Raw genomic sequence first — 453,831 nt, 5'->3', positions numbered from 1 at the left:
GCAGGCAGAACAGGCCCAGCTGGGCCAGCGCATGCGCGGCCCCATGGCGCCCACCGGCGGGAACGCCCAGCGGGTCGCCGGCCATGGGGTTCAGGTTGTCCGGTGAAGCTGGCACGTCGGGAAGTATCGCTGCAATCTGCGGGAAGAACGGGAAGGACCAACGGAGGCCGTCCCAGCCTGCTGTTTTACTGCCTTTGGGCCCGCTTGGGCAGACTGGACAAGCCGGAATCGTGGTGGCTAGTCATGTTCCTGCAAACGCCGTTCACGTTCGCGCTCCTCTGCAGTGACCACGCAGGGCACCTTCACCGCTGCTGCCGGCACCAGCCACCAGCGCCGCCGGTTGGCCACGCCGGCCAGTTCAGAACGGTTGCGGTCGACGCACGACAGCATCGCGTATTCGTGCACCAGCAACCAGCGGCGTCCGGGCGCCAGCCGCTGCCAGCGCGTGGCCGCAATCAGCTGCTCGTCCCAGTCCGTCTCGAAACCGAAGGTCGCTGCGGGGCGGTCGGCCAACAGCAGATGCTGCTCCTTCCAGGCCACCAGCCCCAATTCGGCATCCGGTCCCAGACGGTCACCAACCGTGCGCATCAGGCCGCGGGCGGAACTGGAATCGTTCAGCAGCGGATAGCCGACCAGGCTGTACAGCACCCAGACCATCGCCAGGGTCGACACCAGCGCCAGATGCCGGCGACGGCCGCAGGCCAGCAGGCTCACTCCGCCCCACACGCCCATCGCCAGGATCGTCCAGGCCAGTGCGTCGACGGCGCCGGGCGCCAGCCCGCGGCTGTGGGTCAGGCGCAGCTCGAAGGCCGGCTCGCCCAGCACCGCCATCGCACCGGCCAGGGCCAGGCCCAGTGACAGCAGGCCGGTGAACACCCCCACCACGGCCTGCACATCGCGCCGCCTCAGCAATCCAGGCAACAGCGGCGCCAGCACCAGGCAGAACATCGGCAGTGCCGGCAGGATGTACACATCGCGCTTGCCGGCGGGAATCGAGAAGAACAGCACCACCATCAGCCACCAGGCCAGCGGCAGCAGATAGCGCGGGTCGCGGCGGCGCAGCCGGCGGCGCCAGGCCGGAATCGCCCAGGGCAGGGCCAGGAACGCCGGGATCCACATCAGCGGCATCGTCGCCAGGAAGTACCAGGCGGGCTGGTGATGGTCCCAGGAATGGGCGTAGCGCCGCGCCGTCTGCTGGAACAGGATGTCGTCCATGTAGGCCAGGTACTCGTCCGAGCCGGTGGCAAAGCCGGCCAGCAGCATCGGCGCCAGCCACAACGACACCGCCAGCAGGAAGGCCAGCGGCGCCAGCCAGAAACGCGCGTCGCGCGCATGCAGTCCCACCCGTGGCCACTGCAACGCCGCGGCGATGGCCGCAGGCACGAGCATCAGCAGCGCCAGCATCCCCACGCCCTTGGTGATCACGCCGATGCCAGCAAAGAACCAGCCCAGCCACCACCAGCGCCAGCTTGGTCCCAGCAAAAGGTGGCGCAGCAGGCCGTAGTTGGCCAGGGTGATGAACAGCAGCAGCAGTGGGTCGATCTGCGCCTTCTTCGCCTGGAAGGTGAACTGCAGCGCGAACAGCAGCGCCCAGCCGGCGTACAGCCCCACCCGCCGCGTCCACAGGCGTCGCCCCAGGTCGACCACGCACCACAGCGTGCCCAGGGCCGCCAGCAGCGACGGCAGCAGGAAGGCCACGCGCCACTGCCCGACCAGGCTGTACAGCGTCGCCTGCCACCACATCAGCATCGGCGGCTTGTCCGAGTACAGCTCGGTGCCGCGATGCGGGAACAGCCACTGCCCGCTGTCGAACATCTGCTTGGCCACCAGCGCGAAGCGCGGTTCGTCCGACGGCCACGGATCACGAAGGCCCAGCCCGGCCCCCAGCACCAGCAGGGCCATCGCCACGAACAACCACGTCTCGCGCGACGCGCGGGATTTCAGCATGGGACTCGGAACGTCAGCGGGGTCAGGCTGTTTTTAGCAGACGCGCGTAAAAGAAACCGTCAGCATCGTTGTCACCCGGCAGGCGCTGGCGCGCAATCCCCTCGCAATCGAGGCCGAATGTGTCATCCAGAGGCTGTGCCGCTGCGTCCGGATGCCACTTCAGGAAGGCTCGCACCTGATCGACGTTCTCGGCGCGCAGGATCGAACAGGTGGCGTACAGCAGCACGCCTCCCGGGCGCAGCATCGACCAGCAGGCCTCCAGCAGGCGGGCCTGCACGCCGACCAGCGCATCGATGTCCTCGGCGCGGCGGTGGAACATCACGTCCGGCTGGCGGCGGATCACGCCGGTGGCCGAGCACGGGGCATCCAGCAGGATGGCGTCGAACGGCGTGCCATCCCACCAGGCCCCGGGATCGCTGGCATCGGCCACCCGGGTCTGCGCGCCCTCACCCACACCGGTGCGGGTATAGGTATCGCGGGCGCGCGCGAGTCGACGCGCATCGATATCGAGCGCCAGCAGGCGCAGACTGGGGTCACGTTCCAGCAGGTGCGCCGACTTGCCACCGGGTGCCGCACAGGCGTCCAGCACGCGGGCGCCGGTCGCGGGCGCCAGCGCGTCGGCTGCGCATTGCGCCGACAGGTCCTGTACCGACAGTGCACCGTCGGCAAAACCCGGCAGCTGGTTCACCGCAACGGGGGCCGCCAGGCGCAGTGCATCGGCGCAGAGCGCGCTGGGTTCGGCAGCAATGCCCGCCTCGGCCAGTGCCGCCAGTGCCTTGTCACGGCCGCCGTGCTGGCGGTTGGCACGCAGCCACAACGGTGCCGGTTGCAGGCTGGCGCTGAAGATCGCGTCGGCCTGTACCGGCCAATCGCGTTCCACCGCATCGGCCAGCCATTCCGGGAAGGCATCGCGCGCCGGCTGCTCCGGGAAACCTTCGCGCTGCGCGCGGCGCAGGATCGCATTGACCAGGCCGGCCTGGCGCTCACGGCCCAGCGCACGCGCGGCATCGACCGTGGCCGACAGCGCCGCATGCGCCGGCAGTTCCAGAACGTCCAGCTGGGCGAAGCCCACCATCAACAGGGTGCGCAGATCGGCGTCGCGCGCCGACAGCGGCTTCTGCATCCACGACTGCAAGGCAGCGTCATAGGTACTGCGGCGACGCAGCACCGCAAAGCACAGCGCTTCCAGCAAGGCACGATCGCGGCTGTCGGCCAGCTTCGGCAGCGCCCAGGCCAGTTCGGCCTTCAATGAACGGCCACGGGTGAACACCTGTGCCAGCACACGTGCGGCCAGCATGCGGGTGGCCGCGCCCGGCGCCGCCTTGGCCACGGAGAAATCGTTCTGCTTCGACACCGCTTATGCTCCCACGCGCAGATCACGGCGGGCGTTGAGGTAGTCGGCGGCGGTGATCGCCTTGCCGCCTTCGCGCTGCAGCGTACGCAAGCGCAGTGCGCCCTGGCCACAGGCGATGTCGATGCCATCGCGGCTGGCCGCCAGCACCGTGCCCGGCGCTTGGCCGTGGGCCTCCTCCAGCGCCACCGCGCCATGGATGCGCACGCGTTCGCCAGCCAGCGTCGCTTCGGCGATCGGCCACGGATTGAAGGCACGCACGGTACGCGCCAGCACATCGGCGCCCTGCGCCCAGTCCAGACGGGCTTCGGCCTTGTCCAGCTTGTGCGCATAGGTCACGCCCTGCTCCGGCTGCGGCCGCGCGATCGGCTTGATGCCGGCCCGCAGCAGGCCCAGGCCGTCGGACAGGACCTGTGCACCCAGCTCGGCCAGCTTGTCATGCAGCTGGCCACCGGTATCGGTGGCAGCGATCGGCAGTTCCTGGTGCAGCAGCACCGGGCCGGTATCCAGGCCTGCTTCCATCTGCATCAGGCACACACCGGTCTTTGCGTCACCGGCCTGGATCGCGCGCTGGATCGGCGCCGCCCCGCGCCAGCGTGGCAACAGCGAGGCATGCACGTTCCAGCAGCCGTGGGTCGGGATCGCCAGTACCGCCTTGGGCAGGATCAGGCCGTAGGCCACCACCACCATCAGGTCCGGCTGCAGGTCGCGCAGCTGCTGCTGTGCAGCCTCGTCCTTCAGTGATTCGGGCTGGTAGACCGGAATGCCACGGGCCACCGCCTCGAGCTTGACCGGCGACGGTGCCAGGCCACGGCCACGGCCGGCCGGCCGGTCAGGCTGGGTATAGACGGCCACGACCTCGTGGTGGCGCGCCGCGGCGCGCAGCGACGACACCGCGAATTCCGGCGTACCGGCAAAGACAATCCTCATGGCTACCCCACTTGCAGGATGGATTCGTGCAGGAAAGAAAACGGCGCCGTCGGCCGGCGCCGTGCAGCCCGCGCGCGTCGCGCAGGCACGGGCCACCCAAAGGGCGGCCCGGATGGGCGATCACGCCACGTGCTTGCGCTGCTTGGCCAGCTTCTTGCGGACCATCTCGCGCTTGAGCGGCGACAGGTAGTCGATGAACAGCTTGCCGTCCAGGTGGTCCATCTCGTGCTGGATGCAGGTGGCCAGTACTTCACCGGCCTCCAGCTGCTGTTCCTGGCCGTTGCGGTCCAGGTACTTCACGGTGATGGTGTCGGCGCGGGTGACGTCGGCGAAGATGCCCGGGACCGACAGGCAGCCCTCCTGGTACACCCGGCCCCCGTCCCTGGCGACGATTTCCGGGTTGATGAACACATGCGGTTCATTCTTTTCTTCGCTGACATCGATGACCATGAAGCGCTTGTGCACGTCCACCTGGGTGGCCGCCAGGCCGATGCCCGGGGCGTCGTACATGGTCTGGAACATGTTGTCGATCAGTTCCTGGAAGGCCGGCGTGGTGACTTCGGCGGCGTCGATCAACGCAGCCTTGGTACGCAGGCGCGGATCGGGGAACTCGAGAATGGGGAGAAGGGCCATGGCTGTTTCCGGATAGGGGGCCGGCACGCCGGCATACGTCGCAGATTCTAGCTCCAACGCTTGCCTTGCGCCCCGGTTTCTGGACTATAGTGCGTGGACCTGTTGGGGAATCAGGGCTTCACACCTATGTTGCTTCGTTTTCGTACGGTCGTCGCCGCGGCGATGCTGACCGTGGCTGCCTATGCTACCGCCGTGGAAGTGAATGGCGGGCACCCGGACACCTATGTGGTCCGAAAAGGGGATACGTTGTGGGATATCGCCGCACGTTTCCTGCAGAAGCCTTGGCTGTGGCCGGAGATCTGGCAAGCCAATCCGCAGATCGCCAACCCGCACCTGATCTATCCAGGTGACGTGCTGAGCCTTGCCTACCTGGACCGGGTGACCGTGTCCCAGGCCGGCCCGCGCCAGGAGGCCCCGATCGACGCCATTCCGCTGGCCCAGGTCGAGCCGTTCCTGAAGCAGCTGAGCGTTGTCGACAGCATCAAGCAGCTGCCCTACGTGGTCGGCCTGGAGGACAGCCGCCTGCGCGTGTCCGGCGGTGACACCGTCTACGTGCGCCTGGCCGATGCCCAGGTGGGCCAGCGCTGGGCCGTGGTACGCCCGACCGTACGGTACGCCCAGCCCAAGCCGACTGAAGACCTGACCGCCAATGGCGACGTGACCCCGGGCAGCGGCAACCTGTGGAAGGCCTACAACGCGCCCAACGCCCGCCGTGGCGTGCTCGGCTACGAGCTGGCCCAGGTCGCTACCGGCACCATCACCCAGATTGCCGGCGGCAAGGTCGAGGCCTCCACGCTGGTGCTGGACAAGAACGACGGCGGCCGCGAAGTGCGCGCCGGTGACCGCCTGGTGCCGGTCGAAGCCAAGCCGTACGACCTGCAGTTCATCCCTCATGTACCCGCTGCCGGTGTCGAGGGTGTGGACGTGCGCGTGCTGGCCGTCACCGACATGTTCAATGCCGGTGGCCCGCGCGACGTGATCGCGATCTCGGCCGGCCGTGCCCAGGGCGTGGACAACGGCACCGTGTTCTCGCTGTGGCGCCCGGGCCGCCATGTGGCGCACCGCATGAAGTACCCGAACTCCTCGCGCATGGACGACTCGCTCAGCACCGGCGCGGGCCGGGTCTCGCTGCCGGATGAGTATGCCGCACACGCGATGGTGTTCCGTACCTTCGACAACGTCAGCTACGCGCTGGTGATGCAGGGCGTGAAGCCGGTGCAGGTCGGTTACAACGCGCTGCACCCGGACGCGAAGTAACCGTTGCCGGGCGTGCCGGCCGCTGCCCGGCAGGCGTCTGCGGGAAAACCTGACGATCACGTGCGAAGGCGCCCTAGGGCGCCTTTGTTGTGTGCGGCCGATAGTGGGGGATGACCACGCATGCATATGAGGCGCTGCTGCGCCTGTTGATGGCGGGAGGCGCACTGGCGCCACGACGGGCCCTGCTGCAGGCCGCGGGCGGTGCGCAAGCCGCCATCGCGCAAGGCCCGGCGAACTGGCGCGCGCACGGCTGCACGCCGGAGCAATGCGCCGCGCTGGAACGTCCCGACGCCCGGGCGCGTGCAGCCGCCCTGCGCTGGCTGGAACAAGACAACCATCACCTGCTGCCCTGCACCGATCCGGCCTTTCCACCCTCGTTGCTGGAGGTGCCCAACCCGCCGCTGGCGCTGTTCGTCGCCGGCGACCCCAGCCTGGCCTGGCGCCCGTCGGTGGCGCTGGTCGGCAGCCGTTCCCCCACCCCGGGCGGGCGCGCACTGGCCGCGCGTTTTGCCGGCTGTTTCGTCGAAGCGGGCCTGGCGGTGACCAGCGGCCTGGCCGCAGGCATCGATGCGGCTGCGCACCAGGCCACGCTCGAGGCCGGTGGCTGCACCGTGGCGGTGATCGGCACGGGCCCTGACCGCGCCTATCCGGACAGCCACGCCCAGCTGCAGGCGCGCATCGCCGCCGAGGGCGTGGTGCTCAGCGAGTACCTGCCAGGTACGGCGGCCCGCCCAGGTCACTTCCCCGCGCGCAACCGGCTGGTGGCCGGGCTGGCGCTGGCCACCGTGGTGGTCGAGGCCGCGCAGCGTTCGGGCGCGCTGATCACCGCGCGCCTGGCCGCCGAGGCAGGCCGCGAGGTCTGTGCCCTGCCCGGGTCGGTGCTCAACCCGCGCGCGGCTGGTTGCCACCGCCTGATCCGCGAGGGCGCGGCGCTGGTCGAGCGCCCCGAGGAGGTTCTGGAACTGCTCGCCCCTGCCCTTCGCCTGCAGCTGCCGGGCTTGCAATCGCGGCTGTCCACCCCCACTGAACAGGCACTGCCGGCCCTCCTGCCGGCGCGCTGGGCCGACGACCCTGACTACCAGTGCTTGTGGCGAGCCCTGGACCACAACCCAAGCGGTATGGATTCACTGATCACGCGCTGTGGATTGACGGCGCCCCAGGTGTCCTCCATGCTGCTGGCCATGGAACTGGCGGGAATCGTGGTGTGCGTACACGGCCGCTACTGTCGAACTCCCTAGTTTCTTCACCTCCACAGCGTCGCGCGACGCAGGCCGAGGGGCAATGAAAGAGAGCATCCTGGATGTACTGCTGTACCTGTTTGAACACTATTTCAGCGAAGATGCGGACCTGATCCGTGACCGCGATTCGCTGCAGAACGGCCTGATCCAGGCCGGTTTCAGCCCCACCGAGATCAACAAGGCGTTCGACTGGCTCGATGCCCTGGCCGCGCAGCGGCCGAGCGTGGCCCAGGCGCGGGTCGATGGCCCCGTGCGCATCTACCATGGCCCCGAGCTGGACAAGCTGGATGTGGAATGCCGCGGCTTCCTGCTGTACCTGGAACAGCACGGCATCCTCGACGCCGACCAGCGCGAGCTGGTGCTGGACCGGGCGATGGCCCTGGACCAGGACGAACTGGACCTGGACGACCTGAAATGGGTCGTGCTGATGGTGCTGTTCAACCAGCCCGGCTCCGAAGCGGCCTATGCCTGGATGGAGACGCAGATGTTCATGGACGAGCCAGAACCCCTTCACTGACCGTACACTTGGGGGCATAGCGCATTCAGGAGCGTCCCCGTGAGCGAGTGGTTCCATGCAGAAGGCAACCGGCAGCAAGGCCCGCTGCCGGCGGAACAGTTGGTCGAGTTGTTCCGAAACAACCAGATCTCCCTGGACACCCTGGTCTGGCGCGACGGCCTGCCGCAATGGCAGCCGTTGCGCACCGTTGTCGACGAGCTGGGCCTGATCGTGCCGGCGCTGGACGTTGCTGCGCCGGCCCAGCAACCCGAGCCGGAACCGGAACCGGTGGCCCCGCCTCCGCCGCAACCGCCTGTACTGCCGCCGTCCACGCCCTATGCCACCCAGGCGGCGGCTGGGGTCCTGCCGCCGCCGAAGAAGAAGCTCTCCGGTTGCGCCCTTACCGCGATCATCGGCGGCGGCCTGCTGCTGGTACTGGTACCGGTCATGGCCATCCTCGCGGCGATCGCCCTGCCCGCATACAACGACTACACCGTGCGTGCCAGGATCGCGACTGCGGTCAATGCCCTGCAGCCGCTGAAGCAGCAGGTGCAGCACTTCGCCGACGATGAAGGCCGCTGCCCCGGCGCCAACGATGCCGGTTTCCCGGCCCCGGGTGACTTCACCCAGGCCGGCCTGTCGGCGGTGAACATCGGCCGCTTCAACAACGGCCACTGTGGCATCGAAGCAACGCTGGCCGTGCCCGGCAAGAGCCTCGATGGCGACCTGCTGTGGCTGGAATATGATCGCGACAGCGGCCGCTGGGAATGCAGCGGTGAAAGCGACGACAAGTACCTGCCGACGTCATGCCGCGGCTGAGCCACGCGCACGGCAGCACATCCAAGGACGATCCAACAGGGAACATGCAATGACTGAGTGGTACTACGCCGTAGGACAGCAACGCCAGGGCCCGCTGTCGGTCCAGGAGATCCGCCAGCGCTTCCAGCGCGGCGAACTGAACCTGGACACCCTGGTCTGGCGCGAAGGCATGGCCCAGTGGGCTGCACTGCGCCAGGTGGTCGATGAACTGGGCCTGCAGACGCTGGCCGACGCCAGCACCGCCACTGCCAGTGGCGGCTTCGACCTGCGCAGCGACTACGCCGCCATCGACAACGGCACTGCGCCGCTGCCTGGCACGGGCGCGCTCAGCAGCTCACCCTACAACGCGCCGGCCGCCGCCGCTGCCGGTGGCGCGCGGCCGGTGATCGGCGGCGAGGTGGTCTACGCCGGCTTCTGGAAGCGCGTCGCGGCCTACATGATCGACTACTTCGTGCTGGCCGTGCCGGGCGGCATCATCGGCGCCATCATCGGCGTGGTGCTTGGCGCCAGCATGGGCGCGGTGGGCAGTGGCGAGACCTCCATCGAAATCGTCGCGCAGCTGGCCAGCGCGCTGATCAACATGGCCATCGGCGTGGCCTACTACACCTGGTTCCATTCCTCGCAGGGCGGCGCCACGCTGGGCAAGATGGCGGTCGGCATCAAGGTCGTGCGCAGCAATGGTGACCGCCTGACCCGTGGCCGCGCCTTCGGTCGCTACTGGGCCATGCTGCTGAGCAGCTTCACCCTGGGCATCGGCTTCCTGATGGCCGCCTTCACCGAGCGCAAGCAGGGCCTGCACGACATGATCTGCGACACCCTGGTGGTCGACCGCTGGGCCTACACCGACCAGCCGCAGCTGCAGCGCCATGAGCTGGGTACGGTCACCATCGTGATCCTGGTACTGACCGGCCTGCTGACGGTGGCGGGCCTGGTGCTGCTGGTGGCTGCGGTCGGCTTCATCGCCAAGATGGCCTCATGAACGGCCATCCTCACGTCTGGCTGCTTGACAGGGGCTGGCCGGGCGTGATTCCTCTAATAAGGTGAAACCTGAACGCCCGGCACACTACCGGGCGTTCAGCGTATTGATTTGTCCGTGGCCGCTTCACTAATGCGGCCGTTTGCTCCACCCTAGCGGCCCCTTCCCTGCGGCTCGCCCCACAGACACTGCTGCCATGCCCAAGCACCTGCTCATCGTCGAATCGCCGGCCAAGGCCAAGACGATCAACAAATACCTCGGCAAGGACTACACCGTCCTGGCCTCGTATGGGCATGTGCGTGACCTGATTCCGAAGGAAGGCGCGGTCGACCCGGACAACGGGTTCGCCATGCACTACGACGTGATCGACAAGAACGAAAAGCATGTCGATGCGATCGCCAAGGCCGCCAAGGGCGCCGACGACATCCTGCTGGCAACCGACCCGGATCGCGAGGGTGAAGCGATCAGCTGGCATATCGCCGAGATCCTGAAGGAACGCGGGCTGGTCAAGGACAAGCCGATGCAGCGCGTGGTGTTCACCGAGATCACCCCGCGCGCCATCAAGGAAGCGATCAGCCAGCCGCGTGCGATCGCCAGCGACCTCGTCGACGCCCAGCAGGCCCGTCGCGCACTTGACTACCTGGTCGGCTTCAACCTGTCGCCGGTGCTGTGGCGCAAGGTGCAGCGCGGCCTGTCTGCCGGCCGCGTGCAGAGCCCGGCGCTGCGCATGATCGTCGAGCGCGAGGAAGAGATCGAAGCCTTCATCGCCCGCGAGTACTGGTCGATCGCTGCCGAGTGCGCGCACCCGTCCCAGCACTTCAATGCCAAGCTGGTCAAGCTGGACGGGCAGAAGTTCGAGCAGTTCACCGTCACCGATGGCGACACCGCTGAAGCGGCGCGCATGCGCATCCAGCAGGCCGCGCAGGGCTCGCTGCACGTTACCGACGTCGCCAGCAAGGAGCGCAAGCGCCGCCCGGCGCCGCCGTTCACCACCTCCACCCTGCAGCAGGAAGCCTCGCGCAAGCTCGGCTTCACCACCCGCAAGACCATGCAGGTGGCGCAGAAGCTGTATGAAGGCGTGGCCATCGGCGACGAAGGCACCGTCGGCCTGATTTCGTACATGCGTACCGACTCGGTGAACCTGTCGCAGGACGCGCTGGCGGAAATCCGCGACGTGATCGCCCGCGACTACGGCATCGCCTCGCTGCCGGACCAGCCCAACACCTACCAGACCAAGTCGAAGAACGCCCAGGAAGCGCACGAAGCCGTACGCCCGACCTCGGCCCTGCGCACCCCGTCGCAGGTCGCCCGGTTCCTTACCGACGACGAGCGGCGCCTGTACGAGCTGATCTGGAAGCGTGCGGTGGCCTGCCAGATGATCCCGGCCACGCTCAACACGGTCAGCGTCGACCTGTCGGCCGGCAGCGAACACGTGTTCCGCGCCAGCGGCACCACCGTGGTCGTGCCCGGCTTCCTGGCCGTGTACGAGGAAGGCAAGGACAACAAGAGCGCCGAGGACGAGGATGAGGGCCGCAAGCTGCCCGCGATGAAGCCGGGCGACCGCATCCCGCTGGAACGCATCCTGGCCGAACAGCATTTCACCCAGCCACCGCCGCGCTACACCGAAGCGGCGCTGGTGAAGGCGCTGGAAGAGTACGGCATCGGCCGTCCCTCGACCTACGCCTCGATCATCCAGACCCTGCTGTTCCGCAAGTATGTGGAAATGGAAGGCCGCAGCTTCCGCCCGTCCGACGTGGGCCGCGCGGTGTCCAAGTTCCTGTCCAGCCACTTCACCCAGTACGTGGATTACGACTTCACTGCCAGGCTTGAGGACGAGCTCGATGCCGTCTCGCGCGGTGAGGAAGAATGGATCCCGCTGATGGCCCGTTTCTGGGAGCCGTTCAAGGAACTGGTCGAAGACAAGAAGGAATCGGTCGACCGCGCCGAGGCCAGTGGCGCGCGCGAGCTCGGCACCGACCCCAAGACCGGCAAGCCGGTCAGCGTGCGGCTGGGTCGCTTCGGGCCGTATGCCGCCATCGGCAGCACCGCCGAGGACGCCGAGGAAAAGCCGAAGTTCGCCTCATTGCGCCCCGGCCAGTCGATGCACACCATCTCGTTGGAAGACGCGCTGGAACTGTTCCTGATGCCGCGCGCACTGGGCGAGGACAATGGTGAGCCGGTCAGCGTCGGCATCGGCCGCTTCGGCCCGTTCGCCAAGCGCGGCAGCACCTACGCCTCGCTGAAGAAGGAAGACGACCCGTACACCATCGACCTGGCCCGCGCCGTATTCCTGATCGAAGAGAAGGAAGAGATCGCGCGCAACCGGATCATCAAGGAGTTCGAGGGCAGCGACATCCAGGTGCTGAACGGCCGCTTCGGCCCGTACATCAGCGATGGCAGGATGAACGGCAAGATCCCCAAGGATCGCGAGCCGTCATCGCTGACCCTGGCTGAAGTGCAGCAGCTGATGGAAGAAACCGGCAAGCCGGTGCGCAAGGGCTTCGGCGCCAAGAAGGCCGCTACGAAGAAGGCACCGGCCAAGAAGGCTGCGGTGAAGAAGGAAGCAGCGCCGAAGAAGGCCGCGGCCAAGAAAGCGCCGGCCAAGAAGGCTGTGAAGAAAGCTGCCGCAAAGAAGGCACCGGCGAAGAAGGCCGTCAAGAAGACCGCTGCAAAGAAGTAGATCCACGCCATGCGCGGATGAGGGGTAGTGCCGGCCGCTGGCCGGCAACACCTGGAAGCCTCGGATGCCGGCCAGCGGCCGGCACTACCGAGCGGGCGCGTTCCACCCCTTCTGCACGCAGCGGGGGGATAATGGAGGCCCACGCCGGGCCGGTCGCCGTCATGAAAGAACTCACCCTGAACTCTGCTGTCGCCACGCTCCGCGCCGGTGGCGTGATCGCCTATCCGACCGAAGCGGTCTGGGGCCTGGGCTGCGATCCGTCACATGAAGCTGCGGTGCACGCGGTGCTGCGGCTGAAGCAGCGCCCGATCGAAAAGGGCATGATCCTGGTCGCCGCCGAACTGTCGCAGCTGGAGGGCTGGGTCCGCCTGCAGGCATTGCCCGACGCCCGCCAGCGCGCGGTGCTGGCCAGCTGGCCGGGCGCCAACACCTGGATCCTGCCGGCCGGTCCGCACGCGCAGCCCTGGGTCACCGGCGAACACAGCGGTATCGCGGTGCGCATCAGCGCCCACCCGCTGGTCGCCGCCCTGTGCCGCGCCTGGGGTGGCCCGCTGGTCTCCACCAGCGCCAACCTGGCCGGTGAACCACCGGCCCGCAGCCGTGCCGAGCTCGATCCGCGCCTGCTGCGCCTGCTCGATGGCCTCCTCGACGGCGAGACCGGCGGCCTGGCCCAGCCAACCCCGATCCGCGACGCGCTCAGCGGCAACGTGCTGCGCTCCTGAACCGACGATTGCACTGCCGCGGACAATCACGCACCCTGCCGCCATGAACCTGCTGCGCACCGCCCTGGGCCTGTGCCTGTTGCTGCCATGGACCGCACCCGCCGCCGAGGACGTGCGCGTGTACCGCTGTGTCGCCAGCAACGGCGCCGTGGCCCTGCAGGACAAGCCATGCAGCAGTGGCCGGCAGGAAGTGCGTGACCTGCAGCGCCCGCGCGACCCGGCCCCCCGGGTGGTGCGCAGCGACGCGGCACCCGCCCGGCCGGACGAGGTTCCGGTGATGCGCGATCGCGAAGTCCGCCACGTCTACATCCAGCCGCCACAGCCGTTGTACGAATGCGTGAGCGACGACGGTCGCCGCTATACCAGCGACAACAACGAGGGCAATCCGCGCTGGGTACCGTTGTGGACCAGCGTCTGGCTTCCGCACGGGCACCACGGCCCGGTCCATCCCGGCCCACGCCCGGCCTTCGGCACGCCGGTCGGCACCCCCATCGGTGAAGGAACCGGCTACCGGCCGCCCGCGGTGGGTGTCGGTGTGCAGGTCCCGGCCGGCAGCGTGCTGGTCCGCGACAGCTGCCATGCGCTGCCGCCGCAGGAAGTCTGCGCGCGCCTGCGCGACCGCCGCTGGGAACTGGACCGCCGCTACAACAGTGCGCTGCAGAGCGAGCGTACTGCCATCAGCAACGAACAGCGTGGCATCGACGCACGCCTGTCGCGGGACTGCGACCGCTGAGCGCAGCACCTGCCGTGGCATGTACGCTGTGCGCATGAAGAACCTGATCTGGCTGGCCCTGGGCCTGTTCGCCGGCAACGCAGTGGCCGACGACGGGGTGATCTACCGCTGTACTTCCAGCAGCAGCGATGTGCCTACCCTGCAACGCACGCCCTGCCCCACCGGCAGCAAGCAGCAGGTGGTGCGGATTCCGGCGTCCGCCAGTGCGCCGCCTGCATCAGTCACAGCAGCACCTGCGCCGCCGCCCGAACCGGCGACAGCGGGTACATCGCCCGCTTCGGTGCCCAGCCCCCGCCGCCCGGGCGAAGGACGCACGATCATGGAAGCCGGCATGGTCGAACGTGAAGGCGGCGATCTGATACTCGACAGTGCATCGCTGCCACGCCAGGCTGATGCCGCGCCGGACAGCAATGCGCCGCCGAAGCCGCCGCTGCCGCCCATCTTCCAGTGCACCGACAGCCAGGGCGGTGGCTACCTGCACGAATACGAAGCTGCCCCAGGCCGCTGCGAACTGATGACCGTGCAGGGCCTGGGCGGCGCCACACCGGTCAACGCTGCAGGCTGCGAAGTGGTGCGCGACCGCTGCGAGGAACTGCCGGAAGCGCAGCGCTGCAGCAGGTGGCAGCAACGCTTCCGCGACGCACGTGGCCGCGAGCGGTTCGCCTCGCCGGAGAACCGCGACAAGGCCCGGGGGGAACGCGAACGGTTGCAGGGCGTGCTGGAGGACAGCAACTGCCCGGTACCGGGGTGACTGCCATGCGGTAGTGCCGGCCGCTGGCCGGCAACTGCAATCACCTGAAGATCCCGTGGTTGCCGGCCAGCGGCCGGCACTACCACCGCATGATCAGAACCCGTAGCGCAGGAAACCGCCATCCACTGCGATGCATTCGCCGGTGACATAGCTGGCCGCCGGCAGGCACAGGAAGCCCACGGCTGCGGCCACTTCCTCCGGTTCACCGATGCGGCGCATCGGCGTGCGGTTGATCACTTCCTCGTAGTAGTCCGGGTCCGACAATGGACCGGACGTGCGCCGCGTGCGGATGTACCAGGGCGCCACCGCGTTGACCCGGATGCCATCCTCGGCCCACTCGACGGCCAGGTTGCGGGTCATCTGGTGCATCGCGGCCTTGGTCATGCCGTAGACCACGCCACTGCGCACGTGGGTCAGCCCGGACACGCTGCCGACATTGACGATCGACGACGACGCGTGCCGGGCCAGCAGCGGATGCGCGTAGCGCGACAGCTCGAAGGCCGAGAACAGGTTGGTTTCGAAGATCTTGCGCCACTCGTCCTCGGAATACTCCGTGGCCGCCTTGGTGACGTTGCCACCAGCGTTGTTGACCAGGATGTGCAGGCCATCACTGTGGTCTTCCACCCAGTCCAGGATCTGGCGGCGGTCCTCGTCATCGGAGACGTCCGCGGCCAGCGCATGCACCTGGTGCTGCGGATACACATCCAGCAGTTCGTCGCGCGCGGTCTCCAGCATGTCGATATCGCGGCCGACGATCATCAGATCGGCGCCGAGCCCCGCCAATTCATGCGCGATGGCCAGGCCGATGCCGGCGCTGGCGCCGGTGATCAGGGCCGTCTGGCCGTCCAGGCGCCACCGTTGCTGGGTCATGTGTCCTCCGGGGCCGCGCCCACTGCATTTCGATGCTGCAAGGATACGCGCTCACGGCGGCGCTCGGCCGGGGATGCGACACTTGCCCATACGCCCACCGCGGAGAGCCGCCATGCGCATCCTGATCCTGTCCACGTCGCTGCTGGCCAGCCTGCTGCTGGCGGCCTGCCAGCGGCCGCCCACGCCGAACCCGGAGAAGCCACCGGTGCCACGAGCGATGTCGCGTGCGATCAACGAGCCGCTGGACCGCGCCAAGGACGTGCAGAAAACCGTCGATGATGCTGCCGCGCGTGAGCGCAAGGCCGAGGCCGACGCGGCGCAATGACCGGTGGGGTCAGAGCCCTTTGCGAAGCCAAGGGATCCGACCCCATGAACGAAAACGCCCGGCCTGAGCCGGGCGTTTTCATTCGATAGCGTTGCCGGTCAGAACCCGCAGAAGCAGTACGCCAGCGCCTTCACCGGTGCGCCGTTGCCCTTTTCGCGGGCCGCGTTCTCGACGAAGCGCAACTGAGTGTCCACTTCCGGCATCGTGCGTGCCAGCATCATCCGCGCCATGCCCGAATCGGACAGCATCCAGGCACCGGCACGACTGCCAGCGAAACCGCTGACGAACTGCGCGAACGGCGTGGCTGCCTTCTCGATGTAGCGCACGCGATAGGCATCTGCCTTGCCCAGCTTGGCGCGGCTGGCCGCATCGGCCACCGCATCCTTCAGGCCACCGAAGGCATCGACCAGGCCGCGTTCCTTGGCCTGTGCACCGCTCCACACGCGGCCGCGGGCCACCTCGTCCACGGCCTCGACCGGCTTCTTGCGCGCGTCGGCGACGCGACCGGTGAAGTCGGCGTAGCCTTTGTTGATCACCGACTGGATGACCTGTCCCACGGCCGGATCCATCGGGCGGGTGACATCGAATGCACCCGCAAAACGGGTGGTGCCGACACCGTCAGTGTGCACGCCGATCTTGTCCAGCGCGCGGCTGAAGTTCGGTACCATGCCGAAGATGCCGATCGAACCGGTGATGGTCGACGGATCGGCGTAGATGCGATCGGCATTCATGCTGATCCAGTAGCCACCGGAGGCAGCCAGGTCGCCCATCGACACCACCACCGGCTTGCCAGCGGCCTGCAGCGCCACCACTTCACGGCGGATCTGCTCGGAGGCGAACACCTCACCGCCCGGCGAATCGACGCGCAGCACCACGGCCTTCACGTTGTCGTCGTCGCGCGCGGCGCGCAACAGCGCTGAGGTCGACTCGCCGCCGATGCGGCCGGCCGGCAGGTCGCCACCGCTGATCTCGCCGGCAGCCACCACCACGGCCACCTGCGGACGCGAGTCCACCGGGTTGCGGCGGGCGTCGAGCAGGGCCAGGTAACGGCCGAAGTCGACGTTGCGGAAACCACCGTCGGCGTCTTCGTCGGCCACGCCGCGCTCGATCATCAGATCCTCGAATTCCTCGCGGGTCTTCAGCGCGGTCACCAGCTTCTGCTGCAGCGCGAACTTGGCCAGGTCGCCACCGGCGGCGGCAATGCCTTCCGGCAGCGTGTCGATGCCGGCAGCCAGCTGCGCCGGATCCAGGCGGCGCGCCTTGGCGATGTCGCCCAGGTAGCGCTGCCACACATCGTTCATCCAGAACAGGTCGGCTTCCTTGGAGGCCGGCGACGCGGCGTCAAGCACGTACGGTTCGGCCGCGGACTTGTACTCGCCCACCTTGAACAGGTGCACGTCCACGCCCAGCTTGTCCTGCAGGCCGGTGCGGAAGTACTGGCGGTAGCGGCCGAGGCCTTCGAGCACGACCGAACCCATCGGGTCCAGGTAGACCTCGTCGGCCTGCGCGGCAAGCAGGTACTGCGACTGGCCCATGCTCTCGCTGTAGGCCACCAGCTGCTTGCCGGAGGCACGCAGATCCTGCAGCGCGGCGGCCACTTCACGCAGCGAAGCGAAGCCGGACGGCTGCAGCTTGTCCAGCTCCAGCACCACGCGCTCGATCTTCTTGTCGTCCTTGGCCGACTCGATCACCCGCAGCAGATCGCGCAGCTGGATCTCTTCGGCACCGTTGTCACCCACCGCCTTGGCCAGTGCGCGGCTGACCGGATCGGCACTGAACTGCTCGACCAGGCGGCCTTCCGGCGCGATCACGAGCGTCGTGCGGTCCTGCAGCGACTTGCTGGCACCGGCACCCATGCCGGCGGCGATGACGAACATCACCAGCAGCAGGAACAGCAGGCCGAAGAACACCAGGTTGAGGATCAACCGGCGGGTGAAGTTCATGACGTCCCACAGCCCGATGAAGAAACTGGCGACGGGGTTGCGACGCGCCGGGGGCAGCGGGGGCACGGGTTGATTCATGGAACGCTCCGGATGGCTTCTTGCCGTGGTACCAGCATAGCCGGTGCCGCGTGATGCGGCATCGGACACAAGTCAGGGGATCGCCCGCCATGGGTCGGCATGGCGGGCAGGAAGATCAGGACAGCGCGGACTGCCCGATGCGCTGGCTGCTGCGGCGCAGGCGCCAGCCCATCAGGATGGCAGCGGCGGTCAGGCCGACGATCAGGCCGATCCACATGCCCTGCGGGCCCATGCCCAGCCCCAGGCCGAGCCCGGCGCCGAGCGGCATGCCCAGGCCCCAGTACGCGAACATGGCGATGAACATCGGCACGCGGGTGTCCTTGAGGCCGCGCAGCGCACCCGCCGACAGCACCTGGATGCCGTCCGGGAACTGGAAGGTGGCCGCGTACAGCAGCAGGGTCGAGGCCAGGCCGGCCACGGCCAGGTCGTTGGTGTACACACCGACGATGGCATCGTGGCCGAACAGCAGCACCGCCGCTGACAACGTCTGCGTGCCCATGATGATCGCGTAACCGGCCCACGCCGCACGCCGCACGCCGAAGCCGTCACCACGGCCGACCGCATGGCCGACGCGCACGGTGGTGGCCTCGGCCACGCCCATCGGGATCATGAAGCACAGCTGCGCGACGTTGATCGCGATCTGGTGTGCCGCCGCTTCATTGGCACCCAGGCGGCCGATCAGCAAGGCGGTGACGATGAACAGGCCGCCTTCCATCAGCACGGTGATGCCGATCGGCAGGCCGGTGCGCAGCAGCTCCCAGATCGCCTTCCAGCGCGGTCCCTCGAAGTGCGAGAACAGCTGCAGATGGGCGAAGCGCTTGGTCCGCCACAGATACAGGGCGAATGCGGTCGCCTGCAGCCACATCATCACCGCCGAAGCGATGCCGAGGCCCTCGGCCCCTAACTCCGGGAAGCCGAGCTTGCCATTGGCCAGCACGTAGCCCATCGGTGCCAGCACCAGCAGGCCACCGAAGCCGAGCAGCATGGTCGGCAGCGTCCAGTGCATGCCCTCGCTGAGATAACGCATGCAGAAGTACAGGGTCAGCGCCGGGCCACCCCAGCGCACCGCATGCAGGAACGCGGTCGCCCCCGGCACGATGTCCGGCGCGATGCCGAAGGCCGGCAGCAGCGGCGGCACCACGGTGAGGAAGGTGAACATGATCAGCCCCAGCCCCAGCGCCAGCCACAGTGCCTGGCGGAACAGCGGGCCGATCTCGCGCTCGCGGCCGGCGCCGTGCAGCTGCGACACCGAAGCGGTGAGCGAGATCAGGGTGCCGATCGGAATCAGCATTGGCAGCCACAACAACGCCGTACCGATGGTGACTGCGGCAAGGGTCGCCGTAGCGTGGTGGCCGGCAATCACGTTGTCGACGAAGGAGATCAGACCGGTGGACACATGGCCCAGCACGAGCGGCAGGGCGAGCAGACCGGTGGCGCCGACTTCCTTGCTGAAGCGCGGCGTGGAGGTTGCAGTAGACATAAGGTGCTTGACGCGAACTGCGGTTGCGCGCGAAGGGCACAGGCACCGGGTTGCGGGCGCCCATCTTACGCGGGCGGCGCCTGCATTCCCATGACATGGCGTGAATGCTGGGTTTCAGCCGCCCCAAGCAAAAAGGGGACGGAGGGGATTAAGTCGCATTCGGCACTGACTGGCCTGATACGACTTAATCCCCTCCGTCCCCTTTTCTACTGGCCGGCCTGGCGCTTTAGCCAGCTGTCGCGCTCGGCGGCGGGCACGGCGAGGAAGGCGCTGCGTACCGTGTCGCGTTCCTGCGGCGGCGTGCGCTGCGCGACCAGGGCCAGCTGGGCCAGCTGCGCCGGGTTGAGCTGGCGCAGCACGGCCAGCGCGGTCTCGCGTTGCTCCGGTGGCACGAATCCGAACAGTCCGTGCAGCTTGGGGAATTCCAGGCCCAGCTGCGGGCCCAGCCGCCATCCGTCGCGGAACGCCTGATCCTGCGCCTGGAATTGCTGCCGCATGCGCTGCTGTTGATCGGCCGGCAGCGAATTGAAGCGCGCAGCCGCCTGACGGATGCGCTCGCGCTCTGCTTCCGGCAATGCGCGCCAGGCGGCGTAGTCGGCACGGCGCTGTCGCTGCTGCTGCGCATCCAGCTGGACGAATTCGGCAGGTGCTGTTGCAGCGGTCGACGCCGGCGTGGCCGGCGAACTGCCCGGAACCGGTGGCGGCAACGGCACGCTCAACGGCTGCGGTGCGGCGGACAGCGACAGCGGCAGGGCCAGCAGCAAGCTGGCGAGCACGTACTTATTCATCGGCGGCAGCCGTTTCCAGCGTGGCACTGGCCGGCTCCGGCCGGCTCGGCTTGGCTTGCGATTCATCCACCGGCAGCGGGCCGCCCGCGGCAGTCCACGCGTACAGGTCGGCATCGGCGACCAGCGGGTAGTCGCGATCTGCCAGCATCGCTGCGTCATCATTGGCTTGCGCCTGGCCCGCGTCCGGTCTGGCGTCCACCTTGCTCGGTGGCAGGGCTTCCACGGTCACCGGACCGGCTTCGCCCACCACGCCCTCCGGCAAGGGTGCATCGCTGCCGAACGAATGTCCCTGCAGGTGGCGCCACCCCAGCGCGGCGGCCAGCAGTACCGCCACGGTCACCAGCAGGATCAGCGGACCGCGCCAGCGCGGCCTGGCATTCGCGCGGCGGCGCTTGCCGTTGGCGGCCGCACGCTCGTCCCGCTGCGGTGCGCGCCAGCTGGAGGCCGGTGCTTCATTGTGGGTGGTGGGTGCGGCCGGCTGCTGCAGTTGCTGCAGGCGTGCGGCCGGCAGGTCACGGACACGGGCCTGTACCTGCTCGGCCAACTGGCGCCAGGCCACGGCATCGGGCCGACCCTGGGCATCACGCGGGCAGGCATCGGCCAGCAGGTGCTGGTAACCGGCCTCGTCCTGGTCGAGCACGCGCATGGCGATGCCCTCGTCCAGGCTGCCGCCCACCCGCAGCAGCAGCGCCAGTCGTGGAAGTGGCGGCATCGCGCCCAACGCGGCCAACGACGGGGCCCACTGCCCGCCCGCCGGCTCGCGCAGCGCCTGGCGCTGGCCCAGCAGGGTCCAGAAGCGGGTCGGCCATTGCGCCATCGGCAGGTCGCTGGCGACCGCCGCAAACGCGCGCATCACTGCCACCAGGGTCTGCTCGGCACGCGCGGCATCGCCGCACTGCAGTTCAGCCACCACCAGGGCGCGGCGTTCGACGCCACGCAGGAACGCCGACAGCGCGCCGGCCGCGGTCGAGGAAACAGGGGCGGGCACAGCCGTCATCGGTCACTCCAAAGGTCTGCCGGCATGATAGCGGCAGCCCATCGGCACCCGTAGGACTTGCGCCCACAGGCACTTCGTGCTGCAGGTTGTGCACAGCACCACGCTCCCCGCGCGGGAAATTGCGGCATGCCGCTGAATTCACTCTGTTTCAGCAATGTTTCACACTCAAGTTGTTGATTTTGAATAACTTTGAAGTGTGGCGATTTTTTGACCAACCCAAGGGTGAGCTCGTCGCCATCGGCCTCCTGCGTTCCCGTCGACCGGTAACGCACAACGTTATCCACAGAACATGTGGATAAGACTGAATCTCCAATGGACACCGATATTTAGGTGACATTTATGATTCAACGGTCGTCGCCCGGGCACGTCTGCCCCCTGCCATTCGCGCATGCATGGCCCGTTACACTGGCCCGATGCTTTCACCCATTCCGACCCTGCAGGTCGCCCTGCCCGTCCCCCTGCCCCGCCTGTTCGACTACCTGTCGCCGGAGGGCGATGGCCCCACGGCCGCGGTCGGCTGCCGCCTGAAGGTGCCGTTCGGCAACCGCGAGCTGGTCGGCGTGGTGGCCGGCCACGGCCAGACCGACGACGGCCAGGGACTGCGCCAGGCGCTGGCCTGGTGCGACCGGCAGCCGCTGCTGCAGGGCGAACTCTGGCAGAGCCTGCAGTGGCTGGCGCGCTACACCCATGCGCCACTGGGCGAGGTGCTGAGCACCGCCCTGCCCGGCCCGCTGCGCCATGGCGAGGCCCTGCCCGACACCCACCACTGGGGTTGGCAGCTGACCACCGAAGGCCACGCCCAGCGCGAAAAGCTGCGCGCCGGAAGCCGTCCGCGGCAGCTGGCCGAGCTGCTGGCAGGAGCGATCGTGGATGAGGACGTGCTCGGCGAACGCATGGCCGACTGGCGCACCGCTGCACGCAGCCTGGCCAAGCGCGAACTGGCCGAGCGCGTGGCGATGACGGTGGCACCGCAGCATGCGCAGCCGCTGCCCGGCCCCACGCTCAACCCGGACCAGGCCGGGGCGGTGGCTGCGATCAACGCTGCCGACGGCTTCCAGCCGTTCCTGCTGGACGGCGTGACCGGCAGCGGCAAGACCGAGGTCTACCTGCAGGCGATCATCCATTGCCTGGCGCAGGGCAGGCAGGCGCTGGTGCTGGTACCGGAAATCGGCCTGACCCCGCAGACCCTGGCACGTTTCCGCGGCCGCCTGGGCATCGCCGTGCACGCCTTGCATTCGGGGTTGAACGACAACGAGCGCGCGCGCGTCTGGGCGGCCGCCTCCCGAGGCGAAGCGCGGGTCATCGTCGGCACCCGCTCGGCGGTTTTCACGCCATTGCCGCAGGCCGGCCTGCTGATCGTCGACGAGGAACACGACGGCAGCTACAAGCAGCAGGACGGCATCCGTTACCACGCGCGCGATTTCGCTCTGGTGCGCGCCAAGGCGCTGGGCATTCCGGTGCTGCTCGGCAGTGCCACCCCTTCGCTGGAAACGCTGCACAACGCCTACGCCGGGCGCTACACGCACCTGCGCCTGAAGCAGCGCGCCGGCGATGCCCGGCCACCGCGCGTGCGCATCCTCGATGTACGCAAGCGGCCGCTGCACGATGGCCTCTCGGCCGATGTGCTGGCCGGCATCGGCGAACACCTGCAGCGTGGCCAGCAGGTGCTGGTGTTCAAGAACCGCCGTGGCTACGCACCGGTGCTGCTGTGCCACGACTGCGGGTGGACCGCGCCTTGCCAGCGCTGCGATGCGCCGATGACCGTGCATGGCGGCGGCCGACGCCTGCAGTGCCACCACTGTGGTGCGCGGCAACCGGCGCCGTTGGCATGCCCGGCCTGCGGCAGCCTGGCGCTGCAGCCGCAGGGCATCGGCACCGAACGCCTGGAAGAACACCTCACCGCCGCCTTCGCCGATTTCCCGGTGGTGCGCATCGACCGTGGCACCACCTCACGCCGCGATGCGCTGGAGCAGCAGCTGGCGAAACTGGGCGACCAGCCCGGCATCCTGGTCGGCACGCAGATCCTGGCCAAGGGCCACGACCTGCCGAAGCTGACCCTGGTGGTGGTGGTCGGCATCGACGAAGGCCTGTTCTCCGCCGACTTCCGCGCCAGCGAGAAGCTGGCGCAGCAGCTGATCCAGGTGGCCGGTCGTGCAGGACGTGCGCGTGACCCCGGCGAGGTCTGGCTGCAGACCCATCACCCTGGTCACCCGCTGCTGGAAACCCTGGTGAGCGGTGGCTACCACCCGTTCGCGCAGGCCGAGTTGAACCAGCGGCAAGCCGCAGGGTTCCCCCCGTTCGCGCACCTGGCGCTGATGCGCGCCGAAGCGCAGCAGGTCGAGCACGCCAATGCGTTCCTGCTGGCTGCGCGGCAGTTGCTGGGCGAGCAGAACGTGGTGGAGGCGTACGGCCCGATGCCGGCGCCGATGCCGCGGCGCGCGGGCTACCAGCGCACACAGCTGCTGCTGTCGGCGCCGCAGCGGCCACCCTTGCATGGCGTGCTCGCGCAGCTGGTTCCGCAGCTGTATGCGCTGCCGGAAGCACGCAAGGTGCGCTGGTCGCTGGATGTGGATCCAACGGACCTGTATTGAGGGGTCAGAGCCCACCCGTCGGGTGGGATCCGACCCCGATGCCCTGGGGTCGGATCCCTTTTCGCAGAAAAGGGCTCTGACCCCTTACGTCAGCGGCGACATCACGCCGCGCTGGTAGGCCGGGCGCTCACGCAGCCGCGCATACCAGTCAGCCAGATGCGGCAGCTCCGGTCGCTGGATCGGCAGCTCGTACCAGGCGTAGACCAGCGAGCCCAGCGGGATGTCGCCCATCGCGAACTTCTCGCCCGACAGCCACGGCTGCCTGGCCAGGGTAGCGTCGGCCATCGCCAGGTAGTCACCGGCGCGCACGATGGCGGCATTGATCCGCGCTTCATCGCGGTCGGCCGGCCCGGTGCGCATGATGCCCCAGACCAGGTCGCTGTACAGCGGCGCCATCCGCGACGTGCTCCAGTCCATCCACTTCTCGGCCTGGGCGCGTTCCATCGGGTCCTCAGCGTACAGGGTGCCCAGTGCATAGCGGGCGCTCAGGTAGCGCACGATGGCGTTCGATTCCCACAGCGGCAAGCCGTGGTCTTCGATCACCGGCACCAGGCCGTTGGGATTCATCGCCTGGTACTCCGGCGTCTGCGTACCACCATGGCTGCCACCGACTTCGATGGATTCGTACGGCAGGCCGATTTCCTCGGCGCACCACAGTACCTTGCGGACGTTGCTGGAATTGCGGCGGCCCCAGATCTTCAACATGCGGGTTTTCCTTGCTGGCAATGCGAGCGGCAACGATACGCCTGATCGTTACGGGTGTGTGCGTGCCGGATGCGGGATCTGGCATCCGGGCATTGCCGGCCAGCGGCAGGCACTACCTGTTCTTTTTTGGCAGCGCGCGCACGTAGGACGACTTGCCGTCCTTCTTCAGCTCGAACAGGCCGATCGCCGCCAGCAGGTCGCTGAGCTTGCCGTAGCCATAGTTGCGCGGATCGAACGAGGCCTGGTTGCCGATCTGGCTGCCGACCGGGCCGAGGTGCGACCAGCCATCCTCACCCTCGGCCGCAGACACCGCACGGCGCAGCATCTTCACCAGCCGGGTGTCACTGCGCATTTCCGCACCGCTCTTGCGTGGACGCGCATCGTCGTTGGCCACCGGCTCGTTCGAGGCCTGCTCGCTGGACGCCTGTTCGGCATCGGGCACGCTGGCATGGGTCTGGCCCAGTGCCTCCAGGTAGGTGAACTTCGAGCACGCATTGACGAATGGCTCGGGCGTCTTCTTCTCGCCGAAGCCATATACCTTCACGCCATCGGTCAGCAGGCGCATCACCATCGGGGTGAAGTCCGCATCGCTGGAGACGATGGCGAAGCCATCAAGGTTGCGCGCGTACAGCAGGTCCATGGCATCGATCACCATCGCCATGTCCGAAGCGTTCTTGCCCTTGCTGTAGGCGAACTGCTGGATCGGGCGGATCGCGTACTCATGCAGCACCGCTTCCCACCCCTTCAGTCGCGGGCTCTTCCAGTTGCCGTAGGCACGGCGCACGTTGGCCACGCCGTAGCGGGCGACTTCGGCCAGGACCTCGTCGATCTTCGAGGCCGGCGCATTGTCGGCGTCGATCAACAGGGCGATGCGCTTTTCCGGTTCGCTCATGGGCTCCTCACGGGCCGTTGCCTGAACCCGAGTATCGCCGATCCGGGCAGGCGCTGACGTGACAGGTGGCCGCCGTGCGAAGATGCCAGGCGCTTCCCCCGATGCCCCACTGGAGTGAGTCGATGAGTCGCGAGCGCGTTCCCCACCTGGTCGTTGTCGGCGGCGGTTTTGCCGGTCTCTGGGCCACCCGTGCCCTGGCCCGCGAGCGCATACGCATCACCCTGGTCGATCGCCGCAACCATCACCTGTTCCAGCCGCTGCTGTACCAGGTGGCCACCGCCGGCCTGTCCGCGCCGGATATCGCCGCACCGCTGCGCCACATCCTCGGCCACCAGCGCAATGTGGAAGTCCGCCTCGGCGAAGTGGTGGCCATCGACAAGCGGGCGCGGCAGATCCGCATGGCCGATGGCAGCACGCTGGACTACGACAGCCTGCTGCTGGCCACCGGCGCCACCCACGCCTACTTCGGCAACGATCAGTGGGCCGATGATGCGCCCGGCCTGAAGACGCTGGACGATGCCATCGCGCTGCGCCGCAAGCTGCTGCTGGCGTTCGAACGCGCCGAGGCCGAACCGGACCCGGCGAAGAAGGCGGCGTGGCTGAGTTTCGCCATCGTCGGCGGTGGTCCCACCGGCGTCGAACTGGCCGGCACCCTGGCCGAGATCGCGCGCCACACGCTGCGCAACGAATTCCGCCACATCGACCCGGCCAGCGCCAGGGTGCGGCTGGTCGAGGCTGGGCCGCGCGTGCTGTCCTCGTTCCCGGATGTGCTTTCGCTGAAGGCGCGCCGCCAACTGGAAAAGCTGGGCGTGGAAGTGCTGACCGGTACCCCGGTGAGCGACATCGACAGCCAGGGCTTCAAGCTCGGCGAACAGTTCATACCGGCGCGCACCGTGGTCTGGGCCGCCGGCGTGGCCGCTTCACCGCTGGCGCGCACGCTGGACGTGCCACTGGACCGCGCCGGACGCGTGCCGGTGCAACCGGACCTGACCCTGCCCGGTCACCCGGAGCTGTTCGTGGCCGGCGACCTGGCCGCACTGAGCCAGGCCGACGGCAAGCCGGTACCCGGGGTGGCACCGGCCGCCAAGCAGATGGGCAAGTACGCGGCCGAGGTGATCCGCGCGCGCCTGCACGGCAAGCCCGAGCCCGGCCCGTTCAAGTACGCCGACTACGGCAACCTGGCCACCATCGGCCGCATGGCCGCGATCGTGCACCTGGGCCGGCTGCAGCTTTCCGGCGTGCTGGCCTGGTGGTTCTGGCTGGCCGCGCACGTGTTCTTCCTGATCGGCTTCCGCAACCGCATCGTGGTGCTGCTGAACTGGGCAGTCGCGTACTGGAGCTACCAGCGCAGTGCGCGGATCATCTTCGGTGATGACCGCGACGACCGGCGGCCGAAGCGGTAGGGCTGCACGCAACGGGGTCCGATCCCTTTCCGCAGGAAAGGGATCGGACCCGGTCAACACCCTCCACGCATGGCGTGGATCTACCGGTTCATCGGGCCACCGGACACCCGTCGTTTCGACGAGGTCCGGCAGAAGTCCTCCTTCCTTGCGGTGTCGGCAATCTGCGCGGTACTCCAATGCCGGGTGATCCAGATCGTCAATGCGGTACTGCTGAGCTGCCAGCGCAGCATGCCGCGCTGCGGTTGCCGCCACAGGTAGCGCCGGGCAATCCAGAAGGCCTCCCGCTCCACTTCAGGCACCTTCTTCATCGCGTCGTTGTCGAAGAACTGGGCGGTGTAGCGCCAGGGGTTCATCGGCTGGTATCCCGCCCGTGGCTCACTGCTGCACGCAGCCACACCACTGGGCGCACGGTCGGCCGGCGTCGGCCGACCGCCTGCCAATGCCAGCCCGAGCAGGTACAGCAGGCCAGGCAGCAGCGCGATGCCGGCGACCAGCACGACGACGGAGATCCATGCCTTGCCAGCGGCACGCATCGCTCACTGCGCCTTCGGCTTCGGGTACCACAACGCGTTGACGATGACCCAGCGCTGGCCGAAGTGCCCCATGTGGAAGTAGTCGACGAACCACGGGGTTTCCAGCCGCACCGAGGCCACGTTGCCGGTCACGTCCAGCACCGTGCAGCGGCGGTCCCACTGATCCTTCGGCGTCTTCAGCACGCCCTGCTTCGTCAGCGAGACCAGTTCTTCCTTCGACATCCGGCGCAGGCCCAGGCGTTCGTCGGGTGTATCGCCGAGCACAGCGCGCTTGGCCAGGTCCGGATGCAGGGAGCGGGCGACGCGCTGCGGGTCGGCCTCCAGCTGGCCGTCGACGTAGTCGTGGCAGGTGGCTTCGATGGCCGCGAGGGTGGCCGGGTCGGGGGCAGGGCTCGTTGCGGCGGAAAGAGCGAACAGCAGGGCGATCGTGGACATCCGGGTCTCCAGCTCTGGGCGCGGGGCGATCATCGCATGGGCCGGGTAGCCCATCCACGCGTGGCGTGGATCTACAGGACCGGCGCCTGCAGCCAGGCCAGCTTGCGTTCGCGCGGCTGCTGCTTGAGTTGCCACTCGGCCCGCGAGGCGGCGGCCCGGTCCGGGTACTCGCGCACGGCCAGCACGCGCAGCGGTGGCCGGGCCCGGGTGTAGCGCGCGCCCTTGCCGGCCTGGTGGGCGGCGAAACGCGCATCCACGTCGGTGCTGATGCCGGCGTAATAGCTGCCATCGCGGCATTCGAGCAGGTACAGGAACCACGGGCGGAGGGACGGGGCCATGCCCGGATTATGCCGTGCTGCACTGCAGCGGATATACTGGCGCCCGAATGCAGGAGAGTGGCGCCGCGCTGGTGCCCGCCGAAGGCGCAGGCTCCCATGATCGCTCAGGCCGGTGGGCTGGAATCCCACCAACCATGCATTCGACTCGCCGAGCTGGAGAGAGGTCACCGGGCACGCCCGGGACGATCCGCCGAAGGGGCACGCGGCCAACGCCGCTGAACTCTCAGGCAAAAGGACAGCGGGAGCGGCACCGGTCATCGTCATCCCGTCATTGCGCAGGCAGTGGTGGCAGTTGCGCATGGCCGGCCCCACCGCGCCCGGAGCCTGTCCCATGCTGCTGTCCATCATCTACCTGATCGCCATTTCCGCCGAAGCCATGACCGGTGCACTGTCTGCCGGCCGCCGCCGCATGGACCTGTTCGGTGTGGTCATGATCGCCTGCGTCACCGCCCTCGGGGGCGGCTCGCTGCGCGACATCCTGCTCGGCCACTACCCGCTGGGCTGGGTGAAGCATCCCGAGTACCTGGGTTTCACCGTGTGCGCGGCGCTGATCGCCACCTGGGTGGCGCGCTGGATGCACCACTTCCGGCGCACCTTCCTGGTGCTCGATGGCCTGGGCCTGATCGCCTTCACCCTGATCGGCTGCTCGATCGCGCGCGAGGCCGGCCATGCGATGCCGATCGTGCTGATCGCCGGCATGCTGACCGGCGCGTTCGGCGGCGTGCTGCGCGACATCCTCTGCAACGAGGTGCCGCTGATCTTCCAGAAGGAGCTGTACGCGATCATCGCACTGCTGACCGGTGCGGCCTATCTGTTGCTGCTGCATTGGGGCGTGGCCGATGCCACTGCGATCCTGTGCTGCCTCGGCGGCGGCTTCGCGCTGCGCCTGCTGGCGATCCACTATCGCTGGGAAATGCCGAAGTTCGTGTACCACGACGAAGTGCATTGAGCCTCTTCGTAGCGTCGAGCCATGCTCGACTGCGCTTTGCAGGAAGCCAACGCGCGTCGCGCGCACGTCGAGCATGGCTCGACGCTACAAATATCGGCATCACCACCCCGGCGATGTACCTGGCGCTGTCGCTCATGCGCAGCGCCAGGCGCATCGCCGGTGCAGATGGGCCGGTCTCCAACTCCGGCCGGCCCTGATCGCGGCCGCACCCCCGCAGGCGCTGGCCGCCATCCACACACGTGCCGCACTCAGGCGGCTTCGGACACCTTCACGTCGCGACGGGCGCGCACGGCCGCAGCCAGTCGCTCCAGCACCGTCACGGTGGTGTCCCAGTCGATGCAGCCATCGGTGATGCTCTGCCCGTAGACCAGCGGCTGGCCTTCCACCAGTTCCTGGCGGCCCCCGACCAGATGGCTCTCGATCATCACGCCCACGATGCGCTGTTCGCCGTCTTCCATCTGAGCGGCGATGTCGTCGATCACCTTCGGCTGGTTCTCGGGGTTCTTCAGGCTGTTGGCATGGCTGGCATCGATCATCAGTCGCGCCGGCAGCTTGGCCTTGGCCAGCACCTGGCAGGCCTCGGCCACGCTGCCAGCGTCGTAGTTCGGTTGCTTGCCACCGCGCAGGATCACATGGCAATCCGGGTTGCCGGTGGTCGACACGATGGCAGTGCCCCCCTGCTTGGTGACCGACAGGAAATGATGCGGATTGGATGCCGCACCCACCGCGTCGGCGGCGATCTTCACGTTGCCATCGGTGCCGTTCTTGAAGCCGACGGGGCACGACAGCCCCGAAGCCAGCTCGCGATGCACCTGGCTTTCGGTGGTGCGTGCGCCGATCGCGCCCCATGCCACCAGGTCGGCGATGTACTGCGGCGAGATCACATCGAGGAATTCAACACCGGCCGGCAGGCCGAGCTTGTTGATGTCGCGCAGCAGGCCACGGGCGATGCGCAGGCCCTTGTCGATCCTGAAGCTGCCGTCCAGGTCCGGGTCGTTGATCAGGCCCTTCCAGCCCACCGTGGTGCGCGGCTTCTCGAAGTACACGCGCATGACGATTTCCAGCTCGCCAGCCAGCGCATCGCGCAGCGGCTTCAGGCGCTGGGCGTACTCGATGGCGGCCTTCGGGTCGTGGATCGAGCACGGGCCCACCACCACCGCCAGGCGATCGTCGCGGCCGTGCAGGATCTGGTGCAGGGCCGCGCGCGAGGCGCTGACGGTGTCGGAAGCTTCATCGTCACAGGGCAGCATCGCCAGCAGCTGGGCAGGCGGTGTCAGCGGTTCGATGGTGCGGATACGCAGGTCGTCGGTGTGCGGGGGCATTGCAGGAGATCTCCGGAACGTTGGGGGTCCCCAGCGTGGCGGCATGAAAAAAGCCGCCAGGTTCGCTGGCGGCTTTCGGGAATGCGTCTGAAGCTTTCTTCAGGGTGAGCGCAGTCCTTCCTCCGCCAGTGGCTTCGGAAAGTAATACCAGTAAAAGCGGGTAGCGGCTGCGTTCATGGGATCTATTGATAGCACAGCTTTTGCGCAGTGCAAAATGTTTCATCCGCAACTGGGGGCGCGGTTCAGTGATGCGCCTGACTGCGCAGCGCACGCGGTGGCCGCTGTGCAACGTCGCTCATCTGCCATGCACTTCCACGTCCAGCAGCAGGCCTTCGTGGATGTCGGCCCAGCGCTCCAGCACGCGGTCCAGCTCCTGCCGGGCCTCGTCCAGCTGCTCGGGATTGAGCAGGGAACGGGCGGTGTAGAGATCGGACACCAGCCGGCGCAGTACCGCTTCCGGGATGGCCACCGAGGGCTCTTCCATCTGCGGCAGCTGCAGTGCCGGCGTATCACCCTGCGGGCCGTACAGCGTTACCTGGAGCGTGCTCTGCATGATCAACTTCCCTGCGGATGGACATGGGCAATGTCCTGTTTACCGCGTCCGGGTGACAGGCGCATGTGCCATGCGCGTCCGGAGGCGCTGCTACAAGGCGGCCAGGTCGGCAAGGTGCTGCCCCATCCCATCGTCTGCGCCGACGGCATTGGTGGTGGCGAAGTACTGATGCCAACCGGTGGCGGCAATGCCTTCCAGCAGGGCGTCGGCGTCTCCCCGGCTCGCGCACCTCCATACAGCGTAGAACTGCTCGCTGCCACCGTGCGCTGCGCCCTCCGCGACACGCCCCATCGCCACCGGTGCGATGCGAACCGGATCGAACTGCTGCATGCCTGCGCCGATGCGGGTGAAGAAGGCGGTGCGTTGGTCAGGCGGGAGAGCGGTCCAGGCCGGGGTGGCGGTGTAGAGCTCGATGAGGGTGTAGGACATGGAAGGTCTTCCTTGAGGTTGATGAGATTGCAGGCCGGCAGCCGGCACTACCGCAACGAGCGCAGGGCGCGTTTGCGGATGTAGGCATTGGCATCGCCAGGGTGCTGCTGTTGCCACCGCGCGCACAGCTCACGCAGCCACTGCGGTTGAGTCTTGCCGGCATCGTTGAGCCAGTTCCCGACCGAGTCCTGCACGTAGCGCGCCGGGTCGTTGGCCATTGCTTCCAGCATCGGCAATGCGAGTTCTGGATGCTGCTTGAACAGCACGATATGCGTGGACCACACGCCTCGTGGGCGCAGCGCTTCGCAGGCGAAGCGGCGCAGGTTAGGCGATGCTTCCTGCGCCCACACTTGCAGGTACTCAAGCGCCTGCAACGGTGCGGCAACGATGTCGCTGCGCAGCGCCAGCCATGCCCATTCGCGCACGCCGAAGTGCGGGTCGTCAGCCAGCGAACGCATCGCCCGCAGCTTGGCCGGCAGCGCCGCGCCGGCATCGCTGCCAATCAGGTAACAGGCCCAGCCACGCACGGTGTCTGATGCGTGTGCCTGCCAGCGCGCGGGATCACCCTGCCCGGCTTCGCGCAGCAACCGCGCCGCCAGCGCCATGCGCTGGGTGATGCCCTTGCCGGAGGCGTTGCGCATACGTTGCAGCGCTTCCGGCTCGAGCACAGGTGCCACCCCCTGTAGCAGTGCGGCGAAATCCACTGCCAGGCATTCGGCCAGATGCGTGGCAGCGGCATCACCGCTGTTGAGTGCACGCAGCCGTTGCGCGTGAATGGGCGTGCTCATGCGGAGGCTTCCCGCCCGGTGTCCGTGTGCTGCCAGACCTTGCGCAGCAGCTGTGACAGCTGCTGCCGTTCATCAGCATCCAGGCCGTTGAACAGGCCGCTGATCCATTGTGTGTGCTGCTCGAACAGCGATTCGGCCAAACGCTTGCCCGGTGCGGTCAACACGATCTGCAGACGACGGCCATCCTCGCCATCGCTGCGACGCTGCAGCAGGCCTTCGCGCTGCAGGCCATCGAGCAGGCCGCTGATGGTGGCCCGGGTCACGCCAGCGCGCTCGGCCAGCGCGTGCGGCGCCAGTGCGCCGCCGGCCCCGTGCAGCAGGAACAGCACGATGAAGCGACCCTCGCTGAGCCGGTGCGGTGCCAACCGTGCAGCGCAGTCGCGATCGATCGACGAGGACAACGAGAGCAGCTGGAAGCACAGGCGCAGCTGCGCGATATTGGCGTGGCCGCGCCGCTGCGCTTCCTCCAGCAACGCCTGATGCTTGGCTTCGATCATCCTTTCTTCACAGCATGATTAGGCGCCTAATCATATGGGGGAGTAGCCAGTGGAAGCAAATCGGAGTTGACTCAGGAAGTGCGTCCCAGCAGCAGCCGCGCGATCAGTCCCCCGCCCTCGCGGTGCAGCAGCTGGAGTTCGCCCGCGTGGCGCTTTGCCACGTTGGCAGCCACGGCCAGTCCAAGTCCGGCGCCCCCGGTGGCGCGGCTACGCGAGCCCTCGCTACGCTGGAACGGTTGCAGCAGGCGTGCGCGATCGATCTCGGCGATGCCAGGGCCGCGGTCCATCACGTCCAGCTGAACCCCGTCACCCGCCATGGCGACCCACAGCTCCACGGCACCCGCGTAGCGCTCGGCGTTGTCGATGAGATTGTCGACCGCGCGCCGGAGCAGCAGCGCATCGCCATGCCAAGGCAACGTATCCGGGCCCTGAAGGGAAATGTCGACCCCGCGCAGCAGCGCCGCCTGCACGCACTCCTCCAGCAGCGCTGAAAGATCCAGCATGCGCATCTGCAACGGCTGCAGCTCACCGCGTGCGTAGTCGAGCACCTGCTCGATCATCGTATCCATGCGCTCGATGTCTGCCACCATCCTGGCGGCCTGTGGAGCGGGAGCGAACTCCGCGCGCAGGCGCAGGCCGGTCAGGGGCGTGCGCAGGTCATGCGCCACGGCCGCCAGCATATGCGTCATGTCCCTTGCCTGGGCGCGCAGACGTTCGCGACCGGTGCTGATCGCTGTGGCCAGTACCTGCACTTCGCGTGGACCGTCATCAGGCAATGGCGTTTCAGCCTGCAGGTCGACCCGTGCGCTGGCTTCAGCCAGGCGTCGCAGCGGGCGCCCCAGCCGGATCGCCGCCCACGCCGCCAGAGGTGCCAGCAGGATCGCACCGCCCAGCAGGGCGAGCATCACCTGGCGGCGCCAGGCCGCCAGGTCACTGTGGTCGCTGCCGACCACCCGCCATCGGCCATCGGCCTGCCGCATCCCCAGTTCGAACGGCGGCCACTGCATGGCGGTCAGCAACGCGGCCTGCGATTTCAGCACGCCAGCACGAGCGGAGGCGTCCAATACCGCGCCACCCTCGATGACCTGCACATCGGGCGCCCTGCCCTGCCCCTTCCACACCAGGCGTACATTCCTGGCCGGCAGGTCCATCTGCACCGCCGCCAACTGGGTGAGCCAGTCACTGGCGCTGCCCCGGGGTGGCGCGTCCTGCGTCGACATATGCAATCCCAGTCGCGCCGGCGCCTGTTCCCCACGCAGCACCTGCATCGCATGGTCCAGCCGCATCGGTGGCGGCGCGGGCCGGGGCATCCACCCCACTACCGCAACGCTGACCAGGGTTGCCAGCAGCAGGCTGGCCAAGGCCAGCATCGCGATCCAGCGGGTGGTCGACCACCGGCTGCTCACAACACCCCTACCTCCGCGTTGAAGCGGTACCCTTCACCGCGCAGTGTCTGCACAAGGGCTTCAGCGCCGGACGCGGCCTGCCCGAGCTTGCGGCGCAGGCGGCTGATCGCAAGGTCGACGGCACGGTCCACGCTGTCACTGGCTTCTCCGCGACTCAACTGCAGCAGCTGCTCGCGCGCCAGCACCCGCCCGGGACGTTCAGCCAGTGCCAGCAGCAGGGAGAATTCACCGCGGCTCAGCGCCAGTTCGGCACCATCCGGCGCGAACAGGCGACGCTGGTCAGGCAGCAATCGCCAGCCATCAAACCGCAGCTCGCTGGCCACCTGTGCGCGCAGCTTGTCCTGCCTGCGCAGCAGCGCGCGCACCCGCGCCAACAGCTCGCGCGGGTCAAACGGCTTGGCCAGGTAGTCGTCCGCGCCCATCTCCAGGCCGATCACGCGATCCGGCGCGGCCCCCATCGCCGACAGCATCAGGATCGGGATCGCCCGCGCCTGCAGCCGGCGGCATACCGACAGGCCATCCTCACCGGGCATCATCCAGTCGAGGATGATCAGGTCAGGTCGTTCAACCTGCAGCAACACGTCCAGCGCTGTTGCATCCGCCGCCACACGCACCTGGTAGCCGTGCAGCAGCAGGTGGTCGGCGATGGCGTCACGAATGCTGGCATCGTCATCGACGACGATGACGCGGATGGGAGTGTTCATTGCCCCAGTATCCCGCACCTGTGTATCAGGACGGTATCAATGCAGATATCGCGTTGATACGCCGCTGCGCGCCAATGGTCGCCCACGATCACTGCGGAGTCTCCCCTTGCGCCTGTTCCTGCTGCCTCTGTTCGCCATCCCCTTGCCCGCGCTCGCCTCCGATGCCGCCGAGCACGTCCTGCCGATGTGGATGCAGGGCGGTCATCCGGCAGTTGCGGTCTCGCTGGATGGGCGTTCCGAGCCGCTGCGCTTCGTGGTCGACAGTGCCGCCGGGTCAACCCTGGTCGATGCACGCGTAGTGCGGCGCTACGGTTTGCAGGATGCGGAAGCGGCAGTGTCGCAGGCCCAGGGCGCGAGCGCGAAGACGGCGCGGTTGCAGCGCATGCGCAGCACAGCGTGGCAGCTGGGCAGTTGGCAATTGAAGGCCAGTGGCATGCAGGTCGACCTGTCATCGCTGGCGAAGGGCGATGATCCGGCCATTGACGGCTTGATCGGCAACGACCTGACCGGGCGCTGGGACACCCGTTGGGACTTCGGCCGAAATCAACTGGCGCTGTGGACACCCGGCGGCTTGGACCTGGAAGGACCGGGTTGCCAACCCAATGCGCTGCCCGGCCGCAATGAAGGCCTGCGCCAGTTCGGCTTCATCACGCTTGCCTTGGGTACGCCCGGCGTGGACGCCATCGCCGTGGTCGACACCGGTGCCGCGCAAACCGTCCTCAACGCCGAAGCAGCCCGCGCACTGGGCCTGCGCACCGACGGTAGCGATGCTCGGGTGCGTGCACGTGAAGAGGGCACTGGGGGGCTGGGTGGCGGTGCACAGGCAACCTGGCTGTACACCCTGCCCGGCATGACCGGCGGCAACTGGCAGCACCCGCCGATGGAGGTCCGGATCAGCGAACTGCCGGTGTTCAGGGCGATCGGCCTGGAGGCGCGACCGGCCTTGATCCTCGGTGCCGACGCGATGCGCGATGGCCAGGTGGACATCGGTGCGGGTGCCGCGCGGATCTGCCTGCGCCGACCCGGCTGACGTCCGGCGCATGACGGCGGGACCTGGCAGGCGTAGCATCGCGCCACGTCCTGCCAGGAGTTCCACGCATGCGCCGTGCTGTCCTGCTGTTGCTGACGCTGCTCCCGCCGGCCGTGCTGGCCGCGCCGCCGCTACCCTCGCCCGCGCGCATCGATGCCGAAGCACAGCGGCTGATGCAGGCGGCGCATGCGCGCGGGATGGCGCTGGCGGTGATCGATGGCGGCAAGGTGGTACACGTGGCCGCCTACGGCGAACGCAACGCCGCAGGCGAGCCGCTGCGCACCGATACCGTGATGTACGCCGCCTCGCTGACCAAGATGGCGTTCGGCCACCTGGTCGCACAGCTTGCCCAGGACGCACGGATCGAGCTGGACGCCAGCATCGCCACGGCGCTGGACAAGCCGCTGCCGGACTACCCGCCAGAGCCGAAGAAGTACGCCGACTACAGCGTACTGGCCGATGATGCGCGCTGGCGCCAGCTCACTCCGCGCCTGCTGCTCAACCATTCCAGTGGCTTTGCCAACTTCGGGTTCCTGGAACCCGATGGCCGCCTGAAGTTCCACTTCGATCCGGGCAGTCGTTATGGGTATTCCGGCGAAGGGCTGATCCTGTTGCAGTTCGTGATCGAGCGTGGACGGCTTGGCCAGGACGTGGGCGCATTGATGCAGCGGCAGGTATTCGACCGCTTCGGCATGGTCCGCACCAGCATGATGTGGCGTGAGGATTTCGCCGCCAACCTGGCCGATGGCTGGACGGCGGAAGGCACGGCCGAGCCGCACGATGAACGCAGCCGCGTGCGTGCGGCCGGTTCGATGGATACCACCATCGCCGACATGGCGCGCTTCGCCGCCGGCTATGTCCGCGGCGATGGGCTGTCGCCTGCAATGCGCAGGGAACTGGTGCGGCCGCAGCTGCCGATCACCACCGCCAGCCAGTTCCCCACGTTGCAGCCAGAGCTGCCCGTGGCGCAGCAACGCAAGGATCTGGCTGCGGGCCTGGGCGTGGTGACGTTCCGCGGCCCGCAGGGCGCGGGCTTCTACAAGGGTGGCCACGACGATGCGGTCGGCAACACGCTGGTGTGCATCGAACGTTACAGACGCTGCGTGGTGATTCTGGGCAACGATGTACGGGCGGAAGCTGCGTTCCCGGCACTGGTGGCATTCGTACTGGGCGATACCGGCGTGCCGTGGCAGTGGGAATATGGCGCGGCGAAGGTATTCGTCGAATGAGGGTGCGATGACGCCTGCATGACGAACGCGGCTGGGAGGGGAGCATCCACGCCATGCGTGGATGGCACTCCTCAGCGCGCCTGCTCGAAGAACATCAGGTACACCAGCCGGCCATTCTCCGGTCGATCACCGAACGCTGGCCCGGCGGTGTGCCAGAACCAGGGCCGCAGCAGCACCAGCCGGTTGAAGCGCATCGGAATGCGCATGGTCATTTCCCACTGGCTGTCGTCGTTGCTGTCGCGCTCGATGATGTCGCGATGCATGTCGCCGCCGTTGGCGTAGCCCAATGCGGCCAGCTCCGCCGCATCCAGGGCCATGCGTTCGGTGCCGGTACGACGGTGGCGGAAGAACTCGGTGCCGCCCTCGCAGTGCTCCGGTGCACTCAGGTAGAGAATGCCCGACCAGTGCGAGTGGTCGGCGTGTACCTTGGCGCGGCCGATGTCGCCGGCAAAGGTAAGGCGGAACTTGCCGTGCGACTGCAGCGGGTTGACCGGCCGCAGCGGTTCGTTGACCAGTCGCGAGACCGCGCCGGACAGTCCATCCAGCTCCAGCCGCTGCTGTGAATTGCGGCCGGGGAATGCGCCCTCCTGGACGGGATAGTCCAGGCCCAGTGCCGCCTGGCGCAACCCCTGCGCATCGGCGGGAGAAAGGAAGTCGTCAACGACGATGAACGAGGTAGGCATGGTCACCGAGCGTAGCGATGCACTACGGCGACGGCAACCGGGCAACAAAAAACCCCGCCTTGCGGCGGGGTTCTTCCTTACATCACATCGGGAAGGCGTGCCGACCGAGGCCGGCGACGACCGCCGGAGGCGTGGACTTAGAAGTCCATGCCGCCCATGCCGCCCATGCCACCCATGCCACCAGCGCCGCCCATGGCCGGCTCGTCCTTCTTCGGAGCTTCGGCAACCATGGCTTCGGTGGTGATCATCAGGCCGGCGATCGAGGCCGCGTTCTGCAGCGCCGAACGGGTCACCTTGGTCGGGTCCAGGATGCCGAACTGCAGCATGTCGCCGAACTCGCCGGTGGCCGCGTTGTAGCCGAAGCTGCCGGTGCCTTCCTTGACCTTGTTGATGATGACCGACGGCTCGTCGCCAGCGTTGGCCACGATCTCGCGCAGCGGGGCTTCCATCGCACGCAGGGCGATCTGGATGCCGTGGTTCTGGTCTTCGTTGGCACCCTTCAGGCCGGCCAGCGCGGTGATCGCGCGGACCAGGGCAACGCCGCCGCCCGGGACCACGCCTTCTTCAACGGCTGCACGGGTAGCGTGCAGGGCGTCGTCGACGCGATCCTTCTTTTCCTTCATTTCGATTTCGGTCGAGGCGCCGACCTTGATCACGGCAACACCGCCGGCCAGCTTGGCCACGCGTTCCTGCAGCTTCTCGCGATCGTAATCCGAGGAGGTGTCCTGGATCTGGGTCTTGATCTGCGCCACGCGTGCATCAACGTTGGCCTTGTCGCCGACGCCGTCGATGATGGTGGTGTTCTCCTTGGAGACCTGCACCTTCTTGGCGCGGCCCAGGTCCTTGATGGTGGCCTTTTCCAGCGACAGGCCGACTTCCTCGGAGATCACGGTGCCACCGGTCAGCACGGCCATGTCTTCCAGCATCGCCTTGCGGCGGTCGCCGAAGCCGGGGGCCTTGACGGCCACGACCTTGACGATGCCACGGATGGTGTTGACCACCAGGGTCGCCAGCGCTTCGCCTTCGACTTCTTCAGCGACGATCAGCAGCGGCTTGCCGGCCTTGGCGACGCCTTCCAGCACCGGCAGCAGGTCACGGACGTTGGAGATCTTCTTGTCGTGCAGCAGGATGAACGGATCATCCAGGTCAGCGGTCTGCGACTGCTGGTTGTTGATGAAGTACGGCGACAGGTAGCCGCGGTCGAACTGCATGCCCTTGACCACGTCCAGCTCGTTGTCCAGGCCCGAGCCTTCTTCAACGGTGATGACGCCTTCCTTGCCGACTTCCTTCATCGCGTCAGCAATGATCTGGCCGATCGACTCATCCGAGTTGGCCGAGATGGTACCGACCTGGGCAATCGCCTTGTCGTCGGCGGTCGGCTTGGAGATGTTCTTCAGCTCGGCGACGGCAGCCGAAACGGCCTTGTCGATACCGCGCTTGAGGTCCATCGGGTTCATGCCGGCGGCAACGGCCTTGGCGCCTTCGCGGATCAGGGCCTGGGCCAGCACGGTGGCGGTGGTGGTGCCGTCGCCGGCATCGTCGTTGGTGCGCGACGCAACTTCCTTCACCATCTGCGCGCCCATGTTCTCGAACTTGTCAGCCAGTTCGATTTCCTTGGCGACGGAGACGCCGTCCTTGGTGATGGTCGGGGCGCCGAAGCTCTTTTCCAGCACGACGTTGCGGCCCTTCGGGCCCAGGGTGGCCTTGACGGCATTGGCGAGAACATTGACGCCGCGCACCATGCGCGAACGGGCGTCTTCACCGAAACGAATATCCTTGGCAGCCATTGCATTTACCTCATTGGTAGCGCCGGACGAGGCCCGGCGGCTGGGAGTTTGGGATCAGGTTGAAACAGGTCGCGCCGAGGCTCAGCCGATGACGGCGAGCACGTCGTCTTCGCGCAGGACCTTGTATTCGACGCCTTCGCTCTTGTACGAGCTGCCGGCGTACTGGCCGTAGATGACCTTGTCGCCGACCTTCAGCGACGGCGCGCGCACGTTGCCGTTGTCCAGCGGCTTGCCGGGGCCGACGGCCACGACCTCACCCTTGGTGGACTTTTCCTTGGCCGAGTCGGGGATGACGATGCCACCGGCGGAGATTTCGTCGGCTTCGATCGGCTTGACCACAACGCGGTCGTGCAGCGGCTTGATGCTCATAGGAGACCTCTTAAGTGATTGATTGGTCTAAAAAAGTCCGGCGATGTTAGCACTCGCCCCAGGCGAGTGCCAGAACCGCACGTGAAGAAACCCGACAACGTCGGGAGCAGGGCAGAGATGGAGCCCCGCCGTCCCCTTTCAAGGGCGGAATGAAAAAAATTTTTCCGCCCGCGCGCGTCGGCCAGGCGTCGGTCCTGGACAATTTCGGTGACAAGCGTCGCACTGTCAGATATCTGACGTTCATTTACGGCAAAGTGTCACTGGATCGGCCTTAGGCTCGGTCAGGCATTCCCAATCACAAGGAGTAGTCGATGCGATTGCTGTCCCCGCTTGCCGCCGCCTGCCTGCTGGCGCTGGCCGCCGCGCCGGCCCAGGCCGAGGTCTTCATCAACGAACTGCACTACGACGACAGCACCGCCGCCGGTGACGTCGGCGAAGCGATCGAGGTCGTAGCCACTGCCGGTGAGGACCTGTCCGGCTATCGCCTGTACCTCTACAACGGCAGCAATCCGTCGGCCGCCACCGTCTATGCCAACACCCCGGTCCCGGCCGGCACCGCCGCCGGCTGCGGCAGCGCCAGTATCGCTGTGGTCAACTATCCGACCAACGGCATCCAGAACGGACCGAACGACGGCATCGCGCTGGTCGATGCCAGCGGCAAGGTGGTCCAGTTCCTCAGCTACGAGGGTGCCATCACCGCCTCCGGTGGCCCTGCTGCCGGCATGACCAGCCAGAACATCCCGGTGGCCGAAAGCAACAGCACCGCGCCGGGCACCTCGCTGCAGCTGACCGGCAGCGGCAGCCAGTACGCCCACTTCACCTGGGCCGAATCGGCCGGCCAGACGTTCGGCAGCTGCAACAACGGCCAGACCTTCAGCGGCGGTGGCACGCCAGGCCCCAACACGCCGCCGTCAGTCTCCACCACCACCCCGGCGCAGGGCAGCAGCACCTTCCCCGCTGCCGCCGACCTGGAAGTGGTGTTCAGCGAGACGGTGAACCTGGCCAGTGGCGCCTTCGCCCTGAGCTGCGGCACCTCCGGCAGCGTGCCGCTGACCTTCCCGGCCAGCGGCCGCAGCGTGAAGCTGTCCACCAATACCGCGCTGGTGGCCGGTGAAGCCTGCCGCTTCGACATCCGCGCCGCGCGCATCACCGACCTGCAGGGCGCGCATCCGGCCGCCGACAGCCGCATCGCCTTCACCGTGGCCAGCACCGGCGGCAATCCGGACCCGGGCAACCCGGGCGTGCCGGCCGGCTACTACTCCAGGGTCAACACCAGCAGCCCCAGCCAGCTGCGCTGCTCGCTGCACGCCACCATCAAGGGCCACACCGCCTACCCGTACAGCGGCTCGGGCACCAGCACCTGGACCATCCTGGAAATCGCCGACGAGGATCCGAACAACCCGAACCGCATCCTCGATGCCTACCGCAACCGCAGCTACGCCAAGGTCAGTGATCGTGCGGGCACCGGCAGCGGCCTGACCTACAACCGCGAGCACACCTGGCCGAACTCGCTGGGCTTTGCCACCACCACCGGTGACAAGGGCCTGCCCTACGCGCCGTACACCGACACCCACATGCTGTACCTGACCGACGCGCAGTGGAACGCCGACCGTGGCAACAAGCCGTTCGCCAAGTGCGATGCCAGCTGCGGCGAGCGTGCCACCGAAGCCAACAATGGGCAGGGCGGCGGCAGCGGTGGCTACCCGGGCAATTCCAACTGGGTGCGCACGCCGGACGGCAACACCGGCACCTTCGAGGTGTGGGGCAAGCGCAAGGGCGACATGGCGCGTGCGGTGATGTACATGGCGATCCGCTATGAGGGTGGCAAGGATGCGGCCACCGGTCAGTCCGAGCCGGACCTGGAGCTGACCGACGACCGCAGCAAGATCGTCAAGACCAGCAGTTCGCCGGCCTACATGGGCCTGCTGTCGACGCTGATCGACTGGCACCTGTCCGATCCGCCGGATGATGCCGAGCGTGCCCGCAATGACGTGGTCTACAGCTTCCAGGGCAATCGCAACCCCTTCATCGATCACCCCGAGTGGGCCACCCCGGCCCTGTTCACCTCGGCCAAGCCAGCCACCTGCCAGCTGGCCAACTGACCGCGCAACGCTGCGGTCCACTGCCGCCGCCGGGCCCAGACCCGGCGGCGGCCCTATACTCGACGGTCATGCCGACCGTCGATCCCGTCCTGCTGCTGTTGACCACCTGCCCGGACCGGGCCAGTGCCGAGCGCATCGCGCACGCGCTGGTCGGCGAGCGCCTGGCCGCGTGCGTGACCCGCCTTGATGGCGCGCAGTCCACCTACCGCTGGCAGGGCGAGGTGACCACCGATGCCGAGCTGCAGCTGCTGGTAAAGACCACCGCGAGCCGCGTCGATGACGCAATCGCCCGGATCGTCGAACTGCATCCGTATGAACTCCCGGAGTGCATCGCGGTCGAAACCCGGGCCGGCCTGCCGGCATATCTGGACTGGATCCGGGCACAGACCCGGGAGGACACTGATTGAAGACTCTGTTTGCGCGTGGCGCTGCCTTGTGCGCCCTGTTGTGGCTCTCGCTGCCCGCCTTGGCCCTGGATGAGAAGGACCTGCTGCCGGTGGACCAGGCGTTCGCGCTGACCGCCACTGCCCCCGAACGGGGCCAGGTGCAACTGCAGTTCAAGATCGCACCGGGCTACTACCTGTATCGCCACCGCACCAGCGTCAAGGCGGATCCGGCCTTCAATGCCGGCACGCTGCAGATGCCCAAGGGTGACAGGCACCACGATGATTTCTTCGGCGAGGTCGAAACCTATCGCGAGCGCCTGCAGGCCACCCTGCCCGGCACGCCGACCGACGCCGCCGGCACCATCAGCCTGGAAGTACGCTACCAGGGCTGCGCCGATGCCGGCGTCTGCTACCCACCGCAGAAGCGCGTGGTGCAGGTCACCCTGCCGGGTGCCGGTGCGGCGGCCGCGGTGCCTGCCGCGCGTACCGGTGCCGCCAGTCCGTTCAACAACCCGCTGGCCGGTGCCGGCAACAGCGGTGGCCTGCGCCTGCCGGGCGCGGCCAACAACAGCCAGGCGCTGCCGCTGCCGTCGGAACAGGCGTTCGGCTTCGATGCCATCGCCAGCGACGGCAACACCCTGCTGCTGCGCTTCAGCCCGGCACCCGGCTACTACCTGTACCGCGACCGCACTTCGCTGAAGCTGGAAGGCAGCGCCGGCGTGCTCGCCGACAAGCCGCGCTGGCCGGCCGCGCAGTCGCATCGCGACGAGCACTTCGGCGATGTCTCGGTGTACTTCAACCAGGTGGAAGTGCCGCTGCCGCTGCGCCGCACCGTTACTGATGCGGTCGACAGCACCCTGGTGGTGACCTTCCAGGGCTGCCAGACCGATGGTATCTGCTACCCGCCGATGACCCGTCGGGTGAAGCTGTCGATTCCGGCCGGCAAGCTCAACGCCGACACCGGCCAGGCGCCAGTGCGCGAGGAAGCAGTCAATGCGCTGGGCGCTGCCGGTGCGCCGCGTGAATCCGCCAATGGCGTACCGCTGCGCCTGCTGCCGACCGTACCCAACGACGGCAACACCGCTCCCGCCGCCAGCGGCAGTGAGGGCGCGCGCAATGAGTTCGCCGCCGATGCGCGCGATGGCAACGCCCTACGCACGCGTCCGCCGGCGACCACCCCGAACCCGGACCGATCGTTCGTCTGGGTGCTGCTGCTGGCGCTGGCCGGTGGCCTGGTACTGAACCTGATGCCCTGCGTGCTGCCGATCCTGTCGCTGAAGGTGCTGAGCCTGGCGCAGAGCGGCGAGAGCCCCGAGCGCGCGCGCAGCCATGCCCTCTGGTACACGTTGGGCGTGCTGGTCGCGTTCGCGGGGATCGGCGCGCTGATGGTAGGCCTGCGTGCGATCGGCAACGCCGTCGGCATCGGCTTCCAGCTGCAGCACCCGGGCGTGGTGGCGGCGCTGGCCTACATCATGTTCGCGGTGGGCCTGAGCCTGTCCGGCGTGTTCACCCTCGGCGGCGGCATCGGCAATCTTGGCCAGTCGCTGGCCAGCCGCAGCGGCCCGGCCGGTGACTTCTTCACCGGTGCGCTGGCCTGCGTGGTCGGCAGTGCCTGCGTCGGCCCGTTCATGGGCGGTGCGATCGCCTACGCCTTCATTGCCCCGCCGCTGAAGGCGATGACCGTGTTCCTGTTCCTCGGCCTGGGCTTGGCGCTGCCGTTCCTGCTGATCGGCTTCGTGCCAGCGCTGGCACGCCGCCTGCCCAAGCCCGGCCCGTGGATGGAAACGCTCAAGCACGTGCTGGCCTTCCCGATGTACGCCACTGCGCTGTGGCTGCTGTGGGTGCTGGGCAAGCAGCGCGGCGTGGACGGCATGGCGCTGGTGCTGGGTGGCCTGCTGCTGTTCGCGTTCGGCCTGTGGCTGTTTGAACGCAACCGCTGGACCGGCTCGCGTGCGGTGACCCTGCTCGGCGTGCTGCTGGCGATCGGTGCGCTGGTTCCGGCCTGGGGCGTGACCCAGCTGGCACCGCCGGCGAGGGCCGCACAGGCCGCCAGCGACAACGTGGTCGAGTATTCGCCGCAGCTGCTGGACCGCCTGCGCGCCGACAACCGCGTGGTGTTCGTCAACATGACCGCCGACTGGTGCGTGAGCTGCAAGGCCAACGAACGTGCGGTGCTGTCACGGCCGGAGTTCAAGGAACTGCTCAAGCGCACCAATGCGGTGTACATGCGCGGTGACTACACCAACGTCGACCCGCAGATCACCACGTTCCTGGAAGAGCACAAGGCGGTTGGCGTACCACTGTACGTGGTGTACGGCCCCGGCGCGCCGCCGACCGTGCTGCCGACCCTGCTGACCCAGGCGGTGGTCGAGGAAGCGCTGCTGCGCACCGCACGATGAAGTGGCAACGGCCAGCGCTGCTGTGGACAGCGGTGCTGGCCGCCGGCCTCGGCCTGTGGGCCGGGCATCGTCTGTCACCCGGCACATCAGCACCTGCCGCGCCAGCAACGGCTTCCAGGGCGACGGCCGTGAAGCCCACGCTGCAGGTGGGCGATCAGTTGCCTACGCTGACACTGCCGGACTTGGCGGGTCAGCCATTGGTCCTGCGCGATCACTTCGCCGGCCGGCCGCTGCTGATCAACGTCTGGGCCAGCTGGTGTGCGCCCTGCGTGGAAGAGATGCCCGAACTGGCGCGCTTCGCCGATGCCCAGGGCGACAACGGTGTGCAGGTGCTGGGCCTGGCGCTGGACACCACGGACGACGTGCGCGGTTTCCTGCAGCAGGTGCCGGTGGACTACCCGATCGTGATCGAGACACCGGGCCCGCGCGATGCCAGCGTGCAGCTGGGCAATACACAGGGGCTGCTGCCCTACAGCGTGCTGTTCGATGCGCAGGGGCGGCTGGTGAAGGCAAAGCTGGGACCGTTCGCCCACGGCGAGATCGACAGCTGGGTGAAGTGAGGGTTCGGCAGGGCTGCGCCCTGCACCTGCCGAGGCCACCGCAACGGCCAGAGCCAAAGCGGATTTCCGTGGGATGGCGGGGCGGTGCGGCTGTGCAGGACACGCCGTAAACCCATCCATGGGGGCTCGATGGCGCCATCCATGGCGCCAACGGTCCTGCCCAGCCACACCGCCCCACCTCTGACAGATCTTCGCGGCTGTTGGTAGGTGTCGACCTTGGTCGACACATCTGTCAGATATCGATATTCAGAACGGAATCAGACCCCGTGCCGACCAACGGTCGGCACCCACCAAAGCAGAACGCCGTTCCGACAGATCGCAGGAAACTGTCGAAGGCGGGGTGGGTCCGGTTGAGGGAGTGTCCGCGGCATGGATGCCGTGACCAAGGCTACAGGGACGTACTTGCGCCGTCCCCCGCAACCGGACCCACCCCGCCTCCTCACAGGAAACCCGCTGTTGCTTCGGCTCTTGCTTCTGAGGTTGCCGGCCAGCGGCCGGCACTACCGCGGGTGCCGGGTGCCGCCCGGCCGGTACCTCCAGCTTGACCGCAGCCGGGGCGCCACGGAGAATTACGCGACTAATTCTCATTTGCTGTTGCGCAGGATGCGGGCGGCAGCCTCCCGGGCCCCTCTCCTTCGATGTTCAAGAACGTCCTGTTCCAACTGCATTGGCTGCTGGGCATTACCGCCGGTGCCGTCCTGGCCGTGATGGGCCTCAGCGGCGCCGTGCTGTCCTTCGAGGACGAGCTGCTGCGCGCCGCCAATCCCGGCTTTGCCGAGATCGCCGAGCACCATGCCGACGGACAGCATCCCCTTGCACTCAGTGAACTGGTGCCGCTGCTCCAGGCCGGCAGCGAACGCCCCCTGCAACGCCTGCGTATCGATGCCACCGGACAGCGGCCGTCGGTCGCGCGCTTTGCCGGCGGCAAGGACCACTGGGTGTACTTCGACCCGTACAGCGGTGAGCGCTTCAGCGCCCTGCGCGGCCAGGCGTTCTTCGACTTCGTCGAGGACCTGCATCGCCACCTTGCCGCGGGCGAACGCGGCAAGTGGATCACCGGCAGCTGTGCCATCGCCCTGCTGTTCTTCACCCTGTCCGGCCTCTACCTGCGCTGGCCACGACGCTGGTGGCACTGGCGCAGCTGGCTGGCAGTGGAGTGGAAACGCAGCGGGCGCGGCTTCCTGTGGAGCCTGCACTCGGTAGTCGGCACCTGGGTGCTGCTGATCTACCTGATGAGTGCGCTGACCGGCCTGTGGTGGTCGTTCGACGGGTATCGCAGCGCGGCCAGCACGCTGCTGGGCGTCCCACCGGCGGCCAAGCACCAGGTTGCCACCGATGCATCGCTGGACCTGCACCGCATTGAAGCCACGCTGTACGCGCTGCCGGGCGTGCGCGCCGGCTTCATTGACCTGCGCCTGCCGGAGAAGCCCGGGCAGGCGCTGAACGTGCGGGTGATGGCCGGTGATCCGTCGCAGCGCGGCGGCCACCACGATCGTGCGCATGACCTGCTGCAGCTCGATCCGGCCAGCGGTGCGGTTCTCGATGCCCGCCCGTACGCACGCCAGGGCGCGGGCGGACGGCTGGCCACCAGCGTGTTCGCGCTGCATTCGGGCAGCTACTTCGGTGTACCCGGGCGCGTGGTGGTGATGCTCAGCAGCCTGGGCATGAGCCTGTTCTTCATCACCGGCTGGATGCTGTACCTGGACCGCCGCCGCAGCCAGCGTGCCGCGCGCGGGCTGCGCCAGGCGCTAACGATGCCGGCCAGCGACGCCGGCAACGCAGCGTGGCTGGTGGTGCATGCCAGCCAGAGCGGACTGGGCGAACAGCTGGCGTGGCGCGCGGCGGCCCAGCTGCAGGCGGCCGGCCATGCGGTGCAGGTGCTGCCGCTGGCGCGCATCGATGCCGCGCTCCTGCTGCGTGCATCGAGCGCGCTGTTCGTGCTGAGCACCTTCGGCGACGGCGAGCCGCCCGACGCCGCACGGCGCGCAGCGCGGCAGTTGCTTGCACAAGCGCTGGACCTTTCGGGCCTGCAGTTCGGCCTGCTCGCGCTGGGTGACCGCCAGTACCCGCACTACTGCGGCTTCGGCCGCCGGGTCGATGGCTGGTTGATCGGAAACGGCGCGCGTGCACTGTTCGAGCGCGTCGACGTCGATGCCGCCTCGGTCCCCGCGCTGCGCCGGTGGCAGCAGGAGCTGGGTGCGCTCACCGGCATCGTCACCGATGACAGCGTGCTGCCTGCGGCTACGCAGATGCATGAGTGGCGCCTGCTCGGCCGCGACCGCCTCAACCCTGGCAGCGTCGGTGGAGCGATCTGGCGTATCCGTCTTGCCGCACCGGCCGACGTGCAGTGGCAGGCGGGTGACATCCTGCACATCGCGCCCCGCCACAATGCGCAGCATGCCGGTGCCGTGTTGAAGGCGCATGGGCTGGATCCGCTGCTGCCCTTGCTGGTCGATGGCCATCCGCGCACGCTGCTGGCGCTGGCCAGCGAACGCGAGCTGCCCGAGGCCGATGCCGCGCTGGCAGTGCAGGATGCCTGCCTGTGGCTGGCCGGGCAGCCGCTGCTGCCCAGCCGCGAGTATTCGATCGCCTCCTGCACGGATGATGGCGTGGTGGAGCTGGTGGTGCGGCTGGTGCATGACGCCTCCGGTCGAGCCGGGCTGGGCTCGGGCTGGCTGTCGTTGCATGCGCCGATCGGTGCCGGCATCGTCGCCCGCGTGCATCGCAACCCCGGTTTCCATCGTGTCATTGGCGCGCCGATGGTGCTGATCGGCAACGGCACCGGCATCGCCGGCCTGCGCAGCCTGTTGCGCGAAGCCGCCCGTGCAGGCGAACACGGGCACTGGCTGTTGTTCGGCGAGCGCCAGCGTGCACACGATTTCCTGTTCGCCGACGAGATCGAAGCGTGGCAGGCCGATGGCCATCTCGCGCGGGTGGACCTGGCGTTCTCGCGCGATGGCGACGGCGGTTATGTGCAGGATCGCCTGCAGGCGGCCACCGGAACGCTGCGCGACTGGATGCGGCGCGGCGCGGTGATCCATGTCTGTGGGTCGTTGCAGGGCATGGCCGAGGGCGTGGACCAGGTGCTGCGAACGGCGCTGGGCGATGAAGCGGTGGAAATGCTGCTGGAAAACGGGCGCTACCGCCGCGACGTGTATTGATTCCTGCCGCCGAACGCTGGTGTGAGCCGAGCATGGGCTCGGCTCTACAGTGTTCCTGCAGCCGATGTAGCGCCGAGCCTACGCTCGGCTGACTAGGCCGCGGCGGCGCGCGCCTGCGGCATCGACCGCAACCGGAACGCGCCCACCGCGTCGGCCAGGGCACGCACCTGGACCTGCATCTGCGCCGTGGAGGCACCGGCCTCTTCCACCAGGCTGGCGTTGCGTTGGGTACTGGCTTCCATCTGCACGATGGTCTGGTTCACCTGTGCGATGCCGGCATGCTGGTCCTGCGACGCACTGCGGATACCCGCCAGCAGCTCGGCCAGCTGCTGCACGCTGCCGACGATCTCGCCCATCGTGGTGCCGGCCTGTTCGGCCTGCTGGTTGCCCTCTCCCACACGCGCCACCGAATCCTCGATCAGGCCCTTGATCTGCTTGGCCGCCTCTGCGCTGCGTTGTGCAAGCAGGCGCACTTCCGCGGCTACCACGGCGAAACTGCGGCCCTGCTCACCGGCACGGGCCGCTTCCACCGCCGCATTCAGCGCCAGGATGTTGGTCTGGAAGGCGATGCCGTCGATCAGCTGGGTAATGTCGCCGATCCGCCGCGATGCCGCGCTGATGCCCTGCATGGTCGCCACCACCTGGCCGACAGCCTCGCCGCCGCGCTGCGCCACCGCAGCCGCTCCCTTGACCAGCGCGTCGGCACGGCCTGCGGCATCAGCATTGCGACCGACCGTATCGGTCAGTTCGTGCATGGAAGCGGCGGTCTCTTCCAGGTTGGCGGCCTGCTGCTCGGTGCGCTGTGACAGATCTTGATGACCGGCAACGATCTCGCCAACGCCGGTATCGAGACTGGAGGTGGCGTGCTGGATGCGGGTGACGATGTGGCCCAGCTGTGCGACCGTCGCGTTGGCATCATCGCGCATGCGCGCGAACACGCCCTGCAGCTCACCCTCCATGCGCACGCTGAGGTCACCACGGGCCAGCGCAGCCAGCAATGCCTGCAGGTCGCCGAGGTTGGTTTCAAACGTCGCCAGCAGGCGGTTGATGCTGGTCGACAACGTGCGCACGAAGCCCTGCTTGCCCTCCAGCGCGATGCGACCGTGCAGGTCGCCGTGTGCTGCAGCATCGACCAGGGCAGCGACCTCGGTTTCCAGCAGGGTCTCCAGCGCACGACTGCGCCATTCCACCGCTACGCCGAGGAATTGCCCTTCATCGATGACGGGGTTGGCAATCAGCTGGTAACGCGTGCCGGCATGGCCGATCTCGCGCTCTTCGCGCTGGCGCACGCCGGCCAGGCTGGCCAACGCCGGATGCAGGCGTACCGCGTCGCTGCCCACCAGCGCTTCGTTCCGCAGGTCAAGCAGCTGCAGCAATGCCGGGTTGGCGTAGGCGACCTGCCCTTCCGCATCGATCACCATCAAACCGGTCTGTGCACTGTCCAATGCCTGGCGCACCCGGGTGTTGCCGCGCGCCACGGCACGCTCGGTCTCGATACGCGCGCGCAGGCGCTGCTGCATGTCGACCAGGCGCTGCGCCAGCTGGCCGATCTCGTCGTTGGCGTTGTAGACGCGCAGGGTGGTGTCCAAGCAGTCGTCAGCGATGTCGCTGGCGAAGCGCAGGGTGTCCTGGATCGGCTGGCGCACCGCACGCAGCACCAGGACCAGACTGGTGATCAGCACGCCGGCCACCAGCAGCAGGGTCAGTGCGAACAGCACGCTCATGGTGCGCGCGCCGGCCTGCTGGCGTGCCTGCGCCCCGGCCAGCGCCGCCACCTGTGCCTGCTGGAATGCGGCCAGCGCAGGCGCTACGCGCGCGGCGGTATCCAGCAGCGACTGCGCTTCCACATCCAGGCCGACGCGGGCCGCGGTATACCCCAGCAATGCGGCCTGATACGCATCCATCCCGGTGCGCAGGGTGACCTGCGCATCCGCGGGCAGGCCCGCCAGCGCGAGATCGAACGGCAGCTTTTCTTCGCTGGCGCGGTCGGCGTGGGTGGAATCACCGTCGAGCAGCAGCAGGGCCTCCTGCCGCCGCATCTTCTGCAGGGACAACGCCAGCGCATCCCGCTGCTGCGCATCCACCTGCCCCTGCAGCGTGTCTGCAGCCTGTTGCAGCTGCGCGGCGAGGCCGGCCTCACCACGGCCCATCTCGTCGCCCCGTTCGAACAGGGCGGCAACACCCTGCGAGAACGCGTCTGCAGCTTCGGTCAGCGCCTGCAGGGCCTTGCGCCGGCCGGCATCCATCGGCATCGTGCGCAGCGCCTGCAGATCGTCCTGCAGCGCCTTTTGCGTGGCCAGCAGCTGCGCGCGGTCGGCATCATCGAAACTGCGTGCATACTGGATCTGCAGGCGGCGCGCTTCGGCCACCCGCGTGGCCAGGCGCGCGGCCAGATCACTGCCGCGCTGGTAGCTGGCCTGGCTGCGCGCAGCCTGCGTGCTGGCATGCCCGGTCCAGGCATAGGCGGCGGCGATTGCAACCAGTCCCAGGCCACAGACCCACAAGGTCGCCTTGAGCTTGTTGGCTACGCTCAGCCGATGCGGTTGCAGCCACAGCAGCAGGCCGGAGGACGCCGGGCGCAGCGCCGCAAGCCGCGTGCGCAGGGACCGGAGGTGGGGGACAACGGCCGACATGACAGACTCCAGGCAGAAGGACGCACCTGTATCGGCCGGATTCAAGGCAACTTTAGAACTTTCGTTGTCCTGGCCCAGCGGTGACGGGCGGACGCGGCCTTTGTACCGGGTGCAGGCGACGCTGGCGTGACACGACCAGCGCCCTTGACCTCAACCCCGGTTGGGGGAGCACAGTGGACCTCCCCTCCCGCCCGGTGCCGCCATGACGACGCTCGATGTCCCCCGCTACCTGCAGCGCCTGCAGCTGGATGCCCCGCCACCGCTGACGCTGGCCGGCCTGACCCTGCTGCAGCAGCGCCACAACGCAGTGCTGCCGTTCGAGACCCTCAGCTGCCTGCTGCGCGATGCGGTACCGATCGACCTGGACAGCGTGCAGCGCAAGCTGCTCGACGACCGTCGTGGCGGCTACTGCTTCGAACTCAACGGCGGCCTGCTGGCGCTGCTGCAGGCGCTGGGCTTCGATGCACAGCCATTGAGCGCGCGCGTGCTGCTGGCTGCCCAGGACGGCGAACTGACCGCACGGACCCACCTGCTGCTGCGCGTGCAGGTGGACGGCGATGACTGGCTGGTGGATGCCGGTTTCGGCAGCCTGACCCCGACCGTGCCGCTGCGGCTGCATGATCCGCAGCCGCAGGCCACGCCGCACGAACGCTATCTGCTGCAGCGGCTGCCAGGCGAGGGGGATTTCGTGCTGTCCGCCGAATCCGCTGACGGCTGGCGGGCGATGTACCGTTTCGACCTGCACGTGCCGGCACCGATCGACAACGTGGTGGGCAACTGGTACGTGTGCACCCATCCCGACTCCAGCTTCCCTGGCCAGCTGCGCGCGTCGCTGACCGGGCCGGACTGGCGACGCACCATCGGCAGCGGCAACTACACCGAGTACCGCCCCGGCCAGGCACCGGACAAGCGTCCGCTGCATGATGTGGGGGATGTGCGTGACGTGCTGCAACGGCGCTTCGGCATGCAGCTACCGGACGACCCTCGACTGGACCCGGCCATCAATGGCTGGCTGCAGCGCTCACGCGCCGCGACCTTGTAGCGCCGAGCCCATGCTCGGCTGAGCTTGGGCGGCGGGGCCAACAACAGCCGAGCGTGGGCTCGGCTCTACAGAGCTGCGTGCGCCTGCAACGCAATGCGGTTGCCTTCACTGTCGCAGATCTCGGCCACGCGCCAGGCTCACCTCCAAGTCCATACCGACACCTGCGGCCTCGTCGGCAAACGGAAGGTAGGCCATCCTGCAGTCGTGCAGCATGACACCCCTTGCAGGGCAGTGCTGGCATGCTGGCTGCCCCTTTCCTCGCGGAGTCCTGCATGTCCCTGGCCGAACACCAAAGTGCACTGGCACCGCAGGGTTTCCTGCGCGTGGCGATCAACCTGGGCAACCCGGTGCTGGCGCAGGGCGATGCGCACTCACCGCGCGGACCGTCGGTGGAGCTGGCCACGACATTGGCGCAGCGCCTGGGTGTGCAGGCACGCTTCACCTGTCACGATGCCGCAGCCTCGGTGGTCGCTGCGGCAGGCGAAGACGGCTGGGATCTGGCCTTCCTGGCCATCGATCCGGCACGCGCCGACCGCATCGCCTTCAGTGCTCCGTACGTGGAGATCGAAGGCACCTATCTGGTGCGCGAGGACAGTCCCGCGCAGCAGGTGACCGACCTCGACCGCGAGGGGCTGCGCATCGCGGTGGGCCGCGGTGCAGCCTACGACCTGTTTCTCAGCCGCGAACTGCGCCACGCCACGATCGAACGGGCCGAGACGTCGGCGGCTGCGATCACCCTGTTCGATCTGCAGCGCCTGGATGCCGCCGCCGGCGTGCGCCAGCCGCTGCAAGCATGGGCGCGGGCGCATCCCGGCCACCGCGTGCTGGCCGACCGTTTCACCGCGATCCAGCAGGCGGTGGCGGCGCCGGCATCGCGCCCCGCCGACGCGCTGCAGGCGCTGTTCAAGGAAGTGCAGGCGATCAAGGCCGGCTCGCTGCTGGAGGAGGCGTTCGCGCGTGGCGGGCAGGCGGTCACGCTGGTGCGATGAGTGTAGCGTCCGCCGTGTGCCGCACGTGTTCGGCAGCCTGCGCGTGCAGCCAGTCGCGGAAGGCAAGAAAGCCGCGGTGGCGGGCCGAACGCTGCGGGTAGACCAGCCAATGCGGCCAGGCGGTTTTCAGGCGCAGGTTGGACAGCGCAACCAGTTGGCCGGAATCCAGCAACAAGCGCGCCCGCGTCACCCGCCCCAGCGCCACGCCCACCCCGTCAAGCGCCGCACGGTGGTGTGCCTCCGAATCATCCAGCACCGCTACGAAGCGCGACGGCGGGGTCTGCCCGCTCAACGCGAACCAGGCCCCCCACGCACCATCGGGGTCCCCCAGCAGTGGCCACTGGTTCAGTGGCACCCGGTCGATCCCTCCCATGCGTTCGATCAGCGCCGGGCTCGCCATCGGCAGCAGCCACTCGTCGAACAGCGGCTCAACCACCAGGCCCGGCCACTGCCCGCTGCCCAGCCGCAGCGCGGCGTCGAACTGGCGCTGGCGCTCGAAATCAATCAGGCGCTCACTCGACTGCAGGTTGATCTCGATCTGTGGGTGCTCAGCCACGAAGTGACCCAAGCGCGGCACCAGCCACGCCGACGCCATCGACGGCACCGCACTGATCGTCAGCACGTGCTCGGCGCGGGCCGCATAGGGCTGGAAAGCTTCGTTGATCGCATCCAGATGCGGGCCGACCTGGTCGAGCAGGCGCTGCCCCTCCAGGGTGAGGGCGACGCCACGCGGTTGGCGGACCAGCAGTGGCTGCCCGAGCCGCTCTTCCAGCTGGCGCATCTGATGGCTGAGCGCACTGACGGTCAGATTCATCGACGCCGCTGCCCGTGACAGGTTGCCCAGCCGCGCGGCGGCCACGAATCCCTGCAGGGCATGAAGGGGCGGACGGGACATCAGGCTTGAATTCCTCTCAAGGCATGCTTGCGGAAATGTCGCTTTTTGCGCTTCCATGCTGCCCGTATCGTGCAATCCACTCAAGTGGAGGCACGCTCATGAACATCTTCGGCAGCCTGTTGTTCCTGCACGGCCATGTGGCCAACGCCGAGCTGGCACGCCAGCTGGCCAGCCCGTCCACCGCCTCCCCTGCGTGCGCGGCGCAACCGGCCGCGCCGGTTCAGCAGCCGGGGACCCGTTGAACGCGGCTCAACCTGTGTACCAGCGTTGGACGTATTCAGGCAGACAGGGCATTGGATCGATATCCAGTGCCCGGCAACCGTCGAGCGTGTCACGCAGCACGCCCTCACCGGGGCCACCGGGAATCCGCAGGCCTTCTTCTTCCGGAAGCTGCACCACAGCCCAGTCGTGCAGCCGGTCCATGCGCAGGCGTAGCGCCGCCTGCAGCCATGCCTTCAGCGGGTAACAGCGATAGCCTTGTTCACCCAACGCAGCAATTGCGAGCGACAAGGCCTGGTTGGCACCACGTACCCATTCAGTACGACCCCCAGCCTTGTGCTGGATCGTCATCGGTGCCGGTGCGCGGTGCGCCTTGAACGGCGAACGCAGCTGCAGCTCCAGATCACGTGCATCGCGCTCGCCCTCCGCTTCCACCAGCGCACCGGCATCGAGGTCGAAGAACTCGAACCATCGCCGATGCAATGCGCTGATGCGTCCGAGCGGATCACGTGAAAAGCCGATCTTCGCGTAGTCCTCCCACGCACACGGGAAGACGTAGGTGAAGACACGACCGTCGATGCGGATATCCGATTGCATGTGCGCAGGCTGCCTCGACCCCAGCCCGGGCGCAACCGGGCGTTGCCGTGGACGCTGCAGCGCTCCGGCAGTGCGGCTTCGTGCAGCCGGCAAGAACTATTCTTGCTGACCGTCGCTGCGATCTCCGCCCGCCATGCCGTCTGCTGCGCCCGCCCCCCTACCGATTTCGTCCATCACCCTGGAAGCGGCAACCTCCGCGGTGATCCACCAGCACAACGCTGAAGCCGCGCGGCAACCGGCATCGCTGACCAAGCTGATGACCGCCTATGCCGCTTATGCGTGCGTCGAAGAGAACGGACGCTCGTGGGACGACCCGGTCACCATCGCCGCCGACGATGTGCACGCCGTGGCCGATGATGAAACGCGCATGGGCCTGGTGCCCGGCGAGACAATCACTCTGGCACGCCTGCTGGAAGGGTTGATGGTGGTTTCCGGCAATGACGCTGCATTGGCGATCGCGCGTCACCTGGACGGATCGCAGGCCGCATTCCTGGAACGCATGAACCGGCACGCACGCCAGCTCGGGCTGCGCAGCACCTGGTTTGCCAGCGTGTCCGGCATCACCACACCGCACCATGTCTCCAGCGCGCGCGACATGGCGGTGCTGGCCGCCCGCCTGTTGAACGACCATCCGCAGATCCTGGCGATCACCGCGCAGCGCGCGTTCGCCCATGGCAGCTTCAACCGCAGCAACCAGAACGCCCTGCTCGGCGAAGACGGCGTGGACGGCTTGAAGACCGGCTACACCCAGGCCGCAGGCTTCTGCCTGGCCGCCACCGCGTGCCGGCCAGTACCCGGGCGGGACCAGCCGGTACGGCTGATCACCGTGGTGCTGGGCTCTGCAAGCCGCGACGCGCGCGACGTACTGGTGCGCGACCAGCTGGCCGCGGGATTCGCCGCCCTGGCCGGCGGCTGACCGCTCGTGCGGCTCAGCGCCGCTTGACCGTCGCCACGATCAGCCGCTGCAGCTCGGCCACGGCACCGGCCTTGTCCAGCGCGCCGGCAGCCACGCCCTCTGAAAGGGCTTCAGCCACACCGAGAATGGCCCAGCGCCCCGCCAGCGACACCGTGCCGTCGGCGGCGAACGGGCCCAGCCAGACCTGGCAGTTGTCGATGAAATCCTGCTGGTAGCGCCGTCGCACCTCATGCAGTTCCGGCGCCCCCACCAGCGCGGCGAGGATGCCTTGCACTTCACTGCCCTGGCTGAGGACGCAGTCGATGTAGCCGGAGGCGATGGCCGCCGCCCGATCGACCAGTTGCGCCCGGGCGCGGCCGATGCGCTCGTGGAAGACCACGGTCTGGCGTCCGTCATAGTCATCGTAGAGCGCCGCCAGCAAGCCATTGCGGGTCACGAAGTGATCGTAGGCCACAGGCTTGGTCACGCCCGCCGCCTCGGCCAGCCGCCCCAGCGTCAACGCTCCGGTACCTTCTCCGCGGACCAGTGCCCAGGCCACATCCAGCAACTGGCGGGTGCGTTGCTCCCGGGTCATTCGGCGGCGCGTGGGGGTGGCGTTGGCGGGCATCGGCGGAGCACGGCGATCAGCGCATTGGAACACCAATTTTACGGCCGATCGCCAGCGCGGTCTGCAGATGCGCGTCAGCGGCACCGGTATCGGCGTCCAGCAGCAGGTGGGACGACAGCACGCGTGCGCCGCAATAGTCGAAGATGCCCATGTCGATCTGCGTCCTCATTGCCGCGTCGTAGCCACGACGTTCGACCATGGCTGCGTCGGCGCCGCCCAAGCCGACCAGATGCACATTCAGGCGCTGCAGCTTCTTCACCAGCCTGCCCTGCGCATCCTGTGCGTAGGCCCAGTCGTTGGTGAACACACGGTCGATCCAGCCTTTCAGCAGCGCCGGGAACGACCACCAGTACAACGGGAACACCAGCACCAGGGTATCGGTGGCATCCAGCCGCGCGTGCTCGGCAGCGACATCGGCGGGTACCGCGCCGGTGCTGCGGAACAAGGCCTGGTCCTGCGGGTTGAAGCGCGGATCGAAGCCTTCAGCCATCAGGTCGGCATAGGCCACGGTGTTGCCGGTGTCGGCCGCGGCAATGGCATCACCGATGCGACGCGCCATCGCGTGGGTCAGCGAACCGGGCTCAGGGTGGGCGATGACAATGAGGCTGTGCATGGGGATCTCCAGGAATCAATACCTACCAATGGTAAGTAGCGATTCCGGGGAAACCAGCGCCACCGATGGGACGCTGTTTTCGCGTCCAACGTATAGTGCAGCGATGCCCTGTGGGACACCCGGACATGGATCGACGCCTGCCCCTGACGATACTGACGCTGCTGCTGTCGCTGCCATCCGCCTTCGCGGGTGAGCTCAGTCCCAGTGACGCGAAGGCCCTGCGCGATGATGTGCGCGCCCTGATGACTGCCTACGCCCGCGGCGATGCGGACTTCCTCATCGAGCGTACGCATCCCAGCCTCAAACGGCTGGCCGGCGGCGATGAGGCCTTCCAGGCGATCACCCGCGATGCGCTGAAGAAGCAGCACAGCGGCGGCGTGGTGGTCATCAGCGAAGACGTCGGTGTGCCGACCCGGACCTATGCGGCGGGGGAGGAAGAAGTCTGCTTCGTGCCACGCCAATCCCTGGTACGGGTGCGTGAAACCCCGATGCGCAGCACCACGTTCATGGTGGCCGTGCGCCGCATTGGCGGTTCCGGGTGGACGTATCTGGATGGCACGGGGCTGCAGGACAATCCACGCCTGCTTCGCCAACTGCTGCCAGCGCTGGAACCCGGCGTGATCCTGCCCAAGCGGGAGATCGAGGCGTTGTAGTCGCCGGCCCTTCCCGCCATGCAGGGCGCGGGGCTACTGGAACAACGCGTTCAAGGCAGCCCCGGACGCCGCCTGCTGCAGGCCATCGAAGCGTCCGTCCTGCACGATCGGCTGGGTCGCCTGCATCAATCCAGCCCACGCGGCACGCGCCAGCGCACCGCCCAGGCTGACCCGGCGAACGCCAAGTGCGGCGATGTCCTGCAGGCTCAGTGCTGTGGGTCCAGCGACCAGCAGGTTCACCGGCTTCGAGCCCGCGGCGGCGACCACCGCACTGATCTGCTCGCGCGTACTGATGCCCGGTGCGTACAGCACGTCGGCTCCGGCCTCGGCATAGGCACGCAGGCGCCGCAGGGTGTCCTGCAGATCCGGTACGCCCACGAAGAAGTTCTCCGCTCGCCCGACCAGCAGCACGTCGCCGCCCGCGCGGTCGATGGCCGCACGCGCCGCGCGCAGTCGCTCGACCGCCTGCTCGATGGGCCTCAGTGGTGCATCGGCCAGGCCGCTGGCGTCCTCGATCGACAACGCCGCAATGCCGGTAGCGAGCGCCGCGGCCACCGCCTCCTCCACCGCCTGTGGCGTAGCGCCGAAACCATCACCGAAGTCGGCATTCAACGGCAACGGGGTCGCCGCCGCCATCAGTCGCAGGTGCTCCAGCGTGGCCTGCAGCGATACCGCGCCGTCCGGCCGCCCCTCACTCCAGGCGCAGCCGGCACTGGTGGTGGCCAGGGCCTGAAAGCCCTGCCGCTGCAGATAGCGCGCACCGCCGACGTCCCACGGATTGGGCAGCACGAAGCATCCTGCTGCATGCAACTGGCGGAAGCTGGCGCGCTTGCGCAGGGTGTCGGCATCAGGCGAGGCCATGGCGGGCTCCGGGGCGGTAGACCTGCACCCTAGCCCGCCGTTCGGTCGCGCTCAAGGCGACGAAGGCAGCCGTGCATGAAGTGATGCCGGCTGCTTATTGGACGCCCCCGGCAGCCCTGCCCGAGCGTGGACGCCTGCCCCCACAATGCCGCCACGGAGCACCTCATGCACCCGGACCCGCAGCCCCTCACCGACGCAGGCGACGATGACGCCCACTGGGCCGACCTGCTTTCGCCCACCCGCCGGCGCCTGATCGCGTCGGCCGGCCTGGCCGCCGGTGGCCTGGCCAGCGCGTCCACCGCCACCGCCGCCGCGCGCGTCGGCAGCGCCGTGAACACCACCGAACCCGGGCGACCTGGCTTCCGCGCCATCGTTCCGCCAGCGCCCAAGGGCCGCAGCCCCTGGGGCCAGGCCACGGCCAGCGAACCGACCCCGCGCCCGGCCAGCGTGCGCCCCGGCGAGGCCACGTTGCCCACCGCCCCGCGCGCCTACACCGACATCAAGAGCTACCACGCCCATATCTATTTCGATGAGGACAGCTTCGAGAAGGCAGCCCTGCTGCGGCGCTGGGCCGCCGAGCGCTTCCCGGTGGAGCTGGGCAACTGGAACCTGGAGCCGCGCGGCCCGCACGTCACGCCCTCTTTCTACTTCGGCTTCACCAACGACCTGCTGCCGGTGCTGGTGCCCTGGCTGCAGCTCAACAGCCTGGGGCTGACCATCCTGATCCACCCCAATACCGGCGACGGTCGCGCCGATCACCTGTATTACGCCTTGTGGGTGAACCGCGCGCAGCCGGTGAACGCCTACAACTGGCCGGCGCCACAACCGGGGGAACAGGAGCCGTTGGAGGAGGTATTCCCGAACGTGGTGCCAACGGTGCCGCTGGAAACCTGAGCGGATGTCCGATTGGGGCGCTGGGGGTGTGCAGCGCACCTTGGGCAGCCCACTCGGTGGCTGCGTAGCTTGCTGCGCACCGCACTTCCTTCATCCACGCATGGCGTGGATCTACCGCATCATGGGCCGTTGCGGCATCGCCCCTCGCCCGGCCCTGCCGTGATCGTCGGCCTATGTGCTCGCATCCACCGCCTGCACGACGTTCAGCGCGCCTTGATCCAGCGCCCGCCGTACGGCGACAAGCCCTGCAGCCAATTTCAAACGGACGATTGAAACGCTGCAAACTTCGCCGAACTGGACAGCATCCGCCGGTTCCGCCAGACTGCCGCCCTTTCCCGTCTTCCGGATCCCATGGCGAAGCTGCTGGTCCTGCACGGCCCCAACCTCAACCTGCTCGGCACCCGCGAGCCGGAGGTGTACGGCCACACCACGCTGGCCGACATCGACCAGGCCCTGGCCGCGCAGGCATCCGCTGCCGGGCACGCCGTGGAGAGCCTGCAGTCCAACGCCGAGCATGTGCTGGTCGACCGCGTGCAGGCTGTGCGCAACGACGGAACCGCTTTCATCCTGATCAACCCCGCCGCCTTCACCCACACCTCGGTGGCCCTGCGCGATGCGCTGGCAGCGGTGGCGGTGCCGTTCATCGAGATCCATCTGTCCAACCCGCATACCCGCGAACCCTTCCGCCAGCACAGCTACTTCAGTGACAAGGCGGTGGGCGTGGTGTGCGGCTTCGGTGCCGACAGCTACCGCTACGCGATGGACGCGGCGCTGCTGCGCGTATCCGCCACCTGATTGTCGACCCGGGCGCCCACGGCGCTCTCCTCACCTAGATAGAAACCAAAGAGGCCCTCATGGATCTGCGCAAAATCAAGAAACTGATCGACCTGCTGGAAGAGTCGAACCTGGCTGAAATCGAAATCAAGGAAGGCGAAGAGTCGGTGCGCCTGTCGCGCGCTCCGGTCGCTGGTTATGCCGCGCCGGTCGCAGCTCCGGTGTACGCCGCCCCGGCGGCGCCGGCGGCGCAGGCGATGCCGATGCAGTCGCCGACCGAAGCCTCCACCGGCGGCACCGCCAAGCCGGGCCCGGCGCTGCCGGAAGGCCATGTGCTGCGCTCGCCGATGGTCGGCACGTTCTATGCCTCGTCCGCCCCGGACAAGCCGGCCTTCGTCACCGTGGGCCAGCAGGTCAAGGAAGGCGAAACCCTGGCCATCATCGAAGCGATGAAGATGTTCAACCCGATCGAAGCCGACACGTCCGGCACCATCGTCGCCATCCTCGGCGAGAACGGCCAGCCGGTGGAGTTCGACCAGCCGCTGTTCGTGATCGGCTGAGGGGCGCGCCATGCTCGACAAAGTCGTCATCGCCAACCGAGGGGAGATCGCGCTGCGCATCCTGCGCGCGTGCCATACCCTCGGCATCCGCACGGTGGCCGTGCACTCCACGGTCGACCGCAACCTCAAGCACGTGGCCATGGCCGACGAGTCGGTCTGCATCGGTCCGGCGCCGTCGCCGCAGAGCTACCTCAACATCCCGGCACTGATCGCCGCTGCTGAAGTCACCGACGCCCAGGCCATCCACCCGGGCTACGGCTTCCTGTCGGAGAACGCCGACTTCGCCGAGCGCGTGGAAGAGTCGGGCTTCATCTTCATCGGCCCCAAGGCTGACACCATCCGCATGATGGGTGACAAGGTCGAAGCCATCCGCGCGATGAAGGCCGCCGGCGTGCCGTGCGTGCCCGGTTCGGGCGGCCCGCTGGGCGATGACATCGTCGCCAACACCAAGATCGCCCGTGAGATCGGTTATCCGGTCATCATCAAGGCGGCCGGCGGTGGTGGTGGCCGTGGCATGCGCGTCGTGCACGCCGAAGCCTCGCTGAAGACCTCGATCGAAACCACCAAGAGCGAGGCCAAGGCCGCGTTCGGCAATGGCGAGGTCTACATGGAGAAGTTCCTGGAGAACCCGCGCCACGTGGAGATCCAGGTGCTGGCCGACGGCCAGGGCAACGCCATCCACCTCGGCGAACGCGATTGCTCGATGCAGCGCCGCCACCAGAAGGTGGTGGAAGAAGCACCGGCACCGGGCATCACCGCCGAACAGCGCGAGCAGATCGGCAAGGTGTGCACCGAAGCCTGCATCCGCATCGGCTACCGCGGCGCGGGCACGTTCGAGTTCCTGTACGAGGACGGCCGCTTCTACTTCATCGAAATGAACACCCGCATCCAGGTGGAACATCCGGTCACCGAAATGGTCACCGGCATCGACCTGGTGGCCGAGCAGCTGAAGATCGCCGCTGGCCAGAAGCTGTCGATCAAGCAGAGCGACGTGGTACTGACCGGCCATGCCATCGAGTGCCGCATCAACGCCGAAGATGCTGAGACCTTCGTGCCGAGCCCGGGCACCATCACCGGCTTCCATCCGCCGGGCGGCCCCGGCGTGCGCGTGGATACCCACATCTACAGTGGCTATCGCGTGCCGTCCAACTACGACTCGATGATCGGCAAGCTGATCGTGCACGGCCCGGACCGCGAAACCGCCATCGCCCGCATGCGGGTGGCGCTGAGCGAGATGGTGGTCGATGGCATCAAGACCAACATCGCCCTGCAGCAGCGGATCATGCGCGACAAGGGTTTCCAGGCCGGTGGACAGAACATCCACTATCTGGAAAAGCGCCTTGCCGAGCGCAAGAACAAGCCGATCGCGCTGACCTGATCGTCACCCGATGCTGGACATGGAAAGGGCGGGGATATCCCCGCCCTTTTCTGTTTTCCTTCCGGCAGCGCCGAGCCGTTCCCGGCTTGCGGGCGAGTGCAGCCGAGCATGGCTCGGCTCTACTGATGCGGCCTCAGCGCGCGTCCGCCGCCGTCGGCCGGAATCTGCGAATTGGCCAGCGGCCGCACGCCATTGGGCGAGGTCGGATCGACGATCACCATGGTCTCGGTCGAGCCATCCGGCCACACTACCTGGAAGGTGCTGCCAGCCGGCAGTGAAGCGAACGGCATGCCCGTCTGCGCGCGATAGACCGCAGCGACCTGGCTGGCGCCGGCGCGGCGCACGTCTTCCTGCGCCTTCACCGTGGTCAGTTCCACCTTCGACAGATGCCGGTACCGATCCTCGTAGGTATCGATCATCAGCAGGCCGACCGCACCGGCAGAGTAGGCCACGAACAGCGCCACCCAGAACCAGAACTTGGCCCCATGCAGGAATCGACGGTAATTCATCGCCCGTCCCTCTTTCCAATCAATCGCTTGATCCATTCCTTCATTTTCCCAGCACCTTGCCGCGATACCGCAGCGTCATACACGAAATCCCGGAAATCCTGCGCTCCATCCTGCGAACAGATCCCTCCGTTCGCACAAAAACTGTTGACCAGCACGCTGTCCGCTCCACACGGTAGACCGAGTTCGCAGGCCGCAAGCCGCCATGCAAGCTCACTGAGCTGTTCGCCCGCCACCAGGCCGTCGAGTGCGCTGTCACCGGCGGCACGCACGCCCATGCCCGGCGCGATCGCCATATAGGCCTCCGGGTCACGCGAAGTACGCACGCGCTCGACCAGGTCGCGGCGGTACTCGGCACTGTCATGCAACGGCTCACCCTCGGCGAACAACGATGCTTCTGCGGCCAGGTTGCCCTGCGCGGCCGCCTTGCGGCGTTCGGCCAGCACCAGCGCAGCGCCCAGCTTGTCGCCCGGAACGAAGCCGCCACACCGCTGCGCCACGCGCTCGCGGGCCTCGATCATCGCCGGCGCCGCGATCAGGCCCAACCCGCTCAACACGTTGTTGTCCAGGCGGTAACCACCCGGATCGAGTGCGTACTGCGCGCAATAGTCATACACGCGGCTGAGCATCCAGCGCGCTTCATGGTTACCTGTATCGGCCTGCACGCGCAGTCGCTGGGCGTAGGCGTACAGATCGCTGGCATCTTCGATGTCAGCGCGGAGGTCCAGCGGCAGGCCCGACGGCAGCGTGTTGCCGCGCTCGACGGTGGCCAGCCGGCGCGCCAGGGCTTCCGGCACCACCGGCAACGCCGCTCCGCTGTCGCGGCTGGCCACGACGGTCGGCAGGTCCGGCGACGGTGATGCCACGCCCGCCGCATGGCCGCTGGCCCGGTACCCGGCCACGCCCAGCACGGCCACCGCCGGCAGCACGAGCAACCAGGTTTTCAGGGTCGGGGCGAAGGCCATCGGCGGCGGTGAGCGTTCACGGCGCACAGGAAAGTGCCGAGTTTAGCAAGGCCCGGCAGGCCTGTCTGAACTGCCCCCGTTCATCTCAGGGCGGCATCTCAGGCAATACGGAGACGCCCCGATGGTCTAGCATGGCCCCCTTTCCCGTGATTGCCCCCACCGCCATGCCGTTCCTGGAACTGACCCTGCGCTGCACCGAAGCCACCCAGCCCCGCTATGAAAATGCGCTGGAGGACGTCGGCGCACTGGCCGTGACCCTGCTCGATGCCGAAGCCGACACCAGCAACGAACAGGCCATCCTCGAACCCGGCGTGGGTGAAACGCCGCTGTGGGACACCCTGGTGCTGAGCGCACTGTTCCCCGCCGACAGCAATGCGCTGTTGCTGCTGGCCGCGCTGGAATCATTCGATCCGGAACTGGACTGGAGCAACGGCAGCTTCCGCGCCGTCGAGGATGAAGACTGGGAACGCGCCTGGCTGGACCAGTTCCAGCCGATGGATTTCGGCAGCCGTACCTGGATCGTGCCGTGGAACCATGAACTGCCGGACGCCGCGCAGGCCGCCGATGCCGCCGTGGTGCGGCTGGACCCGGGCCTGGCCTTCGGCTCGGGCACCCACCCGACCACCGCCCTGTGCCTGCGCTGGCTGGACCAGCTGGCCGTGGACGGCCAGTTGCAGGGCCAGCGCGTGCTCGACTTCGGCTGCGGCTCGGGCATCCTCGCCCTGGCCGCGCTGAAGCTCGGTGCCGCCGAAGCGATCGGCGTGGACAACGATCCACAGGCACTGGTCGCCACCGCCGACAATGCCGAGCGCAACGGCGAGCAGGCGCGCATGCACGTGTACCTGCCGCAGGACGAACCGGTCGCCACCTACCCGATCGTGGTCGCCAACATCCTTGCCTCGGCACTGGACGCGTTGGCCGAGCTGCTGGCCGCGCGCGTTGCCGTCGGGGGCCGCATCGCCCTGTCGGGCATCCTGCAGGGCCAGGAAGGCGAACTGCTGCAGCGCTACGCCGCGTGGTTCGACGACCTGCATGCGACCCAGGATGGCGACTGGATGCGCATCACCGGCATACGCCGCGCCTGATCGTGATTGAATGACCGCTGGATCCGAGCCCGCACCCTGAGCATGTCCGAGCCGAACCCGCCGCGCCGCCCGTTGGCCACCTTCCTGCGCCCCGCGTCGGAAGGCGAGGCTGCACCTGCGACCGATTCACGCACGCCCGACCCGGCGATGGATGACATCCCGCCAGCCCAAGCCCGCGCCCCCCTCGAAGCGGCGTTGCCACCGATGGCGGAAACGCGACAGTGCGATGACATCGTCAACCCCGACGAAGCGGCCGTGATCGAACCCGTCCTTGCCGCTCCGGTCCCGCAGGCCGTGGCCGGAGATGCACCCAGTTTCCTGGGCACCTCGCGGCCACGCGCACTGCCGACGCCACGCTGGCACTGGGGGCTGGTCGCCGGACTGGCACTGCTGCTGGTCCTGCAGAGTGTTCTGGCCGATCGTGCGCGACTGGCCGCCGACGCCGGCAACCGCGCCTGGCTGGGCGCACTGTGCGGCGTATTGCGCTGCAGCCTGCCGGCCTGGCATGAACCCACCGCGTTCACCATGACCAGCCGCGAGATCCGCCCCGTGCCGGGCCAGGCCGGCGTACTGCAGGTGCAGGCCAGCATCCGCAACGATGCGCGCTGGGCACAGGCCTGGCCGGATCTGCGCCTGTCGCTGTCCGATGCCGATGGCCGGGTGATCGGCAGCGGCGTGTTCGCACCGGCGCAGTACCTCGGCGAGAACCCCGGCGCGGCCGTGCTGGAACCTGGCCAGAGTGCACGCATTGCGTTCCGCGTGCAGGAACCCGCCGCATCCACCGTCGCATTCACCTTCGACTTCCTCTGAGCAGGATAGAGGCGACCAGCCGTGGCAGGTCGGGCACGCTCGCGCTAGACTGGCCGCCACCACCTCGTCCGGCCGCGCGCTCCGCGCGCACGGGCCAACCGAATCGGGAACCCCCTTGAACGCTGTCCTCTCTCGTCCTGACAACAGTCGTGGCGCTCCCCGGCCACCGCTGCGTGAACACGTCGCCCAGTCCGTGCGCCGCTACCTGCGTGACCTTGATGGCTGCGACGCGGACGATGTCTACGAGATCGTGCTGCGCGAGATGGAAATCCCGCTGTTCGTGGAAGTGCTCAACCACTGCGAAGGCAACCAGAGCCGCGCCGCGGCGATGCTGGGCATCCACCGCGCCACCCTGCGCAAGAAGCTGAAGGAATACGGCATCAGCGCGTAAGCGCGCGTGGGTAGTGCCGGCCGCTGGCCGGCAACCCCATGAACGATGGCAGGAAGTTGCAGTTGCCGGCCAGCGGCCGGCACTACCGGTGGATCCACGCCATGCGTGGATGGAAGCCCGGCAGAATCATCCGCCTCCGCCCGTCAGTAGATCCACGCCATGCGTGGATGAAGGCCCGGTAGGATCACCCGCCCCCGCCCGCCTTCCAGTAATACCGCACCACATGGAAGAACACGGGCGCGGCGAAGCACACCGAATCCAGCCGGTCGAGCATGCCGCCATGGCCCTCGATCATGTGGCCCCAGTCCTTGATGCCACGGTCGCGCTTGATCGCCGACATCACCAGCCCTCCCCAGAACCCCATCAGGTTGATCAGCAGCGACAGGCCGAACGCCTGCAGCGGCGTGAACGGGGTGATCCACCACAGTGCCGCACCCAGCGCACTGGCACTCAGCACGCCGCCCACGAAGCCCTCCACCGTCTTCGACGGCGACAGCTTCGGCGCCACCAGGTGCCTGCCCAGCAGCTTGCCCCAGATGTACTGCAGCACGTCCGAGGACTGCACCACGATCACCAGGAAGGCGAACAGCAGCACGTTGCGCGACGGGTCATGGCCAGGCACGTGCAGGTTCAGCAGCAGCGGCACGTGCGAGATGCAGAACACGCAGATCATCAGCCCCCACTGCACCTTCGCGGTGCGCTCCAGGTAGTGCGTGGTATCACCACCGATGGTCGACAGGATCGGCAGGAACAGGAATGCGTAGACCGGAATCAGCAGCGTGTACATGCCGTACCAGTCGATCCACACCAGGTAGTACTGCCACGGCAGCACGATGTAGAACGCGGCCAGCAGCGCGTAGTAGTCGCCCGAGCGGGTCGGTGCCAGAGTGATGAACTCGCGCAGCGCGAACAGCGAGATGATCGCAAACAGTACGATCACCCCGGCGCGACCGAAGAACAGCGCCAGCCCGACCACGATCGCCATCACCCACCAGGCGCGGATGCGCGACACTAGGTTGGCGATCACTGCACTGGGCTGCCCACGCTGCCGCCAGCGCAGGGTCTCGGCCACCAGCGTGGCCAGCACCAGCACCGCGCCGACGCCGGCAAACAGCAGACCGGTCTGCTGGCCCACGCTGCGCGCGGCCAGGTTACCGGACACGTCCATCAGATAGCTCATGCGCGCCCTCCATTCGGCGCCAGGTCCAGCAGCGCCTGCCGGCTGCGGGCCAGGAATGCAGCCTTGTCCTCGTCGGCCTGCAGCCGCAGCGGCGCGCCGAACGTAGCCGTGCACAGCAGCGGCAGCGGCAGGAACCGGCCCTTCGGCATCACCCGCTTCAGGTTATCGATCCACACCGGCACGAACTCCAGCTCCGGCCGTTGCCGCGCCAGGTGGTAGATGCCGCTCTTGAACGGCAGCAGCGGCTCATCACCCACATTGCGCGTGCCTTCCGGGAACAGGATCAGCGAGCACTCTTCGTCGACCGCATCGCGCAGCACCTGCAACGGGTCCTGCTGGCGATGCCCGGCCTCACGCTCTACCAGTACACCGTTGAACACCGCATCGATCAGGTAGCGGCGCAGGCCGTCGCGCTGCCAGTATTCGGCGGCGGCCACCGGGCGTACCTGTCGCCGCAGCGCGGGCGGCATCGACGACCAGATCAGCACGAAGTCGCCATGGCTGGCGTGGTTGCCGTAGTACACGCGGCGCTCGCTGGACGGCGCACAGCCGATCCACAGCGCACGGGCGCCCGTCACCACGTGGATCGCGCCGCTGCAGGCGCGTGCAATCAGTTCGGCGAACATCGGTCCCTCCCGTTCACGTCTGCGGCCACACTACGGCCAGTACCAGTAGTGCGGCCTGCACTGCCGTCAGCAGGTACTGGCGCAGCAGCAGCCGGCGCATGCCGTCCCAACGCACGTCCCAGCCGCGCAGCGGCGCATCGGCCGGTGTGCGGCGCAGGCCACTGTCCTGCAGCAACTGGTCGGTACGGCGTGCAGCGGCTTCGCCTTCCAGGCCTTCATCGCGCAACAGCTGCAGCAGGCTCGCGTCCAGCCCGACCCGCCATGCATGGTAGGCCTGCACGAGCCCAGCGCCCACACTGAGCAGCAACAGCCCGGCGGCGATCATCGCCAACCCCGCTTCGATGCCCAGCAGCAGCAGCGCCACCAGCAGCAGCCCCAGCGACAGCAGCGCGGGCCAGCGTCCCTGGCGCAGCAGCAGTTGCATGGTCGCCAGATCGGGAACGGCACTCATGCGCGCACTCCATCCGCTGCGGTGATGGCTTGCAGATGCTCCGGGCCCAGCACGATGCCGGGGCGTGCCGCACGCACGATAGCGACCGCCGCTCCGACTTCCGCGGCACGGCCCGTGCGCAGCAGCCACGTCGCCACGCTGGCGGCACTGCGCGAATAGCCCAGTGCACAGCACACCAGCAGCGGCCCCTGCGGCCGCAGACGCTCGATGGCCTCGGCGGCCTCGCGCAGCTGCTCCGGCGTGGGCACCACCAGGTCCAGCATCGGCACGCTGCCATACGCCGCACCCGGCGCGCAGCAGGACAGCTCGGCGCAGGCATCGACCACGCCCGCCAAAGGTGCCGGCAATACCGTGCAGGGAATCCGGCCCAGCCACACGCCGTCCAGCACCGGCACCGGCTGCGGCGCACGCCGTGTCCACAGCCGCGAGTTGACCCAGGCGGCGCCCAGGTACGGTGCCAGCAGCCAGCGTGCCGCCATGGTCAGGCGACCCTCGGCGCGCTTCTGGAACACCGCCGTGCCCAGCCCGGCATACGCCAGCGCCACCAGCATCAGCGACACCACCGGCCACAGCAGCCACAACGCCGTACCCCGCAGCAGGACCACCGGCACCAGCAGCACGGCGGCCGCCAGCAGGTACAGCGCAGCCAATCGCCACCGCTTGGCATGCCGCGCGATGCGCCAGGCCCGCAGCGGTGGCGTGCCCTGCTCCGGCCACAGCCACACGCACAGCCAGCCGGCCAGCAGCCCGGTCGGGAAATCGATGAAATGATGCTGGAACGTGGTCAACACCGAGACGCCGATCAGCAGCGCCCACACATGCAGTACCCAGCGCCAGGCACCGTGCAGGTACTGCGCGAACTTCACCCACAGCACGATCAGCAGCACGATGTGCAGCGATGGCGCCTGGTTGAACGGCTTGTCGAAACCCAGCAGCACATCGAACAGCCAACCGAACACGCCGCCGATCTCCGGCCGCTCGAAACTGAAGCGCAGCGGCCACAGCAGGAAGCAGCTCACGGCGATCAGCTGTGCACTGAACAGCCGCAATGCGTGCCGGTCCAGTTCGAGGCGCTGCCGGCACAGGAAGAACGAGACCGCGTAGAACAGGTCGATCGACCAGTACGGCACGATCGTCCATGGCACGAACGGAATCTGCGTTTCCCAGCCGAACGCCATCACCGGCAGTTCGGCGTGGCGGCCGGCCATCCAGTTGGCGAAGCCGTAGCTGGCAAAGAAGAACGGGCCCAGCAGGGCCAGCCACAGCAGCGCGCGCCGCCAGGGGCGCCCCGCCGTGGCAAGCGGAGTTGCAGCCAGCGTCGCCATCACGCGGTCCGGCGTGCCAGCGACACAGTGAAGATGCCGAAGTCATCGATGCGCTGCGCCACTTTCTCGAACCCGGCCAGGCGCACCAGTTCATCCATTTCCTGCTGGGTGCGGCGGCGCATCACCCAAGCAGCGCCACCACGATGACTGGTCAGCGCGCGGGCGATGAACTCCAGCTGCGGGTGCCAGGGCTGGCCGGTGTAGGCCAGGTAGCCACCCATCGGCACCGTTGCGGCGATGCCCTGCAGCGAGCGCAGCACGGCGTCGTTGTCGGGGAACAGTTCGTACAGGCCCGATACCACCGCCAGCGTCGGCGCCGGATCGACCTGCGCCAGCTGCACCGGATCGAACGCATCGCCCTGTTCGAAACGGGCGATGTCGGACGCACCGAGGCGCTCGATCAACGCCTGGCCCTGGGTCACGTTCAGACCGCTGAAGTCGCGCAGCACGATGCGCTCGGCGCGTTGCTCGCCCTGGCCCAGCGCTTCCAGTACATAACGGCCATGGCCAGCGGCCACGTCCAGCACGCGCACCGGCATGCCCTGCCCGCGCAGGCGTTGGGCGGCATCGCGCAGCAGTTCCTGCAGGTGCCGACCGCGAATGCGGATGCCGCGCCAGCCGATCGCATCCAGGTAGTTGCGGTCGACCAGGCGCCCCAACGGGCCCTTGCCACGTGCTTCGTCGCGATAGATGTAGTCCAGCGTGCTGCCCGAATCGAAACCGGTCTGCAGGCCCAGTGCAATGCCTTCGGACAGTCTGCCGCCAAAGCGCAGGCCACCGCGCACCACGCGCCAGCGCAGGTCGGCCAGGCTGTTGCGCTCGGGCGGCCAGGCCAGGATTTCAGACTCCTCAAATGTCGGCCCATGGCGGTGCGCATCGCGCCGCGACAACTCGCGCAACGGTTCGGCGAATCGCGCCTGGATGAAGCTGCGGATACGTGCCAGTGCCGGTGCCCGATCACGCTCGCCCAGCGTGTCGTGGAAGAAGCCCGGCAGATGCACGCGCTCCTTGATCGGGCTGGACAGGCGCTCGTAGAAGCGGTCCTGCGGGCCACGGTGCACGACGAAGTCCGAGCCGGACACCAGCAACTGCACCGGCACGCTGATGGCCTGCGCATCGGCGACGATGCGATCGGCCGCCTCATACAGGCCCAGCAACACGCGCACCGAGATCGGCCGGGTGATCAGCGGATCGGTGCGGTAGCTTTCCACCCGCGCCGGATCGTGGGTCAGCCATTGCGGCTTGACGTAGCTGTTGACGAAGAAGTTGCCGCGCAGCTTCTGCATCAATGCCAGGCCCGGGCGTGCGAACGGCACGTACAGCTTCACCTTGAACGCCGGCGAAGCCATCACCAGCGCGCGCAGGCGCGGCGCGTAGTCGTGCACCCAGGTGGCGGCGACCACGGCACCCACGCTCTGCGCGATCAACACGATGTCTTCCACCGCGATGCCATGCTCGGCGCCGATGTGGGCGATGAAGCTGTCCAGGTCGCGCACCAGCGCCGGAAAGCCCGGTGCATCGCCACGCGCGCCCGGCGAACGGCCATTGCCGCGCGCATCCCAGGCGAAGAAGGCGGTGTCAGGCAGGTCCAGCTCATCGACCAGATGGGTAACGCGCCCGGAGTGCTCGTGCCCGCGGTGCAGCAGCACGATGGCCCGGGTGGCCGGGGTGGCGGTGGTGCCCGCCCAGTACCGGTAGAACAGCGGTACCTGGTCGAAGCTGTGGAATTCCCGTTCCTGCGCCTGACGCATGCAATCTCCTGATTGTCTTTTTCTATCTGCTTGATTAATTTGGCGAAACTGCGGTTTCCCGCAGTCCGCGACGGACCCGGTTGATCATCGTCAGCACGCACAGCACCGCCATGGCCGCGGCCACGCCCGTGATCGTCATCGCGCCAACCCACTCAAACGCCAGCAGCAGGCCCAGCGCACCGATCACGAAGGCGCGGTCGCTTTTGCCCATCGGGCCGTCATAGCGGCGGCTGGCGCCGACCATCAGCCCCAGCACGCCGGCGTATTCGCTCAGCGCCGCGGTCCAGGCCAGCAGCCACAGCGCCTCCGGGCGCACGCCCGGCACGCTGAGCAGGCTCAGGTACAGCGCCGCATCGGCGATCACATCGCACAATTCGTTCAGATAGGCACCCAGCCGCGACTGCTGGCCGAATTCGCGGGCCAGCATGCCGTCCACCGCGTTGAGCGCCATGCGCAGCAGCATCCACAGCGGCAGCAGCAGGTACAGCCATGGCTGGGCCGGCGCGCAGCACCAGACGGCGCCGGCCACCAGCAGCGAGACCACGGCAGCGGCCACGGTCACCGCATTGGCGGTGATCCCCATGCGGTACAGGCCGCGTACGGCCGGACGCAGGAGGTCCTGAAAACGTCCTTTCAATGCATAGATCGACACGATCCGAACCCGCTGATCCTTGGCAGTTCCCGCACAGCCTACCCGATTGGGGCAGCGTGCCCCATCGAATTGATTGCGGACCGCCCCCGGCCAGACGGTGCTGAAGGCGGCCACAGGCCATCGGTGCGGGTTGATTGCCACCACCAGCGCCCGCCACCGGCCGCCACCGCCTACAATATCGGCCCCGCTCCGCTGCCGATTCTGTCCCATGACTGCTGATCTGTTGCCCGTCCGCCGGGCCCTCCTCTCCGTTTCCGACAAGACCGGTCTGGTCGAGCTGGCCACTGCGCTGGCGGCAAGCGGCGTGGAGCTGCTGTCCACCGGCGGCACCGCCAAGGCGATCCGCGAGGCGGGCCTGGCCGTGAAGGACGTGGCCGAGGTCACCGGTTTCCCGGAAATGATGGACGGCCGGGTCAAGACCCTGCACCCGATGGTGCACGGCGGCCTGCTGGGCCGCTCCGGCCTGGATGACGCGGTGATGGCCGAGCACGGCATCGGCGCCATCGACCTGCTGGTGCTGAACCTGTACCCGTTCGAATCGGTCACCGCCAAGGCCGACTGCACCCTGGCCGACGCGGTCGAGAACATCGACATCGGCGGCCCGGCCATGCTGCGTTCGGCGGCCAAGAACTTCGCCCGCGTGGCAGTGGCCACCGACCCGTCGCAGTACCCCGAGCTGCTGGCCTCGCTGGAGGCCAACAACGGCCAGCTGACGGCTGCCACCCGCTTCGCGTTCTCGGTGGCCGCGTTCAACCGCGTCGCCCAGTACGATGCGGCGATCAGCAACTACCTGTCGGCGGTCACCGCCACCGACGCCGCCGTGCCGGCCCGTGCCGAATACCCGGCGCAGATGAACTCCACCTTCGTGAAGGTGATGGACCTGCGCTACGGCGAGAACCCGCACCAGAGCGGCGCGTTCTACCGCGACCTGTACCCGGTGCCGGGCACGCTGGCCACCTTCCAGCAGCTGCAGGGCAAGGAGCTGAGCTACAACAACCTGGCCGATGCCGATGCGGCGTGGGAATGCGTGCGCCAGTTCGATGCGCCGGCCTGCGTCATCGTCAAGCACGCCAACCCGTGCGGCGTGGCCGTCGGCGCCGGCAACGGCGATGCCTACGAGCTGGCCTACGCCACCGACCCGACCAGCGCCTTCGGCGGCATCATCGCCTTCAACAAGCCGCTGGACGCCGCCACCGCCAAGGTGATCCTGGACCGCCAGTTCGTGGAGGTGCTGATTGCCCCGGACTACGAGCCGGCCGCGCTGGAATACGCGCAGAAGAAGGCCAACGTACGCGTGCTGCGCATCCCGCATGGCGACGGCCTGAACAACTTCGACAGCAAGCGCGTCGGCTCGGGCCTGCTGCTGCAGTCGTCGGACAACCGCGGCATGACCCGCGACGAGCTGAAGGTGGTCAGCAAGCTGGCGCCGACCGACAAGCAGTTCACCGACCTGCTGTTTGCCTGGAAGGTGGCCAAGTTCGTGAAGTCCAACGCGATCGTCTACGCCAAGGACAATCGCACCATCGGCGTGGGCGCCGGCCAGATGAGCCGCGTGTACTCGGCGCGCATCGCCGGCATCAAGGCCGCCGATGCGAACCTGGTGGTCGAGGGTTCGGTGATGGCCTCCGATGCGTTCTTCCCGTTCCGCGATGGCATCGATGCCGCCGCTGCCGCTGGCATCAAGGCGGTCATCCAGCCGGGCGGTTCGATGCGCGATGCCGAAGTGATCGCCGCCGCCGACGAACATGGCCTGGCCATGGTGTTCACCGGCGTGCGCCACTTCCGCCACTGATCCGCATCACCAAGCCGGGCCCTGCCCGGCTTTTCTTTTCCGTTTCCGAGAACCCTGTCCCATGAAGATCCTCGTCATCGGCTCCGGCGGCCGCGAACACGCCCTGGCATGGAAGCTGGCCCAGTCCTCCCGTGTCACCGACGTGATCGTGGCGCCCGGCAACGCCGGTACCGCCAGCGAAGACAAGTGCCGCAACGTGGCGGTGAAGGTGACCGATATCGACGGGCTGCTGGCGCTGGCCCAGGCTGAAGGCGTGGCGTTGACCGTGGTCGGCCCGGAAGTACCGCTGGTGGCCGGCGTGGTCGACCGCTTCCGCGCCGCCGGCCTGCGCATCTTCGGGCCGACCGCCGCCGCCGCGCAGCTGGAAGGCAGCAAGGCCTACGCCAAGGACTTCCTGGCCCGCCACAACATCCCCACCGCGTTCTATGCCGTGCACACCGACGTGGACGCTGCCCTGGCCTACATCCGCGAGAAGGGTGCACCGATCGTGGTCAAGGCCGATGGCCTCGCCGCCGGCAAGGGTGTGATCGTCGCAATGACGTTGGCCGAGGCCGAAGACGCGGTGCGTGACATGCTCTCCGGCAACGCGTTCGGCGATGCCGGCGCCCGCGTGGTGATCGAGGAATTTCTCGATGGCGAGGAAGCCAGCTTCATTTCGATGGTGGACGGCGTGCATGCGCTGCCGATGGCCACCTCGCAGGACCACAAGCGCGTCGGCGACGGCGACACCGGCCCCAACACGGGTGGCATGGGCGCGTACTCGCCGGCCCCGGTGGTCACCCCGGAGGTGCATGCACGCGTGATGCGCGAAGTGGTGAACCCGACCGTGCAGGGCATGATCGCCGACGGCATCCCGTTCACCGGTTTCCTCTACGCCGGCCTGATGATCGATGCCAGCGGCGCGCCGAAGGTGATCGAATTCAACGTGCGCTTCGGCGATCCGGAAACCCAGCCGGTGATGCTGCGCCTGCAGTCCGATCTGGTCGAACTGGTCGAAGCGGCCATCGACGGCCGGCTGGACCAGGTGGAAGCGCACTGGGACCCGCGCCCGTCGCTGGGCGTAGTGATGGCTGCCCGGCCGTATCCGGAATCGCCGATCACCGGTGATGTGATTTCCGGCCTCGGCGACGTGCCGGCCAGCGCCAAGGTGTTCCATGCCGGTACCGCATTGGATGCGCAGGGCCAGGTGGTCAGTGCCGGCGGCCGCGTGCTGTGCGTAGCGGCACTGGGCGACAGCGTGCGCGACGCGCAGGCCAATGCCTATGCCGGCGTCGCCAAGGTGAGCTGGGCCAACGCGTTCCACCGCACCGACATCGGCTGGCGCGCGATCGCACGCGAAGAGTGACGACCGCGCCGCAGCCACGCATGGCGTGGCTCTACTGACACTGGGTAGATCCACGCCATGCGTGGATGAGAACCCCACCAAAAAGAAAAGGCCCGGCAATGCCGGGCCTTTTGCTAGCTTCAACGCCATCCCGCCTTACGCGGTGAACAGCGCCTTCATCTTCTTCAGCGCGTTCGCCTCGACCTGGCGGATGCGCTCGGCGGACACGCCGTACTCGTCGGCCAGCTCCTGCAGCGTCACCTTGCTGTCGGCATCCAGCCAGCGACGGCGGATGATGTCGCGCGAACGCGCATCCAGTTCGGCCAGGCCTTCGCGCAGCAGCTGCATCTGGTTGTCTTCGCTGTCCTCGCGTTCGTAGGCCATCGACGGGTCTTCGTCATCGGCAACCAGGAACGCAGCCGGCGACGGCGGGGCGTGCTCGTTGTCCTCGTCGGTCGGCGCATCGAAACCGATATCGCGACCGGACAGGCGCGACTCCATTTCCATGACCTCGCGCTCGGACACGTTCAGGTCCTTGGCCACCGCGCTGACTTCAGCCGCGTTCATCCAGCCCAGGCGCGTCTTCGACTTGCGCAGGTTGAAGAACAGCTTGCGCTGCGCCTTGGTGGTGGCGACCTTCACGATGCGCCAGTTCTTCAGGATGAACTCGTGCATTTCGGCACGGATCCAGTGCACGGCGAAGGAGACCAGGCGCACGCCCATGTCCGGGTCGAAGCGCTTGACCGCCTTCATCAGGCCGATGTTGCCTTCCTGGATCAGGTCACCCAGCGCGAGGCCGTAGCCGTTGTAGCCGCGGGCCACGTGGACCACGAAGCGCAGGTGCGAATGCACCAGCTCGCGGGCGGCGTCCAGATCGTTGCCGTCGCGGAAGCGACGGGCCAGGTCCTGTTCGTCATCGACCGACAGCACCGGGATCTGGTGCACGGCACCGATGTAGGCGTCCAGCGAACCGAGCGCACTGGGAATCGGGAGATTGTTTGCCACAAGGGCAGTAGAGGTGTTCTGGCTCATAGGCACCCATCTTAGCAGTCCGGGATTTGGACTGCTAAAGGAGGAAAAAGTTCCAGCATCCTATTGATGCAACACTGGTCCCAAACAGAGCCCTACCGTAGCGCGATTTGATGACAGTGGCGAGCATGCTTTTCGGGATTCACAATCCCTTGGAATTCAAGCAATTACCTGGCAGAAACCGGCCGATTTCAGTCAAGCGGAGCTGAACGGGCCGTTCTGCAGACCCATTCAGGCGCGGAGACGTTGCCCGCTGTTCAGGCCCAGCAGCCCGACGGTGCTCAGAGCGCCGAACGCGGCGGCAGCGACCAGTCGATCGGGGCCTGGCCGCGGCGCTGCAGGTACTCGTTGGCCATCGAGAAATGCCGGCAGCCGAGGAAGCCACGATGGGCCGACAGCGGCGACGGGTGCGGCGACTTCAGCACGCGATGGCGACGGGTGTCGATGACCTTGCCCTTCTGCTGCGCATAGGCGCCCCACAGCATGAACACCAGGCCTTCGCGTTCGCGGTTGAGCACATCCACCACGTGATCGGTGAAGCCCTCCCAGCCACGTCCCTGGTGGGCACCAGCCTTGCCCTCTTCCACCGTCAGCACGGCATTGAGCAGCAGCACCCCACGTTGCGCCCACGGAATCAGGCAGCCGTGGTCCGGGCGCGGGATGCCGAGATCGCTCTCGATCTCCTTGTAGATGTTCAGCAGCGACGGCGGCACCGGCACGCCCGGCGGCACCGAGAAACTCAGGCCATGCGCCTGGCCGCGGCCGTGGTACGGGTCCTGCCCGAGGATCACCACCTTCACCTGCTCGAACGGTGTGGCGTCGAACGCGGCGAAGATCTGCGGGCCGGACGGGAACACCGCCGCGCCACTGGCCTTGCGCTGGCGCAGGAAGCTGGACAGCTCGCGCATCTGCGGCTGCAGCAGGTAATCGCCGACATGCTGCTTCCAGCTCGGTTCCAGCTGGATCGTCGGGGTGTCGGCTACTTCATCCATCATCGAATCAGGGGTCCATCGTTCAATCGGGCCAGGCGCAGCTGGAACAGCACCTTGGTGACCAGCAGCCGCTCTTCGATCGGCTTGAGCACCAGGTCATTGGCACCGGACTGCAGCAGCCCGGTCTGGTTGTGCGGGTTGCCATCACCGGTCATCACCAGCACCGGCAGGCGGCGCTTGCCGTAACCGAAGTCCACGCGCACGCGCTGCACCACGTCGCGCCCGCTCAGTTCGCCCTTCAGGGTGACATCGGTCAGCACCAGGTCGATGCGGTGGCGGCTGCGGCCCAGCGACTCGGCAGTGAGCAGGGTGAATGCCTCTTCGGCGCTGACCACGTGCAGTACGTTCAGCTGCTGCCGCTCAAGCATGCGCTTGGTGGCCTCGGCCACCACGCGGCTGTCCTCGATGTAGAGGATGGTGGCGCCGGGGATGGTCTGCGGCTGCACATAGCCACGGATGAAGGTCGCCAGTGCCTCATGGCCCAGCGCCTTGTCGAAATAGTCGGTGACGTACTCGGTGAAGCGACGCTGCTCCAGGTGCTGCTGGGCATCGCCGGACACAACGATCACCGGCACATAGGCCTGGCCGGCGGCTTCGCGCACCATCCGCGCCAGCGCCAGGCCGTCGCCATCGCGCAGGGTCAGCGAGGTCGTCACCAGATCCACCGGGCCTTGCGCCAGCGCCTGCTGCGCATCCTCGATGCTGTCGCAGCCGATCACCTCCACGCCCGGCAGGTCACGCTGCAGGACATCGGCGATCAGCTTGCGGACCAGCTTCGAACCATCGACCACCATCACCCGCGTCGCGGGCCCTTCAAGGTGCTTCAGCGCTTGCGGTTGCATGCCGGTCTCAGGTGTCGGTCGGGCGGGTCTGGCGGAGGAAGTGGCCGGTCACCAGCCAGGCGCCCAGCCAGCCCAGCAGCAGCGTGCCGACCAGGACCAGGCCGCCGTGCAGCAGGTCCAGGCCATGCAGCACGAACGGGCTGCCGTAGCTGCGCGAGAGTTCGGCCAGCGGCACGCGCAGGGCGGCACCGGCGGCGCCGATCAGGGCCAGCGCTACCGCGCCGGCGCCCAGCCCGTACCACGCGCCCAGGTACAGGAACGGACGGCGGATGAAGCCATCGCTCGCGCCGAGCAGCTGCAGCACGCCGATCTCTTCGCGACGGGCCTGGATGTCAAGGCGCACCGTGTTGCCGACCACCAGCGCGGCGCCCACGCCGAGCAGCACCGACAGCACCTGCACCAGACGTGCACCGAACGCCAGCCAGGCGTCCAGGCGCTGGCGCCACAGCGCATCGTGCTGCACCAGATCGGCCTCGGGCAGGCTTTCCAGCGCGCGTGCCAGGCGTGCGTCGTCCTTGCCCTGGCCCGGGGTGATCACCAGCAGCGAGGGCAACGGATTGTCGTTGAGCGCATCGATCGCCTCACCGAGGCCGGCATCGCGCAGTTCCTGCAGGCCCTGCTCGGGTGTGCGCACATTCACTTCGGCCACGTCATCGCGGTCGCGCAGCTGGCCGGCCAGGCGAAGCGCACCGGGACCATCGATGTTGCCCTTCAGGAACACGTTGATGTCGCGCGACTGCTGCACGCTGCCGGCGAACTGCTTGAGGTTGTCCAGCGCGATCGACAGCCCCAGCGGCAACGCCAGGGCCAGCGCCATGACCATCACGGTCAGCAGGGTCGCCCACGGCTTGCGGCAGGCGCGGCCCAGGCTGAACACCACGCTGTGCACGTGGTGCTGGAACCAGACGCCCACGCGCGACGGGGCGGCGGCTTCGCTGTTTTCGTTCTTCGCCATCGGTTACTCCGCCAGGTCCTGCGGCGAGATGTCATCCACCAGCCGGCCGTGGTCGAGGATCAATACGCGCTTGCGCATGCGGCGCAGCAGCGGCAGGTCGTGGCTGACCACCAGCACGCTGGTGCCGCGCGAGGGCAGCTCGGCGAACAGGGCCATGATCTCCGCTGCCAGGGTCGGGTCGAGATTGCCGGTCGGCTCATCGGCCACCAGCAGCTTGGGCTCGCCGACGATGGCACGGGCGATGCCGACGCGCTGCTGCTCGCCGGCCGACAACTGCGAGGGCAGTGCCTTCTCACGATGGCCCAGGCCCATGCGCTCAAGCACTGAACGCACGCGCTTGTTGATGTCGCCACGGCGGGTACCACGCAGGATCAGCGGCAGCGCCACGTTCTCGGCAATCGAGCGGTCCATCAGCAGGCGGTGGTCCTGGTAGACCGCCCCCACCGCGCGTCGGTGGCGCGGCACGTCGCCGCCGCGCACCTTCAGCAGGTTGCGCTCGTCGAACACCACCGCGCCACGGCTGGGCCGCTCGTCGAGGTGGATCAACTTGAGCAGCGTACTTTTGCCCGCACCGGAATGGCCGGTGACGAACAGCATCTCGCCCGGCGCGACCTCGAAGCTGACATCGGTCAGTGCCTCGTGGCCACCGGCGTACTGTTTGCTGACATTGTCGAAGCGCAGGACACTCATGCCCCGATTATGCAGGACCGGCGCGACGGCGTGGAGATGGTCACGGGATCGGTAGTGCCGGCCGCTGGCCGGCACGCCCATGAAACCACCCGACCAACGGTCGGGTGCTACAGGATCAGTTGCCCGACAGCATCCGGCGGATCTTGCGGCCGATGCGGGTCAGGAACGAATCGCCGGTATCAGCGGCGGTACGCACCGGCTTGGCCACCACCTGCACCGGGGTCACCGGGCTCGCGCCGTTGCCGGCGTTGGCCTGCACGCCCTCGGCACCCTCGACCGGACGGCCATGGCGACGACGACGGCGCTTGCGTGGCTTGTGTTCACCCTCCACGGCACCTTCCGGTGCGCCTTCGGCGCGCGGCGGGCGCGGCGGACGCGGGGCCGTGGCGGCGGCGCCTTCAGCACCGGCGACCGGGGCGGCAGCGCCCTGCTCGCCTTCCACGCGCGGCTTGCGCGGGCCGCGCGAACGGCGTTCGCCGCTGCGCTCGCCGTCACGGCCACCACGACCACCACCACTGCCGGAACGACCGCCACTGCGGCCACCACCCCGACGCTCTTCCTCGGCGGCGCGGGCTTCGCGCGCTTCACGGAAGATCTGGCCGACGCTTTCGTTGTCCTCGCCTTCCTCGCCTGCAGCCGGGGCCGGGCGTTCCGGGCGCGGCAGCGGCGTCAGCAGTTCCTTGGTGACCGGCTCGGAGGGAATCTTCTGCTCGATGTAGGCCTCGATGTCCGGCAGGCCCATCGCGTAGCGTTCGCAGGCGAAGCTGATCGCATCACCTTCTTCACCCAGGCGCGCGGTACGGCCGATGCGGTGCACGTAGTCTTCGGCATCGAACGGCAGGTCGTAGTTGTAGACGTACTTGATGCCATCGATGTGCAGGCCACGGGCGGCGACGTCGGTGGCCACCAGGATTTCCAGCTGGCCCTTCTGGAAGCGGTTGAGCAGGCTTTCGCGCTTCTTCTGCGGCACATCGCCGGACAGCACGCCGACACGGTAGCCGGCCTTCTCCAGCGAGCGGGCGACGCGCTCGACGAACACCTTGGTGTTGACGAACACCATGGTCCGCGCGCCTTCGCTGCGCGACAGCAGGCCCAGCAGCAGCGGAATCTTCTCGTCGTCGGCCGGGAAGTAGATGCGCTGGCGCACGCGGGCAGCGGTGATGGTCTCGGCTTCGACCACCAGCTTCTGCGGCTCGTTCATGTGCTCGTAGGCCAGCTCCAGCACGCGATGGCTGAGGGTGGCGCTGAACAGCAGGGTCTGGCGGATGGTGCGTTCCGGCATGCGGCGCAGCAGGAAGCGGATGTCCTTGATGAAGCCCAGATCGAACATGCGGTCGGCTTCGTCGAGCACGCAGATCTCGCAGGCATGCAGCGAAACCACCTTGTGCTGCTTGACGTAGTCGATCAGGCGGCCCGGGGTGGCGATGATCACGTCCACGCCCTGCTGCAGCAGCTCGCGCTGCTTGTCGTAATCCACGCCACCATAGACCAGGGCGAAACGCAGGCCCAGGTCGGAACCGAACTTCACCGCATCCTTGTGGATCTGGATGGCCAGCTCACGGGTCGGGGCGAGGATCAGGGCGCGGGGGTCTTCCGGCTTGCGGTCGGCCAGCGCCGGACGGGTCAGCAGGCGGTTCACGACAGCGACCAGGAAGGCCAGGGTCTTGCCGGTACCGGTCTGGGCCTGGCCGGCAACATCACCACCGGGCAGCGCGACCGGCAGGGTCAGCGCCTGGATCGGGGTGCAGCGGGTGAATCCGGCTCCTTCAAGGCCGGCCTGCAGGGCCGGGTGCAGCTCGAAGGAGGAGAAGGTCAAATCGGTCAGCGGTTTGTCGCTCATGAGTCCGTCTTGGTATGGCCGCCGGCCCGTGGGGCGGCTGGCACTTCATCGTCTGGGGGCACCGTCGCAAACTGCGGCCCCTGCGGCGGGTTGGCAGGCAGGGACCACCGGTCCGCACGCCGCGCAATGCCCCAGTTTAACGCACTCGGGCAGGCAAACCGGAATGCGGCGTCTCACGACACCCAGAGACGCCACCTTCACCCAGCCACACTGGACTTGAACGGCCCGGTCTGGGGCGCTGGTGTCGCGCACTGCCAGCCCCATGTACAGGAGGACAGTGAAATCCGACACATACCGGGCATCGAAGCGATCACGATACGCTGGGTTCCAGACGGCGCCTGTCCCTGCCCCGCGATAGGGGTACACTGCCGGCCGTGAGCGTCCAGGCATCCCGCCGAACGCACCGCGGCAGTGCGCCGCGAGGCAACGACGAGGGTCGCGCCACCGGGCAAGGCCCAGTTCACCCACCTCCGGCATGGCCGGGTGCAATCCAAGACGAGAAACCAAGATGAGCGACAAGGTTGTACATGTCGGCGACGCCGACTTTGATAGCGCAGTACTGAATTCCAAGGAACCGGTGCTGGTCGATTTCTGGGCCGAGTGGTGTGGCCCCTGCAAGATGATCGCCCCGGCGCTGGACGAGCTGGCCGATGCCTACCAGGGCCGCGCCAAGATCGCCAAGGTCAACGTTGACCACAACCGTGCGCTGGCCGCGAAGTACCACGTGCGTTCGATTCCGTACCTGGTCGTGTTCAAGGATGGCGAGAAGGTCGGCGAGCAGATCGGTGCAGTGGGCAAGGCCCAGCTGGCCGGCCTGCTGGACAAGGCCCTGGCCTGATCCTGCCGGTCTCCGGCAGCCGCCGAGCGCGGCTGCCGGCGGGCGCACCACGCCCATGATGAATGCTGTTCCCGGCGACCCTTGCATGGCGCCGCAGGCCGATGATAGTGTCGGCATATCCGGCCGCGTTCGCGTGCCGCACCCTCTGGACGCAGTTTCTTCCAGACCCATTCCCAACGTTCGCCGCCCCAGCCGGGCGCTCGCACCGTCAAGCGAGGAATAACGCTCTTGTCCGATAACACTTCCGAAACCGGCAGCGCTGATGCGCCCGCCGAAAAGCGCGTGCGCAAGCCCCGCGTGAGCAAGGCCGCCGCCCCGGCAGCCGCAGAAACCAGCGCCGCTCCGGCGCAGCCGACCCTGCCGCTGGCCGCCGCGCCCGAAGCACCGGCGCCGGCCGCAGCACCTGCGCCGAGCGCGCCCGCCGCCGAGGCCCCTGCCAGCAGTGGCGGTGGCGAGGGTGGCGAGGGCCGCGAATCCGGCCAGCCGCGGCAGCAGAATCACCAGGGGGGTGGCCAGAACCAGGGCCAGAACCCGTACAACCAGAACGGCCAGCAGGGCCAGGGGCAAGGTCAGGGCAACCGACGCGACCGCTTCCGCAACCGCCGCGACCGTGACCGTGACCGCAACAATCGCTTCCGCGACGACGGCATGTCCAATGACGGCGGCGAGCAGCAGCCGTTCGTGCCGCGCCCGCACGCCAACGTGCCCGAGGGCTTCCCGGTGTACTCGCTGAGCGACCTCAAGCGCATGCCGGCACAGAAGCTGCTGGAAATCGCCGAGCAGCTGCAGATCTCCGAAGGCGTGGCCCGTGCCCGCAAGCAGGACGTGATCTTCGCCCTGCTGAAGGTGCTGACCCGCCACGGTGACGGCGTCGCCGCCGATGGTGTGCTGGAAATCCTGCCGGATGGCTTCGGTTTCCTGCGCGCGGCCGAAGCCAGCTACCTGGCCGGCCCTGACGACACCTACATCTCGCCCAGCCAGATCCGCCGCTTCAACCTGCGCACCGGCGACCACATCTCCGGCCGCATCCGCTTCCCGAAGGACGGCGAGCGCTACTTCGCGCTGAACATCGTCGACACCATCAACGGCGAGCCGATCGAAGCGTCGAAGAACAAGGTGCTGTTCGAGAACCTGACCGCACTGTTCCCGCGCCGCCGCTTCACCCTTGAGCGTGGCAACGGTTCGTCGGAGGACATCACCGGCCGCATCCTCGATCTGATGGGGCCGCAGGGCAAGGGCCAGCGCTCGCTCATCGTGTCGCAGCCGAAGGCCGGCAAGACGATGATGATGCAGCAGGTCGCCACCGCCATCACCACCAACCATCCGGACGTGCACCTGATCGTGCTGCTGATCGACGAGCGCCCGGAAGAAGTGACCGAAATGCAGCGCACCGTGCGCGGCGAGGTCATCAGCTCGACCTTCGACGAGCCGGCCGCGCGCCACGTGCAGGTGGCCGAAATGGTCATCGAGCGCGCCAAGCGCCTGGTCGAGCACAAGAAGGATGTGGTGATCCTGCTCGACTCGATCACCCGCCTGGCCCGCGCCTACAACAACGTGGTGCCGAGCTCGGGCAAGGTGCTGACCGGTGGTGTGGACGCCAACGCCCTGCACCGCCCGAAGCGCTTCTTCGGTGCCGCGCGCAACGTGGAAGAAGGCGGCAGCCTGACCATCATCGCCACCGCGCTGGTCGACACCGGCTCGAAGATGGACGAGGTGATCTACGAAGAGTTCAAGGGCACCGGCAACAGCGAAGTGCACCTGAGCCGTCGTATCGCTGAAAAGCGCGTGTTCCCGGCCATCGACATCAACCGTTCCGGTACCCGCCGCGAAGACCTGCTGATCGAACCGGAACTGCTGCAGAAGATCTGGATCCTGCGCAAGCTGCTGCATCCGATGGATGAGATGGCCGCGATGGAATTCCTGCTGGACAAGATGAAGAACACCAAGTCCAACGACGAGTTCTTCGGTTCGATGAAGCGCTGATCCACGCCATTGCATTGAAGAGAACCTGCCGCCCGCTGCGGCAGGTTTTTTTTTGCCTGCAGGGCGACCTGTTTCACTTTGCCGCCGCTGACTTTTGGCGATAATTCGCCCCATACCCTGCCCGGCCCCAAGGGCGTGGCCACCGATTCCCGCTGTCGCCCCTTCCGGAGAACCGGTCGGGTCCAGCCTCCTGCCGGATCCGTCGACGCATGCGAACGCTGTCCCCCCGCCTCAACCTGGGCAAGCTGATCCTCGCCCTGGCCCTGCTCAGCGCCATCATCGCCCTGGCCAATACCCTGCTGGCCAGTTACCGCGTGCAGCGCGACCAGCTGGTCGGCAACACGCTGGAGGCCAACCGCGTCTATGCCACCAAGCTGGCCGAGACCACCCAGAATTTCCTGCTGGCCGCGCAGCAGGAGCTGGCCTACGCCGCCACCCGGCTCGGCCAGAATGATCTCGATCCGGCACAGGCCCAGGATGAAGCCAGCCGGCTGCAGCTGCAGACCAACAGCTTCAACTCCTCGCTGGTGGTCGACGCCGACGGCCTGGTGATCGCCACCTCGCCGCAGACCCTGCAGCTGCAGGGCGAGATCCTGCACAGCGCCGGCAACAACGCCGCACTGGCCGCGCGCCAGCCGATGATCAGCGATCCCTACCAGTCGACCACCGGCAAGCTGCTGGTCTCGCTGTCGCACCCGATCTTCGATCGCCAGGGCCGCTATCGCGGCTACGTCAGCGGCACCCTCTACCTGCGCCAGCGCAGTGCGCTGCACACGCTGCTGGGCAAGCACTACTACCGCGACGGCTCGTACCTGTACGTGGTGGACCGCAATGGCCGCCTGCTGTACCACGCCGATGGCAAGCGGGTCGGCGACTACGTGGTCGGCAACCCGGCGGTGAAGGCAGTCGTGCGCGGTGAACGCGGTGCGCAGCAGGTCCGCAACAACCTGGGCGTATCGATGCTGGCCGGCTATGCACCGGTACCGGCCACCGGCTGGGGCATCATCGCCCAGCGGCCGACCGAGGCCACGCTGCAGCCATTGTCACGGTTGATGACCGCGGTGATCTGGAATGCGATCCCGCTCGGCCTGCTGTCACTGCTGGTCACCTGGTGGTTCGCCCGTCGCATCTCGATGCCGCTGTGGCAGCTGGCGCGAAACGTGCAGGGTGGCGAGGACACCGGCAACGCGATCAGCCACGTCAGCGGCATCCGCGCCTGGTACTTCGAGGTGGCCCAGCTCAAGCAGGCCGTGCTGCACAGCTTCAACGCGCTGCAGGACCGCATCGGCACGCTCAGCCGCGCCAACCGTACCGATCCGCTGACCGGCCTGCTCAATCGCCGCGGCCTGCAGCAGGCGCTGGATGCGCTGCAGGTGCAGGGCATTCCGTTCGCGATCCTGGCGCTGGACATCGATCGCTTCAAATCGATCAACGACAGCCATGGCCATGACGTCGGCGACGCGGCCATCGTCCATATCGCCGACCAGATGCGCCGCTACTCGCGCGACAGCGACATCCTCTGCCGTGCCGGCGGCGAGGAATTCCTGCTGCTGTTGCCGGGCATCAGCACCGACTCTGCGCGCCAGGCCGGCGAGCGCCTGCGCCAGCACATCGCCGATCATCCGTTCGAGCCGGTCGGCACCATCACCGTGTCACTGGGCGTGGCCCACTTCCCCAGCTTCCACGTCGATGCCGAGCAGGCACTGCGGCTGGCCGACAAGGCCCTGTACATGGCCAAGGAACAAGGCCGCAACCGGGTGGTGGTCTACCCGTACGCGGACTGAAAAGCGGCCGGCCTGGCCGACCGCTTCACCGCGCCGGGCTCAGCGTTGCGCCAACGGTGTCAGCAGGCGCAGGCCGCGCTGGGTGCCATCGACCATGTACACGCCCCCGGCTGGCAGCAGATCACTGCCCGCCTGTTCGACGGCATCCGGCTTGCGCCACGGTGCGGCCTGGCGTGGGCCGGGGATGTAGGCACGCCAGCGGCCATAGCGCTCCGGCTGGGCATTGCCGTTGCTGCCGGTGTCGCTGTTCAGGGCGAAGTTCACCGGCACGCGTACGGTCCAGAAGTCGCGCGTGCTGTTCTCGCCGGTCGTGGGCGGGATGAAGGTCCACTTTCGGGCGCCGCTGGTGCTGGCCTTGGCGAGCAGGTCGCGCATCTTGGCCAGGGTCCGCTCCGGCGCGACCACGGTCATGTTCACCTGTTCGGCAATGACGTCGGCCACGGTCCCGTCGCGGGCCACCTTGACCAGCAGCAGCACATCACCCTGCCCGCCACTGCGGAAGACATCCTCGGGGTAGCGCGGTGGCGGCATGTTCTTCCGGGTCACCGAATCGGTAGCCTTCGGGTCATACTCACTGAAGTCGACACTGGTCATGCTGACCTGGTAGCTGCCGTCGTCCTGCTCCTTGCCACGCAGGCGCACCCGCAGTGGTGCGTGGACCGCCACCGGCTTGCCATCGCGCAGCGTCGGCTCGAACTGCCATCCACGGATGGTGCCCTCCACGAACGATGCAATACCCGGTGCGAGCATCGCCTGCTGGTCCAGAACCAGCGCGCTGACCGAGCCGTCGGCCGCCACATCGATACTGCCCGACAGCGCCATGCTCATCTCGGCGGTGGCGCGCACGGCGCGCGCGTTCTGGGCGACGGCCTCGGATGGCAGCAGCGGGGCAGCTGCGGAGAACGCCAGGGCCAGCGCAAGGAACAGGGGGGAACGCATCATTGCCGGATCCGTGGTGATGAAGTGAGCACCGAGCGTACCGCAGTCCTGACCGGACCGGCATGTGCTTCACGCCACGCCGTTCAGGCCAGGCGATGGGCCGCCGCGTAGGGCGGCGTATCCGGATAGTTCCCCTCGGCGAAGCGCGCCTGCAGGTCCTGCCACCACGCCGGATCGAACAGGTGCCGGTAGTGCTCCCTCACCGCCGCCAGTTCGCTGGCGGGCAGCCCCATGAACGGGCCGAAGCGCTCGGGAAACACGTCGCGTGGACCGACATGGAACCAGGGTTCATCGGCCATGGCTTCCTCCGGCGTACGCGGCTGCGGCCATGCGCGGAACACGCAGTCGCTGACCAGGCACAGCTCGTCGTAGTCGTAGAACACGGCCCGGCCATGTCGCGATACGCCGAAGTTCTTCGGCAGCATGTCGCCGGGGAAGATGTTGTTGCGCGCCATGTCGGTGATCGCCTGCGCATAGTCGAGTACCGCTGCGCGCACCGCCTCGCCACCCTGCTCGCGCAGGTACAGATTCAATGGCCGGAAGCGGCGCTGCACGTAGCACAGTGCGACTTCCACATGGTCGCCATCGACCCGCACGGTCTGCGCGCATTGCTGCAGCAACTCCTCCAGCAAGGCCGGTGCGAAGCGATCGCGCGGGAAGCGCAGGTGGCGATACGGCTGCGCATCGAGCAGGCGGCCGACACGGTCGAGGTTGAACACCAGCGCGTACTTCTCTTCCACCTGCCGCCGCGACATCGCCTTGGGCCAGGCGAAGCGGTCGCGGATCAGCTTGAACACCAGCGGATAGCTGGGCAGGGTGAACACCGCCATGACCATGCCCGGCGTGCCTTCGGCGGGCACCAGCCGCTCCTGCGGATGCTCGTTGAAGTGGCGGAAGAAGGTGCGGTAGCGCTCGGTCTTGCCTTGCTTGGCACGGCCCAGCACGGTGTAGATCTCATCGATGGGCTTGCCCGGCAGCAGGCTGCGCAGGAACACCACCGCATCGCCCACCGTGGCAAGGTCGGCCTGGAAATAACTGCGCGACACGCCGAACAGATGGGCGACGTCGCGGCGCCGGGTCAGCACCGCGTCGGCACGCAGTCCACGCTCATCGTTGACCAGTGCGATCACGCAGGGTGAGAAGCGGTGCTCGCCGAACACGCGGCCCACCAGATAGGCGCGGCGCTCGCGATAGAACACGGTGTCGAGCAGCTCGATGCTGCGCACCGGCGTATCGCCCCAGTGGGCCAGATCGTCCTGCAGGCGCACGGCGATGGCCGCCGCGCAGCGCAGCTGGTGCGCATACGGAATGTCGAAGCGGTAATCGGCCAACACGCGCTGCAGGGCCTCCACCGGCCGCGTGGGTGAAACCGCGTAGGTATGCCGCGCAACCGGATGGGTGATCGCATCGGACGGCTCGACGTCAAAGGCGATGAACTCCAGCGCCGGGTCCACGCCACGGGTGGAGAACAAGCGCCGCGACAGCGTGTTGTAGAAGGTCTTGTACAGTTCGGCATCGATCAGCCCCCGCAGCAATGCGCTGTAGCGTGCATGCACCTGCAGCCACAATGCGCGCTCCCCGATTGCTTCGCCGGCAAGGCGCCGCAGTGCATCCATCTGTTCGGCAATGCACAGGTCGTACAGCGCGATGCGCTCGACTGCATCCTGGCGCGCAGCCGCCCAGTCGCGCTGCTCGAAACGCTGCCGCGCACGAGCGGTGATCGCCGCAAAGCGGGCGTGGTACTGCTCGAAGCCAGCGTGGATGGCGCCAGCGATGCGCGACGCCAGTTCGGCATCGATATCAGGTTCGGACATGCAGGACTCATCCGGGAGGACCGGCTTCACCATACGCTGGCGTGTGCAATGGCGTCGAGTGCGAAGGTAGTGCCGGCCGCTGGCCGGCAGCACCTGGACCGTCGATGGATCGATGCAGACGCCGGCCAGCGGCCGGCACTACCGGCTCAGATCGCCAGTTCGGCCTCCACGTCCTGCACCTTGCGTCGGGCCAGTGCAAGGTTGGACTTGGTCCGGTCCAGCACGATGTAGAAGAACAGTCCCTTCTTCTTCGCGACCGGTCGCATGATGTGGTACGCCTTGCCCAGCGAGATCAGGATATCCTCGATGCTGTCATTGAGGTTCAACGAGGCGGCGGTCTTCATCTTGGCCCGGATCACTTCGGTGTTGCCGGCAGCGGCCACCTCCATGTCCATGCCGGCACCGGCTTCGCCCAGCAGCATGCCGCTTTCGTAGTCGACCAGCGCCACTGCCTGCGCGCCGTCGATGCCCATCAGTGCGTTCAACGATTCATTCAATCCAGCCACGTCGCACCCCTTGTCGATGTTGGTTCGAGCCCCTCGTTCCCCTGCGGCCGGGCTCACGATCCGCCGAGTTCGGCCAGGATCGCCTGGCCACATTCCCTGCTCTGCCACAGCACCTGGCCGATCACGCTGCGCTGGTCGCAGGCCGCCATCAGCAGCAGCGGTGCACGTCCCTCGGCCTGGATCGCCAGCATCAGCACCTTCCCGCCCATCGCTTCCAGCATCAGCGTCTGCAGATCGCCCAGCAGCAGTTCGCGCCCCACCGCTGCGGCCAACGCCAGCATCGCGCTGGTCATCGCCGCCAGCCGTTCGCCGCGTCCTTCGGCACCGGCGCTGACCAGGGCAAAGCCATCGACGCTGGCCAGCACCACCGTGCGCACGCCCTCCACCCGCTGCTGCAGGTCCTGCAGCAGCGGCTGCAGGCGCTCACGCTGGCCCGCATCGGGCAGTACCGCCATCTGCCCGTCACCCATGCGCGGCCACCAGTGCGTGTGCTTCCATTTCGCTCATCAGTACATCCATCAGCAGCAGTCCCTGTTCGCGGTCACGGGCATCCACGGCCAGTAGCGGCAGCGGCTGGTCATCGAGGCAGGCACGGGCGGCCCAGTCATCCAGCGCCGCCTGTGGCGCCTGGTCCAGGTGGGTGACCGCCACGACCAGTGCCAGGGATGATGCGAACGGCTGCAGCACCTGCAGGTAGTCCTGCATCTCGCTGGCAATGCCGACGCGACGTGCGTCCAGCAACAGCACCGCGCCCCGTGCACCCTGTAGCAGGATCGGCCACAGGAAATCGAAACGCTGCTGGCCGGGCGTTCCGTACAGACGCAGGCGTTCTCCGTTGGGCAGGTCGATGTCCGCATAGTCCAGCGCGACGGTGGTGGAGGCCTTGTCGGCCCCGAAACGATCACTGTTGGCCACATCGGTGTCGACTACCGCGCCGGCCGCGATGCTGCGCACCAGCGTCGACTTGCCGCTGCCCATGCCGCCCAGCACCACCACCTTGTGCTCACGCATTGCGCTCACTCCCGCGCAGGTGCCGCCACAGGCGGGCAAGCAATCCGTTGTCGGTGCGGGTGCCACCGGTCGCCATCATCGGCGTCGCCGGGGCGGCCTGCAGCTGCGCGTAGCCACACAGGTAGGCCGCGTGGATGAAATCGCGAACGGCCGCCGCCGGCAGCTCAAGCAGCATCGCGCATTCTTCAACCGTACAGGCGCGCTTGAGCAGCAACGAGCACAGGCGGAAACCATCGTGGTCGTGCCCCAGTACGCGGAAATCCGGCCAGCGCAGCAGCTTCACCGAAGCGCCGCGCAGGCGTTCGTCCAATGCCTGCCAGTGGCGGCTGCGTTGCGCCCATTGCCACAACAGCGGCCGCAGCGGCTGGCGTGGTCGCTCACCAGCCAGCGCCTGCAGGCGCGCTGGCGTCAGTGCATCCAGCTGCAGGCGTTCGAAAGCATCGGCCAGGCGCTCCACCAGCGCGCTCGCGGGTTCCTGCAACAGCACGGCCTGGTCGTGCTCCAGATCCATCAACAGCAAAGGTTCGCCCGCATCACTCAACAGTGCCTGGCCATGGCGCAGCGGCAACCGCTCGCGCAGCAGGCGGGTGATGGCGTGTGCGCCATCGGCCAGACGTATCAGTGCGGGTGCGGGCATGGCCAGGGGCTCCGGTGCCAACTGCATGCGACGCAGCGCGCGGCCGATGGCACCGTCGTCGAGCACATCCTGCTGTCCGTCGCCGTCGCGCAGTTGGCCGCCGTTGTCCTCGATCCAGCATTGCAGGCGCGGTCGTTGCTGGCGCATGCGCTGGGCCGCGTTGCGCAGTGCCGGGGTATCGCGGATGACCAGCAGGTCGCAGTCGTCCAGGTCCTGGCTGCGGCGGACCTGGCCGTCCGGCAGTGCCGACGCCAGGCGCAGCCGTTGCAGCAGGGCCTGCTCGCCCTGGATGTCGGTTCCCACTACCAGCACGCGTGCCATCTGTGTTCCCCGAGCGACCACCTCCCCGGTGGTCTCGCGTCGCCAAGGCTAGGGCATCGCCAGCGGCAGCCGTCGTGATCGACTGCTCAGATCGGGAGCGGTTGCAGGCGGTGTCCGATCGGTTCTGCGACGGCTATCGCGGGCAAGTTTCATGCCCCGTTGACGGCATTCCGACAGCCGACGGAAGTCACGGTTTCATCGCCTGGGGTCAGATCCCTTTTGCGTGGCAAAAGGGATCTGACCCCAGAGCCCAAAAAGAAACCCGCGCCGAAGCGCGGGTTCCGGGGTCACGGCCGAACGGCGACGGATCAGCCGCGCAGCTGCTCCAGCGCGGCGTTGAAGGTCGCGCTCGGGCGCATCGCCTTGCTGGCCTTGGCCACGTCCGGACGGTAGTAGCCGCCGATGTCCACGGCCTTGCCCTGCACTGCGATCAGCTCGTCGACGATCTTCTGCTCGTTGTCGGTCAGCGCCTTGGCCAGCGGGGCGAAGCGTGCCTTCAGCGCGGCATCCTCGTCCTGCGCGGCCAGGGCCTGCGCCCAGTACAGGGCGATGTAGAAGTGGCTGCCACGGTTGTCGATGCCGCCGAGCTTGCGCGACGGCGACTTGTCGTTGTCCAGGAACTGGCCGTTGGCTTCGTCCAGCGCCTTGGCCAGCACGCGGGCGGCGGCGTTGTCATAGCGGTTGCCCAGGTGTTCCAGCGACGCAGCCAGGGCCAGGAACTCACCCAGCGAATCCCAGCGCAGGTAGTCCTCTTCGACGAACTGCTGCACGTGCTTCGGGGCCGAACCACCGGCGCCGGTCTCGAACAGGCCACCACCGGCCATCAGCGGCACGATCGACAGCATCTTGGCGCTGGTGCCCAGCTCCATGATCGGGAACAGATCGGTCAGGTAGTCGCGCAGCACGTTGCCGGTCACCGAAATGGTGTCCTCGCCCTTGCGGATGCGGTCCAGCGAGAACGCGGTGGCTTCCACCGGCGGCAGGATGCGGATGTCCAGGCCGTTGGTGTCGTGGTCCTTCAGATACTGCTCGACCTTGGCGATGACCTGCGCGTCGTGGGCGCGGGCGGCATCCAGCCAGAACACGGCCGGGGTGCTGCTCAGGCGGGCACGCTCGACGGCCAGCTTGACCCAGTCCTGGATCGGCGCGTCCTTGGTCTGGCACATGCGCCAGATGTCACCGGCTTCCACAGTGTGCTCGAACACCAGGTTGCCGGCGTCGTCGGTGACCTTGACCACGCCATCGGCAGCGATCTGGAAGGTCTTGTCGTGCGAGCCGTACTCTTCGGCCTTCTGTGCCATCAGGCCGACGTTGGGCACCGAGCCCATGGTGGCCGGGTCGAAGGCGCCGTGCGCCTTGCAGTCGTCGATGACGGCCTGGTACACGCCGGCATAGCAGCGGTCCGGAATGACCGCCTTGGTGTCCTGCAGCTTGCCTTCGGCGTTCCACATCTTGCCGGAGTCGCGGATCATCGCCGGCATCGAGGCGTCGACGATGACGTCGCTCGGCACGTGCAGGTTGGTGATGCCCTTGTCCGAGTTGACCATGGCCACGCCCGGGCGCTGTGCGTACTCGGCAGCCAGGTCGGCTTCGATCGCGGCACGGGTGGCTTCCGGCAGCGACGGCAGGCGCGCAGCCAGGTCACCGATGCCGTTGTTGGCGTCGAAACCGGCCTGCTTGAGCACGTCGGCATGCTTGGCCAGCACGTCCTTGTAGAACTCATTGACCGCCACGCCGAACATGATCGGGTCGGAGACCTTCATCATGGTCGCCTTCAGGTGCAGCGAGAACAGCACGCCCTGGGCCTTGGCATCGGCGATCTGCTCACCGATGAACGCGGCCAGCGCCTTGCGGCTCATCACCGCGGCGTCGACGATCTCGCCGGCCTTGACCGCGGTCTTTTCCTTCAGCACAGCGGTGCTGCCGTCGTTGCCGTGGAAGGTGATCTTCAACGAACCGGCATTGACCAGGGTGGCCGACTTCTCGCTGCCGTAGAAATCACCGGCGGCCATGTGCGCGACATGCGACTTCGAATCCGGCGCCCAGGCGCCCATACGGTGCGGGTGCTTGCGCGCGTAGTTCTTCACCGACAGCGGTGCACGGCGGTCGGAGTTGCCTTCGCGCAGCACCGGGTTCACCGCGCTGCCCTTGACCTTGTCGTAGCGCGCCTTGTAGTCGCGCTGCTGGTCGTCGGCCGGGGTTTCCGGGTAATCCGGCAGCGGGTAGCCCTGGTCCTGCAGTTCCTTGATGGCCGCCTTCAGCTGCGGCACCGAGGCGGAAATGTTCGGCAGCTTGATGATGTTGGCGTCCGGGGTGGTTGCCAGCTGGCCCAGTTCGGCAAGGTCGTCGCTGACCTTCTGTGCATCGGACAGCAGTTCCGGGAACTGCGACAGGATGCGGCCGGACAGCGAGATGTCACGGGTTTCCACCACGATGCCGGCCGTGGCGGTGTAGGCGTCAACGATCGGCAGCAGCGACTGGGTGGCCAGGAACGGTGCTTCGTCGGTCAGCGTGTAGAGGATCTTGGACATGGGGGACTTGGACTCTGTAGCAATGCTCAGGGGAAGGCCGGCGCCAGCGCCGGGCCACGTGCAACCGTGTCGCGCGCGGGGCGGAGCCCCACGCTTTCCCCGTCGCCGTCAGGGTGGGCGCGCGGCGGGGAAACCCCTGCATTGTCGCGTTTTCAGCCGCGCGGGGCAAAGCCACGCCATACGCGACGGTACTGCATGGCGGCAACGCTGTGATCCATCCACGCCTGGATGAAGCCCGCCCACAGCATCAGTGGATCCACGCCATGCGTGGATGAAGCCGACCATCGCACAACAAAAAAGGACGCAGCCTCGCGGCTGCGTCCATCGTGAGCCCTGCCGGGAGAGAGTCGGCTGGACTTACTTGACCTCGAACTCCTGCGGCGTTCCGGCCGCCTTGCCATCGACGGTGACTTCGGCGCGGTACTTGCCGGCCGGCCAGCCCTTTGCATTCTTGAACGTGACGTTGGTGGTTTCGGCACCGCTGGTGTTCAGCGTGGCATTCTGTTCGCCGGCCACCTGGCCGTCCTGGTAGGTCAGCTTCGCGCCAACGGTGACGTTGTTGGCGGCGCCGTCGGTCTTGACCGAGACGATGATGTCGTCCTTCGGCGCGAACAAAGCCGCCGTCGCAACCGACTTGTCGGCGGCTGCGGTCTTGCCGACCGTGACCGACGAGACGCTGACGGCGGCGGCTTCGGCCATCGGCGGCGGCGCGCCGGTCATCGGGGCCGGTGCCGCCGGCTCGGCCGGAGCAGTCGCTGCCGGAGCGGCGTTGTTGTCGGTCGACTCTTCTTTCTTCTTGCAACCGACCAGGGCGACGCTGCCCAGCAGGGCGGCGATCAGGGCGGTCTGGAGCGGGGTGGTCTTGATCATTCGGGGTTCCTCCCAGGGATTGTCGGACGGCGTTCTGGCCGGCTTACTTCGGCGGCAGTTTCAGGGTCTGGCCCGGGAAGATCTTGTCCGGGTCATCAAGCACATCGCGGTTGGCTTCGAAGATCTTCTTCCAGGCATTGGCGTCGCCCAGATGCTGCTTGGCGATCTTCGACAGCGAGTCACCCTTCTGCACGGTATAGGTGCCGCCGCTGACAACGTCCGCGGTGCTGTCCACCGAAGCGCTGACGCCGGAGAAGTCCGCCTTCGGCACCTGCTCGGCGGTACTGTCGACACTGCCACTGACGCCGGAGAAATCGGCTTTCTTCTCGGTACTCATCCACAACTCCCGTCTGCATGACTACGTGACTGGCACGGTGCCATGGCGGTTGTTAAATGGGGATGGTGCAGATGTGAAGCCGCCCCCCGGGGCGGCTGAACAATCGGGGGAACGGACGTCCGGTAGTGCCGGTCGCTGGCCGGCTTTCCGTTGCCCTGGACGCGGGTTCCTTGCGGTTGCCGGCCAGCGGCCGGCACTACCGGTTACTGCCGCAGCTCGCGGTAGGTCGCAGCCGGGGCGGTGATGCCGGGGCTGGCGCGCCAGGGGTTGATGTCCAGGCCACCACGGCGGGTATAGCGGGCCTCCACTTCCAGCCATTGTGGCTGGCAGCGCGCAGATACCTCGCTGAAGATCCGCTCAACGCACTGCTCGTGGAACTCGGCGTGTTCACGGTAGCTGACCAAGTAGCGCAGCAGGCCCGCGCGATCGATCTTCGGCCCGCGGTAACGCAGGCTGACCGTGGCCCAGTCCGGCTGGCCGGTGACCGGGCAGTTGGACTTCAGCAGCGCCGAGACCAGGGTCTCCTCCACCACCTCGCCCGCATCGGCGGCGAGGAAGTCCGCCTGCGGCGGGCCGTAGCAGTCGATCTCCACGTCCAGCCCGTCGATGGATTCACCGAGCGGCGTCTCGCGCAGGCCCGGCAGGCCGAACTCGACCTGGACCGGCACACCGGCGCAGGCCGACAGATCCGCCACCAGGCGCTCGCGCAGTGCCTCGGCGCTGTCGACGCGGGTGCTGTTGAGGGAGTTGAGGTACAGCTTGAACGACTTCGATTCGATCAACTGCGGCGAGGTGCACGGCACCTGCACGGTGGCGACGGCCACCTGCGGCTTGCCGCGCGGATCGAGCCAGCTCAGCTCGAAGGCATGCCAGCGGTCATGGCCGACGAACGGCAGCGCGGCGTCATCGAGGCCGATCTCGGCGCGGGCGCCGCTGCGCGGGATGGGAAACAGCAGGCCGGGATCGTACTGCGACGGGTAACTGACCTCGCGACCGAGGCTGGAATCCTGTGGGGTGTTCATGGAGGTCATTGTATCGCGCGGAAGGCGGGCGTTCGGCCGGGCCGGCCAACGGCGAAGCCCCTCCGTGGTGGTTCAGGCACGATCTCGGGGTCGGCCGGGAGGGTGGGTTGGCTGGGGGCCGCTGCAAGTACGTCCATGTAAGCTCGGTCGCCGCATCCATGCGGCTCACGCCCCCAGCCAACCCACCCTCCCGGCCACGGACAGTTTCCTGCACCACCACGGGAAAGATCAGAAAAATCAAGATCAAAAGCCGATCCTTCAGACGTTCATGACGTCCGCCGTGTCGACCAAGGTCGACACCCACCAAAGCAGAATGTCGTTCCGACAGCCGCGGGAAACTGTCGAAGGCGGGGTGGGTCCGGTGGCAGGGGCGTGAGCCGCATGGATGCGGCGACCGAGCTTACATGGACGTACTTGCAGCGTCCCCTGCCACCGGACCCACCCCGCCATCCCTCAGGGAACCAGCTTTTGCCGTTGACGTGGCTTTGGTCTCGGCGGGTGCAGGGCTGCAAGCCCTGCCGGAAACCCTCAGCCAGCAGGAGTGCCCGCACCGTGCAGGTAATCCAGGCTCACCTGCAGCAACGCCCGCAGTCCCACATCCAGTGCCTTCTCATCCAGCAGGAACTTCGGCGAATGGTTGGCCGGCGCCGTCGCTGGGTCGATGCCCACGCTGGTGGACCCGACGAAGAAGAACATGCCCGGCACTTCCTTCGCGTACAGCGAGAAATCCTCCGCGCCCATCTGCAGCGGCGGCTCGTACACGTTGTCCTTGCCCACCACCGCCTGCAGGCTCGGCAGCATCTTCGCGGTCAGCGCCGGGTCGTTCACCGTGGCCGGGTTGCCCTCCGACTCGTAGATGTCGGTCACCGCCTTCGCACCATGCGCGGCGGCCGTGTGCTCGGCCACGTTGCGCAGGTCGGCAAAGATCTGCTGGCGCATGCCTTCGTCAAAGGTGCGGATGGTGCCGACCATCTCCACTTCATCGGGAATGATGTTGTAGCGGATGCCGCCGTTGATCGCGCCGAAGGTCAGCACCGCCGGTTGCTTGGACAGGTTGGCGCGGCGGCTGACGATGGTCTGCGCGGTGCCGACCAGATCGGCGGTGGCGACGATCGGGTCAACACCGTTCCACGGTGCCGAGCCATGCGTCTGGCGACCGATCACCTTGATCCCGAAGCGATCCGAGGCGGCCATCAATGGGCCGCCGCGCACAGCGATCTGGCCGGCCTGCACGCTGGAGAACACATGCAGGCCGAACACCGCTTCGGGCTTGAAATCGGCAAACAGCCCTTCCTTCAGCATGAGTGCGGCACCGCCCTCTTCCGGCGGCGGCGCGCCTTCCTCGGCCGGCTGGAAGATCAGCATCACCTGGCCCGGCAGGTCCTTCTTCATTGATACCAGCGCTGCGGCTACGCCGAGCAGGGTGGCGGTATGCGCGTCGTGGCCACAGGCATGCATCACGCCCACGGTCTGCCCGCGGTACTGGTCGGTGGCCTTGGAGGCGAACGGCAGGCCTGTCTGCTCGGTCACCGGCAACGCGTCCATGTCCGCGCGCAACGCGATCTTCGGGCCTGGCTTGCCGCCTTCGATGATCGCCACCACGCCGTGGTGGGCGATGCCGGTTTTCGGCTTCAGGCCCATCGCACGCAGGCGCTTGGCGACCTCGGCCGAGGTGCGCGCCTCGCGGTTGGACAGCTCCGGGTGCTGGTGGAAGTCACGACGCCATTCGACCACCTGGGCCTGCAGCCGCTGCGCGGCGGCGGTCACTTCCGGGCGTTGCCCGTCCTGGGCATCGGCAAGCGCCGGCAGGGCCAGCAGCAGGGCGGACAGCAGCAGCGAACGGCGCATCGCAATCTCCACAGCAAGAGGGTTCCAGCTGAATGTAGGGCAACACCGGCGCCACGGGAACCTCCGGTGCCGCATCCGGTCTTAGCGCCCGTCCCATCCGTCATGCAGGAAACGTGATGTGGCACAGGTATGCTTTGCGCATTGTCCCGGCGTCCCGTCCGGTCCAGCCCTCTCGGAGTCCTCGTAATGTCACGTGTTTGGAAGATCGTGCTGCTGGTCGTGGCGATCCTGGTGCTGGCCGTGGTCGGCCTGCGCGTCATTGGCGGGGGCAAGGACAAGGCTGGAAAACCTGCTGCGGGCGCGCGCCAGGGCGGCGAAGATCCGAATGCCGGTCCAGTGCCGGTGACCGTGGTGGAGGCCACGCGCCAGGACGTGCCGGTGTATGCCAGCGCGCTGGGTACGGTGACCGCGATGAACACCGTCACCGTCAGCCCGCAGGTCGGCGGTCAGCTGATGAGCCTGAATTTCCGTGAAGGCCAGGAAGTGAAGCAGGGTGATGTGCTGGCGGTGATCGACCCGCGCACCGCCCAGGCCAGCTACGACCAGGCCGCTGCAGCCAAGCGCCAGAACGAGGCCCTGCTGGCCACCGCGCGCTCCAACTACCAGCGCTCGAACGCGCCGGAGTATCGCCAGTACGTCGCCAAGACCGATCTGGATACACAGCGAAACCAAGTGGCACAGTACGAAAGCGCCGTGGCCGCCAACGAGGCCAGCATGCGCTCGGCGCAGGTGCAGCTGCAGTACACCCGGGTCACCGCGCCGATCTCAGGCATCGCCGGCATCCGTGCGGTCGACGCCGGCAACGTGGTCAGCGCCGGTACGGCTCTGGTCACGCTGACCCAGATCCATCCGATCCACGTGCTGTTCAATCTGCCCGAGCGCCAGCTCGGCGATGTGCGCCAGGCGCAGGCCGCCGGCACGGTACCGGTGGCGGCGCTGGACCGCGCCGATTCGCACGTGCTGTCCGGCGACGGCAAGCTCGATGTGGTCGACAACCTGATCAGTGCCGACAGCGGCACGTTCAAGGCGCGCGCCCTGTTCGACAACACCGACAACGGCCTCTGGCCGGGCCAGTTCGTCAACGTGCGCATGCAGCTGCGCACGATTGCCGGCGGCGTGGTGATCCCCACCCAGGCGGTACTGCGTGGCCCGGATGGCGAGTACGTCTACATCGTGCAGGGCGACAACACGGTAAAGATGCAGACCGTGCGCAGCGGCGTGGAAGTGGGCGACAGCCAGGTGCAGATCGCCGAAGGCCTGAAGGGCGGCGAGCGGGTGGTCAGCGAAGGCCAGTTCCGCCTGAAGCCGGGCAGCAAGGTCACCGCGCTGAAGCCGGGCGAGACCCCGGCCGCGCCGACCGAGGCCGAACTGAAGGCAGCCGAACAGAAGAACGCGGGCGGCGGTGGCCGTCGCGGTGGTGGCCCGCGCTGAGCGCAGGCCACTGATCTCCCTCGCGCCGGCGGACCTGCCGGCGCCGACATTGAAGTGCCAGCAAGGATCAGTCCGTGGGCTTTTCGACGATCTTCATCCGCCGCCCGATCGCCACCTCGCTGTTGATGGCGGGCCTGTTGCTGCTGGGCATCCTCGGTTACCGCAAGCTGCCGGTGTCGGCGCTGCCGGAAATCGATGCGCCCAGCCTGGTGGTCACCACCCAGTACCCCGGTGCGAACGCCACCACCATGGCCTCGCTGGTCACCACCCCGCTGGAGCGCCAGTTCGGGCAGATTTCCGGGCTGGAGCTGATGACCTCCGACTCGTCGGCCGGGTTGTCGACGATCATCCTGCAGTTCTCGATGGACCGCGACATCGACATCGCCGCGCAGGACGTGCAGGCGGCGATCCGCCAGGCCACCCTGCCCTCGTCGCTGCCCTACCAGCCGGTCTACAACCGGGTGAACCCGGCCGACGCGGCCATCGTCACCCTGAAACTGACCTCTGACACGCGCCCGCTGCGCGACGTCAACAATTACGCCGATTCCATCCTGGCCCAGCGCCTGTCGCAGGTGCAGGGCGTGGGCCTGGTCTCGATCGCCGGCAATGTGCGCCCGGCCGTGCGCATCCAGGTCAATCCGGCGCAGCTGTCGAACATGGGCCTGACCCTGGAGCAGCTGCGCAGCGCGCTGACCCAGGCCAACGTCAATGCGCCCAAGGGCTCGTTGAACGGCAAGACGCAGTCCTACAGCATCGGCACCAACGACCAGCTGGCCAGCGCCGCCGAGTACCGCGACACCATCATCAGCTACAAGAATGGCCGCCCGGTGCGGCTGTCGGACGTGGCCGAGGTGATCGATGGCGTGGAGAACGACCAGCTTGCCGCCTGGGCCGACGGCAAGCCGGCGGTACTGCTGGAAGTGCGCCGCCAGCCCGGTGCCAACATCGTGCAGACCGTCGAGCGCATCCGCGCCATCCTGCCGCAGCTGCAGGGCGTGCTGCCAGCCGACGTGCACCTGGAGATCTTCAACGACCGCACCGAGACCATCCGCGCCTCGGTGCATGAAGTGCAGTTCACCCTGATCCTGACCATCGGGCTGGTGGTGGCGGTGATCTTCGTGTTCCTGCGCCGGTTGTGGGCCACGATCATTCCCTCGGTGGCGGTGCCGTTGTCGCTGGCCGGCACCTTCGCGGTGATGGCCTTCGCCGGCATGTCGCTGGACAACCTCTCGCTGATGGCGCTGGTGGTGGCCACCGGCTTCGTGGTCGACGATGCGATCGTGATGATCGAGAACATCGTGCGCTACATCGAGCAGGGCAAGAGTGGCAAGGAAGCGGCCGAGATCGGCGCACGCCAGATCGGCTTCACCGTGCTGTCGCTGACGGTCTCGCTGGTGGCGGTGTTCCTGCCGCTGCTGCTGATGCCCGGCGTCACCGGCCGCCTGTTCCACGAGTTCGCGTGGGTGCTGAGCATCGCCGTGGTGCTGTCGATGCTGATCTCGCTGACGCTGACCCCGATGATGTGCGCCTACCTGCTCAAGCCCGATGCCCTGCCCGAGGGCGAGGACGCGCATGAGCGCGCGGCGGCGGCCGGCAAGCAGAACCTGTGGACGCGCACCGTCGGCCTCTACGAGCACAGCCTGGACTGGGTGCTTGGCCACCAGCGGCTGACCCTGGCCGTGGCCGGTGGCGCGCTGGTGCTGACCGTGCTGCTGTACGTGCTGATCCCCAAGGGCCTGCTGCCCGAACAGGACACCGGCCTGATCACCGGCGTGGTGCAGGCCGACCAGAACATCGCCTTCCCGCAGATGGAGCAGCGCACCAGGCAGGTGGCCGAAGCGCTGCGCCAGGATCCAGACGTGACCGGCGTGTCGGCCTTCATCGGCGCCGGCAGCATGAACCCCACCCTCAACCAGGGCCAGCTGTCGATCGTGCTGAAGGAGCGCAGCCAGCGCGATGGGCTGGAGGAGATCCTGCCGCGCCTGCAGAAGGCGGTGGCCGGCATTCCGGGCGTGGCGCTGTACCTGAAACCGGTGCAGGACGTGACCCTGGATACCCGCGTGGCCGCCACCGAGTACCAGTACTCGCTGTCGGACGTGGATTCGGCGACGGTGGCGACCCAGGCCACGCGCCTGACCGAAGCGCTGCGCAAGCGCCCGGAACTGGCCGACGTCGACAACAACCTGTCCAACCAGGGCCGCGCCCTGGAGCTGAACATCGACCGCGACAAGGCCAGCGTGCTGGGCGTGCCGATGCAGACCATCGACGACACGCTCTACGATGCGTTCGGCCAGCGCCAGATTTCGACCATCTTCACCGAGCTCAACCAGTATCGCGTGGTGCTGGAAGTGGCACCGGAGTTCCGCACCAGCACTGCGCTGATGGAACAGCTGGCCGTCGCCTCCAACGGCGCCGGCGCATTGACCGGCACCAATGCCACCAGCTTCGGCCAGGTCACCTCCTCCAACTCGTCCACCGCCACCGGCATCGGCGCGCAGAACACCGGCATCACGGTAGGCGCCGGCAACATCATCCCGCTGTCGGCACTGGCCGAAGGCAAGGTCAGCAGTGCGCCGCTGGTGGTCAGCCACCAGCAGCAGCTGCCGGCGGTGACCGTGTCGTTCAACGTGGCGCCGGGCTATTCGCTGTCCGAAGCGGTGCGAGCGATCCAGGAGACCAAGGACAGCCTGGACATGCCCACCCACCTGCATGCCGAGTTCATCGGCAAGGCCGCCGAGTTCACCGGCAGCCAGACCGACGTGGTGTGGCTGCTGCTGGCCTCGCTGGTGGTGATCTACATCGTGTTGGGCGTGCTCTACGAGAGCTACATCCACCCGATCACGATCATCTCCACGCTGCCACCGGCCGGTGTCGGCGCGCTGCTGGCGCTGATGCTGTGCGGGCTGAGCCTGTCGGTGGATGGCATCGTCGGCATCGTGCTGCTGATCGGCATCGTCAAGAAGAACGGCATCATGATGGTCGACTTCGCGATCGAGGCGCGCCGCGCCGGTGCCAACGCGCACGAGGCGATCCGCCGCGCCTGCCTGCTGCGCTTCCGCCCGATCATGATGACCACCGCCGCGGCCATGCTCGGCGCACTGCCGCTGGCGCTGGGCACCGGCATCGGTTCGGAGCTGCGCCGCCCGCTGGGTATCGCCATCGTCGGTGGCCTGCTGCTGTCGCAGCTGGTGACGCTGTACACCACGCCGGTGATCTACCTGTACATGGAGCGCTTCTCCGAGTGGCTGGCGCGCCGCCGCGAACAGCGTGCGCTGCACGAGGGTTCGCTGCAGGAGCCGCAGGCATGATCCACGCCCCGCTGCCGTGGGCGGCCGCACGATGAACCTGTCCGGCCCCTTCATCCGCCGCCCGATCGGCACCGCGCTGCTGGCCATCGGCTTGTTCATGGTCGGCCTGATCTGCTACCTGCGCCTGGGCGTATCGGCGCTGCCGAACATCGAGATCCCCGTGATCTTCGTGCATGCCAGCCAGTCCGGCGCCGACGCGGCGACCATGGCCTCCACGGTCACCGCGCCGCTGGAACGCCATCTCGGCCAGCTGCCAGGCATCGATCGCATGCGATCGTCGAGCTCGGAAGGCAGCTCGCTGGTGTTCATGATCTTCCAGAGCGGCCACAACATCGATTCGGCCGCGTTGGACGTACAGACCGCGATCAACTCGGCACAGGCCGACCTGCCTTCGGGCATGGGCTCGCCGATGTACCAGAAGGCGAACCCGAACGACGACCCGGTGATCGCCATCGCGTTGACCTCGCAGACGCAGTCGGCCGACGAGCTCTACAACGTGGCCGACTCGCTGCTGGCGCAGCGCATCCGCCAGATCAGCGGCGTCGCCTCGGTCGACATCGCTGGCGCGTCGACGCCAGCGGTACGCGTGGACGTCAACCTGCGCCTGATGAACGCGCTGGGCCTGACCGCCGATGACCTGCGCAACGCGGTGCGCGCGGCCAACGTGACCTCGCCCACCGGCTTCCTCAGCGATGGCAACACCACCACGGCGATCATCGCCAACGACTCGGTGGCACGCGCCGCCGACTTCGCCGACCTGGTGGTCAAGACCCAGGGCGACGGCCGGGTGATCCGCCTGAAGGACATCGCCAACGTCTACGACGGCCAGCAGGATGCCTACCAGGCGGCGTGGTTCGACCACAAACCGGCGGTGGTGATGTACGTATTCACCCGCGCCGGCGCCAACATCGTGGAGACCGTGGACCGGGTCAAGGCGCAGATCCCGACCCTGCGCGACTACCTGCAGCCGGGCACCACGATGACGCCGTACTTCGACCGTACGCCGACCATCCGTTCGTCGCTGCATGAAGTGCAGATCACCCTGCTGATCAGCCTGGCGATGGTGGTGCTGACCATGGCGCTGTTCCTGCGCCGGCTGGCACCCACCCTGATCGCGGCGGTGACCGTGCCGCTGTCGCTGGCCGGCGCCGCGCTGGTCATGTACGTGATGGGCTTCACCCTGAACAACCTGAGCCTGCTGGCGCTGGTGATCGCGATCGGCTTCGTGGTCGACGATGCGATCGTGGTGATCGAGAACATCATGCGCCACCTCGACGAGGGCATGCCGCGCATGCAGGCGGCGTTGACCGGTGCGCGCGAGATCGGCTTCACCATCGTCTCGATCACCGCCTCGCTGGTGGCGGTGTTCATCCCGCTGCTGTTCGCCAGCGGCATGATGGGCGCGTTCTTCCGCGAGTTCACCGTCACCCTGGTGGCGGCCATCGTGGTCTCGATGATCGTCTCGCTGACATTGACCCCGGCGCTGTGCAGCCGCTTCCTCAGCGCGCACGACCACAGCGCGCCGCCGTCGCGTTTCGGCCGCTGGCTGGACGCCGGCCACGAGCGCATGCTGCGCATCTACACCGTATTCCTCGACTTCTCGCTGCGCCACGCGCTGCTGCTGTCGCTGACGCCGCTGATCCTGATCGGCGTCACCATCTTCCTGTTCGGCGCGGTGAAGAAGGGCGCGTTCCCGCCGCAGGACACCGGCCTGATCTGGGGCCGCGCCAACTCCAGTGCCACCGTGTCGTTCGAGGACATGGTCGCGCGCCAGCGCCGCATCACCGACATGCTGATGGCCGACCCGGCGGTGAAGACGGTGGGTGTACGCCTGGGCAGCGGCCGCCAGGGCTCCAGTGCACAGTTCAACATCGAGCTGAAATCTCGCAGTGACGGCCGCCGCGAAACCACCGCGCATGCGTTGGCGCGCCTCAGCGCCAAGGCCGATCGCTATCCCGACCTGCAGCTGCGCCTGCGCGCGATCCAGGACCTGCCCAGCAACGATGGCGGCGGTTCCAGCCAGGGCGCGCAGTACCGCATTTCGCTGCAGGGCAACGACCTGGCCGCACTGCAGGAATGGCTGCCCAAGCTGCAGGCGGAATTGAAGAAGAACCCGAAGCTGCGCGACGTCGGGACCGACGTGGACAATGCCGGCCTGCGCCAGAACATCCAGATCGACCGCGCAAAGGCCGCGCGCCTGGGCATCACAGTGGGCGCCATCGACGGCGCGCTGTATGGTGCGTTCGGCCAGCGCCAGATCTCCACCATCTATTCGGACATCAACCAGTACAGCGTGGTGGTCAATGCCCTGCCCTCGCAGACAGCCACCCCGGCGGCGCTGGACGAGGTGTACGTGCGTGCGCGCAACGGCGACATGGTGCCGATCACCGCGGTGGCCACGCAGATGCCTGGCCTGGCCCCATCGCAGATCACCCACGAGAACCAGTACACGACGATGGACCTCAGCTACAACCTGGCTCCCAACGTGAGCATGGGCGAGGCCAAGGCGATCATCGACGCGACCGTGGCCGGCATGCGCATGCCCGGCGACATCCGCCTGGCCGACGATGCGGGCTTCGGCTTCAACTCCGATCCCAGCGACATGCTGATCCTGGTGTTCGCCGCAATCCTGACCGTGTATCTGGTACTGGGCATGCTCTACGAGAGCCTGATCCACCCGGTCACCATCCTGTCCACGCTGCCGGCGGCGGGTGTCGGTGCGCTGCTGGCCCTGTTCGGCACCAACACCGAGCTGTCGGTGATCTCGATGATCGCGCTGGTGCTGCTGATCGGCATCGTCAAGAAGAACGCGATCATGATGATCGACTTCGCACTGGTGGCGCAGCGCGAGCATGGGCTGGCGCCGCGCGATGCCGCACGCGAGGCCAGCATCGTGCGCTTCCGCCCGATCATGATGACCACGATGGTCGCGATCCTGGCCGCAGTGCCGCTGGCGATCGGCCTGGGTGAAGGGTCCGAGCTGCGCCGCCCGCTGGGCATCGCGATGATCGGCGGCCTGCTGTTCTCGCAGAGCCTGACCCTGCTCAGTACGCCGGCACTGTACGTGATCTTCTCCTGCCTGGCCGAGCGCTGGCGCGCCCGTCGCGCGCGCAGGCGCGAAGCGAAGCTGCTCAAGCGCGCGCAGCGGGCGTAGTAGAGCCCATCCACGCATGGCGTGGATCTAGTTCTCGGTACTGCGAATCTGCCGGCCAGCGGCCGGCACTGCCACCGGCGCGGAGGGTGGGTGCGGACCGTTGGTCCGCACGCCTCCCGGTTTGACGTGCTGTAACGAAAAGAGAACAATTCCCCTCCAGCCATGGTCCTGCGCCCCTTCGCGGCGCCCCGCTGCCCTCTCCGGCAAGCCTGCGTGATCCCAGCCATCAACCTTTCCCCCCATGCGGGCGGATGGCGCGTGGCCGTTCGCCGAGGATGACTGAACCATGCTCCTGCACCCACTCTGCCGCCCGGCGCTGCTTGCCGTTTCCCTGTCACTGGCCTGTGCCGCGCATGCCCAGTCCGTACCCGAGCGCATCAATCGGAACCGCAGTGCCACCGATCTGGATGCGGTGAAGGTCACCGCCGAACGCACCCACGCCGATACCGGCGCCCTTGGTGATCGCGTGCTGCGTGATACCCCGTTCGCGATCACCGCCGTGGGCCGCGAGCAGATCGAGCAGCGCCAGGTGGTCTCGCTGGGCGAAGCGTTCCTGCTCGACCCTTCGGTCACCACCCAGGTCAGCGCCTATGCCAGTGGCTGGAGTTCGCCGATCCGCAACCGCGGCATCGACCTGAACTTCGACAGCTATCGCGTCAATGGCCTGCAGGTTTCCTCGTGGGGTACCGAGTGGCCGCTGGAAGTGATGGAACAGGTCGATCTGCTGAAAGGCCCGGGTGGATTCCTTTATGGTTTCGGTGCCCCCGGTGGCATCGTCAACTACATCACCAAGAAGCCGACCGACACGCCCACCTTCTCCGCCCAGCTGGGCTGGCGCGAGCAGGGCATCGTCAGTGGCGGGATGGACGTCGGCGGCCGCTTCGGCAACGAGCAGATGTTCGGTTATCGCTTCAATGCTTTCGAGGAAAAGGGTGAGACCTTCAATGGTGGCCACGTCGATCGCAAGGTGGGCGCACTGTCGCTGGACGCGCGCCTGAGCGACGCACTGATCTGGACCTTCGACGGCGTGTTCCAGTCACGCGACCTGCGCGAGGAATCGCCGCAGTACTACTTCCGCGGACTGACCTCGTTGCCCCGACCGATCGCCGGGAATACCGGCAACAGTGTCCCCGGCACCTACTACGACACTCGTTCCAGCCTGTTGTCGACCCGCTTGGACTGGCAGATCAACAGCGACTGGAAAACCAGCCTGAGTTACGGCGTCACCACCTCGTGGAATGACGTCAACAAGATCTTCGCCTACATCGATTCGCCCAATGGCGACTATGACGTCAACGTCTATGAACTGGGCGGCAAGAGCGAGTGGAGGCTGGCCCAGGCGATGCTGCAGGGCAGCTTCCGCACCGGTCCGCTGCAGCATCAGGTGGTGGCAGGCATCAGTCACCAGACCGGGCTGGGCTGGGACCGTCCCTACGAATGGAGCCTGATCGGCCGCGCCAACCTGTACCAGCGCCATGACATCCGCCATGACGCCGTCGGTTCACGGATGATGACCCGTGGCGACGAGACCGTGCAGCAGGCCGTGTTCGCAAGCGATACCGTCGATCTCGGCAGCGGCTGGTCGGTGCTGGCGGGCTGGCGCTACAACGATTACGAGACCAAGGGCCGCTACCACACCTATCCGGTCACACCGACCTATGCCGTGATGTTCAAGCCCAGCGAGGCGGTCACCCTCTACGCCAGCTACATCGAATCGCTGGAAGCGGGCAGCCGCGTAGGCAACAACTACGTCAACGCCGGTGATGTGCTCGACCCGACCCTCAGCAAGCAGTACGAGATCGGCGCGAAGGCCGAGGCCGCACGCTGGAACGCGAACGTGGCGGCGTTCCGGCTGGAACGTGGCGCCAACATCGATGAACTCACACCGGCCGGCAAGCGCCTGGTGCAGGACGGCATCACGCTGTACGAAGGCATCGAGGCCAGTGCCGACCTGCACCTCAGCGATGTCCTCACGGTTGGCGGAGGCGTCACCTGGCTGGACCCGACCTACGACAGGCTGTCCCCGGCCAGCGCTGCACAGGAGGGCAACCGTACCGCCGGTGCGGCGCGCTGGAGCGGGGTCGTGCACGCCACCTACCAGCTGCCGTGGGTGGATGGCCTGGAAACATACGCCGCGGTGCGCTACTACAGCGATGTCTGGTACGACGCCGACAACACCCTGAAGCTGCCCGATTACACGCTGGTCAATGCAGGCATCGGCTACCGCCTGCTCGCCTCCGGTCATCCGGTGACCGTGCGCGCCAGCGTCGAGAACGTGGCCAACCGGAAGTACTGGTCCAACGCCGGCACAGGCCTGCCACGCACGTTCGCTGTGAGCGTGCGGTTCGACATGTAGGGTCCGGCAGCACCGTGGGTGCGGACCGTTGGTCCGCACTCCATATTTCACGCGTAGCCCGCAATAATGGTGGAAGACCCTTCCACCGAGCCTGCATGTCCGCCCGCCAATCCCGCCTCAGCCGACTGTGGGCCCACGAAAAGGCCAGCTACGGCCTGCGCGTGTTCATCGCGCTGACCGCGGCCGTGGCCGTGTGCTGGCAGTTCGAGGCGCTGACCGCCCTGCCCGGCGTGTTCCTCGGCATCATCGCAAGCGCCATCGCAGAAACCGACGACAACTGGTGGGGCCGGACCAAGGCCGTGGTGTTGTCCCTGTTGTGCTTCTGCATTGCGGCGGCTTCGGTGATCTGGCTGTTCCCGTGGCCGTGGATCTTCATCGGCGCGCTGGCATTGTCCACCTTCGGCCTGACCCTGCTTGGCGCGCTCGGCGAGCGCTACGCATCCATTGCCCAGGCCACGGTGACGCTGGCGATCTACACGATGATCGGCCTGGAACAACATGGTGCCAGCGACCTGCACAGCGCACTGGAGGCGGTCAGCCATCTGCTGGCCGGTGCGGTCTGGTACGGGCTGTTGTCGATCCTGTGGGCCGCGTTGTTCGCCAACCGGCCGGTGCGCGAACGCGTGGCGCGGCTGTACCTTGAGCTGGGCCGCTACCTGCAGCTGAAGGCTGCGCTGTTCGAGCCGGTGCGCGAAGCCGACCTGCAACGTCGCCAGCTCGACCTGGCCGAACAGAACCGCCGTGTGGTGGGTGCACTGAACGAGGCCAAGACCGCGATCCTGGCCCGCTTCGGCCGCTCCGGCCGGCCCGGGGTGAACTCCGGCCTGTACCTGCGCCTGTACTACATGGCGCAGGATTTCCACGAGCGCGCCAGTTCCTCGCACTACCCGTATGGCGCGCTGGTGGATGCCTTCTTCCACAGCGATGTGCTTTACCGCTGCCAGCGCCTGCTCGACCTGCAGGGCCAGGCCTGTGCCCGCCTGGGCGAGGCGATCCGGCTGCGTCGTCCGTTCGTATACGGTGAAAGCAACCAGCAGGCCGGGCGCGACCTGGCAGACGCGCTGGCCTACCTGCGTGACCAGCAGCGCCCGCAGTGGCAGCGCCTGCTCGGCTCGCTGGACCTGCTGGTTCACAACCTGCGCAGCATCGAGCGCCGCCTGCTGGATGCCGAACGTTCCGAAGCCAGCCTGGACAACGTCGACACCCGCCTGCGCGACAGCAACCCGCATACCCTGCGCGAGATGGGCGTGCGCGTCCGCCAGCAGTTCACGCCCGGCTCGGTGCTGTTCCGCCATGGCCTGCGCATGGCACTGGCGCTGATCGCCGGCTTTGCAGCGATCCGGCTGTTCAATGCACAGAACGGTTCATGGGTACTGCTGACCGTCGTGTTCGTGTGCCGGCCCAACTTCGGTGCCACCCGCCAGCGCCTGGCACAGCGCATCGTCGGCACCGTCGCCGGACTGGTGCTGACCTGGGCACTGCTGCAGCTGTTCCCGCAGCTGCACGTGCAGTTGCTGATCGCCCTGCTCTCTGCGCTGCTGTTCTTCTTCACCCGCACCGACCGCTACCTGGTGGCATCAGCCGCGATCACCGTGATGGCACTGACCTGCTTCAACCTGATCGGCGATGGCTTCGTGCTGATCGTGCCGCGCATGGTCGATACGCTGCTGGGCTGCGCGATCGCAGCGGCGGCAGCATTCCTGATCCTGCCTGACTGGCAGGGCCGGCAGCTGCATCTCGTCCTGGCACGCGTGCTGGACACTGCGGCTCGCTACCTGGATTCGGTGCTGGGCCAGTACCGCAGCGGCATGCGCGACGACCTGGCCTACCGCATCGCCCGCCGCGACATGCACAACGCCGACGCCGCGCTGTCCACCGCGTTGTCGAACATGCTGCGCGAACCCGGCCACGTACGCCGCAACCTGGATGCCGGCTTCCGCTTCCTGGCGCTGTCCAACACGCTGCTGGGGCATCTGTCGGCGCTGGGTGCGCACCGGGACCAGGTGGACAGCTACGCTGGCGATCCACTGGCGCTGGCCGCGGGCGATCGCGTGCGCAAGGCACTTCAGCAGCTGGCGACGGCGCTGACCGCGCGGCAACCGGTCGCGGACGATGACAACGACGCCGACCGCGCGGTGGCCGCCGAGCTGGAGCAGATCGACGAGGCGATGCCGCCGAAACTGCAGTTGATCCGTACCCAGATGGCGCTGGTACTGCGCATGCTGCCGAAGGTGCGTGCCGCGGCCAATGAGGCGGTGACCAACCTGACCTGATCCGTCATCGCTGCGGGCATCCCATCCACGCAGGGCGTGGATCTGCTGCGCCGCGTGCAACGGCGCGTTGCACCTGGCGATGCAGTTCGATCACGCCGCCACGCGGATACTGGGCAGCTCCCGCTCCGGATCATCACCATGAAAATCGAACTCAGCGGCCGCACCGCGCTGGTGACCGCCTCCACCGCCGGCATCGGCCTGGCCATCGCCCTGGGCCTGGCCACCGCAGGCGCACGCGTCGTCCTTAATGGCCGCAGCACCAACAGCGTCGAGCGCGCCCGCCAGCATCTGCTCGCGGCTGTCCCGGGAGCCGACGTATTCGGTGTCGCCGCCGACCTCTCCGATGCGGCCGGTGTCGATACGCTGCTGGCTGGGCTGCCGAAGATCGACATCCTGGTCAACAACGCCGGCATCTTCGGCCCGCAGGACTTCTTCGAGACCGATGACGCCACCTGGGAGCGCTACTGGCAGACCAACGTGATGTCCGGCGTACGCCTGTCGCGTGCGCTGCTGCCAGCGATGGTCGATGCCGGCTGGGGCCGCGTGCTGTTCATCTCGTCCGAATCGGCGCGCAACATTCCGGCCGACATGATCCATTACGGGGTCAGCAAGACCGCGCAGCTGTCACTGTCACGCGGCCTGGCCAAGCGCGTGGCCGGCAGTGGCGTCACCGTCAACGCAGTGCTGCCTGGCCCGACCCTGTCCGATGGCTTCGCCGCGATGTTCGAGGATGAACGCCAGCGCAGCGGCAAGCCGCTGGAACAGATCGGCCGCGAGTTCGTGATGGCGCACCGGCCGTCTTCGGTGATCCAGCGCACCGCTACGGTCGAGGAAGTGGCCAACATGGTGGTGTACCTGGCCTCGCCACAGGCCTCGGCGACTTCCGGGGCAGCGCTGCGCGTGGACGGCGGCGTGGTCGACGATATCGTCTGAGGGTGCTGGCAGGTGTGCGGACCAACGGTCCGCACCCACAGGTCCGCACCCACAGCGGATGGGCAGGAATGCTAGGCTGCGCCGGTCAAGGAGGCTCCATGTCCGGTCACAACCAGTTCGCCCTGCTGCGCCAGCGCCGTTTCCTGCCGTTCTTCGTCGTACAGGCGCTCGGTGCGTTCAACGACAACGTGTACCGGCAGGCGATCATCAGCATGTTGCTGTTCATGGCCGTGCCGGAGGAAGAACTGGGGTTGTACGCCACCCTGGCACCGGCCATCTTCATCCTGCCGTATTTCCTGTTCTCGGCGCTGGCCGGGCAGATCGCCGACAAACTGGAAAAATCGCGGCTGATCGTGATCACCACCACCATGGAGATCGTGATCATGTCGCTGGCGGCCACCGGCTTCCTCACCCAGAGCCTGCCGGTGCTGCTGGTCGCGCTGTTCTGTACCGGCATGCAGTCCACCCTGTTCGGCCCGGTGAAGTATTCGGTGCTGCCGTCGGTGCTCAGGCCCGAGGAACTGACCGGCGGCAACGGCCTGGTCGAGATGGGCACTTCAATGTCGATTCTCTCCGGCATGATCGTTGGCGGCCTGGTGTTCACCGTGGCCGGCAGCCACGGTACGGTGGTGGCTGCGTGCGCGATCATCGCCCTGGCGATCTGCGGCAACATCGCCGCGCGCCTGATTCCCAGGGTCGATGCAGGCGACCCGACCCTGAAGATCAACTGGAACCCGTTGCCGGAATCGCTGGCGGTACTGCGCATGGCGCGCCAGCAGAAGGCCGTGCGCAACTCGATCCTGGGCGTGTCCTGGTTCTGGTTCGTTGGCACCGTGCTGACCTCGCAGCTACCGGCCTACGCGGTGACCAACCTGGGCGGCGAGCCGACCCTGTACATCTTTGCGCTGGCCCTGTTCTCGGTCGGCACCGGCGTCGGCTCGCTGCTGTGCGAGAAGCTGTCGGCACGCACGGTGGAAATCGGCCTGGTGCCGCTGGGTGCGTTCGGCATGACCGCCTTCCTGCTCGACCTGTACTTCGCCCGCAGCGGCGAAGCGACCGTGCACGGGCTGACCATTGGTCCGTTCCTGCAGCAGCCCGGCAGCATCCGCATCGTCATCGACCTGATCGGCATCGGCCTGTTCACCGGCATCTTCGTGGTGCCGCTGTTCGCGCTGATCCAGAGCCGCACGCCGAAGGCGCAGATGTCGCGCGTGTTCGCCGCACTGAACATCCAGAACTCGGGCTTCATCGTCGCTGCGGCGTTGCTGTCGCTGGCCGCGCACAAGCTGCTGCACTGGACCATTCCGCAGCAGTTCCTGGCGCTGGCCATCGCCAACGCGCTGGTGGCGATCTACATCTTCACCATCGTCCCTGAATTCCTGATGCGCTTCCTCAGCTGGCTGATGGTGCGCACCCTGTACCGGCTGCGCCCGCACGGCATCGAGGCCAACGTGCCGGACGAAGGCGCCGCGCTGCTGGTCTGCAACCACGTCAGCTACATGGACGCGCTGATCCTGTCGGCGACGATTCCGCGCCCGGTGCGCTTCGTCATGTACTACAGGATCTTCAACATCCCGGTAATGCGCTGGATCTTCCGGACCGCCAAGGCAATCCCGATCGCCGGTGCTCGCGAAGACCCGGCACTGATGCAGCGCGCGTTCGACGAGATCGACGCTGCGCTGGCCGAAGGCGAACTGGTCTGCATCTTCCCCGAGGGTGCGCTGACCCGCGACGGGGAGATGGCGCCGTTCAAGTCCGGCGTTGAGAAGATCCTCGAGCGGCGGCCGGTGCCGGTGGTGCCGATGGCGCTGCGCGGCATGTGGTCGAGCATGTGGAGTCGCCGCGACAGCCGCCTCGGCCGCATGCGGGTGCCGCGCCGTTTCCGCGCCACGGTCGAGGTCGTGGCGGCACCGGCCGTCGATGGCCACGCCACCCGCGCCCCGGTGCTGGAGGCGCAGGTACGGGCCTTGCGTGGCGATCACGCCTGATCGGCCCGGCAGCCGTCGGTTGCGCTTCCAGGCGATAGCCCCAATCCCTGGAATGACGGCCTCTGTTTCATGACAGAGGCCGGTCCAATAGCGCCCAGTCAAGGGCCATGCACGCCACCATCTGACTGTAAACGCATACATGCAGCGCAGGTTGAGGTAGATTACGCACCCACAGGGGGGAGGTTCGGCCAATGCACCAAGGCCGGCCACCAAGGAATGGAGTCTTGCTTTGAATCAACCGCCACCGCTCAGCCGTCCGGTCTACATCCCCAACCATCTGGTCTGGGCGATCCTGACGACGCTGTTCTGCTGCCTGCCGTTGGGCGTGGTGTCGATCGTCTATGCCTCCCAGGTCGATGGCCGCCGCGCAGCCGGCGACCTGCCGGGGGCCTACAGCGCGTCGCGCAAGGCGGGCTGGTGGGCGGTGGCTTCGGCCGTGGCCCTGCCGGTCCTGTTGCTGTTGTGGTTCGGGCTGTTCGGCGGCTTGGCCGTACTGGGCGCTCTTTCCGACCAATGATTCACCACCACCACCCATCAAGGAGCTTGAACCCATGAATACCGCCACTCCACAGGTCCCGAACAATCTGGTCTGGGCCATCCTGAGCACCCTGTTCTGCTGCCTGCCGGCCGGCATCGTGTCGATCGTCTACGCTGCCCAGGTCAACGGCAAGCTGGCCGCTGGCGACATCGCCGGTGCCCAGGAATCCTCGGCCAAGGCCAAGAAGTGGGCCATCTGGTCGGCCATTGCCGCCGTCGTGGTCGGCGTGCTGTACGGCATCCTGATCGTCGCTCTCGGCGGCATGGGTGCGATGAGCAACAGCGGCTACTGATCCGCGTGGACGGATCCGGCGCCTGCGCCGGATCCGTTGCTGCATGTCCGCACTGCCCACCCGATCCCGACTGGCCCGCTGGGCACCGCTGCTGGCCGCCACCGGCCTGGCCGCCGGTGCCGCGCTGGTGCTGCGCAACGTCAATCCGTATGTCGCCGGCAATCCCTTGCCGAGCTGCCCGCTGTACGCGCTGACCGGCCTGTACTGCCCGGGCTGTGGCAGCACACGCTGCCTGTATTCGCTGGTCCATTTCGACCTGCCCGGCGCGATGGCGATGAACCCGCTGCTGGTCATCAGCCTGCCCTTCCTGCTGCTGATGCTGCTGAACGTCGCCGGCATCCGTCCGCGCCTGCTGGACCCGCTGATGCGGGTGCTGGCCAATCCCACGTTCTGGCTCTGGGTACTGCCTGGGTATGCGCTGCTGCGTAACCTGCCGTGGGCACCGTTCACGGCGCTGGCACCGATCTAGGATTCCAGCCAACGGCGCAGCCCCTCGTGGTGGGCGGCGTTTGAAGGCAGAAGCCTTGGGGTCGGCCGGGCGGGATGGGTTTGCGGGGGGACGCCGTGAATCCGTCCATGGAGCAACTGTGTTGACGGAGGGGCCTGGCCCCTCCATGAGACGGGCACGGTAGTGCCGGCCGCTGGCCGGCAGCCTTTTGGGGCACGCGCAGGCTGGCTTCAGGCGGGGATCGATCCGCCTTGAGCATCACGCACGCGGGCGTTGAGAATCACCAGCATCTTCCGCATCACCGCCACGATGGCCACTTTCCCTTCCTTGCCGCGGGCCCGCAGCGACCGGTAAAAGTCCCGCAATCGTGGCTCATGTCGCATGGCCGACATGGCCGACATGTAGAGCACCTGGCGGATCTCGGCCCTGCCACCGTGGATGCTTCGCCTCCCTCGCATGGCCCCGCTGTCGTGGGAGATCGGCGCCACGCCGACCAGGCTGGCAATGGCTTTTCCGCTGATCTGACCCAGCTCAGGCAGGTAGCTGGCCAGCACCGCCTGCAATGCCGGGCCAACCCCTTTCATCGACTTCAGCACTGCCAGTTGGGGCTGCTGCGCGACCTGTTCAGAGATCTGCTTCCCCAGTCGCTCGACCAGTGTCTGCAGGCCAATGATGTTGCCTTGCATCTGCCGGCGTAGCTCGCGGTCAGTCACCATTTCCTGCTGTTGGCGGGCTACGGTCAGTGCCTGCATCGTTTGTCGACGCGCCCGCACAAACTCGCGCAGTTTCCGCTGCCAGGGCTCCAGCGGCTGATAGGAAGGCAGTTCCACCAGTGCGGCCATCTGCGCCAATACAAGAGCGTCCAAGCGGTCCGTCTTGGCCACTTTACCCAGCCCCTGAGCCAGTCTACGCGCCCGCAGGGCGTTGGCGCGGATCACCGGATGGCCGGCCTTGTGAAGGAAGTCCAGGACAGTCTGCTCATAGCCGCCAGTGGCTTCCAGAACGATCTGAATGGCCGGCCGCGTGCTCAACCAAGTGCTCAATTCAGCATAGCCAGAGGGGCTATTGCTGACCTGCACAGTCTCGCCGTCTGTCGTGCCGATATCCAGTCGGCGCTTGCTCACATCGATCCCGATCCCGTTCATTGCCCGACTCCGTATAGTCTGGAAGGGTCGAGAGCTCCCCCGCTTGCCCAGTCTTATCGCTTCGAGTGTCAGCTCCAGCAACTGTTCGGGCGGATCAAGGGAGAATCCGGTGTGGGCGCCAAGCTCCATGGCGATCGTCGAGATCCAGGCTCGTACGGCGGCCCACGCCGGCTCTCGACACCTACGCTGACAGATTTCCATCAGATAAGGCTTGGCCGCGGCATCCATGCCGCGGACACCCCCGCAAACCCATCCCGCCCGGCCACGGACAGTTTCCGTGTGCGTCCACCACGGAAAAGAAAGAGAAGATCAAAAGCGGAAGCGGATCGCTTCGCTCTGCATCCACGCATGGCGTGGATCTACCGTGTCGACCAAGGTCGACACCCACCGGCAGTCGCAGTTGACCCACCGTCACCGCGAAACTGTCGGGGGTGGGGCGGTGTGGGGCCGCAGGACCGTTGGCGCCATGGATGGCGCCATCGAGCCCCCAGGGGTGAGGGCGCTTTGCTTGCGAAGCACTGCTTCGCAAGCGCCCGAACGCACAGCCGCCAGCGGCTGGGCCGGTTTGGGGGTTTACGGCGTGTCCTGCAGCCCCACACCGCCCCGCCCAATCAACAGCAACCCAGAGCCGCTGTTGCTGTTGCTTCAGCAGGTGCAGGGCTGCAAGCCCTGCGAAGCACCTACGTCACCCAGCCTGCAATCACCAGCAACGCGAGGATCGCCAGCCACAGCAGCAGCATCCGCCACACCAGGCTCATCGCATCACGCAGGTCCGGCAGCCGCTGCCACACCGGCAACAGCCCCGCCTCGGTGTAATCGTGCGCGTCCTCGCGCAGCTCGGCGTTGACGCTGGCCCGCGCCACCGCGCCCAGGAACCCGATGGAGCCGGCCAGGCGTTCGCCATGGGCCTGGCGCCAGGCCTTCCACGCCGTATCGAAGTTGCCGACCAGCGCCATCGAGAACGCCATCAGTTGCGCTACCGGCCACTCGATCCAGCCCAGCAGGCGCTGCGCCAGCGCCAGCGGCTCCACCGGCACGCGTGCACGCATCGGGCTTTCCGCCATCAACGCCAGCAAGCGGTAGCCCAGCGCACCGGCCGGGCCCAGCAGCAGGAACCAGAACAGCACCGCGAACCAGCGACGCAGCGCATTGAGCACGGTCGCCTCGACCAGCGACGGCACGTCTTCGCGCAGGCTGCCACCGGCGGCCTGCAGGTTGCGCACGGCTGCCTGCCGCGTCGCGGCGTCGTCCGCATCAATGATCGCTTCGATATCCCGATCCAGGTCACGCGGCCCCCAGCACCAGGCCAGCACGGCCACACCCAGCAGCAGCGACGGCAGGCCGAACAGCACTCCGCGCAGCAGCAACGCCAGCAGCCCCATCAGCAGCAACGGCGGCAGCAGCGCCAGCGCCACTCCAGCCGGTCCCTGCCAGGCCTTGCCACCACGCGCGTCCAGCCAGCCCAGCCAGCGCCGGAAGCCGTCGAAACGGCGCATCGAGGCGGCAGCGGCCGGGGCAACGTGGCCCAGGGCCAGCGCCACCAGCACGGCGGCCAGAGTGGTGAACATGGCAGGTCTCCCTACGAAACAGAACGCTCGGCGCCGCTACCTTACCTGTCGCAGCGGTGCCCTCGCGGGTGAACCGGACTGTAACCCGGGCCGTGTTCAGGTGGCGGCAATACAGCTGCCACGACCGGCCCGGCCGAAACGCCGACTCAGCCTCGCTGCTGGCGGTACCAGTGTTCGATCAGGCCCCGCGAAATCGAGATCGGTGGCGACAGGCGGATGCCCTGGCCGTCGTCCTCCACATCGCGCGCCAACGCGGCGCCGACCTCGTCGGCACTGAACCAGCGCGCGTCTTCCAGCTCGCCATCCACGGCCGGCAGGTCGTCATGCGCCTGTGCACGGAAGCCGACCATCAGCGCGCCGGGGAACGGCCACGGCTGCGAACCGAGGTACTGGCAGGCGGTCACCCGCACCTTGCTCTCCTCATGGACTTCGCGCACCACGGTCTGCTCGAAGGTCTCGCCGGGTTCGACGAAGCCGGCCAGCACCGAGTAACGGCGCGGGGCCCAGTTCGACTGCCGGCCAAGCAGCAGCCGGCCCTGGTTTTCCACGGCGACGATCACCGCCGGATCGACGCGCGGATAGTGTTCGGTGGAACACTGCGCACAACGGCCGACGAAGCCGCCACGGGCAAACGCCACCGCGCCGCCGCATACGCCGCAGAAGCGGGTGCGCGAGTGCCAGTAGGACATGCCACGGGCATAGCTGAAAGCGGTGGCATCGGCCATCGGCCACAACAACGCAGCCTGGCGCAGATCGAGTCGGCGTGGCGCGCTCACGGTGACATTGCTGGCTTCAACCGAGAACCATGCCTGATCACCGCGCAGCCCCAGGAAAACTGCGGCGCCCGGGCCACCGCCGACGTCGGCGCCGGTCAGGGCCAGCGGCTGGTCGTCATCGCCGGTGAAGGCGCTGCCATCGTGATCGAGGACGAGGATGCGCGCGCCCGGCCACAGGCGCGCCAGTACATCAGCATCTTCGCGCAGGGCATCGGCGCGCTCCAACGGTTCGCCAACGAAGGCGAAACCGGAAAGCGGCGAAGGAGTATTGGGCATCCGCCAAGCGTGCCGCCAATCGATGCAGGTGGCAAGCCGCAGGCTTTGCGGAAACCGCCTGTGGGTGCGGAGCTTGCTCTACACACCTTGTCGCGCGGGACACAGGCCCCGCGCCCTGGTTACATGCTGAAACTGCTGCCGCAGCCGCAGGTGGTCTTTGCGTTGGGGTTGCGGATCACGAACTGGGCACCGGTCAGGCTCTCGGTGTAATCCACCTCCGCGCCCATCAGGTACTGCAGGCTCAGCGGGTCGACCAGCAGGGTCACCCCGCTGGTCTGTACCGCCAGGTCATCCTCGGCACGGTTCTCGTCGAACTCGAACCCGTACTGGAAGCCCGAACAGCCGCCTCCCTCGATGTACACACGCAGGGCCAGGTCGGGGTTGCCCTCTTCCTGGATCAGGGATTTGACCTTGGCGGCCGCCGACTCAGTGAAGTTCAGCGGGCGCTCCAGCGATTGGTAATCGGGCGCGGCAACCGGGGTGGCGCCGGGCAGGGAGACTAGCGTGCTCATGCTGCCAGCATGGGGGTGCCGACGACGGCTTTCAAGCCATCGCCTCGGCCAGCTTGCGACGCGCGGCGGTATCGCCCTTGCCATCATGGGCGTCTTCGCCTTCCGGCGCCGGCAAGGCTGCCATCGGGGCGCTGGCATGGATCAGGCGGCCGTTCAGCTGCGCGCCCGCGTTCATCTCCACCACCTGGTAATGGACGTTGCCATTGACCCGTGCGCTCGGGGTCAACTCGACCTTTTCGGTGGCGTGTACATCGCCGTCCAGGCGGCCGCTGATGACCACCACCTGGGCCCGGATCTCACCTTCGATCACGCCGTGCTCGGCAACCGTCAGGGTCGCACCACTGGCGCCTTCGGCGGCGATCACCTTGCCGTGGATGCGGCCTTCCACATACAGGCCACCACTGAATTCCACATCCCCGCGGATCACCACCTGGTTGCCGATCAGGGCATCCACCACCAGCTGGCCTTCACGGTTGGATTTGCTGCTTCCGAACATCTGCCTACTCCCCTTTGCTGGCCGGCGCACCGGCCTGTTTCCAGTCGAATACCTGGGTGGTACCCCCCGTACCACTCCCCAATGTCACCCGCACGCGTTGCGGGGTGAAGTCAGCCGGCAGCATCACGCTGCCGGTGAGCTGCTGGAAGTACCGGAACGAGTAGTCCTGTCCCGGCACCTTGCTGCGCTGGTGCAGATCATCCCAGCTGATCGTGGCCAGCTTGCCGTTCTTCACGCCTTCCACGGTGAAGCGCATCTGCCCCTGGCTGATGGCCCCGCGGTTGAGGTTCTGGGTCAGCACGGCGGTGTACTGCCAGGTGCCGGCCGCTTCCGGGCTGAACTCGATCGAATGGGTGTTCAGGCCCTTGCGCTGGCTGGTCGAGCCGACCAGCCGCTCATAGAAGGCAACATCGGCGCGCAGCCCGGCGATTTCCTCATCGCGCTCTGCCAGCGAGGACTGCACCTCGGTATTGGCGGCACGGCTGATGCGGTCGGAGGCTTCCAGCGTGGCCTGCTTCTGGCGCAGCTCGGTCAGCTGTGCCTGCAGCGCCTCGGCACGCTTTTCGGCGGCCTGCAGGCGCTGGCCCTGGGCATCGCGCGGGGTGGCCATCCAGCAGCCGCCAAGCACCGCCAGCACCAGGCTGAGCAGCCAGATGCCGCCGATCACCAGCAGGCGGCGACGGTCGGCAGGCGGTTGCGGCGCGCCGGGCAGGCGGACCTGCACGCGCATGGGAGGACGGTTGGTCATGGGTGGTTTCCGGGGTATCGCAAGGGCGACACCGGTACGGCCCCTTTGGCAAACGACGGGCTAGTGTATGACAGGACGGGTGGGTTTCCTGCGCCGTGGCCGGCTACGGTCTGTGGCGTTCAGGCACGCCATCGTCGATAGTGTGGCCCCCTGCACAGTTCCGTCGCCGGAGCACCGCCATGACCGAAGCCCACCTGTTCGTGATCGGCATCCTGCTGGCCTGGCTGGCCGGTATCCGCGTCTACCTCACCGTGTTCGGTGTCGGCCTGGCCGGGCTGCTTGGCTGGGTCGACCTCCCCCCCGCCCTGCAGGCCACCGAATCCTGGTGGGTGCTGGGCACCTCGGCGGCGCTGGCGGTGGCCGAATTCTTCGCCGACAAGATCCCTGGCGTGGATTCGGTGTGGGACCTGGTGCAGACGCTCGCGCGCGTACCGGCCGGCGCATTCCTTGCGGCGGCCACGCTGTCGCCGGATGGCCAGCTGGGCACCGGTGCGCTCGCCGCCGGTGCCGGCGTCGCCCTGGCCAGCCATGGCCTGAAGGCCGGTACCCGCGCCCTGCTCAACACCTCGCCGGAACCGGCCAGCAACTGGGTCGCCTCTGCGGCCGAAGACACCGTCGTGATCGGTGGCCTGGCCCTCGCCCTGGCACACCCGTGGATCGCGCTGATCGTGGTACTGGCCTGCAGCCTGGCCGGTGCGCTGCTGGTGTGGCTGGTCTGGCGCGCCCTGTGGAAGGGCGTGCGCTGGCTGGCGCGCGGTGCATCGGCAGCACCGCCAGGGCACACCGGTACCGGCTGAGCGCCGGGCTTGTCGCATAATGGACGCGAACACCAGGAGCACCGATGGCCGCAAACGAATCCCCCGCGGGCGCCCGCCCGGGACGCGCTGAAACCCCTCCGGCCGACCATTGGCAACGCTGGGCCCCCGAGACGGCACCTCCAGCCGTGGACCCACCGATGGCGGCGACCCCATCCCCTGTCGCGGCCGATGCGTCCACGCCGGCCAACAGCGCGCCGCCGCCGCTGCCCGGCCCGATCGCACTGGCCGACGCCGGCAACAACGATCTGGCCCCGTCGCCATCGGACTCGCCCTACCGCGTGCTGATCGTTGAAGACGATCGGGCGCAGGCCCTGTTCGCGCAGAGCGTGCTGCACGGCGCCGGCATGCAGGCGATCGTCCACAACGATGCCGATGCCGCGCTGCAGGCCATCAAGGAGCACCGCCCCGACCTGATCCTGATGGATCTTCACCTGCCCGGCCTGGACGGCATGCGCCTGACCGCGCTGATCCGCCAGCAGCCCGGCCTGCAGCTGCTTCCGATCGTGTTCCTCAGCGGTGATCCGGATCCGGAGCGCCAGTTCGAAGTCCTCGACAGCGGCGCGGACGACTACCTGAGCAAACCGATCCGGCCCCGCCACCTGATCGCAGCGGTGGCCAACCGCATCCGCCGCGCACGAGCCCAGGCCGCGACCCTGCCCGGCGCCACCGGCGCACCGGCCACCAGCAATCCGGAAACCGGCCTGCCGACGCGCCACCACGTGCTGCAGCAGCTCAACACCGCACTCGCCCACCGCGATCAGGGCGGCGTGTTCTTCATCGAAGTGGCCAGCGCGCTGGGCCTGCGCGAACGCTATGGCTACGCCGCATTTGAAAGGCTGATGGTGCAGGCCGGGCAGCGCCTGGCCGAAGCCGGCCATCCGCACCTGCTGGCACGCCTGAACGACAACAGCTTCCTGCTGCTGGCCCGCAGCGCCGACGAGGACGCCCTTGAAAGCATCGCTGCCAGCCTGCGCGAGCAGCTGTCGGCACGTGCCTTCGTGATCCGCGACGACGAATCCGTGCACCTGCGCGGCGTAGTTGGCTATGCACCGCTGTCACCGGGCTTCGAGGATGCCAACAGTGCGTTGGAAGCCGTCGAGCGCACCACCCTGCAGGCGCGCCTGCTCAGCGCCGGGGTGGCCGGCCATGTGCACCGCCAGGCAGTCACCGAACAGGAACACCTGGCGCTGCTGGAAGGACAGCTGGAACTGGCCTATCAGCCGATCGTCGCTGTTGCCGGCGGCAACACCGCGCAGTACCAGTTGCTGCTGCGCCTTCGCCAGGCCGACGGCACCGTGCTGGCGGCCGGGCAGGTGATCCCGGCAGCGGAAGCCGCAGGCCGCATCGCCGATCTCGACCAGCAGGTGATGGATCACGCGCTGGGGCTGCTGGACCTGTACCGCCACGCGACGCAGCCACTGAACCTGTTCGTCTCGCAGTCGCTGCGCACCCTGCAGCGCGACGCCTTCGCCGACTGGCTGCTGGAATCACTGCAGCAGCGCGACCTGCCGGGCAGTGCACTGGTGATCGACGTGCGCCTGCCGGACGCACTGATCCACACCGTGCCACTGCAGCAGTTCTGCCAGCGCATGGCCAGTGCCGGGGTGCGCTTCTGCCTGAGCCAGTTCGAACCCAGCGGCGAGGCCGATGCCCTGCTGAACCAGCTGCCGCTGTCGTTCGTGCGCATGGCTGCGCGCTTTTCCAGCAGCCATGCCAATCCGGCCACGCGCGAGGAGCTGCGCAAGGCGATCGATCAGGCCCATGCCGCCGGGCTGCAGATCATCGGCCAGCAGATCGAGGATCCGCAGGCTGCGGCGGCGATGTGGGTCGGCGGCGTCGACTACATCCAGGGCAACATGGTGCAGTCGGCCGGCAGCGACCTGAACTTCGACTTCCACAACGCGGTGCTCTGACGTGCCGCTGTGGGGCGTGCTGCTGGTTGCCCTCGCCGCGGCCACCATCGCGATGATGGTGCTGGGCCTGCGGCTTCGCGCGCGCAACCGTGCGCTGGCGCAGCTGCAGCGCACGCACGGCGCGCTGGCCGCTGAACGAGACCAGCTACGCCATACCACTGAACGCCAGGGCCAGCTGGAACAACAGCTGCTGCAGGCCAAGCAGGCCGCCGAGGCGGCCGTGCTGGCCAAGGGCGAGTTCCTGGCCACGATGAGCCATGAGATCCGCACCCCGCTCAACGGCATCCTGCCGATGCTGGAGCTGATCGCACGCGGGCCACTGGGCGAGGACCAGCGGCAGATGCTGGCCACCGCCTCGGCCAGCTCGCAGCAGCTGCTGCGCATCGTCGACGACATCCTCGACTACTCCCGGCTGGAAGCACAGGCGCTGGAGCTGGAAATCACCAGCTTCAACCTGCGCGATCTGCTCGATGGCGTGGTGCAGCTGATGCAGCGCGCCGCCGACGCCAAGGGCCTGGCACTGGGCCTGCAGCTGGATCCATCGGTGCGCCTGCCGGTGCGCGGCGACCCGGTGCGCCTGCGCCAGGTGCTGAGCAACCTGCTGGCCAATGCGATCAAGTTCACCGCCCGCGGCCAGGTGCAGCTGCGCGTGCTGCGCCTGGGCGAAGGTGCCGCGCAGCACCAGCTGCGCTTCGAGATCATCGATACCGGCATCGGCATCGACGGCGCGCTGCAGGCACGCCTGTTCCAGTCTTTCAGCCAGGCCGACGCATCCACCACGCGCATCTACGGCGGCACCGGCCTGGGCCTGGCCATCTGCAAGCGCATCATCGACCTGATGCATGGGCGTATTGGTGTGCAGTCCACGCCCGGCCAGGGTGCTACGTTCTGGTTCGAGATCCCGCTGCTGAAGGTTCCTGGCGACCTGCCGGCGATGACGCGCGCGCCGGCACCGCTGCTGCTGTTCAGTGCCGATGCAACGCTGCAGGCACGCATCGAGCGCATCGCTGCCCACCATGGACTGCAGGTGGAGGTGCTGGCGCAACTGGACAGCGTGGTCGAGCGCCTGCGCGCTCCCGCGCGGCCCGGAAAACCGGCACCCGCCTGGCTGCTGGTCGATGCGCGCGCACGCCGCAACGGCGAGGCCACGCTGCAGCTCGCACTGGGGGAACGCGGCGACGACGATGCACTGCAGGTACTGTGGCTGCAGGAGGATGCGATTGCGCAACGCCCCCGCCAGCGCCAGCTGCCCTCCCACTTCGACGACGCCGCCCTGCATGCACTGCTGGCGGCACCGGTCGCCTCTGCCCGCCCCGCTGCGCTGCTGGCCAGCGCGGAACACGAGCAACCGGCTGCCACGCTGCCGCCGCTGCATCTGCGCGTGCTGGTGGTGGAGGACAATACGGTGAACAGGATGGTGGCCGAGCAGCTGCTGCGGGTGTTCCAGTGCGAGGTGCGCAACGCCGCCGATGGCGAACAGGCCCTGGCCGCCCTCCGCGAAGGCGGGCTGGACATCGTGCTGATGGATTGCCAGATGCCAGTGCTGGACGGCTACGCCGCCACGCGCCGCTGGCGCGCCGAAGAAGCGGAAACCGGGCATGCGCGATTGCCGATCATCGCGATGACCGCCAATGCGATGGCCGGCGACCGCGAGCGCTGCCTGCAGGCCGGCATGGACGATTACCTGTCCAAGCCGATCGCACGCGCCACGCTGCATGCGCTGCTGCAGCGCTGGGGTGGCGGTAAAGCCGCAGCACCTGCACGGCCTTCTGTAGAGCCGGGTGATGCTCGGCTGACGGCCAACAGCAGTCGCGCTCCCTCAGCCGAGCACGGCTCGGATCTACAGGACGATGACAGCCGGGTCGGCTCCAAGCCACAACCGGTGCTCGACCGCGATGTGCTGGATGAACTGCACGCGGTGATCGGCGATGCTGCCACCCAGATCGTCACGGTATTTCTTGAAGATGCGCCGGCGATGGTGCAGCAGTTGCAGCTGGCGGCGCGGAACAGCGATGAACCGCGCCTGCAGGCCGTCGCGCACAGCCTGAAATCATCAAGCGCGAACGTGGGGGCATTGTCGCTGTCGGCGATCGCGCAGCGGATCGAGCATGAGGCCCGTAGTGGCAGCCTGCAGCGCCCCGCAGTCGCGGTGGCGCTGCTGGTTGCGGAATTCGCCCGGGCGCGCGTTGCACTGACGGGCTACCTGGCACAGCATCGCGCCGGCCAGGACCGCTGATTCACTCTTCCAGCTTGCTCAGCAGGTACTTCGGCTCGCCGATGCGCTCGATCAGGTCGAGCTGGGTTTCCAGCCAGTCGATGTGCTCTTCCTCCGAGTCGAGGATCTTCACGAACAGCTGGCGGCTGACATAGTCGCCAACCGAATCGGAATAGGCCACCGCCTCGCGCAGGGTGACCACGCCATCGCGTTCCAGCGACAGGTCGCACTGCAGGATTTCAGTCGGGTTCTCGCCGATGCGCAGCTTCCCCAGCGCCTGGAAGTTCGGCAGGCCTTCGAGGAACAGGATGCGGTCGGCGAGCATGTCGGCATGCTTCATCTCGTCGATCGATTCCTTGTACTCGTGTTCGGCCAGTTCCTTGATGCCCCAGTTCTTCAGCATCTTGGCGTGCAGGAAGTACTGGTTGATCGCGGTCAGCTCGTTGTAGAGGACCTTGTTGAGGAATTCGATGACCTTGGTGTCGCCCTTCATGGGGATGCTCCTGCACGCTGAAAACGCAGGCACTGTACCGCCTTGCGTGCGGTGGTGAAGGAACGCGAATCGTGCGCATTGGCCTGCGCGGCTGCAGGTGAAGGACGCGAAAGCGCGGCGTCAACACGCCGCGAGGAAACGATCAGGCAACCTGGGCCAGGCCCAATACCGGCAGCGGCAGATCGTGCGTCGCGCGTGCCTTGGCCAGCAGGTCGCCGGCCATGTCCAGGCAGGAACCGCAGGTGGCACCGCAACCGGTACGCATGGTCAGTTCGGCCACCGTGCTGACACCATGGTTGGCGGCTTCGCGGATCTGGTGGTCGGTGACTCCGTTGCAGATGCAGACGTACACAGGCGGGAACCGGGCTGGCAGGCCAGAAGCGGCCTGTTGCCTATTCCAATGGAAACGAGAATGGTTGTCAATCAGAGACCTGAACCATTCTCGATACCGTTCACAGTCGGATTGACCGGCCCGCCTGACAGCCCGGTCCTGCGTGGAAACAGCCGGCGGGGACGCGTTGTGACGGATCGGCCCGCAGCCTGCGTGGCTTCCCATTCAAACCGCCCCGGACTCCCCCTTGGCCTTGCGCGGCCAGTAGCCGCCGCGCTTGGGCGTGCGCTTCCGGGGCCTGTCGTGGCCGGCCGCGTGGCCCGGCATCCAGGCCTCGGCGGCACTCTTGGGCATGGCGCTGACGCCCTGCCCGGCCACCCCACGCGCCAACGGCGCCAGGTGTCGCAGCGCGCGCGCATAGACGCCACGCTTGAACATCACTACGTGCTCCACCGGGTACCAGAAGTCCACCCACCGCCAGTGGTCGAACTCGGGCGAGTCGGTATGGTCCAGCTGCACATGCGATTCATCGCCGGTCAGACGCAGCAGGAACCAGACCTGCTTCTGCCCGATGCAGACCTGCCGTTCATTGCGGCGGATGGCCCGCGCCGGCAGCTTGTAGCGCAGCCAGCCGGGCGTCGCCCCGAGCACTTCCACGTGCTCAGGCAGCAGGCCGGTCTCTTCCTGCAGTTCACGATACATGGCCTCGACAGGCGTCTCGTCGGTGTTCATGCCACCCTGCGGGAACTGCCAGCCGTCCCGGCGCACGCGTCGTGCCCAGAACACCTGGCCGTCCTGCCGCATCAACACGATGCCGACGTTCGGTCGATAGCCGTCCGGATCGATCACGATGCGGACTCCTAAGAAAATCTACTGGTCGGGACTATCCCATGCCCTCTGTCGGCCCACAAGCACGGCACAAAAGTGTTGACAGGGCCGATACACATCCGCAGAATAGCGGGCTCACCAAGGCTATGTAGCTCAGCCGGTTAGAGCACAGCACTCATAATGCTGGGGTCGGTGGTTCGAGTCCACCCATAGCCACCACACTGAAAATCAAGTTGTTTTTCAGTGTGAAAAGTGAGAAAATAGTTGCACGTTTTGCCCCGTCGCCAAGCGGTAAGGCACCTGACTCTGACTCAGGCATTCGGTGGTTCGAATCCATCCGGGGCAGCCAAATTAAAAGCAAAAGGCCAGATCGAAAGATCTGGCCTTTTGCTTTTAATTTGGTCGCGCATTCCACCTGATCCCTGCGCCTGTCGGCGCGCCCCCTTGAACATCAAGGGGGCTCTCCTCCAGAGAGGGGCCCGGGGTCGGATCCTTTTCCAAAGGAAAAGGCTCTGACCCCACCCCATCGCCGGCCACTGGCCGGCAACCTCGAAATGCACAGCCCCAGAACGACAAAAGCCCGGCCGAAGCCGGGCTTTTGCTTTCCCATCCAGCGGGCTCCCGAAGGAGCCCAACCAGGCGCGGTAGATCAGCGCTTGGAGAACTGGGTGGCGCGGCGGGCCTTGTGCAGACCAACCTTCTTACGCTCGACTTCACGGGCGTCACGGGTCATGAAGCCAGCCTTGCGCAGCTCGGACTTCAGGGTTTCGTCGTACTCGACCAGAGCACGGGCGATGCCCAGACGGATCGCACCGGCCTGGCCGGTGGTGCCGCCGCCAGCGGCGGTGACCAGGATGTCAAAGCTTTCGGTGTTCTTGGTCAGCTCGAGCGGCTGGCGCACGATCATGCGCGCGGTCTCACGACCAAAGAACTCGTCCAGCGGACGACCGTTGACGGTGATGTTGCCCGAACCCTTGCGCAGGAACACGCGAGCGGTGGAGGACTTGCGGCGGCCAGTGCCGTAGTTTTGAGTGATAGCCATGATTAGATATCCAGAACCTGCGGCTGCTGTGCGGCGTGCGGATGCTCAGTGCCGGCGTAGACCTTGAGCTTGCGGTACATCTGGCGACCCAGCGGGCCCTTCGGCAGCATGCCCTTGACGGCGATCTCGATCACGCGCTCCGGGTGGCGCTCCAGCGCCTGGGCCAGGGACTCGGTCTTCAGGTTGCCGATGTAACCGGTGAAACGGTGATACATCTTGTCCTGCAGCTTCTTGCCGGTGACGGCAATCTTTTCTGCATTGATGACGACCAGGTAGTCGCCGGTATCAACGTGCGGGGTGTAGACCGGCTTGTGCTTGCCACGCAGACGGCGGGCCAGCTCGGTGGCGAGACGGCCCAGGGTCTTGCCCTCGGCGTCGACGAGGTACCAGTCGCGCTGGACGGTCTCGTTCTTGGCAGTGAAAGTGCTCATGAAGAACTCTATGTTAGGTCGGGCTCATTGCGGCGAACGGCTCGCCGGAACTCTGCCACGCGTTGTGAAAGGTGAAGCGTAAGAGGCGGGATTGTACGCAGGTCAAGCCCCCGGTGCAAGCCGGCCATGTCCCGGGTTGGCAGGGGGCCGGAGCCGGGGGAGAATCGAGGGGTCTTCCGTCCCACCGCGTACCGCCATGACCGTGCTCCGCCAGACCACACCGCTGGACCATCTGCTGACCGAAGCGCAGCGCGCCTTGGACACGGTGTTCGGCAACCCGCCGGCAGCCCGCCCCTACCCGGCCGCGGACACCAGCGAGCCGGGCATGGACAACGCTGAACGCCGCCACGCGGCCGGGCTGATGCGGATCAACCACGTCGGCGAAGTCTGCGCACAGGGCCTGTATTTCGGGCAGGCCGCCGTGGCCCGCGACCCTGCCACGCGTGAACACCTGCTGGAAGCGGCCCAGGAGGAGACCGACCACCTGGCGTGGTGTGCCACCCGGCTGGGCGAGCTGGACAGCCGCCCGAGCCTGTTCAACCCGCTGTGGTACGCCGGCAGCTACACCATCGGCACCCTGGCCGGGCTGCGCGGCGACGGCTGGAACCTCGGCTTCGTGGTCGAAACCGAGCGCCAGGTGGAAGCCCATCTGGACGAGCACCTGGTCGATCTGCCGGCCGGCGACCTGCGCAGCCGTGCGGTCATCGAGGTGATGAAGGAAGACGAAGCCCGCCATGCGGAGCACGCCGAGCAGGCCGGCGCACGCCGCCTGCCGTTCCCGATCCCGGGCGTGATGGCGCTGGCCTCCAGGGTGATGAAGACCATCGCCTACCGCATTTGAAGGGTCGCCCGCACCAACGGTGCGGGCCTACCAGGAGGTGCGGGGGGCGACGGTGGGGCCCGACCGTTGGTCGGGCCATCAATCAGTTGGGCGAGACCAGCTTCAAGCCGATCACGCCGGCCACGATCAGGCCCACGCAGGCCAGGCGGGCCGGCGACGCACTGTCATTGAACAGGTAGATGCCGAGCACAGCCACGCCCATGGCACCGATGCCGGTCCAGATCGCGTAGGCCGTACCGACCGGGATGCTCTTCATCGCCTGGCTCATCAGGTACAGGCTGATCAGGGCCGATACCACCGTGGCAACGGTGGGCAGGGGTTTGCTGAAGCCTTCGGAGTACTTCATTCCGAGGGCGAAACCGATCTCGAACAGGCCGGCCAGCAGCAGGTAGATCCAGGGCATGGGTGGGGGCTCCTTACCTTTTTTGAGAAAAACGAAACGGCCCGGTGTTTTCACACCGGGCCGTGGGTCGGTACATCACCGTGGAACTGTAACGCGTGCGAGGCACTGGTTCCACGGGGCGGGTCGTCCCGCCTGGGTGGCGATGCCTGCGGGCATCGCACATGGGGCTTACTCGGACAGGTTCCGGCCGTGGAACAGCTCTTCGATCTCGCGCTTGAGCAGCGCTTCGATCTTCATGCGTTCCTTGAACGACAGGTTCTTGGCCTTTTCCTCGAACAGGTACTGGTCCAGGTCGAAGTCCTTCAGGTGCATCTTCGTGTGGAAGATGTTCTCCTGGTAGACGTTGACGTCGAACATCTCGTAACGCGACTTGATGTTCTTGGCCAGGAAGTTCTGGATCGAGTTGATCTTGTGGTCGATGAAGTGCTTCTTGCCCTTCACATCGCGGGTGAAGCCACGGACGCGGTAGTCCATGATCACGATGTCCGACTCGAGGCTCTCGATCAGGTAGTTCAGGGCCTTCAGCGGGGAAATGACGCCACAGGTGGCCACGTCGATGTCCGCGCGGAACGTGGCGATACCTTCCTGCGGATGGGTTTCCGGGTAGGTATGGACCGTGATGTGGCTCTTGTCCATGTGCGCGACCACGGCGTCGGAGATCAGCTCCTTGCCGGCCAGCTTCTTGTCGATCACCGGTTCTTCGGAGATCAGGATGGTCACCGAGGCACCCTGCGGATCGTAGTCCTGGCGGGCCACGTTCAGGATGTTGGCGCCGATGATCTCGGCGACATCGGTCAAGATCTGAGTCAGCCTGTCGGCGTTGTACTCTTCATCGATGTATTCAATGTAACGCTGACGCTCCTCTTCGGTGCGCGCGTAACACACGTCATAGATGTTGAAGCTCAGCGCCTTGGTGAGGTTGTTGAAACCCTGCAGCCTCAGGCGAGGCAACGGCTTGACCACGGCGGTCGATTCCTGTGTAAGAAGGGAAAGGGGGAATTATGGGGCAAACTGCCCCCGGGGGGAACGTGAAGACGCAAGAGTTCTGGCACACTGTTTGCCCTTAACAATTGCGCTGGTTAAGCTCCGCTATCGACCCCGTGAATCCGTTCATGCGCAGAGGGAGCGCTCCTATCGTGTCAACCGTGCGCCTAGCTAGCAGTCCACTGGCCCTGGATATCGCCACAATCGATCGTTTCCTGGCGCACAGCCACAGGCGGCGATATCCCACCCGTACCGACGTCTTCCGGCCCGGAGACCCGGCGGGAACCCTGTATTACGTCATCAGCGGCTCGGTTTCGATCATGGCCGAGGAAGATGACGATCGCGAGCTTGTGCTGGGCTACTTCGGTGCCGGCGAGTTCGTCGGCGAGATGGGCCTGTTCGTCGAATCGGACCGCCGGGAGGTGATCCTGCGGACCCGTACCGCCTGCGAGCTGGCTGAAATCAGCTACGAGCGCCTGCATCAGCTGTTCCTCGGCCCGCTGTCGGCCGATGCCCCGCGCCTGCTGTACGCGCTGGGCCAGCAGATTTCCAAGCGCCTGCTCGACACCAGCCGCAAGGCCAGCCGCCTGGCATTCCTGGACGTGACCGACCGGATCGTGCGCACCCTGCACGACCTGGCGCAGGAACCGGAGGCAATGAGCCACCCGCAGGGCAGCCAGCTGCGCGTATCGCGACAGGAACTGGCGCGACTGGTCGGCTGCTCGCGCGAAATGGCCGGCCGCGTGCTGAAGAAACTGCAGACCGACGGCCTGCTGCATGCCCGCGGCAAGACCGTGGTGCTGTACGGCACCCGTTGATTGCAAGGCAACCCAAGGCTGGCGAGCCATCCTGTAGAGCCGAGCCGACGCTCGGCTGCTGTCCGTCGAAGGCAGCCGCGCATGGGTTCAGCTCTACACGGCCCCTGCGCGGCCCGCTGGGCTAGGCTCGGTGCATGGAGCTGAGCAGCGAATTCTGGTGGTTCATCCTCATCGGCCTCGGCGCACAGCTGGTGGACGGTGCATTGGGCATGGCGTTCGGCCTGGTGTCCTCGTCGGTGATGCTGAGCATGGGCCTGCCCCCGGCGCAGGTCAGCGCCAGCATCCACACCGCTGAAGTGTTCACCACGGGCGCCTCGGGGGTGTCGCACCTCGCAGCCGGAAATGTCGATAAACGCCTGTTCCTGCGCCTGGCCCTGCCCGGCGCAGTGGGCGGTGCCGTGGGCGCGTACGTGCTCACGCAGATCCCGGGCGAGATCATCCGGCCACTGATCTACCTGTACCTGCTGGTGCTGGCGATCATCATCCTGGCCCGCGCCGCTGGGCGCTGGATGCCCCAGGGCGAGATCCGCCGGGTGCCGGTGCTGGGCTTCTTCGCCGGCCTGCTCGACGCCAGCGGCGGCGGTGGCTGGGGGCCGATCGCGACGTCCACCCTGCTCGCCCGCGGCGGCCAGGCGCGCACCACCATCGGAACAGTCAACGCAGCCGAGTTCGTGGTCACGTTGACGGTGTCAGCGACCTTCCTGTTGTCGATGGGCGTGCAGCATCTGCAGATCGTTGCCGGCCTGCTGATCGGCGGCATGATGGCCGCTCCGGTGGCGGCGATCCTGGTCAAGCGGGTGAAGGAGCGCTGGGTGCTGGTGGCCGTGGGCGTGCTGGTACTGGGCATCAGCCTGTTCCAGATCGGGCATGCGGCGTACGGGTACCTGGGGCGCTGAGCGCTTGCCGGCCAGCGGCCGGCACTACCCGCGCCTGTTCCGGTAGCGCCGGGCCATGCCCGGCGGATCATTCACCGTGAGATGGGGTCAGAGCCCCTTCGGGGATCTGACCCCTGGATCAGGCCTTGTCGCCGCCGCGATCCACGCATCCCCAGTTGAGGATGCGGGTGCCGGCCGGCAGCACGCGGCGGAAGAACGCCACCCGCCCCGGCTTCGGGTTCACCACCACCGGCGCCTTGGCCGCCAGCAGCAGCGGCAGGTCGGCGGTGCTGTCGGAATAGGCGATATCGATGTCGCCATAGCCGCGCTCGCGCAGCATGCGCATCTTCTCTTCGTTGTGGCAGTGACGGGTGGGACCGACGCCGCCCAGCCGCGGGCCGACCTCGGTGCCGATCACCGGCACATCCTGATGGGCCACGAAGGCCAGGATCGCGCGGGCCAGCTCCGGCGGCGCGCCGGTGGCAACCACCACGCGATCGCCTTTGGCGCGGTGCGCGGCGAACACTTCCAGCGCCTGCGGCAGCAGCTTGGCGCGCATCTGCGCCTGGTTGCGCAGCACGTAGGCGTCGATCACCTTGTTGAAATCGCGCGCACGGTGCAGGCCGAAGCTGCCGATCCACACATAGACCGAGATGCCCGCGCGACGGGTCGGCAGCATCGCCACCATCGGCCCGGCGATCGGCGTGACCAGCAGCGCCGCCAGCATGCGCAGCGGGTTGCGCTTGATCAGCGAGGCGAACAGGTGGGTACCCGAATCGCCGTCGTAGAGGGTGTGGTCGAAGTCGAAGACCACCAGCGGCGCATCCTCGCGCGGCGTCGGATAGTGCGTTGTCATGTTGCGAAGAATAGCTGACGCAGGCCCTCGCCCGGCTCTTCCACGCGCATGAAGGCCTCGCCGACCAGGAAGGCATGGATGCCGGCGTCGCGCATCAGCGCCACGTCCTGCGGGCCGAGGATGCCGCTTTCGGTGACCAGCAGGCGGTCACGCGGCACGGCCTGCTGCATATCCAGCGTGGTCTGCAGCGACACCTCGAAGGTGCGCAGGTTGCGGTTGTTGATGCCGATCATCGGCGCCGGCACCTGCAGTGCGCGCTCCAGTTCGTCGATGTCGTGCACTTCCACCAGCACGTCCATGCCCAGCGACAGCGCCAGTTCCGACAGCGTGGCCAGCTGGGTGTCGTCCAGCGCGGCGACGATCAGCAGGATGCAGTCGGCGCCCAGCACGCGTGCCTCGTACACCTGGTAGGCGTCGATCACGAAGTCCTTGCGCAGCACCGGCAGCGTGCAGGCTTCACGGGCCTGCTGCAGGTAGGTATCGGCGCCCTGGAAGAAGTCCACGTCGGTCAGCACCGAAAGGCAGCTGGCACCACCGAACTCGTAGCTGACCGCGATGTCAGCCGGTCGGAAGTCGGGGCGGATGACGCCCTTGGACGGGCTGGCCTTCTTCACCTCGGCAATCACCGCCGGGTCGCCGTTGGCCACGGCCGCCTGCAACGCGCGCACGAAGCCACGTACCGGCGGGGCGCTGGCCACGGCGGCCTGCAGCTCCTCGAGCGGGCGCTGGGCGCGGCGCTGGGCCACTTCTTCGGCCTTGCGGGCCAGGATCGTCTGCAGGATGTCGCTCATCGTCTTCGATTCGGTGCGGGGGCGCTGAGGACGGCCATTATCGGCCATCGATGGGGTCAGGCTGAACCGCGCGCTCAGGCAACCAGCGCGCGGGTGGTCTCCACATACTGCTGCAGGCGCTGGCGCGCGCTGCCATTGGCGATGGCGGCACGGGCGCGGGCCAGGCCATCACCGATGTCGCTGGCCACGCCGGCCACGTACAGCGCGGCGCCGGCATTGAGCGCGACGATGTCCAGCGCCGGGCCGGGCTCGTTGTCCAGCACCGCGCGCAGCATCTGGATGGACTGCTCCGGGCTGTCCACGCGCAGGTTGCGGCTGGCCGACATGGCGATGCCGAAGTCCTCCGGGTGGATCTCGTACTCGCGCACCTTGCCGTCGCGCAACTCGCCCACCAGGGTGCCGGCGCCGAGCGAGATCTCATCCATGTTGTCGCGGCCCCAGACCACCATGGCGCGCTCGGTGCCCAGCTCGCGCAGCACGCGCGCCTGGATACCCACCAGATCAGGATGGAACACGCCCATCAGCACCGACGGCGCGCTGGCGGGGTTGGTCAGCGGACCGAGGATGTTGAAGATGGTGCGCACCCCCATCTCGCGGCGGACCGGCGCGACGACCTTCATCGACGGATGATGGATCGGCGCGAACATGAAGCCGATGCCGGTCTGCTCGATGGCAGCGGCCACCTGCGCTGGCTGCAGCTCGATGGCCGCGCCCAGTGCTTCCACCGCATCGGCGCTGCCGGACTTGGACGACACGCTGCGGTTGCCGTGCTTGGCCACGCGCGCACCGGCCGCAGCCGCCACGAACATCGCGCAGGTGGAGATGTTGAAGGTGTGCGAGCCATCGCCACCGGTGCCGACGATGTCGACCAGGTGGGTGCTGTCGACCACCGGCACCGCCAGCGCGAATTCGCGCATGACCGTGGCGGCGGCGGCGATCTCGTCGATGGTTTCCTTCTTCACCCGCAGGCCGGTGAGGATGGCGGCGGTCATCATCGGCGACACGTCGCCGCGCATGATCTGCCGCATCAGGTCGACCATCTCGTCGAAGAAGATCTCGCGGTGCTCGATGGTGCGTTGCAGGGCTTCCTGGGGGGAGAAGCTCATGGGAATGCTCCTTGGATCAGGCCACTGGGCGCTGCAGGAAATTGCGCAGCAGGGCGTGACCGTGTTCGGTGAGGATGGATTCGGGGTGGAACTGCACGCCTTCCACCGGGAACTGGCGGTGGCGCAGGCCCATGATCTCTTCGATCGAGCCGTCCTCGTTCTCGGTCCAGGCGGTCACTTCCAGGCAGTCCGGCAGACTGTTCTTGTCCACCACCAGCGAGTGGTAGCGGGTGGCCTGGTAACGGTCCGGCAGGCCGGCGAACACGCCCTTGCCTTCGTGGCGGATCGGCGAGGTCTTGCCGTGCATGATGTTGCCGGCGCGGATCACGGTGCCGCCGTAGACCTGGCCGATGCCCTGGTGGCCAAGGCACACGCCGAGGATCGGCGTGGTCGGGCCCAGCCGCTGGATCAGCTCCAGCGACACGCCCGCTTCGTTGGGGGTGCACGGGCCGGGCGAAATGACGATGCGCTCGGGCTTCTGCGCGGCGATCTCGTCCACGCTCATCGCATCGTTGCGCACCACCTTCACCTCGGCGCCCAGCGTCTGCAGGTACTGCACGAGGTTGTAGGTGAAGCTGTCGTAGTTGTCGATCATCCACAACATGGTCAGGTTCCGTCGCTTATCAGGAAAATGGCGTACACGTTTTCGGTGTAGGTGATGGGGCCGGCTTCGACCGACTCGGGCAGGCGGGAGCCCGTGGTCTCGATGCTGTTCATCGGTGCCTCGGGCGCGGGCGGCGAAGGCGGCGTCACCAGATCCCCACTGCTCGGCCAACTGCCGGCCTGGATGCCATAAGCAAAGTTCGGCGCTACGTCGGAAATGCTGTACAGGCCGCGCAGCCGGGTGCCGTAGGCCTTGGCCAGGCCCTGCGCGGACTGGCGGGTCTGGGCTGCGGCCTCGCCCTTGAGTTCGCGCCGCAACGCCGCTTCGCCCGAGTAGGTCGGCGCCATGCTGCTGACCTGCACGTTCTCGTTGGCCTTCAACGCACCCAGCACGTCCTGCATCGCCTTCACGCTGGCGAAGCTGGCGCGCAGCTGGCGCGACACGCGGGTACCGATGAAGACCTGCCGGTTCTGCTCATAGCGCGTCGCCGGGCCGATCCGCAGGTTGTCCGCACGCACGCTGCCCTCCACCGCCTTGTGCTGCTTGAACAGCGCCAGCACGCGGGCCACGTTGCCCTGCACGCGGCGCCGCGCGGCGTCGGCATCCATGTCGGTCTCTTCGATGTTCAACTGCAGGCCGAAGCGGTCGGGCATCACTGTGCGGGTGCCCTGCCCCTTCACCAGCAGGTGCGGCTGAGAGGGGATCGTGTTGGCCTGCGCCCAGGCAGACGGGGCCATCGTGGCCAGCAGTGACGACCACAGCAATGCGCTCAGCAGCTTCATGCGGTACTCCTTGTCTTGAATGGGAACAGCGGACGATGCCGTGGCGCAGGCCACGGCACGGGGAAACTCACAGGCCCTTGGCGGCCTGGGCGACGGCGCGGAACAGCGCACGGCCCTTGTTCATCGTCTCGTCCCATTCCTTGTCCGGGTCCGAGTCGTAGACGATGCCGGCGCCGGCCTGCACGTACAGGCGGCCATCCTTGATGACCGCAGTGCGGATCGCGATCGCGGTATCGGCATCGCCGTGCCAGCCGATGTAGCCGATGCTGCCGGCGTAGACGTTGCGCTTGATCGGTTCCAGTTCGCGGATCACTTCCAGCGCGCGGATCTTTGGCGCGCCGCTGACCGTGCCGGCCGGGAAGGTGGCGCGCAGCACGTCGGCATAGCTCAGGCCCGGCTGCAGTTGGCCGGTCACTTCGCTGACGATATGCATGACATGGCTGTAGCGTTCGATCACGAACTGCTCGCCCACTTCCACGGTACCGGCCCTGGAGACGCGCCCGGCATCGTTGCGGCCGAGGTCGATCAGCATCAGGTGCTCGGCACGTTCCTTCGGATCGGCCAGCAGCTCGGCTTCCAGTGCCAGGTCCAGCTCGGGCGTGGCGCCACGCGGGCGGGTGCCGGCGATCGGGCGCACGGTCACTTCGCCATCCTGCAAACGCACCAGGATTTCCGGCGAGGAACCAACCACCTGCAGGTCGCCGACATCGAGGAAATACATGTACGGCGAGGGATTCAACGCGCGCAGCGCGCGGTACACATCCACCGGGCGCGCCTTGAACGGCACGCTCAGGCGCTGGCTGAGCACCACCTGGAAGATGTCACCGGCGCGGATGTATTCCTTGCTGCGCTGGACCGCATCGACGAAGCCTTCGCGGGTGAAGCCGGAGACGAAATCCGATTCGTCCAGCACGTCGCTGTTGAGCGGCGCCGGATAGCCGGCACCCGGCGCACGCAGCTTCGCAGTCAGGGCATCCAGGCGCGCCTGCGCCTGCTCGAAGGCACCGTCGACACGCGGGTCGGCGTGCACGATCAAGTACAGCCGGCCCTTGAGATTGTCGAATACCGCCAGCTCGTTGGAGTCCAGCAGCAGGATGTCCGGCGTGCCCAGCTCATCACGGCCAGCCGGCGGGGCCAGGCGCGGCTCGATGTAGCCGATGCATTCGAAGCCGAACCAGCCGACCAGGCCGCCGGTGAAGCCCGGCAGGCCTTCCAGCTTGGGCACCGAGTGGGCGCTGCGCAGCGCCTCGACTTCGGCGAAGGGATCGGCTACCTCGCGGGTGTCCACCACCTGGCCGTCTTCGCGCACGGTCAGCGTGTGGCCGTGGAAGGCATACACGCGGCGCGCCGGCAGGCCGATGATCGAGTAACGACCAAAGCGCTCGCCGCCTTCGACGGATTCAAACAGGTAGGTATTGGGGCCGTCGGCGAGCTTCAGATAGACCGAAAGCGGCGTGTCCAGGTCGGACAGCACTTCGCGGACGACGGGAATGTGGGTGTGGCCTTCAGCGGCCTGCTGCTGAAACTGAGCGTGCGAGTTCAAGACGACTTTCCTTCCGGGACACAGCGTTATGGGGGCGGACGACGGCAACGGGCCACCATCGCCACCAACGGCGTGCGGAAGAAAGAGTATGCGGGGTCGTCAGGCTGGACACCCTTTGACTGTATCGCAGCTTGCGCGGCAGGGGAACCCTGGGAAACTGAACCACCGGACGCCCGCGGTGGCCACGGGGACTGATGACTCTACCCCTGCCCCTCCAGCAACGGGCATCCGGTCGGCAGATGCATCCGCACCCTGCCCGGCACGCACTCGACGCGAAAGTGACGGGCCTGCACCGGTTCGCCGTCCAGATTCAGGGTCAGCGCCTTGGGCGCATCGATCTGCAGCCACGACAGCCGCGCCCGTGTGGCCAGCTGTTCCAGTGCGGCCTGGGTACCGGACTTCAGCATCTGGCCGAGGGTGGCGGCGACCTCCCCTTCCAGTTCCGGAAGCACGGTCACATCCAGCAGTCCATCATCGATCAGTGCCTGCGGGCACAGCTGCTGGCCACCGCCGGCCTGCCGGCCATTGCCGATGCCGAGCGCGATGAAGTCACCTTCCCAGGCGAAGTCCGGGCCGGACAGGCGCGCGGCGATCGGCTCGATGCGGCCCAGCTTGGCGATGCCGGTGATCACGTAGGCCAGCCCACCGAGCATCTTCTTCAAGCCGGCATCGGTCTCCACCGTCACCTGCGTGCCGAAGCCACCACTGGCGAGGTTGGCGCACCACCAGGGCGTGCCATCGGCATCCACACGCAACAGGTCGATGGGCCGTGCCGGCACCTGGCCGATCAGCGCGAGGGCATCGCCGGGCTCGGTGGGAATGCCTGCCGACGTGGCGAAGTCGTTGGCGGTCCCCATCGGAATCAACGCCAGCGAAGGCAGCGCTTCTGCCGGTTCCTCACGATGGGCCAACGTCTCGGCCACCGCGCTGAGCGTGCCATCGCCACCGGCCGCCACGATCACGTCCACGCCATGATGGATGGCCTCGGCAACGTAGCGTTCAGCGTCACCGTCTTCCCAGGTCACCCGCACCTCCAGCTGCACGCCCTGCCCGCGCCAATGGCCCACGGCGTCGCGCAGTTCATTGTTGCCAGCCGATTTGCCGTTGAGGATCAGGCGCCAGCGCGGGGTGGTCATGCGGTACTTCCAGGTCAGGGCGGCACAGGCTAGCAATGCACTGTTTGCCCGCAGTGAATGTCACGCACGTGTCATTCAGCTGCTGGAGAATGGAAGGCCATAGCAGGGACGACGGATGGAGGCAGGATCAGCCTCCCACGCATGCAGCGAGGCCACGCCAGTGATTGGCGTGGCTTTTTTTTGGGGGCGGGTACCCAGGGAGTGCGAACCAAGGTTCGCACCCACCGGGTTGCGGTTCGCACCCACCACACGCCTCACCCGTTGGCGAAATCGTGCAGCGCCTGCCCCTGCAGCCGGTACACGGTCCACTCATCCTGCGGTTTGGCGCCGGCGGCGGTGTAGAACTCGATGGCCGGAGTGTTCCAGTCCAGCACCGACCATTCGAAACGGCCGCAGCCTTCGGCCACGGCCTGGCGTGCGATGTACTTCAGCAGCGCCTTGCCGGCGCCCGCGCCACGCTTTTCCTGGCTGACATAGAGGTCTTCCAGGTAGATGCCCTTGCGGCCCAGCCAGGTGGAGTAGTTGTAGAAATACACCGCATAGCCGATCGCTTCACCACCGGCTTCGCAGATCAGTGCACGTGCAGTGGCATCGGGTCCGAACAGGCTTTCGGCGATGCCGATCTCATCGGTCTGCACCGAATGCTCGGCCTTCTCGTAGATGGCCAGCTCGCGGATGAAATGCAGGATCAGGCCAGCATCGGCCATGGTGGCCGGGCGGATGTTCAACACGGCCACCGTACTCATGGCTCAGCCCCGTGCCGCAGCGACGTTCGCGCGCATCTGCGCGATCACGTCCTGGTAGCTGGTCCTGGCGTTGAAGATGGCCGAGCCGGCGACGAAGGTATCGGCGCCGGCGGCAGCGATCTCACCGATGTTGTCGGCCTTCACGCCACCGTCAATCTCCAGGCGGATGTCCTTGCCGCTGGCATCGATCATCTTGCGCACCACGCGCAGCTTGTCCAGCGCCGAGGGGATGAAGGCCTGGCCGCCGAAGCCCGGGTTGACCGACATCAGCAGCACCAGGTCCAGGTCATCCAGCACCCAGTCGAGGATGTCCACCGGGGTGGCCGGATTGAGCACGATGCCCGGCTTGCAGCCCAGCGAGCGGATCAGCTGGATGGTGCGGTGCACGTGCCGGCTCGCCTCCGGGTGGAAGCTGATGTAGGTGGCACCGGCCTCGGCGAAGTCCGGGATGATGCGGTCCACCGGCTCGACCATCAGGTGCACGTCGATCGGCGCGGTGATGCCGTGCTTGCGCAGGGCCTGGCAGACCATCGGGCCGATGGTCAGGTTCGGCACGTAGTGGTTGTCCATCACGTCGAAGTGGACCCAGTCCGCACCGGCAGCGAGGACGTTGTCGACTTCCTCGCCGAGGCGGGCGAAGTTGGCGGACAGGATGGAGGGGGCGATGAGGCAGTGGGACATGGCCGGGCCTTGCAACGAGGGGAAAGTGGGTCAGCGCTTGCGCAGGGACTTGATGCGGTCGTAGGCGGCATTGATCCGCCGCGACTTCTGCTCGGCCTGCTGCTGCAGCTCGGGGGCGGCGCCGCCAAGCTTGTCGGGGTGGTACTGCGAGATCAGCTTGCGGTAGGCGCGTTCGATCTCGGCATCGGTGGCTTCGGAAGTCAGCCCCAGCTCCCGGTACGGGTTCTCCTTGTTCAGGCGGAACCAGTCCGAATCAAAGGCATGGCCGATCAGCAGGCCGACCACCGCGCCGAACAGCGGATTGGGCCGGAACAGCAGGGCGCCGGCGATGAATCCGAGCAGTTTTCCGTACCAGCGCATGGCGCTCCGGGGTCGACCGACGAAATGGACGCTCATTTTACGTCACAGCGGGCCCGGAGGGCTTTACACTAGGCCGCCCGCTGGTCAGCGGGCCCGCCGGGTCCGTTGGGCAGCCGTATCGACAACGCCCCAGGAGTGCCCGTGCCAACCACGCTGTTGCAATCCGATCTCCCCGGCCTGCCCTTGCGCCACCGCGGCAAGGTGCGTGATGTGTTCGATATCCCGCGCGAGCGGCTGCCCGCAGGGACCCCGCCGGGCGACTACCTGCTGATGGTGGCCACCGATCGCCTGTCGGCGTTCGACGTGGTCCTGCCCGACCCGATCCCGGGCAAGGGCGAGATGCTCTGCCAGGTCTCCAACTTCTGGTTCGCCAAGACTGCGCACCTGATGCCCAACCACCTGACCGGCATCGACGTGGCCAGCGTGCTGCCCGAAGGCGTGGATCCGGCCCTGTACGCCAAGCGCGCGGTGGTCACCCGCAAGCTGAAGCCGGTGCCGGTGGAAGCGATCGCCCGCGGCTACCTGATCGGCAGCGGCTGGAAGGATTACCAGCGCACCGGCAAGGTCAGCGGCATCGACCTGCCCGATGGCCTGCGCCAGGCCGAACAGCTGCCCGAGCCGATCTTCACGCCCTCGACCAAGGCCGCGGTCGGCGACCATGACGAGAACATCGATTTCGACGCGATGGTGAAGCAGGTCGGTGCGGAACTGGCCGAGCGGGTGCGCGACGCCACCCTGCGCATCTACAAGTTCGCCGCCGATTACGCCCGCGAGCGCGGCATCATCCTGGCCGACACCAAGTTCGAGTTCGGTACCGACGCCGATGGCCGGCTGTACATCATGGACGAGATGCTGACGCCGGATTCCTCGCGTTACTGGCCGGCCGACGAGTACGAAGTGGGCACCAGCCCGCCGAGCTACGACAAGCAGTTCGTGCGCGATTACCTGGAGACGCTGGACTGGGGCAAGACCGCCCCGGGTCCGAACATCCCGGCCGACATCATCGAGCGCACCCGCGCCAAGTACGCTGAGGCGCTGCAGCGCCTGGCCGGGATCAGCGTCGACTGACCCGCCTGCGCCCCCGGCCGGAAAGGCTGGGGGCGCGTTCGGTAGTGCCGGCCGCTGGCCGGCAACGTCGACTAACACCTGCAGCCAGGCATGGCCTGGCTCTACTGACGGGCCCGGCGGGAGTATGCTGGCCGCATGCAGACATCCACCGAGCTTGCGCGGCCGATCGACCGCTATTTCGCCAGCTACTCCGACGACCACCGCAACGTGATCAACCAGCGCATCCACGTGGTGGCGGTGCCGGCGATCCTGTGGTCGGTGGTGGCCCTGCTGTGGTGCCTGCCGCCGCTGATCACCTGGTTCCAGTACGGCATCTGGTCGGCGTTCGCGATGTTCAGCGCCTGGTGCTTCTACAACAAGCTGTCGCGCCCCCTGGGCATCGGCATGCTCGTCCAGTTCTTCGTATTCGGCTGCCTGTGCCGCCTGCTGGAGGCCGAGATCGGCCTGCATGCGCTGCGCTGGCTGGCGGTGGGCGTGTTCGTGGTGGCCTGGATCGCGCAGTTCATCGGCCACACGTTCGAGGGTCGCAAGCCCAGCTTCCTGACCGACCTGACCTACCTGCTGATCGGCCCGGCCTGGGTGATGGCCAAGTTCTATCGCAAGCTCGACTGGCGCTACTGATCGCGGGCGGCCGACAGCGGCCGTCGTTTCCTGAACGGGCGAATTCCATCACCCACGCTCCACGGCGGCCCTGCCAGCCTGCGCCGGTGACTCGCTCCCCGCTTCCCGTCCGTTGACGGCAGCCCCTGTGCGACAGGGCCTGCGGTCTCCCTGCGTGGGCGTAGGGTGTCCCCCGAGAGCAACCCGGGAGGGACTGCAGGAACGTGATGTTGCGCCGCAGAAAAAATGAATCAGCGAACGTTACATGCAATTGATCGCTGTTCGATGGGTTTCGGCGACATTTCGCAGCCTGTTATTCTCCCTGACCTGCTCGTGAATCATGGATTCCCTGCATGCTCCCCAGCCTGCCCCTGCTGCTGGCCCTGCCGTTCCTGATGGCAGCGGCTGTTGCGGCCTTCCCCCGTAGTTCGCGCTCGACTGCTGCCTGGCTGGCGGCACTGGCGCCGTTGGGCGGGCTGGCCATCCTCGGCTGGCTGACCCCGGCAGTACTCGATGGCCAGGTGGTCCGCACCCTGGTCCCCTGGCTTCCACAGATCGGGCTGGACTTCACCCTGCGCCTGGACGGGCTGGCCTGGATGTTCGCCGGGCTGGTGCTCGGCATCGGCGCCCTGGTGGTGCTGTATGCGCGCTACTACCTGAGCCAGCAGGACAACGCGCACCGCTTCTACTGCTACCTGCTGCTGTTCATGGGCGCCATGCTGGGGATGGTGCTGTCGGGCAACCTGCTGTTGCTGATGATCTTCTGGGAAATGACCAGCATCAGCTCGTTCCTGCTGATCGGCTTCTGGTCGCACCGCCAGGACGCACGCGAAGGCGCGCGCATGGCGTTGGTGATCACCGGCGGCGGCGGCCTGGCCCTGCTCGGTGGCGTGCTGCTGATCGGCCGCATCGTCGGCAGCTTCGACCTGGATGTGGTGCTGGCCGCCGGCGAGCAGATCCGCGCCAGCACGCTGTACCCGTACGCCCTGTTCCTGGTGCTGGCCGGCATCTTCACCAAGAGCGCGCAGTTCCCGTTCCACTTCTGGCTGCCGCACGCGATGGCAGCGCCGACCCCGGTCTCGGCCTACCTGCACTCGGCCACCATGGTGAAGGCCGGCGTGTTCCTGCTGGCGCGGCTGCATCCGGCGCTGGCCGGCAGCGACCTGTTCTTCTATACGGTCAGCGGCATCGGCGCGCTGACCCTGCTGATCGGTGCCTGGAACGCGATCTTCCAGCACGACCTGAAAGGCCTGCTGGCGTACTCGACCATTTCCCACCTGGGCCTGATCACCCTGCTGTTCGGCCTGTCCACGCCGATGGCGGTGGTCGCCGGCGTGTTCCACATCCTCAACCACGCCACCTTCAAGGCCTCGCTGTTCATGGCCGCCGGCATCATCGATCACGAAACCGGCACCCGCGACATGCGCAAGCTGGGGGGGCTGCGCAGGCTGATGCCGTTCACCAGCGCGCTGGCGATCATCGCCTCGCTGGCGATGGCCGGGATCCCGCTGCTCAACGGCTTCCTGTCCAAGGAAATGCTGTTCGCCGAAGCGATTACGGCCGGCGGCCCGGGCATCATGCGCACGGCGGTGTCGATCGCTGCGTTGCTGGCAGGCGTGTTTGGCGTGGCGTACAGCCTGCGCTTCGTGCACGACACCTTCTTCGGCGCTGGCCCGCACGACCTGGACCGCGTGCCCCACGAGCCGCCGCGCTGGATGAAGGTGCCGGTGGAGCTGCTGGTGGTGATCTGTGTGGCGGTGGGCGTGGCACCCGCACTGACCGTCGCGCCGGTGCTGCACGCCGCTGCGGCCTCGATCCTCGGCACCGCCATGCCCGAATACAGCCTGGCGGTGTGGCACGGCTTCAACCTGCCGCTGGCGATGAGCGCGATCGGCGTGGTCGGTGGCGTGGCGCTGTACTTCGGCCTGCGCAGGCTGATCAACCTGCATGCCGTGACCAATGTCAGCACGGGCCGCAATGTGTTCCACGCCCAGCTGGACGCCGTGTCCGCGCTGGCGATGCGCCTGACCAATGGCATCGCCAATGGCAGCCTGCAGCGCATGCTGCTGGGCCTGGTGCTGGTGGCGATCGTGGTTGCCGCTGCGCCGTTCGTGGCCAACCCAGCCTCGCCGAACTGGACCGCGCCGCAGCCGATTCCGCTGCTGGGTTGGGCCCTGTGGCTGGTGATGATGGCCTGCGCGGTCGCCACCCTGCGCATCTACAAGCAGCGCCTGCTGGCGGTGCTGCTGGTCGGCGGCGTCGGCCTGATGGTGGCGCTGACCTTCGTGTTCCTGTCCGCGCCCGACCTGGCCCTCACCCAGCTGCTGGTGGAGATGGTGACGCTGGTGCTGATGCTGCTGGGCATGAATTACCTGCCCGCGCAGTCCGGGCCTGAGCGGCCGCGCTGGCGCAAGCGCCGCGACGCGGTGATCGCGATCATCGCCGGTGCCGGGCTTGGCGCGCTGGCCTATTCGGCGATGACCCTGCCGCCGAACACCATGGCCGGCGAGCTGCTCGCCCGCGCGTTGCCCGAGGCCTACGGCCAGAACGTGGTCAACGTGATCCTGGTCGACTTCCGCGGCTTCGATACCTTCGGCGAGATCACCGTGTTCGGCATCGCCGCGCTGGTGGTGCATGCGCTGCTGCGGCGTACGCGGATGGCACCGGAGCAGATCATGCCCGGCCCGCCGATCAAGCTGCCGGTGCCGGCCGACCTGGCGCAGATCATGTTCCCGCTGACCCTGACCGTGTCGATTTTCCTGTTCCTGCGCGGGCACAACGCACCGGGTGGCGGCTTCATCGCCGGCCTGGTGTTGGCAGTGCCGCTGCTGATCCAGTACGTGATCCAGGGCACTGCATCGGTGGAGTCGCGCTTCGGCTTCGACTACATCCGCTGCATCGGCATGGGCCTGCTGATCGCCCTGCTCAGCGGCAGCGCCTCGATGCTGTTCGGCGTGCCGTTCCTGACCAGCGGCCATCTCGACCTGCACCTGCCGCTGATCGGCGACGTACCGCTGGCCAGCGCAATCGGCTTCGACATCGGCGTCTATCTGGTGGTGTTCGGCGGCGCCATGCTGATGCTGTCGATGATGGGCACGATCAAGCCGTCGCGAACCCGCACCGCCCGCAAGGGTGAGATCGACCTGCAACGCCGCTCGGCACGCACCGGGGAGATGCACTGATGGAACTGGCCCTGGCTACCGCGATCGGCGTGCTGACCGCCATCGGCATCTACCTGCTGCTGCGTGCGCGCAGCTTCGATGTGATCCTCGGCATGACCTTCCTGTCCTACGCCACCAACCTGCTGATCTTCGCCGGCGGCCGCGTGGTGCTGGGCAAGGCGCCGGTGCTGCAGGAAGGCGTGGACAGCCACCTGGGCAACTACACCGACCCGCTGCCACAGGCGCTGGTGCTGACCGCGATCGTGATCGCCTTTGCGATGACCGCGGTGAGCATCGTGCTGGCCATGCGCAGCCGCAGCGACAACCACAGCGACCACGTGGATGCCCACGAGCCGGATGACGACCTGCAGGACGAGCGCGTGCCGCCGCGCCAGGGCGAGGACCGCGCATGAACCACCTGGTGATCCTGCCGATCCTGATTCCGCTGCTGGGTGCGGCGCTGTCGCTGTTCGTCGAACACCGCCGCTATGGCCCGAGGGTGCAGCGGGCGGTGGCCTGGACCGCGCTGTCGGCGCTGGCGCTGGCAGTCGGGCTGCTGTTTGCCACCACGGCCAGTGGTGAAATCAACGTCTACCTGCTGGGCGACTGGCCGTCACGGCTGGGCATCGCGCTGGTGGCCGACCGGCTGTCGGCGTGGATGCTGCTGACCACCCTGCTGCTGGCCATTCCCTGCCTGCTGCATGCCTGCTCGGGCTGGGACCGCCGCGCGCCGCACTTCCATGCGCTGTTCCAGTTCCAGCTGGTCGGTCTCAACGGTGCGTTCCTGACTGGCGACATCTTCAACCTGTTCGTGTTCTTCGAAGTGATGCTGATCGCCTCCTACGGCCTGCTGCTCAGTGGTGGCCGCGGCCTGCGCATGCGCATCGGCCTGCATTACGTGGTGTTCAACGTCACCGCCTCGACCCTGTTCCTGGTCGCGCTGGGCCTGCTGTATGCCTCGCTGGGCTCATTGAACATGGCCGAGCTGTCGCAGCGCATCGCCGAGGTACCGCCGGCACAGCTGACCCTGGTGAAGGCGACCATGGGCCTGTTGCTGCTGGTGTTCTGCGCCAAGGCCGCGCTGATGCCGCTGTACCTGTGGCTGCCGGAAGCCTATTCGCGCGCACCGGCGGCGGTGGCGGCGCTGTTCGCGATCATGACCAAGGTCGGCCTGTACTCGGTGCTGCGCATCCAGATGCTGTGGTTCGGCGACGATGCCGGCGCGATGGCCGGCTATGGCCGCGACTGGCTGCTGTGGGCCGGCGTCGCGACGCTGGTGCTGGGCGGCCTCGGCGCGCTGGCCGCGACCCGCCTGCGCGTACTGATCTCCTACCTGGTGATCGTGTCGGCGGCCACGCTGTTCATCGCCTTCTCGGTGGGCACGCCACAGGTGCTCTCGGCTGGCCTGTACTACCTGCCACACAGCAGCTTCGTCGCTGCCGCGCTGTTCCTGGTTGCCGATCTGATCCGTCGCCGTCGCGGTGGCGCCAGCGACCGCAAGGAAGTGGTCGCGCCGATGCCAGGCAAGGAGACGCCCGCCGTGTTGTTCCTGATCGGCGCGGTGTCGGTGGCCGGCCTGCCACCGCTGTCCGGCTTCCTGGCCAAGGCTGCGCTGCTGGCCGGCATGCCGGCGCAGTACACCGGCCCGGTCTGGACCGCCGTTCTGGTCAGCAGCCTGCTGGTGATCATGGGCCTGACCCGGGGGGGCATCCGCCTGTTCTGGCGCGTGCCACCGGTCGATCCGGAAGCGCCGGTACCGCGCAAGGCGCGGCTGCGCCGGGTCGAGCTGTACGCGGCCTGCATCCTGCTGGCCTACGGCATCGGCATGACCCTGGCCGCAGCACCGCTGATGCGCTACACCGACGCCACCGCCGCGCAGCTGCTGCACCCCAGCGAGTACGTGCAGCAGCTGCGTGCGACTGCACCGGAGATCCGCCAGCCATGACCGTCCAGCGCTCCCTGTTCCGTCGCCTGATTCCATCGCCGATGCTGAGCATCATGGTGGTGGCGTTCTGGCTGCTGATGTCCGACAGCTTCACCCTTGGCCAGATCGTGCTGGGCCTGCTGCTGGGCGTGGTGGTGCCGCTGTTCGCCGCACGCCTGGACCGCGAGTTCGCCCGCATCGGCACCCTGCGCCCGTTGCCGAAACTGCTGTGCGTGACCCTGTGGGACATCCTGATGTCCAACATCCGTGTCGCCCTGCAGGTACTGGGGCCGGAGAAGAACATCCACCCCGGTTTCATCTGGCTGCCGCTGGACATTGCCAACATCCATGGCATCGCTGCGCTGACCAGCATGATCACGCTGACCCCGGGCACGGTCTCGGCCGCGCTCAGCGACGACCGCAAGTACCTGCTGGTGCACGTGCTGCACCTGGAGGACCCGCAGGACCTGATCGATACGATCAAGCGCCGTTACGAGGCGCCGTTGATGGAGATCTTCCCATGACCGGTTTTGAAGTCATCCAGACCACCCTGGTGGTGTGCATGCACGTGGTCGGCCTGGCGATGCTGCTGGCCACCTGGCGGCTGTTGCGCGGGCCGACCGTGCCCGACCGCATCCTCGCGCTGGACACGCTGTCGGTGACCGCGATCGCTGAGCTGATGCTGTTCGGCATGTACCTCAACTCGCCGATCTACTTCGAGGCGGCGCTGATCATCGCCATGCTCGGCTTCGGCAGCACCGTGGTGCTGAGCAAGTTCGTGCTGCGCCGGGACATCGTCGAATGATCACCGCGATCCAGATCGTCCTGTCGATCCTGCTGCTGTTCGGCTGCTTCTTCATCCTGGTCGGCGCACTGGGCCTGGTGAAGCTGTCCACCTTCTTCAAGCGCCTGCACGCACCGACCAAGGCCAGCACGCTGGGCGTGGGCTGCGTGCTGGTGTGCTCGGTGTGCTACCACATCTTCCTCGGCCAGGACCCGCAGCCACGCGAGCTGCTGATCACCGTGTTCCTGTTCATCACCGCACCGATCAGCGCGCACATGATGGCCAAGGCGGCGTTGTCGCTGCTGATGGAAACCCGCCCCAGCCTGCCGGGCAACGAGCCGGCCGCCGAGGAGCAGCTGCCGCCGCCGGAACCGGTGCGGGAAGAAGAAACCACGCAGAACCGGTAAATCCGGTAGCGGCCGACCTTGGTCGGCGCATTGTTTGCGCGAGTGCCAACCAAGGTTGGCACCCACCGGTTGATCGGTGGTGGGTGCCGACCGTTGGTCGGCACGAAATCAACCGCATCCACGCATGGCGTGGATCTACAACGCCGGTGCGCCGACCAGCAGCAGCTCCAGCACGAACCAGCCGACGAACGCGACCAGCAGGATCCCGCCTTCGCCACGACTGATCTTCAGGTCGCCGCGCAGCATCGGGTACAGCACCAGCGCGAACGCCAACAGCGCCGGCAGTTCCAGGCGCACGAACGAGGCCGGCAAGGCCAACGGCTGCAACACCGCCATCGCGCCGATCACCAGCAGCAGGTTGACCACACTGGAACCCAGCACGTGGCCGAGCACCATGTCGCCATGCCCGCGACGCGAGGCGGCAATGGCGGTGGCCACCTCGGGCAGTGCGGTGCCGATCGCCACCGGCAACAGGCCGACCAGCAACGGCGTCCAGCCCAGTGCGGCACCGAAGTCGGCGGCAGCCCCCACCACCAGGCGCGCGCCCCAGTACAGGGTCAGTGCGGCGATCAACACGCGCAGCACGTTCAACGGCAGGCTGGTGCGGCTCAGCGCGGATCCGGCGATGGCGGCCTGCACCTCGGCGCTCTCGACGCGGCCGCGGCGCAGCAGCAGCACCTGCACGACGATGAAGCCCGCCACCAGCACGCCGCCTTCCCAGCGCACCAGGTGACCATCCAGGCCGAACAGGATCAGCAGCACGGCGGCCGCCAGCAGCGACCACCACAGCACCGCCTGCAGGCGCGCGCGCAGCAGCAGGGGGGCGGCGACGGCGGCCACCGCCAGGGTCAAGCCCAGATTGACGATGCTGCTGCCCACTGCATTGCCCAGTGCCAGCTCCGGTTGGCCGACCGCCAGCGCACGTGCGTTGACCGCCAGTTCCGGCAACGAGGTGGTGACGCCGAGCAGCAGCAGCCCAGCAGTGAACGGGCTGGCCCCGAAGCGCTGGGCCAGGCCAGAGACGGCCTTGACGATGGAGTCCCCGGCCAGTGCCAGCAGCAGCAGGCCGAGCAGGAACCAGGCAATGGCAATGGCGATCATCGAGCACTCCCCAGCAGTGGTGGCGCGATTTTACGCTTGGCCCGAGCGCATGGCTGGGCGATGGATCAAGGATCAGCCACAGCCTTCCGCATAGTCGACCTGCGGGGTCTGCCCGACCCGCCAGGCCCCCACCCGGCCATCGGCACCGAGCACGAAGTCGATCACTGCCCCGCCCTCCTGCGCCGGCCGCACGCGCAGGTGCTGGGCCTTCTCGTCGTACTTGTCGGGACCGACGTCAGCGCGCTCGGGATACAGCACCTGCAGCTCGCCCAGGGTCATGCCGACCTTGCCGCCGCCCGGTGCGGTAATGGCGGCGCTGCGCACGTCGTAGCGCACCAGCTTGCGGCCTTCGATCATCAGCCGCGGGTCCTCGGCATCCTGCGGGCGAAGGAAGTAGCAGCCGTCGTTGCCGTCGTCGGCGGGCAGCGGCTTGCCGGCGGCATCGGTGCCCAGCCCCTGCAGTGGCGTGCCAAAACCACTGCGGACTTCGGCGATGCCGGTGCCCAGCTTCGCACCCGCGAAGCCGTCCAGGCGGGCCGGACTGTCCTTGCGGAGGTCGTTCGCCGGGCGGGCCGCCAGATCAGGATCCGTCGACTGGGCCGGACCGGTCGCCGAGGCGGTTTCCGCCGGGGTATCGCTGCCGCTGCCGGCGGCGCCCTGCTTGTCGGGGCCGCCACTGCATGCGGCGAGCGAAAGGAGCAACAGACCAGTAATCGGGAGGTGCTTCATCGGTGCGGTTCCCTGGCACGAAGGTAGCTGCACGCTAGCGCAGCGCGCGTGCAGAGGCTGCATTGTCATCGCGGTTTCATCGCCCTCGTTCAGGCTCGGCATGCACCGACCTGGCTGTCCCTTCCATGCAACCGCGCAAGACCGAACTCGCCCGAACCGCGCTGCAGGCCCATCGCGCGCCGCTGGACATGCGCCAGCGCCGGTTGCTGATCCTGTGCGACGGCCAACGCAGCATCACCGACCTGACCGGTCTGCTCGGCCAGGATGCGCCCGCGATGGTCATCCAGCTGGTGCAGGCCGGCTACCTGAGCACCGGCACCGGTGCCGCAGCCCCGCCACCGCCGCCGGCAGCCACGGTAGAGCCGCAGCCCGCGACACCTGCCGCAGCTGCTGCCATAGCGGTCGAACGCCGCCGCTCGCTGGTGTCCGCGCGCATCTATGTGCTGGGCATCCTGGAAATGCAGCGCCACCCGCAGGCGGCGGCGCTGTTCCGCGACCTGCAGCAGGCACGCGCCGAAAGTGAAGTACTGCAGGTGCTGCACTCGGCGATGCGGATGCTGCCCGGGCTGACTTCGGAAGGCTATTGCCAGCGTGTACGCCAACGCCTGCTGGAAGCGCTGCCGTTGGAGCACTGCGACGCGTTCGCCGAGGTGGCCTGAAGAAAAAGGGGACGGAGGGGATTAAGTCGTTTCAAGCACACGTGTGCTGATTGCGGCTTAATCCCCTCCGTCCCCTTTTTCGGGTCAGCGGAAGTTGTTGCGCAGGCCGTTCCAGCACTGCTGGTAGTCGCCCTGGCGGTGGCCGGCGGCCAGCGCCTGTGCGGTCGGGCGGATCACCGCGCGGGTCTCGAACATGAAGGCCATCGTGTCCTTGATCACGTCCGCCTTGGACAGATCGGCATTGGACGCCTTGTCGAAGGTCGGCGCGTCCGGGCCGTGGCCGCTCATGCAGTTGTGCAGCGATGCGCCACCCGGCACGAAGCCTTCGGCCTTGGCATCGTAGGCGCCATGCACCAGGCCCATGAACTCGCTGGCGATGTTGCGGTGGAACCACGGCGGGCGGAAGGTGTCCTGCGCCACCAGCCAGCGCGGCGGGAAGATCGCGAAGTCCATGTTGCTGGTCCCCGGCGTGTCGCTGGGCGAATGCAGCACCAGGAAGATCGACGGATCCGGGTGGTCGTAGCTGATCGAACCGAGGGTGTTGAAGCGGCGCAGGTCGTAGCGGTACGGCGCGTAATTGCCGTGCCAGGCCACCACGTCCAGCGGCGAATGGTCGATCGGCGCACGCCACAGGCGGCCCTCGAACTTGGCGATCAGCTCGAAGTCACCGTCGATGTCCTCGAACGCTGCGTGCGGGGTCTCGAAGTCGCGCGGATTGGCCAGTCCGTTGGAACCGATCGGGCCTAGGTCGGGTAACTTCAGCAGCGCACCGTAGTTCTCGCAGATGTAGCCGCGACTGGGGCCGTCCGGCAGCTCGACGCAGAAGCGCACGCCGCGCGGGATCACCGCAATCTGCTGCGGCTCGATCTCGATCACGCCCAGCTCGGTCAGCAGGCGCAGCGCGCCCAGCTGCGGCACGATCAGCAGCTCACCGTCGGCATCGTAGAAGTAGCGGCCGACCATGTCGCGGTTGGCAGCGTAGAGGTGGATGCCCACGCCAGCATGCGCGTCGGGCGAACCGTTGCCACCCATCGTGTACAGGCCTTCGACGAAGTCGGTCGGCAGCTCCGGCAGCGGCAGCGGACTCCAGCGCAGCTGGTTCGGCGAGGCCGGCTGTGCGCCGAAATCACATTGCAGCTGCGACTGCGCGAACGGGGTGAACTCGCCATGGGTCACCGCCGGACGGATCCGGTACAGCCAGCTGCGGCGATTGCTGCCGCGCGGCGCGGTGAAGGCGGTGCCGGTCAACTGTTCGGCGTACAGGCCGTGGGCCACCTTCTGCGGCGAGTTCTGCCCGACCGGCAGCGCGCCGGCGACGGCCTCGGTGGCGAACTCGTTGCCAAAGCCGGACTGGTAGCCGCGGGCGGTGATGGCGGGGGACATGGGAACTCCTGAAGAACGGCAAGACCGGAACGGAAAGCAGCCGAGCATGGCTCGGCTCTACAGGCAAGCAGGCGCCGGGCGTGACCCGGCGCTGCCCAGGACCTTACAGCACGCCGCGGCGGATCTGGTCGCGCTCGATGCTCTCGAACAGCGCGGTGAAGTTGCCTTCGCCGAAGCCCTCGTTGCCCTTGCGCTGGATGATCTCGAAGAAGATCGGGCCGATGCAGTTCTGGGTGAAGATCTGCAGCAGCTTGCGCTGGTGGGTTTCCGGATCGGCATCGATCAGGATCTTGTTCTTGGCCAGGCGCGGTACGTCTTCACCGTGGTTCGGCACGCGCTGGTCGATCACGTCGAAGTAGGTCTCCGGCGTGTCGAGGAAGTCCACGCCCTGCGCGCGCATCGCTTCAACGGTCTCATAGATGTTCTCGGTGAAGCAGGCGATATGCTGGATGCCCTCGCCCTTGTACGCGTCCAGGTACTCGTTGATCTGGCTCTTCGGGTCGGACGATTCGTTCAGCGGGATGCGCACGATGCCGTCCGGCGCGGTCATCGCCTTGGACACCAGGCCGGTCTTCAGGCCCTTGATGTCGAAGTAGCGGATCTCGCGGAAGTTGAACAGGCGCTCGTAGTAGTCCGACCACTGCTGCATGTTGCCGAAGTACAGGTTGTGGGTCAGGTGGTCGATGAAGGTCAGGCCGAAGCCCACCGGGTGCAGGTCGGCACCGGCGATCGGCTCGTAGTCGCCGTCGTAGACGCTGCCGGCCGCGCCGTAGCGGTCGACCAGGTACAGCATGCAGTCGCCGATGCCCTTGATGACCGGCGCGCTGACCGCCTTGCTGTCCGGCTTGAAGGCGATGGCTTCGGCGCCGTTGCCCAGCGCGGCCTGGTAGACCTCCTGGCCCGGCTTCTTGAAGCGGATGGCGAAGCCGCAGGCGCACGGACCGTGCTTTTCGGCGAAGTCGGCGGCGAACGAATCGGGGTCTTCGTTGACCAGGAAGTTGACGTCGCCCTGGCGATAGACGGTAATCGGACGCTGCTTGTGCTTGAGCACCGCGCTGAAGCCCATCTTCCGGAAGTACTCGTGCAGCTCCTGGCCGCGGCCGGCCGGGGCGGCGAATTCGACGAACTCGAAACCGTCGATGCCCATCGGGTTCTCGAAGGTGGTGACCTGCATGCCGGGGTTGGGGTGCGAGGCGGTCGGGACTGCGGTATTCATGGCGTGGCTCCGAATCGGTACCGCATCGGTACAAACCAGGTGCGGGCAGGTAGGGACCCGGCGAGAATGCAGGGTCTGGACCTACCCCTTATAGTTACACTTGAAACCACCAGCAAGGTGCACCGCAACATGAGCCCCGATCCCGCCTCAACCCGCCTGCGTGCCTCGCACGTCCTGCTCGACCTGGAACAGTTCCTGCCGTACCGGCTGAGCGTGCTGTCCAACCGGGTCAGCGGCAACATCGCCAAGCTGTACGGCGATCGTTACGGTCTGGCGATCCCCGAGTGGCGGGTGATCACCATCCTGGCGCTGTACCCGGGCTCCTCGGCCAGCGAGGTCTCCGACCGCACGGCGATGGACAAGGTGGCGGTCAGCCGCGCCGTGGCCCGCCTGCTGGAGCGTGGCTTCATCAAGCGCGAGACGCATGGCGACGACCGCCGCCGCTCGGTACTGGCGCTGTCGGCCGCCGGTTTCGAGGTGTACGAGACCATCGCGCCGATGGTGATCGAGATCACCCGCAAGCTGATGTCGGTGCTGAGCGAGGAGGAAGAGCAGGTGCTGGAAAAGCTGATCCTGCGCCTGGCCGGTGAAGGCCTGGAGCGGATGGGCGAAGGGGTCTGAAAGAAAAAGGGGACGGAGGGGATTAAGTCGTAATGAGCACAGGTGTGCCTGAAACGACTTAATCCCCTCCGTCCCCTTTCTTCAGCTGAGGTGCTTGCGCCGTGCGTGGATCCACGGCACGGCCAGTGCTGCGATGGCGCCGCCGGCGAAGCCCAGCGAGGCGGCAACCGTGGCGGCTTCGACAGCCCCGGGCAGCGCCAGCGCCGCAGCCACCAGCAGCAGCGACGGCAGGCCGACGAAGGTGCCCAGGAAGAAATGCCAGCGCGGTGACCATGTATTGAGCTGCAGCAGGCTGACCGGTTGCCAGGCGTCGGACGCGGCATCCTCGGCGATCTTCGCCACTACCTTGCCCAGATCCACTTCCGGCAGCGCGCGCCCCGGGCGGACGGTCGCCAGCAGTTCGGCCACGGCCTCCACCGGTGGGAAGCTGGACGGCCACGCCACCGGGGCCGGCACGCCGTAAGCGGTCAGCAGCGGCACGCTCAGCCACGGCGCCACCAGCGGGCGCATGCGGCGGCGGCCATGCACGCACCAGATCTGCGGCTGTCCATGCGCGGTGACGTTGTACAGCGCCAGTTCGTTGGCGGGCGGATAACCCAGCATGGTCACCCGCGCCGCCAGACTGTCCTGGCCCATCGCACGCAGGAAGCCCGGGCGGCTGCGCCCTTCCTGCATCCACGCCAGGCCCAGCGCACCCACCAGGTACGCCTCCGCCACGTCCTTGCTGCCTGCAGTGGCGCGCTCATCACTGGCCAGGTACCACGCCAACGACTTCGGCTCGGCGACATCCTCCAGGCCCCATCGGCTGTCATCCCCCAGCACGTGCCGCACCGGCAGGCGGGCAGGCGCAGTTTCGCCACGCTCCCCGGTCTGCAGGAACGGCAGCACGCCCTGGATGAAGGTGGACAGCTCGATCGCGCGCGCGCCATGGCCCTGCCATTCCGGCGGCAGCAGCCCGGCCAGCTGGCCCTCGGCCGCCAGCGCATCAAGCCGCGCCTTCTGCTCGACCAGCTTCTGTACCGCGCCCTTCAACACCACGTTGTCGGGCAACGCGATCTGCGGCAGGCGGTGACGGGGCGGGGCCAGTTCGACGGTGTCCTCGCCGGTGCCGGCGTCGTCCAACAAGGTTTCCTGCGCCGGCAAGGTCACGCCTTCGCCTGCCCCACCCTCGGCCAGGTGGCTGGCAGGTTCGGGCAATCGTTCGGCGTGGTCGCTGTGCATGGGCGTTCCGGTAGGTTGCGTCGACGGGGCGTCGACTGAAGTCCTTGCCGGTAACGGCGAGCGCGTTGCGATATTGAGATGCCGATTTCGGGAATGTGACCGCAACCACAGTAGATCCACGCCATGCGTGGATGCGACCCGACGTCAGTGCCGACCAACGGTCGGCACCCACCGGGGTAGGCGGCCACGGTCGGCCCCCACCACAGCTGCCGGCCAGCGGCCGGCACTACCCTACTCCGGTTTATCAGGTGCCCACTGCTTGAGGAACGCGCTCACCCGCGCAGGCTGGAAGGCTTCGCCCCTGCGCAGTTCGCCGGTGGCCTGCGAGACCAGCAGGCTGCCATCGGCGTCCAGTACCAGCAGGTGCGGGTAGTCGCGCTCCATCACCGGGAACTGGGCGAAGAAGGCGGTGTTGGGCTGTTCGTCGCTCGCGTTGACCTTCACCCACACGTAGTGGGCGTCGCGGAAGCGGCGCAGGTCGCCGTTGCCCTCGACCATTTCGTCCAGCGCCCGGCAGCGCTCGCAGGCGGCGTTGCCGATCTCGAGCAGGATGCGCTTCTTGCCGCGCTGGGCTTCCACCTTGGCGGTGGCCAGGTCATCGGCGGGGTCGCGGGCCGGGTCGAACTGCGCGCCGAGCCCGGCGATGGCGGCAATGTCCGCCGCCACCGGGGTGTTGCCCGAGGCCACCGGTTCGCTGGGGTCAGCGACCGGTGGCTCGGTGGGCCGGGTATCCAGGGGCTGCGTGGGCTCGGCGGTGGCAGGCGGTTGCGGTTGGGAACAGGCGCCGATCAGCGCCGCACAGACCACCACCATTGCACCACCGAGCTTGCTGCGCATGCTTTCTACCCTCGCTTCATTACTTGACGCCGTGCATCAGCTTGTTGATCAGCGGGGCGATCAGGAACAGCACCACGCCGGAGCCGATCAGGGCCCAGAACCCGAAGGTATACCCCTTCAGGGCCGACTCGACCGTCATGCCGCCTTCACCACTGACCACACCAGCAAAGATGCCCGACAGGTTGTTGCCGATGCCGGTGGACAGGAACCAGCCGCCCATGCCGAAGCCGACCAAGCGCACCGGGGCCAGCTTGGTCACCATCGACAGGCCGATAGGCGACAGGCACAGCTCACCCACCGACTGGATGACGTAGACCATGAACAGGGTCCAGAACGGGATCTTGCCGTCCACCACCATCTGCGACAGGGCGAACATCAGCAGCGCGAAGGCGGCGCCGTTGAACAGCAGGCCCAGGCCGAACTTGCGCGGGATGGACGGATTGGCGCGGCCCATCGCCACCCAGATCCAGGCGATGACCGGGGCCAGGGTGATGATCGCCACCGAGTTGACCGACTGGAACCACGCGGTCGGGAAGGTCCAGCTGCCGAACTGGCGGTTGACGATGTTCTCGGCCAGGAAGGTGAACGAGCTGCCGGCCTGCTCGAAGAACATCCAGAACATCACGTTGAAGGCGAAGATGATCAGCATGGCGATCACGCGGTCGCGCTGCACCTTGCCTTCGCGGATGCCCTCGACCAGCAGCAGTACGGCCAGCGCGGTGAACATCGCGCCCAGGATCCAGGCCAGCGCGGTGGCGCCGGTGGCCAGCAGGAAGTACGCGACCGGGATGGCGACCACCGCACCGGCCAGCACCATGATGATGCGGCCGAAACCTTCCGCGCCGGCCGGCGGTGCGCCGATGCCCTTCAGGCCGGCACGACCGATGTAGAACCACACCAGCGAGATCAGCATGCCCACGCCCGAGGCGATGAACACGACCTTGTAGGACGGCATCGCATCGGTACCGAACACCTTGCGGGCCAGGTACTCGGTCAGCACCGGGGCGATCATCGCGCCGATGTTGATGCCCATGTAGAAGATGGTGAAGCCCGAATCGCGGCGCTCGTCCTTCAGGCCGTACAGCTTGCCGACCATGGTCGAGATGTTGGGCTTGAACAGGCCGTTGCCGACGATGATCGTGGCCAGGCCGAGCTTGAAGATGTGCTCCTGCGGAAGCGAGATCATGAACAGGCCGGCGGCCATGATGATCGCGCCGGTCAGGATCGAGCGCTGGTAGCCCAGTACCCGGTCGGCCACGTAGCCGCCGAAGATGGCTGCGGCGTACACCAGGGCCAGGTAGGCGCCATAGATGCGGCTGGCGTCGCCTTCACCGGCAGCGCTGCCGTTGTAGAACTGGGCAACGATGTAGAGCACCAACGCCCAGCGGATGCCGTAGAACGCAAAGCGTTCCCAGAACTCGGTCATGAACAGCATCCACAACGGGCGCGGGTGGCCCAGCGTGGTCTTGAAGTCCGGCAGTGCCGGCTCTGGGGTGTTCGCAGTGGCGTTTACGCTCATGCGGATTTCCTGGTTCGGTGGATGACGAGCACGTCCGCTGTGCAGTTGGAGCAACGCGCGAGGATCACCGACTTCTGGCGTTCACGTCAAATACACGCCGTTTGAGGCAGGTGGCAGCCTGCTCCCTGAACTTGCATCTGAAACGATCCAGCCGCGGGCCGGGAACCAAGCTGAATGGGGATCAGCCCAGCGCTGCCGGGGGCGCGGCCTGCAGGCTGGTGCGCACCTGGAACAGCTCGGGGAAGAAGGTCAGTTCCAGCGCCTTGGCCAGGAAGCCCACGCCGGACGAACCGCCGGTGCCACGCTTGAAGCCGATCACCCGCATCACGGTGCGCATGTGTCGGAATCGCCACAGCTGGAAAGCCGTCTCCAGGTCCACCAGGTCCTCGCACAGCGCATACTCGCGCCAGTAGCGGTCGGTGTCCTGGTAGATGCGCTCGAAGACCGGCTGCAATGCGTCGTCGGCCACGTGTGGCTGTGTCCAGTCGTGGGCCTCGTAGACCGCCGGCACGGCATGGCCGAAGCGGGCCAGGTACTTCAGGAATTCCTCGTACAGGCTGGGCGCCTCCAGCACGGTGCGCAGCTGCGCCTGCCCGGCCGGGTCATGCTCGAACACCTGCAGCATCTGCGCGTTCTTGTTGCCCAGCAGGAACTCGATGTAGCGGTACTGCAGCGACTGGAAGCCCGAGGACGGGCCCAGCACGTCGCGGAAACCCATGTATTCGGAGGGAGTCAGCGTTTCCAGCACCGACCACTGCTCGGTCAGCTGGCGCAGCACCTGCTTGCTGCGCGCGAGCACCTTGCGGCACTGCCAGACTTCATCGCGCTGCAGGAAGCCGATTGCGGCACGCAGCTCATGGCCCAGCAGCTTCAGCCACAGCTCCGAGGTCTGGTGCTGGATGATGAAGAGCATCTCGTCATGGTGCGGCGGGCTGGACAGCGGCTGCTGCGCGCTGAGCAGCTGGTCCAGCCGCAGGTAGCCGCCGTAGGTCAGGCGTCCCTGCAGGTCGGTGTGGATGCCGGCTTCGAGATCGCGTTGGTTGTTGTCGACGGACATGGGCGGGACCAGATCGGGGGCGGCAAGGGTAGCGCGTTGCCGCCGCGCTGGCAGCCGCCCGGTCCATACCGGGGCGTGCGGCTGGCCGTGGAGCATCGGCCGACCACCGGCCTGCGCGTGGAACCGTCCGCGCCGTTGTACCGGCAGTCAGCCAGAGGCGTATTCTGATGCTTTGCAGCAACGACTGAATACGTTGTTGTTATTGGCCCCCCACCCGCCGGCAGGGGTAAAACAGGGCGTTGCCGTGTTGCGGCGCAGGAAGGCTATTCCGTACGCGTTCCTTAACATGGCGATTCATATCATTTGTAACTTCTCTGTCGAAGGTGCAGTACGCAATGACGGTTGCCGCTGAATTCAAGATCGAATACCTGCAGTACCTGGACGCGGACGGCAAGCTCGTCCGCGATGACCTGCCCGCGTCGCTGCGCGACCCCAAGGTCCTGGTACCGCTGTTCAAGCAGATGCTGTTCGTACGCACGTTCGACAGCAAGTCCATCGCGCTGCAGCGCACCGGCAAGCTGGGCACCTATGCCGCCTGCCTGGGCCACGAAGCCGCGCACGTGGGCATCGGCGCGGCGATGCAGAAGGACGACGTGTTCGCGCCTTCGTACCGCGAGTATGGCGCGATGTTCATGCGTGGCGTGCGCCCGCACGACGTGCTGATGTACTGGGGCGGCGACGAACGCGGCAACGATTACGGCGGCAACGCGGCCAAGGACTTCCCGTTCTGCGTGCCGATTTCCACCCAGTGCCTGCATGCGGCAGGTGCCGCGCTGAAGTTCAAGCTCAACAAGGAACCGCAGATCGCCGTGGCCGTGTGCGGCGACGGTGGCAGCTCCAAGACCGACTTCTACGCGGCACTGAACTCGGCCGGCGCCTACAAGCTGCCGCTGATCCTGTGCATCGTCAACAACGGCTGGGCCATCTCGGTGCCGCGTTCGGCCCAGACCGGTGCCGAAACGCTGGCGCAGAAGGGCCTGGCGGGCGGCCTGCACTGCCTGCAGGTGGACGGCAACGACCTGATCGCGGTGCTGGCGGCAATGGAACAGGCGCGCGAACGTGCGCTGGCCGGCGACGGTGGCACCGTGCTGGAACTGATGACCTACCGCCTGTCCGACCACACCACCGCCGATGACGCGCGCCGCTACCGCGACGATGCCGAAGTGAAGGATGCCTGGCAGCGCGAGCCGATGCTGCGCCTGCGCAAGTACCTGATCAACGCCGGGGTGTGGAGCGAGGAAGAAGAAGCCGCCTGGACCGCCGAGTGCGGCGCGCGCGTGGACGAGGAAGTGAACCTGTACCTCAACACGCCGGTGCAGCCGGTCGAGGCGATGTTCGACTTCCTGTATGCCGATCCGCCGCCGGACCTGCTGGCCCAGCGTGCCCAGGCGATCGCCCTGGAGAAGCGCCATGGATGAGATCAAGAACGGCGCGCCCGGCGCGCACACCAACGCCGCCGACAGCGCTGCAGTCGCGCGCGGAGATGACAGCATGACCACCACCCCGATCACCCTCATCGAAGCCATCACCCAGGCGCTGGCCTGGGAGCTGGAACACGATCCGTCGGTGCTGGTGCTGGGCGAGGACGTGGGCGTCAACGGCGGCGTGTTCCGCGCCACTGCCGGCCTGCAGCAGCGCTTCGGCTCGGACCGCATCCTCGACACCCCGCTGGACGAAACCACCATCGCCGGCCTGACCATCGGCCTGGCCGCACAAGGCATGAAGCCGGTGGCCGAAGCCCAGTTCGATGGCTTCATGTACCCGATGGTCGACCATATCGTCTGCCACGCCGCACGCCTGCGTTACCGCACGCGTGGCCGCCTGCACTGCCCGATGGTGCTGCGCGTGCCGTGGGGCGGTGGCATCCGCGCGCCGGAACACCACAGCGAAGCCAACGAGGCGATCTTCACCAACGTGCCGGGCCTGCGCGTGGTGCTGCCGTCGTCGCCGCAGCGTGCCTACGGCCTGCTGCTGGCCGCGATCCGCGAGCCGGATCCGGTGATCTACATGGAGCCCAAGCGCATCTACCGCCAGTACAAGGAAGTGGTCGTCAACGACGGCGAAGCCTTGCCGCTGGACGTCTGCTTCGTGCTGCGCGACGGCACCGACGTGACCCTGGTGACCTGGGGCGCGCAGGTGAAGGAAGCCCTGGAAGCGGCCGACAAGCTGGCCGGGGAAGGCATCAGTGCCGAAGTCATCGACGTGGCCACGCTGCGCCCGCTGGACTTCGCCACCATCGCCGAATCGGTGGCCAAGACCGGCCGCTGCGTGATCGTGCAGGAGGCCCCGAAGACCGCGGGCTTCGGCGCCGAGATCGCCGCGCGCCTGGCCGAGGAATCGATCTACGACCTGCTGGCCCCGGTCGAGCGCGTCACTGGCTACGACACCCACATTCCGCTGTTCCGCCTGGAAATGAAGTACCTGCCGAGCGTTGAGCGGATCGTGGCGGCAGCCAAGCGCACGGTGGCGGCCGGCTGACATGCGGGCCCGCCTTCTGGGGGCTTACCGCAGCCAGTATCCCAACCCGCTCCGGTTCCACGCCGGCCAGATCGTCGAAGTAGGTGTACGTGACGAGGAATGGCCGGCGTTTGCCTGGGTACGCACCAACGATGGGCGCGCTGGATGGGCGCCCATCGCCTGGTTGCAGCTGCTGGACGAGGGTCGCGCCGAAGCCCTGTGCGACTACGACGCCCGCGAGCTGGATGTGGAAAGCGGCGAGATGGTGAAGCTTCATCACGAACACGGCGGGTGGTGGTGGTCCGAGCGCGCCAATGGCGCGACGGGTTGGCTGCCGGCCCGCGAACTGGAACTGCTGGAAGAGAACTGCAAATGAGCCAGACCAAGAACTTCAACCTGCCCGACCTGGGCGAAGGCCTGCCGGACGCGACCATCGTCGAGTGGTTCGTCAAGGAAGGCGATGTGATCAAGCTGGACGAGCCGCTGGTGTCGATGGAGACCGCCAAGGCCGTGGTGGAAGTGCCCTCGCCGTTCTCCGGCAAGGTGCTGAAGCTGTCCGGCGCTGCCGGCGACATCATCCCGACCGGTTCGGTGCTGGCCAGCTTCGAACTGGACCCGAACCTGCCGCAGCGCGCTGATGGCCAGGACACCGGCCACAGCCATGGTCACGCCGCACCGGCGGCGCCGGCTGCCGCACCGACCCCGCCGCCGCTGCCGGCTGCGGCCGCTCCGGTTGCCGCCGAGGACGCCAAGCCCGCCGCGGCCGAGCGCGATGACGCCGGTACCGTGGTCGGCGCGATGCAGAGCTCCAATGCCGTGCACGCCGAGCAGGCGCTGGCCGTCGGTGGCGTCAAGGCCGTGCCGGCCGTGCGTGCGATGGCGCGCAAGCTAGGCGTGGACCTGAGCCGCGTGGCCGCTACCGGCACCGATGGCGCGGTGACCATGGCCGACGTCAAGCAGGCCGCCGCCAACGGCACCGCCAAACTCGGCGCCGCCCCGGCACCGGTTGCCGCCGCGTATGCCGCGCCGGCCCCGGCGCAGGTACCTGCCCCGGGGCAGAGCGAAGCCCGCACTCCGCTGTCCGCCGCCGGCAAGCCGATGCGCACCCAGTCGCCGGGCGTGGTCGCCAAGGGCCAGCCGGAACCGCTGAAGGGCGTGCGCCGCAACATGGCCCGCGTCATGGCCGACGCGCACAGCAAGGTCGTGCCGACCACGCTGAACGACGACGCCGACATCCACGCCTGGCTGCCGGGCAACGACGTCACCGCCCGCCTGGTTCGCGCCATCGTCGTTGCCGCACAGAAGGTGCCGGCCATGAACGCCTGGTTCGACGGTGAAGCGCTGACCCGCACCCTGCACGCCCAGGTGGACATCGGCATCGCCGTGGACACCGACGACGGCCTGTTCGTGCCGGCCCTGCGCAATGCCGACATGCTCGATGCACGCGGCATCCGCGAAGGCGTCAATCGCCTGCGCGAGCAGGTGGAATCGCGTTCGATCGCCGCCTCGGAACTGAGCGGCTACACCATCTCGCTGTCCAACTTCGGCATGTTCGCCGGCCGCTACGCGACCCCGGTCGTGGTGCCGCCGTGCGTGGCCATCGTCGGTGCCGGCCGTGCCCGCCACCAGATGACCCCGGTGATGGGCGGCGTGGAAGCGCACAAGGTAATCCCGCTGTCGGTCACCTTCGACCACCGCGCGGCTACGGGTGGTGAAGCCGCCCGCTTCCTGCGCGCGATGATGGACGACCTGGCGCTGGCCAGCTGATCCAGATGATCGGTGGGTGCCAACCTCGGTTGGCACATGAATTGGAAAAACGCCGGGCACTGCCCGGCGTTTTTCTGTACCTGCTCCGTCGCGCTCCATCCACGCATGGCGGGGATCCACTGGGCTCTCCGACCGTCGGTTGAAAGCCCAACGAAGCATTTTGAGAATAGTTGCATGGATTCCCAAGAGCAGCTCAATAGCATTGAGCCTCTCTGCAGACGTCGAACTTCCGTGATTGAGACACCACCCACACTCGAAGAATTCATGAAGGCGGGCAATGATTTTTTCCGCGCCTCTCCATTCTTCCTACGGTTGACGAGGGATGAGGATCCGTCAGACACGAACTGGGTCCTTGGCATCATCTTCCTGCGCTGGCTCGCCCGAAATCACGCTTTCCTTGACGCATCGGTCGGCTCTACGGTGGCAGCCGCCCCCTCGCCAGCAGATGCCTTGGCATGCATCGAAGGCGCCTTCCAGGACGAAATCCCCGGCGCTGCGTTCGACCCGGAATTGCTGGAGTTCACCGTTCGCTACTTCTGCATGGCCGCTCCCTACTTTTCGGACTTCTTCTCGTTGTTCCCTCAAGACGCCATGCCTTCGCCGGACGCCATGTGGGACAAACAGGAGCAGGTATACGCAATTATCGACTCCCGTCTGCAGTCATGGCGCAACGGCGAGCCCATCCTCCGGGCGGTCATCCCCAATGCCGATCAACAAAGACACGCCGAACAGGCTACGCCGCTGGACGCTGACGTCTGGATCTCAACACTGGCAACGCTATCGGATGCTGCGGTCACCCACGAAGGTGATCGTGCATACGCCAACCACTTCTACAGGCCACTGACAAAACCACCGTCAGTAGAAGTCGTCCTTGCGGTCATGAGGGAGTTCCTCCGGAACCCGCCACATGACGCGTCGATCATGTGTGCAGCCGATAACTTCCTGTCGGATATTCCGCTCTCCCGCTACATCAAAGCGTATTCCATCCTCGCACCCGACCTCTTGGACGTCTCTTCAGATGCTGCGCTCAATCTCTTCAACTATCCGGGCAGTGAATTAACGCCACGCCAGGTCCGACAGTTCACCAAAGAGCTCAGGCGATGCAATCCAGGCCGCGACGTGGTCGCAGAGCTGGCCCAGCTGGCCATTGAATGGGATTCGGAAGACGACGAGACATTTTCAATCGTCATCGAAGCCGCACAGAAGCATGGCTAGGTCCAGGAGCCGGAACATACCGGCTCCCTCCCCGAATCAATCGCGCGCGACCAAGCCCTCGGCGCGGCTGTACACGCGCAGGCGGTGCCCATCCGGATCGGCACCGACGAAGGTGTGGCCGAACTCCAGCGTCACCGGCGCCTGCAGGATCTGCACGCCGAGTGCGCGCCACGCATCGTGCATCTGCTGCACAGCCTCCGGGTTGGCCACCACCATCGCCAGTTCCGCGGCGCCGGCCTGCGCGGACACCGGCGGCTGCACGTCATCGCGCTGCCACAGGCCGAGTGCGGCGCCATCGCCGAGCAGGAACAGGGCAAAGCCGGGCGACTGCTCGACCGGTGGTTTGCCGAGAATGCCGCTGTAGAACGTGGCGCTGGTGGCGACGTCGCGCACGTACTGCAGCAGGGTGCTGGGTATGAACATGGGGAACCTCCGTTGTTGGGAGCGTTCATGGTGGAACACGCCTGCTGACATACTCTGTCAGTAGATCAAGCGGATGAAATCGATCGGGTAGAGCCGATCGTCGTTCGAACATCTCGCGTATTTCGGGCACTTCCGCCATCGGATGGAAAAACAGGCGACCCGCTGTGATCTCGCGATATATCGCAAAGCCAAGTCATGATGGGAGCTGTCGTCGGCGATGAACCTTCGCTCGGACCAATCAAAGGGAGACGCAGTTACCAGTTGCAACAGACAGAAGTGATTTAGAGTCAAATGCAGATGGAACGCCACTTCACGTAATACACATGAAAAGGAAAGTTCATGACCACAATACGCAGTTATCTCCCGTTGTTGGCAGCCATCCTCACCGCCTCTCCCGCCCTTGCGGACGACGCCCCCAAGGATGTAGCAATACAGCACTACGCGGAAACCATGCACATAGGCACGTTCGAAGCCGCGCAACGAATGGATGCGGAACGGGCCGCAGGTAAACTCAGCGCACGGCTTCAGAGGGAGAAGCCGGAGACGTTCGCCGGCCTTTACATCGAGCACTCCCCTGAATTCAGGATCGTGGTGAGGTTCACCGGCGATGCCTCACGCCAACTTTCTGCTTACACCAAGGACCGCCTCTACGTCGCAGAAACCGCGCCACGTTCTCTCGAGCTTCTCCGCGCCACCCAAGAGGAGGTGTCCGATCAGCTCGTCAAGGCCGGCATTGAGTTTGCAGCCACGGTAAACACGAAGATCTCTATCGTAGAGGTATATGTACGTGATCCCGATGCCGTACGCGCCAGACTTTCCAAACTTCTCTCTGTCGCCGACTTCATCCACATAAAAGAGACCACAGGTTTCATAGAGCCAACAAACACCGTAGCGGGCGGGCGGCGACTGGAAGGCTACCAGCAGCAGCTCTGCACAGCCGGCTTCAACGTGGTCGAAACTGCAACTCGCGAACTAGGCTTGGCCACTGCCGGTCACTGTGACAATGACAATTATCAGCGCAATCCAACCGCTCGCATTCTGTTCAAGAGTGAACGCAACAAAGGATCTTACGACGTTCAGTGGGGTGCACAGCAGCGTGGCGGCGTCATCTTCTCCCAGTCGAACGAAATCATTGTCGATGGGGAAAAACTGACGATAACCGATGAGGCATCACTTGCCGACATGACACCAGGCACAACGGTCTGCAAGTTCGGCGTAACGACCGGTCGCACATGCGGATCCATCAAAGACGCAGAGTTCGCAGCCAACTGGAATGGGGAAGCCGGCACCTACGTCCAAGTCGTCAGCCTTGATGGAACCGTGATGAACAAAGGCGGCGATAGTGGTGGCCCCGTCTATGCCGGCAACTCGGCCTACGGCCTTGTTCATGGCAGGGGAAACGACGGCTCTCCTTGGGCGAATGACCTTTTCTTCATGCCCATAGAGAGGATGTCCACCCTGGGCGTGGCTACCTTGACGAAGCCATTTCAGCTGGACAGCGTTCCGAACGTGTCTGGAACAGGCGCCAGTGTTACTGCCACGATGAACTTCAGTGGGTATCCGAGGTTTCCGGTATATATCAACCTCGAGATCTTGACTTGTCCTGCCGGATGGATCTGCAGCGGTGGCCGCGCCAAAGTCGACAGGAACATCCCATCCCCCATCACCTTCACTTGGGGTTGTACACCAAGTAAACCTGGTGAACCTCAAGTTTCGAGAGTCAGGACATTCTTGGAAGATGCGTCGGGCCTCGTAACCCAGGCCATAGAGTCGACGATTACCTGTACCACCCCGGCCTCCCCCGGCACATAGCCCACCAGCTGTGTAAGCCCACCGCGTTGACGCACAGCGCCATTCCTCGATGTGGTTATGAGCGATCCAGCCAGTCGGGTGCAATGCCCTGCGCCTTCTGCCAGCGCCGCAGCAGGGTGGCGCGCGGCACGCGGTAGCGGTCCTCCAGCACACGCACCTGACGGATGCGATCCAGCCGGAAATGGCGGAAATCCTCGCGGTGCTCGCACCACGCCGCCAGCATCGGCACCTCATCGAAGTAGCCCAGCGCGAACGGCCAGACGATGCGCGCGCTGCGCCGGCCATGCGCATCTTCGTAGCCGAACTTCAGGCGCTGCTGCGAACCCACGGCTTCGCGCACGGCCTGCAGGCGTGCAGGGGGCACCTTGGCCGCAGCACGCGAAGGTCCCACGCGCAGGCCACTGTCACGCAATGCCTCGCGGCGTGCCGCAGGCAACACATGGGCGATACGCGCCAGGGCATCACGTGCGGCCTCGGCCAGCGCCGGCTCGGTGCGCGCGGCGACCCAGCGCAGGCCCAGCACCAGCGCGTCGATTTCGGCCGGTGGCAGGGTCATGGGAGGCAAGGTATCGCTGGGTGCCAGCTGGTAGCCGACCCCGGCCTCGCCACGCAGGTCGGCGCCCTGCTCGCGCAGGGTCTCGATATCGCGGTACAGCGTGCGCAGGCTGATGCCCAGCGCTTCGGCCAGCGCCTGCCCGGCCACCGGCCGTCGATGACGGCGCAGCAGCTGCAGCAGCTGGGTCAGGCGCAGCGCTCGCGACATCAGCCGACCAGCGTGCTCGACGCCACCACGTGCTCGCCCGGCTGCGGGGCCAACGCAGCCTCGACCAGCGCCCTGGCAATCTCGGTGGCCGGATTGATCCGCCACGCACGCGGCAACACCGGTCCCAAAGCACCCAGCACCGTCAGTGCCAAGCGTTCGCCGCGACGCACCTCGTTGCGCTCGCCCCCGATCAGGCCTGGGCGGACCAGGGTCAACGAGTTGAATCCCAGCGCGCGCAGGTCACGCTCCAGCTCGCCCTTCACCCGGCTGTAGAAGATCGACGACTGTGGATTGGCGCCGGCTGCGGAGTTCAGCACAAAGGCCTGCGCACCCTGCGCCTGCGCCAGGCGGGCGAACGCCAGCGGATAGTCGTGGTCGATACGGTGGAAGGCCTCGCGGCTGCCGGCCTGGGCGATGGTGCTGCCCAGCGCGCAGATGACCGCGTCAACGCGGGCCCATTCTGGCGAAGTGGGCAACGCGTCGAATGCCAGTACCGGGTTCTCCAGCTTCCCGTGAGTCAACGCCACGGGGCGGCGGGTCGGGGCAACCACGGCGCCGCAGCGTGGGTCGTCCAGCAGCCTGCGCAGGGTCAGCCCACCGACCAGGCCGGTCGCCCCCAGCAACATCACGCGCATCACCACCTCCACTGCGGCATCCTGTCGCCCATCCTAGCCGTTCAAGCCCTCGGCGGCCGCGCCGATATGCTGGAACCAGTCCCTGCCAGCCCCAGGATTCGCTCCATGACGGACCAGCCCGACCACCGCCCTGCCCCCGGTACCGCCCTTGGGCCGCCGGCACGCGTGCGCGCGGTGGTGGACGATGGGCGGGGTGACCGCGTAGTGCTGCAGGGCGGCGGTGGCGTGGCGCTGCAGCAGCTGTTCGCAGGCGCCGATGCGCCGGAACCGCTGCTGGCGGCGTTCGCCAACGGCATGGCCACCCTGCCCGGCGAACTGGGCGACATGGGCGACCGCCTGCAGTCCGCACAGGCCAGCGCCGATTGGCCGCGCTATGGGCGCGCGATGCGGCAGCTGATCGACAAGTACATCCGCACCATCGAGCAGCATTCGCCGGACGGGCAGCCGGAAAGCCTGCGCCTGTCCGAGCAGCTGCGGCTGCTGCTGGGCGGTGCGGTGGTGGCCCTGCTGCAGCACGACCCGGACCTGCGCGAGCAGGCGCAGGCGCTGGCCATGCGCCTGCGCCAGTGGCAGCCGGGCACGGCCCTGGAACCCATCGAACAGGGCGTGCGCGAACTTGGCCACCAGGTCGGCGTGCGCGCCGAAAGCTGGCAGGAGCAGCAGGCGCTGCTGCTGGAGCTGTTCGCGCTGCTGCTGGAGAACGTCAGCGAGCTGCTGGACGACCGCAGCTGGCTGCAGGGCCAGATCGCGGCGGTACGCCAGTTGCTGGACGGTCCGTTGGAAGCGGAAGCGGTCGAGCGCACCCGGGCCGAACTGCGCGAAGTGATCTACAAGCAGGGGCTGCTGCGCCAGGGCATCGACGATTCGAAGGCGGCGATGCGCGGGTTGATGGGCGAGTTCATCGAGCGCATGGATGGCATGGCCACCAGCACCGGCGAATACCACGACCGCATCGGCAGCTACGCGTTGCAGCTGCGCGAGGCGCGCAGCATCGCCGACCTCAACCAGCTGCTGCAGGAGGTGATGCGCGATACAGGCAAAGTGCAGCAGCAGGCCGCACAGGCCCGCGATCACCTGGCCAATGCGCGGCAGGAAGTGGAGCGCGCAGAGCAGCGCATTGCCGAGCTGGAGCAGGAACTGCGCGCCGCTGGTGACCTGGCACGCATCGATCCACTGACCCAGGCGCTGAACCGCCGTGGCCTGGACGAACTGCTGGAGCGCGAGCTGGCCCGCGCCGCACGCAACAACTCACCCTTGGGCGTGGCCGTGATCGACCTGGATGATTTCCACCAGACCAACGACACGCATGGGCATGCCGGTGGCGATGCGTTGCTGCAGCACCTGGTGGCCGTGTGCAAGCTGCTGCTGCGCGCCACCGACGGCATCGCACGGCTGGGCGGCGACGAATTCGTGCTCGTGCTGCCGGAAACCCAGGGCGCCGACAGCATGGCCACCGTGCAGCGCCTGCAGCGCTCGCTGGCCCATCGCGTGCTGACCGTGCAGGACCAGCGCGTGCCGGTGCATTTCAGCGCCGGGCTGGCGCAGTGGCAGCCCGGCGACGATACCGAGACCCTGCTGCGGCGCGCCGATGACGCGCTGTATGCGGCCAAGCGGCAGGGCAAGAACCGGGTGCAGGCGGGGTGATGATCCAGCGTGCGGACTCTGTAGCGCCCGAGCCGATGCTCGGGCGGCGGCGCGGAGCGCCGTAGAGCAGCCGAGCGTGGGCTCGGCTCTACAGATTACTTCCCGCGCAGCTTCTGGAAGCCGGTCACCGCCGCGAGCACGACGGCACCGGCGATGATGCCGACCACCATGTTGGCCGCAGCACTGATCAGCCAGCCCCACTGCCCTTCGCCGCCCAGCGCCTGCACCGCGTGGTGCAGCGCCGGCACGTTGTGCACCAGGATGCCGCCGCCGACCAGGAACATGGCGATGGTGCCGGCCACCGACAGGAACTTCATCAGCCACGGCGCCGACGCCACCAGGCCTCGACCGAAGGCGGCAATGGCACCGCCCTTGCGCGAAAGGTACAGCCCAACGTCATCGAGCTTGACGATGCCCGCCACCAGTCCGTAGACGAACACGGTCATCGCCAGTGCGACCACGCTCAGCGTGAGGATCTGGTTGGTGAACGACGCAGTGGCGACCACGCCCAGGGTGAGCACGATGATCTCGGCCGAAAGGATGAAGTCGGTGCGGATCGCGCCCTTCACCTTGTCCTTCTCCCACGCGACCATGTCCACCTGCGCGTCAGCCAGCGCCTTGCGGCGTTCGGCCTGGCGCTCGGCATCGTCGTCGGAGGAATGCAGGAAGCGGTGCGCCAGCTTCTCCACGCCTTCGAAGCACAGGAAGGCACCGCCGATCATCATCAGCGGCACGATCAGCGGCACGTTCCAGCCGCGACTGCGCAGCCAGGCTTCCAACGCACTGATCGCCAGGGCCGCCGGCACCAGGATCACCTTGTTGACCAGCGAGCCCTTGGCCACCGCCCACACCACTGGCAGCTCGCGGTTGGCGTTGACCCCGGTCACCTGCTGCGCGTTCAGCGCCAGATCGTCGCCCAGCACACCGGCGGTCTTCTTCGCGGCGACCTTGGTGAGCACCGAGACATCGTCGAGCAGGGAGGCGATATCGTCGAGCAGGGCAAACAGGCTGGCACCGGCCATGGGGCGTCCAAGAATGGGAATGAGCGGATTCTGACCGATCCGCCGGCCTCTGCGATAGCTGCGGGGTTCACCGCATGCCCACCTTCCCCCGGCGACACTGCCGAATCCGGACATTGCCGGCCAGCGGCCGGCACTACCGTCCTTGCCGCATGGGAGTTCCGCTTGAGCAATCCGCCCACCGCCAATGGCAATCCTCCGCTGGTCAAAGGCATGAACCGGCGCAGCCAGATCCTGCGCCTGCTGCTGCGCTACCGCCATTCGGGCGTGTTCTCCGGCATGAACCTGGACGCCGCCAGCAACCAGGCCGACGTGCCCGCCGATGGCAACCCGGAACAGTTCGTCAGTGACCTGGAGGCCCTGGGGCCGACCTTCGTCAAGCTGGGCCAGATGCTGTCCACCCGCCCGGACATGGTGCCGGTGGAGTTCGCCACCGCCCTGGAGCGCATGCAAGAGAAGGTGGCGCCGATCCCGGTCGAGCGCATCCACGCCATCATCGAGCAGGAGCTGGGCGTGGGGGTTAGCAAGCTGTTTGCCTCGTTCGATCCCGAGCCGTTGGGTTGTGCGTCGATCGCGCAGGTACATCGCGCGGTACTGCACGATGGCCGCCAGGTGGCGGTGAAAGTGCAGAAGCCCGAGGTGGCCGCGCAGCTGCGCTCGGATCTGGAGGCGCTGCGCAGCTTTGCGCTGGCCGCCGATCACCTGACCCAGGTGGGCCGCCGCGTGCGCCTGCGCGACTGGCTCAACGAGTTCGCAAAGACCCTGATGCAGGAGCTGGACTACCACGCCGAGGCCGAGAACCTGGCACGCTTCGGACGGCATCTGCGGCCCTTCCGCCGCCTGTGGGTACCGCAGCCGATCTGGGACTACAGCAGCCAGCGCGTGCTGACCATGGAGCTCGCCACCGGCGTGCGCGTGGATGCGATCTCTGGCGTGCGCCGCACCGAGCAGGACATGGATCCGCTGGCAGCGGCGCTGATCCGCGGCTATCTGGACCAGATCTTCGTGCATGGCGAGATCCATGCCGACCCGCACCCGGGCAACCTGCGGGTGATGTCCGATGGCCGGCTGGCGATCTTCGACCTGGGCATGGTCGCGCACATGCCGCCGCGCCTGCGCGAGCGGCTGCTGAAGATCCTGTTCGCCGCCGTCGATGGCCGCGGCGAAGAAGTGGCCGACGATCTGATCAGCATCAGCACGCGGCTGGAGGCCTTCGACGAAGAGCGCTACCTGCGCGAGACCGGCCAGCTGATCGCGCGCTACGCCGCCAGTGGCAGCTTCTCCGAAGGCCGCGTGGTGCTGGACATGGTGCGCATCGCCACCGCCTGCGGCCTGCGCACGCCGCCGGAACTGAGCCTGCTGGGCAAGGCCCTGCTCAACCTGGAAACCGTGTGCCGGCTGCTGGCACCGGAGCTGGACACGCGCCGCATCGTCGAGCGCCAGCTGCAGCACGTGATGCGCGCGCGCCTGAAGAAATCCCTGTCGGCGGCCAACATCGCCAGCGAGGCGATGGAGCTGCAGCAGCTACTGCGCGATGGGCCGCGCAAGCTGTCGGACATCATGGCGCTGCTGGCCGAGAACCGCCTGCAGATGAAGGTGACCGGGCTGGAAGAATCGCGATTGATGGAGAACCTGCAGAAGATCGCCAACCGCGTGGCGGCCGGCATCATCAGCGCCGCGTTGATCATGGCTGCGGCAATGATGATGAAGATCGACACCGGCTGGCACCTGTTCGGCTATCCCCTGATCGCACTGATACTGCTGCTGATCGGCGTGGTGCTGGGACTGGGCATCGTCACCAGTGCATTGCTGTTCGATCGCCGCGCGCGGGCACGCGAGGAACGCGGGCACCGCTGATGCATTGGCGAAAAAGCCGCGTATTCATGCGGTTTTTAATGCAATCCAACGAAGCGTTTCACGCTCGTTTTACCTTTGCGGCGTGATTGCGCGCGCGTCATTCCAACAAACATTTCAGTCAGGTTCGTGCATGCACTATCGGGTCATCGGCCTGTCATGTGGATGTGCTTGCAGCAGCGCCGGTCGGATGGACACGCGTCGGTACGACGTCCATCACCACCACCCCGTCACTGCCGAAGCTGCCTATGCTCTGGATACTGCTGTTGTCGTTGTTGCTGCTGTGCTGGCTGTTCCTCGCGTCCGACAAGTGGGTGTGGTGGAAGGCCGGTGCATTCTCGCTGCTACTGCTGATGCTCAGCGCGTGGTGGCTGATCGACAAGCTGTCCGGGGATGGGCTCAACGCCGCCACGCTTTATCACCTCGGCGCCGACATGGAAGGCGCTGGTGTCTCCGACTTCAAGGGCTACATCGCCGGCTTCATCGTGCTGGCGCTGGTCTCGCTGCTGCCGCTGTTTGCCACGCGGGTGAAGCGCTGGCACCGGCCCGGCCACGGTGGTGCGCTGTTCGCCGGTTTCGCGACCGTGTGGGTGGCCACGATCCTGATCAGTCCGCTGGCCCGTGACGGCCAACGCCTCTACCAGCAGCTGCGCCCGGTCGATTTCGCCCGCATCGCCCCCGAGTACCAGGTGCCGACGCAGCCGTTGCAGCGCCCGCGCAACATCGTATGGATCTACGGCGAGAGCCTGGAACGCACCTATCTGGACGAGGCCGTGTTTCCCGGCCTGATGCCCAACCTCAACCGCCTGGCATCCGAGTCGCTGGACGTACGTGGCCTGGCCTCGGCCGAAGGCAGCGGTTGGACCATCGCCGGCCTGGTGTCGTCAATGTGTGGCGTGCCGCTGACCACCTCGCAGGGCGACGAGAACAGCATGGACCGCATGGGCAGTTTCCTGCCCAAGGCGGTGTGCCTGGGCGACTACCTGAAGCAGCAGGGCTACACCAACCATTACCTGGGCGGCGCCAACGGCCAGTTCGCCGGCAAGGGCCAGTTCCTGGCCAGCCATGGCTTTGACGAAGTGCATGACCTGGCATGGTTCAAGCAGCAGAAGAAGATCGGCCGCATCCACTACTCGGCCTGGGGCGTGCACGACGACGTGCTGCTGGACACCGCCTACCAGCGCTTCGAGCAGCTCTCACGCGCCGGTTCACCGTTCATGCTGACCACGCTGACCATGGATACCCACCACCCGGCGGGCCACCTGCCGGTGTCGTGCAAGGGCGAGCGCTACCGGAGCGGGTACGGCAACATCGGCCTGCTCAATGCACTCAAGTGCACCGACCGCCTGATCTCACAGCTGGTCGAGCGTATCCAGGCCAGCCCGTATGGGAAGGACACGCTGATCGTGATCGCCTCCGACCACCTGGCGATGCCCAACGACCTCAGCCACGTGCTGGCCAAGCAGAAGCGCGAGAACCTGCTGCTGTTCCTCGGCGACGGCATTGCCCCGCAGCAGCTCAGTGCCGACGCTGGCACCACCCTGGATTCCGGTGCGACCCTGCTCGGCCTGCTGGACCCGAACCTGAAGACGATGGGCTTTGGCCGCTCGCTGATCGACCCGCAGCGCGCGCCCAGTGCCAGCGTGGCCGCGCGGCGCGATGATGGCCGCGACTACCCGCAGTACCTGGCCTTCGCCCGTTCGCTGTGGCTGGGCCAGCCGACCCGCGAACTGAAGATCGATGGCGATGATCAGGTGGTCGTTGGCCTGCAGCACGTGCAGCCGCCGGTGCTGCTGGAGTACGACAAGGAGTGGGGCTTGAAGTCGGTGTACCTGGAAAACACCTCGCGCCAGTTCGATGATGCCAACCCGGACAACACCCTGGCCTACGTCGACCGTTGCACCGCGTTCGAGGACGGCTCGGCCGATGGTGACTGGTGCGCCCTGCTCGTCAACCGCGACAACGGCTTCAAGCTGTACCGCGACAACGACCTGCGCGGTGGCATCGCGGTGGATGCACCGCTGGATACGCTCCAGGGCCCGCGCCCGAGCGTGCGCCAGGCACACATGATCACCCAGAAGGGACGCCGTACGCGTGCCGGCCAGTACATGCTGCAACTGGTGGCGAGCACGCGCCCGGACCGCGGTTTCTGGATCGAAGCGGTGTCCTCGCAGCGCAAGGTGGTACTGGCCCAGCAGTGGGTACAGCCCGATGCCAACGGCAAGATCAACGTGTCGTTCGGGTTGGATCACGAAGTGGACGATCTGGAGATCCGCGCGTGGTTGAACCACGCCGAGAAGCTGGCGGTGGATACGTTCGCACTGGTGCCCTCGCGCAGCCGACCTCGGGGGTAGGGCTATTTGCAGGGCTGCGCCCTGCACCCGTGGTAGTGCCGGCCGCTGGCCGGCAACCTCAGAAGCAACCGCAACAGCTGGCATTCCGTGGGATGGCGGGGCGGTGTGGGTTGGCAGGACACGCCGTAAACCCGTCCATGGGGGCTCGATGGCGCCATCCATGGCGCCAACGGTCCTGCCAACCCACACCGCCCCACCTTTGACAGCTTCCGTGTGCTGTTGGTGGGTGTCGACCTTGGTCGACACACTCTGTCAGTTATCGAAAATCAAAATGGGGTCAGATCCGTTTTCCTCCGGAAAACGGATCTGACCCCAAAAGCAATTCCAAAAGATCGCGGAAAACTGTCGAAGGCGGGGTGGGTCCGGTTGCGGGGGCGTGAGCCGCATGGATGCGGCGACCGAGCTTACATGGACGTACTTGCAGCGTCCCCCGCAACCGGACCCACCCCGCCATCCCACAGGAAACCAGCTTTTGCCGTTGCTCTTGCGGTTGACGTTGCTTCGGCGGGTGCAGGGCGCAGCCCTGCAAAGAAACCCCTACTCCTGCGGATCGCGGATGATGTGGATGTCGGTCGGGGTCGACAGCGGTATGTTCCGCTCGGCCAGGATCTGCAACAAGCTGAAGTACAGGTCGCTGCGGGTGGCGTACACCTGCCGCGGGCTGGCCACGTAAGCGAAGCTGTTGATGGTGATCTGGCCACCGGCAATGCTGTCGATGTAGACCGTCGGTGCCGGCTGTTTCAGCACATTCGTGTGCGCGGTGTACGCATCCAGCAGCGCCTGCCGCAGATTGCCGACATCCGTGCTGGGCGGCACCGCGAACTGGATCTGGATGCGGCCCTGGTTGTTGCCCATCGTCATGTTGCGCACGGTCTTGGTGACCAGCTCGGAGTTGGGCACGATCAACGTCGACTTGTCGCCCACCTGGATCTCGGTCGATCGCAGGCTGATGCGGCGGATGTCACCCTCCTGGTCGCCCAGCTTCACCCAGTCGCCGATCTTCACCGGCCGCTCGGCCAGCAGGATCAGGCCGGAAACAAAGTTCTGGGTGATCACCTGCAGGCCGAAACCGATACCCACCGACAGCGCGCTGACCAGCAATGCCAGCTTGCTCAGCTGCAGGCCCATCGCCGACAGCGCCCAGATCACCGCGATGATGATGCCCACATAGCGGGCAACGGTACTCACCGAATTGCGCGCGCCCAGATCCAGCTCGGTCTTGGGCAGGTAGGTGTCGGTCAGCCAGCGCTGTACCAGCTGGGTAACGGCCAGGCCAGCCAGCAGCACCAGCACCGCCAGCACGATGCGCACCGGCTCCAGCTTGGTTCCGCCAATGTCGAATCCAGAGGTGAACAGCGAGGAGAAGCGCTCCACCACCGCGCCGATGTTGCCGAACGGTGCCACCAGCGCCAGCAGCGCGATCAGTACGACGATGGTGCGCAACGCCGCCGACAGCAGCACGCCCGCCTGTTCCAGCCGCGATACGCTCAGGCCGGTGCTGAGCAGGATGGTCTGGCCGACCTTGCTGTCGGCGTTGAGCATCCAGGTGCTCAGGTCATCGACGAACTTGAACAGCAGGGTTGCGGCCAGCACGACGATGCTGCCGCCGATCAGCTGCTGGTTCACGAACTTGGCGAAATTCAGGTAGCCCAGCAACGTGGCAACGATGGCCGCCACCACCGCGATATTGCCCGCTACCCGGGCCAGCACCAGCCAGCTGCTGCGGCGCACGGGCGTGGTTGCCCCCACGCCATCGGCCTGTGCTTCCAGCTTGGCCTCGGCCTCGGCGGTCTGCCGGCGATGCAGGCGCGCCAGGGTCACCAGCATGGCCATGATCAGGCCGAGGTAAGTCAGGGCAATCAGGCCGTCCAACGCCACCGTGGTGACGTCGCTGGTGCGCGTAGCCTGGTCGAGGGCCACCAGCACCGTGCTCAGCCAGGCCAGCGCCGCCGCGCCCCAGGCATATTTACGCAGCTTCAGCGCGGCGGTGTCGTCCAGGTTCAACAGCCGCCATGACGGGCGCTTGGGCACCAGCAGGCAGGCGCTGAGCGCGGCAATGAACGCCGCACGGAAGGTGGCGGTCTCCAGGCCGTCGGCCACGACCTGCAAGCGCGGCGCGATGGCATCGATCGCATCCAGCGCCGCCATCAGTACCACCACGGCATAACCGGGCAGCAGCGTGCCCACCAGCAGCAGCCACATCGCCAGGCCAGACCGGCGCAGTCGTCCATCAGGTGCGCGCTCGGACGCGGCGAACTGCCGCCCCAGCCTGCGCAGCCACAACCGCAGCGGGAACATCATCACCAGCGCGGCCAGCAGGCCCAGCAACGGCGTGCCCCAGCCATGGGTGCGGATGCCGGCCACCAGCGCGTCACGCCCCTGCTCGGCCAACGGCGCAACGCGCGCGATATCGATCGGCAGGCGCTCGGCCACCTTGCTCCACAACGCAGGCGACAGCGGCGAGGCGACCTTCTGGCCCAGTTCTTCCGTACGTTGTGCGGTGCGCTGCTGCTCGATGTCCGCCGCCAGCTGCTGTGCACGCACGGCACTGGCCTTGGCCTGCGCTACCGACGCGGCCAGGCCGTCGCGCTGCCTGGTTATGGCCCGTCGCTGCGCTGCCAGCTCCGGCGGCTCCGTGGTGCCCTCGGCAGGCGTCCCCAGCTGCGCCAGCTGCTCGTTGATGCGATCCAGCTGGGGCTGCAGTGCCTTTTCCAGTGCCTCGGCGTCACGCCGTGCCTGCGAGGCATTCTCGGACAGCATCGCCAGCGTCTCGGTGGCTTCCGCATCGCCACGTTTGCGCTCGACATCCTTCAACCGCGAATCGATGTCCGCCAGCTGTTGCTTGGGCGTGGGGTCCTCCTCCTGCGCCAGCACCGGCGCGGACAGCAGGAAGGCAGTGCACAGCAGCAGGGCCCACCAGGGCCCTCGTGCACGGATCGATCGCAGGAAAGAAGACACGCAGCCACACCGGTTCGCGCGGACCACCGCGCCTGCGCGCGACTATACGGCAGAGGCGGTAAAGGACGGATGGGGGACGCGCAGCAGTATCAGTACTTGAGGCGCAGCTCTTCCACGGTCGGCTGCTGCAGCGCGTACCAGTCCTGGAACTCTTCCTCGGTAATCTCATCGGGCGCATATACCGCCACCGGGTGCCACTCGTGGTCGGTCGGCAGTGGCTGGCGCGGGCCGGCTCGCAGGCTGTAGCTGACGCCCTCGTAGTCGACCAGGTCATCGACCTGCGGCCACTGTTCGCGTGCGAACGCGGATTCACTCTTCAACAGGATCACCTGGTACATCGGCACCTCCACCTTGGTTGGATCAGGAAAACACGGCGCTGGCGGCAGGATACCGCCATGCCGGTGACAACAGGCACGTCGCAGCGGCGACGGATCGTTCTGGACACGGCCATCGCCCCGGCTTCACCCGCCCATGGCGAGCCCATCGGCATCGTGGAGGCCCGCCCCTGCCACGATGACCGATGACCGAGCACCCGCCGCTGAAGACCGTCGCCGACCTCAAGCTGCCGCGCTACCTGGGCACCTGGTACGAGATCGCGCGCCTACCGATGCGCCACGAGCCGGAAGGCTGCACCGATGTGTCGGCGCACTACACCCTGCTCGACAACGGCAATGTCGGCGTCACCAACCGCTGCCGCATGGACGGCGAGATCGAAGAGGCCACCGGCGAGGCCTGCGCCGTCGACAACGACAGCGCGCGCCTGGAGGTCAGTTTCCTGCCCAAGGGCCTGCGCTGGCTGCCGTTCGCCAAGGGCGACTATTGGGTGATCCAGGTCGCCCCGGACTACAGCGTCTCGCTGGTCGGCAGCCCGGATCGCAAGTACCTGTGGCTGCTGGCGCGCGAGCCACGCCTGGACGCGACCGTGCAGGACCATTATCTGGCCGCGGCCCGCCTGCAGGGCTTCGATCTGTCCGAACTGATCCAGACCCCGCATACCGGCCAGCCCACGGCCTGATCTACGGGCAATGGTGGACGCCAACCGACTCCGCCCATGACGTTATCCCCCATCGCGACATTCATCAGCAGCAGGCAAACTTCTGGTTTAACCAGTCCCCGAGAGACATGGAAGAGCAGTCATGGAATATCACCTGACAGAGGGACAGCTCAATGGCCCGGCTGAAATGTCGGCCATTGCTGATCTGTCAGCCCGCGTAGGAGTCGCACTTCCCGAGAGTTACCTTGAATTCCTTAGGGCGCACAACGGTGGCGAAGGATTTATTGGCGACAACTACATTGTCTTCTGGGAAGCGGAAGAGGTGGTCGACTTCAATCGTGAGTATGAAGTTGAATCATACGCGCCGGGCATATTCCTGTTCGCGTCGGACGGCGGCGGGGAGGGATTTGGATTCGACACACTGGACGCAGCAATGCCGGTAGTGCGGATTCCATTCATTGGCATGGAACGTCAGTACGCCCTCCCGGTAGCGCGCGACCTCCCCGACCTGTTTGCTCGACTGCTTGCAGATCAGCCTGAGGACGAGCATGAAATCAATCCGGCAGGCTGACCCATGGACCTGAAAAGTGGCTACCCCTGGTGGGCAGTGCGCAACGGACTGCTGCAGGCCTTTCCCCCGCTGGAGCAGGATCTGCGCTGCGACGTGCTGGTGGTCGGTGGCGGCATCACCGGTGCGCTGATCGCCGACGAACTGTCCGCCCACGGCCACGAGGTGGCGGTGATCGAGCAGCGCGACATCGGCTGGGGCAGCACGGCGGCCAGCACCGCGCTGTTGCAGTACGAGATCGATACCCATCTGCTGGAACTGGCCGAGCGCTATGGCAAGGATGCCGCCGCCCTGGCCTACCTTGCCTGTGCCGACGCGATCCCGGCACTGGCCGAAGTGGCACGCGGGCTGAAGGAGGTGGACTTCCGGCAGATGGACAGCCTGTACCTGGCCAGCCGGCGGCGCGACGTGCCGCGCCTGATGGCCGAAGGAGCTGCACGCCGTGATATTGGACTGGACGCGCGTTGGCTGGACCGCGAAGCCCTGCGCGAACGCTTCGACGTGGATGCCGGCGGCGCCCTGTTGACCCGCCAGGCGGCGCGGGTCGATCCCTACTGCCTCACCTACGGCCTGCTCAAACGAGTGCGCCGTCGCGGCGGCCATGTGCACGACCGCACCGTGCTGCACACGCTCAAGCCTGGCGCGCAGGGCGTAACCGCGATGACCGAGGCCGGCGCCACGGTCCGTGCCCGCCACGTGGTCCTGGCCATGGGCTACGCCAACCAGACGTGGCTGGAACAGCGGGTTGCGCGCAACCGCAGCAGCTACGCCTTCATCACCGACCCGATCGATGCGGACACGCTGGGCCGGCTGCAGCGCACGATGGTGTGGGAGAGCGCACGCCCGTACCTGTACCTGCGCGCCACCGGCGACCGCCGCCTGCTGGTGGGTGGGCTGGACGACGCCATCGATATCCCGGCGCGGCGCGACCGGCGCGTGCAGCGTAAGGCCGAAAAGCTGATGGATCAGCTGCTGCATTGGTTCCCGCGGCTGGACCCGGTGCCCGCCTTTTCCTGGGCCGGCACCTTCGCCGAAACCGCCGACGGCCTGCCCTTCTTCGGCCCGCACGCGCAGTGGGGGCCGCGGGTCCATTTCGCCATGGCCTACGGCGGCAACGGCATCACCTATTCGATGATCGGCGCCCAACTGCTGCGCGCCCGGATCGAGCGGCGCAGGCATGCGCTGGAAGGGCTGTTCGGGTTCGGGCGGTTGTGACCTGCAGCCGGCCGTGGCCGGCTCTACCCCGATCCGGCGCCGACAGGCATCATTCAAGCAACCCCTGCTAGCGTCGGCCTGTACCGCCGCGTGTTGCGTGGCCACCTGTCCGCTGGAGCGCCGTCATGATCCGCCCCCTGACCCTGCTGCTGTGCCTGGCCCTGCCGGGAACCGTGCTGGCCCAGTCCGCCGCCGGCGCCACCGCGCCGCAGGCTGCCGGCCTGGACCTGACGCTGCCGCAGGCGCCGATGCGCTACCTCAACGATCCGGCCCTGCAGCAGGACCCGCCCGGCACCTATTACGGTGACAAGAGCGGCCCGCGCGTGCACGACGACGCGAAGATCGCCGACGTCACCGACGACAAGGTCAAGGTGTCCGGCAGCTTCACCACCGGCATCGGCTATTCCAAGAACGGTGGCAACAGCCACTACAACGCGGCCACGCTGAACCTCAGCAAGAACTACACCACCGATGAAGGCAAGACCCACGGGGTCAACCTCAACATCCATGTGAGTGAAGGCAAGGGCCCGGGCTTCTTCGGCCCGTATGGCGGCTACTACGGCCGCGGCCCGGGCTGGGATTACCCACCGCCGTTCGGCTGGTAAGCCAGCTCCTGTAGAGCCGAGCCCATGCTCGGCTACGGTTGGCCGCAAAGCCGAGCATGGGCTCGGCTCTACATGGGCCAACGTCAATCCAGCCAGCCATCGCGCTCGCTGTGCAGGATGCGGCCGTCGTAACCGCTCAGGCGCACCTCCACCTTCTGGTTGCGGGCATTGCGGGCTTCCAGCGACCAGGTCGCACCATCGCGTTCCAGCGAATGGATCTCGCGCAGGCCATGCGACTGCGCCCGTGCCAGCACCTGCTCGGTGGTCAACAGCGCGCGCCCGTTGTGCTCGTCGAAGATCTCGCCGGTCTTCGGGTCCACGTAGACCTCGCTGAAGCGGCCATCGGCGCGGCTCACGTCGGCCTCCCACAGGCCATCATCGCGTTCGATTTCGTGGATCTGGGTATAACCGGCCTTGCGCAGGGTCTGTTCAACCTGGGCCATGCCCAGCGGCGCGGCCTGTACGGCCGGCGCGACGGCAAGCAGGGCAACAGTGGCGAGGGTGAGCGACTTCAACATGGGGGTTCTCCTGTTCGTGGCCGGACCATCCCGGCAACGCCACGATGCATGCCTCGGTTAACAGCGCCTTAGCCGTGGCTGTTAGCCGGCTGTTAGTCATCCCCGCCACACTCGCGCCTGAACCCCTCATTCTTTCTGCACCCGCATGCTCGCCACCCTGCCCCTGCTGCTGGCCCTGGCCAACGCCCCGATCGCCGCCGCGCACGTACAGGACCCGGCGCAGCAGGTCGCGCGCCGCGCCGTGCAGCAGGGCCGCTACGTGCCATTGGAAAGCGTGGTGCGTGATGCACTCAAGCGCTACCCCGGCCAACTGCTGGAAGTGGAGCTGGACGACGGCGTCTACGAAGTGGAGATCCTGCGCGGCGACGGCGTGGTGGTGGAGCTGGACTATGATGCGCGCAGCGGAAAGCTGCTGAAGACGGAGCTCGACGACTGATGCGCATCCTGTTGGCCGAAGACGATGCCGCACTGGCACAGCGCCTGATGCCCCTGCTGGAACAGGCCGGCTATGTGGTGGCGGTGGTCGCCGACGGTCGCCAGGCCGAGGAGATCGGCCAGATCGAGGACCTGCAGGCTGCCATCGTCGACCTCGGCCTGCCCGGACTGGATGGACTGAGCGTGATCGAGCGCTGGCGCGGCAATGGCCGCAGCTTTCCGGTGCTGGTGCTGACCGCGCGCGGGCGCTGGCACGACAAGCTGGCTGGCTTCGATGCCGGTGCCGACGACTACCTGACCAAACCGTTCCAGGCCGACGAACTGGTGCTGCGGCTGCGCGCCCTGATCCGCCGCAGCCACGGCCACGCAAGCCCCCGCCTGCACTGCGGCCCGCTGCAGCTGGACGTCAACGCCGGCCGCTTTGAGCTGGATGGGCAGGCGCTGCCCCTCAGTCCGCAGGAGTTCCGGCTGCTCAGCTACTTCATCCATCACAGCGGCCAGGTGATCGGCCGTGATCGCCTCGGCGAACAGGTGTTCGACGGCGGCCATGACCCGGACTCCAACGCACTGGACGTGCTGCTCGGACGCGTGCGCCGCAAGCTCGGCATCGACCTGATCCAGACCGTGCGCGGCCAGGGCTGGCGGCTGGCCGCGCCGTGAGCCGGCAATCATCGCTGCGACGGCGCCTGCTGCTGGCCGGCGGCGTCGGCCTGCTGCTGGTCTCGCTGCTGGCCAGCGCGCTGCTGGGCGAGCTGTTCAAGCGCAGTGCGCGTGACCGCCTCGACCACGAACTGCAGCAGGACATGTTGACCCTGCTGGCGCAGGCCGAAGTGGATGCGGACGGACAGCTGCGCCTGCGCCAGGAACCCAATGACGCACGCTTCCAGCGCGTGTTCTCCGGTGCCTACTGGCAGATCGCCGGGGCCGATGGCCGCGTGTTGCTGCAGTCGCGCTCGCTGTGGGATGAAACCCTGCCGGCGCCGGTTGCCGGGCCGGCCACCCGCAACCTGGCCGGGCCGCTGCAGCAATCCCTGCGCGCACGCGTGCAGCAGGTGCGCCTGCCACGCGCCAGCGAACCGTTCGTAGCCGTGGTCGCCACCGATCGCAGCACACTGGATGCGGATGTCGCCGCGTTCCGCAAGCGCACCGCCATCGCGCTGGGCGTGCTGGTCGCCGCCTGGCTGGCGGTGCTGGCCAGCCAGGTGCGCTTCGGCCTGCGTCCACTGCATCGCCTCGGTGCGCAGCTGGAACGGGTACGCCGCGGTGATGTGCAGCGCATCGACACGCAGGAACTGGGGGCAGAGGTTGCGCCGCTGGGCGAAGAACTCAACGCACTGCTTGACCACCAGCAACGCATGGTCGCGCGCGCGCGCACCAGTGCACAGGATCTGGCGCATGCGCTGAAAACCCCGCTGAGCGTGCTGACCACCGAAGCTGACGGCGATGGCGCGGACTGGCGGGCCACCGTGCGCGAGCAGAGTGCGCGCATGCAGGCCAGTGTCGACCGTTACCTGGCTGCAGGACTGGCCGCCGACCATCGCCAGCGCACCGACGTGGCGGCCGTCGCACAGGCGATGTGCCGACTGATGGCACGCGTGCATGGCGAACGTGGCATCGCGTTCACGGCGGCGGGCATCGACCCGACGCTGCAGTTCGCCGGTGCCAGTGCGGATCTGGAGGAGATGCTGGGCAACCTGCTGGACAATGCCGGGCGCTGGGCACAACGGCAGGTCCAGGTCAGCGCGAAAGCCGACGACGGCCAGTTGCGCATTGAGGTCCGCGACGACGGCCCCGGCCTGGCGGCAGACGCCCTGCAACGCGTCACCCAGCGTGGCGTGCGGCTGGATGAGCGCGTGGGCAGCAGTGGATTGGGATTGGCGATCGTGGGCGATATCGCCGCCAGCTACGGCGGGCGCGTGATGCTGGAAAATGCGCAGCCCGGCCTGCGTGCGACGGTGTGGTTGCCGGTGGCGTGAAGCGACCAACCTGACGGTGGGTAGTGCCGGCCGCTGGCCGGCAACCACGTAGGCACCGGGAATTCCCTGCGGAAGCCGGCCAGCGGCCGGCTCTACCGAGCGTCAATCCGGCCGGTCGCCATGCTCCCGTAGGTGTCGACCTTGGTCGACACGCAGCAAACATCAACGGTGGTGCATCCACCAGCAATCAATTGCGTCCAGCACGATGTGGATGATCAGACCGATGCCGAACACCCGCGTTTTCTTCGGCACGCACAGCCCGGCATAGACCGCAATGGCCGGTGCGGTGTGTAGCGGATGGAAGCCAATGCTGCAGCGGTTCGGTGCATAGATCGGGTCGGCCAGCAGATGGTCCAGGTCGATGATCCAGCCCAGCAGCATCAGCAACCACGCCGAGGCGAAGCGCTTGCGCCAGAACAACCATGCCAGCAACGCTGGCACGGCGGCATGCAGGAACAGGTGGAAGATCGCGCGCGCGCTCATGGTGACCGGTAGCGCCGGGCCATGCCCGGCGTTCCCGTTTACCTCAGACCAACGGCTCGTCGGAGAGGTAGGTATAACCGGTCAGGCCGGCTTCCAGCGCGTCCGACAGTTCCTGCGCGCGTTCCGGCGACAGCTGCGCTGCAGCCACGCGCTGCGCATAGGTCGCCCGCAGTTCGTCCAGGCGGTAACCCACGTAATCCAGCATCACGTCGGTGGTGTCGCCGCGGCGCTGCTGGGTAATGGCATAGCCATCGGCATCGGCCAGCACTTCCACCGCGTCGGTATCGCCGAACAGGTTATGGATGTCACCCAGGATTTCCTGGTACGCGCCGACCATGAAGAAGCCGATGCGGTAGCTCTCGCCCGGCTTCATCTTGTGCAGCGGCAGCGAGCTGTCCAGGCTCTCGTTCTCGACATAGGTTTCCACCATGCCATCCGAGTCGCAGGTCATGTCAGCGATGATGCCGCGGCGGTCCGGGGTCTCGTCCAGGCGCTCGATCGGCACGATCGGGAACACCTGGTCGATCGCCCACACGTCCGGGATCGATTCGAACACGCTGAAGTTGACGAAGTACTTGTCGACCAGGCGCTCGTTCAGTTCGTCCAGCACCGGGCGATGGCTCTTCTCGTCATAGCTCAGGCGCGCACGCACGCCGTGGGCGATGGCGTAGAACAGATCGTCGATGCGCGCACGCTGCGGCAGGTCGATCTGGCCCAGCGCGTAGCTGGCCAGGCCTTCGGCATGGAAATGCTGGGCTTCCTGGAACAGTTCCACCGCCGGGCGCACGTCCAGCTCGTCGTGGATCTCGCGCAGGTGGCGGATCGCCGCCGGCTCGTCGTCGTGCTGGTCCGGCACGCGGCCTTCCTGCGCTTCTTCCACTTCCGACACATTGGCGATCAGCACCGCGTGGTGCGCGGTCATCGCACGGCCGCACTCGGTCACGATGCGCGGCGGAGTCAGGCCGAACTCTTCGCAGGCATTGGCCAGCGGCTGCACGATGTTGCTGGCGTAGGAATGCAGGCCGTAGTTGATCGAGCAGAAGCTGCGCGAACGGGTGCCTTCATAATCCACGCCCAGGCCACCGCCCACGTCGACGTGGGTGATCTTCGCGCCCAGGCGCGACAGCTCCACGAAGTAGCGGGTGGCTTCGCGCATGCCGTTGGCGATGTCGCGCACGTTGGAGATCTGCGAGCCCATGTGGAAGTGCAGCAGGTTCAGGCAGTCGGCGTACTCGGTGTCACGCAGCGACTTCCACAGGTCCAGCAGCTGGCGCGGCGACAGGCCGAACTTGGCCTTGTCGCCACCGCTGTTCTGCCACTTGCCGGCGCCCAGCGAGGCCAGGCGCATGCGCACGCCCAGGCCCGGCTTCACGTCCAGCGCCTTGGACTCTTCCAGCACCAGCTTCAGCTCGGACGGCTTCTCGATGACGATGAAGGTCTGCAGGCCCAGCTTGCGGCCGATCAGGGCCAGGCGGATGTACTCGCGGTCCTTGTAGCCGTTGCAGACGATCAGCCCGCCCGGGCGCGACAGCGCCAGCACGGCCATCAGCTCGGGCTTGCTGCCCGCTTCCAGGCCGAAGCCCTCGCCGTGGTGGCTGGCCAGGGTGCCGGCCACGCCGCGGGTCTGGTTGACCTTGATCGGGTACACGGCGGTGTAGCCGCCGCTGTACTCCCAGTCCTGCTGGGCCTGGGCGAAGGCCGCCTGCAGCTTGCCCAGGCGCTGGCCGAGGATGTCCGGGAAGCGCACCAGCAGCGGCAGCTTGGCGCCCGCCGCGCGCGCCGCATCGACCACCTTGGGCAGCGACACCACCGGGCCGTCCGCCCCGGTCGGTCTCACCACCATGTGCCCGGCCTGATCCACGTCGAAGTAACCGTCCGCCCAATGCGGGATCGAGTAGGTCTTGCGGGCTTGGTCGAGGGACCAATCGGTCATTTCAGTCGGCCTTGTTGGCAATAAAAGGGGGGGCATGATAACGCCTATGTGCCCACAGGTTCGTTATCATGCGCGCCCGCGCCCGTGACAGGTTCCAACCTGAACAGGCCGATCCGTCCGGATGTGGCATCTGTGCCACGCGGCCCCGCCCGCCAGCCCGGCTCCACCCCTCCGAACAGGACTGTTTTCCAATGACTGACAGCAACAACTGGTACATCGAACACTTCGAGCGCACCGGCTCGGCCATCGGCTACCGCATCACCGGCAAGCTGGACGAGGTGCAGTCGCCGTTCCAGAAGATCGAGATCTTCCAGACCACCGACTGGGGCAACCTGATGACCATCGACGGGGCCATCATGCTGACCAGCAAGGACAACTTCTTCTACCACGAGATGATCAGCCACCCGGTGCTGTTCACCCACGCCGCGCCCAAGCGCGTGGTGATCATTGGTGGCGGCGACTGCGGCACCCTGCGCGAAGTGCTCAAGCACACCAGCGTTGAGAGCGTGACCCAGTGCGATATCGACGAGCAGGTCACCGTGATGGCGCGCAAGCACTTCCCGGAACTGTGCGACTCCAACGACGACGCCCGCGCCGAGCTGCTGTTCGACGACGGCGTGGCCTACATGGCCAACTGCCCGGCCGGCAGCGTGGACGTGGTGATCGTGGACTCGACCGACCCGGTCGGCCCGGGTGAAGGCCTGTTCAACAAGGCCTTCTACGAGAGCTGCTTCAAGGCCCTGAAGGACGACGGCATCCTGGTGCAGCAGTCCGAGTCGCCGCTGATGCAGCTGGAGCTGATCAACGAAATGCGCACCGAGATGGGCAAGGCCGGCTTCGGTTCGTTCAAGACCCTGCCGTTCCCGCAGCCGTGCTACCCCACCGGCTGGTGGAGCGTGACCATGGCGCGCAAGGGCGATAGCAGCTTCGACTTCCGCCAGGCCGACTCGGCCGCCAAGACCTTCAACACCCTGTACTACACCGCCGCGCTGCACACCGGCGTGCTGGTGACCCCGCCGTTCGTGCAGGCTGCACTGAAGGGCTGATCCAAACAAAAACCCGCGCTGGCGACAGCGCGGGTTTTTTCATGTTCCGGTAGTGCCGGCCGCTGGCCGGCAACCTCATGCAACGATCAAAGCGCCCAGATACCGGCGATCACCGCCACCACCAGGCCCCACTTGATCAGCTGATACGCCACCACGCTGCGCTCGCGCAGTGCCTTGGCCTTCAGGCGCACCTTGTAGACGCTGCCGAATGCCTTGTTGACGCCACCCGTCGGGTCACCCGGCAGGTTCGGCGAGGCGCCGCCGGCCAGCAGCGTGGCCGCCACCGCGCGGTTGAACAGCCCCGGCAAGCCGAAGCGCAGCGGGCGGGCGATGTCGCAGAACAGGATCACGCGGTCCTGCTGCGTCTCGTTGTGTGCATGGTGGATGTAGGTCTCGTCGAACATCATCCACTCGCCGTCGCGCCAGCTCTTCTTGATGCCGTCCACTTCGATGTAGCAGGCATCGTCGTTGGGCGTGCTCAGGCCCAGGTGCAGGCGCAGCGAGCCGGCGAACGGGTCGCGGTGCGGGCGCAGCTCACTGCCCGGCGGCAGCTGCGCGAACATCGCCGCACGCACATCCGGGATCGACTCGATCAGCGCCGTGGTCTTCGGGCACAGCGTCTTCGCCGACGGGTGCGACGGGCCGTACCACTTCAGGTAGAAGCGCTTCCAGCCACGACGGAAGAACGAATTGAAGCCGGCGTCGTTGAACGTGCTGGAGGCGGCGATCTTCTGCGCGTCGCGCAGCGCCAGCGCCTCGTCGCGGATCATCTGCCAGTTCTGGCGCAGCGGCTCCAGCTGCGGGAACTCCTTGCCCGGGTCCAGGAACGGCGTGGTCGGCACCTTCGAGAACATGTACATGACCACGTTGATCGGGGCCATGAAACTGGAGTGGTCCAGCAGCTGGCGCGACCAGCGCGCGCGGACCTTGCCACGGAAGTGGATGTACAGCACGCAGGCTACGAACAGCGCTGCAATGACGATTTTGATGATCAAAGCACTTTCCTCCAGCCGCGGCCGGAACGGGAAACGGGGCGATGCACGGCCAAGCGGCCAGCACCGATGGGGAACGCGGCAGGGGACGGGGACGTGCCGGAGGGGGGCGGCCGCCGATGTCGCGGGTTAACAGCTTATGGTCGGCAGGCCGTGCGCCGGGGTCAAGTTGCCCGTGCGCCGCGTTCAGCCGGTTGTGGACGAGGCGCAGGGCTGAGCGCGCAAGCGGTTGATACTAAAGGCCAACTGGAATAAGCGAGACAGAATTGTCCGATTCTGCGCGACGAACTGTTCCAGCCACGGCCCCGACATTTCTCCGACAAATCGTGGAATAGCGAACTGGCGAGTACTAAAATTAACGAAAACTTAGTAACTCCCTGTAACACCGGTTCGCTTGACGCTTTGCGCCACCCACCGGGTCGTCCGAGACCCCGACATGCATCTTCCTGCCCTGCCCCCCTCCTCCTGCGGCGATGACGCCGCCTCCCCGCTGCTGCTCAAGCGCGGCGAACGTTTCCTGGCCCCCGACGTCTACCGCACCTGCCTGGACGGGCGCGAGGCGGTCATCAAGGACTACTCCCGCTACCGCGGCACTCCCGTTTCGCTGATCGCGCGACTGATGGTGCGCCGCGAGGCCCGCATGCTGCAGCGCCTCGGCGGCTGGAAGCATGCCCCCGCGCTGCTCGGCACCCTCGGTGGCCTGGCACTGGGCATGGAGTTCATCCCGGGCCAGACCCTGAGCACCGCGCAGGCCGTGGGCAATGAAGTGTTCGAGCAGCTGCAGCACGCGCTCAGCCGTCTGCACGCCGCCGGCATCACCCACAACGACCTGCATGGCACCAACGTGGTGGTCAGCGGCGGCGTGCCGGTGCTGCTGGATTTCACCTCGGCCTGGCGCGCCCCGCGCTGGCTGCGCCGCAATCCACTGAGCCGGCAGATGCGCCGCAGCGACATGAAGAACCTGCTGAAGATCCGCCAGCGCGTGACCGGCCAGGCCCCGAGTGCCGCGCAGGCCGCGCTGGTGGCCGACCCGGGCTGGGTCGCCGCCGTGCGCCAGGGCTGGAAGCGGTTCTACAAGTGGGCCAAGCGGCGGTAGGGGTCGAGTTCGCTCGACCGCTTCACCGCTCTTGTAGAGCCGAGCCCACGCTCGGCTGCTGTTCCTGCATCGCGCGAAATGCAGCCGAGCATGGGCTCGGCTCTACAACATCCCGCCAAACGGCTTACAACGCGTCCGCGTCCAGTTCACCGGTACGGATACGCACCACGCTGCCCAGGTCGTACACGAACACCTTGCCGTCACCGATCTTGCCGGTGCCGGCGGCCTTCACGATGGCCTCAACCACCGCCTCCACCTGGTCATCGGTCACCGCCACTTCCAGCTTCACCTTCGGCAGGAAATCGACCACATACTCCGCGCCGCGGTACAGCTCGGTATGGCCCTTCTGGCGACCAAAGCCCTTCACTTCCGTCACCGTGATCCCGGTAACCCCACGCTCGGCCAGCGCTTCGCGCACGTCGTCGAGCTTGAACGGCTTGATCACCGCCATGACCATCTTCATCGTCTATCTCCTGTCTTCCGGCGTGGAGGATAGCGCCTGAACGCGGCCCGTGCGAAGCCGCTGCCGCCTGTCCGGGCAGTGGGTGCCAGCAGTATCCTTGTGCCCGAATGGCCTGCCCGCGCCGGATGCACGGGCCCACCCCCACGGAGCACCCCATGATCGACCTGAACCAAATCGATGACCTCGCCCGTCGCCTCAGCGACCTGGTGCCGCCGGGCCTGCGCGAATCGCGCGAGGAACTGCAGGCCACCTTCAAGAGCGCGCTGCAGGCCGGCCTGGCCAAGCTCGACCTGGTCACCCGCGAGGAGTTCGAAGTGCAGCGCGCCGTGCTGCTGAAGACCCGCCAGAAGCTGGACGCACTGGAAACCGCCGTGCGCGAGCTGGAAGGGCGCGGCGCCGCAGAATGAAAAAAGGAGGCGCACCGCGCCTCCCACTACAGAGTATTTCCCGGATGGGGCCTTGCAGCAAGGCCCACCGGGCGCCCTAGACTCGCCGGCCTGTCGATCCGGCAGGACAAGCAGGGGCAGCAGCGATGGCGCAGGACACCGAATGGACACCCGTTTCGCATGACACCTGCAACCAGGTCGCCGGGCCGTTCTATCACGGCACCCGCGCTGATCTGGCGGTGGGCGAGTTGCTGAGTGCGGGCTTCCGCTCCAACTATCGCGACAGTGTGGTGATGAACCACATCTACTTCACCACGATTGCCAAGGGCGCCGGGCTGGCTGCGGAGATGGCCCGGGGCGAAGGGCGACCGCGTGTGTATGTGGTAGAGCCGACCGGTCCGTTTGAAGACGATCCGAATGTGACCAACAAGAAGTTTCCCGGGAACCCGACGCGGTCGTATCGGAGTGCGCAGCCGTTGCGGGTGGTGGGGGAGATTGTGGAGTGGGAGCTGTATGACGCGGAGTTCGTTCGGCAGTTGAAGGCGTTTGTTGCTTCGGGGAGTGGGGAGATCATCAATTGATGAGTTCTGGGCACGGAGCGTCGCGCTCTTCTTCATCGGCTTCGTGGATGTCCGGCCCGAGCTCAATGCTCCGCTGCCCCAAGACGAGCATGGGTGTCGCCACTACGGTGGTGGCGGCAGCGGTATGTATTGGTTCGAAGAAGGGCAGAGCCACATTTGGCCGAGCACCAAAGACAGCGGGCTGACGGGAATGTACCTGGTGGACACGCTTGAACCGGAGAGCCGATGGCTACCGCTGAGCCACTGAGCCTGTCAGTGTGGATGTCCGCTTCCGGCCAGAAGCGGACACCGCAATTGAGGTAGGCTCGGCGCACCAGACCGAGCCCCTATCTGCTGAGTTCTGTGGACGGAAGCTTTAGCAGCGCCGCTGCCTAAGGGCGGCTGCACAGCGAAGAAGTCACTTAACAGGGCCAAGGAACGGTCAAGAAACGAAGTGCCGACCATCTCCTGGCCTTACCGCACGGCGCGCTTGGCGAGGCAGGAGCCGCCCCAAGCGCGCTTGACCTTGGGGATCATTACTGTAACGCGAAGCTAAGCGTCCCGCGCTGGCTCTTCAGCCTAGCCCGAAAGGTTCTCTGGCAAGCAGTGGGCCAGAAGGAGCGATCCGCTAGTGATCGAGTCGGGTTTCGAGATAGTTAAACAGGGTGCGCACGAGATTCACCATCAGCATAGCCTCACCTTCCCCAAGCAGTACCTGATTGGGGTGAGCGACCGATGCGTTGTTGCGCAGAGTGTTTAGCGCGGTGACCGCCCCAGCCAACGAACCGAGTACGACGTCCACCTGCGGGTCATGCTTGTTCATTGCCACAAGACTCGGGTGTTCATTCCTGATTGTCTTGAATAGCGATCCAATTGGCGCGGCCGGGATTGCCTTTAGGCCAGCTGCAGCGCAGACATCGAGCAGATAACCATGTAACGCTGTATGCACTCGATCTAGTGCGCTAACTGCACCATTCGTCTGCAGCAGTTGATCAGCGTCCTTCAACGCTCGCTCGACAACTTCGCTAGCACTCAGACGTCGAATGGGTGCCGGCACGTGGCCGACGCTCAAGCCGAGCTCCTGTGCAAAAGCAGGAGCATTCTGTTCCAGCCACGCCTTCAGGACTGGTCGCGAGGGGAGGGAACGCAACAAGTCAGGCTTCTGCATAGCCATGAAGGCTACAAGCTGTGCGACTTCGGTTCCGTAGTCGCTGTCGTTGAACCGCAATGCCTTCTGCAATCGGGTTTCAGAGTGAGTCAGGTGCGGCAACCCCATCTCCATACCTAGCTTGGACCAGGCTGAAGCATCGAAGCATGCCTCCAATGCCTCAATGAGGGCGAGCTGCGCCTTATGAGACATGGGCGTCGAACTGGAAGGGTTACAAGGAATCATGCCCACTAGGATAGTCTTTCCGTTGCGCCTAAACAGTCCTGCTCTGATTCCCCATGACATAGCGCAGCCTCAAGTTGAGGCAGGCTCACTGCGTTGAGTGTTGGAAGACTAGTTCCCAACTTACCAAGGCCTCCATGTCTACTCCCATCCGCGTGAAGTCCTCACCAGCCGTTGATCTGGTTGTGCGGACCCTGAAAGCTGGATCCTCGAGGCCATAGCGACACAACGCCTAGACTTCCAAGCCTAGGCACGGGCCGGGTACTAGACCTAGGCGCATGGACTCCAGGAAAGTGCGCCTAGCGCTCTCTGGCCCTTCTACGTCACCAAGCCTAGAGATGACACAGCCCTCTGGCCATGTGGCCTGGGGGCGCTTCGAGGCCGCCCCGGGCCCTGAGAACCTACTTCTCAAGGGGCACGGGAAATGCGTGCCTATACCTTGTGGTCAGAGCGCTAGTGCCCGTAAATTTAACGTTAAATTGGCCGCAGCAAACACTGAACGGAATCCGGGTCCGCAAATTGACACCAGCTGGCGCTTCAGTGATACTGGTGCCACTCGGCTGGAGTGCTGCACGCAAGCTCACTCGTCGAGATCTGCCCAGAGCACCGAATCGATCGATGCTGCTCAGGCAGGACTTTCATGGCGCCCAAGGGCCGGAAGAGTGCTGCTAAGTTCTCTCGTCCGGACGACGTCATCAAAGGTACCGAACCTAGCGATTAGCACTACTTGATCATCAGAAAAAGCCGTTACTATCAGTAACGGCTTTTTCTTTTTTTCAGCGCTCCAACAAGGATTTGGTGTGGACAGTACTCGTGCATGGAGACCCCTGCTGATTGAGTTGATGCAGGGCAAGACCGAAGAACCCGCCGCTCGCTTACGGCAGCTTTTGATCAGTGAAGGCCAGAACCGCGGCCTTGGCAGCTTTGATCTTCAAGCCATGGGCTATCGACGTTTCAAAGATTTCCTCGCGGCCTTCCCTGACTTGTTCGAGCTGCGCACGCGAGAGGGCGGGGAGATGATTGTGTGCCCTCGATCACTCTCTCAGAGCATGCCTGTAGATGCGGCCCTTGCGTCGGCCAGGCGTGAACCGCCGCCGGCGATCCGAGATGAAGTCTGGATTGCTTTCTCCAATCCGGATCCGCGCCGTGCGCGATTCTTCAATCGCTTGGACGGCCGCGTGTTCCACACTTTGATTCAAGAAGGTCAGTCACCCGACAGCCTTCGGCCCCCAGGCGACTGGGTGCGCATTGAACAAATCGGGGCAGAGCTGCAGTCGGCCTGGATGAAGGAATTTGTGTCTGAGCATCCGGACGTACCTCCGTCAATCCCTCCTATGCTTGAGGAGACTTACTCGACCCCTCTCAATGTCCGCTTCACCAGGTCACTGGGTCCGTTAGGTAAAGCTTGGACACAGTTCCGGCTGCGAAAGATGACCCAGCAGATCCATTCCTGGGCAACGTCAGTAGAGGTGCCTATTTCAAGGCTTGCGCCTGCCTCTGTGCCAGCGCAGCCCGTTCATACCTCAGTTGGACCCGCCCCCACCCCTGTCCTTGATACGCGCGCGCTTTCAGCGAAAGAGAGAGCGCTTAAGCTCATCGATACGCTCTCTGAAGATGAGATCGCCAATTACGTCATCCCATTGATGGCATCGGTCTTGATGGTGAAGTCTCGTCAGTGACGGAGCGGCACAGGGATGGCAATCTTCGTAGTTGGGCTACCCAGCCTCATCAGGGCACGGCTCGTCGCAGAGGCGGCACGCAATGGAGTTCACGTAGGCCTGTGCTTGACGGTCAAATCGAACCGTGGGGGATATGAGTTCCACCCCCCAAATGGTCAAGCCGTGTCTGATCTTGAGGCGTTTGGTGACAACATCGAATGGTCTTCGATGACTATCGTTGTGCTGCCTTACGTGGCACTTACGGCTGAAATGGAAGAAGCCGTCAGGCTGTATGCCCAAGATGGAGCGCGGGTCATCCGCCCCACAGCGGGCCACGGTGACTGGCCTACATCACTGCGCGGCATCGACGGCGACGACGATCCACTCAACAGCGTATATCAAGAAGTTTGCCGAGAGCTAGGCTGGACCGGCGTAGCGTCGTTGGCACAACGATTTGAAAGCGCGGCCAAGCGATGTAGCGACTACATCCTGGTGGGCGATGCGCTCGAGCGGTGCGATGAAATCGATCCGTCGCGGCACAGCTTTGTAAAGACCTCTGCCGACCTTCTTGAAAAGTTCTGCAAGAAAAAGGGCCGGATCGAGATGACCCTGGAAGCGTTCTTTAGGCAGAAGAACATCGAGCTAGCCCAGTCTGGTGGCATCAATACCTGCGTTCGCCTGATGAAGGGCGCCAAGCAGATTGCGCGTTGCGACTCGAACTTGCACCTTAAGCAAGGTGACGCAACGACAGAAGCTGCTGCCGCAAGGATCTACTTCCAGCACCTCGATAGGAGCGATCAGTTCAGGCTGTTCCTGCTGTACGTCGGCCCTCACCCCAGCAAAGACATCGATAGGATGGTGGCATGGCATCACAATTAGTGGTGTCGATCCAACCCAGCGCAGCGGCCCATGGCGAGGCGGTCCCTGGCCTATTGCCGACATCACTCACTGACCGCCCTATTCCAAGGGTTTTGCCGTAAGGGGAGCAAGCCCTGATAGCGTCCAGGAACTCTACTTAGACAGCTTTGCGCATTGCTATGGATGTGGACGACTCAACGTCGACGGCCATTAACTCAAGAACTATCTAAGGGGGATCAAGTGATCGGGGTGGTGACTCTGGAGGACCACTCTTGCGTTGGATTTCCTGGGTTCGCCTATGAAGACGCCTATAGAATCACCCGAGGCGGCAGACCATTCGAGGCTGCCAGCATCTGCACGGGATCGAATCGGCAGCCCAAATGACCACGGGGAAAAGGACCCAGGTGCGGCCCGTCACAGCTGGGTCGCGTTAGAACGCCAATTGCGGGGCATTTGCGCAAACCGGCATCCAAGTCGCGCTATCTTCGGGACCTATGCAAACTTCCGCAGCGTTCCTAGCAACCAAGCAGCAAGTGCTCGCCAAAGTAATCGCGTGAAAAGCCCCGCGATATCGGCATCCAGATCAACCCCTACAGTGCACAGACCAGCCTAGGATCCGTATTTCATCAAAGCCGAACAGCTTCGGTCTGGGCAGCCGAGGCTACAACCGCCTAACGCTTAGCAGCAGCGCCGCTGGTCGACTGGAGCCAGCCATCGCTGAAGTGGCAGGGTTCCTGATCAGTCAGAGGGCTGCAATATACTTGTCTTGACGAAGGCGTCTGTTTTCGGCCAGCAGCGGACCTTCAACGCCAGAGTTAAGGCGAGCTACGAAGCTGCGTCGGCTTGAATTAATTGTTAGCCATCAGTCGCGCTGCTCACGGCGGCTGGCAGGCATACGGGAGCCTGCCGTGCGCAACGTGGACTTGAAACCACGGTTGCCCCGAACTATTGGCTCACCGAATTTGGATATGACAACAAGGGTCTCCAAGAGAATATTCTTGTAGCCATTCTTGACCTCATACTCAAAAGACACGGTGTCAGATTTGTATGCCCACTGCTGTGACCCAAGACCTAGGAAGCTGTATCGCTCACCGTCGATGGTCAAGACATGAGAGTGGAGCGCGCCTGTGTTGCCGCCACGGCTGGGTGGCCGGTGCTCTTCCACGAGGAACAAGCCGTATTTCTCAAAGTGTTTGTTTTCAATCTTTCCGTGCGACATAAGCTGTTTCTGATGCCTGACTACCTAATAGCCGGACCCATGGGTCCGGCTATACGAATTATCCAGAAAGCACCGTATGGCGGGCTCCCCCCCCCTTGATACAGCTCGATCTTAAAGTGACTGGGTCCGGCTAACAAGCCAGCCTATAACCGGACCAAGCGCTGACGCAGTGCTGATGTCTGCTTCCGGCCAGCAGCAGACGTCGAGCTAAGACCGCAGAGCAGCGAGCGTCAGGTGGGGCGCGAGAATCCACGCCATCGGGAACTATGCGGCCGGCAATGCAGGCCGAATTCGCAACATACTGACGAACCCCGCCTTCCTCTGGGCACATCTGTCGATGTGCCCAGAGGCTGCTCCTCGAGCTGCCCCCCTCAGACGAACATTGCTAAGATGGTGGAGGGCCGGGGAGTTGCCTGACAACTTTATCTCAATTGACACAGGTAGGCTACGTGACCACCCTGATATGCTGGTGTGGCCTTGATTCCAGGGCTCCATCGTCACTCTATGTTGCAACCGACAGTCGATTTTCCTGGTCGTCAGTGGCCAGATGGGACAGCGGGAGGAAGCTTTCGGTTCGATCGCGCGATGCAGCAATCTTGGCGTTCGCGGGCAACGTAATCTTTGGGCAGAACCTATTAGTCGGCTTAGGTGATGACGCGCTCAATGACGCTCATCTTGAAGATCGTCTGCACGAGCTGTCTGGCAACTTTCCGATCGGATCGCTAGAGGGCACAACATTTGTTCTTGCTCGCCGGTTTAGCGAAGGCATGGAGCTGCAGTTTTCCGTTACTGCATACGAGTACGAAAAGGGAGTGTGGAACATCCGCAACCATCCGATACCAAATGAGCATTCAGATATTGTCTGCGCATATGGATCCGGCAAGTCCGTAGCGCTTGGCGAACTTAGGAAATGGGTGCGGCAGGATGTATCAGGTCGAACTAGCCGCAGTGTTTTCTCATCATTTTGCGACGCGCTGAGAAGCGGGAAAGATCCACAAACCGGCGGCGCACCTCAGTTGGCGGCCATATACCGAAAAGGTCCCGCGAGAGAGATAGGAATCATCTGGGATAACGAACTCCACATAGGCGGCCTCCCGCCACCTAAGGGCATGGATCTGACGGCAGTGGCGTGGCATAACGAGCTGTTTGAAGTATGCGATCCAAGCACGCGGTCACGGCAACTTAACGCACAGCCTCATGCCAAGCGAGCCAGCCCGGTACGCAGCACGTAGAAGGGGCGCCGCGTGCGTTCGCTCAGGTTGAGAGCGGCGTGTAAACCTGCTGACACCGGTGCTAAGGCTGGGAGGTCAGCTTCCAGCCAGGAGCGGACATCAATCGCAAGAGCCCCCCCCTATCGCGGAGCACCGGCGAGAGAGTACGCGCCCCGTCAAGCCGACTGGATACGCGATGCGCGGCACTCAAGCTCGCCCCCTGCCACTCCACCGCAAGATGATTACCGGTTAGCGGCCTCGGTCTCTGGAGCAGATCCATGCCGGAACCAGGCATCTGCTCCAGCGATTCGTCACTCCCGCCTTTCCGCCTGGAAATGGATAGACGAAACACCGGAAACCAGAGAATGACTGGACCAAGCATCCAGTTCTTCTGCAATTGAGCCACTCAAGAGCCATCCACGGCCCGTGGACTGAGCCGAAGCCAGGGCCAGAACCACGAATTCAGGTCACGAATGCGCGGCATGACTGGAGCAGGCACTCACCATGAAGCCTCCCTTGTGATATGACTCGGCGTGGAGATTGCTGACTCCAAGATCGGCTTGCTCAAAGATCCGCGCCGCGACCTTGAGAGCCGCCTGCTGCGATGTGCAATTGGTGAACAGGCGCCAGTACAACTCCATGCGTCCACAATCTGATTGAAGGCCCACTGGGCTCGGTTGTGTCATTTATAGCAGAAGGGTAAGCGACCATCCGCCTTCGCCCTGGCTGCAACCTCTATATTCCCCAACACGTCAAGAACGCTTGCGCGATCGATCGACCGCATCAAAACACGCGTTCCATTGCCTGTGCCATGAAGTACCGCTCGTCCAGTGCTGTCGCATTTGCCGCGCTTTGCATCTCTGACGGAAGGATCTGACGACTCCGTTCCAGAAGCGCCGTTCCGCCAAGCACGCCAAGGCTCTCGCCGCTTCCGGTGCTATGCGACAATGCCAAAAGCGTCTCGGGTTTTGGCGGCATTGACCCCTACCCGTTGGCATTCCGAACAACAGCAGGTAATCGTTACTACGCCACCGTGCATCGGTGGTCGGGACTCGAAAGCCCGTTTTGTTGGGAAGTAGTTTGCGCTTGCCAGCCGGCACCACCGCGCGTGGTGCCGGCTGGCAATCCGTCTGCCGGCTATGGCGGGCGGGGCGTGGGGGTCTTGTACCCGCCGGTTCCCAACATCCGGTTTTCGAGCCACGCTCTGCCCGCCACCTTTATCGGTGGCGGCGTCCGCCTGCATGCACGGAGCCCGCCATGACCACACCGCACTCCCCGCCCCCGCGCCCGATCCAGGAAGCGCCATCACCCGCGCCCGCGCTGGACCCCAACAGCCTCATCGCCATCCTGCACGCCATCGGCGCGGGCGCTTCGGCCGACGGCCAGCCCTGGCCCGAGCGGCACCATCTACGCAGCCGGCAGATGGCGTTGTCCGACGCCGACTGCGCGCTCACCGGCCAGCGCATCGTGCAGGAGATCCTGCTGGCGGCCGAGCGCACGCGCCAGAACGGCGAGCCGGAGCAGTACGTCGGCGACCGGGTGATGGAGGGACTGGTGATGGCCGATCTGGCGCTCACCGCCTTCATCCACGAGCGGATGCGACCCAAGGACTGAGCGCGCTTATGGCGCGGACCTTTCTGTCTGTGTGCGGGGTGACGAATGAAGATGCACGGCCTTGCCGCTGCGGCGGTGTGCAGCGCGGTGATCGGCGCGATGTGGGTGGAGTGGCCCGAGCCCGCGGGCGATCAGGTGTGGGCCTACCAGAAGCTGCAGCCGGCCGATTACCGCCTGCTGCACAGTGATGCACTCGGCTTCGTGAGCGCGAAGGCACTCGAGGGCTTTGAACTGCACGCGCGCCACGCCGGGGCGACGTCCTTCGAGATCCGGTGCAAGGGCGTGCTGGTGATGGACGTGGAGAACGCGCCCTCACGCGTGCTGATTCGCATGCCTGCCGATGCACGGTGGCGGGCGCCGGATATCGAACGCCTGCGCAGCAGCTTCGAGCGCTGGCTGGATCTGCACCAGAGCCAAGGGCGATTGCTGGTGGAAAGTGCGGGGCCTTCGTGGGTTGAGGCGCGGTTTGGGCGCTTCAATGGGCTGGTGCTTGATGAGCAGCGGTGTCTGTTTGGGGTGCTGGGCCGCCATTGACCGCCCCCCCAACCGGCCCATTCGCAACAAATGTCTGGAGAAAGCGGCGCCTCCTGGGACTTACCCGCGCCAAAGGCGATGGTCCTGCCACCCAGTCGCAGCCCCGATGCTTCTCGTTCGGACTTCGGTCGTCAGGCCAGCCGAGAGGTGGGTATCGACACGTTCACGCCAGTCCCTGAAATCAGCGGTCGTCGCTTCCAGAAGTCTGCGAAGCAGGAGCAACAGAAAGAAGCAACGATTCGGTGCGTATGGCGCCTCGCGCTCAGACCATCCTGCCGACCGTGGGCGAACTGCCGAAACACCGAGCTCCTTGTTCCATAACCTACTGTGGTGTGCAACGACGTTTCGCGCCACGCTGGTGACATGCAGCCAGTTTGCGAAGACTGGCGCGGCCAGCAGCATCTCACCCGCAACAGCCTTCTGTTCTCTGGAGTGCAGCGCTTTGTAGAAACGAGAAAGCGAGCCGAGCGACATGACTTCTGTCGCCATCCAGATCGGTACTCTGGGGAATGCGGGTGAGGCGTACTTGTCCTTGTAGTGCCGAATAAACGCCTCCCTGGAGCGCGTCACTTCACTTCCGACGCCGCCGAGCCAATCCGCATACTCCTGCCCGGTGAATGCCAGATTGCGCGGCTCCAAGTGGCCGAAGGCGCCATAGGCATGGGCAAAGTGGTACGTGAGCACGGTCCGCGTTGCGACCTCGATATGGCCAACGGCCTCCATTACCAGGTCTCGAAGGGCCCTATCGAATTCATAGAGACTGACCGCTTCTTCGAATGTCGCTTGAGCTCGGAAGCTGTCGCTACCGGGCACACGTTGTGTGTAGAGATAGCCCATGAGGCGGTAGTAGCCAACACGCTGCAGATAGCGTTTGGCATTGGCGGCGTCGCCGATGGCCAGCCCGCGCTGCTGGAGGAGGTCCAACTGCTCCTGAATCGACAGGGGTGGTTTGCGGTAGTGAGTCATCCTGACTCCAATCAGCAGGCAAAAAAAAACCCGCCAATTTGAGCATGTCGCGAACTGGCGCGTCAGAGGCTTGGCGGGTGTGTTGGGTGAATTTTAGCGCCCCTTTTGCTCACCTTCAAGTAGATGTGTGTAGTTCCGGTGAAATGTAAATGCCTGTACGAAAAGCACTTCATAGGGAATTTTCTTGGATTTCCGCAGTCTCGCGGGCGCAGATCCAGTGAGGTGAAAGGCCGGCCCGGGCGAGCGGCAACGGCCTATTCCCCGGCGTTGTTCCACGTCATACCGGTTGAGTTCCGACACTCGATCGCGAACACCGGCCGCTACGAAGCGCGCGGGCGCACCCCAACGGTCTGCCGGAATCCCCCTAGCCGCTTCACCAGCAATTCCCGATAGCCCACGCGGAACGCCCGCCGCACCATCAAGCGCCCTTCCGCAGGAATCCACACATGAGCCTGGCGCTGGTCCACAGCCGTGCCCGCGCCGGGGTCGATGCCCCGCTGGTGCGGGTGGAAGTGCACCTCTCTGGCGGCCTGCCCGCCACCCAGATTGTCGGCCTGGCCGAGACCAGCGTGCGCGAATCCCGCGAGCGCGTGCGTGCCGCCCTGCTCTGTGCACGCTTCGACTTTCCGCAGCGGCGCATCACGTTGAATCTCGCGCCTGCCGATCTGCCCAAGGAAGGCGGTCGCTACGACCTGGCGATTGCCTTGGGCATTCTTGCGGCCAGTGGCCAGGTTGATCCGCAGTCGCTGCTGCAGTACGAGTTCCTGGGCGAGCTGGGGCTAACCGGTGAACTGCGGCCGGTGGCGGGTGCGCTGCCCGCCGCGATTGCGGCGGCAGACGCCGGGCGCATTCTGGTGGTGCCGCCAGGCAATGCCGCTGAGGCTGCTTTGGCCGAGCATGCCGATGTGCGGGTAGCGCGTACGTTGCTGGAGTGCTGTGCCGGGCTGAGCAATCCGCGCCTGCTGCCACCCGTGGAGCGCGTGGACACGACGCCGTTGCCCCTGCCCGATCTGGCCGACGTGCGCGGGCAGGCGCATGCACGGCGCGCGTTGGAAGTGGCGGCCGCTGGTGGGCACCATCTGTTGTTGATCGGCAGCCCTGGCTGCGGCAAGACGCTGTTGGCCTCGCGCCTGCCCAGCCTGTTGCCGGATACCGAGGAAGCCGAGGCGTTGCAGCTGGCCGCGATTGCCTCGGTGAGTGGCGAAGGGCTGGACCCAAGACGATGGCGGCAGCGGCCCTTCCGGGCACCGCACCACAGTGCGAGCGCGGCGGCGCTGGTGGGTGGCGGCAATCCGCCCTGCCCTGGCGAAATCTCGCTGGCCCATCACGGTGTCCTTTTCCTCGATGAGCTTCCCGAGTGGAATCGAAGTGCGTTGGAAACCCTGCGCGAGCCGCTGGAGTCCGGCCACATCCGCATCGCCCGCGCGGCACGCAGCGTGCAGTATCCGGCGCGATTCCAGCTGGTGGCGGCGATGAATCCCTGCCCCTGCGGCTGGGCCGGTGACCGCAGCAATCGCTGCCTGTGCAGTGATGAGCGCATCAACCGCTACCGCGCGCGCGTGTCCGGCCCGCTGCTGGACCGCATCGACCTGCATATCAGCGTGACGCGCATGGATGCCGTGGAGCTGCGGGAGAGCACGCCACTGGGTGAGCCCAGTGCTGCGGTGCGTGCACGGGTGGAAGCCGCCCATGCCCGGCAGCAGGCGCGCGGCGGCCTCAATGCGCATCTGCCGCCAGCGGCGCTGCGAGCCTGTACCCGACTCAGCGAGGCAGATCAGGACATGCTGGAACAGGCCATCGAGCGTCTGCAGCTTTCCGCACGTGCGATGCACCGGATTCTGCGGGTGGCGCGCACGATTGCGGATCTGGCGGGTTGTGAAACGATCCAGACGGCGCATCTGGCTGAGGCGATTGGCTATCGGCAGTTGGATCGGGGAAAACCGGGGGTATGACGAAAGATCACGTCAGGATGAAGGAGGCGCGCCGCGTCTCATCAAACTGCAGGCTATTCACTGGAAGGACGCCAATGTCGGGCAGTAGCCCACGAGTGTGATGCTCCCATACCTCCGAAGGCCCCGCGATGTCAGCACCCACGGCGTGAATGCGATACACCGGCGCGTAGTCATCCCGTTCGTCCTCGAACGGACAGTCGAGCACCCAGCGCTTTGATGCGCTATCGGCTACCAGCATCATCCGCGGCAGGTCATGGAATCCGCGATACGCCAGGATGCGGTACTGCCCCGAAAGAAGGGTCATCGGAACTCTCAGCAGATTTGCGGTTCAGCGGCCGCGTCCGAACAGTACACCCCGCCTCGCCAGCGACGCCACCCGACGGCTGACCAGCGCGTGCAGCTCCGCCAGCTCCGACGCCCGGCCAGCCGTCATGTTGTCGCCGAACAACACCCGCGACAACGCCGCCTCGTCGCTGTCGTCCGGGTGCTGCCAACGGTCGCGATACACCTTCTGGCACACCAGCCACGCTTGAGGCAGCCCACCGCCGGGTAGCGGGCGGACCACACGTTCGTAGACCTGCCAGAACTGGTATTCGGCCCGCAGGTCGATTGCAGGCGCCACGGACAGCGCCTGCCGGGGCCGTCCTGGGCCCCGGATGCCGAACAGCGGGGTTAGCGGGTTGTACTGAGCCATGCCGACAGCATGACCCAGCAACATTGTGGGAACCTTGCGTCGCCGCCAGAAAATCCCTGTTGATTGCGCAAGGCGGGCTTCCGGGTGGGTTTTGGGGTCAGATCCCTTTGCCGTGCAAAGGGATCTGACCCCGGCCTTCGTTGCCTCAGAACGCCATCGAGGTACTGAACATCAGCTGCCGTGGCGCGCTGCGCTGCAGGGTCTGGTAATCCCCCGAGAACGACGAGCCGGCGATGGTGGCGGTGCCGATGTTGTGGCGGTTGAACAGGTTGCTCACGTCCAGCCGCAGCTCCAGGCCGGGCACGGCGCTGTCCGCACCGAAGCGGTAAGCGGCGTAGGTGTTGACCTGCCAGAAGGTCGGCACGCGGATGTCGTTCTCGTAGGTGAAGGGCTGGCGCAGGTAGGAGGTGCTGGTGGCACCAAAGCGCCAGTCACCGAAGTGGGCGGACAGGTCGCTGACCAGCGAGATCTGCGGGTAGCCCGGCTGGGCGTTGCCCTTGATCGGGTACACCGTGTCACCCACCACGAAATCGCTGTCATAGTACGAACGGGCCACGGCCACGCCCTGGTAGAACTGCAGGTGGTCGGTCAGGTCGGCGGTGATGCCGAGGTCGGCACCGATCACGTGCATCTTCGGCATCAACCGCACGGTGTTGATCTGTGCGAACTGGGTGCCGATGGCAGCCGACAGCAGGCGGTTGCGGATGTCGTTGTAGAACACATCGCCGGTGATCGTCAGCCGGTCGAAGCGGTGCGATGCGCCCACGGTAAGGTTCCAGTTCTTTTCCGGACGCAGGGTACCCGCCACGCGGTCGAACTCTTCCTGGTCGGTGATGGTCCACGCCGAGGCGGTGTAACCGATGTTGCCGCGCTGGGCCACGCGATAGCCGTTCATGGTATTGGCCAGGTCGATGAAGGCATCGGTGGATTCGGTCGGGCTCCAGAACAGCGAGACATGCGGCAGGAAGTTGCTCTTCGCGCGCAGCGTGCCGTTCACCGGCCGGTCCTTGGCATCGCCGAGGCCGCCGCCGCGGGTGCGGAAGTCCACGGCCTTGAAACCAACGCCCAGCTTCAGCGTGTCGTTCAACACGATGTCGTCCTGCAGGTAGAACTGGCGCGAGCGGGTCACCCAGCTCGATGCGTTGTCGGTCTTGAACGCGGGACCGTACACATCGAACGGACCGGTGGCCTTCAGCGGCGGGCCCTCGCCCAGCAGTGGCTGCTGGTACCACTCGGTCTTGGCGGCGGCCTTGCTCTTCTCCTGCCAGAAGCCGGCCGTGAAAGTGTGCGCGCCGGTCTCGAACTGCAGGTTGACCATGCCGCCCAGCCGGTTGAGGCGTGGCGTCTGTACCTGTTCGGAGAACGGCGCACCGTTGGGCGATGGCACGGTCGGGTCGGTCAGCGTGGCCTGGGTGTGGCTGTTGGCGTTGTACAGCTGCACGTTGCCACTCAGCGCCGGGGTGATCTGGAAGCGATGGTTGATCGATGACACGCGGTCGCGGGTGATCTGGCCGGTGTCGTACGGAATCAGTTCGGACAGCTCGCCGCAGGTGTAGGCGCCGCAGGACTTGTCTGCATTCTCCGGCGAGGCCACGTACCACGCCCACGCATAATCGGGATAGAAGATGTCGGCCTTCCAGCCCAGTTTGCGGATCATGTCGAAGGAGATGTTGTTGTAGCCCCAGACCTTGGCCTTGCTGTCGGACAGGAACACGGTGACATCGCCCCAGGCGACGTCCTGCTGCAGCTTCAGGTCGCCGCGCAGGAAGTTCTGCGTGCCCTCGCCCTGATACTTGTCGGCCGATACACGCTGCAGGTCGACCAGCACTTTCGGGCCGTGCTCGCCGAGCTGGCCGGTCTGCCCGGATACGGTGGTGACCAACGTGCTGTTGCTGCCCACGCCCTGCTTCACGCGCAGGCTGGGCGTGTCCTGCAGGTCGCGCAGGCGGTACTCCAGGCTGCCGCCGTTGACGCTGCTGGAGAACACGCCGACCGGTGCGCCACCGGGGCTGACCGTGATCGCACCGATGCCATCGGGCACGCCCACGTTCACCACGCTGGTGCCGGTAAGCGAGAGGAAGCCGTTGTCGTTCAGCGGCACGCCTTCGAAGGTGATGCCCATTTCATTCATGCGGAAGCCGCGCACGAACAGGCTGGTGGCCGAGATATCCAGGCCCAGCCCATCGGTGGCGGTGTAGCTGGCGCCCGGTACCTGCTTCAGCATGGCCAGGCCGTTGTTGCCGGTGACCATCGCGTCGAGGTCTTCGGCCTTGATGATGTAGCGGTTGGGACCAACCACCTGGGTCGGTGCCACGGCCGCACCGCGCGGTGTGGCGATGACCTGCAGGGCGTTGAGCGTGGTGGGCGTGTCGTGCGCGGCGTCGTGCGTTTCTGCGGCGTACGCAGGTGCGGTGATGGCCGCGATGATGGCTAGGGCGAGGCGCGTCGTGGGTGGGGCGTTCATAGCAGCAGATCCAGGGTGCAGGGAGAGAGCGGCGCAGGCGCACGCCCAGCGCGACGCAGCACCGGTATGCGGCGCCCTGGCTGGCGATGCGATTGCGTTGAGGGAGCGACGGCGCGGTGCGCGCCGGTCAGCAGACGAAGACGCTCATCTGCTGTGGGATTCGGTGGGGTGATTTCGACGTGCGGAATTCTTGCATCGCATTGCCGCATTCGCTATTGCACGGTGGTACAGCGCGGCTATACGCAGGTATCGTCCTGTCCGGTATCTTCAGATACCCGATTCCAGATTGGCAGGAGCCTTGATGATCCGCTGGACCACCTGGAAAGTAACAGCCACCGTTGGCATGATGTTGCTTTCGTGCATGGAAACTGCGCTATCGCACGACAGAGTTGAAGTGCGTTCCCCACAGCGTCTGGATGCCCTGATCGACGCGCTCGTCACCACGCCGTCGCCGATCAGCCCGGCCCAGTTGCATGAGCTGGGCATCATCGCGCCGTTTTCATTTGAGAAGGATGCAGGACCGCGCATCTACCGGTCACAGCCGATGCTGACCGCCGATGGCTTTGCCATCGATAACGTGGAGTATCGCGTTATACGCGGCGAGGACGATGAAATCCGCCTTCTGTTCGTCACGTTCGTGGATACGCCATGCTTCCCACTGGAGCGGTTGGCTAAGCGTTACACCCTGCAGCCATTCATCTATCCACCCAGCCATGGTGCGCCTTTGATCGCGCGGAACCGCGAGCAGCACCATTCGCTCACCGTAGGAGCGCAGGAGATCATCGTCCGCAGCCAGCGCGATGCTCCGCACTGCGTGCTGGGCCTGAGGCGCTGAGCGCCGCTTGGCACCTCAACGCAATACGTAGGCCTCAATGGCGCGCGCCACGCCTTCATCGGCATTGCTGGTGGTCTCAAACCGCGCCACCGCCTTCACCGCGTCGATGGCATTGCCCATCGCCACGCTGGTGCCAGCGTACTGCAGCATGGTCAGGTCGTTCTCCTGGTCACCGATGGCCATCACATTGGCGCGGTCGATGCCCAGGTGCTCGGCCAGCTTCTGCAGGCTCGGGCCCTTGCCGGCGCGGTGGTCGAACACTTCCAGGAAGAACGGCGCGCTCTTCAGTACCGCGAAGCGCTCGGTCAGGTCGGTGGGCAGGCGCGCGATGGCGGCATCCAGCACGTCGGGTTCGTCGATCATCATCAGCTTGATGAAGGACATGGACGGGTCCATGTCGACCACGCGGCGATACGACAGCGGCATCCGCGAAAGATGCGAGTCGGCCACGGTGTAGTAGCTGATGTCCTGGTTGGGCGTGTACATGCGCTGGCTGTCCAGCGCCTGGAAGTGCACGCCCAGGTCGCGGGCGACCTGCTCGCAGAACAGGAAGTCGTCGAAGCTGAGCGGATACTCGACCACGGTTTCGCGCGTACCGATGCGCTGCACCAGGCCGCCATTGCAGGCGATGCAGTAGTCGTCGTTGCCGGTGATGCCGAGCTCGTGCAGGTACGGCGCCAGGCCCGGAACCGGGCGGCCACTGGTCAGCACGATGTGCACGCCCAGCGCCCGCGCCTGCGCGATGGCCTTCCTGGCGCGGGAGGTGAGCTGGTGCGACGGGTCCAGCAGCGTGCCATCCATGTCGATGGCGACCAGTTCGATGGTCGATTGCCGGCGGCCCATGTCCATTGCGTTCAACTCGTGCGGGGCACGCCAGTTTACCCCCTCATGCCCGGTTCACCTCTTTGCCCACGTTGGCCGGGATACTGCGGGAGCCTGTGCGTCCCCCACCGCGGGACGGCCCGTTGACCGCCCTTCCCTGGAGAACCTTGCGACGCATGACCTACCGTGCCCCTGAAACCAATGACAGCGCGCCCCTGGCCCAGCAGATCGAGCAGATGATCGACGAACTGCCCGGCGACCAGGTGAGCGTCGGCACGCTGCTCAGCGCGCTGGGCGATGAGGGCCTGCTGCTGATCGTGATCCTGCTCTCGGCCATCTTCATCATTCCGGTGTCGATTCCCGGGCTGAGTACGGTGTTTGGCGCCTCGATCCTGCTGATCGGCCTGAGCCGGGTGCGCAACCGCCCGCTGTGGGTGCCACAGAAGCTGGCCCGCCGCGAGATCGCCACCGACAAGCTGAAGACCAACCTCGGCCGTGCGCTGAAATGGGTGCACCGCATGGAGCGGCTGTCGCGGCCGATGCGGCTGGCGGTGATGGTGCGCTCGAAGAAGATGATGCGCCTGAACAACCTGATGCTGGTGTTCGCGACCCTGCTGCTGATGGCGCCGGCCGGACCGATACCCTTCAGCAACACGCTGCCGGCGCTGGCGCTGATGTCCTTCGCCATCGGTTTCATCCAGCGCGATGGCGCGGCGGTGGCGGCCGGTTATGGCTTCGTGGTGGCCACAGTGGTGTATTTCGGCGTGCTGCTGGGCGGCGTGGGGTTTGCTGCCGAGTCGGTGTTCAGCGGGTTCCGCAGCGGTACTGCGGAACTGTAGAGCCGAGCCCATGCTCGGCTGCTCTTCGACCTGTACGCGGAAACCCCGCGCTGCGCGCGTAAGCCGAGCATGGCTCGGCTCTACAGAACTACTTGGCCGACACCCGCCACACCACGTCGCCCACGTCGTCGGCCACCAGCAGCGCGCCTTCGGCGTCCATGGCCATGCCCACCGGTGCACCCATCAGGGTCTTCTCGTCCTTCGAGGTGAAGCCGCTGACCACGGTCTGCGGGCGCCCGGTCGGCTTGCCGTCCTTGAACGGTACATACACCACTTCGTAGCCGCTCAGCGGTGAACGGTCCCAGCTGCCGTGCTCGCCGATGAAGGCACCGCCGTGATACTGCGTCGGCAGCGCCTGGCCGGTGTAGAACAGCAGCCCCAGCGGCGCCACGTGCGAGCCGATGGCGTAATCCGGCACGATTGCCTTGGCCACCAGGTCCGGCCGCTGCGGCTGCACGCGTTCGTCCACGTGCTGCCCGTAGTAGCTGTAGGGCCAGCCGTAGAAGCCATCTTCCTTCACCGAGGTGAGGTAGTCAGGCACCAGGTCGGCACCGATCTCATCGCGTTCGTTTGCTACCGCCCACAGCTTCCCGGTACTCGGCTCCCAGTCCAGCCCGGTCGGATTGCGGATGCCCGAGGCGTAGATGCGGCTGCCACGGGTGGCCACGTCCACTTCCAGCACCACCGCACGGCGGTATTCGACGGCCAGGCCGTTCTCGGTGATGTTGCTGTTGGAGCCCACGCCCACATACAGCTTGCGGCCATCACGGCTGGCCAGCAGTTCCTTGGTCCAGTGGTGGTTGATGGTGCTGGGCAGGTCGGTGAACTCGCGGCCCTTGTCCGACATGCGGGTTTCGCCGGGCACGTAGTGGTACTGCATGATGTTGCCGGTGTTGGCCACGTACAGCGTGTCGCCGATCAGCTGGATGCCGAACGGCGAATGCAGGCCCTCGATGTAGACATGCTGGGTCCACGTGTTCGTTCCCGGCGTGCGGCGCAGCAGGGTGACCCGGTTCCCGCCCTTGCCGGCCTTGCCCGAGCGCGCTTTGACCTTGCCGGCAATCCACTGCTTGGGCGTGGTGACCGGTTCTTCGCCGGGGCCGTTGCCTTCCACCACCAGTACATCGCCATTGGGCAGGGTCAGCAGGCGCCGCGGATGCTGCAGGTTGGCGGCGATGCGCTCGATCTTCAGGCCCTCGGCCACCGTGGGGGTCTGCCCATCAGCCCAGCCGACGCCCTTGGGCACCTGCATCGGCGGCATCAGGAAGTTGGCCGGCTTGGGCAGCGGCGGCTGCGGGCCCGACTGATCGGCGGGATGGTATTCAGCCTTGCCGGCGCAGGCCGACAGCATCACGGCCAGCGCCAGGGCGCCCACGGTGGGCAGGATGTGCTTAGCCATGACGACCTCCCTGCAGCACCGGCGGCTGCAGTGACAGCAGGATCAGGCCCAGGGCGATCAGGGCCACGGTCAACGCCGACAGGATCGTGCCCGGCACCGCAACGGCGTACGCATCGCGGCTGTGCACGAAGGCGTTCCAGATGGCCAGCACCACCGCGACCAGGTTGAGGAAGAAGTCGATGCGGTCGATGCGGGTGGCGGTACCGTTGCGGCGCCAGACCGCGAACAGGTTGATCAGGCGCGGCACGATGGCGATCAGCAGGCCGAAGGTGATCAGCCAGGCAGCGGCCTTGCCCCACATCACCTCGGCGCTGTTGAGATAGATCGCGTCGAAGATCAGTGCGCCGACGAAGAAGCCGAAAGGTATCGGGTTCAACAGGCTGAACAGTGTGGTGCCGAGGCCGCGATGGGCCTGGGCGAGCGGATTGACCATCATCATGCTCCGTGCGGAAGGGTGCACGGGCTGTAGTAGCACAGCCGGGTGTGAGGGGGCGCGATGATGCCCCGGCAGGACTGCCGCACCCGCCGGGCAGGCACCTCACTACGCGGGTTCGTCCTCGCGCACCTCGTGGAAGGGCAGCATCGTCTCGAAGCCGAATTCGTGTTCCATGCTGGTGCGGACCAGGCCGCCGATCGCGTAGTAGCTGGTGTTGGCGTGTACATCGATGCCACAGGGACCATCCTCAGCCAGCAGGTGCAGTGTCTGCGCCCTACGCATCTTCACTCTTTCCTCCTGCAGCAGCGCGCGTCGGTGCCGCTTCATCAGCAAGCGCAACTGTTTGATCGTGGTGATATTGAATGTGGCGAGCGCCGGCAGCAGCTCGGCGATATCCGCATCGGTCCAGTAATCATGGCGACGGTGGTACATCGACAGCACCACCTTGCGGATGACGGCAACCGAGAGCGGGGTCTGGTCCACGCGCGCACGGGCACGCTGGCGTGCGTTCTTCATGTGTGACTTCACCTGCATGCGATTACCCCCGTTTCCCGTACCTCGAAGCAAGCGAGCGATGATGGCGTGAAGGCATTCGAGTGCCCCGTCATAACTTGGCGTACTAAGTGTTTGTGACGCAATTGGCACATTCGCACATTGCGGGCGTGAAGAGGTAGGGGGTTCTTCGTTGTGTCGCGTTTGGCTCGTTGCGATGGGGCAGTTCCGCCCCGCCGTCCTGCCATGCCGATTCACAACAGAAGGATTCGTGTATGAAGCGACACACGCAACGCTCCGCGCCACCGCGCTCTGCGCGCCTGGCTCTCGCCACTGCCTTGGCACTGGGCAGCCTGGCCGTCACTGCCCAGGCCCAACAGGCCGATCCACTGGCGGGAATCCAGTGGCACCTGCTCAACACCGGGCAGACGGTCCCGGCTGACACGCTGCCGGTGGCCGGCAACGATCTGAACGTGGATGGCCTGTTCCGCAATGGCATCCGCGGCCAGGGCGTCACCATCGCCATCGTCGATGATGGCCTGCAGATCGCGCATCCGGACCTGGCGGCCAACGTGGCCGCGGTGGCCGGTAAGAACTTCACCAATGGCTCGAACAACCCCACCCCGACCAACCCGGATGTCGACAACCACGGCACCATGGTCGGTGGCATCGCCGGCGCGGTGGGCGCCAACAACCTGGGCGTGCGCGGTGTGGCCCCGGCGGCGACGTTGAAGGGCTTCAACCCGATTTCGCGCTCGGCCCTGGGCAACCAGCAGAGCAACATCGAGTACGCCTGGTGGGACGGCGCGGAATCGGCCGACGTGCAGGTGTTCAACAACAGCTGGGGCGCCGGCCCGGGCAATCCGAACCTGCCGCTGGCGTACAGCGAAAACACGATTCGTTCGTACGAGCAGGCACTGTCGGGCACGCGCGGTGGCCGCGGCGGCATCTACGTGAAGTCGGCCGGCAACAACTTCAACAATGCCTCGATCAGCCAGACCCAGGATGTCTGCACCACCGACACCAAGAACCGCAACACCGGCTGCGTGCCGGCCGGCCGCGATCCGCGCAACAACCTGTTCAACGTGATCACCGTGGGCGCGGTGCGCGCCGATGGCGTGCGCTCATCGTACTCCTCCACCGGCTCGGCCCTGTGGGTGTCGGCCTTTGGCGGTGAGTACGGCCTGCAGGCGCAGTACGCGCCCGGCCTGGTGGCACGCGCGTACGACCCGGCGATCGTCACCACCGACGTGACCGGATGCACCCAGGGCAGCAACAAGAACACCAACCGCCAGAACACACTGGACAGCAACCTGTCGGCCATCGACAGCACCTGCAACTACACCGCCAAGATGAACGGCACCTCGGCATCGGCGCCGATGGTATCGGGCGTGGCGGCACTGGTGCTGGAAGCCAATCCGAACCTGTCCTATCGCGATGTGAAGTACATCCTGGCCACTACCGCCACCCGCAACCACCCGAACCAGCCGGCGGTGACGCTGGCCGACGGGCGCACGCTGGTGCCGGGCTGGACGGTGAATGCCGCCGGCCGTGCCTACAGCAACTGGTATGGCTTCGGCGTGGTCAACGCTGCACGTGCAGTGCAGGTGGCCGAGAACTTCCAGTCGCTCGGTGCGCTGGTCGACAGCGGCTGGCGCAGCACCACGCGTACCGTGGCCATCGGCAACACCTCGGCCGCCGCCGCACGCCTGACCTTCCAGTTGGCCAACGGCGCGCGCAACATCGAAAGCGTGCAGCTGGGCTTCCGGGTCAACCACCGCAACACGCGCCAGCTGCAGTTCGTGCTGGTGTCGCCCAGCGGCACGCGCAGCGTGGTGCAACCGGCATTCACTGCGATCGGCTCGGGCACGGGTGGCGCGCAGAGCAATTTCACCAGCTGGGACCTGCTGTCCAGCAATGCCTTCCTGGATGAGAATGCCAGCGGCACCTGGACGCTGGAAGTGACCGACATGGGGCAGGCCGCGACCGCAGCTTCGCGCGGCAACCTCGAATTCTTCAAGATCCGCGTTCTGGGGCACTGATGATGAAGACCACCATTCTGTTGAGCACGCTCGCCCTCGCGGCGATGACCTCCCCTGCCTGGGCACAGAGCTCGGGGCAGACTCCTCCGGCCAGGACCCTGTCGACCGTGGATGCGCAGGAACTGAAGGCGTCCGCTACTGGCCGCGCGTTCGATGTGGGCGGCACGCGTTTCCAGCTGTCCCCCTCGGCCACGGTGAAGCAGGCCAGCGGCGGCCAGTTCACGATCACCCCGCAGGCGGCGGCGACCACCAGCTCGCGTACCAAGCGTTCGCTGGATGGCGCAACGGCGGCACCTGCTGATGCCGGTGCCGGCAAGTTCGCGGCGGCGGTCTCCCGTGACGGCGCGCCGGTGGTGGCGACGTCGCGGGTCAAGGTGTTCTTCACCGATGCAGCCTCGGCCCAGCGCGCAGCCGCCGCCACTGGCGGTACCGTGGTGAAGGTCTCCAAGGCTTCAGGCCAGGCCATCGTGGAGTACCCGTCGGTGAACGCGGCGCTGGATGCGACCACCAGGCTGCTGTCCACCGCCGGTATCCGCGCGACCGAGCCGGACGTGGTGCAGTGGGAAGAGACCAAGTAAGGCGTTGAGTGGTGCCCCTGGCCGGTTGGCTCTCCTGGCCGGCCGGGGGATTGGTCCTGCGAGGGGCGGCGAGCATGTAGAGCCGAGCCTATGCTCGGCTGCTGTCTGCTCGGTGCGCGCGTATCGCGTTGAGCCGAGCATGGGCTCGGCTCTACAGCTGTGCCAACCAAGGTTGGCACCTGCCGGGGGCAGTGGTCAGCACCCACCGGCGTCAGCGGGCGGCGAGTGTGCCGCTGTGCTTGAGGTGGCAGCTGGCCAGCGCGTCGTTGCCGGCGGCCGGTTGGCCGGGTTCGAGCAGCAGGCGCTGCACGTCGGAGAACAGCTTGTCCACCGGCATGCCGTAGGGTGCGAACAAGCGCAGGCGGCCCTGGCGGTCGAACACGTAGCCACCGGCGATGTGGCTCATGGTGTAGGTATCCGGTACCTGGCCGGGCTCCTTTTCGTAGAACGCCTTGAAGTCGCTGGCCATCGCCGCCAGCTGTGCTTCGTTGCCGACCAGCGCGATTGCCTTGGGATCGAAGGCTTCCACATAGGTGCGCGCAACCTCCGGCGTATCCCGCGCCGGGTCGACGCTGACGAACACCACCTGCAGCTGGTCGGCATCCCTGCCCATCAGGTGCTTCACCTGGCTCAGCTCGACCATGGTGGTCGGGCACACGTCCGGGCAGCTGGTGAAGCCGAAGAACAGATAGGTCACCTGGCCCTGCAGGTCCTTCGGGCCACGCACGGTGCCGTGGCTGTCGGGCATCGACCACTGCTGGCCCAGTTCTTCGCAGGCGATGTCCTTGGAATAGAAGTCCATGCGCGACTGCGCACTGCAGCCGGCCAGCAGGCAGAGCAGCAGGCCTGCGGCCAGCCGCAGGCCACGATGGGGGAACGCAATGCCTTTCACGGTTCGCAGGCTCAGTTGATCATCATGTGGTAGTGCATGCTCCAGATGATCCAGACCGACAGCGCGACGATGATGAACAGGATCACCAGGGTGAACACGAAGCTGGCCAGGTTCCAGCCGCCTTCGGACTTGCGGTCCATGTGCAGGAAATAGACCAGCTGCACCAGGATCTGTGCCACCGCGAAGCCGACCAGCAGGAACAGCGTGAGCGGCCGCGACAGCACCGGGTTCATCACCAGCGCGAACGGCACCACGGTCAGCAGCGCGCACAGCACGAAACCGATCAGGTAGGACTTGGTGGAGCCGTGCGCATTGCCGGCGCGCGAGGTTTCGACGTGGGCCATGTCAGAAGGCTCCGATCAGGTAGACGAAGGTGAAGACGCAGATCCACACCAGGTCCAGGAAGTGCCAGAACAGGCTCAGGCACGAAACGCGGGTGATGTTGGTCGGGGTCAGGCCACGGCGGTAGACCTGGTGCATGACCACCGCCATCCAGATCAGGCCGCTGGCGACGTGCAGGCCGTGGGTGGCGACCAGCGCAAAGAACGCCGACAGGTAGGCACTGGTGCTCGGGCCTGCGCCTTCGTGGATCAGGTGCGAGAACTCGTAGATTTCCATGCCGATGAACGAGGCACCGAGCACGAAGGTCACGCCCAGCCAGCGCAGCACCGCCGACGTATCGTGGCGATGCATCGCCAGCACGGCCTGGCCGTAGGTGATGCTGGACACCAGCAGCAGGAAGGTCTCGGCCATCACGAACGGCAACGAGAACAGCTCCTTGCCGGTAGGGCCGCCGGCGTAGGCGGTGCAGAGCACCGCGTACGAGGCGAACAGCGAACCGAACAGCACCAGGTCGGACATGAGGTAGACCCACATGCCGAACACCTTCATGCCGCCCTGCTCGTGGCTGTGGTCGTGCTCGTGGTGGTCCTCGTGCGCCTGCGTGTCGCTGGCCAGCTCGGGGCGGGTCAACAGGTTCATGCGCGCACCTCCTTCAGCTTGGCAAGGTTGGCCGCTTCGGTGCGCGCCACCTCTTCGGAACTGACGTAGTAGTCCACGTCCTCGTCGTAGGACCGCACGATCAGGGTGACGATCATCGCGATGAAGCTGGCCGCGGCCATCCACCAGATGTGCCAGACCAGGGCGAAGCACAGCACCAGGATCCAGATGTTGAGGATCAGCGGCACGCCGGTGTTCTTCGGCATGTGGATCGGTGCGTAATTCTTCGGCGGCGGCGGCAGGCCGCGCTTCTTCGCTTCATGGAAGGCGTCAAGCTCGTCGGCCTTGGGCACCACGGCGAAGTTGTAGAACGGCGGCGGCGACGGCGTGGCCCATTCCAGCGTGCGTGCGTTCCACGGGTCGCCGGTCAGGTCCAGGTTGCGCTTGCGGTCGCGCACGCTCACGTAGATCTGCACCAGCATCAGGATGATGCCCGCGAACACGAACAGCGCGCCGATGAAGGCGGCGATCAGGTACGGCGTCCACGCCGGGTTGTCGTACTGGTTCATGCGGCGGGTCATGCCCATGAAGCCCAGCATGTACAGCGGCATGAAGGCCAGGTAGAAGCCGATCACCCAGCACGCGAACGACCACTTGCCCAGGCGCTCGTTGAGGGTGAAGCCGAACACCTTCGGGAACCAGTACGCGAAGCCGGCCAGGTAGCCGAACAGCGCGCCACCGATGATGGTGTTGTGGAAGTGCGCGACCAGGAACAGGCTGTTGTGCAGCAGGAAGTCCGCGCCCGGGATGGCCAGCAGCACGCCGGTCATGCCACCAATGGTGAAGGTAACCAGGAAGGCGATGGTCCACAGCATCGGCACGCTGAACTCGACGCGGCCGCCGTACATGGTGAACAGCCAGGTGAAGATCTTCACGCCGGTGGGAATGGCGATGATCATCGTCATGATGCCGAAGAAGGCGTTGACGCTGGCACCGGAACCCATGGTGAAGAAGTGGTGCAACCAGACGATGAACGACAGGATGCCGATCGCCAGCGTTGCACCGACCATCGACTTGTAGCCGAACAGCTTCTTGCGCGCGAACGTGGCGGTGACTTCAGAGAAGATGCCGAACGCCGGCAGCACCAGGATGTACACCTCCGGGTGGCCCCAGGCCCACACCAGGTTCACGTACATCATCGGGTTGCCACCCAACGTGTTGGTGTAGAAGTTGAAGTCCAGGTAGCGGTCCAGGGTGAGCGCGCCCAGCGCCACGGTCAGGATCGGGAAGGCGGCGATGATGATCACGCTGGTGACCAGCACGGTCCAGGTGAACACCGGCATCTTCATCAGGGTCATGCCCGGCGCACGCATGCGCAGGATGGTGATGAACAGGTTGACGCCGGTCAGCAAGGTGCCGATGCCCGAAGCCTGCAATGCCCAGATGTAGTAGTCCACGCCCACGCCTGGACTGAACTCGATGCCCGACAGCGGCGGATAAGCCACCCAGCCGGTCATGGCGAATTCGCCAACGCCCAGCGAGATCATCATCAGCGCTGCGCCGACCACGAAGATCCAGAAGCTGAAGGCGTTGAGGAACGGGAACGCCATGTCGCGAGCGCCGATCTGCAACGGCACGATGATGTTCATCAGGCCGACCACGAACGGGGTGGCCACGAAGAAGATCATGATCACGCCGTGCGCGGTGAAGATCTGGTCGTAGTGCTCCGGTGGCAGGAAGCCATCACTGCCCGGCCCGGCCGCCGCCAGCTGCGCGCGCATCATCAGCGCATCGGCGAAGCCACGCACCAGCATGACCAGCGCCACCACCACGTACATGATGCCGATCTTCTTGTGGTCCACGGTGGTGAACCAGTCACGCCACAACGGGCCCCACAGCTTGAAGTACGTCACCGCGCCAAGCAGCGCGAGGCCACCCAGCACCATGGCCACCAATGTGACCACGACGATCGGCTCGTGCAGCGGCACGGCCTCCCACGTCAATTTACCCAACATGTTCGTTACTCCTGGGAAACCTGGGCACCGCCGGCAGCGCCCGCCGGGGTAGCCGCAGCGGTGTTCTCACCGACGCCGATGAACTGGTCGATGACCTTCTTGAACAGCAGCGGTTCAACACTGGAGAAGTGCTGCACCGGTGCGTTCTTCGACGGCGCGGCCAGCGCCTTGAACTGCGCGAAGCTGAGCGCGTCCGGCGCGCTGCGCACCTCGGCCACCCAGCGCTCGAAGTCTTCGTTGCTGCTGGCGGTGGCAATGAACTTCATGTTCGAGAAGCCATGCCCGCTGTAGTTGCCGGACATGCCACGGAACTGGCCAGGCTCGTTGGCGATCAGGTGCAGCTGCGTGCGCATGCCCGCCATCGCGTAGATCTGCCCGCCCAGCTGCGGGATGAAGAAGGTATTCATCGTCGAGTTGGAGGTGATGTTGAACGCCAGCGGGCGGTTGGCCGGGAAGTTGAGCTGGTTGACCGTGGCGATGCCCAGGTCCGGGTACACGAACACCCACTTCCAGTCGGTGGCGATCACGTCCACGTGCAGCGGTTCACCGGCCACGTCCAGCGGCTTGTACGGGTCCAGCTCGTGGGTCGACTTCCACACGATCACTGCCAGGCCGGCAATGATCAGCAGCGGCACGCCCCAGACCACGATTTCCACCTTGGTGGAGTGCGACCAGTCCGGCGTGTATTTCGCTTGGGTGTTGCCGGCGCGGAAGCGCCAGGCGAATACGAAGGTCAGCACAATGGCCGGTATCACCACGATCAGCATCAGGCCGATGCAGATCAGGATCAGGTCGCGCTGGGCGAGCCCGACCATGCCCTTCGAATCCAGCAGCACCCAGTCACAGCCCGACAGGCCGACACAGGCCAGGGCGACCAGCGCCAGGCGGATGCGGTTCCAGCAGATATTCATTGGAGGTCAACCCTGTTGAAGAAGCGCGCTTGACCGGCTCGCCTGCGCGCAGCGCCCGGGCGTGGAGCGGCTACACTGTGGGTACGAGGTCGCCTACAAGAGGGCGAACCACTCCAATCAAGCCCATACAAGATACATCATTGTATGGACTTGTGCACCTGCACGTATGGAAAACCTGACCGATGACGCCACCTGCCGCCGGCCGCCGCCTGAAACACCCCAATCGCACCTGGGTTCGCCCTTTCCGCGAGGGCGCCGGCCCGCTCTACCTGCAGATTGCCCAGCAGGTGCGCGAGGCGGTGGATGACGGCGTGCTGCGCCCGGGCGACCGCCTGCCGCCGCAGCGCGACCTGGCCCAGCAGGTGGGCGTGGACCTGACCACGGTCACTCGCGCCTTCGCCGAGCTGCGCCAGGCCGGCCTGCTCGACGCGCAGGGCGCCGGCGGCACCTTCATCGCGCTGTCGGCCGGAAACCGCAGCACCTCGGTGGACCTGAGCATGAACATCCCGCCGCTGCTGGGCAGCGCGCCGTTCGCACAGGGCATGGAGGCCGGTTTCCAGCACGTCGGGCAGCAGCTGGGCCAGGGCGAACTGATGAGCTACCACGTCGGCGCCGGCACCCGCGAGGACCGCGCCGCCGCCGTGCAGTGGCTGTCACCGATGCTGGGGATGGTCGGTGCCGACCAGGTGGTGATCTGCCCCGGTGCGCAGACCGCACTGTGCGCGCTGATCCTGGCCCGCACCCAGCCGGGCGAGCTGATCGCCGCCGAGCAGCTGACCTACCCGGGCCTGCTGGCCGCCGCGCGCGTGCTGCAGCGGGGTGTGGTGCCGGTGGCGATGGACGCCGAAGGCATGCTGCCCGATGCGCTGGAAGAAGCCTGCCAGCTGCGCCGCCCGCGCCTGCTGTACCTGGTACCGACCATCCAGAACCCGACCACGGCAACGATGTCGGCACAACGCCGGCAGGCCCTGTTGGCGGTCGCCAAGCGCCACGATCTGACCGTGATCGAAGACGATCCCTACTGGTTGCTGGCCGGGGACGCCGCACCGCCGCTGGCCGCCCACCGCGACGCCGGCTGCCCGGTGTATTACATCTCCACCCTGTCCAAGTGCCTGGCACCGGGCCTGCGCACCGCCTACCTGGTGGTGCCGGCCGGCGAACCGATGGAACCGGTGCTGGACGCCCTGCGTGCGATCGCGCTGATGCCGACCCAGTCAATGGTGGCGGTGGCCTCGCAGTGGATCCGCAGCGGCAAGGCCCAGGACATGGTGCAGCGCTTCCAGCAGGAGCTGCGCGAGCGCCAGGCGATTGCTGCGCAGTACTTGCCGTCCCGTGCCCAGGCCCATCCGGCCGGCCTGCATGTGTGGCTGCCGCTGCCGCCACGGCTGGACCAGTACCGGCTGATCCAGGCCGCGCAGGAACAGGGGCTGGGCATCGCCAGTTCCGACGCCTTCAGCGTGGAAGAACCGCCTCCGGGCAACGCGATCCGCCTGTCACTGGGCGGCGCGGTTGACCAGGGTGCGCTCGCCGGGGCCCTGGCCAAGCTGAACGAGATCCTGTCGGAGGCCCCCGAGGCCCGGCATAACGCCATCGTCTGAACCGGGTGCATGGCACTTCATCCATACAAGATGATATTTTGTATGCAATGTATGGATGAAGGGACGTGCCTCGATGCGCGCGGAGAAACTGAAGTTCCACCTGGTGATGGCCGGCTGCAGTGGCTTTGTGGTGCTGATGCTGGCCGCGCTGGCCTGGGTCTGCCTGCAGCCGCAGACCGTGGAGGTGCAGGCCGCCGAACGCCACGCCATCGAGCAATGCGTGCATCGCAGCGAGGATCCGTCGCGTAGCGAGATCCAGCGCCGGGCGCAGGCCGATTCCTGCCGCGAGATGCGCAAGCAATATGTGCACAAGTTCGGCGGGGACGCGTCCTGATGGGCGCAGCCGCGCCGCGTCGCCGCTGGTTGCTGCCGACGATGATCGCCCTCGCCTGCCTGTTCATGGCCGGCGTGGCGGCGGCGCTGTGGCAGTACTTCGGCTACAGCGCGCAGTCCACGTTCACCGAACAGGCCATCGTCTTCGACGACTCGCAGCTGCGCCTGCCGGCCGATCTGGCCGGTAATACCGGCCGCATCCGCGTGGTGCATTTCTGGGACCCGGCCTGCGGCGTGTGCAACCGCGAGACTGGTGCGCACCTGAGCTACCTGATCAGCATGTACCGCCGCGCCGGCATCGACTTCTACGCGATCCGTCGCCCTGGCACGCAGGGCGAACTGCCCGAGCCGCTGCGCAACAAGGTGATCAACCTGCCGACCATCGATGGCATCGAGCACATTCCGGCCAGCCCTGCCGTGGCGATCTGGGACCGGCAGGGTCATCTGGCCTACGCTGGGCCGTACAGCATCGGCATGGTCTGCAACTCGGCCAACAGTTTCGTCGAACCGCTGCTGGACAGACTGGTGCGCGGCGAATCCGTGCGCCCGAAAGGACTGCTCGCCGTGGGCTGTTACTGCCCGTGGCAGGCCAAGCGCTGAGGACGCGCAATGACATCACTGGCTCTGGGTGGCGTGGCCGCCGCAAACAACAACGGCGGTCACCTGTCCGAACCGACCGATGGTTATGGACAGGCTCCCGCCGTTGGAAGCAACGATACGCCCCGACATGCTCCGTACATGCCGCGACCGGATGTCGCAGCGCGCGAATGGGTGCAGGACGTGCTCGCGCACAACGGGCCGATCTATCTGCGCATCGTCAATTCGCTGGAGCGCACGGTGCGTCGCGGTGGTCTTGCACCGGGGCAGCGCCTTCCCTCGCAGCGCGCGTTGGCGCAGCAGCTCGGCGTCGACCTGACCACGGTAACGCGGGCATTCGATGAAGCGCGCAAGCGCGGCCTGATCGAAGCGCGTGGGCCACAAGGCAGTTTCATCGCACCGCCCAAGGCTGGCTTCGACCAAGTGGTGGACCTGAGCATGAACGTGCCACCGGTACCCGATGCCGACGCGCTGGCCGAGACCCTGCGCCGCGGTGCCGCCGCCGTGCTTGCGCGCAGCAATGCACCGAACCTGATGACCTACCACCTGGGCGGCGGCAACCCGACCGACCGCCATGCGGCAGCGCGCTGGCTGCAACCGATGCTGGGCACGGTGGACGATGCCTGCCTGCTACTGACCGAAGGCGCCCAGGTGGCGCTGGCCGCGATCCTGCTCAGCCAGGGCCGCGATGGCGACGCGATCCTGTGCGATGCGCTGGTCTATCCGGGCCTGCTGCAGGCCGCAGCGGCGCTTGGCCGGCGGCTGCTGCCGGTGGACTGCGACGAACACGGCATGTGCCCTGAAGCGCTGCTGCGGCAGGCACGCGGGAGTGGCGCGCGGCTGCTCTATCTCAACCCCACCTGCCAGAACCCGACCGCGCTGACGTTGCCGTTGCAGCGGCGCGAAGCGCTGGCGCGTGTGCTGGAGAGTGAAGGCCTGCTGGCGATCGAGGATGATCCGTACTGGCACCTTGCCGAAGAGGCGCCGATACCCCTGGCGATGCTGGCACCGCGCCATGTGTTCCATGTGGCGACGCTGTCGAAGGTGATCAGCCCGGGCCTGCGCACCGCCTTCGTGCGCTGCCCGAGTGCCGCGCATGCCGAGGCGATGACCGCCGCGCTGCGGGCGACGCGGCTGATGGGCCATCCATTGGTGTCGGCGCTGGCCAGCCAACTGTTGCTGGATGGTTCGGCACAATCGCTGCTGGCGCAGGTGCGTGCCGAGGCGCGCGAGCGCATGCGCATGGCCCGCTACCTGCTTGCGCCTTCGCTGCTGCTGCGCGCCGAAGGCCTGCATGCCTGGTGCCGGGTACCAGCGCCATGGACCGACGCCACGCTGGTGCGTACCGCGCAGCTGCAGGGGCTGGCCATCGCTCCTTCATCGGCGTTCTGTCCGCCCGGGGTGCAGCATCAGCACGGCGTGCGGCTGTCGTTGGGGCTGGCGGCGGACCGACGGCAGCTGGAGAGCGCGTTGCGGCGGATTGACCGGTTGTTGTTGTCGGACGCGCTGCCGGCGATTGACCGGTAGCGCCGGGCCATGCCCGGCGAATCGTAGATCCACGCCATGCGTGGACAGGATGTGCCGACCAACGGTCGGCGCCCACCAGACCGAGTGCCGGCCGCCGGCCGGCGAAAGATTCCCCGGCACGGTTGGAATGTGCCAACCAAGGTTGGCACCCACCAAAGCAGGGTGATGTGCCGACCAACGGTCGGCACCCACCAGGCTGGAGGAGGATCGGTAGTGCCGGCCGCTGCCCGGCGGAAGATTCCCCGGCACGGTGGGAATGTGCCAACCAAGGTTGGCACCCACCAAAGCGGGGTCAGGACAGGGCCGCGAGGGCCTGTACCAGCGCATCCATCTGCGCCGGCCGGGTGAACACCGACGGCGTCACCCGCACGCAGGCGCCGGAGTCCAACCCGTCACGATGCGTGGTGAACACGCGATGCTCGTCCAGCAGGCGCTTCTGAAGCGCGATGTTGTCAGCCACGCTGGTGCGCCCGCGCAGGCGGAAGCTGGCCAATGCGCTGGCCAGCGCCGGATCAGGCGACGACAGCACTTCGATATGCGCCATCTGCCGCGCCGGGACGGTCCAGCGCTCGCGCAGGTAGCGCAGGCGCGCCTGCTTGTTGGCCGCGCCGATGCGCTGGTGCAGCGCGATCGCTTCCGGCAGCGCCAGGTAAGCGGCGAAGTTGACCGTGCCGGTGTGCACACGGCTGCCCACGCGGCCATCGTCGGTCTCGCCCATGTACGGGTCCAGGTCCGCAACGCGGCCCTTGCGCACATACATCGCGCCGACGCCGACCGGCGCACCGATCCACTTGTGCAGGTTGATGCCAACGAAATCGGCCTTGAGCTGCGGCACTGCGTAGTCGATCTGGCCAAACCCGTGTGCAGCATCAACGATCACGTCGATGCCGCGTGCGCGCGCACGTTCGGCGATTTCGGCCACCGGCAGCACCAGTCCATGGCGATGGCTGACCTGGGTCAGCAGCACCAGTTTCAGGCGAGGCAGCCGCGCGAACGTGGCCTCGTAGGCCTGCAGGATCTGCGCATGGTCGGGCACTGCCGGCAGCGCGATGCGCTCGGCCTGCACGCCGCGACGCTGCTGCAGCCAGCGCATCGCGCCGATCATGCTGTCGTAGTCGATATCGGCGTACAGCACCTGGTCGCCGGGCTGCAGGCGGTTGTAGCCGCCGATCAGCGCCAGCATCGCCTCGGTGGCACCGCGGGTCAGTGCGATCTCGTCGGCGCCCACGCCCAGCAGTTCGGCCACCTGCCGCTGCACCGCCATGTACTGCGCCGGGAACTCACGGCGGCCATACCAGGCATTGCCTCGGTTCACTTCCGCGGTGTGGCGCTGGTAGCTGGCCAGCGTCTCGCGGCCCATCGCGCCCCAGTAGCCGTTCTCCAGATGGTTCACTTCGTCGGTGACATCGAAGTGGCTGGCCACGGCGGCCCAGTAGTTTTCATCGCGGGCCAGCACGTCCGGCGCCACGGTCGTTGCGGGAATCTGCATGGACGCAGCGTAACGCGTGGCAGCCATGGCCGGCAGTGAAGAAAGTGCGGCTGCGGCCGGCAGCAAGGTGCCGGCACGCAACAGGGAGCGGCGGGCCGGGTCCATCAGAAGCTCAGCCGGTACTGTGCGTACAGGTTGGCGCCGTCGGTGTCGTACGGCGCGTTGCGCGAGTAGACCAGGCCGCGACTGGCCTGGAAGGTGGCTTCGTCCGGATAGCGGTCGAATACGTTGTCGGCCCCCACACGCAGGCTGTGATGTTCGTTGATGCGATAGCCGACGGCCAGGTCGAGGAAGCTCATCGCGCCGAAGCGCTGGTAGATATCGCCCACTGCATTGCCGCTGGAATCGGTCCAGGCGCCGTAGTAGCGCATGCGTGCCATCAGCGACCAGGCGCCGATGTCCCAGCTTCCGGTCAGGCTGCCCTTGTGCTCGGGCAGGCGATCCTCGAACAGCACGCGCTGGGTCTCGTTGGTGGCCACCGAGGTGCTGCCGTTGTCCACGCGGATGCGGTTGTAGTTGTAGGCCAGGGTCAGCGTCATGCGGCCGGCGCCGAGATCGCGCAGGTAGTTGCCGACCACGTCCACGCCGGTAGTGGTGGTATCGAAGTCGTTGGTGAAATAGTTCACCGAGGTATAGCCCAGCGGATTGGGCGTACCGGCCGGAATGGCGAAACTGGCCGACTGGCTGAAGCGGTCGCTGAGCTTGATCTGGTAGACATCCACCGAGCCGGACAGGCCCAGGTCGGTGCGCCAGGCCAGGCCCAGCGACGCGGTACGCGATTGTTCCGGCTTCAGCGGCCTGGCGCCGAGCAGCTGCGCCAGCGGATCGTTCGGCGACAGACGGCCACTGGTGAAGATCTGCAGCGTGCGCGTATCCAACCCCTGGGTGGTGCTGGTGGTATTGAGCTGCGCCGGCGTCGGCGCACGGAAGCCGCTGGACACGGTACCGCGCAGGGCTACGTCCGGGGTGATCGCGAAGCGCGCCGAGAGCTTGCCGTCCAGCGTGCTGCCGAAGCTGGAGAAGTCCTCGTAGCGGCCGGCTGCACCGATGCTCCAGCGCTCGCCCAGCGGTACTTCCATGTCCACGTAGGCGGCCTTGCTGCGCTGGCTCCACTGCCCGGCCTGGCTGGCCGAGAAGCCGGGCGCGCCATTGGAATTGGCCTCCAGGCCTGCAGCCGCGCCCGGACCCACCGCGTACGAGGCCGGGTCGCCGGCACGCACCTGGTAGGTCTCCTGGCGGAACTCGCCACCGAAGGCGACGTTGACCGGCTGGGACAGCGCGGCCACGTCCCACTCGTAGTTGAAGTCTGCGTTGGCGTTCTTCTCGGTCTGGGTCAGTCGGCCAAGATCGAACGCGGTCGGGCTGGCCGGGCCGAGCGAGGCATTGATCGAGGTCTTCAAGCTGTAGTCGATGGCGTTGCGGCCATACGAGGCGCTGACATCCCAGCGCAGCTTGGGCGTGATCTCGCCGCGCAGGCCACCGACCAGCTGCAGGTCGTTCTGGACGTTGCCGTACTGCGGGCTGAAGCCGACCGGATACAGCGAGCGCAGGTTCCAGCCCGGGAAGATGGCGGTGGTGCGGTACGCACCGGTGGTAGTGTCCGGATTGCGCCAGTTGAAATCACTGACGCCATCGCTGTGGCTGTACAAGCCGAAGGCATAGAACTCCAGCGTCTCGCTGGCATTGGCCTTCACGTTGAAGCCGACGCGGCGGCTTTCCAGTTCCGGCTGGCCCCAGCGCTGCACCGGATTGGGCACGTCCAGTTCCGGATGTGCAGCCTGGAAGGCGATCGCGTCCGGGCGCTGGCGCGTGCGCGAGGTAGCGTCGGAGTTGGACGATTCGGCGAACAGCACCAGGCTGCCATAGTCGCCCAGCGACCAGCCGGTGCGCGCACTGAAATCGCCCGAGGCACCGTCACCCTGCGCGTACTGCGAATAGCCGGCGGTGATCTCGCTACCCGGGCCATCCTCGAGGATGATGTTGATGACACCGGCGATGGCGTCCGAGCCGTACTGCGCCGACGCGCCATCACGCAGCACCTCGATGCGCTTGATCGCACTGGTGGGAATCTGTGCCAGATCTGCCGCCTGCGCACCGCGGTTGCCGAGCAGCGCGCTGCGATGGAAGCGGCGCCCGTTGACCAGCACCAGGGTCTGGTCCGGCGACAGGCCACGCAGGGTGGCCGGACGCACGAACACCTGGCCGTCCGCCATCGGCAGGCGCTGCACCACGAATGATGGCACCAGCTGCGCCAGCACGTCCTTCAGGTCGGTGGATTCGACGGACCTGATGTCTTCCTTGCTGAACACATCCACCGGCGCCAGCGTTTCGAACTGGGTGCGGTTGGACGCGCGGGTACCGGTGACCAGCATCGCGTCGAGCTGGGTGGGCACGGCGCGGCTGCCGCCGGCGGCATCGACCGCATCGGCCTCCGCTGCAATCGCGCCTCCTGCGCTGGCCATGCAAAGGGCAAGGAGGATGGAACGCGAAAGCTTCGAACGATGCACGGCAGGGCTCCGGGAGGACGCGACAGGGCCAGCACCTGTGCACACACAACAGGCCTGGACAAGGCGCGCAGTCTCGGCGCGATGTGTGAAGGAGGCATGACGTCAGTGCGACAGCTTGAGTCCGCACAGGCGCAAGAACTGCTAAACGCCGCGCCTGCCGATCCGCTACTGTGCCCAGCATTGGATTCGAGGAACGGCAGGATGAGCGCGACAGGCAAGGCGTTGTGGTACATCGAAACCCACGCGGACCAGCCACTGGCGCTGGCCGACATTGCCGCTGCGGCGGGCCTGTCGCCATTCCATCTGTCGCGCCTGTTCCAGGCCCGCACCGGCACCTCGGTGGTGCGCTACCTGCGCGGGCGCCGCCTGACCGCTGCCGCGCAGCAGTTGGCCAACGGCGCCGGCGACATCCTGCAGGTGGCGCTGGGTGCCGGCTATACCACCCATGCCGCCTTCACGCGTGCCTTCAGCGAACAGTTCGGACAGACGCCGGAGCGCGTACGCGAACAGGGCACCGATGGGCTGGCGCTGGTGCAGGCGATCCGCATGGACGAGGCCCCGTCCGCCTGCATTGAAGCCCCCCGCCTGCTCGAGACGCCCGCGTTCCAGGTGGCCGGCATCGGCGTGCGGCATACCCGCGGCAGTGGCGGCGCGATTCCCGGCCAGTGGGCGCAGCTCAACCGCGAATGGCCGATGCCGGCGCCGATCAGCTTCGGCGTGTGCTGCAACAGTGATGACAAGGGTGGCTTCGATTACATCGCGGCACTGCCGGCAAGCACGGTGCCGAGCGTGCCTGCGCACTGGCAACGCGTGGACATCCCGGCGCGCCGCTACCTGGTGGCCTGGCACAGCGGGCACATCTCGGCCATCCGCTCGACCTGGTTCTGGTTGCTGGATCATTATCTTCCTGCTTCCAACCTGAGCCTCGCCGATGCGCCGGATCTGGAGCGCTACGACGCCCGGTTCGACGAGCACACCGGCCAGGGCGGCGTGGAAATCTGGCTGCCCGTCGACGACCGTCCCCACTGACAAGGAGTTGAAGATGCGCATGACCGCTGCTGTGCTGGGAGCGATGCTGATGGCGTTCACAAGCACCGGCGCCGCTCGCGAAAGCGGGGTGGCCGGCGAGCGCCACGGCACAACGACGCTGGCCAGCGCGGCCGTGCGCGACGCAGAGCGCCGCGACGCCTTGCGCTACACGGTCTGGTATCCGGCACCTGCAGGCAGCCGGGAGACCGTGCTGACCATCGGTCCACCCGACGCGCCGCTGTTCGAGGTCGGCCGGTCGTCCAAGGATGCGCCGGTCGCGGGTGATCGCCTGCCGACCTTGCTGCTCTCCCATGGCAACGGCGGCAGCGCGCGCATGATGGGCTGGCTGGGCACCGCGTTGGCGCGGGCAGGCTATCTGGTGATCGCAGTTGATCATCCGGGCAACAACGGCGTTGACAGCATGACCCTGCCCGGCAGCGTGCTGACTTGGCTGCGCGCCGATGACCTGCGTGCCGCACTGGCGGCTGTGCAGGCCGATCCGGTGCTGGGCCCCCATGTCGATCCCGAGCGCCTGGGGGTCGCCGGATTCTCGGCCGGCGGCTACACCGCACTGGTGGCGGCCGGTGCGCGACCGGACCTGCAGCGACTGCTGGCCTTCTGCACGGCGCATCCGGATGACGGCGTCTGCCGGCCCCAGCAGGAAGCGGCCACGCACACGATGGAGGCGCGTGTTGCCGCTGCGGCGTCGCCCGAGCTGTCGCCGTGGATGTCCCACGCCAACGACGCGCGCGCCATTCCCGGCGTGCGCGCGGTGTTCCTGCTGGCACCGGCAATCGTGCAGGCCTTTGCGCCCGAGCAGCTCTCCTCGCTGGAACAGCCCGTGTCGATCGTACTGGGCGAGGCTGACACGGTTGCGCCACCGCAGACCAATGGCGAGGCTGCGCGTGCGGTGATTGCGGGCGCTGCACTGCAGGCGCTGCCCGGTGTCGGCCATTACGATTTCCTCGCCGCATGCACCCCGACCGGACAGCGGCGGCTGCAGGACCTGTGCAGGACGTCGGTGCCGAAGGCGCAGACCCACGCCCAGGCAGTGGACGCAGCAATACGATTCTTCAACCATTCACTGCGCTAGTGGCCGCCGGGCAGGCCCCAGCGTTACAGTGAGCGCGTCCATGGAGAATCGGTCATGCGCCTGCTTCACCTCACCCTGCCGGTGTCCGACGTCGCCACCGTCGCCGCGTATTTCCACGATGTGCTGCAGCAGCGCGTGGTCGGCAACCATGTGCACATCGGCTGGAGCACGATCGAACTGCAGGCGGCGGGTGATCACCCCGTCGGTGGCGTGCACCTGGCCTTCAACGTACCGGACAACCGCTTCAGCGAGGCGATGGCCTGGTTGCGCGAACGTACCCCGCTGCAACGTAATCCTGAGGGCCTGGATTACTTTGCGCTGGAGAGCAGCTGGCAGTCGCAGTCGGTGTACTTCACCGGTCCCGATGGCCTGATCCTCGAGTTGATCGGCCGGCGCCGTCTGCCAGTCAGCACGCGCGCAGGCGCTTTCCATGGCAGCGAGCTGACCTGCCTGAGCGAGGTTGGCCTGCCCAGCCACGATGTCGATGCGGTGCGCGAACAGTCCAGCCAGCGCTTCGGCCTGCAGCCGATCAGCCCGCCTTCGCCGCAGTTCGCACCGGTGGGCGACGACGAGGGCCTGCTGATCATCGTCGCCGCCGACCGTCGTTGGTTCCCCGAGCAGAAAGACCTGCCCAATGCGCAGGGCGTGCAGCTGCAGGTGGGTGATGTGAGCGGCAGCGGCGAACTGCGCGATGCGGCGCTGGGCTGGCGGGTGTGGGCGGCCTGAGCTACCAGCTGCCCGAAGCGCCGCCACCGCCGCTGCGACCACCGCCACCGGACCAGCCGCCGGAACTGCTCGAGGACGAACTCGACGACGAGGTGCTGGACGAGGAACGGTAGCGTTGGGACGACCTTTGTCCGCTGCGTGCTTTTTCGCCGGGCAACAGGGTGAACACCCAGATGAAGTACAGGAACAGCGTGCTTGCGCAGGACACGATCGTCGCCAACACGCGTGCGTTCTCGTCGCTGGCCTGGTCGATGGCCAGCAGCGCGCCCAGCGCATAGCCGCCGGTCAACAGCACCAGCACCACCAGGCGCACGGCGAAGCTGTTGCGGTTCTTCCGCCAGCGCGCGCGGCCGGCCTGCACCAGGAAGAACACCAGCATGGCGGCAATGGCGACCGCCAGGTTCAGCAACGTGTGCAGGGCAAGGCTGGGCGGCAACTGACCACGAACCAGCATCACCATGAAGAAACCGATACTGACGGCCAACATGCCGGACAGCACGATGCGCAGACCACGGCTGCGACGCCAGCACCACCCCAGCAGCGCCGCCACCGGTACGGCCGGTAACAGCACGAAGAACAGCGCAGGCAGCACATGCCGCGGCAGCAGCAGCGTCGCCGAAACCAACCCAGCGGCCATCACTGCCGTTACCAGCAACGGTCTGCCCCAGGCAGGCAATGTCGGCCAATTCGGCCTGGGCATTGCCGCATTGGCTGCCAGTGCCTTGCGCCGCCGCTCACGGCGCTTACCGCTGAACTCGGCCTCGGTCCTGGTGGCCAGCAGGCGCGGCGGTGATCGCCACAGACCGGCCAGGAACCCCACCAGCAAGGTCAGGGCAACGACCGAATCCCCTGTACGCCAATCCGCTGGCAACAGGTTGCGTGCGGATGAATCCTGCTCGGGCGGCAGCGGCTCGCCATCGATCAGCGCCACCAGCACCCTGCTGCCGTCCAGCATGCCCTGGTCCAGGTCTCCTTCGCGCAGGCGCGGCACGATCGCCTTGTCGATGATGCGCGCGGCATAGGCATCGGGAATGGTGCCTTCCAGGCCATAGCCTGTCTGGATGCGTACGCGCCTGTCCTGCACCGCCACCAGCAGCAACACCCCGTCATCGACACCGGCGCGGCCCAGCTGCCACTGGTCGAAGACACGCTGTGCATAGGCTTCGATGCCGTCATCGCCAACACTGGGCACCACCAGCACCTGCAGTTGCGCGCCTTTGCGTGCCTGCAGCTGCAATGCCTGCTCGCGCAGCGTGGCGCGGGTGCTGGCGGACAGCGCGTTGGCGGTGTCCACCACCGGGTCGTCCAGTGCCGGAATCGGGGCCGCCGCCAGCACTGGCAGCGGCAGCAGGCAGAGCAGCAGTGCCAGCCCTACCCACTGCCATGCGTTGCGCCACGGCAGCACCCGGCTCATGTGGACGCCGTGCCTTGCAATGGCGGTGCTGCGCATCATGCGAAACGGCATCCGTGTATGTCCTTGCCCCATGAACGGAAAAGCCGGCCGGATTACCCCGGCCGGCCTCCTTTACCACACACTTCTTCACACGCAGCGGTCAACGGCCCATGGCCACCCGCTGCTGCTCGTCCTGCACGTGTTGCTGCGAAGGCTCATGCTTGGCCAGCATTGCAGCGCTGGTCTCCTGCAGGCTCGGTGCCGCCTGGGTCATGTCCACCGCAGTACGGAAGCCGGGAACGGTGCCCACGACGAAGGCCTTGCCATCCTGCACGGTGACGCCCTGCAGCTTTTCCGGCGAATCGATGCCGGCGGCCTTGGCCTGGGCGGTCACATGCGCGCTCATCTCGTTGGAGATCATGCCCGGCATGTGGCCACGGATCGCATTGTGCAGCGGCGTATCCGGATGCGCCTTGTCGCCCAGCTGCGGCCCCTTCGGCGCCGCCTCGGCATGGCTGCGGCCTTCGGCCAGCTTGCCCAGCGTCGCCGGACCCGCCACGCCGTCGGCGGAGAGCCCGTGCTGCTTCTGGTAGGCGATCAGTGCGTCCCTGGTATTGGCACCGAACTTGCCGTCCTCGCTCAGCGGATTGCCTTGGCCGTCGCGCACGCCCAGGCGGTTGAGTTCCTTCTGCAGCGCAGTCACTTCCTCGCCCTTGGCCCCCTGGCGCAGCACACCGTTGTGGTCGGCATCATGCGAATGGCCACCCTTGCCGGTTTCCTTCAGCTTGCCGTGGTCCCAGAAGTCCTGCGGGCTGAGCAGCTTGCCGTGCGGATCCTTCAACTGGTAATGCACGTGCTGGGCATACTGACCCGCACCGCCCGGGCCACGCCCGCCCATGGTGCCGATCGGCTCGCCCGCCTTGATCGGCTGGCCTTCCTTCACCTGGGTCGACTGCAGGTGCAGGATCTCGTGCGAGTTGCCCTGTGCATCCCTGATCTTCACCGTACCGTAGTCGCCACCGACGAACGTCACCGTTCCGGAGATCGGCGCGTTGACGGTCGGGTGCTGCAGATTACGGCCGTGCTGGCCGCCGACATAGTTGAAGTCGGTGCCACCGTGCGGCTTGTGCGCGCGGTGTTCGCCGAACTCACCGGTAATGTGCGGCTTGACCCCGTTCTGCGGGGGCAGCATCACCTGCATCGTCTGCTCGAAGTTGCGGGTCTGGGCTTCGGCATGCGCCGCTGCCGGCTTGGCCTGCGCGTGCGTGGCCGCAGCTACGGCGGGGGCCGCGTGGCTGCCCTGGGGCTGGCCGTGGGTCAGTCCCAGGCGCTGCTCCACGAACCGCTCGTACTTGTCCACGTACGGCATCACCTTCTTTTCAGACAGGGTGAGGCCGCCGTAATCGCGGGTCGGGCCGTCGTGATGGTACTTGTAGATGTACTCCTCACCCTGGCCGCGCTTGTGCGCCAGCGTGCGGTTATCGATGTAATGGTCAACCAGTGCATCGGACTGTGCGCCGACGTCGAAGCGGTTGCGGTTGTTGAGGTGGTAGTGGTTGCCGGTCTTGTCGATGAACTGGCCCAGGCCCGAGGCCGAGGTGGTGCCAGCGGCGGCATCGGGGTTGAAACCCGATTCAACGCGGGCGATGGCCAGTACGTGCGCCGTTTCGCGTGGGGTCAGGCCCTTCTCGCGCGCCGACTCGATGATCGTGTCGATCACCCGTGACTGTACTTCCGGGGTCGCATCGCCCCACCGACGGGAGTTGCCATGCAGGCGGCCGTCGCTCTGGTCGATCGGCTCGCGGTAGTGGCTCCACGATTTGATGCGGTCACTGCTGTAGGCCGCCCCGCGGGGCTGGACCATGTCCTGGTAGATGTCTGCCATGTCTGTGCTATCCATTCTATGAAAAAGGGAATTTCCTTAAGGGGTACTGCTCCTGGTACTTCTGGTACTTCTGGTACTGCGGTACTGCAGTGCTGCGTTCACAGCGCGCGTGCGACGTCCTGCCGCTGCGCTCAGTCTTCGATGTAGTTCACCTCCGGGTGCTTGATGCCGAGCGAGTCGATCAACTTCTCGTACTCGTCGTTGTTGGGCTCCTGCTCCTCGCCTTCCGCGCCGCGCAGCGGCGGTGTGCTGTGGGTCAACTGGCGGCCACTGGCGTCGTACAGGTAGTACCACTCGCAGAAGCTGCAGCCGAACGGCAGTTCACCGTACTGCACGACGAAGTACGGCGTACCGCTGCGGTCCTGCACGCAGGCCAGGCCAACGGCGGTATAGCCGTCCATCTCCTTGGGCGCAGCAATGGCCTGGCGTGCGCCGTCCTTTTCAATTTCCAGCGTGGTCAGCCGGGAAGCGTCCGTGTCTTGGGTGGGCTGGGCCGCCAGGTGCAGGCGGGTGCCTTGGCAATCGATATGCATGCCGGTCTCGTCGCGCGTAAGAGAGGTGGAATGGTCCGCAACGGCAGCCGCAGGTGCGGCCGGCGTCGCTGCCGGGTCAGTGGAAGCAGGGGCCGCCGGTGCAGCCGCCTCAGGGCCGCTGCAGGCAGCAAGCATCAGGGCCAGTACGGGGGCAACGGGAGACAGACGCATGCGGGGCTCCTTGGGTGAATCACACGACCGCTCGCAGGCGGTCGCTCAGGGGTCAGATCGATTCGTCCTCACGCTTGACCAGTTGCCAGCACGGCTTCTGGGCAAAGGTGTAGATCTGCTGGTCGCTGGTATCGGGAGTGCGCATCTGCACCTGTACCTGGCCATCGGGCAGGCGGGTGACCTGCATCTCGCGGCCCTGGCGCTGCAGCGTGGCCGGGTCCGGCATCACCGGCCATTCGACCTTGGCAAGCGGCACCTTCTCCTCCACCTTGCGTGGCTCCGGCTCGGCTTCGCTGTCGATGTGGCTGTCCAGCAGCGGATCGGCAGTGGACGTTTCCTGCAGCGCGATCTCGTTGCCGAAATGCTTGAGGAAGTCGTCGAAGACCGGATGGGGGCAGCTGGCAGAAGCGTCTGCCGGGGCCGCGGCAACCGGCGTGGCCGGCGTCGTGGCAGTGGCCGTGCTGGTCGGAGCCGGTGCGGCGGCGTCAGCGGGGGCTGCCTGGGGCGCAGGCTTGCAGCCGGACAGCGCAAGCCCCAGGGCAAGCGCAAGCAGGGCAACGGGGCGGAGCTGGTTCACGGGATCCTCCTGATTCCGGGCGGTCGCGCGCGGTTCCGGCGCGGTAGGGAGGCAAGGATAGCCATGCCTCGGTCAATTCAGTTTCAACATCCGCTGTCAGGAATATCCCGACATGCCGAATTGTGACCAATATCACACTAATACTGAAATCAACGTCATCGCAGCAGCCGTTAGACTACGCCGCACACGCTTCGACCCTGGCCCCATGCGCGCATTCCTGCTTGCCCTCTCCCTGCTGCTGCCAACGCTGTGGCCTGGTGGTGCGGCCGCGCTGGAGGTCCGGGAAGGCGATCTGCTGTTCGTCACCGCCGGCCATGCCGGCCTGAGCGCGGCCATCGACGATGCCACCGGCAAGCAGGGCGCACCCAGCTTCGATCACGTGGCCCTGGTCGCTGCGGCGCCAGACGGCTGGGAGGTACTGCATGCGGATGAGAAAGGCTCGCGCCGGCAGACGCTGGATCAGTTCCGCGAGGACGCCCGAGGCAAGCAGCGGCAGGTCGTGGTCTATCGGCTGCGCGCATCGCAGCAGGCTGCCATCAAGGATGCGATCGCGACCGCACGCATGATGCTGGGCAAGCCCTACAACACGTCGTATGTGTTGAATGAGGACAGCTACTACTGTTCGGATTTCATCGAACGTGCGTTCCGTGCGCACCATGTGTTCGCACTGCAGCCGATGAACTTCCGCAACCCGAAGACCGGGCAGATCGCACAGCACTGGGTCGATCTCTACCGCGCCATGGGCATGGAGGTGCCGCAGGATCAGCCGGGCACCAATCCGAACGACATGTCAGCAGCGCCGGTGCTGCAACGCATTGGCGTGCTGGAATAAGCGAAGCCCCGCACGGGGCGGGGCTTCGCGCATCACAGGAAGTGGGTACCGAAGTCACTCCTCCTCGTCCTGCCCACCCTGTTGCTGGTTGCGCTGGTTGCGCTGCTGCTGTTCCTGCTGCTGTTGCTGCTGCTGGTCGCGGCCACGCCCCTGCTGCTGATCCTGCTGGTTCTGCTGGCCCTGCTGCTTCTGGTTCGGGTTCTGGTTCTGCTGTGCCATGTCCGATCTCCAAAGCCACACGCGGAATGCGGTGGACGGGGCCATCGTCTGCAGCGAAGAGTTAATCGCGCGTTGGTGGGCGGCTACATTGGTGTGTACGCGCGTGAATGAACGGGCAAAGCCCCTTGCGGCACAAGCCGATGAAGGATTCATATGGGTTCGGCATGTGCTCATGCCGTCAGCGCGACTGCGCGCATTCATGGCGTGCTCTGCAGGAAACACGCGCTGAACGGAGCTGGCGTCCTGCTCGCGCACGGACGCCAGCCCTGCACTCACGGCATCACCGGCGGCACATACGCCAGGGTCATGCCCAGCAGCCACAACAGGCCCAGCACCAGCGGGATGTGCACCAGCAACTGGATGAAGGTGAAGCCCACGATGTCGCGTGCCTTCAGCCCCAGCACGCCCAGCAATGGCAGCATCCAGAACGGGTTGATCAGGTTCGGCAGCGCTTCGGCCGCGTTGTAGACCTGCACTGCCCAGCCCAGGTGCGCCTTCAGCTCGTTGGCGGCCTGCATCACGTACGGCGCCTCGATGATCCACTTGCCGCCACCGGACGGCACGAAGAAGCCCAGCACCGCCGAGTAGATGCCCATCACCAGCGCGAACGAATCGGTGCTGGCCACGTGCACGAACAGGCTCGACAGCCGGTGCGCCAGGGTCTGCCCGTCACCACCGGCGGCGTGGGTGAGGATCATCGCGATACCGCCGTACAGCGGGAACTGGATCAGCACGCCGGTGGTGCTCGGCACCGCCTTGGCCACCGCGTTGAGGAAGCTGCGCGGGCGCCAGTGCAGCAGCAGGCCCAGCGAAATGAAAAGGAAGTTGTAGGTGTTGAGGTTGGCGATGGCAGTGACCACCGGCTTGTTGGCGAACTCGTTGAACAGCCAGCCGAACGCCAGCAGCGAGAGCAGCACGGTCAGCAACGGGCTGTATTCCAGCCATTCGCCCGGGCGCGTGCGTCGCTGCAGCGGTTCCGGCTCGGCCTGCGCAGCGCCGGGAAATTCCTCGGCGGTACGCGCACTGCCGGCTGCAGGCGCGGTCAGCCAGGCGATCAGCAGCGAGACAAGGATCAGCACTGCGGTCAGGGCGATCGACTGCCACAGAAAGATGGTTTCGGTGAACGGCAATACGCCGGTGATCTCCACCAGCCCCGGCGGCATGCTGGCCGGGTTGGCCTGCAACTGTGCGGCCGACGAGCTCAGCCCCATCGCCCACACTGCGCCCAGGCCGAGATAGGCCGACGCACCGGCGGCGCGGTAGTCCATGCGCAGTTCGGTGCGACGGGCCAGCGCGCGGACCAGCAGGCCACCGAACACCAGCGAGAAGCCCCAGCTGAGCAGCGAGGCGAGCATGCTGACCAGGCCCACGTACACCACCGCACCGCGACCGGTGCGCGGCACCCGGGCCAGGAAGTCGATGAAGCGTGCGACCACCGGCGCGGTCGCCACGGCGTAGCCGCCGATGACCACGAAGGCCATCTGCATGGTGAAGGGGATCAGGCTCCAGAAGCCGTCACCAAAGGCGCTGGCGGTGGCCTGAGGGGTCGAACCGAAGCCCATCGCGGCCAGTGCGACGATGACCACGCCCAGCACCGCGAACACGTACGCATCGGGGAACCACTTTTCCGCCCAGGCGGCCGAGCGCAGCGCTGCGCGCGCCATCCAGCCGTCCTGTACTGCTGCCGTCGAGGCCATCGCCTACCCTCCCAGGTTCGATGGACCGATTCTGGGCGGTGGGGTGTGGGCTGTCTGCCACCTATTGGTCGTAGGTGGCGGTAGTGCCGGCCGCTGGCCGGCAAACTCGGGATCGCGCACGGGTGCAGCCGGCCAGCGGCCGGCTCTACCCCGCCGTAGGTTCAACGCAGCGCCAGGTCCACGGCGATACCGGCAAACAGCGCGGCGCCGACCCAGTTGTTGTGCAGGAACGCCTTGAAACACGGGCCGCGCTCGCGGTTGCGGCAGATCCAGAATTCGTACACCACCAGCGCGGTGGCCACGGCCACGCCGGCCAGGTAGTAGCCACCCAGCCCGCCGCGCACGCCAACCAGCGCCATGGTGGCCAGGAACAGCGCGTACAGCACGCCCTGGATGACCAGATCGAGATCGCCGAACAGGATCGCGGTGGAGTGCGAGCCCATCTTCAGGTCGTCCTCGCGGTCGACCATGGCATACCAGGTGTCGTAGGCGGTGGACCACAGGATGTTGCCGGCATACAGCAGCCAGCCCAGCATCGGCACCTCGCCCTGCACGGCGGCGAACGCCATCGGGATGCCCCAGCCGAACGACATGCCCAGGTAGACCTGCGGCAGATGGGTGTAGCGCTTCAGGTACGGATAGCTGGCGGCCAGGAACACGCCGATGAAGCTCAGGCCGATGGTCAGCCCGTTCAGGGTCAGCACCAGGCCGAAGGCCACCAGCATCAGTACGGCGAACAGCGCCAGCGCTGCGCGACCGCTGATCGCGCCGGTGGCCAGCGGCCGCGCCTTGGTGCGCTCCACATGCGGGTCGAGCCAGCGGTCAGCGTAGTCGTTGATGACGCAACCGGCCGAGCGGGTCAGCCACACGCCGGCGGTGAACACGAACAGCGTCCACAGCGGCGGCAGGCCGCCGGCAGCCAGCCATAACGCCCACCACGTGGGCCACAGCAGCAGCAACGTGCCGATCGGGCGATCAGCGCGCATCAGACTCCAGTAATGCCGCCAACGCGGCGTCGCCTGCGACTGCGGCGAAGTGAGGGGGGTATCAGCCATGGCGATAGGATACTCCTGCCCCTCTGGCAGGGCTTTGCCGGTGGGGGGAGATTTGTTCGACGAAACTGGATAGAATGCCGGTCCCGCACCGCCTCATGGCGCTGCGATGCCCGCCCCGGCACTGGCCGACGGCGCGGCGGTTCTACAACGCGCCCGTAGCTCAGCCGGATAGAGTAGTGGCTTCCGAAGCCATTGGTCGGGGGTTCGAATCCCTCCGGGCGCGCCATTTTTCCTTCGTTGCCTGGCCGGCGCGCCGCCAGAAATGTCAGGGAATGAACGTTGCCGAGCGATGCTCGCAACCGGCAGCGTCCTGTACCACGATGGAGTAATTCGCGCCCGCGCTGGATGCGCCGGGCAGGAACAGGCCATCACCATCGAACAGAACGCTCTGCTGTTCATCCTGCCCGATCGACAGCCCGATCGCTCCCGGTGTGATTTCCTCAAGGATCACGTTGTAAGGCCGCCAGGCATCCTCGCCTGTGCGCCTCATTTCTGCGCGAGCGGTCCTTGGGTTCAACCTGCGTCTCTCATCCACCCACAGCTGAAGCGGCTGATCAGCATTGTGGGTGACCTGGAAGCGCCCGTAGGTCAGTCCGTCGACGCTCTCGGTGCCGACGTAGGTGAAATGGGCCGGCGGACACTTCGTGGTGCGGTTCGGATGCGCTGCACAGGATGTCAGTGCAACCACGAGGCAGAAGGCGGTCAGGTGCTTCATGGCTTCGAGGCCTGATGTGGGTTGTTGTCGCGGCGGTGTTCGGCAGTGAGGGCAACCAGCACTACGCCCCAGAGCGGCGTGAGCAGCACGACGCTCATCACCGTCAGCGAAACCGGTACCTGCCAGAGCAGCGATGGGCTGAATCCGCTGAATCTATAGGCTTCCAGTACAAGCACCACGACCTGGGCCAGAAGGCCCGCGAGCAGCCCCAAGCCAGCCCCCTTGGCAAGCCGCCTGACCGTAAGGCGGCCCGCGGCGGGAACCCGTGCGCAGATTCCCAGCAACAGAAGGCTGACGGCGTACAGCCAGAAGAAAACTCGATGTGAGTCGAAGGCGTAAAGCGCCCTGCCCACAAAGTGCAGGAACAGCCAGAGTGCTCCACACGACACCGCGTTGGCCAGCCCGTACCGAAGAATCTGCCTGGCTTTCATCTTGTACCTCTCCGAGGGCGTGCAGGCTGATCGCGTTCTTTTGTGGAGGAGTGCGGGAGCTCATGCACCTTGCCTCCCGCTTGGCGCCCTACTCGCGCAAGGCATCGCGCAGCGCTCGAAAGTACCTGCCTGCCTCCAGCGTTCGCAGCTGGGCCAGTGGAATCCGATACCTCCTGAACAATGCGGCCAGTTCCCAGACGTCCTCCTCCAGAACCGCATCTGGATCCAGGGATAGATAGATGACATCCCCTCTGCCGACCACATTACCGATGCAGCCGATTCGACCGCGCACCCGAGGCGCTCTACGTCTCGTCGCCCGAAGGCGGGTAAATTTCCACCGCCAAACCGAGGCCCAAAGTTGTGACTCTGGTGAGAACTGCACGATCCAGTTCAAATCCGCCAAGTCCGCCCACAAAGATGCTGATATAGAATTCTGCCCTCCCTCCCGTATCTGTGATGTGGCCAATGAACTCACGCTTGTTTATCAGAAAATCGCACCAACGGGAGATCTCCTCATCCAACTCGACATTCACCTTCCTCGCGAGAGGAATAGATAGATAGGTAAATTCATAGAGCTGCTGATCCTCACCCTGCCGAGCTGGTCTAGGCTCGCCTGCACTGCGGGCAAAGCGGGACTCCAAACCAATTTCCTCCCTAATGGATTCAGCAGAAACAGAGGGATGGAAAAACCTAAGTGAAATATTCACCAAAAGACCACTCACGCATCACCTCCCAAAACCATAATCACTAATATTCCCCTCTATTCTACCTTTGCCGTCCTGCGTCCCAACCCAAATATCGCCATTTGGGGCTATACCAGTCCAGTGCGTCGGGCTAGCAGCGGAACCTTCCTTAATGGTTTCAACGGCACCATGATCAAGCCCGAAGGATTTTTTGGCCGTGTCTATAGGGAGTGTTCCTACTGGACAGTTCGTAGGCTTGGATCGCGCACCGTCCTTTTTCTTGCTGAAGTAGAGGTTGGCGAGAGCATCCACGATTACTGGCAAACTTACCGTCGCACCAATGAAAGCATCGATTGGCGAGTGGATCGGACTCATATCAATGTATGGCGCAGGAGCTTGCCCTTCCCCATAGCCCGGGAGGTCAGGATTCCACTGCTGGTAACCACTTCCAGGCCGATACGCTGGAGGTGGCAATCGCATAGCCCGAGCTGCACCGGACTGTAAGCCAAGACGATCCAAAGCAGACGCAGGGTTCCCACTCACATATGAATAAGTACTGATGCCTCCAACCAAACCAATCGGATCACTCTGCGAGTACCGCCCCACCATTGGTTCATACTCACGCTGGTAGTTGTAGAACAACCCACTCGCATCCGTGGCCTGCTGGCCCGGGAAGCGCAGTGCCAGCTCGAATGCCACGCCATCGCCATCCGGGTCGGCACTCGGAATCTGGTTGCCGAACACTTCGCTCTTGTTGCTCCACTCCCAGATCGCGACATCGCGCACCGGATCGATCACCACGCGCGGCGTACCCAGATGATCCGGCTGCACGTAGGTCAGTTCCGGCACGCCGGCGCTCGGCACGTTGATCAGCGCTACCGGATAGTTGTCCAGCCAGATGGCCTGCTGCTGCGCCTGGCCCGTAGCCGAGTAGTTGCCCAGCCACTGCCCTGCTTCGTCGTACAGGGTGATCTGCGCTGCGCCACTACCCGGGGTACGCAGTACGCGTTCACCGCGATGGTTGTAACCGTAGCTTTCCAGTGTGGCATTGCCCTGCTTCACCGCGTTCATGCGGTTGGCATCGCTGTAGGTGAACGTCTTGCTGCCGATGCTGGTGGTATTCCCCGCTGCGTCATGGTTGCGCGCTTCGCCGTCCACGGCGGTCAGCCGGTGGCTGGTTGCGGGATAGGTGTAGCTGGCGGTGCCTGCCGAGGTGGTCAGCGCGGTGCGATTGCCGGTGGCGTCGTAGGCATAGGTTTCAATCGGCGTGCCTGTCGTCCCGTCCTGGGTCTGGGTCAGGCGACCCAGCGCGTCGTAGGCGTACTTGGCCAGCACCGTCGAGCCTGTGCCGTTCTTCAGTTCGGTGATCGAACCGACCGGGTCATAGCCATAGCCCAGCGACAGGCCGCCTGCCGCGGGGTCATGCACCGCCTGCGGGCGATAGTCCAGATCCAGCGGACGCTGCAGCTGGCGGCCGTTGCCGTAGGTCCAGCCGGTCGCCGGGCCGAAGGCCGCATAGGTCACGTTGTTCACCACGATCTGGCGTGCCTGGCCGGGCCGGGTCAGGCCGATCTGGCTGATGCGGCCCTGGGTATCGCGCACGTAGTCGGCCACGCTGCCGTCGGGGTAGGTCAACGCAGTCAGGCGCCCCGACTTGCTGTAGGCATAGCGCAGCGTGCTGGCGACACCATTGACGGTCTGCACCTTGCGGGTGACCTGGCCGAAGCGGTCGTGGCAGTACTGGGTGCTGCCATTGGCATGCAGCACCTGCCCCAGACGTCCCTTGGCAAAGCGTTCGTCGGCGGCACAGGCGGCCGGCGCCACGTCATAGCTATAGCCGACATCCAGATTGGGATCCGGATAGGCAATGCCAATCAGGCGGTTGAGCGCATCGTAGTGATAGGTGGCGGTGACGCCGCGCGCATCGGTGGCCGTCTTGCGGTTGCCCGCCGCATCCACAGTGAAGCTGCTGGCGCCACTGTCCGGGCTGACCTGCCCGGTCAGCTCACCGAAACCGTTGTAGGCATAGGTCGTATGCAGGCCCTTCGGGTCGGTGACCTGGGTGACCTGGTCCAGCGCGTTGTACTGGCTGCGGATCTCCGCCGCGACGCCGCCGACGTCCTGCAGGGTCTGCGCCAAGCGGTTCAACGGATCGTACTGCTGGCTGGTCACGCGCTGCAGGGCATCGGTCACCGTCTGTGGGTTGCCGTTGGCATCGTAGGCAAAGCCGGTGGCGTGGTTGCCCGCATCCTTCAGCGCGGTCAGCTGGCCAAGCGTGTTGAACGTCCGCGCCAGGGTACGGCGCAGGGTGCCGCCTGCATCCAGCGTGTCTTCCTTGAGGCGGTTGCCGGCGTTGTCCAATACGTAGTGGATCGTGTTGCCGCTGTTGTCCGCAATATCGGTCAAGCGCTGGGCGGCGTCATAGACATAGGTGACACTGCTGCCGTCCGGCTCGGTGACCTGCTGCACCTGGCCGGTCGGCCAGTAGCTGATCTGGGTCACCCGGTCCTCGGCTGTGGTGGCACCGCGCACGGTGACCGAGGTCGGCCAGCCGCGCGCATGGTAGGTGTAATCGGTGACCACGCCGTTGGCATCCTTGACCGACAACGGCCGCCCGAACGCGTCGTAGGCCAAGGTCTCGACCGTCTGGCCCAGCGCATTGGTCACGCTGCGCAGGTCGCCCTTGCGATAACTGCAGGCACCACTGGTCGCGCATCCCGCGTCGTCTGCGGTGTAGTAGGCATAGGTGGAGACATCCGCCACATCACTGCGTGGGCCATCCACGCTACGCAGCAGTCCCACCAGCGGGCACTCCGGCCCTTCGGCCTCACAGTAGGTCTGCGTGGTGATGCGGGTATCACCTGTCACCCTGTCGCGCACGGTGATGGTGGTTGGCTGGAGGCGCGCGTTGCGTGCGATGCGGATCTCACGGTTACCGACGGTCTGCTGCACCAGCCGATTGCTGTCCATGGCCACGCGCGTTTCGCTGATGCGCTGGTCTGGAGTACCGGCCGCTTCGGTGGTGGTGGTCACACTGACAGCACCTGCGACAGCGTCGCTGGCCTCCGCATAGGCGTAGTTGGTAACGACGCCACGGCGATCGGTCACCGACTGCAGCCGACGCCGGAAATCGGTCCCCTCGGGCAGATAGGCGCGAGTGATGCTGCCGTTGCTTTCGGTGATGCCATTGACCTTGCGCGGAAGGCCGCTGGTACCGCTGGCGGTCAAGGCGTAGGTGCTCTGCTTGCCCAGTGCGTCGGTGACGATGGTGGTGCCTGCCGGGGTGTACTCCAGGCGCACGCCATCAATGCCCACGTCGGCTTGGCTGCAATCGCCGGAATGGCGGCTGCAGGTGACTCGCCCTTGCGTGTCATAGCCGTACCAGCTGTAGCGCTGGTTGTCTTCGGCGGTCACGCCGGTCAGGTAGCCCGGGAAGCGGGCGTCCTCATAGTGATAGGTACGGCTGGCACCGTCGGCATAGGTCGCGGTGATCAGTTCCCCGGCCGGAGAATAGGCGTAGCTCACCACAGGCTGGCCGGCGATCACCAGGGCCGAGATCAGTGAATCGTCGCCCGGCGCGAGGTACTGGACATCCACGCGCCGACCGGTTGAATGGGTGATGCTGAGCAGGCGGCCGCGGCTGTCGTGTGCATAGGTCAGCGAAGTACCGTCTTCGAAATCACGGCGCTGCATCAAGCCATCAGCATCAAAATAAATGCGCTCTCCGGCACGTGAAAGTTGCCAGTTGGTGCCCTGCTGGACCGCGCGATCACCGCTTCCGTCCATGGCTTCGTAGCTTGCCCCCACTTTCTGGAATGCGATCTGCCCGCCATCGGCGCCGATCAGCCCAACTTTCAGTTCGGAGCTGGGAGGGAAGGTGGAATCGTCTACGCCTGCGGTAAGCCGCAGATTGTGGGAATGGGTCCAGCCCGTACCCAACGCGCCGCCCGCCGTGCTCGTCAGGGAGTGATAGTGGCGTTGGAAGCTCACCCATCCAAGGTTGAAATCCGGCTCAGGCTGGGATTTATCGCCAGTGGTCGGATCACACGGGTTACCAACAGGACACTGCTGCGGCGGCAGCGGCCCGCTTGTGTAGGAGAGCATGGGCGACATGTGCGGCTCGTCCTGCTGGACCAGAGAGCACATCTGCAGGGCCTCATTCCACGTCAGGGACGGTCGATTCGGACAAAGCGCCGTTCTGGCCCGGCGCACATGCTCCCACCCCACTATCGACGAGCATTCTTGAGTGCTCTGATGATAGAAGTTCAAGGTGTAATGGAAATTCTTCTCCTCGTTGGTGACGCTACCGTCGTCGCCCCTGCCAAGTCCAAGGAGCTCCACCCAAGGATCCTCCGTGAGTGAAGTCGCCGGGCACTGCGGGTCGCTGACGCGGGTAGCGAGGATCACGCTACGAATCTGATCTTCGGATGAGTACTCCTGCCCTGAGTGGATGTAGACCCAGTCGGTAGTAACGATCTTCTCGGGTCTCACCCGGTAATCGTAGATGACCTTCTTTCCAAGGACGCGTTGGCGTTTGACATGCCAATTGAACGGTTTGTCCTTTTCGTACTGGGAAAAGAGCGACTTGATGTCCTTCTGCACCGCCGCTTCGGTAGCTCGCGGCTGGCCCATCGACAGGTAGCTCTCCCATTTCTTCTGCACCTCCTGCGCCTGCGCACCCCAAGGAGCCAAGCTCCCCAGCGCGATCATCGCCAGTGCGGCACACGAAATGGTCTTCAGTCGTTCCAACATCCCTGTTCTCCTTCCTGGACAAACACAGCACCGGCAGGAACGAGAACGTGGGGCGGTTGCCTCACCACGTCATGCTTCGGATCGTCCCTGGTCCGGAATGCGGTCTGACCGCATGGGGGACGTTATCTCCGATGTCGTTTACACATTCAAGTCATAAAGTGTGGAGCGGGTCGGATTTCAGAGTTTTCTGATAAAGCGAGCGGCCGACCGAACAAGCAGCCGAGCGTGGGCTCGGCTCTACAAGGCGAATGCCTCCAGAAACAGAAACACCGGGCAGTGCCCGGCGTCTCCGTCACAGCGTGGAAGGGTGTAAACCTCAATACTTACCGTCGAACGCGAAGATCGGCTTGCGCGTCTTCCACGCACCAGCAGTAAAGTCCGGGAACTCCAGCGTCTGGAAACCGTTGGCGATCGACTGCTCGCTCAACGGGGTGATCGCACTCCAGGTCACCGCGTCGTAGATGTCGATCGGCATCGGTGCCTTGGCTTTGAGCGCTTCAACAAATGCATGGATGACGAACCAGTCCATGCCGCCGTGGCCGGCGCTGGCGGCGGTGTCGGCATTCTGCTTCCACAGCGGGTGCTCGTACTCGTCCTGGTACTTCTTGAACTCTTCCCACTGGTGCGGCGGGCTGCGGCCTTCGATGTGGATCGAATGGTTCACATCCATCCACAGGCCCTTGGTGCCCTGCACGCGGAAGCCCATCGAGTACGGGCGCGGCAGCGAGGTGTCGTGCTGCAGCAGAATGGTCTCGCCGTTCTCGCACGCCAGCGTGGTGGTGACGATATCGCCGAGCTTGAACTTCACCTGGGTGCTGGGGTGGGTGGTGCCGCCACTCTTGGCCACGGTGTATTCGTGCAGGCCGCGTGCCTTGGTCGCGAAGGCGTTGATGTGGGTGAAGCGGTTGCCACGGTTGATGCCGGTGTACATCGCACAGGGGCCGATGCCGTGGCTGGGGTACAGCTCACCATTGCGTTCCACCGAATGCTCGGTGCGCCAGCGAGCTTCGCTCCAGCCCTTCGGACCGAACTCCACGCCGCTGTCGTAGGGCTGGTTGGGGTCGCCGGAATTGAACTTCACGCCGCGCAGGTCGTGCTGGTAGCCGGCCTGCAGATGCACCAGTTCGCCGAACAGGCCCTGGCGCACCATCTGCAGCGCGGCCATCACGTCGCGGCGGTAGCAGACGTTCTCCAGCAGCATGTACGGGGTGCCGGTGCTCAGCTGGGTCTTCAGCACGTCCCAGTGGTCCTGCAGGGTGATGCCGGCCACCACTTCACAGCCCACGGCCACGCCGGCCTGCATGGCGGCAATCGCCATTGGTGCGTGGTACTCCCACGGCGTGGCGATGATCACGCCATCGATGCCCTTCTGTTCCAGCAGGCGCTTCCACGCGTTGGTGTCACGATCCTGGCCATAGGTCTTCGGCGCGGGCTTGCCGGCCTTCGCCACCATCTCCATGGCGCGACCGAGCATGATCGGCTCGATGTCGCACAGGGCAACCACTTCGACGTCGTCGCGACGCACCAGCTCCTTCAGCAGCACCAGCCCGCGCATGCCGGTACCGATCATGGCCAGACGCACCTTGCGCCCGCGTGCCCATGCCGGGGTCTGCGGCAGCAGGCTGCTGGCGGCGACAGCGGCACTGGCCGCGATGAATTCCCTACGCTTCATGGCAGACATCTCTCCTCTTGGCAGCGTGCCGGCCGCAGCCGGCACGCCAGGTCACGCAAACGGAATTACTTGAACCGGTAGCCGATGGTCACACTGTAACCACGACCGAAGATGGTGGCGTAGTCACTGGAGTCACCCAGGAAGCTGTTCGGATCGTAGAACGGCAGGCGGTTGAACAGGTTCTTGACGGTGAAGCTCAGGTTCCACGCATCGTCCGGGCGCCAGGTGACGCTCATGTTGGCGGTCCACCACGACGGTGCACCATCGCACTTGCTCTTCTGCAGGGCCAGGTAACCGCCGGTGCAGGTTTCCTTGTTGTTGCTCTCTTCGTCGATCTGGTCGGTGGCCCACTTGGTGCCACCCACGTAGTTGACGAACATGCTGGTGGTCACCTGCTTGTAGGTCCAGTCTGCATTGAGCGTGGCACGCAGGCGCGGGTTGTTGTAGTAGCCCACCACGTCGCCGTAGTACCAGCCGTTCTCCGCATCCATGTAGAAGCGGTTGCGGTTGGCGATGGTGGCGGCCAGGCCGATGTTCAGATTACCCCAGTCGCCCAGCGAGAAGCGGCTGCGCGCGTCGATGTCGAAGCCGTCGATAAGCGTCTTGCCGCGGTTCTTGTATTGGCCGACCACGCTGGCCACGTTGCCGGCGGAGTAGCCCGGCAGGGTGGCCGGGCAGCTCACGCCGCTGGCCGGATCGGCGCACATTGCCGCCAGCTGCGCCAGGTTGGCGCGGTCGCTGTCGGTGATCGGCGAGCGCGACATCGAGATGATGTCTTCCATGCGGCGATAATCCGGCGCGACGATTTCATTGTTGCGGTAGATGAACCAGTAGTCGGCCGACACCGACAGCCAGCTCGCTGGCTCGTAGACGAAGCCGAGGGTGGCGATCTTCGCCTTCTCCGGCTTCAGATCCTTGTTCGGCTGGGTCATGCGCGCGACGGTACGGCTGCAATCGACGTTCAGCAGGGTCTTGCCGAGGTCGACGTCACCCGGCCGCTGCGACTTCAGCAGCAGGTTGGCGATGGCGTTGGTCTCGCCGCAGCGCAGTTCGTCACGGAAGCCACCGAGCTGGGCGAACACGCCGCCGTTGCCGGACTCGGCCAGGCTCGGTGCGCGGAAGCCGGTGGAATAGGTGCCGCGCAGCATCAGCTGATCGAACGCCTGGTACTTGAAGCCTATCTTCGGCGCGATGTTGGCGCTGAAGTTCGGGTACTTGTCCACGCGCACCGCCGCATCCAGTTCCAGCTTGTCGGTGATCGGTGCCACGGTCTCGGCGAACAGCGCGTAGGTGTTGCGCTTGCCGTCGAACCACGAGCCGCCCTGCTGGGTGATCAGGCCATTGGCCGCATCGGCATTGCCCGGGGTGTAGAAGGTCTCACGGCTGGCGTTGAAGCCGAACGCGGCGCGCATCTCGCCCGCCGGCAGCTGGAACAGCGGTCCTTCGATCTTGCCGTCCAGGGTATGCAGGCGGGTCCACGACTGGATGTCGAAGGTCGGGAACGCTTCACGGATCAACGCGGCGTTGGCTTCGCTGATCTCGCCGAACTTGTACGCCGGGTGGTCGGAGATGATCACCCGACCGGTACCAGGATCGATCGTGTACGGCCCGAACGCCTTCTCGAAGCCCTTGGTGTTGACGTTGATCGTCTGGTAGGTGGTGGAGTGGGTACCCGCGCTGGCGAAGGCGGTTTCCCAGTTCCAGTCACCCACGTTGCCACGTGCGCCCGCCAGCACACGATAGCTCTTGTCGGTATTGCGCTGGCCGAAATAGTTCGGGCCGGCATCCTGCAGCAGGTAGTTCAGGCCGACCACGCCGCCCATCATGGCCTTCAACTGCGGGCTGGCGTGGTTGTACTCGTTGTTCGGGCCCAGGAACGGGTACAGGAACTGGTTGACGGTGTTGCCGGTGTTGCGCGAGAACCAGCTGGTCGGGTTGCCGGTCGTGGTGCCGTAGGTGCGCGGCGTGCCGCCGTTGGCGCGCAGGTCGATGTCGGTGTAGGTCGCCTCGGCGAAGATCTCGGTGTTGTCACCGACCAGGAAGGTGCCGTTGAGGTAGGCGGTGTTGCGCTCGGACTTGGCGCCGGCATCGATCTCGTTGTTCATCCAGGTTTCCCAGACGCAACGCGGGCCGGCCGCTTCACTGGTCAACACGTTCTTGCAGCCCGGCGCAGCTTCCTGCACGCGGCGGCCGGTGACCGGATCGAAGGCGAAGTAGGTGCCCGGGTTGAACTCGCCCGGCCTGCTGCCCACGCCCAGGCGCAGGTTATTGAGGTAGTTCGGGTTGTTGACGTAGTACTGGTCCGGACGCTTGTCGTAGAAATCGCTCAGCGGAATCGCGTCGCGACGGTACATGTTGACCGCGCCGTAGATGTTGAAGCGGTTCTCGGCCAGGTCACCGAAGCCGGCGGTGATGCTGGCCTGGCGCTCACCGTAGGAATCGATGCGCGAGGAGGTGTCGTTGGTGAAGCTGATCTCGGCACCCTGGAAGTTGCGCTTGGTGATCACGTTGATCACGCCGGCCACCGCGTCGGTACCGTACACGGCCGACGCGCCGTCGGTCAGTACTTCCATGCGCTCGATGGCCGCCGCCGGGATCGCATCGATGTTGACGAACTGGGTCTGGAACCCGGCCGGTGCGCCGTAGTACGACAGGCGGCGACCGTTCAGCAGCACCAGTGTGCCCTGTGCGCCCAACCCGCGCAGGTTGGCCTGCGAGGCACCATCGGAACCGGTGAACAGCGAGCGCGCATCCTGCTGCGCGGGGCGAGCGGCCGGCAGGTTGTCGAGCACCTGCAGCAGCGTGCGCGCACCCATGTTCTGGATGTCCTGCTTGCTGATCACCTGCACCGGCGAGGCGGTTTCAACGTCGGTGCGACGAATGTTGGAGCCGGTGACCTCGATACGGGCGAGGTCGGTGGCGTTGTCCTTGCTCTCCTGGGCGAAGGCAGGAGCAGCAAGCGAGAACAGCGCGCCGGCAATGGCCAGCGTCAGCGGAGCGATCGAGCGGCAGGGGGGGCGGTGGTGGCGGGCGGGCAACATCGGGGTTCTCTCCTGGCAGGGGTGCGGCGCAACTGAGTGAGCGCGTGGGCGTTCGGCGGGCAAAACGCTCCCGGGCCACGGCCATGAGGGCCGTAGTCGGGATGGGGCGGGGGAGGAGCGGTGTTACGTGGGGGTCATGGGGCGACGATGCTGGCGGAGTCGCCCTCCTGGCCGATCAGTACGGCGTTGGCCCAGTTGGCACAGACCTGGGCGGGTTGGCTGCCCTGCGCACCCAGCGTGCGCAGGCTCAGGGTGGAAAGGCCACGGATGTCCAGCTCCGGCTTGACCACGCCGGGCGCCTTCACCAGGCCGCTGTCGTACAGCAGGCGGTTGTCGCCCCATACCTGGAACTGCAGGCCGCCGGCGTTGCGGCAGGCGTCGTCGATGCCGAGGTCGGCACGCAGCAGGTGCCAGCCGCCCAGCAGGCGCAGGTCGATGCGGCTGTTGGCGCCGACCCCCAGGCCACGGCGGAACTGCAGGCCGTTCATGCGCATGCCGGCGTCGCCACGGAAGGACTGGTCGGTACGCAGCTGGCTGGCCAGCGCGGCCGGCACCGGCAGCTCGGAGAGATAGCGCTGCCGGGCCGGTCGCTCCGGTTCCTGGTGTTCGAGGATGTGGAAGGTGGACAGTGCGATCGGGCCGACGTCGCGCGGCTGCAGTGCATCGAACGCGCGGGCGCTGCCCTGGGCGGCGGTCACCATCGGGTCGGTGCTGCTGGCGCCGTCGCCTTCGGGGTTCTGCACGCTCAGTACGCGGAAGCGCAGCAGGCGGCCGGCATGGGCCGGGAAGTCGATGCGTTGCACGCCTTCCTTCAGCTGCAGGCGGCCACGGGCGATCGGCTCGCCCCACTCGCCATTGCTGTCGCCCAGGTACACCTCGTAATCGCGCACCTGGCCGTGCTTCCAGTTCTTGTCGTTGCGCGGTGCGATGTCGATGCCATCGATCATCCTGCGCTCGCCGAAGCCGATCACCCACTCGTGCGCGCCAGTGCGCACGGCCTGGTTGCGCACGCTGCGGAACCAGGTGTTGGGATCGTCATCGAAGGCGTTCTCCAGCGCATGGCCGGGCTCCTCGGCCGGGCGGTTGACCACCAGCAGGCTGTCTGCGGGCAGTTCGCGGCCGAGTACCGGCGCGGCCGGATAGGCATCGTCGGCGGCCGCAGCGGCCGCCGCGAAGTCCAGCTGCAGCTGCAGCGGCTGGCGGATGTCCTGGACAGCGGTACGCACGTGCAGCGTGCCACGGCGCTCCTTGGCATCGAAGTACCAGCCTTCAGCCGCACCGTTGAACGCCGCCGCATCGGCCAGCGCTGGCAACGCGCGGCCACCGGCCTGCACTGCACGTGGCGCCTGCCGGCTGAGCACGCGCAGGCCATAACGACGCTGCGCCAGCTGGCCGTTGTACTGGCCCTGCACCGCATCGATCTGCACCTGCACCGGGCCACTGCCCAGTGCAGGCGCCTGCACGCGGATTACCTGCGTGCTCGACTCGCCCTGCTGGTAGCGGCGCGTGTTGCCATCGTCTTCGTACAACGTGTACTGCGAGTCGCCCTGCGGGTACAGGTCGAAGGTCACTTCATCGAGCGGCTTTTCGCCGTCGAACAGCATCGACGGGTACATCGGCAGGATCGCACCGGCGCGCACGAACACCGGCAGCGTGGCCAGGTCCACCTGGCGGTCCAGCTGGCGGCCGTCGGCACCGGCCTGCACGCGGCGGCCGTCCCAGTAGTCGATCCAGCCGCCGGCCGGCAGGTGAATGTCGCGGCGCCAGCCACGGCTGGCGGCCTGGCTGCGGTACACCGGCGCCACCAGCAGGTCGCGGCCGAGCAGGAACTGGTACTTGTAGGTCTCATCCTGTGCATGCGGGTCGTGCGGGTAGTCCCACATCAGCCCCCGCACCGGCGGTGCGCCGGTCTGCGCGGCCTCGTGCACCAGCCCGTACATGTACGGGGTCAGGCGCATCTTCAACTTCAGGTAATCGCGGTTGATGCTGCGGTACGGCTCGTCGTACCACCACGGGTGCTTGCGCGCGTTCGACGACCAGCCGCTCATGCCCATCAGCACCGGGGTGAACGCCTTCCACTGCAGGTCGCGGGTGAAGGTCTCGGCGCTGCCGCCGAAGATTGCATCGACGTCGCCACTGGCGTAGGCCATGCCGGACAGGCCCGAACCGACCAGGGTCGGCACGTGCCAGCGGATGTAATCCCAGCTGCTGCTCTGGTCGCCGGTCCACGCTACGGCGTAGCGCTGGATACCGGCCCAGCCCATCACCGTCCACAGGAACGGGCGCGAATCGGAGTTGTCGAGGATGCCGTTGAACGCCTGGCGGTTGGCATCCATCGCGAACTGGTAGCCCTTGCCGGTCCAGGCCACGTCCAGCTTCTGCACGCGGCTGCCGGCCTTGCCGACTTCCCAGGCGATCTTGTCGACGCCGTTCTCGGTCCACAGGCCGGTGCGGAAGCCGTAGCCGGCGAGCCCCTTCACCGTTTCCGGCAACTGCTTGTAGCCGCAGCCGTAGCCATCATTGGGCAGGATCCAGCCACCGGGCATGTCGTGGGCGCGGTACTGCTTGGCCACGCTGTCGATCACATCCGGCGTGGTGCCGGTCGGGCCGTCGCTCCAGCCTTCGGGCACGGTGCCGGGCTTCTTGCTGTTGTCGCGGTCGTTGTAGCAGTCGGCATCGCCATAGGACAGCGCCCAGCGCGCCACCATGTTCGGGCGGCCGGTCAGCTGGGTGTAACGCTCGATCAGCTTGGGCAGGTCCGCGCCGACGAAGTAGTAGGCATCGAAGCGGTCTTCGCGATGCAGCAGCGTGGCCTGGTCGGCCTCGCGCAGATCGTAGCTGCCATCGCTCCACGTATTGCGCAGCATGCCCCAGCCACGGCTGCTCAGCAGCATGGGTGCCGGGCTGGGGCGGTCGCCCTCTTCCCAGCCGCCGGAATAGGACACCTCCAGCTCGCGGCCCTTGAACTGATAGCGGCCGTTCTGCTGGCCGCCACCGAAGTAGCCCTCATCGGCCTGCGAGGACAGCACCTGCACGCTCTGCGTGGCCTCCAGGTCCAGCGGCTGCAGTTCCTGCCACAGCGCGGTGGGCTGGCCGTTGTCCAGGCGTTCCAGGCGCAGGCGCAGCGGTTGCCGCTGCACATGCAGGACCAGTGCGTCGGTACGCACGCGGATTTCCTGCGCATCTTCTTCCAGCTGCGCCTGCACGTTCGCCTTGGGCTGCGGCAGCACGATCGGTGCGGCTTTGTCGCCGGCGCCGGTCAACGTGCCGTTGCGGCCGGCCTGCACGCGGATGATGTCGGTCGCCGGCAGTTCAATGCGGATGCGCGCTCCCTTGTCGGTCTGCAGGTCCCAGCCCTGCACGCCATCGCGGCTGGCGCTGGCGCTGACCGATCGCAGGTTTCCGACCGGCTCGGCCCTGGCCGTCATGGACGCCAGCATCAAGGCCGGCAACAGGGCCAGCATCAGCGGCGAGCGACGTACGCAGTTTTCCACGCGGACTCCCAACCCGTTCACCGGGCGTTTCGAAAGCGATTGGGCCGACTCTAGGGCAGCGATTCGAAAGATGTCAACAAATTGAAAGGAAAAAGGAAGATATATTCCATTGAAACGAAAGTTGTTGCGTCGCAATACTTTGTGTAAGCGCTTGCAGTCGCCTGTTAAGCATTGTGCGATACGGCATTTGACCCGTCCTTTCGTTTTCCTGGTCATGCCGCGACTGGGAAAGCCACTCGGCCATTTTCTTTCTTTTTACTTTCGATGTTTGACATTTCGAAAGAAAACACAGATGGTGCGCTGGCCCAACTGGAACCTCCGAATGGACGTCACCCTGCTTTCCGATGTGTCCGCCTGGCAGCGCCTTGGCGGAGCCGATACCGCAACCGAAATCGCCCAGCAGCCTGCGCTGTGGGAAGCACTCGCACAGGACCTGTCGCGTGCCCGCGACCGCCTGCAGGCCTTCCTCGGCGACAGCCTCAACGATCCCAACCAGCGCGTGCTGTTCACCGGCGCCGGCAGTTCCGGCTTCATCGCCGAGATGGTGGCCGACGCGATCAACGCACAGTGGGCGGCCGAGGTGCGCGTGGTGCACACCACCAGCCTGCTGACCCACCCGGCGCTGTACCTGCAGCGTGACCGCCCGACCCTGCTGGTGTCGTTCGGCCGCAGTGGCTCCAGCCCGGAAAGCGTGGCAGCGGTGGATCGCGTGCGCAGCGATGTGGACGATGCGCGCTTCCTCGACATCACCTGCAACGCCGATGGCGAACTGGCCCGCCGTGGCGCCGGCCGTGGCGATACGTGCACCCTGCTGATGCCGTCGGCCAGCTGCGACCGTGCCTTCGCCATGACCAGCAGCCTGACCTGCATGCTGCTGGCGGCACTGACGGTGTTTGATCGCTCGCCGTGGGATGCGCGCGTGGCGCGCCTGAAGCAGATCGCCGCGCTGGCCCGCGAAGGGCAGGCGCAGTGGGACGCACCAGTGGCAACGCTTGCGCAGCGCCCGTTCAACCGCGTGATCTACCTTGGCAGCGGCCCGCTGGAAGCGCTGGCCCGCGAGTGTGCACTGAAGGTGCTGGAGCTGACCGCTGGCCGCGTTCTGGCGCTGGCCAACACGCCGCTGGGCTTCCGTCACGGCCCCAAGTCGACGCTGGATGGCAACACCCTGGTGGTGGTGCTGCGCAGCGTGCAGCCGCTCGCGCGCCGCTACGAGCAGGACCTGCTGGACGAACTGCGCCGCGATGGCGTAGCCGGGCAGGTGCTGGCGATCGGTCCACATTCGGACATCGGCGCCGATGACGATTACACCCTCACCGTACCGGCGCTGGACGATCCGTGGCTGGCACCGGTGTGGCTGGGCTTCGCGCAGCTGTTCGCGCTGCAGCGCTCGGCCGCGCTGGGACTGACCCCGGACAACCCGTTCCCGGACGGCACCGTCAACCGCGTCGTCAAGGGCGTCACCATCCACCATGGCTGAGCTGATCGCCCACGCCTGCTATGGCATCGACATCGGCGGCACCAAGATCGAGCTGGTGGCGTGCGATGCGGCGATGCAGGTCACCTGGCGCCGCCGCGTGGCCACGCCGCAGGGCGACTACGATGGTTTCCTGCAGGCCGTGGTGACGCTGGTGGCCGAGGCCGACGCCGCGCTGGGCCGGAATGATGCGGCCATCGGCATTGCCCTGCCCGGCGTGCGTGACCGCCGCAGCGGCCGCCAGCTCAGCGCGAACGTGCCCGCACTGACCGGCCAATGCGTGGCGCAGGATCTGCAGGCGCGGCTGCAACGCTCGCTGCATTTCGGCAATGACCTGCAGTGCTTTGCCCTGTCGGAAGCGCACGGCGGCGCCGCCGATGGCTACCCCAGCATGTTCGGCGCCATCCTCGGCACCGGTGCCGGCGGTGGCTTCTGCCTGCAGGGCCGGCTGCTGTCCGGCTTCAACGGCCTGGCCGGCGAATGGGGCCACTGGAGCGTGCCCGGCCATCTGCTGCAGCGCCATGGCCTGCCGCTGCTGGACTGCGGCTGCGGCCTGCAGGGCTGCGTGGAGCGCTATGTGTCCGGCAGCGGATTGGCCATGATCGAACGCCACCTCGGAGGCAGCGCCGTCGACGCCAGTGCGGTGATCACGCTGGCCGAAACCGGCGATGCCCGCGCGCGCAAGGCGCTGGACATCCATCGTGACCTGCTCGGCCACAGCCTGGCCGCGCTGGTGCTGGCACTGGACCCGCACGTGATCGTGCTCGGCGGCGGACTCTCGCAGTACGCGCCGCTGTACCAGCAGCTGCCGGCCGCCATCGCCACCCATCTGTTCAATGGCGTGCAGGTCCCGCCGATCGTGCCGCCACGGTTCGGCGATGCCGGTGGCGCACGTGGTGCCGCCCTGCTCGCCTGCCAACCCTCGTTTTCCTGATCTCCGGAGCCTGACCATGTCCCCGTTGCAGACCCTGCTTGCTTCCCACCGCGCCGGCGCCAACGTCGGCCTGTACAGCGTCTGTTGCAGCAACGAGCAGGTGCTGCGCGCGGCCATGCACGTCGCCCTGGCGCATGGCACCGTGCTGCTGATCGAGGCCACCTCCAACCAGGTCGACCAGTTCGGCGGCTACACCGGCATGACCCCGCCGCAGTACCGCGACTACGTGGGCACGCTGGCCGATGAAGAAGGCTTCCCGCGCGAGCGGCTGATGCTGGGCGGCGACCACCTCGGCCCGAATGCCTGGCAGAAGCGCCCGGCGGCCGAAGCGATGACCCACGCGCGCGTGCTGATCGAAGCCTACGTCGCCGCCGGTTTCCACAAGATCCATCTGGATTGCAGCATGTCCTGCGCCGATGATCCGGTGCCGCTGCCCGATGCCATCGTCGCTGCGCGCTCGGCCGAGCTGGCCGAAATCGCCGAACGCACCGCCGCCGAACATGGCCTGCCGCCGCCGGTCTACGTGATCGGTACCGAAGTGCCGATTCCCGGAGGCGAAGCCTCGCTGGCCGAAGGCCTGCAGGTGACCACGCCGGCCGCCGCCGCGCAGACCCTGGCCATCCACCGGCAGGCCTTCGATACCCCGCAGCTGCGCGATGCGTGGCAGCGTGTGATCGCGATGGTGGTGCAGCCGGGCGTGGACTTCGACCACAGCAGCGTGCACGAGTACGACGCCGCCGCTGCCAGTACGCTGGCCGATTTCCTCGAACAGCAGCCACGCATCGTGTTCGAAGCGCACTCCACCGACTACCAGCGCGAGAGCGGCCTGCACGCGCTGGTGCGCGACCACTTCGCCATCCTCAAGGTCGGGCCCGCGGCCACCTTCGCCTACCGCGAAGCGCTGTTCGCGCTGGCCGCGATCGAGGCCGAACTGCTGCCGGCGGCACAGTGCTCGCGCCTGCCGCAGGTGCTGGACGAGGTGATGGTGGCGCAGCCGAAGTACTGGCAGTCCTACTACCAGGGCGATGACACGGCGCTGCGCCTGCTGCGCAGCTACTCCTTCAGTGACCGCTGCCGTTACTACTGGGGCGAGCCCGCGCTGGTGCAGGCGGTGCAGACCCTGTTCGCCAACCTGGAACAGCACGCGCCGCCACTGGTGCTGCTCAGCCAGTACCTGCCGGAGCAGTACCGCGCCGTGCGTGAGGGCACGCTGGCCAACACCCCCACCGCGCTGGTGCAGCACCGCATCGGCCTGTGCCTGGGCGAGTACGCGCGCGCCTGCAGCGCCAACCAGGCCGGAACCCGCACGCAGAACGCACGTTCGGCTGCCGCAGTTGCTGCGAACGGCTAATCTCTACCTTTCCCCGCGAAACCGAGAATGGCCATGCGCAACACCCGCTCCCGCCGGCAACAGATCCTGCAGCTGCTGATCGAGCACGGCTCGGTGCAGGTGGCCGATCTGGTCGAGCGTTTCGGCGTGTCGGCGGTGACCATCCGTGCCGACCTGACCCACTTCGAGTCGCAGGGCCTGGCCAACCGCACCCACGGCGGCGCCACCCTGGTGCGCACGCCGCCGCAGGAACAGGACATCCATGAGAAGGACGCGCTGAACCTGCCGTTGAAGGAATCGATCGGTGCGCGCGCTGCGCGCCTGGTGCAGCCGGGCGACAACATCATCATCGATTCCGGCTCGACCACGATGACGCTGGCTCGCCACCTGCGCGCGCATCGCGACGTGACGGTGATGACCAATGGCCTGAACATCGCCTGGGAACTGGCCAATGCCGCGGGCATCACCGTGCTGCTGACCGGTGGCCTGCTGCGCCAGCAGTCGCTGTCGCTGCAGGGCAGCCAGGCCGAGGCCAGCCTCAACTCGTACAGCTTCGACACCCTGTTCCTTGGCGTGGATGGCCTGGACCTGCAGTTCGGCCTGACCACCCACGACGAGGCCGAAGCCCGCCTCAACCACCGCATGGTCGAGCGCGCGCGCCGCATCGTGGTGCTGACCGACGCCTCCAAGTTCGGCCGTGTCAGCCTGCACCGCATCGCCCGCCTCGACCAGATCCACGCCATCATCACCGACGCCGGCATCGACGAGGCAACCCGCGAAGGGCTGCAGCGGCTGGGTATCGAAGTGATCATTGCCGAGCCTCCCGCATGACCGACATCCGTTCCCTGCATGGCCGCATCCTCACCCCGCTGGGCTGGCGGCGTGGCCAGGTACACTTCGATTCACATGTGCGCCAGCTGCAGGTGGATGACCACAGTGGTGCTGACGACCTGCAGCTGCCGGTCATCCTGCCCGGCTTCATCGACCTGCATGTGCACGGCGCGGCCGGGGTGGACCTGATGCAGGGCGGCGACGTGGCGCGCACCATCGCGCGCACCCATCTGCGCTTCGGTACCACCACGCTGCTGGCAACCACCATGACCGCCGGCCTGGATGAGATCGAGCACGCGCTGCAGGGCGTGGCTGCGACGATGGCGGCGCCCGATGCCGACGCCGCCAGCATCGTCGGCGTGCATCTGGAAGGACCGTTCATCAGCCCGCAGCGGCTCGGTGCACAGCCCAACCGTACGATCGAGGCGACGCTGGCGCTGGTGCAGCAACTGCACGCACTGGCGGCGATCCGGGTGATGACGCTGGCACCGGAAATCGGCGATCACACCGCACTGATTCCCGCGCTTTCGGCGATGGGCATCCGCGTGCAGCTCGGCCACAGCGCCGGCACCTACGAGGAAGGCGTAGCCGCGCTGCAGGCCGGCGCCTCCGGCTTCACCCATCTGTTCAATGGCATGACCGGTGTCGACCATTACCGACCCGGCATCGCCGCAGCGGCGCTGGCGCATGCACAGTACGCCGAGATCATTCCCGACCTGCAGCACATCCATCCCGGCGTGATCCGCCTGGCCGCGCGCGCGATCCCGCGCCTGTATGCGGTGACCGACGCGACGGCCGCCACCGGCATGCCCGACGGCGAGTACGCGCTGGGCGAGCAGCGCGTGCACAAGTGCGGCGGCTGCGTGCGCCTGGCGACCGGTTCACTGGCCGGCAGCGCGCTGACCATGGACCAGGGGCTGCGCAACCTGGTGCGCGTGGGCCTGGAGCTGGCCGATGCCTCGCAGCGCGTTTCCACCTTCCCGGCCGACTATCTGGGCCTGGGCGATCGCGGCCGCATTGCGCCCGACGCCCGCGCCGACCTGGTGGTACTGGACACCGAACTGCGCCTGCGGCAGGTGGTGGTTGGTGGCCGGGTGATCGACCTGCACTAGGCGACGCGCGTCTGTAGAGCCGAAGGCAATGGCAGGAGCCATTGCCAACGTCGCTTGCGACGGCCCGGAGGGTGCCGATCAGGACGATCGGCATAGCCGTGCTCGGCTGCTTTTCGCATCAGCATCGACGAAGTCCGCGCCGAGCATGGCTCGGCTCTACATGAAGCGCGCAAGCGCAATGCCCCAGCCCCGCACCATCCCCGCTATTCCAGGAATACGCCGATGACCGCAGCCACCGCACCCGCCGTACCCGCTTCCACCGCTCCGCGCTGGCCCGTACGTTACCTGCTCTTCATCGGCGGCCTCGGTGGCCTGCTGTACGGCATCGACATCGGCATCATCGCCGGCGCCCTGCCCTATCTTGAAGCCACCGCCAGCCACGCCTGGCAGCTCAGCAGCCAGCAGCTTGGCTTCGTGGTGGCCGCGGTACTGCTGGGCAGCGTGCTGTCCTCGCTGTTCGCCGGCATGATCGCCGACCTGATCGGCCGCCGCGGCGCGATGCTGCTGGCCGGCCTGCTGTTCACCGCCTCGATTCCGATCATGGCGTTGGCCTCGGGCTATACACCCCTGCTGCTGGGCCGCCTGCTGCAGGGCGTCAGCGGTGGCCTGATCGGCGTGGTGGTACCGCTGTACCTGGCCGAAGTCCTCAGCCCCGAGCGACGTGGCCGGGGTGCGGCGATGTTCCAGCTGCTGCTGACCATTGGCCTGGTGTTGGCCGCGCTGATCGGGCTGTACCACGCACATGCGGTGGATGCCGCCGCCGAGGCCGTGCGCTCGCTGCCGCTGGCACAGCAGGCGCAGGAGCTGTTCACGGTGAAGGACCACGCCTGGCGCACCATCTTCTGGAGCTGCCTGGCGCCGGGCCTGCTGTTCTGCGCCGGCATCTTCTGGCTGTCCGAATCGCCGCGCTGGCTGGTGCGCCGGGGCCGTGTCAACGATGCCCGCCGCAGCCTGCAGCGCGTTCTGCCTGCTGCCGATGTGGAGCCCACCCTTGCGCAGATCCAGGCGCCGGAATCGAGCAGCAGCGACAGCAAGCGCGACCCGCTGCTCAGCCGCCGCTACGTGGTGCCGTTCCTGCTCGCCTGCGTCGTGCTGGCCTGCACCCAGGCCACCGGCATCAACTCGGTACTGGCCTACGCGGTGAACATCCTCAACCAGGCCGGCCTGTCCGGTTCAGTGGCCAACGGCGCCGACGTGGCGATCAAGCTGCTCAATGCGGTGATGACCGTGGTCGCGTTGCTGCTGGTCGACCGCAAGGGCCGCAAGTTCCTGCTGATGCTCGGCAGCGGTGGTATCTGCGTGGCCCTGCTGGCAGCGGCCACGCTGTTCTTCCAGGCCGAGCGCGGTCGCGCTGATGTGCAGCCGCAGTTGCAGGCGGCGGTCAACGGCGATGGCCTGCAGCTGGTGCTGGATGAAGCCCAGTGGGAGCGCCTCGGTGCTGGCATCGACAGCGAGGGCCGGCCGCTGCAGCTGACCGTGTCGTACGCCTACGGCGACTTCACCAATGTGCGCGCCGTGCGCAGCGACAACCTGATTGATCGCGAACTGCGTATCGACCGCACCGGCACCGTACAGCCAGACAGCGTGATCGGCGCATTCTTCCGCAAGTTGCATCTGAACCCGTTCGCCGACCCCGCCAGTGCCGCGCAGGCGCCGCTGCGCGTCGAACAGGCCCGCATCGGCCCGGTGCCGCCGCCTGCACATGGCTGGGCGGTGGCCGCCTGCATCCTGGTATTCGTCGCGTTCTTCGCGGTCGGTCCCGGCGTGTGCGTGTGGCTGGCACTGTCGGAACTGATGCCGAACCGCATCCGCTCCAACGGCATGAGCATCGCACTGCTGATCAACCAGTTCGTGTCGACCACCATCGCCGCCATCTTCCTGCCCACGGTGGGCCACTACGGCTACGCCAGCATGTTCGTGTTCTGGGCGGCCTGCACCTTCGTATTTTTCCTGGTAGCCGCATTCTGGCTGCCGGAGACCAAGGGCAAGTCACTGGAGGAGATCGAGGCACGGTTCGCCCGGTAGCGGTCGACCTTGGTCGACCTCCGCGTAGCGCGGGGATGTTGGCGCGCCCGTCACTGACCGGTGATGTGCTTCGCCAACGCCTGCGCCTCGGCGATGCTCGGCAGCCCGCTCAGCATCATCGACTCCCCGAACGGGCCCTGCACCGTCGCCACCATCAACACGCGGCCATCCACGCTGATTGCCGCTCGCTGGCCCACCAGTGCTTCCGTGCCATCGTGGATGCGCTGGTGCGCTTCGTGTCGAAAGCGGATCTGCAGGCCAGGTTGCTTGTCCTGATCCAGCACGTAGCGCACATCGGCAATGTCGGCGCTGCCGGCGATCGGTGGCTCGTGCAGGGCCAGGGTTTCGCCCTGCCACTGCACCTGCCTGCCCTTGCCGTCCGCATCGACCGCGCTCAGGCGTACATCCACACCCGCGCGCGGTACATGTCCCTCGACCGCCTGCACCGCGGGCGTGGCACCTGGCGTGCATCCGGCCATGGCCAGTGCCGCGCCCAGCAACAACGCAAGCGCCGTTCTCACTTCAGCTTCCGCAGCTTGAACGCCACCAGCACCTGCAGCAGGCCGTACAGCAGGCTGCCAATGCCGATCCACAGCGTGGTCACCGCCACGCCCGCGTACGGGTTGGCCGCGAACAGCAGGCCCAGCACCACCGCCAGCACGCCGCTGAGGATCAGCAGCCACTCACCCTGGATCTGCTTGCGCACGCGGATCGCGAATACGATGCGATAGATGCCTGCCACCAGCAGCCACGCCGCCAGGAACAGCACCAGCACGCTGGCGGTGGCCAGCGGATTGATGACCGCCAGGATGCCGAAACCCAGCGAGGCGATGGCATACAGTGCCAGCCAGCCACGCGACGCGCCGCTGCCGCCGCTGACCAGTGCGAACAGGCTGATGACGCCTTCAACGATGGCCATCACGCCCAGCGTCCACGCCAATGCCATGGCGGCGGACAGCGGCCAGCCGATGGCGATGATGCCGAAGCCAAGAGCGACCAGGCCATACAGCAGGAGTATCCACCAGCTACGGCCGATTGCCGACAACAGGGGAGACAAGGGGGAATTCATGGCCACTCCTTCGATCCGGAACCGGGTTCATCCTAGCCCCCGGCGATGAAGACAGCGATCACGGCACCCGCGCGCACACCCATACCCGCACCTCTTCAGCACCCACGCAGCGCAGCGTTTCGGCAATCTCCATCACCGTACTGCCGGTGGTCATCACATCGTCAACCACGGTCAATCGGGGTGGCACCGGACCGCGTACATCGAACGCATCGAACAGGTTTTCCCTGCGCTGCTCGGCCGTGCGTTCGGACTGTGGCGCCGTATGCCGCCGCCGGTACAGCCCATGCCAGACCGGCATCGGCAGCAGCCGGCACAGTTCAGCAGCCTGGTTGTAGCCGCGTTGGCGCAGGCGGCGGCGGTGCAGGGGTACCGGCGCCAGTGGTGGGCATGACCAGGCGGGCGGTGCCCGCTGCATCAACTGCGCCAGCAGGCGGCCAGCCGCCAGGTCCTGATGGAACTTGTAGCGCACCAGCAGCTGGTCCACTGGCGGCAGGTACAACAGGCTGGCATGGGTGGCCGTCTGCGGTGGCGCTTCCTCGCGGCAGCTGCCGCAGACGATCAGGGCGGTGTCCGGCAACGGCAGCGCGCAACGCAGGCAGGCGCGGCCGGCCCAGGGGAGTCCGGCGAGGCAGGCGCGGCACAGGTCGAGATCATCATCGCCCGGATCGCCGCATACCAGGCAGCGCAGTGGCAGCAGCACGCGAAGCGCCGCCTGCAGGAGGCGAGTGGACTTGAACAGGACCGGCATGCACTACAGCGTGATCGCACCCCGGCCCTGGGGCCATCAGACGCTCGCCCTTCAACCCGTAGGCATCCTTACCCGTTTACGGCTCACTTCATCTCGTGGGCGCCGGCGCGGCATCCACCCGCGTGCGGTACACCATGTACGGCGCCTGCCGCCGATCAACGCCGCCATTGAATCCGGCTTGGCGGTGCAGCTGGTTGGCGGTGAAGTACAGATAGCCGTCCGGCCCCATCGACAACGTATCCGGCCACAGGATGCGCGGGTCGTGAACCACGGTCGTCCATCGCCCCTGCGCGTCGCGGGCATGGATCGCGTTGTGCTCGTAGTCGCTGGCATACAACCGCCCGTTGGCGTCCATCTCCATGCCATCGGAGGCGCCCTTGTCGCCGTGGTCGACCACCGCGGCCGCCAGTTCCGCTTCACTCACCTTCGGATCGCGCAGCAGCGCGGTCGGCACGCTGTACAGATGACGGCTGGACAAGGGCGTGTAGAACAGCGTGGCGCCATCGGGCGACAGGGCGATGCCATCGGCGGCCACGGTGAACGGCTGCGTCGAACCATCCGCGTTGCGCAGCCGCATCTGCTGCCCTTCCACGATCGGCACGAAGGCGGGATCGGCCGAGGTTGATACGTGGCCGACCAGTCGCTTGGACGCGACGCCAGTAGCGAGGTCGATCACGATGATGCCGCCGATACCGCTCAGCGACGAGTCGGTCACGTAGGCCACGCCCTGGCGGCCGACCCGGAAGTCGAAGCGCACATCGTTGACGTAGGTGCGCGCGTCGATGACGTTGGCCGGGAACACCAGCGTCCTGGCCACGGTATTGGTAGCCAGATCGATCGCCACCAGCTTGGCGCCACCGGCCTGCGGTGCGGAGAATCCGGGCGCTGCAGTGTCCAACACCCACAGCCGGCCCTGGCCATCGGCCACCACGCTCTGCACGCTGATAAAGTGTGCAGCCGGGTCGGCTCCGTCCGCGCTGTTGATGCGCGCATCCGGATAGGGAACGGCGCGGCCGTCGCGCCATTCGGCCACGCTGTAGCTCACGTCATCGCCCCAGCGCGGGAAGTTGACGAAGATGCGCCCGGTTTCTGATACCGCCACGCTGGTGGGCATGGCACCTTCGAAACGCGCCACCGGTTCGAGGGTACCGATGCTGCGCTCGCTGGGCAGCATGGGCGCGCCGGACATCGCCAGCGCGGGGGAACTGGCCAGGGCCAGGACGGCAGCCGCCAGGCTGCGGATACGGCAGTTGATCATGGTGCTCTCGATGCGGGTCCGGGTGCAGCCCCGGTGTCGATGCATCTTCAGCGGCGCGCCGCGCATGGGGTAGACGGTGCAGCGCGGAATCAGCTTCACTGCTGGAGTGAAGATTCGAGATGATTGGTCCTGTTGATCAAGGTAATCAGTGAGGTCTATCAGCTGGCTCTGCTTTCGGCACCATCAACAGCTCCGCCAACCCACGGTAGATCGGCACGCGGCACACCAGCCCGGACACGCCGCGTGCGATCAGCACCGTGGCCAGGATCGGCAGCAGCAGATCACCACTGTCGGTCAGCTCCAGCGAGATCACCGCCGAGGTCAGCGGGGCCTGGGTGACGCCGGTCAGGTAGGCGCACATGCCCAGCAGCACGAACGCACGCGGGTCCACGCCCGGCATCAGTACGGCCAGGTTGTGGCCAAGGCCGGCACCGACCGCCAGCGCCGGCGAGAACAGGCCGCCGGGGATGCCCGCCACGTAGGACGCCAGATTCGCCAGCAGCTTCATCAGACCGAACTCGTGGCCCACCATCGCCTGCCCCTGCACCAGGCTGCGCGCCTGTTCGTAGCCGGTGCCGAATGCGCCTTCTCCGAACGCCAGGGCCAGCAGCACCACCACAAGCCCGCAGCCTGCGGCCAGCAACACGGGATGCCGCTGCCGTAGTTGCCCGAGCCAACGGGGGCGGCCCGCCGCACTGGCCAGCACCGCGCGCGCGAACAATCCGCCCAGCAATCCGGCCACTACGCCGCACAGCAGGATCGCCAGCCAGCCCTGGCCGAGCGGCAGGCGCGCGCTCACATGGCCGAAGTAGGTGTAGTTGCCCAACAGACCGAGCGATACCACGCCGCCGACGATCACTGCGGTCAACAGGGTGCCGGAGAAGCGATGTTCGAAACGGCCACTGAGCTCCTCGATGGCGAACACGATGCCGGCCAGCGGTGTATTGAATGCCGCGGCGATGCCCGCTGCACCACCCGCCAGCAGGAAGTGCGAGAGTTCGCGCGGATCCTTGAAGCCGAACCAGCGGCCGAACAGGTACATCAGGCTGGCACCCACATGCACGGTCGGGCCCTCGCGACCAACGGACGCGCCACCGAGCAGGGACAGCGAGGTCAGCAACAGCTTGCCCGCCGAGACCGCGGGCGACAAGTTGGTTTTCCGGAACGGCTCATCGGGCTTGTCCAACGCAGCGATGACCTGCGGAATGCCGCTGCCCCGCGTGGGTTTCAGCACGCCACTGGTCAGCCAGGCCAGCAACGCGAAGATGCCGGGCGTGAGCAGCAGGGCCCACCCCGGCGAGTGCGCGGTGATGCGCTGGAACAGATGGAAGGCCGCGTCGCTGGCCTTGGCAAACAGGATGGCCACCAGCGCTACGGCCACAGCCCCGCCCCAGAGCGCGGCACGGCGGCGCCAGGCCTCGCTTGGGACCAGCGCGGTGATGCGGCCGCGAAGGCGATGGAGATCGTTCATGCGAGGCAGTGTGGACGCAGCGGGAGCAGGTGGACAGCGGTCACTGTGGCCGAAGGCCTTGCAGGATGCGGTGAAATGCCCCGATACGGGTCGTCCCGACTGCCTGCCCCGTGCGTACATCGCTGGACGCGCAGGCGCTCCCGCCACCGGCGCTTTTTCACCCCGCGCTTCCAGTACACCGCGCGCAACCCGTTCGCGCACACGCTGGGCGTAGAAGACATCGGCAATGCCGGGGTGGCGCTGCGGGTCCAGCGACATCGCGTTCCCCACGATGCAGGCGATGTTCGGAACTGTCCATCGCAGTGGAAACGCAGTTGCGCATCGATCCGGGCGATGCCTCCATCGGTCAGCGCGGCGGTGCTTTGCCGCTACTGGTCGGTGAGAGGGACATCGCTGTCAGGACCTTCCTCCGTATCACGCAGGCAACCGTTTATCGCCAACAAGCGAACCAAGACATAGTGACCGAATGCTTCAAGTTCCTCCTTCGGCAGCATCGCCGGATCGAGCTCCCCCGCCGCGTAGTCCTTGAAGGTCACGAAGGTGTGATTCTTCCACTGCCCCGGCGCTTCGGCCTGGCGCAGATCATCCATCACCACGCGCAGGCCGCCGTCAGGCAGTTCGGCCAGGCTGCACAGCACCGCATGGCGGCGGATCGGGTAGGGCTGGTAGCTGTCCATGGCACGTGCTCGCGAGTCCGTATGCGGCAATGAACTTACACCGTAGCGCGCATTTCTGGCAGTCGATTTATGTAAACAGAATTAATTACCAGTTAGTTGACAGCCTTCACCAACCCACCCACACTGCCGCCCTCGCTCCACTCGTACCCAAGGTCCGCCATGGCTGCTGCCATCCGCCACGACTGGCAACACGACGAACTGCAGGCCCTGTTCGACCTGCCGTTGCCCGAGCTGCTGTTCCGCGCCGCGGCGGTCCACCGTGAGCACTTCGACCCGGCGCAGGTACAGGTCTCCACGCTGCTGTCGGTGAAGACCGGAGGCTGCCCGGAAGACTGCGCGTACTGCCCTCAGGCGCAGCGCTACAGCACCGGGGTGAACGCGCAGAAGCTGATGGACACCGATGCGGTGCTGGCCAAGGCCCGCCAGGCCAAGGCCGCCGGTGCGTCGCGTTTCTGCATGGGTGCCGCGTGGCGATCACCGAAGGACCGCGACATCCCGAAGGTAGCGGCGATGATCGCCGGGGTGAAGGCGCTGGGCCTGGAGACCTGCGCCACGCTGGGCATGCTCAGTGGCGAACAGGCACGCGCGCTGAAGGACGCCGGCCTGGACTACTACAACCACAACCTCGACACCGCACCGGACTACTACGATTCGATCATCCACACGCGCCAGTACCAGGACCGCCTGGACACGCTGGAGCACGTGCGCGAGGCCGGCCTGAAGACCTGCTGCGGCGGCATTGTCGGCATGGGCGAGACGCGCGCGCAGCGCGTTGGCCTGCTGCTGGCGCTGGCCACGCTGCCGGCGCATCCCGATTCGGTGCCGATCAACAGGCTGGTGCAGGTGGCGGGCACCCCGCTGCATGGCAGCGCGGAGCTGGACCCGTTCGAATTCGTGCGCATGATCGCGGTGGCACGCATCGCCATGCCGCGCTCGATGGTGCGGCTGTCGGCCGGGCGCGAAGCCATGAGTGACGAACTGCAGGCGCTGTGCTTCCTGGCCGGTGCCAATTCGATCTTCTACGGCGACAAGCTGCTGACCGCCGGCAACCCGGAGAGTGAGCGCGACCTGGCCCTGTTCGCCCGGCTGGGACTGCAACCGATGGCGGTGCAGGTGGATGCCGAGGGCCACGATCACGGCGGTACAGTGCACGCCGACATCAGCGCCGATGCGCCCGGCTGCGGCTGCGCTCACGCGGCCTGAGACGGGGTACAAGCAGGTGTCGCGGCAACGCGCTACCCTAGCCGCCCCGTCGCCGCATTCAGCCGCCATGGCCCGCCCCGACCTGACCGCCCGCCTCCATGCCCAGCGCGCCCTGCGCGATGCCCAAGGCCGTCGCCGCACGCGGCGCACGGTCAACCGTCGTGATGGCGTCCGCCTGGAAGTGGACGGCCAGTGGCTGACCGGCTTCTGCAGCAATGATTATCTGGGCCTGGCCCAGCAGTTCAGCGTGGTCAACGCGCTGCAGGATGCCGCCGCACGCGAAGGCACCGGCGCCGGTGCATCGCATCTGGTCTGCGGCCACCACGCCCTGCATGACGCGCTGGAGCGCGAAGTGGCGGAGTGGCTGGGCTACCCGCGCGCGCTGCTGTTCGGTAGTGGCTTCGCCGCCAACCTGGCCGTGCAGCAGGCACTGCTGAGCGAAGAGCGTGATGTCTGCGTGCAGGACAAGCTCAACCACGCCAGCCTCTTGGATGCGACGCGGCTGGCCGGTGCGCGCCTGCGCCGTTATCCGCACCTTGATGCCGAAGGCGCGATGCGCCAGCTCAAGCACGCGCCCGACGGCGCGGCGATGCTGGCCACCGATGGTGTCTTCAGCATGGATGGCGACATCGCACCGCTGCGTGCATTGTCGCTTGTGGCACGCCTGCAGCAGGCGCTGTTCTATGTGGACGATGCGCACGGCGTAGGTGTGGTCGGTGACGGCCGTGGTGCCGTGGCCGCCGCCGGGCTGGGCGTGGACGATGTGCCGCTGCAGCTGGTCACGCTGGGCAAGGCACTGGGCGGTTCCGGCGCGCTGGTGCTGGGCCGCGACGATCTGGTCGAGCACCTGGCTGAAACCGCACGCCCCTACATCTACACCACGGCGATGCCGCCACCGCTGGCCGCCGCTGCACTGGAAGCGGTGCGCCTGGCACGCCGTGACAACTGGCGCCGCTCGAAACTGACCGACCTGATCGCGCTGTTCCGCAGCGAGGCACGCCGCCATGGCCTGGACCTGATGGCTTCGGAAACGCCGATCCAGCCGCTGCTGTGTGGTGACGATCACCGCGCCGTGGCGATGTCCAAGGCACTGGAGCAGGCTGGTTGGCTGGTCGGCGCGATCCGTCCGCCCACGGTGCCCGAAGGCAAGGCGCGCCTGCGTGTGACCCTGTCCGCCCTGCACACGCCGGAACAGGTGCGTGGCCTGGTGGACGCGATCGCCAGCGCGCGCGATCGCGTGGATCTGGCGGTGCGTGACGCCGCGCCACCGCCATTGCCTGTCTTTGCCTGAGCCTGCTGTCGTTTTCCCATGCATATCGACGTCACCGGCCAGGGGCCGGACCTGGTACTGATCCATGGCTGGGCCCTGCAGGGCGGTGTGTTCGCACCCTTGGTGCAGCGCCTGGCCGACCGGTTCACCCTGCATCTGGTTGATCTGCCGGGCCATGGCCACAGCCGCGAAGACACCACGCCGTTGCGCCTGCCGTTCGTGGTCAACGCCATTGCCGCGGCCACGCCGCCGGCGGTGTGGTGCGGCTGGTCACTGGGCGGCCTGTTCGCACTGCACGCCGCCGCAACGCTTCCGAAAGTGCGCGGGCTGGCGATGATCGCGGCCACGCCGCGCTTCGTGCGCGGCGACGACTGGCCGCATGCGGTGGAGCCGGCGGTGTTCGAGCAGTTCGGGCGCGAGCTGGCGACCGATTTCGGTGGCACCCTGGAACGCTTCCTGGCGCTGGATGTGATGGGCTCGGCGCACGCCCGCGAGGAGCTGCGCACGCTGCGCCAACGCCTGGTTGAGCGCGGCGCGCCCACCGAACGGGCCCTGCTGGAAGGCCTGCGCCTGCTGGAAAGCACCGACCTGCGCGGCGCATTGCCAACACTGGGCAAACCCAGCCTGTGGATCGCCGGCCAGCGCGACCGGCTGGTGTCTCCGGCGGCGATGCAGGCCGCTGCGGCATTGGCCCCGGGTGCGCAGGCGCTGACCATCGCCCATGGCGGCCACGCACCCTTCCTCGGCCATGCCGACGAGGTGGCCAGCGCCCTGCAACACTTCGTTGCCGGCCTGTCACCGGCCGATGGCGGACAATGAGCGCCTTCCTCATTCCACGGGATTGACGCATGGATCTGGGTATCAACGGCCGCTGGGCACTGGTCTGCGGCGCAAGCAAGGGCTTGGGCCTGGGCTGCGCGCGTGCGCTGGTGCGCGAGGGCGTCAACGTGGTGATCGTGGCCCGTGGCGAGGCTGCACTGCAGGTCGCTGCCGAAGAGCTGCGTGCACTGCCCGGTGCCGCTGAGGTGCGCGCGGTCGCCGCCGACGTCACCACCGACGCCGGTCGTGCCGCGGCGCTGGCCGCGTGCCCGCAGGTGGACATCCTGGTCACCAATGCCGGTGGCCCGCCGCCAGGCGACTTCCGCACTTTCGAGCGCGACGACTGGATCGCCGCGCTCGACGCCAACATGCTGGCGCCGATCGCGCTGATCCGCGCCACCGTGGACGCGATGATTGCGCGTGGCTTCGGTCGCATCGTCAACATCACCTCGTCGGCGGTGAAAGCGCCGATCGACATCCTGGCACTGTCCAACGGTGCACGCAGCGGCCTGACCGGTTTCGTCGCCGGCCTGTCGCGCCGCACCGTCGCGCACAACGTCACGATCAACAACCTGCTGCCCGGCCAGTTCGACACCGACCGGCTGCGCGCCAACTTCGCCCACACTGCGGGCAAGGACGGCGATGCCGGCGAAGTGGCCGAACGCCGCCGCCAGCAGATTCCCGCCGGCCGCTTCGGCACGGCGGACGAGTTCGGCGCCGCCTGCGCCTTCCTGTGCAGCGCACACACCGGTTACCTCACCGGGCAGAACCTGCTGATCGACGGCGGCGCCTACCCCGGTACGTTCTAAGAGACTTTCGCAATGCCGTCCCACTTCGATGCCCGCCATGTCCGCCGCGCATTCGCGCGTGCCGCCACCAGTTACGACGCTGCCGCCGCCCTGCAGCGCGAGGTGCAGTCGCGGCTGATCGAATCGTTGGACTACCTGGAGGCACGCAAGCCCGAGGTGGTGCTGGACATCGGCGCGGGTACCGGCCACGCCAGCGCGTTGATGAAGAAGCGTTGGCCGAAGGCGCAGGTGATCGCGCTGGATGTGGCACTGCCGATGCTGGACCAGGCCAAGCGCCAGGCCGGCTGGTGGAAGCCGTTCCAGCGCCTGTGCGGCGACGCCGCCGCGCTGCCGCTGGCCGACAACAGCGTGGACGTGATCTTCAGCAACCTGTGCCTGCAGTGGGTGGACGATCTGCCGGCGGTGTTCGCAGGCTTCCGTCGCGTGCTCAAGCCCGGTGGCCTGCTGCTGTGTTCCACCTTCGGCCCGGAAACCCTGATCGAACTCAACGAGGCCTTCGCGGCCGCCGATGACCGCCCGCACGTGAGCCGCTTCGCGCAGATCGCCCAGTTCGGCGATGCGCTGATGATGGCCGGCTTCCGCGACCCGGTGCTGGACCGCGATCTGTTCACCCTGACCTACGACGACCTGCCCTCGTTGATGCGCGAGCTGCGCGCGATGGGCGCGACCAATGCGCGGGTGGATCGCCGCCACACGCTGACCGGGCGTGGCCGTTTCGCTGCGGCGGCAGCGGCGTATGAACCGATGCGGCGCGCCGACGGCAAGCTGCCCAGCAGCTGGGAAGTGATCTATGCCCATGCCTGGGCACCGGACCCGGGCGCACCGATCCGCGAAGGCGGGCATGACGTGGCCTCAGTGCCGGTTTCGGCGATTCCGATCCGGCGCAAGCAGACCTGATCGAGAGCCGCCGGGCATGGCCCGGCGCTACCGGGCGCGCGATAGGGGCCGCGCCGGACGCGCGATATGGGTAGCGCCGGGCCATGCCCGGCGGGCACAGAGGCAACCGCTCAGGTATTGGCCGGCGAACTCAGCGGCGGCCGCACCAGGTCGCGGTGGAAGAAATAGATTTCCTGCACCAGGAAGCGCCAGCTGGTGTGGAAGCTGCGGAAGCGCGTGCTGGGCGTGGACGAGGCCAGTGCATCGATGCCCAGCGCCTTGCTCAGGCGCAGCGCGCGCGCCATGTGCAGCGGATCGCTGACGATGATCACCCGGTGCAGGTTGCGCTGGTCCATCAGCCGCTTGGCTTCCACCAGGTTCTGCACGGTGTTGCGCGAGGCAGTCTCGATCAGGATCGCATCGTCCGGCACGCCGTGCTTGAGCGCATAGCGCCGCGCCACCTGTGACTCGGAAAAGCGCGCGCCGGTACCACCATAGCCGCCGGTGAAGATCAGCAGTGGCGCGAACTGGGCCTCATAGAGATCCAGCCCGTGACGGATGCGTTCTTCGAATACCGGCGACGGCTTGGCGTCATAGGCCGCCGCACCGAGCACGATGATGGCATCGGCCTTGGCCGCCTGGTCACGCTCGCCGACCCAGACGATCCAGGCAGTCACGCCCAGCAGCCAGATCACCAGCAGGACAAACAACCGCCACAGCCAGCCCAGCAGGCCAGTGCGATGCCGGTGCCGGTCGCGGCTCACGGCGCCCCCCAGCGCAGTGCCGGCAGGTCGACGTTGCCGCCGGACAGCACCAGGCCCACGCGCAGGCCGGCAAAACGCTGCGGCTGCGCCAGCACCGCGGCGAGCACGGTCGCCGATGACGGCTCGATCACCTGCTTGAGGACCTCCCACAGCAAGCGCATCGCCGCCATCGTCGCCGCGTCATCGACCACGATCACCTCGGCGCTGGCCGCGCGCAGCAACGCGAAGTTGGACGCGCCGATCAGGGTGCGCAGGCCATCGCAGATCGTGTCCGGGGTGAATGCCGCCTGGCGCTCGCCAGCGGCCAACGAGCGCGCGGTGTCGTCAGCGCCGGCCGGCTCGGCCAGCACCAGCCGGGTCTGCGGGCTGGCGAGCTGCAGGGCCCGCGCGGTGCCGCTGGCCAGGCCACCGCCGCCCACCGGCACCACCAGCACGTCGAACGGGCCGTCGCTGTGCAGCAGCTCCAGTGCCGCGGTGCCCTGCCCGGCCATCACCGCCGGGTCCGCATAGGGATGGACCAAGGTCGCGCCGGTATCAGCCTGCACTTTGGCGCAGGTGGCCTCGCGGTCGGCGATGGTTGGTGGGCAGCGCCAGAGCGTGGCGCCATGGCGGGCGATGTTGGCCAGCTTGGCCGCCACTGCACCTTCGGGCACCACCACGTGGCAGGGAATGCCACGGGTGCGCGCGGCCAGAGCCAGGGCGGCGCCGTGGTTGCCGGAGGAATGGGTGACCACGCCGGCGCTGGCGCGATCGGCATCCAGCGACCACACCGCATTGCAGGCGCCGCGGAACTTGAATGCGCCGCCGCGCTGCAGATGCTCGGCCTTGAACGCCAGCTGCGCGCCGGCCAGCGCATCGAGCGTGCGCGAACGCAGCACCGGGGTCACGCTGGCGTGCGGCGCGATCCGCGCAGCGGCAGCCAGGACATCATCGGCACGGGGCAACAGTGAATCGCTCATGACGCAAGATTAACGTATGGCTCCCTGCTGGCGACCCCGGCACAGGTCATGCCAGCATGGCAGCCTTCACCTCCATTCATCCTGGACAGTGAAGTTAAGGGCCGATTCAACGCCTGCGCACGAAGCTCACTGTACAACCCGTCCTCTGGGGGGACCCACCATGAAAACGCGCCTGATGCTTGCCGGTGGCCTGATGCTGGCCCTGGCCGGCTGCACCACCTACGACTATGTCGGCGGTGGCCGCAGCGGCAGCTACTACCACGGTGCGCCGTCGGTGGAGTACCGCTACCCCGCCGGCTATCCCTACAACTACGGCTACCCGTACTACGGCGGCTATGGCGGCTACTACGGCGGCTATGGCAATCCGTATTACTCGCGCCCGATCTACCGCCCGCCGCACAACCACCGCCCGCCACCGCGCCCACCCGGCAACGGCGGCGAGAACCGCCCGCCACCGCCGTCGCGGCCGTCGTACAACGGCGGTTCGCCGTGGCGGAACATGGACTCGATGCGCCGGCCGCCGCAATCGAACATCCAGCCCTCTGCGCCTCCGCCGCCGGCCCGTACGGCTCCGGCGCCGAGTGCGCCAAGAATGAACGGTTCCCCCTGGCGCAACATGGATCGTGGGACGCAGCGCACAGTTGAGCGCTGAACCGTCTTGCATTTCACACGGTCCAAGCCGCACTCTACGGGGCCAGTGACGGCCCGCGTCACAAAGTGACAAAAACGACACGGGCCGCCGCAAAAAGCTCTACGTCGATATCCGACAGGAACATCTGGATCCCCCCTGTTCCGGCCCTGTCGGATGTCGGCACCTCTGAAGGCAGACGGCCCCGCAGTGCGGGGCCGTTTGTTTTGCGGGCACGTTGTTCTGGTGCCGCCGCCACGGCATCCACGCATGGCGTGGATCTACCCAAGGCCCGTCATCAGTAGATCCACGCCATGCGTGGATGGAGCTCTCCCGATAGCCTCCAGAAAAAAACAGGGCCGGGCAGTCCCCCGACTGCCGGCCCCCTGCTCCCCCACCGTGCGCCTGTACCGGCCCCTGTTCCAATTCCGGTCACGGGCGCCTGCGGCGCCAGCCACGGTGGGTGCTATTGGGTTATCTGCAAAAATCCTGCCAACTTTAGGGCTGATTTCGACGGGAGCCGGCTGGCGCCGACGTCCCGACCCCGAATGGCGCTAAAATCGCCACCCCGGCGCCGCCCCGGCCGCGCCCGCCCCCAGCTGAACAGCCCCCATGAACCCGTCCTTCCATCGTTACGACGTCATCGTCATCGGCGGTGGCCACGCCGGCACCGAAGCCGCGCTGGCCGCGGCCCGTACCGGCGTGCGCACCCTGCTGCTGACCCACAACATCGAAACAGTGGGCGCGATGAGCTGCAACCCGGCCATCGGCGGCATCGGCAAGGGCCATCTGGTCAAGGAAATCGACGCCCTGGGCGGTGCGATGGCGCATGCCGCCGACCGCGCCGGCATCCAGTGGCGCACGCTCAACGCCTCCAAGGGCCCGGCCGTGCGCGCGACCCGCTGCCAGGCCGACCGCAACCTGTATCGCATGGCGATCCGCGCCATCGTCGAAGGCCAGGCCAACCTGACCGTGTTCCAGGCCGCCGTCGATGACCTGGTCATTGAAGGCGACGCCGTGCGCGGGGTCATGACCCAGACCGGCCTGCGCTTCGACGCCGGGGCCGTGGTGCTGACCGCCGGCACCTTCCTGGCCGGCAAGATCCATGTCGGCCCGACCCAGTACGCCGCCGGCCGCATGGGCGACCCGCCGGCCACCACGCTGGCGACGCGCCTGCGCGAGCGTCCTTTCCAGGTGGACCGCCTGAAGACCGGCACGCCGCCGCGCATCGATGGCCGCTCACTGGACTACAGCGTGATGGACGAGCAGCCGGGCGATTCGCCGCGGCCGGTGATGTCCTTCCTCGGCTCGGTGGACGAGCATCCGCAGCAGGTCAGCTGCTGGATCACCCACACCACCGAGCAGACCCACCAGATCATCCGCGACGCGCTGCACCGCTCGCCGCTGTACAGCGGCCAGATCGAAGGCATCGGCCCGCGCTACTGCCCGTCCATCGAGGACAAGGTGGTGCGCTTCGCCGAGAAGGCCAGCCACCAGATCTTCGTCGAACCGGAAGGCCTGGGCATCGTCGAGATCTACCCCAACGGCATTTCCACCTCGCTGCCCTTCGACGTGCAGCTGGAGATGGTGCGCAGCATCCGTGGCTTCGAGAACGCGCACATCACCCGCCCCGGCTACGCCATCGAGTACGACTTCTTCGATCCGCGCGGGCTGAAGGCGTCGCTGGAAACCAAGCTGGTCAACGGTCTGTTCTTCGCTGGCCAGATCAACGGCACCACCGGCTATGAGGAGGCCGCCGCGCAGGGCCTGCTGGCCGGCCTCAACGCCGCGCGACAGGTGCGTGGGCTGGACGGTTGGTGCCCACGCCGCGACGAGGCGTACCTGGGCGTGCTGGTGGATGACCTGATCACCCACGGCACCAACGAGCCGTACCGCATGTTCACCAGCCGCGCCGAGTACCGGCTGCAGCTGCGCGAGGACAATGCGGACCAGCGCCTGACCCCGACCGGCCGCGAGATGGGCCTGGTGGATGATCGTCGCTGGGGTGCGTTCGAGACCAAGCAGGCCGCTGTTGCTGCCGAGCGCGCACGCCTGGGCGCGCTGTGGGCAACCCCGGCCAATGCGCTGGGCCGCGAAGTGCAGGACACGCTGGGCGTGGCGGTCAGCCGCGAGACCAACGTGCTGGACCTGATCAAGCGCCCCGAACTGGATTACGCGCAGCTGATGCAGGTGCCGTCGCTGGGCCCGGCCGTGGCCGACGCCAAAGTGGCCGAGCAGGTGGAGATCGGCGTGAAGTACGCCGGCTACCTGGACCGCCAGCGCGAGGAGATCGAGCGCCAGCAGCGGCATGAGGCCACGCCGATCGCCGAGGCGTTCGACTATGCGACCGTGCGCGGGCTGTCGGCCGAAGCACTGCAGAAACTGGAGCGGGTGCGCCCGCAGACCATCGGCCAGGCGCAGCGTATTCCGGGCATGACCCCGGCAGCGATCTCACTGCTGCTGGTGCACCTGGAGCGCGCGCGCCGCGGCCGCGTGGCGTAAGCGGTCGCACCTGCGTCTGGTGGGTGCCGACCTTGGTCGGCACATGAATCTGCCTTGGTGGGTGCCGACCTTGGTCGGCACGAATCATCAGACCGCGACATTCCATGCCTTCGTGCGACCAAGGTCGGCAGCTAGCGTGCGTCGGCCCCGCCGCCCAGCACCTTGAACAACGTCACCCGGTTGCCCGCCTCCTGCTGCTGCAGCGCGATCAGGTCCTGCTGCGCGGCAAACAGGCTGCGTTGCGCATCCAGTGCCTGCAGATAGCCGTCCAGCCCGGTGCGGTAACGCGCATCGGCCAGCGTGTAGCTGCGCTGGTTGGCGGCCACCAGCGCGCGCTGTGCGTCCATCTGCACGGTCAAGTGATCGCGCGTGGCCAGCGCATCGGCTACTTCACTGAAGGCCTGCTGGATCGCCTTCTCGTACTGCCCGATGCCGATGTCCTTGCCGATCTTCGAGGCATCCAGCGATGCCTTCAGCGCGCCGGCGTGGAAGATCGGCGCGGTGATGCTGGGCGCGAACGACCAGCCACGGGTGCCGGCCGAGAACAGCGTCGACAACGCGGTGGAACTGTGGCCGTAATTGGCGGTCAATGTCAGCGTCGGGAAAAATGCAGCGCGCGCGGCACCGATATCGGCATTGGCCGCCTGTAGTACGTGTTCGGCGGACAACACGTCCGGGCGCTGCAGCAGCACGCTGGACGGCAGGTTGGCCGGCAGCGGCGCCAGTGCCACGCTGCCATCCAGCGCCTGCGCGGTTGGCAGCAAGGCCGGATCCAGCGGCGCCCCCACCAGCAACTGCAATGCATCGCGATCCTGCGCCTGCTGCGTCTGCAGCTTGGCGAGCGCACCGCGCGCGGCTTCGACGCTGGTCTGTACCTGCGACAGGTCCAGGCCCGAGGCCAGGCCTTGGGCGTGGCGGGCCTCGGTGCGCTGCAGGGTCTGCTGCTGGCTGTCCAGGGTCTGCCGGGTGAACGCCAGTGACTGCTCGTCCGCTGCCAACGCCAGCCACGCCGTGGCCACTTCGGCCACCAGGCTGGTGCGCGCGGCGCGCTGGTTCTCGGCGCTGGCCAGCCAGTTCTGCAGGGCCTCGTTCTTCAGGCTGCGGATGCGTCCGAACAGATCCAGTTCCCAACTGCTGATACCCACCTGCACGGCATCGGATTCGGTTACCTGGGTGGCACCGGTCTCGCTGTTGGCATCACTTACCCGCGAGCGGGTGACACTGCCGCTGGCATCCACCGACGGCAGCAGCGCCGCGCGCTGGATGCGGTACTGCGCGCGTTCCTTCTCCACCTGCAGCATGGCCACGCGCAGGTCGCGGTTGTTCTGCAGCGCCAGCGCGATCACCTGCTGCAGGCGCGGCTCGAGGAAGACTTCGCGCCAGGCTGGCACCGCCAGTGCTGGCTCGGCCTCGGCCGTGGCGGCATTGCCGAATTGTGCCGGCACCGGCGCCTCGGGCCTCTGGTAATGCGGCGCCATGCTCACGCAGCCGCCCAGCACGGTGGTCATCGTTGCGGCCGCAATGGCGCGCAGCAGCATCGGCTTCATGGGCTTGCCTCCGGGGCAGTGGCTTCGGCAGGCGCGCGGCCCGGGAACAGGCGGCGCACGAGCAGGTAGAACAACGGCACGAAGAACATGCCCAGCACCATCGAGGCGACCGTGCCGCCGGCCACGCCGGTACCCAGCGAGCGGCGCGCGGCCGAGCCAGCGCCGGTGGCGAACACCAGCGGCAGCACACCCATCAGGAACGCCAGCGAGGTCATCACGATCGGCCGCAGGCGCAGATAGACGGCCTGCAGGATCGCCTCGCGGGTGCTCCTGCCCTGCTGTTCAAGGATGCGGGCGAACTCGACGATCAGGATGCCGTTCTTGGCCGCCAGGCCAATCGTGGTCAGCAGGCCGACCTGGAAGTACACGTCGTTGTTGAGGCCACGCAGGTTCATCATCAGCACCGCACCAAACACGCCCACCGGCACCGCCAGCATCACCGCGAACGGCACCGCCCAGCTTTCATACAGCGCGGCCAGGCACAGGAACACGAACAGCAGCGAGATGGCGTACAGCATCGGCGCCTGATTGCCCGACAGCTGTTCCTGGTAGGCCATGTCCGACCAGGCATGGCTGAAGCCTTCCGGCAGCGCGTCGGCCAGGCGCGCGATCTCGGCCATCGCCTCACCGGAACTGACGCCCGGCGCGGGCTGGCCGGTGATCTCCATCGCCGACACGCCGTTGTAGCGCTGCAGCGCGGCCGGCGCGCTGGTCCAGTGCGCGCTGACCAGCGACGACAGCGGCACCATCTGGCCGACCTGGTTGCGCACGCTCCAGCGCTCGATGTCCTGCGGCTGCATGCGCGCTTCGGCGGTGCCCTGGATGAACACCTTCTTGATGCGGCCCTTGTAGATGAAGTTGTTGACGAAGTCGCCCCCCAAGGCCGCATTCAAGGTGTCATTGATGTCCTGCGGATTCACGCCCATGGCCTGCGCCTTGGCGTCGTCCACCTTCACCGCATACACCGGCGCGTCTTCCAGGCTGGCGTAGCGCACGTTGACCAGCTTCGGATCCCTGGCGGCCTCCTTCAGCAGCGTGTTGCGTGCGGCCACGGCGGCGGCATGGCCGGCGCCGCCTTCGTCCTGCAGTTCCAGGGTGAAACCGCCCGCATCGCCCAGGCCAAGGATGGCCGGTGGCGAGGTGATGAACACCTGCGCATCGGGCACGCTGGCCATGGCCGCGGTCAACCGTGCTGCAATGGTGTCGGCGTCATCCTTGCGGTCATCCCAGTCCTTCAGGCGGATGAAGGCCTGGCCGACGTTCTGGCCGCTGCCGGTGACACTGAAACCGGCGGTGGCCTGGATCGACAGCACGCCGTCGTCCTTCACCGCGGCGGCACTCAGGCGATCCATCACCGCGCGGGTCTGCTCCAGGGTGGCACCGGCCGGCAGCTTCACCAGCGCGTTGAGCATGCCCTGGTCCTCATCGGGCAGGAACGCGCCCGGCAGGTGCCACAGCAGCAGGCCGGTGGCCACGCTCAGCGCCAGGTAGAACACCACGCCCAGCGTGCGCCGGCCAAGGAAGCCATCCACCCGGCGACGCAGGCCGTTGGAGGTGCGCTCGAAACGATGATTGAACCAGATGAAGCACTTGCCCAGCAGGCTCGGCTCACCGCCGTGGTCGCCATGCGGATGGCCGCCCTTGGGAATCTGGTGCAGGATGCTGCCGCACAGGGCCGGGGTGATGGTCATCGCCACCAGCACCGACAGGATCATCGCAGCGGCAATCGTCACCGAGAACTGGCGATAGATCACGCCGGTGACACCGCTGAAGAACGCCATCGGCAGGAACACGGCGGTCAGCACCAGCACGATGCCCACCAGCGCGCCGGTGATCTGGCCCATCGCCTTCAGCGTGGCCGGCTTCGGCGCCAGCCCTTCGAAGGTCATCACCCGCTCCACGTTCTCCACCACCACGATGGCATCGTCCACCAGCAGGCCGATGGCCAGCACCAGTGCGAACATGGTCAGGGTATTGATCGAATAGCCAAATGCCGCCAGCACGCCGAAGGTGCCCAGCAGCACCACCGGCACCGCGATGGTCGGGATCAGGGTGGCGCGCCAGTTCTGCAGGAACAGGTACATCACCAGCACCACCAGGATGATCGCCTCGATCAGGGTGATCACCACTTCCTTCAGCGAGATGGTCACGAACGGCGTGGTGGTGAACGCCACGTGGTAGGTGTAGCCGTGCGGCCAGTACTTCTGCAACTGCTGCAGGCGGGTCTCGATGGCCTTGGACACGGCGATGGCATTGGCGCCGGCATTGAGCTCGATGCCCAGCGACGCTGACGGCTTGCCGTTGAAGGTGCTGATGCTGTCGTAGCTCTCCGGCCCCAGGCCGATCGTCGCCACGTCGCCCAGGTGCACTACGCTGCCGTTGGCATCGGCCTTCAGCACCACCCGCGCGAACTGTTCGGGCGTGTGCAGGCGGCTGCGCGCGGTGACCGTGGCGTCCAGCTGCTGGCCCTTCAGTGCCGGCTGGCCACCCAACTCACCGGCCGAGACGTCGGTGTTCTGCGCCTGCAGTGCGGTCTCGATGTCCGACGGCATCAGCGCGTACTGGCGCATCTTCTCCGGGTCCAGCCAGATGCGCATGGCGTATTCCTGGCCGATCGGCTGGATGTTGCCGACACCACTGAGGCGGCTGATCTGGTCGTCGATGCGCGCTTCCATGAAGTTGGCGACATCGAAGTTGTCCATGCTGCCGTCTTCGCTGGTGAACGACAGCACCTCGAAGATCGAACCACTGGACTTGGTGATGGTCAGGCCGTTCTGCTGCACCGCCTGCGGCAGCGTCGCCATCGCCGCCTGCAGCTGGTTCTGCACCTGCACCTGCGCGGTGTCCGGATTGGTGCCGGTGGCAAACACCAGGTTGACCTGCGCCGAGCCATCGGAGGCGCTGGTGGAGGTCATGTACATCAGGTGGTCCAGGCTCTGCTGGGACTGCTCGATGACCTGGGTGACCGCGTTTTCCACGGTCTGCGACGAGGCGCCGGTGTAGGTGGCGCGGATGGTGATGGTGGGTGGGGCGATCTGCGGGTAGCGGTCCACCGGCAGGATCAGGATCGCGAGCAGGCCGAGCAGGCTGACCGCGATGGCGATCACCCAGGCGAAGATCGGCCGGTCGATGAAGAAACGAACCATGCGCGGCAGGCCTCAGTGCGACGTTTCGTCGGTGTTGCCGGTCGGGTCGATCGCCGGCATTGCGGCCAGCTGCGCGGTGGTGGCCGCCACCGCCTGCACCTGCTGGCCAAGCGCTACCGCGCTGCCGTTGCTGACGATCACCCGATCGCCAGCCTTCAGCCCCTGCGTGATCTGCCACTGGTTGCCCACTACCTGGCCGGTGCTGACCCGGCGCTCGACCACGCGGTCCTTTGCGTCGAGCAGGCGCAGCAGCGGCTCGCCACGTTCATTGCGCAGCACCGCCTTCTGCGGCACCAGCAGGGCGCGCGCATCGGTGGCCATCGGCAACACCGCCCTCAGGTACATGCCCGGCAGCAGCAGGCCCTCCGGGTTCGGAATGACCGCGCGCAGCACCACGTTGCCGGTGCCCGGGTCGACTGCGCTGCCGACAAACTCCAGGGTACCTTCATGCGCGTACGTGCTGCCGTCCTCCAGCAGCACCTTCACCTGTGCCTTGCCGTCGATGGCTTTCACCCGGCCGGCATCGAGCTGCTTGCGCAGCGCCAGCATCTGCGTGCTGGACTGGGTGACATCCAGATAGACCGGGTCCAACCGCTGGATGGTTGCCAGCGCCGCGTCCTGGCCGGCGGCGACCAGCGCGCCAGCGGTGACACTGGACGTGCCGATGCGGCCATCGATCGGTGCAGTAACCCGGGTGTAGTCGAGGTTGATGCGGGCCGCCTGCAGCGCAGCGCGCGCGGCGATCACATTGGCCTGGGCCTGCTTCAGTGCCGAGGTGGCATCGTCGGCGTCCTGCTTGCTGGCCGCATCCATGCCCAGCAGCGTGCGGGTGCGCTCGGCCTTCGGCTGCGCCGACAACACAGTGGCCTCGGCCTGCGCCAGCTGGCCACGCGCGGTATCGAAGGCGGCCTGGTACGGCGCCGGATCGATCTGGTAAAGCAGCTGGCCGGCCTTGACCTGCTGGCCTTCGGTGAACAACCGCTGGCGGATCAGCCCAGCGACCTGCGGGCGCACCTCGGACACCTCGAACGGTACGGCGCGACCGGGCAGGGTCTGCTGCAGGGCCAGCGGCTGCACGCTGGCAGTGATGACGCCCACTTCAGGGGTGGCCGGGGCCTCGGGCCTGCCCGCCGAGCAGGCCGCCAGGGCCAGCAGCAGGGGCAGCAACAGCGGAAGGGGGGAGCGGGACAGCGGGCGCAGGAGTGACATGGGGGGCGTGGGGGCCTTGCGTTGACCCGTGCACGCTGCCGTGGAACTGTGCAGAGAATATGGAGATTGTGCGACCGGCTCAGCGGGCGCTTGCTTTCGGCGCCGCATGCGCCGCTAATGGCCCCGCGATGGCGAAGATTCGACTCAAATTCGGCCTGACCGCGAAGACCTTCCTCGCGATCTTCACCGCCTGCCTGCTGGTGCTGGCAGTGAACGGTATTGCCAGCCGCGTGGCGTTCCAGACCGGCTTCCTGGACTACCTCAATGACCAGGGCGACCTGCGCATGCAGCGCGTGATGCCGCACCTGCAACGCGAGTACAGTGCGCACGGCGGCTGGGAGCACCTGCGCGGCGACAGTGACCGCTGGGCGCGGCTGCTGCGCCCGGATCTGGCCCATGGGCACGAGGGGCCCGTGCCACCGCTGTCCGACCAGACCGGCGTTCCCTCCCGCCTGGGCCTGTTCGATGCACAGCATCGGTTCGTAGCCGGCAACCCGGACGCCACCAGCGACGACGAGCCGCACGCCGTGCAGGTGGACGGGCACACGGTCGGCTGGCTGGGCATGGTGCCGTTCCAGACCGTCATCGCCACCAACGACCTGAACTTCTACAACACCCAGATGCGTGCGTGGTGGGTGATCGGCATCGCGCTGCTGCTGGTGACGGTGCTGCTGGCCTGGCTGGTATCGCGCGCGCTGCGCCAGCGCCTTGCCAAACTGGCGGCGGCCACCCACCGGCTCGCCGCTGGCGACTACGCCACCCGCATCGAGCGCACCAGCGACGACGAGCTGGATGCACTGGTCAACGACTTCAACCGGATGGCGCAGGCGCTGGACGACACCGAGCGCAACCGCCGTGCCTTCATCGCCGATATCTCGCACGAACTGCGCACGCCGCTGGCGGTGGTTCGTGCCGAACTGGAAGCCATCGAGGACGGCATCCGCCCGCTGGACCGCGCCAACCTCGGTGCCCTGCAGGGCGAGATCCGCCAACTGGGCAAGTTGATCGACGACCTGCACGACCTGTCGATGACCCAGTCCGGCGGCCTGGCCTACCGCTTCGCACCGCTGGACCTGGCGGCGCTGCTGCGCAGCGAGCTCAATGGCATGCGCGTGCGCTTCTCCACGGCCGGGCTGGCACTGGAGGAGAACCTGCCCGCCACACCGCTGCAGGTATCCGGTGACGAACGACGCCTGCAGCAGGTGCTGGCCAATCTGCTGGAAAACGCATTGCGCTACACCCACGCCGGGGGCCGCGTACGCGTGCAGGCAGCGCGCGTGCCTGGCGGCGTGCAGCTGATCGTGGAAGACACCGCGCCAGGCGTGCCGGCGGACAAGTGCGCGCTGCTGTTCGAGCGCTTCTACCGGGTGGAGAGCTCGCGCAACCGGGCCAGCGGCGGCAGCGGGCTGGGCCTGGCCATCAGCCACAACATCATCCTCGCCCACCACGGCCTCATCCACGCCGAGCCATCGCCGCTGGGCGGGCTGCGCGTGGTCATTACCCTGCCGGAGCCTGCATGAGCCTGTCCACCGCCGCGTCCTCGAAGATCCTGATCGTCGAGGATGAGCCACGCCTGGCCTCGGTGCTGCGCGACTACCTGGCCGCCGCCGGCATGACCAGCGAATGGGTGGACGATGGCGGCCAGGTGATCGACGCATTTGCGCGCTACCAGCCCGACCTGGTGCTGCTGGATCTGATGCTGCCGCAGCGCGATGGCGTGGACCTGTGCCGCGAACTGCGCGCCAGCAGCGATGTACCGGTGATCATGGTCACCGCACGGGTGGAGGAGATCGACCGCCTGCTGGGCCTGGACATCGGTGCCGACGACTACATCTGCAAGCCGTTCAGTCCGCGCGAAGTGGTCGCACGGGTGATGGCGGTGCTGCGCCGTTACCGCCCGGACCCCGCTGCGCGTGCCAACAGCGGGCTGCATATCGACGAGCCGGCAGCACGCGCCACCTGGAACGGCAAGGGCCTGGACCTGACGCCGGTGGAGTACCGCCTGCTGCGCACGCTGCTGGCCACGCCGGGCCGGATCTGGGCGCGCGACGAGCTGCTCGACCGCCTCTATCTGGACCACCGCGTGGTGGTCGACCGCACCGTCGACAGCCACGTGCGCAACCTGCGCCGCAAGCTGGCTGACGCCGGCATGGAAGGCGAACCGATCCGTTCGGTGTATGGCATGGGCTACAGCTACGAGCCGTGATCGCGTTCGCCGGGCTTGGCCCGGCGCTACCCCGTCATGCCTCGTCGACGAACGTCACCCTCTGGTAGCGCCGGGCCATGCCCGGCGAGCGCAGCGATGCAGACCTGCGCTACAGTCGGGAACGCTCGACATTAAGAACACAACTGCATGGACGACATCCACCCGATCACGCCGGACAAGCGCGCCGCCATTCTTTCCAGCCTCGCCGACATCGAACAGCGCCACAATGTGCGTGTGCTGCTGGCCTGCGAATCCGGCAGCCGTGGCTGGGGCTTCTCTTCGCCGGACAGCGACTACGATGCACGCTTCATCTACGTGCATCGCCAGCCGTGGTATCTCAGCGTCAACGAGAGCACCGGCCCGGGCGATGCGCAGCGCGATGTGATCGAGCTGCCGATCGACGATGAGCTCGACGTCAGCGGCTGGGACCTGCGCAAGGCACTGCGGCTGGTCTCAAAATCCAATCCGACACTGATCGAATGGCTGCGCTCGCCGATCGTGTACCGGCAGGATGACGCTGCGGTGGCACTGCTGTGGGAAGCGGCCCAACGCTTCTACTCACCCTTGGGCAGCTGGTGGCACTACATGAGCATGGCCAGGACCACGCACAGCCGCCACCTGGGTGAGCCCACCATCAGCACCAAGAAGTACCTGTATGTGCTGCGCGCCCTGCTTGCCTGCCAGTGGATCGAGAGCGAGCCCACGCCGCCGCCGATGGCCTTCGAGGATCTGCTGGACCGGTTGCTGCCGGACGGCCCGGTGCGCCACGCCATCGACGCATTGCTGGTGGTCAAGCGCGCCAGCGCCGAGGTCAGCGCTCGTCCGCGCATCGCGCTCATCAGCGAGTACATTGACCATGCGATGGCCGTTCGCGCGGCGCAGGCCCCGCAGCTGCCGGCCGGACAGGGCGACAGCGCCTGGCTGGACGTGCTGTTCCGGCGGATGCTGGCCGAGCACGCGCCGTCCTGAGCGGTTGCACCCGTTTCTGGTAGCTGCCGACCTTGGTCGGCACCGAGATCACCATCCACGCATGGCGTGGATCTACTGTGTATCCGCGCGGCCCAGGGCGGTACCTCCCCCAGCGGACGCACGCGTATCATCGTCGCGAACGCCCTGATTTCCGGAGACTTCGATGAACCCGCTGCGCCCCTTCCGCGACAAGATGCCCGTCCTCGGCGAGCGCGTGTACATCGACCCGGCCTGCACCGTCATCGGTGACGTGGAGCTGGCCGAGGACGTATCAGTGTGGCCGGGCACGGTCATCCGCGGTGATGTCAATTACGTTCGCATCGGCGCGCGCACCAACGTGCAGGATGGCACCATCATCCACGTCAGCCACCACAGCCCCTACAACAAGGCCGGCTACCCGACCCTGATCGGCGAAGGCGTGACCGTCGGCCACGGCTGCATCATCCATGCCTGCACGATCGGCGACTACAGCCTGATCGGCATGGGCGCCTGCATCCTCGATGGTGCGCGCGTCGAGCGCCATGGCTTCGTCGGCGCCGGTGCGGTGGTCGGCCCGGGCAAGGTGGTTGGCGAAGGCGAGCTGTGGGTGGGCAATCCGGCCCGCCCGGCGCGCACGCTGAGCGACAAGGAGATCGAGTCGCTGCACTACTCGGCCGACCACTACGTGCGGCTGAAGGACGAATACCTGGGCTGAGCAGCCAACGCCGCCATGCGGCTCTGCTAAAGTCTGGGCCCGACCAGGACCTGTCGAGACCCCCATGCCTGTGGCTGCCTGCCGGAGAGGACTCCGGCGCCCACAACGAAGGCCATCGCACTGATGGCCGCACCGATGCTCGATACCTACCGCGAGGTGGTGACGCCGGAGGGTGTGCCGCTGCAGCTGCCGGCAGCCGGCCCGGTGCCACGGGCGATGGCGTGGCTGGTGGATCTGGGCGTGCGCATCGCGGTACTGGTGGTGATGTCGATTCCACTGGCACTGCTGGATTCGTTCGGCTCCGGGCTCGGCCTGGTGCTGATGTTCCTGGTCTACTGGGCCTACCCGATCGTCTGCGAAGCGCTGTGGGGCCGTACCCTCGGCAAGCGCGCGCTGGGCCTGCGCGTGCTTGCGCGCGATGGCGCGCCGGTAGGCTGGATGCCTGCCATCACCCGCAACCTGCTGCGCACCGTGGACATGCTGCCGTTCGGCTATGCACTGGGCCTGATCAGCAGCCTGTTCGATCCCCATGGCCGTCGCCTGGGCGATCTGGTGGCCGGCACCGTGGTGGTGCATGCGCCCGTGCTGTACCTGCCGCCTCCGCCCACCATCGACAGCGTGCTGGCCCCGCCGCAGCCGCTGCGACCGGAAGAGCAGGCCGCGCTGATGGCCTTCGCCGAGCGCGCGCCACGGCTGTCGGCGGCCCGCCAGCAGGAACTGGCCGGCATCGCCGAACCGCTGACCGGCACCCACGGCCAGGTCGGCGTACTGCGCTTGTATGCCATGGCCAACTGGCTGTTGGGGCGGCGATGAAGCAGGAGCAGTTCGTCGCCCGCTACCAGCAGGAATGGCAGGACCTGGAACACTGGCTGCTGCTGCGTGCTGGTGCTGCGCGCCGCACGCGGCGCAAGGCCAGCGCGCTGGCAGTGGACGACGCCGCCTTCCCGCAGCGCTACCGGCGCCTGTGCCAGCAGCTGGCACTGGCCCGCGAGCGCGGCTACAGCCCGCAGCTGGTGCAGCGCCTGCAGCAGTTGATGCAGCAGGGCCACAGCGTGCTGTACCGCACGCCGCCGACGCGCTGGCGCGGTGCACTTGAATTCCTGGTGGCCGACTTCCCGCTGCTGGTGCGCAGCCAGGCGCGCAGCATGTGGGTGGCACTGGCGATGTTCGCGCTGCCGGCGGTGGCCTGCTTCGTGCTGGCGCAGCTCTACCCGGACCTGATCCACATGGTGATGGACAACCGCCAGATCGCCGAGATGGAGCGCATGTACGATCCAGCGGCCGAGCGCCTCGGGCGTGACAGCGGCACGGACTGGATGATGTTCGGCCACTACATCCTGAACAACATCAGCATCGCCCTGCGTACCTTCGCCAGTGGCCTGCTGGCCGGCCTGGGCACGCTGCTGGTGCTGCTGTTCAACGGCGTGATCATCGGTTCGGTGGCCGGCCACCTGCAGCACATCGGCCATGGCGATCCGTTCTGGCGCTTCGTCGCGGGCCATGGTGCGTTCGAGCTGACCGCGATAGTGATCGCCGGCGGTGCCGGCCTGCAGCTGGGCATGAAACTGCTGGCCCCCGGCCGGCGCAGCCGCCTGGATGCCCTGGTCGAAGGCGGCCGCATCGGGGCCCGGCTGTGCCTGGGCGTGGCGTTCATGCTGCTGGTGGCCGCGTTCATCGAAGCGTTCTGGTCGTCGATTGCCGAAGTGCCGGCGTGGGGCAAGTTCAGCGTGGCCGGCGTGCTGTGGGCCGGCGTGCTGCTGTGGCTGTGGCGCGGCGGGCGCGGAGGCGGCAATGCGCATTGACCGCCTGGACGTGGCGCTGCGCGCGCGCAGTGGCTGGGAAGCAATGGAGCTGGGCAGCGCCCTGTCGCGCCGCCACGCGCGTGCGGTATGGGGCAGCTGGCTGCTGGCCAGTGCACCGCTGTTCGTGATCTTCAACGCGCTGGGCTGGTGGCTGGATGCGTTCGGCTGGGCCTGGCTGGCGATGTGGTGGTGCAAGCCACTATTCGAGCGAGCGCCGCTGTACGTGCTGTCGCGCGGCATCTTCGGTGAGCCGGTGGGCGCGCTGGCAGCGCTGCGCTGGCAGCGCAGCTGGGGCAATGCAGGCTTCTGGGGCTACCTGGGCTGGCGCCGCTTCAGCGTGCTGCGCAGCCTGTGCCTGCCGGTGAACCTGCTGGAAGGCAACGCGCCGGCCCAGCGCGGTGCACGCCGCCGCGCCGTGGCGGCCGGTGCCGCGGGCGCCGCCGTCGTGCTGACCCTGGCCTGCATGGCCTTTGAAGGGGTGCTGGTGTCCGGTGCGATCGGCGCGGTGTTCATGTTCATGCCACTGGAGCTGATGTCCGAATCATGGCGTGCCGCATGGGACATGATCGGCCAGGACACGCCTGCCTGGGCGCAACTGGGCTTCAACCTGGCGTGCTGGCTGGCATCGGTGCTGATCGGACCGTTCTATGTCGGCGCCGGCTTCGGCCTGTACTTGAACCGGCGTACGCAGATGGAAGCGTGGGACGTGGAGATCGCCCTGCGCCGCCTGCGCGAGCGGCTGCTGCCGGCAGCATCGTCGCTGGCGCTGCTGCTGTGCCTTGCCCTGCCGCTGGCCTCCGCGCCAGTGCATGCGCAGGACGCGCAGACGGTCGCTGGGCAGGCCGGCGATGCCGAAGAGGACGAGGACAGCGCGGACGAACCCGCCACTGCGGCCAACGACCCGGCCAATACGCCGGCGATGATCTTCGGTGCGGCGCCGGTGGACACCGCCGGTTTCCGCCAGGCGGTGAACCGCGCCTATGAAGATCCGCTGCAGCGCCCGACCCGCCAGGTCACGCGCTGGAAGCCGATCGAACAGGCCGAGGAAAAAAAGAAGGAAGACAAGGCGCTGCAGAGCGACGGCAGCAGCAAGGGCGAGCGCAGCAACCGCAAGGCCGGCATTGCCTGGCTGGCGCGCCTGGCCGAGTGGGGCCTGTGGGCCCTGCTGGGCGTCCTGCTGCTGGTGCTGCTGCTGACCGCACGGCTGTGGCTGCCGTGGCTGCGCGGCAGTGGCCGGCGCAAGGCCGACGCTGTACCGCAGGTGGTGGAGGAACAGGTGGAGCTGCCGGTCGTGCTGCCGCCGGACGTGGCCACCCAGGCCGGCCTGCTGTGGGACCAGGGCCGGCCGCGTCAGGCGCTGGCCCTGCTGTACCGCGCCAGCGTGCGCACGGTGGGCGAGCGCAGCGGCATCGCGCTTCCGCCCGGTGCCACCGAAGCGCAATGCCTTCGCGCCTCGCGGCGCATGCCCGATGCCACCGACCGTGACCTGTTCGCGCGCATCGTGCGCATGTGGCAGTACGCCGCCTACGGTGGCCGCCTGCCCAGCCGCGCCGATTTCGATGCACTGGCCGACACGCTGCGCCAGCAGTACCGGTGGCTGGCATGAGCCCGCGCCTGTTCTGGTCGCTGTTGCTGGGCGGGCTGGTGCTGCTCGGCGTACCGCTGACGATCCTCTACCTGCGCACGCATGAGCGGGTGACCGAGACCGTGCAGCTGCCGCCGCAGGGCGAAGCCGGCTACAACCCGCTGTACGTGCTTGGGCAGGCCCTGCGTGCCGATGGCATCGACGTGCACTCGCGGCCGCGGCTGGACCTGCAGCAGATGGCGCTGGGTCCGCGCGACACGGTGGTGCTGCTGCAGGACAGCAGCGAACTGCCGGCACCGGCGGCCAGGGCCCTGCTGGCCTGGGTCGATGGTGGTGGCCATCTGCTGGTGCGCACGCCGCCACCCGCAGAGGACGACGCCAGCAGTACGCAGGGACCGCTGCTGGACCAGCTGGGCGTGGACAGCCTGTACCAGCAGAGCGACTGCCAGCCGTTCCACGTCATCGACGATCCCAGCCATGTGGAGTTCTGCGGTGGTCGTCGCTTCACGCTGGGCTTTGCCGCCCGTACACACGCCGAACGGCGTTGGGGCAACGAGCGCAACCTGGTGTTCGCGCGACTGCGCCACGGGCAGGGCAAGGTGAGCGTGCTGGCCGACATGGAGTTCATGCGCGGCGAGGTGGATTCGCCGGCAGCACGCCTGGCGTCGGCTGCGGGCAAGGCCAGCGACGGCCTGCACGATCTCTCGCACCGCGACCTGACCCGCTATCTGCTCGATCCGAACTACGGCAAGGGCACTTTCTGGCTGGTCTACGCCAGCCGCCCGCCATCGCTGTGGGCGCGCCTGTTCTACCAAGGCTGGCCGGTGTGGGCGCCGCTGCTGCTGGCCCTGCTGGGCTGGCTGTGGGGCCGTTCGCAACGCTTCGGCAGCCGCCTGCCGTCGCCGGTGCTGGAACGCCGCTCGCTGCTGGAACACGTACGTGCCAGCGGCGAGCTGCTGCTGCGCTTCGGCCAAGGCGCGCGCCTGTATGACGCCGTGCTCGCCCTGTTCCTGCATCGCCTGCGCCTGCGCGCACCGGTGGCCGCCGCACTGGACGGCGCGCCGCGCGAACAGGCCATCGCCGAACTGCTGTCCTGGCCGCAAGGCCGCGTTGCCAGCGCGCTCACGCCCCCTCCGCCGCACGATTCCTCCGCCCTGCGCGAGCGCATCCGCTTGCTGCTCCAGATGAGATCCCTGCTATGACCGAAGTCCCCGAGCTGCCGGCGGCCGCCAACGCCCGCCTGATCGAACGCGTCGATGCCATCCGCGATGCCGTCGGCCACGCCTTCATTGGCCAGGCCGATGTACTGGACCAGATCCTGGTGGCGCTGCTGGCCGGTGGCCACGTGCTGATCGAGGGCGTGCCCGGGCTGGGCAAGACCCTGCTGGTGCGCGCACTGGCACAGGCCCTGGAACTGGATTACGGCCGCGTGCAGTTCACCCCCGACCTGATGCCCAGCGACGTCAGTGGCCATGCGGTGTACGACCCGAAGAGCGAGAGCTTCAAGATCCGCCGTGGCCCGGTGTTCACCAACCTGCTGTTGGCCGACGAGATCAACCGTGCGCCGGCCAAGACCCAGTCGGCACTGCTGGAAGTGATGCAGGAAGGCCAGGTGACCATCGAAGGCAAGGCGTTCACCCTGGCGCCGCCGTTCATGGCGCTGGCCACGCAGAACCCGCTGGAGCAGGAAGGCACCTACCCGCTGCCGGAGGCACAGCTGGACCGCTTCCTGCTGAAGGTGCTGATCGACTACCCGCAGCTGGAGGACGAGAAGCGCATGGTGACCGCGATCACCAGTGGCCGCGCCGCCAGCGATTTCGACCTGAGCCAGGTGCCACGCGTACTCGGTGCCGGCGAACTGCTGGAACTGCAGCGCGCCACCGCGGCGATCACCGTCGATGACGAAGTGATCGACTACGCAGTACGCATCGTCGCGGCGACCCGGCAGTGGCCGGGCATCGCGGTCGGCGCCGGCCCACGCGGCAGCATCGCGCTGGTGCGTGCCTCGCGTGCGCAGGCGGTGCTGGCCGGCCGCGACTTCGTCACGCCGGACGACGTGCGCGACATTGCTCGCCCGGCACTGCGCCACCGCATTGCACTGGCCCCGGAGCTGCAGATCGAAGGCCAGGACGCCGACGACGTGCTGGGCGCACTGCTGGCCAAGGTGGAAGCACCGCGCCGATGAGGCCTGCCCCGCTGCTGCTGGCGCTGCTGCTGGCCTGGGCCGCCCTGGGCGGCCTGGTGCTGGGCGGGTTGCTGCCGCGCTGGAGCTGGGCGCTGGCCGCCGTGGCCATCGCGCTGCCTGCGCTGTTCGACCTGTGGCGCCAGTCGCAGCGCCCGTCGCCGCAGGTACAGCGCGAACTGCCCGAAGCGCTGGCGCTGGGCGTGCGCCGCGAGGCGGCGCTGCGGCTGCAGGCCGAGCAATCGATGACGGTGCAGGTGTTCGACCTGGTCCCCGGCGGCTGGCCGCTGGAATCGCTGCCACAGCGCGTGCGCCTGCGGGCCAGTAGCGCCTCCACGCTGCACTACCACCTGCAGCCGCTGCAGCGTGGGCACTTCCGCTTCGAAGGCGTGCACCTGCGCATGCGCTCGCCGTGGCGCCTGTGGTGGCAGCAACGCACGCTGCCGCCCGCACTGGACGTGCGGGTCTATCCGAATTTCGTGCCGCTCACGCGCTTTGCGTTGTTCAGTGCCGACCAGGCCTCGCGGCTGGTCGGTGCACACGTGAAGCGCCGCCGTGGTGAAGGCACCGACTTCCACCAGATGCGCGAGTACCGCGTCGGCGACAGCCTGCGCCAGCTGGACTGGAAGGCCACCGCGCGTGCGCGCAAGCTGATCTCGCGCGAGTACCAGGACGAGAAGAACCAGCAGTTGCTGCTGATGCTCGACAGTGGCCGGCGCATGCTGGCCAGCGAAGGCGGTCTCTCGCACTTCGACCATGCCTTGAATGCCTCGCTGGTGGTGGCCTACCTGGCGCTGCGCCAGGGCGATGCCGCCGGCCTGTTCGCTGCCGGTGGCGAACGCCGCTGGGTCGCGCCGCAGCGCGGCATGGGCACGGTCGAGCACCTGCTGCGCGCCAGCTACGACCTGCAGCCACGCGCGGTGGCCACCGATTACCTGGCCGCTGCCACCGAGGTGTCGCTGCGCCAGCGCCGGCGAGCACTGGTGATGCTGGTCAGCAACGTGCGCGACGAGGACATCGAAGACCTGCTGGCGGCGGTGCGCCTGCTGCAACGGCGCCACCTGGTGTGCGTGGCCAGCCTGCGCGAGCGCGAGCTGGACGGCGTACTGGAGGGGGACGTGCAGACGCTGGAGGACGCCACCCAGGCCGGTGCCGCGGCGCTGTACCTGCAGCAGCGCGCGAAGGCGCACGAAGCGCTGCGCAGCGAGAAGGTGATGGTGCTGGACGTCACCGCCGACGCCCTGCCGGGCGCGCTGGTGGAGCGCTACCTGGCGGTGAAGCGCGAAGGGTTGCTGTAACCCTGCGATTGACCGGCGCCGAGCATGGGCTCGGCTCTACAGACGGCCTGATTCTGTAGCGCCGAGCCCATGCTCGGCTGTCGGCCAGCGGCCGGCACTACCCTTGCAGCAAGCGACGCTGCAACCGCTCCACCGCACGCTGCAGCAGCGCCCGGTTGCGGGCCAGCTTCATCCACTGCGGCAGGCGCGAGAACATGGATCGATGATGGCCGCGGCCCTCGCGCAGCGTCGCGCCCGCGTATTCGTGCAGTGCCTGCAGATGTTCGGCGTTGTAGGCCCACAGCAGGCCCGCGCGGGTCGATTCGACCAGGCGCAGCGGCAGACCGAAATGCGGATCGGCAGGCTCGGCGTCACGCAGGGGACGCGTCAACACCGTGACCTCGGTGCTGCGACCGCACTGTGCGCATCGGGCGGGGAAGGATGCAGGCGCGGGGATGCCGGCGGGAATCGGCCGACACACATGCAGCCACTGATGCCCGCAGAATCCACAGGGCTGGCGGCCCAGAATGCGGACCGCACCCACCCAGTCGCCGCTGTCCAATGCAGCGCTGCAAGCGGTGCAGCGGAAACGCGCGGTCTATCGATAGGTTTCCCATCGGGCGATCACCCAACCGGGGGCATCGCAGCGGTGGCAACGCACCGCGACGCGGTCGGCGAAGGCCTGCAGGCTGCGCCCGTCATCGAAATGCCGGCCCGGCGCGGGCGTGGCACGCCCATGCCGGCCAGGCCAACGCCGCACCGTCATCAGACGTAGATCCGCGTCGGCGCCTCGTCGACGATCGCGTGCGGCACGAACCGCGCACTGTCGCGGGTGATCGCACTGTCGTCCTCGCGGATGCCGATGCCGCAGGCGTGGTCACCCACCACCCAGCTGCCGATCAGCGGGTAGCCACCTTCGAAGCGGGTCAGCGGATGGGCACGCTGGATGATCGCCGGGCCGTCGTAGGGACCGTCGCTGCGCTGGGTGCTGCCATCGGCCAGGTGCATCTCGATATTGGCACCTTCGCGCGAGAACAGCGGCTTGCGCACCCAGCCCGGGGCCAGCGTGCTGCCGTCATCGAAGTGCGCCTCCAGCAGGTTCGGATGGCCTACGTTGCGCTGCCACAGCAACGGCAGGATGCCCTTGTTGCTCAGCACTGCCTTCCACGCCGGTTCCAGCAACTGCACGCCCGAACCGGGCAGCGCGCGGCCGAACTCTTCGGCCATCAGGTCTTCCAGCGGGTACAGCTTCAACAGCGTGCCGATCACCGAATCATCCAGCGCGGTGAAGCGGCCGTCCTCGGACAGGCCGATGTCCTCGATCGCGATGGCCTGGCCATGCAGGCCGGCCTGCGACGCGCAGTCGCGCAGGTAATCGACAGTGCCACGGTCTTCTTCCGAGCTTCCCACCGCGCTGAAGTACAACGGCGGCGGCAGCTGCGTGGCCAGTTCGCCGAAGCGCTCGACCAGCGCCTCATGGATCGCATTGAACTGGTCGGCATGCTGCGGCAGGCGGCCGGCGTTGCGCTGGTCTTCCAGCCACTGCCACTGGAAGAAGCTGGCCTCGAACAGCGAGGTCGGCGTGTCGTAGTTCAGCTCGTACAGCTTGGCCGGACCGGTGCCGTCGTAGGACAGGTCCAGGCGGCCGTAAAGGTGCGGCTGGCGCTGGCGCCAGCTGTCGGCGATCCAGTCGCGGTAATGCGACGGAATCGCCAGCTGGTCCATCAACCGCTCGCTGCCGATGACATCACCGACCAGGTCCAGCGCCATCTGGTGCAGCTCGGCACTGGGGTCTTCGATGTCCTGTTCGATCTGGCGCAGGGTGAACGCGTAGTACGCGCTTTCATCCCAGTAGGGCTGGCCATCGATGGTATGGAAACGGAAACCCGCTTCCTCCGCGCGTGCCCGCCACTGGGCACGCTCGGCAATCCGGATGCGCTGCATGGGTCGATCAGCCGCCGTAGCTGCCGCTGGTGCTGCGGCGTGCGCTGGTGTTGCCGAAGCCACCACGGCTGGCAGTGACCGCACGGTTCGGTTCGCTGGTGACCGGTGCCAGACCGGCCTTGCCGGCGCCGATGCCGCTGGCGGTGTTCAGGCCACCGGTGCCGCCCGGTGCCGGGCGCGCCCAGCCAGCGTTCTTGTCCTGGTATGCCGGTGCCGACGCCGGCGCCTGCGGGGCGAGGCCGCCGCGGTTGCTCAGCATCTGCGACATGAAGAAACCCATCATCATCGGGCCGATGAACGAGGTGCCGGCCGAGGTGTGCTGCTGCACGCACTGCTCCGGCTTGTAATCCTTCTCGCAGGCTTCCTTGCTGGCGTACTTCGGCGCCGCATCGGCGGCCTGCTTCTGCGCTTCGGCAAAGGCATTGCGGCACGACGACGGATCACCGGTGGCCTCGGTGCAGGCCTCGACCGAGGTGTACAGGCCTTCCTGCACCTTCACCTCCGGCTCCTTCTGGCAGGCGGTGAACAGCAGCGGCGCAGCGCTCATCAGCAGCAGCGCGGTGGTGCGGGAACGTTTCATGGCCTCATGCCCTGTATACGGATCATGCCCAATGATGCCAAATCCTCACCAACAACCGGAATCGGCAAAGCGGGAAAGATGAACGGCCTTTCATTTTCGTCGGCATTGGGGTCAGAGCCCATCGCGCTGCGATGGGATCCGACCCCGGGCGGCACACCGCACTGGTAGGTGCCAACCTTGGTTGGCACACGCCCCGCGGCGCCGCGCTATGCCCGGCCCGCGCAGCCAAGTCTCCGGCGAGAAGCCCCCTTGTTGTTCAAGGGGGCGCGCCGCAGGCGCGGGGATAAGGGGAAATGCGCGGACCACCAAGCCGCTGCAAGCGGTGAAGGTGGTTGCAGCAGCAACCGAAAAAATTGGCCATGATCGGCTGACCCCCACGTCGTACGGCCCGCCCGTTCCGCCAGCCATGCCCGAATACCGTTCCCGCACCTCCACCGCCGGCCGCAACATGGCCGGCGCCCGCGCCCTGTGGCGTGCCACCGGCATGAAGGACGGCGACTTCCACAAGCCGATCATTGCCATCGCCAACTCCTTCACCCAGTTCGTGCCCGGCCACGTGCATCTGAAGGACCTCGGCCAGCTGGTCGCGCGCGAAATCGAACAGGTCGGTGGCGTCGCCAAGGAATTCAACACCATCGCCGTGGACGACGGCATCGCGATGGGCCACGACGGGATGCTGTATTCGCTGCCCAGCCGCGAGATCATCGCCGACGCCGTGGAGTACATGGTCAACGCGCACTGCGCCGACGCGCTGGTGTGCATCAGCAACTGCGACAAGATCACCCCCGGCATGCTGATGGCTGCGCTGCGCCTGGACATCCCGGTGGTGTTCGTCTCCGGCGGGCCGATGGAAGCGGGCAAGACAAAGCTGTCCGAGCACAAGCTGGACCTGGTCGACGCGATGGTGGTGGCCGCCGATGACAGCGCCTCCGACGAGAAGGTCGCGGCATTTGAACGCAGCGCCTGCCCCACCTGCGGCTCCTGCTCGGGCATGTTCACCGCCAACTCGATGAACTGCCTGACCGAAGCGCTGGGCCTGTCGCTGCCCGGCAACGGCACTACGCTGGCCACCCATGCCGACCGCGAGGCGCTGTTCCGCCGCGCCGGCCGCCTGATCGTCGAGCTCTGCCATCGCTGGTACGGCGGCGAAGACCCGAGCGCGCTGCCGCGCGGGATCGCCACCCAGGCCGCGTTCGCCAACGCGATGACCCTGGACATCGCCATGGGCGGCTCCACCAACACCATCCTGCATCTGCTGGCCGCCGCGCAGGAAGCGGAGGTCGACTTCGACCTGACCCACATCGACGCGCTGTCGCGACGCGTCCCGCAGCTGTGCAAGGTGGCGCCGAACACACCGAAGTACCACATCGAGGACGTGCACCGCGCCGGCGGCGTGTTCGGCATCCTCGGTGAACTGGATCGCGCCGGCCTGCTCGATACCACAGTGCCGACCGTGCACAGCGCCAGCCTGGCCGAAGCGCTGGAACGCTGGGACGTGGTGCGCAGCGACAACGACACCCTGCATACCTTCTTCAAGGCCGGCCCGGCCGGCATCCCCACCCAGGAGGCCTTCAGCCAGGCCACGCGCTGGCCCGCGCTGGACCTGGACCGCGCCGAGGGCTGCATCCGCTCGCTGCAACATGCGTATTCGCTGGAAGGTGGCCTGGCTGTGCTGCGCGGCAATCTGGCCGTCGATGGCTGCGTGGTGAAAACCGCCGGCGTGGATGAATCGATCCATGTGTTCGAAGGCCCCGCACGCGTCTACGAAAGCCAGGACGCCGCCGTCGCCGGCATCCTCGCCGACGAGGTGCAGCCGGGCGAGGTGGTGGTGATCCGCTACGAAGGGCCGAAGGGCGGCCCGGGCATGCAGGAGATGCTGTACCCGACCAGCTACCTGAAGTCGAAGGGACTGGGCAAGCAGTGCGCGCTGCTCACCGATGGCCGCTTCTCCGGTGGCACCTCGGGGTTGTCGATCGGCCACATTTCGCCGGAAGCGGCCAGTGGCGGCGCGATCGGGCTTGTGGAAGACGGTGACCGCATCCGCATCGACATCCCGGCCCGCCGCATCGACCTGCTGCTGGATGAGGCCACGCTGGTCCAGCGCCGCAGCGAGGCCGATGCACGCGGCTGGAAACCGCGTGCGCCGCGCCCGCGCAAGGTCACCAGCGCCCTGAAGGCTTACGCCCTGCTCGCCACCAGCGCCGACAAGGGCGCCGTGCGCAACACCGCCCTGCTGGGCGATTGATCCCTACGCGGTAGTGCCGGCCGCTGGCCGGCATCTGGGAAAAGGGGACGGAGGGGATTAAGTCGTTTGTGCCTCAAACGACTTAATCCCCTCCGTCCCCTTTTTTCAGCCGATCACGCGCTTGAACGGCGGCAGCGCGTCGATGATGCGCTTGCCGTAGCGGCGGGTCAGCAGCCGCGAATCGAGGATGATCACACGGCCGGTGTCGGTGGAGGTGCGGATCAGGCGACCGGCGAACTGGGTCAACGTGCGCAGCGCGTGCGGAATGGCGATCAGGTTGAACGCATTGAGCCCGCGGCCCTCGAACCATTCGCTGAGGGTGGCAGTCTGCGGATCGGTCGGCACCGCGAACGGCACCTGGGTGATCACCACCGTGGTGCACGCTTCACCGGGCAGGTCGAGGCCTTCACCGAACGAGTTCAGGCCGAACAGCACCGAACCCTCACCCGCTTCGACGCGGCGCAGGTGTTCTTCGATCAGCCGGGTCTTGGACATCTCGCCCTGTACCAGCACCTGCTTGCGCCGCGCCGCCGGCATCAGCCCGGCCACCTTTTCCATCTTCCAGCGCGAGGTGAACAGCACCATCGAGCCCTTGGCCCAATCCAGCTCGGTGTCGAGGTAGCGCGCCACTTCGCGGGGATGGCCTTCGCGGTCGTCGGGGGTGACCGGGAACCTGGGCACGATCAGCTCGGCCTGGTTGGGCAGGTCGAACGGCGACGACAGCGAGACCATCTCGGCCTCTTCCGGAATGCCGTTGTCGATCGCCAGCGACTGGAAATCGCCACCGCCGGTCAGCGTCGCCGAGGTCATCACCACCGAGTCCACCTCATCCCACAGCAGCTTGCGCAGCACGTGCGCGGCCGATACCGGCGAGCCGTGCAGCACCAGGTCGCCGTCGCGGGTGGCGGTGACCCAGCGCGCCATCGGCGGCGCGCCGTCCTTGTCCTCGCGGCGCCAGGCCTGCCACAGGTTGTACTGTTGCTCGATCATTTCCAGCGCCATGCCCAGGTTGCGCTGCAGGCGCTCGCGCGCGGCGTCGTCCGGCTTGCCCTTGGCCACCTGCGCGGTAGCGGCATGCGCCCAGTTGTAGAGGCTGCGGGTCTCGTCGGCCAGTGCCTCGATCGGCTCGCGCCAGGCCTCCGGCAAACGGCCGTTGGCCGCGCGCCACATCGGCTCCTCGTCCGCTGGCGCCGGCATCCACACCCGCTCGATGTGATCGCGGAACGCGCGCAGCTGCTTGGCGACGTTGCTGGCGACCTCGATCGCTTCGTTCGGCAGCAGGTTGCCGAGGCGGTCCTTGTCGACCGCGCGGTAGGCACCGGCAATCAGGATCTGCAGGCGCCCGGTGCGCTTGGCCATTTCATCCAGCGCCAGGCTGGCCGCGCCCTGGTCGATCGCCACGTTGCCGATGTGATGGCCTTCGTCCAGCACCAGCAGCATGTCCGACGGCGGCGCGATCAACGGCTGGCCGTTGTCGCTGTCGCCGATCGACAGCGCCGACAGCAGCAGCGCGTGGTTGGTGACCACGATCTGCGCATCGCGCACGGTGTTGCGTGAACGCAGCACCGCGCACTGCGCCGAATACGCACAACGGCGCCCGGCGCAGCCCGAGGCCGGCGTGGTGATGCGGCTGCGCAGGCCGGGACTGATGGTCTCCGGCGCATTGTCAATATCGCCGTCCCAGCTGCCGCCGGTGAAGGCATCGGTCAGGCGCTTGGCGATGTCCATCTCGATCGGCGCCAGCGGCCGGTCGAACAGTGGTGCATCATCCTCGAACATGCCGCCCTGCGAGCCCTCGCCCTGTGCTTCGGCGGCGTTACGCGTGCACAGGTAGCGGGTACGGCCCTTGGCCAGCGCCACGGTTGCTTCCAGGCCGGTGGCCTTGAGGAAATTCGGGATATCGCGCTCGACCAGTTGCGACTGTAGCGCCACGGTGCCGGTGCTGATCACCAGCTTCTTCTTGCTGGCCAGCGCAATCGGTACGCCCGCAGTGAGGTAACCCAGACTCTTGCCGACGCCGGTCGGCGCCTCGACCACGCCAACGCCGCCGCTCTTCGACAGCGCGCGTGACACCACGCCGATCATCTGGCTCTGCGAGCGGCGGGTGGAGAAGCCGGGAGTATTGGCCTGCAGCGTCGTGTACGCCTTGCGGATCGCGTCCTTCAAGGGGTCATCGAGCGTGCGCGGAGCGGCGACGGTTTCGGTCACGCCGGGAATTACCGTGGCTGGATCGGGCCGGTCATTGTCGCATGGCCGGCCATGTCCGCCGCCGCTGGCTGCCTGAACGGGGCAGCGGCGACGCCCGGCGGCTGGATGAACACGCCGGACGCTGCTGGCGACGGCCCTGGGCCGTCACCGCGGTGTCACTGCACCGCGTTGCCGCGCAGCCGCAGCAGGCGCACCAGCGCCCACACCAGCAGCACCACGCCGATGGCCTCGACCATTGCCAGCGCGAAATGCAGCACGCCGAGGATGGCGCTCAGGCTCGACACGGCACTGAAATCACCACTGCGGACCATCCACATCGGCAGGATGCCCGCCGCCATCCCACCGAGGCTGGTCAACAGCAACAGCAGCAGGCCGACCAGGGCGCCGGTGCGGGTCGCATCGCGCGGCGCACCGACCACCCAGACCAGGCCGACGCACAGCGCGATCAGCACCGGCAGGCGCACACCGACCATGCTCAGCACGGTCACCATCAAGGTCGTGCCGTCCATCGATCAGTCCTCGCCGGCCAACACAGCCGGGCCCTGGCGCAGCGCCTGGTAGACCTCGTCGGTCTGCGGGCGTACGCCGTGCCACTGCAGGAAGCTCTCGGCGGCCTGTTCGACCAGCATGCCCAGGCCATCCACGGTGTTGCGGCAGTCCGCCGCGCGTGCCCATGCCAGGAAGGCGATCGCCGCCTCGCCGTAGTTCAGGTCGACGGCGGTGGTCATCGAGTTGACCAGCGACAGCGGCAGCTTGAACTCGACGTCGCGGTCGCGGCCCGCCGAGGTGGCGTTGACGATCAGTTCAAAGTCGCCCAGGTCGCGCAGGTCCTCCCAGTAGCGGCTGATCGCGCGGCCCGGTTCGCCCATGGCATCGATCAGCTCGTCGGCACGTTCCGGCGTGCGGTTGACCACCACCAGTTCGGTGATGCCGGCATCGAGCAGCGCCGGGGCGACGCTGCGCGCCGAGCCACCGGCACCGATCATCAGCACGCGACGGCCGCGCAGGTCCAGGCCGTGGCGGTCGGTCAGGTCGCGCACCAGGCCGATGCCATCGGTGGTGTCTCCGTGCCAACGGTCGCCCTTGCGCAGCAACGTGTTGACCGATCCGGCGCGGCGCGCCCGTGCGGTCAGCGTGGTGCACACCGAGAACGCGGTTTCCTTGTGCGGCAGGGTGACGTTCGCACCGACACCGCCCTCGGCAGCGAAGGCCTCCAGGCCGGCCAGGAACGCCTCCGGGGCCAGGTCGATCGCGCGATAGTCGATGGTGATGCCTTCCTGGCGACCGAACGACGCATGGATCTGCGGCGACTTCGAATGGGCGACGGGGTGTCCGAAGACGGCGTAACGGTCGGTCATGGAATCCTCAAGCTGGCTAGACTGATGCTCTGTTCGTGCATGGAACCGGATGATGCGCATCACCCCGCCCCTGCTGGTGCTTGCCGCCAGTCTACTCTCTGCCCCCGTGGCGATGGCGTTGAACGAGTACGGCATCGAAGGCATGGGCGTGGTCTCGACCCGCGCCGACGAGGGCCGCGCCACGATCAGCGCCGATGGCCAGCGCATCGTTTTCGCCCGCCGCGACGAAGCCGGCTGGGGCCTCTGGGAGGCACGCGTGGTCGACGGTCGTTGGCAGCAGGCACAGGCACTGCCGGTCGGCGTGGCCGGTGAAGCCCGTGATCCCTACTTCAGCCGTGATGGCCGCTGGCTGCTGTTCGCGGCCGGCCGCGAGGGCGCGCTGGCGCTGTACCGCGCTGCGCTGGCCACCGATGGCCGGCTGGACCCAGCGCAGCCGCTGGGCGGTGACGGCGGGCGCCGGGAAGAGCGCGGACCGGCCCTGAGCGCGGATGGCAAGCAGCTGTTGTTTGCCCGCCAGCAGGGCCATGGCGCCGGCTGGGACCTGTTCGTAGCGACGCTGGATGCGCAGGGCCTGCGTGGCCCGGCCACCGCACTGAGCGCGCTGAACAGCGCCGACGACGAGACCGACGGCGACTGGCTGGGCCATGACGGCGCCGTGGTGTTCAGCCGCGGCCACGGCAGTACCGCGCAGGTCTGGAGCAGCGGCTGTGCGTGGAGCGGTGTGGCGCTGCAGCCGCTGGGACTATCGTTCAACCAGGCCGGCGGCTGGACCGGCGCGCCGGTGATCGACAACGCCAGGCCCGGCGAGATGATGGTGGCCAGCAGCGCGGCAAAGGCGCCGCGCGCCGGTGGCGTGGACGTGTACCGGTTGGCGGTGCCTGGGGTGGCGGCGGTGGCCGGGTGCGTGCGGTAGATCCACGCCGCGCGTGGATGATCGTTTGGTAGATGCCAACCTTGGTTGGCATGCGGGAAAGTGCCAACCAAGGTTGGCACCCACCCGTCAGCGCGACAGCACCTTGGCGCGCAACTGCTCGTACTCCATCTCGCTCAGCTGGCCGTTGTCCTTGCGCTGGTTCAACGCAGCCAGCTCGGCCTGCACGCTGTCCGGCAGGGCCTGCTCACGGGCTACGTGGCGGGCGGCGGAAAGCTGCTCCGGCGGGCGCTTGCCCGCCCGCCAGGCGGCGATGAAGACACCGACGATGATGGCACCGAACACCAGGACACCGGTGCCCCAGATCAGCCATTGCATCCATCCCAGTTCGGGTCCCATCGCGCAGTCCTCCGTCTATCGTGGCGCTATTGTCAGCGCTCGCGCAGCCATCGCGCCACCTGCGGCGCGAAATAGGTCAGCACGCCATCGGCACCGGCCCGCTTGAAGCCCAGCAGCGACTCCAGCACGCAGGCACGCTCGTCCAGCCAGCCGTTGGCGAAGGCGGCCTTCATCATCGCGTACTCGCCACTGACCTGGTAGGCGAAGGTCGGCACGCCGAACGTGTCCTTCACCCGGCGCACCAGGTCCAGGTACGGCATGCCCGGCTTGACCATCACCATGTCGGCGCCCTCTTCCAGGTCCAGCGCGATCTCGCGCAGGGCCTCGTCGCCGTTGGCCGGGTCCATCTGGTAGGTCTTCTTGTCGGCCTTGCCGAGGCTGGCCGCGCTGCCCACCGCATCACGGAACGGGCCGTAGAACGCCGAGGCGTACTTGGCCGAGTAGGCCATGATGCGCACGTTGATGTGGTTGTCGGCATCCAGCGCACGGCGGATCGCGCCAATGCGGCCGTCCATCATGTCCGACGGCGAGACGATGTCCACACCGGCCTCGGCGTGCGACACCGACTGCTTGACCAGCGCTTCGACCGTGATGTCGTTCAGCACATAGCCCTTGTCGTCGATGATGCCGTCCTGGCCGTGGGTGGTGTACGGGTCCAGCGCCACGTCGGTCATCACGCCCAGTTCCGGGAAGCGCGACTTCAGCGCGCGGATCGCACGCTGCGCCAGGCCGTCCTCGGCCCACGCCGCCGACGCGTCCAGCGACTTCAGCGACGGGTCGATCACCGGGAACAGGTCGATCACCGGAATGCCCAGTTCCAGCGCTTCTTCGGCCACCTTCAGCAGCTCTTCGATCGACAGCCGCTCCACGCCCGGCATCGACGGCACTGCGGTGCGGCCCGCCAGTTCGTGCACGAACACCGGGTAGATCAGGTCGTCGGTGGTCAGCGTGTTCTCGCGCATCAGGCGGCGCGAGAACTCGTCGTGGCGCATGCGGCGCGGGCGGTAAAGCGGATGGGACATGGCAGGCTCCGAGGAGTGGCTATTGCAACAGGTAACCCTGCGGCAGCAGGGGTTCGGGCAAGGGGCGTTCGCCGAGCGCGTCGAGCTGGTCGATCTCGATCGTGCGCACCAGCGCGTCCAGCGGCAGGTCGTTCGGCTCCAGGCCGAACGGGTCTTCCATTTCTTCGCCCAGCTGGTCCAGGCCGAAGAAGGCATAGGCCAGCACCGCCGACAGCACCGGCGTGCCCCAGCCCAGCGAACTGGCCAGGCCGAACGGCAGCAGCACGCAGAACATCCACGCGCAGCGATGCAGCAGCAGGGTGTAGGCGAACGGCAGCGGCGTGGTGAGGATGCGCTCGCAGCCGGCCTGGATCGACGACATCGCGTGCAGGCGGTCTTCCAGCTGGGCGTAGAGGATCGGGTCGAGGTCACCGGAACGCAGCGCCTGGGCCAGCTCGGCGGCGATCATCGACAGCAATGCATCGGGCACGTTCTCGCGCTGCCCAAGTTGTTCGCGCTGGCGCTTGTCCAGCCACGGCAGGGCCATCAGCGCCACGATGCGCCCGCGCAGGCGACCGGCCAGGGCATGGGCGAAGGCGGTGGTGAGGTACGCGATGCGGCGACGGCGGCCGCCGTCATCGGCCAGCAGCAGGTGCACCTGGCGGGCCAGCGAACGTGATTCGTAGACCAGCTGGCCCCACAGCTTGCGGCCTTCCCACCAGCGGTCATAGCAGGCGCTGTTGCGGAAGCTGAGGAAGATCGACAGGACCAGGCCGAGCAGGGTGAACGGCGTGACCGACACGCGTTCGATGCCGGTCGGCGGGGCCAGCTCCACCACGGCCGCCACGGCAATGGACAGGATCAGGATGGCCAGCACCTTCGGCGCGATCGCTTTGACGATCGAGCCGCGCAGGATGTACAGCAGTTGCCAGCCGTGGGGACGGGGTCGGATGATCATCGGGCAGCCGCGCCAGGCGCGGAATCACAGGCACGCGGGGGGCTCGCGCAGCCACTCATTGTACGCCCCTGCCCGGCCAGCAGCCGTGTACCTGCGACGCCCGGTCGCACCGGGTGCCGGGATTCAGATCACACCGCCGCCCAGGCCCAGGCGCAGGATGCCGACCACCACCACGATGCCATTCAGCACCAGCCCGGCCCAGGCCCGGCCGCGCTTGGTCGGGTGGGTAAACAGGATGCCCAGCGCGGCGATCACCGCGCCGACGGCGGCGAACGGGATCAGGAACCAGTTGCCCCAGCCAAGCAGCGGAATCAGCGCCAGGATCATCCACAACAGCGCCAATACGCCCCACAAAAGACTGATCACGCCCATTCCGCTCTCCCGCAGTTGGTTCCTGTCTGTCCACCATAGTCGTTCACGCGGTCGCCGCCTACTGCCGTTGGCGGGGCTGTCACCCGACGCGTGCTAGCGTGCTGCCGTGGGTGCCCGGGCCCGGGTGTTGGCGCCGATTCAGAGTGGCCCACCGAAGATCGCAACCAGTCCTACAGGGGTCGTGCCATGAACATCCGTTGGGCCGCGCTGGCGGCCATCCTGCTGGTCGCCGCCGGTTGTGCCAGCACCTCCAAGGTCATGCTGGGGCGCGCCCGCGCGCCGATCGATCCGGCACTGGTGCAGATCTATTCCACGCCACCGGCCGGCTCGCAGGAAATCGCGCAGCTGGAATCGGCATCTGCCGTGGGCTTCGGCACGCAGGGCCAGACCGATGCCGCGGTGGCACGCCTGAAGCGTGAAGCGGCGGCACTGGGCGCCAATGGCGTGGTGCTGATGGGCGTGGGCAGCAGCGGCTCACCGGTGGGCATGTCGGTGGGCGCCGGCACCTTCGGCTCGCATGTGGGCGGTGGCGTCGGCATCGGTATTCCGACCACGCAGAAGCGCGCCGCCGGCGTGGCGATCTGGGTACCCAATCCGGAACCGCCGGCACGGTTGCCGACCCAGGTGATCACCCCGCAGCCGCAGCGGTGATGCGATTGCATCACCGCTGGTAGCGCCGGGCCATGCCCGGCGGCTTTTCCGCTGCGCTCGCCGGGCATGGCCCGGCGCTACCACTTACTTCTGCTTGTACTTCGGCACGAACACCTTGTTCACCGCGTCGGCCAGCTGGTCCGGCGGCAGCAGGCCCTGGTCGAGCAGGAAGTTGTTGAACGCCAGGCGGTCGAACTTCGCGCCCAGTGCCAGCTCGGTCTGCATGCGCAGTTCGAGGATGCGGGTGTAGCCATAGAAGTAGCTGCCCGCCTGGCCCGGCATACGCACCATGTAACGGTCCAGTTCCTGGGTGGCCATCGCCTTGGACAGGCCGACCTGCTCCATCAGCACACGCTCGCCGTTGGCGCGGTCGGTCAGGCCGAGGTTGAGCATCGGGTCAAGCATTGCGCGTGCGGCCCGCAGCAGGCGGAACTGCAGGGCGATCATCTGCCCGTCCAGCGGCTCGTACGGCACCATCTCGGCCTCGGCATACAGCGCCCAGCCTTCAACATTCACCGAATTGAACGCGAACATGGTGCGTGCCAGCGAGACACCACGCTCGACCATCGCGGTGAACTGCAGCTCGTGGCCGGGGCGGCCTTCATGCGCGCTCAGCGTCCATGCCGCCGCACCGAAGTTGAAATCGTCGTATTGTGCGCCCGGGCCCGCCGCCGGGTTGCCCAGCGGCAGCACGAAGGTGCCCTGCTGCCCGGTGTTGTTGACCAGCGGCGCCGGCAGGAAATGCGGGGCCGGGCTGGCCGCGCTCTCGGCGGCCGAACCCAGGCGCATCTGCATGGCGCGCTTGGGCACGTCGACGATGGCATGCTCGCGGATCAGCGGATCGATTGCATCGATCACCTTGCGGTAGTGCCCTTCCAGATGGTCGTCGGCGATCTTGTCGGCCTTCAGCGCGCGGATCACCGCCACCGGGTCACTCGGGTCGGCCACCTTCAGGCCCTTGTCCTTCACCACCAGCGGCGCCAGCTGCTGCATCGCCGAGCGGGTTTCCATGAACTCCAGCTGCGCGCGCTGCATCAGCAGCTTCGGATCGATATCGATACCGACCTGCTTGAGCTGGTAGGCGTACAGCGGCGCCGGCAGGCGCGCATCGGTGCGTGCCTTCGGCAGCACGTCCTTGCGGGTCCAGGCGGCGTAGTCCTTCATCTGCCCGGCCAGGGCCTTCATCGCCTCATCGGCGCCGGCGATCTGGTACTTCTTCAGCAGCGACTCGATGCCGGTGATGTACGTCTCGACATTGTCCAGCGATTGCTGCACTTCGATCTTCGTCGGCTGCAGCAGGCTGCCGTCCTTCAAGCGTTCTTCGTAACGCTGGCGGGCCAGCGTGGTGAACGCGGTGCCACCCGGCTGCAGCCCGGCGTAGGCCTTGAGGCGGTCGATCGCCTTGGCCCGGCGCTCGGCCGGCACCTGGTCGGACAGCAGCAGGTTGAGGCCGCTGAAGATGGTCTGCGGCGCGTCACTCCATGGCAGCAGGTACTTCTCGTTGAGCTCGCTGCCTTCGATGTTCTGGTTGGCGGCGTGGATCATGATCTCCAGGTCCTGGCGGACGTTGGGATCCTGCTCGGTGGCCAGCTTGGCTTTCAGTTCATCGCGGGCCTTGGCCATCGCGGCGCGGTAGCGCTTGCCATTGTCCGCACCGAGGTCGGCCACCTTGTCGTCATAGCCGGGCACGCCGAAGAAGCCGGTTTCTTCCGGCTGGAACGGGCCCTGCGCATCAAGCAGGATCTGCGCCAGTGCGTTGCTGCGGGCCACCCAGGCCGGGCTGGCCGGAGTAGCGGCCTTGGCGGCGGGTGCCGCCAGCGCCGGCGGTGCGGACATCAGCGGGGCGGCAGTCAGGGCCAGGGCAACGGCCAACGCGATCGGCTTCATGGTGCACTCCAGGACAGGGTTGCCCGCACCCTACGCGCTCAGCGCTGTGGCGACAATCGGCCGGAGGTCACAACGCCGCGGCCAGCGGGCATTCGCCGCGTTCGCGGCAGGCCTGCAGCTCGCATTCCTGCGCGGCCTCATCATCATCCAGCGCGGTCAGGTCGAACGTCTGCTTGTTCTCGCCCAGCACATACATCACCGGATAGTCCCAGACGTCGTCGCTGCGGGTGCCCTTCACGAACAGCCGGCCGTGCGCGCGCGGGCCTTCCAGGGCCACGGTCAGGCCGACGTCACGCTGGCCGTTGATCGCGGTCTGCATGCTGCCCAGCGGCATCGACTCGGCACGCAGCGGCTCGCCGAAGGCTTCCACCAGTTCGATGCTGCATCCAGCGCGGCGCATCGCTTCGCGCATCGGCGGGCTCTCGCGTGCGGCCTCGCTCCAGCGCAGCACGCTCCAGGCCACCACGCCACCGGCACCGGCCAACACCAGCAGCACGGCCAGCGGCATCGCCCAGCGCCAGTGACGGGACCACCAGCCGGCAGGCTTCGCGCCATGGGTGGGAATCGGCGGCGGCAGTGTCATCGGCGGGCTCCTTCCCGTTTGTGCATCAGGGCTTCAGGCAGCGTCCCAGGAAGGCTTCGGCCACACGGTAGCGATGCAGCGCATCGGCGCCGGACAGGCCATGCTTGGCACCCGGATAGGTCATCAGCTCGAACGGCTGGCCGCGCTTCTGCAGCGCGCTCATCAGGCTGGTCGAGTTGGTGAACAGCACGTTGTCATCGGCCATGCCGTGGATCAGCAGCAACGGCGAACGCAAGCCTTCGATATGGGTCAGCACGCGCGCTTCGCGGTACCCCGCTTCGTTGCGCGCCGGCAGGTCCATGTAGCGTTCGGTGTAGTGGCTGTCATACAGGCCCCAATCGGTGACCGGTGCGCCGGCCACGCCACAGGCGTACTGGTTCGATGCCTTGGCCAGCAGCATCAGAGTCATGTAACCGCCGTTGGACCAGCCCTGCACGCCGATGCGCGCCGGGTCCACCCACGGCTGCTGCTTCAGCCAGGCCACGCCGCGCAGCTGGTCGGTCACTTCCACCGTGCCCTGCTTCCCGTACAGCGCACCACCGAAGTCGCGGCCACGGCGCGGAGTGCCGCGGTTGTCCAGCGAGAACACCACGTAGCCCTGCTGGGCCAGGTACTGGTTGAACAGATGGTCGCCGCGGCCGGGCCAGCTGTCGGTGACGGTCTGGCTGGCCGGGCCGCCGTAGACGTACACCGCCACCGGGTAGCGCTTGGACGGATCGAAGCCGGCCGGCTTGATCAGGCTGTAGTTCAACGGGGTCTTGCCGTCGGCAGCCATCAACGTGCCGAACTCGACCGGGCGCTGCGCATCGCGGTAGCGCGCATACGGGTGCTTGGGATCGGTCAGGTCGTTCTCGACCAGCGTGGCGATCTTCTCGCCGTTGGCGCGGAACAGTTCGATCTGCGGCGGCGTGGTACTGTTGGACCAGCTGTCCACGTAGACGCTGGCATTGCGGGCGAAGCTGGCGCTGTGCATGCCCGGCGCCTTCGACAGGCGCTGCGGCTCACCGCCCTGCAGCGACACCGCGTAGATCTGGCTTTCGCGCGAGGTCTCGATGCCAGCACGGAAGTAGGCCTTGCCAGCCTTCTCATCGACCGCCAGCAGTTCGTCCACCGGCCAGTTGCCATGGGTCAGCGCAGTGGCCTTGCCCTTGCCATCGATGCGGTACAGGTGCTGGAAGCCGGTGCGCTCGGACGACCACAGCACGCTGCCATCTTCAAGGAAGCGCAGGCTGTTGTGCAGCGGCACCCAGGTCGGGCTGGTCTCGTGGGCGAGCACGCGCTGGCGGTTGGAATCGAGCGCCACTTCGACCAGGTCCAGCTGCTTCTGATCACGCGACTGGCGCTGGAAACTCAGGTGCTGCGCATCGCGCCAATCGACGCGGGCCAGGTAGATGTCCTGTTCCTTGCCCAGGTCGATCCAGCGCGGCTGCGCATCGGCGGCCGGTGCGATCACGCCCAGCTGCACGCGCACGTTGGCGTCGCCGGCGGCCGGGTAACGCTGTTCGATCACATCGGTGCGGTCGGCGTAGACCTCGTAGCGCTTCTGCACCGGCACCGGCGCCTCGTCGATGCGGGCGAAGGCGATGGCCGAATCATCCGGCGCCCACCAGTAACCGGTGTGGCGATCCATTTCCTCATCGGCGACGAACTCGGCCACGCCGTTGCCGATGGTGGTGCTGCCGTCGCGGGTCAGCTGCAGCTGCTTGCCACTGGCCAGGTCGATCACCCACAGGTTGCGGCCGCGGATGAAGCTGACGAAGCCGCCCTGGGGCGACAGCTTGGCGTCGGTGGCGAAGCCTTCACCGTGGGTCAGCTGGCGCACGGCCGCCTGGCCATGCTGCTTGAGGTCGTACAGGTAGAGTTCGCCGCCCAACGGGAACAGCAGGCGCTGCGCGTCCGGCGACCACTGGTAATCGACGATGCCGGTCATCGCCGCGATGCGCTGGCGCTCGCGTCGGGCCTTTTCCTCATCGCTGAGGGTCTCGGTGCCGGGCAGCACGACCTTGGAATCAACCAGCAGGCGGGTCTGGCCGCTGCCGATGTCGTAGGTCCACAGGTCCAGCTGGTTGCGGTCGCTGTCCTTGCCGCGCAGGAAGCTGACCTGCGAACCGTCCGGCGCCACCTTGGGCTTCATCAGGGTCGGGCCGGACAACGGCAGGGGGCCGGTGATGGCTTCCAGGGTCAGTTTTTCGGCGTGGGCGGCGGTACTGGTGGCGAGCATGAGGGCAAGCGAAGCGAACAGGTGGCGCATGGAGGATCCCGGCAAACGGCAGGTCCGCCTCCACGCGGGGCGCGGGACGGTCGTCCCCCATCCTAACCAAGCCCGTGCGGGAAGGCAGCATGACCTTCTGCCCATAAGGAGTGCCGGTAAGGAGTGCCGACCAACGGTCGGCACCCACCGAACTGGGTCAGCGCTGGCCGAACAGATGCTTGCGCTCTTCGTCGCTGAGCGGCTTGCCGGCGTTCGGGTTCACTTGCTGGCGCAGCGCATAGGCGCGCTGGGTGGCCGGGCGCGCGGCGATGGACTCGTGCCAGCGCTTGAGGTTCGGGAAAGCGGCGAAGTCCACCGGCAGCTTGTCGTAGGCGCCGATCCACGGGTAGCTGGCCATGTCGGCGATGGTGTACGCGTCGCCGGCCAGGAAGGCGTGCTGGGCCAGGCGCTTGTCCATCACCCCGTGCAGGCGGCGCACCTCGTTGTCATAGCGCTCGATCGCATACGGGATCTTTTCCGGGGCATACACATTGAAATGCCCCATCTGGCCACTCATCGGACCCAGGCCCGCCATCTGCCAGAACAGCCACTCCAGGGTGGTGATGCGGCCGCGCGGGTCGCTGGGCAGGAAGCGGCCGGTCTTCTCGGCCAGGTACAGCAGGATCGCGCCGGACTCGAACACGCTCTGCGGGGCGCCGCCATCGACCGGGGCGTGGTCGACGATGGCCGGCATCTTGTTGTTGGGCGAAATGGCCAGGAACTCTGGCTTGAACTGGTCGCCCGAGCCGATGTTGACCGGGTGGATGCGGTACTCCAGGCCGGTTTCCTCCAACAGCAGGGTCACTTTATGGCCGTTCGGGGTGGGCCAGTAATACAGGTCGATCATGGCGTCGGCTCGGGGTGCGGAAAGGAACCTGAAGTCTAGTGCGTGAGTTGGGTTGGCACCGTCATGGCGGGCCGGTAACCTCGCCTCTCCCCCGAAACGCAGCATCCCCCGCATGAGTGCAAACCGCCCGCCGCTCTCCCCGTTGTCCACGCTGATCTTCGCCTCGCGCTGGCTGCAGCTGCCGCTGTACCTGGGCCTGATCGTGGCGCAGTGCGTCTACGTGTTCCTGTTCGGCAAGGAACTGTGGCACCTGATCTCGCATTCGGTGTCGATGGGCGAGCAGCAGATCATGCTGATCGTGCTGGGCCTGATCGACGTGGTGATGATCTCCAACCTGCTGGTGATGGTGATCGTCGGCGGCTATGAGACCTTCGTCTCGCGCCTGCGCCTGGAAGGCCACCCGGACCAGCCGGAATGGCTGAGCCACGTCAATGCCAGCGTGCTGAAAGTGAAGCTGGCGATGGCGATCATCGGCATCTCCTCGATCCACCTGCTGAAGACCTTCATCGCAACCGGCGCGCTGGGTGGCATCCCGCTGTGCCCGCCCGAGCGAATGGCGTCCGCAGCTGCCAACATTGGTGAGCAGACCTGCTCGACTCTCACTGCCAACGGCGTGCTGTGGCAGACCATCATCCACTGCGTGTTCATCCTGTCGGCGATCGGCATCGCCTGGACCGACAAGCTGATGTCCAACGGCCACAGCAAGTCGCACGACAAGGCACACGACCACTGAGGTCGGCGCCGGCAACGGCACGGCCGCCGTTGCTCATCCCGGCCACGGCCCTTGTACGCGGCGGTGGCCGGGATGCTAGATTGCACCCTCGCCGTTGCCGGCGGTGGCGTCGGGAAACGTCACCCTGCCGCGCCCGGACCGCTGGTCCCGGCCATGCATATCAATGATTTACGTCACGTCGTCTTCTAGAGGGGAGCAGGATGTCGCACGTCTCAACGATCACCGCCGCGCGCCGGTGGCTGCCGGTTGCCCTGGCACTGGCACTGGCTGCCTGCTCGGGCAAGGAGGAAACCGCCGCACCGGCCCCGGCCGCCGCACCCACCGCCGCTTCACCGGCCGCACCGGTGGTCGCCGCCAAGGTGCAGTCGATGGGCACCGAGCAGCTGCGTGAGTCGGCCAGCCAGGCCCTGCGCGAGAACCGCATGTACGCGCCGGCTGGCGACAACGCCATCGAGTACTACCTCGCCCTGCGCGACAAGACGCCGGACGACGCCTCGGTGAAAAGCGCACTGACCGACCTGCTGCCCTACACCCTGATCGCCGCCGAACAGCACCTGGGCCGCGAGGACTACACCGAAGCGCAGCGCCTGGTGGCACTGATCGAGAAGGTGGACGCCTCTGCGCCGGCGTTGCCGCGCCTGAAGGACGGCCTGGCCAAGGGCGTGCAGAACGCGGCCAAGCGCACCGAGGCCGAAGCCGAGAAAGCGAAGAAGGACGCCGAGGACCGCAGCAAGCAGCAGACCGAACAGCAGCGCCTGGCCGAGCAGCGTGCCAAGGAAGCCGACGCAGCCAAGCAGATCGCTGCCCAGCAGGACGCCGCCCGCCGCGACAACGAGCGCCAGGAAGCCGAGCGCCAGGCTGCGGCCCGCCGCGAAGCCGAGCAGAAGCAGCAGCAGGCTGCCGCCCAGCAGGCCAGCGCCGCACGCCAGGCCGCCGCACCGGCGGCCGCTGCGGCGCCGAACCTGCGCCCGGTCAGCACCCCGGCGCCGCGCTATCCGTCCGAGGCGCTGCGCGCAGGCACCTCCGGCGAAGTGCTGGTGGAAATCACCGTCGGCACCGACGGTTCGGTGACCAACGCCCGTGTGCTGCGCGCAACGCCATCGCGCGTCTTCGATCGCGAGGCCATGAACGCGGTCAAGCGTTGGCGCTTCGAGCCGGTCAGCGCACCGGTCACCACCCGCCGCACCCTGGTGTTCGCCCCGGGCGGCAGCTGACCACGAAAAGGGGACGGAGGGGATTAAGTCGTTTCCGACCCGCAATGACGACACGGCCCGGCATGTCCGGGCCGTGTTCGTTTCAGGCGAGGCTGTCGATCAGGCGCTGCAGTGCCGGATCGCGCGCGTCCAGCACCTGGAACAGGCCCAGCGCATGCAGGCCCGGCAGCAGCGCACGCAGGTCGGCTTCGGCGGTGGCGCGGGTGGCGTCATCGCCGGCGGGGTCCTGCCAGTCACGGACGCTGGCGAGGAAGGCGCCGACACTGCCCTTGCGCACGGTGAGGCCGTTCACCTGCACCTCGTTCTGATGGTCGGGAAGGATGTCCTGCGGCTGCATGGGTGATGCTCCTGTGGGATCGGGAGCCCAGTGTGCCGCCCAGCCGTTGGCACTTCTGCCGTATAACTGCCATTGGATATGGCAGATCAGACATCACCCACGTTGATTGACCCCGCTTTGGCGAACGCCGAAGGCGGTCCACTCGTCTTGGCCTCGCAGCTGCGGGTGCCCGGACGGCGCCGCACCGCGCGCCACCAGCACGTGCGCGGCCAAGTGCTGGGTGCCCACCACGGCCTGCTGCGGATCGAAGCCGGCGATCTGCACTGGTTGCTGCCGGCGGGGCATGCTGCCTGGATACCGCCCTTGCTGCCTCACGCCCTGGTAGGGGCAGAGGCATTCGATGGCTGGAGCCTGTACTTCAACGCCGAAGCCTGTCTGGAGCTGCCCGCCGTGCCGCGCATTTTCCAGCCGAACGTGCTGTTGCAGGCCGCGATGATGCGCGCACTGAGTTGGCCGCATCAGGCGCTGGACGCCGCGCAGGCACGCCTGGGCGGCGTGATCGCCGATGAGATCGCCGCCAGCACGCCTTTGCCGCTTGCCTTGCCACAGCCGCGGGATCGCCGGTTGCGGCGGATCGCGGCGGCGCTGGCACGGTCGCCGGACGACCTTTGCAGCGTCGAAGCGTGGGCAGCCGCCAGCGGCCTGTCCAGCCGCAGCCTCGCCCGCCATTGGCAGGCCGAAACAGGCATGACCCTGGGCCATTGGCGGCAGCGCCTGCGCGTGCTGCTGTCGCTGCCACGCCTGCTGGCGGGCGAGCCGGTGATCAGCGTTGCGCTGTCGATGGGCTACGACACGCCCAGCTCCTTCATCAACGTGTTCAAGCGCGAGATGGGGGTGACGCCTGCGCGGTACGCAAAAGGGGACGGAGGGAATTAAGTCGCTTTTGACTCTTCCGACACGGCATCGCGGCGTTGCCTGATGTCCGGCTTCGCGGCCGCAATGACAGGCTGAAACCCCGTCCAGTCTCCAGATCCGATGCCCCGACAAGCGCGCCTGATGCTGCCAGGCCAGGCCTATCACGTGATCCAGCGCGGTGTGAACAAGGGCGCGATCTTCGTCGACGACATCGACCGCCAACTGTTCCTGCATCTGTTGCACAGCGCCTTCCTCAAGCACCACGTCGCACTGCATGCCTATGTTCTGATGGGAAACCACGTTCACCTGTTGGCCACGCCCTCCACACAGCAGGGTCTGGCTGGTGCAATGCGCATGCAGGGCAACAACTACGTACAGGCCTTCAACCAGCGGCACGGGCGCAGTGGACCTCTGTGGCAGGGCCGCTTCCATTCCTCAATGATCGACAGCGATGCGTATCTTCTCAGCGTATACCGCTATATCGAACGCAATCCCGTCCGTGCAGGAATTGCTGTCAGCGCTGAAGATCACCCGTGGTCCAGCGTGCATGGCAACCTTCAACGACGCGATGATCCGATGTTGACGCAACATCCCGCGTTCGAGGCGCTGGCAGCGACCGCTCTGGGAAGGGCGACGTTGTATGCCGAATTCCTGCGCGATGTGAATGCGTCCGCCGACGTACCCGCGATCCGCAACCACAGCGCCAGACAACGCCCGATGGGGAACGATGCGTTCCTGCGGATGGTGAAGCAGACGTTGGGGCGCCCGGTGGAGATGCGCGGACGAGGACGTCCGCGCAAGGAGGGGACGGGAGAGGCAGAAACGACTTAATCCCCTCCGTCCCCTTTTTGGTCAGCCAGAGATCGCCAGGCGCTCGTTGTGGTAGCGGCGCACGGCGGCGAACCACAGCACGGCGGCCAGGCCGAGGCTGGCGCCGAGGTAGATCGCCCAGACCGCCGGGGTGATGATCTCGTGGCGGATCACCTTCAGCAGCATCTGGTTCTGCGACAGGAACGGCACGGCGTACTGCCACAGCTCGCTCTTCAGCGGATAGGCCACCAGTGCATAGCCAGGCAGCATCGGCAGCAGCATCAGCCAGGTCATGTGGCTTTGCGCTTCCTTCATGCTCTTGGCTGCGGCCGACAGGAAGGTCAGCAGCGAGGTGCCGATCAGCAGCATCGGCAACATCACCAGCAGCATCTGCAGCATCGAGCCGACGTTCATGTTGAACTGGCGGCCGATGTTGCCGGGTGCGATCTGCGCGCTCACCTTGAACGCGACCAGGGTCAGCAGCAGCGACACGAAACCGACCACGCAGGCGGCGGCGATCTTGCCGCTGACGATCGCGCTGCGCGAACCCGGCGTGGCCAGCAGGGGTTCCAGCGACTGCCGCTCGCGCTCGCCGGCGGTGGCGTCCATCACCAGGTAGGCACCACCGATGAACGAGGTCAGCGTCAGCAATACCGGCAGCAGCATCGACAGGATCATGCCGCGCTTGGCTTCGGCACTGGCCAGGTCCTGGCGCGCCACGTCCAGCGGGCGTGCCACCTGTGCGTCGATGCCACGCGCCATCAGGCGCAGTGCACCGACCTGGCCGTTGTAGGTGGCCAGCGCCGCCTCCAGGCGCGCACTGGGTACTTCAGCCGCGCGACGCGTGCTGTCCTTGATCACCTCCACCAGCGCCGGCTTGCCCTCGGCCCAGTCCTTGCCGAAATCATCGCTGATGCGCAGCGCCACATCGATGTCCTGGGTGCGGATGGCCTCGGCCAGGTCCTTCGGTGCCGGTGCGGCATTGAGGCCCTGTGCGGCGAGGAAGCGCACCAGGTTCGGCGCGTTCTCGGCGCCGATGGTCGGGATCTGCAACGGCTCTTCGATCTGGGTGCGTACCCGGCTCTCGGCCAGCTTGCCCATGCCCAGCAGCAGCACCGGGTACAGCAGCGGCCCGAACAGCAGGGTCAGCAGCAGCGTGCGGCGGTCACGCGACAGGTCGCGCAGTTCCTTGCGCATCACCGTCATCAGGGTCGACATCATGCTCATGCGTGCAGGCCCTCTTCGCTGCCGATCAGTTTCACGAACGCGTCCTCAAGATTGGCTTCGCCGGCCTGCGCACGCAGCTCGTCGGCGCTGCCGGCAGCCATCACCGTGCCCTTGGCGATGATCACGATGTGGTCACACAACGCGCCCACCTCCTGCATGATGTGGCTGGACAGGATCACGCAGCGCCCCTCTTCGCGCAGGCCCAGCAGGAAGCGGCGCAGCGCGCGCGTGGTCATCACATCCAGGCCGTTGGTCGGTTCGTCGAGGATGACGTTGCGCGGGTCGTGCACCAGCGCGCGGGCAATCGCGGTCTTGGTGCGCTGGCCCTGCGAGAAACCATCGGTCTGCCGGTCGAGGATGTCCCCCATGTCCAGTGCGTGCGACAGCACCTCGATGCGTTCGCGGATGCGCTCGGCCGACAGGCCATGCAGTTCGCCGAAGTAGGCGATGTTCTCGCGCGCGGTCAGGCGCTTGTAGACGCCACGCGCATCGGGCAGCACGCCGAGGTGGCGACGTACCTCCACCGGATTGCGCGCCGCATCGATGCCGTCGACAGTGATGCTGCCCTGGTCGGGCGTCATCAGCGTGTAGAGCATGCGCATGGTGGTGGTCTTGCCGGCACCGTTGGGGCCGAGCAGGCCGGTGATCTGCCCATCCCCGGCGCGGAAGCCGACGTTGGCGACCGCCTGGATGCGGCCCGTGCGGGTATCGAAGGCCTTGTGCAGGTTGTCGGCGACGATCATGGTTCCCATCCGTTGAACGAGGTGAACGCCGGCACGTAGCTCAGCGTATCCAGGCAGCCGGCATCCAGCGCCTTGGCATCGGTCTTGTCGATGAACTGGCCGAGCAGCCGCGGCATGCAGCCGGCGGTCAACGTGCCATGGCCCTGGCCACGGGCGACCAGCGCACGGCCGTTGGGCAGGCCCTTGAGCACCTGTGCGGCGTAACGCGGCGGCGTCACCGGGTCCAGCTCACCAGACAGCAGCAGTGCCGGCACGTCGCTGCGCAGCGGCACGGCATCGGTTGCCGGCGCCGGACGATGCGGCCATACCGGGCAGGCCGCGAAGAACGCACTGGCCACTTCGTTGCCGAACAGCCGCTCGGGATCCTCGGCCGGCGCGTGGTAGCGCGGCGCATCCTCGCTGCAGATCACCGACCACTGCATGCCGCGGTTGATCTGGAAATCCATGCTGCGGTTCGCGCCGCGCGCCAGCGATGCCAACGGGGCATAGCGCCCGTGTGCGGCTTCATCCAGCACCAGTGGCAGCAGCGAGGAATACTGCGGCACGTAGGAGAAGGCGAAGGCAAGGCCGACCACGCTGTCCGGGGTCAGGACATCCTGCCGGGGTGCGTTGGTACCCGGGTCGCGATACTCGACCGAGACCGGTGCACGGCGCAGGGTGTCGACCACGCTGCGCAGCTGCGCGCGGGTATCGGTCGGGAAACGCTTGCTGCACGCGGCATCCTTGCGGCACTGCGCCGACTGCAGGGCGATCGCATCCTCGAAGGTGGTCGCGAAGTCGCCACCGACCACCAGCTCGTTCGGTACCACGCCATCGATGACGATGCTGCGGGTGTGCTGCGGATAGGCCCCGGCATAGCGCTGGGCCACGCGGGTACCGTAGGAGCCGCCAACCAGGTTGAGCTGGTCCACACCGAGCGCCGCACGCACCGCATCCAGATCGGCGATCGCCTCGGTGGTGGTGTAGAAGCGCGCATCGGCACGCCCCTGCAGCGATGCGGCGCAGCGCTGGGCGTAATCGCGCAGCGATGCCTCGGAAGGCGCGGCATCCTCGTCCACCTGCAGCGGCTTGCCGTCCGCGCCCAGGCAGCTGAGCGGGTTGGAGCCGCCGGTGCCGCGCTGGTCGATCAGGAACACATCGCGCTGCTTGCGCACTTGGCGCAGTGCAGTATCGACGATGACCGCCACCTCGCTGGCCGCTTGGCCGGGGCCGCCGGCCAGGAAGAACACCGGGTCGGGCTGGCTGGCGCCGCTGCTGCCCGATTCCAGCCAGGCGACACGCAGGCCGATCCGGCGACCGTCAGGCTGGGCCCGGTCCTCCGGCACCTGCAGGGTGGCGCACTGCGCCTCCACGTTGGCGCTGGCACCTTCGGTGGACAGTGTGCAGGGCTGGAAGTCGATCGTGCCGAAGCGGCGGCTGGGTGCATCGCTGGCGCTTCCGGCGTCGGCCGGCGTCGGCTGGCTGCACCCGGCAAGCATCAGGCTGGCCAGCATCCCGGCCAGCGCGAGGTGGTGTCTTTGCATCGTGCTCGTTTCCCCTGGAGGACGTTCCTGTCGACCACGACGGGCTGCCGCGGAAGATGTGACCCAACTTACACGGGCAGCGCGCCGACGGCGATGGGCAATGACGAATCCGCAGCCAACGGCGCGCAGACCAGGCGGTCCCGCCTCTCGGCCTTGGCCGGCACAGGGCGGCATCGGCGGCGGCCCGCAGCGCCCCGTGGGCCAGTGCACCGGCCCGGCGGCGATGCGGGGTCTGAAAACGGCGAGCACGGCCGCCGGCGCACGCGCAGAATCCGCCGCAGACCCAGGAGACGCTCATGCACACGTGGTACCTCGGTGGCATCGACCATCGCCCCTTCCTGCACCTGTTCGAGATGAGTGACAGCGCGCTCGCCGCGCTCGGCATCCAGCGTCGCTGGGCCGGCGCCAACGGCGGCCATCCCTGCCGGATCAGCCTGAGCGATCCCGCGCCTGGCAGCGAGCTGCTCCTGCTGTCCCACGTCCACCTGCCGCTGCATTCACCGTATCGCGCCGCCGGCCCGATCTTCGTGCAGCGCGGCGTGACCCGTTGCGTCCTGCCGCCAGGCGAGGTGCCCCCGTATGTGCAGCGCCGGATGATATCGATGCGTGCCTATGACCACGCCGCGCTGATGTGCGGTGCCCAGGTCTGTGCGGGCACCGAGGTGGCCGACCACCTGGATGCACTGTTTGCCGACGCGTCGGTGGCGTTCGTCCAGCTGCACAATGCGGCGCATGGCTGTTTCTCGTGCCAGGCAGATCGGGTGGGTACCGAGACTGCGTAGCGTGATCTCCATGACGTGATCGATGCCACGCCGGTCACGTGACGTCCAGCGCATCCGTTCAGCCCTGCGTGAAGCCTGCGGGAAGGGCTTCACATGCGCAGTCACGGATCGGCACTGCGAGGGTTCCGTCGCCTGCATCGCGACTCGATACTCGCCGTGGTGCCGCCGGAAGTCCACTGCGCAGCGCAGCGCCTGCGGTCACCGTTCCCTTTCGACGACCACAAGGATGCGCCATGTCATTCCGATCCACACCGCTGCTGCTGGCTACCTCGTTCGTGGCTGCGGGCCTGTCCCTGGCCGGCAACGCGTTCGCCCACGGCACCATGACTACGCCGGTCAGCCGCGTCTACGCCTGTTTCCAGGGCAACCCCGAGAACCCGACCAACCCGGCCTGTGCCGCCGCCAAGGCCATCGGCGGTTCGCAGGCGTTCTACGACTGGAACGGCATCAACCAGGCCAATGCCAACGGCAACCACCAGGCCGTGGTGCCCGACGGCAAGCTGTGCAGCGGCAACAACCCGACCTTCCGCGGCCTGGACGTGAACCGCAGTGACTGGCAGACCACGCCGATCCAGCCCGATGCCAATGGCAAGTTCACCTTCGTGTTCAAGGCGACCGCGCCGCACGCCACCCGTGACTGGCGCTTCTTCGTCACCCGCGAAGGCTGGCAGCCGGGCAGCCCGCTGCGCTGGACCGACCTGCAGGAGTTCTGCACCCTGGGCAATACACCGCTGTCGGCCGATGGCACCTACAAGCTGCAATGCACGTTGCCGCAGCGCACCGGCCAGCATGTGATCTACAACACCTGGCAGCGCTCGGATTCGACCGAGGCGTTCTATACCTGCATGGATGTGCGCTTCCAGGGCGGCGGCGGAACGGCACCGGCAACGCAGTGGCAGGATGCCGGCCCGGTCACCGCGCGCGGCGAGCTGCCGGTCGGCACCACGTTGGCGCTGCGCGTGTTCAATGCCAACGGCAATGATGTCGAACGCGTGGAAGCCACGCTGGCCAGCGGCCAGACTGCCGCCGCACAGTGGCCGCTGGTGCTGGCACGCAAGGTCAATGCCAGTGCGCAGCACGCACGCGTGGGCGTGCTCAGCAACGGCGTGATCACGCCGGCGGCCTCGGCCACCGACAACCGTGTGTACCTGAAGGACGGCAACCGCTTCCAGCTCGACACCCGGGTGCCCGACGCGGGCACGCCGTCGCCGGGCGGTGATTTCGACCACGTGTACCCCGCAGGCATTGGCAGCTACGTCCCCGGCCAGACCGTGGTAAAGGGCACCGACGGCAAGCTGTACGCCTGCCGCCCGTTCCCGGAAGGGGCGTGGTGCAACGTCAATGCCGAGGCATATCGCCCCGGTGTGGGCAGTGCATGGCGCGATGCTTGGGTGCCCTACTGACCCGTTGTAGAAGGCGGTGCGCATCGCGCCGCCGTCTGCCTGGGCCGCAGTGCTTTGAGCAGCGTGCTGCAGATCAGGCACGACAGCCACTGAAATCAAACTTGTCCGATATTGCCGGCCTGTCTGCATGTGAAGACTCGATGGGGTTTCCCATACCTCGCAAAGGAGTCTCTGCATGCACCTGTCCCATCGGGCAGTCCTCGCACTGTCCGTCGTTGCCGGCCTGGCCCTGTCCGGCAGCGCCTTCGCCCACGGCACCATGACCAAGCCGCTCAGCCGCGTGAAGCAGTGCCACGAGGGCAATCCGGAAAACCCGACCAACCCGGCCTGCGCCGCCGCCAAGGCCATCGGCGGTTCGCAGCCGTTCTACGACTGGAGCGCGATTGCCCACGGCAATGCCAACGGTAACCATCGCGAACTGGTGCGCGATGGCGAACTGTGCAGTGCCAGCATTCCCAAGTACCGCGGGCTCGACCTGAACCGCACGGACTGGCCGACCACGCCGATCCGCGCCGACGCCCGTGGCCGTTACACCTTCGAGTTCCGCGCGCCGGCGCCGCACGCCACCCGCGAATGGAAGTTCTACGTCACCCGCGATGGCTGGCAGCCGGGCAGCCCGCTGCGCTGGGCCGACCTGCAGGAATTCTGCACGCTGGGCAACACGCCGCTGTCCGAAGGCGGTGTCTACAAGCTGGACTGCCCGCTGCCCAAGCGCAGTGGCCAGCACATCATCTACAACACCTGGCAGCGCTCGGATTCGCAGGAGGCGTTCTATACCTGCATGGACGTGCGCTTCGAAGGCGGTGATGGCGTGGTTCCGCCGCCGCAGTGGCAGGATGCCGGCGCCGTGACCGCCAACGGTGCACTGGACGTGGACAGCACCGTGACGCTGCGTGTGTTCAATGCCAACGGCAATGACCTGGAGCGCGTGGAGACCACGCTGGCGGCCGGCCAGACCGCTCCCGCACAGTGGCCGCTGGCGCTGGCCCGCAAGGTCAATGCCAGTGCGCAGCACGCCCGCGTCGGTGTGATGAAGAACGGCGTGATCACGCCGGTCGCATCGGCCACCGAAAACCGCGTGTACCTGAAGCCGGGCAATCGCTTCCAGCTGGAAACCCAGGTGCCGGGCCCGGTTGATCCGGTCAACCCGCCGGGTGGCGATTTCGACTTCGTGTATCCGGCCGGCCTCGGCAGCTACACGCCGGGCGAGACCGTGGTGAAGGGCACCGACGGCAAGCTGTACGCCTGCCGCCCGTTCCCGGAAGGCGCGTGGTGCAACATCAATGCCGATGCCTATCGCCCGGGCACCGGCTATGCCTGGCGTGATGCCTGGGTCGCGTACTGAACTCGACGGGGGTGGCACTTCGGTGCCACCCCTCCTGCATGACGTTTCTTGCGATGGAAGTCGCATGGAAAAAGGCGATGGGTTCCCAGCCTCGTTTTTTTAGGAACCGTTGAATGGAGGACGCTCTTTGCTGCGTGGAAACTCGGCGGGTCTTCCACGCGTCAAAGGACGTCATCGATGCAAGCCCACCTACTTGCAGCAGTTGCTGCCTCCCTGTGCGCAGCGCTCTTCGCCTCACAGGAGGCCCAGGCCCACGGCACCCTTTCCAAGCCGATCAGCCGCATCTACGCCTGCCGTCAGGCCAACCCCGAGAATCCGACCAATGCGGCCTGTGCGGCAGCCAAGGCCATCGGTGGCGCGCAGCCCTTCTACGACTGGGCCGGCATCAACCAGGCCGAGGCTGACGGCAACCATCGCCAGGTCGTGCCTGATGGCGAACTGTGCAGCGGCGGCAATGCAAAGTACCGCGGCATGAACCTCAATCGCACGGACTGGTCGACCAGCCCGATCCGCGCCGACGCCCGCGGCCGCTACACCTTCGAGTACCTCGCATCGGCTCCGCACAAGACCCGAGACTGGGTCTTCTATGTAACCCGCGAAGGCTGGCAACCGGGCAGCCCGCTGCGTTGGGACGATCTGGAGCAGTTCTGCTCGCTGGGTCACGTGGACGAGGATGCCAACGGCATCTACCGACTCGATTGCCCACTGCCCAAGCGTACTGGCCAGCACATCATCTACAACACCTGGCAACGCTCGGATTCGAAGGAAGCGTTCTATACCTGTGCCGACGTACGTTTCGAAGGCGGTGACATCATTCCGCCACCAGAGTGGGAAGACGCTGGGGCCATCACCGCGCGGGGTGACCTGGAGACCGGTACCACCCTGGCCCTGCGCGTGTTCAACGCCAACGGCAATGACCTGGAAAGCCCGAAGATCACCCTCGCCACCGGGCAGACCTCCGCCACGCAATGGCCGCTGGCGTTGGGCCACCAGGTCAACGCTTCTGCCCAGCATGCCCGGGTGGGCGTGCTGAAGAACGGAATCATCACACCCATCGCCTCGGCCACCGAGAACCGCGTCTACCTGAAGCCGGGCCATCGCTTCCAGCTCGACACGCAGCTGCCGGATCCGGTCGATCCGCCACCGGGCGACCATGACTTCGTGTATCCGGACGGTATCGGCAGCTACACGCCGGGCGAAACCGTGGTCAAGGGCGCCGACGGCAAACTCTACGCCTGCCGCCCGTTCCCGGAGGGCGCGTGGTGCAATGTCAATGCCGAACCCTACCGCCCGGGCACCGGCTCTGCCTGGCGTGACGCCTGGATCGCGTACTGAGGCCGGGCACCGGGGGCGGCGGGGTGCCGCCTCCGGTTTGCGGGGGGTTGCCGGCCAACGACCGGCACCACCCGGGCCTACTTGCTGCTGACGTACTTCTCGCGGCGGATCTGCGGGTTGCCCAGGCCGGCCGCCTTCAGCAGCTCGGCGCAGGCATCGACCATGTCCGGGTTGCCGCACAGGTAGGCGATGTCGGTGGCCGGGTCCGGCGTGAAACCGGCCAGCGCCTGCTGCACGTAGCCGTGCTGTACATCCGGGTGCGGTTCGGTCGGCAGTTCGCGCGACAGGCACGGAACATAGCGGAAGTTCGGGTGCTTTTCGGCGAAGCTGTAGAAATCTTCGCTGTACAGCAGCTCGCCCGGGCTGCGCGCGCCCTGCAGCAGCACGATCTGCACGCCGCGTTCGGCCATGGCCTTCTCCAGCAGCGGCAGCATGGAGCGGTACGGGGTAACGCCGGTACCGGTGGCGATCAGCAGGTAACGGGCGTTGTGGTCACCGGGATTCAGGCAGAACCGGCCATAGGGGCCGGACGCACTGATCTGGCTGCCCTGCTCCAGCGCCTCGAACAGGGCCGTGGCGGCGCCACCGGGCACGAAACTGACCGCGATGTCCACCGCCTCGCCCGGGCCCAGCGCATGGTCGTGGATGGTCGCCAGCGAGTAGCTGCGCTTGGTTTCGGTGCCGTCGGCGTAGCTGAAATGGACCTGGATGAACTGGCCGGGCTGGAAATCCAGCGGCTGCCCATCGTCACGCACGAACTGGTAGTGGCCGACGGTCGGGGCCAGCATGCGGCAGCCGACCAGCTTGAGGGGGAATTGAACAGGCACGACTTTTCGGGACAGTGTGTAGCCGGGGCAAGCCCTCGGGGTCTTCTATAATAGCCCCTCCCCGCCCCTCTCCAGCGCCAGCCCATGGGCGCGAAGGCTTCGAGCTTGGCATCCCAGAACGATACGGCGCCCGCCCTGCGCGTGCGCGACCTGCGCAAGACCTATGACAACGGCACCCAGGCCCTGAAGGGCGTTTCCCTGGAAGTGGCCCCGGGCGACTTCTTCGCCCTGCTCGGCCCCAACGGGGCGGGCAAGTCGACCCTGATCGGCATCATCAGCTCCCTGGTCAACCTCAGCGAGGGCCAGGTGGAGGTGTTCGGCAGCGACCTGGTGCGCAACCGCAGCGCCACCATGCGCCTGATCGGGCTGGTGCCGCAGGAGATCAATTTCAACCTGTTCGAAAAGCCCTTCGACATCCTGGTGAACTACGCCGGGTTCTACGGCGTTCCGCGCGAGGAAGCCGAGCAGCGCGCCGAGGAAGAGCTGAAGCGCGCGCACCTGTGGGAAAAGGCGCAGGTGATGAGCCGCACGCTGTCCGGCGGCATGAAGCGCCGGCTGATGATCGCCCGCGCGATGATGACCCGCCCGCGCCTGCTGATCCTGGATGAGCCGACCGCCGGCGTGGACATCGAGATCCGCCGCGACATGTGGCGCGTGCTGAAGGAGATCAACGCTGCCGGCACCACGATCATCCTCACCACGCACTACCTGGAAGAAGCCGAGTACCTGTGCCGCCACCTGGCGATCATCAACCATGGCCAGATCGTCGAGCAGGGGCCGATGCGCACCCTGCTGGCCAAGCTGGACGTGGAAGGCTTCCTGCTGGACATCGACGGTGACCTGCCGGCGCAGCTGCCGGTGATCGAGGGCACGACGCTGACCGCGCCGGACCCGCACACGCTGGACATCGACATGCCACGCGCGATGGACCTCAACCGCGTGTTCGCTACGCTGAACGAGTCCGGCATCCGCGTGCGTTCGATGCGTACCAAGAGCAACCGCCTGGAGGAGCTGTTCGTGCGCCTCACCGGCAACATGGAGAAGCCTGCATGAGCACCACCGAGCTGACCGACGGCCAGCGCAACCGCATCGCGCTGATGACCATCGTGCGCCGCGAAGTCGCCCGCATCATGCGCATCTGGGGCCAGACCCTGGTGCCGCCGGCGATCACCATGACCCTGTACTTCCTCATCTTCGGCAACCTGATCGGGTCGCGCGTGGGTGACATGGGCGGCTACACATACATGCAGTTCATCGTGCCGGGCCTGGTGATGATGAGCGTGATCCAGAACAGCTACGGCAACATCAGTTCCTCGTTCTTCGGTGCCAAGTTCGGCCGCCACGTCGAAGAACTGCTGGTCAGCCCGATGCCGAACTGGGTGATCCTGTGGGGCTATGTGGCCGGTGCCGTGCTGCGCGGCCTGATGGTCGGCGTGATCGTGCTGATCATCGCGATGTTCTTCACCCCGGTGCGAATCCCGCATCCGATCGTGATGCTGACCACGGTGATCCTCGGCGCGACGATCTTCTCGCTGGCCGGATTCATCAATGCGGTGTATGCGAAGAAGTTCGATGACGTGGCGATCGTGCCGACCTTCATCCTGACCCCGCTGACCTACCTGGGTGGCGTGTTCTATTCGGTGAAGCTGCTGCCGGGCTGGGCCGAAGCGGCCACGCACGCGAACCCGATCTTCTACATGGTCAACGCGTTCCGCTATGGCCTGCTGGGTAGCAGCGATGTGCCGCTGCCGGTGGCCTACGGCCTGATGATCGGTTTCGTGGTGGTGCTGACGGCGCTGGCCCTGTGGCTGCTGCGCCGTGGCGTGGGTATGCGCAGCTGATGAAGTGGATCCACGCCATGCGTGGATGCAGCAGTCTGTAGAGCCGAGCCTATGCTCGGCTCTTTTTTGCCTGCAATCTCCGGCACAATCGCAGTTCTGATTCCCCCCAGAAAACGGTGAACGTGCAATGCGCATCCTGATCCTCGGCGCCGGCGGTACCGGCGGTTACTTCGGTGGCCGCCTGGCCCAGGCCGGCGTGGACGTGACCTTCCTCGTGCGCCCCGCGCGCGCCGCGCAGCTGGACCATGATGGCCTGGTCATCCGCAGCCCACTGGGTGATGCGCGTTTCCCGGTTCAGCACGTCACTGCTGATGCACTGCCCGCACTGGCCGCGCAGAAGCCCTTCGACCTGGTCATCCTCAGCTGCAAGGCCTACGACCTGGACAGTTCGATCGATGCCATCGCCCCGGCAGTCGGCGCGAACACCACCGTGCTGCCGATCCTCAACGGCCTGCACCACTACAACGCACTGGATCTGCGCTTTGGCCGCGACGCCGTGCTCGGCGGCCTGTGCTTCATCAGCGCCACCAAGGCGCCCGATGGCGCGGTGCTGCATCTGGGCAAGCCGGCCAAGCTCACCTTCGGCGAGCGCGACGGCGGCGCGATCTCCGCGCGCGTGCGCGCCTTCGCTGCGGTCTGCGCGAAGGCCAACCTTGATCACCTGGCCAGCGAGCGCATCGGCCAGGAACAGTGGATCAAGTACACCTTCCTGACCGCGCTGGCCGCAGCCACCTGCCTGCTGCGTGCGGATATCGGCACCATCGTCGCCACCGATGATGGCGAGGCGATCGTACGTGGCCTTTACGACGAGTGCCTGGCCGTCGCCGAAGCCGCCGGTGAACCGGTTCCGGAGGCAGCGCAGGACACTGCGCGCGGCACGCTGACCCAGGCCGGCTCGGCGTTGAAGGCCTCGATGCTGCGTGATCTGGAGGCCGGCCAGCAGGTGGAGGCCGAACAGATTGTTGGCGACATGCTGGTGCGTGCGCGCAGGGCTGATCAGGAAGCCCTGCTGCTGCAGGTTGCCTACAGCAGCCTGCAGGCCTACCAGGCACTGCGGATCGCGTGAGTCCCGCCTTGCAGGCCAGCCCATTGCCCGCGCGGATACTGATTCTCGGGCTGGGCTGGAGCGGACGCGTGCTGGCCGCGCAGCTGCAGGCGCACGGCGTAGGCGTGGCCGGCACGGTGCGCGATCCCTCGTTCGCGCCGGACGATGGCCTGCCACGGCATCAGCTGCACGCCGACACGCCACCGTCGCCTGCCCTGCTCGATGAGATCGCGCAGGCCGATGCCGTGCTGTGCAGCGTGCCGCCCGACGCGGAGGGCGACCCGGCACTGCGCCTGCTGCTGCCCGCACTGCAGGCCAGCCCGGCATTGCGCTGGGTCGGCTATCTGTCGTCGACCTCGGTGTATGCCGACCGCGCCGGCGGTTGGATCGACGAGCGCAGCGCGGCCGACGCCACTGAAGCGGCTGGTGTGCAGCGCCTGCTCGCGGAAGCACAGTGGCGTGCACTGGCCGGACAACGCAGCATCGCCTCGGCGGTGTTCCGCCTGCCCGGCCTGTACGGGCCGGGTCGCAATGCGCTGGTGCAGTTGGCGCAGGGGCGTGCGCGCCACGTGGTTCGCCCGGGCCAGGTGTTCAACCGACTGCACGTGGATGACCTGGCAACCGTCATCATCGCCGCAATGCGGCGACCGGCCCGGCAGGGTCTCTACCTGCCCAGCGACGACGAGCCTGCACCGCCGCAGGATGTGCTGGCCTTCGCCGCGAAGCTGGGCGGGTTTGCGCTGCCGCCCGCCGTGGCCTGGGATGACCCGGCACTGAGCCCGACGCTGCGGCGCTTCTACGAGAGCAACAAGCGCATCGACAGCCGTGGCACGCGTGAAGCGCTGGGGTGGGCGCCACGGTTTCCGACGTATCGGGAAGGGCTGACGGACCTTGCCGCTTCGCTCGCCGGGCATGGCACGGCGCTACCGGACAGCGCTTTGTAGAGCCGAGCCCATGCTCGGCTGCTCTGCGTGTCCGTCGCGCTGCGCGCGATGAGCCGAGCATGGGCTCGGCTCTACGGATCAACCCGCGTCGGGCAGGCGGAAGAACGCGCGGGCGGCGGCCGTGGCATTGGCCGCGGTCACCGCAACGTCCTCGCCACGGTCACGTGCCAGCTCTTCCACGATGTGCGACAGGAACATCGGCTCGTTGCGCCGGTCCTTCGGCATCGGCTTCAGCGTGCGCGGCAGCAGGTACGGCGCGTCGGTCTCGATCATCAGGCGGTTGGCCGGGATGTTCTTCACCAGTTCGCGCAGGTGCGCGCCACGGCGTTCGTCGCACAGCCAACCGGTGATGCCGATGTACCAGTCCTGGTCCAGGTAATCGAACAGCTCATCGCGTTCGCCGGTGAAGCAATGCACCACCGCCGGGCCGATGCGGCCTTCGAAGTTCTTCATCTGTGCCATGAAATCGGCGTGCGCGTCGCGCTGGTGCAGGAACAGCGGCTTGCCGTTGTCCGCGGCCAGCTGCAGCTGGCGCTCGAACGCACGGTGCTGCGCCGGGCGCGGCGAGAAGTCACGGAAGTAGTCCAGCCCGCACTCCCCCACCGCCACCACTTCCGGATGCGCGTGCAGCGCGCGCATCTCGGCATCGCATTCCTCGGTGTATTCCACCGCGTGGTGCGGGTGCACGCCGGCGGTGGCGTACAGGAAGCCGGGGTGCTGCTGGGCCAGCTGCAACGCCAACGGCGAGTGCTCGCGGCTGGCGCCGGTGATGACCATCTGCACCACGCCGGCCTGGCGCGCGCGGTCCAGCACGGCATCGCGGTCGCGGTCGAAGGAGTCGTGGGTCAGGTTGGCGCCGATATCGATCAGGTGCATGGTCATCGCGGGGGAAAAGTGCCCGCGCATTGTACCTGCGCCCGCCGTGCCCCCTTATCCTTTGCACATGAACGCCTCGCTCTTCCCGATTTCCCCGCTGCTGCCGCAGATCCAGCAACACCTGGCCGCGCAGCAGCGACTGGTGCTGGAGGCCCCGCCCGGTGCCGGCAAGACCACCCAGGTGCCACTGGCACTGCTCGACGCACCGTGGCTGCAGGGCCGCAAGATCATCCTGCTGGAACCACGGCGGGTCGCCGCCCGCAGCGCCGCGCTGTTCATGGCGCGGCAGCTGGGCGAGGAGGTCGGTGGCACGGTCGGCTACCGCATCCGCTTCGAAAACAAGGTTTCGGCGCGCACGCGCATCGAGGTCGTCACCGAAGGCATCCTGACCCGCATGCTGCAGGACGACCCGATGCTGGAAGAGGTCGGTGCGATCCTGTTCGACGAATTCCACGAGCGCCATCTCAGCGGCGACCTCGGCCTGGCGCTGGCGCTGGATGTGCAGGCGCAGCTGCGCGATGACCTGCGCCTGGTGGTGATGTCGGCCACGCTGGACGGCGAGCGGCTGGCACGCTTTCTCGATGCGCCGCGGCTGAGCAGCGAGGGCCGCAGCTACCCGGTGGCGATCAGCCATTTCCCGGCGCGCCGCGATGAGGCGCTGGAACTGCAGGTGCGCCGCGCGGTGCAGCAGGCCCTGGCCGAGCACCCCGGTGACCTGCTGGTGTTCCTGCCCGGCCAGCGCGAGATCGCGCGGGTGCAGGCGGGCCTGCAGGAATCGCTCAATGGCGATGTCGAGGTCCTGGCGCTGCACGGTGAACTGCCCGTGGAACAACAGGCGCGCGTACTTCAGGTGGCCAGCGATGGCCGCCGGCGCGTGGTGCTGGCGACCAACGTCGCCGAGTCGTCGGTGACGTTGCCCGGCGTGCGCGTGGTGATCGACAGCGGCCAGGCACGCGAACCGCGCTACGACCCCAACAGTGGGTTCACCCGGCTGGACGTGGTGGCCATCGCGCAGGCATCGGCCGACCAGCGCGCGGGCCGCGCCGGCCGCGTCGCCGAGGGCGTGGCCTGGCGGCTGTGGCCACAGTCGCAGCGGCTGGAACCGCAGCGCCGCGCCGAAATCGACCAGGTGGAACTGGCCGGACTGGCACTGGAACTGGCGGCCTGGGGCAGCAGCGATCTGCGCTTCCTCGATCCGCCCCCGGCGGGTCCGATGGGCGCGGCGCGCGAACTGCTGCAGCGGCTCGGCGCCCTGTCCAGCAGTGGCGCGATCACCGAACTGGGCCGGCGTGTGCTGGCGCTGGGCACGCATCCACGGATGGCGGCGATGCTGCTGGCAGCGCCCGATGCCCGCGCCCAGGCGCTGGCTGCCGACCTGGCCGCGCTGCTGGAGGCGCGCGACCCGTTGCGCCACGGCGGCGACGCCCTGGCGGCCCGCTGGCGCGCACTGGCCGCGTTCCGCAATGGCCGCACACCGGGCGATGCCAACCGCAGCGGGCTGGCCGCGATCGATGCCGCCGCCAAGCACTGGCGTCGCCGCCTGCGCTGCGAAGCCACGCCGCCGGCCAGCATCGAGGCCCATGAGCTGGGCGACCTGCTCGCTCATGCCTTCCCCGATCGAATTGGCTTCCAGCATCCCAGCGATCCTCTGCGCTACCTGCTGGCCAATGGCCGCAGCGCGCGCCTGCACGAGCTGAGCGACCTGCGCGGTGAGCCGTGGCTGGTGGCCAGCGAACTGCGCTTCGAGGCGCGCGATGCACTGCTGCTGCGTGCCGCACCGGTGGACGAGGATCGGCTGCGCAAGGCGTGGCCGGATCGCTTCGTCACCGAAGACGTAGTGCGCTGGGACAGCGAGCGACGCGCCCTGGTGGCACTGCGCGAGACCCGTTTCGACCGCATCGTGCTGGACAGCCGCTCGGCCGGCCGGGTCGATCCGCAGCACGCCGCGCAGGCACTGACCGCCGCGGTGGCTGAACTCGGTCTGCAGGCGCTGCCGTGGACCGAGGGCCTGCGCCAGTGGCAGGCGCGCGTCGAGTCACTGCGGCGCTGGATGCCGGAGCTGGACCTGCCCGACTGCAGCGACGCGGCCCTGCTGGCCAATCTCACGCAGTGGCTGCAACCCGCGTTCGCCGGCAAGAGCCGCCTGGACGCGCTGGATGAGGCCAGTTTCGGCGAGGCACTGAAGTCGCCGCTGGAATGGTCACAACGGCAGCTGGTCGAGCGCAATGCGCCGACCCGCATCACCGTGCCGTCCGGGCTGGAGCGGCCGATCACCTACGCGTTGGACAGCGAGAGTGGTGATCCGCTGCCGCCGGTGCTGGCGGTGAAACTGCAGGAACTGTTCGGCCTGGCCGACACGCCGCGCATCGCCGATGGCCGCGTGCCGCTGACCCTGCACCTGCTCTCCCCCGGCGGCCGCCCGCTGCAGGTCACCCAGGACCTGCGCAACTTCTGGGAAAACACTTACGCCGAAGTGAAAAAGGAAATGAAAGGCCGTTACCCGCGCCATCCATGGCCGGATGATCCGTGGACAGCCACGGCCACGCACCGGGCAAAGCCGCGCGGAACCTGAGGGCGGGGTCGGATCCCATTGCATCGCAGTGGGCTCTGCCCCCATACACCGCGCCGGGGTCAGAGCCCTTTCCCAAAAGAAAGGGATCCGCCCCCACCCTGCCTGATCCTGAATGGCTGCGATAGAGTCACACCACGTGCGTCCCCGACTGACATACCGTTTACGGGCAACGCGCGACACTGGACTTCGACCCGAGGCAAAGGACCCCCGCATGAGCAAGCTGACCGTAATCACCGACCGCGCTCTGGAGCGCGCCCTGGAGCTGGCCCACACCGCCGGCGATGGCCTGAAGAGCGCCGGTGGCAGCCTGCGCAATGCGGACTGGATCAAGACCGGCGCCGCCATCGGCGCAGTGAAGACCGGCGGCAAGGCCGCGACCAAGTTCGTGCGCCGCAATCCCGCAGTGGCCGTGGCCGCTGCTGCGGTGGGTGTCGGCCTGCTCGGCTATGCGCTGTACCGCAAGCAGCAGAAGAAGAAGGCCGCCAATGGCCACGTGGTGAATGGGCAGGCGCAGCGCATCAGCGCGCGTGACCGCCGCAACGACACCGTCGTGGACGAGCACAGCGATATCGGCAGCGACGCGTGAATGTGCCAGGGTCGGCTCCCTTCCACGGGAAGGGATCTGACCCTGAGGCACCGCATGAGGGTCGGACGCCGCAAGGCCTCCGGCCCTTTCTGTTTCAACCGATCTGCCGCCACTGCCCCGGCTGCAGGTCGTCCAGCCGGTACGGCCCCATCGATACCCGCACCAGCCGCAGCGTCGGCAGGTTCACCGCTGCAGTCATCCGCCGCACCTGGCGGTTGCGGCCCTCGCGGATCGTGATCGCCAGCCAGCTGTCCGGCACGGTCTTGCGGAAACGTACCGGCGGATCGCGCGTCCACAGCGTCGGCGCTGGGTCGAGGCGCTCGATCTTCGCCGGCAGGGTCGGCCCATCGTTGAGCACAACGCCATCGCGCAGCTGTTGCAGCTGCTCGTCACCGGGCGTGCCTTCCACCTGCACCCAGTAGGTCTTGTCGGCCTTGTGCCTGGGGTCGGTGAGCTTGTGCGCCAGCGTGCCGTTGTCGGTCAGCAGCAGCAGGCCCTCGCTGTCATGATCCAGGCGGCCGGCGGCATACACGCGCGGCGGCAGGCCGAACCCGGCCAGGGTCGGCCGCGGCGGCACGCTGCGGTCGGTGAACTGGCAGAGCACGTTGAAGGGCTTGTTGAAGGCGATCAGCATTGCAGGCACGGCGGGCGGCGGGTAAGGCATTGTCCCACGCCTCGCCACGCGCCACGTCCCTGTAGAGCCGAGCCCATGCTCGGCTCCTGTTGTTCCCTGTCGCGCTGCGCGCGATGAGCCGAGCGTGGGCTCGGCTCTACAGGGTCAGCGCATGCCCCCCTTACGGCTTGATGAAGCGCAGGGTCATGCGGTCGCTTTCACCGATCGCCTGGTACTTCGCATCATCGGCCTTGTCGTGCTGGTTTGTCGGCGGCAGCGTCCACACGCCATTGGGGTGGTCCTTGGTGTCGCGCGGGTTGGCGTTGACCTCGCTGCGCGCGTCCAGCTTGAAGCCGGCGGCCTCGGCCATTGCGATCACCTGCTGCTGGCCGACATAGCCGGTGTCATCGTCGTCGGCCACGTCGGCCTTGGCGCGATGCTCGACCACACCCAGCACGCCACCCGGCTTGAGCACGTTGAAGAAGCCCTGGAACATGCCCTGCGCCTGGCCGGCCTTGCGCCAGTTGTGCACGTTGCGGAAGGTCAGCACCACGTCGGCTGAATTGGCCGGGCCGAACACCGGCTTGGCCGGATCGTAGGCGACCACGGCGGTCCTGCCGAACTGTGCCGGCGCGCCGGCGTACTTCTTTTCCAGGCTGTCGCGGCTGCGCTGCTGGTAGTCACGGCCGCGACCCTCGGGCACCGCCATCGGATCGACCACCGCAGCGACGTAATGGCCCTTGTCATGCAGCAGCGGCGCCAGGATCTCCGAGTACCAGCCGTTGCCGGGGGTGATCTCGATGACGGTCTTTTCCGGTGCCACCTTGAAGAATGACAGCGTCTGCGCCGGATGGCGGAAGCCATCGCGCTTGACGTTGTTGGCATCGCGGGTGGGCGCCTTCACCGCCGCGTCGATGGCCGGCAATACCTCGATCTTCGCCGGTGCCACCGTGGCCGGTGCGGCGAACGCGGGAACAGCAGCAAGCAGGGCCGAAGCAAGCAGCAGGCGGCAACCACGCAGGGACGAAGCAGGCATCATCGGGACGACTCCAGCGGAAGATGCGGCGAGACTAGCAGTCGCAGCGTCCCAGGTGTTCACAAAACGTTAGCGGCGTGCGCGTCGCGGAACACTGTTTTGTGGTCGTCGCCGCAGCACGGTCACACATCGCGTTCTATTCTGGAACACTTCCCCCAAGGAGTCCGTGCCCATGACGGCAACCCGCGAACTGGGCCGTTCCGGCCTGCATGTACGTCCGCTCGCCTTCGGTGGCAACGTGTTCGGCTGGAGCGCCGATAAGAAGGCCAGCTTCGCCCTGCTCGATGCCTTCGTCGATGCCGGCTTCAACCTGGTCGACACCGCCGACGTTTACTCGGCCTGGGTGCCGGGCAATTCGGGCGGGGAATCGGAAACGCTGATCGGCAAGTGGTTCGCCCGCAGCGGCAAGCGCGACAAGGTGGTGCTGGCGACCAAGGTGGCGAAGTGGGCCGAACGCCCCGGCCTGACCCCGGACAACATCAATGCGGCGGTCGAGGATTCGCTGCGCCGGCTGCAGACCGACGTGATCGATCTGTACCAGGCCCACGAGGATGACGAGTCGACGCCGCTGGAAGCCACGCTGGCCGCGTTCGGCCGCCTGATCGAGGCCGGCAAGGTGCGTGCGATCGGTGCTTCCAACTACAGCGCCACGCGCTTGGCCGATGCGCTGAAGGTGTCCACCGACTACAAGTTGCCGCGTTACGAAACCCTGCAGCCGGAGTACAACCTGTACGACCGCGCCGGCTACGAAAAGGAACTGGAACCGCTGGTGCAGCGCGAGCAGATCGGCGTGATCGGCTACTACGCGCTGGCCAGTGGCTTCCTCAGCGGCAAGTACCGCACGCCGGCCGATGCGGCCAAGAGTCCGGCACGTGGCGAGACGGTAGTGAAGCGCTATCTGAACCCGCGCGGCCTGCGCATCCTGCAGGCGCTGGATGACGTAGCTAGCAAGCACAGCGCCAGCGCCGCGCAGATCGCACTGGCCTGGCAGATCGCGCGGCCGTCGATCACCGCGCCGATCGTCAGCGCCACCAGCGTCGAACAGCTGCACGACCTGCTGGCCGCAGCGAACGTATCGCTGAGCGTGCAGGATGTCGCGCAGCTGGATGCCGCCAGCGCGGAATCATGAGACCCGGCAGTGCCGGCCGCTGGCCGGCCTGACAGGTACATCGAAGAAAATAATTCAACAAAATGGTTGCGCGCGACTAAATCGTGGTTTATCGTGCGCACCTCGTTTCAACACCCACTGGAAACTTCCCTTGAACGCGCATTCCGTCGCCATCGCCAAACTGCTGCCATGCCTGCGCATGGACCGGCCGGCGTGTGCGTTCGGCAAGGAAGACCAGCTGACAACGGCCTGATGCCCGCCCTGCGGAGATCGGCCACCCCGATCTCCGAGGCCTGACGACGCCCTCGGAACGCAAGTCCCGGGGGCGTTTTCGTTTGCGTCGGCACAAGGACCCGCGATGCCAGAACTGCACCCCGCGCGGCGACCCGCCGCTCACTGATCCAGGTTTTTCTGCCGTGCCGGAGGATTTTCTCCGCGTGCATGGCAACGCCTGGACATTATCTGCATCGCAACCAAACATTATCGCTCGCCGATAATGTCGATGGCCTGCACCCTCGACTACCAACGGTCCCGTTTCAACCACGGGCTGGTGCGCGCGGCGTTGCCGTGGCGTATGCCGGAGGTCGCGGACATGCCATCGCCTGGATCGCCTGCTGGAGGCAGGCGCCGGTTCGCCGGCACGCGGTTCGATTCCGCGCGGTTCACCACTGGATAGCTCAGTCGGGTAGAGCAACGGATCCTGATTCCGTCTGTCGTGGGTTCGACTCCCACTCCAACCACATGACCTGTCACGTCATGACTTGAAGCAACACCCGGGGCGCAAGCCCCAGCGGCCATCGTCGCCGTCCACGGTCACTGCCCTCGGGCGGGGCGTGGAAGGCAACGGACCGCACGCCGGGCCTCGGCCCGCCGTCACTGCCAGCCACGTTCCGCCCCGGTGCTGCCTGCCGGGAACGACGATGGCAGCACTGCCGGTGCACCGAAGGCTCCGCGCGCGGACCGTCCGCCGATGGCCGCCCTCTTCCGCTGCCTGCACGTGGTGTGCAGGCGGTCTCGCCACGAGCTGATCGACCCAGGTCATGGCGATTCATCTGCAACGGGTCGAACCACCAGAGCCATACAAGGAGAGACTCCCATGTTCTGGACCATCAAGGTCGTGATCGGCGACGGCGAGCGCGGCCTGGTGTATCGCAACCGTCGTTTCCAGCAGATCCTGCTGCCGGGCGTGCACCGCCTGTCGCCGTTCGGCGGCCGCCCGCACGTGGACATCCACACTGCATCGAAGAGCACGGCCTACACCGGCAGCGACCAGGACAGCCTGATCGAGGCACTGGGCGCGCGGTTGGACACGCACTTCGTGCTGGCCAACGTCGGCGCCAGCGAGGTCGGTCTGTTGCTGCGCAACGGCCGCATCGATGAAGTGCTGCCGCCGGGCTGCCGCCGCCTGTACTGGCGCGGTTCTGTCGACACCCAGGTGCGCGTGATGGCACTGGGTGACGAGCCGCGCGTCCCGGCGGACGTGCAGCAGCGGCTGGGCCAGCTGGGCGTGCTGCCGCGTGTGGCGGTGATCAGCACCGTGCCGAGCGAGTCGGTGGGCCTGCTGTTCATCGATGGCACGCTGCGGCAGACCCTGGACGCCGGCCTGCACGCGTTCTGGAACTTCAACGGCAACGTGTCGGTGGAGCGTGTGGAGCTGCGTGCGCGTTCGCTGGACGTATCCGGCCAGGAGCTGCTCAGCCGCGACAAGGTGACCCTGCGGGTGAACCTGGCCGCGACCGTGCAGGTGGTCGACCCGGTGCGCGCACACCGCTCGCTCAGCAATGCTGATGAGTTCATCTATCGTCAGCTGCAGTTCGGCCTGCGCCAGGCGATTGCCGCGCGCAGCCTGGACGAGCTGCTGGGTGACAAGGCGGCACTGGACGGTGAGATCGCCGCCCATGTGCAGGCCGCGATCGAGGGCCACGGTGTACGTCTGCTTGGCGTGGGCATCAAGGACGTGATCCTGCCGGGCGAGATGAAGGAGATCCTCAACGGCGTGGTGCTGGCCGAGAAGCAGGCCCAGGCCAGCGTGATCCGCCGCCGCGAGGAGGCCAATGCCACCCGTTCGCAGCTCAACACCGCAAAGCTGATCGAGGACAACCCGGTGTTGATGCGCCTGAAGGAGCTGGAGGCGCTGGAGAAGGTCACCGAGAAGATCGACAAGCTCACCGTGTTCGGCGGCCTGGACGGCGTGCTGAAGCAGCTGGTGACGATCAGGTAGGGGGTCGCGGTGGCGCAGGGACGCGCCGCCGGCCCATCAAGGACATACACGAAGACATGGACACTCAACACAATTATCAATGGCTGCATGCCGAGGGCAGCACGCCGATCAAGGGCTGGGTCAACGGCGTGCCACTGGAGGCGCAGGCGCATGAGCAGCTGCGCAACATCGCCGCGATCCCGTTCGTCGGGCCGTGGGTGGCGGTGATGCCGGACGTGCACCTGGGCAAGGGCGCGACCGTCGGCTCGGTGATCCCGACCCGCGGTGCAATCATCCCGGCGGCGGTCGGCGTCGACATCGGCTGCGGCATGGCGGCCGTGCGCACCACGCTGCGCGCCAACGACCTGCCCGATGACCTGCGGCAGCTGCGCAACAGCATCGAGCGCAGCATCCCGGTCGGCAACGGGCGCGGCGGCGAGCATCAGCGCATGCCCGACAGCATCCATACCCGGCTGGTGCAGTCCGGGCTGGCTGCCGGCCTGGAGAAGATCAAGGACAGGCACCGCAGGATCCGCACCGACAAGCTCGACCGCCAGCTCGGTACGCTGGGTGGCGGCAACCACTTCATCGAACTGTGCCTGGACGAGACGGATACGGTGTGGGTGATGCTGCACAGCGGGTCGCGCGGTACCGGCAACCTGATCGGTACCTACTTCATCGAGAAGGCGCGCGAGGAACTGGCCCGGCGCGTGCTGGGCTTCCACCTGCCGGACAAGGACCTGGCGTTCTTCATGGAAGGCGAGCCGCTGTTCGATGACTACGTCGAAGCCGTGTCGTGGGCACAGGACTACGCCCGGCAGAACCGCGAGGCGATGATGTCGCGCGTGCTGGCCGAGATGCGCCACCGGCTGCCGAAGTTCCAGCTGGCGGCGATGGCAGTGAACTGCCACCACAACTACGTGCAGAAGGAAACGCACCACGGACAGGAGCTGCTGGTGACGCGCAAGGGGGCCGTCAGTGCCCGCGAGGGTGAGCTGGGCATTATTCCCGGCAGCATGGGCACGCGCAGTTACATCGTGCGTGGCAAGGGCAACGCGGACAGCTTCAACAGCTGCAGCCACGGTGCCGGCCGGGTGATGAGCCGTGGCGCCGCGCGCCAGCAGATCACGCTGGCCCAGCACCGCGAGGCTACCGCGCATGTGGAATGCCGCAAGGACAGCGGCGTGCTGGACGAGTCACCGGCCGCGTACAAGTCGATCGACGATGTGATGGCCGCGCAGCTGGACCTGGTCGACGTGGTGCACACGCTGCGCCAGGTGTTGTGCGTGAAGGGGTAATGGAGCGGTGCCGGCCAAGGCCGGCCTCTACCAGAGCAGCACGTTGCGTCGGGGGTCAGATCTCTTTCTGCGAAAGGGATCTGACCCCGGGACATTCAGCGCGGCATGCTGTCCTCGGCCACCAGCGCGTGGTGCACGCCGATACCTGCCCGCACGCCCTCGGCAGCGGCCAACGTGATGTTGCCGACCGTGGTCGCATCGCCTGCGGCATACACGTTCGGCACCGAGGTCTGCTTCATCGCATCGACCTCGATCAGCACGCCCAACGGGCTCTCGGCCAGCACACAGCCGAGCTGCTGCACCAGCGGCGTGGCCATCGCCTGGGTGGCCGGCACGAACAGCGCACGCTGGGCGATGCGGCGGCCATCGGCCAGCTCCACTTCCAGCCAGGTCGGCTGGTCGCCCTGCACGCCCAGCACCGGCGACGTCTCGATCCGCACGCCACGCTGCTGCATGGCAGCCCGTTCCTCATCGGTGATCGGCAGGCCCTGGCTGAAGAAGGTGACATTGCCCCAGTCGGCAAACAGCGGCGCCTTGCTGGCGGACATCGGATGCCCGCCAAGCACCCCGATGGCGCCACCGCCCACTTCGTAACCGTGGCAATAGGGGCAGTGCAGCACGGTGCTGCCCCAGCGCTCGGCCAGCCCGGGCAGCTCCGGCAGCTGGTCGGCGATACCGCTTGCCAGCAGCAGCTTGCGCGCGGCGAGCACCTGCCCGTCGGCGGTTCGCACTTCCACACCCTCTGCGCCGGCGGTGGCCTGCACTGCCTCGGCATGCACCCAGCGCACGCTGGGGTAGTCCAGCAGTTGCTGGCGCGCGGCCTTCAGCAGCTCGGCACCGCTGATGCCATCCAGCCCCAGCACCCCGTGCGAATGGCTGGCGAAACGATTGCGCGGCATACCGGCGTCGATGACGGTGACCGGGCGGCGGGCACGGGCCAGGATCAGGCCCGCGGCAATGCCGGCATAACTGCCGCCGACGATGAGCACATCAGGATTCATGGTGACCTTCCAGGGAGCGATGATGGGCGAGGTGGCGGGCGAAGTCGGCGCCGAGCTTGTCCAGTGTGGTCGCCCGCAGGCGCTGTTCGAGCAGGCGCTGTGCTTCGCGTGCACCCTCCAGCAAAGCGCTGTTGACCAGCTGCTGGATCGGGCAGCCGCCGCCGGACTCGCGGGCACCGACCTGCACCAGCGGTGGTGCGCCCACGGCCAGATAGATGTCATGCAGGGTGATCGTTGCAGCATCACGGGCCAGGTGGCTGCCACCGCCATGGCCACGGGCGCTGCGAACCAGGCCCGCCCTGTGCAGCTGCGCCAGCAGGCGGCGGATCACCACCGGATGGGTCGGCAGGCAGGACGCCAGCTGCTCGGAGGTGCGCGGGCCGTCCTGGCCGACCAGATGCGCCATCACGTGCAGGGCGTCGGAGAGCGGGTTCGCGGTCTTCATGTAACTACGATAGTTACATTTATATCCCCTGTCCAGGGTCCACATTTGTTCCATACGGACACATTTGTCCTATGAAACAGTTCCTTCACATCACTAAACGAAACGCTAATGTGATTTCCGTCGCACTTCAGCGGGAGCTTGGCGGGTCGATACCGCAATGCCCCTTCCCGAGAGTGCTTCCCCATGAATGCGTCTGTCCGTGCTCCGCGCCTGCAGTCCAAGCTGCTCGGCGCGGTGTCTGTTGGCTTGGCCGTGGTCCTGCTGTGCGCGCTGGCTGGCCTGGCCTCCGCCTGGTTCAAGTTGTCCACCGAGGTTCCGCCCGAAGTCACGCACAGCCGCGACGCCGAACGCCTGCAGCGTGAGTTCCGCGGCCAGGTGCAGGAATGGAAGAACGTGCTGCTCCGCGGCCACGACGACGCGTTGCGTCAGCGCCACCTGGACGCCTTCGACAACGAAGGCCAGCGGGTCGAACAGCTGGCCAAGGGCCTGGTGACCAGCCCGGACGCGCGCACGCGTGAACTGGCGCAGGCGTTCATCGGTCTGCACGCGCAGCTGCAGCAGGACTATCACGCGGCGCTGCAGGCATTTGCCGCGGCCGGCTACGATCCCGCCGCCGGCGACACCCTCGTGCGCGGCAAGGATCGCGCGGTGGCGACCGCACTGGATGCATTGAGTGCGCATGCCACGCAGGTGGCCGAAGCGGCGCTGGCAGCACGTTCGCAGCAGGCGCGGCAGACCCTGCTGCTGTGCGCGTCACTGACGGTGCTGGCCGCGGTGCTGTTGCTGATCGGCCTGGCCTGGTGGCTGCGGCGCGCCGTGGTGCAGCCGGTACTGGCGGTGGAAGCCGCTGCACGCGCAGTGGCTGCCGGCGATCTGCAGCACGTGGTGCAGGTGCGCAGCCGCGACGAGATCGGACGCCTCGCCCAGGCGATGCAGGCGTTGCAGTCCACGCTGCGCGGCGTGCTGGATGCGCAGGCCGCGATGGCCCAGGCGCACGAGGCCGGCACCATCAGCCATCGCATGGACGCCGCTGCCTTCCCCGGCGCGTTCGGCACCATGGTGGCCGACTGCAACACGCTGGTCGACGCACACATCCGGGTGAAGATGCGCGCGATCTCGATCATGGGCCGCTACGCCGTCGGCGACCTCAGCCAGGACATGGAACGCCTGCCCGGCGAGAAGGCAGTGATCACCGAAGCGCTGGATGCGGTCAAGCACAACCTCGGTGCGATCAACGGCGAAATCCGCCGCCTGGCCGAAGCGGCGGCCGCCGGTGACTTCAGCCAGCGCGGCGACAGTGCGCGCTTCGAGCATGATTTCCATGCGATGGTCGAGGGCCTCAACCGCCTGATGCAGACTACCGAGCTGAACCTGGGCGAGGTCTCCAGCATGCTGCGTGCCATCGCCGGCGGCCGCCTCGGCGCGCGCATGCACGGCGATTTCCAGGGCGTGTTCGCGCGCATCGCCGGCGATGCCAACACCACTGCCGCGCAGCTGGCAACCATCGTCACCGACATCAAGCATGCCTCCGGCAACATCCATACCGCTGCCGCAGAGATTGCCGCCGGCAACAATGATCTGTCGCGCCGCACCGAACAGCAGGCCGCCAATCTGGAAGAGACCGCGGCATCCATGGAAGAGCTGACCTCCACCGTGCGCCAGAATGCCGAGCACGCGCGCCAGGCCAACCAACTGGCGATCGGTGCACAGAGTGTCGCCTCACACGGTGGCAGCGTGGTCGGGCAGGTGGTGGCGACCATGGGTGCGATCGAAACGTCGTCGCGGCAGATCGCCGAGATCATCAGCGTGATCGATGGCATCGCCTTCCAGACCAACATCCTGGCGCTGAACGCTGCGGTGGAAGCGGCACGCGCCGGTGAGCAGGGCCGCGGATTCGCGGTTGTCGCCAGCGAAGTGCGCACGCTGGCGCAGCGCTCTGCGGCGGCGGCAAAGGAGATCAAATCGCTGATCGAGGCGTCGGTGGAACAGGTCGGTGAAGGTGCGCAACGCGTGCGCGAGGCCGGTGACACCATGGCCGAGATCGTCGCCTCGGTGCAGCGCGTGACCGACATCATGGCCGAGATCTCCGCAGCGTCGCAGGAGCAGAGCGCAGGCATCGAACAGGTCAGCCAGACGGTGATCCAGATGGACGGTACCACCCAGCAGAACGCCGCGTTGGTGGAAGAGGCCAGCGCCGCCGCGCGCAGCCTGGAACAGCAGGCGAACCGGTTGATCGATGCGGTGGATGTGTTCGACCTGTCGGCCACGGCGACAGCGAAGGACGCGTTGGCGCGCGCGGCCTGAGTGATCCGGTTGCCGGCCAGCGGCCGGCAGCATCCACCGCCGCACGGGTGGCGCCCGGCCGTTGGTCGGGCGATGGCAGGAATCCGTGCGGACCAATGGTCCGCACCCACAAACCGGTCCGCACACACCGCGGCCCGCAGCGGCCTCGTGGTCGTACACGGTGGTGCAATGCACCGTTGCCGGCATGCACACGGGCGCTGGCCTACCCTTTCGTGGATATTCCCGTCTCCCTCCCCCCTGCTGGAGCCCCTCATGACAGTCCCCGCCTTCGGTCTCGGCACCTTCCGCCTGAAAGACCAGACCGTGATCGACTCCGTGCGCAACGCGCTGGATGCCGGCTACCGCGCCATCGATACCGCGCAGATCTACGGCAATGAAGCCGAGGTCGGCCAGGCCATCGCCGACTCCGGCGTGCCGCGCGAAGCGATCTACCTGACCACCAAGGTCTGGATCACCGCGTTCAAGCGCGAAGCGCTGCTGGCCAGCCTGCGTACCAGCCTGGAAAAGCTGCGCACCGACCATGTCGACCTGGCACTGATCCACTGGCCATCGCCGAACGACAAGGTCGACGTGCCGATGGAGGAGTACCTGACCGCACTGGCCGAGGCCAAGGCACAGGGCCTGACGAAGGAGATCGGCATCTCCAACTTCACCATCGCGCAGACCCGCAAGGCGATCGGCATCCTGGGTGCCGGCGCCATCGCCACCAACCAGATCGAGATCCACCCGTACCTGCAGAACCGCCTGCTGGTGAAATTCCTGCAGGACAACGGCATCCACATCACCGCCTACATGAGCCTGGCCTATGGCGAGGTAATCAAGGACCCGGTGATCCAGGCCATTGCCGGCCGCCACCAGGCCACGCCGGCGCAGATCGCGCTGGCCTGGGCGCTGCAGCAGGGCTTCTCGGTCATTCCGTCCTCGACCAAGCGCGAGAACCTGGCCAGCAACCTGGAGGCAGCAGCGATCCGCCTGACCGACGAAGACATGGCACAGATCGCCAAGCTTGACCGCGGCCATCGCCTGGCCAACCCGGAAGGCATCGCCCCGGCCTGGGATTGATTCCAAGACGGCGCGCAACCGCTCTGGTAGACGCCTCCCCTGGTCGGCGCAGACGTCTGACCGATCGATGAAACACCGTGCCGACCAAGGTCGGCACCTACCGGTCGGTCAGCGCTCGGCAACACCGCGCAACATATCCAGCACGTCGTGGATGTCCAGTGGCTTGCATAGAAAACCGGCAGCCCCCAGCGCGCGGGCTCTTTCAATCACCTGTACCCGCGTATCCGCACTCATAACAAGAACCGGTGGCGCGCCGGGGTCCCTGGCTACCGACTCCAGCACCTCCCATCCGCTGCAGCCCGGCATGTGCAGATCCAGCAGCACCACATCAGGTCCGAGCGCCATGATCACTTTCCGCGCATCGTGGCCATCATGGCGGGAGCTGAGGCGATGGCCGGCGCTCTGCAGCAGGCGCTCCACCACCTCACGGTTGGTTTCCACGTCCTCGAACAGCAGGCAGTGCAGCGGTCGAACCGATGCTGCATGTGACTGAAGAAGCTGATCAAGGGAAGGAGGAGAGTCCACCTCCAAGGTGGAGGCCACGGTGAAGCGCCACACGAACGAGGCACCGCCTGCTTCGCTGCGGCCCACGCTTATCGTTCCGCCCATGGCATCGGAAATCAGCCGAACGATGTACAGCCCCAGCCCGACACCCTGCTCGCAGCGTGCCTCTCCCTGGCTGAGCTGTACGAACGGCGAGAAGATCATCTCCAGATCCGCGTCTTCGATCCCCAAGCCGGAATCGCAGACCTCGATCTGAACCTGCCAGTCGTCACCTGACCGGGCAGCATTGATGGATACCGATACCTCGCCCGCCATAGGGCTGAACTTGATGGCGTTGCAGACGAGATTGGTCACCACCTGTTCGATACGGCCGCCGTCTGCCAGCATCCAGACATCGGGCTCACTCCCATCCAGCTGCAGAAGTACGCCCTTGTCGGCGGCAGCGGGCATGCAGGTCGCCTGTACCCCTTCCATGATCGAACGCAGCGAACAAGGATGAAGCCGCAACTGCAGCCGGCCACCATCGATACTGGCCACGTCCAGTACATCATCGATACGGTGCCTGAGCGCCTGCGCCTGCGTGGCGACCGTCGCCAGTGCATGCCGTTGGGCCGCACTTACCGTCCCCACTTCCAGCAGCTGGATCCCACTGATGATGGCGTTCAGCGGCGTCCGCAGCTCGTGGCTCATCGTACTGACGAATCGGCCCTGTGCCTCACGCGAAGCAATGGCACGCAGCGCTATGTCACGCATCGCGGCTACCAGCGACGCCACCACCAGCGGCAACAGGACCGTCAATGCCAGCGCGTAGGCCAGGTAGGCGGGCCGAGAGACCCAGTAACCTTCAGGCGCGGCCCACAGCAATGCCAGCGCAGTCGACGCAATCGCGGGAGCAATTGCCCTGCGGCCATACACCGCGGTGGCGGAGATCACGAGGAAAGGCAGGGCTGCATTGAGCGTCATCAACAGGATGAACGCCGCATTCACCTGGATCGCAACCATTGCCAGGCTGAGCAGAAGGCCTACCCCATCGCACCAGCGGTGGCAGCGCTCCATGCAGAGACTTGCAACGAGTGCCCATGTCACGGATACCGCAAGCAGTGCAACGGCCACCGGCAACGCACGGGCCGCCTCATTGGCCAGAACCGGCTGCGGACCATCCACCCACAGCCAGCACCATAGCACCACCAGTGCCTGCAGCAGCACCCGGAATCCGCTGGCGCGTGGCTCCTGCAGGGACGACAGAAGCCAGGCCAGGCGGTGCATCTCCAGCGCACGGGCTGCCTGCAGCAATGCTGCCGGTGCGGAGGCCTGCGAGGACACACGGGGCTCGTGCACGTCAGCCCCCTTCCATCCGGAAATGCGTCGTCGCACGATGCAGAAGACGCTGCGCAGACAGTGCCAACGCGCATGCCCGCCGCCGCACAGCGCGCGCTTCTGTACCCGAGCGGAGACAGTCACTCAACGCGTCGCAGGCCAGCGCAACTCCGGCGCTGCCCAACGCCGAGGTAACGCTCTTCAAGGCATGCAGGCGCGCCAGCTCCTGCTCCATGCCACCGAAGGATTCTTCCTTCGCCATGCTCATCCACTGCGATATCGCCGCGTCCAATGCTGCGGTGAATGATGGGAGCTGGTGAGGCGACGTTGCCGCAATGAGACCCAGCATCGAGCGTTCCCCAAGCTCAGGCCGGTCCATGGCGTGTGGACCTGAGTGCAGCCCAACCCAGGACTTCAAGCTCTGCATCGCCTTCCTCCATCTGTCGCATTCAACACTTGAATGGATGTATTCCTGCGCCCTGTTACGCCTGACTGGAGACCTCAGGCGTCAGCATGCATGACCCACGAGCTACTGCATCCGCTGATGGATCTGTACGAACAACTGTGGAAAGCAGCCACCCAACAGATGCCCTGCAGCCACCGCGAGCATGATTCCGCCTACGATGGCAGCACATCGGGCCGGGAGTGACAGTCGCTTCAGGTCCATGACACCCAGCATGTAGGCAACGAATGCACTACGCCATCGGAATCCTTTCAAACTTCCCTCATGGACCACCATGCTGACATTGACGCTTCTCCTGCTGCTTTCATGCAGCGTGCTGGTCTTGAAACGCCGCCTGCGCAGCGCTGCACTTCTGGCGACGCTTCCCATGGCCATTGCAGCCAGCGCCAGCCCGCCGATCACGCAATGGCTGCTGGACCGCGCGCAGGACACGCCGCGTGTCACTCAACATGCGCTACATCCACGCACTGTGATCGTACTGCTGGGTGCCGGAATCGATCACGATGCCCATGGCCCCAGGCCCGGGCTGGCCGGTTACAGCCGCCTGATGAGGGCTGCACAGCGTTACCACGAATGCGATCGCACGCGGGAGGTCTGTACGGTGCTTGCCAGCGGAGGCGTCACTGCCAACGGCGATGTCGCTGAGGCCGATGTCTACGCACGCGAACTGATGGCACTGGGCGTGCCCACCGAGCATATCGTCCGCGAGCGCACCAGCGCGAACACCTGGGAGAACGCCAGGAACAGCAGCGCGATCATCGGACATGACAGTTCGCGGGTGGTGCTGGTCACCTCGGGCCTGCATCTCACGCGGAGCTTGATCTACTTCCGTCACTTCGGCGTCGTGGCCGAGGGCCTGCCCAGCGACCGCCTCCGTGCCACCCAGGGGTGGTTGCCCTCCACATTCAATCTATTGCTGGTCGAAGTGATATTGCATGAGCGTATCGGCGTTCTGCGCTACCACATCTACAACCGGATGGGCTGGAACGATGCCTCCATCGACCCGGTCAGCATCGCGCCTGCAACAACCACCCACGCATCGCCGCACTGACCTCGTCCGGTTTTTCCATCGGCGCCAGGTGACCGCAATCGGGAACCACCACCAGCTGCGAGTGCGGCACCAACGCGTGCATTTCCTCGCTCACCGCGAGTGGCGTAATGCGGTCATTGGCGCCACACACGATCAACAGCGGATCACGGTAACCGGCCAGCACATCATGACCATCACGGCGTTCCAGCGCGCTCTGGCGCAGGAACACCTCCGCGCCCAGGCGGGTGGTCATGTCGCGCACGCGCTGCACCAGCACGTAGTCGTCCAGCCGCGAGGCATCGATGTAGCTGCGCATCAGCACATCGCCGAAGCCGTGGAACTTCCCCGGCAGGCGCACGCTGGCGCGCTGGCTGCGGCGCTGCTCGGCCCGCTCCGGTGAGTCGGGGTGGATCGAGGTGTCGATCAGCGCCAGCTGCAGCACCCGCTCCGGCGCAATACGCAGGATCTGCTGGGCCACGAAGCCGCCCAGCGAGAACCCGGCCAGCGCAAAGCGCTCCGGTGCCTGCGCCAGCACGTCTTCGGCCACCGCCTGCAGGGTCTCGCCACCGGTCTGGTCGCCCACGGTGCAGTTGGCGATATCGGCCAGGTCGGCCAGCTGCGCGCGCCACAGCTCGGCGTCGTTGAGCAGGCCGGGCAGCAGCAACAGGGGAATACGGTCGGTCATGGGGATATTGTCGCGCCAGCACGGTGACGGAACCATGCCGCAACGGGCGATTGCGTTGTAGAGTCGCGCCATGCTCGGCTGCAGCACAGCCTGTCGAGCATGGCTCGATTCTACAGAAGGCAGCGACACGGACACGACCATGGCAGACCCCTACAACAGCGGCACTCCCACCCCACCCGCGCTGCGCTTCGACGATGCGCTGGTCACTACCGCCTTCGAGCTGCCCGGCCATCGCGTCGTGCGCAACCTGGGTGTGGTGCGCGGCATCACCGTGCGCTCACGTTCGATCGTCGGCAACTTCCTGGGCGGCATCCAGACGCTCTTCGGTGGCAACATCACCATCTACACCGAGCTGTGCGAACAGGCTCGCGAGGAAACCTACCGCGACATGGTCAAGCACGCGCGGCAGCTGGGTGCCAACGCGATCATCGGCATGCGCTACGACGCCACCGATGTGATGACCGGGCTGACCGAAGTGCTGTGCTATGGCACGGCGGTGGTGGTGGAACCCGCGCGTTGAAGCTGTAGAGCCGAGCCCATGCTCGGCTCAGGCGTGCCCGTATGATGCTAGGCAGCCGAGCGTAGGCTCGGCTCTACAGGAATTACGCCACCGGCGGCACGTCAGGCACCTCGACCTGCTGCACCGGCAAGGTCACCATCATCACCGTCGGGTCGTCCGGGTCCAGCCTGGTCTTGAATCCCAGGCTCTGGCACATCGCCAGCATGGTGCTGTTTTCGCGCAGCACCTGGCCTTCGACCACGTCCAGGCCCAGCCACTTCGCGTACTCGATCATGATCGCCATCAGCCGCCAGCCGATGCCGTGGCCCTTCAGGTCCGAGCGGATCAGGATGCCGTACTCGCCACGGTGGTAATCGGCATCGGCGTGCAGGCGCACTGCGCCCAGCATCTCGCCGCTGCGCGGTTCGATCGCTACCAGCGCGATCGAGCGCGCGTAGTCGAGCTGGGTCAGGCGCGCGATGAATTCGTGGCTGAAGTGCTTCACCGACTGGAAGAAGCGCAGGCGCAGGTCTTCGTCGCTGACGCGTGCGAAGAACGCGCGGAACAGCGCATCGTCTTCCGGCCGCACCGGGCGGACGAACGCGCGGCCGCCATCGGACAGTTCGATGGTGCGCTCCCACTCCTTCGGGTACGGGAACACCGAGAAGCGCGGATGCCCGCGGCCCTTGTGCAGGATGCGCGACGGTGCCACTGCCACGCGCGCGTCGAGGGCGAGGATGCCCTTGCCGTCGACCAGCAGCGGATTGATGTCCAGCGTACGCGCTTCGGGAATGTCGGCGGCCAGCTGTGCCAGCTTGACCAGTGCCAGCGCCAGTGCGCGCTCGTCGGCGGCGGGCACATCGCCGTAGGCCTTGAGGATGCGCGAAGCGCGGGTCTGGCCGATCAGCTCGTGGGCCAGGCGCAGGTCCAGCGGCGGCAGGGCCAGCGCCTTGTCGTTGATCACTTCGACGGCGGTTCCGCCACGTCCGACCACGATCACCGGGCCGAACGTCGCGTCATCGGCGATGCCGACAATCAGTTCGCGCGCCTTCGGGCGGACGATGGTCGGCTGTACCAGCAGGCCATCGATGCGCGCATCCGGCCGCAGCTGTCGCGCACGCGACAGGATCGCGTTGGCCGCGCTCTGCACCGCCGGCAGCGTGGACAGATTCAGGCGCACGCCGTCCACTTCGGACTTGTGCGGAATGTCCGGCGACAGGATCTTCAGCGCTACGGACGCACCGCGTTCGAGCAGTGGCTGCGCCAGGTCCATCGCCTCATGCGCATCGCGCGCATGCATCACCGGCGCGGACGGGATGCCGTAGGCCTTGAGCAGCTCGTGCGTGGCCAGCGGGTCCAGCCACTGCTGGCCGTTGGCCAGCGCGGCATCGACCAGTGCGCGCGCGGTGGCCGTGTCGACGCTGAAGTCCTGCGGCAGGCTGGGCGGCGTTTCCATCAACGCGTTCTGCGCTTCGCGGTAGCGCACCAGGTGCTGGAAGCCCCGTACCGCTTCGGCCTCGGTCGGATAGGTCGGCACTCGTGCTGCGTTGAGCGTGGCGGTGGCCTGGTCGTCGTTGCCCAGCCACACGGCGAACACCGGCTTGTCGCGATGATGGCGCGGGCGCAGGCCGAGCGTGCGGGTGAGGGCCTGCGCCGCGTCGGCGGACGAGGTAAACGCGGTTGGCACGTTGACCACCATCACCGCATCGTTCTCGTTGTCGGCCAGCAGTGCTTCGATGGCCGACGCATAGCGGTCACCATCGGCGTCGACCACGATGTCCACCGGATTGCTGCGCGACCAGCCCTGCGGCAGCACCGCATCGAGCTTCTCCACCGTGCTGTCGGAAAGGGTGGCCAGCGTGCCACGCAGCGCGATCAGTTGGTCCACGGCCAGGCGGCCGACACCGCCGCCATTGCTGAGAATGGCCAGGCGGCGACCGGGAAAGGTGCCCAGCCGCCCCAGCGATTCGGCAGCAGTGAACAGTTCGTCCAGCGCACCCACGCGCAGCAGGCCGGCACGATTGAAGGCCGCACCATACACATCATCGGCACGCGCCAGGGCCTGCACATGGGTATCGCGGCTGCCCGGCTGCACGCGCTCGGCGCGACCGGACTTCACCACCACCACCGGCTTGGCGCGGGCGGCGGCACGCGCGGCCGACATGAACTTGCGCGCGTCCTTGATCTGCTCGACATACAGCAGGATGGCGCGGGTGCGGTAGTCCGTGGCGAAGTAGTCGAGCAGGTCGCCGAAGTCGACGTCCATCGTGTCGCCCAGCGAAACCACGGCGGAGAAGCCCACCGAGCGCGCCACGCCCCACTCCACCAGCGCGGCGGCAATGGCCGAGGATTCGGAGATCAGCGCGAGGTCGCCGGCCTGCGGGAAGTGCGCGGCGATGCTGGCATTGAGTCGCGCGTGCGGCGCGATGACGCCCAGGCAATGCGGCCCGAGGATGCGCAGGCCATGCTTGCGCGCCACCGCCTCTACCTGTGCGGACAACGAACCCGGGCCTTCGCCCAGGTGCGCGGTGAGGATGATCGCCGCCTGCACGCCACGCTCTGCAGCTGTACGCACCACTTGCGGCACGATCGCCGCCGGCGCGGTGATCACCACCAGGTCGGGTACCCAGTCCAGGTCCTTCAAGCGCTTGACCGTGCGGATGCCATCGATCTCGGCGTGCCGCGGGTTGATCCACGCCACCTTGCCGGGGAAGCCGGTGCCGCGCAGGTTGCGCATCACTGCGCGGCCGGCCGAACGCTCACGCGGGCTGCCGCCGATCACCGCGACCGACTGCGGACGGAATACGGACTGCAGGTGGTAGGTACTCATGCGCCTACGGTACCCAAAAAAGGGGACGGAGGGGATTAAGTCGTTTGTGCACAAACGACTTAATCCCCTCCGTCCCCTTTTTTGTTACAGCAGCGTGCCGTGCAGGATCAGCGCGGCGATGCTGAAATAGATCACCAGGCCGGTCACATCCACCAGGGTGGCCACGAACGGGGCCGAGGCGCTGGCCGGGTCGAAGCCGAGCCGCTTCAGGACGAAGGGCAGCATCGAGCCGGACAGCGAACCAAAGGTGACGATGCCGACCAGCGCGGCGCCGATGGTGATCGCCAGCAGGATCCAGTGCTCGCCGTAGTCATGCAGGCCACCCAGCTGCCAGATCACGATGCGCACGATCGCCAGGCAGCCGAGGATGGCACCCAGCACCATGCCGGTCGGGATCTCGCGGATGGCCACCTTCCACCAGTCGCGCAGGCGCAGTTCGCGCAGCGCCAGGCTCCGGATCAACAGCGAGGTGGCCTGGGAGCCGGAATTTCCGCCCGAACTCATGATCAACGGGATGAACAGGGTCAGCACCACCGCGCGCGCCAGTTCGTCCTCGTAGTGCTGCATCGCACTGGCCGTCAGCATCTCGCCCAGGAACAGCACGCTCAGCCAGCCGGCACGCTTGCGCAGCATCTCGAAGAAGCCGATCTGCATATAGGGCTTGTCCAGCGCTTCCATGCCGCCGAACTTGTGCGCGTCCTCGGTCGATTCCTCGATCAGCGCATCGAGCACGTCGTCCACGGTGACGATGCCGAGCATCTGCTGCTGCGCGTCGACCACCGGAATCGCCAACAGGTCGTGGCGGCGGATCAGACGCGCGACTTCTTCCTGGTCCATCAGCGCGTCCACCGTCACCGGCGGATTGACCTGGGCCACGTCCAGGATCGATTCCTCGGGCAGGCCGGTGATCAGCCGGCGCATGGTCACCACCTGCTGCAGCTGCTGGCTGGCCGGGTCCAGCACGTAGATCGCGTACACAGTTTCACGCGTGCGCTCGACCTGGCGGATGTGCTGCAGGGTCTGCGCCACGGTCCAGCTGGCGGGCACCGCCACGTATTCGGTGGTCATCAGCGCGCCGGCGGTGTTCGGCGGGTAGCTCAGCAGCTTCTGGATGACCTGGCGGGCGTCGGTGCCCAGCAGCGGGATCAGCCGCGCGCGTTCTTCCTCATCCAGCTCGTGGACGATGTCGGTGGCGCGGTCGTCAGCCATCAGCCCGAGCAGGGCAGCGGCGCGTGCCGGCGGCAGCGCGGCCACCAGCTCACCGCTGCGGTGCAGCTCCGGCGCTTCCAGCATCTTCACTGCACGCGGCAACGGCAGCGCGGCCAGCGTTTCCGCGGCGCGGGCCAGTTCCAATGTGTTGAGGAATTCCACCGCATCGGCGGTGTTGTAGTTCGCCAGCGGTGCGGCCAATGCGGCGGCATCGGCCACCGGGCGCAGCAATTGCTTCTGGTTCATCGGTTTTGCCTTGTGGGGGTGCGACCTCGCGCAACGCCAACGCAGGCAAACCGTCCCGATGTCAGGCGGTGGCCATCGCTGGCGTCGAACGAGGTCGACTTCTACTGTCGCTGGACATGGGTTGGGGACTCCGGAATGCGCGTGCCGGCGGTGCGCCGCCAGCGGCGGGCAGTCTGGACCCGCGGGCCATGCAGGTCAACCCGGCATCCCTGCGCCGGGCGCCTGCCGGCCGGTTGTTCTCGTGCATACACCAACCGGCGCGCATAATGGCCGGGTGGCGCTCGCCACGCTTTCCCCACCCGAACGGACGCACTGCGGGCTTCCCCGATGACCAGGTATTCCCATGCATAGCGGCGGTCTGGAACTGGCCCTGGTGCTGCTGCTGGCGGCGGTCATTGCCGTGCCGGTGTTCAAGAAGTTCGGCTTCGGCGCGGTGCTGGGCTACCTGGCGGCCGGCGTGGTGCTGGGCCCGGACGGGCTGGGCTTCGTGCAGGACGCCGACCGCATCCTCGGCGCGGCCGAGATCGGCGTGGTGATGCTGCTGTTCGTGATCGGCCTGGAGCTGTCGCCGGCACGCCTGAAGGTGATGCGGCGCTCGGTGTTCGGCGCGGGCGCGGCGCAGGTGGCGATGTCCGGGCTGGTGCTGGGCGGCCTGCTGCTGCTCGACCACTTCCAGTGGAAGAGCGCGCTGGTGGTCGGTGTTGCGCTGGCGCTGTCATCCACCGCGGTAGGCCTGCAGCTGCTGTCCGAGCACAAGGCGATCAACAGCGACCATGGCCGGCTGGGTTTTGCCATCCTGCTGTTCCAGGACCTGATCGCGATCCCGCTGCTGGCGGCCATCCCGCTGCTGGGCGGGGCGAAGAACGAGACCCTGCGCTGGGAAGACGCCGCAGTGGCCCTCGGCGCGCTGGCCGTGGTGATCCTGTGCGGGCGACCGGTGCTGCGCAGGGTGTTCAGCATCATCGCGCGCACCCGCAGCCCGGAAGTGTTCACCGCCACCGCCCTGCTGGTGGTGCTGGGCACTGCCTGGTTCATGCAGGAAGCGGGCCTCAGCCCCAGCCTGGGCGCGTTCCTGGCCGGGGTGCTGCTGTCCGATTCGGAGTTCCGGCACGAACTGGAAGCGCAGATCGAGCCGTTCAAGGGCCTGCTGCTGGGGCTGTTCTTCATCGCGGTGGGCATGGGCATCGATCTCGACCGCATCGCCGCAGAGCCGTGGCTGATCGCGGCCGGCGTGGCGATCCTGCTGGTGGTCAAGTTCAGCCTGCTGTATGTGATTGGCCGTATTGCAAAGCTCAGTCCGCGGCAGTCGCTGCTGCTGGGCAGCGTGCTGTGGCTGGGGGGCGAGTTCGCCTTCGTGGTGTTCAACGAAGCGCAGCGCGCGCACCTGCTGGGCAACGCCAATCACGATCGGCTGGTGGCGATCGTCGGCCTGTCGATGGCGATCACGCCACTGCTGATGATCGCGCTGCTCAAGCTGCTCGGCCAGGAGAAGGCTCCACCGCGCGGGACCGCCGAGGCCGACAAGGTGGCACCGGACAACCGGCCCAAGGTGCTGATCGCCGGCATGGGCCGCTTCGGCCAGGTGATCGCACGCCTGCTGACCGCACAGAAGGTGCCGTTCGTGGCGCTGGAGGCGAACCCGGACACGGTGGCCGACCTGCGCCGCTTCGGCAACCAGCTGTACTACGGCGACCCGACCCGCCCGGAGATGCTGCGTGCAGCGGGTGGCGAGCACATCGATGTGTTCGTCATCACCGTGGACGACCCGGAGACCAACCTGCGTGCAGTGCGCATGGTGCGCCGGCTGTACCCGGACGCGAAGGTGCTGGCGCGAGCGCGCAACCGCCAGCATGCGTGGCGCCTGATGGACATGTCGGCCGAGCCGTTCCGCGAAGTGTTCGGCACCAGCCTGGAGATGAGCGGGCGCGTGCTGACGGCGCTGGGCGTGGCCCCAGACGTGGCCGAACGCCATGTGCAGCGCTTCCGTGAGCATGATGAGCAGCTGCTGCGTGACCAGTACCTGGTGTACGACGACGAGGCCGCGGTGATCCAGACCTCGCGTGATGCGCGCAACGACCTGATGCACCTGTTCGAGGCCGACGCGGAGAGCGACGACAAATAGGCGTGCCGACCAACGGTCGGCACCCACCACAGATTGAGGTTGCGGATTCCGGCAGTAGATCCACGCCATGCGTGGATGCTTTGGCTTCCGGGCACGATCATCCACGCATGGCGTGGATCTACCGAGTCCCGATCAGCCGTTGTCGCGCAGGAACCGCGCCATCGAGGAAACGCCCGGCACGCGCGGCTCGAACTCGCCGGCCACGTCGATGAAGCCACGCATCACCGCGATCTCGCGCGGGCTGCGGTTGAGGCTGTCGCGCGCTTCAGGATCGGCACCGGCGCGCAGCAGGCGCTGCACCAGCAGCGGCAGGCCATGCAGCGCGGCCAGATGCAGCGGGCCGAAGCCACGCGGGTCGCGTACGTCCAGGCTTACGTCCTCGTCCAGCAGGCGCTCCACTGCGGCCATCACCACCTGCTCGTCGCAGGCGGTACCCGGCTCGGCGCGCGCGCCCAGCAGCAGCAGCAGCGGCGTGACAGAACCAGCGGCGGCCTGGTCCGGTTCGGCACCGGCCAGCAGCAGGGTGTCGAGCAGCGCCAGCAGGCGCGAGCGGTCGCGGGCACTGAAACCGTACAGCGCGGCACAGTGCAGCGGACCCAGCTGCTGCGCGTCACCGGCATGCACGTCGGCACCCGCCGTGAGCAGGCGCGCGACGATGTCCGGAAGGCCCAGCGCGGAAGCCAGCATCAGCACCGTCACGCCACCCGGCAGGCGGTGTTCCAGCTTGGCGCCAGCGTCGAGCAGGGCCGAAACGATGTCCACCTGGCGCATGCTGACCGCCGCCGACAGCGGCGTCGCGCCACTGGCCGCCGCGTGCTGCGGATCGGCGCCGCGCGCCAGCAGCAGGTCGGTTACCGCCAGGTGGCCGCCACCGGCAGCACGCAGCAGCGCGGTGCAGCCCTGTGCGTCGACGGCGTCGACGGCGAAGCCCAGATCGATCAGGCGGCGCACTGCATCGACGTCACCGGCCATTGCGGCGGCCGGCAGATCGGCCTCGCGCAGGGTGCGGCGCGGCAACGGCCACACCCGCCAATCGAGCCAGTCGGCCAGATCGCGGCGACCGATCGACAGCGCCACGCCCAGCGGTGTCTGGCCGTCGGCGGCACGTGCTTCCGGCGAGGCACCATGCTGCACCAGCAGCTTAAGCGCGCCTTCGCGGGCCAATGCGGTGGCCAGGTGCAGTGCGGTCATGCCGTGGCTGTCGCGTGCTTCGCGATCAACGCCGGCCTTGAGCAGGGCCTGCTGCAGCCGCAGCCACCCCAGGCGCACCGCCAGCGACAGCGGCGGATCGCCCGCCGGGGAGGCGGCGAACGGATCGGCGCCACGCTCAAGCAGTTCCAGTGCCAGCTGTTCCAGGCCACGCGCGGCCTGGTCGTGCTGTGCGCAGGCAGCAAGGAAGCGCGCCAGGCCACCGCGGCCGGCCGGCGACAGGCCACGCTGCAGCATCACCTGCAACGCCGGCACCGCATCGATGCCGCGCGACAACAGCGCGAACATCGGCGTATCGGAGCAGGCATCACGCACATAGGGATCGGCGCCGTGGCCCAGCAGCCAGTCCACCGCACGCGGTTCCAGCGCCAACTCCGGATCGAGCAGCAGCCCGCCCAGTTCCTCCGGTTGGCACAGCCTGGCCAGCGCCGCCATGCCGTCGGTGTTGCCGAAGCCCAGGGCCTCGCGCAGCAGGGTCAGCGGCGGTCGGTCCGGCAGCAGGCCGCTGGCACTGGCTGCTTCGCCACGATCGGCCAGGCCATCACTGACCGCAGCCGGCAACGGATAGGACGGGTCCAGCAGGGCTACGATCGCCCAGCGGCCGGCCTCGGCGGCGTAGTCCACCGCACGGCGGCCGACCGGATCGGTGGCATCGGCCGCGATGCCCAGTTCGACCAGGCGCTTGATCAGCAGCGGCGAGACATCCTCGGCCATCGCCGCCAGCTGCACCGCATTGCGGCCTTCGCCGTCCACCGCAACCAGGTCCGGCTTGTGCGGCAGCAGGTGCTCGATCACGGCGGCGCGACCGGCACGGGCCGCTTCCAGCCACGGCGTACGCCCCAGTGCATCGCGCGCCTCCAGATTGGCGCCCGCGCCGAGCAGCACGCCGATGATCTCGACATGGCCGGCCAGGGCCGCCTCATGCAACGCACTGCGGCGCTGGCGATCGCGGGCGTCGGCCCGTGCCTTGTGCTTGAGCAGCAGCTGCACGCCCGCCGGATCGTCATCCTCGGTGGCGGCGGCGGCCAGCAGCACCGGGGTGCCATCGGCCGGTTCGCAGCGTGCACCGCGTTCGAGCAGGAAGCGGGCCAGACGCCAGTTGCCCACCTGGCAGGCCACCGCCAGCGGCGACCAGCCATCACGGTTCAGCGCATCGACTTCGGCAGCGGCATCGCGCAGCAGCGCGGCCACCCCCGGGTCGGAACTGCGTGCGGCATGGTGCAGCGGGGTGTTGCCATCACTGTCGGTGGCACGCGAGTCGGCGCCGTTGGCGAGCAGGGTCATCACCGCTTCGGGGCGGCCATGCCAGCTGTCGCGGGTCGCCGCCAGCAGCGGGGTCATGCCCCGGTGCGGCGCATTCACATCGACGCCGCGGGCAATCAGTTCGCGCAGCAGGCGCAGGTCCGGCAGCACCGCTGCCAGCACCGCCAGGCTGCGCTGGTCACGCCAGTTCGGGTCCGGCAGCGCATACGGATCGGCACCGGCCTGCAGCAGCTGCAGGCCCCGGTCGATGCGGCCCTGGCGGGCGGCTTCATACAGCGCCGGTGTCAGTTCCTGCGGCGCCATCGCCTCCAGCGGCAGGGCGTCGGCCGCCGCTGCGAACATCGGTTCGGGTTCAGCGCTGGACGCCACCAACGGGCTGGAGCGCAACGACACCAGCGGCGCAGGCGCGACCCGCTGCAGCAGCAGGTGCAGCACCGGCGACAGCAGTACGACCGCCAGCGCGGCGGGCCAGCGCGCGCTTTCCGGCAACAGGCCCGGCCAGGCCGGCAGCACCACCAGCGCGGCCAGCGCAATGACCAGCGCGGCCACGCCGAGGCCACGCCAAGCAGTCAGGTCGCGCCCCGCCAGCGCCTGCCAGTGCTGGGCCAAGCTGCCATCCAGGCGTTCGACATCGTTCCACAATGGCCAGGTGCGCCAGGCCGCCAGCAGGCCGGCACTGACCAGTACGCTCAGGCCAAGCACTGCCGCCAGGCTGCCGCTGTCACGCAGCGCTGCGAGCGGCCAGGCCAGCAGCAGCGCCAGCAACAGCGGGGCGGCTGCCCACAATGCCAGCAGCGCCGGCAGGTCCTGGCGTGCGACCACCTTCAGCGGCAGCAGCGCGCGGCTGCGGCGCCACCACGATATCGCCAACGCGAACGCGGGCTGCGCCAGTGCGGCAAGGACCGCACCCGGAACGCCGCCCACGGCGGCGCCCAGCGCCAGTACCGCGCCCGCGGCGAAGGCAATTGACAGAATGCGCGGACGGGAGGCGTCAGTCATAGTGGCGCGGCATCAGGCTGGCCACCGTCGGCGGCACCTGCAGGTAGAACCCGCGCTCGCTCATTTCGCTGCGGACCTTTTCCGGGTCAGCCTGCGCCAGGCGGCGCTGGGCATCCAGGACCACCTCCAGCACGAAGGCGAGCGTCCCCAGCGAGGTGAGCAGCGGCGCGGGCAGCGCGCTGAAATCATCGCGTCGGGGAACGTAGACGTAGGTGTCCGGCTTGAGTTGGCTTTTATAGACGTAGGCGTGCATGTCCGCGGGACGATAACCCGGGAAGAGCCATGATTGTGTCGGAAAGCCGACACCGGGGAAAGCCGTCAGCCGACGATGGCGGCGCGATCGGCGGTGTTTCGCCTGCGGGGTTCAGCAATGTGGCGGCGACGTTCAGGCTGCGCCGCCGCCACACGGGCGCTTACTTGACCTTGGCGTAGGTGCCCTTCAGCGCGACACCCGCAAGGATGGCACCGGCGTAGCACTCGTAGTTGGTGCTGCTCTTGAACTCGTTCTTCTTGTAATAGCTGACGATGTCGACCACGGCGTTGGCGCCGCGCGACTTGGCACCGTCCTGCAGCGCGCGCAGTGCCGACAGCGCAACCCAGCGGCAGGCCTCGGCATCGCTCTTGTTGGCGGCGTTGGTCTTCTTGTTGGTCACGTCTTCGCCCAGGCGCTGCTGCACGCTGACCGGCTGGCCGGCCAGATAGAAACGCACGCTGCCGTCGATGCCGGCGTCCTTGGCGGCCTGCGAATTGACCAGTTCCTGCAGGGACTGTTCGACACGCGTGTCGCGGGCGGAAGCGGTGGAAGTCAGGGCCAGCAGCGCGGTAGCCGTGGCGATCATGAGAGTGCGGCGCATCGGAACATCTCCTTGTCGAGGGTGCGGGGGTAACGGGAACGGTGTGTTGGCGCAGTGGATCACTCGCTCCAGCGGCGGAACACCAGCGAGGTGTTGATGCCGCCGAAGGCGAAGTTGTTGCTCATCACGTACTCGGCCTGCAGTTCGCGGCCCTGCCCGGTGATGAAGTCGAGCTGGCCACAGCGCGGGTCGACCGCGGCCAGGTTCAGGGTGGGCGCGAACCAGCCGGCACGCATCATCTGGATGCTCACCCAGGCCTCGAACGCGCCACAGGCACCCAGCATGTGGCCGACGTAGCTCTTCAGCGAGCTGATCGGCACGCGGCTGCCGAACACCTGTGCGGTGGCCTGGGTCTCGGCGATGTCGCCGTGGTCGGTGGCGGTGCCATGGGCGTTGACGTAGTCGATCTGCGCCGCGTCCAGGCCCGCGTCCTCCAATGCCAGGCGCATGGCCTGGGCCATGGTGTCGGCACTGGGCTGGGTGACGTGCTGGCCATCGCTGTTGGTGCCGTAGCCGACCACCTCGGCAAGGATGGTGGCGCCGCGCGCCTGCGCGTGCTCCAGGTCTTCCAGGATCAGCGTGCAGGCGCCCTCGCCCAGCACCAGGCCATCGCGGCCGGCATCGAACGGGCGAGGCGTGGTCTGCGGCGCGTCGTTGCGCACGCTGGTGGCGAACAGCGTGTCGAACACCGCTGCAGCGGTGGCATCGAGCTGCTCGGCACCGCCGGCCACCATCACCGTCTGCTTGCCGCTGCGGATGGCTTCATAGGCCGCGCCCACACCCTGGCTGCCCGACGTGCAGGCGCTGGAGGTGGTGTACACGCGCCCGGACAGGCCGAAGAACACGCCGATGTTGACCGGCGCGGTGTGGCTCATCATCTTCAGATAGGTCGTGGCGCTGATGCCATCGGTGGTGAATTCGTTGAGCATGCGCCCGAATTCGCCGGTGGCCTCGTGGCTGCCGGACGAGGAGCCATAGGCCACGCCGGTACGGCCACTGCGCAGCACCGGATGCTCATTCAGGCCGGCCTCGCGCAGCGCCACCTCGGTGGCGCGCACCGACATGATCGCGACCTTGCCCATCGAGCGGGTGGTCTTGCGGTTGTAGTTCGGCGGCAGCTCGAAGTCCTGCGCCGGCGCGGCCAGCTTGGTGTTCAGCCCGGCATAGACATCCCACTCGGGCATCGCACGCACCGCGTTGCGGCAGCTGCGCAGGTGCGCTTCGATGGTCGGCCAGTCGTGGCCGAGTGGACTGATGGCAGCGGCGCCGGTAACCACCACGCGACGATCGGCGGCCATCAGAGCATGCCTCCGTTCACCGAGATCACCTGGCGGGTGATGTAGCCAGCCGGTTCGGACAGCAGGAACGCCACGGTAGCCGCCACTTCGTCCGGGCGGCCAACGCGGCCGGCGGGAATCAGCTTGAGCGCGTGTTCAACCACTTCGTCGTTGAGCATTTCGGTCTCGATCAGGCCCGGGGCCACGCAGTTGACGGTGATCTGGCGGCTGGCCAGTTCCAGCGCCAGGGCCTTGGTGGCGCCGATGATGCCGGCCTTGGCGGCACTGTAGTTGACCTGCCCGCGGTTGCCGGCCAGTCCGGAGACCGACGACAGGGTGACGATGCGGCCCGGCTTGCGCCGCCGCACCATCGGCATGATCAGCGGATGCAGCACGTTGTAGAAGCCATCCAGGTTGGTGTGGATGACCTGGTCCCAATCGTCCGCTGACAGCGCCGGGAAGGCGCCATCGCGGGCGATGCCGGCATTGCAGACCACGCCGTAGTAAGCGCCGTGCGCTTCGACATCGGCCTCCAGAGCGGCCCGCGCAGACGCGCGGTCGGCCACGTCGAACACCAGCACGCGGGCCTGCTGGCCCAGTGCCTGGATCTCGGCGACCACCGCCTGTGCTTCATCCACGCGGCTGCGGCAATGCACCACCACGTCGAAGCCATCGCGCGCGATGCGCAGCGCGATGGCCCGGCCGATGCCCCGGCTGGCGCCGGTCACCAGCACGCTTCGATTCCCTGTCATGCCTGTCCACTCTCCAGATAGGCCATCGCGTCGGCCGGTTCGAACACCGACACGTTGGCTGTCGCCCATTCTTCCTCGCCTGCCAGGATGCGGCAGGCGAACATCCCCAATCCATTGTCACCCAACAGCTCGCAGCGCGCCTGTACGCGCAGCCGCGAACCGCTGGGGAAGCTGCTGCGCGCGCTGCTGTAGCGGCGGCTGCCGAGCAGGAAGCCCAGCTGCGGTGGCCTGCCGGCCGCACGCGCTCGGCAACCGGCCCAGGCCGCGATGGCCTGCGCCATGTACTCGATGCCGACCCATGCCGGCACCTGGTCATCCTCGACGAACAGGCCGGCCTCGGGCACCACCAGTTCGGCCTCGATGGCGTCCTGGTCCCACTGCGTGATGCGCTCCAGCAGGCACATGTCCTGGCGGTGCGGCACCACGTCTTCGATCGCGTACAGCGTGTTCATCGACGCTCCAGTGCCAGCACGGCATTGCTGCCGCCGAAGGCGAACGAATTGCTCAGCACCCGCCGTGGCGGCTGCGCAAGGCGCGTGCCCGGTGCAACCAGCGGCAGCACCGGCAGTGCCGGGTCGGCCACGCCGTCCCACCAGTGCGGCGGCAGCAGCTGCTGCGGGTTCTCGGCCAGCACGATCCAGCACAGCGCCGCCTCGATGGCACCCGAGGCACCCAGCGTATGGCCGGTCAACGGCTTGGTCGAACTGGCCGGCACGTGGCTGCCGAGCACCTGCGACACGGCCAGGCTTTCCATCGCATCGTTGTGGCCGGTCGCGGTCCCATGCAGGTTCACATAGTCCACTTCGCCGGCGGCCCAGCCAGCACGCTGCAGCGCCTGCTGCAGGGCGTCGATGGCGCCCAGGCCCTGCGGGTCCGGGGCGGACATGTGGTGGGCGTCGGCCGACTCGCCCCACCCCGCCAGGCATACCGGGCCGGGTTCGCGGGTGAGCAGGAACAGCGCGGCGCCTTCGCCGATGTTGATACCCGTACGATGCTGCGAGAACGGATTGCAACGTTGGGCCGAGACCGATTCCAGCGCGCTGAAGCCGGCCACGGTGAAGCGGCACAGCGAATCGGCGCCACCGGCGATCACCGCATCGACGATGCCGGCGCGCAGCATGCGTGCGGCCGACATCAGCGCCTTGGCACTGGACGAGCAGGCAGTGGACAGGGTCCATGCCGGCCCCTGTGCGCCACTGCGCTGGCGCACGAACTGCGCGGCGGTGCCCATTTCCTGCTGGGCGTAATCAAAGCCCTGCGGCCACTGGCCCTGTTCGGCATGGCTGCGCAATGCCTGCTCGGATTCACCAATGCCCGAGGTGCTGGTGCCCAGCACCACCGCTACGCGCTCGGCGCCATGGCGGGCGATCGCCGCGGCCACTGCCGGCGCGATCTGAGCCAATGCCACGTCCAGCAGGGCATTGTTGCGCCCGCGCAGGGCCACCGGCAGGTCATCCAGCGCCGGCAGCGGCGTGCGTACTTCTCCCAGCGCCAGGGTGTGCCCCGGCAACAGGCTCTCGTTGTCGCTGAGCCCGCCCGGCGCGTCGGCGAACAGTGCCGACGTCACGGCGGCGCGGCCAGCGCCGAGTGCACAGACCACACCCAGGTCGTTCAGGTAGATCGGTGCGCTCATCGGTCCGGCCCGGCCATGTCGATCGATTCGATGCGCAGCGCATAGCCTTCGGCGCGGTTGTCCAGCTGCACGCTGCCATCGTCCAGCCGCTGCAGGTGCAGCCACACGGTGCCCTCACGCGACAGGCTGCGCTGATGGCCATCATCACTGACCTGCCAGCCCGCCGGCAGCACGGCGGCAATGGCCGCGGTCGGCCACAGCGCGAACTGCAGGTCATCCAGCACGCGCTCGGCACGCACCTGCGGCGGCAGCCACGGCGCACGCTGCTGGGTCAGCTGCTGGCCGTCCCACTGCAGGCGCACGCCGGTCTGGCCCATCGCCTGCACCGCGAGCTGCACCTGCTGTGCATCGGCTTCCAGCAGCGCATCGAGGTCGCGCTCATGGCTGCCGAAACGGAAGTGCAGCTGCTGCTGCAGCGCCAGCGGCGCCGGCAGGCTGGCCGGCGACAGGCGCAGCGGCGGCAGCTCCACCTGTGGCTTGGGCATGCGCCCGGCACAGGCGGCCAGCAGCAGGCACAGCAGCAGGGCCGCAGTACGGAAGATCAGGCGCTGCACAGCTGCTCCAGCACGCGCATGCGGCGACCACTTTCATCGGCCACATAGGGGTTGTTGGTGTCCCAGGCATATCCGGCCAGGATGGAACTGATCATGTTGCGCACTTCGGGCTGCTGCTGCGGGTGGTAGATGATCTTCTGGAAGCCGCCTTCGTACCAGCTTTCCACGAAGCGACGGAAGGTCTTCACGCCGGCACGCAGCGGGATCGAGAACTCGGCCTCCCAGTCCACGGCCTGGCCGGCATAGCGGCGCTTGAGGCATTCACTGGCCAGCTGCGCGGACTTGAAGGCAATGGTCACGCCGGAGGAGAACACCGGATCGAGGAACTCGCCGGCGTTGCCCAGCAACGCGTAGCCGGGCCCCCACAGCGAACTGACGTTGGCCGAATAGCCGGTGATGCGGCGCACCGGCAGCACCGCCCATTCGGCGTTGGCCAGCAGCCTGGTCAGGTTGGGGTCCTCGCCGACGATGGCCTGCAGCTTCTGCAGGTCGTCACCCTCGTAGCGCTCGAAGAACGACGGCTCGGCGACCACGCCCAGCGAGCAGCAGCCGTTGGAGAACGGAATCGTCCAGTACCAGACGTCGATGTGCTCGGGGTGGGTGGTGATCAGGATCTTGTTGCGGTCGAAGTCCGCCTCGGCCGGAATGTTGTCGCGCACGTGGCAGAAGATCGCGCCGCGCACCGGGAAGTTGGACGGCGACTCCAGCTGCAGCAACCGCGGCAGCAGCCGCGCGAAACCGGAGGCATCGAGGATGAAATCGGCCTCGATGCGGTATTCACTGCCGTCCGGGCGGCGCACCGTCACCGCCGGTTGCTCGCCCGGCTCGACCGCAAGCACTTCGTCGCCGAAGCGCAGCGTGGTGCCCATGCGCTCGGCACCGCGTGCCAGCACGTTGTCGAAGTCGGCGCGCTGCACCTGGTAGGTGGTGCCCCAACCCGGCGAGAACTTCTTCCTGAAGTCGAATGCAGTGCGCGCTTCGCCGTGCACGAAGGCGGCACCGTTCTTGTACTGGAAGCCCGCCTCGACCACATCCTGCAGCAGGCCGGCCGCCTCGATGTACTCCATGCTCTGCGGCAGCAGGCTTTCGCCGATGGAGAAGCGTGGGAACTGCTGGCGTTCCAGCATCAGCACCTGGCGGCCCTGCTGGCGCAGCATCGCCGCAGCCACCGAACCGGCCGGGCCCGCGCCGATGATCAGGATTTCAGTACGTTCGACAGCATCCACAGCAGTGTTCATCGGTGCGTCCTTGTTGCTCGATCAAGTGGAAAGAAGGAAGTCGGAAACAGGTTCAGGCCGGCGGCAGATCGTGCGGCGGCGGACGGAACAGCGGCGAGATCAGCCAGACCAGGCCGATGCCGAACAGCAGGGTCAGGCCGAACGCGCGCAACGCCGGGGTCTGCGACAGGCCCAGCAGGCCGAACGACAGCCAGGTGCTGGCCGCGCCCACGCACACGGCCAGCCAGGCACTGGCGTCGCCGCGGTGCTCGATCAGGAAAATGCCGTAGTCGATGCCCATGCCCAGCAACAGCATCAGTGCCAGCACGTTGAACAGCTGCAGTGGCTGGCCGAACAGGCCCAGCAGGCCCAGGGTCAGCGCACCGGCAATCAGGGTCGGCGCGAACACGCGCCAGGCCTGGCGGCGATAGCGCAGCCACAGCGCGCCGAACACCAGCACGATGCCGACCAGCAGCAGCCCGCCCATCAGCTTGCGGTAGTGGCCCAGCAGCTGCGAGAAGTCGGCGGTGCGGTCCACCCAGCGCACACCCGGCAGGCCTTCGGCCGCCCCGCGCAGGGTGGCCAGCGCATCAGCGCGCGACAGGTCATCGACCATCACCACGCTGATCATCTGCCCGCCGACCTCGCCCACCCACAGGTGGCGGAACGGCTGCGAGGCCGGCGAGGCCAGGAACGCTTCGGCGGTGAGTGGCGCGTCCGCGAACGGCGGTCGCTGCAGTGGCTCTCCCACGGCGTCGGACACGGCCGCAAGCACACCCGGTTCAACCTTCGCAGTCAGCGCCGCATCGGCCTGCTGGCGCGACGGCGACGGCAGCCAATCGCTGATCGCACGATAGCCACCAATGCGCTTGTCGTTGGCCAGTACACGCAGGCGTTCGGTCAACGCTTCCTCACGCTGCAGCAGCTGCGCCGCGTCGGTGCCCTGCACCAGGTAGAACTGCGCCGGGCTGGGCATGCCCAGCAGCTGGCTCAGCCGGATCTGCTGGGCCATCAACGCCGGCGGCGAGGACTGCAGGCTGCGCAGGTCGTCGTTGCTGTTCAGGCGGGCAATGCCGATGGCAGACAGCGCCAGCGTGATCACCACGAACACCGTCACCGGGCGACGGCCATGCAGGCGCGGGAAGCGCTCCAGCGTGTTGCCCAGCCACTGCGAGAAACGGGTCTTGCGGATCTCACCGCCATCCAGCCACGGGAACCAGAAAATCACCGTAAGGAAGGCGGCGGCCAGGCCGACCACCGAGAACAATGCCATCTGGCGCAGGCCCGGGAACGGGGCCAGGCCCAGTGCCAGGTAGGCCAGCGCGCTGGTCAGCAGGGCCAGCCACAGGCCGGGCAGCAGGTGCCGCAGCAGCTTCCAGCGACGATCAGCCGGTTCGGCCTGGCGCGAAGCGAACCAATGGATGCCGTAGTCCTCGGCCACGCCCACCAGCGACGCACCAAACACCAGGGTCAGCACATGCACCTTGCCAAATACCAGCACGGTCACCGCCAGCGCCACGCCACAGCCGATCAGCAGTGAGGCGGCAACCAGCAGGATCGGCCGCAGCGAACGGAACGCCAGCCACACCAGCAGCAGCACTGCGGCCAGCGAGCCCCAGCCGATCGTGTTGATCTCCTGGTTGGCCTGCACCGCCGCCGCTTCGGCGTGCAGCGGCACACCCGCATGCAGGATTTCCAGCTCGGGCGCCGCCGCCCTGGCGGCCAGCCCGGCACGTTCCAGCAGCCCGTCGAGATGGCGCTCGCCGTCAAGCTGGAACGCCGACCCCGGCGTATCGAACTGCAGTACGGCCCAATGCCTGCCCTCGGCTTCGAGCAGGCCGTCATCGCCCAGCCGCAACCCCGACCCCTGCGCCTGCTGCTGCCACCATTGCGGCCACAGCGAGAGCGGGTCTTGCCGCCAATCGGTCAGGCGCGGTGCGCCCATCGGACCGTACAGCGCAGCCAACGCCTGCTCGGCCAACGCGCCCGGCTCGCTGCTCTGCAGCTGCTCGCGCTGGGCCGGGGTCAGCAGGCGGTCGCGGTACGGCGCGTAGAACGCGCGCGCCTCGTCGAACCAGCCTTCGATCGAACCACTGGGCACCAGCAGAGCACGGTCGTTGTCCTTGGCCATCGCCGCAGCGAACGCCGCCTGTGCGCGCTTGGCGGCGGCGCCATCCTTGCTGCCCAGCAGCACCACCACCTGGCGCGAGCTGCCGTCGGCGATGCGCCGGGTGACGTCACTCAACAGGCGGTCATGCGCGTCCTGCGGCAGCAGGGCGAGGATGTCGGTGTCGATCCGCGACTGCTGGCTCCACAGGCGCCATTGCTGCGCACCCAACACCAGCAGGAGCACCAGCCAGGCGATGCCCAGCCAGTGCCACCAGCGCCGCAACCGGTCCGGCCCGTTCGATGCTGCCCCCTCACTCAAAGCGGCGTGCCTCGTCGGCGGTGAGCGTGGCCGGCGCTTCGCTCAGTGCACTGAACTGGATCTGCGTGCGGTCCTTGTTGGCCTCGACGATCTCGACCTGGCGCACGTAGCGGTCACCTTGCAGGGTCAGCGACTGGAACGCCTTGGCCAGCATCGCCGACTTCGGCGTCAGCCGCAGCCGCCAGCCCTGCCCTTCACGGCTGGCCGCCACGTTGAACTGGCCGGACAGCGCCTGCACGTCGCCACTCATCAGCGCGAACATGATCGCGTTCACCGAACGCATCGCCGGCTGCTGCCGTGCATCGAGCTCGACACGGGTGCTGCCATCGCGCTGGCGGCTGAGGATGCGGTCGGCGGTGACCACCACTTCGGAGGGGAACGGCTTGAGCGTGGTCCAGATCACGCCGTGCTGGCGCGCGACCACGAACTGGCCCTGCGAGCGCAGCGGGTTCTTGAAGCCGCTGACCTGCTTTTCCTGGCTGAACTGGCCGCGCAGCACGTCCGGCCGCGCCACCGCCTGGGTGATCGCATCGATGGCGGGGTCGGCGGCCTGCACCTGCGGTGCGGCAATGAACATCAGCGCGCACAGCAGCACGCTGGAAAGACGGACAAGCATGTTCACGGCGCAGGCACTCCCAGGCGTTCCCACAGTACCGGCGGGCACTGGTACAGCATTTCCTTGCTGGCCGCGTCCACCGCGACCTGGATGGTCATCGCGCGGGTCAGTACCTGGCCGCTCTGCGCATCAACGATTTCGTACTCGATCTTCAGCCGGTTCTCCCATTCAACGATGCGCGCAATCACGCGCAAGGCCTGGTTGAACAGCAGCGGGCGCACGTACTTCACCCGGGCATCGACCACCGGCCACAGGTAGCCCGATTCGAGCATCTGCGGGTAGTCGTAGTCATAGCGCCCGAGCAGCGCGCAGCGCGCGATCTCGAAGTACTTGAAGTAGTTGCCATGCCAGACCACGTTCATCGGATCGCAGTCATGGAAGGCGGGGGTCAGCGCAATCTCGCCGACCCGTTCGATGGCCTCATTCACCGGCATACAGCTCCCAACGTTGCGCGCGGATCTCCACCAGCAGTTCCCGCAGTTCGCGATCCAGCGCGCGGTCTTCTTCAACCAGGGCGATGCGCTGCCCCAGGTCGGCGTACATGTCGGCCAGACTGCCATGCAGCTTCGCGTTCAGGCCAACCCGTTCGCGCAGCGCCAGGCCCTGGCGGGCGGCGATCAGCATCGCGGCCACCACCTGTTCAGTCAGCTCGATCACGCGCAGGCAGTCGCGCGCGGCGATGGTGCCCATGCTGACCTTGTCCTGGTTGTGGCACTCGGTGGAGCGCGAAAACACGCTGGCCGGCAGGGTCTGCTTCAGCGCTTCGGCCGTCCAGGCCGACACGCTGATCTGCAGCGCCTTCAGGCCGTGGTTGATGGCCGCGCGCGGGCCCGTGGCCGCCGACAGGTTGGCCGGCAGGCCATGGTTGTAGCGGGCATCGACCACCAGCGCCAACTGGCGGTCGAGCAGATCGGCCACGTTGGCTACGGTGTTCTTCAGGGTGTCCATCGCCAGCGCGATGTGGCCGCCGTAGAAGTGGCCGCCATGCAGGATGCGCTCGCCATCGGCATCGATCAGCGGATTGTCGTTGGCGCTGTTCAGTTCGGTTTCGATCAGCTGGCGCAGGAACGGCAGGCTGTCCTCCAGCACGCCGATCACGTGCGGCGCGCAGCGCAGCGAGTAGCGGTCCTGCAGGCGCTGTTCATTGCGCGGCGGACGCTCGCTGTGCAGGTCGCTGCGCAGACGCGCGGCGATGCGGCCCTGGCCCGGATGCGGCTTGGCCGCGAACAGGGTTTCGTCGAAGTGGTGCGCGTTGCCGTCGCTGGCCAGCACGTTGAACGCGGTCAGGCGCGTGGCCATGCGCGCCAGGTAGTCGGCGCGCTGCCAGGCCAGGCAGGCCAGGCCGGTCATCACCGCGGTGCCGTTCATGATCGCCAGGCCTTCCTTCGGCCGCAGCTTCAGCGGGGTCATGCCGATCTTCGCCAGCACCTCGGCCGCCGGCTGCACGCGGCCATCGTGCAGCACCTCGCGCTCGCCACACAGCACCGCCGCCACGTACGACAGCGGGGTCAGGTCGCCGCTGGCACCGACCGAGCCTTCGGCCGGAATCATCGGCAGCACATCGTGCTGCAGCAGCGTGGCCAGGCCTTCCAGCAGCGGCACGCTGACACCGGACATGCCGCGCACCAGCGATGCCAGGCGCGCGGCCAGCACCGCACGGGTCTCGACCGGGTCCAGGTAGCGGCCCAGGCCGCAGCCATGGTAGGTGTACAGGTGGTGCGGCAGTTCAGCCACCAGCGCCGGCGGGATGTTCACCGTGCACGAATCGCCATAGCCGGTGGTCACACCGTAGATCACGCCATCCTCGCGCAGCAGGCGGTCAAGGAAGTCGGCACCGCGCTGGATGTGTGCGCGGAACGCCGGCGCGTCGCTCAGTGCGGCCTCGCACTGGCGCTGGGCCAGGGCAACCACGTCTTCGATGGTCAACGGTGCATCGCCAAAGCGGCACACGGGTACGGCGTCAGTCGTCATGCGGAGCCTGATCCCAGAAGGGGAAGAAATTGAACCAGTCCAACGGGGACTGGATGACCTGGAGTTCCAGCCAGCGCGCGAAGCGCTGTGCCTGTTCGGCAAGTGCCGCGTCGCGCGAGCCACGCGGCAGCACGATGCGTTCGGCGAATTGTTCAAATGCCACGCGATAGCCCTCGCCCTGGTGCAGGCAGGCCATGGTGTAGACCGGGCAGCCCAGCGCCGCGGCCAGCACATAGGCGCCGATCGGGAATGGCGCGCGATGGCCGAGGAAATCGGCGGTGACGCTGCGGCCGCCCTGCACCGGCGTGCGGTCGCCGACGATGGCGACGAAGCCACCGGCCGCCACGCGCTCGGCCAGCATCACCGCGGTGGCCGGCCCCATTTCGGTGACCTGCACCAGCTCCACCGCCGCCAGCGGGTCCAGCCGCTGCAGCAGGCGGTTGAAGCGCTGCGCATGCGCGGTGTGCACCAGCACGGTGATGCGGAACCCCGGCACCTGTTCGGCCAGCACCTGGCACAGTTCCAGGCAGCCGATGTGCGCGGTGAGGATCAGACCGCCTTCGCGGCGCGCGATCTTCTGCAGCACCAGGTCGCGGTGCAGGTGAATGCGGTCGGCCGGGTAGCGCCCGCCCAGGCCGAGGATCTTGTCCAGCATCGTGTCGGCGAAGGCGAAGAAGTGGCGCAGGCTGTCGCGCCGGGTCGGCGCGCGGCCGAGCACGCCGCTGTGCGCCTGCAGCCGCTGCAGGTACTGCATCGAGGCCTGGCGCCCTACACGGTTGCCCAGCCAATGGCAGGCCACCACTGGCCACACGCACAGGCGGAACGGCCAGCGCCCGAACCAGCGGTGCACCCAGCACAGGAACAGCACGCCGGCCACCGACGTCGATTCGCCGATATCGGCCCAGTGCGGGGCATCCTGCGCGGTCGCCATCTCAGCGCTGCCCCTGCAGGCGGCGCCACAGCAGCCGCGGTGCGCGCCAGAGCATGCCGAAGAACAGGCGGGTGTGCATGCGGCTGATGCGCACGTTGTCGCGCCACACATCGAAGTGCGACACGCCATCGGCGGGATAGGTCACGCGCGTGGCCAGGTGCTCGACCGGCAGCTGGCGCCAGTACAGGCGCACCATCACTTCAGTATCGAAATCCATGCGCCGTCCGATGGTCTCTTCACCGATCAGGCGCAGCACCGGTGGCAGTGGATACACCCGGAAGCCGCACATGGTGTCGCGCAGGTGCAGCGACAGCGTGTTGATCCAGACCCAGACGTGGGTGGCGTAGCGGCCATACAGGCGTGCCTTGGGAACACTGGCGTCGTAGGCCGGAATGCCGCAGATCACCGCGTCGGGATGCACACGCGCGGCCTCGATGAAACGTGGCAGGTCAGCGGTATCGTGCTGGCCGTCTGCGTCGATCTGCAGCACGTGGCTGTAGCCACGCGCGCCGGCTTCAGCAAAACCGGCCAGCATCGCCCCACCCTTGCCCTGGTTGGCGTCCAGGCGCAGCAGGTCGACGCCCTGGCGCTGTGCCAGCGTGCGCAGCACCGCCGCGCACGCATCATGCGAACCATCGTCGACCAGCAGGCAAGGCAAGCCAGCGGCCTGCACACCGTCGACCACCGCCACGATGGCGTGCTCGTGGTCGTAGACGGGAATCACCACCAGTGGCGCAAACGCGGCACCGGCAACGGCCGGGTCAGTCCGCATCGGCGAACACCACCCTGCCGCTGGCATGTACACCGTGGCTGGAGGTATAGCGGAAGGCCAGCACGTTGCGTGCGGCATCCCAGTCCAGCTGCAGGGTCAACTCATCGCCGGGGCGGGCCACGTGCTGGAACTTCACCGCGTCCATGCGCAGGAACGCGCGCGGCATCGCAAATGCCTGGCGGCCGAAACGCATCGCCCAGTCCAACTGCGCAACACCGGGCAGGATCGCCGCCTGCGGGAAGTGGCCCTGGAACGGCCGCAGCGCCGGGTCGAGGGTCATGCGCAGCGTGGCGCTGGCGGCATCGCGGCGGTCCCAGACCGGCACCGGCATCAGTGGCTGGAACAGCGCCGCCAATGCCGCCTGGGTCACCTTGCCCTGCGCGTTGATCGGCAACGCCTGCACCAGGCGCCAACGGCGCGGCCGGGTCACCGCGTCATGCGCATGCGCCAGGCGCGCGCCCAGGCGTTGGCCCAGCGCACGGCGCGCGGCGTCGCCGCCCTCCAGCAGCGCCGGATCGGCCGGAACCACCACGGCGGCCAGCTGCTCGCGCTGCCCGGGCAGCACCAGCACGCGCACGTCATCCACTTCGGCGTCTTCGCGCAGCGCGCGTTCCAGCGCATCCAGCGAGACGCGGCGCTCTTCGATCTTGACGATGCGGTCGGCGCGGCCCAGCAGCCGGAAACGGCCATCGGCCAGGGCTTCCACGCGATCCTGGGTGCGCCACCAGCCGGGGGTTTCCAGATGCGCCGAGGCCACCGCCAGGCAGCCGTCGTCGATCCGCCACTGCACACCCGGCAGCGGCTGCCACGGCGGCAGGTCGGTGTCCCAGCGGCGCCAGGCGATACCGCCGGTCTCGCTGCTGCCATAGACCTCGGTCGGGGCCACGCCCAACCACTGCCGCACGTGTCGCGCCGCGTCCTCCGGCAGCGGGCCACCGGAGGAGAACACCGCGCGCAGGCGGCCATGCAGGCTGGCCCAGTCGAGCTGCTCGGGCAGGCGCTTGAGATGGGCCGGCGTCGCCACCAGCACCGTGTCGGTACCGGCCAGCGCACCCACCAGGTCTTCGTGGAAGAACCGACGCGGATGGATCAGGCGGCCGGCGGCCAGCGGCCACAGCACGCGGAACAGCAGCCCGTAGATGTGCTGGTGGGACACCGTGCCGTGCACCTGCGCGCCCTCCATCTGCGCACCGAACGCGGCCTGCAGCGCTTCCACCTCGCGCGCCAGCTGGTCCAGGCGCTTGCCGATCGCACTGGGCTGGCCGGTGCTGCCGGAGGTGAACACGCACAGCTCGCAGGCGCGCTCGTCCAGCGCCTGCAGTTCGTCGTCCAGTGTGGCGTCCAGCGCCGCCAGCGGGCGGTAGTCGGCCGGTACGTCGCCCGCGAAACCGCTCACCTGCGGCTGCAGCGCCTGCAGCGTGGCCGGCAGGTTGTCAGCGGCCAGGAACACCCGCTTGCCGGCATGCCAGGCGCCGAACAGCGCCGCAGCGAAGGCCACGGCGTCATCGAAATACAGGGCCCAGTCGCGGCCTTCAGCCGCCGCAAAGGCGGCGCGCCAGCCCCGTACGCGCTGGCGGAAGCAGGCGTGGTCAACCATGTCTCCGTCGCACAGGCCGACGCTGCGCTGCGGCCGCGCCTCCAGCAGTAGCCGGTCCAGGGCAATCCACTCAGCCATGCGCGTGCGCCGCCTTCACCCGCCGCCGCACCAGCCACTCACCTGCGAACAACACGCCCATCATCACGTACGCCAACAATCCGTTGTAGAGCATCCAGGCCCGGTCCGACGCGTACAGCGCGGTCAGCAGGGCCAGGCTGCCGTTGAGAACGAAGAAGCCGCACCACACCTGGGTGACGCGGCGGGTATAGGCCACCGCGAACGGGGGCAGGTCCGGCTCCTGCAGCCGCGCCAGGCGCTCCACCAACGGCGGCCCGAAGCGCAGGCTGGTGCCGAACACCGCCAGCATCACCGCATTGACCAGCGCCGGGTACAGCTTCAGCGGCAGGGCCTGGTTGAGCACAGTGGCCAGCACCGCCAGCAGGCCGGTGCCGGCGGCGGCGGCCCACCACAACGGCTGGCGCGTGCTCAGCGCACGCAGCAGGGCCAGGGTGAACAGCAGCAGCGACAGCCAGCGTGGCTCGAAGCGGCCCATCGCCAGGTACACCAGCAGCGGGTAGGCAAGCGAAATCGCTGCCACCACGACGGTACGTGCGCGAGCCATGGCGAAGCCGCCGGCGCTGCGGTCAGGCGGCTGCCTGGTCCGGCAGCAGTCCATACACGACATCAACGATGTCCTGCACGGTGCGCACGGCCTTGAACGCTTCCGGCTGCAGGTTGCGGCCGAGCAGTGGCTTGAGCTGCACGATCAGGTCGACCGCATCGATGCTGTCGATGTCCAGGTCGTCGTAGAGCCGGGCCTCGGGGGTGATCCGGGCGGTTTCAATCTCGAAGCTGTCGGTCAGGATGCTGACGATGCGTTCGAACAGTTCATTCTTGGTCATGGCTATTCCTGGCGCCGTTACGACTGGCGGGCGGCGACGAACTCGCCGAGCGCGCGCACGCTGGAGAAATGGCGACGGGTTTCTTCCGAATCGGCCGAGAGGCTGACACCGTACTTCTTCTGCAGCGCCAGGCCCAGCTCCAGCGCGTCGATCGAATCCAGGCCGAGGCCCTCGACGAACAGCGGCGCGGTCGGATCGATGTCCTCCGGCGTGATGTCCTCCAGCGAAAGGGAGGAAATGATCAATTCCTTGATCTCGTGCTCAAGTGCTTGCACGGGGCGGATCTCCAGACAGGTCGAAATAACGAGAAAGGTGCTCGGTGACGCGGCGGGCTGCCAAGGCATCCCCCCTTGGCGAGTCGTCATCGGCCAGGAAGGGCGCGATCGGGATATCTTCGCCGATCTGCAGCCGAACGTGAAAGCGACGTGAGGGGACACGATACCACTTCTGTCCCTTGGTCAACGTGGGCGGGGTGCAGGTGATCCGCACCGGGGTGATGTCCAGCCGGCCACGGACGGCGATGTTGGCGGCCCCGCGCTGCAGCCGCGGCGGCTGGCCCGGCACGCTGCGGGTGCCTTCGGGGAAGATCACCAGGGTGCCGCCGGCGTGCACCGCCGCCACGCAGTCATCGACCAGGCCAGCGCCATCGTCATTGGAGATGTAGCCGGCCGCCCGCACCGGACCGCGCATGAACGGGTTGCAGGCCACGGCCCGTTTCACCACGCAATCGGCGTTGGGCAGCAGCGAGATCAGGCAGACCACGTCGATCAGGGTCGGGTGATTGGCCAGCACCAGCAAACCGTCGCGCTGCAGGCGTTCACCGCCCTCGATCTGGTAGGTCATCACCCCCAGCGCGCGCATCAGGCGCAGATGGCTGGCAAAGGCAACCTGAACCACGCGGCGGGCCCGACGGCGACGGACCACCGGGTCGCGCATCAGCAGCAGCACCGGCATCACCAGCACGCCCAGCAGCAGGCCGCCCATGCCGAATGCGGCAAAGCTCAGGCCGGTGCCGAGCACCCGCCAGGCATGATCGAGACGGCGCAGCGCCTCAGCCACGGCGCCCCCAGCGCCAGCGCTGGCCTTGGGCCACGTGCTCAAGCGCCGGCGCACCGGACAGCAGGAAGCGGTGCAGGTCCAGCGCGTGCGGCAGCGCGCCCGGGGCGGTGGCAGGGGCCTCCGGCGCCGCCTCCCACTGCAGGGAGAGGGTCGGCTGGCCCGGCATCGGCGCCGTCAAACGCCAACACCAGGCAAAGAACGGGTCGGGTTCGTCGGCGAACGTCGAGTAAATCTCGGGAAGGCGCGACTCATACACCACGACCCGCACTTCGCGGGCGCCATCGGCGAGCAGACCGGCCGCTTCCAGGCAGGCGGTCTCGACCGTGGCCTGGCCGGCGGCCAGCGCCAGGTAGTTGCCACGGTGGCCGCGCGCGATCGAGTACAACGCCGCGATCGCGTTGTGCACCGACAGGCCGAACCCCGTCGGTGACAAGGGCTGATCACTGGCCAGCGCCCCCAGCAGCTCCATCGAACGGGCCACGTCGCCGTGGCGGCTGGCGAACACCAGCGGGACCTGGTTGTCCGCCCCCTGCCCATCCTCGCACCAGCAGGCAGCCTGGATCGCCATCCGGCCCAGCCGCTCGATGCGGCGGCGCTGCATTGCCGGGATCTCGGCCAGCGCCGGCGTGTCTTCGCCAACCGGCGGATACGGCGCATCGGCCCAGCCCAGCCACTGGCTACGCTCGCTCAGGCCGGGCGCCCAGGCAGCCCAGTCGACGATGGAGAATTCGATCATTTAGCGAAGGTGCTTCAACGGGAGAACAATAGGCACGAGCCATTACGGCGACGCGCGGCGGCCCCCCATTCCTGCAGCCGTGCGTCCGTCCAGGACGTCGCCGGCCGCCCCCCTGGCTGCCGGAAAGGAGCGCACGCTAGCACGTCCTGCACGGGGTGTGCAGGTTTCACATTCCCCAACACGGGAGCCGGCACCGGCGCCCCCCCCGCTTCAATCGATCAGTGGTAACCGGTATCGGCGTGCACCTTGCCGCGGAACACCCGGTACGACCACGCCGTGTAGCCGAGGATGACCGGCAGCAGAATGACCAGCCCGACCAGGGTGAAGCCCAGCGAGGAGGCCGGCGCGGCGGCCTGCCACAGGGTCATCGACGGTGGCAGCAGGTAGGGCCACATCCCCAGCACCAGGCCGAGGAAGCCGAGTACGAACAGGGCCAGGCTGAGCAGGAACGGCGGCAGGTCACGGCGCGGGTGGGTGGCACTGCGCCACAGCGCAGTGGCTACCGCCAGGGTCAACAGCGGCACCGGCGACAGCCACCAGAAGTTGCCGTCGCTGAACCAGCGCGCCATCAACCGCGAATCGAGGAACGGCAGCCAGCTGCTGACCAGGCCCATCGCCGCGATCACCGCCACCACCAGCGGCCGGGTCATCTGCCGCGCCAGCGCCTGCACGCGCCCTTCGGTCTTCAGGATCAGCCAGGTGCTGCCCAGCAGCGCATAGCCGGCCACCAGCGCGGCACCGGTCAGCATCGCGAACGGGCTGAACCAGGCGAACGGCCCGCCCTGATAGACACCGTCCACCAGCGGGATGCCCTGCACCAGGGTGCCCAGGATCACGCCCTGGGCGAACGTCGCCAGCAGCGAACCGAGGCCGAACGCCACGCTCCACAGCCGGCGTGACCGATGTGCCTTGAAGCGGAATTCAAAGGCCACGCCACGGAACACCAGCGCCACCACCAGCACCAGCACCGGCAGGTACAGCGCCGACAACAGCACCGCATAGGCCTTGGGGAAGGCCGCCAGCAGGCCGGCACCACCCAGCACCAGCCAGGTCTCGTTGCCGTCCCAGATCGGCGCGGCGGTGTTCATCATCAGGTCCAGCTGCTCCTCGTCCTCGGCGAACGGGGCGAGGATGCCGATGCCAAGCACGAAGCCGTCCAGCACCACGTACATCAGCACGCCGAAGCCGATCACCGCGAACCACGCCACCGGCAGCCAGGTCATCAGGTCCATGTCAGCGCTCCTCCAGCGGTTCGTCGGCTGCCGACAGCGGGCGCGCCGGGGTGTGGCTGCCGTGGTCCAGCGACGGCCCTTCGGCGTAGGGCTGCGGTCCGTGGCGCAGGATCTTCACCAGGTACCAGATGCCCCAGCCGAACACGAAGGCATAGCCAACCACGTAGACACCCAGCGACAGCGCGGTCATCCACGCGCTCTGCGGGCCGACCGCATCGGCGGTGCGCAGCAGGCCATACACCACCCATGGCTGGCGCCCCATCTCGGTGACGAACCACCCCGACAGCAGCGCGATGAAACCGCTGGGCAGCATCCAGTTCCAGCCGCGCAGCAGCCATGGCGAATCGAGCAGCTTGTTGCGCCACAGCTGGAAGGCCGACACCCAGGCCAGCAGCAGCATCAGCGTGCCCAGCCCGACCATGATGCGGAAGGCAAAGAACACCGGCGTCACCGGCGGCCGCTCGCTGGCCGGTACCGCGGTCAGCGGGTCGAAGGTGCCGTCCAGGCTGTGGGTCAGGATCACGCTGCCCAGCTTCGGGATGGCCACTTCGAAATCGTTGCGCTCCTCCTTCTCGTTGGGCAGCGCGAACACCACCAGCGGTACGCCCTCGCCTTCCCGGGTCTCATGCCAATGCGCTTCCACCGCCGCGATCTTCATCGGCTGGTGCTTGAGCGTGTTCAGGCCATGCATGTCGCCGACGAAGATCTGCACCGGCACGGTCAGCGCGGCGAATGCCACAGCGGCGATCAGCATGCGCCGGCCCGCTTCCACGTGCGTGCCCCTGCGCAGGTACCACGCACCCACGCCACCAATCACGAAACAGGTGGTGATGAACGAGCCCAGCGCCATGTGCGCGAGGCGGTAGGGGAACGAGGGATTGAACACCACCTGCCACCAGTCCACCGGATGCACGATGCCGTTGACCATCTCGTAGCCGGCCGGCGTGTGCAGCCAGCTGTTGGACGACAGGATCCAGAACGTGGAGAACAGCGTGCCCAGCGCAACCATGCAGGTGGACAGGAAATGCAGGCGCGGCGAGACCCGGCCCCAGCCGAACATCATCACGCCGAGGAAGCTGGCTTCGAGGAAGAACGCGGTCAGCACCTCGTAGGTCAGCAGCGGGCCGATGACCGTGCCGGCCACCTCGCTCAGCCGCGGCCAGTTGGTGCCGAACTGGAACGCCATGACGATGCCGCTGACCACGCCCATGCCGAACGACACCGCGAAGATCTTCTGCCAGAAGAAATACAGCTCGCGCCACACCGGCAACTTCGTGCGCAGCCAGCGCCATTCGATGAAGGCCAGCCAGCTGGCCGTGCCGATGGTGAAGGCGGGGAACAGCACGTGGAAACTGATGACGAATCCGAACTGGATCCGGGACAACAACAACGCGTCCAAGGGACGCCTCCTGCCTGCGACCGGTGGGATACCGGACCACTTTAGGAGGATTTCGTTAAGACGGGATGCGACCGGGTGACGCGCTGCTTCACTTTGTCGCAGGGGTCAACCGTTCTGGTAGCTGCCAACCCTGGTTGGCACACACGCCCAAGCGCCGACCAAGGTCGGCATCCACCCACCGCGATTGGAGCGGCCCCTTGCCCGGCGGGTGCCTCAGTGCCAGAAATACCAGGCCGCCGCAGCCAGCAGGGCGCCAAACAACAGCACCTGCACCACCACATAACCCACGCCACCGTCGCGCGACTCAGCGGCAATGCGCTTCTGCAGCGCCTCGCTCACATCCGGCGTGTCTTCCTGCTGCGCCTGCTCACGCAACGCCTGTGCCAGCGCGCGCGCTTCCGCATCGCGAGGGTCGGTCGGTGGGTTCACAGCAGCTCTCCGGCGGTGGCATGCCGCGTCAGTTCCTGCTTCAGGGTCTGGCGCGCGCGGTGCAGGTGGCTCTTGATGGTACCGCGCGCCAGCCCGGTCACCTGTTCGATCTCGGCCAGATCGAAATCCTCCAGGTAATGCAGGCCGACGATCAGGCGCTGCGGCGGACTCAGCCGTTCCAGTGCCGCGCTGAGCTGGCGCCCGGCCTGCAGCGCCTCGCTCAACTCGGCCGGCCCGGGCCCTTCATCGCCGATGCCCAGTTCCTCCGGCGCCTCCACCGCCACCATCCACTGCGCCTCCAGTCGCCGCCGGCGCAGGTGCTGCAACGCCGTGGTGTAGGCCACCCTTGAGACCCAGGTGCGCAGCGAGGATTCAAAGCGGAACCGGTGCAGCTGGCGGAATACCGCCAGGAAGGTTTCCTGCAGCAGGTCGGCCACCTGGTCGCGGTCGCCGACCATCCGCCCGATCAGATGCGCGCAGGTACGTTGATGGGCCTGCACCAGCTGCGCGAACGCCGGTTGCGAGCCGTCGATGATGGCGATGACCAGGGCGCGGTCGTCGCCCGCGTCCAGCGAGGGCTCAACGCGGACATCGCGGCGGCGTCCCCGCCATGCAGCCAATGCTCCGCCCAGCAGGCTCATGCGCGGGGCGCCCCCTGTGCCCGTGGCATGCCTGCCTCACCCCTTGCGCGCGGCAGGCCGGGTGAAGTGCCAGGCCAGCAGCTGGCCGAGGCCGGCACTGCCGACCAGCGCGGCAGCGGCACCAAAGGTCAGGTCGCGGGCCCCGATGGCTTCCAGCAGGGCCATGGCCAGGGCCAGGCAGACCAGGCTGATGCCCCAGCGCAACGCACCCTGGCGGCGGCGCTCTTCTTCCAGCACGGCCAGCGAGCGGATCACTTCCTCCGGTACGTGCGGGGCGACCAGCTTGCTGCGCGCGCGTGCATCGGCAGTGGCATGGATCGCGTAGGCGATGCAGATGAATAGGGTGATCGGGATCAGTTCCTGCATGGTCGGGCTCCTGTTCGATGGATGATGCGGGTTCAGGAGAATGGATGCGCGACCACGGCAACCGGTTGCACTAGCTGTCCGCCGACGTTTCGCTGGCGCCGGTCGTGTCCGCCGGGTCGGGGAAATAGGTCTCCACCTGAAAATCCAGCTGCAGGTCCGTCATCAGCCGCAGCAACTGCGGATCCAGCTCGAAACCCGCCCATGCCGTCTTTCCAAAGATGCCAACACGCAGGCCGATCCCGGCCCCCTCCTGCAGCAGTTCCCTGATCACGTCGGCGCGTGCCCGCAGGAGATCGATCAACGCCGGCCAGGCATCCATCAGCCAACCGTCCTTTCCCCTCTGCAGTACGAACACCACGCGGGTCGCCGCATGAACCCGGATCAAGGTACCGTCGCGATCCCGATATCCGGTCCCGACATCACGGGAAAACGCCGGTTCCAGATCCAGCCGGGCGGCAATTCCGGCGCCGGCCTCTGTCGGGTGCTGCACGCCCAGAGAGATCCTGTAGTCGTAGCAGTACATATCGGTTCCATCCGAACGGAATGACCATCATGCCGCACACGCCGTCGCAGCGACCCGGGCGGTGCCGTTTTGCCGATTCCGCTGCCGTGACCTGTGGCCCCTGCCCCCGGCCCGGACGGCTGCTACCCTTGCCCGGTTTCCTCTTCTGGTGCCGTCCGCCCATGTCCCGAGTGCTGCCCCTGTCCCTCCTGCTGTCGGCCGTGCTGGCCGCACCGGCCGCGCATGCCGCGCCGACGCCGATCACCATCGAACAGGCCATGGCCGACCCGGACTGGATCGGTCCGCCGGTCGAGAAGGCCTGGTGGTCGTGGAACAGCCAGCAGGTGGAATACCAGCTCAAGCGCAACGGCAGCCCGGTGCGCGACACCTTCCGCCAGCCGGTGGCCGGCGGCGTGGCCGCGCAGGTGGCCGATGACCAGCGCGGTACCCTGGACGTCGCCGATCCGGTCTACGACCGCAGCCGCAGCCGCAGCGCCTTCGTGCGCAATGGCGATGTGTTCGTGCGCGACCTGCGCAGTGGCGCGCTGACCCAGCTGACCCGCAGCAACGAGCGCGCGGGCAATGTGAACTTCGCGGCCGACAACGGCGTGATCTGGCGCGTCGGCCAGAACTGGTTCCACTGGACCGCCGCCAGCGGCGTGCAGCAGGTGGCCAGCCTGAAGGCCGAGAAGGACCCGCGCACGCCGCCGAAGGCCGACGTGCTCCGCGACCAGCAGCTGCGCACGCTTGAAACCCTGCGCCGCGACCGCGAGCAGCGCGAGGCATTGAAGGACCAGGACCAGCGCTGGCGCCAGGCGGATCCGACCCGCGCACCGGGCCCGGTCTACCTGGGCGCCGACGTCGAGATCGGTGACAGCGTGCTGTCGCCGGACCTGACCCACCTGATCGTGGTGACCAAGCCGAAGGACTTCGACGACGGCCGCACCAGCAAGATGCCGCTGTACGTGACCGAGTCGGGCTACGAGGAAACCGAGGACACCCGCACCCGCGTCGGCCGCAACGGCTTCGAGCCACACACCCTGTGGTACGTGGACGTGCGCACCGGCAAGGCCGAGAAGGTCTCGCTGTCCGGCCTGCCGGGCATCAGCACCGACCCGCTGGCCGAACTGCGCCGCAAGGCCGGCAAGGATGCACTGAAGGGCGAGCGCAGCGTGCAGGTGATGAGCGACTTCATGGGCGGCGGCATCCGCTGGAGCGCCGACGGCCAGCAGGCCGCGGTGATGCTGCGTGCCAACGACAACAAGGACCGCTGGATCATCAGCGTCAACGCCGCCGACGGCCGCGTTCAGAACCGCCACCGCCTGACCGACAACGCCTGGATCAACTGGGGCTTCAACGATTTCGGCTGGATGGCCGATGGCCGCACGCTGTGGCTGTTGTCCGAGGAATCGGGCTTTTCGCACCTGTACACCCAGGCCGGCACCGCCAAGCCGCAGGCGCTGACCAGCGGCAAGTGGGAAACCTCGGCACCGGTGCCGTCGGCCGATGGCAAGGGCTTCTACTTCCTGTGCAACCAGCAGGCGCCGCATGACTACGAAGTCTGCGCGGTCGACACCGGCAACCGCCAGGTGCGCGAGCTGACCAGCCTCAACGGCGTGGAAGACTTCTCGCTGTCGCCGGACGGCCAGCAGCTGCTGGTGCGCTACTCCGGCGCCTACCTGCCGCCGCAGTTGGCGGTGCTGCCCAGTGCCGGTGGCCAGGCGCGCGTGCTGACCGACACCCGCACCGCCGACTACAAGGCACGCCAGTGGATCCAGCCGAAGCTGGTGGCAGTGCCGTCCAAGCATGGTGCCGGCGTGGTCTGGGCCAAGTACTACGAACCGGAGAACAAGGAACCGGGCCGCAAGTACCCGATCGTGATGTTCGTGCACGGCGCCGGCTACCTGCAGAACGTGCACCAGCGCTACCCGGCCTATTTCCGCGAGCAGATGTTCCACAACCTGCTGGTGCAGAAGGGCTACATCGTGCTGGACATGGACTACCGCGGCAGCGAGGGCTACGGCCGCGACTGGCGCACGGCGATCTACCGCAACATGGGCCACCCTGAACTGGAAGACTACAAGGACGGCCTGGACTGGCTGGTCGACACCCAGCAGGGTGACCGCGACCACGCCGGCATCTACGGCGGTTCCTATGGCGGCTTCATGACCTTCATGGCGCTGTTCCGTGCGCCGGGCACCTTCAAGGCCGGCGCGGCGCTGCGCCCGGTGGTGGACTGGCACAACTACAACCACGGCTACACCAGCAACATCCTCAACACCCCGGACATCGACCCGGAGGCGTACCGCGTGTCCTCGCCGATCGAGTACGCGCAGAACCTGCAGGACAACCTGCTGATCGCCCACGGCATGATGGATGACAACGTGTTCTTCCAGGACTCGGTGAACCTGACCCAGCGCCTGATCGAACTGCACAAGGACAACTGGTCGATCGCCCCGTACCCGCTGGAACGCCACGGCTATGTGCGTGCCGATTCCTGGCTGGACCAGTACAAGCGCATCCTCAAGCTGTTCGAGCAGAACCTGAAGTGAGCAATGCCGCAGCCACGATCCGGATCGTGGCTGCGGTCATCCTGGATGACCGCGGCCGGGCGCTGGTGGTGCGCAAGCAGGGTGCGCGCCGCTTCATCCAGCCCGGTGGCAAGCCCGAACCCGGCGAGGCGCCCCTGCAGGCGCTGGCCCGCGAGCTGGACGAGGAACTGGGCGTGCAGCTGCGCGCCGATGCCGCCATCGCGCTGGGCACGTTCGAGGACTGGGCTGTGAACGAGCCCGGCCACCGCGTGCAGGCACAGGCGTGGTGGGTGCAGGTGGACGGTGCGCCGCAGGCGCGCGCCGAAATTGCCGAACTGGCCTGGGTGCCGCTGCAACCGCCGCATGGCCTGCCCTTGGCACCCTTGAGCGAACACCATATCCTGCCGGCCGTCGCCACCCGGGCGACGGCCCGCTGAGCAGGCGGGCGCCGACTGCAAGGACATCGGATGTCAATGTCGATCCCGTCGATCCCCTCGCCGCTTTCCCCGGCCTATCACGCCTGGGTGCGCCCGGTCGCACAGGCTTCGTTCTGGCTGTCACTGCTGCTGACGATCTACTTCGTGCTGCAGGGACTGGTGCTGTGGCCGCTGCAGAACCTCACGCTGTGGCGCCTGGTGGAAAGCGAAGTGCAGCAACAGCAGCTGCACAGCCTGGTCTGGCTGCTGGCGCACCCGGTGGCCGCGTCAATGGTCCTCGCGCTGTTGTGCCTGGCCTCGACCGTGTCCAGCTGGGGCCTGCTGCGTGAACGTCGCTGGGGCCTGTGGAGCTTCGTGGTACTGCTGCTGCTGAGTGCCCTGACCAACTTCGCAGCCGCCTGGTGGCTGGACCTGTTCATGGGCGACTTCATTCCGCTGCTGGCCGATGACCCGGCCCTGCTGCAGGAGCTGCAGCTGAAACGCTGGCTGATCACGCTGACCGTGGTCGGCATGTCGTTCGTGCTTCTCGGCCTGCAGGGCTGGCTGGCCTGGCGACTGCTGCGCCCCGACGTGCGCGCGCGCTTCCACTGAGTTCTGCCGGGCGTGGGCCACGGCCTCCGGCAGCACCCGGCGTTTTGCCTTTGATCGTCAAGGAGACGACATGCTCTCACTCGCACCGTACCGCCACTGGCTGGCCTGGGCGCTGCTGCTGGCCGCGCCGGTGGCCGCCGCACAATCACCGCAATGCGGCCTGTTCAAGGCCGACGAAGGCAGCGGTACGCTGCGTATCAGCTCGCCGAACCGCGGCGAGCAGAAGCACTTCGGCAGCGCACCGACGCCGGTCGCGTTCCAGCAGATCGACGGAAAGCTGCAGCTGGTGAACCTGGAGTACGGCCTGCCCAGCGTGCTGCAAGTGCGCGATCGTGGCCGCACGGTCGAGGTGGATGGCACGGTCTACACCCTGCAGGCCCCCGCACGATGCGCCGCAGCCGCCACCCCGGCTGAAGGCAGCTGCCTGGCCGATGCGGCGGCGTGCCTGGACAACCGTCGCGAAGCGACCCCGGCCGCGCTGGAAGCAGGGTGCCGGGAAGGCGTGCCCGGCATGTGCCTGCAACTGGCTGATCGTTGGCACGAGGAAGCCAAACCTGCGGTCGAGGCCGATCCCGCCCTGGCAAAGGCGGCGCTCGACGCCGCCCTGTCCGGCATCAGACTCCCCGCCGCCTGTGACGACGGTGGCTTCGACCAGGGAACCCCGGCGTGTGCCGCCGCACTCGAGGCCGACCCCGCAGTGCAGGAGAAGCTGGTCAAGGCCGCGATGACCGCAGCCATGACCGAAGCCATGGTGACGATGACGGCGCCGACCGTGCCGGTGATCATTCCGGCTGAGCAGCGGCAACAGTTGCTGCGGCTGTGCCGCGAGGTACCGGACGGCAGTTTCTGCACCCGCGTGGCCGAGCTGTCCTGGGAGGCGGGAGATCCCCAGCAGGCGGTGCAGGCCCTGGCTGCGGCCTGCACCTCCGGCAATGACACCGCTACCTGCGAGCGCCTGCCAGCGCTGCAGGCGGTGGGTGCATCGTTGCAACCGCAGCCGGCAACGGTCCTGCCCTGCGGTGATTACCGGTCCGACGGCGGCCTGATGGACACGCTGGATTTCGGCGACGACGGCCTGGTCGGTGTGGGCTGGAACAGCCACCTTCGCGCGCGCGTCGAAGAGGGCGACATCCGCATCCGCCACGACAGGGGCGGCGACTTCGTGCTGCGCCCGCTGCCCGGCGGGCAGTTGCTGGGCCTGGATACCTGGACCCGCTTCCAGGTGTTCACCCCCACCGGCAAGGGTGCCACCCGGTGCAGCGCACCCAAGCAGTACACGGTACTGCCGCTGCCACAGGACTGCCCACTGGCGCTGGCCAACGAGGACGGCGCCGACGCCTGCTGTGCGCAGGGCAAGCTGCAGGGCTGCAACATACTCGGCAACCGGCTGGCGCTGTCCGGGCACTGGCTGCAGGCCGCAGAGCACTACACCACGGTCTGCCGCGCCGGCGTCCGCGAAGGGTGCGAGAACCTGGTCACCGCGCAGGGCAATGGGGCGGACGTGGATGCACGCGCCATCCTGGGGCAACTGTGCGAGGCCGACCGCAGCGGCCTGCATGTGGCCTGCGATGTGCTCGGAACCCAGAACTGGGAGCTGATCACGCTGGGCGGTGCCCTGCAGAAGGCGGTTGATGAAGCGGCCGTGGACGACGCTCCGGCGCCGCGCACTACCAACCGCAAGCGCTGAGCCTGCCAGGGCCTGTCCGCGGCGTTGGCCGGGCCCTGCGGTAAAGTACGCGCCATGAACGAATTCGAGCGCGTTCGCGCCTACCTCACCGAGCTGCAGGACCGCATCTGTGCGGCGATCGAGGCCGTCGATGGCCGGGCCCGCTTCCAGGAAGACCTGTGGCAGCGTGCCGAGGGCGGTGGCGGGCGTACCCGCGTGCTGCGCGACGGTGCGGTGTTCGAGCAGGCCGGCATCGGCTTCTCCGACGTGGCTGGCAGCCGCCTGCCACCGTCAGCCTCAGCCAACCGCCCGGAACTGGCGGGCGCCTCCTGGCGCGCCACCGGCGTGTCGCTGGTGTTCCACCCGCTCAACCCGTACGTGCCGACCACCCATGCCAACGTGCGCTTCTTCCAGGCGCAGCGCGACGGTGAAGTGGTGGCCAGCTGGTTCGGCGGCGGCTTCGACCTGACCCCGTTCTATCCGTTCGACGAGGACGTGCAGCACTGGCACCGGGTCGCACGCGATCTGTGTGCGCCGTTCGGCGACGAACGCTACGCCGCGCACAAGCGCTGGTGTGATGAGTACTTCTTCCTGCGCCACCGCAACGAAACGCGCGGCGTCGGTGGCCTGTTCTTCGACGACCTGCACGGCGACTTCGAGCGCGATTTCGATTATCTGCGCGCGGTCGGCGATGGCTTCCTCGACGCCTACCTGCCGATCGTGCAGCAGCGCAAGGACACACCCCATGGCGAACGCGAACGCGAGTTCCAGCTGTACCGCCGCGGCCGCTACGTGGAATTCAACCTGGTCTACGACCGCGGTACCCTGTTCGGGCTGCAGAGCGGTGGCCGCAGCGAAAGCATCCTGATGAGCCTGCCACCGCGGGTGCGCTGGGAATACGGCTTCTCGCCCGAACCGGGCAGCCCCGAATCGCGCCTGGCAGACTATCTGGTGCCGCGCGACTGGCTCTGAGGGGTGCCGTCGCGCGGGGCGTGGGCTCGGCGCTGGTCAGCTGCCCTTCCGCGCGATGATGGTGATGTGCCCGGTGGTCTCCAGCAGGGCAATCTGCACGTCTTCAATCTGCAGCCCGCCCTGCTGGCGCAGCGCGGCATCGAAGTCGGCGCGGCTGATCAGCTCGCGGCGAAGTACCGCCTCGAACAGGCGACCATCGCGCGCGATTACGGTGGGTTCTCCTTCGATCAACCGCTCCATCCGCCGGTTCCGGGTGGTCAGCCAGCCCACCCCGTAGTTCAGCAGGATCAGGGTCGCCGCCAGCAGCAGGCCGCCGCCCAGCGAGGTGTCAGCGCCCAGCAGCGCGTTCTGCACCGCGTTGCCCAGCAGCACGATCAGCAGCACGTCGAAGGGCGTGATCTGCCCCAGGGCCCGCTTGCCGCCCAGCCGGACCATGCCCAGCACCACGACATACACCACCACCGCGCGCAGGATGAATTCCCACCACGGCATGGCCAGGGCGAACAGGTCGGGCATGGTCTTCCCCTGCGGAACGGTGGCCCAGCCTAGCACCTGGGGTCAGATCCCTTTGCCCGGCGGGTAAAGGGATCTGACCCCCAGTGTGTTCCATACGCGCAAATAAAAAGCCCCGCTGACCAGGGGGAGGTCAACGGGGCCGGGGAACGGGCACTTGGGGAGGAGTCCCCGTTCCGAGATCTGCTCCAGGGGATGGGAGAGATCCACAACAGGCATTGCGCCTGTCGGGAGTTATAGAAGCACTCCGAACACTAACGGTTCGTGAAGGGGCCCCATTTAATGAATTTCAATCGGGGCAACATTCATGGTCGAGTCAGAAACCCCCGACTCATGAACACATTCACGTCGTTTTCGGCCTGAATTCCGTCAGTGCGCCTCATCCCAGTTGCTGCCGACGCCGGTATCGACCACCAGCGGCACTCGCAGTTTGGCCGCTTGCGACATGCGCTCCACCACCTGCAAACGCAGGTCTTCAACGAAACTGCTTTCGGTTTCGAAGACCAGTTCATCGTGCACCTGCAGGATCATCCGCGCTGGTGCCCCGCTGTCGCGCAGCCACTGGTCCACATCCACCATTGCACGCTTGATGATGTCGGCGGCAGTGCCCTGCATCGGCGCGTTGATCGCGGCGCGCTCGGCACCGGCACGCAGGCCCTGGTTGCGGGCGTGGATGTCGTTCAGGTACAGGCGGCGGCCGAACAGGGTTTCCACGTAGCCCTGGTCACGGGCCTGCTGGCGCATCCGCTCCATGAAGTCGCGCACGCCCGGATAGCGGCTGAAGTACAGCGCCACGTAGTCCTGTGCCTGGCCACGGTCGATGCCCAGATTGCGGGCCAGGCCGAAGGCGCTCATGCCGTACATCAGGCCGAAGTTGATCGCCTTGGCGGCGCGGCGCTCGTTCGGGGTCACCTCCTCCAGCGTGCGCCCGAACACCTCGGCGGCGGTGGCACGGTGCACGTCGGCGCCCTGCTCGAAGGCGCGCACCAGGCCCGGATCCTCGGACAGGTGGGCCATGATCCGCAGCTCGATCTGCGAATAGTCGGCGGCCAGCAGCTGGAAGCCCTCCGGCGCCACGAACGCGCGGCGGATGCGGCGGCCGTCCTCGGTGCGGATCGGGATGTTCTGCAGGTTCGGGTCCGATGAGGACAGGCGGCCGGTGGCAGCACCGGACTGGTGGTAACTGGTATGCACCCGGCCGGTGTCCGGGTTGACCATCTCCGGCAGCTTGTCGGTGTAGGTGCTGCGCAGCTTGGCCAACCCGCGGTAGTCGAGGATCACCCGGGGCAGCTCGTGCTGGTCGGCAATTGCCTCCAGTGCCTCTTCATTGGTGCTGGGCTGGCCCTTCGGGGTCTTCACCACCGCCGGCAGCTTCAGCTCGTCGAACAGCACCGCCTGCAGCTGCTTGGGCGAATCCAGGTTGAAGCTGCGGCCGGCCAGCTCGGTGGCCTTCTGCTGCGCGGCCAGCATGCGCAAGGACAGGTCCTGGCTCTGGCGGCGCAGTTCGTCGGTGTCGATCCGCACGCCGTTGGCTTCGATGCTGGTCAGCACCGGCACCAGCGGCATCTCGATGTCGCGGTACACGCTGTCCAGCGCCGGCTCGGCCAGCAGCTGCGGCTGCAGCGCGCGATGGAGGCGCAGGGTAATGTCGGCGTCCTCGGCCGCATAGCGGCTGGCTTCGTCGATGCCCACCTGCGAGAACGGAATCTGCTTGGCGCCCTTGCCGGCCACGTCCTCGAACTTGAGGGTGGTGTAGCCCAGGTAACGCAGGGCCAGCGAATCCATGTCGTGGCGGGTGGCGGTGGAGTTGAGCACGAAGCTCTCGAGCATGGTGTCGTCGTGGTAGCCCTGCACCTCCACGCCGTGGCGGCGCAGCACATGCAGGTCGTACTTGCCGTGCTGGCCCAGCTTCTTCTTCGCCGGGTCCTGCAGCACCGGCCGCAGCGCATCCAGCACCTGCTGCATCGGCAGCTGGGCCGGCGCACCCGGGTAATCGTGGCCGACCGGAATGTAGGCCGCCCTGCCCGGCTCGACAGCCAGGCTGACGCCGACCAGGCGCGCGCGCATCGCGTCCAGCGCATCGGTTTCAGTATCGAAGCTGATCAGCTCGGCCTGCTCCAGGCGCTCGACCCAGGCCTGCAGCTGCCCGCTGGTCAGCACGGTCTCGTATTCACCCGGCGCGGACAGTGCCGGATCCAGCGTGCCGGCGGCGGGCGCCTCGACGCTGCCACGCGCGAAGCCGGCCGCAGTGCCGCGCAGGCTCGGGGTCGCCTCGCTGGCGGCCACCGGTGCCGGCACAGGCGCGCCCAGCTCCTTCAGCGCCTGGGTGAAACCATAGCGCGTATATAGCTCGGTCAGCGCCGGAACATCCTGCTCGCGCAGCGCCAGCGTGGTCGGGCTGGCCTCCAGTTCCACATCGGTGCGGATCGTCACCAATTCGCGGTTCAGCGGCAGGCGTTCCAGCGCAGCGCGCAGGTTCTCGCCGATCTTGCCCTTCATGGTCGGCGCGGCCGCCATCACCCCGTCCAGGTGCTGGTACTCGGCCAGCCACTTGGCAGCGGTCTTCGGCCCGCACTTCTCCACGCCCGGCACGTTGTCGACCGCGTCGCCCATCAGCGCCAGCAGGTCGATGATCTGATCGGCGCGCACGCCGAACTTGTCCATCACCGCCGCGTCGGAATCCATGCGGCTGCCGGTCATGGTGTTGACCAGTTCGATGCCCGGCCGCACCAGCTGGGCAAAGTCCTTGTCACCGGTGGAAATGGTCACCTTCAGATCCTGCGCCAGGCCCTGCAGCGCAAGCGTGCCGATCACATCGTCGGCTTCCACGCCGGGGATGCGCAGGATGCTGATGCCCAGCGCTTCGACGATGCGGCACATCGGCTCGACCTGGCTGCGCAGTTCATCGGGCATCGGCGGGCGGTTGGCCTTGTACTGGTCGTACAGGTCATCACGGAAGGTCTTGCCGGGCGCATCGACCACGAACGCGACGTAGGCCGGGCGCTCCTTCAGCGTCGAACGCAGCATGTTGACCACGCCGAACAGCGCGCCGGTGGGTTCACCCTGTGCATTGGACAGGGGCGGCAGCGCGTGGAACGCGCGGTACAGGTAACTGGACCCGTCGATCAGGACTAATCTGCTCATGCGCCGATTCTACGCGCCCGTGCCTGCACCGCGGCGACACGGCGCGCACACCGCGATGGGGCATAATCAAGGCTCTTTCCAGGCAAAGGCCCCCGCCGATGAAGACCCTGATGCTGGCTTCCCTGCTCCTGCTCGCTGGCTGCGCCAGCATGGGTGGCGCGGGTGCTCCCCCGGTGGACGTCAAGGGCGCGGATGTGTCCAGGCGCACCATGGACAACGGTGACACCATCGAGGAATACCGTGTGTCCGGCCAGCTGCGCATGGTCAAGGTGACCCCGTCGCGCGGTGCCCCGTTCTACATGTATGACAAGAACGGCGACGGCCGCATGGACAACGACAAGGACGGTGTCTCGCCGGTCTACTGGAAGCTGTACAGCTGGTGAGGTGACCGGGGTTGTGACCGGGGTCGGATCCCTTTCCACAGGAAAGGGCTCTGACCCCCTCAGGGTGATTGGCACGGCCCATCCACGCATGGCGTGGATCTACCGGGACAACGAACGTGGGTCCACGCCATGCGTGGGTGACCGCCTATCAGTAGATCCACGCCATGCGTGGATTCACCCCAGCCCCCTACAAAAAACAACGCCGGCACGCATCCTGCGCACCGGCGTCGGGTCCCCTCCCCGGGGAACGCTTGAATCTGCGGGTATGGATCAGCGGATGACCAGTACCGGCAGCGTGCTGCGTGCCAGCACCTCGGCAGTCTGGCTGCCCAGCAGCACGCGGGTCACGCCACGGCGGCCGTGCGAGGTCATCACGATCAGGTCGCTGTTGCGCTCGGCCGCCGTCTCGATGATGCCGTCGGCCGCGTAGCGGTCCAGCACGTGCACCGGGTTGGCGGTGATGCCCTGCTCGGCGGCCTTGGCCAGCGCCGGCTGCAGCACCTTCTGCGCGCCTTCCTCGCGGTCAGCCTTGTATTCCGGGCTGTTCATGTAGCCCACGCTCCAGCCCATGGCGTCGTACATGCCGACGGCCCACGGCTCGGAGACAGTCACGATATCGACCTCGGCGTTGAGGTCCTTGGCCAGCTCCAGGCCCTTGGCCAGGCCCTTGTCGGCCAGCTCGGACCCGTCGGTGGCAATCAGGATGCGCTTGTACATGGTGGGGCTCCGTGGCGGTCTGCCAGATGGGAACGCCACCATTGCACACCGGATGTGGAGGCGGCGCCTTGAGCAGGATCAATCCGGCGCTGCGCAGGGGCCCGTGCGCACCGTCGCGTGGTCCGAGGGACGCGCTCGGCCGGCCCACTTCTGTAGAGCCGAGCCCATGCTCGGCTCCACAACAATGTCGCTCAGGCGATCTGCACCACGCGTGCGTTCTGGCACAGCGGATAACTGGACACGAATTCGGCAATCGCATCACGCATCGCCTCGAACGATTCGCCGTACATGTACAGTGCGGTTTCGGTCGGGCCCTGCCACCAGCTGCAGATCTCGCCCAGGCCATCGATGTTCCCGGACAGCTGCTCGAATACGTGGTTGGAATCGCACTGTTCGTAGACCTCGTCCGGCAGGTTCAGGCCATCCAGGTAGATGCCCAGGCCCTCGGTCACGCCGAAGCTGCGATCCGCTTCGCCTGCCCCCTGGATCTTCGACCCCTTCGGTGCACCCAGCTGCTCCAGCAGGTCGATCAGCTTGGGCACCCCGGCCACGTCGACCAGTGCCACTTCGATATCGCCGTATTCGACCTCGCCGTCGTCGGACATCGCGGTGCCGCCACCGGTGATCTCGCCGACATTGGCCGCCTGCAGCAGCGCATCGAGCGGGTCTTCGAACAGCTCGTGGCGATGTTCGGGCTGCAGCCGGGCATTCAAGGTCACGGTGACGTGCAGCGCGGGTTCGGTCATGGGGGCGTTCCTGGAAGAAGTGCCGCCTATTGTAGAGCCGAGCCCATGCTCGGCTGCTTTTCGCGCCAGAAGCAGCCGAGCATGGGCTCGGCTCTACAACAGCCCGTCAGCGCAGGAACGGCGCCACCTTGCGCTTGAGCAGCTCGACCAGCACCGGGTCCATGTAGTCGTAGTCGTCGGGAATATCCAGGCAGATCACCCGCTTGCCGTTCAACCAGGCCTTGTAGCGGCTGGACAACCGGTTGCGATGCGCCTTCTCCATCACGAACACCAGGTCGGCCCACTGCAGCAGCTCGGGGCTGAGCACTTCCTCGGCGTCGGCCAGCAACCCGGCCGAGGCGGTTTCGATGCCCGGCCAATCGGCAAACACCTGCTCGGCAGTGGGGCTGCGCAGGCGGTTCTGGCTGCAGAGGAAGAGCACGTTGCGGGTCATGGCTGCAGCGTATCGGGGTAGGATCCCTTTTCCAACGGAAAGGGGCTCTGACCCCATCCAGGTGCTTTCAGACAAGTTGCATGGCCGGAAGACCTTCAGCAGACCATCATGTGCTTTTCCACCATCCAGATGCGCATGATCACCAGGGATGACCTGTTAACGACGTTCGCGGAGGTAGCCGAGGCCCACGGCTGCTACTTCAGCAAGTACGTAGTCGCGACGTACGTGCTCTATTGCTGCATAAGGAACGCCGAAGGACATGACCTCGCGATCGCATCCAGGAATGTCGATGATCCGGAATTCGCCGCCAGCGTTGTGCTGAACGCACCGCACCATCTTTCACATGATGGGCCAACGATCTTCGAGATTCCTTCCAACGCCTATGGGTTCACTCATGCGATGGCGGTTCCCAGCACCTATCACGGGCTTCTGAATCGGATCGAGAAGCGCACGGAGCTGTTCCTATGCCTGCCGATCTTCCGGTGTGAGTTCAACGGCAACGAATCAGCAGAGGATTTCAGGTGGTCCACACATCACATCGTTGACGTCAACAACTGGCATAGGACCAGGCAGCCGAAGATAAGCGTGTACCTCGACAATCCCCGCACTGGCGGCGGAACGGACAAGGACGGCGCCATCGTGAGCCTGGAGACGTTGATGGCCGAGATCGACAACCTCAACGGAGTGAGCAGCGGCTTCATCGAGATCACCAACTATCGCAATGAGGTGATCGAGGTGTTGTCGCCGGAGGAAGGTCACTACGTATTGATCCGCAACCGCCAAGACGAAGAAGCGATGGACCGAGCGCGGTTGGTGGCAGCCGTAGAGACGTTCACCACCGGCTGACGACCGACCGCGTTTGTAGAGCCGAGCCCATGCTCGGCTGGGTTTTCCCCGGTACAAGCAGCCGAGCATAGGCTCGGCTCTACAGGTATCCCGCCCCTCGACGGTGATCAGATCACCGTCAGGTTGGCGTAGGCCATCACCAGCCACTTGCTGCCGGCGTCGGCAAACTCGACCTGCACGCGGGCGTGGGCGCCGCTGCCTTCGTAGTCGGTCACCATGCCTTCGCCGAACTTGGGATGGGTAACCAGCGCGCCGAGCTTGATCGGCGGTGCTTCGATCGAGGCATGGCCCATCACCCGGCTGGCGCCCATCGAGGCCGGTCGCGAGACCTGCACCTTCGGGCGCACTTCGTGCAGCAGCTCACGCGGAATCTCGCGCAGGAAGCGCGATGGCAGGCTGTAGTTATCCTGGCCGTGGATGCGGCGCGATTCGGCATAGCTCAGCACCAGTTTCTGGCGCGCGCGGGTAATGCCCACGTAGGCCAGCCGACGCTCTTCTTCCAGACGCCCACTTTCCTCCAGCGAACGTGCGCTGGGGAACAGGCCTTCCTCCAGGCCGGCCAGGAACACCAGCGGGAATTCCAGGCCCTTGGCCGAGTGCAGGGTCATCAGCTGCACGCCGTCCTCGCCCGCCTGCGCCTGGCCCTCGCCGGCCTCCAGCGCGGCGTAAGCCAGGAACGCAACCAGCTCATCCATGTCCTCGCCCACTTCCTCGATGTCGTCGGCGCGGCGCACGAAGCGCGAAGCGACCGAGACCAGTTCGTCGAGGTTGTCGGTGCGCGATTCCGAATCCAGCGAATTGCGGCTTTCCTTGCTCCAGTGCTCGCGCAGCTGCGAGCGGGCCAGCACGTGGTCCACGCGCTCGGCCAGGGTCATGTGCACGGTCTGGGCCTGCAGCTCGTTGACCAGCCCCAGGAAGCCGGCCAGTGCATTGCGCGCACGTGCGGCCAGCGCGCTGCCCTGGGTGACCAGCATCGTCGCTTCCCACAACGAAATGCCCTGGGCGCGCGCCTCGCGGCGCACTTCGTCCAGCGTGCGGTCGCCGATGCCCCGGGTGGGCGTGTTGACCGCGCGCTCGAAAGCGGCGTCATCATTGCGGTTGGACAGCAGGCGCAGGTAGGCCAGCGCGTCCTTGATTTCGGCACGCTCGAAGAAGCGCATGCCGCCGTACACGCGATAGGGCACCTGTTCGCTCAGCAGCGCCTCTTCAAGCGCGCGCGACTGTGCGTTGCTGCGGTAGAGCACGGCCACTTCGGTGTAGCTGCCACCGTCGCGCACCCACTGGCGGGCACGCTCGACGATGTAGCGCGCCTCGTCCATCTCGTTGTACGCCGCGTACAGGTCGATCGGTTCACCGTCGCCGCTGTCGGTCCACAGCTGCTTGCCGATGCGGTCCGGGTTGTGCGCGATCACCGCGTTGGCGGCGCCGAGGATGTTGGCGGTGGAGCGGTAGTTCTGCTCCAGGCGGATGGTCTGTGCGCCCGGGAAGTCGCGCAGGAAGCCCTGCACGTTCTCGACCTTGGCACCGCGCCAGCCGTAGATGGCCTGGTCATCGTCGCCGACCACGAACACGTGGCCGGAATCGCCGGCCAGCACGCGCACGAAGGCGTACTGGATGGCGTTGGTGTCCTGGAACTCGTCCACCAGGATTTCGCGGAAGCGGGCGCGGTAATGCGACAGCAACGCCGGGTTGTCGCGCAGCAGTTCATGCGCGCGCAGCAGCAGCTCGGCGAAGTCGACCAGGCCGGCGCGGTCGCAGCGTGCCTGGTACTCGATGTAGGCCTGGCGCATGGTTTCCAGCCACGCATCGTGCGGTTCGGGCTGGATGTGCTGCGGGCGGCGGCCTTCGTCCTTCTGCGCGTTGATCCACCACGCGATCTGCTTGGGCGGGTACTTGCCGTCGTCCAGCTCCAGCGCCTGCACCACGCGCTTGACCAGCCGCAGCTGGTCGTCCGAGTCCATCACCTGGAAGCCTTCTGGCAGCTTGGCGTCCTGCCAGTGCAGGCGCAGCAGGCGGTTGGCCAGGCCGTGGAAGGTACCGATCCACATGCCACGGCTGCCATGGGGCAGCTGGGCGTCGATGCGGTGGCGCATTTCGCCGGCCGCCTTGTTGGTGAAGGTCACCGCGAAAATGCCGTGGGTCGGCACGCCATCGACTTCATGCAGCCAGGCGATGCGGTGGGTGAGTACGCGGGTCTTGCCGGAACCGGCACCGGCCAGCACCAGGTGGTGGCCGGGGGGAGCGGAGACGGCTTCGCGCTGGGCCGGGTTCAGGCCATCAAGCAGGTGGGAGACATCCATGCCTCCATTTTACGGCATCGCCGTCGCGGCTCCTGCGACCACCTGGCTGGCCAGTGCCTGCGCCTGCTGGCGCAGTTCAGGCACCGCCAGGCTTTCCCACAGGCTGCCGATGCGCAGGCTGCCGAGCACGCCCAGCCGTGCCTGCGGCTGGCCACCGGCAGCACGCAAGCGGTCGCCCGGCACCGTGCTGTCCAGGCCCAGCCCATGCGGGCCGGGGCGTGCCAGGCCCTCGGCCTGCAGCTGCTGCAGCAACGGATTGCGCAGCGCACTGGCGCGGGTTTCCACGCCGGTGGCGTTGACCACGCCGCCGATCGTCCAGTGCTGTTCATTGCCGTTGGCATCGCGACCCGACAGCCGCAGGGCATCGCCTTCGCGGCCGACGCGTTGCAGGCGGGACCGGTGAATGCGCAGTTGGCCGCTTTCGATCAGCGCCTGCAGCTGTGCGTCGACCTCTTCGGCGATGCGGTGGCGATGCACGTCCCAGTAGCGCACCACATGGCGCAGGAAGCGGCGCTGGTCGGCCGCGTCGAGGCTGCACCACAGCGCCTGTCCATGCGGACGGATGCGGTCCATCACGCCCTGCCACGGCAGCCCGTCGGCCTGCGCCTGGCGAGCGAACCCGCGCAATGCGCGCAGGCGCTGGCGCAGGCGCATCGGCAGCAGCGTGGCCGGGTCGAACGTGGGCAGGCCGCCATGCGCATGCGGAAGCGGCAGCAGGCCATGGCGCGAGATCACGTGCAGCGGGCCGGTGTGGCCGGCGGCAACCAGCGCCAGCACGGTGTCGGCCATGCTCAGGCCGGAGCCGACGATGGCCACGGCCTGCTCACCGGCCAGGGTACGCACGCCGTCGTAGTCCCAGGCCTCGATCACATCATCGGCGGGCAGTGCCTCGGCACCGGCCACCGGCAGCGGCCGCATGCTGTTGCCGGTAGCGAGCACCGCCTGCACGGCGTGCAGCGTCTGGGCATCGCCAAGTGTCAGCCGGTAGCCATGGTCATCCGGCTGCAGGCCCAGCACCGGCTGCGCGATCACCTGCAGCTGCGCCGGGCTGGCCGCAGCGGCCTCCTGCAGGCGCTGCTGCAGGTAGGCCGCAAAGTAGTGGCGGCATACATAACGCTCGCCCAGCACCTCGCGCGCCTCGCCCGGGTAGGCGTTGGCGGCCATCAGGTAGTCGAGGAAATCGCCGGGCTGGTCGGCAAACGCACTCATCTTCGCCGCCGGCACGTTCAGCAGGTGCTCCGGCCACGGCGTGGCATAGGCGATGCCCTGGGCCAGCTGCGAAGCCGGTTCGAGAATGGCCAACGCCAGTGGCGCCTTGGCTTGGCGCAGTACCTGGATCGCCACCAGCACCCCGGCCGCACCACCACCGATGATTGCCAGGTCCAGTTCGCCATTACGCGGTGAATCAGTCATGCGCCGATTGTAGGCCATCGGCGATGACGGGCCGGGTTGCCGAAGCGGGCGATTGCCGCCGCCTCACATCAACGCATCGGCCAGCCGTGCGATGCCTTCGCGGCTGCGCCGCCACGTGGGGCGGCTGCGCCACTGCTGCAGGTCCAGCTGCCGCGACTCGCGCAGGTAGCCATCCTCGATCGCACACAGCTGCTGCACCAGCGCGCGGTCGTAGCAGACCAGGCCGATCTCGGCATTCAGCGCGAATGAGCGGATGTCCATGTTGATCGAGCCGAGCACGGCGATGTCCTCGTCCACGCTCATGTGCTTGGCGTGCAGGAACTGCGGCTCGTACAGCGCGATGCGCACGCCACAGCGCAGCAGCTCGTCGTAGTACGCCTCCTGCGCCCACGAGGTCAGCCGCTGGTTGTTGCTGGCCGAGAGGATCAGCTGCACCTGCACACCGGACAAGGCCGCAATGCGCAACGCGCTGAGCGTAGCTTCGTCAGGCACGAAATACGGCGTGACCATCACCAGCCGTCGCCGTGCCAGGTGGATCAGCGCCGCCACCGCATCGCGCGCATTGCTGTACGGATAGGCCGGGCCGCTTGGCAGCAGCTGGGTGGCGATGTCGTCGCTGCACTCGGGCACATCGGCTATCACGTCCAGGCGCTGGCCGGTTTCCATGTACCAGTCGCTGGCGAACACCGCTTCCAGGTGCGCCACTGCCGGGCCACGCACGCGCGCCACCAGCTCGCGGTTCGGGTGGCCGGGCACGAACTGCGGGCCGGCCAGGTTCTGCGAACCGACATAGGCCACTTCGTTGTCGATCACCGCGATCTTGCGATGGTTGCGCAGGTCCATGCGCCCGCTGCGGCGCCAGCGCAGGCCACCGGGCAGCATCGCGCGTACCTCGATGTCGCGCGCCTGCAGGCGCTTGCGATAGGCGCGCAGGCCGCGCTTGGCGCCCACCGCGTCGAGCAGCACGCGGCACTGCACGCCCCGTGCAGCCGCACGCTGCAGCGCCTCGACAATGGCCTCGCCGACCGCGTCGTCGAACATCAGGTAGTACAGCAGGTGCACGCGGTCTTCGGCCTGGTCGATGTCGGCAATCAGCGTGTGCAGCGATTCGTCGTAGTCGGTCAGCAGGTCGACGGCGTTGCCGTGCACCGGCATGAAATCGCCCTGGCGCTGCACCAGCGGCACGATTTCGGCGCTGGCGGTGTCCGGCTGCGGTGTCCAGCGCAGGCGATGCTGCAGCGCCTGTTCCTCGCGGATGACCTGCGAGGCCTCGGCCTGGCGGCGGATGCGTTCGCGTGACAGCCACGGGTGGCCAAACAGCAGATACAGCGGCAGGCCCAGCAGCGGCACGAAGCCGACCAGCAGCAGCCAGCTGCGCGCCGCACCCGGCGTGGTGCGGGTGGGAATCCAGCACAGCGCGACCAGCCGGATCAGCCAGTCGATCAGCAGCAGGTAGGAACCCAGCAACCACTCGAACAGCATCGTGTCGCCCGTCGGGAGGTGATGGGCCATTCTGCCCAGCGGCCTTTGTAGAGTCGAGCCATGCTCGACTGCCTTTCGTTCCGACCGCAGAGCAGCCGAGCGTGGGCTCGGCTCTACAGAATGGCTCAGTGCCGCACCGGCACCTCGCACAGCTGGCGTACCGAATCGGCATGGCGGCGGCCGTTGAGCGCCATGCAGGCAATGGCCTGTGCGGCCCGCTCCAGCTGTGCCTCTGGAAGCGGCGACGGTGCGCCGTTGGCCAGTGCCAGGTGGTGATCGCACAGCAGCAGCGCCATGCCCTCGATGCCTTGCAACATGCGCTGCAGGCGCAGCCAGCCCAGTTCCAGGTCCTGGCGGTGTGATGGGGTGTTCATGCAACCTCCTTCAACGGATCTGGCCACCGTGAAGGTGGCGGACGATGCGTGGTTGCAATACCGGGAAGCAATCAATCAGCAAACGAACCGGCGGGCGCAAGGCCCCCTCGCACCGTCCGCCATAGAGGCGGATAGGTCACCAACCGTCGCCGGAGGGATCTCCGGCGACGGCGGGCGAGTCTACTGATTGATTGACTTCACGGGATTGCAAGCCCGACCGCTGCAACTGCAGCGGCTTGCCATCTTGGGCACGGCCACGCCTGTGATTCCAATTGATTTGGAGCGCACGAAGAGCCGGAACCGGTATACACAATCACTTATCGCATTCGGCCCATCATTCCGCGCAGGGCGTCATTGGCGACAGCGTGCGCAGGGAGTGCGGCAGTGCCGACCAGGGTCGGCACCCACCAGGGGGAAGTGCCAGACATGAAAAAACCCGCCACAAGGGCGGGTTTCTTCGCGGGGATCAGCAATCCGTGCGGATTACTTGATCTTGCCTTCCTTGTACAGGACGTGCTTGCGCACGACCGGATCGTACTTCAGGAATTCCATCTTCCCCGGGGTGTTCTTCTTGTTCTTGTCCGTGGTGTAGAAGTGGCCGGTACCGGCCGAGGAAATCATACGGACCTTATCGCGCTTGCCTGCCATGATGCTTTACTCCTCAGACCTTTTCGCCGCGCGCACGCAGCTCAGCCAGAACGGAATCAATGCCGTTCTTGTCGATGGTGCGCAGTGCATGCGCGGAAACACGAAGCTTGACCCAGCGGTTCTCGCTGGCCACCCAGAAACGGCGCTCGTGCAGATTCGGCAGGAAACGACGACGGGTCTTGTTGTTGGCGTGCGAGACGTTGTTACCCGTCTGCACTCGCTTGCCGGAAACCTGGCATACGCGGGACATTGCGCACCTCGATAGTAGTAGTTGTCAGCCCGTAGCCCGGGAGACGGCGGCCTCGATGGTTGCCCACCACACGTCAAGAGAATCAAAGGGTTACGCTGGCGTTGGGCGACCGGGGACGTGCTCCCGGGGGCGCCGCCCGGCAGAAAACCGGACACAGCGAGCCGCGCATTATGCACCGGTTCAAGCACTTGCGCAAGTTACCCACAGGCAGATGCTGAACGTAAGATGCCGCGTTCATGCCGGGGCTGCCAATGCTCACGGCTCCAAGCGAGAAGCCCTCGATACTGCTGGCCCTGCCCCTTGGAACCGAAGGCGACACGCAGCCTCTGGTGATGACGTGTCATGGGCTGCGCTAGCGTGATCACGAGGTGGTGCTGCTGGCCGAAGGCGCCGCGCGCGCGACTTGGGAGTGCCACATGTGACACTGAGGGGCGACATTCACGATTGAATGACGACCTAGGTAGCCTGCGGCAGAGACCTCGCCGCCGCGCGTACGAACTGACGTGCATGGCCTGACGACACCTTCCTCCACGATCAAGCGATGGCTCGGCGCTTGAATCCAAAGTCGTTGAACTCCTCCATCGCGTCCAGCACGGCCTTGAAATGGGTGTCGCGGCCAGCAACGCCAACGTCAAACGCCGAGATCATTTGAGTTCCGGTCATCACAACAATTCACGATCTGCTATCGGTAGCTTCTTACTGGCCTGACCAGCACATACTCGGGCGGAGCAAAAACCCTGCAAAGGATGACCAAAAACTCTACAACTTCATCCTCTGTCTCTAGGAAATCGATTCGTGCATTCCGCTCCATCGTGATATGCAACGAAGCTAGTGCGTCGATCAAGCGCCGCCTGTGGTCATCGAAGAGGAATTCATTCTTCTTCGATGAATAGCGCCTAGATGACTCGTTTATGACTTCAAAAACCTCAGCGACATGACTTGTGAAAACACTTGCCGCGAAGCGCTCATTAACGTGACTCCTGGGAAACATCAATTCGTATATTGCAAATATGTCAATATTTCCAGCCACCAACCTCGGACGCCTTGCAATCTCAGATGCGATGAATTTTTCAAAGAATGCAATATGTGAGATCGCGTTTCCTAGCATGCCCACCTGGGATGCAGTGAGGTAGCTTCTGATTGCCAAGTATGCGCCTGAAACAATCACGAGCAGGGACGCAACAGCGGCACCGGCCTTGACAACCTCAATCTGAGGGGCCATTAGCTCCCCCAAAAAGCTAAAGCAATCTGGGGCATCTATACAGATTTCATATTGCCAATAGTGTCGAGCGAGTGCCATTGATACAAGCACAGCCACAAGTACTGATAGTCCAACAACGACAGCAATGGCAGAAAGCAGGTGTTTTGCGATGAACCGATCCACCTGGTTCACCATATTTCCGGAGAGTAGAGATTTCATTTTGGCCGCTTGAACTCCGGTCTATAGTGCTGGCGCATATAGCGCCGAAGAGTTTTAGCCCACCGCGGGTTCTCTGCACCTATAAGATCCAACCGGGCCATGAGAACATTGAATTTCCGCCAGTACCAAACCCCCGACTTTTTGATGTCGTAGTCAGCCCTCAGCTTATGCGCAACATTCGTCGATATTTTATAGTCGTCAAAACTTGGAAGCGGCGAGACGGCCTTCAATTTTTCTAGCGAAGAAGCATGGGAAGCGCTCCCTACCCTGGACAACTTATTTATTAACCCCATTGACCTGTAGTACCGCCGCCTAAAGCCATGCGACCTTCGCCCTTCCTCCTGTGCATCCAAGATCGTTTGCCGCCCAACCCGCTTAATTCTCGCTACTTCGGCCTTCGGAAGTACAGGCGAACGATTCGCAACATTCAGTCCATGGACCACCAAGGGTTCGAGACCAGAAATCCTCGCTGAAGTCTTGGCCTCATTTATGGACAAGCCCTTAGACAGCAACAGGTTATCAACCATCCTCACAATTGGCGCATAGTCAAAGGATGCCACCTTAGATGAGATAGTTATGTCGTCCACATAACGCGTATAAGTAAGCCCCTTGTACTCAAGATTTCTTACTAACTTAGATTCAATATCGTATATGGAAATAAGCGCCAGATAGCTCGATGTAATGCCGCCTTGCGGCAACACTCCCTCGCGAGTGCATAGGTCCGCCAACAAGACCGCAGGGCTTCGACTCCAGGCCAATTGCCTAGTCATTGTTTCGACAATGATCTCGTGTGTAACATTATCGAAAAAATTTCGAATATCCAGCTTCAGAAGAGAGTGCGCTCCACAGTGTTTCGCGGCGCATGCCACATGATCGCGGCTATCACCAGCAGGAAGGGCTTTTTTATGTATGCCGCCAAATATGTGTGCCGGCCATTTAATTACAGCGGGATTCTTAAAAAACCGATTTGCGATTCGACTTTGAACTAGCCGAACGTCCCGCGCCGGATTGTAAACCCGTCGCGGAAGGCCATCAGACTTGATTGGAGCATCTACCGATCTGTAGTTGGTCGTGGAGGCACGACTGGCAACATCGCGCAAGAAAGTCTCAGTGAGTCCAAGCGCTACTGAAAAGGTGGCGACTGTCCGAATCGGCCCCGCAGTTCCTCGAAGCGACATACTCTCAACATTCCTTTGTTTCTTGCACTGCTCGATAAGGAAAATCGCAGTGCTGCAATTTGGAGGCACACCTAGCCAGCTCTTGATCCAGAACCGCAGAGAGGTCGGATACCACTTTCATCAACTTCGAAGGAGGCAACAGCTGTCCGACCTCCCGGCTAGGATGCCCATCCCCCGCTCCTGAGGAACGAAGGGCGGGAGACTCATGGGAGTTTCCCGGCGAAGCCCAATCGGGCGCTCGACGCCAATTTGCGACGCCAAGCAAAGCCACTTCGAAATACAAGTTGACTGCAATGGACGGCCCTACGGGCCGCGCAGGATCTATTTATCACGTGAATTTCACGGATGCAACGAGTTTGAGATAGGCAGAGAGATTTCAAGATCTCGGCAGAGGACCCAACGCTTCCACCACCCAATCGATGAACACCCGCAACCGCTGGCTCATGTGCCGGTTCGGCGGGAACATCACATGCATCGGCATCGGCGGCAGCTGCCAGTCCTGCAGCAGCGGCAGCAGCTCACCACGTGCTAGATGCGGCGCGGCCATATAGCTTGGCAGTGCGACCACGCCCAGGCCCGCCAGCGCCGCAGCCAGATACGCATTGCCATCATCGAAACCGACCGTGTAGCGGCCCTGCACTTCTACGCGCTCATCGCCGCGCTGTGCGCTGAATACTCTCGCCCGGCCACTGCGCGGGCTGAGGAAGCCGACCATGTGGTGGTCCGGCCCTTCCAGCGCGCGCGGATCGGTCGGCAAGCCGAAACGCTGCACATAGCCGGGGCTGGCGTGGAAACCGATCGGCAGCGCCGCCAGCGGCCGCGCCACCAGCGCCGGGTCGGCCGGGGTGCCGCCGCGGATCACGCAGTCGACGTTGTCGGCGATGACGTCAACCTCGCGGTCGCTGACGCCGATGTCCAGCTGGATCTCCGGGTAGCGCGCCTGGAAATCCGGCAGTGCCGGCACCAGCCGCAACCGCGCGTAGGGTCCGGGCACATCCACCCGCAGGCGGCCGCGCGGCTGGCTGGCTGCGTCACCCAGCCCGCCCTCCACCTCTTCCAGCTCGGCCAGCAGGCGGGCGATGCGCGGGTAGTAGGCCGCACCGTCGGCGGTGACGCTGACCCGGCGCGTGGTGCGGTTGAGCAGGCGCAGCCGCAGGTGTGCCTCCAGCTGCTGCACCTGCTGGGTGACCGTGGTGCGGCTGATCTGCAGGGTCTGCGCGGCGCGGGTGAAGCTGCCGGTTTCCACAACCCGGGCAAAGGCCCGCATCGCCTCGAAACGGTCCATGGCGGGCCATGATTGTTTGGGATTGGCAATCAATCTAGGCCGATCATCGCGGTTTATCCAGACAGCACTGGCGCGGAGGATGGCGTTCTCTCCCACGGATTCCTTCCCATGTCACAGCGTGATGTCGTTTTCCCCACCGGCCGCCAGGCCCTGTACGAGCGCAACCGCTACTCGCCGGCGATCCGATCCAGCGGTTTCCTGTTCGTCTCCGGCCAGGTCGGCAGCCGCGAGGACGGCTCGCCCGAACCGGACTTCGAAACCCAGGTGCGCCGCGCCTTCGAGAATCTCAATGCGGTGTTGGCTGCCGCCGGCTGCACCTTCGATGACGTGATCGACGTGACCGTGTTCCTGGTCGATCCGGAGAAGAACTTCGAGAAGGCCTGGGCGATCGTGCCCGAGTACTGGGGCGAGGCGCCGCACCCGACCCTGACCGGTATCGGTGTGACCTGGCTGTATGGGTTCCAGTTCGAGATCAAGGTGATCGCGAAGCTGCCGTGACCCGGGTAGTGCCGGCCGCTGGCCGGCAACGCGGTGGGGTCGAAAGGCGTGTCGACCAAGGTCGACACCCACCAAGGCAGGAGGTCCGCACCCACCAGGGCAGGATGCCCCCAGGCCCTCCACCTGAACGGGAGATTCCGACGAATTCCCGAGGCGGCCATTGATATTGTATCCGGCGAAAATCGCTTGCTAGCCTCCCTTCCATGCGCCGGATCACCCGCCAACTGCGTACGTACCTGATGATGCTGCTGATGGCGGCGTTCGTGGTCGTGCCGGTGGCCGACGTGCTGGCCTGCGCGGTCGAACCGCACGACACCACTGCGGTGCACGTGGAAAGCAACGCCAACGATGCCGAGGGTGACAGTGACAGCAAGCACGCCGGTGCCTGCAGCCACAACCACTGCCACCACTCCAACCTGAGCCTGCCGGCCAGCACCCTCGCCGCCTTCGGTGCGCCGCTGCCGGCGCGCTGGATGAATGCCGGCGACGCGGCGACCTATGCGGTCGCCCAGGATGAATTGACGCGTCCCCCCCGGGCGTGAGTTGAGCGCGTCCCGCGATTGCGGGCTCCCGTTTCACTCACAACCGGAATCCCCCTATGTCGATCCTGACACCTCGGTCGCTGCGTGCGGCCGGGCGGGTCGTCGCCGTGTTGCTGGGCCTGGCCCCGGCGGCAGCGGTGATGGCGCAAGCCGCCCCTTCCTACGACACCCTGCTTGAACGCCTGGACCAGCTGCCCGGCACCCGCGTCGGTGCGGCGCTGGCCGAGGCCGCCGACGCGCGCGCCGACCAGGCCCGCGCACTGCCCAACCCTTCCCTGTCCTGGTCGGCCGAGAACGCCTGGGGCACCGGCTCCTATGGCGGCATGGGCAAGGCCGACAGCGTGCTTACCCTGTCCCAGCCATTGGAGGTCTGGGGCCAGCGCGGCGCGCGCGTCCGTGCGGCCCGCGCCGAGGCACAGGCGGCCAACCTGCGTGGCACGCAGAGCCGCAGCGATGTGGCCAGCCAGCTGGCGGTGGTCTACGCACAGGCGGAAAGTGCACTGCGCCGCTACACCCTGGCCGAAGAGGCACTGAGCCTCACCCGCGATGACGCCAACGCCGTCAACGCGATGGTCAAGCAGGGCCGCGAACCGCAACTGCGCGCGGTGCAGGCGCAGAGCGAAGTGGCCAACGCCAACGCCGCGCTGGATGAAGCGCAAGCCTTCCGCGATGCCGCGCTGGCACGCCTGGCCGGTGCTGCACTGCTGGATGCGCCGGTGCAGTCGATCGGCGACAGCCTGCTCGACCGTGCGCCGCCGCTGCCACGCGGGGCCACCGATACCGCACTGGCGGTGCGCATCGCTGAAGCCGAAGCCGATGCGGCGGGCAAACTGGTCGAGGTGGAGCGCAAGCGCGCCCTGCCCGACCTCAGCGTCACCGCCGCGCAGACCCGCTTCCGCGAGGGCGGCGAGCGTGCCTACAACCTCGGGCTCAGCCTCAGCATCCCGCTGTTTGACCGCAACCGCGGTGGCATCCGCGCCGCCAATGCCGATCAGCGCGCGGCCGAAGCGCGCCTGGACCAGCAGCGCCGCGACAGCGAGGCGGCACGCCTCTCCGCCGTGGCCGGTTTGAAGGCCGCCGGCAGCCGAACCCGCGCCGCCGATGAAAGCGTGGTCGCCGCCGAAGAGGCGTATCGCCTGGCCCGCATCGGCTTCGACGCCGGACGCATCTCGCAGCTGGAACTGCGCAGCACGCGCAGCGCTCTTATCGCCGCCCGCGCCGCCGCCGTGGATGCGCGCCTGTCGCGCGTCGGCGCGGAAATCGATCTTGCCCGCCTTGAAGGGCGCGCACCCTTTGTGGAGGCCCCATGACTCTCTCCCGTACTTTTCCGCTGATCGGCGGCATGCTGCTGACTGTGTTGCTGGCCGGCTGCGCTGGCAACGCGCAGACACCTGCCAATGAAGACCCCGCTGCGACCAAGGCCGGCACCGACGACAGCCATGGCCACGCGCCCGGCAGCAAGGAAGCCAAGGCCGAATCCGCGAAGACGCCGGCAGACACCGATGAAGGCGTGGTACCGCTGACCCCTGAGCAGATCAAGGCGTCCGGTATCGAAGTGGTTGCCGTCGGTCGCGGCGGTGGCGGTTCCACCCGCCTCGCCGGTCGGGTGGAACCCTCGGTCGGTGCCCGTGCCTCGGTGGCCTCGACCGTGACCGGCCGCGTCGAGCGCGTACTGGTCGCGCCGGGCACGGCGGTGAAACAGAACCAGGCGCTGGCCATCGTGGTCAGTGGCGAGGCAGCGGTGTTCCGCGCCAATGCGCTGGCCGCATCCGCCGAAGCCGAGGCCGCACGCCTGGCCTATGGCCGCGACAAGGCACTGGTCGACCAGGGCGTGGTCGCCCGCCAGGAGCTGGAAGCCTCGCGTGCGCGTTCGCTGGCGGCACAGGCCCAGGCCGCTGCCGCACAGGCACAGGCCGCCGCCAACGGTGCGCCCGATGCCAGTGGACGCGTGCGCATCACCAGCCCGGTGGCCGGCATCGTCGGCAACGTGCAGGTCACACCGGGCGGTGTGGTCGCCGCCGGCAGTGCGGTGGCCGACGTCGCCGACCCGTCGATGAACGAGCTGGTGTTCACCGCACCGCCAGCGCTGGCTGCACAGGTCATGCCCGGCATGAAGCTGGAAGTGAGCGTGCCGGGTGGCAGCTTCACCGCTACCGTCACCGGTTCGGCCGCCGATGTACGGCAGCAGGGCGGCGTCGCAGTGATCCGCGCCACGCCGGTGGATGCATCGCTGCCGCCGGCCGGTTCGCCGGTATCGGCCGTGGTGGTCACCGAAGGCCAGGACGGCTCGCTCAGCGTGCCCGCCGATGCGGTGCAGAACGTCGACGGAAGCAGCGCGGTGTTCGTCGCCGTCGAAGGTGGCTTCAAGGCGCAGCCCGTGCTGGCCGGGCGCCGTGCCGGTGACCGCATCGAGATCCTCGGTGGCCTGAGCGGCAACGAGCGCATCGTCGGTGCCAACGCCTTCCTGCTCAAGGCCGAGCTGGCCAAGGGCGAAGCCGAGCACGGCCACTGAGGAGGCGATCATGTTCAAGCTGATCATTGAAACAGCGGTGCGCCACCGCTGGCTGGTGGTGTTCATGGCGGCGCTGATCGCCGCCGTGGGCCTGTTCCAGCTGGGCAAGCTGCCGATCGACGCCGTGCCGGACATCACCAACCGCCAAGTGCAGATCAACACGGTGGCCCCGGCGCTGACCCCGGAGCAGATCGAACGGCAGGTGACCTATCCGCTGGAAACCGCGCTGGCCGGCATTCCCGGCCTGACCACCACGCGTTCGCTGTCGCGCAATGGCTTCTCGCAGGTCACCGCGATCTTCACCGATGCCACCGACATCTACTTCGCCCGCCAGCAGGTGGCCGAACGCATGCGCGAGGCATCGGAAGACCTGCCCGATGGTGCGTCGCCGATGCTGTCGCCGGTCACCACCGGCCTCGGCGAGGTGCTGATGTGGACGGTGGACTTCACCGCGTTCGATCCGACCAGGCTGGCCAAGCCCGGTGAAGCCGGCTGGCAGGCCGGCGAGGTCTACCGCACGCCGGAAGGCAACCTGCTGCGCACGCCGGAAGAGCGCGCGACCTACCTGCGCACCGTGCAGGACTGGATCATCGCGCCGCAGATGCGCTCCAGCCCGGGGCTGGCCGGTGTCGATACGGTCGGCGGCTACGTCAAGGAATACGGCGTGCATCCGGACAGCGCCAAACTGGCCGCGCATGGCCTCGGCCTGGCCGACCTGGTTACCGCCCTGCAGCGCTCCAACGTGCAGGCCGGCGCCGGCTTCGTGCAGCGTGCCGGCGAAGGCCTGGTGGTGCGTGCCGATGGCCTGGCGCTGACCACCGAGGATCTTGCACAGGCGCCGGTGGCCACCCGCAATGGCGCGGTGGTGCGCGTGGCCGATGTAGCCACCGTGGAACTGAGCCGCGCGCCGCGCCTGGGTGCAGCCAGCCGCAATGGCCACGAGGCCGTGCTGGGCACCGCGCTGATGATTGCCGGTGGCAACAGCCGCACCGTGGCGCAGGCTGCGGCCGCACGTCTGGAACAGGTGAACACCTCGCTGCCGGCCGACATCGTGGCCGCACCGGTGCTGGACCGCAGTGTGCTGGTCAATTCCACCATCAAGACCGTGGCCCGGAACCTCACCGAGGGCGCGCTGCTGGTGGTGGTGGTGCTGTTCCTGCTGCTGGGCAACCTGCGCGCGGCCACCATCACCGCGCTGGTGATTCCGCTGTCGTTCCTGTTCGCGGTGATCGGCATGAACCGCTTCGGCATCAGCGGCAACCTGATGAGCCTGGGTGCACTGGACTTCGGCATCCTGGTGGACGGTGCGGTGATCGTGGTCGAGTCGACGCTGCTGATGCTGGGCCAGCGCCGCGCCGAACTGGGCCGGGCGCTGACCGCGATGGAACGGCTGCGCGTGGCCGCCGATTCCGCGCTGAAGATGGCGCGCCCGGCGGCGTTCGGCCAGCTGATCATCCTGCTGGTGTTCGCGCCGATCCTCACCCTGGAAGGTGTGGAGGGCAAGACGTTCCACCCGATGGCGGCGACCTTCATGCTGGCCCTGGTCGGTGCCTTCCTGTTCTCCTTCACCTTCGTGCCGGCGATGACGGCGCTGCTGGTGCGCGAGCCGAAGCTGAAGGACGCCGATGCACATGCGGACGACGGCGAGCACGAGACCAGGCTGATACGCGTGCTGCGCGCGCGCATCGAGCCGGTGATCCGCAAGGCCGTGGCGCATCCGCGCACGGTAGTGGCCAGTGCGGTGATGATGGTGGTGGTGGGCATCGGCTCGTTCTCGCTGCTGGGCCGCGAGTTCATGCCGACGCTGGACGAAGGCAACGTGGCGATGCAGGCGTTGCGCGTGCCGTCGACGTCGCTGGAGCAGTCACTGGCCATGCAACTGGCGTTGGAAAAGGTGATTGCCAAGCAGCCGGAAGTGGAGACCGTGTTCTCGCGTACCGGTACCGCCGAGGCGGCGATCGATCCGATGCCGACCAACATCTCCGACAGCGTGATCGTGCTGAAGCCACGCAAGGACTGGCCCGATCCGAAGTTGGCCAAGGACGCGCTGGTGGCCCGTTTCGAAAAGCTGGCCGGGCAGCAGCTGGGCAACAGTTTCGAGTTCAGCCAGCCGATCGAGCTGCGCTTCAACGAGCTGATTTCCGGCGTGCGTACCGACCTGGCCGTAATGATCTTCGGCGATGACTTCAGCCAGCTGCAGAAGGTGGCCGACCAGGTGGCGCTGAAGCTGCGTGCGGTGGATGGCGCGGCCGACGTGCGGGTGGAACAGATCTCCGGCCTACCCACGCTGAACGTGGCGATCGATCATGTGGCGGCGGCGCAGTACGGGCTGACTGCGGCGGATGTGAGTGATGCACTGTCCACCGGCATCGGCGGTACTGCGGCGGGCAAGATCTTCGAAGGCGACCGCCGCTTCAACGTGGTGGTGCGCCTGGACGATGCCGCGCGCAACGATCCGGACCAGCTGGCCTCGCTGCCGATCGCCACGCCGTCGGGGTTGGTGATTCCGCTGTCGTCGGTTGCGCGCATCACGGTCAGCGAAGGGCCGAATCAGATCAGCCGCAACAACGGCAGCCGCCGCGTGGTGGTGCAGGCCAACGTGCGTGGCCGCGACCTGGGCGGCTTCGTCGGCGAAGCGCAGGCCGCAGTAGCCGACGTGGCACTGCCGCCGGGTGCCTACCTGACCTGGGGTGGCCAGTTCGAGAACCTGCAGCGCGCGGAAAAGCGGCTGGCGACGGTGGTACCGGTAGTGTTCCTGCTGATCGGCAGCCTGCTGTTCATGGCCCTGCGCAGCGGCAAGGAAGCCATTCTGGTGTTCAGCTGCGTGCCGTTGGCGCTGGTCGGCGGCATCCTCGCGCTGCTGCTGCGGGGCATGCCGTTCTCGGTATCGGCAGCGGTCGGCTTCATCGCCGTGTCCGGCGTGGCGACCTTGAATGGCCTGGTGCTGATGCAGGCGATCCGCGAACGCCTGGATGCCGGCGACCTGCCGCTGCAGGCGGCGATCAATGGTGCCTCCAGCCGCATCCGAGCAGTGCTGACCACGGCGCTTGTGGCGATCGTCGGCTTCATTCCGATGGCGATCGCCAGCGGCTCCGGCGCGGAAGTGCAGAAACCGCTGGCGACGGTGGTGATCGGTGGCCTGATCACCGCCACCGTGCTGACCCTGCTGGTGCTGCCGACGTTTGCGGCACGCGTGGCCAAGCCGCGGGCGGTGGGGTGAGGTTGGGGGTCGGATCCCCGCCCTTCGGGCGGGGCTCTGACCCGATCGCATCACGCTCGCCGGGCATGGCCCGGCGCTACCACCGCGCATTCTGGTAGCGCCGGGCCATGCCCGGCGACGCGTCGGGTCAGGCCTTCTTGCGCTCGGCGATGTAGGCCTGGATCTGCTGTTCCAGCACCGGCAGCGGCACCGAGCCCTGCTTGAGCAGAGTGTCGTGGAAGCCCTTGATGTCGAACTTGTCGCCCAGCTCCTTCTCGGCCTGCGCACGCAGGCGCACGATGGCGATCTCGCCCAGCTTGTAGCTCAGCGCCTGGCCCGGCCAGGAAATGTAGCGGTCCACTTCAGTGGTCACTTCATGCTCGCTCAGCGCGGTGTGGTCACGCAGGTAGGCCAACGCCTGTTCGCGGGTCCAACCCTTGCTGTGCACGCCGGTGTCGATCACCAGGCGCGCGGCGCGCCACATCTCATAGGTCAGCCGACCGAAATCCTCGTACGGGGTTTCGTAGATGCCCATCTCCACGCCCAGCTTCTCGCAGTACAGCGCCCAGCCTTCGCCATAGGCGGAGATGTAGGCGTTGCGGCGGAACTCCGGCAGGTTCTTCTGCTCGGCGGCGATCGCGCCCTGCAGCGAATGGCCCGGATCGGATTCATGCAGGGTCAGCGCCGGCAGGTTGTACAGCGGGCGCGACGGCAGGTTGTAGGTGTTGAGCCAGTAGGTACCCATGCCACCGCGGCCGGCCGTCCAGAACGGTGCAATGTCCGGTGGCACCGGCACGATGGTGAAGCGCGCGCGCGGCAACGTCATGTACTTGCCGAGCTGGCCGTCCGCCCGCTTGGAAATCCACGCGGCGCGCGACAGCAGCTCTTCCGGCGTCTTCGCATAGAACTGCGGATCGGTACGCAGGAAGGTCAGGAACTCGGCGAAGCTGCCCTTGAACTTCACCTGCTTGATGATGTCGTTCATCTCGCCCTGGATGCGTGCGACTTCCTCCAGGCCGATGCGGTGGATCTCGTCCGGCGACAGGTCCAGCGTGGTGTACTCGTGGATCTGCTGCCTGTAGTAGGCCTTGCCATCGGGCATCGCTTCGGCGGCCAGGGTGGTGCGCGCCTGCGGCACGTACTCGTTGACGAAGAAGGTGCGCAGCTGCTGGAACGCCGGCACTACCTTGCCGCTGATCGCTTCACGCGCCTGCGCCTGCAGCCTGGCCTGTTCGGCGGCCGGGATGCTGTTGGGCAGCTTCTTGAACGGCGCGTACAGCGGCGATTCGGTCGGGTCCTTCAGTTCGGCGACGGTGGCGATGGACACTTCGCGGCCATCCAGCACCGCGCGCGGCACGCTGAAGCCGCGCTTCAGGCCGGCGCGCATGTTCTCGGTCTGCTGGCCGAAGTAACGCGGCACATCGTTCAGCCGTGCGATGTAGTTCTGGTAGTCCTGCACGGTCTTCATCTCGCGCCGGGCCATGAAGGACAGGTTGGACCAGAACGAGGAATCGGCGTTGAACGGCATTTCGTAGCCGCGCAGGCGCGTCTCTTCGGCCAGGTTGAACACCTGGTCGCGGTAGATCGCGTAGTTGACCTGGTTGTCCGGCGACAGGGTCTTCGGGTCGATCTTCTTCAGCGCGGCCAGGGTCTCGTCCCAGACCTTCAGGCGCGCCTGCTGCGCGGCCGGGCCGATGTCGGGCATGCGGGTGGCGTTGGCCGGGGCGTCTTCGTCCTCGCTGGCTTCACCACCTCCCTGCTGGCGCCACTTCCATTCCTTCTCGTACAACGCGCGGAAGGCGGCATCCGCGGGCGATTCGGTGGCCACGCTGGCGGGCGCGGCGGCGGCGGCGGGCGCAGCGGCCAGGGCCACGGTGGGGGCGGACAGGGCGATCAACAGGGCAACGGCAAGACGGGTTTTCACGAGCACAGGTTCCCGGGAAGGCAGACCCCGATCATGGCACCGCCCACGGCCCGTGGCATGGGACGAAGGTCCTGCCTGCAGCGCAGGCAGGAGCGGGAACCGGCCGCTCTGGTAGATGCCAACCTTGTTTGGCACACGGGGAAACCCAGCGCCGACCAAGGTCGGCATCTACCAGGGCACCGCCGCTGAACATGCAGTAGATCCACGCCATGCGAGGATGCGCCGGGGATCCTGACAGGGGTCAGAGCCCTTTCCAGTGGAAAGGGATCCGACCCCGCAGCCTCAGTGACTGGCCTTGTCCCGCTTCCAGCCGCGGTGCTTGATGTCCAGGTGCAGGCTGTACAGCGCGGTGAACGCCGGGAACAGGTTCTGCAGTACACCCACCGAGTCCTGCTTGGCCGAGAACAGGAAGTAGCTCAGGGTCATCAGGCTGCCGAGCACGCTCATGTACCAGAACAGGCGCGGTATGACGGGTTTGCCGGCGCGCTTGGAGGCGATGAACTGGACCAGCCAGCGGCCGCCGAACATCAGTGCGCCGGTGTAGCCGATCAGCTTCCAGCCGGTCACATGCAGGCCGGTCCAGTACAGCCAGGTCAGGGGCTGATCCAGCCAGTGCAGCTCCAGATCCATCAGCGCTCCTCCACCGCGGTGCGCTTGCTTCGGGTGATCAGCCAGGCTACGCCACGCAGGTCGCGGATGCCGACCAGCGCGCGGCCGAGGTTGTTGTACTTGGACACGCCGGCGGTACGGTGGCGGTGATTGACCGGCACGCTGGTGGTCTTCCAGCCGGCACGCTGCATCAGCGCCGGCAGGTAACGGTGCATGTGGTCGAAGTACGGCAGGTCGAGGAACGCGCTGCGTTCGAACAGCTTGATGCCGCAACCGGTGTCGGGCGTGTCGTCGCGCAGCATGCGCGCACGGATGGCGTTGGCCCATTTGCTGGCCCAGCGCTTGCTGCCGCTGTCCTGGCGGTTGACGCGCCAGCCGGCGAACAGCTTCACCTGCGCCTCGGCGGCGTCGCGTGCGGCAAGCAGCTTGGGAATATCGGCCGGATCGTTCTGGCCATCGCCATCCAGGGTGGCGATCCACGGCGCGCGCGCGTGCTTGACGCCGGTGCGCACCGCCGTGCTCTGCCCGCTCTGGTTCACATGGTGCAGCACGCGCAGTTCCGGGGTGGTTGCCTTCAATCCCTGCAGCACCGCCAGGGTGTCATCACGCGAGTGGTCGTCGATGTAGACGATCTCGAACGGCAGCCGGCCACGCAGCGCAGCGGTGATTTCGGCGACCAGCGGGGCAACATTGTCGCGCTCGTTGAACACCGGGACGACAACGGAAAGCTCGGGTTGGCTCATAAGGCACTCGGCCAAAGGGGGGACAAAGACCGCGCATTCTCCGAAACCGAGGTTATCCGAAGATGAACCCGGCGGCGTGAGGATCCTTCCTCAGGCGCGATCGCCAAAATACTCGCGGCACCACTGCACCACAGGCGGCAGGCCTTGTTCGATCGGGGTCACCGCATCGAAGCCGAAAGCGTCATGTGCGCGCCGGGTATCGGCCATCGTGCGCACCATGTCGCCGGGCTGCATGGGCTTGTAGACCTTCTGCGCAGGGCGGCCGGCGGCCTGCTCGATCACGCTGATGAAGCGCTCCAGCTCGACCGGTGTATGGTTGCCGAGGTTGAACACCCGGTGCGGCACCGGACCGTCGGCCGGATGCGCGAGGGCGCCGAGGATACCGGATACGATGTCGGAGACATGTGTGAAATCGCGCTGCATGCGGCCTTCGTTGAACACGTCGATCGGCCGACCGGCCAGCACCGCGCGCGAGAACAGCAGCGGTGCCATGTCCGGCCGGCCCCACGGGCCATACACGGTGAAGAATCGCAGCCCGGTGGCATGCAGGCCGTACAGCTGCGCGTAGGTGTAGGCCATCAGCTCGTTGGCCGCCTTGGTCGCCGCGTACAGCGAGCGTGGCTGGTCCACGCGCTGGTCTTCGGAGAACGGCGGCGTGGCCGAATCGCCGTAGACCGAACTGCTGGAGGCATACACCAGGTGCTGCACGCCACGGTGGCGGCACAACTCGAGCATGTTGACGAAGCCGACCAGGTTGCTGTCGACGTAGGCATGCGGGTTTTCCAGCGAATAGCGCACGCCGGCCTGCGCGGCCAGGTGGATCACCGCGGTCGGCCGCACCTCGTCGAACAGTGCGGCCAGGCCCTGCTGGTCGGTCAGGTCCAGGGTGCGCAGGTCCAGCGCCGGACACAGCGCGGCCACGCGGTCACGCTTGATCTGCGGGTCGTAGTAATCGTTGAAGTTGTCCAGGCCGACCACGGCCTGGCCGGCCTCCAGCAGCGCGCGGGCGGTGTAGGCACCGATGAAGCCGGCAGCGCCGGTGAGCAGGATGGTCATGGCAGGGGCCTGGGAACGAAGTTCAGGCCCCTGATGTTACCGGTCTCAGAACAAACCGAAACGCTTCTTCGCCACGTTGGTGCGGCCGGGCTCGATCACATCGTTGATCTGTTTCGCATCGAAGCGGTCGAGCAGGGCGTCGGCGCCCTTCTTCAGCTTCAGGTCCATCTCTTCGGGGTACAGCGGAACCAGGCTCATGAAGCTGATGGTATTGCCATCCTCCAGCTCCAGCGTGGCGAAGTCCTCCGGGGCGGTCACCGGCGGCAGCACGATGGCACCGTCGAAACCCACGCCCGGCGCATAGGGCTCGCTGGGATGGCCGTTGGGAATGGTGTGGCCGAAGCCCAGCCACGTGTCGTACTCGTGCGGCAACCGCGCCATGCCCTTCAGCAGGCGTACTGGCCAGTAGTTGCGCTCATCCTCGAAGGCGTCCTGCGTGACCGGCCAGTCGGCCGGCAGGGTCACCATCAGTTCCATGTAGCGCGGCACGTCCGCATCCACCTCGGCGGGCACGGTCATCGGCAGGTCGCTCATGCCGGAGGTGACCAGGCGCAGGTACGGGCAGTGGTCATTGGCCGGCACCACGTGCACGTCGATGTGCACCAGGTCGGAGATGATTTCATGGAAGACACCGGACACCGGTCCCAGGTGGTGTTCGATGTGGGCACTGATCGCCTCGATGTGCCGTTCTTCGCCGATGGCGAGCACAAAGTCCTTCTCACGGCGATGTACCAGTATCTGGGTGCCGTCCGGGCTGACGTCTTCGTAGTCGTTGCTCATGTCCTGCTCCCTGGATGAGGCCACGGGCCGGAAGACGGTGCATTCCGCGGTGCGCGTGGCAGTGCGTTCCCTGTCATTCGCCGGGCGCGGCAGGAACAGGCCGCCTCCCCGGCGCGGCGCCGGGCTCAGCCCTGGCGCGCGCGCAGTTTTTCCAGCACGCCGTCCAGGGTGTCCAGGTCGGTGTAGTGGATGATCAGCTTGCCCTTGCCGCCACGGCCGTGGCTGATCGCCACCTTGGCGCCGAGCGCTTCGGACAGCTCGGTTTCCAGCGAGGCGATGTCGGCCTGCTGCACCTTCGGCGAGGCCACCGGACGGCTGCTCGGCACCTTGCCGGCGGCGAAAGCCTGCGCGCGCCGCTCGACCTCGCGCACCGACCAGCCTTCGTCGGCCGCTTCCTGGGCCAGCTTGCCGGCCAGTTCGGGGGCCAGGGTCAGCAGCGCACGGGCATGCCCCATTTCCAGGCGGCGGGTTTCCAGCAGCAGGCGGATCGCCACTGGTAGTTCCAGCAGGCGCAGCAGGTTGGACACCGCCGCGCGCGAGCGGCCGACGGCCTCGGCGGCCTCGGCATGGGTGAGCGTGAACTCGCTGATCAGGCGCTGCAGCGCTTCGGCTTCCTCCAGCGGGTTGAGGTCTTCACGCTGGATGTTCTCGATCAGCGCCATCGCGATGACGGTGCGGTCTTCCAGCTCGCGCACCACCACCGGCACTTCGTCCAGCCCGGCCAGCTGCGATGCGCGCCAGCGGCGTTCACCGGCGACGATTTCGTAGTTGCCCGCCGGCAGCTGGCGCACCAGGATCGGCTGGATCACGCCCTGCGACTTGATCGAGTCGGCCAGCTCGGAGAGCTTGCCCTCATCCATCTCGCGGCGCGGCTGGTACTTGCCCGGCTGCAGCTGGCCAACCGGCAACTTGCGCAGCACTTCCCCCGGCAGCGGCTCGATCACCGCCGTGGTGGCCTGCACCTGGCTGACCGCGCCCTTCGGGCCCAGCAGCGCGTCCAGGCCACGGCCGAGGCCTCGCTTCTTGGCTGCCGGCTTGCTGCTGGTCATCAGACGGTCTCCACGGCCTTGGTGGCCTTGTTGCGTTCGTTGTTGCGGCGGATGATCTCGCCAGCCAGGCCCAGGTAGGCCACGCCACCGCGCGAGGCGCGGTCGTAGCCGACGATGCTCTGGCCATGGCTGGGTGCCTCGGCCAGGCGAACGTTGCGCGGCACGATGGTGCGGAACACGCGATCGCCGAAGTGCTCGGTGAGCTCGGCCGAGACCGCGTTGGCCAGGTTGTTGCGCACGTCGAACATGGTGCGCAGCACGCCTTCGATCTCCAGCGCCGGATTGAGGTTGGCACGCAGCGCTTCGATGGTTTCCACCAGCGCGCTCAGGCCTTCCAGGGCGTAGTACTCGCACTGCATCGGCACGATCACCGAATCGGCAGCGGCCAGCGCATTGAGCGTCAGCAGCGACAGCGCCGGCGGGCAGTCGATCAGGATGTAGTCGTACTCGTCGCGGATCGGTGCCAGCGCGCGCTTCAGCCGCTGCTCGCGCTCGCTCTGCGCCATCAGCTGGATCTCGGCGGCGGTCAGGTCGATGTTGCCGGGAAGCAGGTCGTAGCCTTCGGCGGTCTGCACGCGTACATCGGCGGCGCTGGACTCGCCCAGCAGCAGATCGTAGGTGGAGGCGGCCAGCTCACGCTTGTCCACGCCACTGCCCATGGTCGCGTTGCCCTGCGAATCGAGGTCGACCAGCAGCACGCGCTTGGGTGCGTTGGCCAGGGAAGCGGCCAGGTTGACGGCGGTCGTGGTCTTGCCGACGCCACCCTTCTGGTTGGCGATGGCGATGATGCGGGCCATGCGGGTGTGCCTCGTCGACGTGTGCTGGGACCGGTCATTATGCGTACAACCGGCCCCTTGCGGAAATCGTGGATCGCCAACCCGTTGTTGCACAAGGGGCTGGCGGCGGGAATCAAGGGCCTGTAACAGTGACCAGGTGGCGTTCGCCGGCCAGGCCGGGCACGCTCAGCGGGGTCACCTCGCGCACCTGCCAGCCAGCCGGCAGGTCCGCGATCTCCTCATGCGGGTAGACGCCCTTCATGGCCAGCAGCACGCCCCCCGGCCGCAGCAGGTGGCCACCGACGCGGACGATGCCGGCCAGGGTATCCATGGCACGGGCGGTCAACTGGTCATAACGGCCGGCCTCGTCCAGCGCCTCGGCGCGCGATTCGGCCACGCGCGCATTGCCCAGGCCGAGCTGGCGCACGGCCTCGCGCATGAAGCGCGCCTTCTTGCCATTGCTCTCGACCAGGGTCACCTGCAGGCCCGGGCAGGCGATGGCCAGCGGGATGCCGGGCAGCCCGGGCCCGGTGCCGAGGTCGGCCAGGCTGCCATCGGCCACGAACGGCTGCATCGCCAGCGAGTCGAGCAGGTGGCGGGTGACCATCTCCTGCGGGTCGCGGATGGCGGTGAGGTTGTAGGTGCCGTTCCAGCGGTGCAGCAGGGCCAGGTAGCGCAGCAGCGGCGGCGCCAGCGCGGCATCCAGGCCCATGCTGGCCAGGCCCTGTTCCAGCGTGGCAGCCACGCTGGCGGGAAGTGGGTGTTCGCTCATGCCGGCATTATCGCCGGTTTTGCGCGCTGATTCCCCGCCTCAGTGCGGATACCAGGCCAACGCCGCCCGGAACTGACCGGTGGCCTGCCATTCGTGCAGGTGCCAGCGCGCCGCCTCGCCCAGTTCCGGGTCGCACCAGCGCAGGTGCAGGGCGCCATCGGCCCCCGGCGCCAGCTGCAGGCGGTGCAGGCCGAACGAGATACCCTGGCCGTGCGCCTTCAGCATCGCTTCCTTGGCGCACCACACGCGGAAGAACCAGTGTTCGCGGTCGGCCTGGTCCAGGCTTTCCAGCCACGCCACCTCCTCCGGGTGGAAGAAGCGCTGCACGATCTCCAGCAGGCGGGCGCGCGGCCGCAGCAGTTCCAGGTCCACGCCCAGCCGCACGCCTTCGCCCAGCGCCACCAGCAGCACCTCGCCGCTGTGGCTCCAGCCGGTGCCGTAGTGGGCCAATGCGCCGCTCAGCTCCGGCCGGCCCTTGTCATCGCGGACCAGCGGCAGCGTCTCCGGATCGGCCCCGAGGGCCTGCGCCAGCACCTGCCGTGCCTGCGGTTCGCCGCGGTGGCCGGGCACGTGCGGGCGCCGCCAGACCGTCACCGGACCGAAGCGCCAAGGGCCATCGAGGGTGGCTGGCAGGCTCATCCGCACGCGCCCATCACGCAATTCCACGACGGGTTCACGGCCGTGCGCGTCAACTGGTCACCGTTCCCCACCGGAGGTTCGATCATGGGCATCATCATCTGGCTGATCGTCGGCGGCATCGTAGGCTGGCTGGCCAGCATCATCATGAAGCGCGATGCCCAGCAGGGCATCATCCTCAACATCGTGGTCGGCATCGTCGGCGCGCTGATTTCCGGCTGGCTGTTCGGCGGCGGCATCAACGAAGCGATCACCATTCGAACCTTCCTGTTCTCGCTGATCGGTGCGGTGATCCTGCTGGCGATCGTCAATCTGTTCACCCGCAAGAGCATACGGTGATCTGAGGGTAGTGCCGGCCGCTGGCCGGCAGATGTTCCAGAACGGGCCCGGCAATCGCCGGGCCTCGTTCATTCAACCGATCTGTACCCACGCCGGCGCATGGTCGCTCGGACGTTCCCAGGTGCGCGGCTCGCGGTCGATGCCCGAAGCCACCGCACCGCTCTTCAGCGCATCGGAGACGAGGGTCAGGTCGATGCGCAGGCCCAGGTTGCGACGGAAGCCGGCGGCGCGGTAATCCCACCAGCTGAAGGTGCCTGCCTCGTCGTTGTGCAGGCGGAAGCCATCGTGCAGGCCCAGCTGCAGCAGCTTGTTCAATGCGCCGCGCTCGGCGGTGGAGGTCAGGATGTGGTTGTCGTTCCACACCTCCGGGTCGTGCACGTCGCGTGCGTCCGGGGCAATGTTGAAGTCCCCCATCACGATCAGCTTCGGGTGGCGCTGCAGTTCTTCGGCGATCCAGGCATGCACCGCCTCAAGCCAGCGCAACTTGTACTCGTACTTGTCGGTACCGATGTCCTGGCCGTTGACCACGTACAGGTTGATTACCCGCAGGTCGCCGAAGGTACCGGCGATGACGCGCTTCTGCTCGTCCTCGAAGCCGGGAATGCCGATCTGCACGTCCTGTGCAGGCTCACGCGACAGCAGCGCCACGCCGTTGTAGGTCTTCTGGCCGGCGAACACGCTGCGGTAGCCGGCAGCGATCAGCGCAGAGTCGGGGAACTTGTGGTCCTCCAGCTTGGTTTCCTGGATACCGACGATGTCCGGGCCGAACTCCTTGAGCCACTGTTCCAGGTGCGGCAGGCGGACATTGAGCGAATTGACGTTCCACGAGGCGATTTTCATGCGGGCATTCTACCCGGGTGGCCGGGATGGGGCTCGGGCCGGATTCCCGTGTAGAGCCGAGCCCACGCTCGGCTGCATTGATCGGGCACCCAGCCAGGAGCAGCCGAGCGTGGGCTCGGCTCTACAGAAGAATCGGGCCCTGATTCAGTAGAGCCACGCCTTGCCTGGGTTCACCGCAGCAGCAGCTTCAACAACCCCGCAATCTTCGAATACGGCGGCCGCAGCCGGTCGCTGGCCGCCCAGCGCGACTGCCACAGCACCGGCAGCCGCTTGCTCATCGCATCGAACCCGGCCCGGCCGTGGTACGCGCCCATGCCGCTGGCCCCTACCCCGCCAAACGGCAGGCCATCGGCGGCGAAGTGCAGCAGCGTGTCATTCACTGTCACCCCGCCGGCCACCACCTGGCCGAGGATGCGCTCCACCGTGGCCGTGTCATGGCTGAAGGGATACAGCGCCAGCGGCCGATCGCGGGACAGCACCTCCGCCAGCGCCGCCTCCAGGTCCGGGTAGGCCCGCACGGGCAGGATCGGCCCGAAGATTTCCTCGCGCATCAGGTCCAGATCGTCGGGCGGGTCGAGCACCACGGTCGGCACCAGCAGACGCTCGCGGTCGGCGCGCGCCTCATCCACCTGCGCCAACGGAATCACCGGCACGCCACGTTCGCGCGCCTGCACCAGATAGCCCTGCAGGCGCTGGTACTGGCCCTCGTTGATGATGCGCGTGTAGTCGTCGGCATTGCTGAAGTCGCCATAGCGTTCGCGCACCTGCTGCTGCAGCGCCTGTACGAACTCGCGCTGGCGGACCGTATCGATCAGCACATAATCCGGCGCGATGCAGGTCTGGCCCGCGTTGAACCACTTGCCGGTGGCCAGCCGCGCGGCGGCTTTGCCCAGCGGAAAATCGCGGCAGACGATGGCCGGCGACTTGCCGCCCAGTTCCAGCGTGACCGGCACCAGATGCTCGGCGGCGGCGGCCATCACCTTGCGGCCAACGGCCGTCGAGCCGGTGAACAGCAGATGGTCCAGCGGCAGCGAGGACACCGCCGCGGCCACATCCGCCCCGCCCTGCACCACCGCCACCCGATCGGGCGGGAACACGCTGGCCAGCAGATCGGCCAGGAACGCACTGGTGAGCGGCGTGTGTTCCGAAGGCTTCAGCAGTACGTGGTTGCCGGCAGCGATGGCGGTGACCAGCGGCACCAGCGCCAGCGTGACCGGGTAGTTCCACGGTGAGATCACCCCGACCACACCCAGTGGCGTCGGCCGCAGCTGCGCGCGCGCCGGCCAAAGCTTCCAGCCGGCCCGTACGCGCTGCGGCTTCGACCAACGCCGCAGGTGGCGGCGCAGGTGATCGATGGCCGACAGCACGCTCATGCCATCGGCCAGCTTCGATTCGGTGTGGGCGCGGTGGCCGAAGTCCTCGGCGATGGCCGTGGCCATTTCGTCCAGACGTGGCTTCAGCGCCTCGCGAAGGCGATGCAGGTCATTCTCGCGCTGGGCGAGCGTGGGCCGCTGCGACTGCCACGCGCTGCGCAGGGTGTGCAGGATGGCGGGGAGGTCGGCTGGGGCGGTGGTCGTCATGGGCCGACTATACGGGGTGCTGCGCGTTTGAATGGGGTCAGATCCCTTTCGCGCGCGAAAGGGATCTGACCCCGGGCGCGAGAGGGCCTGCGGCTTCGGATGCCTGTCAACCGCGATGGCGGCATTGAGTTCTGCCTTTTCGCGTCTGCGGAGTTTTGTGCCGCGCGTTGCGCGGTCGCCGAGCATGGCTCGGCGCTACAGGGAAACGAAAAGGCCGTGGTCTGCACCACGGCCTCTCCTTCATCCGATGAATATCATTCTTACTTGGTGATATCCACGTTCTTGGTTTCGCGCAGGAACAGGCCGCCGATCACCACCGACATCAGTGCGATCACAATCGGGTACCACAGGCCGTAGTACAGGTTGCCGGTACCGGCCACCAGCGCGAACGAGATGGCCGGCAGGAAGCCACCGAACCAGCCGTTGCCGATGTGGTACGGCAGCGACATCGAGGTGTAGCGGATACGGGTCGGGAACAGTTCGACCAGGTAGGCGGCGATCGGGCCGTAGACCATGGTCACGTACAGCACCAGCAGCCACAGCATGAAGATGGTGCCGGCGATGTTGATGCGCGCACCATCGGCCTTGGCCGGGTAGCCGGCGGTGGTCAGCGCGGTCTTCAGCTCTGCTCCGAACGCATCGGCCTTGGCCTTGCCTTCTTCCTTGGTCAGGCCCGCGGCCTCATACGAGGTGACGCTGGCGCTGCCGACATTCACCATCGCCAGCGAGCCGGCGGCGGCGGGCTGCACGTCGTACGGCACGCCGGCCTTGGTCAGCGCGGCGGTGGCCACGTCGCAGGAGCTGGTGAACTTGCGCAGGCCCACCGGATCGAACTGGAACGAGCAGGTGGCCGGATCGGCGACGACCAGGGCCGGCGAGCTGCTGCGGGCTTCTTCGATGGCCGGGTTGGCGAAGTGGGTCAGGCCCTTGAAGATCGGGATGTAGGTGATGGCCGCCAGCAGGCAGCCGGCCAGGATGATCTTCTTGCGGCCGATGCGGTCGGACAGCCAGCCGAAGAAGATGAAGAACGGCGTGCCCAGTGCCAGCGCTGCGGCGATCAGCAGGTAGGAGGTGGTGGCATCGACCTTCAGCATGCTGCTGAGGAAGAACAGCGCGTAGAACTGTCCGCCGTACCAGACCACGGCCTGGCCAGCCGCTGCACCGAGCAGGACCAGCAACATCAGCTTCAGGTTGCCGCCCTTCAGGCTGTCGCGGAACGGGGTCTTGGAGCCCTTGCCTTCAGCCTTCATCTGCTGGAACAGCGGCGATTCGCTCAGCTGCAGGCGGATCCATACCGAAATGCCCAGCAACAGGATCGACACCAGGAACGGAATGCGCCAGCCCCAGGCTTCGAAGGCCTCGTTGCCCAGCGTCATGCGGCAGGCCAGGATGATCAGCAGCGACAGGAACAGGCCGAGCGTGGCGGTGCACTGGATGAAGCTGGTGTACAGGCCACGCTTGTCGTCCGGCGCGTGCTCGGCCACGTAGGTGGCGGCACCGCCGTACTCGCCGCCCATCGCCAGGCCCTGGGCCAGCCGCAGGATGATCAGGATCACCGGAGCGGCGAAACCGATCGAAGCGTAGTTGGGCAGCACGCCGACCAGGAAGGTCGAGATGCCCATGATCAGGATGGTGACCAGGAAGGTGTACTTGCGGCCGATGCGGTCGCCGAGGCTGCCGAAGAAGGCCGCGCCGAACGGGCGTACGAAGAAGCCGGCGGCGAACGCCAGCAGGGCGAAGATCATGCCCGTGGTTTCATTGACGCCACTGAAGAACTGCTTGGCGATGATGGCCGCGAGCGAGCCGTACAGGAAGAAGTCATACCACTCGAACACCGTGCCGAGGCTCGATGCGAAGATGACCTTCTTGTGGCCCTTGGTCAGGGTGCCCGCTTTATGTGCGGTGCTGGGTGTACTGGACATGGGACGCTTCCCCTCCGAAGCAATCGTTGTTGGTGGGTGCCGACCGTTGGTCGGCACTCAATTCGGTAGATGCCGACCTTGGCCGGCATTCAATCTCGGTAGGTGCCGGCCGCCGGCCGGCACGCTCTTAGAAGCTGTACTTCGTAGTGAACTGCAACCGGGTGATGTCACCCTTGTTGCCGTTCTCCACTTCGCGACGGCCATACATCAGCTCGGCGCCGATATCGACCTTGGGCAGCGGCGAATAGAAGATGTTGCCGCGGATGCTCTGCACGCTCTTGGTCACCAGCGGGCCGAGGATGCTGTCGTTGTCGTAGTCGCTGCGCGCGTAGATCAGGTTGGTGCGCAGCTTCGGCGAGAACGCATGCCGCCAGCCGACATAGCCGGCCAGCACGCCGGTCGGGTTGAGTTCGTCGCGGGCCACGTCATAGGCACTGTCGGCAGTGATGCCCAGGCCGATGTAGCGGGCGATGCCTTCGCCACCGGTCAGCTGGTAATGCAGCGAATCGCTGTCACCCATCACCCACTTGCCGCCCAGGGTCAGGCCGCCGGCCACCTTGTCGGCCTTCGCGCCGGTCGCCTGGTTGTCGACCTTCAACTGGCGGACGATGCCGCCGACACCGAAGGTGCCCCAGTCGCCCTTCCAGCCATAGCGCAGGGTCAGGTCGGGCAGGCTGCCACGGTCGGAGTTGGCGCTGGCGTTGGTCCAGGCGCCGGTGACCGGGTTGCGGGTGCCGGTGAGGGTGGTGGTTTCCGGGTTTTCCAGCGCGACGCTGAAGCCGCCCTGGGTGTAGCGCACCTGGGCCTGGCGCACGAAGATCACGCCGTCGGTGGGGCCGACGAAGTCGACCGCTTCCGGCAGTGCGGCAGCGTCCATGAAGTTGGACCAGGTCTGGCCGGCCAGCCAGTTGTTCCAGTACATGTAGGCGTGGCGCAGGGTCACGCCGTAGGTATTGGTGGCAGTCTGGTTGCCCAGCGAGTTGCCGAAGAAGTCCATCTCGAAGAACGCACCGGCCTTGTTGCCCGATTCGCTGACGTTGTCGATGCCCAGGTTGAAGCGCGAGAACTTGGCATGGGCGTTGAAATCGGTGCCCGAGCGCTTGCCGCTGCCGCCGGCGCCTTCCACCGGGGTCTGGCCCGGGAGGTACAGCGAACGGCCGGTGGCGTCGTCGGCCAGCTGGCCATCGCTGGTCTGGGTGGCCAGGAAGTCGGCCTTGATGAAGCCGCCGATCTTGACCGTGGTGCCCGGTGCCGCGCCCGGGGTGATGGTGGTGACCTGGATCGGCTGCTTGCCGGCCGGCACCTGTGCAACCGGCTTCTGCTCGGCCTGCACCGTGCGCACTTCGGTTACCGCCTGCTGGGTCTGGCTGATCTGGGTCTGTTGTTGTTGCTGCGAAGACAGCAGCAGCTGGACCTGGCGTTCCAGTTCGGCAACGCGTGCTTCCAGTGCCTTCTCTTTGGCGGTCTCTGCGAACGCCATGCCCGGTGCGACCAGGGCGACCAGCAGGCAGGCCGCCAAAGGTGTGCGCACGGCTTTCAACGTACGGTGGCTCATGTTGCCCTCTCTCCCAAGTGGCAAGGTGATGCCGCGCGTGGGGCACGGTCGAGCCGAGACTGCGGGGCGATTATGTATAGCGGCTATTCGCCATTGGTCGAACCCGGCCCTGCAGAGCGCTCACTTTCGACCATGGTCTAACCAGGGTGGTGACGCGGCCGGGGGTGGATGGGGCAAACTGAGGGGGATCGGTCGTTGCGATGCTGCGACCGCACATACAAAGTCAACGTGCAAGTGAGGGTGCCATGGCTGATATCTACCCCGTCGATCCGCAGTTCGCCGCCAAGGCACGCATCGACAAGAAGACCTATGAACAGCAGTACCAGGCGTCGGTGACCGACCCGGATGGATTCTGGGGCAAGGCCGCCGAGCGCCTGCAATGGATGCGCAAGCCGACGAAGATCAAGAACGTCAGCTACGACCTGTCCGACTTCCACATCAAGTGGTTCGAGGATGGCGAGCTCAATGCCAGCGTGAACTGCCTGGATCGCCAGCTCGAGACGCGCGGCGACAAGACCGCCCTGCTGTTCGAGCCGGACGGCCCGGATGCACCGGCCCAGCACGTGACCTATCGCGAGCTGTATGAGCGCACCTGCCGCCTCGGCAATGCGCTGCGCAACCTTGGGGTCAAGAAAGGCGACCGCGTCACCATCTACCTGCCGATGATCGTCGACGCCGCAGTAGCCATGCTGGCCTGCGCGCGCATCGGTGCGATCCACTCGGTGGTGTTCGGTGGCTTCGCGCCGAACTCGATCGCCGACCGCGTCAGCGACTGCCAGAGCAAGCTGATCATCACCGCCGACGAAGGCTTGCGCGGTGGCCGCAGGATTCCGCTGAAGGCCAACGTCGATGCCGCGCTGAAGCTGCCGGGCACGAACACGGTTGAAACCGTGCTGGTGGTGCGCCACACCGGCGGCGCGGTGGACATGCAGGCCCCGCGCGACCGCTGGTTCCACGATGTGGTGGACAGCCAGCCGTCCACCTGCGAGCCGGAACGCATGAACGCGGAAGACCCGCTGTTCATCCTCTACACCTCCGGCTCCACCGGCAAGCCGAAGGGCGTGCTGCACACCACCGGCGGCTATCTGCTGTATGCGGCCTACACCCATGAAGCGGTGTTCGACCTGCGCGAGGACGATATCTACTGGTGCACTGCCGACGTCGGCTGGGTCACCGGCCACAGCTACATCGTGTACGGGCCACTGGCCAACGGTGCGACCTCGCTGATGTTCGAAGGCGTGCCGAACTATCCGGACACCTCGCGCTTCTGGAACGTCATCGACAAGCACAAGGTGAGCATCTTCTACACCGCCCCGACCGCCATCCGTGCGCTGATGCGCGAAGGCGAGGAGCCGGTGAAGAAGACCTCGCGCGCGTCGCTGCGCCTGCTCGGCAGCGTCGGCGAGCCGATCAATCCGGAAGCCTGGCGCTGGTACTACGAAGTGGTCGGCGACAGCCGCTGCCCGATCGTCGATACCTGGTGGCAGACCGAAACCGGCGGCATCCTGATCTCGCCGCTGGCCGGCGCGATGGACCTCAAGCCGGGGTCGGCCACCCTGCCCTTCTTCGGCGTGCAGCCGGCGCTGGTCAATGCCGATGGCGAGATCCAGGACGGCCCGACCGAGGGCAACCTGATCATCCGTGACTCCTGGCCGGGCCAGATGCGCACGGTGTACGGCGACCACCAGCGCTTCATCGATACCTACTTCCGCACCTACCCGGGCAGCTACTTCACCGGTGACGGTTGCCGCCGCGACGAAGACGGCTATTACTGGATCACCGGCCGCGTCGACGACGTGATCAATGTGTCCGGCCATCGCATCGGCACCGCCGAAGTGGAAAGCGCGCTGGTCTCGCATCCGAAGGTGGCCGAAGCGGCAGTCGTGGGCTTCCCGCACGACGTCAAGGGCCAGGGCATCTACGCCTACGTCACCCTGGTGGCCGAAGAGGCCCCGAGCGATGAACTGCACAAGGAGCTGATCGCCTGGGTGCGCAAGGAGATCGGGCCGATCGCCACACCGGACCACCTGCAGTGGGCACCGGGCCTGCCGAAGACCCGCTCGGGCAAGATCATGCGCCGCATCCTGCGCAAGATTGCCGAAAACGCGCCGGACCAGCTCGGCGACACCTCGACTCTGGCCGATCCGTCGGTGGTGGCGTCGCTGGTGGACGAGCGCAAGGTGCGCTGATGCAGAACCCGGGGTCGGATCCCTTTCCACCAGGAAACGGCTCTGACCCCATCTGGTTTCCCCCACGGTTCCCCCCGACCATGACCACCCTCCTGATTGCCGATGACCACCCGCTGTTCCGCGAAGCCCTGCGTGGAGCCGTGCAGCGGGTCATCCCCGGCGTGCAGCTGTTCGAGGCCGACAGCGTGGAAGCGCTGTACGCGCTGGCCGACCAGCACAACGACGCCGACCTGGTCCTGATGGATCTCAACATGCCCGGTGCGCAGGGCTTCAACGCACTGGTGCACATGCGCTCACTGCACCCCCAGCTGCCAGTGGTGGTGGTGTCCGCGCGCGAAGAAGCCACGGTGATGCGCCGCGCGCTCGACCACGGTGCGCTGGGCTTCATCCCGAAGTCTGCGGATTCGGACACCATCGGCCATGCGCTGGGCACCATCCTCGATGGCGAGACCTGGGCACCGCCGGAAGCGCACAACGTGCCGCCCACCGGCAGCGAAGAACGCGAAGTCGGCCAGCGCCTGCGCGAGCTGACCCCGCAGCAGTTCCGTGTCCTGCAGATGCTCGGCGCTGGCCGCTTGAACAAGCAGATCGCCTACGACCTCAACGTCTCCGAAGCGACGATCAAGGCCCACGTCACCGCCATCCTGCGCAAGCTCGGCGTGACCAACCGCACCCAGGCCGTGCTGATGGCCGGCAAGCTGGCCATCGACGACGACGCCATCGTGCTGCCGCCCGAAGAAGACTGACGGTAGTGCCGGCCGCTGGCCGGCATTCGCCTGGAACGTCTGAAACCGCCCTGGTAGGTGCCAAGCTTGCTTGGCACGCCTTTGCTTGGCCCGTGTTATAGCCATCGCTATACAAACCAGCCCTGCCTGCGCGTTTGTCTGTAAATGCGCCACGCGCGAATCGCGATGCTAAGCTTCGCGTCCCCTTGGGGAGTAGCCGGATTCCTTCGCAGGAATCGTCCACGTCAACATACTCGGCCAGTGCGCCGTGGCGTGGACAACCATGATGGTTGGCGAGACCAGCGGCCCGCGCGCGCAACGTCAGGTTGGGCGCGAGCGCGAGCCGTGCGTCCGCCCTTGCCCGACCTCAGCCGCTGTCCATGTCCCCCATTTCGATCCTCCTGATCGGCTTTGCCATGTCCACCGATGCCTTTGCCGCCGCAATCGGCAAGGGTGCGGCCATGCGCAAGCCGGTGTTCCGCGATGCACTGCGTGCCGGCATCATCTTCGGCGTCATCGAGGCGATCACGCCGATCATCGGCTGGCTGCTCGGCCGCGCCGCGCTGCAGTACGTCGAAGCCTTCGACCACTGGATCGCGTTCGGCCTGCTCGGTGCGCTGGGCATCCACATGATCTACAACGGCCTGCGCCCGGACAGCGCCGAGGATGACGAGGATCCCTCGCAGCACCACGGCTTCTGGAAGCTGGCGCTGACCGGGTTCGCCACCAGCATCGACGCGATGGCGGTGGGTATCGGCCTGGCCTTCATGGACGTGCATATCGGCGTGATGGCCGCGGTCATCGGCCTGTGCACACTGACCATGGTGACCGCCGGCATCATGCTCGGCCGCGTGCTGGGCAGCATGGTCGGCAAGCGTGCGGAGATCATCGGTGGCGTGATCCTGGTGATCATCGGCGCGACCATCCTGTACGAACACCTGCACGGCGTGGGGTAACGCATCGGAAGCGAGCGATTGCGTGGTTGCCGGCCAGCGGCCGGCACTACCTGGCATCGCATCCACGCATGGCGTGGATCTATTGCGCATCCCGCAGCGCGCCCAGGAAGGCGCGCAGCGAGGCCGGCTTGATCGGCTTGGTCAGCACGCGGTAGCCGCGTTCGCGCGCCATCCGCTTCAACTCGTCGCGACCATCGGCGGTCAGCAGCGCACCGGGCAACGGGTAGCCCGCAGCCTCGCGAAGTGCCACCAGCGCATCCAGGCCATCCATGCGGTCGTGCAGGTGGTAGTCCACCAGCATCACCTGCGGGCGCTCGGCGATCTTCTCCAGCGCCTGGTCGACGGTGGCGGCGGTGATCACCTGCACCTGCCAGCGGCCAAGCAATGCACGCATGCCGTCGAGGATTTCCTCGTCGTTGTCCACGCACAGCACCCGCAGGCCCGCCAGCGAATCGCTGCGCACCGGTGTGGCCACAGCCTGGGTCGCCTTGGCAGGCTCGGTGTAGCCGGGCAAGGGCGCAACCCGCGGCAGGATGATCGAGAACATCGAGCCACTGCCAACGCGGCTGCGTGCATTGAGGCGATGGTCGAGCAGGCGCGAGATGCGCTGGCAGATCGACAGGCCCAGGCCCAACCCCTGCTCGCCCCAGTCGAACGGCTGCTGGTAGCGGTGGAACTCGTCGAAGATCTGCCGCATGTGGTGTTCGGGAATGCCAGGGCCGGTATCCCACACCTGCAGTTCCACCTCGTCGCCGCGCTGGCGCACGGCCAGTACGATGCGCCCCTGGCGTGTGTAGCGCAGCGCATTGGCCAGGAAGTTCTGCAGTACGCGGCGCAGCAGGCGGCGATCACTGCGTACCCACGCCGGGCGCGCGAACAGGTCCAGGCGCAGGCCACGACCGGCGGCGACCGGCGTGTACTGCGCCGCCAGTTCGCGCATCAACGCACTCACATCGAACTCGCCGATCACCGGGTGCAGGCCACCGGCATCCAGCCGCGACACGTCCAGCAGGCCATCCAGCAGTTCTTCGGCCGCGCGCAGCGACGCATCCACGCGTTCGGCCAGGTGCTTCTGCTCATCGCTCACGTGGTCGCTGTCACGCAACGCCGAAGCGAACAGGCGCGCGGCGTTCAGTGGCTGCAGCACGTCGTGGCTGATCGCCGCCAGGAAGCGCGTCTTCGACTGCTGCGCAACCTCGGCCTCATGCGAGCGCTCGGCCACGCGCTGTTCCAGCGTCTCGTTGGCTTCAAGCAGCGCCCTTTCAGCGTGCTTGTAGTCGGTGATGTCGTTGTAGCTGGTCACGTAACCGCCGCCGGGCAGCGCCTGGCCACGCATCTCGATCACCTTGCCGTCGCTGCGGGTGCGCTCGAACACGTGCGGCGAGCCGGCGCGCATGTAACCGATGCGGCGGTTGATCTGCACTTCGATATCGCCCTCGCCCAGCTCGCCGCGCTCGGCGTTGTAGCGGATCAGGTCGGCCACCGGGCGGCCCACGTAGAGCATGCCGTCGGGGTAACCGAACATGTCCTGGTAGCGGCGGTTCCACGCGGTCAGGCGCATGTCCGGATCGACCACGCTGACCCCGGCGCTGATGTTCTCCAGCGTGGTCGACAGGATCTCGCGGTTGAAGCGCAGTTCCTGCCCGGCTTCGTCCAGCACCGCCACCACTTCCCCCAGGTCCATGCCCGAGCCACGCAGCAGGCTGGTCAGCAGCAGGCGCGCCGATGCCGCACCGATCGAGGCGGCCAGCAGGCGCTCGGTGAACTGCACCCACGGCCGGTCAGCCGGTGCCGAGGATTGCAGCTCACGGCCCAGCGACTGCGCCTGCTCGAAGAACGAACGCCGTGCATGGCGTTCGCCGACCACGCGCGAAGCCAGCGCCAGCAGGTCGCCCACATGCACATGCCCGGGCCAGCCGCCGGCCACCGACGGGCGCTCGGCATACGGGTCGAGGAACGGTGCCGCACGCAGGCGCTCGTCGACGCCGGGCCGCCAGCGTGCGGACACCAGCATCATCGTGGCCGCATTGACCAGCAGCGACCAGAACGTGCCGTGGGTCAGCGGGTCCCAGCCGGACATGCCGAACAGCTGCTGCGGACGCAGCCACTCGATGCCGAACGGGCCGTGCTGTACCCAGGCGGCGTCGACCCAGCCGGCCATGGTCATCGCCGGCAGCAGCAGGGTGTACAGCCAGGTGGCAAAGCCCAGCAGCATGCCCACTTCGACGCCGCGCCGGCTGGCACCGCGCCAGTACAGGCCGCCGATCAGGCCGGGCGCGAATTGCGCCACCGCTGCGAACGCCATCAGGCCGTACGAGGCCAGCGTGCTGTCGTTGCTGCTGGTGCGGTAGTAGCTGTAGGCCATCAGCGCCAGCAGCAGGATCGCCAGGCGGCGGATCCACAACACGCGCGAGGCGACGTCAGCGGCTTCCTGGTGGTCACCGCTCCGACGCAGCAGTACCGGCATCACCAGATCATTGCTGACCATGGTCGCCAGCGCGATGGACGAGACGATGACCATGCCGGTGGCCGCCGAGAAGCCGCCCACGTAGGCGATCAGCGCCAGCGCATTGCGGCCTTCGGCCAACGGCAGCGCCAGCACCATCGAGTCGTCGGCGACGCTGCCGCCGGTGCCGAACAGGGTCACGCCGGCGGTGGCGATCGGCAGCACCATGCCCGAGATCAGCACCAGGTAACCGCCGAACATCCAGCGCGCGCGGCGCACGTCGCGCACGTCACCGCACTCGACCACGGCCACGTGGAACTGGCGCGGCAGGCAGATGATGGCGAGGAAACTGAGCAGGGTCTGCGAGATGAAGCCGACCGGCGGCAGGCCGGTGAACAGCGTATGCACCGACTCGACCACCGCGTCGGTGCGGTTGCTCAGCCACAGGTAGGCGAACACGCCCACCGCCAGCATCGCCAGCAGCTTGATCACCGATTCAAAGGCAATCGCCAGCATCATGCCGTGGTGGTGCTCGGTGGCATCGACCTGGCGGGTACCGAACAGGGTGGCGAACAGCGCCATCAGCAATGCCACGTACAGCGCCGGGTCGGTGAAGAACCCGGTCGGGCCGGTGTTGCCGGTCAGCACCTGCAGGCTCATCGCCACCGCTTTGTACTGCAACGCCAGGTACGGAATGATGCCGATCAGCGCGATGATCGCCACCAGCGCCGCCAGCCGCCGCGAGCGACCGAAGCGCGAGGAGATGAAATCGGCGATGGAGACCACGTTCTGGCTGCGTGCGATCAGCGCCAGGCGCTCGATGATGCGCCAGCCGAACAACAGCAGCAGCAGCGGGCCGATGTAGATCGGCAGGTAGCCCACGCCATTGCGCACGGCAGTGCCGACCGCGCCGTAGAAGGTCCACGACGAGCAGTACACCGCCAGCGCCAGGCTGTAGACGACCGGCCGCAGCCACGGCCGGTCGGGGTACATCGGCCGACGGTCGCCCCACCACGCCACGCCGAACAGCAGCGCGGCATAGGCAACCGAGACCAGCAGCAGGACCCAACTGGAGACCACGCGTGTGTTTCCGTCGGAGGAACCCGCAGTGTAGGCCAGGCGCGGCCGGGTGTACGGGCTCGTTGGGGGCAACCGCCCCCACCAGTGTGGGGGCTTACGCGGTGCGGGCCACGACCGTGGGTCGTGGCCGGCTTCTTACTGGGCCGGCACGCCCATTTCCTTCAGCAGTTCCGGCGCCGGGTAGACCTTGGCCAGCAGCCAGCGCAGGTAGCGCATGTCCACGTGCACGGCACGCTTGTAGCGCGGGTCGAACCACCAGCTGGCGCTGACCGACTCCCAGTTGCTGTCAAAGTTCAGGCCGATCAGTTCGCCCTTGGCATTGAGCACCGGCGAGCCGGAGTTGCCGCCGGTGGTGTCCAGGTTGGTCAGGAAGTTGACCGTCTGGGTCTTCAGTGCCGGATCGGCGGTGCTGCCGAAGTCACCCTTGGCGATCGCTGCCAGCAGCGGCTCGGGTGCGTCGAACGGATAGGCATTGGTGTTCTTCTCGACGATGCCGGCCACGGTGGTCACCGGCGAGTAGGTCACGCCATCGCGCGGGTGCAGTGCCTCGACCTTGCCGTAGCTGATGCGCAGGGTGCGGTTGGCATCCGGGTACACGGCGCGGCCCTGCTTGGCACGCCAGGCGAACAGCGCCTGCATGTAGGCCGGGCGCAGGCGCAGCTGCTCGCCCTCGCGGGTCTTGCTTTCGTTCTCGATGCGCAGCTGCGCGGCCACCAGCGGGCCGGCCACGGCGATCAGCGGATCGGCGGCCAGGGGCTTGCCTTCGCGCGCAGCCGCGAAGCGCGACAGGCGCTGCGCCTCGTCACCCAGCTGGGTGCCGGCGTACAGGGTGTCCAGTGCCTTGGCCAGCTGCTGCGGGGTACGGCCGAAGGCGGCGTCGAACTCGGCCACGCGCTGCGCGTCCGGCAGCTGCTGGTAACGGGTCAGCAGGGTGGTCAGCAGGGCCTTCTCGACCTCCGGCGCGTAGCGGCGCTGGACCTGCTTGAGCACGCCTTCGATCATCGCCTGGTCGCGCTGCTGGTAACCGCTCTCGCGCTGCGCGTCCGGTTTGGCCGATTCGATGCGCAGGCGCTCCAGCAGCAGCGCCGAGCGCAGCAACTGGCTCTGTGCGGCCATCTGGTCCAGCAGCAGGTCACGCTCGCCCACCGCCGCGCCCTGTGACAGGTTGGCCAGCAGCGCCTTGATGTCGCTCTGGTACCTGCGGTCGGTGGCGGCCAGCATCGCGGTCTCGTCGGCGGCACGCTGGGCCTTGGCGTCGCTGCGCAGCAGACCTTCCAGCTCACCGGCGGCGCGCTTGCGGTTGTTCTTCAGCGACTGCAGCTGCGAAGCGTAACGGGTACGTGCCTGCGCGTCCTTGGCAGTTGCCGCCTCGATGGTGTCGATCATCTGCTGGAACACCGAAACGCGGCGCGGCAGCACGGTGTCGATCTGGCCGGCGAATTCTGCCGCGGTACGGTGGCGGTAGGTGATGCCCGGATAACCGGCCAGCATCGCGTAGTCGCCCTCCTTCGGGCCCTCCACCGACATCTGCAGATGTGCCGGCGGCTGGTAGGGCACGTTGTCCTTGCTGTAGGCGGCCGGCTTGCCGTCCTTGCCCACATAGGCGCGCAGCAGGGTGAAGTCGCCGGTGTGGCGCGGCCACATGAAATTGTCGATCTCATCGCCATAGTTGCCGATCGCACGCGGCGGCGCGTACACCAGGCGCACGTCGCTGAGTTCCAGCTGGGCGATGCGGTAGAAGTCGGTGCCGTAGTACATGTTGGCCACCGAGCAGCGCACACTGCCATCCTTCTCGCACTCGGCCACGATCTGCTTGCTGGCGGCATCGACGGCATCGAAGTAGGCACGGCCGGTCTTGCCGCGGGCCTGCGCCAGCACCTGGTCGGTCACCTTGTCGAAGCCGACGGTGACCAGCACGCGGAAGTCCGGGTTGGCCGGGCGCTCATCGGCACGGTCCCTGGCGATGAAGCCACCGTTGATCAGGTCGTGCTCTGGGGAGCTGTTGTACTGGATCACGCCCATCGCCACGTGGTGATTGGTCAGCAGCAGGCCGTCGCTGGACACGAACGAGCCGGTGCCGCCGCCAGCGCGCACCACCGCGCTCAGCGGCGGCGCGGTGACATTGGCCAGGTCGGCCGGATTACCCTTGAAGCCAGCGGCCTGCAGCGGCTTGGCCAGGTCCGGCAGCTGGGTCGGCATCCACATGCCTTCATCGGCATGGGCACCCGCGGCGAGGGTCAGGCCCAGGGCCAGGGCGGTGGGAAGGGCTTTGCGTGGTGACATGAGGCAATCCGGTACGACAGAACAGCCCGGGACCATAGCCGCTGGGGCCGCATGGGGCAACGGCCGATGGTTGGGGGCACCGATGCTGGCTAGAATCAGGCACGGATACTAGGGAAGGACCGATGATCGCAGGAATCGATCTGGGCACCACGCATTCGACAGGGCTATCTGCCGCCGAGGCGCTTGCCGACCGCATCGTCCGCAACGGTCAGCAACGCGATCCGGCAGACTTCGCAGCCTGGCTGCAGCAGTCCCCGGAACTGCAGCCCCCCGCGGATGCTGGCGCGGTGAACCTGGCAACCTGGCAACGGCTGATGAAGGGCACTACGCCGTTCCCGCAAGCGAACTTCGAGCAGCTGGCCGACCGCTTCCAGTGGTATGACCGGGACAGTAGCCGCGAGTGCTACGACATGGCCGCCCTCGGCCACAGCATGCACCTGTGCTGGTTGCTGGTGCCAGGCAACGAGACCGCGCTCGCCCGTTACATGCATCTTGAGAATGCGCCGGTTTCGGTGGTGCAGGCCCGCACCCGTGTCGCCCGGCTCAGTGGCCCCTGGCACCCACTGCGCGCGCGCATCCAGGCGCTGTCCGCGCGCACGCGGCACGAAATGCGTGAAACGCTGCATTACCTTGTCGGCGTGCCTGTGATGGCGCACGTGGCGCTCCCACCGCCATTGCAGCGCAGGCAGGTCATGTTCTGGGCGGCCGCATGCGACGCCCTGCACCATTCCGTGCCGTCACGCAGACGCTTCACGCGGCGAACGGTCGCTTTGGCACTGCTTCTGACGTGCGCCCTGCTGGCCGCCATCGCAATCCTCCGCGGGGCATTTTCCAGCTCCCCCGGCAATGCAGACAGTGATCGTTCAAGCCTGCAGCCCCCACACGAGGCAAACCCATGAGCAACTGGATGGACCTGCTGGAGCGCGCCAAATCCACTGACCCGCAGCCTTTCGCGGTGTACCTGCAGGGCCTGCGCAGCCAGTGGTCCCTGGACGAGCGCGCTGAAGCCAGTGCTAGGGTGCTGCAGGCGCTGCGCGCGCGGCAGGCGCCCATGAACCTGTCCGAAGCCGCGGCGCTTTACCAGGCCTTCGGCTGGGACGACGCGGGCTGCGGCCTGGCACCAGGCGAACTGCGCGAGCTGGCCGAACACGCCTGGCAGGACTGGCTGCAACTGCCCGCGCAAACCGATCTGCTGGCCCAGCAGATGGAGGCGCGTGGCGGACGCTGGACCAGCCACGATGACGCTGCCAGCCGCCTTCAGCAGCTGCGCGAACCGCGTTCGCACGTGCGCAACCTGATGTCCGCGCTGCCGCTGCGCGTGCCGCGCCAGGCCGCAGCGTTGATGGACGTACTGGGCTGCCAGGAGGACCGCCCTCTGCCGCCCGGCATTGATGCGGGCCAAGCCCGCTTCTGGGCCGGCGCCAGCGATGTCACCCGCCTCACCGCGGCACAGTTGTCATTGCTGCGTGCACTGCTGGCAAGCGTGGCGCTGACGTTGATGGCCTTCATCGCGTTGGCCACCACCCAGATCGCCAACACGCTGCTGCCCTACCAGTCGGAAGAGCAGCGCAGGGCGATCGTGCTGGGCACGGCAGCGCTGGCGCCACTGCTCGGCACGCTGCTGGCCATTGGCCTGCGTCATCTGTTCGTCTGGCAGAGCGCCCCTGAAGACCCGTCCGTGCCGCCTTCCCGGCTGCGTTGGCTGGCCCTGCCGGTCGCCTGCGCAGCCATCGCAGTGGTCGGTACCGCCGTCTACCTGTGGGTGCCCTCGCCTTCGCTGTGGTTGGCACCGCTGTGCTGGCTGCTGGCCTGGACCGTGCTGGCCACGGCATGGATCCGCTACCAGCTGCGCCGGGGCAAGCCCGTCCGCATGGAATTGCCAGTGTCATTCCTGGTGATGCTGTCCGTGCTCAGCGTGCTGCCGGCGCTGCTGGGTGCGCTGCTGCTGTGGAGCATGGACCTGTCCGGGCACCGCCAGCGGCTGCGCCGCAGCTGAAGAAGCCAGGGGTCGGACCCTTTCAACGAAAGGGCGCCGCCCCCGACCCGGTCATTTCTCCCGCCGCCAGTTGATCGAACCACGGTTTTCCACCGTGCTCGATTCCACTTCCACATCAAACCCGCGGCGCAGCAGGTACTTCAGCGTGATCACCGAACCGGCGCCCACCAGCGACACGCCGTAACCCACGTAAAGCTTGGGCGAGATGTACTTGCCGACGCCGATCACCGAACCACCCAGCGCGCGCGACTGGCTCACGCCTGCATCATCCAGGCCCAGCTTGGCACCCAGCTGCGAGGCGAGCAGGCCACTGCCAGCCGAGAGCGCCGCCGAGGCCGCGTTGACCTGCTGCGCCTGGTCGCTGCTGGCGCCGGTCAGGCTGCGTCCCAGCACCAGATAGGCCAGTGCCTCGGACTGCGACATCGCCGGATCGGACCACACGTCGGCACGGGGTTGCTGGGCACGCCCGGTCACGTCGATGCCGGCGGTGACATCACCGATGCGGCGCTCGGCGCGGATGTTGATGCGCGGGTCGGACACCGCGTTGTAGTTCCAGTTGAGGTTGCCACGGGTGATGGTCAGGTCCTGCCCATACGCCTTGTAGCGGCCGCTCACTTCCAGGCCGCCATTGGCGGTCATTTCGCGGCCGGGCTTGGCCCAGACCTGCATCTTGCCGGTCAGCGCGCCCTTCAGGCCGAACCCGGTCATCTTCACCTTGTCGCCCAGGCTGACCGTCAGGTCCATGTCCAGCGGCGAGGTGCGCGACTCTTCCGGATCGGCCGGGTCGAGCACCACCACGTCTTCGGACACCGAGGTGCCGCGGTCCAAGCGTTCCAGATCGATGTCGGCCTCGGGCACGTGCACGGTGCCGCGCAGCTCCATCGCCGCCTTGGCCAGGGTGAAGTCGAGGTTGGGGTTGGCGACGATGCGCAGTTCGCTGGTGTTGGACAGCAGCACGTTCTCGCCATGGATCTTCAGCTGCAGCGGCTGCGCATCGCCGAACCACGACAGGCCACCGTCCACGTACAGCGTGCCCTGGCCCGAGTTGGCCTGCGCGGTGATCTTGGCCGAACCATCAGGCTGGGCCACGAAGCTGCCCTTGCCCTGGTCGAAGGTCAGGCCGAGCGCCGGGAATTCGCCCTTGAAGTTGCTCAGCTGTGCGTCACCGCCCAGCGACGGCTGGCCTCGCGTCCCGCGCAGGCTGACGTGGCCTTCGATCAGGCCGGTCGGTCGCACGATGTCCGGCGAGAACAGCTCCAGCCAGTACAGCCGCGACATGTTGAGGTAGAGCTCACCATTAAGCGGCGCACTGGCTTCCCAGCCGGTCTGCATCTTGGCGTCGACGAAGCCATTGCCCTGGAAGCCCATGCCCAGGTAGCCCTTGATGCTGGCCGGGGTCATGTCGAGCTTCAGCGAGAACTGGTCATAGCGCACCAGCTCGCCGCGGGTGGTATCGCCCACGGTGTTGCGGTTCTCGCCCAGGCGGACGCCGCCTTCCTTCGAGCGCACCTCCACATGGCCTTCCCAGGCGTTGCCGCGCGGGCGGATGTGCGCGTCCAGGCTGACATCGCCGCGAAGGTAGATGCGGCGCCCGGACTGCGGCGGCAACCACGGCTGCACCAGCGCCAGCGGCAGCGCGTCGCTGCGCACCACCAGGCCTTCGCGCGGCCAGTTGGCCTGTGCGCACAGCGCGCCGCTGCTCGCGGCGGACAGGCAGGCTTCGGACAGGGTGTAGGTGCTGCCGTTGATCGCGAACGCCGCCGGTGCACGCAGCGCCCAGGCATCGCCCTTCACCGGTGCGATGCGCAGCGACGCCAGTTCGCCACGCCACTGCGTGCCCTGCTGGCGCACGCTACCCTGCAGCTCGACCGCACCCATCTCGTTGCGGGTCTGCGCGGCCAGGCGCAGGTTGGACACACTGCCCTGTGCGTCGATGTTCAGCCGCTCCAGCAGCATGCCCGCGTTGACCTGCTGGCCCTGCACGGCCAGCGTGCCGCTGTCGCCGCGCCACGGCAGGCGGCCCTTGATGCTCACGCTCTCGGCACCGTAGCCATCCCAGTTGAGGTTGTTGCCGACCAGGTCAGCGGTGATGTCCGGCGCATCGCGCGGGCCCTTCACCTGTACCTGGCCACGCAGGCCACCGTCGGCGGCCGGCAGCAGGTCGCTCAGCTGCAGCGGCTCGAAACGCGCATCGATGTCGAGGCGGTCGCCGACCTTGCCCGACGCGGTCACCCGGCTGCTGCCCAGCGATAGCTTCAGGTCACCCTGGCCCTGCGCGCCCTGCAGTGCGAACTTGCCCTGTGCGTCGAGATTGCGCTGGCGCAGGATGCCCTTCAGCGAGGGCAGGTCCACCGTGGCTTCCAGCGTACCCGAGGTGCCCGGTGCGGCATTGGCCGGCGGCGGCAGCTGGCGGCCCTTGGAGGCCAGGTTGCCGGACAGGCGGCCGTTCCAGCCCGGCACGAAATAGCCGGGGTCGAAGTCCTTCAGCGTGGCCTTGGCGTCCCAGTCCAGCTGCGGTGCCCACGCCACCTGGCCTTCCACCTGCAGCTGGCCACCCGGGGTCTGCGCCTGCAGCTGGTGGATCGACGCGGCCTGATCGTTGCCGCGCACGTCGAAGCGCAGCTGCGCCTTCTGTGCATCACGCTCCACCTCGGCGCGGCCGATCGCGGCCCAGGCCTTCAACGTGCCAGCCAGGCCAAAGCGTGCTTCCTTCAGGGTCACCGGCACCGGTGCGCTGCCGGCGGTGTTCGGATCGGGCGTCGGCACATAGGTCAGGTCCCGCGCGACCACCGAGAAGTTGAGCTTCTGCTGGTCTTCCTGGCTGAAATCGGCGGTGCCCTCCAGGCGGGCTTCGCCACCGAGGCCCTTCAGCAGCAGCGGCGAGACCTTCAGTACCTGGTCCTGCAATGACACCATGGACGGTGCAAGTTCCAGTTCCTGCTCGCCCTGCTTCACCCTGCCACGCAGGTTGGCATTGCCGCCCTTGCCAGCAGCGGTGAAATCCAGCGACAACGGCGTGATCGCCGAGCTCGCCAAGGCCGGCGACAGCAACGCCAGATCCAGCTCGTCGCTGCGCACGCTGGCGTTCCACGTCGGGTCGGTGCGGCCATCGAACACCAGCATCGCGTGCAGTGGCTTCGGTGCACGCCCGGCCACCGCCACTTCCATGTGCGACAGGTCACCGCGGGCGACCAGGCCGACGGTAGCGGCTGTGCGCCCACGCGGTGCCGGCAACACCGCCGTCACCGTCACGTCGGTGTCGTAGTCCTTGGCCGGGATGTAACGGCCCTGGGCAGTGAAGTTGCCCATGTCACTGTCCACCACCAGCTTGTGCGCCTGGAACTCGCCGTTGGCGATCTCGATGCCGCCGCGCACGCGGCTGATGTCGATCACCGGTTCGTTGGCCTGGCTGATGCGGAAGCCATCGATGGCAATGGCATCGGCCTGGATCGCCAGCGGCATTTCGATCTGCGGTAGCGAATCGGGCCACGACGGCAGCTTGAACGGCTCATCGCTCTTGGCCAGGTTCAACGTCGCGTTGGTCAGCTCCAGCTTGTCCAGCAGCAGCTTGCGGCCCAACAGCGGGCGCAGGTCCGGCTCCAGGTGGGCACGCTCGGCGTGGAAATGGATGTCGTCATAGCGGAAGTCGACGTTGTACAGGGTCAGCGGGCCGGCCACCGGGCCGTCCACCTTGTCCCAGGTGAAGCTGGCGCCCACCGGCAGCCGCGCCACCACCTGCGCCAGCAGCACGTCACGGCCAGCCACGGTCTGCAGCAGCCAGTACACCGCCAGCAGGGCCAGCAGCACCAGGCCGATCACGCCGGCGCCGGACCATGCCCAGAAGCGGCGACGGCGATAGAAGCGCACGCGTGGCGGCGGGGTGTTCGGGGTAGGTGCGGACGCGCTCACAGGTCCGCTCCGATGTTCAGGTACAGCTGGAACTGCGAATCCGGGTTGTTCAGGCCGTGCGCCACGTCGATGCGCACCGGGCCCACCGGCGATTTCCAGCGTACGCCGAAGCCGACGCCGGTATGCAGGTCGATGGTGTTGTCGAAGGCACTGCCGGTATCGACGAACACCGCCGCACCCCAGGGGCCACCGTTGAAGTAGTGCTCGTACTCGGCCGAGCCGATCACCAGGTTCTTGGCACCCAGCGCGTACTTGTCCGGCTTCGGCGTACGCGGGCCGACCTCACGGTAGGCGTAGCCGCGGATGCTGCGGTCACCACCGGCGAAGTAGCGCAGGCTCGGCGGCATCGCCACCAGATCGCTGGTCCAGGTGGTGCCGCCCTCGCCGCGCAGGATCAGGCGATTGCTTTCACCCACCGGGATGTACCAGCGCAACACGGCGTTGGCCTGCACGAAGCTGGTATCCGAGCCGGCGCCTTCCACGCCGGCACGCACCGTTGCAGCGCCGCTGATGCCCTTGCGCGGGAACATCTCGTCGTCGACGTTGACGTAGTCGGCAACCATCTGCGGGTACACCAGCGTCGAGGTGTTGTAGACCGCGTCGGTGAATTCGGTGCCGGAGGCATAGCGCCAGCGCTCGCGCAGCGCGTTGATCGAGGCGATCGCGGTCCAGTGTTCGTTGATCTCGCCGCTGCGGCTGGCGATCAGCTTGAAGTTGCGCAGGTCGATGTAGTCGGTCTGCTCGTCATACGCGCTGGCAGCGAAGGTGTACCAGCCATCAAGCCAGTTGAAGGCCGGAATGCGGTAACTGGTGACCAGGCTCTTGCGCTTCTGCGCATAGTCCAGCTGCGTGTTCATCTTGTGGCCACGGTTGTTCAGGAACCGCCGCTCGATGCCACCGCGCACACCCGGGCCGCTCTCGCTGCCGTAGCTCAGGCCTGCGGTGTAGATGGTGCGCTTGGCCCGGGTCAGCTTCACGTCCACCGGCACTTCGCCGTTCTCGTCGGCCTGGTCCGGGCGCGGCTGGATGTCGATCACGCTGAAGTAGTCCAGCTTGGTCAGCGACTCGCGCAGCCGGTCCAGCTTGCCCTCGTGGTAGTAGCTGCCCTGGTCCCAGTACACCAGTGGATCGAACAGCTTGTCGACGAAGTAATCCTGCTCGAAGCGCACCGGGCCCATGTTGTAGCGGCGGCCGCTGTCCCAGGTCAGGTCGATGTCGGCGGCGTTGTCGGCGCGGGTGATCTGCACCTGGCGCTGGGTGTAGTCGGCATCGAAGTAGCCGCGCTCGGCCAGGCGCCGGGTGATGGTGATCTTGCTGGCTTCGTACTGGGTGTGCTCGAAGCGCTGGCCCTTGCGGGGCTTGAAGGCGGCCAGGTCGTCCTGCAGGTACTGGTCGTACATCGCTGGGCCGGTGATGTCGATGTGCTCGCGGCGCACGGTCACCGGGGCGCCCTTGTCGACATGGATCAGCACGCGCACGTGCTCGTCCTCACGCGGCGCCTCGACCTTGATCACCGGGTTGTAGTAGCCGAACGGCTCCAGCGCCTGGCGGGTCTGCCGCTCGGCCTGCGACAGCAGGTACTCCAGGCGCGATTCGCCCTGCTCCTTGCCGATCGTGTCGTACAGCGACAGCGATTCCTGGATGTTCTCGATGATTGCGGCGTCGTCGCCCTTGTCCAATCCCTTGATGTCCACCTTGTCGATGGTGCCGCGCGCATGGACCACGGAAGTGGCGGCCAGCGACAGGACCATCAGCGGCAGGGCGTATTTCTTTGGCTGCATGCGGCACAGCATACCGACCGGAGGTGACGATGCGAAATGCATCACGTCATTGCGGATCGGTTGTTAAGTGGCGGTCAAAATACACCGCAAAGTGTCGATTGTCGCAACCGACCAATCAGGATGCCGGCATCGTCCACGATGTCGGCAATGACCCCGATAGACAACGCCGGCGATGTTCCGGTAGTGCCGGCCGCTGGCCGGCACCCCACAGATCGGGGGCAATGCCGGCCAGCGGCCGGCACTACCGATACGGGCGTCAGCTCGACAGATGCTCGATCGCCGCCACCTTGCCCAGGCGCTCGCCCAGCATCGTCAGCAGCGCCAGGCGGTTGCCACGCAGTGCCGGATCTTCCGCGTTGACCATCACGCCATCGAAGAACGCGTCGACCTGCGGACGCAGGCGCGCCAGGCGTGCCAGCACCGCCACATAGTCCTTCTGGTGCAGGCTGGCGCCGGTGTCATCGATGGCGGCGGTGACCGCTTCGGCCAGCGCGCGCTCGGCATCTTCCTGCAGCAGTGCCGCGTCGATCTGCGCCGGAATCTCGCCCTCGGCCTTGCGCAGGATGTTGCGGATGCGCTTGTTGGCCGCGGCCAGCGCCTCTGCCTCCGGCAGCGCGGCGAAGGTGCCGATTGCATCCAGGCGGCGATCGAAGTCGTACAGCGAGGCCGGCTTCAACTCGGCCACCGCGTTGAAGTGCGTGGCCGGCACGCCCTTGTCGCCGTAGTAGCCCTTCAGGCGGTCGAGGATGAAGTCGTACAGCTCGCCGACATCGGCCTGCACGTTGCGCGCGGCCAGGCCGGCATTGGCGCTGGCCATCAGCGCGCGCAGGTCCAGTTCGAAGCCGCTTTCGATGATCGTGCGGGCCAGGCCCAGCGCATTGCGGCGCAGCGCGAACGGGTCCTTGTTGCCGGTCGGCTTCAGGCCTGCAGCGAAACCACCGGCCAGCGTATCCACGCGTTCGGCGATGGCCAGCACCTTGCCCAGCGGCGACAGCGCGATGTCGTCACCACCGAAGCGTGGCTGGTAGGCCTCGTCGATGGCCAGCGCCACGTCGGCCGATTCACCACCGGCCACGGCGTAGTGGCGGCCGGCGATGCCCTGCAGTTCCGGGAATTCGTTGACCATGCGCGACTGCAGGTCGTTCTTGGCCAGCTCGGCAGCCCGCTTGGCCTGCGCCGGATCGGCACCGACCTGGGCTGCGATCACTTCGGCCAGTGCGGCCACGCGCGCCACCTTGTCGGCCACGCTGCCCAGCTTGGCCTGGTAGGTCACCGTCTTCAGGCCGTCGCCCATCGACACCAGGCCCTGCTTCAGGTCCTCGTCGAAGAAGAACTTGGCATCGGCAAAGCGCGGGCGGATCACCCGCTCGTAGCCCTTGGCCACTTCGGCCACGTCCTTCGATTCGATGTTGGCGATGCCGATGAACTTCTCGGTCAGCGTGCCGGCGGCATCCAGCACCGGGAAGAACTTCTGGTTGATCTCCATCGTTTCGATCAGTGCTTCCTGCGGCACTGCCAGGAAGGCGCGTTCGAAGCTGCACAGCACCGCCGAGGGCCATTCGACCAGGTTCACCACCTGCTCCAGGTTGTCTTCGGTGATGCGGGCGCTGCCACCGGCCCCGGCTGCAGCGGCCTCGACCTCGGCGACGATGCGCGCACGTCGCTCGCTCGGGTCGACCAGCACGAACGCGGCGCGCAGCGCTTCAACGTAGTCCTGCGGCTGCGCCAGCGACACGGCCTGGTCGTGGTGGAAGCGATGGCCACGGCTGGCACGGCCGGCCTGCAGGCCGAACAGTTCGGCCTCGACCACGTTGGCGCCGTGCAGCAGCACCAGCCAGTGCGCCGGGCGGGCGAAGCCCCAGGCGTGATCGCCCCAGCGCATCGGCTTGGGAATCGGCATCGCCGCGATCGCCTCGCGCAGGATTTCCGGCAACAGGCTGGCGGTGCTCGCGCCCGGGGTCACCGCGCGGTGCACGAAGCGCTCGCCCTTGTTGTCGGTGGTCTTCTCCAGCGCGGTCCAGTCGATCCCGGCCTTGGCGGCGAAGCCCTGCAGGGCCTTGGTCGGCTGGCCTTCGGCGTCCAGCGCGATGTTCAGATACGGGCCCAGCACTTCGCTGTGCTGTTCCGGCTGTTCCAGGCCGACGCCCGGCAGCAGCACGGCCAGCCGGCGCGGGGTCGACAGCGGGCGGGCATCGCCCAGCTCCAGCGCGACGCCACGCTTGCGCAGGCCTTCGACAACACCGTCGAAGAACGCCTGGGCCAGGCCCGGCAGCGCCTTGACCGGCAGCTCCTCGGTGCCCAGTTCGATCAGCAGGGGGGACAGTTGGCTCATCGGTTCGATCCTGTGGTGGGGGCGCAGCGCGCAACGCGTCCGGCGCCCCGGGTAGTTGATGAAAAGCGGGACGGTGCAGGAAGGCGGTCAGGCCTTCTTCGCACCCGGGAAGCCCAGCTTCTCGCGCTGCTCGTAATACGCCTTGGCCACCGCCTGGGCCAGCGCGCGCACGCGCAGGATGTAGCGCTGGCGCTCGGTCACGCTGATCGCGCGGCGCGCATCGAGCAGGTTGAAGGTGTGGCTGGCCTTCATCACCTGCTCGTAGGCCGGCAGCGGCAGGCCCACTTCCACCAGCTTCTGCGCTTCACGCTCGCAGGCATCGAAGCGGTGGAACATTTCGTCCACGTCGGCGTATTCGAAGTTGTAGGTGCTCTGCTCCACCTCGTTCTGGTGGTAGACGTCGCCGTAGGTCACCGGCTGGCCGTCCGGGCCGTAGGTCCAGACCAGGTCATAGACGTTGTCGCAGTTCTGCAGGTACATGCACAGACGCTCGAGACCGTAGGTGATCTCGCCCAGCACCGGTCGGCACTCCAGGCCACCGGCCTGCTGGAAGTAGGTGAACTGGGTCACTTCCATGCCGTTGAGCCAGACTTCCCAGCCCAGGCCCCACGCGCCCAGCGTCGGCGATTCCCAGTTGTCCTCGACGAAGCGCAGGTCGTGCACCAGCGGATCGATGCCCAGTGCCTTCAGCGAATCCAGGTACAGCTGCTGGATGTTGTCCGGCGCCGGCTTCATCGCCACCTGGTACTGGTAGTAGCGCTGCAGGCGGTTCGGGTTCTCGCCGTAGCGGCCGTCGGTCGGGCGGCGCGACGGCTGCACGTAGGCCGCGTTCCAGCTTTCCGGCCCGATCGCCCGCAGGAAGGTGGCCGGGTGGAAGGTACCGGCGCCCACCTCCAGGTCGAGCGGCTGGATGAGCACGCAGCCCTGCTGGGCCCAGAACTGGTTCAGGGTCTGGATCAGGCCCTGGAAGGTGATCGGAACGGTCGGGGTCGCGGACATGCGTACGAGTCTTGGCCGGCAAGGGGGTGCGCTAGTATAACGGCCGACCTGCGGGGCATTCCGTACCCGGGAGGAGCAGGCAGATGGAACATCGGCTGCCGGTGGGCACGCCCGGCGAGCCAGGCGGCGTCCCGCTGCCGTGGGGCCGCCTGCATTTCGAGCAGGTGGGTGCGGCGCTGCTGGCCGACGGCCTGGTCGCCGAGCACGAGGGCGAGCGCATGCGGTTTTCCGCACAGGGCGCGCGCAATGCCAGTGAAGTGCACCCGCTGGTGCTGCTGTCCAACCTCAAGCTGGCCACCCGCGACGGCGGCGAACTGACCCTGGAACGCCTGACCGAATGGCTGGCCCAACGCACCGGCAACCGCTACCTGCGCATCGATCCGACCCGGGTCGACGTCGCTGCGGTCACCGCGCTGGTCTCCCACGCCTATGCCCGTCGCCACCGCTTCCTGCCGCTGGCAGTGGATGCCGAACGGGTACTGGTGGCCACCAGCGAGCCGCTGGTGCAGGAATGGCGCCGCGACCTGCAGCACCTGACCCGCCGCCGCATCGAGCTGGCGGTGGTCAATCCGCTCGACCTGCACCGCTACACCATGGAGTTCTACGGGGTGACCCGTTCGGTGCGTGGCGCGCGCGGCGACGTCCGTGGCGAGGCCAACACCACCCTGCCCAGCTTCGAGCAGCTGGTCGAGCTGGGCCGCACCGGCGACGTCAATGCCGACGACCAGCACATCGTGCACATCGTCGACTGGCTGCTGCAGTACGCCTATGAGCAGCGGGCCTCGGACATCCACCTGGAACCGCGCCGCGAGATGGGACGCATGCGCTTCCGCATCGATGGCGTGCTGCACAAGGTGTTCGAGGTGCCGCCGGCAGTGATGACCGCGGTGGTCAGCCGCATCAAGGTACTCGGCCGCATGGACCTGGCCGAGCGCAGGCGCCCGCAGGACGGCCGCATCAAGACCCGCTCGCCGGGTGGCCGCGAGGTCGAGATGCGCCTGTCTACCATGCCCACCGCCTTCGGTGAGAAGTGCGTGATGCGCATCTTCGACCCCGATGCCGCCTTCAAGAGCATCGACCAGCTCGGCTTCAGCCCGCAGGAGGCCGCTGGCTGGAATGCACTGGTCGAGCGCCCGCACGGCATCGTGCTGGTCACCGGCCCGACCGGCTCGGGCAAGACCACCACCCTGTATTCCACGCTGAAGCGGCTGGCCACGCCGGACGTGAACGTGTGCACGGTGGAGGACCCGATCGAGATGATCGCCCCCGAGTTCAACCAGATGCAGGTGCAGGCCAACATCGACCTGGACTTCGCCAGCGGCGTGCGCACCCTGCTGCGGCAGGACCCGGACATCATCATGATCGGCGAGATCCGCGACCTGGAAACCGCTCAGATGGCGGTGCAGGCCTCGCTGACCGGCCATCTGGTGCTGTCCACCCTGCACACCAACGATGCACCGTCGGCGGTCACCCGCCTGCTCGACCTGGGCGTGCCGCACTACCTGCTGGCCAGCACCCTCAACGGCATCCTCGCCCAACGCCTGGTGCGCACCCTGTGTCCGCACTGCAAGCAGCCGCACACCCTCGGTGCGGCCGACTGGGCGGTGCTGGCTGATAGCCAGGCTGCATATCCAGATGCCGCCACGCCCTGTCGTCCGGTCGGTTGCCTGGAGTGCCGGCGCACCGGATTCCTCGGCCGCATCGGCCTGTATGAGTTGCTGCCATTGGGCTCGCGGCTGCGCGGGCAGATCCGCGCCGACATGGATCTGGCCGGTTTCACCCGTGCCGCGCGCGCTGAAGGGCTGCGAACCCTGCGCCAGGCCGGGCTTGAAAAGGTGGCGCAGGGGCTGACTACAATCGAGGAAGTCCTGTCAGTGCTGCCGCCCCCGGATGAACCCAGCCCCGTTCCTGATCCTTGAAACCGGCCGCCCGGTACCGTCGCTGCGCCGCTACGGGCGCTTTCCGCACTGGATCCGCGTCGCCGCCGGGCTGGAGGAACGTGAGACGGTGGTGGTCGATGTCGAACACGGTGGCGCCCTGCCCGATCCGCACGGTTTTGCCGGGGTACTGGTGACCGGCTCGGCCGCCTTCGTTACTGACCACGCCGACTGGAGCGAGCGCAGCGCGGCGTGGCTGCGCCAGACCGCCCACGCTGACCTGCCGGTGTTCGGCATCTGCTACGGCCACCAGCTGCTGGCGCATGCGCTGGGCGGTGAGGTGGCCTACAACCCGGCCGGGCGCGAGTCCGGCACGATCGAACTGGAGCTGCAGCCACAGGCGGCACAGGATCCGCTGTTCCAGGGCCTGCCGCAGCACTTTGCCGCTCACGCCACCCACCTGCAGACCGTGCTGCGCGCACCCGACGGTGCCGAGGTGCTGGCACGCTCGCCGCTGGATGGCTGCCACGCGTTCCGCTGGGGGCGCCAGGCCTGGGGCGTGCAGTTCCACCCCGAATTCGCCACCCACCACATGCGCGGCTACGTGCGCGCCCGCGCCGACTGCATCGGCCGCCACGGCGGCTGTGCGCGCAGCATCGAGCGCGCAGTCAGCGCCGCACCGCTGGCCCGCCAGCTGCTGCGCCGCTTCGTCCGACAGGCGCGGCTGTCTTCAGCCCAGCCGGCGGCAAAACAGGGATAATCAGCGGCACGGGCAACCGCCCGTCCCCTCCTGTCCTTCCCGGATGTCCATGAAAGAGATTCGCAAGCTGCCGGCCTCGGCGGGCGCCCAGTGGTTGCTGGATACGTTCTCGCTGTATCGGCGTGCGCCGCTGCAGCTGGCCCGGATCGGCCTGGCCTGGCTGCTGGTGAGCTGGGTGGTCACCCTGTTGTCGACGCTGATTCCCGGCGCCGCCGGCATGGCCGTGCAGCTGATGACCCTGGCCATCTCGCCGATCATGTTCGGCGGCATGCTCTACGCCGTGGGTGAGATCGACGAAGGCCGCCCGGGCCTGTCCTCGCACCTGCTGCAGCCGATCCGCGACCACCGCGTCAGCCACCTGCTGGTGCCGCTGGCGATCCAGGTGCTGGCGGTGCTGCTGCTGGGCGCGTTGCTGTTCATGATGATCGGCCGCGAAGGCTTCACCGCCTTCAGCGAGGTCATGACCAAGATGGAAGAGATCAGCCGCAGTGGCCAGCAGATCAAGCCGGACGATGCCGCAGCGCTGGTGGCCAACCTGCCGGCCAAGCGCATCGCGCTGTGGATGCTGCTGGTGTTCCTGAGCGCGGTGGCGCTGTCGCTGGCGATGTTCACCCAGCCGGCGCTGGTAGTGTTCGACAAGCAGAGCGGCATGCACGCGCTGCGCCTGAGCCTGCAGGGCTGCATCGAGAACATCGGCGCGATGATCGTGTTCGCCGTGCTCGGCCTGATCGCCGCGTTCTGCATCTACATCCTGTTCGTGATCGTGATCCAGATCGCGATGCTGATCGGTGGCCCGCTGGCCGCCGCCTTCATCGCGCAGCTGGTGCTGACCACGGTGCTGATGCCGCTGTATGTCGGCGCGGTCTATGCCGCGTGGAAGCAGATGTTCGTGCACCGTGGCAGTCGCGCCGCACCGCCGGTCCCGACCACCCCGACCTCGAGCGACGTGTTCCACGCCTGACCGGTCCCACCGGTAGCGCCGGGCCATGCCCGGCGGTGGCATCACATCGCACCCCGCACGCCGGGCATGGCCCGGCGCTACCGCATCAGGCGGCGGGTTTCTTCACGGCCGACGACGGCACCAGCCAGCGTGCGGCGTGGATGCCGAGCTCGTAGAGCAGGCACATCGGGATCGCCAGCATCAGCTGCGAGACCACGTCCGGTGGGGTCAGCACCGCCGCCAGCACGAAGATGCCGACGATCGCGTAGCCACGGCCTTCCTTGAACTGCTGCGGCGTCACCCAGCCCAGCAGCACCAGGATCACCATCGCCACCGGCAGTTCGAAGCTGCCACCGAAGGCGAAGAAGATCGCCAGCACGAAATCCAGGTAGGCATTCGCATCCGGGGTGATCGCGATCACGTCCGGGCTGAAGGTGGTCAGGAAATGGAACACCGCCGGCAGCACCAGGAAGTAGGCGAAGGCACAGCCGGTGTAGAACAGCAGTACCGAAGACACCAGCAGCGGCACCGCCAGGCGCTTCTCACGCGCGTAAAGCCCCGGGGCGACGAAGGCCCACAGCTGGTACAGCAGCCACGGCACCGCCACGAACAGGGCAACGAAGAAGGTCAGCTTCAATGGCGCGAAGAAGGCGCCGGCCGGATTGGTCGCGATCATCGTCTGCCCGTTGGGCAGCTGCGAGACCAGCGGTTCGGCCAGCGCGTTGTACAGCTTCTGGGTAAACGGCAGCAGCGCCAGCAGCACCACGCCCAGGCCCAGCAATGCGCGCACCAGGCGGCCGCGCAGTTCCACCAGATGTTCGACCAGCGAGCTTTCGCCGAAATCCTGTTCACTCATGGCTGGCGCTCCGTGCGCTGCGGCGTCGGAGCACCGGCTTCAGGGGGTGTCGCCGGCATCGGCTCTGGCGCAATGCCCTCCTGTACCGGTGCATCGGCAGGCGGCAGGCCGCCCATATGCGGCGGCGGATCCGCAGGCGCCGGTGCGCGTACTTCCTGCGCCAGCGTATCGCCCTGCTGCTGCGCCTGCTGCGCTTCGCGACGGATCGCCTCGCCGCTGGCGCGCAGCTGGTTCTCGGTGTCCTGCATGCCCTGGCGCACCTCCTGCATCTGCCGCTTGATGTCCTCGGCCTGCAGTTCGCGTTCCAGTTCCTGTTTCACCGAATCCCACTGATTGCGGGCACGGCGCACCCACAGGCCAGCGAAGCGGGCCGCCTTGGGCAGGCGCTCGGGACCGAGCACCACCAGGGCGACCACCGCGATCACCAGCAGTTCGCTGAAGCCGATATCAAACACCGCAACCGCTCCGGATCAGCGAGGGGTGCGGTCGTGCTCGTCCTGCGCGGAGCGCGAGGCGTCCTGGCTGCGCGACTCGTCGCCCAGCTGCGCGTTCGGCTTGTCCTCGTCGCGCATGCCCTTCTTGAATTCCTTGACCGCCGAGCCGAGGTCCTTGGCGCCACTGGTCAGGCGCTTGGTGCCGAACACCAGCAGGACGATGGCCAGCACGACCAACCAATGCCAGATGCTGAAACTGCCCATAAAGACGCTCGTTACGTTAGTGATCAGGCTGTCGAGCATAGCGCACCGGCTGTCAGCCGGCGCGCGTGACGAAAGTCAGTTCCCGCCCAGCGTTTCCGTGCGGATTTCGCCGTCGTTGACCGGCTGGAAGCCCTGCTGCTGCGGCGGCGGGTTCTGCGGCACGTTCTGCAACGGCGCGGTGGTGGCTTCGGCGGGGGCCGCCGGCGCTGCCTGAACAGGCGCCGGCGCAACCGCCGGGGTCGCCGCCGGACGCGGTGCACTGCCACCGTTGCCGTTGCGATTGTTGCGGGCGGCGTAGGTGGCCTCTTCCAGACGATCACGGAAGGCGACCACGTCCATCGACGGCGAACCGGCGGCGCGACCTTCGAAGATCATGCGCGGCGTGGTGTTGCTGCCGTAGGCGTCAAGGTTGGCGGCATCGTCGATCTGCAGCACCGCACCATCCAGCGCGACGCCCGCGAACAGCCCACGGGCACGCGACCAGGACCAGATCTCGGCCTTCAGCTGGCCGTCGGTGGCGGCGGCGGCATTGCGGCCGACCGGACCGGCGGCAACGCCAGCATCGGCGCCGAGCGTGAACTTGCCGTTGACCAGATTGTCCAGGCTGCGGTCGTTGCGGAACACCAGAACCACATCCGAAGATTGCACGCCGGCCTGGAAGCCGATGCTGCCACCGGTGAGCTTCACGAACACCGGGTTGGACCATGCGCCATTGGGCATGCGCACCGACATCAGGCCGTGGCCACGACGACCGCCAATGACAAGACCGGCCTTGATCGTGTCGGGAATGACGATGACCGCGCGGCCTTCGTCGAGCAATTTATCCGGAATGCCCTGTTCAGGAATTTCCTGGATTTCGGCCAGCACGCGCACGGCGTTGCGGGCGCGCTGGTCTTCCTGCGGTCCGGCCATGGCCTGGCTGGACAGCAGGCTGGCGGCGATCAGCAGGGCTTGGATCGGGCGACGCATGGCAGGCTCCAGAAGTCAGTCCATAGGAAGATATAGCAAGTGACTGAAATTAGTGGTGTTGTCATGAATCCCCAATGAGCGTTCCCTGCCCGCATTGATGCGCGCTATGCCTGCAATCCGAACCCTGCATCCCGGTGCGGCGCCGGATAGGCGACAATACCGCCCATGCTCGACGCACCCGATACCGCCGTGCTGGCGGTCAACCTAGGCACGCCCGAGACGCCGACGGCCCCCGCCGTACGCCGTTACCTGGCCGAATTCCTGTCCGACCCGCGCGTGGTCGCGATTCCGGCACTGCTCTGGCAGCCGCTGCTGCGCGGGCTGATCCTGCCGCTGCGAAGCGGCCGGTCGGCGGCCAAGTACGCCCAGGTCTGGCTGCCCGACGGCTCACCGCTGATGGTACATACGCGCCAGCTGGCGCAGGCCATGCAGGCCCTGCTGCCGACCCTGACGGTACGCCATGCGATGCGTTACGGCGAACCGGCGCTGGCCGGCGAGCTCGACCGTCTTGCCGCCGACGGCGCGCGCCGGATCGTGGTGTTGCCGCTGTACCCGCAGTACTCCACCACCACCACCGCCTCGGTCGAAGACCGGGTCGATGCGTGGCAGCGCCGCAACCCGGGCGTGACCGTGAGCCTGGTGCGGGATTACTCGGTCGATCCCGGCTGGGTCGAGGCCATTGCCGGATCGATCCGCCGCTACTGGGAACAGCACGGTCGCGGTCAGAAACTGATGTTCTCCTTCCATGGTATCCCGCAGCGCCTGGCCGACGCGGGCGACCCGTATCCGCAGCGCTGCGAGGCCAGTGCGCAGGCCATCGCCAATGCACTGGGCCTGGTCAAGGACGACTGGCAGATGGGTTACCAGTCGCGCTTCGGCCGCGAGCGCTGGTTGCAGCCGTATGCCGAGCCCAGCCTGTGGGCGCTGGCCGAATCCGGCGTGAAGCAGATCGACGTGGTCTGCCCCGGATTCGCCACCGACTGTCTGGAGACGCTGGAAGAGGTTGCGCTGGGCTTCACCGAAACACTGGCCGAGCGCGGTGCGACGATGCGCTACATCCCCTGCCTCAACGCCGAACCGGAGCATGCACGCGCCTTGGCACGACTGGCCGTGTCCTCGCTGGCATGAGCCTGCAACCGTTTGAACTCCAGGTCGGTTGCGCACGCGTCGCCGGCCTGCGCAACCACGGCGGCGGCCCACGCGTGCTGGCCCTGCATGGCTGGCTCGACAACGCCGCCAGCTTCGTGCCGCTGGCGCCGCACCTGTCCTCGCTGCAGCTGGTGGCCATCGACCTGCCCGGTCACGGCCACAGCGCGCATCTGCCGGCCGGTGCCAGCTACACCACGGCCGCCGCGATCTGCCACGTACTCGACGTCGCCGATGCACTGGGCTGGGACCGCTTCAGCCTGCTCGGCCATTCGATGGGTGCCGGCATTGCCAGCCTTACCGCCTCGGTCAGCGATCGCATCGAACGGCTGGTGGCGATCGAAGCACTCGGCGGCCTGCGCGGTCCCGAGGAAGAAACGGCGCATCGCCTGCGCGAGCATGTGAACGCCACGCGCGCGTTGGCACGCAAGCAGCTGCGCGTGTTCCCCGATCTGGCCGCGCCGATCCGCGCGCGGATGATGACCAACCAGCTCAGCGAACCCTGCGCACGGCTGCTGGTCGAGCGCGGCGTGGAACCGGTCGAAGGTGGCTACCGCTGGTGCAGCGACCCGCGCCTGATGCTGCCCACTGCGATCCGCCTCAGCGAAGGCCAGATCGACAACCTGCTGCAGGCCATCACCTGCCCGACGCAGGTGATCTATGCCACGCCGGCGCAGTCCTACTATCCCGAGCCGATGCGCAGTGATCGCCTGCAGCACCTGCGTGATGGACGGCTGGCCGTGTTTCCCGGCAACCACCACCTGCATATGGAAGACCCGGCACGCATCGCCGAGGTGATCCTGCGCTTCCTCGGCAACGACAACGCCGGCTGAGTCGCAGCGTCCGCTGCACTTCATTCTGCGCACTTCCGGCCGATACATCAGTTGCGGGCCGCTGCGTCCGCAGCACGTGGGCCCGGTCGGGCCTGCGGCGTGTGTCTGGTCCTGCAAGGAAGTCCGCATGCCCGCTCCATTGCTCCGTCACCCACAGGATGTGGTCACGGCGCCCCATCTGCGCGACGTTGATTGCGTCGCATTCCCCGAATTCCCGGTCCATGCCCTGGCCACGCACTCGTGCGTGCGTCACCGTGTGGCCGTTGTCGTCTGCTGATCCAGGAGTCGCCGATGTCCGCTGCATCCACTCGCCCCCCCGATACCGCCCGCCTGCCGCATCTGCAGCGGCTCGCCCACCGCGCTGACCGCCGATTGCTGATCGGCAGTGCGGCACTGGCGGTGGCCGGCCTGGTGCTGGCCCTGCGCGGGCCTCATGTCCTGACCGCCTCGCTGGTCGCGGCCGCTGTGCTGCCTGCCATGTGGCTGGCCGGTCCCAAAGCGGGCCATAGCGCCACCCGCAATGGCCTGGCGCTGTTGTTGTCGCTGCAGTTGGCATGGTTGTGCGCGATCGCGGGCCTGTCGCCGGCGTTGCCGATTGCACTGCTGCTGGGCGTGCTGTTGAGCCATCGTGATCGCCTGCCGGTATGGCTGGCCGGCGGCATCGGCACGCTCGCGCTGTTGGCGCCGCTGCTGCAGGGCGCAGCAGTGGGACCTACGTTGCTGCAGGCAGGCCTGTTCGCCGGGCTGACGGCATTCCTCGGCCAGGTCGCGCTGCGCCTGCGCCAGCAGACCGAGGCGCTTGGCCACGGCCCGCGCCGGCTGGCTGCGCTGGCCCGCGACATCGCCACGGGCACCGACCTGGGCGCACATGCCGACACCGCATCCTATGCACCCGGCTCGTTGGCCCATGCGCTGGCCGATACCGCGCGCCACGTCCAGGCCCAACGTGGGCGTGAGGCTGAGGCGCATGCCGAGAATGCGCAGATCCGTCAGGCGCTGGACGCCTCGCGCACCGCGATGATGATCGCCGACAATGATCACGTGATCCGCTATGTGAACCGCTCGGTGGTGGCTCTGCTGCGCAACCAGCAGGCGACACTGCGCCAGGCCTTCCCTGACTTCGATGCCGAACGCCTGGTCGGCAGCAGCATCCATCGCTTCCATGCCAACCCGGACCGCATCCGCGCCATCCTCAATGGCCTGCAGGCCAGCCACAACGGCAAGGTACAGATCGGCCCGGTGCACTTCGCCCAGGTGGTCACCCCGGTGTTCGATGCACAGGGCATGCGCCTCGGTTTCGCCGTGGAATGGCATGACCGTACCCAGGAGCTGGCGCTGGAGAACGCCGTGGCCGGCATCGTCGCTGCTGCCGCTGCCGGCGATCTCGGCCAGCGCCTGCAGGCAACCGAAGGCGCCAGCTTCCTCGATGGCCTGACCGGTGGCATCAATCAGCTGCTCGATACGCTGGGCAGCACCGTCAACGACGTGCGGCAGATGCTTTCGGCGCTGGCCAACGGCGATCTCGATCGGCGCATGCACGGTGAGTACCACGGTGCCTTCGCCGCGATCCAGCGTGATGCCAACGCCACCGCCGGCCAGCTGGCGCGCATGGTGGGCCGCATCCAGCAGTGCGCGGCCTCGATCAGTACCGCCGCCAGCGAGATCGCTGCAGGCAATGGTGCGCTGTCCGAGCGCAGCGAGCGCCAGGCGGCGCACCTGCAGGAAACCGCAGCCTCGATGGAGGAGCTGACCGTCACCGTGCGCCAGAACGCTGCGCATGCGCGCGAGGCCAGTGAGCTGGCTGCGTCCACGCAGAGCGCCGCCAGTGATGGCAACACCGCGATGCAGCGGGTTGTCGACACCATGCAGGCGATTGAAGGCGCCTCAAAGCGGATTGGCGACATCACCGGCGTGATCGATGGCATCGCCTTCCAGACCAATATCCTCGCGCTCAATGCGGCGGTGGAAGCCGCACGTGCCGGTGAGCAGGGCCGTGGCTTCGCCGTGGTGGCCAGCGAGGTGCGCGTGTTGGCGCAGCGCTCCGCCGCCGCCGCACAGGAAATCAAAAAGCTGATCGATGAGGCAGGCCGACAGGTGGGCGAAGGTGCCCAGTTGGTGGCCGACGCCGGCCAGCGGATGCAGGGCATTGTCGGCGGCGTGGAGAATGTCAGCCATCTGATGCGTGAGATCTCGGCGGCCTCGCAGGAGCAGTCGATCGGCATCGAGCAGATCAACCAGACCGTGGTGCAGATGGATCAGGCCACGCAGCAGAACGCGGCGCTGGTGGAAGAAGCCACCGCGGCCGCACGCGAGCTGCAGACGCAGGCGGGGACGCTTACCGAGGCGGTATCGGTGTTCCGCCAGCAGGAACCGCAGGAGGTCCCGCGGGCCGCCTGATCCGGGCCTGCAATGCGATCCTGATCAAGACGGCGCCCGCAGGGCGCCGTTTTCTTGCCTGCTTTTGCGTGATGGGTCAGGAAAAGTCCGCTTCCGGACCTGCCGTGAGGAGCAGCCAACCCTGTTTGGCGCCGCATCCACACACGGCGTGGATCTACCGGTAGTGCCGGCCGCTGGCCGGCAATTACGGCCTCGCCCACTGTCTGACCTACCGCCGGTAGCGGCCAACCTTGGCTGGCGCTGTGGCTGCCCGCAGAGAATATCCACGCATCGCGTGGATCTACCGGCCGGTGTGCAGCCATGGCGGTGCCGGCCAGCGGCCGGCACCACCCGCATTTCCTGCGCACAAAGAAAAACCCCGCTGCGTCAGCAGCGGGGTTTTGGGTGTAAACCCTGGCGATGACCTACTCTCGCATGGCTTGAGCCACACTACCATCGGCGCAGCTGCGTTTCACTTCCGAGTTCGGGATGGGATCGGGTGGTTCCACAGCGCTAATTTCACCAGGGAG

Annotated in this window: 405 protein-coding genes, 4 tRNA genes, 1 rRNA gene, 2 pseudogenes and 3 riboswitches (1 of these 415 only partly in view); of the genes and pseudogenes, 177 read left to right on the top strand and 235 right to left on the bottom strand. The window is 67.0% G+C overall.

Annotation, left to right across the window (positions count from 1 at the left end; all coding sequences use genetic code 11):
* The 5 genes from AC5P74_RS02060 to def all read right to left on the bottom strand — a co-directional run.
* A protein-coding gene (locus tag AC5P74_RS02060; RefSeq protein ID WP_053496988.1) for an O-antigen ligase family protein crosses the window boundary here: on the bottom strand, positions 1–85 show its beginning. Its footprint begins 1,172 nt before the window's first position; only the first 85 of its 1,257 coding nucleotides appear in the window; it begins with the start codon at positions 83–85; its stop codon lies off the left edge, out of view.
* Between the two features lie 152 nt (positions 86–237).
* Positions 238–1,947 carry an ArnT family glycosyltransferase gene (locus AC5P74_RS02055; protein WP_053496985.1) on the bottom strand — a complete coding sequence of 570 codons (1,710 nt, stop codon included), beginning with the start codon at positions 1,945–1,947 and terminating at the stop codon, positions 238–240.
* 22 nt (positions 1,948–1,969) lie between these two features.
* Positions 1,970–3,301: a 16S rRNA (cytosine(967)-C(5))-methyltransferase RsmB gene (gene rsmB / locus AC5P74_RS02050; protein WP_053496983.1), complete on the bottom strand. Its 1,332-nt coding sequence runs from the start codon at positions 3,299–3,301 to the stop codon at positions 1,970–1,972.
* Between the two features lie 3 nt (positions 3,302–3,304).
* Entirely contained in the window at positions 3,305–4,228 is a 924-nt protein-coding gene (gene fmt, locus AC5P74_RS02045; RefSeq protein ID WP_053496981.1) for a methionyl-tRNA formyltransferase, read from the bottom strand.
* Positions 4,229–4,348: 120 nt separating this feature from the next.
* Entirely contained in the window at positions 4,349–4,861 is a 513-nt protein-coding gene (gene def / locus AC5P74_RS02040; protein ID WP_005419619.1) for a peptide deformylase, read from the bottom strand.
* A 126-nt stretch (positions 4,862–4,987) separates the two neighbouring features.
* Between def and AC5P74_RS02035 the strand changes: the two genes are divergently transcribed.
* The 9 genes from AC5P74_RS02035 to AC5P74_RS01995 all read left to right on the top strand — a co-directional run bounded on the left by AC5P74_RS02035 (position 4,988) and on the right by AC5P74_RS01995 (position 14,533).
* Positions 4,988–6,118 carry a LysM peptidoglycan-binding domain-containing protein gene (locus AC5P74_RS02035; RefSeq protein ID WP_005419620.1) on the top strand — a complete coding sequence of 377 codons (1,131 nt, stop codon included), beginning with the start codon at positions 4,988–4,990 and terminating at the stop codon, positions 6,116–6,118.
* A gap of 110 nt (positions 6,119–6,228) precedes the next feature.
* Positions 6,229–7,356: a DNA-processing protein DprA gene (gene dprA, locus AC5P74_RS02030; protein ID WP_065196855.1), complete on the top strand. Its 1,128-nt coding sequence runs from the start codon at positions 6,229–6,231 to the stop codon at positions 7,354–7,356.
* Positions 7,357–7,399: 43 nt separating this feature from the next.
* Positions 7,400–7,873 carry a DUF494 family protein gene (locus AC5P74_RS02025; RefSeq protein WP_005419622.1) on the top strand — a complete coding sequence of 158 codons (474 nt, stop codon included), beginning with the start codon at positions 7,400–7,402 and terminating at the stop codon, positions 7,871–7,873.
* 39 nt (positions 7,874–7,912) lie between these two features.
* Entirely contained in the window at positions 7,913–8,671 is a 759-nt protein-coding gene (locus AC5P74_RS02020; protein WP_495204775.1) for a pilin, read from the top strand.
* 49 nt (positions 8,672–8,720) lie between these two features.
* A complete protein-coding gene (locus AC5P74_RS02015; protein WP_005419625.1) occupies positions 8,721–9,650 on the top strand; it encodes an RDD family protein in 930 nt (309 codons plus the stop codon).
* Positions 9,651–9,843: 193 nt separating this feature from the next.
* Entirely contained in the window at positions 9,844–12,327 is a 2,484-nt protein-coding gene (locus AC5P74_RS02010) for a DNA topoisomerase I (RefSeq protein WP_329842896.1), read from the top strand.
* Between the two features lie 131 nt (positions 12,328–12,458).
* Positions 12,459–13,049: an L-threonylcarbamoyladenylate synthase type 1 TsaC gene (gene tsaC / locus AC5P74_RS02005; RefSeq protein WP_005419629.1), complete on the top strand. Its 591-nt coding sequence runs from the start codon at positions 12,459–12,461 to the stop codon at positions 13,047–13,049.
* A gap of 43 nt (positions 13,050–13,092) precedes the next feature.
* A complete protein-coding gene (locus AC5P74_RS02000) occupies positions 13,093–13,782 on the top strand; it encodes a DUF4124 domain-containing protein (protein WP_346607365.1) in 690 nt (229 codons plus the stop codon).
* 34 nt (positions 13,783–13,816) lie between these two features.
* Positions 13,817–14,533 (top strand): hypothetical protein, encoded by a 717-nt coding sequence (locus AC5P74_RS01995; protein WP_171958280.1) that lies wholly within the window; start codon positions 13,817–13,819, stop codon positions 14,531–14,533.
* A gap of 93 nt (positions 14,534–14,626) precedes the next feature.
* On the opposite strand, the gene AC5P74_RS01990 is transcribed toward AC5P74_RS01995, so the two are convergent.
* Entirely contained in the window at positions 14,627–15,403 is a 777-nt protein-coding gene (locus AC5P74_RS01990) for an SDR family oxidoreductase (RefSeq protein ID WP_014038643.1), read from the bottom strand.
* Positions 15,404–15,515: 112 nt separating this feature from the next.
* Here AC5P74_RS01990 and AC5P74_RS01985 point away from each other — a divergent pair, with 112 nt between their 5' ends.
* Positions 15,516–15,728: a hypothetical protein gene (locus tag AC5P74_RS01985; RefSeq protein WP_053496970.1), complete on the top strand. Its 213-nt coding sequence runs from the start codon at positions 15,516–15,518 to the stop codon at positions 15,726–15,728.
* A gap of 98 nt (positions 15,729–15,826) precedes the next feature.
* Here the strand turns inward: AC5P74_RS01985 and sppA are convergent, their stop codons facing one another.
* The 4 genes from sppA to AC5P74_RS01965 all read right to left on the bottom strand — a co-directional run bounded on the left by sppA (position 15,827) and on the right by AC5P74_RS01965 (position 21,014).
* A complete protein-coding gene (gene sppA, locus AC5P74_RS01980) occupies positions 15,827–17,749 on the bottom strand; it encodes a signal peptide peptidase SppA (RefSeq protein WP_061478137.1) in 1,923 nt (640 codons plus the stop codon).
* Positions 17,750–17,864: 115 nt separating this feature from the next.
* Positions 17,865–19,229 (bottom strand): MATE family efflux transporter, encoded by a 1,365-nt coding sequence (locus AC5P74_RS01975; RefSeq protein ID WP_005419642.1) that lies wholly within the window; start codon positions 19,227–19,229, stop codon positions 17,865–17,867.
* A 206-nt stretch (positions 19,230–19,435) separates the two neighbouring features.
* A complete protein-coding gene (locus AC5P74_RS01970) occupies positions 19,436–20,017 on the bottom strand; it encodes a DUF3106 domain-containing protein (RefSeq protein WP_053496968.1) in 582 nt (193 codons plus the stop codon).
* Positions 20,010–21,014 carry a hypothetical protein gene (locus tag AC5P74_RS01965; protein ID WP_495204774.1) on the bottom strand — a complete coding sequence of 335 codons (1,005 nt, stop codon included), beginning with the start codon at positions 21,012–21,014 and terminating at the stop codon, positions 20,010–20,012. The genes AC5P74_RS01970 and AC5P74_RS01965 overlap by 8 nt, the downstream gene beginning before the upstream one ends.
* A 413-nt stretch (positions 21,015–21,427) precedes the next feature.
* On the opposite strand from AC5P74_RS01965, the gene AC5P74_RS01960 reads away from it, so the two are divergent.
* A complete protein-coding gene (locus AC5P74_RS01960; protein WP_005419648.1) occupies positions 21,428–23,605 on the top strand; it encodes a primosomal protein N' in 2,178 nt (725 codons plus the stop codon).
* Positions 23,606–23,689: 84 nt separating this feature from the next.
* On the opposite strand, the gene AC5P74_RS01955 is transcribed toward AC5P74_RS01960, so the two are convergent.
* Both AC5P74_RS01955 and AC5P74_RS01950 read right to left on the bottom strand, forming a co-directional pair.
* A complete protein-coding gene (locus AC5P74_RS01955) occupies positions 23,690–24,310 on the bottom strand; it encodes a glutathione S-transferase family protein (protein WP_495204773.1) in 621 nt (206 codons plus the stop codon).
* Between the two features lie 112 nt (positions 24,311–24,422).
* Positions 24,423–25,202, bottom strand: a complete 780-nt coding sequence (locus AC5P74_RS01950) for an NYN domain-containing protein (protein WP_049470953.1) — start codon at positions 25,200–25,202, stop codon at positions 24,423–24,425.
* A gap of 122 nt (positions 25,203–25,324) precedes the next feature.
* On the opposite strand from AC5P74_RS01950, the gene AC5P74_RS01945 reads away from it, so the two are divergent.
* Positions 25,325–26,605, top strand: a complete 1,281-nt coding sequence (locus AC5P74_RS01945; RefSeq protein WP_053496960.1) for an NAD(P)/FAD-dependent oxidoreductase — start codon at positions 25,325–25,327, stop codon at positions 26,603–26,605.
* A gap of 80 nt (positions 26,606–26,685) precedes the next feature.
* On the opposite strand, the gene AC5P74_RS01940 is transcribed toward AC5P74_RS01945, so the two are convergent.
* The 3 genes from AC5P74_RS01940 to AC5P74_RS01930 form a co-directional block, all read right to left on the bottom strand.
* Entirely contained in the window at positions 26,686–27,138 is a 453-nt protein-coding gene (locus AC5P74_RS01940; protein ID WP_253136381.1) for a hypothetical protein, read from the bottom strand.
* A 3-nt stretch (positions 27,139–27,141) separates the two neighbouring features.
* Positions 27,142–27,573, bottom strand: coding sequence for a nuclear transport factor 2 family protein (locus tag AC5P74_RS01935; RefSeq protein ID WP_206619967.1), 432 nt, complete (start codon positions 27,571–27,573; stop codon positions 27,142–27,144).
* Positions 27,574–27,644: 71 nt separating this feature from the next.
* Positions 27,645–27,911, bottom strand: a complete 267-nt coding sequence (locus tag AC5P74_RS01930; protein ID WP_005419660.1) for a GIY-YIG nuclease family protein — start codon at positions 27,909–27,911, stop codon at positions 27,645–27,647.
* 40 nt (positions 27,912–27,951) lie between these two features.
* A riboswitch (glycine riboswitch) is annotated at positions 27,952–28,041 on the top strand.
* 13 nt (positions 28,042–28,054) lie between these two features.
* Positions 28,055–28,158, top strand: a riboswitch (glycine riboswitch).
* A gap of 84 nt (positions 28,159–28,242) precedes the next feature.
* Between AC5P74_RS01930 and AC5P74_RS01925 the strand changes: the two genes are divergently transcribed.
* Positions 28,243–28,860 carry a trimeric intracellular cation channel family protein gene (locus tag AC5P74_RS01925; protein WP_005411215.1) on the top strand — a complete coding sequence of 206 codons (618 nt, stop codon included), beginning with the start codon at positions 28,243–28,245 and terminating at the stop codon, positions 28,858–28,860.
* Between the two features lie 248 nt (positions 28,861–29,108).
* Here AC5P74_RS01925 and AC5P74_RS01920 read toward each other — a convergent pair whose 3' ends face one another.
* The 7 genes from AC5P74_RS01920 to AC5P74_RS01890 all read right to left on the bottom strand — a co-directional run bounded on the left by AC5P74_RS01920 (position 29,109) and on the right by AC5P74_RS01890 (position 34,559).
* Entirely contained in the window at positions 29,109–30,182 is a 1,074-nt protein-coding gene (locus tag AC5P74_RS01920; protein ID WP_065186318.1) for a 3-deoxy-7-phosphoheptulonate synthase, read from the bottom strand.
* A gap of 295 nt (positions 30,183–30,477) precedes the next feature.
* Positions 30,478–30,735, bottom strand: coding sequence for a hypothetical protein (locus tag AC5P74_RS01915; RefSeq protein WP_053496953.1), 258 nt, complete (start codon positions 30,733–30,735; stop codon positions 30,478–30,480).
* 90 nt (positions 30,736–30,825) lie between these two features.
* The gene (locus AC5P74_RS01910; protein ID WP_053496951.1) at positions 30,826–31,164 is read right to left on the bottom strand and encodes a DUF6616 family protein; all 339 of its coding nucleotides are present in this window, start codon (positions 31,162–31,164) and stop codon (positions 30,826–30,828) included.
* A gap of 47 nt (positions 31,165–31,211) precedes the next feature.
* A complete protein-coding gene (locus AC5P74_RS01905) occupies positions 31,212–31,952 on the bottom strand; it encodes a DNA alkylation repair protein (RefSeq protein WP_346607361.1) in 741 nt (246 codons plus the stop codon).
* A complete protein-coding gene (locus tag AC5P74_RS01900) occupies positions 31,949–32,449 on the bottom strand; it encodes a MarR family winged helix-turn-helix transcriptional regulator (protein WP_495204772.1) in 501 nt (166 codons plus the stop codon). Before AC5P74_RS01900 ends, AC5P74_RS01905 begins: the two co-directional genes overlap by 4 nt.
* 71 nt (positions 32,450–32,520) lie before the next feature.
* A complete protein-coding gene (locus tag AC5P74_RS01895; protein ID WP_495204805.1) occupies positions 32,521–33,819 on the bottom strand; it encodes a sensor histidine kinase in 1,299 nt (432 codons plus the stop codon).
* Between the two features lie 32 nt (positions 33,820–33,851).
* Positions 33,852–34,559 carry a response regulator gene (locus AC5P74_RS01890; protein WP_053496943.1) on the bottom strand — a complete coding sequence of 236 codons (708 nt, stop codon included), beginning with the start codon at positions 34,557–34,559 and terminating at the stop codon, positions 33,852–33,854.
* Between the two features lie 106 nt (positions 34,560–34,665).
* Here AC5P74_RS01890 and AC5P74_RS01885 point away from each other — a divergent pair, with 106 nt between their 5' ends.
* Entirely contained in the window at positions 34,666–35,589 is a 924-nt protein-coding gene (locus tag AC5P74_RS01885) for an aspartyl protease family protein (RefSeq protein WP_053496941.1), read from the top strand.
* Between the two features lie 68 nt (positions 35,590–35,657).
* Positions 35,658–36,818, top strand: coding sequence for a serine hydrolase domain-containing protein (locus AC5P74_RS01880; protein ID WP_206619964.1), 1,161 nt, complete (start codon positions 35,658–35,660; stop codon positions 36,816–36,818).
* A gap of 71 nt (positions 36,819–36,889) precedes the next feature.
* Here AC5P74_RS01880 and AC5P74_RS01875 read toward each other — a convergent pair whose 3' ends face one another.
* From AC5P74_RS01875 to AC5P74_RS01865, 3 genes are all read right to left on the bottom strand, one after another.
* A complete protein-coding gene (locus AC5P74_RS01875; protein WP_005419673.1) occupies positions 36,890–37,501 on the bottom strand; it encodes a DUF6445 family protein in 612 nt (203 codons plus the stop codon).
* Positions 37,502–37,638: 137 nt separating this feature from the next.
* Positions 37,639–39,288: a chaperonin GroEL gene (groL, locus tag AC5P74_RS01870; RefSeq protein WP_005411226.1), complete on the bottom strand. Its 1,650-nt coding sequence runs from the start codon at positions 39,286–39,288 to the stop codon at positions 37,639–37,641.
* Between the two features lie 81 nt (positions 39,289–39,369).
* The gene (locus AC5P74_RS01865; RefSeq protein ID WP_005411227.1) at positions 39,370–39,657 is read right to left on the bottom strand and encodes a co-chaperone GroES; all 288 of its coding nucleotides are present in this window, start codon (positions 39,655–39,657) and stop codon (positions 39,370–39,372) included.
* A 311-nt stretch (positions 39,658–39,968) separates the two neighbouring features.
* Between AC5P74_RS01865 and AC5P74_RS01860 the strand changes: the two genes are divergently transcribed.
* From AC5P74_RS01860 to AC5P74_RS01840, 5 genes are all read left to right on the top strand, one after another.
* A complete protein-coding gene (locus AC5P74_RS01860; RefSeq protein ID WP_053496937.1) occupies positions 39,969–41,759 on the top strand; it encodes an endonuclease in 1,791 nt (596 codons plus the stop codon).
* Between the two features lie 68 nt (positions 41,760–41,827).
* Entirely contained in the window at positions 41,828–42,166 is a 339-nt protein-coding gene (gene cutA / locus AC5P74_RS01855; protein ID WP_005419675.1) for a divalent-cation tolerance protein CutA, read from the top strand.
* Positions 42,163–44,544: a protein-disulfide reductase DsbD family protein gene (locus AC5P74_RS01850; protein ID WP_495204771.1), complete on the top strand. Its 2,382-nt coding sequence runs from the start codon at positions 42,163–42,165 to the stop codon at positions 44,542–44,544. The genes cutA and AC5P74_RS01850 overlap by 4 nt, the downstream gene beginning before the upstream one ends.
* Entirely contained in the window at positions 44,541–45,104 is a 564-nt protein-coding gene (locus AC5P74_RS01845; RefSeq protein ID WP_495204770.1) for a TlpA family protein disulfide reductase, read from the top strand. Before AC5P74_RS01850 ends, AC5P74_RS01845 begins: the two co-directional genes overlap by 4 nt.
* Before the next feature lie 638 nt (positions 45,105–45,742).
* On the top strand, positions 45,743–48,265 hold the full coding sequence (locus tag AC5P74_RS01840; RefSeq protein ID WP_495204769.1) for a PepSY domain-containing protein: 2,523 nt from the start codon (positions 45,743–45,745) through the stop codon (positions 48,263–48,265).
* Between the two features lie 92 nt (positions 48,266–48,357).
* Here AC5P74_RS01840 and AC5P74_RS01835 read toward each other — a convergent pair whose 3' ends face one another.
* Positions 48,358–50,898: a methyl-accepting chemotaxis protein gene (locus AC5P74_RS01835; RefSeq protein WP_372484684.1), complete on the bottom strand. Its 2,541-nt coding sequence runs from the start codon at positions 50,896–50,898 to the stop codon at positions 48,358–48,360.
* Between the two features lie 202 nt (positions 50,899–51,100).
* On the opposite strand from AC5P74_RS01835, the gene AC5P74_RS01830 reads away from it, so the two are divergent.
* Both AC5P74_RS01830 and AC5P74_RS01825 read left to right on the top strand, forming a co-directional pair.
* Positions 51,101–51,940: an arylamine N-acetyltransferase family protein gene (locus AC5P74_RS01830; RefSeq protein WP_495204768.1), complete on the top strand. Its 840-nt coding sequence runs from the start codon at positions 51,101–51,103 to the stop codon at positions 51,938–51,940.
* Positions 51,941–52,212: 272 nt separating this feature from the next.
* The gene (locus tag AC5P74_RS01825; protein WP_138952304.1) at positions 52,213–52,929 is read left to right on the top strand and encodes an ABC transporter substrate-binding protein; all 717 of its coding nucleotides are present in this window, start codon (positions 52,213–52,215) and stop codon (positions 52,927–52,929) included.
* On the opposite strand, the gene AC5P74_RS01820 is transcribed toward AC5P74_RS01825, so the two are convergent.
* Positions 52,913–53,824 (bottom strand): LysR substrate-binding domain-containing protein, encoded by a 912-nt coding sequence (locus AC5P74_RS01820; RefSeq protein WP_329842916.1) that lies wholly within the window; start codon positions 53,822–53,824, stop codon positions 52,913–52,915. The two genes, AC5P74_RS01825 and AC5P74_RS01820, sit on opposite strands and share 17 nt — an antisense overlap.
* 98 nt (positions 53,825–53,922) lie before the next feature.
* Here AC5P74_RS01820 and AC5P74_RS01815 point away from each other — a divergent pair, with 98 nt between their 5' ends.
* Positions 53,923–54,066 carry a hypothetical protein gene (locus tag AC5P74_RS01815; RefSeq protein ID WP_005419683.1) on the top strand — a complete coding sequence of 48 codons (144 nt, stop codon included), beginning with the start codon at positions 53,923–53,925 and terminating at the stop codon, positions 54,064–54,066.
* A gap of 7 nt (positions 54,067–54,073) precedes the next feature.
* Here the strand turns inward: AC5P74_RS01815 and AC5P74_RS01810 are convergent, their stop codons facing one another.
* Positions 54,074–54,640, bottom strand: coding sequence for a GIY-YIG nuclease family protein (locus tag AC5P74_RS01810; protein WP_171957593.1), 567 nt, complete (start codon positions 54,638–54,640; stop codon positions 54,074–54,076).
* 133 nt (positions 54,641–54,773) lie between these two features.
* On the opposite strand from AC5P74_RS01810, the gene AC5P74_RS01805 reads away from it, so the two are divergent.
* A complete protein-coding gene (locus tag AC5P74_RS01805; RefSeq protein WP_206619957.1) occupies positions 54,774–55,556 on the top strand; it encodes a D-alanyl-D-alanine carboxypeptidase family protein in 783 nt (260 codons plus the stop codon).
* A gap of 13 nt (positions 55,557–55,569) precedes the next feature.
* Here the strand turns inward: AC5P74_RS01805 and AC5P74_RS01800 are convergent, their stop codons facing one another.
* A complete protein-coding gene (locus AC5P74_RS01800) occupies positions 55,570–56,163 on the bottom strand; it encodes a TetR/AcrR family transcriptional regulator (RefSeq protein ID WP_346607358.1) in 594 nt (197 codons plus the stop codon).
* A 16-nt stretch (positions 56,164–56,179) separates the two neighbouring features.
* Positions 56,180–56,776, bottom strand: coding sequence for an NAD(P)H-dependent oxidoreductase (locus tag AC5P74_RS01795; RefSeq protein WP_053498260.1), 597 nt, complete (start codon positions 56,774–56,776; stop codon positions 56,180–56,182).
* Between the two features lie 125 nt (positions 56,777–56,901).
* Between AC5P74_RS01795 and AC5P74_RS01790 the strand changes: the two genes are divergently transcribed.
* A complete protein-coding gene (locus AC5P74_RS01790; RefSeq protein ID WP_346607357.1) occupies positions 56,902–57,429 on the top strand; it encodes a hypothetical protein in 528 nt (175 codons plus the stop codon).
* Positions 57,430–57,462: 33 nt separating this feature from the next.
* Here the strand turns inward: AC5P74_RS01790 and AC5P74_RS01785 are convergent, their stop codons facing one another.
* Complete coding sequence (locus tag AC5P74_RS01785) at positions 57,463–58,290, bottom strand: isocitrate lyase/PEP mutase family protein (RefSeq protein WP_346607356.1); 828 nt, start codon at positions 58,288–58,290, stop codon at positions 57,463–57,465.
* A gap of 165 nt (positions 58,291–58,455) precedes the next feature.
* On the opposite strand from AC5P74_RS01785, the gene AC5P74_RS01780 reads away from it, so the two are divergent.
* From AC5P74_RS01780 to accC, 4 genes are all read left to right on the top strand, one after another.
* Positions 58,456–59,184, top strand: coding sequence for a DOPA 4,5-dioxygenase family protein (locus tag AC5P74_RS01780; protein WP_053498265.1), 729 nt, complete (start codon positions 58,456–58,458; stop codon positions 59,182–59,184).
* Positions 59,185–59,535: 351 nt separating this feature from the next.
* Positions 59,536–59,979: a type II 3-dehydroquinate dehydratase gene (aroQ, locus tag AC5P74_RS01775; protein WP_053498267.1), complete on the top strand. Its 444-nt coding sequence runs from the start codon at positions 59,536–59,538 to the stop codon at positions 59,977–59,979.
* A gap of 59 nt (positions 59,980–60,038) precedes the next feature.
* Positions 60,039–60,518, top strand: coding sequence for an acetyl-CoA carboxylase biotin carboxyl carrier protein (gene accB / locus AC5P74_RS01770; protein WP_019660824.1), 480 nt, complete (start codon positions 60,039–60,041; stop codon positions 60,516–60,518).
* A gap of 10 nt (positions 60,519–60,528) precedes the next feature.
* Complete coding sequence (accC, locus tag AC5P74_RS01765) at positions 60,529–61,896, top strand: acetyl-CoA carboxylase biotin carboxylase subunit (RefSeq protein ID WP_005419697.1); 1,368 nt, start codon at positions 60,529–60,531, stop codon at positions 61,894–61,896.
* A 119-nt stretch (positions 61,897–62,015) separates the two neighbouring features.
* On the opposite strand, the gene AC5P74_RS01760 is transcribed toward accC, so the two are convergent.
* Together AC5P74_RS01760 and AC5P74_RS01755 are read right to left on the bottom strand one after the other, a co-directional pair.
* Entirely contained in the window at positions 62,016–62,405 is a 390-nt protein-coding gene (locus AC5P74_RS01760) for a hypothetical protein (RefSeq protein ID WP_053498269.1), read from the bottom strand.
* On the bottom strand, positions 62,402–63,367 hold the full coding sequence (locus tag AC5P74_RS01755; RefSeq protein WP_070489372.1) for a hypothetical protein: 966 nt from the start codon (positions 63,365–63,367) through the stop codon (positions 62,402–62,404). Before AC5P74_RS01755 ends, AC5P74_RS01760 begins: the two co-directional genes overlap by 4 nt.
* A gap of 164 nt (positions 63,368–63,531) precedes the next feature.
* Here AC5P74_RS01755 and prmA point away from each other — a divergent pair, with 164 nt between their 5' ends.
* The 3 genes from prmA (at position 63,532) to fis (ending at position 65,653) form a co-directional block, all read left to right on the top strand.
* Positions 63,532–64,452: a 50S ribosomal protein L11 methyltransferase gene (gene prmA / locus AC5P74_RS01750; protein WP_070489376.1), complete on the top strand. Its 921-nt coding sequence runs from the start codon at positions 63,532–63,534 to the stop codon at positions 64,450–64,452.
* Between the two features lie 42 nt (positions 64,453–64,494).
* Positions 64,495–65,262, top strand: a complete 768-nt coding sequence (locus AC5P74_RS01745) for a DUF3426 domain-containing protein (protein ID WP_070489370.1) — start codon at positions 64,495–64,497, stop codon at positions 65,260–65,262.
* 115 nt (positions 65,263–65,377) lie between these two features.
* Positions 65,378–65,653: a DNA-binding transcriptional regulator Fis gene (gene fis / locus AC5P74_RS01740; protein ID WP_005419706.1), complete on the top strand. Its 276-nt coding sequence runs from the start codon at positions 65,378–65,380 to the stop codon at positions 65,651–65,653.
* A gap of 184 nt (positions 65,654–65,837) precedes the next feature.
* Here fis and AC5P74_RS01735 read toward each other — a convergent pair whose 3' ends face one another.
* The 6 genes from AC5P74_RS01735 to AC5P74_RS01710 are packed head-to-tail and all read right to left on the bottom strand — an operon-like array spanning position 65,838 to position 71,638.
* The gene (locus tag AC5P74_RS01735; RefSeq protein WP_346607958.1) at positions 65,838–66,833 is read right to left on the bottom strand and encodes a phosphatidate cytidylyltransferase; all 996 of its coding nucleotides are present in this window, start codon (positions 66,831–66,833) and stop codon (positions 65,838–65,840) included.
* On the bottom strand, positions 66,830–67,459 hold the full coding sequence (locus AC5P74_RS01730; RefSeq protein WP_206619949.1) for a lysophospholipid acyltransferase family protein: 630 nt from the start codon (positions 67,457–67,459) through the stop codon (positions 66,830–66,832). The genes AC5P74_RS01735 and AC5P74_RS01730 overlap by 4 nt, the downstream gene beginning before the upstream one ends.
* A 13-nt stretch (positions 67,460–67,472) precedes the next feature.
* Entirely contained in the window at positions 67,473–67,910 is a 438-nt protein-coding gene (locus AC5P74_RS01725) for a hypothetical protein (protein WP_206619948.1), read from the bottom strand.
* Entirely contained in the window at positions 67,907–69,235 is a 1,329-nt protein-coding gene (locus tag AC5P74_RS01720) for a phosphatase PAP2/dual specificity phosphatase family protein (RefSeq protein WP_346607957.1), read from the bottom strand. The genes AC5P74_RS01725 and AC5P74_RS01720 overlap by 4 nt, the downstream gene beginning before the upstream one ends.
* A complete protein-coding gene (locus AC5P74_RS01715; protein WP_346607956.1) occupies positions 69,235–70,986 on the bottom strand; it encodes a bifunctional alpha/beta hydrolase/class I SAM-dependent methyltransferase in 1,752 nt (583 codons plus the stop codon). The genes AC5P74_RS01720 and AC5P74_RS01715 overlap by 1 nt, the downstream gene beginning before the upstream one ends.
* A 34-nt stretch (positions 70,987–71,020) precedes the next feature.
* Entirely contained in the window at positions 71,021–71,638 is a 618-nt protein-coding gene (locus AC5P74_RS01710; RefSeq protein ID WP_053498281.1) for a CDP-alcohol phosphatidyltransferase family protein, read from the bottom strand.
* A gap of 208 nt (positions 71,639–71,846) precedes the next feature.
* Between AC5P74_RS01710 and purH the strand changes: the two genes are divergently transcribed.
* Both purH and purD read left to right on the top strand, forming a co-directional pair.
* Positions 71,847–73,430 carry a bifunctional phosphoribosylaminoimidazolecarboxamide formyltransferase/IMP cyclohydrolase gene (purH, locus tag AC5P74_RS01705; protein ID WP_346607955.1) on the top strand — a complete coding sequence of 528 codons (1,584 nt, stop codon included), beginning with the start codon at positions 71,847–71,849 and terminating at the stop codon, positions 73,428–73,430.
* Positions 73,431–73,491: 61 nt separating this feature from the next.
* Complete coding sequence (gene purD / locus AC5P74_RS01700; RefSeq protein WP_053498286.1) at positions 73,492–74,775, top strand: phosphoribosylamine--glycine ligase; 1,284 nt, start codon at positions 73,492–73,494, stop codon at positions 74,773–74,775.
* Between the two features lie 135 nt (positions 74,776–74,910).
* Here the strand turns inward: purD and rpoH are convergent, their stop codons facing one another.
* The 6 genes from rpoH to rhlB form a co-directional block, all read right to left on the bottom strand.
* Positions 74,911–75,786 (bottom strand): RNA polymerase sigma factor RpoH, encoded by an 876-nt coding sequence (rpoH, locus tag AC5P74_RS01695; protein WP_005411269.1) that lies wholly within the window; start codon positions 75,784–75,786, stop codon positions 74,911–74,913.
* 278 nt (positions 75,787–76,064) lie between these two features.
* Positions 76,065–76,778, bottom strand: coding sequence for a uracil-DNA glycosylase (ung, locus tag AC5P74_RS01690; protein WP_346607954.1), 714 nt, complete (start codon positions 76,776–76,778; stop codon positions 76,065–76,067).
* Positions 76,775–77,617, bottom strand: a complete 843-nt coding sequence (locus tag AC5P74_RS01685) for a response regulator (RefSeq protein ID WP_005411271.1) — start codon at positions 77,615–77,617, stop codon at positions 76,775–76,777. The genes ung and AC5P74_RS01685 overlap by 4 nt, the downstream gene beginning before the upstream one ends.
* A gap of 7 nt (positions 77,618–77,624) precedes the next feature.
* Positions 77,625–78,572: a permease-like cell division protein FtsX gene (gene ftsX, locus AC5P74_RS01680; protein WP_005419726.1), complete on the bottom strand. Its 948-nt coding sequence runs from the start codon at positions 78,570–78,572 to the stop codon at positions 77,625–77,627.
* Positions 78,573–78,575: 3 nt separating this feature from the next.
* A complete protein-coding gene (gene ftsE, locus AC5P74_RS01675; protein ID WP_005419728.1) occupies positions 78,576–79,262 on the bottom strand; it encodes a cell division ATP-binding protein FtsE in 687 nt (228 codons plus the stop codon).
* 115 nt (positions 79,263–79,377) lie between these two features.
* Positions 79,378–81,102 (bottom strand): ATP-dependent RNA helicase RhlB, encoded by a 1,725-nt coding sequence (rhlB, locus tag AC5P74_RS01670; protein ID WP_053498289.1) that lies wholly within the window; start codon positions 81,100–81,102, stop codon positions 79,378–79,380.
* Positions 81,103–81,610: 508 nt separating this feature from the next.
* Here rhlB and trxA point away from each other — a divergent pair.
* From trxA to AC5P74_RS01655, 3 genes are all read left to right on the top strand, one after another.
* Positions 81,611–81,940, top strand: a complete 330-nt coding sequence (gene trxA, locus AC5P74_RS01665) for a thioredoxin (protein WP_005411275.1) — start codon at positions 81,611–81,613, stop codon at positions 81,938–81,940.
* Positions 81,941–82,168: 228 nt separating this feature from the next.
* Positions 82,169–83,923, top strand: a complete 1,755-nt coding sequence (gene rho, locus AC5P74_RS01660; protein WP_495204767.1) for a transcription termination factor Rho — start codon at positions 82,169–82,171, stop codon at positions 83,921–83,923.
* A gap of 209 nt (positions 83,924–84,132) precedes the next feature.
* Positions 84,133–85,707 carry a sensor domain-containing diguanylate cyclase gene (locus AC5P74_RS01655; protein ID WP_005419756.1) on the top strand — a complete coding sequence of 525 codons (1,575 nt, stop codon included), beginning with the start codon at positions 84,133–84,135 and terminating at the stop codon, positions 85,705–85,707.
* Positions 85,708–85,746: 39 nt separating this feature from the next.
* Here AC5P74_RS01655 and AC5P74_RS01650 read toward each other — a convergent pair whose 3' ends face one another.
* The 11 genes from AC5P74_RS01650 to AC5P74_RS01600 all read right to left on the bottom strand — a co-directional run bounded on the left by AC5P74_RS01650 (position 85,747) and on the right by AC5P74_RS01600 (position 97,543).
* The gene (locus tag AC5P74_RS01650; RefSeq protein WP_206619944.1) at positions 85,747–86,649 is read right to left on the bottom strand and encodes an energy transducer TonB; all 903 of its coding nucleotides are present in this window, start codon (positions 86,647–86,649) and stop codon (positions 85,747–85,749) included.
* A gap of 80 nt (positions 86,650–86,729) precedes the next feature.
* Complete coding sequence (gene aceK / locus AC5P74_RS01645) at positions 86,730–88,460, bottom strand: bifunctional isocitrate dehydrogenase kinase/phosphatase (RefSeq protein ID WP_005419759.1); 1,731 nt, start codon at positions 88,458–88,460, stop codon at positions 86,730–86,732.
* A gap of 146 nt (positions 88,461–88,606) precedes the next feature.
* Entirely contained in the window at positions 88,607–88,966 is a 360-nt protein-coding gene (locus tag AC5P74_RS01640; RefSeq protein ID WP_005419760.1) for a hypothetical protein, read from the bottom strand.
* Positions 88,967–89,019: 53 nt separating this feature from the next.
* Entirely contained in the window at positions 89,020–89,436 is a 417-nt protein-coding gene (locus AC5P74_RS01635; protein WP_065178842.1) for a roadblock/LC7 domain-containing protein, read from the bottom strand.
* Positions 89,429–89,977 carry a GTP-binding protein gene (locus AC5P74_RS01630; RefSeq protein ID WP_346607953.1) on the bottom strand — a complete coding sequence of 183 codons (549 nt, stop codon included), beginning with the start codon at positions 89,975–89,977 and terminating at the stop codon, positions 89,429–89,431. The genes AC5P74_RS01635 and AC5P74_RS01630 overlap by 8 nt, the downstream gene beginning before the upstream one ends.
* Positions 89,970–90,935: a hypothetical protein gene (locus tag AC5P74_RS01625; RefSeq protein WP_095378205.1), complete on the bottom strand. Its 966-nt coding sequence runs from the start codon at positions 90,933–90,935 to the stop codon at positions 89,970–89,972. The genes AC5P74_RS01630 and AC5P74_RS01625 overlap by 8 nt, the downstream gene beginning before the upstream one ends.
* A gap of 308 nt (positions 90,936–91,243) precedes the next feature.
* Complete coding sequence (locus tag AC5P74_RS01620; RefSeq protein ID WP_206619940.1) at positions 91,244–93,466, bottom strand: NADP-dependent isocitrate dehydrogenase; 2,223 nt, start codon at positions 93,464–93,466, stop codon at positions 91,244–91,246.
* Between the two features lie 357 nt (positions 93,467–93,823).
* Positions 93,824–94,336, bottom strand: coding sequence for a hypothetical protein (locus AC5P74_RS01615; protein WP_005419769.1), 513 nt, complete (start codon positions 94,334–94,336; stop codon positions 93,824–93,826).
* A gap of 43 nt (positions 94,337–94,379) precedes the next feature.
* The gene (locus tag AC5P74_RS01610) at positions 94,380–94,673 is read right to left on the bottom strand and encodes a LysM peptidoglycan-binding domain-containing protein (RefSeq protein WP_005419771.1); all 294 of its coding nucleotides are present in this window, start codon (positions 94,671–94,673) and stop codon (positions 94,380–94,382) included.
* Between the two features lie 203 nt (positions 94,674–94,876).
* Positions 94,877–95,695: an NADPH-dependent 7-cyano-7-deazaguanine reductase QueF gene (queF, locus tag AC5P74_RS01605; protein WP_206619938.1), complete on the bottom strand. Its 819-nt coding sequence runs from the start codon at positions 95,693–95,695 to the stop codon at positions 94,877–94,879.
* Between the two features lie 528 nt (positions 95,696–96,223).
* Positions 96,224–97,543 (bottom strand): M20 family metallopeptidase, encoded by a 1,320-nt coding sequence (locus AC5P74_RS01600; RefSeq protein WP_346608076.1) that lies wholly within the window; start codon positions 97,541–97,543, stop codon positions 96,224–96,226.
* 186 nt (positions 97,544–97,729) lie between these two features.
* Between AC5P74_RS01600 and AC5P74_RS01595 the strand changes: the two genes are divergently transcribed.
* The 10 genes from AC5P74_RS01595 to AC5P74_RS01550 all read left to right on the top strand — a co-directional run bounded on the left by AC5P74_RS01595 (position 97,730) and on the right by AC5P74_RS01550 (position 114,285).
* Entirely contained in the window at positions 97,730–98,974 is a 1,245-nt protein-coding gene (locus tag AC5P74_RS01595; protein ID WP_005419777.1) for an efflux RND transporter periplasmic adaptor subunit, read from the top strand.
* Between the two features lie 74 nt (positions 98,975–99,048).
* Positions 99,049–102,282: an efflux RND transporter permease subunit gene (locus AC5P74_RS01590; RefSeq protein WP_495204766.1), complete on the top strand. Its 3,234-nt coding sequence runs from the start codon at positions 99,049–99,051 to the stop codon at positions 102,280–102,282.
* Between the two features lie 31 nt (positions 102,283–102,313).
* Complete coding sequence (locus tag AC5P74_RS01585; protein ID WP_049403847.1) at positions 102,314–105,436, top strand: efflux RND transporter permease subunit; 3,123 nt, start codon at positions 102,314–102,316, stop codon at positions 105,434–105,436.
* A gap of 286 nt (positions 105,437–105,722) precedes the next feature.
* Entirely contained in the window at positions 105,723–107,792 is a 2,070-nt protein-coding gene (locus tag AC5P74_RS01580) for a TonB-dependent siderophore receptor (RefSeq protein WP_495204765.1), read from the top strand.
* A 95-nt stretch (positions 107,793–107,887) separates the two neighbouring features.
* Positions 107,888–110,065 (top strand): YccS family putative transporter, encoded by a 2,178-nt coding sequence (gene yccS / locus AC5P74_RS01575; RefSeq protein ID WP_495204764.1) that lies wholly within the window; start codon positions 107,888–107,890, stop codon positions 110,063–110,065.
* Between the two features lie 138 nt (positions 110,066–110,203).
* Positions 110,204–110,998, top strand: a complete 795-nt coding sequence (locus AC5P74_RS01570) for an SDR family NAD(P)-dependent oxidoreductase (protein ID WP_053500202.1) — start codon at positions 110,204–110,206, stop codon at positions 110,996–110,998.
* Between the two features lie 98 nt (positions 110,999–111,096).
* Positions 111,097–112,986, top strand: coding sequence for an MFS transporter (locus AC5P74_RS01565; protein WP_171957614.1), 1,890 nt, complete (start codon positions 111,097–111,099; stop codon positions 112,984–112,986).
* A gap of 229 nt (positions 112,987–113,215) precedes the next feature.
* Positions 113,216–113,503, top strand: coding sequence for a CD225/dispanin family protein (locus AC5P74_RS01560; RefSeq protein ID WP_005419784.1), 288 nt, complete (start codon positions 113,216–113,218; stop codon positions 113,501–113,503).
* A 34-nt stretch (positions 113,504–113,537) separates the two neighbouring features.
* Complete coding sequence (locus AC5P74_RS01555; protein ID WP_005419785.1) at positions 113,538–113,816, top strand: CD225/dispanin family protein; 279 nt, start codon at positions 113,538–113,540, stop codon at positions 113,814–113,816.
* A 43-nt stretch (positions 113,817–113,859) separates the two neighbouring features.
* Positions 113,860–114,285 (top strand): DUF2752 domain-containing protein, encoded by a 426-nt coding sequence (locus AC5P74_RS01550; RefSeq protein ID WP_049410657.1) that lies wholly within the window; start codon positions 113,860–113,862, stop codon positions 114,283–114,285.
* A 209-nt stretch (positions 114,286–114,494) separates the two neighbouring features.
* On the opposite strand, the gene AC5P74_RS01545 is transcribed toward AC5P74_RS01550, so the two are convergent.
* The 6 genes from AC5P74_RS01545 to AC5P74_RS01520 all read right to left on the bottom strand — a co-directional run bounded on the left by AC5P74_RS01545 (position 114,495) and on the right by AC5P74_RS01520 (position 119,785).
* The gene (locus tag AC5P74_RS01545; RefSeq protein WP_346608077.1) at positions 114,495–115,409 is read right to left on the bottom strand and encodes an IS110 family transposase; all 915 of its coding nucleotides are present in this window, start codon (positions 115,407–115,409) and stop codon (positions 114,495–114,497) included.
* 680 nt (positions 115,410–116,089) lie between these two features.
* On the bottom strand, positions 116,090–116,977 hold the full coding sequence (gene ampE / locus AC5P74_RS01540; protein WP_329841857.1) for a regulatory signaling modulator protein AmpE: 888 nt from the start codon (positions 116,975–116,977) through the stop codon (positions 116,090–116,092).
* A gap of 146 nt (positions 116,978–117,123) precedes the next feature.
* Positions 117,124–118,029 carry an NAD(+) diphosphatase gene (gene nudC, locus AC5P74_RS01535; protein ID WP_053497669.1) on the bottom strand — a complete coding sequence of 302 codons (906 nt, stop codon included), beginning with the start codon at positions 118,027–118,029 and terminating at the stop codon, positions 117,124–117,126.
* 119 nt (positions 118,030–118,148) lie between these two features.
* On the bottom strand, positions 118,149–118,541 hold the full coding sequence (gene erpA, locus AC5P74_RS01530) for an iron-sulfur cluster insertion protein ErpA (protein WP_005419789.1): 393 nt from the start codon (positions 118,539–118,541) through the stop codon (positions 118,149–118,151).
* A gap of 31 nt (positions 118,542–118,572) precedes the next feature.
* Entirely contained in the window at positions 118,573–119,037 is a 465-nt protein-coding gene (locus tag AC5P74_RS01525; protein WP_053497672.1) for a bactofilin family protein, read from the bottom strand.
* Positions 119,038–119,041: 4 nt separating this feature from the next.
* Entirely contained in the window at positions 119,042–119,785 is a 744-nt protein-coding gene (locus AC5P74_RS01520) for a DUF6776 family protein (RefSeq protein ID WP_005419791.1), read from the bottom strand.
* A gap of 179 nt (positions 119,786–119,964) precedes the next feature.
* On the opposite strand from AC5P74_RS01520, the gene AC5P74_RS01515 reads away from it, so the two are divergent.
* Genes AC5P74_RS01515 through AC5P74_RS01505 form a run of 3 tightly spaced genes read left to right on the top strand, consistent with a single transcriptional unit; the run spans position 119,965 to position 124,752 of the window.
* Complete coding sequence (locus AC5P74_RS01515; protein WP_005419792.1) at positions 119,965–120,582, top strand: DUF4126 domain-containing protein; 618 nt, start codon at positions 119,965–119,967, stop codon at positions 120,580–120,582.
* A gap of 44 nt (positions 120,583–120,626) precedes the next feature.
* A complete protein-coding gene (locus AC5P74_RS01510; protein ID WP_032954585.1) occupies positions 120,627–122,516 on the top strand; it encodes an EAL domain-containing protein in 1,890 nt (629 codons plus the stop codon).
* Position 122,517: 1 nt separating this feature from the next.
* The gene (locus AC5P74_RS01505; protein ID WP_346607576.1) at positions 122,518–124,752 is read left to right on the top strand and encodes an ATP-binding protein; all 2,235 of its coding nucleotides are present in this window, start codon (positions 122,518–122,520) and stop codon (positions 124,750–124,752) included.
* Between the two features lies 1 nt (position 124,753).
* Here the strand turns inward: AC5P74_RS01505 and bfr are convergent, their stop codons facing one another.
* From bfr to AC5P74_RS01490, 3 genes are all read right to left on the bottom strand, one after another.
* On the bottom strand, positions 124,754–125,224 hold the full coding sequence (gene bfr / locus AC5P74_RS01500) for a bacterioferritin (RefSeq protein ID WP_005419804.1): 471 nt from the start codon (positions 125,222–125,224) through the stop codon (positions 124,754–124,756).
* 142 nt (positions 125,225–125,366) lie between these two features.
* Positions 125,367–125,576 carry a (2Fe-2S)-binding protein gene (locus tag AC5P74_RS01495; protein ID WP_053497678.1) on the bottom strand — a complete coding sequence of 70 codons (210 nt, stop codon included), beginning with the start codon at positions 125,574–125,576 and terminating at the stop codon, positions 125,367–125,369.
* Positions 125,577–125,780: 204 nt separating this feature from the next.
* Complete coding sequence (locus AC5P74_RS01490) at positions 125,781–126,404, bottom strand: RNA pyrophosphohydrolase (protein ID WP_005419809.1); 624 nt, start codon at positions 126,402–126,404, stop codon at positions 125,781–125,783.
* A 121-nt stretch (positions 126,405–126,525) separates the two neighbouring features.
* On the opposite strand from AC5P74_RS01490, the gene AC5P74_RS01485 reads away from it, so the two are divergent.
* Positions 126,526–126,602, top strand: a tRNA-Met gene (locus AC5P74_RS01485).
* A gap of 55 nt (positions 126,603–126,657) precedes the next feature.
* Positions 126,658–126,732: transfer RNA gene (locus AC5P74_RS01480), tRNA-Gln, on the top strand.
* Between the two features lie 300 nt (positions 126,733–127,032).
* Here the strand turns inward: AC5P74_RS01480 and rpsI are convergent.
* Positions 127,033–127,425, bottom strand: coding sequence for a 30S ribosomal protein S9 (rpsI, locus tag AC5P74_RS01475; RefSeq protein WP_005411311.1), 393 nt, complete (start codon positions 127,423–127,425; stop codon positions 127,033–127,035).
* A gap of 2 nt (positions 127,426–127,427) precedes the next feature.
* Positions 127,428–127,856, bottom strand: coding sequence for a 50S ribosomal protein L13 (gene rplM / locus AC5P74_RS01470; protein WP_005414692.1), 429 nt, complete (start codon positions 127,854–127,856; stop codon positions 127,428–127,430).
* 196 nt (positions 127,857–128,052) lie between these two features.
* Between rplM and coq7 the strand changes: the two genes are divergently transcribed.
* Positions 128,053–128,697, top strand: coding sequence for a 2-polyprenyl-3-methyl-6-methoxy-1,4-benzoquinone monooxygenase (coq7, locus tag AC5P74_RS01465; RefSeq protein ID WP_005419813.1), 645 nt, complete (start codon positions 128,053–128,055; stop codon positions 128,695–128,697).
* Positions 128,698–128,779: 82 nt separating this feature from the next.
* Here the strand turns inward: coq7 and AC5P74_RS01460 are convergent, their stop codons facing one another.
* Both AC5P74_RS01460 and speD read right to left on the bottom strand, forming a co-directional pair.
* Positions 128,780–129,100, bottom strand: a complete 321-nt coding sequence (locus tag AC5P74_RS01460) for a DMT family transporter (protein ID WP_005419816.1) — start codon at positions 129,098–129,100, stop codon at positions 128,780–128,782.
* A 168-nt stretch (positions 129,101–129,268) separates the two neighbouring features.
* Positions 129,269–130,063 (bottom strand): adenosylmethionine decarboxylase, encoded by a 795-nt coding sequence (speD, locus tag AC5P74_RS01455; RefSeq protein ID WP_005411315.1) that lies wholly within the window; start codon positions 130,061–130,063, stop codon positions 129,269–129,271.
* 149 nt (positions 130,064–130,212) lie between these two features.
* Between speD and crp the strand changes: the two genes are divergently transcribed.
* Entirely contained in the window at positions 130,213–130,902 is a 690-nt protein-coding gene (gene crp, locus AC5P74_RS01450; RefSeq protein ID WP_010482649.1) for a cAMP-activated global transcriptional regulator CRP, read from the top strand.
* 134 nt (positions 130,903–131,036) lie between these two features.
* On the top strand, positions 131,037–131,798 hold the full coding sequence (locus AC5P74_RS01445) for a sulfite exporter TauE/SafE family protein (protein ID WP_206619933.1): 762 nt from the start codon (positions 131,037–131,039) through the stop codon (positions 131,796–131,798).
* A gap of 118 nt (positions 131,799–131,916) precedes the next feature.
* On the opposite strand, the gene AC5P74_RS01440 is transcribed toward AC5P74_RS01445, so the two are convergent.
* The 10 genes from AC5P74_RS01440 to AC5P74_RS01395 form a co-directional block, all read right to left on the bottom strand.
* Positions 131,917–132,633 carry a haloacid dehalogenase-like hydrolase gene (locus AC5P74_RS01440; RefSeq protein ID WP_005419826.1) on the bottom strand — a complete coding sequence of 239 codons (717 nt, stop codon included), beginning with the start codon at positions 132,631–132,633 and terminating at the stop codon, positions 131,917–131,919.
* Complete coding sequence (trpC, locus tag AC5P74_RS01435) at positions 132,630–133,424, bottom strand: indole-3-glycerol phosphate synthase TrpC (RefSeq protein WP_005419828.1); 795 nt, start codon at positions 133,422–133,424, stop codon at positions 132,630–132,632. The genes AC5P74_RS01440 and trpC overlap by 4 nt, the downstream gene beginning before the upstream one ends.
* A gap of 74 nt (positions 133,425–133,498) precedes the next feature.
* Complete coding sequence (trpD, locus tag AC5P74_RS01430; RefSeq protein ID WP_005419829.1) at positions 133,499–134,530, bottom strand: anthranilate phosphoribosyltransferase; 1,032 nt, start codon at positions 134,528–134,530, stop codon at positions 133,499–133,501.
* 16 nt (positions 134,531–134,546) lie between these two features.
* Positions 134,547–135,134, bottom strand: coding sequence for an anthranilate synthase component II (locus tag AC5P74_RS01425; RefSeq protein ID WP_053497686.1), 588 nt, complete (start codon positions 135,132–135,134; stop codon positions 134,547–134,549).
* Positions 135,135–135,136: 2 nt separating this feature from the next.
* Positions 135,137–135,916 carry an SIMPL domain-containing protein gene (locus AC5P74_RS01420; protein ID WP_053497688.1) on the bottom strand — a complete coding sequence of 260 codons (780 nt, stop codon included), beginning with the start codon at positions 135,914–135,916 and terminating at the stop codon, positions 135,137–135,139.
* Positions 135,917–135,983: 67 nt separating this feature from the next.
* Entirely contained in the window at positions 135,984–137,459 is a 1,476-nt protein-coding gene (gene trpE, locus AC5P74_RS01415) for an anthranilate synthase component I (RefSeq protein ID WP_065178876.1), read from the bottom strand.
* A 200-nt stretch (positions 137,460–137,659) separates the two neighbouring features.
* A complete protein-coding gene (gene yegS, locus AC5P74_RS01410) occupies positions 137,660–138,595 on the bottom strand; it encodes a lipid kinase YegS (RefSeq protein WP_346607575.1) in 936 nt (311 codons plus the stop codon).
* Positions 138,596–138,849: 254 nt separating this feature from the next.
* Positions 138,850–139,332 (bottom strand): GNAT family N-acetyltransferase, encoded by a 483-nt coding sequence (locus AC5P74_RS01405; protein ID WP_032954593.1) that lies wholly within the window; start codon positions 139,330–139,332, stop codon positions 138,850–138,852.
* 12 nt (positions 139,333–139,344) lie between these two features.
* Positions 139,345–140,022 carry a ribulose-phosphate 3-epimerase gene (gene rpe / locus AC5P74_RS01400; protein ID WP_053497695.1) on the bottom strand — a complete coding sequence of 226 codons (678 nt, stop codon included), beginning with the start codon at positions 140,020–140,022 and terminating at the stop codon, positions 139,345–139,347.
* Between the two features lie 30 nt (positions 140,023–140,052).
* On the bottom strand, positions 140,053–140,382 hold the full coding sequence (locus AC5P74_RS01395) for a J domain-containing protein (protein WP_005419845.1): 330 nt from the start codon (positions 140,380–140,382) through the stop codon (positions 140,053–140,055).
* A 141-nt stretch (positions 140,383–140,523) separates the two neighbouring features.
* Here AC5P74_RS01395 and AC5P74_RS01390 point away from each other — a divergent pair, with 141 nt between their 5' ends.
* The 8 genes from AC5P74_RS01390 (at position 140,524) to AC5P74_RS01355 (ending at position 148,326) form a co-directional block, all read left to right on the top strand.
* Positions 140,524–141,450: a phosphoribosylaminoimidazolesuccinocarboxamide synthase gene (locus AC5P74_RS01390; protein WP_032954595.1), complete on the top strand. Its 927-nt coding sequence runs from the start codon at positions 140,524–140,526 to the stop codon at positions 141,448–141,450.
* A gap of 135 nt (positions 141,451–141,585) precedes the next feature.
* Complete coding sequence (locus AC5P74_RS01385; protein WP_053497697.1) at positions 141,586–142,071, top strand: Mpo1 family 2-hydroxy fatty acid dioxygenase; 486 nt, start codon at positions 141,586–141,588, stop codon at positions 142,069–142,071.
* Between the two features lie 332 nt (positions 142,072–142,403).
* Entirely contained in the window at positions 142,404–145,232 is a 2,829-nt protein-coding gene (locus AC5P74_RS01380) for a monovalent cation/H+ antiporter subunit A (RefSeq protein WP_053497699.1), read from the top strand.
* Positions 145,232–145,624 (top strand): Na+/H+ antiporter subunit C, encoded by a 393-nt coding sequence (locus AC5P74_RS01375; protein ID WP_005419863.1) that lies wholly within the window; start codon positions 145,232–145,234, stop codon positions 145,622–145,624. Before AC5P74_RS01380 ends, AC5P74_RS01375 begins: the two co-directional genes overlap by 1 nt.
* Positions 145,621–147,156: a monovalent cation/H+ antiporter subunit D gene (locus AC5P74_RS01370; protein WP_095378393.1), complete on the top strand. Its 1,536-nt coding sequence runs from the start codon at positions 145,621–145,623 to the stop codon at positions 147,154–147,156. The genes AC5P74_RS01375 and AC5P74_RS01370 overlap by 4 nt, the downstream gene beginning before the upstream one ends.
* Positions 147,153–147,659, top strand: a complete 507-nt coding sequence (locus AC5P74_RS01365) for a Na+/H+ antiporter subunit E (RefSeq protein ID WP_235642980.1) — start codon at positions 147,153–147,155, stop codon at positions 147,657–147,659. The genes AC5P74_RS01370 and AC5P74_RS01365 overlap by 4 nt, the downstream gene beginning before the upstream one ends.
* Positions 147,656–147,940 carry a K+/H+ antiporter subunit F gene (locus AC5P74_RS01360; protein ID WP_005411334.1) on the top strand — a complete coding sequence of 95 codons (285 nt, stop codon included), beginning with the start codon at positions 147,656–147,658 and terminating at the stop codon, positions 147,938–147,940. The genes AC5P74_RS01365 and AC5P74_RS01360 overlap by 4 nt, the downstream gene beginning before the upstream one ends.
* The gene (locus AC5P74_RS01355) at positions 147,937–148,326 is read left to right on the top strand and encodes a Na+/H+ antiporter subunit G (RefSeq protein ID WP_005419868.1); all 390 of its coding nucleotides are present in this window, start codon (positions 147,937–147,939) and stop codon (positions 148,324–148,326) included. The genes AC5P74_RS01360 and AC5P74_RS01355 overlap by 4 nt, the downstream gene beginning before the upstream one ends.
* Before the next feature lie 135 nt (positions 148,327–148,461).
* Here AC5P74_RS01355 and AC5P74_RS01350 read toward each other — a convergent pair whose 3' ends face one another.
* Positions 148,462–149,427 (bottom strand): sodium:calcium antiporter, encoded by a 966-nt coding sequence (locus tag AC5P74_RS01350; protein ID WP_346607573.1) that lies wholly within the window; start codon positions 149,425–149,427, stop codon positions 148,462–148,464.
* Positions 149,428–149,499: 72 nt separating this feature from the next.
* Positions 149,500–150,156 (bottom strand): hypothetical protein, encoded by a 657-nt coding sequence (locus tag AC5P74_RS01345; RefSeq protein WP_346607572.1) that lies wholly within the window; start codon positions 150,154–150,156, stop codon positions 149,500–149,502.
* Between the two features lie 125 nt (positions 150,157–150,281).
* Between AC5P74_RS01345 and AC5P74_RS01340 the strand changes: the two genes are divergently transcribed.
* Positions 150,282–150,815 (top strand): hypothetical protein, encoded by a 534-nt coding sequence (locus tag AC5P74_RS01340; protein ID WP_070490170.1) that lies wholly within the window; start codon positions 150,282–150,284, stop codon positions 150,813–150,815.
* Positions 150,816–150,899: 84 nt separating this feature from the next.
* Here AC5P74_RS01340 and hmgA read toward each other — a convergent pair whose 3' ends face one another.
* Together hmgA and hppD are read right to left on the bottom strand one after the other, a co-directional pair.
* Positions 150,900–152,198 (bottom strand): homogentisate 1,2-dioxygenase, encoded by a 1,299-nt coding sequence (hmgA, locus tag AC5P74_RS01335; protein WP_206619929.1) that lies wholly within the window; start codon positions 152,196–152,198, stop codon positions 150,900–150,902.
* A 103-nt stretch (positions 152,199–152,301) separates the two neighbouring features.
* Positions 152,302–153,414, bottom strand: a complete 1,113-nt coding sequence (gene hppD, locus AC5P74_RS01330) for a 4-hydroxyphenylpyruvate dioxygenase (protein WP_181453257.1) — start codon at positions 153,412–153,414, stop codon at positions 152,302–152,304.
* Positions 153,415–153,543: 129 nt separating this feature from the next.
* Here hppD and AC5P74_RS01325 point away from each other — a divergent pair, with 129 nt between their 5' ends.
* A complete protein-coding gene (locus AC5P74_RS01325) occupies positions 153,544–154,035 on the top strand; it encodes a MarR family winged helix-turn-helix transcriptional regulator (RefSeq protein WP_005419884.1) in 492 nt (163 codons plus the stop codon).
* Between the two features lie 81 nt (positions 154,036–154,116).
* Here AC5P74_RS01325 and AC5P74_RS01320 read toward each other — a convergent pair whose 3' ends face one another.
* From AC5P74_RS01320 to AC5P74_RS01305, 4 genes are all read right to left on the bottom strand, one after another.
* Positions 154,117–155,256, bottom strand: coding sequence for a hypothetical protein (locus AC5P74_RS01320; protein ID WP_188247856.1), 1,140 nt, complete (start codon positions 155,254–155,256; stop codon positions 154,117–154,119).
* 231 nt (positions 155,257–155,487) lie between these two features.
* Positions 155,488–156,093: a thioredoxin family protein gene (locus tag AC5P74_RS01315; protein WP_053497714.1), complete on the bottom strand. Its 606-nt coding sequence runs from the start codon at positions 156,091–156,093 to the stop codon at positions 155,488–155,490.
* Positions 156,094–156,112: 19 nt separating this feature from the next.
* Positions 156,113–157,612: a peptide MFS transporter gene (locus tag AC5P74_RS01310; RefSeq protein ID WP_005419890.1), complete on the bottom strand. Its 1,500-nt coding sequence runs from the start codon at positions 157,610–157,612 to the stop codon at positions 156,113–156,115.
* A 181-nt stretch (positions 157,613–157,793) separates the two neighbouring features.
* Positions 157,794–158,669, bottom strand: a complete 876-nt coding sequence (locus tag AC5P74_RS01305; RefSeq protein ID WP_005419892.1) for a tryptophan 2,3-dioxygenase — start codon at positions 158,667–158,669, stop codon at positions 157,794–157,796.
* A gap of 335 nt (positions 158,670–159,004) precedes the next feature.
* Between AC5P74_RS01305 and pdhA the strand changes: the two genes are divergently transcribed.
* The 5 genes from pdhA to AC5P74_RS01280 all read left to right on the top strand — a co-directional run bounded on the left by pdhA (position 159,005) and on the right by AC5P74_RS01280 (position 164,108).
* Positions 159,005–160,087 (top strand): pyruvate dehydrogenase (acetyl-transferring) E1 component subunit alpha, encoded by a 1,083-nt coding sequence (gene pdhA / locus AC5P74_RS01300; protein WP_014038763.1) that lies wholly within the window; start codon positions 159,005–159,007, stop codon positions 160,085–160,087.
* The gene (locus tag AC5P74_RS01295) at positions 160,080–161,147 is read left to right on the top strand and encodes an alpha-ketoacid dehydrogenase subunit beta (protein WP_495204763.1); all 1,068 of its coding nucleotides are present in this window, start codon (positions 160,080–160,082) and stop codon (positions 161,145–161,147) included. The genes pdhA and AC5P74_RS01295 overlap by 8 nt, the downstream gene beginning before the upstream one ends.
* A gap of 1 nt (position 161,148) precedes the next feature.
* A complete protein-coding gene (locus AC5P74_RS01290) occupies positions 161,149–161,502 on the top strand; it encodes an SH3 domain-containing protein (RefSeq protein ID WP_197632781.1) in 354 nt (117 codons plus the stop codon).
* Complete coding sequence (locus AC5P74_RS01285) at positions 161,499–162,893, top strand: dihydrolipoamide acetyltransferase family protein (protein WP_070490180.1); 1,395 nt, start codon at positions 161,499–161,501, stop codon at positions 162,891–162,893. The genes AC5P74_RS01290 and AC5P74_RS01285 overlap by 4 nt, the downstream gene beginning before the upstream one ends.
* A gap of 264 nt (positions 162,894–163,157) precedes the next feature.
* Positions 163,158–164,108: a hypothetical protein gene (locus AC5P74_RS01280; protein ID WP_495204804.1), complete on the top strand. Its 951-nt coding sequence runs from the start codon at positions 163,158–163,160 to the stop codon at positions 164,106–164,108.
* A 36-nt stretch (positions 164,109–164,144) separates the two neighbouring features.
* Here the strand turns inward: AC5P74_RS01280 and AC5P74_RS01275 are convergent, their stop codons facing one another.
* A complete protein-coding gene (locus tag AC5P74_RS01275) occupies positions 164,145–164,531 on the bottom strand; it encodes a VOC family protein (protein ID WP_053497723.1) in 387 nt (128 codons plus the stop codon).
* 339 nt (positions 164,532–164,870) lie between these two features.
* On the opposite strand from AC5P74_RS01275, the gene AC5P74_RS01270 reads away from it, so the two are divergent.
* Positions 164,871–166,343, top strand: coding sequence for a S1 family peptidase (locus AC5P74_RS01270; RefSeq protein ID WP_005419930.1), 1,473 nt, complete (start codon positions 164,871–164,873; stop codon positions 166,341–166,343).
* Positions 166,344–166,398: 55 nt separating this feature from the next.
* Here AC5P74_RS01270 and AC5P74_RS01265 read toward each other — a convergent pair whose 3' ends face one another.
* Together AC5P74_RS01265 and AC5P74_RS01260 are read right to left on the bottom strand one after the other, a co-directional pair.
* Complete coding sequence (locus AC5P74_RS01265) at positions 166,399–167,106, bottom strand: helix-turn-helix transcriptional regulator (protein WP_495204762.1); 708 nt, start codon at positions 167,104–167,106, stop codon at positions 166,399–166,401.
* A complete protein-coding gene (locus tag AC5P74_RS01260) occupies positions 167,106–167,741 on the bottom strand; it encodes a Rossmann-fold NAD(P)-binding domain-containing protein (protein ID WP_171957630.1) in 636 nt (211 codons plus the stop codon). Before AC5P74_RS01260 ends, AC5P74_RS01265 begins: the two co-directional genes overlap by 1 nt.
* A 105-nt stretch (positions 167,742–167,846) precedes the next feature.
* On the opposite strand from AC5P74_RS01260, the gene AC5P74_RS01255 reads away from it, so the two are divergent.
* On the top strand, positions 167,847–169,385 hold the full coding sequence (locus AC5P74_RS01255) for a GGDEF domain-containing protein (RefSeq protein ID WP_495204761.1): 1,539 nt from the start codon (positions 167,847–167,849) through the stop codon (positions 169,383–169,385).
* A gap of 95 nt (positions 169,386–169,480) precedes the next feature.
* On the opposite strand, the gene AC5P74_RS01250 is transcribed toward AC5P74_RS01255, so the two are convergent.
* The gene (locus tag AC5P74_RS01250) at positions 169,481–170,407 is read right to left on the bottom strand and encodes a DUF808 domain-containing protein (protein ID WP_053497730.1); all 927 of its coding nucleotides are present in this window, start codon (positions 170,405–170,407) and stop codon (positions 169,481–169,483) included.
* Positions 170,408–170,614: 207 nt separating this feature from the next.
* Here AC5P74_RS01250 and AC5P74_RS01245 point away from each other — a divergent pair.
* Both AC5P74_RS01245 and AC5P74_RS01240 read left to right on the top strand, forming a co-directional pair.
* Positions 170,615–172,261 (top strand): annotated as a pseudogene (locus AC5P74_RS01245) (ABC1 kinase family protein); the annotation flags it as partial.
* Between the two features lie 245 nt (positions 172,262–172,506).
* Positions 172,507–174,612, top strand: a complete 2,106-nt coding sequence (locus AC5P74_RS01240) for a phosphoglycerol transferase I (protein WP_070490188.1) — start codon at positions 172,507–172,509, stop codon at positions 174,610–174,612.
* Positions 174,613–175,149: 537 nt separating this feature from the next.
* Here the strand turns inward: AC5P74_RS01240 and AC5P74_RS01235 are convergent.
* Together AC5P74_RS01235 and AC5P74_RS01230 are read right to left on the bottom strand one after the other, a co-directional pair.
* Positions 175,150–177,570 carry a DUF3772 domain-containing protein gene (locus AC5P74_RS01235; RefSeq protein ID WP_053497450.1) on the bottom strand — a complete coding sequence of 807 codons (2,421 nt, stop codon included), beginning with the start codon at positions 177,568–177,570 and terminating at the stop codon, positions 175,150–175,152.
* Between the two features lie 89 nt (positions 177,571–177,659).
* Positions 177,660–177,908 (bottom strand): hypothetical protein, encoded by a 249-nt coding sequence (locus AC5P74_RS01230; RefSeq protein ID WP_005419952.1) that lies wholly within the window; start codon positions 177,906–177,908, stop codon positions 177,660–177,662.
* A gap of 182 nt (positions 177,909–178,090) precedes the next feature.
* On the opposite strand from AC5P74_RS01230, the gene AC5P74_RS01225 reads away from it, so the two are divergent.
* The 4 genes from AC5P74_RS01225 to AC5P74_RS01210 all read left to right on the top strand — a co-directional run bounded on the left by AC5P74_RS01225 (position 178,091) and on the right by AC5P74_RS01210 (position 180,952).
* Positions 178,091–178,585: a lipocalin family protein gene (locus AC5P74_RS01225; protein WP_053497449.1), complete on the top strand. Its 495-nt coding sequence runs from the start codon at positions 178,091–178,093 to the stop codon at positions 178,583–178,585.
* A gap of 121 nt (positions 178,586–178,706) precedes the next feature.
* Entirely contained in the window at positions 178,707–179,135 is a 429-nt protein-coding gene (locus tag AC5P74_RS01220) for an SMI1/KNR4 family protein (RefSeq protein ID WP_053497447.1), read from the top strand.
* 3 nt (positions 179,136–179,138) lie between these two features.
* On the top strand, positions 179,139–180,347 hold the full coding sequence (locus tag AC5P74_RS01215; protein WP_495204760.1) for an NAD(P)/FAD-dependent oxidoreductase: 1,209 nt from the start codon (positions 179,139–179,141) through the stop codon (positions 180,345–180,347).
* A 125-nt stretch (positions 180,348–180,472) separates the two neighbouring features.
* A complete protein-coding gene (locus AC5P74_RS01210) occupies positions 180,473–180,952 on the top strand; it encodes a hypothetical protein (RefSeq protein ID WP_070489856.1) in 480 nt (159 codons plus the stop codon).
* A gap of 83 nt (positions 180,953–181,035) precedes the next feature.
* Here AC5P74_RS01210 and AC5P74_RS01205 read toward each other — a convergent pair whose 3' ends face one another.
* Positions 181,036–181,470 carry a PepSY domain-containing protein gene (locus AC5P74_RS01205; RefSeq protein WP_070489857.1) on the bottom strand — a complete coding sequence of 145 codons (435 nt, stop codon included), beginning with the start codon at positions 181,468–181,470 and terminating at the stop codon, positions 181,036–181,038.
* Positions 181,471–181,615: 145 nt separating this feature from the next.
* On the opposite strand from AC5P74_RS01205, the gene AC5P74_RS01200 reads away from it, so the two are divergent.
* The 3 genes from AC5P74_RS01200 to AC5P74_RS01190 are packed head-to-tail and all read left to right on the top strand — an operon-like array spanning position 181,616 to position 183,881.
* Complete coding sequence (locus tag AC5P74_RS01200) at positions 181,616–181,906, top strand: PepSY domain-containing protein (protein ID WP_053497441.1); 291 nt, start codon at positions 181,616–181,618, stop codon at positions 181,904–181,906.
* Entirely contained in the window at positions 181,906–182,565 is a 660-nt protein-coding gene (locus tag AC5P74_RS01195; RefSeq protein ID WP_070489858.1) for a response regulator transcription factor, read from the top strand. The genes AC5P74_RS01200 and AC5P74_RS01195 overlap by 1 nt, the downstream gene beginning before the upstream one ends.
* The gene (locus AC5P74_RS01190) at positions 182,562–183,881 is read left to right on the top strand and encodes a sensor histidine kinase (protein WP_495204759.1); all 1,320 of its coding nucleotides are present in this window, start codon (positions 182,562–182,564) and stop codon (positions 183,879–183,881) included. Before AC5P74_RS01195 ends, AC5P74_RS01190 begins: the two co-directional genes overlap by 4 nt.
* Before the next feature lie 162 nt (positions 183,882–184,043).
* Here AC5P74_RS01190 and AC5P74_RS01185 read toward each other — a convergent pair whose 3' ends face one another.
* Positions 184,044–184,364 carry a DUF6122 family protein gene (locus tag AC5P74_RS01185; RefSeq protein WP_070489860.1) on the bottom strand — a complete coding sequence of 107 codons (321 nt, stop codon included), beginning with the start codon at positions 184,362–184,364 and terminating at the stop codon, positions 184,044–184,046.
* Positions 184,365–184,407: 43 nt separating this feature from the next.
* Positions 184,408–186,297 carry an arginine decarboxylase gene (speA, locus tag AC5P74_RS01180; protein WP_061480252.1) on the bottom strand — a complete coding sequence of 630 codons (1,890 nt, stop codon included), beginning with the start codon at positions 186,295–186,297 and terminating at the stop codon, positions 184,408–184,410.
* Positions 186,298–186,488: 191 nt separating this feature from the next.
* Between speA and speE the strand changes: the two genes are divergently transcribed.
* On the top strand, positions 186,489–187,343 hold the full coding sequence (speE, locus tag AC5P74_RS01175; protein ID WP_053497433.1) for a polyamine aminopropyltransferase: 855 nt from the start codon (positions 186,489–186,491) through the stop codon (positions 187,341–187,343).
* An 86-nt stretch (positions 187,344–187,429) separates the two neighbouring features.
* On the opposite strand, the gene AC5P74_RS01170 is transcribed toward speE, so the two are convergent.
* The gene (locus AC5P74_RS01170; protein WP_032954620.1) at positions 187,430–188,335 is read right to left on the bottom strand and encodes an aspartyl/asparaginyl beta-hydroxylase domain-containing protein; all 906 of its coding nucleotides are present in this window, start codon (positions 188,333–188,335) and stop codon (positions 187,430–187,432) included.
* A gap of 436 nt (positions 188,336–188,771) precedes the next feature.
* On the opposite strand from AC5P74_RS01170, the gene AC5P74_RS01165 reads away from it, so the two are divergent.
* Positions 188,772–189,431 (top strand): RIO1 family regulatory kinase/ATPase domain-containing protein, encoded by a 660-nt coding sequence (locus AC5P74_RS01165; RefSeq protein ID WP_005419978.1) that lies wholly within the window; start codon positions 188,772–188,774, stop codon positions 189,429–189,431.
* 124 nt (positions 189,432–189,555) lie between these two features.
* Here the strand turns inward: AC5P74_RS01165 and AC5P74_RS01160 are convergent, their stop codons facing one another.
* Positions 189,556–189,894, bottom strand: a complete 339-nt coding sequence (locus AC5P74_RS01160; protein ID WP_005411374.1) for a P-II family nitrogen regulator — start codon at positions 189,892–189,894, stop codon at positions 189,556–189,558.
* A 155-nt stretch (positions 189,895–190,049) separates the two neighbouring features.
* Between AC5P74_RS01160 and ubiK the strand changes: the two genes are divergently transcribed.
* Together ubiK and arr are read left to right on the top strand one after the other, a co-directional pair.
* The gene (ubiK, locus tag AC5P74_RS01155) at positions 190,050–190,301 is read left to right on the top strand and encodes a ubiquinone biosynthesis accessory factor UbiK (protein WP_005419983.1); all 252 of its coding nucleotides are present in this window, start codon (positions 190,050–190,052) and stop codon (positions 190,299–190,301) included.
* A 125-nt stretch (positions 190,302–190,426) separates the two neighbouring features.
* Entirely contained in the window at positions 190,427–190,861 is a 435-nt protein-coding gene (gene arr / locus AC5P74_RS01150) for an NAD(+)--rifampin ADP-ribosyltransferase (RefSeq protein ID WP_495204758.1), read from the top strand.
* 607 nt (positions 190,862–191,468) lie between these two features.
* Here arr and AC5P74_RS01145 read toward each other — a convergent pair.
* Positions 191,469–192,200 carry an abortive infection family protein gene (locus tag AC5P74_RS01145; RefSeq protein WP_224328696.1) on the bottom strand — a complete coding sequence of 244 codons (732 nt, stop codon included), beginning with the start codon at positions 192,198–192,200 and terminating at the stop codon, positions 191,469–191,471.
* A gap of 830 nt (positions 192,201–193,030) precedes the next feature.
* Here AC5P74_RS01145 and AC5P74_RS01140 point away from each other — a divergent pair.
* Positions 193,031–193,909 carry an OST-HTH/LOTUS domain-containing protein gene (locus AC5P74_RS01140; RefSeq protein WP_495222448.1) on the top strand — a complete coding sequence of 293 codons (879 nt, stop codon included), beginning with the start codon at positions 193,031–193,033 and terminating at the stop codon, positions 193,907–193,909.
* 162 nt (positions 193,910–194,071) lie between these two features.
* Positions 194,072–194,767, top strand: a complete 696-nt coding sequence (locus AC5P74_RS01135; RefSeq protein ID WP_224328698.1) for a hypothetical protein — start codon at positions 194,072–194,074, stop codon at positions 194,765–194,767.
* Between the two features lie 841 nt (positions 194,768–195,608).
* On the opposite strand, the gene AC5P74_RS01130 is transcribed toward AC5P74_RS01135, so the two are convergent.
* Positions 195,609–195,965 (bottom strand): hypothetical protein, encoded by a 357-nt coding sequence (locus AC5P74_RS01130; protein ID WP_224328699.1) that lies wholly within the window; start codon positions 195,963–195,965, stop codon positions 195,609–195,611.
* Positions 195,966–196,561: 596 nt separating this feature from the next.
* Here AC5P74_RS01130 and AC5P74_RS01125 point away from each other — a divergent pair.
* The 3 genes from AC5P74_RS01125 to AC5P74_RS01115 all read left to right on the top strand — a co-directional run bounded on the left by AC5P74_RS01125 (position 196,562) and on the right by AC5P74_RS01115 (position 199,324).
* Positions 196,562–197,197 carry a hypothetical protein gene (locus tag AC5P74_RS01125; RefSeq protein WP_495204757.1) on the top strand — a complete coding sequence of 212 codons (636 nt, stop codon included), beginning with the start codon at positions 196,562–196,564 and terminating at the stop codon, positions 197,195–197,197.
* Between the two features lie 1,236 nt (positions 197,198–198,433).
* Positions 198,434–198,790 carry a hypothetical protein gene (locus tag AC5P74_RS01120; protein WP_088431349.1) on the top strand — a complete coding sequence of 119 codons (357 nt, stop codon included), beginning with the start codon at positions 198,434–198,436 and terminating at the stop codon, positions 198,788–198,790.
* A 45-nt stretch (positions 198,791–198,835) separates the two neighbouring features.
* Complete coding sequence (locus AC5P74_RS01115) at positions 198,836–199,324, top strand: cold-shock protein (protein WP_495204756.1); 489 nt, start codon at positions 198,836–198,838, stop codon at positions 199,322–199,324.
* Between the two features lie 60 nt (positions 199,325–199,384).
* Here AC5P74_RS01115 and AC5P74_RS01110 read toward each other — a convergent pair whose 3' ends face one another.
* Positions 199,385–200,290, bottom strand: coding sequence for an Abi family protein (locus tag AC5P74_RS01110; protein WP_206620761.1), 906 nt, complete (start codon positions 200,288–200,290; stop codon positions 199,385–199,387).
* A 446-nt stretch (positions 200,291–200,736) separates the two neighbouring features.
* Between AC5P74_RS01110 and AC5P74_RS01105 the strand changes: the two genes are divergently transcribed.
* Entirely contained in the window at positions 200,737–202,242 is a 1,506-nt protein-coding gene (locus AC5P74_RS01105) for a YifB family Mg chelatase-like AAA ATPase (RefSeq protein ID WP_495204755.1), read from the top strand.
* A gap of 7 nt (positions 202,243–202,249) precedes the next feature.
* Here AC5P74_RS01105 and AC5P74_RS01100 read toward each other — a convergent pair whose 3' ends face one another.
* The 3 genes from AC5P74_RS01100 to AC5P74_RS01090 form a co-directional block, all read right to left on the bottom strand.
* A complete protein-coding gene (locus AC5P74_RS01100) occupies positions 202,250–202,546 on the bottom strand; it encodes a hypothetical protein (RefSeq protein WP_206620759.1) in 297 nt (98 codons plus the stop codon).
* A gap of 24 nt (positions 202,547–202,570) precedes the next feature.
* Positions 202,571–202,960: a hypothetical protein gene (locus AC5P74_RS01095; protein ID WP_206620758.1), complete on the bottom strand. Its 390-nt coding sequence runs from the start codon at positions 202,958–202,960 to the stop codon at positions 202,571–202,573.
* 121 nt (positions 202,961–203,081) lie between these two features.
* Positions 203,082–205,400, bottom strand: a complete 2,319-nt coding sequence (locus tag AC5P74_RS01090; protein WP_495204754.1) for a TonB-dependent receptor — start codon at positions 205,398–205,400, stop codon at positions 203,082–203,084.
* Positions 205,401–205,701: 301 nt separating this feature from the next.
* On the opposite strand from AC5P74_RS01090, the gene AC5P74_RS01085 reads away from it, so the two are divergent.
* On the top strand, positions 205,702–206,235 hold the full coding sequence (locus AC5P74_RS01085; RefSeq protein ID WP_253134478.1) for a hypothetical protein: 534 nt from the start codon (positions 205,702–205,704) through the stop codon (positions 206,233–206,235).
* Positions 206,236–206,250: 15 nt separating this feature from the next.
* Here AC5P74_RS01085 and yidA read toward each other — a convergent pair whose 3' ends face one another.
* Entirely contained in the window at positions 206,251–207,084 is an 834-nt protein-coding gene (gene yidA, locus AC5P74_RS01080; protein ID WP_495204753.1) for a sugar-phosphatase, read from the bottom strand.
* A gap of 149 nt (positions 207,085–207,233) precedes the next feature.
* Between yidA and AC5P74_RS01075 the strand changes: the two genes are divergently transcribed.
* Positions 207,234–207,896, top strand: coding sequence for an exopolysaccharide biosynthesis protein (locus AC5P74_RS01075; RefSeq protein WP_005420011.1), 663 nt, complete (start codon positions 207,234–207,236; stop codon positions 207,894–207,896).
* Positions 207,897–207,984: 88 nt separating this feature from the next.
* Here AC5P74_RS01075 and AC5P74_RS01070 read toward each other — a convergent pair whose 3' ends face one another.
* The 3 genes from AC5P74_RS01070 to AC5P74_RS01060 form a co-directional block, all read right to left on the bottom strand.
* Entirely contained in the window at positions 207,985–209,295 is a 1,311-nt protein-coding gene (locus AC5P74_RS01070; protein WP_346607408.1) for a PQQ-dependent sugar dehydrogenase, read from the bottom strand.
* On the bottom strand, positions 209,288–209,728 hold the full coding sequence (locus AC5P74_RS01065; RefSeq protein ID WP_041863928.1) for a DUF2231 domain-containing protein: 441 nt from the start codon (positions 209,726–209,728) through the stop codon (positions 209,288–209,290). The genes AC5P74_RS01070 and AC5P74_RS01065 overlap by 8 nt, the downstream gene beginning before the upstream one ends.
* 108 nt (positions 209,729–209,836) lie before the next feature.
* Positions 209,837–210,247, bottom strand: coding sequence for a hypothetical protein (locus AC5P74_RS01060; protein WP_329841908.1), 411 nt, complete (start codon positions 210,245–210,247; stop codon positions 209,837–209,839).
* A gap of 251 nt (positions 210,248–210,498) precedes the next feature.
* Here AC5P74_RS01060 and AC5P74_RS01055 point away from each other — a divergent pair, with 251 nt between their 5' ends.
* Both AC5P74_RS01055 and AC5P74_RS01050 read left to right on the top strand, forming a co-directional pair.
* On the top strand, positions 210,499–212,265 hold the full coding sequence (locus AC5P74_RS01055; RefSeq protein WP_346607409.1) for a S8 family serine peptidase: 1,767 nt from the start codon (positions 210,499–210,501) through the stop codon (positions 212,263–212,265).
* Positions 212,265–212,843 carry a DNA breaking-rejoining protein gene (locus AC5P74_RS01050; RefSeq protein WP_188248070.1) on the top strand — a complete coding sequence of 193 codons (579 nt, stop codon included), beginning with the start codon at positions 212,265–212,267 and terminating at the stop codon, positions 212,841–212,843. The genes AC5P74_RS01055 and AC5P74_RS01050 overlap by 1 nt, the downstream gene beginning before the upstream one ends.
* A 211-nt stretch (positions 212,844–213,054) precedes the next feature.
* Here the strand turns inward: AC5P74_RS01050 and AC5P74_RS01045 are convergent, their stop codons facing one another.
* Genes AC5P74_RS01045 through cyoA form a run of 5 tightly spaced genes read right to left on the bottom strand, consistent with a single transcriptional unit; the run spans position 213,055 to position 217,600 of the window.
* The gene (locus AC5P74_RS01045; RefSeq protein ID WP_495204752.1) at positions 213,055–213,735 is read right to left on the bottom strand and encodes an SCO family protein; all 681 of its coding nucleotides are present in this window, start codon (positions 213,733–213,735) and stop codon (positions 213,055–213,057) included.
* An 11-nt stretch (positions 213,736–213,746) separates the two neighbouring features.
* Positions 213,747–214,079 carry a cytochrome o ubiquinol oxidase subunit IV gene (cyoD, locus tag AC5P74_RS01040; protein ID WP_005411473.1) on the bottom strand — a complete coding sequence of 111 codons (333 nt, stop codon included), beginning with the start codon at positions 214,077–214,079 and terminating at the stop codon, positions 213,747–213,749.
* Position 214,080: 1 nt separating this feature from the next.
* On the bottom strand, positions 214,081–214,716 hold the full coding sequence (cyoC, locus tag AC5P74_RS01035; protein WP_346607411.1) for a cytochrome o ubiquinol oxidase subunit III: 636 nt from the start codon (positions 214,714–214,716) through the stop codon (positions 214,081–214,083).
* Positions 214,713–216,689 carry a cytochrome o ubiquinol oxidase subunit I gene (gene cyoB / locus AC5P74_RS01030; protein WP_346607412.1) on the bottom strand — a complete coding sequence of 659 codons (1,977 nt, stop codon included), beginning with the start codon at positions 216,687–216,689 and terminating at the stop codon, positions 214,713–214,715. Before cyoB ends, cyoC begins: the two co-directional genes overlap by 4 nt.
* A gap of 5 nt (positions 216,690–216,694) precedes the next feature.
* On the bottom strand, positions 216,695–217,600 hold the full coding sequence (gene cyoA / locus AC5P74_RS01025; protein ID WP_005420037.1) for a ubiquinol oxidase subunit II: 906 nt from the start codon (positions 217,598–217,600) through the stop codon (positions 216,695–216,697).
* A gap of 182 nt (positions 217,601–217,782) precedes the next feature.
* Here cyoA and AC5P74_RS01020 point away from each other — a divergent pair, with 182 nt between their 5' ends.
* From AC5P74_RS01020 to AC5P74_RS01005, 4 genes are read left to right on the top strand one after another with little or no spacing between them, the layout of a single operon-like run.
* Complete coding sequence (locus AC5P74_RS01020) at positions 217,783–219,198, top strand: aminotransferase-like domain-containing protein (protein ID WP_138953523.1); 1,416 nt, start codon at positions 217,783–217,785, stop codon at positions 219,196–219,198.
* Positions 219,199–219,253: 55 nt separating this feature from the next.
* A complete protein-coding gene (locus tag AC5P74_RS01015; protein WP_346607413.1) occupies positions 219,254–219,532 on the top strand; it encodes a hypothetical protein in 279 nt (92 codons plus the stop codon).
* Complete coding sequence (locus AC5P74_RS01010; RefSeq protein WP_053497371.1) at positions 219,532–220,131, top strand: DUF6436 domain-containing protein; 600 nt, start codon at positions 219,532–219,534, stop codon at positions 220,129–220,131. The genes AC5P74_RS01015 and AC5P74_RS01010 overlap by 1 nt, the downstream gene beginning before the upstream one ends.
* Positions 220,132–220,140: 9 nt before the next feature.
* Complete coding sequence (locus AC5P74_RS01005) at positions 220,141–221,655, top strand: aminotransferase-like domain-containing protein (protein ID WP_253134495.1); 1,515 nt, start codon at positions 220,141–220,143, stop codon at positions 221,653–221,655.
* A 292-nt stretch (positions 221,656–221,947) separates the two neighbouring features.
* Here the strand turns inward: AC5P74_RS01005 and AC5P74_RS01000 are convergent, their stop codons facing one another.
* Both AC5P74_RS01000 and AC5P74_RS00995 read right to left on the bottom strand, forming a co-directional pair.
* The gene (locus tag AC5P74_RS01000) at positions 221,948–223,249 is read right to left on the bottom strand and encodes an aminotransferase class V-fold PLP-dependent enzyme (protein WP_346607414.1); all 1,302 of its coding nucleotides are present in this window, start codon (positions 223,247–223,249) and stop codon (positions 221,948–221,950) included.
* Positions 223,249–225,651, bottom strand: a complete 2,403-nt coding sequence (locus tag AC5P74_RS00995; RefSeq protein WP_346607415.1) for a TonB-dependent receptor plug domain-containing protein — start codon at positions 225,649–225,651, stop codon at positions 223,249–223,251. The genes AC5P74_RS01000 and AC5P74_RS00995 overlap by 1 nt, the downstream gene beginning before the upstream one ends.
* 201 nt (positions 225,652–225,852) lie before the next feature.
* Between AC5P74_RS00995 and AC5P74_RS00990 the strand changes: the two genes are divergently transcribed.
* Genes AC5P74_RS00990 through AC5P74_RS00980 form a run of 3 tightly spaced genes read left to right on the top strand, consistent with a single transcriptional unit; the run spans position 225,853 to position 228,499 of the window.
* Positions 225,853–226,680, top strand: a complete 828-nt coding sequence (locus AC5P74_RS00990; protein ID WP_346607416.1) for an AraC family transcriptional regulator — start codon at positions 225,853–225,855, stop codon at positions 226,678–226,680.
* A gap of 13 nt (positions 226,681–226,693) precedes the next feature.
* Complete coding sequence (locus AC5P74_RS00985) at positions 226,694–227,773, top strand: alpha/beta hydrolase family protein (protein WP_053497360.1); 1,080 nt, start codon at positions 226,694–226,696, stop codon at positions 227,771–227,773.
* 54 nt (positions 227,774–227,827) lie between these two features.
* Positions 227,828–228,499, top strand: a complete 672-nt coding sequence (locus AC5P74_RS00980) for a VOC family protein (protein WP_053497358.1) — start codon at positions 227,828–227,830, stop codon at positions 228,497–228,499.
* Between the two features lies 1 nt (position 228,500).
* Here the strand turns inward: AC5P74_RS00980 and AC5P74_RS00975 are convergent, their stop codons facing one another.
* The 4 genes from AC5P74_RS00975 to AC5P74_RS00960 form a co-directional block, all read right to left on the bottom strand.
* On the bottom strand, positions 228,501–229,913 hold the full coding sequence (locus tag AC5P74_RS00975; protein WP_346607428.1) for a TPM domain-containing protein: 1,413 nt from the start codon (positions 229,911–229,913) through the stop codon (positions 228,501–228,503).
* A 139-nt stretch (positions 229,914–230,052) separates the two neighbouring features.
* Positions 230,053–231,777 carry a peptidoglycan-binding protein gene (locus AC5P74_RS00970; RefSeq protein ID WP_053497357.1) on the bottom strand — a complete coding sequence of 575 codons (1,725 nt, stop codon included), beginning with the start codon at positions 231,775–231,777 and terminating at the stop codon, positions 230,053–230,055.
* A 131-nt stretch (positions 231,778–231,908) separates the two neighbouring features.
* Entirely contained in the window at positions 231,909–232,481 is a 573-nt protein-coding gene (locus AC5P74_RS00965) for a hypothetical protein (protein WP_227836791.1), read from the bottom strand.
* 52 nt (positions 232,482–232,533) lie between these two features.
* Positions 232,534–233,058: a hypothetical protein gene (locus tag AC5P74_RS00960; RefSeq protein WP_053497355.1), complete on the bottom strand. Its 525-nt coding sequence runs from the start codon at positions 233,056–233,058 to the stop codon at positions 232,534–232,536.
* Positions 233,059–233,263: 205 nt separating this feature from the next.
* Between AC5P74_RS00960 and AC5P74_RS00955 the strand changes: the two genes are divergently transcribed.
* On the top strand, positions 233,264–233,890 hold the full coding sequence (locus AC5P74_RS00955; protein ID WP_053497353.1) for a YiiX/YebB-like N1pC/P60 family cysteine hydrolase: 627 nt from the start codon (positions 233,264–233,266) through the stop codon (positions 233,888–233,890).
* A 54-nt stretch (positions 233,891–233,944) separates the two neighbouring features.
* Here AC5P74_RS00955 and AC5P74_RS00950 read toward each other — a convergent pair whose 3' ends face one another.
* The 3 genes from AC5P74_RS00950 to ubiA all read right to left on the bottom strand — a co-directional run bounded on the left by AC5P74_RS00950 (position 233,945) and on the right by ubiA (position 236,861).
* Positions 233,945–234,109, bottom strand: coding sequence for a hypothetical protein (locus AC5P74_RS00950; RefSeq protein WP_005414774.1), 165 nt, complete (start codon positions 234,107–234,109; stop codon positions 233,945–233,947).
* Between the two features lie 272 nt (positions 234,110–234,381).
* Positions 234,382–235,806 carry a short-chain fatty acid transporter gene (locus AC5P74_RS00945; protein WP_170944951.1) on the bottom strand — a complete coding sequence of 475 codons (1,425 nt, stop codon included), beginning with the start codon at positions 235,804–235,806 and terminating at the stop codon, positions 234,382–234,384.
* 161 nt (positions 235,807–235,967) lie between these two features.
* Positions 235,968–236,861 carry a 4-hydroxybenzoate octaprenyltransferase gene (ubiA, locus tag AC5P74_RS00940; RefSeq protein ID WP_053497351.1) on the bottom strand — a complete coding sequence of 298 codons (894 nt, stop codon included), beginning with the start codon at positions 236,859–236,861 and terminating at the stop codon, positions 235,968–235,970.
* Between the two features lie 149 nt (positions 236,862–237,010).
* Between ubiA and AC5P74_RS00935 the strand changes: the two genes are divergently transcribed.
* Positions 237,011–237,087, top strand: a tRNA-Arg gene (locus AC5P74_RS00935).
* A 39-nt stretch (positions 237,088–237,126) separates the two neighbouring features.
* Here AC5P74_RS00935 and AC5P74_RS00930 read toward each other — a convergent pair.
* The 7 genes from AC5P74_RS00930 to AC5P74_RS00900 form a co-directional block, all read right to left on the bottom strand.
* A complete protein-coding gene (locus tag AC5P74_RS00930) occupies positions 237,127–237,576 on the bottom strand; it encodes a Rossmann-fold NAD(P)-binding domain-containing protein (protein ID WP_053497349.1) in 450 nt (149 codons plus the stop codon).
* Complete coding sequence (locus AC5P74_RS00925; protein WP_188217881.1) at positions 237,573–238,007, bottom strand: hypothetical protein; 435 nt, start codon at positions 238,005–238,007, stop codon at positions 237,573–237,575. The genes AC5P74_RS00930 and AC5P74_RS00925 overlap by 4 nt, the downstream gene beginning before the upstream one ends.
* 302 nt (positions 238,008–238,309) lie before the next feature.
* Positions 238,310–238,729, bottom strand: coding sequence for a DUF4279 domain-containing protein (locus AC5P74_RS00920; protein ID WP_134955282.1), 420 nt, complete (start codon positions 238,727–238,729; stop codon positions 238,310–238,312).
* A gap of 3 nt (positions 238,730–238,732) precedes the next feature.
* Positions 238,733–243,442: an RHS repeat-associated core domain-containing protein gene (locus AC5P74_RS00915; RefSeq protein ID WP_346607417.1), complete on the bottom strand. Its 4,710-nt coding sequence runs from the start codon at positions 243,440–243,442 to the stop codon at positions 238,733–238,735.
* Between the two features lie 316 nt (positions 243,443–243,758).
* Positions 243,759–245,114 carry a Gfo/Idh/MocA family protein gene (locus tag AC5P74_RS00910; protein ID WP_053500947.1) on the bottom strand — a complete coding sequence of 452 codons (1,356 nt, stop codon included), beginning with the start codon at positions 245,112–245,114 and terminating at the stop codon, positions 243,759–243,761.
* 65 nt (positions 245,115–245,179) lie between these two features.
* Entirely contained in the window at positions 245,180–248,155 is a 2,976-nt protein-coding gene (locus AC5P74_RS00905; RefSeq protein WP_262220244.1) for a TonB-dependent receptor domain-containing protein, read from the bottom strand.
* Between the two features lie 134 nt (positions 248,156–248,289).
* Positions 248,290–251,649 (bottom strand): TIM-barrel domain-containing protein, encoded by a 3,360-nt coding sequence (locus tag AC5P74_RS00900; protein WP_346607429.1) that lies wholly within the window; start codon positions 251,647–251,649, stop codon positions 248,290–248,292.
* Positions 251,650–251,971: 322 nt separating this feature from the next.
* Here AC5P74_RS00900 and AC5P74_RS00895 point away from each other — a divergent pair, with 322 nt between their 5' ends.
* The 6 genes from AC5P74_RS00895 to AC5P74_RS00870 all read left to right on the top strand — a co-directional run bounded on the left by AC5P74_RS00895 (position 251,972) and on the right by AC5P74_RS00870 (position 259,355).
* Positions 251,972–253,126: an SIS domain-containing protein gene (locus AC5P74_RS00895; protein WP_065177898.1), complete on the top strand. Its 1,155-nt coding sequence runs from the start codon at positions 251,972–251,974 to the stop codon at positions 253,124–253,126.
* Positions 253,119–254,057: an ROK family protein gene (locus tag AC5P74_RS00890; protein WP_053496824.1), complete on the top strand. Its 939-nt coding sequence runs from the start codon at positions 253,119–253,121 to the stop codon at positions 254,055–254,057. Before AC5P74_RS00895 ends, AC5P74_RS00890 begins: the two co-directional genes overlap by 8 nt.
* A gap of 16 nt (positions 254,058–254,073) precedes the next feature.
* The gene (locus AC5P74_RS00885; RefSeq protein WP_111129508.1) at positions 254,074–255,408 is read left to right on the top strand and encodes a D-tagatose-bisphosphate aldolase, class II, non-catalytic subunit; all 1,335 of its coding nucleotides are present in this window, start codon (positions 254,074–254,076) and stop codon (positions 255,406–255,408) included.
* A gap of 33 nt (positions 255,409–255,441) precedes the next feature.
* Entirely contained in the window at positions 255,442–256,218 is a 777-nt protein-coding gene (locus tag AC5P74_RS00880; protein WP_005420109.1) for a DeoR family transcriptional regulator, read from the top strand.
* Positions 256,215–257,330: an N-acetylglucosamine-6-phosphate deacetylase gene (nagA, locus tag AC5P74_RS00875; protein ID WP_346607418.1), complete on the top strand. Its 1,116-nt coding sequence runs from the start codon at positions 256,215–256,217 to the stop codon at positions 257,328–257,330. Before AC5P74_RS00880 ends, nagA begins: the two co-directional genes overlap by 4 nt.
* A gap of 222 nt (positions 257,331–257,552) precedes the next feature.
* On the top strand, positions 257,553–259,355 hold the full coding sequence (locus tag AC5P74_RS00870; RefSeq protein WP_053496821.1) for an MFS transporter: 1,803 nt from the start codon (positions 257,553–257,555) through the stop codon (positions 259,353–259,355).
* Between the two features lie 50 nt (positions 259,356–259,405).
* Here the strand turns inward: AC5P74_RS00870 and AC5P74_RS00865 are convergent, their stop codons facing one another.
* The 6 genes from AC5P74_RS00865 to AC5P74_RS00840 form a co-directional block, all read right to left on the bottom strand.
* Positions 259,406–259,834, bottom strand: a complete 429-nt coding sequence (locus AC5P74_RS00865; RefSeq protein ID WP_141750830.1) for a SecDF P1 head subdomain-containing protein — start codon at positions 259,832–259,834, stop codon at positions 259,406–259,408.
* Between the two features lie 38 nt (positions 259,835–259,872).
* Positions 259,873–260,424: an HdeD family acid-resistance protein gene (locus tag AC5P74_RS00860; protein ID WP_346607419.1), complete on the bottom strand. Its 552-nt coding sequence runs from the start codon at positions 260,422–260,424 to the stop codon at positions 259,873–259,875.
* A gap of 58 nt (positions 260,425–260,482) precedes the next feature.
* Positions 260,483–261,172 (bottom strand): ComF family protein, encoded by a 690-nt coding sequence (locus tag AC5P74_RS00855; RefSeq protein WP_346607420.1) that lies wholly within the window; start codon positions 261,170–261,172, stop codon positions 260,483–260,485.
* 88 nt (positions 261,173–261,260) lie between these two features.
* Positions 261,261–262,430 (bottom strand): L-dopachrome tautomerase-related protein, encoded by a 1,170-nt coding sequence (locus tag AC5P74_RS00850; RefSeq protein WP_171957679.1) that lies wholly within the window; start codon positions 262,428–262,430, stop codon positions 261,261–261,263.
* A gap of 145 nt (positions 262,431–262,575) precedes the next feature.
* On the bottom strand, positions 262,576–263,901 hold the full coding sequence (locus AC5P74_RS00845; RefSeq protein ID WP_346607421.1) for a chloride channel protein: 1,326 nt from the start codon (positions 263,899–263,901) through the stop codon (positions 262,576–262,578).
* A gap of 368 nt (positions 263,902–264,269) precedes the next feature.
* A complete protein-coding gene (locus AC5P74_RS00840; protein WP_346607422.1) occupies positions 264,270–264,578 on the bottom strand; it encodes a hypothetical protein in 309 nt (102 codons plus the stop codon).
* Positions 264,579–264,737: 159 nt separating this feature from the next.
* Between AC5P74_RS00840 and bioB the strand changes: the two genes are divergently transcribed.
* The 5 genes from bioB to bioC all read left to right on the top strand — a co-directional run bounded on the left by bioB (position 264,738) and on the right by bioC (position 269,576).
* Positions 264,738–265,781, top strand: a complete 1,044-nt coding sequence (bioB, locus tag AC5P74_RS00835) for a biotin synthase BioB (RefSeq protein WP_495204751.1) — start codon at positions 264,738–264,740, stop codon at positions 265,779–265,781.
* Positions 265,782–265,848: 67 nt separating this feature from the next.
* The gene (gene bioF, locus AC5P74_RS00830) at positions 265,849–267,072 is read left to right on the top strand and encodes an 8-amino-7-oxononanoate synthase (RefSeq protein ID WP_346607423.1); all 1,224 of its coding nucleotides are present in this window, start codon (positions 265,849–265,851) and stop codon (positions 267,070–267,072) included.
* 18 nt (positions 267,073–267,090) lie between these two features.
* Positions 267,091–267,870, top strand: a complete 780-nt coding sequence (bioH, locus tag AC5P74_RS00825) for a pimeloyl-ACP methyl ester esterase BioH (RefSeq protein ID WP_053496815.1) — start codon at positions 267,091–267,093, stop codon at positions 267,868–267,870.
* 29 nt (positions 267,871–267,899) lie between these two features.
* Positions 267,900–268,679, top strand: coding sequence for an SDR family oxidoreductase (locus AC5P74_RS00820; protein WP_005420130.1), 780 nt, complete (start codon positions 267,900–267,902; stop codon positions 268,677–268,679).
* A gap of 12 nt (positions 268,680–268,691) precedes the next feature.
* Positions 268,692–269,576 (top strand): malonyl-ACP O-methyltransferase BioC, encoded by an 885-nt coding sequence (gene bioC / locus AC5P74_RS00815; RefSeq protein WP_005420131.1) that lies wholly within the window; start codon positions 268,692–268,694, stop codon positions 269,574–269,576.
* A gap of 110 nt (positions 269,577–269,686) precedes the next feature.
* Here bioC and AC5P74_RS00810 read toward each other — a convergent pair whose 3' ends face one another.
* Both AC5P74_RS00810 and AC5P74_RS00805 read right to left on the bottom strand, forming a co-directional pair.
* Positions 269,687–270,331, bottom strand: a complete 645-nt coding sequence (locus AC5P74_RS00810; protein ID WP_194442065.1) for a YdcF family protein — start codon at positions 270,329–270,331, stop codon at positions 269,687–269,689.
* Positions 270,316–271,278, bottom strand: a complete 963-nt coding sequence (locus AC5P74_RS00805) for a pyridoxal-phosphate dependent enzyme (protein WP_346607424.1) — start codon at positions 271,276–271,278, stop codon at positions 270,316–270,318. Before AC5P74_RS00805 ends, AC5P74_RS00810 begins: the two co-directional genes overlap by 16 nt.
* Positions 271,279–271,438: 160 nt before the next feature.
* On the opposite strand from AC5P74_RS00805, the gene AC5P74_RS00800 reads away from it, so the two are divergent.
* The gene (locus tag AC5P74_RS00800) at positions 271,439–271,930 is read left to right on the top strand and encodes a hypothetical protein (RefSeq protein ID WP_346607425.1); all 492 of its coding nucleotides are present in this window, start codon (positions 271,439–271,441) and stop codon (positions 271,928–271,930) included.
* 588 nt (positions 271,931–272,518) lie between these two features.
* The gene (gene mnmG / locus AC5P74_RS00795) at positions 272,519–274,408 is read left to right on the top strand and encodes a tRNA uridine-5-carboxymethylaminomethyl(34) synthesis enzyme MnmG (RefSeq protein ID WP_346607426.1); all 1,890 of its coding nucleotides are present in this window, start codon (positions 272,519–272,521) and stop codon (positions 274,406–274,408) included.
* A gap of 131 nt (positions 274,409–274,539) precedes the next feature.
* Here mnmG and smeC read toward each other — a convergent pair whose 3' ends face one another.
* From smeC to smeA, 3 genes are read right to left on the bottom strand one after another with little or no spacing between them, the layout of a single operon-like run.
* On the bottom strand, positions 274,540–275,955 hold the full coding sequence (smeC, locus tag AC5P74_RS00790) for a multidrug efflux transporter outer membrane subunit SmeC (protein WP_171957684.1): 1,416 nt from the start codon (positions 275,953–275,955) through the stop codon (positions 274,540–274,542).
* On the bottom strand, positions 275,952–279,101 hold the full coding sequence (gene smeB, locus AC5P74_RS00785) for a multidrug efflux RND transporter permease subunit SmeB (RefSeq protein ID WP_346607427.1): 3,150 nt from the start codon (positions 279,099–279,101) through the stop codon (positions 275,952–275,954). The genes smeC and smeB overlap by 4 nt, the downstream gene beginning before the upstream one ends.
* A 12-nt stretch (positions 279,102–279,113) precedes the next feature.
* Complete coding sequence (gene smeA, locus AC5P74_RS00780; RefSeq protein WP_069138792.1) at positions 279,114–280,310, bottom strand: multidrug efflux RND transporter periplasmic adaptor subunit SmeA; 1,197 nt, start codon at positions 280,308–280,310, stop codon at positions 279,114–279,116.
* Between the two features lie 128 nt (positions 280,311–280,438).
* Here smeA and baeS point away from each other — a divergent pair, with 128 nt between their 5' ends.
* The 10 genes from baeS (at position 280,439) to AC5P74_RS00730 (ending at position 291,046) form a co-directional block, all read left to right on the top strand.
* Entirely contained in the window at positions 280,439–281,830 is a 1,392-nt protein-coding gene (gene baeS / locus AC5P74_RS00775) for a sensor histidine kinase efflux regulator BaeS (protein ID WP_070489969.1), read from the top strand.
* On the top strand, positions 281,827–282,516 hold the full coding sequence (locus tag AC5P74_RS00770; RefSeq protein WP_005420147.1) for a response regulator: 690 nt from the start codon (positions 281,827–281,829) through the stop codon (positions 282,514–282,516). Before baeS ends, AC5P74_RS00770 begins: the two co-directional genes overlap by 4 nt.
* Positions 282,517–282,663: 147 nt before the next feature.
* Positions 282,664–283,485 (top strand): nucleotidyltransferase domain-containing protein, encoded by an 822-nt coding sequence (locus AC5P74_RS00765; protein ID WP_053496807.1) that lies wholly within the window; start codon positions 282,664–282,666, stop codon positions 283,483–283,485.
* A gap of 163 nt (positions 283,486–283,648) precedes the next feature.
* Positions 283,649–284,179, top strand: a complete 531-nt coding sequence (locus AC5P74_RS00760) for a gamma carbonic anhydrase family protein (protein ID WP_053496806.1) — start codon at positions 283,649–283,651, stop codon at positions 284,177–284,179.
* 123 nt (positions 284,180–284,302) lie between these two features.
* Positions 284,303–284,992 (top strand): RDD family protein, encoded by a 690-nt coding sequence (locus AC5P74_RS00755; RefSeq protein WP_005420157.1) that lies wholly within the window; start codon positions 284,303–284,305, stop codon positions 284,990–284,992.
* Positions 284,989–285,981, top strand: a complete 993-nt coding sequence (locus AC5P74_RS00750; RefSeq protein ID WP_065177881.1) for a stage II sporulation protein M — start codon at positions 284,989–284,991, stop codon at positions 285,979–285,981. The genes AC5P74_RS00755 and AC5P74_RS00750 overlap by 4 nt, the downstream gene beginning before the upstream one ends.
* Positions 285,971–287,587 carry a DUF4129 domain-containing protein gene (locus AC5P74_RS00745; protein WP_495222447.1) on the top strand — a complete coding sequence of 539 codons (1,617 nt, stop codon included), beginning with the start codon at positions 285,971–285,973 and terminating at the stop codon, positions 287,585–287,587. The genes AC5P74_RS00750 and AC5P74_RS00745 overlap by 11 nt, the downstream gene beginning before the upstream one ends.
* Positions 287,584–288,768, top strand: coding sequence for a DUF4350 domain-containing protein (locus AC5P74_RS00740; RefSeq protein WP_005420168.1), 1,185 nt, complete (start codon positions 287,584–287,586; stop codon positions 288,766–288,768). Before AC5P74_RS00745 ends, AC5P74_RS00740 begins: the two co-directional genes overlap by 4 nt.
* Positions 288,765–289,751: an AAA family ATPase gene (locus AC5P74_RS00735; RefSeq protein WP_005411535.1), complete on the top strand. Its 987-nt coding sequence runs from the start codon at positions 288,765–288,767 to the stop codon at positions 289,749–289,751. Before AC5P74_RS00740 ends, AC5P74_RS00735 begins: the two co-directional genes overlap by 4 nt.
* Positions 289,748–291,046: a DUF58 domain-containing protein gene (locus AC5P74_RS00730; protein WP_005420169.1), complete on the top strand. Its 1,299-nt coding sequence runs from the start codon at positions 289,748–289,750 to the stop codon at positions 291,044–291,046. The genes AC5P74_RS00735 and AC5P74_RS00730 overlap by 4 nt, the downstream gene beginning before the upstream one ends.
* 97 nt (positions 291,047–291,143) lie before the next feature.
* Here AC5P74_RS00730 and AC5P74_RS00725 read toward each other — a convergent pair.
* From AC5P74_RS00725 to AC5P74_RS00715, 3 genes and pseudogenes are all read right to left on the bottom strand, one after another.
* Positions 291,144–291,791 (bottom strand): annotated as a pseudogene (locus AC5P74_RS00725) (hypothetical protein).
* On the bottom strand, positions 291,791–292,969 hold the full coding sequence (locus AC5P74_RS00720) for a glutathionylspermidine synthase family protein (RefSeq protein WP_346608021.1): 1,179 nt from the start codon (positions 292,967–292,969) through the stop codon (positions 291,791–291,793). The pseudogene AC5P74_RS00725 and the gene AC5P74_RS00720 overlap by 1 nt, the downstream one beginning before the upstream one ends.
* Positions 292,970–292,976: 7 nt before the next feature.
* Entirely contained in the window at positions 292,977–293,549 is a 573-nt protein-coding gene (locus tag AC5P74_RS00715) for a DUF1190 domain-containing protein (RefSeq protein WP_005420172.1), read from the bottom strand.
* A gap of 406 nt (positions 293,550–293,955) precedes the next feature.
* On the opposite strand from AC5P74_RS00715, the gene ilvD reads away from it, so the two are divergent.
* Positions 293,956–295,794, top strand: a complete 1,839-nt coding sequence (gene ilvD / locus AC5P74_RS00710) for a dihydroxy-acid dehydratase (RefSeq protein ID WP_346608022.1) — start codon at positions 293,956–293,958, stop codon at positions 295,792–295,794.
* Positions 295,795–295,899: 105 nt separating this feature from the next.
* Here the strand turns inward: ilvD and dinG are convergent, their stop codons facing one another.
* The 3 genes from dinG to aroE all read right to left on the bottom strand — a co-directional run bounded on the left by dinG (position 295,900) and on the right by aroE (position 299,360).
* Positions 295,900–298,002: an ATP-dependent DNA helicase DinG gene (gene dinG / locus AC5P74_RS00705; protein WP_053496799.1), complete on the bottom strand. Its 2,103-nt coding sequence runs from the start codon at positions 298,000–298,002 to the stop codon at positions 295,900–295,902.
* Between the two features lie 155 nt (positions 298,003–298,157).
* The gene (locus AC5P74_RS00700; RefSeq protein ID WP_005420176.1) at positions 298,158–298,511 is read right to left on the bottom strand and encodes a hypothetical protein; all 354 of its coding nucleotides are present in this window, start codon (positions 298,509–298,511) and stop codon (positions 298,158–298,160) included.
* Between the two features lie 3 nt (positions 298,512–298,514).
* Positions 298,515–299,360: a shikimate dehydrogenase gene (gene aroE, locus AC5P74_RS00695; protein ID WP_053496798.1), complete on the bottom strand. Its 846-nt coding sequence runs from the start codon at positions 299,358–299,360 to the stop codon at positions 298,515–298,517.
* 49 nt (positions 299,361–299,409) lie between these two features.
* Between aroE and AC5P74_RS00690 the strand changes: the two genes are divergently transcribed.
* Positions 299,410–300,273, top strand: a complete 864-nt coding sequence (locus tag AC5P74_RS00690) for a TolB family protein (RefSeq protein ID WP_206620038.1) — start codon at positions 299,410–299,412, stop codon at positions 300,271–300,273.
* Between the two features lie 87 nt (positions 300,274–300,360).
* Here AC5P74_RS00690 and AC5P74_RS00685 read toward each other — a convergent pair whose 3' ends face one another.
* The 4 genes from AC5P74_RS00685 to AC5P74_RS00670 form a co-directional block, all read right to left on the bottom strand.
* On the bottom strand, positions 300,361–300,630 hold the full coding sequence (locus AC5P74_RS00685; protein WP_005420179.1) for a hypothetical protein: 270 nt from the start codon (positions 300,628–300,630) through the stop codon (positions 300,361–300,363).
* A 32-nt stretch (positions 300,631–300,662) separates the two neighbouring features.
* Positions 300,663–301,652 (bottom strand): porphobilinogen synthase, encoded by a 990-nt coding sequence (gene hemB / locus AC5P74_RS00680; protein WP_005420181.1) that lies wholly within the window; start codon positions 301,650–301,652, stop codon positions 300,663–300,665.
* A 19-nt stretch (positions 301,653–301,671) separates the two neighbouring features.
* Positions 301,672–302,589: a bestrophin family protein gene (locus AC5P74_RS00675; protein WP_053496796.1), complete on the bottom strand. Its 918-nt coding sequence runs from the start codon at positions 302,587–302,589 to the stop codon at positions 301,672–301,674.
* A gap of 123 nt (positions 302,590–302,712) precedes the next feature.
* Complete coding sequence (locus AC5P74_RS00670; protein WP_005420185.1) at positions 302,713–302,961, bottom strand: hypothetical protein; 249 nt, start codon at positions 302,959–302,961, stop codon at positions 302,713–302,715.
* Positions 302,962–303,147: 186 nt separating this feature from the next.
* On the opposite strand from AC5P74_RS00670, the gene AC5P74_RS00665 reads away from it, so the two are divergent.
* Positions 303,148–303,612 (top strand): hypothetical protein, encoded by a 465-nt coding sequence (locus tag AC5P74_RS00665; RefSeq protein ID WP_049439393.1) that lies wholly within the window; start codon positions 303,148–303,150, stop codon positions 303,610–303,612.
* An 84-nt stretch (positions 303,613–303,696) separates the two neighbouring features.
* On the opposite strand, the gene AC5P74_RS00660 is transcribed toward AC5P74_RS00665, so the two are convergent.
* From AC5P74_RS00660 to AC5P74_RS00645, 4 genes are all read right to left on the bottom strand, one after another.
* Positions 303,697–305,499: a DUF885 domain-containing protein gene (locus AC5P74_RS00660; RefSeq protein ID WP_346607859.1), complete on the bottom strand. Its 1,803-nt coding sequence runs from the start codon at positions 305,497–305,499 to the stop codon at positions 303,697–303,699.
* 67 nt (positions 305,500–305,566) lie between these two features.
* Entirely contained in the window at positions 305,567–306,082 is a 516-nt protein-coding gene (locus AC5P74_RS00655) for a cytochrome c oxidase assembly factor Coa1 family protein (RefSeq protein ID WP_053496794.1), read from the bottom strand.
* A gap of 25 nt (positions 306,083–306,107) precedes the next feature.
* Complete coding sequence (locus AC5P74_RS00650) at positions 306,108–308,333, bottom strand: S9 family peptidase (RefSeq protein ID WP_053496793.1); 2,226 nt, start codon at positions 308,331–308,333, stop codon at positions 306,108–306,110.
* Between the two features lie 157 nt (positions 308,334–308,490).
* Entirely contained in the window at positions 308,491–309,180 is a 690-nt protein-coding gene (locus AC5P74_RS00645; RefSeq protein ID WP_346607858.1) for a glutathione binding-like protein, read from the bottom strand.
* Positions 309,181–309,292: 112 nt separating this feature from the next.
* Here AC5P74_RS00645 and AC5P74_RS00640 point away from each other — a divergent pair, with 112 nt between their 5' ends.
* Both AC5P74_RS00640 and AC5P74_RS00635 read left to right on the top strand, forming a co-directional pair.
* Complete coding sequence (locus AC5P74_RS00640) at positions 309,293–309,913, top strand: TIGR00645 family protein (RefSeq protein ID WP_053496791.1); 621 nt, start codon at positions 309,293–309,295, stop codon at positions 309,911–309,913.
* A gap of 200 nt (positions 309,914–310,113) precedes the next feature.
* Complete coding sequence (locus tag AC5P74_RS00635; RefSeq protein ID WP_053496790.1) at positions 310,114–311,127, top strand: energy transducer TonB; 1,014 nt, start codon at positions 310,114–310,116, stop codon at positions 311,125–311,127.
* 82 nt (positions 311,128–311,209) lie between these two features.
* On the opposite strand, the gene AC5P74_RS00630 is transcribed toward AC5P74_RS00635, so the two are convergent.
* Positions 311,210–311,464 carry a hypothetical protein gene (locus AC5P74_RS00630; RefSeq protein ID WP_053496789.1) on the bottom strand — a complete coding sequence of 85 codons (255 nt, stop codon included), beginning with the start codon at positions 311,462–311,464 and terminating at the stop codon, positions 311,210–311,212.
* A gap of 78 nt (positions 311,465–311,542) precedes the next feature.
* On the opposite strand from AC5P74_RS00630, the gene AC5P74_RS00625 reads away from it, so the two are divergent.
* Together AC5P74_RS00625 and AC5P74_RS00620 are read left to right on the top strand one after the other, a co-directional pair.
* Complete coding sequence (locus AC5P74_RS00625) at positions 311,543–312,340, top strand: AraC family transcriptional regulator (RefSeq protein WP_346607857.1); 798 nt, start codon at positions 311,543–311,545, stop codon at positions 312,338–312,340.
* A 99-nt stretch (positions 312,341–312,439) separates the two neighbouring features.
* Complete coding sequence (locus AC5P74_RS00620; protein ID WP_070489867.1) at positions 312,440–313,150, top strand: transposase; 711 nt, start codon at positions 312,440–312,442, stop codon at positions 313,148–313,150.
* A 21-nt stretch (positions 313,151–313,171) separates the two neighbouring features.
* Here AC5P74_RS00620 and AC5P74_RS00615 read toward each other — a convergent pair whose 3' ends face one another.
* The 3 genes from AC5P74_RS00615 to AC5P74_RS00605 are packed head-to-tail and all read right to left on the bottom strand — an operon-like array spanning position 313,172 to position 316,622.
* Complete coding sequence (locus tag AC5P74_RS00615) at positions 313,172–314,356, bottom strand: ABC transporter permease (RefSeq protein WP_053496786.1); 1,185 nt, start codon at positions 314,354–314,356, stop codon at positions 313,172–313,174.
* Positions 314,353–315,099 (bottom strand): ABC transporter ATP-binding protein, encoded by a 747-nt coding sequence (locus tag AC5P74_RS00610; protein WP_053496785.1) that lies wholly within the window; start codon positions 315,097–315,099, stop codon positions 314,353–314,355. Before AC5P74_RS00610 ends, AC5P74_RS00615 begins: the two co-directional genes overlap by 4 nt.
* Positions 315,096–316,622: an alpha/beta hydrolase gene (locus tag AC5P74_RS00605; protein WP_053496784.1), complete on the bottom strand. Its 1,527-nt coding sequence runs from the start codon at positions 316,620–316,622 to the stop codon at positions 315,096–315,098. Before AC5P74_RS00605 ends, AC5P74_RS00610 begins: the two co-directional genes overlap by 4 nt.
* Before the next feature lie 296 nt (positions 316,623–316,918).
* Here AC5P74_RS00605 and AC5P74_RS00600 point away from each other — a divergent pair, with 296 nt between their 5' ends.
* The 4 genes from AC5P74_RS00600 (at position 316,919) to AC5P74_RS00585 (ending at position 321,487) form a co-directional block, all read left to right on the top strand.
* Complete coding sequence (locus tag AC5P74_RS00600; protein WP_171957697.1) at positions 316,919–317,404, top strand: DUF1203 domain-containing protein; 486 nt, start codon at positions 316,919–316,921, stop codon at positions 317,402–317,404.
* A 233-nt stretch (positions 317,405–317,637) separates the two neighbouring features.
* The gene (locus AC5P74_RS00595; protein ID WP_206620044.1) at positions 317,638–318,807 is read left to right on the top strand and encodes a lytic polysaccharide monooxygenase; all 1,170 of its coding nucleotides are present in this window, start codon (positions 317,638–317,640) and stop codon (positions 318,805–318,807) included.
* A gap of 175 nt (positions 318,808–318,982) precedes the next feature.
* Positions 318,983–320,152, top strand: coding sequence for a lytic polysaccharide monooxygenase (locus AC5P74_RS00590; protein ID WP_053496781.1), 1,170 nt, complete (start codon positions 318,983–318,985; stop codon positions 320,150–320,152).
* A 177-nt stretch (positions 320,153–320,329) separates the two neighbouring features.
* Complete coding sequence (locus AC5P74_RS00585) at positions 320,330–321,487, top strand: lytic polysaccharide monooxygenase (protein ID WP_053496780.1); 1,158 nt, start codon at positions 320,330–320,332, stop codon at positions 321,485–321,487.
* Positions 321,488–321,564: 77 nt separating this feature from the next.
* Here AC5P74_RS00585 and AC5P74_RS00580 read toward each other — a convergent pair whose 3' ends face one another.
* Complete coding sequence (locus tag AC5P74_RS00580; RefSeq protein ID WP_080104359.1) at positions 321,565–322,314, bottom strand: ferredoxin--NADP reductase; 750 nt, start codon at positions 322,312–322,314, stop codon at positions 321,565–321,567.
* 84 nt (positions 322,315–322,398) lie between these two features.
* Between AC5P74_RS00580 and AC5P74_RS00575 the strand changes: the two genes are divergently transcribed.
* The 4 genes from AC5P74_RS00575 (at position 322,399) to AC5P74_RS00560 (ending at position 326,144) form a co-directional block, all read left to right on the top strand.
* Positions 322,399–323,367: an ABC transporter ATP-binding protein gene (locus AC5P74_RS00575; RefSeq protein WP_053496779.1), complete on the top strand. Its 969-nt coding sequence runs from the start codon at positions 322,399–322,401 to the stop codon at positions 323,365–323,367.
* A complete protein-coding gene (locus AC5P74_RS00570; RefSeq protein ID WP_005420226.1) occupies positions 323,364–324,155 on the top strand; it encodes an ABC transporter permease in 792 nt (263 codons plus the stop codon). Before AC5P74_RS00575 ends, AC5P74_RS00570 begins: the two co-directional genes overlap by 4 nt.
* A 127-nt stretch (positions 324,156–324,282) precedes the next feature.
* Positions 324,283–325,221, top strand: a complete 939-nt coding sequence (gene panE / locus AC5P74_RS00565; protein ID WP_495204750.1) for a 2-dehydropantoate 2-reductase — start codon at positions 324,283–324,285, stop codon at positions 325,219–325,221.
* Positions 325,218–326,144, top strand: a complete 927-nt coding sequence (locus tag AC5P74_RS00560; RefSeq protein WP_206620047.1) for an NAD-dependent epimerase/dehydratase family protein — start codon at positions 325,218–325,220, stop codon at positions 326,142–326,144. Before panE ends, AC5P74_RS00560 begins: the two co-directional genes overlap by 4 nt.
* A 78-nt stretch (positions 326,145–326,222) precedes the next feature.
* On the opposite strand, the gene AC5P74_RS00555 is transcribed toward AC5P74_RS00560, so the two are convergent.
* Positions 326,223–327,020, bottom strand: a complete 798-nt coding sequence (locus tag AC5P74_RS00555; RefSeq protein WP_005420232.1) for a TatD family hydrolase — start codon at positions 327,018–327,020, stop codon at positions 326,223–326,225.
* A gap of 67 nt (positions 327,021–327,087) precedes the next feature.
* On the opposite strand from AC5P74_RS00555, the gene hrpB reads away from it, so the two are divergent.
* Together hrpB and AC5P74_RS00545 are read left to right on the top strand one after the other, a co-directional pair.
* Positions 327,088–329,592 carry an ATP-dependent helicase HrpB gene (gene hrpB, locus AC5P74_RS00550; protein WP_053496777.1) on the top strand — a complete coding sequence of 835 codons (2,505 nt, stop codon included), beginning with the start codon at positions 327,088–327,090 and terminating at the stop codon, positions 329,590–329,592.
* A 211-nt stretch (positions 329,593–329,803) separates the two neighbouring features.
* Complete coding sequence (locus tag AC5P74_RS00545) at positions 329,804–330,178, top strand: hypothetical protein (RefSeq protein ID WP_005420251.1); 375 nt, start codon at positions 329,804–329,806, stop codon at positions 330,176–330,178.
* A gap of 94 nt (positions 330,179–330,272) precedes the next feature.
* Here the strand turns inward: AC5P74_RS00545 and AC5P74_RS00540 are convergent, their stop codons facing one another.
* Positions 330,273–330,812 carry a pseudouridine synthase gene (locus tag AC5P74_RS00540; protein ID WP_053496776.1) on the bottom strand — a complete coding sequence of 180 codons (540 nt, stop codon included), beginning with the start codon at positions 330,810–330,812 and terminating at the stop codon, positions 330,273–330,275.
* 160 nt (positions 330,813–330,972) lie between these two features.
* The gene (locus tag AC5P74_RS00535; protein WP_053496775.1) at positions 330,973–331,830 is read right to left on the bottom strand and encodes a class I SAM-dependent methyltransferase; all 858 of its coding nucleotides are present in this window, start codon (positions 331,828–331,830) and stop codon (positions 330,973–330,975) included.
* Between the two features lie 169 nt (positions 331,831–331,999).
* Here AC5P74_RS00535 and AC5P74_RS00530 point away from each other — a divergent pair, with 169 nt between their 5' ends.
* From AC5P74_RS00530 to AC5P74_RS00515, 4 genes are all read left to right on the top strand, one after another.
* A complete protein-coding gene (locus AC5P74_RS00530; RefSeq protein WP_495204749.1) occupies positions 332,000–332,956 on the top strand; it encodes an aldo/keto reductase in 957 nt (318 codons plus the stop codon).
* A gap of 648 nt (positions 332,957–333,604) precedes the next feature.
* A tRNA-Gln gene (locus tag AC5P74_RS00525) sits at positions 333,605–333,675 on the top strand.
* 356 nt (positions 333,676–334,031) lie between these two features.
* Entirely contained in the window at positions 334,032–335,156 is a 1,125-nt protein-coding gene (locus AC5P74_RS00520) for a slipin family protein (protein ID WP_495204748.1), read from the top strand.
* A gap of 56 nt (positions 335,157–335,212) precedes the next feature.
* Positions 335,213–336,433: an RtcB family protein gene (locus tag AC5P74_RS00515; RefSeq protein WP_111128531.1), complete on the top strand. Its 1,221-nt coding sequence runs from the start codon at positions 335,213–335,215 to the stop codon at positions 336,431–336,433.
* A gap of 95 nt (positions 336,434–336,528) precedes the next feature.
* Here the strand turns inward: AC5P74_RS00515 and AC5P74_RS00510 are convergent, their stop codons facing one another.
* Complete coding sequence (locus AC5P74_RS00510; RefSeq protein ID WP_495204747.1) at positions 336,529–337,434, bottom strand: NAD(P)/FAD-dependent oxidoreductase; 906 nt, start codon at positions 337,432–337,434, stop codon at positions 336,529–336,531.
* On the bottom strand, positions 337,424–337,879 hold the full coding sequence (locus AC5P74_RS00505; protein ID WP_495204746.1) for an Rrf2 family transcriptional regulator: 456 nt from the start codon (positions 337,877–337,879) through the stop codon (positions 337,424–337,426). The genes AC5P74_RS00510 and AC5P74_RS00505 overlap by 11 nt, the downstream gene beginning before the upstream one ends.
* Positions 337,880–338,062: 183 nt before the next feature.
* On the opposite strand from AC5P74_RS00505, the gene AC5P74_RS00500 reads away from it, so the two are divergent.
* On the top strand, positions 338,063–340,183 hold the full coding sequence (locus AC5P74_RS00500; RefSeq protein WP_053496769.1) for a methyl-accepting chemotaxis protein: 2,121 nt from the start codon (positions 338,063–338,065) through the stop codon (positions 340,181–340,183).
* Between the two features lie 252 nt (positions 340,184–340,435).
* Complete coding sequence (gene dkgB / locus AC5P74_RS00495) at positions 340,436–341,245, top strand: 2,5-didehydrogluconate reductase DkgB (RefSeq protein WP_206620053.1); 810 nt, start codon at positions 340,436–340,438, stop codon at positions 341,243–341,245.
* A 108-nt stretch (positions 341,246–341,353) separates the two neighbouring features.
* Here dkgB and AC5P74_RS00490 read toward each other — a convergent pair whose 3' ends face one another.
* Both AC5P74_RS00490 and AC5P74_RS00485 read right to left on the bottom strand, forming a co-directional pair.
* Entirely contained in the window at positions 341,354–343,072 is a 1,719-nt protein-coding gene (locus AC5P74_RS00490) for an ATP-binding response regulator (RefSeq protein WP_495204745.1), read from the bottom strand.
* A gap of 16 nt (positions 343,073–343,088) precedes the next feature.
* Positions 343,089–343,493, bottom strand: a complete 405-nt coding sequence (locus AC5P74_RS00485) for a hypothetical protein (RefSeq protein WP_495222446.1) — start codon at positions 343,491–343,493, stop codon at positions 343,089–343,091.
* Between the two features lie 310 nt (positions 343,494–343,803).
* Between AC5P74_RS00485 and AC5P74_RS00480 the strand changes: the two genes are divergently transcribed.
* Entirely contained in the window at positions 343,804–344,580 is a 777-nt protein-coding gene (locus AC5P74_RS00480; protein WP_495204744.1) for a YdcF family protein, read from the top strand.
* Here the strand turns inward: AC5P74_RS00480 and AC5P74_RS00475 are convergent.
* Positions 344,537–345,244, bottom strand: a complete 708-nt coding sequence (locus tag AC5P74_RS00475; protein ID WP_495204743.1) for an alpha/beta fold hydrolase — start codon at positions 345,242–345,244, stop codon at positions 344,537–344,539. The genes AC5P74_RS00480 and AC5P74_RS00475 overlap by 44 nt on opposite strands.
* Before the next feature lie 139 nt (positions 345,245–345,383).
* On the opposite strand from AC5P74_RS00475, the gene AC5P74_RS00470 reads away from it, so the two are divergent.
* Positions 345,384–345,764, top strand: a complete 381-nt coding sequence (locus AC5P74_RS00470) for a YbjQ family protein (RefSeq protein WP_053496763.1) — start codon at positions 345,384–345,386, stop codon at positions 345,762–345,764.
* An 82-nt stretch (positions 345,765–345,846) separates the two neighbouring features.
* Here AC5P74_RS00470 and AC5P74_RS00465 read toward each other — a convergent pair whose 3' ends face one another.
* Together AC5P74_RS00465 and mgtE are read right to left on the bottom strand one after the other, a co-directional pair.
* Complete coding sequence (locus AC5P74_RS00465; RefSeq protein WP_495204742.1) at positions 345,847–348,573, bottom strand: bifunctional acetate--CoA ligase family protein/GNAT family N-acetyltransferase; 2,727 nt, start codon at positions 348,571–348,573, stop codon at positions 345,847–345,849.
* A gap of 84 nt (positions 348,574–348,657) precedes the next feature.
* On the bottom strand, positions 348,658–350,028 hold the full coding sequence (gene mgtE / locus AC5P74_RS00460) for a magnesium transporter (protein ID WP_005420274.1): 1,371 nt from the start codon (positions 350,026–350,028) through the stop codon (positions 348,658–348,660).
* A 343-nt stretch (positions 350,029–350,371) separates the two neighbouring features.
* On the opposite strand from mgtE, the gene AC5P74_RS00455 reads away from it, so the two are divergent.
* The gene (locus AC5P74_RS00455; RefSeq protein ID WP_206620056.1) at positions 350,372–352,150 is read left to right on the top strand and encodes a monovalent cation:proton antiporter-2 (CPA2) family protein; all 1,779 of its coding nucleotides are present in this window, start codon (positions 350,372–350,374) and stop codon (positions 352,148–352,150) included.
* A gap of 132 nt (positions 352,151–352,282) precedes the next feature.
* Here the strand turns inward: AC5P74_RS00455 and AC5P74_RS00450 are convergent, their stop codons facing one another.
* The 27 genes from AC5P74_RS00450 to AC5P74_RS00320 all read right to left on the bottom strand — a co-directional run bounded on the left by AC5P74_RS00450 (position 352,283) and on the right by AC5P74_RS00320 (position 377,510).
* On the bottom strand, positions 352,283–355,621 hold the full coding sequence (locus AC5P74_RS00450) for an ankyrin repeat domain-containing protein (RefSeq protein WP_005420279.1): 3,339 nt from the start codon (positions 355,619–355,621) through the stop codon (positions 352,283–352,285).
* Positions 355,614–355,874, bottom strand: coding sequence for a YcgL domain-containing protein (locus tag AC5P74_RS00445; protein WP_053498363.1), 261 nt, complete (start codon positions 355,872–355,874; stop codon positions 355,614–355,616). The genes AC5P74_RS00450 and AC5P74_RS00445 overlap by 8 nt, the downstream gene beginning before the upstream one ends.
* Positions 355,875–356,034: 160 nt before the next feature.
* A complete protein-coding gene (locus AC5P74_RS00440) occupies positions 356,035–356,475 on the bottom strand; it encodes a hypothetical protein (protein ID WP_005420284.1) in 441 nt (146 codons plus the stop codon).
* Positions 356,476–356,534: 59 nt separating this feature from the next.
* Positions 356,535–357,773, bottom strand: coding sequence for a beta-ketoacyl-ACP synthase (locus tag AC5P74_RS00435; RefSeq protein ID WP_005420285.1), 1,239 nt, complete (start codon positions 357,771–357,773; stop codon positions 356,535–356,537).
* A complete protein-coding gene (locus AC5P74_RS00430; RefSeq protein WP_049416034.1) occupies positions 357,773–358,504 on the bottom strand; it encodes a 3-ketoacyl-ACP reductase FabG2 in 732 nt (243 codons plus the stop codon). The genes AC5P74_RS00435 and AC5P74_RS00430 overlap by 1 nt, the downstream gene beginning before the upstream one ends.
* Complete coding sequence (locus AC5P74_RS00425) at positions 358,501–358,956, bottom strand: hotdog family protein (RefSeq protein ID WP_005420287.1); 456 nt, start codon at positions 358,954–358,956, stop codon at positions 358,501–358,503. The genes AC5P74_RS00430 and AC5P74_RS00425 overlap by 4 nt, the downstream gene beginning before the upstream one ends.
* Entirely contained in the window at positions 358,953–360,137 is a 1,185-nt protein-coding gene (locus AC5P74_RS00420) for a beta-ketoacyl-ACP synthase (protein ID WP_053498361.1), read from the bottom strand. Before AC5P74_RS00420 ends, AC5P74_RS00425 begins: the two co-directional genes overlap by 4 nt.
* Positions 360,134–360,691 (bottom strand): DUF3261 domain-containing protein, encoded by a 558-nt coding sequence (locus AC5P74_RS00415; protein ID WP_372484858.1) that lies wholly within the window; start codon positions 360,689–360,691, stop codon positions 360,134–360,136. Before AC5P74_RS00415 ends, AC5P74_RS00420 begins: the two co-directional genes overlap by 4 nt.
* Entirely contained in the window at positions 360,679–361,929 is a 1,251-nt protein-coding gene (locus AC5P74_RS00410; protein WP_346607726.1) for an NAD(P)/FAD-dependent oxidoreductase, read from the bottom strand. Before AC5P74_RS00410 ends, AC5P74_RS00415 begins: the two co-directional genes overlap by 13 nt.
* A gap of 52 nt (positions 361,930–361,981) precedes the next feature.
* On the bottom strand, positions 361,982–364,336 hold the full coding sequence (locus AC5P74_RS00405; RefSeq protein ID WP_053498355.1) for an MMPL family transporter: 2,355 nt from the start codon (positions 364,334–364,336) through the stop codon (positions 361,982–361,984).
* A complete protein-coding gene (locus tag AC5P74_RS00400; protein WP_176746367.1) occupies positions 364,329–364,952 on the bottom strand; it encodes a LolA family protein in 624 nt (207 codons plus the stop codon). Before AC5P74_RS00400 ends, AC5P74_RS00405 begins: the two co-directional genes overlap by 8 nt.
* A gap of 2 nt (positions 364,953–364,954) precedes the next feature.
* Positions 364,955–365,386, bottom strand: a complete 432-nt coding sequence (locus AC5P74_RS00395; RefSeq protein WP_014038931.1) for an acyl-CoA thioesterase — start codon at positions 365,384–365,386, stop codon at positions 364,955–364,957.
* The gene (locus AC5P74_RS00390; RefSeq protein WP_346607727.1) at positions 365,373–366,923 is read right to left on the bottom strand and encodes an HAL/PAL/TAL family ammonia-lyase; all 1,551 of its coding nucleotides are present in this window, start codon (positions 366,921–366,923) and stop codon (positions 365,373–365,375) included. The genes AC5P74_RS00395 and AC5P74_RS00390 overlap by 14 nt, the downstream gene beginning before the upstream one ends.
* On the bottom strand, positions 366,913–367,854 hold the full coding sequence (locus tag AC5P74_RS00385) for a lysophospholipid acyltransferase family protein (protein ID WP_346607728.1): 942 nt from the start codon (positions 367,852–367,854) through the stop codon (positions 366,913–366,915). The genes AC5P74_RS00390 and AC5P74_RS00385 overlap by 11 nt, the downstream gene beginning before the upstream one ends.
* A gap of 1 nt (position 367,855) precedes the next feature.
* Entirely contained in the window at positions 367,856–368,626 is a 771-nt protein-coding gene (locus tag AC5P74_RS00380; protein WP_053498350.1) for a glycosyltransferase family 2 protein, read from the bottom strand.
* Positions 368,616–370,301, bottom strand: a complete 1,686-nt coding sequence (locus AC5P74_RS00375; RefSeq protein ID WP_346607729.1) for an ApeI family dehydratase — start codon at positions 370,299–370,301, stop codon at positions 368,616–368,618. Before AC5P74_RS00375 ends, AC5P74_RS00380 begins: the two co-directional genes overlap by 11 nt.
* On the bottom strand, positions 370,294–370,845 hold the full coding sequence (locus tag AC5P74_RS00370; protein WP_049416044.1) for a COG4648 family protein: 552 nt from the start codon (positions 370,843–370,845) through the stop codon (positions 370,294–370,296). Before AC5P74_RS00370 ends, AC5P74_RS00375 begins: the two co-directional genes overlap by 8 nt.
* Positions 370,846–370,867: 22 nt before the next feature.
* Positions 370,868–371,125 carry an acyl carrier protein gene (locus tag AC5P74_RS00365; RefSeq protein ID WP_005420312.1) on the bottom strand — a complete coding sequence of 86 codons (258 nt, stop codon included), beginning with the start codon at positions 371,123–371,125 and terminating at the stop codon, positions 370,868–370,870.
* Positions 371,126–371,142: 17 nt separating this feature from the next.
* Positions 371,143–371,400 carry a phosphopantetheine-binding protein gene (locus AC5P74_RS00360; protein ID WP_005411610.1) on the bottom strand — a complete coding sequence of 86 codons (258 nt, stop codon included), beginning with the start codon at positions 371,398–371,400 and terminating at the stop codon, positions 371,143–371,145.
* Positions 371,387–372,184, bottom strand: a complete 798-nt coding sequence (locus AC5P74_RS00355; protein ID WP_005420313.1) for a lysophospholipid acyltransferase family protein — start codon at positions 372,182–372,184, stop codon at positions 371,387–371,389. The genes AC5P74_RS00360 and AC5P74_RS00355 overlap by 14 nt, the downstream gene beginning before the upstream one ends.
* On the bottom strand, positions 372,177–372,920 hold the full coding sequence (locus AC5P74_RS00350; RefSeq protein ID WP_053498347.1) for a beta-ketoacyl synthase chain length factor: 744 nt from the start codon (positions 372,918–372,920) through the stop codon (positions 372,177–372,179). Before AC5P74_RS00350 ends, AC5P74_RS00355 begins: the two co-directional genes overlap by 8 nt.
* 218 nt (positions 372,921–373,138) lie before the next feature.
* Complete coding sequence (gene cydB, locus AC5P74_RS00345; protein ID WP_329842009.1) at positions 373,139–374,152, bottom strand: cytochrome d ubiquinol oxidase subunit II; 1,014 nt, start codon at positions 374,150–374,152, stop codon at positions 373,139–373,141.
* Between the two features lies 1 nt (position 374,153).
* A complete protein-coding gene (locus AC5P74_RS00340) occupies positions 374,154–375,551 on the bottom strand; it encodes a cytochrome ubiquinol oxidase subunit I (protein ID WP_005420319.1) in 1,398 nt (465 codons plus the stop codon).
* 213 nt (positions 375,552–375,764) lie between these two features.
* The gene (locus tag AC5P74_RS00335; protein ID WP_053498343.1) at positions 375,765–375,980 is read right to left on the bottom strand and encodes a hypothetical protein; all 216 of its coding nucleotides are present in this window, start codon (positions 375,978–375,980) and stop codon (positions 375,765–375,767) included.
* Positions 375,977–376,621: an RNA polymerase sigma factor gene (locus AC5P74_RS00330; RefSeq protein WP_005420322.1), complete on the bottom strand. Its 645-nt coding sequence runs from the start codon at positions 376,619–376,621 to the stop codon at positions 375,977–375,979. The genes AC5P74_RS00335 and AC5P74_RS00330 overlap by 4 nt, the downstream gene beginning before the upstream one ends.
* Positions 376,622–376,657: 36 nt before the next feature.
* On the bottom strand, positions 376,658–376,987 hold the full coding sequence (locus tag AC5P74_RS00325; RefSeq protein WP_346607730.1) for a hypothetical protein: 330 nt from the start codon (positions 376,985–376,987) through the stop codon (positions 376,658–376,660).
* Between the two features lie 70 nt (positions 376,988–377,057).
* Positions 377,058–377,510: a hypothetical protein gene (locus AC5P74_RS00320; protein ID WP_005420323.1), complete on the bottom strand. Its 453-nt coding sequence runs from the start codon at positions 377,508–377,510 to the stop codon at positions 377,058–377,060.
* A gap of 161 nt (positions 377,511–377,671) precedes the next feature.
* Here AC5P74_RS00320 and AC5P74_RS00315 point away from each other — a divergent pair, with 161 nt between their 5' ends.
* The 5 genes from AC5P74_RS00315 (at position 377,672) to hemF (ending at position 383,686) form a co-directional block, all read left to right on the top strand.
* Positions 377,672–380,041 carry a S9 family peptidase gene (locus AC5P74_RS00315; RefSeq protein WP_065177831.1) on the top strand — a complete coding sequence of 790 codons (2,370 nt, stop codon included), beginning with the start codon at positions 377,672–377,674 and terminating at the stop codon, positions 380,039–380,041.
* Positions 380,038–380,457: an NUDIX hydrolase gene (locus AC5P74_RS00310; protein WP_005420325.1), complete on the top strand. Its 420-nt coding sequence runs from the start codon at positions 380,038–380,040 to the stop codon at positions 380,455–380,457. The genes AC5P74_RS00315 and AC5P74_RS00310 overlap by 4 nt, the downstream gene beginning before the upstream one ends.
* A gap of 30 nt (positions 380,458–380,487) precedes the next feature.
* Positions 380,488–381,048 (top strand): hypothetical protein, encoded by a 561-nt coding sequence (locus AC5P74_RS00305; RefSeq protein ID WP_253134614.1) that lies wholly within the window; start codon positions 380,488–380,490, stop codon positions 381,046–381,048.
* Positions 381,049–381,118: 70 nt separating this feature from the next.
* On the top strand, positions 381,119–382,735 hold the full coding sequence (locus tag AC5P74_RS00300; RefSeq protein ID WP_346607731.1) for a hypothetical protein: 1,617 nt from the start codon (positions 381,119–381,121) through the stop codon (positions 382,733–382,735).
* A 54-nt stretch (positions 382,736–382,789) separates the two neighbouring features.
* Positions 382,790–383,686, top strand: coding sequence for an oxygen-dependent coproporphyrinogen oxidase (hemF, locus tag AC5P74_RS00295; RefSeq protein ID WP_049415973.1), 897 nt, complete (start codon positions 382,790–382,792; stop codon positions 383,684–383,686).
* Positions 383,687–383,722: 36 nt separating this feature from the next.
* Here hemF and AC5P74_RS00290 read toward each other — a convergent pair whose 3' ends face one another.
* Together AC5P74_RS00290 and polA are read right to left on the bottom strand one after the other, a co-directional pair.
* Positions 383,723–384,202: a DUF421 domain-containing protein gene (locus AC5P74_RS00290; protein ID WP_053498330.1), complete on the bottom strand. Its 480-nt coding sequence runs from the start codon at positions 384,200–384,202 to the stop codon at positions 383,723–383,725.
* A 366-nt stretch (positions 384,203–384,568) separates the two neighbouring features.
* Positions 384,569–387,343 carry a DNA polymerase I gene (gene polA / locus AC5P74_RS00285; RefSeq protein WP_329842019.1) on the bottom strand — a complete coding sequence of 925 codons (2,775 nt, stop codon included), beginning with the start codon at positions 387,341–387,343 and terminating at the stop codon, positions 384,569–384,571.
* A 98-nt stretch (positions 387,344–387,441) separates the two neighbouring features.
* Here polA and AC5P74_RS00280 point away from each other — a divergent pair, with 98 nt between their 5' ends.
* A complete protein-coding gene (locus tag AC5P74_RS00280; protein ID WP_005420332.1) occupies positions 387,442–387,726 on the top strand; it encodes a DUF2782 domain-containing protein in 285 nt (94 codons plus the stop codon).
* A gap of 270 nt (positions 387,727–387,996) precedes the next feature.
* Here the strand turns inward: AC5P74_RS00280 and AC5P74_RS00275 are convergent, their stop codons facing one another.
* The 3 genes from AC5P74_RS00275 to AC5P74_RS00265 form a co-directional block, all read right to left on the bottom strand.
* A complete protein-coding gene (locus tag AC5P74_RS00275) occupies positions 387,997–388,443 on the bottom strand; it encodes a universal stress protein (protein WP_005420335.1) in 447 nt (148 codons plus the stop codon).
* 191 nt (positions 388,444–388,634) lie between these two features.
* The gene (locus AC5P74_RS00270) at positions 388,635–389,189 is read right to left on the bottom strand and encodes a hypothetical protein (RefSeq protein ID WP_053498326.1); all 555 of its coding nucleotides are present in this window, start codon (positions 389,187–389,189) and stop codon (positions 388,635–388,637) included.
* 106 nt (positions 389,190–389,295) lie between these two features.
* On the bottom strand, positions 389,296–389,622 hold the full coding sequence (locus tag AC5P74_RS00265; RefSeq protein WP_053498324.1) for a low molecular weight protein tyrosine phosphatase family protein: 327 nt from the start codon (positions 389,620–389,622) through the stop codon (positions 389,296–389,298).
* A 108-nt stretch (positions 389,623–389,730) separates the two neighbouring features.
* On the opposite strand from AC5P74_RS00265, the gene AC5P74_RS00260 reads away from it, so the two are divergent.
* Positions 389,731–390,468 carry a hypothetical protein gene (locus AC5P74_RS00260; RefSeq protein WP_329842022.1) on the top strand — a complete coding sequence of 246 codons (738 nt, stop codon included), beginning with the start codon at positions 389,731–389,733 and terminating at the stop codon, positions 390,466–390,468.
* A 107-nt stretch (positions 390,469–390,575) separates the two neighbouring features.
* Here the strand turns inward: AC5P74_RS00260 and uvrD are convergent, their stop codons facing one another.
* The 10 genes from uvrD to AC5P74_RS00210 all read right to left on the bottom strand — a co-directional run bounded on the left by uvrD (position 390,576) and on the right by AC5P74_RS00210 (position 400,818).
* On the bottom strand, positions 390,576–392,768 hold the full coding sequence (gene uvrD / locus AC5P74_RS00255; protein ID WP_346607699.1) for a DNA helicase II: 2,193 nt from the start codon (positions 392,766–392,768) through the stop codon (positions 390,576–390,578).
* A 9-nt stretch (positions 392,769–392,777) separates the two neighbouring features.
* Positions 392,778–394,199 (bottom strand): FAD/NAD(P)-binding protein, encoded by a 1,422-nt coding sequence (locus AC5P74_RS00250; RefSeq protein ID WP_171957725.1) that lies wholly within the window; start codon positions 394,197–394,199, stop codon positions 392,778–392,780.
* 45 nt (positions 394,200–394,244) lie between these two features.
* A complete protein-coding gene (gene cls, locus AC5P74_RS00245; protein WP_014648869.1) occupies positions 394,245–395,663 on the bottom strand; it encodes a cardiolipin synthase in 1,419 nt (472 codons plus the stop codon).
* Positions 395,664–395,788: 125 nt separating this feature from the next.
* Positions 395,789–396,037 (bottom strand): hypothetical protein, encoded by a 249-nt coding sequence (locus AC5P74_RS00240; RefSeq protein WP_005420350.1) that lies wholly within the window; start codon positions 396,035–396,037, stop codon positions 395,789–395,791.
* A gap of 483 nt (positions 396,038–396,520) precedes the next feature.
* A complete protein-coding gene (gene rpmG, locus AC5P74_RS00235; RefSeq protein ID WP_169411268.1) occupies positions 396,521–396,688 on the bottom strand; it encodes a 50S ribosomal protein L33 in 168 nt (55 codons plus the stop codon).
* A 10-nt stretch (positions 396,689–396,698) separates the two neighbouring features.
* Positions 396,699–396,935: a 50S ribosomal protein L28 gene (rpmB, locus tag AC5P74_RS00230; RefSeq protein ID WP_005411638.1), complete on the bottom strand. Its 237-nt coding sequence runs from the start codon at positions 396,933–396,935 to the stop codon at positions 396,699–396,701.
* A 534-nt stretch (positions 396,936–397,469) separates the two neighbouring features.
* Positions 397,470–397,598, bottom strand: a complete 129-nt coding sequence (locus AC5P74_RS00225) for a hypothetical protein (protein ID WP_346607698.1) — start codon at positions 397,596–397,598, stop codon at positions 397,470–397,472.
* Between the two features lie 19 nt (positions 397,599–397,617).
* Positions 397,618–398,355: a retron Ec48 family effector membrane protein gene (locus AC5P74_RS00220; RefSeq protein ID WP_171956229.1), complete on the bottom strand. Its 738-nt coding sequence runs from the start codon at positions 398,353–398,355 to the stop codon at positions 397,618–397,620.
* Positions 398,352–399,533, bottom strand: coding sequence for a reverse transcriptase family protein (locus tag AC5P74_RS00215; RefSeq protein WP_428986919.1), 1,182 nt, complete (start codon positions 399,531–399,533; stop codon positions 398,352–398,354). Before AC5P74_RS00215 ends, AC5P74_RS00220 begins: the two co-directional genes overlap by 4 nt.
* A gap of 376 nt (positions 399,534–399,909) precedes the next feature.
* Positions 399,910–400,818 (bottom strand): LysR family transcriptional regulator, encoded by a 909-nt coding sequence (locus tag AC5P74_RS00210; protein WP_346607697.1) that lies wholly within the window; start codon positions 400,816–400,818, stop codon positions 399,910–399,912.
* A 108-nt stretch (positions 400,819–400,926) separates the two neighbouring features.
* Between AC5P74_RS00210 and AC5P74_RS00205 the strand changes: the two genes are divergently transcribed.
* From AC5P74_RS00205 to AC5P74_RS00185, 5 genes are all read left to right on the top strand, one after another.
* Positions 400,927–401,316 (top strand): RidA family protein, encoded by a 390-nt coding sequence (locus AC5P74_RS00205; RefSeq protein WP_053498809.1) that lies wholly within the window; start codon positions 400,927–400,929, stop codon positions 401,314–401,316.
* Positions 401,317–401,519: 203 nt separating this feature from the next.
* Positions 401,520–401,858, top strand: a complete 339-nt coding sequence (locus tag AC5P74_RS00200; protein ID WP_053498807.1) for a hypothetical protein — start codon at positions 401,520–401,522, stop codon at positions 401,856–401,858.
* 56 nt (positions 401,859–401,914) lie between these two features.
* Positions 401,915–403,168 (top strand): TolC family protein, encoded by a 1,254-nt coding sequence (locus AC5P74_RS00195; protein ID WP_346607696.1) that lies wholly within the window; start codon positions 401,915–401,917, stop codon positions 403,166–403,168.
* Positions 403,165–404,370 (top strand): efflux RND transporter periplasmic adaptor subunit, encoded by a 1,206-nt coding sequence (locus AC5P74_RS00190; protein ID WP_111128566.1) that lies wholly within the window; start codon positions 403,165–403,167, stop codon positions 404,368–404,370. Before AC5P74_RS00195 ends, AC5P74_RS00190 begins: the two co-directional genes overlap by 4 nt.
* A gap of 10 nt (positions 404,371–404,380) precedes the next feature.
* Entirely contained in the window at positions 404,381–407,590 is a 3,210-nt protein-coding gene (locus AC5P74_RS00185) for an efflux RND transporter permease subunit (protein WP_206620067.1), read from the top strand.
* 127 nt (positions 407,591–407,717) lie between these two features.
* On the opposite strand, the gene AC5P74_RS00180 is transcribed toward AC5P74_RS00185, so the two are convergent.
* From AC5P74_RS00180 to AC5P74_RS00140, 9 genes are all read right to left on the bottom strand, one after another.
* Positions 407,718–409,493 (bottom strand): DUF885 domain-containing protein, encoded by a 1,776-nt coding sequence (locus tag AC5P74_RS00180; protein WP_053498812.1) that lies wholly within the window; start codon positions 409,491–409,493, stop codon positions 407,718–407,720.
* Positions 409,494–409,775: 282 nt separating this feature from the next.
* Positions 409,776–410,123: a lipid-A-disaccharide synthase N-terminal domain-containing protein gene (locus tag AC5P74_RS00175; protein WP_019661748.1), complete on the bottom strand. Its 348-nt coding sequence runs from the start codon at positions 410,121–410,123 to the stop codon at positions 409,776–409,778.
* A complete protein-coding gene (locus AC5P74_RS00170) occupies positions 410,123–410,845 on the bottom strand; it encodes a glycosyltransferase family 2 protein (protein WP_005420380.1) in 723 nt (240 codons plus the stop codon). The genes AC5P74_RS00175 and AC5P74_RS00170 overlap by 1 nt, the downstream gene beginning before the upstream one ends.
* Before the next feature lie 90 nt (positions 410,846–410,935).
* The gene (locus tag AC5P74_RS00165) at positions 410,936–411,901 is read right to left on the bottom strand and encodes an NAD-dependent epimerase/dehydratase family protein (RefSeq protein WP_005420382.1); all 966 of its coding nucleotides are present in this window, start codon (positions 411,899–411,901) and stop codon (positions 410,936–410,938) included.
* A 45-nt stretch (positions 411,902–411,946) separates the two neighbouring features.
* Positions 411,947–412,681, bottom strand: a complete 735-nt coding sequence (locus tag AC5P74_RS00160; RefSeq protein WP_206620068.1) for a suppressor of fused domain protein — start codon at positions 412,679–412,681, stop codon at positions 411,947–411,949.
* Positions 412,682–412,806: 125 nt separating this feature from the next.
* Positions 412,807–413,730, bottom strand: coding sequence for a ParB/RepB/Spo0J family partition protein (locus tag AC5P74_RS00155; protein ID WP_053498800.1), 924 nt, complete (start codon positions 413,728–413,730; stop codon positions 412,807–412,809).
* Complete coding sequence (locus AC5P74_RS00150) at positions 413,730–414,527, bottom strand: ParA family protein (protein ID WP_005420387.1); 798 nt, start codon at positions 414,525–414,527, stop codon at positions 413,730–413,732. Before AC5P74_RS00150 ends, AC5P74_RS00155 begins: the two co-directional genes overlap by 1 nt.
* A 112-nt stretch (positions 414,528–414,639) precedes the next feature.
* On the bottom strand, positions 414,640–415,278 hold the full coding sequence (gene rsmG / locus AC5P74_RS00145; RefSeq protein WP_005420388.1) for a 16S rRNA (guanine(527)-N(7))-methyltransferase RsmG: 639 nt from the start codon (positions 415,276–415,278) through the stop codon (positions 414,640–414,642).
* Between the two features lie 39 nt (positions 415,279–415,317).
* Positions 415,318–415,917, bottom strand: coding sequence for a 4'-phosphopantetheinyl transferase family protein (locus AC5P74_RS00140; protein WP_061480448.1), 600 nt, complete (start codon positions 415,915–415,917; stop codon positions 415,318–415,320).
* Positions 415,918–416,001: 84 nt separating this feature from the next.
* Here AC5P74_RS00140 and AC5P74_RS00135 point away from each other — a divergent pair, with 84 nt between their 5' ends.
* On the top strand, positions 416,002–416,253 hold the full coding sequence (locus tag AC5P74_RS00135) for a GlsB/YeaQ/YmgE family stress response membrane protein (RefSeq protein WP_005411656.1): 252 nt from the start codon (positions 416,002–416,004) through the stop codon (positions 416,251–416,253).
* A gap of 72 nt (positions 416,254–416,325) precedes the next feature.
* Here the strand turns inward: AC5P74_RS00135 and xth are convergent, their stop codons facing one another.
* The 4 genes from xth to AC5P74_RS00115 form a co-directional block, all read right to left on the bottom strand.
* A complete protein-coding gene (gene xth / locus AC5P74_RS00130) occupies positions 416,326–417,093 on the bottom strand; it encodes an exodeoxyribonuclease III (RefSeq protein ID WP_069138894.1) in 768 nt (255 codons plus the stop codon).
* Between the two features lie 170 nt (positions 417,094–417,263).
* Positions 417,264–418,673, bottom strand: a complete 1,410-nt coding sequence (locus tag AC5P74_RS00125; protein WP_346607694.1) for a coniferyl aldehyde dehydrogenase — start codon at positions 418,671–418,673, stop codon at positions 417,264–417,266.
* Between the two features lie 260 nt (positions 418,674–418,933).
* Positions 418,934–420,595 carry an MFS transporter gene (locus tag AC5P74_RS00120; protein ID WP_346607693.1) on the bottom strand — a complete coding sequence of 554 codons (1,662 nt, stop codon included), beginning with the start codon at positions 420,593–420,595 and terminating at the stop codon, positions 418,934–418,936.
* A gap of 127 nt (positions 420,596–420,722) precedes the next feature.
* Positions 420,723–422,150 carry a DcaP family trimeric outer membrane transporter gene (locus tag AC5P74_RS00115; RefSeq protein WP_053498792.1) on the bottom strand — a complete coding sequence of 476 codons (1,428 nt, stop codon included), beginning with the start codon at positions 422,148–422,150 and terminating at the stop codon, positions 420,723–420,725.
* Between the two features lie 245 nt (positions 422,151–422,395).
* On the opposite strand from AC5P74_RS00115, the gene acs reads away from it, so the two are divergent.
* From acs to AC5P74_RS00100, 3 genes are all read left to right on the top strand, one after another.
* Positions 422,396–424,339 carry an acetate--CoA ligase gene (gene acs / locus AC5P74_RS00110; RefSeq protein WP_053498791.1) on the top strand — a complete coding sequence of 648 codons (1,944 nt, stop codon included), beginning with the start codon at positions 422,396–422,398 and terminating at the stop codon, positions 424,337–424,339.
* Between the two features lie 80 nt (positions 424,340–424,419).
* Complete coding sequence (locus AC5P74_RS00105) at positions 424,420–425,085, top strand: response regulator transcription factor (protein WP_005420420.1); 666 nt, start codon at positions 424,420–424,422, stop codon at positions 425,083–425,085.
* Between the two features lie 181 nt (positions 425,086–425,266).
* Positions 425,267–425,356: riboswitch (yybP-ykoY riboswitch) on the top strand.
* Positions 425,357–425,444: 88 nt separating this feature from the next.
* The gene (locus AC5P74_RS00100; protein ID WP_005420421.1) at positions 425,445–426,020 is read left to right on the top strand and encodes a manganese efflux pump MntP; all 576 of its coding nucleotides are present in this window, start codon (positions 425,445–425,447) and stop codon (positions 426,018–426,020) included.
* Between the two features lie 79 nt (positions 426,021–426,099).
* Here the strand turns inward: AC5P74_RS00100 and AC5P74_RS00095 are convergent, their stop codons facing one another.
* A complete protein-coding gene (locus AC5P74_RS00095; protein ID WP_171957740.1) occupies positions 426,100–429,546 on the bottom strand; it encodes a hybrid sensor histidine kinase/response regulator in 3,447 nt (1,148 codons plus the stop codon).
* Positions 429,547–429,681: 135 nt separating this feature from the next.
* Entirely contained in the window at positions 429,682–431,829 is a 2,148-nt protein-coding gene (locus tag AC5P74_RS00090) for a S46 family peptidase (protein ID WP_346607692.1), read from the bottom strand.
* Positions 431,830–431,951: 122 nt separating this feature from the next.
* Here AC5P74_RS00090 and AC5P74_RS00085 point away from each other — a divergent pair, with 122 nt between their 5' ends.
* Positions 431,952–432,728: a hypothetical protein gene (locus tag AC5P74_RS00085; protein ID WP_053498780.1), complete on the top strand. Its 777-nt coding sequence runs from the start codon at positions 431,952–431,954 to the stop codon at positions 432,726–432,728.
* Positions 432,725–433,825: a hypothetical protein gene (locus AC5P74_RS00080; protein WP_206620071.1), complete on the top strand. Its 1,101-nt coding sequence runs from the start codon at positions 432,725–432,727 to the stop codon at positions 433,823–433,825. Before AC5P74_RS00085 ends, AC5P74_RS00080 begins: the two co-directional genes overlap by 4 nt.
* A gap of 51 nt (positions 433,826–433,876) precedes the next feature.
* Here AC5P74_RS00080 and AC5P74_RS00075 read toward each other — a convergent pair whose 3' ends face one another.
* The 4 genes from AC5P74_RS00075 to glyQ form a co-directional block, all read right to left on the bottom strand.
* Positions 433,877–437,734, bottom strand: coding sequence for a translocation/assembly module TamB domain-containing protein (locus AC5P74_RS00075; protein ID WP_495204741.1), 3,858 nt, complete (start codon positions 437,732–437,734; stop codon positions 433,877–433,879).
* Entirely contained in the window at positions 437,731–439,527 is a 1,797-nt protein-coding gene (locus tag AC5P74_RS00070; protein WP_032954656.1) for an autotransporter assembly complex protein TamA, read from the bottom strand. Before AC5P74_RS00070 ends, AC5P74_RS00075 begins: the two co-directional genes overlap by 4 nt.
* A gap of 244 nt (positions 439,528–439,771) precedes the next feature.
* Positions 439,772–441,847: a glycine--tRNA ligase subunit beta gene (gene glyS / locus AC5P74_RS00065; protein WP_070489362.1), complete on the bottom strand. Its 2,076-nt coding sequence runs from the start codon at positions 441,845–441,847 to the stop codon at positions 439,772–439,774.
* Positions 441,848–441,934: 87 nt separating this feature from the next.
* Entirely contained in the window at positions 441,935–442,846 is a 912-nt protein-coding gene (gene glyQ / locus AC5P74_RS00060; protein WP_049412007.1) for a glycine--tRNA ligase subunit alpha, read from the bottom strand.
* 83 nt (positions 442,847–442,929) lie between these two features.
* Here glyQ and AC5P74_RS00055 point away from each other — a divergent pair, with 83 nt between their 5' ends.
* From AC5P74_RS00055 to AC5P74_RS00045, 3 genes are read left to right on the top strand one after another with little or no spacing between them, the layout of a single operon-like run.
* Positions 442,930–444,765: a GspE/PulE family protein gene (locus AC5P74_RS00055; RefSeq protein ID WP_253134649.1), complete on the top strand. Its 1,836-nt coding sequence runs from the start codon at positions 442,930–442,932 to the stop codon at positions 444,763–444,765.
* Entirely contained in the window at positions 444,737–445,483 is a 747-nt protein-coding gene (locus AC5P74_RS00050; protein ID WP_346608138.1) for a glutamine amidotransferase, read from the top strand. Before AC5P74_RS00055 ends, AC5P74_RS00050 begins: the two co-directional genes overlap by 29 nt.
* Positions 445,484–445,532: 49 nt before the next feature.
* Positions 445,533–446,444 carry a BPSS1780 family membrane protein gene (locus tag AC5P74_RS00045; RefSeq protein ID WP_070489359.1) on the top strand — a complete coding sequence of 304 codons (912 nt, stop codon included), beginning with the start codon at positions 445,533–445,535 and terminating at the stop codon, positions 446,442–446,444.
* An 85-nt stretch (positions 446,445–446,529) separates the two neighbouring features.
* On the opposite strand, the gene tatC is transcribed toward AC5P74_RS00045, so the two are convergent.
* From tatC to AC5P74_RS00025, 4 genes are all read right to left on the bottom strand, one after another.
* The gene (tatC, locus tag AC5P74_RS00040; protein ID WP_005420449.1) at positions 446,530–447,279 is read right to left on the bottom strand and encodes a twin-arginine translocase subunit TatC; all 750 of its coding nucleotides are present in this window, start codon (positions 447,277–447,279) and stop codon (positions 446,530–446,532) included.
* Positions 447,276–447,734 (bottom strand): Sec-independent protein translocase protein TatB, encoded by a 459-nt coding sequence (tatB, locus tag AC5P74_RS00035; protein ID WP_171957745.1) that lies wholly within the window; start codon positions 447,732–447,734, stop codon positions 447,276–447,278. Before tatB ends, tatC begins: the two co-directional genes overlap by 4 nt.
* A 15-nt stretch (positions 447,735–447,749) precedes the next feature.
* Positions 447,750–447,977, bottom strand: a complete 228-nt coding sequence (gene tatA / locus AC5P74_RS00030) for a Sec-independent protein translocase subunit TatA (RefSeq protein WP_053500648.1) — start codon at positions 447,975–447,977, stop codon at positions 447,750–447,752.
* Between the two features lie 75 nt (positions 447,978–448,052).
* Positions 448,053–448,946: a lipid-binding SYLF domain-containing protein gene (locus tag AC5P74_RS00025; RefSeq protein WP_049411991.1), complete on the bottom strand. Its 894-nt coding sequence runs from the start codon at positions 448,944–448,946 to the stop codon at positions 448,053–448,055.
* 165 nt (positions 448,947–449,111) lie between these two features.
* Between AC5P74_RS00025 and hemH the strand changes: the two genes are divergently transcribed.
* From hemH to AC5P74_RS00010, 3 genes are all read left to right on the top strand, one after another.
* A complete protein-coding gene (gene hemH / locus AC5P74_RS00020; protein WP_053500650.1) occupies positions 449,112–450,074 on the top strand; it encodes a ferrochelatase in 963 nt (320 codons plus the stop codon).
* Positions 450,071–450,925: an alpha/beta fold hydrolase gene (locus tag AC5P74_RS00015; protein ID WP_346608136.1), complete on the top strand. Its 855-nt coding sequence runs from the start codon at positions 450,071–450,073 to the stop codon at positions 450,923–450,925. Before hemH ends, AC5P74_RS00015 begins: the two co-directional genes overlap by 4 nt.
* 291 nt (positions 450,926–451,216) lie before the next feature.
* Positions 451,217–453,322: a methyl-accepting chemotaxis protein gene (locus AC5P74_RS00010; RefSeq protein ID WP_346608135.1), complete on the top strand. Its 2,106-nt coding sequence runs from the start codon at positions 451,217–451,219 to the stop codon at positions 453,320–453,322.
* A 391-nt stretch (positions 453,323–453,713) separates the two neighbouring features.
* On the opposite strand, the gene rrf is transcribed toward AC5P74_RS00010, so the two are convergent.
* A 5S ribosomal RNA gene (gene rrf, locus AC5P74_RS00005) occupies positions 453,714–453,828 on the bottom strand.
* Between the last annotated feature and the right edge of the window lie 3 nt (positions 453,829–453,831).

The sequence above is a fragment of the Stenotrophomonas sp. YJH_SMC_94-11 genome (assembly GCF_059370435.1).
This window is presented reverse-complemented; position numbering and strand designations above follow the sequence as displayed.

Bases quoted from the DNA above. Each gene is read 5' to 3' on its own strand.
- AC5P74_RS01785 (WP_346607356.1), bottom strand. From the start codon at position 58,290: ATGGCCTCGCCTGATGCCGACACCCTGCGCAAGCGCGCCAGCTTCCGC.
- AC5P74_RS00765 (WP_053496807.1), top strand. From the start codon at position 282,664: ATGGACGACATCCACCCGATCACGCCGGACAAGCGCGCCGCCATTCTT.
- cyoB (WP_346607412.1), bottom strand. From the start codon at position 216,689: ATGTTGGGTAAATTGACGTGGGAGGCCGTGCCGCTGCACGAGCCGATC.
- arr (WP_495204758.1), top strand. From the start codon at position 190,427: ATGGCGCAGGACACCGAATGGACACCCGTTTCGCATGACACCTGCAAC.
- AC5P74_RS01990 (WP_014038643.1), bottom strand. From the start codon at position 15,403: ATGACCCAGCAACGGTGGCGCCTGGACGGCCAGACGGCCCTGATCACC.
- AC5P74_RS00820 (WP_005420130.1), top strand. From the start codon at position 267,900: ATGGATCTGGGTATCAACGGCCGCTGGGCACTGGTCTGCGGCGCAAGC.
- AC5P74_RS00610 (WP_053496785.1), bottom strand. From the start codon at position 315,099: ATGATCGTCGCCGACAACCTGCACAAGGCCTTCGATACCCGCACGGGC.
- AC5P74_RS01110 (WP_206620761.1), bottom strand. From the start codon at position 200,290: ATGACTCACTACCGCAAACCACCCCTGTCGATTCAGGAGCAGTTGGAC.
- accC (WP_005419697.1), top strand. From the start codon at position 60,529: ATGCTCGACAAAGTCGTCATCGCCAACCGAGGGGAGATCGCGCTGCGC.
- AC5P74_RS00545 (WP_005420251.1), top strand. From the start codon at position 329,804: ATGAGCAAGCTGACCGTAATCACCGACCGCGCTCTGGAGCGCGCCCTG.
- AC5P74_RS01100 (WP_206620759.1), bottom strand. From the start codon at position 202,546: ATGACCCTTCTTTCGGGGCAGTACCGCATCCTGGCGTATCGCGGATTC.
- yegS (WP_346607575.1), bottom strand. From the start codon at position 138,595: ATGACCACCCCGCGCTGGCGCCTGATCCTCAACGGCAAATCGGCTGGC.
- AC5P74_RS00845 (WP_346607421.1), bottom strand. From the start codon at position 263,901: ATGAACGATCTCCATCGCCTTCGCGGCCGCATCACCGCGCTGGTCCCA.
- AC5P74_RS01355 (WP_005419868.1), top strand. From the start codon at position 147,937: ATGATCACCGCGATCCAGATCGTCCTGTCGATCCTGCTGCTGTTCGGC.
- AC5P74_RS00500 (WP_053496769.1), top strand. From the start codon at position 338,063: ATGAATGCGTCTGTCCGTGCTCCGCGCCTGCAGTCCAAGCTGCTCGGC.
- AC5P74_RS01815 (WP_005419683.1), top strand. From the start codon at position 53,923: ATGAACATCTTCGGCAGCCTGTTGTTCCTGCACGGCCATGTGGCCAAC.
- AC5P74_RS00670 (WP_005420185.1), bottom strand. From the start codon at position 302,961: ATGGGCGTGATCAGTCTTTTGTGGGGCGTATTGGCGCTGTTGTGGATG.
- uvrD (WP_346607699.1), bottom strand. From the start codon at position 392,768: ATGGATGTCTCCCACCTGCTTGATGGCCTGAACCCGGCCCAGCGCGAA.
- hmgA (WP_206619929.1), bottom strand. From the start codon at position 152,198: ATGTCCCCCGCCATCACCGCCCGCGGCTACCAGTCCGGCTTTGGCAAC.
- AC5P74_RS00985 (WP_053497360.1), top strand. From the start codon at position 226,694: ATGCGCATGACCGCTGCTGTGCTGGGAGCGATGCTGATGGCGTTCACA.
- AC5P74_RS00240 (WP_005420350.1), bottom strand. From the start codon at position 396,037: ATGAACACCCCATCACACCGCCAGGACCTGGAACTGGGCTGGCTGCGC.
- AC5P74_RS01345 (WP_346607572.1), bottom strand. From the start codon at position 150,156: ATGAAGCACCTCCCGATTACTGGTCTGTTGCTCCTTTCGCTCGCCGCA.
- AC5P74_RS01760 (WP_053498269.1), bottom strand. From the start codon at position 62,405: ATGAATTACCGTCGATTCCTGCATGGGGCCAAGTTCTGGTTCTGGGTG.
- AC5P74_RS01270 (WP_005419930.1), top strand. From the start codon at position 164,871: ATGACCACAATACGCAGTTATCTCCCGTTGTTGGCAGCCATCCTCACC.
- AC5P74_RS00430 (WP_049416034.1), bottom strand. From the start codon at position 358,504: ATGACAGGGAATCGAAGCGTGCTGGTGACCGGCGCCAGCCGGGGCATC.
- polA (WP_329842019.1), bottom strand. From the start codon at position 387,343: ATGAGCAGATTAGTCCTGATCGACGGGTCCAGTTACCTGTACCGCGCG.
- AC5P74_RS00425 (WP_005420287.1), bottom strand. From the start codon at position 358,956: ATGAACACGCTGTACGCGATCGAAGACGTGGTGCCGCACCGCCAGGAC.
- AC5P74_RS01830 (WP_495204768.1), top strand. From the start codon at position 51,101: ATGACGACGCTCGATGTCCCCCGCTACCTGCAGCGCCTGCAGCTGGAT.
- purD (WP_053498286.1), top strand. From the start codon at position 73,492: ATGAAGATCCTCGTCATCGGCTCCGGCGGCCGCGAACACGCCCTGGCA.
- AC5P74_RS01075 (WP_005420011.1), top strand. From the start codon at position 207,234: ATGACCTACCGTGCCCCTGAAACCAATGACAGCGCGCCCCTGGCCCAG.
- AC5P74_RS01020 (WP_138953523.1), top strand. From the start codon at position 217,783: ATGACGCCACCTGCCGCCGGCCGCCGCCTGAAACACCCCAATCGCACC.
- AC5P74_RS00410 (WP_346607726.1), bottom strand. From the start codon at position 361,929: ATGAACACTGCTGTGGATGCTGTCGAACGTACTGAAATCCTGATCATC.
- cyoC (WP_346607411.1), bottom strand. From the start codon at position 214,716: ATGAACCTGTTGACCCGCCCCGAGCTGGCCAGCGACACGCAGGCGCAC.
- AC5P74_RS00990 (WP_346607416.1), top strand. From the start codon at position 225,853: ATGAGCGCGACAGGCAAGGCGTTGTGGTACATCGAAACCCACGCGGAC.
- AC5P74_RS00975 (WP_346607428.1), bottom strand. From the start codon at position 229,913: ATGAGCCGGGTGCTGCCGTGGCGCAACGCATGGCAGTGGGTAGGGCTG.
- bfr (WP_005419804.1), bottom strand. From the start codon at position 125,224: ATGAAGGGCGACACCAAGGTCATCGAATTCCTCAACAAGGTCCTCTAC.
- AC5P74_RS01955 (WP_495204773.1), bottom strand. From the start codon at position 24,310: ATGTTGAAGATCTGGGGCCGCCGCAATTCCAGCAACGTCCGCAAGGTA.
- AC5P74_RS00595 (WP_206620044.1), top strand. From the start codon at position 317,638: ATGTCATTCCGATCCACACCGCTGCTGCTGGCTACCTCGTTCGTGGCT.
- AC5P74_RS01050 (WP_188248070.1), top strand. From the start codon at position 212,265: ATGATGAAGACCACCATTCTGTTGAGCACGCTCGCCCTCGCGGCGATG.
- AC5P74_RS01250 (WP_053497730.1), bottom strand. From the start codon at position 170,407: ATGGCCGGTGCCAGCCTGTTTGCCCTGCTCGACGATATCGCCTCCCTG.
- trxA (WP_005411275.1), top strand. From the start codon at position 81,611: ATGAGCGACAAGGTTGTACATGTCGGCGACGCCGACTTTGATAGCGCA.
- AC5P74_RS00620 (WP_070489867.1), top strand. From the start codon at position 312,440: ATGCCCCGACAAGCGCGCCTGATGCTGCCAGGCCAGGCCTATCACGTG.
- aroQ (WP_053498267.1), top strand. From the start codon at position 59,536: ATGGCGAAGCTGCTGGTCCTGCACGGCCCCAACCTCAACCTGCTCGGC.
- speE (WP_053497433.1), top strand. From the start codon at position 186,489: ATGACTGACAGCAACAACTGGTACATCGAACACTTCGAGCGCACCGGC.
- AC5P74_RS00850 (WP_171957679.1), bottom strand. From the start codon at position 262,430: ATGATCAACTGCCGTATCCGCAGCCTGGCGGCTGCCGTCCTGGCCCTG.
- smeC (WP_171957684.1), bottom strand. From the start codon at position 275,955: ATGAAGCCGATGCTGCTGCGCGCCATTGCGGCCGCAACGATGACCACC.
- AC5P74_RS01725 (WP_206619948.1), bottom strand. From the start codon at position 67,910: ATGAGTGCCGTTCCCGATCTGGCGACCATGCAACTGCTGCTGCGCCAG.
- AC5P74_RS01095 (WP_206620758.1), bottom strand. From the start codon at position 202,960: ATGTTGCTGGGTCATGCTGTCGGCATGGCTCAGTACAACCCGCTAACC.
- AC5P74_RS02025 (WP_005419622.1), top strand. From the start codon at position 7,400: ATGAAAGAGAGCATCCTGGATGTACTGCTGTACCTGTTTGAACACTAT.
- AC5P74_RS00970 (WP_053497357.1), bottom strand. From the start codon at position 231,777: ATGGCAGACATCTACCAGGACATGGTCCAGCCCCGCGGGGCGGCCTAC.
- AC5P74_RS01595 (WP_005419777.1), top strand. From the start codon at position 97,730: ATGTCACGTGTTTGGAAGATCGTGCTGCTGGTCGTGGCGATCCTGGTG.
- AC5P74_RS00880 (WP_005420109.1), top strand. From the start codon at position 255,442: ATGCGCAACACCCGCTCCCGCCGGCAACAGATCCTGCAGCTGCTGATC.
- AC5P74_RS00435 (WP_005420285.1), bottom strand. From the start codon at position 357,773: ATGGCCGCCGATCGTCGCGTGGTGGTTACCGGCGCCGCTGCCATCAGT.
- AC5P74_RS00120 (WP_346607693.1), bottom strand. From the start codon at position 420,595: ATGTCCAGTACACCCAGCACCGCACATAAAGCGGGCACCCTGACCAAG.
- AC5P74_RS00535 (WP_053496775.1), bottom strand. From the start codon at position 331,830: ATGATGCCTGCTTCGTCCCTGCGTGGTTGCCGCCTGCTGCTTGCTTCG.
- AC5P74_RS01900 (WP_495204772.1), bottom strand. From the start codon at position 32,449: ATGATCGAAGCCAAGCATCAGGCGTTGCTGGAGGAAGCGCAGCGGCGC.
- AC5P74_RS00465 (WP_495204742.1), bottom strand. From the start codon at position 348,573: ATGAGTACCTACCACCTGCAGTCCGTATTCCGTCCGCAGTCGGTCGCG.
- AC5P74_RS01520 (WP_005419791.1), bottom strand. From the start codon at position 119,785: ATGACCAACCGTCCTCCCATGCGCGTGCAGGTCCGCCTGCCCGGCGCG.
- AC5P74_RS00475 (WP_495204743.1), bottom strand. From the start codon at position 345,244: ATGACCGACCGTATTCCCCTGTTGCTGCTGCCCGGCCTGCTCAACGAC.
- AC5P74_RS00455 (WP_206620056.1), top strand. From the start codon at position 350,372: ATGCATAGCGGCGGTCTGGAACTGGCCCTGGTGCTGCTGCTGGCGGCG.
- AC5P74_RS01800 (WP_346607358.1), bottom strand. From the start codon at position 56,163: ATGCCCGCCAACGCCACCCCCACGCGCCGCCGAATGACCCGGGAGCAA.
- AC5P74_RS00165 (WP_005420382.1), bottom strand. From the start codon at position 411,901: ATGACCATCCTGCTCACCGGCGCTGCCGGCTTCATCGGTGCCTACACC.
- AC5P74_RS00860 (WP_346607419.1), bottom strand. From the start codon at position 260,424: ATGAATTCCCCCTTGTCTCCCCTGTTGTCGGCAATCGGCCGTAGCTGG.
- AC5P74_RS01860 (WP_053496937.1), top strand. From the start codon at position 39,969: ATGCGATTGCTGTCCCCGCTTGCCGCCGCCTGCCTGCTGGCGCTGGCC.
- cls (WP_014648869.1), bottom strand. From the start codon at position 395,663: ATGCTGTTCGAGTGGTTGCTGGGTTCCTACCTGCTGCTGATCGACTGG.
- panE (WP_495204750.1), top strand. From the start codon at position 324,283: ATGCGCATCCTGATCCTCGGCGCCGGCGGTACCGGCGGTTACTTCGGT.
- AC5P74_RS00540 (WP_053496776.1), bottom strand. From the start codon at position 330,812: ATGCTGATCGCCTTCAACAAGCCCTTCAACGTGCTCTGCCAGTTCACC.
- AC5P74_RS00115 (WP_053498792.1), bottom strand. From the start codon at position 422,150: ATGAGCCACCGTACGTTGAAAGCCGTGCGCACACCTTTGGCGGCCTGC.
- AC5P74_RS00205 (WP_053498809.1), top strand. From the start codon at position 400,927: ATGTCACAGCGTGATGTCGTTTTCCCCACCGGCCGCCAGGCCCTGTAC.
- AC5P74_RS00185 (WP_206620067.1), top strand. From the start codon at position 404,381: ATGTTCAAGCTGATCATTGAAACAGCGGTGCGCCACCGCTGGCTGGTG.
- AC5P74_RS01780 (WP_053498265.1), top strand. From the start codon at position 58,456: ATGCACCCGGACCCGCAGCCCCTCACCGACGCAGGCGACGATGACGCC.
- AC5P74_RS01585 (WP_049403847.1), top strand. From the start codon at position 102,314: ATGAACCTGTCCGGCCCCTTCATCCGCCGCCCGATCGGCACCGCGCTG.
- bioC (WP_005420131.1), top strand. From the start codon at position 268,692: ATGCCGTCCCACTTCGATGCCCGCCATGTCCGCCGCGCATTCGCGCGT.
- mgtE (WP_005420274.1), bottom strand. From the start codon at position 350,028: ATGAACCAGAAGCAATTGCTGCGCCCGGTGGCCGATGCCGCCGCATTG.
- AC5P74_RS01655 (WP_005419756.1), top strand. From the start codon at position 84,133: ATGCGAACGCTGTCCCCCCGCCTCAACCTGGGCAAGCTGATCCTCGCC.
- AC5P74_RS01005 (WP_253134495.1), top strand. From the start codon at position 220,141: ATGACATCACTGGCTCTGGGTGGCGTGGCCGCCGCAAACAACAACGGC.
- AC5P74_RS00010 (WP_346608135.1), top strand. From the start codon at position 451,217: ATGTCCGCTGCATCCACTCGCCCCCCCGATACCGCCCGCCTGCCGCAT.
- AC5P74_RS00570 (WP_005420226.1), top strand. From the start codon at position 323,364: ATGAGCACCACCGAGCTGACCGACGGCCAGCGCAACCGCATCGCGCTG.
- AC5P74_RS00870 (WP_053496821.1), top strand. From the start codon at position 257,553: ATGACCGCAGCCACCGCACCCGCCGTACCCGCTTCCACCGCTCCGCGC.
- AC5P74_RS00290 (WP_053498330.1), bottom strand. From the start codon at position 384,202: ATGCCCGACCTGTTCGCCCTGGCCATGCCGTGGTGGGAATTCATCCTG.
- crp (WP_010482649.1), top strand. From the start codon at position 130,213: ATGCGCAGAGGGAGCGCTCCTATCGTGTCAACCGTGCGCCTAGCTAGC.
- AC5P74_RS01275 (WP_053497723.1), bottom strand. From the start codon at position 164,531: ATGTTCATACCCAGCACCCTGCTGCAGTACGTGCGCGACGTCGCCACC.
- AC5P74_RS01600 (WP_346608076.1), bottom strand. From the start codon at position 97,543: ATGCGCCGTTCGCTGCTGCTGTCCGCCCTGCTGCTGGCCCTGCCGGCG.
- AC5P74_RS01290 (WP_197632781.1), top strand. From the start codon at position 161,149: ATGCGGGCCCGCCTTCTGGGGGCTTACCGCAGCCAGTATCCCAACCCG.
- AC5P74_RS01255 (WP_495204761.1), top strand. From the start codon at position 167,847: ATGACGGACCAGCCCGACCACCGCCCTGCCCCCGGTACCGCCCTTGGG.
- AC5P74_RS00925 (WP_188217881.1), bottom strand. From the start codon at position 238,007: ATGAAAGCCAGGCAGATTCTTCGGTACGGGCTGGCCAACGCGGTGTCG.
- AC5P74_RS00250 (WP_171957725.1), bottom strand. From the start codon at position 394,199: ATGGCCTACAATCGGCGCATGACTGATTCACCGCGTAATGGCGAACTG.
- AC5P74_RS01230 (WP_005419952.1), bottom strand. From the start codon at position 177,908: ATGTACCAGGTGATCCTGTTGAAGAGTGAATCCGCGTTCGCACGCGAA.
- AC5P74_RS00965 (WP_227836791.1), bottom strand. From the start codon at position 232,481: ATGCGTCTGTCTCCCGTTGCCCCCGTACTGGCCCTGATGCTTGCTGCC.
- AC5P74_RS01340 (WP_070490170.1), top strand. From the start codon at position 150,282: ATGCAACCGCGCAAGACCGAACTCGCCCGAACCGCGCTGCAGGCCCAT.
- AC5P74_RS00025 (WP_049411991.1), bottom strand. From the start codon at position 448,946: ATGCGTCGCCCGATCCAAGCCCTGCTGATCGCCGCCAGCCTGCTGTCC.
- AC5P74_RS00135 (WP_005411656.1), top strand. From the start codon at position 416,002: ATGGGCATCATCATCTGGCTGATCGTCGGCGGCATCGTAGGCTGGCTG.
- cyoA (WP_005420037.1), bottom strand. From the start codon at position 217,600: ATGAATATCTGCTGGAACCGCATCCGCCTGGCGCTGGTCGCCCTGGCC.
- AC5P74_RS00715 (WP_005420172.1), bottom strand. From the start codon at position 293,549: ATGAAACGTTCCCGCACCACCGCGCTGCTGCTGATGAGCGCTGCGCCG.
- AC5P74_RS01895 (WP_495204805.1), bottom strand. From the start codon at position 33,819: ATGCTGGCCTTGGCCAGCCTGCTGCTGGCAACCCTGGTCAGCGTTGCG.
- AC5P74_RS01115 (WP_495204756.1), top strand. From the start codon at position 198,836: ATGAAGATGCACGGCCTTGCCGCTGCGGCGGTGTGCAGCGCGGTGATC.
- AC5P74_RS00600 (WP_171957697.1), top strand. From the start codon at position 316,919: ATGCACACGTGGTACCTCGGTGGCATCGACCATCGCCCCTTCCTGCAC.
- AC5P74_RS01260 (WP_171957630.1), bottom strand. From the start codon at position 167,741: ATGCGCGTGATGTTGCTGGGGGCGACCGGCCTGGTCGGTGGGCTGACC.
- AC5P74_RS01105 (WP_495204755.1), top strand. From the start codon at position 200,737: ATGAGCCTGGCGCTGGTCCACAGCCGTGCCCGCGCCGGGGTCGATGCC.
- AC5P74_RS00480 (WP_495204744.1), top strand. From the start codon at position 343,804: ATGCTGACATTGACGCTTCTCCTGCTGCTTTCATGCAGCGTGCTGGTC.
- AC5P74_RS01525 (WP_053497672.1), bottom strand. From the start codon at position 119,037: ATGTTCGGAAGCAGCAAATCCAACCGTGAAGGCCAGCTGGTGGTGGAT.
- tatA (WP_053500648.1), bottom strand. From the start codon at position 447,977: ATGGGCAGTTTCAGCATCTGGCATTGGTTGGTCGTGCTGGCCATCGTC.
- AC5P74_RS01630 (WP_346607953.1), bottom strand. From the start codon at position 89,977: ATGCGTGAGCACAAGGTGGTGGTGCTGGGCGGCATGGGCAGCGGCAAG.
- glyS (WP_070489362.1), bottom strand. From the start codon at position 441,847: ATGAGCCAACTGTCCCCCCTGCTGATCGAACTGGGCACCGAGGAGCTG.
- glyQ (WP_049412007.1), bottom strand. From the start codon at position 442,846: ATGTCCGCGACCCCGACCGTTCCGATCACCTTCCAGGGCCTGATCCAG.
- rpoH (WP_005411269.1), bottom strand. From the start codon at position 75,786: ATGAGCCAGAACACCTCTACTGCCCTTGTGGCAAACAATCTCCCGATT.
- ftsE (WP_005419728.1), bottom strand. From the start codon at position 79,262: ATGAGTGTCCTGCGCTTCGACAATGTCAGCAAACAGTACGCCGGTGGC.
- AC5P74_RS00155 (WP_053498800.1), bottom strand. From the start codon at position 413,730: ATGACCAGCAGCAAGCCGGCAGCCAAGAAGCGAGGCCTCGGCCGTGGC.
- rpmB (WP_005411638.1), bottom strand. From the start codon at position 396,935: ATGTCCCGCGTATGCCAGGTTTCCGGCAAGCGAGTGCAGACGGGTAAC.
- AC5P74_RS01845 (WP_495204770.1), top strand. From the start codon at position 44,541: ATGAAGTGGCAACGGCCAGCGCTGCTGTGGACAGCGGTGCTGGCCGCC.
- AC5P74_RS01205 (WP_070489857.1), bottom strand. From the start codon at position 181,470: ATGTTGAAGTCGCTCACCCTCGCCACTGTTGCCCTGCTTGCCGTCGCG.
- nudC (WP_053497669.1), bottom strand. From the start codon at position 118,029: ATGCCCAATACTCCTTCGCCGCTTTCCGGTTTCGCCTTCGTTGGCGAA.
- AC5P74_RS01220 (WP_053497447.1), top strand. From the start codon at position 178,707: ATGGAATATCACCTGACAGAGGGACAGCTCAATGGCCCGGCTGAAATG.
- AC5P74_RS01570 (WP_053500202.1), top strand. From the start codon at position 110,204: ATGAAAATCGAACTCAGCGGCCGCACCGCGCTGGTGACCGCCTCCACC.
- AC5P74_RS01085 (WP_253134478.1), top strand. From the start codon at position 205,702: ATGATCCGCTGGACCACCTGGAAAGTAACAGCCACCGTTGGCATGATG.
- prmA (WP_070489376.1), top strand. From the start codon at position 63,532: ATGCCGTTCCTGGAACTGACCCTGCGCTGCACCGAAGCCACCCAGCCC.
- rpe (WP_053497695.1), bottom strand. From the start codon at position 140,022: ATGTCCCACTGCCTCATCGCCCCCTCCATCCTGTCCGCCAACTTCGCC.
- AC5P74_RS01515 (WP_005419792.1), top strand. From the start codon at position 119,965: ATGACCGAAGCCCACCTGTTCGTGATCGGCATCCTGCTGGCCTGGCTG.
- AC5P74_RS01375 (WP_005419863.1), top strand. From the start codon at position 145,232: ATGGAACTGGCCCTGGCTACCGCGATCGGCGTGCTGACCGCCATCGGC.
- AC5P74_RS00280 (WP_005420332.1), top strand. From the start codon at position 387,442: ATGAAGACCCTGATGCTGGCTTCCCTGCTCCTGCTCGCTGGCTGCGCC.
- AC5P74_RS01365 (WP_235642980.1), top strand. From the start codon at position 147,153: ATGACCGTCCAGCGCTCCCTGTTCCGTCGCCTGATTCCATCGCCGATG.
- AC5P74_RS00325 (WP_346607730.1), bottom strand. From the start codon at position 376,987: ATGCAGGAACTGATCCCGATCACCCTATTCATCTGCATCGCCTACGCG.
- AC5P74_RS00855 (WP_346607420.1), bottom strand. From the start codon at position 261,172: ATGCCGGTCCTGTTCAAGTCCACTCGCCTCCTGCAGGCGGCGCTTCGC.
- AC5P74_RS00720 (WP_346608021.1), bottom strand. From the start codon at position 292,969: ATGCAGCGCATCCGGATTGCCGAGCGTGCCCAGTGGCGGGCACGCGCG.
- cydB (WP_329842009.1), bottom strand. From the start codon at position 374,152: ATGGACCTGATGACCTGGCTGCCGGTGGCGTGGTTCGCGGTGATCGGC.
- trpD (WP_005419829.1), bottom strand. From the start codon at position 134,530: ATGAGCTTCTCCCCCCAGGAAGCCCTGCAACGCACCATCGAGCACCGC.
- AC5P74_RS01440 (WP_005419826.1), bottom strand. From the start codon at position 132,633: ATGACAACGCACTATCCGACGCCGCGCGAGGATGCGCCGCTGGTGGTC.
- hemF (WP_049415973.1), top strand. From the start codon at position 382,790: ATGAACGAATTCGAGCGCGTTCGCGCCTACCTCACCGAGCTGCAGGAC.
- AC5P74_RS01915 (WP_053496953.1), bottom strand. From the start codon at position 30,735: ATGCAGAGCACGCTCCAGGTAACGCTGTACGGCCCGCAGGGTGATACG.
- rplM (WP_005414692.1), bottom strand. From the start codon at position 127,856: ATGAGCACTTTCACTGCCAAGAACGAGACCGTCCAGCGCGACTGGTAC.
- AC5P74_RS00090 (WP_346607692.1), bottom strand. From the start codon at position 431,829: ATGTCACCACGCAAAGCCCTTCCCACCGCCCTGGCCCTGGGCCTGACC.
- AC5P74_RS00375 (WP_346607729.1), bottom strand. From the start codon at position 370,301: ATGGCTGAGTGGATTGCCCTGGACCGGCTACTGCTGGAGGCGCGGCCG.
- AC5P74_RS01685 (WP_005411271.1), bottom strand. From the start codon at position 77,617: ATGCAACCGCAAGCGCTGAAGCACCTTGAAGGGCCCGCGACGCGGGTG.
- AC5P74_RS00215 (WP_428986919.1), bottom strand. From the start codon at position 399,533: ATGTCGCTTCGAGGAACTGCGGGGCCGATTCGGACAGTCGCCACCTTT.
- AC5P74_RS01820 (WP_329842916.1), bottom strand. From the start codon at position 53,824: ATGTCCCGTCCGCCCCTTCATGCCCTGCAGGGATTCGTGGCCGCCGCG.
- hppD (WP_181453257.1), bottom strand. From the start codon at position 153,414: ATGAATACCGCAGTCCCGACCGCCTCGCACCCCAACCCCGGCATGCAG.
- AC5P74_RS01985 (WP_053496970.1), top strand. From the start codon at position 15,516: ATGCGCATCCTGATCCTGTCCACGTCGCTGCTGGCCAGCCTGCTGCTG.
- AC5P74_RS01995 (WP_171958280.1), top strand. From the start codon at position 13,817: ATGAAGAACCTGATCTGGCTGGCCCTGGGCCTGTTCGCCGGCAACGCA.
- AC5P74_RS01950 (WP_049470953.1), bottom strand. From the start codon at position 25,202: ATGAGCGAACCGGAAAAGCGCATCGCCCTGTTGATCGACGCCGACAAT.
- AC5P74_RS00315 (WP_065177831.1), top strand. From the start codon at position 377,672: ATGTCCCGAGTGCTGCCCCTGTCCCTCCTGCTGTCGGCCGTGCTGGCC.
- AC5P74_RS00730 (WP_005420169.1), top strand. From the start codon at position 289,748: ATGAGGCCTGCCCCGCTGCTGCTGGCGCTGCTGCTGGCCTGGGCCGCC.
- AC5P74_RS01320 (WP_188247856.1), bottom strand. From the start codon at position 155,256: ATGCACAGCGACCACGCCGAACGATTGCCCGAACCTGCCAGCCACCTG.
- dprA (WP_065196855.1), top strand. From the start codon at position 6,229: ATGACCACGCATGCATATGAGGCGCTGCTGCGCCTGTTGATGGCGGGA.
- AC5P74_RS00190 (WP_111128566.1), top strand. From the start codon at position 403,165: ATGACTCTCTCCCGTACTTTTCCGCTGATCGGCGGCATGCTGCTGACT.
- AC5P74_RS01905 (WP_346607361.1), bottom strand. From the start codon at position 31,952: ATGAGCACGCCCATTCACGCGCAACGGCTGCGTGCACTCAACAGCGGT.
- AC5P74_RS01615 (WP_005419769.1), bottom strand. From the start codon at position 94,336: ATGATCAAGACCACCCCGCTCCAGACCGCCCTGATCGCCGCCCTGCTG.
- AC5P74_RS01265 (WP_495204762.1), bottom strand. From the start codon at position 167,106: ATGTCGCGAGCGCTGCGCCTGACCCAGCTGCTGCAGCTGCTGCGCCGT.
- AC5P74_RS00745 (WP_495222447.1), top strand. From the start codon at position 285,971: ATGCGCATTGACCGCCTGGACGTGGCGCTGCGCGCGCGCAGTGGCTGG.
- queF (WP_206619938.1), bottom strand. From the start codon at position 95,695: ATGAACACCCCACAGGATTCCAGCCTCGGTCGCGAGGTCAGTTACCCG.
- AC5P74_RS00395 (WP_014038931.1), bottom strand. From the start codon at position 365,386: ATGCCGGTGAATGAGGCCATCGAACGGGTCGGCGAGATTGCGCTGACC.
- AC5P74_RS00365 (WP_005420312.1), bottom strand. From the start codon at position 371,125: ATGACCAAGAATGAACTGTTCGAACGCATCGTCAGCATCCTGACCGAC.
- AC5P74_RS02035 (WP_005419620.1), top strand. From the start codon at position 4,988: ATGTTGCTTCGTTTTCGTACGGTCGTCGCCGCGGCGATGCTGACCGTG.
- AC5P74_RS00100 (WP_005420421.1), top strand. From the start codon at position 425,445: ATGTCCCCCATTTCGATCCTCCTGATCGGCTTTGCCATGTCCACCGAT.
- AC5P74_RS01315 (WP_053497714.1), bottom strand. From the start codon at position 156,093: ATGCGCAGCAAGCTCGGTGGTGCAATGGTGGTGGTCTGTGCGGCGCTG.
- AC5P74_RS01795 (WP_053498260.1), bottom strand. From the start codon at position 56,776: ATGCACAGCCTCATTGTCATCGCCCACCCTGAGCCCGGTTCGCTGACC.
- AC5P74_RS00955 (WP_053497353.1), top strand. From the start codon at position 233,264: ATGCGCGCATTCCTGCTTGCCCTCTCCCTGCTGCTGCCAACGCTGTGG.
- AC5P74_RS01940 (WP_253136381.1), bottom strand. From the start codon at position 27,138: ATGCGTGCCGCTGGCAAGGCATGGATCTCCGTCGTCGTGCTGGTCGCC.
- AC5P74_RS00400 (WP_176746367.1), bottom strand. From the start codon at position 364,952: ATGCTTGTCCGTCTTTCCAGCGTGCTGCTGTGCGCGCTGATGTTCATT.
- AC5P74_RS00125 (WP_346607694.1), bottom strand. From the start codon at position 418,673: ATGACGACCACCGCCCCAGCCGACCTCCCCGCCATCCTGCACACCCTG.
- yccS (WP_495204764.1), top strand. From the start codon at position 107,888: ATGTCCGCCCGCCAATCCCGCCTCAGCCGACTGTGGGCCCACGAAAAG.
- AC5P74_RS00195 (WP_346607696.1), top strand. From the start codon at position 401,915: ATGTCGATCCTGACACCTCGGTCGCTGCGTGCGGCCGGGCGGGTCGTC.
- AC5P74_RS01555 (WP_005419785.1), top strand. From the start codon at position 113,538: ATGAATACCGCCACTCCACAGGTCCCGAACAATCTGGTCTGGGCCATC.
- AC5P74_RS01395 (WP_005419845.1), bottom strand. From the start codon at position 140,382: ATGCGCTGGTACGGAAAACTGCTCGGATTCATCGCCGGCGCCCTGCTG.
- AC5P74_RS00485 (WP_495222446.1), bottom strand. From the start codon at position 343,493: ATGCAGAGCTTGAAGTCCTGGGTTGGGCTGCACTCAGGTCCACACGCC.
- AC5P74_RS01015 (WP_346607413.1), top strand. From the start codon at position 219,254: ATGAAGGGACGTGCCTCGATGCGCGCGGAGAAACTGAAGTTCCACCTG.
- AC5P74_RS00350 (WP_053498347.1), bottom strand. From the start codon at position 372,920: ATGATCGAATTCTCCATCGTCGACTGGGCTGCCTGGGCGCCCGGCCTG.
- def (WP_005419619.1), bottom strand. From the start codon at position 4,861: ATGGCCCTTCTCCCCATTCTCGAGTTCCCCGATCCGCGCCTGCGTACC.
- dkgB (WP_206620053.1), top strand. From the start codon at position 340,436: ATGACAGTCCCCGCCTTCGGTCTCGGCACCTTCCGCCTGAAAGACCAG.
- AC5P74_RS00320 (WP_005420323.1), bottom strand. From the start codon at position 377,510: ATGTACTGCTACGACTACAGGATCTCTCTGGGCGTGCAGCACCCGACA.
- rpsI (WP_005411311.1), bottom strand. From the start codon at position 127,425: ATGGCTATCACTCAAAACTACGGCACTGGCCGCCGCAAGTCCTCCACC.
- tatC (WP_005420449.1), bottom strand. From the start codon at position 447,279: ATGAGTGAACAGGATTTCGGCGAAAGCTCGCTGGTCGAACATCTGGTG.
- AC5P74_RS01130 (WP_224328699.1), bottom strand. From the start codon at position 195,965: ATGTCGCACGGAAAGATTGAAAACAAACACTTTGAGAAATACGGCTTG.
- AC5P74_RS01185 (WP_070489860.1), bottom strand. From the start codon at position 184,364: ATGAGCGCGCGCGCGATCTTCCACCTGTTCCTGCATGCCGCCGTGCCA.
- AC5P74_RS00915 (WP_346607417.1), bottom strand. From the start codon at position 243,442: ATGTTGGAACGACTGAAGACCATTTCGTGTGCCGCACTGGCGATGATC.
- AC5P74_RS00270 (WP_053498326.1), bottom strand. From the start codon at position 389,189: ATGACCGAACCCGCGCTGCACGTCACCGTGACCTTGAATGCCCGGCTG.
- AC5P74_RS01875 (WP_005419673.1), bottom strand. From the start codon at position 37,501: ATGCCTACCTCGTTCATCGTCGTTGACGACTTCCTTTCTCCCGCCGAT.
- AC5P74_RS00690 (WP_206620038.1), top strand. From the start codon at position 299,410: ATGATGCGCATCACCCCGCCCCTGCTGGTGCTTGCCGCCAGTCTACTC.
- AC5P74_RS01715 (WP_346607956.1), bottom strand. From the start codon at position 70,986: ATGCGTCAGGCGCAGGAACGGGAATTCCACAGCTTCGACCAGGTACCG.
- ampE (WP_329841857.1), bottom strand. From the start codon at position 116,977: ATGTTCACCACTCTGGCCGCCGTGCTGGTGGCGCTGGCCCTGGGCCAC.
- smeA (WP_069138792.1), bottom strand. From the start codon at position 280,310: ATGTCACTCCTGCGCCCGCTGTCCCGCTCCCCCCTTCCGCTGTTGCTG.
- aroE (WP_053496798.1), bottom strand. From the start codon at position 299,360: ATGACCGACCGTTACGCCGTCTTCGGACACCCCGTCGCCCATTCGAAG.
- AC5P74_RS00885 (WP_111129508.1), top strand. From the start codon at position 254,074: ATGTCCCCGTTGCAGACCCTGCTTGCTTCCCACCGCGCCGGCGCCAAC.
- ilvD (WP_346608022.1), top strand. From the start codon at position 293,956: ATGCCCGAATACCGTTCCCGCACCTCCACCGCCGGCCGCAACATGGCC.
- AC5P74_RS00170 (WP_005420380.1), bottom strand. From the start codon at position 410,845: ATGAGCCAACCCGAGCTTTCCGTTGTCGTCCCGGTGTTCAACGAGCGC.
- AC5P74_RS00505 (WP_495204746.1), bottom strand. From the start codon at position 337,879: ATGAAGACCGCGAACCCGCTCTCCGACGCCCTGCACGTGATGGCGCAT.
- AC5P74_RS00950 (WP_005414774.1), bottom strand. From the start codon at position 234,109: ATGGCACAGCAGAACCAGAACCCGAACCAGAAGCAGCAGGGCCAGCAG.
- AC5P74_RS01825 (WP_138952304.1), top strand. From the start codon at position 52,213: ATGTCCCTGGCCGAACACCAAAGTGCACTGGCACCGCAGGGTTTCCTG.
- AC5P74_RS00750 (WP_065177881.1), top strand. From the start codon at position 284,989: ATGAAGCAGGAGCAGTTCGTCGCCCGCTACCAGCAGGAATGGCAGGAC.
- AC5P74_RS01010 (WP_053497371.1), top strand. From the start codon at position 219,532: ATGGGCGCAGCCGCGCCGCGTCGCCGCTGGTTGCTGCCGACGATGATC.
- AC5P74_RS00735 (WP_005411535.1), top strand. From the start codon at position 288,765: ATGACCGAAGTCCCCGAGCTGCCGGCGGCCGCCAACGCCCGCCTGATC.
- AC5P74_RS01580 (WP_495204765.1), top strand. From the start codon at position 105,723: ATGCTCCTGCACCCACTCTGCCGCCCGGCGCTGCTTGCCGTTTCCCTG.
- AC5P74_RS01360 (WP_005411334.1), top strand. From the start codon at position 147,656: ATGACCGGTTTTGAAGTCATCCAGACCACCCTGGTGGTGTGCATGCAC.
- AC5P74_RS00200 (WP_053498807.1), top strand. From the start codon at position 401,520: ATGCGCCGGATCACCCGCCAACTGCGTACGTACCTGATGATGCTGCTG.
- AC5P74_RS01385 (WP_053497697.1), top strand. From the start codon at position 141,586: ATGCAGACATCCACCGAGCTTGCGCGGCCGATCGACCGCTATTTCGCC.
- AC5P74_RS00655 (WP_053496794.1), bottom strand. From the start codon at position 306,082: ATGACACTGCCGCCGCCGATTCCCACCCATGGCGCGAAGCCTGCCGGC.
- AC5P74_RS00385 (WP_346607728.1), bottom strand. From the start codon at position 367,854: ATGGCGACCGCGCAGGATGCCCCGCACTGGGCCGATATCGGCGAATCG.
- sppA (WP_061478137.1), bottom strand. From the start codon at position 17,749: ATGAATCAACCCGTGCCCCCGCTGCCCCCGGCGCGTCGCAACCCCGTC.
- AC5P74_RS01380 (WP_053497699.1), top strand. From the start codon at position 142,404: ATGCTCCCCAGCCTGCCCCTGCTGCTGGCCCTGCCGTTCCTGATGGCA.
- AC5P74_RS00045 (WP_070489359.1), top strand. From the start codon at position 445,533: ATGAAAGAGATTCGCAAGCTGCCGGCCTCGGCGGGCGCCCAGTGGTTG.
- baeS (WP_070489969.1), top strand. From the start codon at position 280,439: ATGGCGAAGATTCGACTCAAATTCGGCCTGACCGCGAAGACCTTCCTC.
- cutA (WP_005419675.1), top strand. From the start codon at position 41,828: ATGCCGACCGTCGATCCCGTCCTGCTGCTGTTGACCACCTGCCCGGAC.
- AC5P74_RS00390 (WP_346607727.1), bottom strand. From the start codon at position 366,923: ATGACGACTGACGCCGTACCCGTGTGCCGCTTTGGCGATGCACCGTTG.
- ubiK (WP_005419983.1), top strand. From the start codon at position 190,050: ATGATCGACCTGAACCAAATCGATGACCTCGCCCGTCGCCTCAGCGAC.
- AC5P74_RS00605 (WP_053496784.1), bottom strand. From the start codon at position 316,622: ATGCAAAGACACCACCTCGCGCTGGCCGGGATGCTGGCCAGCCTGATG.
- cyoD (WP_005411473.1), bottom strand. From the start codon at position 214,079: ATGGCCCACGTCGAAACCTCGCGCGCCGGCAATGCGCACGGCTCCACC.
- AC5P74_RS00220 (WP_171956229.1), bottom strand. From the start codon at position 398,355: ATGAAATCTCTACTCTCCGGAAATATGGTGAACCAGGTGGATCGGTTC.
- AC5P74_RS00140 (WP_061480448.1), bottom strand. From the start codon at position 415,917: ATGAGCCTGCCAGCCACCCTCGATGGCCCTTGGCGCTTCGGTCCGGTG.
- AC5P74_RS00050 (WP_346608138.1), top strand. From the start codon at position 444,737: ATGAACCCAGCCCCGTTCCTGATCCTTGAAACCGGCCGCCCGGTACCG.
- AC5P74_RS01325 (WP_005419884.1), top strand. From the start codon at position 153,544: ATGAGCCCCGATCCCGCCTCAACCCGCCTGCGTGCCTCGCACGTCCTG.
- AC5P74_RS00420 (WP_053498361.1), bottom strand. From the start codon at position 360,137: ATGAGCGCACCGATCTACCTGAACGACCTGGGTGTGGTCTGTGCACTC.
- AC5P74_RS00175 (WP_019661748.1), bottom strand. From the start codon at position 410,123: ATGGATCTGGAGCTGCACTGGCTGGATCAGCCCCTGACCTGGCTGTAC.
- AC5P74_RS00625 (WP_346607857.1), top strand. From the start codon at position 311,543: ATGGCAGATCAGACATCACCCACGTTGATTGACCCCGCTTTGGCGAAC.
- AC5P74_RS01210 (WP_070489856.1), top strand. From the start codon at position 180,473: ATGATCCGCCCCCTGACCCTGCTGCTGTGCCTGGCCCTGCCGGGAACC.
- AC5P74_RS01620 (WP_206619940.1), bottom strand. From the start codon at position 93,466: ATGTCCAAGATCCTCTACACGCTGACCGACGAAGCACCGTTCCTGGCC.
- AC5P74_RS00865 (WP_141750830.1), bottom strand. From the start codon at position 259,834: ATGGCCGGATGCACGCCAGGTGCCACGCCCGCGGTGCAGGCGGTCGAG.
- AC5P74_RS01000 (WP_346607414.1), bottom strand. From the start codon at position 223,249: ATGGACCCGGCCCGCCGCTCCCTGTTGCGTGCCGGCACCTTGCTGCCG.
- AC5P74_RS01285 (WP_070490180.1), top strand. From the start codon at position 161,499: ATGAGCCAGACCAAGAACTTCAACCTGCCCGACCTGGGCGAAGGCCTG.
- smeB (WP_346607427.1), bottom strand. From the start codon at position 279,101: ATGGTTCGTTTCTTCATCGACCGGCCGATCTTCGCCTGGGTGATCGCC.
- speA (WP_061480252.1), bottom strand. From the start codon at position 186,297: ATGACCGATTGGTCCCTCGACCAAGCCCGCAAGACCTACTCGATCCCG.
- ubiA (WP_053497351.1), bottom strand. From the start codon at position 236,861: ATGGCTGATACCCCCCTCACTTCGCCGCAGTCGCAGGCGACGCCGCGT.
- AC5P74_RS02010 (WP_329842896.1), top strand. From the start codon at position 9,844: ATGCCCAAGCACCTGCTCATCGTCGAATCGCCGGCCAAGGCCAAGACG.
- AC5P74_RS01065 (WP_041863928.1), bottom strand. From the start codon at position 209,728: ATGGTCAATCCGCTCGCCCAGGCCCATCGCGGCCTCGGCACCACACTG.
- hrpB (WP_053496777.1), top strand. From the start codon at position 327,088: ATGAACGCCTCGCTCTTCCCGATTTCCCCGCTGCTGCCGCAGATCCAG.
- AC5P74_RS00590 (WP_053496781.1), top strand. From the start codon at position 318,983: ATGCACCTGTCCCATCGGGCAGTCCTCGCACTGTCCGTCGTTGCCGGC.
- AC5P74_RS00330 (WP_005420322.1), bottom strand. From the start codon at position 376,621: ATGAGCCTGCTGGGCGGAGCATTGGCTGCATGGCGGGGACGCCGCCGC.
- AC5P74_RS01060 (WP_329841908.1), bottom strand. From the start codon at position 210,247: ATGAAGAACGCACGCCAGCGTGCCCGTGCGCGCGTGGACCAGACCCCG.
- bioH (WP_053496815.1), top strand. From the start codon at position 267,091: ATGCATATCGACGTCACCGGCCAGGGGCCGGACCTGGTACTGATCCAT.
- AC5P74_RS02015 (WP_005419625.1), top strand. From the start codon at position 8,721: ATGACTGAGTGGTACTACGCCGTAGGACAGCAACGCCAGGGCCCGCTG.
- yidA (WP_495204753.1), bottom strand. From the start codon at position 207,084: ATGGACATGGGCCGCCGGCAATCGACCATCGAACTGGTCGCCATCGAC.
- AC5P74_RS00070 (WP_032954656.1), bottom strand. From the start codon at position 439,527: ATGCTGTGCCGCATGCAGCCAAAGAAATACGCCCTGCCGCTGATGGTC.
- AC5P74_RS01510 (WP_032954585.1), top strand. From the start codon at position 120,627: ATGGCCGCAAACGAATCCCCCGCGGGCGCCCGCCCGGGACGCGCTGAA.
- AC5P74_RS01805 (WP_206619957.1), top strand. From the start codon at position 54,774: ATGCCGTCTGCTGCGCCCGCCCCCCTACCGATTTCGTCCATCACCCTG.
- AC5P74_RS00840 (WP_346607422.1), bottom strand. From the start codon at position 264,578: ATGGACAGCTACCAGCCCTACCCGATCCGCCGCCATGCGGTGCTGTGC.
- AC5P74_RS01735 (WP_346607958.1), bottom strand. From the start codon at position 66,833: ATGAGCTATCTGATGGACGTGTCCGGTAACCTGGCCGCGCGCAGCGTG.
- AC5P74_RS00585 (WP_053496780.1), top strand. From the start codon at position 320,330: ATGCAAGCCCACCTACTTGCAGCAGTTGCTGCCTCCCTGTGCGCAGCG.
- purH (WP_346607955.1), top strand. From the start codon at position 71,847: ATGACTGCTGATCTGTTGCCCGTCCGCCGGGCCCTCCTCTCCGTTTCC.
- bioF (WP_346607423.1), top strand. From the start codon at position 265,849: ATGGCCCGCCCCGACCTGACCGCCCGCCTCCATGCCCAGCGCGCCCTG.
- AC5P74_RS00650 (WP_053496793.1), bottom strand. From the start codon at position 308,333: ATGCGCCACCTGTTCGCTTCGCTTGCCCTCATGCTCGCCACCAGTACC.
- AC5P74_RS01420 (WP_053497688.1), bottom strand. From the start codon at position 135,916: ATGAAGCTGCTGAGCGCATTGCTGTGGTCGTCACTGCTGGCCACGATG.
- AC5P74_RS00945 (WP_170944951.1), bottom strand. From the start codon at position 235,806: ATGGCCTCGACGGCAGCAGTACAGGACGGCTGGATGGCGCGCGCAGCG.
- AC5P74_RS00760 (WP_053496806.1), top strand. From the start codon at position 283,649: ATGAACCCGCTGCGCCCCTTCCGCGACAAGATGCCCGTCCTCGGCGAG.
- groL (WP_005411226.1), bottom strand. From the start codon at position 39,288: ATGGCTGCCAAGGATATTCGTTTCGGTGAAGACGCCCGTTCGCGCATG.
- AC5P74_RS00685 (WP_005420179.1), bottom strand. From the start codon at position 300,630: ATGGGACCCGAACTGGGATGGATGCAATGGCTGATCTGGGGCACCGGT.
- AC5P74_RS01965 (WP_495204774.1), bottom strand. From the start codon at position 21,014: ATGACGGCTGTGCCCGCCCCTGTTTCCTCGACCGCGGCCGGCGCGCTG.
- AC5P74_RS01960 (WP_005419648.1), top strand. From the start codon at position 21,428: ATGCTTTCACCCATTCCGACCCTGCAGGTCGCCCTGCCCGTCCCCCTG.
- AC5P74_RS01215 (WP_495204760.1), top strand. From the start codon at position 179,139: ATGGACCTGAAAAGTGGCTACCCCTGGTGGGCAGTGCGCAACGGACTG.
- AC5P74_RS00630 (WP_053496789.1), bottom strand. From the start codon at position 311,464: ATGCAGCCGCAGGACATCCTTCCCGACCATCAGAACGAGGTGCAGGTG.
- AC5P74_RS00160 (WP_206620068.1), bottom strand. From the start codon at position 412,681: ATGAGCAACGACTACGAAGACGTCAGCCCGGACGGCACCCAGATACTG.
- xth (WP_069138894.1), bottom strand. From the start codon at position 417,093: ATGAAAATCGCCTCGTGGAACGTCAATTCGCTCAATGTCCGCCTGCCG.
- AC5P74_RS01920 (WP_065186318.1), bottom strand. From the start codon at position 30,182: ATGCCCCCGCACACCGACGACCTGCGTATCCGCACCATCGAACCGCTG.
- AC5P74_RS01090 (WP_495204754.1), bottom strand. From the start codon at position 205,400: ATGAACGCCCCACCCACGACGCGCCTCGCCCTAGCCATCATCGCGGCC.
- AC5P74_RS02055 (WP_053496985.1), bottom strand. From the start codon at position 1,947: ATGCTGAAATCCCGCGCGTCGCGCGAGACGTGGTTGTTCGTGGCGATG.
- AC5P74_RS01145 (WP_224328696.1), bottom strand. From the start codon at position 192,200: ATGTCTCATAAGGCGCAGCTCGCCCTCATTGAGGCATTGGAGGCATGC.
- AC5P74_RS01460 (WP_005419816.1), bottom strand. From the start codon at position 129,100: ATGCCCTGGATCTACCTGCTGCTGGCCGGCCTGTTCGAGATCGGTTTC.
- AC5P74_RS00635 (WP_053496790.1), top strand. From the start codon at position 310,114: ATGTCGCACGTCTCAACGATCACCGCCGCGCGCCGGTGGCTGCCGGTT.
- AC5P74_RS00305 (WP_253134614.1), top strand. From the start codon at position 380,488: ATGTCAATGTCGATCCCGTCGATCCCCTCGCCGCTTTCCCCGGCCTAT.
- AC5P74_RS01445 (WP_206619933.1), top strand. From the start codon at position 131,037: ATGGAGCTGAGCAGCGAATTCTGGTGGTTCATCCTCATCGGCCTCGGC.
- AC5P74_RS01565 (WP_171957614.1), top strand. From the start codon at position 111,097: ATGTCCGGTCACAACCAGTTCGCCCTGCTGCGCCAGCGCCGTTTCCTG.
- mnmG (WP_346607426.1), top strand. From the start codon at position 272,519: ATGAACCCGTCCTTCCATCGTTACGACGTCATCGTCATCGGCGGTGGC.
- AC5P74_RS00530 (WP_495204749.1), top strand. From the start codon at position 332,000: ATGACGGCAACCCGCGAACTGGGCCGTTCCGGCCTGCATGTACGTCCG.
- acs (WP_053498791.1), top strand. From the start codon at position 422,396: ATGGCTGATATCTACCCCGTCGATCCGCAGTTCGCCGCCAAGGCACGC.
- AC5P74_RS01310 (WP_005419890.1), bottom strand. From the start codon at position 157,612: ATGAGCGTAAACGCCACTGCGAACACCCCAGAGCCGGCACTGCCGGAC.
- AC5P74_RS00445 (WP_053498363.1), bottom strand. From the start codon at position 355,874: ATGCACGCCTACGTCTATAAAAGCCAACTCAAGCCGGACACCTACGTC.
- AC5P74_RS00265 (WP_053498324.1), bottom strand. From the start codon at position 389,622: ATGACCCGCAACGTGCTCTTCCTCTGCAGCCAGAACCGCCTGCGCAGC.
- ftsX (WP_005419726.1), bottom strand. From the start codon at position 78,572: ATGGCGAAGAACGAAAACAGCGAAGCCGCCGCCCCGTCGCGCGTGGGC.
- AC5P74_RS01935 (WP_206619967.1), bottom strand. From the start codon at position 27,573: ATGTCCACGATCGCCCTGCTGTTCGCTCTTTCCGCCGCAACGAGCCCT.
- AC5P74_RS00210 (WP_346607697.1), bottom strand. From the start codon at position 400,818: ATGGACCGTTTCGAGGCGATGCGGGCCTTTGCCCGGGTTGTGGAAACC.
- AC5P74_RS01635 (WP_065178842.1), bottom strand. From the start codon at position 89,436: ATGGGTGACGGGCAGATGGCGGTACTGCCCGATGCGGGCCAGCGTGAG.
- AC5P74_RS01350 (WP_346607573.1), bottom strand. From the start codon at position 149,427: ATGATCGCCATTGCCATTGCCTGGTTCCTGCTCGGCCTGCTGCTGCTG.
- AC5P74_RS01835 (WP_372484684.1), bottom strand. From the start codon at position 50,898: ATGTCGGCCGTTGTCCCCCACCTCCGGTCCCTGCGCACGCGGCTTGCG.
- AC5P74_RS00300 (WP_346607731.1), top strand. From the start codon at position 381,119: ATGCTCTCACTCGCACCGTACCGCCACTGGCTGGCCTGGGCGCTGCTG.
- AC5P74_RS01755 (WP_070489372.1), bottom strand. From the start codon at position 63,367: ATGGCCTTCGCCCCGACCCTGAAAACCTGGTTGCTCGTGCTGCCGGCG.
- AC5P74_RS00645 (WP_346607858.1), bottom strand. From the start codon at position 309,180: ATGATCGACCTGTATTACTGGCCCACCCCGAACGGCCATAAAGTGACC.
- coq7 (WP_005419813.1), top strand. From the start codon at position 128,053: ATGACCGTGCTCCGCCAGACCACACCGCTGGACCATCTGCTGACCGAA.
- AC5P74_RS01055 (WP_346607409.1), top strand. From the start codon at position 210,499: ATGAAGCGACACACGCAACGCTCCGCGCCACCGCGCTCTGCGCGCCTG.
- AC5P74_RS00015 (WP_346608136.1), top strand. From the start codon at position 450,071: ATGAGCCTGCAACCGTTTGAACTCCAGGTCGGTTGCGCACGCGTCGCC.
- AC5P74_RS02000 (WP_346607365.1), top strand. From the start codon at position 13,093: ATGAACCTGCTGCGCACCGCCCTGGGCCTGTGCCTGTTGCTGCCATGG.
- AC5P74_RS01745 (WP_070489370.1), top strand. From the start codon at position 64,495: ATGTCCGAGCCGAACCCGCCGCGCCGCCCGTTGGCCACCTTCCTGCGC.
- AC5P74_RS00770 (WP_005420147.1), top strand. From the start codon at position 281,827: ATGAGCCTGTCCACCGCCGCGTCCTCGAAGATCCTGATCGTCGAGGAT.
- AC5P74_RS01975 (WP_005419642.1), bottom strand. From the start codon at position 19,229: ATGTCTACTGCAACCTCCACGCCGCGCTTCAGCAAGGAAGTCGGCGCC.
- AC5P74_RS01305 (WP_005419892.1), bottom strand. From the start codon at position 158,669: ATGTCCGTCGACAACAACCAACGCGATCTCGAAGCCGGCATCCACACC.
- AC5P74_RS01720 (WP_346607957.1), bottom strand. From the start codon at position 69,235: ATGGCGACGCTGGCTGCAACTCCGCTTGCCACGGCGGGGCGCCCCTGG.
- AC5P74_RS01790 (WP_346607357.1), top strand. From the start codon at position 56,902: ATGGATCGACGCCTGCCCCTGACGATACTGACGCTGCTGCTGTCGCTG.
- AC5P74_RS01910 (WP_053496951.1), bottom strand. From the start codon at position 31,164: ATGTCCTACACCCTCATCGAGCTCTACACCGCCACCCCGGCCTGGACC.
- AC5P74_RS00910 (WP_053500947.1), bottom strand. From the start codon at position 245,114: ATGAAGCGTAGGGAATTCATCGCGGCCAGTGCCGCTGTCGCCGCCAGC.
- AC5P74_RS01810 (WP_171957593.1), bottom strand. From the start codon at position 54,640: ATGCAATCGGATATCCGCATCGACGGTCGTGTCTTCACCTACGTCTTC.
- AC5P74_RS00675 (WP_053496796.1), bottom strand. From the start codon at position 302,589: ATGATCATCCGACCCCGTCCCCACGGCTGGCAACTGCTGTACATCCTG.
- AC5P74_RS01610 (WP_005419771.1), bottom strand. From the start codon at position 94,673: ATGAGTACCGAGAAGAAAGCCGATTTCTCCGGCGTCAGTGGCAGTGTC.
- erpA (WP_005419789.1), bottom strand. From the start codon at position 118,541: ATGAGCACGCTAGTCTCCCTGCCCGGCGCCACCCCGGTTGCCGCGCCC.
- AC5P74_RS01195 (WP_070489858.1), top strand. From the start codon at position 181,906: ATGCGCATCCTGTTGGCCGAAGACGATGCCGCACTGGCACAGCGCCTG.
- tsaC (WP_005419629.1), top strand. From the start codon at position 12,459: ATGGAGGCCCACGCCGGGCCGGTCGCCGTCATGAAAGAACTCACCCTG.
- AC5P74_RS01165 (WP_005419978.1), top strand. From the start codon at position 188,772: ATGCATCTTCCTGCCCTGCCCCCCTCCTCCTGCGGCGATGACGCCGCC.
- AC5P74_RS01280 (WP_495204804.1), top strand. From the start codon at position 163,158: ATGAAGGCGGGCAATGATTTTTTCCGCGCCTCTCCATTCTTCCTACGG.
- AC5P74_RS00105 (WP_005420420.1), top strand. From the start codon at position 424,420: ATGACCACCCTCCTGATTGCCGATGACCACCCGCTGTTCCGCGAAGCC.
- bioB (WP_495204751.1), top strand. From the start codon at position 264,738: ATGGCTGCTGCCATCCGCCACGACTGGCAACACGACGAACTGCAGGCC.
- AC5P74_RS00260 (WP_329842022.1), top strand. From the start codon at position 389,731: ATGTGCTTTTCCACCATCCAGATGCGCATGATCACCAGGGATGACCTG.
- AC5P74_RS01200 (WP_053497441.1), top strand. From the start codon at position 181,616: ATGCTCGCCACCCTGCCCCTGCTGCTGGCCCTGGCCAACGCCCCGATC.
- AC5P74_RS01930 (WP_005419660.1), bottom strand. From the start codon at position 27,911: ATGGCCCCGTCCCTCCGCCCGTGGTTCCTGTACCTGCTCGAATGCCGC.
- AC5P74_RS00520 (WP_495204748.1), top strand. From the start codon at position 334,032: ATGTTCTGGACCATCAAGGTCGTGATCGGCGACGGCGAGCGCGGCCTG.
- trpC (WP_005419828.1), bottom strand. From the start codon at position 133,424: ATGAGCGACATCCTGCAGACGATCCTGGCCCGCAAGGCCGAAGAAGTG.
- aceK (WP_005419759.1), bottom strand. From the start codon at position 88,460: ATGTCCGAACCTGATATCGATGCCGAACTGGCGTCGCGCATCGCTGGC.
- AC5P74_RS01925 (WP_005411215.1), top strand. From the start codon at position 28,243: ATGCTGCTGTCCATCATCTACCTGATCGCCATTTCCGCCGAAGCCATG.
- rhlB (WP_053498289.1), bottom strand. From the start codon at position 81,102: ATGAGCGACAAACCGCTGACCGATTTGACCTTCTCCTCCTTCGAGCTG.
- AC5P74_RS00800 (WP_346607425.1), top strand. From the start codon at position 271,439: ATGAAAACGCGCCTGATGCTTGCCGGTGGCCTGATGCTGGCCCTGGCC.
- AC5P74_RS00275 (WP_005420335.1), bottom strand. From the start codon at position 388,443: ATGTACAAGCGCATCCTGATTGCCACCGACGGGTCCGAGCTGGCCGAC.
- AC5P74_RS01945 (WP_053496960.1), top strand. From the start codon at position 25,325: ATGAGTCGCGAGCGCGTTCCCCACCTGGTCGTTGTCGGCGGCGGTTTT.
- AC5P74_RS00660 (WP_346607859.1), bottom strand. From the start codon at position 305,499: ATGAAGCCGATCGCGTTGGCCGTTGCCCTGGCCCTGACTGCCGCCCCG.
- AC5P74_RS00700 (WP_005420176.1), bottom strand. From the start codon at position 298,511: ATGGACGGCACGACCTTGATGGTGACCGTGCTGAGCATGGTCGGTGTG.
- AC5P74_RS01880 (WP_206619964.1), top strand. From the start codon at position 35,658: ATGCGCCGTGCTGTCCTGCTGTTGCTGACGCTGCTCCCGCCGGCCGTG.
- AC5P74_RS01650 (WP_206619944.1), bottom strand. From the start codon at position 86,649: ATGATGCGTTCCCCCCTGTTCCTTGCGCTGGCCCTGGCGTTCTCCGCA.
- AC5P74_RS00510 (WP_495204747.1), bottom strand. From the start codon at position 337,434: ATGAATCCTGATGTGCTCATCGTCGGCGGCAGTTATGCCGGCATTGCC.
- AC5P74_RS00640 (WP_053496791.1), top strand. From the start codon at position 309,293: ATGAGTGCAAACCGCCCGCCGCTCTCCCCGTTGTCCACGCTGATCTTC.
- AC5P74_RS01070 (WP_346607408.1), bottom strand. From the start codon at position 209,295: ATGGCTAAGCACATCCTGCCCACCGTGGGCGCCCTGGCGCTGGCCGTG.
- AC5P74_RS00740 (WP_005420168.1), top strand. From the start codon at position 287,584: ATGAGCCCGCGCCTGTTCTGGTCGCTGTTGCTGGGCGGGCTGGTGCTG.
- AC5P74_RS00980 (WP_053497358.1), top strand. From the start codon at position 227,828: ATGCGCCTGCTTCACCTCACCCTGCCGGTGTCCGACGTCGCCACCGTC.
- AC5P74_RS01625 (WP_095378205.1), bottom strand. From the start codon at position 90,935: ATGGCACGCGTGCTGGTAGTGGGAACCGACATCCAGGGCGAGCAGGCC.
- AC5P74_RS00080 (WP_206620071.1), top strand. From the start codon at position 432,725: ATGAGCAACTGGATGGACCTGCTGGAGCGCGCCAAATCCACTGACCCG.
- AC5P74_RS00905 (WP_262220244.1), bottom strand. From the start codon at position 248,155: ATGTTGCCCGCCCGCCACCACCGCCCCCCCTGCCGCTCGATCGCTCCG.
- AC5P74_RS00085 (WP_053498780.1), top strand. From the start codon at position 431,952: ATGATCGCAGGAATCGATCTGGGCACCACGCATTCGACAGGGCTATCT.
- fmt (WP_053496981.1), bottom strand. From the start codon at position 4,228: ATGAGGATTGTCTTTGCCGGTACGCCGGAATTCGCGGTGTCGTCGCTG.
- AC5P74_RS01240 (WP_070490188.1), top strand. From the start codon at position 172,507: ATGCTCTGGATACTGCTGTTGTCGTTGTTGCTGCTGTGCTGGCTGTTC.
- AC5P74_RS00805 (WP_346607424.1), bottom strand. From the start codon at position 271,278: ATGAGCGATTCACTGTTGCCCCGTGCCGATGATGTCCTGGCTGCCGCT.
- AC5P74_RS00225 (WP_346607698.1), bottom strand. From the start codon at position 397,598: ATGACCGGAACTCAAATGATCTCGGCGTTTGACGTTGGCGTTGCTGGC.
- AC5P74_RS01225 (WP_053497449.1), top strand. From the start codon at position 178,091: ATGACCGAGCACCCGCCGCTGAAGACCGTCGCCGACCTCAAGCTGCCG.
- AC5P74_RS01865 (WP_005411227.1), bottom strand. From the start codon at position 39,657: ATGAGCATCAAGCCGCTGCACGACCGCGTTGTGGTCAAGCCGATCGAA.
- AC5P74_RS01550 (WP_049410657.1), top strand. From the start codon at position 113,860: ATGTCCGCACTGCCCACCCGATCCCGACTGGCCCGCTGGGCACCGCTG.
- AC5P74_RS00890 (WP_053496824.1), top strand. From the start codon at position 253,119: ATGGCTGAGCTGATCGCCCACGCCTGCTATGGCATCGACATCGGCGGC.
- AC5P74_RS00450 (WP_005420279.1), bottom strand. From the start codon at position 355,621: ATGACTGACGCCTCCCGTCCGCGCATTCTGTCAATTGCCTTCGCCGCG.
- AC5P74_RS00615 (WP_053496786.1), bottom strand. From the start codon at position 314,356: ATGAGCATGATGTCGACCCTGATGACGGTGATGCGCAAGGAACTGCGC.
- AC5P74_RS01840 (WP_495204769.1), top strand. From the start codon at position 45,743: ATGTTCAAGAACGTCCTGTTCCAACTGCATTGGCTGCTGGGCATTACC.
- AC5P74_RS00380 (WP_053498350.1), bottom strand. From the start codon at position 368,626: ATGCGGACTGACCCGGCCGTTGCCGGTGCCGCGTTTGCGCCACTGGTG.
- AC5P74_RS01425 (WP_053497686.1), bottom strand. From the start codon at position 135,134: ATGTTGTGGATGATCGACAACTACGACAGCTTCACCTACAACCTCGTG.
- AC5P74_RS01730 (WP_206619949.1), bottom strand. From the start codon at position 67,459: ATGTTCGCCGAACTGATTGCACGCGCCTGCAGCGGCGCGATCCACGTG.
- AC5P74_RS00470 (WP_053496763.1), top strand. From the start codon at position 345,384: ATGGCAGACCCCTACAACAGCGGCACTCCCACCCCACCCGCGCTGCGC.
- AC5P74_RS00575 (WP_053496779.1), top strand. From the start codon at position 322,399: ATGGGCGCGAAGGCTTCGAGCTTGGCATCCCAGAACGATACGGCGCCC.
- AC5P74_RS01890 (WP_053496943.1), bottom strand. From the start codon at position 34,559: ATGAACACTCCCATCCGCGTCATCGTCGTCGATGACGATGCCAGCATT.
- AC5P74_RS00440 (WP_005420284.1), bottom strand. From the start codon at position 356,475: ATGCGCCGCACTCTCATGATCGCCACGGCTACCGCGCTGCTGGCCCTG.
- AC5P74_RS00895 (WP_065177898.1), top strand. From the start codon at position 251,972: ATGGACGTCACCCTGCTTTCCGATGTGTCCGCCTGGCAGCGCCTTGGC.
- AC5P74_RS01370 (WP_095378393.1), top strand. From the start codon at position 145,621: ATGAACCACCTGGTGATCCTGCCGATCCTGATTCCGCTGCTGGGTGCG.
- AC5P74_RS01545 (WP_346608077.1), bottom strand. From the start codon at position 115,409: ATGAACGGGATCGGGATCGATGTGAGCAAGCGCCGACTGGATATCGGC.
- pdhA (WP_014038763.1), top strand. From the start codon at position 159,005: ATGACGGTTGCCGCTGAATTCAAGATCGAATACCTGCAGTACCTGGAC.
- AC5P74_RS01120 (WP_088431349.1), top strand. From the start codon at position 198,434: ATGACCACACCGCACTCCCCGCCCCCGCGCCCGATCCAGGAAGCGCCA.
- ung (WP_346607954.1), bottom strand. From the start codon at position 76,778: ATGATGGATGAAGTAGCCGACACCCCGACGATCCAGCTGGAACCGAGC.
- AC5P74_RS00150 (WP_005420387.1), bottom strand. From the start codon at position 414,527: ATGGCCCGCATCATCGCCATCGCCAACCAGAAGGGTGGCGTCGGCAAG.
- AC5P74_RS00665 (WP_049439393.1), top strand. From the start codon at position 303,148: ATGAACATCCGTTGGGCCGCGCTGGCGGCCATCCTGCTGGTCGCCGCC.
- AC5P74_RS01295 (WP_495204763.1), top strand. From the start codon at position 160,080: ATGGATGAGATCAAGAACGGCGCGCCCGGCGCGCACACCAACGCCGCC.
- AC5P74_RS00055 (WP_253134649.1), top strand. From the start codon at position 442,930: ATGGAACATCGGCTGCCGGTGGGCACGCCCGGCGAGCCAGGCGGCGTC.
- AC5P74_RS00930 (WP_053497349.1), bottom strand. From the start codon at position 237,576: ATGAAGCACCTGACCGCCTTCTGCCTCGTGGTTGCACTGACATCCTGT.
- AC5P74_RS00515 (WP_111128531.1), top strand. From the start codon at position 335,213: ATGGACACTCAACACAATTATCAATGGCTGCATGCCGAGGGCAGCACG.
- rsmG (WP_005420388.1), bottom strand. From the start codon at position 415,278: ATGAGCGAACACCCACTTCCCGCCAGCGTGGCTGCCACGCTGGAACAG.
- AC5P74_RS00755 (WP_005420157.1), top strand. From the start codon at position 284,303: ATGGCCGCACCGATGCTCGATACCTACCGCGAGGTGGTGACGCCGGAG.
- AC5P74_RS01970 (WP_053496968.1), bottom strand. From the start codon at position 20,017: ATGAATAAGTACGTGCTCGCCAGCTTGCTGCTGGCCCTGCCGCTGTCG.
- hemB (WP_005420181.1), bottom strand. From the start codon at position 301,652: ATGTCCCATCCGCTTTACCGCCCGCGCCGCATGCGCCACGACGAGTTC.
- hemH (WP_053500650.1), top strand. From the start codon at position 449,112: ATGCTCGACGCACCCGATACCGCCGTGCTGGCGGTCAACCTAGGCACG.
- nagA (WP_346607418.1), top strand. From the start codon at position 256,215: ATGACCGACATCCGTTCCCTGCATGGCCGCATCCTCACCCCGCTGGGC.
- accB (WP_019660824.1), top strand. From the start codon at position 60,039: ATGGATCTGCGCAAAATCAAGAAACTGATCGACCTGCTGGAAGAGTCG.
- AC5P74_RS01160 (WP_005411374.1), bottom strand. From the start codon at position 189,894: ATGAAGATGGTCATGGCGGTGATCAAGCCGTTCAAGCTCGACGACGTG.
- AC5P74_RS00555 (WP_005420232.1), bottom strand. From the start codon at position 327,020: ATGCACCTGATCGATATCGGCGCCAACCTGACCCACGACTCCTTCGAC.
- AC5P74_RS00370 (WP_049416044.1), bottom strand. From the start codon at position 370,845: ATGGCTCGCGCACGTACCGTCGTGGTGGCAGCGATTTCGCTTGCCTAC.